The following is a 461,373-nucleotide window of genomic DNA, read 5'->3' on the forward strand; positions in this document are numbered from 1 at the left end:
GATAACTTGATTATGTTGCATTCAGACCGGCTTGACTACAAAGCACTAAAGTCAGCGTTAGATCAACTTCAAACATATGAAAAATTAGACTTTTTAAGATTAGTCATTGAACATGAAGACCAATCTCAAGACGTTATTGAGGCCAGTAAAGGTTGGCCTTCGACACCTCAAAATAGCGTGTGTTTTCCGCTACAATTAGAGCAAACCCGCCAGGGCTATTTAGAAGTCATTTCCACACATAAGCTCAATACACCCTTATTTATTAATTTTGCGGTGATGCTAGCACGATCAATTACTATCCATAATGCGACAGAACAAAGGCAACAACTCGCGCTAATGGAAGAGCGCGCTGTTATTGCCCGTGAGTTACATGATTCTTTAGGGCAGTTATTATCATTTTTAAAAATCCAGGTTAGCTTGTTACGTAAAAAATTACCTGACAATTGCCGTAATGAAGCAGTAGAGCTTCAAATAACTGAAATTAACGATGGCGTCAGCTTTGCCTATGCCCAACTGCGAGAATTATTATCGACTTTTCGCTTAACCATTAAAGAGCCTAATTTAAACCACGCCTTAGAAGTGATGCTTGATCAGCTAAGGCCCCAAACAGATATTCAGTTGAGTTTACAATATGCATTGTCAGCGCATTTACTTGAAGCAAAACAACATATTCATATTTTACATTTAACCCGTGAGGCCACGTTAAATGCAATTAAACACGCCAAAGCAAAACATATCGTGATAGATTGTCACTTAACATCATCAGCAATAATTAACATCACTATTTCAGATGACGGCATGGGTGTGTCACATTTAAAAGAGCGTGATCAACACTTTGGCATTGGTATAATGCATGAGCGTGCCAGCAAATTAAATGGCCAACTGTCCTTTAGTGCTAACACTACTGGCGGCACCACAGTAACACTTAGTTTTCCACCACAGCAGGAGCCTTTAAATGGGTAAGCCATATTCAGTACTCGTTGTCGACGATCACCCCTTACTTCGTCGTGGTATTTGCCAACTCATTACCTCTGATGGAGATTTTACTCTATTCGGTGAAGTCGGTACCGGCTTAGATGCGTTAACTGCATTAAGCGCTAATGAGCCGGACATTATATTGCTAGACTTAAACATGAAGGGCATGTCGGGGTTAGATACCTTAAATGCCATGCGTCAGGAAGGGGTAACCGCTCGCATTGTAATTCTAACGGTGTCAGATGCGAAACAAGATGTTATTCGTCTGCTTCGTGCTGGTGCTGATGGATATTTATTAAAAGACACTGAGCCAGAGTTACTGTTAGAGCAGCTTAAAAAGGCCATGTCAGGCCACCGCGTGATCAGCGCAGAAGTTGAGGCCTATCTATACGAATTGAAGACCGCACCGGATGATAATGGATGGATTGAAAGCCTCACCCCACGAGAACTGCAAATTTTACAGGAATTGGCCGAAGGCAAAAGTAATAGAGTGATTTCAGAAGATTTACATATCAGCGAAGGCACTGTAAAAGTGCATGTTAAAAACTTATTGCGCAAAGCAAATGCTAAATCACGTACAGAGATGGCGGTAAGGTACCTAAACCAATAAGCTACTGTAATAATTTGATTTATGACTAATTCACGATAACTAAAATCAATACAAAGGCGATAGCTGATGCTTCTGTATAATATAATGCCTTATCCGATGAAAAGGCGCGCTTGAAAAGCGCGCTTAAATAACATTTGTACCTTGTAACCTATCTGCAGCAAACACCAATTAAATCTGAAAAATTTATTCTTGAATAAATACCAACCAGCTTTTAAGCGCTTTTTCAAAGTCTTCTAGGCCACAATACCCCTCTGATTCAGCATTATACAATGTCATACCGTCCTCAAGATTATGCTCTTCGTCAAAATCAATCGCGTTAACAAAAATACGGACCTGCTCAATGTCGGCATCAAGGGTTAAATCATTACCAATGTCCCGCCATTGGGTGTTAACCCCAGCGATTAATTGGGCAATGTGAGTCAGCACTTGCTGAGCACGTGTCACATCAGCGCCTAACTCTTCGGCAAACCAGCGACCAAACACTTCATGATCCATGCTGAAGCTGGCAAATACAGTGTCATCTAGACGATTACGTCGAAATTCGAATTCCATTTTATACTCTTAATTATGCTCAGGCTTTTAATAATTATTGGCCATAACTCATTTTGCTATAACCTATTTTAAACCATAAATGATATTTTGCTGTAAATGACAGTACGATACCTATTGGGCGCTGCCAGTATATATCGTAAAGTAGCCCTAATTCATCAGAATTGATTATCAAATACAATTCGTTAAGGAAATGCCTTATGCACAAAGGATTTATTTATCGTTTACTGCTAACTGGCCCAAATGCAGGTCAAACGCTATCAGAAGAGCAGTTAGCCAGTTGGAAGCCCGAAGATGGTTTGCTTTGGGTGCATTTAAAATATAAATCAACCGATGCCCGTCATTGGTTGAACAATCAAAACTTAGAAAAAGCCGAAAGAGATACCTTACTGGCGTCTGACACTCGCCCTAGGGTAGTGCATTCAGCTAATGGTATTTTATTAACATTACGTGGAGTGAACCTCAACCCTAACTCAGATCCTGAGGACATGGTTTCAATACGTATTTATATTGAAGAACATCGGATTATTTCTACTTGTGAGCGCCAATTACAATCAATTACAGAAGTGGCTGACAGTATTCAGTTAGCCAAAGGGCCTGTTGATAGTGCCGGGTTTATTTTATCAGTTGTCGATCACCTTACGCTGCGCCAAGTGGGTTACATTAACAAACTTGAAGAACTGATGGATGAATTAGAAGAGCGAGTTGTAACAGACACCAATAAGTCATTACGCATAGATATTGCTGAGTTACGCCGTCAAACCGTAGTGTTAAGAAGATACCTTGCACCACAACGTGAAGCATTAGGAAAAATCCTGCATGAAAACAGCCTGCTACTTGACCAGCAAGATAAAATTCGTTTGCGGGAAACTCAGGATAACCTGATAAGAGTGATAGAAGACTTAGATGCCATACGCGATCGTGCCAGCTTCACTCAAGAGGAACTTCAATCAAGACAAGCCGAGCAGCTCAATCAACGTTTGTATTTCTTATCACTTATTTCTGCGATCTTTTTACCACTGGGGTTTTTAACCGGTTTACTCGGGGTGAATATCGGCGGCATTCCAGGAGCAGAATCAAGTTGGGCATTTGCCGCATTTTGTGGTGGATTAATAGCCTTAATCGCGATGCAAATGTACTTGTTTTATCGCTTAAAATGGATTTAATACGCTATCTCAATCATGAAATACTGTGTAAATATACCTATCTAGAATACATAAAAAAATGGGCGCTAATTAGCGCCCATTTTTGATATTAATTATTAACGATTAGCTAATAAGTTATTTTGCAGCCGCTTCAGCAGGTGCCTTTTCAATTGAAATTAATTCAACTTCAAACACTAATGTCGAGTTAGCTGGAATAGTACCAGTATCACGATCGCCATAAGCTAATTCAGCTGGAATAACAAACTTGTATTTAGCACCAACAGACATTAACTGAACGCCTTCGGTCCAACCTGGAATTACGCGGTTAAGCGGGAATTTTGCAGGCTCGCCACGAGTGTATGAGCTATCAAACTCAGTACCGTCGGTTAATGTGCCACGATAATGCACTTCTACTGTATCTTCAGCAGCAGGCTTATCGCCTTCACCTGCAGTTAATACTTCATACTGTAATCCAGATTCTGTCGTTACAACGCCTTCTTTAGCTTGGTTGTCACTTAGAAACTTCTGGCCTTCTTCAATCGCTTTAGCCGCTAAGGTTTCAGCTTGCTCTAAACGCTTGTCATTTAATTTTTTGTCTAGACCTTGTAAAACCGTTTGCATTTCTTCTTCGGTCAAGTCAGTAGTATCAACTAAACCATCGCTGAAACCTTGGATGATCAAAGTACGATCAACAGCAAAGCCAAGCTCTTCTTGTTCTTTGATATGGCCAGACATGTACTTACCGATAGATGCACCTACACTGTAAGCTTCTTTTTGAGCTTCAGTTGTAAGCTCAACTTTTTTCGCTACAGCTTCTTCCTGGTTACATGCAGTTAGACCAACAACGGCTAATGCAACTAACGATAATTTATAAATTGATTTCATTAAAGCTTCCTCAGCATCCTTAAGTGGTTACAATAAGCACATCATTGTCTGTAATGAGACAATTAGGCTAATGTTAGTGAGCCACTTTATACTAACTATTTCTGATATACCATTGGGTTGAGTCCTTATGGACAAATTTTTAAGGAGCAAGTTCATGTTACGCGTTTTACTGCTGTTTTTTTGCTCTATTTTACTCATTGCTTGCCAACCTAAGGCTGATAATACCGTGGTACTCACCTCAGATGCGAGTTACCACGCCACCTTATCAAAAGATGGTCAATATGCATTAATTAGTACAGCCAATAATGGCGTACAGTTCTGGTCTCTCGCTGATAAAGCAATCAAGTATCAATGGGTACATGGTGCAAGTAATAGCAGCAATGTATTTGACACTGCCATTTCAACTAACAATGCCTACGCCGCCACCTTATCCAGTGACTCTGTAGCAATATGGAATATCGATAATGGCCACTCTGTCGGCTGGTGGACATTACCTGCTTACGCTCAAAGTGTCGCTATTGCTAACAATGGTCATGCGTTAATCGGTTTGGCTGATGGCTCTGTCATGTCGCTTCAACCTGATAATCAGGGATTAATCCAGTTTTTAGGCCATCAGGAAAAAGTGAACAGTGTGTCTATTTCTGATGATGGATTAGTTGCCTTAAGTGGTGGCAATGATGGACAAATCCTTTTATGGCAAGCACAAACAGGCCAGCCTTTACAGCAATGGCAATTAGATTCAAGAATTACTAAAGTTTTACTCAGTGGTGATGGCACCCTAAGCTTTGCCGGTGATATCACTGGCAATGCAGCAATTTGGCAATCAAACTCAGGCAAAAAAATCAGTGCACTGTTAATTGAACGTCGCCAAATGAATGTGTCTAGCGCACGCTTTGTTAACCAAAATACTCAGCTGCTAACCGGTACTCCGTCTAAAGAAATATTTTTATGGCAAGTCAACTCTGGTGAACGCCAGCAAAGATGGCAAGTTGAGGTGACTAAAAACAGCCAAAATAGAGGCGCTGTAGTATACTCTGTCGCCCAGCCCAGCACTGGCAAAGTGATGAGTGTTAGCAGCCAAGGTTTATTAGAAGCCTGGGATTTATAAATATTATTGTCGAGGTTTGAATGGAACAGTTATTAACCAAAATTGATGATTTAGAAACTAAGATGGCGTTTCAAGAAATTACTTTGGAAGAATTGAATCAAGAAGTGATTAAGTTAAATGATATTGTGTCGCGCCAGCAACATCAAATTATGCTAATGGTTAATAAATTACATGCGATTGAACCCAGTAATATGGCCAGTCACGCAGATGAAACACCACCGCCGCATTACTAATGCGGTTAATTAGCTGGAACGCTAAATCTAATACTGACTCACATTAACGAATATTATCTGCAAAGGATGTTTATGCCTGATGCTATTTTGTTGCCAATAGCTGTTACGGGGGAAAATATTTTGACCTTAACAGCTGAAAAAGTGACCCTATTTGATCAGTCTATTCAATTATTAGCCGCCAATATGCTGGCAACCATGACGGCTGCAAACGGAGTAGGCATTGCCGCACCACAGGTTTTTAGCACTGTGGCGATGTTTATTATGGCCTCCAGGCCTAATGAACGTTATCCCACCGCGCCAACTATGACCCCTATTGTGGTAATTAACCCGACTATATTGGCCGCCTCTGAGTTAATGGAATCTGCCGATGAAGGTTGTCTATCTATACCAGGGCAGCGAATTAATATTTGGCGTCATGCGGATATTAAAGTGCAATATCAACAACTAAATGGTAATTTGGTGACTCAAAATTTAACTGGGTTTATTGCGCGCATTTTTCAGCATGAATTTGACCATCTTCAGGGCATTACCTTGCTTGAGCGAAGCCTAATGAGCGAACAAACTAAGCAAAATGCGTATATTTAAATCTACGTTAGCGTTTAAAATTTTCAATGGGTCACTTAACAGTAAGGATAATGAATGAAACTGAATGCTTTCTTGATACCACGTTCAACCATTATCAGTATCTTGATGTGTTTGACTCTATCAGGCTGTGCGTTCAACAGTATATTCATTAATTATCCATCACAAATAATCCCTTACAAACAACAAATCAACAGCCCTATCCCATCACTTGACCTTGATGATATTGCTAATGAAATCGACTCTAATGACGGCTTACTATATGCACAGGAATCTGGACGTTTAGCGCAAATCAATGGCAGTTTTGAACAAAGTAAACACTATTACCAACAAGCGATAGAAGCTTATAAAGCCTTTGATGATAAAGCTAAAATCAGCGTCACTGACATGGGCTCCAAAGCCAGTAGTTTATTATTAAACGATAATGCTATTCCCTATCGCGGCCCAGGCTATGAACGGATTATGCTGCACCAGTACCAAGCCTTAAACTACCTGTTTTCAGGTGATTCACAGGGCGCAATGGTAGAATTAAGACGCAGTAATGAATTGCAAAGCAGTGAGCAAGCTCGCTACCAAAAGTCACAAAAATCAGTCCAGGCGATGGCAAACGGCACAATAGACGCTGAAGTAAACAAGTTAGGCCAATCAGCCGGAACAGTAACCAGCTCATTTTTAAATGCATACAGTTATTACACCACAGGTTTGCTTTACGAATTACTCGGTGAGCCCAACGACGCCTTCATTGATTACCGTAAAGCAGCTCAAATATCACCTAATAATAAATACTTACAACAGGATTTAGTTAGGCTGGCTAAGCAACTTTCGATGCCACAATATGACGATTTTTCACGCCGTTGGGGCGATGCAGTTTTAGCCACCCCAAAACAAGGCCAAGTGGTGTTTTTAATTGAGCGTGGTTTTGTGCCTGAAAAGCAAAGTCTGACAGTACCCTTTACCATCGATGGTAACTGGCAAACCGTGTCACTGGCGACATATCAACCTGCGATGAATAATAGCGCACCGGTCTCTATTCAGGGGCTTGGCAGCGTCCTTAAAGCTGAAACCATAGCCAATATCGACGCGCTGGCAATTAATGCGTTAAAAGAAGACTTGCCCGCAGCATTGGTGAGACAGGCGCTAAGGGTTTATGCTAAAGCTGAAATGGCACAAAGCGTACGCAGTGAAAGTAAGCGCCGTAACGACCAAATTGATGCTGGCGTGATTGCAATGCAAATTTTTAATGTTATTACAGAACAAGCTGATCGCAGAAGCTGGTTAACCCTGCCTAATAACGCGCAAATTGCTCGGCAATATGTTGACCCAGGCGAATATGAAATTAGCCTAGATAATACACAAAAGACTAAAATTGAGATTAAATCAGATAAAACTACATTAATTTGGGTTATAGATACTGGTACTCGTACCCGTTTTTATTCGATAATCCTGTAATTGCACCACCAACTTATGGAATTGATTATGAAACCAATGAAACTAATATTTGTTCTTGCCGCAGTGTTGGGGCTAGCCGCTTGTCAATCCAAAGTGGAATATGGCGACGCTACAGAAGTCGAAACCGTTAACGAAAACTTCGGCTCTACTGATTTACAAGCTATTGCGGCTAAAATGGTTGATAGCATGATGACCTTCCCACCGGTTGTGGTGATGACTCAAAATAACCGTCCAATTATTTTTGTCGACAAAATTAAAAACAAAACCTCTGAACATATCGATACTGAGTCAGTTACCGACACCATCAGTAACAAGTTACTTCGCTCTGGTAAGTTTCGTTTTATTGACATGACCAAGGTAGATGCCGTTCGCAAACAGCTCGATTATCAAAACAATGCGGGTATGGTTGACCCAACTACAGCGATTAAGTTTGGTCGCCAGATTGGTGCGCAATTTATGCTTTATGGCAACTTATCTAGCATAGTTAAGCAAGATGGCAGCACCAAAGATGTGTACTACAAAATGACCATGCGTTTAATGGACTTGGAAACAGGTTTAATTGAATGGTCTGATGAAAAAGAAATTCGTAAAACTAAGTCTAAGTCTTTCTTAGGTATGTAAAATTTAATTTATATATTATTAAAGCCGACATTCATGTCGGCTTTCTTATATCTGCAACAACTTTTGCTGTGCAACGTTAGGAAAACCATTAAGTGAAATTGCGACACGCCTTTATAGTAAAACTACTCGGTATTTGTGTATCAGCCACGGCAATAACCGGCTGTATGAATACATCGTCAACAACCGCCAGTCTTCGGGACGGCACGCCTTTTATTAGTGAGTATCAAGCCAGTGAACGCGCTCGGGTGATCAGCAATGTTGACTATCAGCTGACCTTTTTTCTAAGTGAACAAAGTCAATTTCGCGCCATATCCACTGTTAATTTCGAATTAAATGGCACAGCAAAAAACCTGACCTTAGATTTAAACCAAGCGAATATCATCTCTATGATAGTTAATGGTTCAAAAATCTACCCTAAATACAATGGCAGCTATATCACTTTAAGCCCGTCGCTGCTGCAATCAGGACAAAATACTATTGCCATTGAGTTTACTCGCGAACACAGCACTAATGGTGAGGGGTTACATCGCTTTGTTGACCCGGTAGATGGCAAAGTCTATTTGTACTCGCATTTTGAACCGGCTGCAGCGCAGCAGATGTTCGCCGTATTTGACCAACCCGATTTAAAAGCCAGTTTCCAGCTTAACGTTCATGCCCCTAAAGATTGGCAAGTGATAAGTGCAATGCGCGAAAGCAGCATTAGCGCACAAGGTAATGATAATGTATGGGTATTTCCCGCATCACCCAAGTTAAGCCCATATAACTTTTCACTACATGCTGGCCCATATCATGTATGGCAAGATGATACAGGCCCGTACCCGATGCGATTATTCTCTCGTCAGTCGGTCACTGAGCAAGTCACTCCACAAGACTGGTTTACCTATACCAAACAAGGGTTATACTTTTTTGATCGTTATTTTGGCATCCCTTACCCATTCAAAAAGTACGATCAAGTCCTAGTACCTGACTTTTTATATGGTGCAATGGAAAATGCTGCAGCGATAACCTTTTCAGAAGATAGATTCTTATTTAACGCTAAAATGACCGCCTCGCAAAAAGAGCGCCTCGCAGGCGTTATCATGCATGAAATGGCACACCAATGGTTTGGTGATTTAGTCACCATGAAATGGTGGAATGGATTATGGTTAAATGAAAGTTTTGCTGCCTTTATGGGCACACTTGCCACAGCAGAAGCGACTGAATTCACTCATGCCTGGCGTACCTTTTATGCATCAGGCAAGCAACGCGCTTATGAGTTAGATTCACTGGTTACCACCCACCCGATTGAAGTGCCTGTAGCCACAACTCAAAATGCCTTTGATAATATCGATGCGATTACCTACCAAAAAGGCGCATCAACGTTAAATCAATTAAGTCATTTACTCGGTAAAGAAACCTTCCGCCAAGGGGTTAAGCAGTACCTTACCGAATTCAGTTATCAAAATGCCCAACTAGATGACTTTATCGGTAGCTTAGCTAAAGCCAGTAACCGTGATCTAAGTCAGTGGACTCAAGAATGGTTATACAAAGCAGGCGTTAACAGCATTAAAGCTGAATACACCTGTGCCAACGGCATGATTAGCGACTTCCAACTGGCTCAGCGCGCCGTAAGCGATGAGTTTCCAACATTACGCGAACAAAAAGTTAAAATTGGCTTATTTTATCAACGCCAACATGGCGTTGAAGAACATCAAACCGCTGTGGTCACCTACAAAGGTGCACGCACTGACGTCAGCGAATTGGTAGGCGCATATTGTCCTGATTTAGTCTATCCAAACCTAGATGACTGGGGCTTTGTAAAAGTTGATTTAGACCAACGATCGATGAATACTGCCAAACAAGCACTCAATAAAGTGCACGATCCTCTATTGCGTTCAATGTTATGGCAAAGCATGTGGGATAGTGTTTTAGATGGTCAGGCCCCGTTAAATGATTTCATTAATGTAGCATTAATTAATGCGCCACTTGAGCAAGATTATACCATTTTAGGTCAAGTGATTAGTAACTTACTGCGCGCCAAAGAAATGCTCGATTTAATGGCTCCCGCCAATAAACAGTATGCAGATAAAGTCAGCCGAGCACTCAGTCAGATGAGCTTACGCATGACAATGGAGCATCATAAAAATAGTGATTTCCAACGTCGTTGGTTCTCCGCATACGTTAGTTTATCAACCCAGTCAGATCCGTTAAAGCACTTGCAGCAACTGTTAACCGGCACCGCTAAAGTAAAAGGCTTAGGGTTAGATCAAGATTTACGTTGGGATATCATTAGACAACTTAATCGCTTTGATTACGGCAACGCCTATGCATTACTCCAACGTGAAAAAATGACCGACACATCTGATTCAGGTGAAAAGGCCGCCCTTGCTGCTGAGGTTATTCGCCCACAAGCACACCTTAAGCGCCAATGGCTAAATACCATTGAACATAGCCAAGCCATGCCGTTTTCTAAACTGCGGGTAGCCATGTTTAACTTGTATCCTGCCGAGCAAAATTTACTCAGTGCCGCTACGGCAGAGCAGCGATTAGCGAATTTAATTGAGTTAGATAAAAAAGGCCCGGTATTTATGCGCAGTTATACTCAAGCGTTAATTCCACGTGCCTGCTCAATTGATAATATTACTATGATAGATCAAGTGCTTAATACTGAAACAGGCTTATCAAAACTGACCCGCCGCGCCTTATTAGAGACCCGTCAAAATGAGTATCGTTGCATCAATATTAAGCAATTAGTCAAACCTCAGTAACTCAAGCTTGTTAATAACAAAGCTTATCAATGAAAATGGCCAGCAATTTTGCTGGCCATTTTCATTTTGTACTAAGCCACTAACGTAAGCTAAAGGTCATCATTACAGGAGCATGATCTGTACTGTCGCTGTCGCGTTCATAATCCGGTCGCACTAAATGACGATCAAATGTTTGGTATTGCTCAATGTGGGCTAAATTTTTCAATTGTTTAGGATCAAACTCACTCGAGACTAAAATATAATCTAAAACTGAGCCTTCACTGCCGTAATAGTGAGTTGCTGGGCGTGATATCGGCAGCTGAATATCAGTATCTTTTACTGATTCAAATTCATCTAAGGCTAAGCTAGCATTTGATTTAGTCGTCGCTTTAAATAATTCATAACTGTCGTAAATTCGAAATTGATTCAGCTCAGCGAGTAATTGTTGCTCGCTCAAACCGGCAAGTTTTTTATCATCAATATCATTACGATACACGCGTAAATTTTGATGAAATGCGGCAAGTAAATCACTGTGTAATTTATCGTTAAAATCCCCCATCAACACAAAGGGCGTGTGTTTTTGATGTTTGCGGATCAACATCTGATGGCACAGAAATGTCGCTTCATTGCCACGCTGAATACTTGACGCCCAACGCCCTAACACTTGTCTTGATATAAAATCGGCGGCGCCCGAAGCACCACTATCAGCTAGGTCATCCTTATCAAAGCCACTTCGCTTGGATTTTAAATGGATCACATAACAATCACAGGGGCCAAACTGCGGCAACTCTACCGTGGCACGCAGTGGCAAGCGGCTAAAATTAAATTGTGACAGACCTAATGCCTGACAAGCTGCCTGATCAACCTCAACATTGGCCATCTCAGTAATTGGATAACGTGATGCTAATGCCACTACCGGATGACGATAAACATAGTCACTTTGCACTTCTGGTTCATCTAATACTGCAAAGTAGTCATAGCCTAATTGCTGGCATAAAGCTTTTAAAGCATCGGGGCTAAAAACCTCTTGAAAACCAATAATATCTGGTTGGTTTTGTTGAATAAAATCACTGATCCAGGCGCATTTTTTACGCCATTGTTCAGTGGAGTAAATATTTTCAAAATCATAGTAGGCATTAGGTGGCGCAATAAAGTTAAATAGATTTATCGATGCGACACTATATTGAATTAAGGCAGCAGGGGAAGATAACAAATTAGTTGAGTTCTTTAGTTCCATAATGGCAAACATCATAGGCGTAAACCCTGAATGTCTCAATAACTTAAAAATACATATATAATATTAAATTTAAAATCATATACTTAAATAAATAAAGCAAATTAAATCGCCTTAATTGTTATTTTTTTGTGAACCAATAAAAAAATCACCCCGTATAGAAAATTCGTCATCTAACCCTATGAGGAATTACAAAATGAAACGGATTTATCCCTTTGCGTTGTGCGTGTCACTTGTTGGACTAACAGCTTGTTCTGATGATGATAACGACGTCGTCGAAGTCACACCACCAGAACCAGTTGCCACATCACATGTGCGTGTAATCCATGCCGGTAGCGACGCACCCAAGGTTAATGTCACTGCCAATGGCGCTGAGTTACTTGCCGATGTGGACTACGCTATGTCCAGTGGTTTACTTGAAGTGACCTCTGCTACCTATAACATTGATGTTGACGCAATTCTTGCTGACGGCACGACAACAACAGTATTAGAAGCAGAATTAGTTGCAGCAGATATGATCGAATACACAGCAGTTGCATTAGGCAAAGTTGCTGATGGCAGCCTTGCAGTAAAACTTATTCAAAACCCAATGGCCGATATTGCCACTGGTTATGCTCGGGTACAGGTGCTTCATGCTACACCTTCTGTAGGTTTAGTTGATGTTTATGTAACAGCTCCTGATGCAGATATTAGCAATGTATCGCCAACGCTATCAGCTAATTACATGGACGCTAGCCCACAGCTTGAAGTTGCAGCAGGTGACTATCAAATTAGAATCACAGCGGCTGGCATGAAAGATGTCGCATATGACTCAGGCACAGTTGCCTTAGGCGATATGCAAGATTACTTTATTAGCGCGATCCCAAATACCTGGTCAGGTTCATCTCCTGTTGCATTGCATGTTGCGTTAACTGAAGGCCAAGCAATACTTAATGATGTTAACAGTGGTGCAGACCTGCGTGTCGTACATGCTGTAGCGGATGCACCTGCCGTTGATGTATTTTTAGATGGCGCAACAACACCCGCTGTTGATATGTTAGCGTTTGGTGAGATAGCGGGTTACTTGAATGTACCCGAAGGCGCGCATACAGTAACAGTTGCCGCTGATGCTGATAACGCTGTAGTGGTAATAGATAATGCAGCTGTAGATTTAGCCTTAGGCATGAGCTATAGCACTTTAGCGATTGGCTCGCTAACCAGCAACGCTATTGAACCATTGGTATTAATGGACTCAACACGTCGAGTGGCAACTGAAGCTAAACTCACAGTAACCCACGCAGCCTATTCTGCGCCTGAGGTCGATATCTACCTGACCGCATCGGCAGACATTAGTGAAGCGACTCCAGCCCTAGAAGATGTTCCATTTAAAGCATCATCAGGCAGCATCAGTGTTGTTCCAGGTACTTACACTATTAGTGTCACTGTAGCTAATACTAAAGATGTCGCTATTGGTCCATTAGAAGTAACATTAGATGCCTCTGGTGTTTATGGCGTTGCCGCAGTTGATAATATTGGTGGAGGTGCACCATTTGGAGTGATCCTTTTAGATGACTTCACCGTAATGTAATTTGTTATACCCATTTAATCTCCGTAAACCCTTTACGGCTTATCTTTAACCCGGATAAGCCGTTTTTTTATAATGGGGCATATTCAATGTTCAAATTATTAACTATATTGATATTCGTACTAGGATGTTTTGCAAGTCAATTAGCTATAGGGAAAACTAAGGTGGAATTACAATTTGCCGATAGCCATCATATTAAGTCTATGAACATTAACAATGACACTGTAATGGGTGGGTTATCATCTAGCCATGTGAATAAGTCGAAACAGTCCGTTGATTTTTCCGGCTTAGTCTCATTAGACAATAACGGCGGATTTGCTTCAGTTGAGTTCGTCTTATTAACGGAACTTGAACAGGCAAGCGTGTGTAAGTTAATTGTTAAAGGTGATGGTAAGCGTTATCAACTGCGCTTTAAAACGGCTGACTTACAATATGGTGAAGCGTATATTGCCGAATTTACTACCCAGAAAGATCAAATAAGTGAGCATGTTTTTAAGGTCGATGACTTTCGAATTGGCTTTAGAGGACGAACAGTTCACAATGGTCCCGCATTAAACTTGGCAAAGATAAACAGAGTCGGCATTTTGATCGCGGATAAACAGCAAGGCCAATTTGATATCGCTTTACACTCAATTTCATTTCAATAAATTAGGAGCATGCAGCAAATGATCCAAGGCATTATCTTTGATCTCGACGGTACTCTTGTAGAATCTAGCCTAGATTTCAGCCTTATTCGGCAACAAATAGGCTGCCCTGATGATATTGATGTATTGAAACATGTGGAGTCGCTGGGCAGTAAAGAGCTTCAAGACAAAGCTAACCAAATCATTATTGAACATGAAAACCAAGATGCCCGAACCGCTAAGGCATTGGCTGGCATGGCTGTACTGCTTAGTTTTATTGAAAGACAACAAATCCCCTGTGCCATTGTCACCCGCAATAGCAAGGCGGCGAGTGAACTAAAGCTCACCCAAAACAAAATTAATATCGACACAGTACTAACTCGCGAATGCTATCCCGCCAAACCCGCCCCTGATGCACTTATCGCTATTGCGACACAATGGCAAATTGAGCCCAAGCATATTATGTATGTAGGTGATTATTTATATGATATTCAAGCGGCCAATAATGCCGGTATGATTGCCTGCTTTATCAATCATGGTATTGAAGCACATTACCAACATTTATCCGATATTATCGTTAAAAGTCTCGATGAGTTATTAACCATTATTAAGCAATATCGCTTAAAAAAAACGCCTTAATAGGCGTTTCATTTATGGTTATTTTGAGTGCTAATTACATAAAGTCGCATATCTCAGCTAACGATTTTTTATCTAAAGCATGGGTCGGTACTGTCGCATCTTCTGCAGGATAACCAGCAACAATTAACATATAAGGTCGTTCATTATCATTATCGCGACCGCATACTTTAGATAAAAAACTCATCGGTTTAGGCGTATGAGTCAGCGTACCTAATCCAGCATGATGTAACGCTTGAATTAAAAAACCTGTCGCTATACCCACTGATTCGTGAACATAATAATTACTCTTTTGTTCGCCTTCTTCCTGCTTACGCTTTTGGCTAAACACCGCGATCAACCAAGGCGCATGTTCTAAATAAGGTTTACTGGCATTAGTACCTAAAGGCTTTAATGCATCTAACCACTCCTCACCTGCACGTCCAGCATAAAATGCTTGCTCTAATGCTTCTGCCTGCTGGCGAATTTGCGCTTTTATCTCAGGGCTTTGAATGGCGACAAAATGCCAAGGCTGGTGATTAGCGCCATTAGGCGCCGTGCCTGCGGCTAAAATACATTGTTCAATGATTGCTTTGGGCACCGCGCGATTTGAAAATTTTCGAATTGAATGCCTGCGCTTAACTTCATGATAATTTTTTTCAGCCCGATGAAGCATCTCATCCTGCGAATATTCTATAAAGTCGCTCAGTGACAAATGATCGTCTGACATTATCGTTCCTTGAGTCATGATAAAGATTGTTTTATTAACAATAAGACTATGCCACATCTATATCATAAAAAGAAAATTGTCATTTTCAACGCGATCCATGTATTGCAACTCATCCATTAGCTGGATACAGTGCTGTAATGATTTTTATAAGGATGTAACACAATGATAGCAGCCATCATAGGTGCAACCGGATTGGTCGGAAAGTCTTTACTCGAGTTGTTATTAGATAGCGATAAATATCAAAAAGTATATGTTTTAGGGCGTTCACAACCGCACATAACCGCGCATCACTTTGGTGAAGAAAAGCTACACTATATTGCCTGCGAATTAGATGAATTGCATGAACTGAGTTTACCTGAGCCTATCGATCATGGTTTTTGCTGTTTAGGCACCACCATAAAACAAGCAGGAAGCCAGCAAGCGTTTATCGAAGTGGATAAATTAGGTGTATTGGCTTTTGCTAAACTGCTTAAGCGCCAATCACACCCAACGCTAGTGCTTCAGGTCATGAGTGCATTAGATGCAAATCCAAAATCTAGCGTGTTTTATAACCGTGTCAAAGGTGAAATGGAACAGGAGCTATGCCAATTACATTTACCCCATGTACAAATTTTTCAGCCTAGTTTACTCATTGGCAAACGCGCAGACAGTCGGACACTGGAACAGATTGGTCAGTGGTTATTTAACTTAACTGGCTTTTTGTTTATCGGCCCACTTAAAAAATATAAACCTATCAATGCACTACAAGTTGCACAGGTCATGGTCAATTCAGTACAACAGGCATCTAAGTCGGTTAGTATTATTAATAACCATGACATGCATAATCAGCATTAAGGCTATCTATAATCAATATCGAAGCTATCTATAATAAATTTGAAGCCATACATAATAAATTTGAAGCTGTACATAATAAACAGTGAAAACGAATAATTTGCTCAAGATTGTCTATACTGTTACGAAAGCAAAAAATATAAAGTAAAACATGAACACTCAATAACTTTGGAGATAGCAATGAGCGATAAATTACTCACCCTTGAAGAAGTCTGTAAAATTTTAGATAAAAGCCCTGCAACGATTAAGCGCTATGCCAGAGAAAATTTGTTATCGAGTCATCAAGATGGTGATGAACTGACGTTTCCAGAGGGAGAAGTGATGCGTTATTTAGACTTCTCAAAACGCCTAGGCTAGTTTTTACCCTAACGTTTAGACTTACTATCACGCTAAATATCAGGCAAAGAGATAAACCAATCACTAAAAAAGGGAAAGCAATGCTTTCCCTTTTTGTTATCTAAACTGAGTTAACTTAATCACCAAAGTCATCCAGTAAAATATTTTCAGATTCAACCCCTAAACTTCCAAGCATACTAATGACAGAAGAGTTCATAATTGGCGGACCGCACATATAGAACTCACAATCTTCCGGGGCTTTGTGATTTTTAAGATAATTTTCAAATAACACATTATGAATAAAGCCTGTGTAACCGGTCCAATTATCCGCGGGGAGTGGTTCAGATAACGCCACATGCCATTCAAAATTATCATTTTCAGCCGCTAACATATCAAAATCTTCCTGGTAGAAAATTTCACGTTTAGAGCGAGCGCCGTACCAAAAAGTCATTTTACGATCGGTTTTAACCCGTTTTAATTGATTAAAAATATGCGATCGCATTGGCGCCATCCCCGCACCACCGCCGACAAATACCATTTCAGCATCAGTTTCTTTAACGAAAAACTCACCAAATGGGCCAGAAATAATCACCTTGTCACCGGCTTTTAAATTAAAAATATACGATGACATTTTACCCGGTGGTAAACCTTCCGACGGTGGCGTAGCAATACGCACATTGAGCATTATACGGCCTTTCTCATCGGGGTAATTCGCCATTGAATAAGCGCGTAATACCTCTTCATCAACCTTTGATACTAGCTTGAATAAATCGTATTTATCCCAGTCATCACGGTATTCGGCAGGAATATCAAAATCGGCATAGCGAACTTCATGCGCTGGCGCTTCAATTTGAATATAACCGCCCGCTTTAAATAGGACTTCTTCGCCGTCAGGTATTTTAAGTAATAGCTCTTTAATAAAGGTCGCTTGGTTATTGTTAGAGATAACATCACATTGCCACTTTTTAACACCAAAGATTTCTTCATCGACCTCAAGTTCCATATCACTGCGCACAGCAACTTGGCAGGCTAAACGACAGCCTTCTTTGGCTTCTTTTTTAGTAATATGGTCAAGTTCAGTGGCCAGAATATCACCGCCACCCGACTTCACTTTTACCCGACATTGACCACATGTTCCACCACCGCCGCATGCTGATGGAATAAAAATCTGATTACCTGCTAATGCGGCAAGTAATTTATCACCCGCAGGCGTGCGCACGGTTTTAGACGCATCATCATTAATACTAATGGTTACTGCGCCTGTGTTCACTAACTTACTTTTGGCGACTAAAATCACCATGACTAACAGGCTTACTACTATGGTAAACATGCCAATACCAATTGCCATTTCCATTAAATGCACCTTCTTATTAATCTGTCATTCTGCTGTGAGGAATTCATACTCTGCTTCCCAATGCCTTACAGCGTAATGCCAGCGAAAGACATAAAACCTAATGCCATCAAACCTGTGGTAATAAAGGTAATCCCAATACCTTGCAAACCTTCAGGAATAGCGTTGAACTTCATCCGCTCACGCAGCCCAGCTAATAGCACAATTGCCACCGCCCAACCCACCGAGCTGCCCGCGGCAAACACGATTGATTCAGTTAAGTTGTAATCACGGTTAGCCATAAAGATAACCCCGGCAAAAATGGCACAGTTGACCGTTAGCAAAGGCAAGAAAATCCCTAGGCTTTGATACAGGGTGGGAATGTATCTTTCTAAGAACATTTCCAAAATTTGCACCAATGCGGCTATCACACCAATAAAGGTAATGAGCTGTAAATAGCTGATATCTAAGTCAGCCATTCCAGCCCAGGCTAACGCGCCAGGGGCCAGTACATTGACATAAATCAGTTGATTAATCGGCACAGCCAACATCATCACCACGATAACGGCAATACCTAGGCCAAATGAGGTGGACACTTTCTTCGATACCGCTAAAAACGTACACATACCTAAGAAGAATGACAGCGCCATATTGTCGATAAAGGCTGCTTGGATAAATAAATTAATATAGTGTTCCATGATTATCCTCGCTTACGTTGAACAACGTTAATCGCCCAAATCATCACGCCAATTAAGAAAAATGCACTGGGTGGTAAAGTGAACATTTCGTTAGGTAAATACCAACCACCGTTCGCTACTGTGGTCAATATTTCATGACCAAACAATGAACCACGTCCTAACAGTTCGCGCACAAAGGCAACACCAAGCAGAATAACGCCGTAGCCAATGGCATTACCTACCGCATCGACAAACGCAAGATGCGGTGGGTACTTCATCGCAAATGCTTCAGCACGGCCCATAATGATACAGTTGGTAATGATTAAGCTGACAAATACCGATAACTGTTTCGACAGCTCATAAGCGACATCTTGCAGCACCATATCAACGATGATCACTAATGACGCGATAACGGTCATTTGAGCGATAATTCGCACACTGTTGGGAATAAAGTTGCGAATGGTTGAAATAATCACATTGGAAAAAACCAACACAAACGTTACCGCTAAAGTCATCACCAATGCAGTTTGCATTGAGTTACTGACCGCCAACGCTGAACATACCCCTAACACCTGCATGGCTACTGGGTTATTGGCAAAAATCGGCGAAGTTAATATGTCTTTTGTTGAAGTTGACCGACTCATTTACTTCTCCTCCGCTTTAGCAAAACGGTGAAGAAATGTTTGGTATCCTTCAACGCCAAACCAAAACTCAACCGCTTTTTGTATGCCAACACCAGTACGTGTTGCACCAGAAACACCATCAACACCATGTACATCACCGGCTTTGGCGCCGCCTTTGACAACCTTAATCGCTATCTTGCCTTTGGCGTCAAACAGCTTCTTACCTTGCCATAGCGATGTCCAATCTGGATCAGTTACAAAATCGGCAATACCGGGTGTTTCACCGTGTTCATAAAACACAATATTCTTAATGGTATTAAGATCAGGTTCGACCGCTAAATAGCCATACATCATCGACCACAAACCTTTACCGTAAATAGGCATGACAATGCTGGTTAACTCGCCTTGGGCATCGAACACCTCAAAAATACGTATTTGATCGGCACGGCTTTTAATTTTGGCGGTATCTTTTTTCGGCTTACTAGAGGTTTCTGGATTAATCGCCGCCATGCGGCTATCAAAATCTAACAGATTCTCCTGTTCGATATACTCACCGCTTTCTAAGTCGACCAATTTAGGCTGCACACGCGTTGTAAACAACTCTCTAAAGTCGGCAGAACTATTGGCAATACCAGCCGCGTTTAATACAAACTGCTTCACTTCATCACGTTTTTTAACTAACTTTCTTTCTTTTAAAATTTCGGCAGTGCCGGTGATCATAAAAGAACACACTAAACTCAAACTAATAATGAAAACCATGGTTCCCATCACCGAATCTTTTTTAAAGGCCATGGCGTTTTAGTCTCCGTTTGATGTTGGCTCTCGCCACCAGATAATCGAATAACGGTGCCCATAAGTTGGCAAATAAAATGGCTAACATAATGCCCTCTGGTAACTTGACGTTGAGCACTCGGATCAATACCGTCATAAAGCCAATCAGAGCACCATAAGCGTATTTGGCATTGCGGGTATAAGAGGCCGTTACTGGGTCGGTAGCCATAAACATCATCCCCATCGCAAAACCGCCAGTGACCAGATGCCATGTCCACGGCATAGTAGCCATGGCATTTTTAGCCGGGCCAAAGAGGTTAAATATAATTGCGGTGGCAATCATACCAAACATCACCCCAGCAACCACTCGCCAGTCAGCCACACGGGTCATCAGCAAAATGCCGCCACCCAGTAATATCGCTAAGGCACTGGTTTCACCAATCGATCCCACAGTGAAGCCAAAGAAAGCATCCCACCATAGCGGATCACTTAATGCCCCAATCCAACTTACATCAGCAAAGCTGAGTTTATTGGCCGCAGCAAGCCCTAAGGTTGTCGCCCCTGAATAGCCATCTACCGCAACAAACTGACTTATTGCAGCCACTTCTGTTGGATAGGCGAAATAAATAAACGCATAACCTGCTAAGGCCGGGTTTAAGAAGTTATATCCCATGCCGCCAAACATCTCTTTGGCAACAATAACCCCAAAACTGATGCCTATCGCCATAATCCACAGCGGGGTAGAAACAGGCAGGATAAGTGAAAATAGTAACGCGGTGATAAAGAAGCCTTCATGCAGCTCTTGACCACGCATTCTGGAGAATATGACTTCCCAGAACAGGTTAACGGTCAACGCAGTAAGATAAAAAGGCACGTAAAAACTCGCGCCATAGGCAAATAAACTTAATATGCCAGACTCAGCAGTTAGGCCTGAAAATAGCATATTGAAAATGGCTAAATGCCAAGTATCAGGTGCACTAGCACCTTCAATAATAGCCAGTTGGGCTTGTAGGCCAATGTTGTACATACCAAAAAATAATGCTGGCAATAAACACATGCCAACAATATGCATGGTACGTTTTACATCAATGGCGTCACGTACATGAACCTGCCCCTTGGTGCTACGACCGTGGGCAATCCATAAAGAGCGTAAGTACTTGCGCATCGAATCGCCGTGCTCATAATACTTGTCTTGGGTCGACGGTTTCTTAATAGGCTTACTCATTAACCTTCCCTCTCGATAATATCTAGGCAAGCACGTAATTCTTTACCAAAGTCATACTTTCCAGGACAAACAAAGGTACATAACGCGAGATCTTCTTCATCTAACTCCAACGCACCTAAAAGCTGTGCTTCATCGGTATCACGTACCACTAAATCACGAATAAGTAAGGTGGGGAGAATATCTAAAGGCATCACACGGGCAAGCTGGCCAAACGCCATCATCGCGCGGGCTGAACCACCAGCATGGGTGGTAAAATCGAACAATTTTTTGGTACGACTAAAGCCCGACATCATGATGCCAGTGAGACTAAATTTGCCTTGATCGTTTCGCACCCAGGGCAGTAATTCATGTTTGTCATCTTCAGACAGCGCACAAATCTGGTTATGAAAACGACCTAGATAATCGTAGCTACCCTCTGCAGTGTGGCCATTTAGCACGCTGCCAGACACTATGCGTGAACGAACATCCTTAATTTTACCCGCCACAATCGGACTTAATTGAGCACCTAATTGGGTGCGAACCAAACGCGGTTCAAGCACATTAGGGCCCGAAAAAGCCACCACTCGGTCGGTATACAGTTCACCATTTAAAAATAACTTACCGAAGGCAATAACGTCTTGATAGCCCAAATGCCACACAGGGCGCTCTATGCTTGCTGGCAGAATAAAATGAATGTGAGTACCCACTAACCCAGTAGGATGAACACCATTAAATTGATGAATAGACACCTTAGACAATTTAATGGTGATATCGTGATTCAATAAGGGCGCGTTATCATCCTGGCACAGGTACACTTTGCCTTCGGTTAAATAGGTAAGCACTTGCAAACCGGCAACAAAAGCCTCCGTTTGCTCAGAAATAATAATACGAGGGTCAGCGGCAAGCGGGTTACTGTCCATTGCAGTAACAAAAATACCCGCAGGTTGGCTGTCTAATTGCGGTACCCGCGAAAATGGCCGGGTACGTAATGCGGTCCACAGGCCACTATCGACAAGGTTATCAACCACAAGTTGGCGATTTAGCTGATTAAAGTCATCATAACGCGCAAAGCTTTTAGCTTGTTGCTGTTCATCACACTCAATTACAACCGCCTGTAAAACGCGTTTTTCGCCACGATGGATTGCGCTAACCTTGCCGCTAGCAGGTGCTGTAAATTTTAGCCCAGGGGTTTTCTTGTCTTCAAACAGCGCTTGCCCTTTAATAACATTGTCACCCACCTCAACTAACATGGTCGGTTTTAAGCCAACATATTCTTCACCTAATAAAGCCACTGTTGTGACTTTTTCACCGTCAAACACTTGTTGAATAGGCAGACCCATAATAGGTACATCCAAGCCGCGTTTAATGGTTATTATCTGGTTTGAAACCCCTGCCATTATCATCACCATCAATAAAAATTCGATGAGCAATTTTAAATCTTTGTAAACGCTAATGTATGAAGCAAGATCACACTAATGAGGTATTCGGTAATTTTAAAACATGATATCCGGTAGCTATTGTGAAGCAGATCACTACAAGGAGGGCTAAGCACAAACAAATGTTATTTTTACTACAAAAATAACATTTGATGTTAGCGCTTAAGTAAGAGCTTAAGTAAGCGCTTGAAACTAGGCATGACTAAAATGACATAAAAAGCCTATATATAAGTTAGCTAGCATGCTTAAAAAATGCTAAAAACACATACTCCAATAAAACATATATAAATTTATATATATCAAATTATGTATATAAGATAATATTCCATAAGACACTTTAAAACCAAATCAGATATTCAATGTCTTACCAATATTTAGGTCGAGCAACTGAAAATATCAATCTCTTTATATGAATAAAAACTAAGGCTAACAATGATTTACCCAACTCAATTTTTTAAATGTTTAGCCGACGAGACGCGACTGCGTTGCCTAATGCTTATTCAACATGAAGGAGAATTATGTGTTTGCGAGTTGACCGAAGCATTACAAGAAATTCAACCCAAAATTTCACGAAATCTAGCTCAACTACGTAAATGTGGTCTCCTAATCGATCGCCGTCAAGGTCAATGGGTGTTTTACCGTATTAATGCTGATTTACCCACATGGAGCCAGTTAGTATTAAGCGAAACAACTCTCCACAATGCACTGTTTCTAGAAGAAAACCTCAGTAATCTATGCCGAATGGGCGGACGCCCTGAACGTCTAAAAGCTTGCTGTTAATCGCTAAATAAAATGAATTGACCCAAACAAACGTTCACCATACAAAGATCAACTAACCCTAATACAAACCGCCAATACCTCATTAAAATAGTAAGTTTAAAGGATACTCACATGACAATTAAAATCGGAATTAATGGCTTTGGCCGCATGGGACGTTTAGCGCTTAGAGCAGCTTGGAACTGGGATGATGTTGAATTTGTCCAAATCAATGATCCCGCCGGAGACACTGCTACTTTAGCCCATTTACTCACATTTGACTCAGTTCACGGTCGTTGGCAACACGAGGCCAATGCCGAAGCGGATGATATGGTGATAAACGGTAAACGCATTGCCTGTACCCGCAACAAAACCATCAGCGAAACCGATTGGTCAAAATGTGATGTCGTCATTGAAGCCTCAGGTAAAATGAAAACCAAAGAAGTACTGCAAGCTTATTTAGATCAAGGTGTAAAGCGCGTTGTAGTGACCGCCCCAGTGAAAGAAGACGGTGTATTAAACATCGTAATGGGCGTAAATCATCAGCTTTATGACAAGGCGATTCATTCAATTGTCACTGCCGCTTCTTGCACCACTAACTGCTTAGCGCCTATTGTAAAAGTCATTCATGAAAACATAGGTATAGTGCATGGTTCTATGACCACGATTCACGACATTACCAACACCCAAACGATTCTCGATGCGCCGCATAAAGATCTTCGCCGTGCACGAGCCTGTGGCTTAAGTCTTATTCCTACCACCACAGGTTCAGCAACTGCGATTACCCATATTTTCCCTGAACTAAAGGGCAAGCTTAACGGTCATGCAGTGCGTATTCCGCTAGCCAATGCCTCATTAACCGATTGTGTGTTTGAGGTCAGTCGCCCAACCACAGAAGCAGAAGTGAATAGCTTATTTAAAACCGCAGCCGAAGGGCCTTTAAAAGATATTCTAGGCTATGAAGAACGCCCTTTAGTGTCGGTCGATTATAAAACCGATCCACGTTCGAGCATCATTGACGCGCTATCAACCATGATCATTAATGGCACTCAGGTTAAACTTTATGCCTGGTATGATAACGAATGGGGTTATGCAAATCGCGCTGCTGAACTAGCCCGTATGGTCGGCCAAATGGATAAAGCATCAGCTTAAATAGGGAGAACTCAATGGGACTTTTGACTGAATCGCGCTGCTGAACTCGCCCGTATGGTCGGCCAAATGGATAAAGCATCAGCTTAAATAGAGAGAACTCAATGGGACTTTTGGCTGAATCGTGCCGCTGAAATCGCCCGTATGGTTGGCCAAATGGATAAAGCTTAAGCTTATATAAAGAGAACATAATGGGATTTTTGACAGGACTGTCGCCAGAAATTCGCCAATACTTGGTCGTTACTGGCAACTATTGGGCATTCACGTTGACCGATGGCGCCCTTCGTATGTTAGTGGTGCTGTATTTTCATGGTTTGGGTTATAGCCCGCTAAATATTGCGATGCTGTTCCTTTTTTATGAAATTTTTGGGGTAGTCACTAACTTAATTGGCGGCTGGTTAGGTGCTCGATTGGGCTTAAACAAGACCATGAATATTGGCCTTTTTATGCAAATAGTTGCCCTTGGCATGCTATTAGTTCCCGCTGCAGCGCTAACCATACCCTGGGTCATGGCGGCACAAGCTTTGTCTGGCATAGCCAAAGATCTCAATAAAATGAGCGCGAAAAGTAGCATCAAATTATTGGTGCCTACTGATGCACAGGGGCAACTGTATAAGTGGGTTGCCATATTGACCGGATCAAAAAATGCCTTAAAGGGAGCGGGCTTCTTTTTAGGCGGCGCCTTACTGACACTATTGGGTTTTCAGTATGCGATTCTTTGCATGGCTGTTGGGTTATTGCTGGTGTGGATTTTCAGTCTATTTAACTTGAAGCGTGACTTAGGTAAAGCCAAAAACAAGCCTAAGTTCACTGAAATATTCTCAAAAAGTCAGGCGGTAAATACCCTTTCAGCGGCGCGACTGTTTTTATTTGGTGCTCGCGATGTGTGGTTTGTGGTCGCCTTACCCGTTTACCTGGCGTCAACCTTCGGCTGGGATCACTGGTATGTCGGCGGCTTTCTTGCTCTTTGGGTCATAGCTTATGGTGTAGTACAAGCTTTTGCACCCCGATTAACCGGTAAAAACCAAGGAAAAGTCCCCGATGGACGCAGCGCCTTAGGTTGGGCGGTTTTGCTCAGTGTGGTGCCAGCTTGTATTGCACTGGCTATAAGTTATGACTTTCATGCTGCCAATATACTTGTGGGCGGATTAATGCTTTTTGGCGCATTATTTGCCATCAACTCCTCGCTACACAGTTATTTGATTGTCAGCTATGCCAGCGAAGATGGCGTGTCTTTAGATGTCGGCTTTTATTATATGGCCAATGCGATGGGACGTTTAATCGGTACAGTGCTGTCTGGTTGGGTTTATCAATTATATGGTATGGCCGCTTGTCTGTGGATATCAGCTGTTTTTATTGCACTAGCCGCGCTTATTTCAGTCAAACTGCCAAGGCATCAGCAAGCGTAAATCATTTGCGGGGTAAGGCGAGATGAGATAATGCGTTATTTCATCTAACCTTAATAAACGTCTAATGCAGCTATTGCCATCCTGACGCATAGAGTTCAAAACACAACAATATCGACAACAATATCGATTAGCCCACACGGATATGCTCAGTAATACCGTTTCAGCTCGTATCTTTAAATGAATTTATTTGATATATATTGGTGTAAGCAGAGTGGCACTATAATTTATTTCAGGAGGGAGTGTGGGGAGATCATTTGTATTATTTGTTGCTTTTAGTCTATTACCCATATTTTCTATCTATGGAAAAGAATTGAAACTTGCCGTGGTGCCTAAATTTCATAGTGTTTTTTTTGATCAAAGCAAAGCTGGCTGTGTAGATGCTGCGGCTCAAATAAAAGGCGTGGAATGCATATATCGGGGACCAGATATAAGTAATGTTAGGATGCAAGATCAGGTAATAAATCAACTGATTGATGAAGGTATAGACGGTATTGCTGTCGCCGTTACACAATCTAAATATCTCGTTACAAATAGCCTTAAGAGAGCTAAAGAAGCAGGTATTCCGGTTATTACCTATGACTCTGATATTGATGTTTCAGTCAACGAGGACCCTAATAGTTTACGCCTAGCGTATATAGGCACTGACAATTTTGAATTGGGTAAGTCATTAGGTGAAGAGTTAAAAAAACTTCGCCCCAATGGGGGAACGCTAATAATGCAATCTGGGCGACCCGATTCTCCCAATCTGAATTTAAGACTGATGGGTGTCCGTTCCGCATTATCGGGAAAAAAATACGACGCACCTCCTGGAGAATTGCTTAATAACGATTCCGGATGGACAGAGGTTAGAGAGCCTTTCTTTAATTTTGATCAATTGGATCAATCTGTTAATCAAATGGAGTCTGTAATGAAAGGTAAGCCTGTAAAAGCAGACTCTTTTATTGCTGTTGGTGGTTGGCCGCAAAATGACCAAGCACTTTATCGTAAAATGATTGCCCCGTACCAGGAAAAAATTAATAACAACAAGGTCATCATTGTTATTACTGATACATCATCTGAACAATTAACTATGTTGGAAGATCATCTTGTTCATATCAATATTGGTCAAAAACCCTATGAAATGGGAAGACAAGCCATTTTGACACTGTATAAAATTGTAACAGAACAAAAATATCAGAAAACCATTTACACACCTATCACTGTTTGCACACCAGAGAACGCTGATACATGTACCAAGATTACGGGATTGTAATCATAGCTTATAATCTAGCCCCACTAAATGTCTAAGCTGATATCACTTTGGTGAGTGTAACTAGTCCAATACTTCATGGGTACTTATTGCCTGCCGCAGGAATGTTCAGGATGAAAGGAATGTCGTGATCACATGGATGTGAAAGAACGACCTTATGTGCAGATAATCCAGCGAGACGCCAGCTCTTGATTTTAAAATCAGCATCCATGTGGGCTTAACCAAAACATCCATGTTTTGGATACTTGCTGGCTCATCTGCACCTGAATTTTTGTTTCTTCGATTTAGCTTAATTGATGGCTGTGGCAAAAGCTAAATCAGAACCAGAGTTAACTCATTTTCGAACTGAAGCGAGTTAGAGCTTATTTTTACAAAATTTAACCCTGACCCGACTAAATTAATCTGTCTATTCGAGAGTAATTCACTGAAACTAAACATTAAATTTTTTCATTAAAAAATATCTTGCTGGACTACCAGAAAATTCAGGAATGACACCTGCAAGTTCAAAACCTATTTTTTGATAAAAAATAGGTGCTTGAATTGATAAGGTATCCGATTGTGCTATTAGGCATCCTCTGTTTTTAGCTTCTAATTCAGCCATGAGCATCAACTCACGTCCTAAGCCTGCACCTCTATGCTTTTTAGCAACCCATACAACATCAATTAAAAAATTTCTGTATATGGTTCTACCTGATATGCCACCAATAAGTTGATCACATTCATCTCTAGCGGTCAGCATCAACGGCTGTGCTACTTCATTTCCTATTTGCTCATGAATATGTTCTCTAACACCTTCAATCAGCGCGTTAAAAATTGTTGGTTCTTGCTCATTTATCACTTGAAATTTCATTAACATACCTTAGCATTAATCTATAACTCGTCATTGATTTTTGGTTAAAACTGGATTGGTGGTTTTTAATGAAGAATGTTGCTTCAGTAACCTGCCAAATCCTGCCAAATTCCGGTAAGTGAAATGAGTTCTTCAGGTGGTGTTGCTGCTGCTCGCCAATAATGCCGACCATCGCCGGTGCGCTTTAACAGCTTATGGTTACACAATTCTCGCCTAATAAGCGCGAAATCAGCAAATCCAAGAAAACGCTTAATTACGCTATTAACGTCCTGTTCACTGTAGGATTGTTGGTACTGAAAACGGCACCAAAAAAACCATAAACTTTGATCTTGAAGGGCGCGTTTAGCTGGCCACGCTCTAAGGATGTAATTTGAGTCCATGAAAGGTTGTAGCTTTCGCGGAATCATAATATCAAGTTGTTTGGGTTTGTTTAATGTGGCCACATTATTTGTCGTTAACGCAGCATCACGCAAATGTTGGAAATTGGCATATCCTGCCGACTGGGCAAGAATATTGAGCATTTCAAGGTGTGAAGGAAACCTTTCACAATTTTTAAATTGATTACGCAGATATTTAGCCAGCGTCGAAATATCTTCACAGCTAAAAGGGATGATTTGTTTCGTCATAGTGATACCCGTTTATGGGTGCCCACAGTTAAGTTGTCTATTTGCAATGCAAACAGAGTCACGATCGCCGACCTACGACATAGGCACACAATATACAAAGTACCTTTATATTTAACGTTTCAGCAGGTTTAGCTCTACGATTTTTCGTAGCGGCGATGCCTAGGTGAACTGCCGACCAGCCCGTATTATTAATTAACAAGATCAATATGACAAGTTTTTAATGTGACTTAAAAGCGGCTACAAAACGAGAAAAATAATAAAAACATGACAGAGATTTTAAAAGCTTTCGATCTAGAAATCGTTCTCTTAAATAGCATATCCTGCCAGTGAATCAGACTAGGCAAGTCTGATTCACAGTAACGATTTTTGAAACCCCTCATGGTCAGGTGTTTCTTTTTGGTACCCATTACTTTTTGTATCTCAAATTATCAGGCAACAAAGGGCTGATCTTCGAGCCGTGGCACACTTTGGGGCAAAACCAAGTCAGTATTTTGAAATAATCTTATGTCACTCACTCTTTAAAACTTGCCAATTAAGTCAATGCTCGAAAGGTTCATTATGGTAGTTTGCGAGCCGACCATCCGACCCAGGGATGGGTCGGTTGAGCTACAAGGACGTACTTGCGCGTGTCGGTGAGTTAATATCATGCTGAACCTACATAGATAAACTTCACGATACATGCTTTGCTATAACCAAAGCGCCATGTTCATAGTAGCTGCTGGCCATACACACAAGCTGACATGGGAGGGGTAAATCAAGTCATTGTTTTAAAATAACTTTATGTCACTCACTCTTTAAAACTTGCCGATTAAGTAAATGCTCGAAAGGTTCATTATGGTGGTTTGCAAGCCGACCATCCGCCCCTGGGATGGGTCGGTTGAGCTACAGAACTTTTTATTTCAAAAGAATGCTGCGTGTCGGTGAGTTAATATCATGCTGAACCTACATAGATAAACTTCACGATGCATTCTTTGCTATGGTATAGCTCCATGATCATAGAGACCATATGCATAATCCCACTTTAACTCACAAAGCTGTTAAGGCTTCAGCCCTCTTTACCAATGTTCAGCTGTTAAGGCTTCAGCCCTCTTTACCAATGTTCAGCCGTTAACATCAACACCCGTCAGGCTCAACAATTGCCCATCTATAAGCTGATAACAGGCATTCATTTGACTTAACGCTGTAGTTCTGTGACTTATCATCAACACGGTTTTATGCTCAGCAAAGGCAAATAAAGTTGCGAGTATTTCTCGTTCGGTGCGCTTATCTAATCCTTCTGTTGGTTCATCTAACAGCAATAGTGGTGCATCACGCAGTAACGCGCGGGCAACACCGATTCGGCGTTGCTCGCCGCCAGATAATTGCCTGCCGCCTTCGCCCATCCACATGTCTAACGGGTTATCACCCTGTAATAAATGACTTAAGCCCACTTGTGACAACACATGAATTAACTTTTCATCGTGGGCTTTACGTTTTTCACCAGCAACATAAGGTAATGCCAACACTAAGTTGTCACGCAATTTACCGCTAAACAAATGCACTCGCTGGCTGACGACCGACATTGATGCGCGTAAATTCGCTTCACTATAATTTTCAAGCGGCTGGCCATCTAAGGTAATACTGCCCGAGTCTGCTTGCCATTCGCGGGTGATCATATGCAATAAACTGGATTTACCACAGCCGGTTTTACCGACAATAGCCACTTTATGTCCAGCTGGAATATGTAAATTCAGCCCTTTTAAAACCGCCTGATTAGCGTGATAAGCAAAATGTAAGTTGCTGATAACCAATGCGCCTGTTTTAGCCTTAATTGCTTCATTAATAGCATCATTGCTGCCAAATTGAATAGCTGGAACTTGCTCAGTTATTGCCGTCACCCGCGTGGCCGCTAACACTGTGCTAGATAAATGTTGAAACGCGCCTGCTATTGGCATCATCATTTCTAAACAGGCAATGGTAGCAAATATGATCAAGGCAAATAATGGCCCTGGCGGCACGGCATCACCCACGCCATTCGCGGCTAAATACAGCATCAACAATACCGCGAAACCGTTGGTTAAAATTAATATCGCCTGACTTAACCCAGTAATTTTTGCCATCGCAATTTGGCTGTTAAAAAAGATCTGTTGCTGTTGATACACTTTGGTTAAGTAACGTGAATTAGCCGCAAATAAGCTTAATTCAGCCTGACCTTGAATCACATCCAGTAGCTGTACTCTAAAGCTTTGTTTCGTTTCGATTAACTGCTGACCAGGGGCTTTACCTAATTGATAAAAAATACTCGGCAATATCAATAATACTAAAAGCAAAAAGCCGCACAGCGCTAACGCTAAACTAGCATCAAACCAGGCGATAAACGCATACAGGGCAGCAATCATCAATAATGATGCGCTAATCGGTGTAATAAGGCGCAAATAAAGATGATCTAGAGTGTCGATATCGGCCACTAAACGATTTAATAAATCACCTCGGCGTAGACCTGTTAAATTAGCGGCGCTAAGAGGTAATAGCTTTTGCCAAGCCCACACTCTCAGTTCAGTTAGTAACTTAAAGGTGGCTTCATGGGTGGCTAAGCGCTCACCATATCGGCTTGCGGTGCGGGCGATAGAGAAAAATCGCACGCCGCCTGCTGGGGTGAAAAAGTTAAAAACCTGCGCCGTGGCAACGGTGAGTCCTGCGACTGCGGTGGCGGATAAAAACCACCCCGACAATGACAATAAACCCACACCCGCTAACAAGGTAATAAAACTGAGTAATAAGCCCACTAGCATCATTAACCATTGGCGCTTAAATAAGTGTACAAAAGGCAGTAGCACTTTCATTAACTGACCTCCTGTTGCAGTAATTGATAAAAGCTACCTTGGGCTGCCATTAATGTTTGATAGTCCCCCTGTTCCACCAGCTGGCCTTTATCGATGACGATAATGTTATCGACTTGGGTTAAGTCATTTAACTTATGCGTCACCATTAAGGTGGTTTTTGCCTTTGTCGCTTGAGATAAAGCGGCCATTACCGCTTCAGCACTTTGTTCATCTAAGCTGGCTGTCGGCTCATCAAGTATAAACACACTGGCTTGTTGGCTCAGCGCTCTGGCCAAGGCGATTCGCTGGGCTTGCCCTACTGATACGCCAGATGATTGATCGCTTATTACCGTATGCAGCCCCTGGGGATGCTGAGTGACAAAATCAGCAATTTGAGCTTGTTCAAGTAATAGCATAATGTCTTGGTCACTTAGCTCGGGACTGCCTAATGCGACGTTTTCAGCAATTGTGCCGTGAAATAACAGCGGGTCTTGCCCTAACCAAGCAAGGTGTTTTCGCCAATGGGCAAGGCTGATTGAGTCAAAGGCTTGGTCATTAATCAGTAACTCGCCTTCATAGGGTAAAAAGCCTAACAAGGCTTGCAGCAAACTGGTTTTACCCGCGCCGCTAACACCCACAATAGCCACGTGTTGCCCTGCGATAACATTGAATGAAACAGGCCCAAGTAAACATTGGCCATCCATGCTCATCACTCTTAGATCTGTCGCTCTGATGCTAACCTGGTTAAGATCAGGCGTTTGATTGCCATCAGTGTGAACATGAGAAAGGGAATAATCTAATAACTCAACTAAGGATTCTGCAGCGCCAATAGCTTGCGCTTTAGCGTGATAATGGGTGCCTAAATCGCGCAGAGGCTGAAAAAACTCAGGTGCTAACATAAGCACAAACATGCCGGTAAATAAGCTGATCCCTAAGCCATAATGACCAAAATTTAAATGGCCTAAATAACTAAAACCAAAATACACCGCCAATACTGCGATAGATAATGCCGCAAAAAACTCTAACACCGCTGAGCTTAAAAATGCCAATCGCAACACCGACATGGTACGACTTCTAAAGTCTTCTGATGCTTGATGGATTTGCTTAATTTCGGCTTCACCGCGGTAAAATAATTTTAAGGTACTCAAACCTTTGTAAGCGATCCATAAAATGACCACTTAATCGACTTAAGGCGCTGAAGTTTTTGCGATTGGCATCCGCAGCCCCCATGCCGACTAAAATCATAAACATTGGAATAAGTGGCGCTGTAGTCAAAAGCACCACACCTGCAGCCCAGTTTAAGGGAAATACCAGCACTAAAATAAACACAGGAATAAACCCTGCCAACAGCATTTGTGGCACATATTTACTATAAAAATCATGTAAATCTTCCACTTGCTCAAGCACAATACTTGCCCATGCACCGGCTGGCTTACCTTTAATAAATGCCGGCCCTAGGGCAACCAGTTTGTTCAATACTGCTTGCCTGATATCTTGGCGGAGTAATCTTCCTGCCTCAAAGCTGAATCGTTCGCGCCAGTAAACTAAAGCCGCGCGGGTGAGTAATAATATGGCTAAACCGATAAAAAATGGCCCTAATTGAGCAACGGCTAACTCAGTCATGATCACCCCATGTAAAATTTTAGCAATACAATAAGCTTGGCCTATTATGGCTACGCCATTTAACAGTCCGAGTAAGGTCGCTAACTTAAGGTATATACCACAGGCAGATTGCTGACTTTTAAGCCATTTGGCTAATGACTTTTCTAACGACTTATCCATGACACTCCAACAACAATTCTTGATGCGCTAAAGGCTAGCTTAAAGGCACAACATTCAGAATATAGAATAATAAAAATAGATAATGGTTTTAAAATGCAGTATCGCAGCTGTTATCTACCTAATACAATGAGTCGGCTGATAATGTTAACTGGTGCACATTTTAGGTATTGATGAGATGAATCCTGCTCGGTAAATGGCTTCACAATGAAGGATTAATTGCGCCGTACCTGACCAATACATGCCAAAGCAGTTTCAATTCTTGCACTTTTTTCGCATGGCTTGAACGCTCACTCCAGCTTGTAGGTTGCTTGCATAATGTATAGGCGGCTTGTCCCAAAATGGCGGCATCAATCATATTATCTTGGGCAATGCTTTGCGCCAACATAGGCATATTGGCCCCCCGAAAATCACTGGGTACCTCTTCTACCGATAACTGATATCCGCCATGCCATAACAGTTGAATATCATGCCCATCACATAAGGTTTGTAGCAAATCACCCACGTGTGAATCTTTAAAGCTGGGGTCGGCAACCAATATCTCGATATCATTATCTAGAGATACATCACCGTGGATTTGTGCCTCAATGTAATGATCAAGATTACAACTTGGCGTGCGTGTAAATCGCCCTTGGATGGCATTGGCTAAATCTGTGGTTAAATAGTCAATCAATTTAGCGGGCTTAAGCCCTTGAATACCTAACGCGTAATGGCGCTCAAAACTTTCACTTAATAATGCCGCTAACACACCATCGAAACAATTTATGGTGCCCTTCTCTTTTGGCAATCGATAAGAGTCCATATAGCTAAATGTACTGCGTGTTAACACTTGTGGGGTGGTCAGAAAGTAGCAACTGCCAAAGCGTGGAGCAGGCCCTAATGAGCACAAGCCTAAGTCGAGTGCACCATATTTAGGCCGATGTTTGATGCCGGAATAACATTGACCGAATAACTGGTTTTCCCAATAATCACGTGGCCCACCTAACTCTGGCGATAATTGTCCATTAGAGATATGGGTTTCAAACTGGCTTTTATAAACACCGTCTTTTATCAGGCCTTCAACCACTCTTAAGCCACGGCTATCGACTCTATCGGGATGAAAATGCAACGCAACTCGGCCATGCTGATTTAGCTTTCGCATTGCAAGTTGCAGTGAAACCATAGAGATATTTGACATCAACAGTACATTTTTGATCAACGCATGAGCGGGATCGCGTAACACTAAGGCAATCTTTTCAATGTGTGATAATGCGGCCTGTTTTGGGGTCATGAACTGCCTTATAAGACAAAAATGAAGACGAAAAGTAGGTAGTAAACTAACGACAGATTAGCATAAAAGCTAAATCAAGGGTGATAGTGATATAGCTAATAACCGTTATACAATGCACCAAGCAATTCATTGTATGCAATATTTCTTTGTTTGGCACTGAAGATTAAGACTTTTTCACGATTCCGCTAGACGTGTTTAGATAGCACTCATATTGCTTTTCAGGTAAGATGCACGCCCGCCGATATTGGCTACCTTAATATATTTAACCGCCTCGGCTGTTAACTGAGATGTAATCTATGAGTTTTGAAAACCTAGGACTAAGTGCTGCTATTTTAAAAGCGGTTGCCAAACAAGGTTATGACACCCCATCCCCTATTCAAGCCCAAGCCATTCCTGCAGTATTAAACGGTCTAGATGTTATGGCTGCAGCGCAAACAGGTACAGGTAAAACAGCGGGATTTACTCTTCCTATTCTAGAATTATTATCCCAAGGCACGCCAGTTAAACGCGGTCATGTGCGTACTTTAATATTAACGCCTACCCGTGAACTTGCTGCGCAGGTTCAAGACAGTGTCGCGACCTATGGTAAACATTTACCACTTAAATCGGCTGTAGTATTTGGCGGCGTGTCTATTCAGCCACAATTAGCATCACTTAAAAATGGTGTTGATATTCTAGTAGCAACACCTGGGCGTTTATTAGACTTATATCAGCAACGCGCGATCAACTTTGATCACCTTGAGATTTTAGTCCTTGATGAAGCCGATCGCATGTTAGACATGGGTTTTATTCGTGACATTCGTAAAATTTTGTCATTCTTGCCAGCTAAAAGACAAAACTTAATGTTTTCAGCGACATTCTCTGTCGAGATCCGCGAGCTAGCAAAAGGCTTAGTAAACAACCCTGTTGAAATTTCTGTTACCCCACGTAACAGTACTGCAAATAGCGTTGAGCAAAGCATTTACACTGTCGATAAAACGCGTAAGTCAGCAGCGTTAATCGAACTGATCAAAATCAATAACTGGAATCAGGTACTGGTATTTTCTCGCACTAAGCACGGCGCGAACCGTTTAGCGAAAAGCTTAGAGTCAGCGAATATTTCAGCTGTGGCGATTCACGGTAATAAAAGCCAAACCGCACGTACTAAAGCCTTAGCGGACTTTAAGCGTGGTGCTGCCCAAGTTATGGTTGCAACTGACATTGCTGCCCGTGGTATTGATATCGACCAACTGCCTTTTGTAGTGAATTTTGACTTACCGCAAGTGCCTGAAGACTATGTTCACCGTATTGGTCGTACCGGCCGTGCTGGTGCATCAGGTGAAGCTGTGTCTTTGGTCAGTGATGAAGAAGGTAAATTATTACGTGATATCGAAAAACTGATTCAACGCCAACTTCCCCGTAAGGTGTTAATCGGCTTTGAGGCGAATTTTACCTTACCTGAAACCCAATTAACGGGTTCTTCAACAGGGCAAAAATCTAGCGCGAGTCGCACTAAAACCTCGAGTTCAGGACAGGATAAAAAAATCCACCAAAGACGTCAGGGTAATAATGAGCAGAAGAAAAGTTCTGATGGTACTTCTGCAAACGGCGCAGCTGCAAAGAATCGTCCGCCTAGACGCCAAAAACCATTAGTTGATTTAGGGGCTAAATTTGCTAACCGAGCACAAACACCTAAACCAAGTGACAATGACTCAGGCGAGCGCAAAGCGCCAGCTAAAGCAAGTCAACCTAAGCCGCAATCGCAGCCTAGACAAACGAAGCCTAGCGAAGCTAAATCTAGCCCTGCATCAACCAGTAAAGTTGATCCTTATGCTAATGCAAAGATTAAGTTCCAAACAAAAGATTGATACTGAGTTAACGCACTTGATGAGCAGTTAAAGAGCTATTGATTAGCTGTCAGTGAAAAATCGATATGAAAATGGAGGCTTATTGGCCTCCTTTTTTATATCTGCCGTTTAGGCACAACTCATTATTTATCTGTAGATGTTGATGTTGATGTTGATGTTGAAATCGTAACTCTTTCTTGATTAGACAACCGTACTTCTATCCCTTCTATCGTGGTAATTTTACGGGCATGAATGTCTTTTTTGCGCACTTGGTACTGGGTGGACATTGCCTCAATAGGTGAAGATATTTGTACCGTTACAATTTGATTATCGTCATACCGACCCCAGCCCCAGAATGCCGCAGTCGACAACATACACACAGTGATCAAACCGTACATAACCATTTTATTAAATATAGGGTGCGGTGAATGCTCCGTTACTGCCTGGGTGGTTTTACTGATAGATGATTTCCCGCGGCGCAGATAAAAAGACGCTCCTATAACAATCAGTAACGTAATAATGATTTTGATGAACACACACATCTCCAACAACAAATAGAGTGCTATTGTACGTCAATTTAATTAAGAAACTGTTACTCGCCTCGTTAAATGCAATCAATAATCTGCTATTTATTGCGCTTAACGAGAAACTGGCCAATTACTATAAAATAAAGTCTATAGTAGTACGTCGAGTAATATGGAGATTCATATGTTAGAGATTGCCTTAATTTATTTAGCTGCAGCTTTGTTTTCAGTCACTATAGCGAAACGAGTCGGGTTAGGTTCTGTGCTGGGTTACCTTATTGCTGGAATGCTTATCGGACCTTATTTACTCGGCTTAGTCGGTGACCAAACAGACGTTATGCACTTTGCTGAGTTTGGTGTAGTGATGATGCTATTTTTAGTCGGCTTAGAATTACAACCATCAAGGCTTTGGAAATTAAGACACTCAATATTGGGTCTAGGGGGCTTACAGGTCAGCATCACCACTGTGATTATTTTTAGCGGCTGCTTGTTTGTCTTTGAATTACCCTGGCAAAGCGCATTGGCAATCGGCTTAATGCTAGCGCTATCTTCTACCGCAATTGTATTGCAAACCTTATCAGAAAAAGGCTGGATACAGCAGGAAGCTGGCCAAAATAGTTTCTCTGTATTACTGTTTCAAGATATCGCGGTTATCCCTATTCTTGCGCTATTACCCTTACTGGCGTTTACCGACTTTCCCACCACAACAGCACATAATAACCTCACTGCCAGCCTGCCTGCTTACATGCAAGTGGCGGTCTCAATTACGGTGATTATCGGGATTATTTTGGCGGGTAAGTACATATCTGCGCCATTGTTTAGATACATTGCAGACACCCGATTACGGGAGTTATTCACAGTATTTGCACTATTTCTGGTTATCTCAATTGCCTTTATTATGCAAAGTATTGGCCTTTCACCGGCACTGGGTACATTTTTGGCGGGAGTGGTATTAGCGGAAAGCGAGTTTAGACATGAATTAGAAGCGGATATAGAACCCTTTAAAGGCTTATTACTGGGGTTATTTTTTATTACGGTGGGCGCATCAATAAACTTCCCATTGTTGTTTGAACAGTTGGCTTTGGTATTGATGTTAGTCATAGGTTTGATAACCATTAAAGCCAGTGTGCTATTTATGTTAGCCAAACTGTTTAAGATGCAAACCAAGCAAAAGTGGTTATTTGCCTTAGCCTTAGCTCAAGGTGGCGAGTTTGCCTTTGTATTGTTATCACTGACAAACTCACTACAAATACTGACGCCTGAGCAAAGTGAAATGACCACCTTAGTCGTTGCTATCTCTATGCTGATGGCCCCTTTATTATTGATTTTTTATGACAAAGTCATCAACAAGCACACCACTACAACTCAAGCTGATTTTGATAAACCAGCCGATATAGAAGCGACCCAACAGGTGATCATCGCAGGCTATGGTCGTTTTGGTCAAATTGTCGGACGTTTATTGTCAGCACAGGGTTACCATATTTCCGTACTAGACCACAGCCCAAGCCAAATAGAAGTGTTAAGACGCTTTGGCAACAAGGTATTTTATGGTGATGCCGCAAGACAAGACTTACTTGAAGCCTCTGGGGCCAAAAATGCCAAAATGCTCGTTATCGCAGTCGATAATGCCGATAAAATTATTGAAATAGCCACATTAGCCCGTAAACATTATCCCCATTTAAAAATTGTCGCCCGCGCAGTTGATAGGCGCCACGCCTATGAGCTCATTCGTATCGGTGTTAGTCACTTTAAACGGGAAACCTTTGACTCGGCACTCAATCTAGGTGTCGATGCGTTAACACTGCTAGGTCACAGTCAGGCTGATTCAGAACGCGCTGGGCAGTTATTTTCTAAACACGATAATGAATCATTAACCCTACTCGCTGACTTATGGGGTGATGACCACAGCTATGGCGTGGCGGTGAAACAACGCAGCGAAGATTTACGTCAAGTGCTGGCTAAAGATAAACAGCAGCAGGACAAATTGAACACTTGCCATGGTGAGGATTGTTAAACGCCTTAAATCAACCTATTACAGACACTAAATGAGTGATAATTTGAACAGAGCTTACTTAATAGAACAAAATAATGACGCTCAACTGCTCACAATTAAACCACTGTCTTTATTGATAATTCAATGGTCATAAATAGCTATAGACGTCTTTATGACACTTCAACTGCAACAAATGATAATAATTTGTTAAAAAATTTGAATTAATGAGCCTAGTTAGGTTATCTTGTGCGCTGCGAAAGAAGTGTGCATGCGCTCATTTTGCCTCAAGCATTTGGAAAAAGTGTCTACATAAAAATGTCACGGAAGATATTAATACAGTAATTCATTGTAATTAAATAATTTATACTTATTTTTCTTTTTCCTTATGTGCAAAATACACTTCTAAAAACACTATTGCTGGCATCTTTGTTACCGACAAATAAAATAGCAATATATGTTAACGAATATAACGATAAATAGAATAACAATAAAAAAACTATCATTATCGATTGAAGATTTGCAAGGATGAAGACCCATGAACGAAGCTAGTAAACCTAGCCAACAGAACCCCCTAATCGAAGAAATTAAAAATCGCGTTCTAGAAGTAGACGCACTTCGTCATGGGACACAACACCCTGATAATATCGAATTACCACTCGATTATATTGAAGCCTTGGATGAGGTGACGTCAATCGATCGTGAGGAAATTGAAGATATCGCTCGTGATGTCATCGCCAAGCATAAAAATATCACCCGTGTACAGCCTCAAAAAAGACAGAAAAATAAACAGCGTGATCTTAATCAATGGTTAATTAATATTTCGCTATTACTCATCATCAGTGTCACAGTGAAAGTGGTGTTTTTAAATGATGGCAGCCCAAAAGATCCTAGTGAAAAAACCTTTGCCACCACAATAGCTTCTACTGATTTTACTGCCTTACAACAAGATGCGACAAACACCTTTAGTAGCATGATTGATTCAGCGCAAGCATTACTTCCTAGTGCAGAAGACTTACCTGATCTCCCTTTCAGTATTGAAGATATCGACTTGGCTGCAATTGAAGAGTCAGCATCACAAACATTTTCTTCTATTTTACAATCAGCAAAGGATTTATTACCCCAAGAAGATATTCAAACAGCAAATAACGATAAAGTCGTACAAGCTGACGATGAAATAATTATTGCAGAGCAAAACCTTACTGAAGCGGCCCCTGTTTCAGAAACAGGAGTCACAGAAACAAGAGCTTCAGAAACAAAAGAATCAGAAACACCAGAAAACCTTGTCGCTAACAATAATATTGATGCGACATCTGATACAAAATCAGACTCAGATTCAACATCTATAACGTCAAGTAAAGCCACTCTTGCGATAGCACAAGCCGCTATAGCTGAAGCAGCTATAAAAAAGGAACAGGCCGTAGCACTAGCGGCGTTAAAAGTGACTAATAAAGTCATTGAAAATGCTATGACCAAGGGAACAACTGTTGAAGAAGAGCTAGAAAAAGCGGCTTTATCGAATATCGACAGCATCAATGCTAGTACTAATACTAGCGCTGTTACACAAATAACAACAGCCATAGAAGACGTTACTAATGCGCCGTTCACTGCGGAAATAGCCAGTGTAATAGCAACCGAAAAACCCGCGATACAACAGCCTATTATAGAACAATCTATTGAAGAAAAGCCTCCTGTAGATAATCCTGTAGCCAAAAGCAGTACCGCTAACGGCAATAACACTGAAGTTGAGGTTATTGCTAATATTACAGACACATCAGACAAAGCAGATGAAGCACTCGCTTTAGCCTCAAAAGTTGAAAGTGGTGATAAAGTAGAAACGATAAGCAAAGAGCAGAAAGTAGCAGCCAAGACTATAGAATCGACTGCTAAAACTACAGTTACCGATGCAACTGAAATAGCACAGAATGACAGCAGTATTGATGCAACAAATGTCGAAGCTGAAGATATAGAGACATTAGCAACAGAAACCATGGCAACTATGCCGATGGTAATGGCTGACACAGGGCTAATGAAAGCATTAGATCAGGCGTTTAATCAACTTAGCAACATTAAGGCGCCACCTCGGCCTGAACTCGCCATCAAAGCAACAAACATTGAAGCGCCTACAGATGCAACAACTGTTGATGCTGAAAGTCTTGATATCGCCGATACAAATAGTGTCGCCACTGACAAAGTTAATATTGCAGCAGCTAACATCTCTACCAGAGACGAGCTGACAACTGTTGCTGACGAGCAGGTAGCTACAGAATCAGAAAAAGCAACCACACAGTCACAAGTAGCTAATAGTATATTACCGAGTGAGACCCAATTAATCCCCCAAGAGACAGCAGCGCTTATTGAGCAACCTAAAGACACAAAAGCTATAGATACTAAGGCGATAGATACCAAGGCTTTAGATTCTAAGGCTTTAGAATCGAAGGAAAGAGATACTCAAGCAATGAATGACTCACAAGTGACCTCAGCGGTGCCAGTTGAGCTTGTCGTAGAAGCAAAAAAACCAGTGCCAACCAAAGTTGCTTCCGACAAAAAACAGCTCGTTGAAGAATCTCACACAGACCTTGCCCTAACATCCGTTAATCCAAGCCCTGCGGTATCAACTTTGAACGAAAAACCTATATCAACAGAGCCAGAGGTTACTCAACTAGCCCTAGCAGACGCAGATATAGAATCAGTCGATGACAATACTGCAACTGAAATAGCCCAAAACACGCCATCAAATAAGGCATCACAGGTGTTGCGGGTAACATTAGGTGCCGATGATGCAATAGATGAAGTGACACAAAAATTAATTGCAGCTCAACAAGCGCCTTCAAATATAAATGCGATAGCCAAGCAAGCGGTTACACAGATATCTCAACCTAAGGTAAATGACGCCGAGATAGCGGTCATAACGGCACAATCTAAATCAGTGGTATCTGAGCAAGCCGCATCAAAACCTGATGAAATAGTGGTACAGACGGTATCAACTGCTACTAAAGCACCTATAACAGCTGTACCTATAGCTGCAGCACCTGCGATAAATACAGATGCTAGGTTTGTGGCAACTAAGCAGGACGCACAAAGTAACTATAATGGCCTTAACCTTAAGCTACAGCTAAACTCTATTGTTGATTTAAGCCAGCTGGCTAAAATGTCGGTATCACAGTTTTATAGCGACAAATCAAGACTACCAAAACCATCAGATAAGATTGATTTACCTATTAATGACCTTAAAGCACATCCGTTAATAAGTGATATTTTTCTATCAGAGCAAAGCGATGTTGTTGTAAAACTGGCGAAATATTATGGCGAAGACTCACAACTGACTTTTACTCCTAGCATTGGCAATAATGATGATGGATTGATTAACTGGAAGTGTAATGCCAATATCGACCCATCATTGTTGGTCGGCCCTGGTGAATCACCTTGTAGCTTAACCAAAAGTGCCGCTGCACCCGCGTCTAATACCAAGCTTTAAACGACAAGTAAGTTTACGCATAAAAAGCATAAGCTCGCGCTTATGCTTTTTAGTTTATGCGCTAAAGTTAGGCTGCATTATTGGTATTTTAAAAGACCAAAACATACTCGCTTCTCGGTACATTGCGGCTCACTAAGGCAAGTAATCTGCTAATGATTATCCATACTGTCACATTGATATCCTTGACGCATAGAGTCAAAACGGCAACGAAGTCCACACTGCCAAGGTGCATTATCAAACTTTTCAGATTGCTGTACAGCATAGTCTTTACACATTTGATAATCATCAAAGCCATCCTCCATTTGATATTTAGCCGATTGGTATCCATTTTTATAGATAAAAGCGGTCCAAGTTTCAGGGCTTGTTTGCTGATGGCTTTGGTTAATACTCACCACAACCACTGAAGCTGCAATAAATAATATAACAACCACAATAATAGCAGGCCAATGACTGTCAGACTTTACCTTGCTAGATCCCGCGCTTTTCACATCAATATCCTTAACGCCGCCAATACAGCGCTCAGCCGTGTAATACGGGCCTGTGTATGTGTGGCGATAGGTTCGGCAATATTAGGTTTTATACTCATGCAACCTATTATGCTTTCGTTTGGTAATGCTTACCGTTAAGTCGCTCAATAATTTGGGTTGCCGTTAAATCATGTACCACATTAATCACCGTCGACGCGGCATCGGTAATCGCCCCAAGCACCACTAAAATAGGGATAACTTCAAGTGGTAGGCCTAAAGTGGTCACAATAAAAATTTCACCTAAAAATGCTCCACCAGGTACGCCACCAATAATAAATGCCGACAAAACAGCAATCAAAACAGTAATCATAAAGACATCGGCACTGAAATCTAAGCCCAATAATGAATAAATAAACACTATCTTTAATGCGGTGATCATAGCTGCACCGCCTTTATTTAAATTAACTAATAAAGGCAAACTAATTTCAGCTATCTGCTCATTCAAACCCATCTTATTTGCACTGCGAATTGTCACAGGCAAGGTGGCTAACGATGAACTGGTACCTAACGCAGTGACTGCGGGTTCTAACATGTTCTGCCAAAAGCGCTTTATGCCTTCAACACCGCCACCCAGCCATGCATAAAATGTCGAACCCACGGTTAAATAGAAAGCTGTCGCAATAAAAAACAGCCCTACAGCACGTGCAAATGTGCCCATTAATGCTGCATCTTGGCTTGCCATCGTTGCCGCAAAGTACGCCCCTAACCCTATCGGGGCGGCGTACATAATGATCGCAATAATCTTCATGATGACAGTATTAAGGTTATCTAGTAAGTCAGCCACTTTACGGCCATCCTCGCCTGACTGCCCTATGGCAATACCACTGATAACCGACATAATGATGAGCGCCAATATATTGGATTTAGACAACAAGCCAACAAAGTCATTGGTTGTTAATAGGCTGACAAAGTCCATACTGCCGCCAGTATTATCTACTGTTTCAGCTAATGCTAATGTCACCCCTTGTGCGGGATCAAATGCAGAGGCAAGTAGAATGATACCGATTGCGGGGATCATCGCCATCACAATGGAAACAGCCATAATAGAAATCAGAATTGCGCCTAACTTTTTTAAATCCGTCATGCGCGCAATAGAAGACATCACACTTACCGCCACCAGCGGCACTATGATCATAAAGAGTAAATTAAGAAAAATTTGCCCAATAGGTTTTAATTTCAGTGCAAAATCAGGCAGCCATAACCCTAGTGCGCCACCCATCATCAAAGCGGTTAATAATATTATTGAAGATTGATAAGCACGAAACGTGTTCCACATATTGTTTCCAAGTGAGTGATTATAATCGACTCAAGTTAAGTAAAATTTAACCCATGCACAATGCTAAATGCCCTATGCAAAATACACACTAACACCCTGATTTTATCAATTGCCTTTATACATTTTCTGATAATTAGGCATATATTCGAGCCAAAATGGCGGCGTACCTATATGCTCTTGTACGGCCTTAATAAACTCACTAATTAGCATAGTCGGTTTACGATGTGGATATATAGCATAAATGCCAGTATCTACTGTAGATAAGCCATATTCTGTCAGAAGTGGCACCAATTTAGATTCAAATATTGGTTTATCTAAATTAAATAAATCAATCATCGCATACCCTAATCCATCAGTGACGGCATTAATTAATGTGCGTACATCGCTGACATGGTAATTACCTTGCATCGTATACACCTTATAGCTATCGCTATCTGGCGGTGTGCTAAGTAACATTTGATCCAAGCACACATTACCATTGTTATAAATAACCGCAGGCAAACGAATTAAAGCCTCTGGTGTTGCAGGTTGTCCGTGCTCTGCAATAAAAGCTTCTGAGGCCACAATGGCAAAGTGCGTTTTAGCGATTTTTTTAGCAACCAGATTAGAATCGGTTAACTTACCTAACCGAAATGCCACATCGAAGTGTTCAGAAATAATATCGGCCCGTTTGTCATCTAACGACAAAGTCACTTTTACGTTTGGATATTGCTTCATAAATTGACTGATAACAGGTTGCAGATATTGCTGACCAAAGTTAATCGACGAGGTAATACGAATATTACCCCTAGGTTCAGATTGATAGGAGTCGGCAATATTTTGAATTTGAGTTAATGTCTCCATGAGTACCTGAGCTTGTTCAAGTATATCTTCCCCTGCCGATGTTAATGAAAAAGACCGAGTTGAGCGATTAAGTAACTGTACCCCTAAGTCCGCCTCCAGCTTTTTGATTTGCTTAGACAGTAACGAATTGTCCATATCATGAAGGGATGCGGCCTTACTAAACGAGCCTTGCTGCACTACATCTAAAAATAACCCAAGCCTTTTAGTTAATGAAGCCATTTAACCGCCTACAATAATAAGTGGGTGAGATTAAGGGATGAAAAAATCTACCATCACGCAAATAAAAACATAAAAAAACCAGTCGTTATTCAACTGGTTTTTAACACGCTAATCAAGTCACTATTGTGATAATTATCGTTAATTGATTATTCTAGCTAAGCTATCGCTAAATTCACCTACTTAGTTTCAGCTAGCTTGGCGGCAATATAAGTGTCAATCACTCGCTCAAGTAAATCCAGTGGCATGGCGCCATTCTTTAACACTGCATCATGAAACTCACGTAGGTCAAATTTATCCCCTAAGCTGTCTTTCGACTTTTGACGCAGCTCGAGAATTTTCATCATACCCACTTTGTAAGATGTCGCCTGCCCCGGCATGACAATGTATCGCTCAATTTCAGACACCACATCGCGTTCGGCGCGGCCTGTATTATTAGCCATATATTCAATAGCCTGCTCACGGGTCCACTTTTTAGCGTGTAATCCGGTATCGACAACTAATCTTACCGCTCGCAGTAACTCATCGGTTAAACGGCCAATATTATCCGCCGGTGTTTTTTGAAAACCTTGCTCATAGGCTAAACGTTCAGCATACAGTGCCCAACCTTCAATATAGGCGGTAAAAGGAGCAAAGCGGCGAATAAGCGGCATACCTTCCAGTTCCATCGCTATCGCTACTTGAAAATGATGCCCCGGGATACCTTCATGGTAAGCCAAAGTTCTCATCCCGTATTTAGGTGTCGTTTTGACATCATACAAGTTAGCGAAGAAGCGTCCTGGGCGAGTTCCATCTAAAGATGGACCTTGATAATACGCACCTGGTGCTGTTTTCTCTTTAAATTCAGGAATACGCACTACTTCCATACCCGCTTTAGGACGAATGTTAAATGTATCGCCTAGCCCCTGGTCAATTTCATCTAAAATGGTTTGATAGTCTTTTAGAATTTGCGCACGGCCTTCATCTGAGTCTTCATAATAAAACTCAGGTCGGGCAGAAAACTCATTCATTGCGGCCAAATAGCCATTGGAAACATCAACGCCTTCGCCTTCAAAAATAGTCATCATTTCGAGATGAATGCGCGCCACTTCAGACAAACCTAAGTCATGGATATAGTCGGCGCTGTAGTCTGTTGTGGTAAAAAATCGCAATGCCAAATTATAGGCTTTATCTCCATCCGGTAAGCGCCAGTAACCATCATCAGTGCCCGCTTTAGTTTTTAAGTCATCAAAGTAATCAATAAACAAGCCATAGGCCGGGTAAACTGAATCACGAATAGCAACATCAGTTTGCGTTAGAATAGTTTGTTTGTCTTGTTCGCTAAACGCCTCAACTTTATCCATTTTAGTTTGTAATGAGGTATACAAAATATTCTCTGTCGCAGGCGTTGCAACAAAACCACGCATCTCATCTAACACGCGGTCAATCACAAATCTGGGTGGAATAATCCCCATCTGTTCACGTTTTTTAAGCCCAATTAAATACTGGCCAAATTTACGATTAACTTCGCCTAATCGCGATAAGTAATTTTGCGCATCTTCTGGGGTATTAACTTGATGAGTCGACTCCATAAAACTGGGAAAACCACTTTGAATACCAAACATCTGGTTAGCTGGGTAATTATGATATTGATACTGTTCAAACTCATCCAACATATCCAGTAAATATAAAGCCACTTGTTTAGATATCTGTTGATTCTCATCTAAATCAGCATCTTGGTATTGCATCAATCCTTTACGAAATTCGGCTAGCTCATCAAACATGGCTTGATCTTTAGCAGGGTCGACATTATCTAGATGAGCGTTATGGCCTGTTATACCAACGGATTCGAGAAAGCCTAAGGAGGTTAATGTTTCAGGGTTTTCAAAGGCCATTTTAACCATTGCACGGTCCAAATAAGCTCTAAACAAAAACGGTTTTTCTGCATACCATTCATGTGCAGCAAACCCGCCACCCAATGTCACCAGACCTAAGGTCCCTACACCAATCCATTTTAATGACTTTTTAATCATATCCCTGCCTTTTGAAATATCACATACCAAATTTATTATGGTTATCATTACACTTATAATGACAGCCAAAATGTTAACGATAAGTTAACACGCAATAAGTTAGCTTGCTGGATTTTATGCAATTTATGTCATTTAAAAAGTAACAGAGTGTTATATCGCTATAATTGACTTAACCGACTATCAATAACAAACCAACAAGACTCAAAACAATCTAAAACCAACTCGATAACAAAAATAGCAAAAATAGCAAAAATAACGTAATTGAATATTCAAAATTGAAAAACATAAACTATTATCGATTTTATATTTCCACAACAAGGGACTTCACGTAGTATTTGCCTAATAGCCAAAGTTACTTGATTGCATACTGAATAGCATTAGCAACAAACAAAGTAAATACCCAAACTGAGTAACCAAAAGTAGCGACTAAAGATGAAGAAACAAAATGAATATCAACATTCACAAGCTGATGCAGAAGCTGAAACGCTTTCACTCGAGAGCTTGCTTGCATCTGTAGAACAAACTGAAAACCTTGCCAACGACGCATTAAATCCAACCCATGAAGAAATTGAAAAAGCCAATGATCGCCGCGACTATATTGTTTATCTCACTATTAAAGGAGTCAATGTTACTTCTATGGAGATAATCGCAAATATTGCGAGGAAGTTTGATTGTGATCCTAACCAAATTATTGAAGATATACATTCTTTAACTGACAAAGACACCTGGAAACAACATAAAAAACGTTTGAAAGACAGAGTTAACGGTCAAATTAATCGCAGATCAGCGCTCACCGTTGCTAGAAAAAACGATATTTCAAATAAAATGCTACAGTCATTCTCTTTTAATGCTGAAACATTACTTCACTTATCAAGTCAGTTTGAATGCCGTCCGGTACATATTGTCGATGATATTCGCCACTTCAAAAAGTTTTCTACTCAAAAACAGTTTTTTATTGACCAGCGAAGTAAAGCACCGATGATCCGTGCCCTGACACGTTTTGCGCGTTTTAATATTCAATATTAGTTTATCAATGGTAAGTTAATAATATATTGCCAACCTTATGCCCCCTCATTTTCCCTCTTGCAAGTATTCTTAAGCTCAAATTAATAGACAAGGTCTACATTATAAACTTTGCTAACAATTGATAAGTTGACATTTTGGGTCAGTCTTAGAAAATCAAGCAGACTTTATAACGACAATTCTATAAGAAAAAGCCCAGAAAGGAAGACGACAACAATGAGAAAATCCTTAATTGCCATCGCATTAGCAGGTACATTTTTAACTGCATGTGGCACATCAGACCCTAAGCAAACTAACAGCGCTATTGTAAAAGCCACACCTGCAGCAAAGGCTGAGTTAGGTGAATTTGGCATTGATTTAACCGCCCGCAACGAAGCGATTAAGCCTGGCGATGACTTTTTTATGTATGCCAGTGGCACTTGGTATGACAACTTCGAAATGCCTGCAGATAAAACCCGCTATGGCGCATTCAGCCTATTGGCAGAACGCAGTGAAGATCAGGTTAAAGCGATTATCGATGATATTACCAGTCGCCAAAATTTAACTCCTGAAGAGCAATTAATTGCCAATTTTTACAATGCTTACATGGATACAGACACCATCAATAAACTTGGCGTATCACCTATCCAGGCAACACTTGATCAAATTAATGCCATTAAAAACACTGATGATTTAACAAAAGTGTTTGGTAATGCTTGGCTTAGCGATGCTGACTCACCTATATCTGGCGGCATGTGGTTTAACAGACTTGACCCTGATCAATATGAATTCACTATTGGCGCAAGCGGTTTAGGACTTCCCGACCGCTCATATTATTTAGAGGACACTGAACGCTTTAACCACATTCGCAGTGCTTATGTGAGTCATATTGCTGAAATGCTTGCATTTGCAGGTATTAAAGATGGCCAAGCCCGTGCAGAAGCCATTTTGGCATTGGAAACACAAATTGCCCAAGGTCAGTGGCCGCGTGAAAAACGTCGCGATCGTGATCTGACACTTAATCAAATCAAACGTGCTGATTTAGCAAAAGAGTATCCAGACTTTAATTGGGATCTTTTCTTTGAACAGACGGGTTACAGTATTCCACAACTCAATGTGGCTCAGCCAGAGCCCATTAAGGCTATGATTGCCTTAATTAATCAGCAGCCAATTAATGTGTGGCAGGATTATTTAACCTACCATACCCTAAGCAATAACGCCGGTTTGCTCGCAGAAGAGCTGTTTAACGCTAACTTTGCTTTTTATGGCAAAGAGCTAGATGGCCAAGAAGAGCCTCGTCCACGCTGGAAACGTGCCGTTGATGAAATGTCAGCCACTGAATCACTGGGGTTCGCTATTGGTAAAGTGTATGTTGAACGGTATTTCCCTGAATCATCAAAAGCAAAGATGGCCGATTTAGTTGAAAACCTCCGTACAGCGCTAGGGCAACGTATTGATGGTTTAGATTGGATGAGTGGCGACACAAAAGTCAATGCCCACGCTAAACTGGCGGCATTTAAGCCTAAAATTGGCTATCCGGATGTATGGCAAACATTTGATGGTTTAACCCTTTCAAACCAAGATTTAGTAGGCAATATCCATAAACTACGTCAATATTTTCATGCTGATAGCGTAGCGACCGAACTTGAAAAAACAGATCGCAATCGTTGGGGTATGACACCGCAATATGTTAATGCTTACTACAACAGTTCATTTAATGAAATTGTGTTCCCTGCCGCTATTTTACAACCGCCATTTTTTGACCCTAATGCAGACCCAGCAGTTAACTATGGCAGTATTGGTGCGGTGATAGGTCATGAGATGGGCCACGGGTTTGATGACCAAGGCTCTAAATCAGATGCCAATGGTATTCAACGTAACTGGTGGACAGATTCTGATCGCGCTGCATTTGAAGCAAAAGCTGATCAACTCGCCGCACAATACAGTCTATACGAGCCAATTACGGGTCATTTTGTCAATGGTCGCAATAGCCTAGGTGAAAACATTGGCGATGTAGGTGGCTTGGCAATGGCTTACCACGCTTACCAGTTAAGCTTAAATGGTAAAGAAGCTCCGGTTATTAATGGCGTCACGGGCGATCAACGTTTCTTCCTTGCATGGGCACAAGTGTGGAAAGAAAAGCGTACCGAACAAAGTATGTTAAGCCAACTGAAAGCTGGCACCCATGCACCGGGTCATTACCGTGCATTAGCGCCTCGTAACCACGACGCTTGGTACAAAGCGTTTGATGTTAAACCTGGCGACAAGCTATATTTACCAGAAGATCAACGCGTACGTATTTGGTAGTAGATATGGGTATAGGTTGGTATAGTTTCGTGCCCGCTTGTTAAAGTATTCAACTAATCAGTAGCGACATAATTAAAATGCCAGTCAGCGAGTTGACTGGTATTTTTTTATTTAACCTCAGCTTCTAAGGGAGAAATTAAACTTTAGATGTTATCCATTGACGTCAACCACAATTCGACCTCTGATTTTACCCGCCATTAAATCTTCGGCTGCTTGTATTACTCCGTTCAGATTGATCTCTGTTGAAATATTATCAAACATAGCCTGTTCACTCGGATTAGCGAAAATCTCACCTAAACGCTGCCAGGCTTCTTCTCTATCACTAATAGGGCGCATAACACTGTCAATACCAGCCAATGTCACTCCTCGTAGAATAAATGGCATAACGGTTGCAGGCAGATCCATACCTTGAGCTAAACCACAGGCAGCAACAGTGCCACCGTATTTTATACTCGCGCAAATATTGGCCAGAGTGTGACTACCAACAGAATCAACCGCTCCCGCCCAACGCTCTTTGGCTAAGGGACGCCCTGGTTCAGAGAGTAATTGACGATCAATAACCTCTTTGGCCCCTAAGCCTTTTAGATAATCAACTTGATCAGCACGCCCTGTGGAGGCAACTACCTGGTAACCTAGCTTGGCTAAAATGGCGATAGCAAAACTGCCGACGCCGCCATTAGCGCCGGTAACTAATATTTCACCTTTATCAGGAGTCACACCATTTTTTTCTAATGCTATGACACATAGCATGGCGGTATATCCCGCTGTGCCAATGGCCATTGTTTGGCGAGCAGAAAACACTTTAGGCAGCTTAATAAGCCAGTCACTTTTTAATCGCGCTTTTTGGGCAAGTCCACCACAATGTACTTCACCCACACCAAAACCATTTAATAAAACGGTATCGCCGACGACAAACTTATTACTATCAGATTGTGCCACTACGCCGACTAAATCAATCCCTGGCACCATAGGAAACTGTCTTACAACTGGGCCTTTACCCGTAATCGCTAAACCATCTTTATAGTTTAATGTACTGTATTGCACGCTAACAGTGACGTCACCTGCTGGTAAAACGGACTCATCAATATCTTTTACTGCTGCGCGATAACCTTGCTCGTCTTTCTCAATTAACATGCCACGAAACATAAAACCTCCAATTAGACCGATCGTCTATTTAAATGTAAAAAATTTTATAAAACCAATTCATGTTTCTATTAATACCTACTTACGGCTCATGACAAGCAAGTCTAGATAATTGTATTTAATGGAAACTTTTCATAAAAAAATCATAATAATCTTGTAAAGGTTGTGTATTTTGGACTAGCTTTGCTCGGCTGACAGCCCCTTCCCAACCGACCCAAAAAATTTCAGCTAACTTGTCGCAATTAATAGACTGACTAATCTCATTATTAACTTGTGCGAGGGTAAAACACAGGGACAATCGCTGCTGCCAACTCGCAAAAACAGTAATCAATTGCTGACGATAGCTCTCTGGCAGTAAATCGACTTCTTGACCTAAATTGCCAATCAAACACCCACGCTTAAAATGGTACTTTTCCATACCAAGCTTAGCTTTATCAACAAATAAACTGAGCCGGTGAAGTGCGGGTAAAGACTCATCGGACAAACACTTATCTAATTGATACATAAAATAGGCAGCGTAGTTTTCAATCACAATTTGGCCGAAAACTTCTTTGCTGGAAAAATAGTGGTAGAACGACCCCTTAGGCACGCCCACTCTTTTTAAAATAAGATCAATACCCGAGCCAGCAAAACCGGTTTCAGTCAATTGCTCTAGGCCGCTAAGGATTAATGCCGCTTTAGTATCTTGATTGTCACGGTTGGCTTTGGGAGGACGACCACGACGAGGCTTTACTGTTTCTATGTTCATCACCAATAATAGACCGATCGTCTCATTAAATACCAGACATAAATATTCTGAATGTGATTAGCAATACAATTCCTCGCTTAAGGTCAACAATTTGATAGCAGATTTAATGACTCAACACCACTCACCAACTTAGCGCATCTGACCCACCACAATAAAACACGGACTAAATAAGCTTTTTTAGTCCGTGTCAGGTTATGTTAATTACAATACGGTAAAGATATCTTTTATCGGTAAACGTGATTTAGGCAGACCATGATTATAATCCTCGCCCTCTTTGTGATATCCAATGGCTAATGCCACCTCAACCACATAACCGTTTAATTCTTGCTTAAACTCTTCACCAATAAGCTCAGAGTCAACACCCTCCATAGGAGTTGAATCTATCCCTAAACGCCCTAATACATGCAGAGTATTGCCTAAGGCAATATAGGTTTGAGCCTTAGTCCATTCGCCATTAAAGCCAGCGTCATTAGTATTAGCTTCAGCAAAGGCAAAGGCACCATTAAGCATATTGTCATACATGTCTGCCGGCAAATGACCTGAGGACACTTCAACATCAACAACCTTGCGATAATCATCTTTGGTGTAAGCAGGATTGTGAGCAAATAGAATAATATGTGATGCTTCAGTTGCATGCGGCTGATTGAATTGATACTTGTTTGCAAAAGTATTATGCAAACGCTGCTTTGCCGCATCACTTTCAATAATAATGAACTTCCAAGGCTGCGAGTTAATTGAAGACGCGGATAAACGCATAGCTTGTTGTAGCACTGCAATATTTTCAGCAGAGATACGTTTATTTGAATCGTATTTTTTTACGGTATAACGACGTTCTAAATCTTGAATAATTGGGTGAGACATGGATGATTTCCTCATAGTGCTAGGTCAATGAGGAGAATAATAAAGGATTTAACACTGGTTTATTAGTACCGTTAAATCCAATATTAATGGACAATTTATACCTTAATAAAATGTCCATATCACTTGAAAACTAGTACGAAATCGCATCTGAAATTGGAATGTAGTGCATTATTTGTCACCTAAAGTATTTATAGCAAAGCGCCTGATAATTGAACGAACTGCTGTAACGGAATCATGTAAATCATGACTCATTTGTAAAGATGTTTCCGATGACTCCTTGGTCGCTTCTGAAGCATCAGCTATTTCAATAATTTGCTGATTAATATGCTCTGCTACCGCACTTTGCTCCTCAACTGCTGAAGACATATCCATTGATAATTGAGTTATTAGCTCAACAGAATCACTGGTAGAAATCAGTTTCAACCTTGTTTTTTCAACAATTTCAACGCCTTGGGCAGCGGCTTGTTCACCTTTACCTGAAACTTCAAGTGCGTTTTCAGCTCGTTGAGAAAGTATTTTTACAATATCGTGAATTTTATCTGTAGATTCACGGGTTTTTGAAGCTAATGCGCGTACTTCATCAGCTACTACACTGAACCCTCGGCCTTGTTCTCCAGCTCTAGCCGCTTCAATCGCTGCGTTTAAGGCAAGTAAATTAGTTTGATCAGCAATATTAGAAATTAAGCTCGCGGCTTGGCTGATTTCATTAGTTGAATCAACAAGCTCTTTAACCGTTTTAGCAATGTCTGTAACGGATATATTTAAATTATCTATCGATGCTTTGGCGGAATTGGCTAACTCAGCACCTTCTTGAACCGTGACCTGAGCTTGTTTTGCACTTGATGCATTGCGCTCGACATTCCCCGCAACCTCTTGAATTGCGGTAGACATTTGAGTAATTGCCGAAGCAATTTGTTGAGTTGAATGACTTTGTAACGCCACGGCTTTTGCGGTGGTTTTAGCTTGCGCTTGTGTTTTATCTGCAATAACATCTAAAGAACGAGCCGAATCCTCAATTCGAGTGAGTGCGGTTCGACAACGGGCGATTTCAGAACCTAACGCAAGCTTTGCTCTTGCCTTTCCCCCGATGTCATCAAAAAAAGTCATCGCTACGAGTAAGTCGTTAAATGAATCAGGACTTAAGGTATACAGTTCACGCCAATCGGACTCATTACGATAATAAGTCCAAATACACGATATCAGCATAGTCACTAGAATTAAAATACATTCAATTCCACCTCCCATGACAGCCGCAACAACACTCAATAGCATTAATGGTAACCAAACAGGTGTTAAAGACTTAATCAGTTGAAACGCATTGGCAATTATCTTTCTAGGAGGTAAATTATTTCTTAATCTGGCATACATGGTCTCTGCGCGTGCAATTTCAGATGGAAGAGCACTCACTCTGACTGATTCATACCCAACGACTTTATTGTTCTCGAACACTGGGGTTACAAACGCACTGACCCAATAATGATCACCATTCTTACGTCTATTTTTTACCAGTCCCATCCACACTTTTCCACTAGAAATGCAGGACCACATTTCTTTAAACACCGCGCTAGGCATATCGGGGTGTCGAATAAGATTATGCGGTTTTCCAATCAACTCTTCACGTGTAAAACCGCTTACTTCAACAAATTCATCATTACAATAGGTAATATGGCCGCGGGCATCTGTACCAGAAATCAATCTGAAATGAGGCTTAAAAACGTGCAGCTTTTGTGTTATGGGTTGATTGTCACGCATATTACATCCTTGATATTTAGTCTCAAATACACTCTATGTCAGTAAAATATAGTCTAAATGGCTAATATTGAAATCTTCAGACCAACTTAGTGAATGTTAATTAAAAATCTTATTGCCTGTATTTATAGCAATCGTCGCAAAAATAACTTTATGCATTACAGGCTTGAAACCATACTGACAAATATTTAGTCGCTTCGTGGTCAACTCTCTGATCTAAAGCTCAATCATAATATCGATTAATTGTGCATTATCTTCATCCGAGTCAAAGGTCGCAAATAGCAATTTTGTGCCTTTAGTTACCATCACACTGTCAAAATTATCTTCTGCATTTGGATAAAACTTTAAAAAATCAGACTTCAAAACTGGAATGTTATAACGTGCAAGCACAAGGTTAAAATCCTGTTTACTTTGCTCTTTAATAATAGATTCCGTCACTCTGATTCTGTTAACAATCCCCTTATCATTGACACCAAAAAGTAGATTTTCATTAGCAATAACCCAAACACCGTCAGCATTTAAGTTAACTTGGTTACTCCGCTGTTGATCGTCTAGCTGGTACATATCTTCGGTATTCATAGTAAAAAAATGGCTAACTTCAATAGAGTCTGTCGCGGTAAAATTAATATTTGCAGACTTTTTTTATTACCTGATGGCAATATTGTAAAACCATTCAATAGAAGCTCAGCGTCCTTATATAGATCGACTTTAAAGCTTTCAAAGTCTAAAAATAGTTGGGATGTGTCGCTATACACAATGGTCTCATCACCGTACTGAACCAAATCGAGATTTTGGTTAACACTTTGATATGTGTCTCTATAATTGACATCGTTAATAAACCAATTATCAATATCATAGTTTTCACTAAACGCGATGAGATTTGTGCCATGGCTATTTAGAATAGCTTCATTTTTAGCAATACCTATCACTTTATTACTCTTTACATAAAACCATAGACTTCTGCCATAACCCAATATTTGGGTACCATCATGGTCTAATAATCTAATACTTTCAGGCCCCATTTGAGCTTTTAATATTGATAGCGGATCGCCTAACATAACGCCATAAGCACCATTGACAGACACGCTTGCGCTAGGCGGCTTATGTTTATCGGCACTGATCATTAAAGATTTACTATTTGGTACTGCCAACACTACTGAAGTATCGGATAATAGAACTCTCATACCATTACTACCAAAGGGAGTCCGCTTAGTCGTAAGCTCCTTGTTATCACAAAGTGTAATGTTTTTTGCTTCTATATTGACGTTGATTTTATAATTGTCGTATTTATCTTCATCACTATTACCGGCCACTTTTTTAACAAAATCTAAGGTGAATAGTTGCTCAATAATAATGGCTTCAGCACCTGATTTTTTGCCATTTTGCTGAGCCACTAACAATGCATTTTTTATTGATTGCTCTCTAAAATCATCAGCATTTAGCTTAGTAGTTACATCATCATTTTCATCATTTATAAAAGTTAACTGCTGATGATATTCACTTAAAATGATCGGTTCACACTTGGGTAAATAATCAAGAATAGCTGGCAGCTCGCTTGCGAACGCGATATTAGACAGGCATGTGGACAAAATTGCATAGCGTAGTGGTTTAAACATAAATCATCCTTGAGAGTGTTTTTAGATCAACTATTTCATTTTAAAGTATGACCTTTTACTAACATTAGACCTAATATGTAGTACGTTTAAATATCGATAACGATTAAACATTTGAAATATTAGTAAAAATTTTTATTAATGTTAAAGAACAAATTTATAGATAATCACATAAAATATCAATGTTAAAAAAACATAACATAATATGAAAATCCATTGAAATATGGCGTGGTTTAATCCTGTTATAAAGGACCTAATGCGTGAACATTAAATTTGTTATTTATGGATTAGTGACACTTATGGTCATTACTGATGTTTTTGCCGATGAAGCAGTAGCCGTTTTTAAATGGCCGAAACCATATAAAGCTGCCGTGAGCCTTTCATATGATGATGCGTTGAATAGCCAGTTAATAAATGCAGTCCCTGCGCTAGATAAATATGGCTTTAAAGCGTCATTCTACCTTACGCTTTCAAACCCAAGCTTGACCACCAACATCGAACAATGGCGTCAAGTCGCTACCAATGGTCATGAACTGGGCAATCACACCCTGTACCATCCTTGTCGTAAATCCATATCTGGGCGAGATTGGGTGATGCCATATCATGATTTAGATACCAAGGTAATCAGTCATATACGTCAAGAAGTGTTGTTAGCCAATACGCTGCTTCACGCTATCGATAATAAAAACAGTCGCACTTTCACTCCACCATGTGGTGATTTTAATGTATCTGATGGCAATTATATTAACGCGATTAGAGACTCTTTTATCGCGATTAAAGGATATAACCCTCAATACGACCCCAAGTTTGATCTATTACTGATGCCAGAAAATGTCAGTGGTGAAACCCTGATCGCATTCGTTAATGAAGTCCAATCCCAAGGTGGGCTAGCTAACATTGTGTTTCATGGTATTGAAGGCGACTATTTAACGGTAAGTGATAAAGCCCATAATGAATTACTGCAATATTTAGCAGAAAACAAAGATAGGCTATGGGTTGATACCTACTCTACTATTATGAATTACGTCAAAACTGAACATGGTTTCTAATTATCAGCCAAAAAAGCAAGGTGTATTAGCTTGAATGGTTTCAGATGCGATTTGGCCGAGTAATTGTTGAGTCGGTTCATCAACGTCTATATCAGCAATGTAAGGCAATAGGTCTGCTGAGTTTCCAGTTATCACCTCATAGAAAACTAACGCTGTAAATAAATTGCCCATTAATGACGCGTGGTTACCATCTGAACTATGTAATCTAAGGCTTGGCGATATCATCAATACTCTATCCCAAGCTAGTCCAATAGGGGCAACACAAGATTTTTGTACTGCGGCTATGCTGGAATGAAGCTGGTGAACCTGTCTACCTTCTTTGCTCCTTCCTAGTTGCGGATGTTCAGGAAAAAGAATTGGGGTAATTGATTCATTTTTTGCTTTTTCAATCCAAATCTGAGTTTCTAAAGTTGAGTAACTCACCGTTCCTGATTGTGAGTATTTTTGCCCCTGTAAAATAAGGTGCGTCCACCGCTGCGTTGTTAATAAGTCATTGCGCCTCTGTTGGCTTCCCTTATCATCTAAAAAACCTCCCCCAGCATTAACAACTGTAACTTGTGCTTTATTATTGCCAACCTTGATAATTTTGTTGATCAAATCCGCTTGATTTGACACATGACTATTGCCAAATAATAGGATTTTATATTCATTTGAAAAACGATTATCAGGGACAGGTAAATTACTCTTTGGTGACCCAAGGTCACCCTTTTGCTGATTATTGTCCGAGACATTAGCAATATAAGACGATGCGCCATCACATGCTGATAAACTTATAAATAAAATAATCGCAATGTATATAGGAAAAACAGTTTTTGAGTACATAGTGTCTCCGTAAAAATCAAATATGTTATTAACTATATAAAATAGTTAATTAAATATTGGGGCGTAAATTTGCTTTAACACTTCAGAATCATAAACGGCTTCATGCGGTACATTATTGATTTGCGAAAAACTAACAGGTTTTAAACAGGCTTGCCAAACAGAAGTTTCGGTGCCACTGCTCGTATTATTAACTGCTGGATGTTCGATTGAAGTAACGACATCATTGCAACCATTTATTTGTCGCCAATGGGCTAATGTATCCGTTACAGATTGAATATCACCATTAGTTCGCCCCGAAATGGGTACGTCAGAATCCTGCGGGCTATGAAAGTGATGCAGCGTAACAGCTGTAGATGTTGTACATTGGTCAAAGTCTCCCCTAAATTGACCTGCCAGCGAGACAACCGCAGTAATTTGCTCAGGTATTGCACATGCAAGCTTATAAGCCATAAACCCACCTGCCGAATAACCAAAAATATACACTTTATCGCTTGTGATATTATTCTCTGCTCGAAGTTGGACAAGTAAGCTACTGATAAAATCTGTATCTATAGCTCCGCCGTTGTCACTGTTTTTGCTATCCCACCCCCAAAAGTTATGACTACCTTGGGGAGATACTGATAATAATTGCCATTCATTTGTTAAACTCTTTGCATCAAAAATACCCGCCACTTTCTGTGGTGTTCCCGGTGCACCGTGTAGAAATAAGGCGATACCTTTTATTTCAGCATTAGGTTTATAGATCACAACATCACGATCATTGACCGTCATACAACTAGCATCGATTGGTAATGAAGTACCGGCACAAGTAGTTGCTTGTGGTGGCTTTACTATTGGAATATCAGGGCTGTCACTGCCGCCTCCACATCCTACTAATAAACTCAATATTGCTAAGCACGCTGCAGGTAACGTCATTATTGATTGGGCCAAATGTCGTGAAAAACTCATTTTTTGGGTATGATACTTAATGCTATTCGATATATTCTTCATGATAATCCTTTCATCGTTTTTGTGGTTTAAGTGTGCCACTACCTTGATTAGGAACAATAAAGAAGTAAGAATGGTTTGATAATGAAATGATAATGATCAGCTAAATAATAAGGATATAGATGCATTATGCATTTGGTAGTATTACCGTTGACCTTGAAAAAGTAGAAATACAGAAAAATAACGTTCACTTAGTTTGCGAACCACGCATTTTTGAATTGCTAGTATTTTTTTGCAACCATCCTCAAGAAGCCATATCCAGAGAACAACTAATTACACAGGTTTGGGGCGGAAGAGTTGTCAGTGATGCAGCGGTAAATCGTGCGATTGGTGAACTTCGAAAGCTCATCGAAGACACTCCTTCATCTCCAATATGGATAAAAACGGTCAGTAAAGTCGGTTATATATTCACCGCGAGCCCTACCTTATTAACACCTCATAATTTAAGTGACGCAGTAAATACCAAAACAGACTCCAGTAATCAGGCTCAAATACTCCCTCAGCCTAAATCAACTGACATTAAAATTAATAAATTTGCCGCATTATTTACTGCATTCAATTCAACGGCATTAGGCATTATCATCTTACTTGTCATCGTAGGAGTAAGTTTTTATCAATCTAGTCAATCAAGCATCCAACAACCATTACTTCAAATTCTAGATAGGCAGCCGAAAACTGCCCTTCAGGGCAGCGCATTTAATCCATCATTTGATCCGCACACTCAAGGTTTGGTTTTTCTGTATAGAGCCAGTGCTGACGATTATGCCCAACTGTTTATGCAACAAGCCGACAGCACACCGATAGCAATGACCCATGATAGCTATTACTACACTGATGTAATCTATGCTGCCGATGGTTTTATCTATGCATCCCGGTTAAATAATTTACAACAAAGGGAATGTGAAATTGTTAAATTGGACCCAGCCACCAAACAGTTAGATTTAGTATTAAATTGTGGTCAAAGAGTCGTCACTCAATTAGCTTTTGATCAACATAGCAAAAGACTAATTTATCAATATCGCCCAAGCATATCTGAGCCTTATGCCATTTATGCATATCAATTAGATACAGGCAGAAAGCAACAATTAACCCACCCAAAACAAATAGGCAATAATTTAGGAGACTATTTGTTCTCCTTGTCTACAAAAAATCAAATTTTAGCGGTAGTTGAGTACAGCGATAATGGTACCGATAATCTTAAGTTAATAGATCTTAACGATAATAGTACTATTGCCAAGGTTCCCTTTATCAATAGTATATATGGCTTAGTTTGGCGATCAGACCAGCATTTGCTGGCATCTAATAGTGAAGGGTTGTTTGAGTTTGATATCAATACATCAATATTAACCACGGTAGAAAAAAGTGATCAATTTGGAAGGCTGGCTGCCGGAGATGATTTAAGTTCAATTATTACAGAAAGAAGCCAAACAACGATGAACATCTTCAGACATTCACTGCAAGACTCGTCATCCGTTGCACTAACCGCAAGCTCATGGATCAGTCAGCAGCCTACTTTAGGTAATAAAAGTAACATCCTAGCATTTAAATCTAATCGTACCAGTAAAGAAAAAGTCTATATTCAATTGGAAAACCAAGCGGCTTATACTGCCGAGTTTGATGGCGATATAGAACATATTAGCGCAATGTCTTGGTCAGCTGATGATCAGGACCTGATTGCCAGTATCAATAATCACTTATATCGCTATTCTGTAAAAAACCGAAATTGGCAACAACTCGCTAAGCAATTTTCACAGGTACACCACGTAGCCTATTCACAGCAGTCAATATTATTTAGTGCTGAAGTTAATAACCAATGGAATATCTGGCAGCTTTCGTCTGAAACGGGTGAAATTTCTCAACTCACGACAAAAGGAGGTTATAGCGCCCAAAGTAATGGGCAGCAGTTGTACTTCACTAAATTCAATCATTCAGGGTTATATCAATTAGATTTACACACAGGTAGTGAAACACTATTAATTAATGACTTTCCGATTGCTGGGTGGAGACATTGGCAATTACGTGATAGTAAAATTTATTATTTGCTAGATAAAAAGTATAAGGAATTAAATCTGAAAAATTCAGAGACACAAATACTTTTTGAATTTACAGGACGCATGCCTAATAACTGCAATATGGCTTATAAGCACAATTTTTTTGCATGTGACCAAATAGAGTTAAGTCAAAGTAACATTTGGCAACTTCAGCTGTCGGAGTAATTTAACGGACCGCTTTAAGAAACTGATAAAATGAGTTTGTCTGCAGTAGTTACCAGTTGCTGCTAACTTGTGCTTTCACTCTAGTGCAACTATATATAAAATAGCTTTATTGGATTATTTAGTGTGGGAAGCATATGAAAACAACTGTAGTTTTTGCCTTTTTTTTGCTTATTCCCTCAACATCCCTTAGTGCTAAAATACCGTCAGAAATCACTTTAGCGACAACAAATTGGCCGCCATATACTTCCGGAAGCTCGCCTGATAAGCCAGGTATTGTGTATGAATATATAACCGAGATCCTAGCCAAGAATGGTATCACCTTACGCATTGAACGCTATCCTTGGTCGCGGGCAATCAAAATGGCAAATGATAATAATGATATTCACGGTTTACTAACAGCAGTATATGAAGAAGCCCCCAAGTTACTGTTTACACGTACTCCAGTTATGAACTACAAAGTAAACTTCTACACGGCTATAGATAATCACTGGCTGTATCAAGATCAACGCTCACTCAACTCAATGCCTTCTCCTTTGTGCATTATTTTAGGTTACGGCTACGGATCGCCAATAGATGAGTTTATTCACGATGAAGCAAATAAAACCAGACTCCATATTTTAACGGGTGGGAATGCACAGCAAAGACTGGTTAAAATGCTTGAATACAAGCGTGTGGCCGTGATTATTGAAGATGAGTTAGTAATTGAAAGCTATACAAAAAAATCTACTAATATTCGCTTTGCTGGCACCTTAAGTGACTCGCCTTTTTATGTTGCGTTTAACCCTAATCTAAGCTGGAGTAACGATATTGTCGCATTGCTTAATCAAGAATTAGCCGACCCTGAAAATTTACAAAGATTACAGCAGTTAGTTAGCGACTACACCAGCAAGCAACAATAAAACCACTACCAAAAACATTAATAATCTGCTTTATATAATCCAATAAAAGCCTTCATTGCGGCGCTGTTAGCTAATATTCTTTGATCAAAATTTTGCTGACCTGGTGTTTCAGTACATGCACCAAATTTAGCCCCAAGCTTGACTAAAAAAGACTCAAATGATGAGTCAAAATGATTAAATATCATCCCATTTGTTACTGGACAATCATCAATATAACCATCTTGGGCTAGCGCAAAATATTGTGCTAGCGCATCTCGTAAACTAAAACTGAAAGTTCCAGGCGAGCAATTTGATTCAAATGAATATAAATAAGTAGCACTGAGCAACACATCTTCGTGACATGTCAGCACACCGTCTCGACTTAACTTTGCTAATAAACCAGCATGCTGGAGTAATAATTTACCTTCTACAGAGGTATATTGATTTGACCTAGGTTGCTGCTGTTCAAGCACAAATCCTCTGTTGGGATTTTCACCAAATAGATTGAACCTTTGTCCGTTACTAAACCCGCTTGGATTAACTAAGGGTAACAAACTCAAGTTAAGATGTTCTAAGATGTCATCAGGAAGTTGTTGTAAAAAGTGGAGCATTCCCCATGGACCAGCTGCCTCTTCGCCATGAAAGCCTGCGCAAATTAACACTGAAGGTAAATCATTCTTTAGCGTACTTGATTGATACAGACAAATAGGCAAATCATCTACCGATCCTAAAGTCATTTGATTAAAGCGTAAACGCGTTATTTCAGTTGCGAGTTTAGCACTCAATAGATAAACATCATTACTCTGACAATTGTATATGTCGCAAGCCCAGAAATAGGCTTGATTCATAGTATTAGTCATACAAAACCCCTGAAAAAACACTTAAAATATAATAGCAATGACGTATTCTATCGTAGCGGTTAATAATAGAATAGTCATCGGTCAAGAGGCCCCGCTAAACTCTATTTTTTACAGGCATAAAACAGTATGACCAGCATTGATATGTGTCATAGGTCATACTTTCAGCTAACACATCAATTTGCTTATCACTTCAGTGTTTTCAGATAAACACTTTGGTTAACATCATTTTTTATTATTTGAGTCATATCTATGTCGTCAACAGGTACATCATTACAGCCAGCTCAACAAGATTTAAGCTTGTTAGAGCAGCCTGTTGCAAAACTTTTTTGGCGCTATTCAATACCGACTATAGCGTCAATGTTAATTACCGGTATTTATGTTGCCATCGATGGTATGTTTGTTGGCCACTATTTGGGTGAGACAGGATTAGCAGGGATGATGTTAGCTTACCCTGTCGGTGCCATTTTATATGCTGTAGGGGCCTTAATAGGAATGGGCAGCGCAGCCCTTGTATCAATGAACCTTGGTAAGGGTAATATTATCAAGGCTCGGCATATTTTGGGTAATGCATTCAGTTTATGCTTACTGGCTGGATTATTTTTTGCCGTTTGTGGGAGCCTGTTTGCTAAGGACATCTTGATTGCACTAGGAGCCGAAGGTGAGGTATTACACAGTGCCCATGACTATTTATTCTGGTACTTTGCCCTGAGCCATTTTCCTATTATGTCTTTAGCTTTTACAGCACTATTACGTAACGATGGTAGACCACATTTTGTCACCTGTGTTCTTATTACTGGTGGCATATTAAATACCTTTTTAGATTGGTTATTTATAGTGGTATATCCCTTTGGCCTAGCAGGTGCGGCGATAGCCACCATGTTAAGTCAAGCCGTAACTGGCTTATTGTGCTTACAGCATTTTTTTGGCACTAAAACGCAATTAAAAATCAATTGGTCGCAAATGCGGCTTCGAGCAGAGCATTGCATCGATATTACTAAGACGGGTTTTCCGAGCTTTTTAATGAATTTGTACTTATCGATAGTACTCACTCTTCACAATACCGCCTTACTCTGGGTAGGCGCCCCTTTACATGTTGCGGTTTATGGCGTCATTAGTTATACCGAGGCAATCTTCTATTTGGTTTTTGAAGGGATTGCTTTTGGCACCCAGCCTATCTTTAGCTTTAATGCTGGCGCAGGTCGCTACGACAGGGTCAAAGAGGCTCGCCACATTGCATTTAGTATGACTTTACTGGTCGCCGTTATTGGGCTTATTTTAATTTACACTCGCCCACAGTGGATGGTGTATCTTTTTGCCGGGAATAACCCTGAATTAACCCCTGTGGCGATTGAAGGGTTACGATGGTATTTTTGGGGACTGCCTATGGAAGGATTATTACTTGTTGGAGCGAGTTTTTTCCAAGCTATTGGTGCTACCAAAGAGTCTGCTATTTTAACGGGGTTAAAATTAATATTAATTGCCGCGGTAATTTACCTTTTTGCATGGGCATTCGGTGTTTTCGGTGTATGGATTTCACTCGCGAGTTGCAGCGTGGTACTGACGATATGGATGTTATTTGCCATTAAACGAGTCGACAAATATAGAATGGGAGCTTAGAGAAATATATTTCAGCATCCTTAACAATATTTAAGTAATGCTTATTAAAAACAGTGCTTACAAGCAAAAAAAAAGCTTTAGACCATAACACATTAAATAAGTTGCAGAAAAGTTAAACTAAAGTTGCACTAATAAAAAACTGTCCTAACCTTAATAGTGAATATAACCTCACTGTTAAGGTTTTTCTATGAAAAAGAAGATAGCAATTGTCATCAGTTCACTATTTCTGGCATCGCCAGCTGTAGCTGAAGTGAATATTTCAGGCTTTGCTTCGGTCGTCGGTGGTCAAGTGCTCGAAGGCTCCGGCGTTGAAGAGTTTGATTTAGGCCCCTCATTTCTAGCAGATTACCCTTTAGTGGGTGTCTATGAAGAAGAAATCAGTTTTAACCCAGATACATTAATTGGTATTCAATTCAGTGCCGATTTGATGGAAGGCTTATCAGCAACAGCTCAAGTAGTATCAAGAGGCGCTAATGATTTTTCTGCCGATTTTGAATGGGCTTATGTATCGTATGATGTAAACGATAACTGGACATTACAAGGGGGTAAAAAGCGTCTTCCCCTCTATTATTACAGTGATTTTTTTGATGTCGGTTATGCGTATACTTGGATTAGACCGCCTGCAGACAACTATACTTGGCAAATATTTAACTACAATGGGGTTAGTGCACTTTACAACTATTTAGTTGGTGATTGGACCGTGTCTGGTCAAGTTTATTATGGTAAAGAGGAAAGTGACCCAAATAAACTGTTATCTGAGTTTTTCTTTTTAGAAAGTACCCGTGAAATTTGGAAAGATATTGGCGGTATCGTTGTTCAATTTAATCGCGATTGGTTAGATATTCGCTTAACCCATATGCAATACACTAATGAACGCTATATTGATGATGTGCAACAAGAGTGGGATGGCAGCACAGAGCGAAAAGGTAAGTTTTATGGGTTATCGGTCAATATCGATTATGAAAACTTTATCTTATTAACTGAATTAAATCGTCTGTCTTTACAGGGTGACGATCTAGATACTTACTTAATCACCCTTGGTTACAGAATTAGCGATTTTACCCCTTACGTTTCTTATTCTGACTTTAATGATGGTGTTGGTGGCGAAGTTCATAATACGACATCATTTGGCGTTCGTTGGGATTTTCATCCTTCTGCTGCCCTTAAAGTGCAATATGATGACGTAGAAGATAATGGCGGGCCGGGCTTGAAAGTTGCCGGTGATGCTAAAGCGGTTTCTGTTGGTATTGACTTAGTATTCTAGGAGAGAGATATGAATAAATTACTATGCTCAATCCTGTTGAGCTTAATATCACTGCAAGCATCCGCGGCAATTGCGGTTATTGTTCACCCGAGTAACGCTGACAGTATCGATCAAAAATATATCGAAAACATCTATCTTGGTAAAGTAAAGTCGTTCCCCAGTGGAGAGCAAGTTGTCCCAATTAATATGGATGCGTCACAGGCGGCTAAAGAGACATTTGACTCTGCTGTATTAAGTAAGTCAGCAAGTCAGCTAAAAGCTTATTGGTCGAAGAAAATGTTTACTGGTAAAGGGACACCACCCAAAGAAGTATCCAGTACCGAGGACATGATCAAATTGATCTCTTCAAACCCAAGTATGATTGGTTATATAGACAGCGGCTCAGTGAATGACACAGTAAAAGTGGTTGCCGAGTTTTAGGCCTGTCAATATTTTAGGGTCAGGCGGCGATATTTACACGGTTAAGATAAGCTAAAAAAATGCCAACGGTAACTTAAACGTTATCGCTGGCATTTTTATTTCTTCATGCTTAAATATTTCTTTATGCTTATAACTTTTGCTGACGCGCTTGATGAAGCTTCTTGTAGCTTTCAATCAGCCTTAAATGCGGCTCGATCCCTTCTAAATTGATACTGGTTTTAGTTAAACCATAAAAACGTACCTTGCCCGAGACAGACCCAACCACATTCTCCATTACCTCAGCACCAAACATTCTATTAAAGTTACCGATAAAGTGTTCTAGCGCTAAGTCTTCATCTAAGGTCACTTCAAGCACGGCATTGACTGCTTGATAGAATAAGCGGCGTTGTACAGTATTGTCATTAAACTGCAAAAACTCCTCGACTAATTCCAGGGCATCTTCATGCTGTCCTAGTGCCAAGTAAATCATTATTTTGAGTTCAATAATGGTTAGCTGCCCCCAAACCGTATTCTCATCAAAAACGATACCAATTAAGGTACCAATATCTGTCTGGTTATCAAGCTGGCTTTCTTCTAAACGATTAACTAACTTGCCTAGGGCTTTAGTGCTTAACGAGTGCAGGTTTAAAATATCCTCACGATAAGCAAGCGACTTATTGGTGTTGTCCCATATTAAGTCATCCACTGGGTACACTTCGGAATATTCCGGCACTAATATACGGCAAGCTGAAGCGCCTAATTCAGTAAATTCAGCGATATACACTTCTTTACCCATAGCGTCTAAAATACCGAACAGTCCACTCGCTTCTTCTTCACTGGTGCCGGAGAAATCCCATTCACAGAACTCATAGTCATACTTGCTGCTAAAGAAGCGCCAAGATATTACCCCTGTTGAATCAATAAAGTGCTCAACAAAGTTTTCAGGTTCAGTCACTGCCATACTATTAAATGTTGGTTTTGGCACATCGTTTAAGCCTTCAAAACTGCGCCCTTGTAACAGCTCAGTTAAGCTGCGTTCTAGCGCCACTTCAAAACTTGGGTGTGCTCCAAACGAGGCGAATACGCCGCCAGTTCTTGGATTCATTAAGGTCACACACATCACAGGGAATTGGCCACCTAATGACGCATCTTTCACCACAATAGGGAAGCCTTGTTCTTCCAAGCCTTTAATGCCCGCTAGAATGCTAGGGTACTTTTCAAGTACCGACATTGGCACATCTGGTAGCACTATTTCTTGTTCAATGATTTGACGCTTTACTGCACGCTCAAAAATTTCAGATAAACACTGCACATGGGCTTCTTGTAGGTTATTACCCGCGCTCATGCCATTACTTAAAAACAAATTTTCGATTAGATTAGACGGGAAATATACCGTTTCACCATCAGACTGACGCGTATAAGGAATAGCACAAATACCGCGAGCAATATTGCCTGAATTGGTATCAATTAGGTGCGAGCCATTTAGCTCTTCATCTGGATTATAAATATCTAAACAATACTCATCTAATAGGCCGGTTGGTAGTGAGTCATCCTCTTCTAAAGCAAACCATTTCTCATTCGGATAATGGACAAATTCGCTATTGGCGATCTCAACACCATAGAATTGATCATTGTAGAAAAAGTTATTGTTTAAACGCTCAATAAACTCGCCCAAGGCTGAACACAGTGCGCTTTCTTTGGTGGCGCCTTTACCATTGGTAAAACACATAGGTGATGCTGCATCACGAATATGTAAAGACCATACATTTGGCACTATGTTACGCCACGATGAAATTTCAATTTTCATCCCAAGGTCAGCTAACATGGTGGTCATGTTTTGAATAGTTTGTTCAAGGGGTAAGTCTTTACCTAAAATAAAGGTACTGGAATCGCCTTCAACTTGCCCCATCAACATTGCATTGGCATCGGCATCGAGATTTTCAACGGTTTCAATTTTAAATTCTGGACCTGTTTGCACCACTTTCTTCACGGTACAGCGATCAATAGAGCGCAAAATCCCTTCGCGATCTTTATCAGAAATATCAGCAGGTAGCTCTACTTGAATTTGGAAAATTTGGTTATAGCGATCTTCAGGATCAACAATATTGTTTTGCGACAATCTGATATTTTCAGTCGATATATCACGCGCTTTACAGTACACCTTAATAAAATAGGCGGCACATAAGGCAGACGAGGCAAGGAAGTAATCAAAGGGACTCGGCGCAGAACCATCACCCTTGTAGCGAATAGGTTGATCAGCCGTGACGGTAAAGTCATCGAACTTGGCTTCTAGTCTTAAATTGTCGAGAAAATTTACTTTGATTTCCATTGAATACGCCTACAGTCATTCACGGCCAAACGGCCAAATTATCTAATTAAGGTGAATTATCGGTGTTTTTGGCCCAATAGTCTTGGGTTTATTCAACAAAAAGTTTGAATTAAGCTGATAACAGCAAAGCATAATGGGAAAGATCAAAATAGAGCTGCAACATACTATGGGACGTTAATACTTTTATTTTTGCTTTTCTGACTCTCTCATCACCAAAAGAAACGTAAGGTACATTTTAGTGGGCAATGACAGCACCATGCCAAAGGCAACGCACATGGCGCTGATAATAATGCCTTTTACGCCCATGGCTTCAACGGTTTCACTGAAGTTGTGCAGATAAATACCCGTCAGAATTAAGCTAATTCCTATCGTTATACTGGTTTTTAGTAACAAGATAAGCCTAGCATCAGTCACTTTTATCTCTTAATTTTAAGGATTACGTATAACTAATATAGTGCCCTTAAATGACCAATGCCACCGTGATTCAGATCATGCCAGTAACTTTCTAACTTAGCTTAATAACTTGACTTAAACTCTGTATTTGATGGATGGCTAATCACCATCAACGGATAGCAGGGATAAATCTTGATCGGGTTTAGCATAACTTAAACGACTTAATCGCTTGGTAGTGTGATAACCATCAAGCCCTGATACAGCAACGGTTTCCAGTGACTCTATATCAATATAGCCATCGGCTTTTAACGCTTGTTCAACAAATAAAACGTGGCTGATTTCACCAATCACTAAAATGGTGTTATTAATGGCGAGCGGGATAATCTCACGCACTTGCAAAGAAAACTTCAGCCGACTTTGTGCCACAAATGGCGCAGCAACATCGTTAATGTATTCAGCGGTTAAGCCCACTTGTTCAAATTCAGACACACCAACATCATAACGGGCGGAAGTTTGATGAGCCTGCTTATAAATCTGTGCCGAAACCTGATTAATAGTATAAACCCCAGTTTGTTTAATGTTGTCTAAGGTATCTCTAGGCACACCATCGGGGCGGATAATCATTCCCATTAATGCGGGATCTGCACCAATATGAAACGCTGAGCTAATCATAGATAAATTAGTTATGCCCTTTGCGTCTTGAGTGCCTACTAAATTGGCACTCTTAAAGCCCGATAAGCTGTTAATAAAACGTGCTCTAAAACGTGGTTCTAGCGCGGTTATATCTTCAGAAGTTAAGTGTTTCATTAATGGTTTATCCTAAAATTAACAGGCAGATAGTATCTATTATGTCTTATAGCGCTGATAAATTAGCCAATAAATGTTCCGCATGATCTAAAATAATCTGGCGATCTTCCGCTGGTTTTTTTAACCAATTGCCGTAGACCATTTTAGTGCGTGGATTAGCGCTAAAGTCATTTTGATGCCGGCTCATAAAGTGCCAATATAATGAGTTCAACGGACAAGCATTGGCGCCGTGCGCCTTAGTGACTTGATAGACACAGTCACCGCAGTAATCACTCATTTTATTGATGTAGTTACCACTGGCCGCATAGGCTTTCGAGCCTACAATACCGCCATCAGCAAATTGACTCATGCCTCTGGTATTGGGCATTTCAACCCACTCAATAGCATCGATATAAATGCCTAAATACCAAGCATCGACCTCATCGGGTTGAATGCCTGCGATTAAACAAAAGTTGCCTGTGACCATCAAGCGTTGAATATGATGTGCATGGGCATATTCAAGCGATTGCTTAATTGCGTGATGCTGGCAATTCATTTTAGTATTGCCGGTCCAAAACCAATCGGGTAGCGCCCTTGATGCGCCAAGTGCATTTAGCTTGGAATAGTTCGGCATATTGGCCCAGTAAATCCCCCTCACAAACTCGCGCCAACCGATTATTTGCCTCACAAAGCCTTCTATTTGCGCTAGAGTTATTTCGCCATTAGACGACTCAAAATGTGCAATAGCGGTATTAACAACGCATTGGGGACTGATCATTTTAGTATTAAGGGCGAAGGACAACCGTGAATGATAAAGGGTCCACTGCTTAGATTCGCCCAAAGTATCTAATTTAGCCGTCATTGCATCTTGAAACTGTCCGAATCTGACTAAGCAAAAGCGGCAAAAATGATCTAAAAGAGATAATGCTTGTTGCCGGTTGACTGGCCACAACAAGGTGGTATTCACTTCACCTAGGGTATGAATGTTATGCCGTTGAATTCGCTCCCATATTGATGTGACATCATTACTAAATAACAAGGGTTCAGGTACAGAAACAAAGTCTTTGGGTTTTAATTTTTGACGATTTTGCTGATCGAAATTCCATTGGCCTCCAGTAGGTTCAGTCCCTTGCATCATCACATTAAATCGTAGTCGCATTTTACGGTAAAAGTGTTCTAGCCGATGTTTTTTATCCTGCTGAAAATAGTCAGACAACTCAGCATCCGTTAAATAAAAATGCTCGGTCTCATAAGATGTTGCTGTGATAGTTAACCCTTGAGTAAAAGTATCAAGTTGCTTGCGTAAGCGGTATTCATCAGCAAGTTGATATTCAAATTCTGTAACACTGTAACGCTGAAATAAGGCCGTCAGTAATGCTGGTAAGTCTTGATATTGTGCAGTGTCATCTAAGGTTAGGTGCAATACACGATGGCCCGCCTGCTCAAGCGCTACAGCAAACTGCGACATAGCGGCAAAGAAGGCTGATATTTTTTGGGCATGATGCTGGGTATAACTGGCTTCTTGGTGCAGCTCGGCAATAACATACAAGGTATGTTGATCTTTTTCACGAAACCAAGAATGCGAGGCATTAAGTTGGTCGCCTAAAATTAACCGCAACCTTTTTGCTGACTTCATCTCTCACTCCGGTTCACTGTCTGAATGGCCATTATTTGATCTATTCTGGTGTTAATACTACTGGGCTTATCGGGGCGCAAATTAGCATGTTCAACATCGCTACCCTCAGTTAGGTTTGGGAGTATAGCTTTACGTTCACCAGCGCAGCGTTTAGAACAATATTTAACGTTTTGCCAATCCTTTTGCCATTTTTTACGCCAGTTAAATGGACGTAAACACACCAAACATATCTTAGACGGAAGCTGGGATTTTTTCATCTAATCTGGCCTCACATGACGTTGCAAAAGTCGATAAGCTTCCCGCTTAACCTCAGGCTTAGTGCGCCACTGCCAAAGTAAACTTTGGGCCGCTTTATAGGTTTCACCTAAGTCGACTATCGGTGCAGGATAATCTGTACCTATGTTAACTTGATACATCATTTGCTCCATGGCAGATAACTGCCAAGGTGAATGAATTAAAGGTGCAGGTATTTCGGCAAGTTCTGGCACCCAACGTTTAACAAATTCACCTTGAGGATCTTTTTCCAGCCCTTGCTTAACAGGACTATAAATCCGAATAGTATTAATACCGGTCACCCCAGCTTGCATCTGAAATTGGCTGTAATGTATACCTGGCTCGAAATCTAAGAATAACCGCGCTAAATGTTTAACCCCTAAACGCCAATCTATTTGCAGGTGATGAGTTAAAAAACTGACTAACATGGCGCGCATTCTAAAATTAATATAACCGGTATGATGCAAGCAGCGCATATAAGCATCAACCATAGGCACGCCAGTTTGACCTTGCTCCCATGCAAGCAGCTTATTATCAGCATCATCACCGTGAGCACGTGGTAGGTTGGTATAACCTCGATTTACTGGACGAAATTCCATCTCAGATTCACTTTCAAACTTCTGAATAAAATGACAATGCCAATGTAATCTCGAACTCAGTGCCACTAAGCTTCGCCGCCAGCCTTTGGTATGCCAATGACTAAGCAGATGATGATAAACTTGACGCAGACTGATATTACCCCAAGCAAGATAACTGGATAAACGTGAGCAATGCTGCTGGCTCAGTTCCGGGCTAGACAAACTATAGGCATAAGACTGACCACGACCTTGAAAAAATGATTCAAGCGTTTGCCATGCCATGCTTTCGCCCCCAAGTTGAAAGTCACCTTTGTCCTGGTTAAAGTGTTGCGCAACATCAGCCAGCGAATGGCAAGCAAACGGCTCTATTAGCCAGTTTACTGTGGCTAAGTTTATCGACTCAAATTGATAACGCATCACCTGTTGCCAGTACTTATCCCAATGTTGACGATTAGGTAAACCGCGAATAACCGCCGCATAGGGCGTTTCATACCAAGCAATATCTTCTATATCGCACCAATGTTTAATATCAATATCACGATCAAAGGTCACCTTTAGACCCACTTCTTGATGGGAAAATAACTGCGTAATACCATACTTATGGTGCAAATCAGACAAAGTTTGTATGGCTGGATCTGCACTGCACAGTAAACTGCCTTGGGGCAACTTGGTTTGCATATCAGTCAGAGATTCAATAATAAATTGCCAGTGCCTTGACGAATAATGTGGGTCATTCACTAAAATTGGCTCAAAGCAATAAACCAGCAGCACCGGTAAGCCGCTATTAATTGCATTAACTAAAGGCTGATGATCAGATAGTCTTAAATCTCGTTTTAACCATACAACGGCTATAGACATTAACTTTCCTCTGAAGACATTTCAGCAGACATTGGCCAATCTGCAGCATCAACTGAATCTAAATGACACACTCCCTGCTCGCCCTGCCATTTTTGAATAAATACATTGTCCGGATCATATGTTTTACTTTGTTTGGCGATATTAAAATGACGACCACCTCTTGGATCTGCACCCACGCCGGCAATGTATTGCCAATTACCCCAGTTTGAAGCGACATCATAATCGATAAGCTGTTTTTCAAAATATGCCGCGCCATAGCGCCAATCAACGCCTAACTCGTTGACCAGGCAACTGGCGACAATTTGCCTGCCCCGGTTGGACATATATCCAGTGGCATTGAGTTGCTTCATACAGGCATTAACTAACGGATACGGTGTTGTGCCATGGCACCACTTTTGAAAACGTTCAGGAAAGTAACTGGTTAAAGGCGCGGTTTGTTTGCCTCCTTTGAAGTTAAATAATTGCGTTTCTAGCCTCAAGGCTAACCAATGGAAATATTCTCGCCAAAGTAATTCAAAGCCTATCCAATAGGTAGAATCATTAGCACCATGTTGATCTTCATATTGACGGACAGCAGTCCAAATTTGGCGAGCAGAAAGATTACCATGGGCTAAAAAAGGGCTAAATTTAGTCGAATTATCAAAACCATCCAGCTCATTACGCGTCACCTTATATGTGCTGGGTAAATCGCTACTGAAGTAGTGATGTAAATGCTTGAGCGCACTTAGCTCGCCACCTAACATCAATGACTTTTGTTGATGCTGACTTGCCAAAACTAAAGGCAATCCCATTTGGTGTTGATCAAACAAAGCTGTGTCAATAATGAATGGATTAGGCAGTGTATCTAACCAAGTTTGGCAAGATTGAGACACTTCAAGACGGTATTTTTCCAACTTGCGCCTGAACTGCGAGAAACTCGAAAACTCAGTATCGAATTCATTCATTTGCTCATAACTGAATAAGCTATCACTCCACTCTGACACAAACTTCACTTGTGTTAGCTTTTGCTTTAGTCGCTGCCAAAGTTTGATTTCATTCCAACCGACATTATCTGAATAACCGACTAAGTTAATTTTGTTTGATTGCACAATATGAGAAATCACCACATCAGGTTTGCCATAACAAACATGCAGTTGGTGACCCAAAAGGCTAAGTTGACTGCAAAGATCGTCAAGCGACTGCAGTATAAAATCAAGTCGATGCTGGCCGATAGAAGTTTGCTGGTAGTTATTCGCTTTCAATAACATAGGGTCAAACACATACACAAAAGCGATTTCAGTGCTTTGACGGATCAAGGCACTCAAAGCAAGGTTATCTTTTAATCTTAAGTCGTTGGTAAAACAAAACAAGCCGCGATATGAAGACAAGTCATACTCACAATGTCAGTGAAACATGATTGTTGTACGAGCTAAATTAAAAAAAAGTTTAGTCTTGTGAGTCTATATGGTGTCAGTTTCTATTGATTAATGTGCTGAAAATTAATATCTATCCAAGGCTGCGTTAATCCGCTCATTAAAAAAGGCCATCAATTTTAGTTGATGGCCTTTAAAGTATTCAATTTGAGCGATTAACGCTTAGGCTTTCTAGACGGGCTAGGTTTACCTTTGCCGTTTTGTGCCTGACCTTTAGTTTGCCCCCTTGGCGCTCCTTTTGCCTGACCTTTATGTTTTGTGCTGCGATTATGCTGCATGAAGTGTTCTGGCCCTTCAATTTTATCGCGCAATGATTCGGTTTTAGGCTTAGGTTTTGGCTTTTTCTTGGCCACAGATTTTTTATCTTCTGATGATGAGTCTTTTATCATATCAAACAACACATCGAGTTCTTGCTTATCTAAATCGCGCCACTCACCGATAGGTAATCCCTTAAGGCTAACATTCATGATTTGTTGGCGTTCAAGCTTAGTCACTTCAAAACCAAAATGCTCACACATACGTCGAATTTGACGGTTTAATCCCTGTACAAGTACAATTTTAAAAGCATAAGGTGCAACTTGTTCAACTTTACACTTTTTCGTTACTACACCAAGAATAGGTACACCTGCAGCCATACCTTTAATAAAGCTATCGGTAATCGGTTTATTAACCGTAACCACATACTCTTTGTCGTGATTATTACCTGCTCGGAGGATTTTATTAACCAAGTCACCGTTATTCGTCAAAAAGATTAACCCTTGCGAGTCTTTATCTAACCGACCAATAGGAAAAATACGTGTTGAATGATTAACAAAATCAACAATATTGTCGCGTTCAGTTCCTTCTGTAGTACTAACAATGCCCACTGGTTTATTCAGCGCAATAAATACCAGGTCTTCTGCATCCTTAGGTTCGATATCGTGACCATTAACCTTAACTTTATCGCCAGCGTTAACATGATCGCCTACCTGGGCACGCTTACCGTTAATAAATACATTACCTTGCTCAATATAACGGTCGGCATCACGTCTTGAGCAAATGCCACTTTCGCTGATGTATTTATTTAGGCGGATAGCTGAATCTGTCACTTTAGAATTCCTATGGGTAAAATTTGTCAATCAATGCCGTTATATGGTCATGATGTCAACACAGTAAAAATCAACATTACAGAGGTATCAATATAAGGATCAATACAAGGCTTAACGTCGATGCTGAGTTTATCAATTTTTAGATGCCTTGCATAAGCCTGAATACACAATAATGAGGAAATTGAAGTTGCAACAAATACCTGAGGCTATTCGCCCTAAAAGTAACCGGTAAATGTGAGCTACATAGGGGCATCAAATGATTTATGCCATCACAACAAGCGATAACTTAAGGAAACGTCGTAATTGAACAGTGGTAATAATGTGGGGGAGTATTAATAGGTTTAAAATAGACTTGCTGAAATAGAATAGTTAACAATAAATAGGCTTAAAATAGGATGTACTGGCAGTAGATTTGCCGGAGAAAGTCTTACTTAATATCAAATTTTAGGCAAAAAAAAGCGCAAACAGCCGCTAGACTATTTGCGCTATCTTACTAAAGTAAGAACTTACTCAGCAGTAACGTTAGCTGCTTGAGGACCTTTTTGGCCTTGTTCTACTTCGAAAGATACTTTTTGGCCTTCAGCTAAAGTTTTGAAACCATCTGAAGTGATTGAACGGAAGTGAACGAAAACGTCCGCGCCGCCGTTATCAGGAGTAATAAAGCCAAAACCTTTATCTTCGTTAAACCATTTTACTAAACCAGTTGTTTTAGACATTTTGTGTCCCTTATATAATAATTAATAAATCTATCGCGAAAATGCGATGCACTGAAGCTTGAATTATTGAATGTGACTATAAAGCTAAGGGAAACACTGTGGATAACAACGATAAAACGAAGAGATCTAAAGCTTTTCTTTTACTTAATATTCATTAATAACTCTGTTTGCCAGAGCAGGCTACATAATACCTCAGTTTTGATTATTGTAAAGACTTAATTAGTGCAAATTTATAAATACACCGTCTTTATTTTAAGGCAATACAATCAAACTGCTGCAATACAATGATGACCAACTCTCTCGCCTAAACATTCTAGTACAGAGAATTCGGTCTTTCCATTTCTTTGTTGAACTATTTTTAAGGGAACAACCCTTGTTTTAACAATGTGCCTCAAACTGAAAGACTGAAGAAGCTCTGATTGGCCATATAATTCATGGAATTGGTGAAATTTGTCTTACTAGAGTGCAGATATAGCTATCCATTACGGATACTTATTATAGGAATACAAAAATAGCGGATAAAAAAGTAGGCCATAGAAAAGTAGCGAATAAAAAAGCGCTACTTTTTGTTTATATTAATTAACTAAGTTGATTAAACCTGCGCAAGTTTAGCAACCAACTAGATCAATCAGTTGCTAAGTTAAAAGGCCTTTTAACTAAAAATTAGTTACCCCAAGGATTTTTAGGGTCTTGCGATGGCGCTGGTCGATTGCTACTAGAACGTTTGTTCTGTGCGTAAGCGTCTTGGGTTCTTGGCTTATCTTTACCATATTTAGGGCGACTATTATTTCGCTTCATCTCTTGATAATCCGATGTCGCTTTGTCACGCATCTCAGCAACTAATTCCACGGTTAGCTCTTGAGGTTTACGCGGCATAATGCCATCAAAAAATCCGCGTTCTCGAGGTTTTAACTCAAACTGCGCCGCACTGCCTTTAGGCATACGTTTAAAACGATAAAGGTAAAAGTTTTCTACGCGTTCCCTAGCCCATTCAGTCTTTTTTAAAAACTTCACAGCGGCTTCCATACTTGGGTTAGTATGAAAACACTCTAAACGCAGTGCTGCGTAAAGGATTTTCCAATCGTAAAAGTCAACTAGCTCTGTCACCATGGTTTCTAATTTTAAACCATGTAGTGGGTTATTCTGTTGTAATTCAATCATAAAGAGTTCCAATAACCGAATTTTCGGTTTTTTTGTAGCAAAAACGACAACGGTATCAATATCAATCTATTCAATATGAGCCGCCGAATACGCCTATGATAGCAAATAATCATATCACTCAGCCATCATCCTTATCTCAGCGAACCACTAATATAAAAATAGCTTAGATATCAAATCTAAGCTATTGCAATCATATGAGTAAAACCCTTATCAGAGTAACCCCCATATTAAGCGGCCCAAAAGAGGCCTATGCTGTGTGGTAATGCTCTAAAATTTTACCTAAACTTTCTGATGCTTTAGATAAATCTTTAACACTATTTGACGACTGCTTTGCCAGGTCTTTAATTGTATTGGCTTTTTGACGGATATCACTTAGCTCCGATGCAATATCATTTGCGACTGCACTTTGCTGCTGCGATGATGCGGCAATCTGGAAGCTCATATCGATGACGACTTGAGAAGATTCGTTAATTGAACTGACATCGGTACCAATAAGACTCACAAGCTCGCTACTGGTTTGCGCTTGCTTAACAGTATTCTGAGTAATACGGTCCATATTGTTGGTTTCTGATTGTAAGTTTTCAATCATAGTATGAATTTCTACCGTTGCAGCCTGAGTTCTACTGGCTAGGGTACGCACTTCATCTGCCACTACCGCAAAACCACGACCCATCTCGCCTGCGCGCGCAGCTTCAATAGCAGCGTTTAACGCCAGTAAGTTAGTTTGCTGGGAAATAGCATTAATAGTAGTGATGACATCATTAATATTAACCGCGTTTGTTTTTAGCGTATTAACTGACTCAGAGGTTTGCTCAATAAGCACTGATAATTGCTCAATCTCACTAATCGCTTTTTGGACTCGCTCAAAACTTTGACTAATAGATTTTGAGTTTTGCTCAACTTGACTGACTGATTTCTGCGAGATGCTAGACACCTCGGCAGCAGAAGCTGTCATTTCCTCCATTGCCGTAGCAACCGAATCAAGAGATGAATACTGGTGATCAATTTGCAATTCGCTTTCATGGTTTACATTGGCAAACGAATTTGAAGTACTGTTTAATGTTTTAGCATTCGCTTTAACTGTAGTGACCAACTCACTCAAAGTATCCATGGCTTTATCAAGTGCACAACCAATGGTACCAAACTCATCCCGGCCAGGATGGAAACCTAATCGAGAGGTAAGATTACCCTTGCCAATGTTTTCGGTCGTATTCCAAAGCACCCACAGCGCCCCGCCAATAAAGGTCGCATTCCAGTAAATAATTAACCCGAAAGGCAATAGCCATAACAGGGTTAAAAACGCACTCGTTAACGCATCACTTTTAGCTGCGGCTTCTTGATTGGCTACAGACTCAGTCAAAGCGTAATTCTCACCAGATGTTGCACGCATAACAGCAGTGATAGAGTCTCGGTTACGGCTTGACTGAGATAAGCCTGTAGTTTGAATATTTAATTTATCTAACTTATCTGTTTGTTCAGCACCATCAGTCGCTTGCAAAATACCTTTTAATTGGCTTTCAAGCATAAATTGTGACTGCTGCTCTATTTGGTTGATATTGTCTTGATAACGAAAAGTCGCTAGGCTGATTATTGCAAGTGCAAAGACACCAAATATGACCCAAAATTTGTCATTAATAGACATTTTAATAAATATTTTATCAATACTACGAAAATCAACTTCTTTCATACTTCAGTCCAACTCTTTAGTGATGACGGCATTTATGCAATCTTAGATTAAAAATGTACAAATGACAGCAAGGATAAATATAATATCTACATAGGACAAAAAACATGGCATTTGAGGTACATCATAAACATATCTTTTAGTATAAATAAACGTCACATTGACTTTGATGTAGAAAAACCCTCGTTTGGGCATTCCATCCTACGCATATTTACGGTATAAGGACGCAATGAAAATCCCAAAAAGAATCCAACCTCTGGTTGAAGAAGGCTTGGTGGACGAAGTCCTCAGTCAATTAATGAGTGGCAAAGAAGCTACTGTTTATGTCGTGCGTTGCGGCGAGGATATTCGCTGCGCCAAAGTTTATAAAGATGTAGACAAGCGAAGCTTTAAACAAGCGGTGCAATATCAAGAAGGCCGTAAAGTTCGCAATAGTCGCCGCGCTAGAGCGATGGAAAAGGGATCGAAATTTGGCCGCGACCAACAAGAAGAAGCCTGGCAGAATGCCGAGGTCGATGCACTGTATAAGCTAGCGGATGCAGGCGTACGTGTGCCTAAGCCTTATGGCTGCTATTCAGGCGTATTGTTGATGGAATTAGTCACAGATGATGACGGCATGGTTGCACCACGCCTGAACGACGTTGAAATGACTACCGAGGATGCCATTCGCGATCATGCCAGCATGATTGAATATACTAAGTTAATGTTATGTGCCGGTTTAGTTCATGGTGATTTATCTGAATTTAATGTTCTTGTTGATAGCAATGGACCTGTCATTATTGACCTACCTCAAGCTGTTGATGCGGCCGCCAATAATAATGCAGAATGGATGTTTGCCCGCGATGTGAACAACATGACCAATTATTATAGTCAGTTCGCTCCAGAGCTTGCCGTGACTAAGTATGCCAAAGAAATGTGGGCATTATTTGAAGCGGGTGAGTTAACGCCACAGTCAAAACTGACTGGCGAATTCCAAGAAAGTGAACATATTGCCGATGTGGGTGCCATTCTTGAGGAAATTAATGCTGCTAGGGAAGAAGAACAAGAACGTTTACAGCGAATTGTAGACGCAAATTCTGACCAAGACTAGTTTGTAGAATCGATGATATAAAATGTTCATGGTGCTTTACTGTTCACTAGTGGAGTTGTTCTACTCCACTTAATTTAGCCTTAGCCGCATATGATGACTTAACTTCTCTCTATTTTTTGACGTGAGCTAACTCTTAAAAATAATTTCTCAGCAAATCAATATTATTCTAATTTAATCATCTTTGGCGCTAGCGATGAGCGGGATAGCAGGCTAGGATGAAGTAAGTTTAGTAAAATATTAATTTCTACGTAAGAGAATTCATTCCACGCTCAATACCAAAGCAAAACAGTGGCCAATATGATATTGAAAAATACATTGTTATTTACTCTGCTATTCTGTTGCCAGTCTTACATTGTTTGGGGGCAAAATGCAGAATCAATTTGTTCTGAACCGATAAAAGTCGGCTTTAATGATTGGGCACCCTACTCTTGGGTTGATGCCTCAGGTAATGCTGTCGGACTCGATATCGACATGCTTACTCTTGTTGCTAATAATCTTGGCTGCCAAGTAAACTTTATCCACATGCCGATTAAGCGTGCTCACCAAATGTTAAAGGCTGGCACCTTAGACATGATGATGGGAGCCAGCTACACAAAAGAGCGAGAGAAGTATGCCTTTTTTAGCCAATCATACAGAGATGAAGAAATAAGATTGTTTACCAAGGCAGATACCTTACCTCAAATTAGTATAGAAAAATGGCAGGATATTTTTAGTCAGAAGTTAACGCTGTTAGTGCCTACCTATGGCTGGTATGGGAAGGACTATTTACAGTCAAAAGCAGAATTACAAAATCAGGGCTTATTAGTTATTAGCCAGGATGCGGCACAATCGGTAAGGATGCTCGCCTATAAAAGAGGCGATATTCTGATCGGCGACTCCATTTCTTTACCTTACATAGCGAATCAATCAGAGAATCTTGCGCTAGAACCATTACCTCTTCTTGTAGACAGCAATAAAATTCATTTCATGTTAAGTAAACAAACAAAAAGCTCTGGCTTATTACAGGAAATAAACAATGCCATCTCAACCCTATCAAACCGCGGGGCATTAGCAAAGGTGGTTAACAAATGGCAGAATATTTCTGTGGCACAAACTCCAAAAACATCTACTGAAGAACCAATCCAAGCACCTGCTGTTATAGACAATCATGGTGCTTTCAATTATACGGGCCAAGGGCAGCTAAGCCGTTAGTGATTGATGACTAACACTGCTGCTTTAGGCTAGCGTTTTCCACTTAATCGCGCTGAAGTTATTACTTTAGAATAACAAAGTTAGCGTTAGATTATGTGTTTCCAGAGAAAACTTAATATAAATCAGCATTAAAACGGGCAACTCTTGCTTCAGCTACAGTGCAATCGGTGATCTGCATTAATTCACTTAAGGTGATATTGGGGCTTTGGATGATTAAACGTTTAAGCTTGTTTTCTAACGATTCTAACTTGTCAGCATGACCTAGTAAGCCTGTATCAATTTTTTGGATTAAATAACCAAACGCCTCAGTCTGCTCTGTTTTTAATCGCATTGAAAATGATTGCACCTGAATCGCCGAACCTATTATCAGCCAGTTCCTCGAACGACGCACACGTTTAAGCTCACAACCAGATTGCAAGGCTATAGCTTTAGCATGCTTAACATTGTTTCCCTCTATTCGATGAATAAGTGAAGGCAGTGAAATAGTGATCGGTTCATCCATTGATATTTTTACCAAGATAATGTTTATCGTTAACTGAATACAGAGGAACACAGTAACAAGTCGCCGCACCTAAAAATATAAAGCAATATTTTCAGATACTTAAATCAAAAACCACACTCTGAATTTTACATGAAAAAGATCACGCTTTTTGTTAGAAATATATTTTCAATTTGCTCTGCCAAACTGATTACTTTTTGTAGCCTTCTGATAGAATGCGCCGCGTCACATAAGTGTCATTTTGGAGTTGTTGCATGAGCGTTTCTCCCTTACCAATTGGCAATACATTGCGTTGGTTCAGTTTAATAGCATCACTGTATTTACTATTGCTTGCTGTCGCAATGATAAGTACAGGTTTTAAATTAGCAAGCGGTGAACAAGCAATGGCATTGTTTGAGTTTGCTTCACACCCTGTAACCGGATTAATGGTCGGTTTAATTGCCACCGCGTTAATCCAATCATCAAGTACTACTACCAGTATTATTGTCGGCTTAGTGGCTGGCGGTTTACCTCTACAAATCGCTATTCCCATGATCATGGGAGCAAATATAGGCACCACCTTAACCAATACCTTAGTTAGCTTAGGACACTTACGTTGTCAGCATGAATTTCGTCGTGCCTTTGCAGGCGCAACCGTACATGACTTTTTCAATTTACTCGCGGTGTGTATCTTCTTACCATTAGAAATTATGTTTGGCTTACTGGAAAAGTTAAGTGGCTGGATAGTCGCCCCCTTTGCCGCAATGGGCAGTTCTGGCGGCATTGGTTTCGATTTTATCAAACCGATGACAAAGCCTGTAACCGAATTTATTTCCAGCCAACTACAGTTTGAAAACCCAATCATTAATGGCACGATTGTCATTGGATTGGGTATATTCATTTTGTTTTTTGCGGTGTTATTTATGGGGCAGCAACTGAAAACCTTAATGGTTGGACGCGCAGAAACAATCTTAAAAACGGCATTGGGTCGCGGACCTGGTCATGGCATTGCAGCAGGTACAGCTGTGACAGTGCTGGTGCAGTCGTCATCCACCACCACAAGCTTAATTGTACCGTTAATAGGTAACAATATTATTACCCTTAAAGAAGCTTATCCCTTCACGCTAGGCGCAAATATTGGTACTTGTATTACTGCGCTCTTAGCTGCAATGGCAGTCTCTGGAGATCACGCAATATTGGGATTACAAATCGCACTTGTGCATTTGTGTTTTAACGTATTAGGCGTACTCGTGCTTTACGGCATTCCTTTGTTCCGTAACTGGCCGATTAATTGTGCTGAATGGTTAGCTGAAAAAGCCCAACAGAATAAGTTAACGGTAGTGGCTTATATCGCTACAGTCTTCTTTATTATTCCTGCGGCTTTGATTACGATAACCAACTGATGATCGTTTAGGTAAAATAAACTGATTAAAAAAGTGGGGTTCAGACAAAATCTGAACCCCATTTTTTATTTAACCCGATCAGAGATTATTTAGTCTGACACTCAAGTAGCAGTTGCTGAAAATGGCCACCTAAATCTTGGGTAGCAAATTGCTCACTGGCCATAGCCATTTGCTGCATACTGGCTATCGCACCCGTTACCCCTTGCTGCTCAATTAATGCCTTAGCGTAAGACGCGGCATCAGCTCCCTTTTGAAGCAAACCCGCAACTTGCTCAAAGCTAACATCTTGCTCAAGTAATTTTTGTACCGAGCCAATAAGCTCAGCAACCTGAGCAGACTCAGCCAAAGCACCTTCCACACTGACTAACTCACCAAGCGGATCTTGACTTAATTTGGCAGCAACACATGCTGACACGCTCCCCGTTTCAGCGCTCTTAATCACCGCATCAATGCCTTCGCTTCGAACAGCCTCTATGGCGGATTTTAGCTGTTCATCTTTCGCTAACCAAAGCGCTTCTGCTTGTTGTTTTTCATCAGCACCGAAAAAGCCACAACCAGACAATACAACTCCCGTAGCCAAACAACTGCCTATGACTAAAACACGTGTTTTCGATAAAAAAGCCTGCGACATTATTACTCCTGCGAATCAAATATGATTTATTACGGTTAATGCCATGACTGTATAGGTCAGACGTTAAACCAGCATGAATAATCACAAGATATCCATTAGTCTTATCAACAGAGTTTATCATTGGACAATAAACACTGATTCAATGATTGAATAATGCCAACAAACTATTTAGGATCAACTTATCAACCGCCAACAAGAATGACCTTAATGACCACCGAGCTTTATTTTATCTACGACTCGCACTGCCCTTGGAGCTATGCAGCTACACCTTTGGTCAATGCATTGCAAGCAGCCTACCCTGAAATGATTGTTCACTTATTGCACAGTGCGCATTACATAGGCCAAGACAGTGCTGGCGAAGAACAGATGGAAGCCGCTGCACGGATCAGTGGACTTAAGTTTGGCAGAGATCATATCCGCTATGTAAATAGCCCTAAGAACTCAGTGAAAACCGCAAACCTAATGGGATGGGTACAAAGCAAACAAGCCAGCAAACAATTAGATGTGTTAAATGCTATACAAAGGGCACATTTCATTGAAGGCAACCCGTTAGATAACAAACACGATTTCAATGCCATTGTCGAAAAATTTAAACTATCGCCATCAAATAAAGTGTTTAAAGATGAGCTGAGTATAGAAGCAGAACACGTGCTAGAAGGTATTGAAGAAATTCAACAAGTCATCGGTACTGCAGGCTTCCCTGTTATGGTCATGACCGTCAATGACAACGCTATTTTTATCGACCACTCACAATATCTAAGCAGTCCTCACGCTGTGGTTGCTGCGGTTGAAAAAGAAATCGCTGCAATTAAATAGTGAGCAATTAACTAGCCTAAAGTGAATCTAACTCGGCAATAGATTAATATCTGTAGTGTAAATAGATAATAAAAAGCCACGGTTTATAACCGTGGCTTTTTATTGTTTAGTTGTCCCGTCCTGAGATAAGTTGACACATTGGAGACTTATCTATGAAACCTTCAGTATCAATCAATATAAAACGTACTCAACGAGATTACACATTAGGCTTTAAATTAGCGGTTGTTAGTCAAGTAGAAAAAGGCGAGCTAACGTATAAGCAAGCTCAAGACCACTATGGCATTCAAGGGAGAAGTACCGTCCTAACATGGTTACGAAAACATGGTAGATTAGATTGGTCCCAGCCGATTGAGCATTCACCTATGTCCAAATCTACAGAAACACCCGCCCAGAAAATCAAACGATTAGAGAAACAAGTCTCCAATCTCGAAATGAAAAATATGATTTATGGCGATATGGTCGACTTACTTAAAAATGAGTACGGAATTGATTTAGAAAAAAAGTACTTAGCCGAACGCTCTGGCTTGCCAAAGAAAAAGGCACTGTAAAGCTAGCGACAGCGAGTCGGCAGTTTAACCTATCAAGACAAGCTGTTTATCAATGGAAGCAGCGCTTAGCAGCAAGAGCTGAGATATTAAAACCGGTGATGACGATGGTTATGTATTGGCGTCAGTTCATGCCCAGAGTGGGTACGCGTAAGCTTTATCAACTCATCAAGCCACAGTTACTTGAACAAGGCATAAAGCTAGGTAGAGACGGTCTATTTCGGTATTTGAAACAACACAATATGTTAGTAAAGCCTAGGAAGAATTACACCAAGACAACCCATAGCCATCATTGGTTGAGAAAACACCCAAACTTACTCAAAGACAGAGTGGTGAAGGGAGTTGAAGAGGTGTTTGTCAGTGACATAACCTACGTAAAATCAGACGAAGGAACTCACTATTTATCATTAGTCACAGATGCATATTCAAGAAAAATAATGGGTTATGAATTAAGTGATGAAATGAAAGCCAGTGATGTCGTTAAAGCATTGGAGATGACGATAAAGAATCGTCAGACAACCAATGATGTCATTCATCATTCAGATAGAGGGATACAGTACTGCTCAGCAGAATATCAACATAAATTGGCTGCGAATGCGATAAGGCCATCGATGACAGATGGGTATGATTGTTATCAGAATGCGTTAGCTGAGCGAGTGAATGGTATTTTGAAGCAAGAGTTTTTACTTTACCGCTGTCGAACGATGAAGGAGCTGGCAATACTCATCAAAGAATCGATTAGGACTTATAACGAGTTAAGACCGCACCTTAGTTTAGGAATGAAAACCCCAAACGAAGTGCATGAAAAAGCCAGTCGGGAGTTCCAACTGGCTTAATAAAAACCGTCAACCTATTTTAGGACTAGACAAGTTTCTAATAACACCTTTATTCAATGCGTTAACTAACATTCTATATTTGAGAAGACAGTAACCAAATCGCCAAAGCAAAAAATATCACGCCCATAAACTTGTTCTGATATGTACGAAACTTTTCATTATTCAGCAAGGGTTTACCTAAACTTCCCACTAAAGCCACCAGCAACAAATTAAACAACAATCCCATCACATTAAGCAATAGCCCTAATGCCAGCATTTGCTCGCCTGAACTGGCACTAAGCTGAGTAGAGACAAACTGCGGTAAAAACAAAACAAAAAACAGCAGTGCTTTAGGATTAAGAAGGTTACTGGTAACTGCGCGACGATAAAGCAATTTAGCTAAGTTATTTTGCTGCTCTATTTCAGGGGCCTCTGTTGCGAGACTGCGCATACAGTCCCAGCCCATTTTAAGTAAATAAGCCCCACCCAGTAAACGCAATAACTCTAATGCTATTGGATTCATAGCAACCAATGCAGACACACCCATGGCCGCAAGCAAGGTTAAAATAAGCCCAGAAGTTGCATTGCCTAAGCTGGCATATACACCCACTTTGCGGCCATAGCTGAGGCTAGAGCTGGCGATTAATAGCATATCAGGACCCGGTATTAATAGAAGAGCGATAACAGTGGTTAAATAAACAGGCAGTAAAGCTAGGTCAATCATCATAACGGCACAAATATTAGGTCAGCAGCAAAAGAAGGGGCGGATTCTACAGCTAACCAACATGAATTAAAATCATCTTGGGCTAAAAGTAAAAGTTACCCTGGCAGAGTTACATTACAAGTAACGGTATAGCTGACGATATAAACAACCGAATGAAAAGATAGTGACTATAATATTACTAGCGTTAATTCGTGATGCTAAAGCGAAAGTAACATCCGGTTCAGTGAGCTCGTAAAGGGTATTCCTAATGGAAAAGCAAACGTTATTAATTTCACAAAAAGCGACCTACCTTAGTGTGGGTTTATTAGTCACAGCAATTGTACTTATTTACGTGGTAATGCAGACATTAGCATTACCGGTTATTCAAAAAGAGGTTGAAAAGAAAGAGCTATTACGTATTTCGGCCAGTGTTAATGAAGTAAGAATTGAACTCAGTAAAGGCGCTGTGTTGACCCAAAGCTTAGCCTCGTTAGCAGCAACTTTACCCTTAGATGAACAACAATTTTCGCTGCTATTCCCCCAAATAATTGACCAGTTTGGCAATGCCAATGTCGCTGGCGGAGGCATTTGGCCAGAACCTAACGCTTTTAGCTCAGGTGTGGCATTAAAATCTTTTTTTTGGGCACGAAATGCTTCAGGGCAATTAGACAAAATTGATGATTACAATAAACCCAGTGGTCCTGGCTATCATAATGAAGCCTGGTATATTGCGGGCCGTTCACTTAATACTGGACAATGCGGTTGGTCTGAAGCTTATGAAGATCCGGTCAGTGGCACCGCCATGGTCACCTGCACTGTCGCAATTAATCGAGCAGGACAGTTTTGGGGAGTGGCAACCGTTGATTTAATGCTAGCGGGTTTAGATCAGCTGTTTAAGCGCCAAAACCAAGAATCGGGCGGGTTCAACTTTGTACTTGGTCAAGACAATCAAATTATCAGCTTTCCAAATATTCGCTCAACATCCCTTGATATGAAAAAACTCAATGATGTTGTCGCCCAAGATAGCAGCTTGCAACCGCTATTAAGCGCAATCAACAGCGGTCAAACCATCATTCAACTGCCAGAGGGCGTTGTTGAAGGCAGTGGCTCTATGTTGGCGATAATGGATATGGCAGAAGAAGGCATGAAGATTGGCATAGTGCTACCTGACCCTATCATCCAAAAACCAATCAGCGATTTAAGCTTAAGCTTATACGCGACGCTTATTCCAATGCTGCTTTTTTTTGTCGGGATTCTGATTTTGAATGCTAACAAAGTGATGCAATGGGTGAATGAGACCACTGCGCAAATTCGCATGTTAATCAGTGGTGGTTCTGCTGCAACGCTCAAAATTGACAGGCATGATGAAATAGGTAATTTAAAACAAGCCGTTAACCAATACAGCGAACATCTTAAGGGCTTACTTGGACAGATAGCAAACGAAGCTGTGGAGGCCAAAGCCCGAGCCAAACAGCTAAATGATATGTCCTCTATGCTAAAGCAACGCGCTGAGTCACAACTAACAGAAAACCACATGCTTGCCGCTGCCATCACAGAAATGTCAGCCAGCGCAGCCGAGGTAGCACGAAACACCAAATCAACCTCAGAAACCGTCGACGAATCCCAAGGTCTGGTTCAACGACGTATGGATGATGTTAAAGAAAATAGTAAAGCCAACCAGGCATTGTCAGAAGTACTTCAACAAACTGCCAATATTATTAATCGTCTTGCGTCGGACTCTCAACAAATGGGTACTATGTTAGATGTGATTAAAAGTATTTCAGAGCAAACGAATTTGTTGGCATTAAATGCCGCCATTGAAGCCGCTAGAGCGGGCGAACAGGGGCGCGGATTTGCGGTTGTTGCAGATGAAGTAAGAACCCTAGCAGGCCGTTCTCAAGAATCCGCCAGCAAGATAGAAGCCATGATAGCTCAGTTACAAACATCGGCTAGCCAGGGGGTGAATATTATTGTCAGTTCACAGTCTTTATCGAGTGAGTCTTTGACTCGATCAGAGAAAGTTATTGCTGGATTTAATGAAATTATCGAAGTGTTTAGCGGCATAAGTCGAAGCACTTCGCAAATAGCGGTAGCAGCCAGTGAGCAGTCAAACGTGTCGGGCGAAATTAACCAGCTTGCCGAAAACATTAGAGTCAGTAATGACTTAAATGCCAAGGATGCGCTTGAATTAGCCAATGTCAGTAGCTCGTCATCAGAGTTGTCAAATCGTCTGTATGATTTGAGTAAAGGCTATGCTTAGTGATCAGGCAGTAAGCTACAGGACTATTGGGCATATATAGCGTTGTCACCACAATATGAGTGACATAGCCAAAAATAGCCAAACTCAAAAAGCGAACTCTTTAAGAGTTCGCTTTTTTCTAGCATTTAACAATCTCTAAAATGTAAACATCACTGAAAAGTAACAGACGCTGGAATGTAATAATCGCTTGAATGAAGCAATGCCAAGGCCATTAATACCGTTAACGGTATCCTTGAGAGTAAAGATCAGTTGAGTAATTCATGCTCTTTAGGCAATTGCTTACTGATCCATAATATTAATTTATGCTTGCGATTCGGACCATCATCTTTATCTTCGGCCAAGGCTTGAATCAGGTTGTCTTCAACCAATAATCGATAAATACATTCCACTTTATCTTTGGGTGAAATACCTTTTCCAAAATCAGCAAAACCCCGTTTTTGCGCATAGCCCATGCCTATTTCCATTGCAAGTTTTAGCAGTTTTGTATCGTGTTTACCCGCTTTCATCTATCGCCCTTATCGTGCGTATTCATCATTATTAAGCTACGCGAATATCCATAAAATACCACTAAAATTTATGACTTAGATGCCTAAATATCTCGCAAATATCACTATTGATGGCATAGATTTTAAAAATTAATCTTAGTTAATATCATAACCCTATGCGGCAAGCCGAAGGCTTGGTATTGTATTGAGGTTATTATTTTATGTTTTTACGGCCACTATTCAACGCTACGATCATATTTTGAATAGGCGTAAAACACCTCAATCGGGCAAAGACCCAAGGATATTTCAATGCGTAAAACCCTTATAACAACAGCAGTCAGTGCTGCACTGATGCTTAGCGCCTGTTCAGAGCAATCAGCAGACACTTCAATGACCAGCAAAACGACCGCAGAGGCATCAACAACAATGACAAAAACGCCTGCCACTGCCGACAACGTGCTATTAACGCCAAGCCCTTTACAATATATGGCGCCGCAATTTGATAAATTAAAGGCGAGTGACTACTTACCTGCATTTGAACAGGGCATGTTAGAGCACAAAGCAGAAATCGCCGCGATAACCAATAACACTGAAGCCGCCTCGTTTGACAACACCATTGTCGCGTTAGAAAAAACCGGTGCTATTTTAGACCGTACTCAACGCGCCTTTTTCAATCTTACCGGGTTAATTTCTGACGACAATTTCATCAGCGTTGAAGAACAAATTGTTCCTAAGCTAACGGCACACCAGGACAATATTTATCTTGATGAAAAGCTTTTTGCCCGCATTCAAACTATTTATAAAAACAAAGCGACATTAACCGGTGAAGATTTACGCTTAGTAGAAGTTTACTACGATCGTTTTGTGCGTTCAGGCGCTGAATTGTCTGATGCAGACAAAAGCACAATGCGTCAGTTAAACGGTGAATTAGCCAAGTTTGAAACGAGCTTCTCACAAAACGTGTTGAAATCATTCACAGATGACGTGATCTTGGTTGAAGATAAAGCGCAACTTGACGGTTTATCCGATAACGACATCGCATCACTAGCCTCTGCGGCAAAAGCTGCCGGTAAAACGGGTTACATGATCACCTTAGTGAACACCACCACTCAGCCACTTTTATCTAGCCTTAAAAACCGCGATTTACGTAAAAAGCTGTGGCAAACCTCTGCTTATCGCGCCATGGAAACTAACGCGCCGTTAAACATTAAAATAGCTCAACTACGTGCACAAAAAGCGCAACTATTAGGTTACCCAACATGGGCGGCTTACTCACTAGGCGATCAAATGGCCAAAAACCCAGAAGCGGTTTACGGCATACTTGACGACCTAGCACCAAAAGCACTGGTTAAAGCAAAAATTGAAGCTGCTGATATTCAAGCTGAAATTGTTAAAGATGGTAAAGACTTTACCCTTGAGCCATGGGACTGGGCTTACTATGCAGAGAAAGTACGTACCGCTAAATATGACCTAGACGACGGCCAGGTTAAGCCTTATTTTGAAATGAACACTGTACTAAATGACGGCTTGTTCTTTGCGATGAATAAGCTTTATGGCATCACAGTTAAACCGCGCGCTGATTTACCTGTGTGGCATAAAGATGTGACTGCATATGAAATATTTAACCAAGACGGTAGCTCAATTGGCCTGTTCTATTTAGACCCATATGCACGCCAAGGTAAGCGTGGTGGAGCCTGGATGGATGAATTGGTTAGCCAATCATTCTTAAAAAATACTAAGCCAGTGGTCTATAACGTGCTGAATATTCCTAAGCCTGCCGAAGGTCAGCCAACACTGATGACATTTGACGAAGTAAGCACCATGTTCCATGAATTTGGACATGCTATTCACGGCTTATACTCACAGGTTAAATATCCAAGTTTAGCGGGTACTTTAACCGCACGTGACTTTGTTGAGTTTCCATCGCAAGCCAACGAAGACTGGAGTATTGAGCCACAAGTGCTAGCAAACTACGCTAAGCATTATCAAACTGGCGAGCCTATTCCGGCTGAACTTCTTGCAAAAGTTTTAAAGTCACATACCTTTAACCAAGGTTTTGGTACGGTTGAATACTTATCTGCGGCGCTGCTTGATATGGAATGGCACTCAATTGCTGCAGGAACTGAAATTAGTGATGTTGCCGCTTTTGAAAAACAAGCGCTAGCAAAACACGGTTTAGATTACACGCCAGTAGCACCACGCTATAAAACCACCTACTTTAGCCACAGTTTCGGCGGCGGTTATTCAGCGGGTTATTACGCTTACTTATGGACTGAAGTGTTTGCCGCTGACGCGTTCTCGCACATGATGTCAGAAGGTGGTTTAACCCTAGAAAATGGCCAGAAATATCGTGACGCTGTGCTGTCAAAAGGTAATAGCCAGGATCTAATGCAAAGCTATATCGACTTTGCAGGCAAAAAACCTTCAACTGATGCGCTATTAAAGCGTCGTGGTTTAGTTAACTAATCTCTGGTTTTGATAACTTAACGTCAGTAACTAGTAACCTTAATAATCGACCTCAGAATGATATCTGGGGTCGATTTTTTATATCTGAATATCCGACAACTTAACGCTGGCATGCACTCGCTTTAGGTTTAGCTTTAGCGCTTCGCCCAATAAAAAGCCGCTCGCAATTAAGCGAACGGCTTGTCTATTTTCAAGCACTTGCTACAAATTACTTAGCGGCTTTAGTATTCACTTTCGAGCCAATCTCAATGCCTTTAGCATTGATATCAATCGTCATTTGCATACTCATATTGTAATCTTTCATCATAGACAACTCTTCCGGCACTTCTTCGCCGCTTTGCTCTATCATGGTCATCATTGGCGATAACATTTTCTCGTAATCAACCGCTAAGTTAAGCAAACCATTTGAAGTTAATGCTTGTTTACCTAAGGTATCCGCTAACTTTTGCGCTTCATCACCGGCAAACAAGACTAAATGCTGACCTTTAACAGCCATTTTTGCTTGTACACCAAACTCAGGTGGCAACATTAACAGTGAAGTCACATCAACCGCTTCACCGTCAGCCTTTAAATCAACCTGAGCTAAAGGTGGGTACATAGGTTTAACCATATCAAGCAACAGGGTTGGTTTTTCAGCTGACATAGTCACTAACGCGTCTAACTTGTCAAAAGCGGGTGAACCATTAGTATCTTTTAACGTATAATCGATTACCGTTAAGCTTAACCCTTTAACGCCATTAGCCATGCCGGTCATCATACCAATCATGGCAGGATTGAACTCTTCTAATGCATATTGGCTTTCAGCTAAAGGCTGACATTGATAGCTTGGTGTTTTTAAATCTTTCCAAACTGCATTTAAAGACGGTGCTAACTGAGCCACATCAATCCCTAAACCAAATGACATAATATGGTCGGCAGCATCAGCACCAAAATCAGGAATAAAGCCACGCATTTTAGATAATGCATCCAGTATCACTGCATTTTTGCTTTCAATCACAAAACGCGCATCAAATGTACTTTGTTCACGCGATACAGAGTAAGACTTAAATCCCATTACCGAACGTGGCCAGTTATTAGCAATGCCCATGAGCTCAGTTTGACACTGTTCGCTGTGAAGTTCGGCAAATGGGTCTTCATCCTGAAGCGCTGCCAATTTAGTAATTTGCTTAGCCAACATGTTGCCATCGGTAGAGGTGATACCTTTTACTAACTCAACATGGTTGATAAAGCTAATACTGTCTTGCATAAAGCCATGTTGCTTGGCGATATCTTGTAGCATAGTGGTGGCAGAAATTGGGTTATCAACTTTTTTGGCACCTAACGCAGTTTGCAACAATTCAACTTGGTTAAATGAGGTGTTTAACGTTACCGTTAACCAGCCTTTATCTTCAGCAAAGATAATATCCACTGTCTCATCAGAGTCTTCACCGGTTAATCGATAAGCACGGTATTCAAGCTCTGCGGTAATGCCGACAGTATGCGTTAAGCCACTTTCTTGCTCAGCACGATCTAATTCAGCCCAAAACGCTTTCGCATCAGCCAATTGAAGCTTCATCACTGGCAAAGCACCTAGCGTATAAAAATAACTTTGCATCTCATCAGGTAAACCATAATGCGCTATCAGCTTGTCAGGCTCGGTCATCAATGTCAGATATTGCTTATAAAGACTTAAGAAAAACTTCTCATGCGGCTCAGAAAAATCACTTAATTCACCAAGCTGCTCAACCGAATAACCTTGAGCGCTTCCCGCAGAGCTATACAGATAATCTTTAAAGGGAAAAGGGCTTAACTGCCCTGAAAACGCTAACGTATCTGCTGGAATATAATCCAGCATAGGATTTGCCACTACTGAGTTAGATTGTTGGCTAAAATAATACCCACCCGCACCAACCGCTAATACAGCAACTGCAACAGCCATTTTATTCATTTATAAACTCCAATTTATTCACTATTTAACTCTTCCATGAGAGTCACGAGGATTATCTGTTGGTCAAAAGTACCTATTTCCAACTTTCAAAGACATAGGTAAACGATTCAATAATTTAACATTAATTCGACCTTAACGCATTAGCTTAGGCCTGTATTTAATTATGATTATCATTTTAAATACAGGCCTCAACTCGAGTTGAAAGGTGTAATCAATAAGCTAAATTTGACGCCTTTAGCTTAACCTGCAGGATTTAAAGATTGAGTGGAAAAAGATTATGTCAAAAACGCTAACTTGGTTTTGCGCCAAGGTTTGTTTGGAAATATGCAGCTTCGCTCATAGCAAGGAATATACGTGAAGTTTATTGATGTAGGTTCAGCATGGCATTTACTCACCGACACGCGCAAGTACGTCCTTGTAGCTCAACCGACCCATCCCTGGGTCGGATGGTCGGCTCGCAAATCACCATAATGAACCTTTCGAGCATTTAGTTAATTGGCAAGTTTTAAAGAGTGAGTGGCATAAGATTTTTCAAAAAACACTGCCTCACTTTTTGCACCAAAGTGTGAGAACATCTTACTCAACCTGAAAGGTACTTTTACTTCAAAGGGATTGTTGATTTTGTTGTTTTTGATCCAACTGATAACCATAACCCAAAATATTTTTTCGAGGTAGATAGTAACTATCATTGCAATGTAGATGCAAGACGCAGGGACAAACTAAAAAATAACATCTTTGATGCTGCAAACATTCCGCTTCACAGAGTCCGTGCTGATACCGATTCCCTGACCACTGCACATGACTTTAAGGTTGTAATCAGAAAACATATTAGATAGAGGACAACATTTCAGATTAGCTCGGGATTTTGTCCAACTATGCCTATAAAGTTAGAAGCTAAAACTAGAGATATTCGAAACTGTCCATCACTAAGTAAACATGTTTATGTATAGTTTTGACTCGGCTAGATTTACACTTAATCACTGTCAGACCGTAGCTACTTGTGAAGGGCATTTACATAGCTTTGCAGTAAGAGAAATGGTGGGAGGTTCTATCCCACCATTTATTGAGCATGTTTTATATGCTCGCAAATAGTTCGTAATCAATGTAGAACAGTTACTTACTACATGGTCTAGGAATTTCATCTTCATCAACAATTAACGGACAGTCTGTTATTGTTATAAACCCCATCCGATGTGGGATTGCAAAATTAAAATTATTTATAAATGCATCAATACTAGTAGCCCTATTAAGTGAAGATACCTGGATGATTAATCTCCTTAATTTGTCCGCACTAAAAGGCACTGTGTTATTATCTTGATCGACAGCTTTTGTCACTACAACTTTCAAGCTCGTTGGCTCATTATTTAATTTGATTAACAATTCTAAATACCCCCCAGATTCTAGGTTTATTCTGAACGTCTCAGGAATCCCCGTCTCAATTAATCCAAATGTCTTTACAATCGCGGTTAGAGTCAATTGAACAGTTAAAATTTCACCATTGAGGTGGCTATTTAGAAAATCGTCTACATTGTTCTCACAGAAAGCACAATTAGTAAATTGCCAAGCATCAGATATTACGGAACTAGGTATGGTTAAGGTGCTGCCAGCGCTTAAAAGTTGACTCCTCGATGCTTTTAGGTCGGATAAAGGCCCTAATATTTCAATTGGGGTATTTATTTTCTCACCAAAAGGTAGGTATGTACTGGGTAAAGGAGGTGGTATTTGAACAAGTTGTAAATGTACTCGATAACTTTCCGCATCGTTATTGAGTATGTTAATTAAATGTACATCTTTACGTACGTTATTTTGTGCCTCTGAAACAGAAATGTTATTTTTTGCCCAAGTTAACGCTATGGATTTCATTTCCTCTGATGAACAGTCATAACATTCAACATAGTTATTTGCGTAACTACTCGTACTAAACATTATGAATGCCATAATGCATATTTTAGTGATTAAAGTGTAAAACTTCATAATTTACCTCAACGCTAATGATTATCGTTATCGATTGTATTCATGTAAAATAACGAAGTAAACTATGTAGATTGTAAATTATTCTCTTTACAGAACTCACTGCAGTGGCTCAGTAGTTTTGACCAGGCATTTGTAGGTAATTGTAATACTAGAAGTTATCTGAAAACTAAACTTTGTCCTATCTTTGTAACACGGAAATGTCCAAAAACGAGTTAACTCTTGTTCTGATTTAGCTTTTACTACAATCACAAATGAAGCTAAATCGAAGAGACAAAAATTCAGGTGCAGATGAGTCAGCGAGTATTCAAAACATGGATGTTTTGGTGAAGCCCACATGGACGTGCTTGCGGCGTCTCGCTGGATCATTTGCACTTGAAGTCAAAATTTAGTCCGGTCAGGGTAAACTTTTATAAAATTAAACCTTCCAGTCGGCTACCCAAATACCGTAAAGGTGAACCATGAGTGTTTGCGAGACGACCGTCCGCCCCATGGGCGGGGCGGAAGATCTATAGGGATCGCTCTTGTTTAAATCAAAAGCTGCGCGTGTCGGTGAGTCAATGCCATGGTAAGCCTGTAAAAATAATTTAAGCCAAGCGCACTTTTCGCCCAGAAATGAAGTAACTCTTGTGTGATATAGGATCAAAAAAACAGCTAGGGTGAATAATATAAAGCCCCAACAAGCAATGCTTGTTGGGGCTTAAATTTGATTGCTTATTACGCTAACAAGTCAATCAATGTGCTCGAGGATGCGAGCGAAGCTTTTGGAGGTACTTGGACTGCAAAAACAATCCTAAAAAGTGTCAACAAAAAACTATCTACGGGAATGAGTAAATGTAGACGAGTATTGCGTACTCTGCCTAACTTTTTAAACAAAATTTAACTCTTTTTAGGGAGTATTTTAAAATTCAAATACTTACTCAATTTACTCACGACAACTTACTCAACCTAAAAACGGTCACAGTAACATAATCGAAAAGCTATATTTCGTAATGCAATCCACATTCACGCTTCATACCATTAAAACGGGTTTCTTCTTCAGTCATCCCAAGCTCTAATGGCTTACTTGAATGGGTATCACCAACCGACACATACCCTTGTTCCCATAATGGGTGATACGGTAAAGCGTGGGCGGTTAAATACTCATGCACATCTTTGTTAGTCCATTCAATAATCGGCAGTAATTTATAACGATTACCGTGAATGGCTAAAATAGGCAATGCTTCACGCGTACCTGCTTGTGTGCGGCGTAAACCCGCAAACCAAGTGCCCACATTAAGTTCAGCTAAAGCACGTTGCATAGGTTCAACTTTATTGATGCGATTATATTGCTCAAGTCCGGCTAAATCTTGCTCCCACAACTTACCAAAGCGCGCCTCTTGCCATGCTGCGGTTTGATCCGCGCGATAAACTTGCAAATTTAAGTCTAAACGCTCGGTTAACTGATCAATAAACTGATAAGTTTCAGGGAACAGGTAACCGGTATCAGTCAAAATGACCGGAATATCGGCTTGAACCTGACTGACTAAATGCAACATCACAGCAGCCTGAATACCAAAACTAGAGGATAAAGCATGCTCGCCTGGCAAAAATGCCAGACCCCATGCCACACGCTCAGCTGCGGTTAAAGCAGATAAAAACTGATTTATCTTTGCCAGTTCAGCTTGCTGAACCTCTTTAGGTTGACTGAGCAATGCCACTAACTGCTCAGGTCCTATAGAGAAATTACCCATGAAAATCCTTAGCGGCGTCTAAAACCGCCTTTACGACACCAATACGTACCGTAAAGTTACCAAAGGTCTCGCCCGCATCACGCTCAGTAGCGTAACGGCCAAACAAACCATCCAACTCAGCTAAAATTTCAGCTTCTTGAATGTTTTCTTTGTGCATTTTATTTAAACGAGTCCCTTCAAAACTGGCGCCTAAATACAAGTTATAACGCCCAGGCGCTTTACCCACTAAGCCAATTTCAGCCGCAAAAGGACGCGCACAGCCGTTTGGACAGCCTGTCATACGCACAACAATAGCTTGTTCGCCAATGCCATGTTTTTGCTGTAACGCATCAATATGATCGATAAACTCAGGGAAATAACGCTCAGCTTCGGCCATCGCCAATGCACACGTAGGTAATGCCACACAGGCAATAGAGTGACCACGGGTTGCCGATAACACTTCACCCAATAGACCATGCTTACGCGCTAAGCCTTCAATTTCGGCCTTATCTTCAGCTGCGACACTGGCAATAATCATATTTTGATTAGAAGTCATACGGAAGTCGCCTTTATGGATCTTAGCGATTTCACGTAAACCGGTTTGCAGTGTTTTACCCGGTACATCTTTAATGCGGCCACTTTCGATAAACAAGGTTAAGTGCCACTTGTTATCAATACCTTCAACCCAGCCGTAACGATCGCCACGATCACCGATAACAACATCACGTTTAGGTTCGAATTTAATACCTGTACGCTTTTCAACTTCGGCTTTAAATGCATCGTAGCCATGATCCACTATGGTGTATTTAAGGCGTGAACGTTTGCGGTTAACTCGGTTGCCCCAGTCACGTTGCACTGTCATCACGGCTTCAGCAAATTTAATCACATCAGCGGTTTTGATATAGCCAAAGTCATCGGCTAAACGCGGGAAGGTTTCAACTTCTCCATGGGTTGAACCCATACCGCCACCAGCGACTAAGTTAAAGCCAATTAGCTGACCATTTTCTTCAATGGCAATAAAGCCTAGGTCATTGGTGTAAACATCAACATCGTTATCTGGCGGCACAGACACAGCCATTTTAAACTTACGCGGTAAGTAGGTTTGGCCATAAACCGGTTCATGGGTTTCAGTGTCTAATAGCTTTTCTTCATCTAACCAGATCTCGGCATAGGCACGAGTGTGTGGTAGTAAATGATCAGATAGCTCTTTAGCCACGGCATAAGCTTGCTGATGCAGCTTAGACTGAACCGGGTTTGGGTTACACATTACGTTACGGTTTACGTCACCACATGCCGCAATAGAGTCAAGTGCAGCTCTGTCTAAGCCTTGGATCAAGGTTTTTAGATTACGCTTTGGAATGCCGTGGTACTGAAACGTTTGACGCGTAGTTAAACGAATACTGTTTGAAGTGGTTAGCGTTGATGAGATTTTATCCACATCTAACCATTGTGCTGGCGAACAAATACCGCCTGGCACGCGAGCTCGTAGCATAAAGCTATATAAAGGTTCTAGCTTTTGCTCTTTACGTTCGTTACGTAAATCACGGTCGTCTTGCTGGTAAAAACCGTGGAATTTAATTAACTGCTGATCGCCATCACTAAACGATCCGGTCACTTGGGTGTCTAAACCCTCTTGAATAGTACCGCGTAAATAATCACTGTCGATTTTTAGGTATTCGTTTACTGCTAATTTTTGCTCATCACTCATGGAGACAGCCTCTTAATTCTATATTCGCTAAGGCGTTGATCGTTTAATCTTAATGACTTAACGGTTAATAACCTGGTGCGACAATAATCTTGCTTAATCGCTTAGCTGCGGCATTGCAATTGACTCATCGGGTCGCAATACCTCTTTGCAGCTAAGCCTAATTCTGATACTGATACTAATGCTATAAGGTTAGTTATTAGCTTAGTACACGTCTTTCTGATAACGCTTATTACTGCGTAAATCTTCTAAGTAAGCTTCAGCGGCATCAGCAGTTAGCCCGCCTTGCGATACTACAACACCAACTAATGCTTGATGTACATCTTTAGCCATACGCTCAGCATCACCACATATGTAAACATGGGCACCATTTTGTAACCATTGCCATACATGCTCAGCTTGCTGGGTAATACGATGCTGCACATAAACTTTATCAGCTTGATCACGTGAAAACGCTACATCTAAACGGCTTAAATCGCCACTTTTTAAATACTGCTGCCACTCAACTTGATATAAGAAATCTTGTTCAAAGTGTGGGTTACCGAAGAATAACCAGCTGTCACCCGTTACGCCGTCTGCGGCACGTTGCTGCATAAAGGCACGGAATGGTGCTACACCGGTTCCAGGGCCTACCATGATCACTGGGGTTTCTGGGTTTTCAGGTAAACGGAAATGCTTATTCGGTTCAACATAAACCTTAACCGCCTGACCTTCTTCTGCTGATGCTAAGAAATGAGAAGCACCACCAAATCGGGCTTGACCCTGACGCTCATCTTCAACCAATGCAACCGTTAAGTGAACCTCAGTTTCTACTTCTGCTTGACTAGAAGCAATTGAATATAAACGCGGTGTTAATGGGCGTAATACTTCAACTAATTGGCTTGCGGTAACGTTAGCTGGGTATGCGACCACTAAATCAGCCAGCTGGTTGGCGAGTACAAACTGACGTGTTTGCTCTTTATCTTCGCTTAATGCCAATAGCTCTGCACTGCCGCTAAATTCAGCCCATGCTTTTACTAAACCAGGGTATAACTGGGTTAGCTCTTTTTTATCTGTTAAGGCGTCAACAAGGCTTAAGGTTTCTTTACCTACGATGACTTGATCATCTGCAGATAAACCTAAACCTGAAATAATTTCATGCACAAGTAAAGTGTTATTGCTAAACCAAATGCCTAATGCATCACCGACTTGATACGAAATACCTGATTCACCAAGGTCAATTTCTACATGGCGTACATCACGGTCTGAATCTCGTCCGGTTAACTTTTGACTGACTAATACTTCAGCGGTATACGGTTGTTGCTTAGTAAACGCACTGCTGCCAGCTTGTGTTTGTGGTACAGAAACTATGCCTGCACCCACGCTTTGAATATGAGGTTTAACGGCTTCTAATACACTGTCTTGCCAATCTGACGCAGCCTGCTCGTAATCAACATCACATTCAGCCAATGGCAGTAATTGTTTTGCACCTAATGCAGCAAAACGAGCATCGAAATCTTTACCTGTTTGGCAGTATAATTCATAGCTTGAATCACCTAGCGCGAGCACTGAGTAATGAAGATTATCCAGCTTAGGGGCACGCTTTGAAGCTAAAAACTTATGCAATTCCATCGCGTCATCTGGCGCTTCGCCTTCACCATGGGTACTCACTACTGCTAGCAATAGGGTTTCTTGCTTCAATTGGCGCACATTATATTCACCCATTGAGGCTAAATTAACTGCATAACCTTGTGCCTGTGCTTTAGCCGCTAATTCTGTTGCTACGCCTCGACCATTGCCGGTTTGACTACCATAAAGAATAGTCACTGTTTGGCTAGCACTTGCTTGTGTAGCTCCAGCCAGTAGGCTTTGGCTGTCATTAGCGTTAGCACTGGCAGCTAAGTAGCCACTTACCCAAGCTAATTGCACAGCAGATAACTCAGAGGTGAGTTGTTTTAGCTTATCGACTTGCCCTGGTGACAAAGGTGAAGCTAATGAAGATAGTTCGTTTAACAACATAAGACGGCCTTATAACAGTGTAATGTTTGTAAGCTTACTCCTGTCCGCTAAAAGCAAAAAAGAATAAAAGATAATTTTTTATTCCATTTAGGAATATGCAAAGTCGTTTTTTTAGGCTACAAAAGTGTGGGTTAGTTAAAAGTTTTTAATTTCCCTTAATTAAAACAGCATTAATTAACCCTGCAGCACTTGTTTGATTGCAGTGTCTACAGCAAGCTAAGAAGCTGGATTAACAATTGGTTATCTATCAAGTTAATTGTTCTCTGCATAAAACAACAAAACGATGCCCAAAAGGTATCGTCAACAGAGACCTATTGATGTTCATCAACTGATATCAATGCCAGCCAAATACGATCGATTTGTTGATCACGACCGTCAACGAATGATCATGTGAAAATATTATGCTATTTGGCGGGGGAGCCTTATCGCATTTTACTCATTAACCATCAGGGAACAGTCATGCAGATTGGAATACCGAGAGAAAGTATTGCAGGTGAAACGCGCGCAGCTGCGACGCCAGCCACAGTGGTACAACTTAAAAAGCTCGGCTTTAGTGTGGCCATAGAGGCGGATGTAGGTAAATTATCAAGTTTTGATGATGCCGCATTTGAACACGCAGGGGCTGAAATTGTAGAAGATGCATACCAAGCTGACTTTGTTTTCAAAGTTAATGCACCTACAGACGATGAAATTAACAAAATGAAACCTGGCACAACCCTAGTTAGTTTTATTTGGCCAGCTCAAAATCCTGACTTAGTTGACAAATTAGCTCAGAAAAAAATTACCGTGATGGCGATGGACATGGTGCCACGTATTTCACGCGCTCAGTCACTAGATGCCCTATCATCTATGGCTAACATTGGTGGTTATCGTGCAGTTATTGAAGCCGCCCATGAATTTGGCCGTTTCTTTACCGGCCAAATCACTGCCGCGGGTAAAGTGCCACCGGCTAAAGTACTGGTTATTGGTGCTGGCGTAGCTGGCCTTGCCGCTATTGGTGCTGCGGGATCACTGGGCGCAATCGTCCGTGCCTTCGATACTCGCTTAGAAGTAGCCGAGCAAATTGAATCTATGGGGGGCACATTCTTAAAGCTTGAATTTGAGAACACCGAAGGCGGTTCATCTGACGGTTACGCTAAGGTGATGTCAGAAGAGTTTATTGCTGCTGAAATGGCGTTATTTGCCGAGCAGGCAAAAGATGTCGATATTATCATTACCACCGCACTGATTCCTGGCCGCCCAGCTCCTAAGCTTATTACCAAAGACATGGTTGATAGCATGAAGTCAGGTTCTGTGATTGTCGATTTAGCGGCAGCCACTGGCGGTAACTGTGAATATACCGTAACAGGCGAAAAGTTTGTCACCGACAACGGTGTAAAAGTTCTTGGTTACACTGACCTGCCTGGTCGACTACCGGCACAATCATCGCAACTTTATGGCACTAACCTTGTGAACTTGATGAAGTTAATGTGCAAGGAAAAAGACGGTAACGCGCTGCTTAACTTTGACGATGTTGTTATGCGTAATATGACGGTAACGCGTGACGGTGAAATTACCTTCCCGCCTCCGGCCATTTCAGTGTCTGCAGCACCAGCCAAACCAGCCGCAGCGCCTGCGGCCCAAAATGCTCAACCCAAAGCCCCTTCTAAGCTTAAGTATATTTTAGGCCTTGCTGGTATTGTGGCATTTGGCGCAATAGCCACAGTTGCACCATCGGAGTTTTTGTCGCACTTTACGGTATTTATATTGTCATGTGTGGTCGGTTACTACGTGGTATGGAACGTGTCTCACTCATTGCATACACCGCTTATGTCAGTCACCAATGCCATTTCAGGCATCATTGTTGTCGGGGCTTTGCTGCAAATTGGACAGGGTTCAACACTGGTCACAGTGCTGTCATTTATCGCAGTGTTAATTGCAAGTATTAACATTTTTGGTGGTTTTACCGTCACTCAGCGCATGCTGAAAATGTTCCGTAAAGATTAAGGGGAATTATCGTGTCAGAAGGACTGGTAACAGCATCGTACATTGTCGCGGCGGTATTCTTTATTTTAAGCCTTGCGGGGCTTTCAAAACAAGAAACGGCTAAAAACGGCAATTTATTTGGCATCATAGGGATGGTTATTGCCCTTGGTGCAACTATTTTAAACCCAAGTACCACAGGCGTAGTATGGATTATTTTAGCTATGGTGATTGGCGGCGCAATTGGCGTTCGCTTGGCACTGAAAGTTGAAATGACCGAAATGCCTGAGTTAGTCGCTATTCTTCACAGTTTTGTGGGCATGGCTGCGGTATTAGTGGGTTACAACAGTTTTATCGACTTACACCCACAGGCAATTAACGAAATTGTAGTGGCAATCGGTAATGACTTAGACACTACGCTTGCAACGGCTGAAGCGGCATTTGCTGAGGCAAGCCAAGTACAGCAGCAAAGTAAACATTTAACTGGGGCAATGCTTAATATTCACCTTGTAGAAGTCTTCTTAGGGGTATTTATTGGTGCAGTAACCTTTACCGGTTCTGTAGTGGCATTTGCCAAACTGCGCGGATTACTGCCATCAAAAGCACTGACCTTGCCACATCGTCATAAGATGAACTTAGCCGCGGTGATTGTATCGTTAGTGTTAATGGTGCAATTTGTGCAAACAGGCGGTGCGGTTACCCCAATCTTGATTATGACGCTAATCGCCTTTGCCTTTGGTTGGCATTTAGTGGCCTCTATTGGCGGCGCGGATATGCCAGTTGTGGTTTCAATGCTTAACTCATACTCAGGTTGGGCTGCAGCCGCTGCGGGTTTTATGCTATCAAACGACTTACTGATCATTGTCGGTGCATTGGTGGGTTCATCGGGCGCAATTCTGTCTTACATCATGTGTAAAGCGATGAATCGCTCGTTTATCTCGGTCATTGCTGGCGGATTTGGTAACGATGCTGTCGCCACAAGTGGCGATGAAGAAGTGGGCGAGTACCGCGAAACCAATGCCGAAGATGTTGCTGATATGCTGAGAAACTCTCAATCAGTCATCATCACCCCAGGTTATGGTATGGCGGTTGCGCAAGCACAATACCCGGTTGCAGAAATTACCCGTAAATTACGTGATTTAGGCATCAAGGTGCGCTTTGGTATTCACCCCGTTGCAGGGCGTTTACCTGGCCATATGAACGTATTGTTAGCCGAAGCAAAAGTGCCGTACGATATTGTATTAGAAATGGATGAAATCAATGAAGATTTCAGCAGTACTGATACCGTCTTAGTGATCGGTGCCAATGACACAGTTAATCCTGCTGCGATGGAAGATCCAAACAGTCCAATTGCTGGCATGCCAGTACTGGAAGTGTGGAAAGCGCAAAACGTGATTGGCTTTAAGCGTTCAATGAACACAGGTTATGCGGGAGTGCAAAATCCACTGTTCTTTAAAGACAATACTCAAATGCTATTTGGTGATGCTAAAGACAGCGTAGAAGCGATTCTAAAAGCACTTTAATTACTGAGCTTTGCAACATAAAAATACCAGCCAACAGGCTGGTATTTTTTTATGTTTATAACCAGCAACAATACTGTTTTATATAGACTAGCCTTAATCAAGGTTCAGCTATTTATCGCCCATATACAATAATCAAGAGTAATAATTTAATCGTTTGACCATTTAATCTGGAATTCTATTTCTTGTTCTGAATCAATTCTTTCATGCTCTATATTGTAAGTGGCACGCACTGGCACATAAATTCTTTCACCGGCTATCTGGATCTCAAATTTAGTTCCACTTTCAAGTGAGTCAGCTAATCGCCTTAGTTTTGCAACAAATTCAGCCGTTGTGTATGTTTTTTCGATATCTCTGTCTGCTTTTAAACTCATTTTATTTACTCCGCAAATAACTGTTATCCATAACAAAATGAATCAACTTACCTAATCTTAATGATTCATTGACTCAATATAGCTAATTAGGTACCAAAAAATATTATAAAAAAAGGAGGGCTAACATGGTTAGCCCTCCTGATTTTACTCGTTCACTATTACGCCAAGCTTAAAACTTATAGCTATAACCTAATGTTGCAGATTGTGGCTTACCAGAGAAAACCGAGCCATGAACACGCGTGGTCATGTAGGTTTCGTCAAATAAGTTATCTACATTTAAGTATACTTCTGACGCGTCGTTAATAAAGTAACGCGCTGATAAATCAAATACTGTTTTAGAAGCAATTAACTGTTCAGCAGGAATATCACCCTGACCCGCTTTAGTGCGCATATCGTCGGTATAACGACCCGCCAATGTCACTTGCCAGCTTTCTGCTGCAACACCTGCTGATAGATATAACTGATTTTCTGGCAGATAAGTTAGCGAGTCACCTTTACTTACGCTATCCCAGCTTTCAAAGTCAGAGGTAAAATCAGAGCCAAACTCTGCACTGGTGTAGGTGTAGGCCATCTTCACTGGGAAGCTTAATTCACCTTTTTGGTTAAACTCATATCCTAAGCTCAACTCTAAACCCGTTACATCAACTTCACCGGCGTTGTACTGGTTATCAATGTTGTTATCATCACAACCTTGAGCCGCTGTACAGTTACCATGCATATTGCTGTAGTCACCATAGAATACGATAGCTTCTGATGTTAACGCATCTTGGTTATAGCGAAGTCCTGCTTCATAGTTCCAGCTTTCTTCTTCTTGACCGTCAGCGTTACCAGGTGCAGCAGGAGAGAAACCTTTTTGCACGCCTGCTAATACGATAAGCGCGTCATTCACTTGATAAGTCGCAGATAAAGAAGGCATGATAGCGCTGAAACTGTTATCAACATCTTTACTCGCTTCACCATCACGGCCTGGGTTTGCTTTACCCCAATCTACGCGATTAGTGGTAACGTCTTCGTAGCGAACACCCGCGGTAATAGCAAAATCACCAATGGTCATACGATCTTGAACAAACAATGACCAGGCTTCTGCACTATCGATACGATTAGAATCTGTGCCCGGAATACCGCTTTTAGTGCGGTTCATTACTTGAGAAGTGTCTAATTGATAGGTATCAGCCCACTGATAACGGTCCATTTCATCTTCATGGTAACGCGCACCAAATGCAAGCTCATGGTTACCGACAAAGTAATTTAATTCAGTTTGTAAACCCTGAGATAAATAACTACGATTGTTCGCTTTAACACTAACATCAATAGGTGCAGTAACTAAGCCCTTGTCAAAATCAGCTGCATTTTGCACGCCGCCACTGCTTAAACTTGAACCACCCACTTTATCCGCTTTATACCAGTTACGGTGAAAGTCGTTATAGTAAGCCGTAGTATTAAGTGAAAGTGCATCATTAAGTTCAATCACATGATTTAACTGTATTTGCTTGTGTTCAGTGGTCATTTGATCTTTTTGTGACGCAGAATAACGCGTAAATGGCGTTGCAGCATAATCAGCATCAGTTAACCCCATATAAGTTTCGTTAGAAACCTCATCGGCGTACTTCAGTTTTAACTCAACAATTTGTTGATACTTAGCGGTTTCATCCGTTTTAATGCTGACTTTAGCAAGCGCATCATTTTTAACAAAACCAGTGTCACCGCCAACACCATTGATGTCACGGAAACCGTCAGCTTGGTAGCGATAGATTTCAGCGACCGTACCGACGCGATCACCTTGACCACCGGCATAAGCATGTACTTTGCCAAAGCCATCTTGACCAGCGGCAACATCCACTTTACCCGCTAAATCTGCATCTGGAATTTGACGCGATAGCATGTTAATTACGCCACCTGTAGTACGTGGACCATATTTAACCGTAGAGCTACCTTTTAAAATCTCTACACTTTGCATACGACCAGAAGTAGGGAAATAATAAGCTGCTGGTGAAGAATAAGGCGCTGGAGCGGCTAATACGCCATCTTCCATAATAGTAATTCTTTCAGTACGGTTTTGACCTGTACCGCGCATCCCGATATTTGGGCGTAAGCCATAGCCGTCTTCTTCTTGAATATACACACCTGGAATTGAAGCCAATGTACGCATAATATCGGTATACTTAAACTGCTCAATATCAGCTGCAGAGATAACATGCGCACTGCCCGGTACAGTGTTAATAGGATTGCGACTACCGAATATGGTTATTTGTTCAATGTTGGCTTGTTTAGTAACTTGCTTTGTGCCGGCAGCTTTATCTTCGGCTGTTGCACCCATGCTCATCAATAATGCACTTGCTAAAACACTCAAACGTAAGGTGTTTGACTGGCTCATGTTAACTCTCCCAAATACTACTAACTACTAAAATACAAATAAAAACAATTCTTATTAACGTTAGTGATTGTGCGTAATTTTACTTAAGCGAGCCTTAAAATCAACAAATAGGTACGCTTTATTTACAAATAAGGTAGTCTTGTGGCGACCAATTTCACATATGTGAATTAGATCACCGCCAGTCAGTACAAAAAATATTCAGATTTGACTTTGTATCAAAAGATAACGAGTCATCGGGTGAGTATATTGCTAAATGTGCAGTAAACTACGGTGAAAAAATTAACCATTAATTATAAGACTCATTCCATCATGTTTTTATCACCTTATTATTCTAAGCAAGATCAAAGTGTTTTTATCGCGGCACAACAAGCCAGTGATTTTGCTAAACGGGTTGCTGGAGATTTCAACCCTATCCATGATGTCGGCGCAAAACGTTTTTGTGTGCCGGGTGACTTATTATTTGCACTGGTCTTAACCGAATATGGCTTAAGCCAAAACATGACATTCCAGTTTGCTGGTATGGTCGGTGATGGTGTTGAATTGTGCTTACCCAATTTTGGCGAAGATAAGTTCACTATCATTGATGCGAAAAACAAAGAGTACATGCACGTCACTCGCCAGGGGCAAGTATGTCAATGTGATATACAAACAGCCGCATTCATCAAAAGTTATGTCGCGTTTTCTGGATTAAACTTTATCCACGTATTGGTTCCTATGATGAAGCAACATCAGGTAATGATTAACCCTGATCGTCCTTTGGTGATTTACGAAAGTATGTCATTTCATCTTGACCACTTTGACTTTGATGACATCAGCCTACATTTAATTGATCAACAGTTATTAATTAATGGCAAACGTGGTGATGTCACCTTGACCTTTGAATTGCGTCATGAAGAACGTGTTATTGGTACTGGGAAAAAAACCTTAGTGTTAAGTGGACTGTGTGAATACGACGAAGAAAAAGCACAACAAATGTGTCAAAATTACCAATCCCGTAAAGACACTTTATAATCCTCCCGCTTGGCTTAAAAACGCGCTTACTTGATGATGAATAAGCGCGATTACCCTTCAATTTCACTACCAATAAAAATACGCTAAACGATTGTTATTTAACTAACACCCAATGATTTCCTTACTACTTTATCAAGCCAGTATTCCCTATCAAAAACTGCCAATAAAACACTGTCTATAAACCATGAGATAAGTGCCGGTAACCCTAACAGCCTTGCCACCACTAAAATATTACTCCCCCTAAAATAACACCTAGTTATATAGATTATGTCGTCAATATCAGGATCAATAGATGTGACTGCAGCAGACTAAATAAGCAATAGATGTTGCTAGCGTTTTTGGGGGCATGGTGGGGATACACAATCATGCTCGCTGTAAAGCAAACATAACTTGTAGAACATAAGGATAGGTAGATTTAGCATACTATTTGAATTGGTCGCAGCGATTTTATATAAGCATTCAAATGGTCTTAGTGGACGTAAGGGAAGCCCACTCAGACAATTTATCAATTAAGCCGCTTTTTGTTGAGGCGTACTTTCTAGCAATAAAATAGCACTGTAACCTATTAAATGATTTACGCATTTTACGCCATCCTCACCTAACTCAGTTGACGCTATTTCTTGTGCAATATTGACTGCTTTAAAATATGTCACGTTATCATCGCTGGTACCACAAAGGCTAAAAAACAGTTTCAGTACTGCCTTATGCTCTTCACCCTGCACTGCTTTTTTCCATGATAGCTCTAACGATGCAATAGAACTAAAATCGAGTGTATCAACAAATAGCTGCCCGATCCTATGATCTAAACGCACTAAAAACTCGGTCTTTTTTGGAAAGTGATGACTAATACCAGTTCGACTAATGCCAGTTGCATTTGACAAGGTTGTATATGACATAGCCTGAAAACCTATGGTAAGGATTTGTTTAAGGGCTTCATCTAAAATTTGATTTACGGTTTGTTCGGTTTCAACTCTTGAACGCTTGGCCATGCAACTGTGTCTCGCTAATAATTTGGGAGAAAATCTTACCAGACAGCATTAGAAAGTACCGCTAAAAATAACCCCAGAAACAACAGACTTGCCAACATTTACACGACAAAATGTATCAAAATCCAGCCATTTTGATACACCTGTTAATAATTTACCTTTAAAATTCAAAGAGTATTAATCTAATTCTCTACTAAGCAGCCCCTAACCAATTAGCAAAAATACAACAAAAAATTTCACTTTAAATAAATCATATAAATCAGTAGATAGCGCTTACAAATTTTGCGATGACTCTAAATATTGACTGCGCCATTTTTGTGCGGCTGGCTTTCCCATCAAAAAATCTAATGTCGGTTGAAGAATTTTGGCTAAATCGGGTTGGCGCCAAAACATATAGTTGGGTAATGGTTGCACCACACCGGCACCAAATGTACGTTGGATTAAACTTGAAAATTCGCTAATGTCTCTGGTGGAATAATTGGGTAGCTGGGGATAAATTTGCGCTATAAATTCACGATAAGGAATATCTTTTACGTATGGTTTCTGTGCATTCATTTGTAACAAATACTGCAATTGAGGGGCACTCCAGTGAGATAAGTTATCACTATCATGAATAATAGCTAAGTTACGACGATGCAGTTGTTGCAAGGCAAAATGTAGCTGTTGTGTTTGCGCTAAATGCCAAAATAAATAAACGTCAGCTAACCACTCATGCTGGTAATCAGTTAAGTTTGACGGTAATTCCAGGCCCTGCAATGCAATATTATGCAAGTGTCCTATCTCATGCCATAAGCTTAATTGAGCCTGGTTAATAAGCTCAATACTAAAGGTTTCAAGCCCTAATGAGCCGGTCTGTTGCTTGGGCTCTCGGTCAGCTTGTATTACTATAACTCCCGCAATAGTTGGATGGTTAACAGCTAACACCATGGCACTTTTATAGCCCATAGATTGGCGAACATTCAGTGCTGATAATCCTATTTGTTTCTGTAGAGAGTGTGGTAATTCTTTGAGGCAGAAGTCAATATTGGCCAGCGGGCAAATTAATGCCTGCTTGTTGAAAATATTAACCCATTCTGACGGGGTATCTACTGAAGATATTTGTTGCTGGTGAGTAATATGATCTAACTGCTCGGCATGCAGATTAACTGACTGAACAATACAAAACAGCAGGCCAACTAATTTGATTAATTGACCTGACTTGCCCTTCACATCGACACAAGAGTAAATGCATCGATAGCATTTAACCATATGAATAAAATAGATATCAGTGAAGGGCAATTTCAGCCTTGAAAAAAGCGTCACACTATTTATTAGCCATAATATTTTGAATAATTGCTGTCGTTGACACCCCTTCCTCAAAACCAAGTACTTCTACTTTACCGCCATTAGCGATGACTTCTGCTCCGCCAGCAATATCTTCAATTTTATAATCACCACCTTTCACTAACGAGTCAGGCAGTAAACGCGCAATAACTCGCTGTGGTGTGTCTTCAGCAAAAGCGACAACCCAATCAACTGACGCTAAACCAGCTAGAACCGCCATACGGCGATCAACCGGGTTAACTGGACGGCCATTGCCTTTTAAACGTTTAACCGATGCATCATCATTCACGGCAATAATTAATCGGTCACCAAGGGCACGAGCCTGTTGTAAATAGCTGACATGTCCCGCATGTAAAATATCAAAACAGCCATTGGTCATGACAATTTTTTCGCCACGTAAACGCGCTTGATCCATAGCATAGGCTAACTGGTCTTCACTCATGACACCAAAGCCCGACTCACCTTGATTAATTTTTAGAGCGCTAATCAGTTCAATACGGCTTACTGTAGAGGTACCTAATTTACCGACAACAATACCCGCTGCGGTATTGGCAATGGCACAGGCTTGTGCAAGCGTCGCACCTGCGGCAATAGAAGTCGCCAATGCAGAAATAACCGTATCACCGGCTCCAGTAACATCGTGTACTTCGCGCGCAACGGTAGGAATATGTAATTCAGGTTCATCCTGGGTAATTAACGTCATGCCTTTTTCAGAACGAGTCACTAAAATGGCTTTAAAATCATGTTGAGTTAATAAGTTTTTTGCTTTTGCAATAAGATCATCTTCACAGGTAACAGTACCTACAACAGCTTCAAATTCACTCATGTTAGGGGTAATTAATGAAGCACCATGGTAGCGACCAAAATCACTTCCCTTTGGATCAACTAATACACTCACCCCTTTAGCACGGGCTTTGGCAATAAACGCCTTAGGTTCGATAATGGCGCCTTTAGCATAGTCAGATAACACTAATACATCGATATCATCTAACAAGGCTTCAGCTTGCTGAAATAGCTGTTCACTGTGGCTAAGTTCAAAGGGCTCTTCAAAATCAAGACGAATTAACTGCTGGTTACGCGATAATACGCGTAACTTAGTAATAGTCGGTTTGCCTTCAACTGCCAGCCATTGTGGTTCAACCCCAAGGGTTCTTACCCCTAAAGTCAGCGCTTCAGCGGTCTCATCTTTACCAACTAATCCAGCTAGTTGCACTTTGCCACCTAAAGCAGCAACGTTTAATGCCACGTTAGCCGCTCCGCCCGGACGATCTTCAATTTGATTTATTTTCACAACAGGAACAGGGGCTTCTGGCGAAATTCGTGCCGTTGGGCCAACCCAATAACGGTCAAGCATCACATCGCCAATCACTAAAACACGGGCATTTTCAAAAGCAGGAAGAGAAACCTTCATAGTGTAATCACTGTTTGTTGTAAAAAATTCCCTTGATTGTACCTAATTTTCACAGAGAAATGAGTTAGAATATTAAAAAAATTCATCGATAAACGAGTCATTTGTGATCGAAAAAGCCCAATTCACCTCAAAACTCTATCACCCTAAGTATTGGTTACTCTGGTTAGGCGTAGCAATCATGCGCACAACCCAACTTATACCTATTTCAATGCAAATGAAAATAGGCGCCGGATTAGGCCGTTTAGTAATGATTGTGGCGGGAAGTAGAACACACACCGCTAAACGTAATATTAAGCTGTGTTTCCCCGATATGCCTGAAAATGAGCAACAGGCATTGCTAAAAAGTAACTTTGAAGAAACGGGTAAAGCACTATTTGATACCATTAATGCTTGGTGGTGGTCGGATGAAAAAGTACAAGCTCACATGACTATGACAGGCCAGGAGCATGTTGAAAACAGTTTGCAAAATGGTAAAGGCGTTATTTTATTTGCGGTTCATTGCTTACCGTTAGAAATGGGCGCTCGTGTTTTTGGTCAATTCCAACCTGGTATTGGAGTATATCGCCCGCATAACAATCCAGTGATGGAATATTTACAGGTAAAAGGCCGACTACGCTCTAACAAAGGACTAGTGCCTAAACGTGATGTACGTCAGATGATCCGCAGCTTACGCGCACCGGATGTTATTTGGTACACGGCGGATCAAGATTTTGGCCGTTCAAGTGCGGTGTTTATTCCATTTTTTGCAGTACCTGATGCAGCTACAATAACTGGGGCAACCTCGTTGGCTAAATTAGGTAAGGCAAACGTATTACCTTTTGTTGTTGAACGCACAAGTGACGATAGAAGCTATAAAATTGAGATATTGCCACCTCTAGATAACTTTCCTGGCGACAATGAACTTGATGATGCGATACGCGGTAATAAAATGATTGAACAAATAATTAATAGAAGACGTTCACAGTATATGTGGCTTCATCGACGCTTTAAAACACGCCCAGATGAAAATAGTCCATCGCTTTACGACTAATAAAGATCCACTAAGTCGTCTGCTAGCTAATCCAGTATATTTAGAAATCAGATTTCTATCGGTTAAATATAATATATGAACCTAAAAATGGGTTGATATTTTAACCTGAATAAGTGACGATGCGCCCTGTTACAGCGTATCAGCTGCCACATAAAATAACCCTATTAAATAGGAATACCACAGCATTATGTTAAACCTTGTAAAATATGCCGTTTTTACTGCAACTATGGCAATAGTTAGCTTCAATAGTATTGCATTAGAATATCGCTTACCTGCCAAAGGCAGTTTATTAGTAGGTGAAAACCAACATTATGTGGTGCCCGAAGGTAAACTGACACTGGAAGATATTGCATCACAATTTCAATTAGGGTTAACCAATGTGTTAGAAGCAAACCCTGGTGTTGACCCATTTCTACCAACTCCAGGTAGCACTTTGGTGATCCCACATCAATTAATTTTACCTAATACCAAGCAGGAAGGCATAGTCATCAACGTGGCTGAAATGCGTTTGTATTACTATCCTAAAGGGACTAATACCGTTGAAGTATTACCTATTGGTATTGGCCAAATTGGTAGAGACACACCAGAAAGCTGGGTAACAACGGTACAACGTAAGCGCGCAAATCCAACCTGGACGCCTACCGCTACAACCCGTAAAATCTATGAAGCCAAAGGTATAACCTTACCGGCTGTATGGCCAGCAGGCCCTGATAATCCTATGGGTTTGTACGCCCTTTATATCGGTAACCTTTTCGCTATTCATGGCACCAATGCTACTTTTGGTATCGGCTTACGGATAAGCCAAGGCTGTATCCGCTTACGTCATGATGATATAGAGCATTTATTTAATACAGTTCCTGTGGGCACCCGAGTCGAGTTTGTTAATCAACCGGTTAAATACACCGCTGAACCTGATGGCAATCGTTATTTAGAAGTACATCAACCACTGTCTAAAACACAAAATGAATTTGAATCTAACGAACCTGTAGCATTAACTTTCAATAAAGAAACGACTCGCTTTATTGCACACGCTGAAACAGATTCTTTTGTACTAAAACGCTTATTAGAGCAACGTACTGGTATTCCAACACGTATCAATCCTTAAATATCTGTGCGACTAAACTGCGTTATATAGCAAAGCTTGTGCTTAATCATAGAAATTTTGTATAAAAAAGACCCATATTATATGGGTCTTTTTTACTTTAATGAGATTTTCGCTACCGCATAATTGCACCTAGCCACTTTGCTGCAAGTCAATTAGTCATCTGTTTGTGTCTTATTCACCGCATCAGTAATCGCGCTAACCTTAGCGGCTATCTTGTCTTCTTTGTCTTCAGTGCTTTTTGAATCTGCAACGGCTTTCACTACATCTGAGCTTTTTATGTTATCGGCTACTTGCTCGCTTGCCGCCATTGACTCTTTAGATAATGTATCTATATTGCCTGACATTAGTGCATTGGATGTTTCCATTGCCTGTAAATCCTCCATTGCCACATTAGGATCCGCTAACCCAGCATTGATAAGCTCTTCCTTCTGTTCAACAAAAAATTGTTCAGTTTGAACATCATTCAATAACTTAACGGCATTACGCTCGGTTATTGATTGTGCCGGTTCAGATGATGGGGTAAAAAGTGCAGGTTCAGAACTTACCTTTGGCGTTTGTGCAAACTGAGTTAATGCGCCAGATTGCCAGCCTAACAAAGCTGCGACAGCAACAGCACCAAAACCGAGTAAGACTTTATTGGAAGATGCCTTGGTTTTTTGATCTTTATTTAAGGACGCGCTAGTTGTTGTTTTGAGTGAGTTGGGGGCCACTATTTCAGTTTGACAATTATCGCTAGAGTTTGCTGGCTGAGAAATCTGACTAGTGTCACTATCACTTGATACAGGTAACACACCGGCATCAGGACCTTTTGTCCGCATACCAATAAATTGGCCACCATCATATATTTCCATATCGTGACTCGACACATCGGCCTCAACAACACCTGTGCTAATAATCACCAGTTTATTACAAAACAATTTGCCTTTTAGCGTGCCGCTTACACGTAACTCTTGGCAATATACCTCGCCATCTATTACCCCACAGGGCTCTATTTTAACTTCATCACTAGAACGAACTACGCCGGTAATTTTGCCCGCTATCAATGCAGGACCTTGAATGTCGATCTCACCCTTGAGCGACATATCCGCCCCAATGTAAGTTACACCCTTGCTTTTATTGTTCATTATTTTATCCTTTACAGATTAGGGGTGTTGCAAATTTACATCAAACTGAGCATAAACGCGACCCATGATAAAATTGAACTGAGTTATACTAATGCCGTTTATTCCTTTGAATCCCATTATGACATTATCGCCCCTTTCACAGTACCAGGCCCTAAGCCAAATAAGCTTACAGCCTGATGCCGCGCAATCTGTGGCCTTGCAAGCATTAGACTCGCTGTACTACCAATTACGATCTTCAGGTAATGACCATGACATAAAAGGGATTTATTTGTGGGGGGATGTCGGCCGCGGAAAAACGTTTTTGATGGATTTGTTTTATCAAAGCATCACTAATACACCCAAGTTACGCCTGCATTTTCATCGATTTATGGCCATGCTGCACCAGCGTCTAAATCAAACCACTGGCATTAGAGATCCGCTCACCCACATCGCCAAAGATATTGCACAACAATATCGTTTGATTTGCTTCGATGAGTTTTTTGTTGCCGATATTGGCGATGCGATTTTACTAGCACGCCTATTTGAGACATTATTTGCCGAGGGGGTAATATTAGTCGCCACCTCTAATATAACCATTAATGAGTTGTATAAAGGCGGCTTACAACGGGATCGCTTTTTACCCACTATTGAGTTACTGAAACACCATACCCAAGAAATTCACCTTAATGGTAGCGTCGATCATCGCTTGAGTGCCTATTCAGCTTGCGGCCAGCAACATCATCTACAGTCAGGTACTGCATTACATAACCCCTTATTTACTTTGCCGTCCAAGCTCGATGCGCCGAGTGTTTATAAGCTGTTACAGCACAATACCGCTTTAGCGATTGATAAAAACAAGCCATTTACGGCAAACATTATCTCTATTTGTCAGCGACCTATTCCGATCGAAAATGCCATAGACACTCTTGCTTGGTTTGAATTTGATGCACTATGCAATGGCCCTAGAAGTGCGCTGGACTATATCGAGTTAGCAGGACAATTTAAGGCAATTTTACTCAGTGAGGTGCCAGCATTAGGCGGTGAAATTCGAAGCTGGATTAAAGCACGAGGCACTGAAGATGGTGTTATCGCCACCAGCACCGGAGAAAGACAACTCGCCTATTCAATACAAGATGATCCGACTCGCCGCTTTATCAGCCTGGTGGATGAACTATATGATCAAAAAGTCTGCCTTATAATACATTCACATATCCCGCTTGAAAATCTATACCAAGGCGGTGAATTATCATTTGCGTTTAAACGTACCTATAGCAGATTAATTGAAATGCGCCGCTGGTTATAACCTAATCGCGGGTAAATTTTTCTACATCACTAAAGCGCTTTAAAAAATTATCTAACGCTTCGTTATTAGGGTAATCAAACTGGTATTTGTTATGAAAGAAAATATCTAACTTTACCTGCGCATCGCTTAAGGTAATGGTATAGCCATCAAAACCTGTTAGCGCGTTAATGCCGCATAAGTGATAGACCGATTCTGCGGTATCTGATGTTTTCTCACCATATTGGGTCACTTTATTAAAGACCCGTAAGGCCCTATGGATATCAATTTCGTTTTTCATAGCACTCTCTTCACGTTATCTAAGTCACTTTAGCCATTGAATACAGCTCTTCATTTATCGTAAGCATCATATCGCAGTTTCATTGATAAAACATTGCTATCAAATACGAATACAAGGCACAATCAGCCCATAAAATTATCGAATGAAATTTCATCCATAACGAGAACATGAGCTACTATGCCTGATATTGTCATTGCTTTTTTTGCCTTAGGTCTGCTTGCTGGATTAATTAAATCAGATCTTAAAGTCCCTAAAGCCACCTATGAAACCCTGACCATTTTACTGATGCTAACCCTTGGCTTAAAAGGCGGTATGGCATTACATGGTGAAACGCATAACCTACAAATAAGTGAACTGGTTGCCATTATTGCGCTGGGTTTTATTATCCCTCTCACCCTATACCCCATTTTACGTAAAGCGATACAACTCGAACAAAAAGAAGCCATCAGTATTGCTGCTCATTATGGCTCGGTTAGCGCTGGTACGTTTGCGGTTGTATTAGCTATGGTCGATTATTCTGATTTACCTTTACGCCCTGAAACCACACTTTACTTAGTGCTATTAGAATTACCCGCTATTATTATTATGTTATGGCTGCACCGTCATTTAGAAGCTAAAAATAACCCTCAAATAACAACCGCTTCCCATGGCAGTGTATTGCATGAAGCACTGACCAGTCGCGGAGTGGTGTTACTGTGTGGTGGTGTGGTTATCGGCTGGCTGTATGGCAATGAGGGTATGGCGCCATTAACCCCCATTTTAATGGGTGGTTTTAAAACACTTTTAGCGTTGTTCTTATTAGAAATGGGGATTAGCACAGCAAAAGTGTGCTTTCCACTGCCTTATAAACAATGGCGCTTACTGGCTTTTGCAGCAATAGCTCCTTTTGTTTTAGCCTGGGTAGGCATTGGCTTAGGCTTGATGCTAGATTTACCTTCAGGCAGTATTCTTGTATTGGCAGGGTTAAGCGCCAGTGCTTCATATATAGCCGCACCCGCTGCAATTAAAGCGGCAATCCCCGATGCCAATATTGGTTTAGCTATGCTGGCATCATTGGGAATAACCTTCCCTGTTAACGTGCTTATCGGCTTACCTTTGTATCAAATTTGGATTGAAAAATTAGTCGTGAGCTAATCACTGTCAGCATCAGTTCAAAGCCATATAACAAAACAGGTTAACTTTATCTAAAGTTAACCTGTTTCAGTTTTAGCTATACCAGTTATGATATTAATACTTCATTTCAAGAATATGGCGATAAATTTCAATCACGGTATCGGTTTTATTCTTAACCAAGTCTTGATTAATTTGACTGCCCATTTGTTGTAACGTGAGCTCATGATTGTGATCTCTTAGCCAACAATAGGTTTGAGTTAAGTGCTGCGCTTGCATCACCGGCATCAGTTCTAAATCAGCCAACACTTCAAAGATGCGCACATTGTCTGACCATATGGTTAGCTCTTGGTATTGATGTGCATAAGCCAATACCATAAACTGGGCGATAAATTCGATATCCGCAATTCCACCCTCACTTTGTTTTAAGTTAAACATGCCAGCGCTTGCCTGCAACAAGTGATCTCGCATTTTGATACGCATATCCCTTACAGCGGTGGCCAGTTCATTTTTATCGCGCTGAATTTGTAATACTTGCGCCCTTAGTAAGCTAAAACGATGGGCTAACTCATGGTCGCCAAATACAAATCTCGAACGCACTAAGGCTTGATGCTCCCAAGTCCATGCATCTTGCATTTGATACTCACCAAAGCGTTCAATTTCACTCACTAACAATCCTGAGGATCCCGATGGACGTAGGCGCATGTCAACTTCATACAATTCACCTGAGGTGGTACGAGTCGCAAATAAATGTACTATGCGTTGAGCTAATTTTAAATAAAAATGACTGTTGTCTATTGGCCGTTCGCCATCAGTCGTCCCCGCAATGTTATTACCGTGTAAGAAGACTAAATCTAAATCTGAACCATAGCCCAGCTCAATGCCGCCTAATTTACCGTATCCAATAACCGCAAAACCCATCTCATTTGGAGAGGTTCCTTGAGGCACACCGTGGCGTGCAGCGATTTGATGCCAAGCATGTAATACAACTTGCTCAATGATAGCTTCAGCCAAATAAGTGAGGTGGTCGCTCACTTGCATAACAGGTAATACTCCGGTGACATCTGCCGCGGCAATCTTTAGCTGTTGCGATAACTTAAACTGGCGCAAAGCTTCCATTTGCTGCTCCATATCATCTTCTGGCACACGCAGCAGATATTGTCGCAGCTCGCTTGGATAGTCATCAATCGACGTAATATCATATAGTTGAGCGGGATCGATTAGCTCATCTAACAGCATTGGAAAGTTGGCTAACTCTTTAGCTATCCACGGACTGGCACAACATAAACTGACCAATTGTTGACGGGCGCCTGGATTTTCACATAACAATTCAAGATAAGTGGTGCGGGTTAATATTTTATCCAACACCTTAGATACCGGCTTAAATGCCAAACTGGGTTTAGTTTGAACCGTTAACTCTTCTAGCAATTTTGGCATTAACCGGTCTAGGGTTTCTCGACCTCGGGGGCCAATTGATCGCTTAGAAACGGTATTACGCCAGTCACTGAGAAGTGGCCATAATTCAGGGTCTTCAATTTGTTGTTCTTGCAATAAATTATCAGCATGATCATCTTGCTGAATATTCCAAAACAAACTTGTCCAATGATCGCTATGTTCATGTGAATCACTGCCACCTACTGTGGCATTAAAATGACCATGAATTTTTGCCATAGCCGCTTCAATATGAGTGCGCAAATCCGTTTCGTTGGTTAACCCCATGCTGTAACATAAACGTTCCCAGTCCAATGAATTATTCGGTAATGTCTGGGTTTGTTTGTCATCAATGGCTTGCAGCAAGTTTTCAACTCTGCGCAATAAAATATAAGCATGTTTTAACTCATCAACAGCTAAGTATTCCAGTTGCCCTAAACTGTATAAAATATCAATCGCGCCAAATAAGCTTTGCTGACGCAGTGCAGGTTCACGTCCTCCCCGAATTAACTGAAAACTTTGCACCACGAACTCCACTTCACGAATGCCACCAGCGCCGAGCTTAATGTTGTCGGTTAATTGGCGGCGACGCACTTCCTGGGCAATCATTTGCTTCATTTTTCGCAATGACTCAATCGCAGAAAAATCAATATAACGGCGATATACAAACGGACGTAATAAGCCATGTAACTCGTCACAGTAAGCGGTCCAGGGGCCAAGTACTCTGGCTTTTACCATGGCGTAACGTTCCCAGTCGCGTCCTTGTTCCTGGTAATAATCTTCAAGGCCGGCAAAGCTGACCACTAAAGGCCCGCTTTCGCCATAGGGACGCAGACGCATATCAACTCGGAACACAAAACCATCGGCGGTGACTTGATCAAGCAGGTTAACTAGCTTCTGTCCCATACGAATAAAAAACTGCTGATTAGCTATCGCACGGCGGCCGCCCACCGTTTCGCCATGTTCAGGAAAGGTGAATATTAAATCGATATCAGAAGAGAAATTAAGCTCTCGGCCACCTAATTTACCCATACCGAGAATCAATAAAGGCTGCGGTTTACCCTCAGAATCGGTAGGTGTGCCCAGTTGTTGGCAAGTATCTCTATAAAGCCAGTCTCTTGCCGCAATCACTAATGCTTCGGCTAACGCAGACAAATCAACTAAAGAGTCTTCTAGTTTTGCGTAATTAGCAAAATCTCGCCATGCCAGTCGTACCATTTGCTTATTACGAAATAGACGCAACGCCGACTTAACTTGATCTTCAGTAGTGAGCGCTGTCAGGATTTGATCCAGTTCTTTACCAAAGTCAGCCCGCACCACTTCATCGAGCAAACCGTTAAAAAGCTGAGGTATCCATTGAGGATTACGGCATAACTGATCAGCAATATAATCACTTAGTCCTAATACAGTGCGCAGCTCGGTTTGCTGAACATTAGTCAGCGTCGTAGCCTCAGGCCAGAGGTCGACTAATCTTAACCAGTAACTTTCTGCTACTTGCTGTATTTGTGCAGATAATACCTTGTTACTTTGAGATGGCATGGCGATAATTATCCTTTGTTCAAATTCTCTGTTAGACATAATATGTCAAGAATGTTATATCTTGAACCTGAAGTTTTTTTATTTTTAACTCAAAAACAAGAGATGAGTGACCGAGTTAATATGACTTAGAATATAAACTGTCATCTTAAGCATTTACGTAATTTTGTTTTCAAAGGTAATTTGGCCACCAACAACGAGCCAATTACGACTGAATTCTGTACTGTGAGCAGAACAAATAACGCTTTAAGTGCTTTTACTATTTGGAGTTAAGGTTAATATACTCAAGATACTATACCCTGTACTATACGCACATTAAAAATTGTGCCCTATGCACATGAATTTTATAACACTTGGAGAAAACATGGCTGGCAAGTTTCCCCGTGTATTCACGTTTTTTATCATGCTTTTTATCGGCCTAAATCTTACGGGCTGCGGTGATGATCGACCTGAGCAAATCGCAAAATATCAACAATTAACCACACAGCGTTTAGCGCAACTAAAAAGCGGTCTTGAAAGTGGTCAATTACGCAATGCAACCTTGTTAAAGCAATACAGTGAATTGCTCACTAGGCAAAGTCCTGATCTTGCGCCATTAATCAGTGAGCTGGCATTAGATGCCACCACCCTTGGGCCTATGTACCAATCTTTGCTGCGTCGCAATGCTGACTTGGCGAATGCGGCTAATTTTATTGACTTAGACCAGCAACTGGCTGAAGCGGAAAACGTCTACCAAGCCACTGACACCAGCTTGTATAACGATATGTTGTCAGACCCGGTTAACGTGGTTGCCGATTTATCTCAAGGTAAATTAGCTCGAGTAAATTCTATTAGCCGTGAAGCGGCAGCGTTAGCCAATGGCAGTGAAGATTTTGGTCCAGGCAGTCAATTGGTAGGTAATCCGTCTTATGGCAGTTGGCAATCGAACTCAAGCGGTACATCGTTTTGGGCTTGGTATGGCATGTATGCGATGTTCTCTAATGTCTTCCAACGCCCTATTCGTTATGACAATTGGTCAAGCCGCCGTGGCTATAGCTACTACAATGATGTCGGCCGCTATCGCTACACCTCACCTCAGCAAGCAACCTCGCAGGCTAAAACCTATGAGCAAACCAAAAAAAGCTTCGCCAGCCAAGGTAAAAAGTTTGATAGCCCGTACGCTAAACCTCGTACAGGATCAACCAGCTTATCTCGTCAAAGTACTAGTGCCCCTAAAGCCAGTAGTACAACCCGTACAGCAAGCAATAAGTTTCGTTCAAACTATTCAAAAACGAGTAGTTTCCGTAATTCAAGTAGCCGCACCACTCGCGGCATTAGTCGTGGCAAATAGGTAGGACTGACAATGACATTTCTTCAACAATATGGCATCACAGAGCCACTACTCATTATTCTTGCGATTGATTTAACTATCGCAGTTATCTTATTAGCCTTAATGCGTTATTTGCAGGGCTGGTCAATTAAGGTTAATAGCACCCAAGAACTGGCAGTACGCGATAATTTTGCCTTTGGTATTAGCACTGCTGGCGCAGTCGCTGCTTTAGGTATTGTGCTAACAGGCGCAATAACCGGAGAAGCGGCAATATCATATACCACAGAAGCCATCGGCATGACCGCCTACGGTTTTTTCGGGCTAGTACTGATTAAGCTAGGGCGTTATCTCCATGACAAAATTGCCTTAAATGAATTTAATAAAAGTGATGAAATACTTAAGGGTAATGTATCAGTTGCTATAGTAGATGCTGCGGCAGCTATCGCAACGGCGATTATAATTCGCGCCGTATTAATGTGGGTAGAAGACATCACTATCGACACTTTCATTGCCATTTTCAGCGCGTTTTTAGTGTCACAATTAATCTTAGTTATTTTAACTCGCTTGCGTGAAAGCCGTTATGCCAAACGTAATCAAGATGCCTCAATGCAACAAGCGTTAAAACAAGGACAAACAGCTCTAGCGATACGTCACAGCGGTTATATGATTGCGATGGCACTTAGCTTTAATGCCGCCAGCCACTTTATTCTATACATTCCAACCGCCTATGTGGGTAATCTTATCGGCTGGTTAATTTTCTCTTTTGTGATGCTAGTGCTGATGAGTTTGGTTATCATGCTAGTCAAAAAGTTAGTCCTTGCTGGTATTAACTTAGCCGAAGAAGTCGAAAAACAACACAACATCGGTATTGCCGCGGTTGAAATGGCAATCAGCATTGCTGTTGCCCTAATCTTAACGGCATTAATGGCTTAACAACTATGTCTAACACTTTGCTTGAAACACAAACACCTCAATCAACAGCGGAGGATTTCAAGCAAAGTGATGCTGCCTCTCCAACTTTACCTATAAATAAACGTATCACCTGGTTTGATGATGCCTTACTGCTGGGCATTATGGCACTGCTTGCAGGTTGTGGTTTAATCTATGAGTACCTACTTTCACATTATGCTGGAAGAATATTAGGCGCGTTAGAAGCCGCTATTTACACCATGATCGGCTTAATGATTGTCTCTATGGGAGTTGGCGCATTTGCCGCACGTAAAATCAAATGTGCTTTCACCGGTTTTGCCATTTTAGAACTAAGTGTCGCCTTGTGTGGCTCGTTCGCCATCATCATTACCGCGGCAGTTATTGGCTTTGGGCAACAACTGCCATTGGCTATTGCCAGTAACTTAGGTTTGCCACCAGATCAACTGCCAAACGGTGGCTTTATTGCCACATTACAGTCGCTAAGTGAATACCTTCCCTATGTTTGGGGAGTAATATTAGGCCTGATGATTGGTATGGAAATCCCGCTGATCGCCAGGGTCAGGCAGTCGCTTTCAGAAGCGCATTTACTCCATAATGCGGGGACGATTTACGGTGCGGATTACGTAGGTGCAGGGATTGGTGCTGCTATTTGGGTATTCTTTATGTTATCGATAGATATCCAACTTGCTGCCGCACTCACCGCCAGTGTAAACCTGATTGCTGGCGCTATTTTCATTTGGCGCTTTTGGCATAATATCAACCATGCAAAATGGCTACTTGTCGGGCATATCATTGCTAGCGTCTGCATTGGACTATTGGCAACCAAAGGGCCACAGTGGGAACAACATTTCAATAATTTGTTATACAAAGATAAAGTCGTATATGCAAAATCAACCCGTTTTCAACAGCTCACTTTTACCGAGCGGTTACGAGGTAATGGATTAGCCCCAGTTTATAATTTGTATATCAACGGCCGATTACAGTTTTCCAGTAGTGATGAACATATTTACCATAACTTCTTGGTTCACCCGACCTTGGCAGCCAGTGCACGCCATGACAATGTGTTAATTATTGGTGGCGGCGATGGTCTAGGTCTAAAACAAGTACTTGCTTGGGAACCTAAAACAGTCACCCTTATAGATTTAGATAAAGACTTAGTCAGCTTATTTAAGTCACCTCCCGATGACATGCCAGCTTTTTTAAGCAAAGCAATGCTGGAATTGAACGGCAATAGTTTAAATGACCCCAGATTGACACTTATCAATGATGATGCCTTTAATGGGGTAGATAGCTTAATTGCGCAAGGTCAACACTTTGATGCCATCATTGTTGACTTACCAGACCCTAGTCACCCTGATTTAAATAAACTTTATTCCGATTTATTCTATCGTAAGCTAAATGAGCTACTCAGTGCCGATGGTATTATCACCGTACAATCAACCTCACCTTATCATGCCCCTAAAGCCTTTATCTCTATTGGCAAAACCCTAGCGTCTGCTGGCTTTAAAGTCGACCAGTTCCACCATAATGTCCCCAGCTTTGGCGAATGGGGCTGGAGCATTGGCAGTAAACAAGGTTTATCACCTAAACATAGGTTGGCGGCACTTCCTCAACTGCCTATTCAAAGCGACTGGCTCACCTTAGGCTTAGTCAACGGAGCATTCGAATTTCCTGGCAATTACTATGCTGAACAACAAGATGTCAAAATCAACCACATTGGCTCATTACAGCTTTACCATTATCATTTAGCTGCATGGTCTGAAAATGAAGTGATGAATCTTTTTTAATGGACACGATAGCACTTGACATATTATGTCTTGATGCTATCTTTAACACAGACATAATATGTCATATAAGGACAACTATGAACATCCACACTATTGCTAACCACTTAAATGGTCTTTGTGACAAAAGCCGTACCGGTTTTCAATTTGATTGTTACCCCATTGACGGGGAAGTAGAAGTGCTTCAAGTCAACGTTGTTGGCCGAGAAGAAATTCCGGTTTTTGTCTCAGTGACTGACAACCAAATATTGTGCATCAGTTACTTATGGGGCGAAGATGAAGTCAATCAATCACGCCGCGCAGAAATGTTTGAGACCATGTTAGAGCTCAACATTCCAATGCCACTATCTTCATTCGCAAAAATCGATGATAAATATGTGGTTTACGGTGCATTATCAGTCGAGTCCAGTATGGAAGAGATTGAGCAAGAATTAGCAGTACTTTCAGACAACTGTTTGGAAGTGATCGATGAACTCTCAGAGTTTTTGAATTAAGGAGTCAATTATGGGCATTTTAAATAAAATCCTAACCGCATTTCGTGGCGGCGCGACAGAAGTTGGTCAAAGCATTGTTGACGCAAACTCAACACGTATTTTTGAACAAGAAATTCGTGATGCAGAAAAACATTTAACCAACGCCAAGCGCGAGTTAACTGACGTGATGGCGAAAGAAATGCAAGCCAATCGTGAAGTTGACCGCTTAAAGCGCAGTATTGCTGAGCATGAAGGTTATGTCACTCAAGCGCTTGAGAAAGGTAATGAAGCTTTAGCAATTGAAATTTCAGAAAAAATTGCTCAACTTGACCAAGAGTTATCTGAGCAACAGACTGCCAATGATAGCTTTAGCTCGCATGCTGTTCGCCTTAAAGATTTGGTTAAGAAAACTGAACGCCAGTTATCTGATTACCAACGTCAATTAAGCATGGTAAAGACCACTGAAAGCGTGCAAAAAGCCACTGCGACCATTACTGACTCATTCGCCTCAAGCAATTCAAAACTGCTTAATGCTAAAGATTCTTTAGAGCGCATCAAAGCTCGTCAACAACAGTTTGATGATCGCCTAAAAGCATCTGAAACATTAGCGGAAGAAAACAGCGACAAGTCATTACACGCCAAATTAGCAGAAGCTGGCATTGGTGAGCAAAAGTCGAGTGCTAATGCAGTACTCGATCGTATTAAAGCACGTAAAGGCTAATTGATTATGGGATTTTTAAGCGGCCTATTCGGCAAAAAAGAAGCCCCTAAGCGCCAGCTTGACCATCCCAATAAGCTGCTCAAGGGTGATATGTTAACCCTTGATGACAGCTTTGCGTTGCCCGCGCAATTGCGCGGACAGCAGCTAAAGGTTGAAGCTATCCACACTTACGAATATGAACGATCGCAGCAATGTGAATACTTATTACGTGGTCACAGTGGCAGCCCTATTTTTATGTCATACGTGGTGGAAGACGAAGCCTATTTAAGTTTTTCTATTAAAGTGAATCGCGACACCGTTGATAAGCTTTTTGACTTAGATGCTTTTGCTGAAATTTTTGAAGAACCAGGCAAAGCGACTCTAACCTTACAAACGCTATCAGCTGACACAGCTGAAGAGTTTGGTCAGTGGCTGTCCGACGATTATCATCAAGTGGAATTTGCCGGTTTTGGTTATTTTCACCGTGAAGATTACCGCGGTCAAAAGCCGCCACAGGATGAAAATGGTGCCCGCGGCGAAGCATTTGAAAGTTACTCACTCATTAATAACCAAGACACTCACGCGCTTGATATTGAAGTTTATGAAGGTGGCGACACTGAGGTCATGTTGACTTTATATCGCCCTTTAACGGATATCCGCGAATACTGGCCTGCAAGCTAATCTAGGAGAGTCGACGCTATGAGTAAAGGTAAACCATTACCAGAGAAATGGTTAAATAATCAAAAAGCCGCCAAAGCCACTCAAGTGGCTTTTGATATTGATGAGCAATTTCAATATTCTATCCGTAAGGCCGCCCTAGATCGCGGCGTTAGTCCTTCTGATCAAATTCGCACTATTCTGGGTTTGTCAGTATCTAAACGCCCTAAGCGCCCTAGGTTGACTGTATCGCTAAGCGCTGATGATTATGTATTGTTAGCCGAAAAATATGCCTTACCATCAGATGCTCAGCTTGAAATCAAAAAACGAGTATTGGATGATCTGGTTCATTTTATCGATAAGAAATAATGACTCATTGTTTTACCGATAATGAATAAATACTTAAAACGCGTTAGACTTTTGCCTAGCGCGTTTTTTTATGTCAAAAATGCCACTTAACGAATCCAAGATCTACTTTTACTAAACGGACTTTTTTGATGATCAAATCTAAGCGATGGGCTACTAAAAATATTAACTCGCTCAATCCTTTTGATTTTGCGATGATGATTTTATCATTTTTCTCGGTGATCATTGTTTTAGCATTGACCTTTGGCAAGCTCGAACCTGAGACCTATCGTATTTTATTGTATATCGACGGCGGTATTTGTTTTGTTTTTATGAGTCGCTTTTTTTGGGGCTTGTTTAAAGCACGCAATAAAGCTTACTACTGGCGCCATCATTGGATAGATTTTGTTGCCAGCATTCCCGCTATAGAAGCATTAAGAATTGCTCGCGTATTTCAAATACTGCGCGTTATTCGACTGATCCGCACCAGCCGCTCGATTTTTTTACCTTTGTTGAAGCAAAAAAAGCAAGCCACATTGGCAAGTTTGCTGCTAGCGATGGTACTCATTTTAGCTAACGCTTCAGTACTGATTCTTATCGTTGAGTCGGGTGTTGATGGCGCAAACATTCATACCGCAGAACAAGCTATTTGGTGGGCACTAGTCACCATTTCAACCGTAGGCTATGGTGACTTTTATCCAGTGAGTACTTTAGGGCACGTCATTGGCGGTATTGTTATTGTCAGTGGCGTAAGCTTTTTTGGGGTAATTTCAGGTTATATGGCTTCAGTTTTTGTCTCCCCCGATGAATCGTCTGAGCGTAATGAAGCACATCAAGAAGCGATTAAAAATGAGTTAGAAAATGCATTATCACGTATGGAAGCAAATCAAGCTAAGATGGAACAAAACCAAATAGCCATGCTGAATGAAATCGCTAAATTAAAAACTAATATAAGCAATAAGTAATCACTAAACGACAGGTAATAATCACTGGGTAGATCAATATTAAACAAATTAACTCGAGTTTCAAAAATCGACTTACTTCATACTATTAATCCATATAAGTCAGCTGATAAACGAATCAAGCCTGCAGGATCAAAATAGTAACTGAGCTAACCCCTTGGGTAAAATGACTATTATGAAGGTTAATAAATATCGTCATAACCTCATGCTTGAATAGGTAATCTCTCGCTGAATATGCTAAATTGATTAACAATGTTAATCAAATGTTGTCTTGACCCTACTCGTTTTCAGTCCCCTTTTTTGGAGTAATATGTGCATGAACGATTCTGTTGGATCAAAAAATGTCATTAAAATCCCAATTGATAAGCTTGTACTAGGGATGTTCATTGTGGCAATTGATCGCCAACAAGACAAAGTAGACGTGCTTAATCCAGGCCAAATAAAACACATTGATGCCATCAATAAACTGATAAAAAATAATATCACCACAGTATGGGTCGATATCGAACGCTCGTCGGACTCTTGTGGGCTAAAAACAACAAAATCAACTGGCCTAAACCCTCTAGTACGAAAAGCCATTTCCTCGCGAGAAGATAAACGCACCTATGCAAAAAAACTCCTCACTGAAGCAAAAAGCTTAATTCAAAAGGTGCTATCTGAAACCTATGAAGGCAAAGCGATTGAAGTCGGTCCATTCGAGGCTGTTGCCGACCAGATGATTGAGTTGATATTAGATGATGCCGACGCCTTTAAATGTATCTCAGCACTGCGCACTAAAGATGCTTATTTGATGGAACATTCTATTAATGTTGCGTTTTTACTGGTGACTTTTGGCCATCATTTAAACCTTGATACCGACTTACTTAGGCAAATGGCTGTCGGAGGTATTGTCCACGACGTAGGCAAAATTCAACTCGATAATAACATTTTACACAAACCCGGCAAACTTACTCCGGATGAATTTGAGCATATGAAGTTGCATCAAGTCTATGCGATGGCCATCATGGATGATACCCAAGGCTTGTCACAAATAAGTAAAGATGTCTGCCTTATGCACCATGAGAAAATTGATGGTCGTGGTTATCCTAAGGGTTTAGAAGGAGATGATATTCCTCTGCATGGGCGCATGAGTTGCATTGTTGACATATTTGATGCCCTTACTGCAACGCGTTGCTATAAAGAAGCCATGAGCCCAGCAGCAGCATTCAAAATTTTGATCAGTTTAACCCCATTTCATTTAGACCAAAAATTAGTTTATGAGTTTATCCGCTGCATTGGAATATATCCGGTAGGCTCACTAGTACTGCTGTCTAATGAGCAAGTCGGGATAGTTTGGCAAGCTAAAGGGCGCGATGCATTACACCCAATAGTGAAATGTTTTTATTCGCAAAAAAATAAACGCTACAGCGAAGTCACTATGATTGATTTATTAAAATCTGAGGTTTATATAGAGCGAGGAGTCTCTCCGAGTAGTTTAGATATTGACCCGTCTTCATTTTATTAAGCATATCATTGATTGTTTTATACCAGCGTCACGAAACGATGAGCATACAAGCAAGCAGCTAAAATAAGCCATACGTTAATGCCGTGATGTTTATGCTTCACTCATGTTGCACTCACGCTGCAAATTGCAGCATGAATGCCTTAACAAAAGTCGTCGTTACTCGCCAAGCAACTTTTGCCACCAAGATAATGATTCACCACAATTTGCTGCGGGTTTGTAACTGACCTGATGGGCGGGTAAGTTAACCACGTTATGACACTTGGGTTGCATAGCTGCACCATTTGTCTGGTCAAAATAACCATTCACAATGCCGTTAACCGGTGGCATACGTAAACTTAACGGCGGACGTTGGTGTAAAAATGCCTGGTAAACCGCCATAGCGCCACTGCTGCCATATAAACCCGTTTTACTGTTATCGTCCTGTCCGACCCAAATAGCGGCGACATTTCGCTCGTCAAAACCCGCAAACCATGAGTCTCGGCTGTCGTTACTGGTACCCGTTTTACCGGCCAATCTAACACCTGGAAATGCTGCACCTAAGCGTTTAGCTGTGCCCTTTTGTACAACATTATGCATAGCATACTGCACTAAATAGTCAGTTGCGGGATCAATGGCTATTTCATTTGCTAAACGGTTGACCTCAAGCGGCGTATTTTGACTGTCTAACACCGCAGTGATCGAAGTCAGTTTGCGATAGCGCCCTTCATCAGCAATGGTTTGATAAACCTGTGCGACCATTAACGGCGAACCGTTCACCGCGCCCAATAACATAGAAGGATAATGCGGTATAGCCTCATGCCAACCAGCTTTTTGAATGGTTGTTGCGACGTTATCAACCCCAACCGCTAAACCCGCGTTAACTGTTGGTACGTTCATTGAGTGGGTGAATGCCTCTAATAAAGACACTTCACCACTAAATTTTTTATCCACATTATTGGGTGACCAGGTTTTACCTTGTTCATTTTTCAAGGTGAGTGGTTTGTCAGCTAATGGGCTGGCTAAAGTAAACTTATCCGCTTGAGCTAACGCTGCAGCATATACGAACGGCTTAATGAGCGAGCCAATAGGTCGGCGAATTTCAACCGCACGGTTAAAACCGTCATAGCTAGGCTGTTTGTCCCCAACCATTGCAGCAATACCACCGGTGTATTTGTCTGTCACTACCATGCCAACTTGAATGTTTTTAGCTCGCTTATCTAATGACTTTAACGTCGACACAACAGCTTTTTCAGCCGCATCTTGAGCCATAGGATCAAGTGTAGTGTAGACCTTTATGCCTGACTGGCTTAATAAGCTATCACCATAGCGCTGACTTAATTCATTTTTTACCACAGCAAAGAATGCGGGCAGTTTTTGGTGGACAGATTTTTTACCATCCCTTAAACCTAAAGGAGATTCTGCCGCGGCTTTGTACTGCGCGACGGTTAGCTTGTCATGCTCCATTAAAATACGTAACACTAAATCACGTCTTTCTTGTGCACGAGCTGGATATCGCCAGGGGTTGTAATAAGACGGGCCTTTAATCACCGCCACTAAAAATGCTTGCTGCGCCACGGTTAGCTCCGCCACTGGGCGACCAAAATAGAACTGTGAGGCCAAACCTATTCCATGTACACCACGGGCTTTATCTTGCCCCATGTAGACTTCATTTAAATAAGCTTCAAGGATTTCCTCTTTGCTGTAACGAAAATCAATAATAATCGCCATTAATGCTTCACGAGCTTTACGAATAAGTGAACGTTCACTGCTTAAAAAGAAGTTTTTAGCCAATTGCTGAGTTAACGTCGAGCCACCTTGTACGGTGCGGCCTGCGGTAATGTTAACCACGACAGCACGGGCAATGGCCAATGGGTTAACACCATGGTGATCATAGAAACTGCGGTCTTCTACTAACAATAATGAGTCGACAATTAATTGAGGCATTTCCGGAGTGCGCACGAATAAGCGGTCTTCGCCATCGCTGGCAATCATACGATCTAATAAAACAGGTTCTAAGTGGAATACTGCTAATTCACGTTTATCACTCATTCGCTCAACAGAATTAACTCCTAAGCTATCAAAACTTATCATCACGCGTTGTTCAGCTTGATTTCCCTCTGGGTGTAAAAATGGCCTACGCCACAACTCTATACGCGTGCTCGATGCAGAAAATTCACCCACTTGGCGGGGATTAGCCACTTTGCGATAGCCCAGTAATTTAAGCTCAGCCATAAGTTGTGGATGATTAATAGCAGCCCCAGGATAAAGTGCCATAGAACGACTGAAGACTTGTGCAGGTAAATGCCATTTTTGACCTTCAAATTTTTGGCCAATAATTTGATCAAGATAAATAGCGTAAAAGGTCACCAATGCGAGACCGACGAGTGACAGTTTCCACGCCAATGAAAGTAGACTTAGCAACCAGCCTTTTTTGTGCTTTGAGGATTTTGTTGTTGATGTCTTTGTTGCTTTATTTTTTGCCATGTTGCTCTACAAGGTTATTAATAAGATAAAAATTGCTTCAATGGCTTATAAGCCTGGAGTTTTCTTTTTGGTAAATTTGGTTGCCTTTGTATTGGCAGGGTCATCTGGCCACAAATGCTTAGGGTATCTGCCGCGCATTTCTTTTTTCACTTCGACATAAGGCCCTTGCCAAAAGCTGGCTAAATCGGCCGTTGTCGCAAGCGGTCGCCGCGCGGGTGACAATAATTCCATGGTTACGGTCAGTTTACCATTAAATAATACCGGGCTTTGACCCATGCCGAACGCTTCTTGTAGCCTAACGCTCAGTAAAGCCCTTAATTGTTCATACTCAAAATACGCCTGGCCATATTCATCCACAGGCAGCTGATATCGAATAGGCGCATGCGTTCCGGTAGACATCAGCCAGCTAGTAGGTGCTAGACTATTTAAAGTTTGCTGTTGCTCCCAGGTTAGGTGATTAATTAACAGTTTGCCGCAATCTAGCTTAGTCAGTTGCGCTAAGCTGCGTACATCAGTTAAGTAAGGCATTAACCAATGAGTTGTACTGGCCATTAAACCGGCATCAGTATAATCGGGCCAAGGGTGTTTGGCTGACAAATCTGACAACAAATGCGCGGCCATTATCACCCTTAATTGCAGCTGCTTAACACTTTCATCCATATTTAAAATGGCTAGGCCTTTTTGTTGCACCAATGCCATTAATGCAGCTCGAATATCGGTTGAACTGATACTGGTGTCAGCGACAGATTTAAGCACAATACTGCCTAACTGTGTTTGGGTTTGCGCAAAGAAACGTCCTTTAGCCTCATCCCAACCACTCACCCTTTGCTGAGTCACTAAATGTGCAAGTTCATCATTTAATAAACGCTCATCTAACGCACAGGCTAGATACACTCTGCCTGCATTTCTACCTTGGGTTTCTTGAAAATCCGCAACCACTAACCATTGTGCATGAACGAGTGGATCTTGAGGGTCCAGGGTAACGCCGGTACCATTACTTAACACAAAACCTAACTGGCCTCGTGCTTTGGCTATGCGGTCTGGATACGCTAACCCCAAAAGATGGGCAATATCATAATCACTCGCTAGGTGAACAGACTGCTTAATATCTCCCTGAAGTGACAATTTCTTTTGCCACTGTTTGGCTTGTTGGCCTATTTGCCCCTGACAAGCCATCGACAAATAGCCACTAATATCAGCGCCTTTTGCGGGTAAACCTCTGGCTTCTATTATGCCTGCAATTAAGCAGGCTAATAATGCAAACTCAGGTGTACCATTAAGTTGCGCTAATGCTTTGGCGCTAAGTAACATATGCGCCAGACGTGGATGACACCCTAATTGGTGCGCCTCTCGGCCTAATGCGGTAATTTTATGATCGCTATCAACCAACTCAAGCTGGTGTAATAATTGCCAAGCTAATTGCTCGTTCACTTTAGGGGCTGGAGTTAATAGCGCTAAATCACTAAATTGCTTTGCGCCCCAACAGGCGCAATCTAATGCTACGCTGGTCAGCTCAGACAACACGATTTCAGGGGATGTTGCCTTTAATAAACGCCCTTGTTCTTCCTGGCTCCACAGTCTAACCGCTGTTCCGGCTGATAAGCGCCCAGCTCGGCCACTTCGCTGCACAGCAGACGCCTGGCTAATGCGAGTTAAACTCAGGCGTGATACACCGGTTTTAGGGTTAAAGTTAGCACTGCGCTGATAGCCACTGTCAACCACCATAGTTATACCTTCAATCGTTAAACTGGACTCGGCAACGTTAGTGGCAAGCACTATTTTACGAAAACCTTTAGGGGCTATTTGAATCGCTTTATCTTGCTCAGCTGCGGTTAAGTCACCGTATAAAGGACACAATAAAATATCTTGGCTTAACCTTGGCTGTAATAAACTCGCTAAGCGATTTATTTCGCCTCTTCCGGGAAGAAAAGCCAATAAAGAACCATTTTGCTGTGCACTATCACTTTTTGACTCAAGCATTAACTCGGCAATAATTTTAGCCATATGGCTAAGCCAATCTGGTGAAGACCCTATAGGTGAATATTTCACATCAACAGGAAAGCTTTTTCCTTCGCTGTATATAACCTGCGCTTCTGGCATTAATATCTGTAGTGGAAGCGCTTCTAGGGTTGCTGACATTGCCAAAATAATCAGATCTTCACGCAATGATGATTGCACTTCTAACGCCAAGGCTAAACCAATATCAGTGGGTAAATGGCGCTCATGAATCTCATCGAAAATAATCATCTCAATGCCGTTTAACTCAGGATCATCTTGGATCATCCGCGTTAAAATACCTTCGGTGACCACCTCAAGTTGAGTCTTAGCAGTAACCTGGCTATCACCCCGCACTCGATAACCCACTTGCTGACCAAGGGGTTGATTGAGTTGCTGTGCAATAAAGCGCGCCACATTACGCGTTGCTACTCGACGAGGTTCCAGCATTAATATTTTGCCCTTAATTTTACCCGATTGAAGTAAAGCTAAAGGCAGTGCAGTTGATTTACCTGCACCTGTGGGAGCTTGTAAAATAATTTGATTATGAGATGAAACCGCATGCAAAATATCAGGCAATACAGCGGTAATAGGCACATTTAAAACAGCAGGAGTCATGTTGGTTACATCAGCCATAGGGCTAGTTGAAGTCAAATTATTTAACAAAGTGTAAATGATTTAAGGGGGCCTAAGGAGCTACAGTTAATGTTTTAATGCGTGCTTTTATTTATGCTTACATCGAACATATATGTTCACAATAATGGGGTACGGTCAAATCCATTAGTCAATTTAAAGCCATGATTAATATTGCCATCAATATTTTATATTGCGTCATTTTACTGTCCCTGTGCACTATTGCAAACTCGCAAAGGATTAAATATCGTAAATCATATTATCAAGTCCACGAACCGCTAGCCAAGGTGAACGAATACCGGACTTAAGGCTGGATAATGGGCAAGGTTTATTAATTGCATATCCCTGGGCATAATCAACACCCAATGTTTTTAGTTTTACGCCGATTTCAGCGGTTTCGACAAACTCACCAATCACTTCGAAATCCATATCTTTACCGAGTTGGCAAATCGCTGAAACAATGGCTTTATCTCTGCGATCGGTACATACGTTTACCACAAACTGTCCATCAATTTTAACAAAGTCTACATCCAAGGTTTTTAAGTAAGCAAAACTTGAAAAACCTGAGCCAAAATCATCTAATGCCAGTTTACAGCCTAACGGACGCAACAAATCAATTAATGCAGTAGCTTGTTCTAACTGGCTAACCGCTGCGGTTTCAGTAATTTCGAAACACAGTTTATCAACCAACTCAGGCTCAACCATTAAACGCATTTCAAGCCAGCTCATAAACTTTTGGTCCGCCAGCGACATGGCTGACAAGTTAACTGAGACCATAGATAATTCTCGCCAAATATTGAGGTTTTCGCTGCCCCACTTAAGCAAATTATCAATTACCCAACGATCGACTCTTGATGCTAAGTTGTATCGTTCTGCCGCAGGTAAGAAAATCGCTGGGGAAACAAAGCTGCCATCCTCTAGCACCATGCGCAGCAAAATTTCCATATGCAAACCCACTTCATTATGATTAAGGGGCTCGATTAACTGGTAAAACAACTCAAACTGGTTAAGTGCTAGAGCACCGGTAATGTCGACAGAAGCAACCATTTGAGTATAAAGAATATGGACTTGCGGATCGTCTGAACTAAAATAATGCCAACGATTCCTACCTTCTTGTTTAGCAAGCCGACATGCTGCGTCGGCCTGACTCATGACTTCATAAATATCTTTAGCTTTAGGATCAAATGTCGCAATTCCAATGCTCATGCTGACATTATGTTTCACCTTTTTCCATTTAAACTCATGTTCACAAAGCTGTTGGCATATTCGCTTAGCGACTTGTTGAGAAGACACTTCATCTGAGTGATACATTAAAATACCGAACTCATCACCACCTAATCTAGCAACCACATCTCCTTTGCGCACTAACTGCTTAAGGCGTTTAGAGACTTGCTGCAATAATTCATCGCCAGCCTGGTGACCACTTAAATCATTAACAACTTGAAACTGGTCTAAATCAAGAAAGGCTACGCAAGCAGGAATAGCTTCATCGCTGGCAAGTAACTCATCCAGCATACCTTCAAATTGCACCCGGTTAGGTAACCCGGTTAACGCATCATGATTAGAGTGAAATGTCAGTTCGTCGGCTAAACGATAACGTTCGGTGACATCTTCAACCATTAATAATAGTTGTTGCTGCGAATTTAATGCGTGGCAAAAACTCATTTTATACCAATGGGTTGATATACCTAATTTTAGCGGCACCTCACACCAAGCTTGTCGAAGCACACCTTGCCTAACAATATGTAATGTATCTTGTAATAGCGCGTGATCATCATGTCGAAGACAATCAAACAAACTCTGGCCAACTTCAAACTTCAGCATGTTTTGCGACACTTGGTTTTGTAGTACTACTAAATTTTTAACATCAATTAATGCACACGCCATCGGCAAATGGCTGAATAGCTCTTGATATTGTTTTTCTTTATTAACCAATAAAACGGATAATCGTTTTAGCTCAAAAGCGGCTGCTAAATGAAAGCAGTGTTCATCTAATACAGATTGCCAAAAACTTTCACAGCTTTGCGGTTTAGAATCAATTGTTACCGTGGTTTGTTGTAATGACATTGCAATAAGCACCACACTGACATTACCCACACTGGCCGCTGGAGTTATTTCTAAATGTGATATGGCTAAATTTTTATCAATTGACTGTGCAAAAAATTGACAAATGAATTGTTCTTGTTCTGTTGTAGCTGAAGAATGTTGCTGATCAATATGTAATGGCTTTGATAAATTGAGTACCAGATCAATCAAGTCTTTGTTTTGTTCAATCGCTTGAGTTAATAAGTTTTGCTGTGGGAAGTGTTTGGTAAAATGACTAGCAACCTTATATGTTGAAGTATCGACGATATCAAGACTGGGTGAAAATGTGTTATTGCTATGACTACTTTTAATCGCGAACACGATATCGCAACTAAGTTGTTTGCATATTAGCGCTAGCACACTATCAATCATTAACATTGACATCGGGCTATCCATTTCTAAAGACTCATAGGTCAAAGCCTGTTTCAATAAATTCTGGGTGCTTTCAGCCATTAATCAACTCAATAATAAAGTTCGCGAGATATATTCTTTACAGCCATTGGTCAGAGGGTATAGCCGATATATTGTTCATATAGACATAATGCCATCTTCCTTGACTGCCCAAAGTATTTTGTTCTATTTACACATGTTACATACTTTCCGTATAGCTTCACCATGATTAACACGTTCAAGATTAACAATAGTCGAAAACCTTGTTTTCGTCAGTACCACGTTATGCTAATTAATCTGTTTATAAAGATAGTGAGATAAATAATGAAATCAAGTCACCCAATAGCTGCACAAAGATTATTTATTGGATTTAGCGTCAACAAAACAGATAAGTGTCAATTTTTTGATATACAGCAAAAGCTTACAACATGTATTAATACAGAAGCTTTACCCGTAACACAATCAAATATGCATATTACTTTAGCTTTTCTTGGCCAAGTGAGTCATTCATCCACACCCAGACTATTGGATGCTTTAGATAAGCTAATAAAACCTGTATTTCATTTAACGTTAGACACACTTTGCCTATGGATTCAGCCAGGCATAATATGTGCCCAGGGCATTGCCGACGACATACTGCTTAACATGGCTGATGCCGCTCAACAAGTTTGCTTGCACTTAGATCTTCACCAAAGCCAATGGCACTATCGACCACATATCACCTTGTTTAAAAAAGCTGACAGACTAGATTATACGCAACAAAGATTAATTAATCTGGATCATAAGTTACCCATCACAGTCTCTCCAACACATTTACACTTGTATCGTTCAGTTAGAACCAAACAAGGCGAGCAATATAACATATTGCACAGTTGGCCATTACAAAACGATTGATTGTCAGCGATAAAAAAAGCCATCTTTCGATGGCTTGAGTTCAAACATTTATCTGATACCTTAAATACCGTTTAGCTTAAGGTATTAAGGTCAGTTGTTATCGCTTCAGAATTTCAGCCACTGTCAGTACACCATGGGTTGTTGCGCCTGCGCTAAATAACCCAGTTGCAGAAGACTCAAACGCCGCCGCCAAATCAATATGCAGCCAGTTTGCCTCAGGTGTGACAAAGCGCCATAGGAAACCTGCTGCATTTGATGCTCCGCCTGCGCCGCCACCTTTAACTGGACGACTATTGGCCGTATCAGCGTAAGCAGATGGGCAAGTGTCGCGGTGCCAAGGATCTAACGGTAATGGCCACACATTTTCACCCACTGCGGCTGCACATTGTTGCGCCATTTTTATCGTTTCGGTTTGTGGTGAAAATATTGCGTTATATTCGTTACTGACCGCCATAACTGCAGCGCCGGTTAAGGTCGCTGCATCGATAATTAATTTAGCGCCTGACTCTGAAGCAGCCTGTAAACCATCAGCTAATACCAAACGGCCTTCTGCATCCGTATTAACAATTTCTACTGTGGTGCCATTTTTATAGGTTAAAATATCGCCTAATTTAAATGCACGGCCACTGACTAGGTTTTCCGCGCAACACAAATACAGTTTGACTCGTTTGTTCAAACCAGACTTGATGGCTAAGCCTAAAGCAGCAGTCACAGTTGCAGCGCCGCCCATATCGCACTTCATCGCCAACATACCTACCGACGACTTTAAGCTATAACCGCCAGAGTCAAATGTGATGCCTTTACCCACAAGCGCAACATCAACGGGAGCATCAGCCGCAAGCGGGTTAAAATCTAATTCTAATAACGCCGGTGGACGCTCACTGCCACGACCAACGGCATGAATACCAACCCATTTTTTAGCTAACAAGTCTTGACCTTCAACAATATTAAAGGTCACTTTATCGCCGCCAATGTCTTTTAGCCAATTTGCCGCTTGGGTAGCCAGTGACACAGGGGAAAGATCTTCAGGGGTATCGTTAATTAACTTACGGGCAAACGCAGCGGACTGCGCACGATCTGTTAGTATTTGCTGTTGTTGGTCATCACCACACCAAACCACTTCATAGCCAGGTTTGGCGGTGGCAAAGCCTTGGGCGAACACCCACTGTAAATCAACAGTCCATAGTTCACCTTGAAGCTGAACTTGGTTAATGCCTTGATTGCGAATTTTACGGGCAGCCATTTGCACTTGGCGAAGCGGTGCATTCCCACTTAAATGAATAAAGCTATTTTGGCCTTCAAAAGTGACATCGGACTTGCCCCAATGAGTGGCGGGAGCTTCTTGAGTTAAAATGACAGTCATAAATTGCATGATAAATTCCTTGTTTGCAGCATTTTCGCGGTACGTCACCATAGAATAATAATGTATTCAGCCGAATAACGAAATTGACAATAGTATATCAGCTGTCACATTCTTTTATCTAATGATGTATGGTTACCATTATTTGCCACGAAATCAATTTATATGGACTTCACTCCCCCGCTACAACATGGCCGACTCATTAAACGCTATAAGCGTTTCCTGACCGATATCATTTTAGATGATGGCAGCGAAATGACCATTCATTGCCCTAATACCGGTTCAATGAAAAACTGCTTATATCCTGGTCAAAGTGTGTGGTTCTCTGAATCAGATAACCCGAAACGAAAATATCGCCACACATTTGAAATAATGCAATCGGATCAAGATCATTTAATCGGCGTAAACAGTGCTAGAGCCAATGCCCTTGCCGAGGAAGCTATCAATAGTGGCGTTATTACCGAGCTAGCTGGTTACTCCACTTTACAGCGTGAAGTGAAATACGGTGAAGAAAATAGCCGCATCGACATTCTTTTAACGAGCAAAGACCGGCCTAAGTGCTATATTGAAATCAAGAGTTGTACCTTGTTAGAGCAAGGTGAAGGTTATTTTCCTGATGCCGTTACTACGCGGGGACAAAAGCATCTAAGAGAATTAATCGAAATGGTACAACAGGGTCATCGTGCCGTATTATTGTTTGTGGTGCAGCACAGTGGAATATCAACAGTAAAACCCGCCGCACATATCGATCCTCAGTACGCAGACTTACTCAATAAAGCGATTAACCAAGGCGTTGAAGTACTGGCATATCAAACCCTATTGTCACCCCAAGCCAGTAGAATTATCGGTCCATGCAAAGTGATGGTATGAATTAAATAAAAAAGATTTATACCGTAAAAAATTTGCCACGCTATACAGATTCTGGTATAGATAGCGCCGTAAAAAATAAGCCGCAATTAAACGCAAACGATTACAGGAGATGCGTTATGCCTGAAGGCACTAAGAAACTTGGCGTACTCGCTATCGCAGGTGTAGATCCTTACCAGGAAAAAGCTGGTGAAGAATATATGAATCCCACGCAACGTCGTCACTTTAAAGTGATCCTCGAAGCATGGCGTAACCAATTGCGTGAAGAAGTTGACCGTACACTGACTCATATGCAAGATGAAGCTGCAAATTTTCCAGATCCTGTTGACCGCGCAGCTCAAGAAGAAGAGTTCAGTTTAGAGCTTCGTGCTCGTGATAGAGAACGTAAGTTGATCAAGAAAATTGAGAAAACACTACAATTAATCGAAGAAGACGATTTTGGTTATTGTTTCTCATGTGGTATCGAAATTGGTATCCGCAGACTTGAAGCAAGACCTACCGCTGATCAATGTATTGACTGCAAAACGTTAGCAGAAATCAAAGAAAAGCAAATGGCTGGTTAAATACGTTTAGGGCGAGATCACTCTCGCCCTTTCTATTTAATTTGTCCTGACTTCAAAACGGCTTAAGATATGTCATATATCGGACGCTTTGCGCCATCGCCATCAGGCTCCCTTCATTTTGGATCATTAATTGCCGCACTCGGTAGCTATTTACGTGCCCACAGTTTAAATGGCCAATGGTTAGTCAGAATGGAAGATATCGATCCTCCGCGGGAAGTTAGCGGTGCCAGTGATAACATACTGCGAACGCTTGATGCCTATGGCCTACATTGGCATGGCACAGTGTTGTATCAAAGTCAGCGAACTCAAGTCTATCAAAACACCATAGAGAAACTTGTTGCTCAAAACCAAGCATATTATTGCCAATGCTCCCGTAAAATGATTCAAACTATGGGAGGCGTTTACGATAGCCGCTGTGGTTTAGTCAATATCGTCAATGCACACACTACCGGTGCTATCCGTATTCGTAATAGCGCTAAAGTCAGTTTTTTTGATGATATCAATCGCGGCCACATTAATGTTGAAAGTGGTTTTGCAGGTGAAGACTTCATTATCAAACGCAGTGATGGCCTTTTTGCATATCAACTTGCCGTCGTCATTGATGATGGTTTTCAGGGAATAACTGAAGTCGTCAGAGGCAGCGATTTATTAGAAGCCAGTTGTCGACAAATCAGCTTATTTCACCTATTAGATTTACCAACACCTAATTGGTTGCACCTACCACTCGCTTGTGCAAAACCAGGATTTAAACTTTCCAAGCAAAACCATGCTCCAGCAATCAATATACAAGCTCCACAACAAAGCCTGAATGCCGCCCTAGACTTTTTAGGTCAACCTAAAGTTGATATCGACCATGTAGATAAAATGCTCGCTCAAGCAGTAGCGCAGTTTTCCTTAGCCAATGTGCCAAAACACAGTGAAATTATCTTAGCAAAACCAGCTGGCGCGGTAGATTAGCACTAAACAACTGTTGGAAATTTGTCAACATCACTTATCACACAGTTATCTACTCATTCGCGCACAATTGGTATATCATACCCGCCAGATTTTTAATCAATTAATTTAGTGTCAACGAGGTGTATTATTTTTCGCCGTATTAGTCAGTTCTGCAAGAATTTATTTGATAATAAAGCAGCGCCCGAGCTCGACCAGCCGTTAGAAGAACAAAACGGCCTACGTTTGGATATCATTTCACGTGATAGCCACGATATTTCGCGCCGCCAGATCAGCGAAAATGCATTAAAAGTGCTTTATCGACTGCACAAATCAGGTTTTAAAGCCTATTTAGTCGGTGGCGGAGTGCGCGATATTCTATTAGGGCTTGAGCCTAAAGACTTTGACGTTGTGACTAATGCCACTCCAGATGAAATCAAAAAATTATTCCGTAATTGCCGCTTAGTCGGACGTCGTTTTCGCTTAGCACATATTGTTTTTGGACGTGATGTCATTGAAGTAGCAACATTTCGTGGACATCATGGCGAAAACAGCGACACCATTTCAAAATCAAATGCCGAAGGTCGTCTGTTACGTGACAACGTATACGGTGAAATTGATGAGGATGCTGAGCGTCGCGACTTTACGGTTAACGCCTTATATTATGATATTAGTGACTTTTCTATCCGCAGTTATGGCGGTGGCATTGAAGACTTACACGCCCGTAAAATCAAGCTAATAGGTGATCCTGAAACCCGTTATCGTGAAGACCCTGTTCGGATGTTACGCGCGGTAAGATTTGCCACAAAATTATCGATGGAAATCGATCCTATTTCTGCCGCCCCGATTAAATTATTAGCGCCACTATTGGCCGATATTCCAGCTGCCCGTATGTACGAAGAAGTGTTAAAGCTTTTCTTTGCAGGTAAAGCTCAAGCTAATTATCAAATGATGCAAGATTTCGATTTATTTGGCCCGCTATTCCCACAAATACAAGGCATTATCACTGATGACCCTAAGGGCTATGCGGCTAAAATGCTCAATACTGTTATGCGCAGCACTGACGATCGAGTTAACCAAGATAAACCGGTTACGCCAGCATTCTTTTATGCGGCAATACTCTGGTATCCGCTAAAGCAACGAGCTGATGATATCGCCCTTGAAAGTGGTTTGACATTGTATGATGCGCAAGTGGCAGCTATGGGTGATGTGATGGAAGAACAATGCCGCACGATTAGCATTCCACGCCGTTTCAGTACGCCTGCAAAAGATATTTGGCAACTACAACTTAGATTTGAGCGTAGCCAAGGTTCACGGGCATTTAAATTATTAGAGCACCCTAAATTCCGTGCAGCATATGATTTATTATTACTTCGCGGTGAAGCTGAAGGTGGCAGTGTGGCCAAGCAAGCTACCTGGTGGAAATCATTTGTTGAAGCTGATGAAACACAACGTAGTGATATTGCTAAAGGCTCAGGCAAAACAAGCTCAAACCGTAATCGCAATACAGCACAGCGTAAAAGAAAGCGCAAACCTGCTGTTAAATCGGACTCAGCTGCAGAATAATGACTTTAGTTTATGTCGCATTAGGAGCTAATCTTGCAGAGCCAGAGCAACAGCTAAACCAAGCTGTTGCCGCGTTAAAAAAGATTGCTGTCAATGGTGATGTTACAGTGTCGAGTTATTATCGCTCAACGCCCATGGGTGATGTTGTTCAGCCTGATTATGTTAATGCGGTAGCCTGCTTTAATACTCACCTTGAACCGATTGCATTACTCAATAGCCTGCAAGATATTGAACAACAACAAGGCCGGGTGCGTAATGAACGTTGGGGGCCAAGAACCTTAGATCTTGACCTATTATTATATGGATTACACATCATTGATATACCAAGATTACAGGTCCCGCATTACGGTATGAAAGAGCGCAGCTTTGTGTTAATCCCGCTGGCTGAAATTGCTGAAGACTTAATCTTGCCCTGTCATCAGGCACTTAAATCGTTACTGACACCGGAAATGCAGCAGTCTTTGCACAAAATACCGAATAAAAGTTGATTTCACCACTTTAGAGTATATGCTCCACAGCGTATAAATTTGAATTGTATTAAGAGTCCACTATGTCAAAAGTCACTAGTTCTACCCTATTGAAGTTCAAAAAAGAAGGTAAAAAATTCACTGCACTAACCGCATATGATGCCAGTTTTGCAGGTGCCTTTGACAGCGAAGGGATTGATGTTTTATTAGTGGGTGACTCTATGGGAATGGTGTTACAGGGTCATGATGACACCTTACCTGTTACCGTTGCTGATATTGCCTATCACACAGCCTGCGTACGTCGCGGCATAAACCGTGCTTTACTGATCGCTGACATGCCTTTTATGAGCTATTCAACCGCAGAACAAACCATGCAAAATGCTGCCATCTTAATGCAGGCCGGCGCTAACATGGTCAAAGTTGAAGGCGGTCACTGGTTACTTGAAAGTGTTAAAATGCTCACTGAACGCGGCATTCCTGTTTGTGCTCATTTAGGATTAACACCTCAATCTGTTCATGTATTTGGTGGTTTCAAAGTCCAAGGACGCGATGCAGATAATGCCCAACGTATTTTAGATGAAGCCAAAGCTTTACAGGCAGCTGGTGCTCAATTATTAGTCCTTGAATGTATTCCGGCAACTTTAGCTAAAACAATCACTGAGGCACTTTCAATTCCGGTTATTGGTATTGGCGCTGGAGCAGATACTGACGGTCAAATCTTAGTAATGCATGATGTTTTAGGCATATCGAGTGGTTACATTCCTCGCTTTTCCAAAAACTATCTTAAACAAACGGGTGAAATCCGCAGCGCAATTCGCGCTTATATTGACGAAGTGGCTGACGGTTCATTCCCAGCTGAAGAACACATCTTTAACTAATTATTTCGCAGGTTTAATTCATCATGATCACCACTGCCGCCATCTCTGACATTCGCGATCAAGTTAACGCTTGGCGCATTAAAGGCGAAACAGTTGCATTTGTCCCAACCATGGGTAATTTACACCAGGGTCATATTACCCTTGTTAATCGAGCACTGAAACAAGCTGACCATGTTGTTGTGTCTATTTTTGTTAATCCACTTCAATTTGGTAAAAATGAAGACTTAGGCGCTTATCCACGCACCTTAGCGGCGGATAAACAAGCCTTAGTTGACGCTGGTGCTGCATTATTATTTACTCCAACACCAGAGACTATTTATCCTAAAGGCTTAGATAAACAAACTTTTATAGAAGTACCAGAAATCGGTGATGAGCTTTGCGGCGCAAGTCGTCCAGGCCATTTCCGTGGCGTTGCCACTGTCGTAAATAAGTTATTTAACATAGTTCAGCCAGACATGGCATTTTTTGGTAATAAAGACTTTCAACAATTGTTAGTCATTAAAACCATGGTCGCTGACCTGTCACTCCCCATTAATATTATTGGTGTGGAAACGATTCGTGAGCCATCAGGTTTAGCGATGAGCTCACGTAATGGTTATTTAACCGCTGAAGAAAAAATTAATGCCGCTGCACTTAAACAAGCATTAGATCAAATGGCACTAAGTATTCAACAAGGTGAAAGTATTATCGAGGCCAGCCAACACGCCACGGCATCACTTATTGAAGCGGGCTTTACGCCAGATTATCTTGAAGTCCGCAACAGCAGCAATTTGCAACCCGTTAACGCTGAAGATAACAGTTTAGTCATTGTCGCGGCAGCATATTTAGGCAAAGCGCGTCTTATCGATAATTTAACATTTAATCGATAACGACGATTACTCGTATTCTTGATACTGAATAAAAATTAGTACTTCTGACTCAAACCGAACACCCGCTAGCAAGCTCATATTAAGCCCTAGAAACACACTATCACACCTTTCTTGGCCATTTTTCGCTAAGAAAGGAGTGATTTTGAGCGGCATAAATAGTAAAAAACACTTCTGTAGTAGATATTACATGCGTCAAAAAAAAATCAATTGTCAATAAACTGGTTTTGTCGTTACACTTGCGATGTTTATTTAACATAAATTTATCTAACATATTTATGTGATAAAGCTGCGATGGTTCTATACTCACTAACGGTATATGATGGATTTACAGAAGGATATGTGGCCGCATGGCAAGAACTATATATTTATTGGTGCTTTTACTCAGTCCTTTTATGGTGCAGGGGAACACTAATGCCATCTATAAATGTATGAAAGATGACAAAGTCGTATTCAGCCATAGCGTTTGTCCGGAAGCATTCCGCCAACATAAAATTGAATACGAAAACGGTATCACTACTGAAATCGACTCAGATAAACGTGAAATCAAAATTGATCCCCTCAAAGCACTACTGAACAAGCAAACCATTTCAAAAGAAAAATTACTTCAATTACTTGAGGGAGAGATCTATCGTCTTAAGCAGGAAAATAGCTACTTTGAAATTCTGCGAGCAAGTGAAGTGCAAAAATTAGATCGTAAACGTTTTTGGCAAACTAAAGCCAAAGATGACCCTAGCTATGGGGTAGAATTACAAGAGATTAACCAACGCTTCGACGAACTCATACTCAGTAATAACAATGTGATTAAAGTATTAAATCAGCATAAATCAAAAATTGAAGCTGAAGCGTCACCAGATGAGTTAATGAGTCAGTAAGATCTGTATTGTCATCTGCCTGTTAAACATAAATCAAATCTATGGATTTTCGTTCCATCCGTTAGTTCATTAATAATGACCTTGCGGTATTTAGGCAAAACTCTTTATGTTTGTCGCAAGGCGTTTATTGCTAATAAGCCTAACATAAACGATGCGTTAATCTCCCCTAATGTATGACTGCCATTAGGGGGCAAAAACGTATTAGCCCCATCCTCACAACATAATAAAACACTCTTTATCCTTACTCAGGCTTAAATACTCCGATCATATTACCGGTAGATTTTTTAGGCACTTCGATATCAGTTTGCTGCTCACGATAGTCACAATCGGTGCACTCAATCGTTTCAATGTTATTTTCTTTAAATAATAAAATACTGTCTTTCGCGCCACATTTAGGGCATTTAGCCCCCGCTACAAAACGTTTTTTTATTTTTGTCATCAGACACTCTCAATTCGGGTTAATTAGATCACAGTGGCTATTTTGCCATGGAAGCGTCGTATACGTCCTGTCATTGTGGGAAATAAATCGCGAATACGGTATTATCCACCCACTTTATTTTACAGCTTCAAGTTGCGTTCATGATCAGTATTAGCCAAGCACAATTAATTCGAGGCAGTAAAACCTTACTCGACGAAACCTCTGTGACGATTTACCCTGGTCACAAAGTGGGTTTAGTCGGCGCAAATGGTACCGGAAAAACGTCATTATTGGCATTGATTTTAGGTCATTTACACCTAGATAAAGGCGAGTTCTCTCTACCCGCAAATTGGCAAATATCCTCTGTAGCCCAAGAAACCCCGGCGCTTGATGTATCTGCATTAGAATATGTTTTAGATGGCGATACTGAGTTCCGCCAGCTTGAAGCTCAACTCATCACCGCGCAAGATGAAAATGATGGCAATGCCATCGCCCTTATTCATGGTAAAATTGATGCCATTGGAGGCTACGCTATCCGCGCCCGAGCAGGTGCACTATTAGCCGGTTTAGGTTTTGGCGATGCCGAACAAAGCAACCCAGTTAAAAGCTTCTCAGGTGGCTGGCGGATGCGTTTAAACCTTGCGCAAGCGCTATTATGCCGCTCAGACTTATTATTACTCGATGAACCTACCAACCACTTAGATTTAGATACCATGTATTGGTTAGAAGGTTGGATTAAGTCTTATCAAGGCACCTTGATTTTGATTTCCCATGACCGCGACTTTATTGATGCCATCGTGGATGAAATTATTCATGTTGAACATCACAAACTCAACTTCTATAAAGGCGGCTACAGCGCATTTGAGCATGTACGAGCTGAACGTTTATCACAGCAGCAAGTAGCCTTTGAACGTCAGCAAAAAGAACGTGCACATATGCAGTCTTTTGTTGACCGTTTTCGCTATAAAGCCAGTAAAGCCAAGCAAGCTCAAAGCCGCCTCAAAGCGTTAGAACGCATGGCTGAGCTTCTGCCATCCCAAGCTGACAATCCATTTCAAATGGCGTTCCGTGAACCCGAAGCCCTGCCGAACCCATTGATAAAAATGGAACAGGTTGCTGTGGGTTATGGTGATAAAACAATTTTAAGTAAGGTACAACTCAACTTGGTGCCTGGTGCTCGAATTGGTTTGTTGGGCCGTAATGGTGCCGGTAAATCAACCCTAATTAAGTTACTTTCTGGTCAGCTTCAAGCGTTATCAGGCAAGTATGAACCCAATCCAGGCCTTAACATTGGTTACTTTGCTCAACACCAAATTGAATTTTTACAATTAGATGATACACCGCTGCAACATCTTTCTCGCTTAGCTGCGCCCAGTGTTCGCGAACAAGAATTACGTAACTTTTTAGGTGGATTTGGGTTTAATGGTGATATGGCTTTATCACCTGTAAGACCTTTTTCCGGTGGTGAAAAGGCCCGCTTAGTACTGGCATTACTAGTATGGCAGCGTCCTAACCTGCTGCTATTAGATGAACCCACTAACCACCTTGACTTAGAAATGCGCCATGCCTTAACCATGGCACTGCAAACCTTTGAAGGGGCAATGGTTATCGTGTCGCACGACCGTCACTTATTACGCCTCAGCTGCAGTGATTACTACCTTGTTGACCAGGGTGTGGTAAAGCCTTTCGATGGTGATCTAGATGATTATCATCAATGGTTATTAGATGCAGCAAAAGCAGCCCAAGCAAATCAAAAGTCAGAAAACACCAATACTGATACACCACAGATTGACAAAAAACAGCTAAAAAGAATTGAAGCAGAATTACGTCAAAAGGTATCACCGTTAAGAAAACAGCAAACAAAACTAGAAACTGAACAGCAAAAATTCACTGACCGTTTAGCAGAACTTGAAGTCGCATTAGCCGATGGAAGCCTGTATGAAGCTGAAAACAAAGCCAAAATGACGCAGGTGCTCAATGAGCGCACTAAATTGACTCAGGCGATGGATGAAAGTGAAATGGCTTGGTTAGAAATACAAGAGCAAATTGAAGCAATAGAGCTGTCATTCAAAGCTGATTAATGGGTTAAATAATCTCAACAGCTTATGCGCATTGTGTACCATTTCACAGTATTCAATGCGCGATGCTAATTGTTAACAGAATATTCAGAGATTGATATATGGCTGACGAGCAACCTTCAATGACAACATTTTCTAATGACATCTGGCAACAATGCGAGCAAAAGTACCTGTGTGATCCACAGGCTTATATTGCGCTACAAGACAGTTACCAGGTAAATGTCAATCTGCTACTACTAGCACAGCAGCTAGATCAGCAATCTTATCCACTTGATTTTAATGATTGGCAACAATTATCCCGTTTAATAGAGCCGTGGGAAGCTGGCGTATTAAAACCTTACCGCCAGTTGCGGCGGTTGGCTAAAGCGCATTTGACCAAAGATGAATATCAAAAAATGTTACAGGTTGAATTGATGTTAGAGCGCAAATCACAAAAAATGTTGCTACAACATATCAATCTCATTCATGCTGATTCAATAGCATCTAACAAAACGGGTAAAGACGCTCCGATCAATACCACTATCAATGGCGCACTTAATACAGCTAGCCAAAACAGCTATCACTATTTAAGCCTATTTGGTCTAACACTGTCACATCTTCCGAGTTAGCAGTAAAATATTATCAACAAAATTTTAGCAACAAAACTAATAACTTATGTTGGTTTATATACTAGCCATAACCGTTAACTGGCTTTCAACTTTTCAGCCAACATAGTGGCATTTCTGGCCACCATGCCATAAATAGATAACTGCGGATTGGCCCCTAAACTGGTTTGGAACATTGAGCCATCAAACACAGACAAATTAGTAAAATAATGCGATTGACCAAAACTATCCACCATCGCTTTTGTGGTGTCCTCTCCCATTGGGCAGCCGCCCATCACGTGCGCAGAGGCCACAATAGTTTTTAGCAAACGTAAGTCCATTGAACCAATCACTTCCTGCGCTTGCTTCCAGGAGGTTAAGAAGTCTAATCCATCATTCATCGGCAATACTTTTTTTGCCCCTGCGGCAAATTGTAGCTCCGCCATGGATAAAAAAGCCTTTCTAGCAGCGGCCCAAAAATCATTTGATAACGGGTAATCTAATGCAAAACCATTATCGGTCAAACGCACCTGCCCTCCCATACACTGCTCATTGAATCCATCGCGAATCAAAGCAATCATCACCTGCATTTTGTTGAAGTTAGCCATCAATTGCGCATGACTTTGGCCAAAACCAATGGTTTTAGAGGCGATCAACACAGGGTGAATAGGCGCAACTTCTAGCTTATAACCTAAGTCTCCCGCAGCACCATCTCGCCAAACAAACTGATCTGAATAGATAGACTGGGGTGCACCGCTATGGCCATTAATTTGCTCATCAAACAAGCCGCCAGAAAGTAATGAAGGGTGAAGGAAGGTTTTGCCCAATAACTTATGTGGGTCAGGCACATTAGAGCGCATTAAAATGGTCGGGGTATGAATAGCGCCAGCACTTAAAATATAGTGCTTAGCACTGAATGTTAACTCAACACCGCTGGGCTTTAAGCCTTCGTTTAATGCCCTTGCCGTTAACCCATTAACTTTATCGCCACTGTGCTCAAGTTTAGTCACTTTAGCGCGTGAAATTAAGGTCGCACCTTTATTTAATGCCGCAGGAATGGTTGTCACTAGCATAGATTGCTTGGCGTTAACCGGACAGCCCATGCCGCAATACCCCGTATTCCAACACCCGGTTACATTTCGTTTAATAACCGTATGTTCCCAGCCAAGTTTCTCGCAGCCTTCGCGCAGCACCCCATTATTACGATTAGGTTCATGCTGCCATTCGGTAATATTCAGCCGTTGTTCCATTTTCTCAAACCACGGTAGCATCTCTTCTGCTGACGTGTTGATAACTGAACGCTCCGATGCCCAAAAATCGAGTGTTTGTTTCGGTGTACGAATTGAAGTTGTCCAGTTAATAGTTGTTGAGCCACCGACTGCTCGGCCTTGAAATATGCCGATGCCTTTATCCGCTGTTTTCATCGCAGCGGCTTGTTGATATAAGTTAGGATATGCGTGGCGCTCTTCCATATCAAAGTCTTTAGAAGATTTAAGCGGACCACCTTCAATCATTATAACCGTTAAGCCTGCCTCAGTGAGTACTTCAGCGGCAGTTCCACCACCAGCGCCGGTTCCGACAATAATAACATCGGCTTCAAAATGACGATTTTGCTGCAAGGTGCTGGCATCAATGTGCTGCCAACCTGAATCTAAACCTGCGGTAATAGGATCAATAATAGCCAATTCAAGTATCTCCTTTGGAAAAAAGCTAGGTTAATTAGGCATTAAGCAAAAAAGTGGGCTTTGCATAACCTAGTTTTCCCCAATGAGCTGGGGTAGCATAGTAACTGGCTAAAATTAATTCGCGTAATCCAAGATAGGCTGTCTGTACCATGTCTAAGTAATGGAAGCGCCATGCTTCAAGCATATTGGTTAAGTCGACTGGCGAACGCATCATTAATGGCGTCATGCTGCCAGTCAATATTAACAGGCCTAAACGGCTTTCAAGCAACGCTAACAGCTCTCTTAACTCAGCTTGCTGCTCTGTCGGCAGCACCTCAATAGAAGCCTGAATAGCATCAATAGTCGTATCAATAGCCAATTTTCTTTGGCTGGCGACTTCCGGTAAAGCACCATCTAACAACACAGGAATAAGCACACTGAATAACACCCGATACTGAGTATCACCACCAATAGCAATAGGGTCTGATGGGTATAAATTAATGCCTAAAGCGAGTACAGCAGTACCAGCAAAAGCACCGGTAAGAAAGGTACGACGTTTCATTTTCTTCCCCCTATTATTTTTGTTGTGATAATTTTATCTGTGTTACAGTGACATTAATCATATTTAAACACACGTTTAAACTTTCACAAACACTCGTTGAATGACTCATGTCGATAAAAAACCCTTTTACTCCACCCTGGTGGGCCGCTAACCCACATATACAGACTATTTTGCCCTTCATGTTCAAAGTGGCCAAACCAGACACCTTTCGCCAAAGACAAGAGCTTCCTGATGGCGATTTTATTGATTTAGACTGGTTAGGTCAGCCACAAAATGGTGACCCTATTCTCGTAATTGCCCATGGATTAGAAGGTAGCACAGAGTCACACTATGTTCGTAGAATGCTAGTAGAAGCAGATAAAGCTAAATTATGCGCAGTAGTCCACCATCATCGCGGCTGTTCTGGCGAACCGAATCGCTTGGCAAGAAGTTATCACAGTGGTGACTTTGATGACCTAGCTTTCACTCTGAAACAACTTAAAATCTATTACCCTGATTCAGCTTTATATGCCGTAGGTTATAGCCTGGGTGGCAATGTGTTAGCCAAATACCAAGGCAGTAAGCGAAATCAAAGTTTACTCGATCGAGCGGTTATCGTTTCAGCACCGCTAACCCTCAGTGCTTGCGCTAAAAAATTAGAGAGTGGCTTTTCAAAAGTTTATCAATCACATTTGATTAAGCGTTTACAGAAAAAAATGCTCGAGAAACTCGATAATCATAACTTAGTCGCACAAATGCCTTTAAATAAGGCTGAACTACAGCAGCTGAGTACATTTTATCAATTTGATGACAAAGTTACCGCGCCTTTGCATGGTTTTGCCGGTGTTGATGATTATTATTCCCGTTCAAGTGCCCTGAACTTACTAAAACACATTAGTAACCCCACACTTATCATTCACGCTAAAGATGATCCCTTTATGACTGAAGCGGTTATTCCTACACAAGATGAGCTGTCAGCAGCGATACACTACGAGCTGCATTTATTCGGTGGTCATGTCGGCTTTATCGATGGCGGTTGGCCTTGGAAGCCTAAGTTTTATCTTGAAAAACGCATCATTGATTTTTTGCTTGCAGATCCACAAGTATCCAGTAGCAAAGGTAATACAGCATGATTATTCCCTACAGCGCATTACACGGTTTAGAAGGTGATACTCTAAACAATTTAATCAAAGAGTACTTGTTCACTCAGGTAGAAGATGGCAGTTTTAGTGAACTCGATAGCCAACAACTTTTAAATATGATTAAGCAATGTAAGCAGGCTTTAAAGCAAGGTGAGTTGGTGGTTGAATACAGTGAAGAGGATGAGTCGGTAGCCATTCGTCATATCAAAAATATTATTCTCTCAAAATAATAAAGCCTGTGAGCATTGACCAGAAGGTCTTAACTACCGTATAAATGTTAGTCCAACGATTACAAAGCCTAAGCATTTCGCTTTGTTACCCCATGTTCAACGTGATAATTTCTAGGCAGGAACAATGTCAGCTAAACATCCTATTATTGCTGTGACGGGCTCATCTGGTGCCGGCACAACAACGACTACAACGGCTTTTACCCATATTTTTCGTCAATTGGGAATTAATGCCGCCTTTGTAGAGGGTGACAGCTTTCATAATTTTACCCGTGCTGAGATGGAAGTGTTAATCCGTAAATCTCAAGCTGAAAATCGTAACATCAGTTATTTTGGCCCAGAAGCCAATAACTTCATCAAACTCGAAGAATGCTTCGAAAGTTATGGCACTAAAGGTATGGGTAAAACCCGCAGCTATTTGCATACATTTGATGAAGCAGTGCCCTTTAACCAAATGCCCGGTACATTTACTCAGTGGCGAGACTTACCCCCTAAAACTGATATGTTGTATTACGAAGGTTTACATGGCGGAGTGGTCACTGATGATGCCGATGTGGCTAAACATGTCGACTTACTGATCGGCATGGTACCTATTGTTAACCTAGAGTGGATTCAAAAAATTATTCGCGATACCAATGACCGTGGCCATAGTCGTGAAAAAGTCATGGGGTCAATCGTGCGCAGTATGGATGATTACATCAACCACATGACGCCACAGTTTTCTCGTACTCATATTAACTTTCAACGTGTACCTACGGTTGATACCTCTAATCCATTCAGCGCAAAAGATATTCCCAGTTTAGATGAAAGCTTTGTGGTTATTCGCTTTCGCGGTATGAATAATGTCGACTTCCCTTATTTCTTGAACATGATACAGGGCGCATTTATGTCTAGGGTCAACACTTTAGTGGTACCTGGTGGCAAAATGTCTCTAGCGATGGAGCTAATTTTAACACCGTTAATTCGTGATTTGATGGATAAACGCTTAGAGTTACAAAAGTTAGATTAATTTAACATCTCATTCCTGTAAATAACTCAAAACATACTGAATTAATAGACACTTAAGTTTGCATTAAGCTAGATATATTAGGCTACAACTATCGGGACTTCAGGCGAAAGAACGATAGTTGATATGCTCAGATGTTAATTCCCCCCATCTCGATCTGTTAGCATCTTGAGTATGTCAGCGCTCAAAGCCTGTTTATGATTCAAAATTTTATAATGTAACACTCAACTTAATTATATCCCCTCTTATTCATATCTTTTCCAGCATTAGCATCTACAAACTTATGGATATACATTAATCCATAAGTGGGATAATTTCTCTGTAGGCTTGATTATTTTGATAGCTTTTTAAACGCTGTAAAAACTCATCACTTTTAGCTATTTCAGGGTACAACTTTAATGCATCAATGGCTTTTTTCTGCACACTAATGGCCTGAGTAAAATCACCTAATTCAGCATAACCTGCCGCTAAGTTATCCAAAATAGTCGGGTCGCCTTGATTAGTTTCAAGCAGCTTAAGTGACAAACTCACCGCTTTTGAGCCATCACGATATTCAGGCTCAGGACACGTTGCCAAAATCCAGGCGATATTACCTAAAGAAACATCATCACCGGCGGCACCAAACTGAGTTAGCGCTTTACCACAATTGCGCTCTACGCCATCACCACCAGCAGAATAAATAAAACCTAAACGAAAATGCGCCCACTTATCACCTTGCTGGCTCATGTCTAAGTACCATTTTTCAGCTTTAAGTAAATTACGGGGAATTAATTTACCTTCAAACGCTAAATCAGCAATAGTCTGTTGCGCCTTAATATGCTGTTGATTTGCCGCTAGCTCAACCCACATAAAACCTTCTGTAATATTTTTATCAACAAATCGTCCAGATAAATACATCAGTCCTAGTAAAAATTGGGCATCTGCATCACCTTGAGCGGCTTTTAATTGAATATGCACCACTCTTGATTGCTCGTTCGACTGCATAGTTTGCGGCTGTGAAAATGCCTGTACCTTAGACAATAATAAACAGCAAAAAATAATACAGCCCACACTAATCTGGAATAACTTCTTCACATCCACCTCATAAACCACAGCAATAACATCATAAACATAAACCAACTCAAGTTGGCATTACAATAAACCATAATAGAATATTCACCACAACTAACGATACTCCAACTCATGAATAAACGTTAATCATACTAAATAGTTTAGCGGCGCTAAAAAACAATTGTGACTTAGGTTAGAATCTGGCAGTTTTATTGACTTAACTCCCAAATTTGATCAAATAAACCTACATTGTAAAAAGTTAATATAAAATGCCGAGTCGTTAAACTAGATCTCCATCAAAGTTTTATCTATTTAAATAGCGTAAAGTACTTAATTAGAGATTACTTATTTTTCAATCAATCGAGGAACATCAATATGGCTCTGATTGGTAAGCCAAAACCGGATCCAACTTTGGAATGGTTTCTGTCACATTGTCACATTCATAAATATCCAGCTAAAAGCACGCTAATTCATGCTGGCGAAGATTCTGATACTTTATACTATATCGTTAAAGGTGCAGTTGCCGTATTGATTAAAGATGAAGAAGGCAAAGAAATGATCCTTTCTTATCTTAACCAAGGTGACTTTATCGGCGAGCTAGGTCTGTTTGAAGAACAAGCCGAACGTACCGCATGGGTCCGTGCTAAACAAGCATGTGAAATTGCTGAAATCTCTTACAAGAAATTCAAGCAATTGATTCAAGTAAACCCTGAAATTCTGATGAAACTATCAGCACAAATGGCGTTGCGCTTACAAAGTACTAGCCAAAAAGTAGGTGATCTAGCCTTCTTGGATGTGGCTGGTCGTATTGCGCAAACATTATTACATCTTGCCAAACTGCCAGATGCAATGACTCACCCTGATGGCATGCAAATTAAGATTACTCGTCAAGAGATTGGTCAAATTGTAGGTTGTTCACGTGAAACCGTTGGGCGTATTTTGAAAATGCTTGAAGAGCAAAATCTAATTCAAGCACACGGTAAAACGATAGTGGTTTACGGTACGCGTTAAGATAAGCTTCAGCTTGATTTAAGCCAAGATTATTAAAGTGGTGTCAGATTATCTGCACACCACTTTTTTTATGCCTTGGAGAGAGTATGTCCATGTTTATCACTATTGGCTTATTCAGCCTTAGCACATTAAACGCTAACTTCAATAATACTCAAACCTTGTATGAGGCAGACCATAATCATGTTCAAAAACTGGTGAGTGCAGGCCATATACGTTCTTTAGATGAATGCCTTAACTGGCTAGCTCAATATTGTGATGTTCAGCTAGTAGATGCACAATTATTTCAAGAAAAAGATAAGTGGCGGTATAATTTACAGCTAAAATTAAAACAAGGCCACACTGTAAATCTGCAATTTGATGCACAAAGTGGTACTCTAAATTCGTTAACTCAATTACCTAGTGAATGCACGCAACATGAAACTGCTACTCGTTGAAGATAATCCACTTTTAGTGGCTGAATTAGAAAAGCAACTTAAACAAGCCGGCTATGTTACCGATGTAACAGATAAAGCGGTTGAAGCTGACTATCTTATCAAAGAAACTCAATATGATTGTGTGATACTCGATATTGGTTTACCCGATGGAAATGGGTTAAACCTTATCACTAGTTGGCGTGAAAAAGGCATAGTCACACCAGTAATAATGCTCACAGCACGATCACAGTGGCACGAGAAAGTAGAAGGATTTAATGCTGGTGCGGACGATTACCTTGGCAAGCCATTCCATACTCAAGAATTACTTGCTCGCATACAAGCACTGATAAACCGTGCCCATGGCCGAGCAAATACTGCCTCAAAACAGCTTTGCTACGCAGGTATTACATTAGATGAAAACGAGCAAAAAGTGATTGTGGCGGATCAAGAGTTTGAACTAACAGCAATGGAATTCAGGCTGCTTAAAATATTTCTGATGTCACCCAAAAAATTACTATCAAAAACACAGCTAACCGATAAGTTGTATCAATTTGACGATGAAAAAGAAAGTAATGTGGTAGAGGTCTATGTGACTCACTTGCGCAAAAAGCTGGGTAAAACAGCGATTGAAACACGCCGAGGACAGGGATATATCTTCCATGGCATAATCGAACAATGATCTCAATTCGCTCTAAGCTCAGCCTATGGTTAACCGGGTTAATCATATTAAGCACGATTATTGGATTAATATTGTTTGAATCTATGCTTAGAGAAGCATTTCACGATTCTATTATTAACCGCTTAGAGGAAGATCTTGAACACGTTATTCTGGCCACTCGATTACAAGATGGTCAAATAGAGATCGATCATCAGCAGCTGTCTAGTTTTTACAAACCAGCCTATTCAGGCCGTTATTTCCAACTTAATTTACCAAACCAGGTGATTAGGTCTCGCTCACTGTGGGACGTTGAGTTAGAAATAGAGCCATTAGCCGATTCACAAAAACGTGTCTGGCAGGCAAAAGGCCCGAAAAATAACGATATGCAGTTGCTATCTATTGGCATTGGATCTGATGACACGCCTAATACGGCCACATTAACCGTGGCCCAGGATTTAAGCATAGGTAGGCGGGTATTTAGTGAGGTTTTTGGCACTAAACTGGCAATTAATATTGGTATGCTATTGGCAATGATAGCGGGTATTTTTATTATTCTACGTCAGTCTTTTAAACCGGTAAAAAAGATACAGCAGTCGTTAGCCAAATTACGCCAAGGGGAAATAAGCGCCCTAGACACTCAACATATACCTTCAGAAATAAAACCCTTAGCAGAAACCTATAACCAACTACTCGACTATACCGCCAAACAGATTGAACGTAGCCGCAATAACTTAGGCAACTTAAGCCATGGGTTAAAGACCCCCTTAGCTATCATGCAGCAGCAAGTAGAAGCCTTAGGATTAACAGATCCAGATGCGGCAATAGCAATGCAACAGCAGTTAGATCAAATCAGAAAAATGATTGAAAGAAAGCTCGCTGCTGCAAGAGTCACCGGCGATATGCTTCCTGCCGCTCAAATGACTGTCGATAAAGATTTTATCAGTCTACTGAATACCCTTAAAAAAGTGTATCGGCATAAAACTGTGATCGAAAATATTCATAACCCGCAACAGTTATCACGTATTCCTATTCACCGTGAGGATGGAATGGAGTTGTTTGGTAATTTACTTGATAATGCATTTAAATGGACAGATTCCTGTGTGCAATTATCATTAAAAAAACAGCACAATCATTCAATTACTATCACAGTCGAAGACGACGGTTCAGGCGTACAACAAGATCAATTAGCTGTGTTAACCGCCAGAGGAAAACGCTTAGACGAGGATGTTATGGGCCATGGCTTAGGTTTATCTATAGTGAAGGAAATTTGCGAGCAGTATGGCTTTCAGCTGCAATTTAACGCCAGTGAACATTTAAGCGGCTTGGCGGTATCCATCGTTATTCCACTCAATAAGCCTGCAATCTAAAACCGAATAAGCGCACAAACGCTGGACATAAAAAAGCCTCACACTGTGAGGCTTTTAGTAAACCGGATATCGATTACATCATCGCATTAGTACTTTCAAAAATCTTATCAGCAGACGCCGCAACAAATCCAGTATATAGCTTACCATTGTCCATTGGATAACGGCGGGCAAATTCATAAAAACAACTTGGAATTTCTGCATCACCATCGGTAAAGCTAACAACCACTTTATCTGCCATGGTAGAAGATTGCTCTAATAACACTTCAGGTGTGCCTTTGATTTCACCACCAGAAGCATTAAGTAAAAAGCCTGCGTCTTTCAAAGCTTGGTTCACATCTTCGATGCGCTCAAACTCTGGTAAATCATTTATTGATACTGTGAAATGGTTTGCTCTATAACCAATAGCAGCAACCCAGGCCGCATATTCACTTTCAGCCAGTAATGCTTGATAAGTGGCTTTATCAAGCTGCCAGTGACGGCCTGAATAGATGAAGTTATCTGCAACGGTTGCAGTAACATCAATCTGCTCAATAAAGCCTTTAATGGTTTGTTGCAGCGCAGGGCTAAACTCTTCCACTAACAATTCAGAAATAAACACTTTAGGTTGGCTTGGATCTGGATGTTCAAAATGCTTCGCTATCAGCTTTTTCTGCTCAAACTTGTAGTCACCGCAATCAACATAACCAATAGAGGTAAAATGCTTGGCCAGCACGCTAAGATTCACTTTAGCAATGTTAAACGTACGCAGAGCGATATGATCATTAATGATCGGCGCACCTTTACTCAGCAATTGGTGAATTTTGGCTGCTGATGGGGTCATTTTTATATAGTCTTGCCAGATAGCCGCAAATAACGAATTGACGTCAGTATGCATGGTAAAATCCTTCTAAAAAGCAGATCTTAATTGAGGTCGGGCAATAAGAATCTGTTAAATCACACTAATTGCGCTTCAAGTATTTGCTTAAAGCGCGCTGGAACTTTGTCTAAAAATCTGACTAAAGTTAAATCGATAAACCAGGGCTTAAACTCGCTGGAAAACTGACACTATCAGCTTCCATTGAAGCGACAGGGTAAGCACAGTAGTCTGCAGCATAAAATGCGCTAGCTCGATGATTACCTGAAGCACCAACACCACCAAACGGTGCAGCACCAGAGGCACCAGTAATTTGTTTGTTCCAGTTAACAATGCCTGCACGAATACGCGCTAAGAAGTAATCGTAATCTTCTCTGCTGTCAGCTAATAAACCAGCTGACAAACCATAACGAGTATCATTTGCAAGACGAATTGCTTCATCAAAATCACTGTAGCGAACTAACTGCAGTAAAGGTCCAAAATACTCATCATCTGGCAGTTTGGCTATCGCCGATACGTCAATCAAACCAGGAGAGACAATGCCCGTACCTGCTTCAACTTGTTTCAGTTCAATCAAGGACACGCCACCTAAAGATTGCAACGTCGCTTGCGCAGCAATCATGCCACGCGCTGCCGTTTCAGAGATCATTGATCCCATAAATGGCTGTGGCTGAGCATTCCAGGCACCGACTTTAATTCGTTTCACTGCAGTGATAAGTGCAGCAATTAACGCATCGCCTTGAGCACCTGTTTCAACATATAAACGACGAGCACAAGTACAACGCTGGCCTGATGAAATATAGGCTGATTGAATAATATCGTGAACTGCCGCTTTAGTATCGCTAACGCCTTTAATGATTAACGGATTATTACCGCCCATTTCTAAAGCTAATATTTTACCTGGATGACCGGCATATTGTTGATGCAATATATGACCAGTTCGTGAACTACCTGTAAAGAATAAACCATCAATTTGAGGGTGAGAAGCAAGTGCTTTACCGGTATCAACTTCACCTTGAACCAGGTTAATAATCCCTTGTGGTAAGCCTGCTTTTTCCCAGCACTTTAGCATTAACTCAGCGACTTTAGGCGTTAACTCTGATGGCTTGAAAACAACCGTATTACCCGCTAATAAGGCTGGTACGATATGGCCATTGGGTAAGTGCCCTGGGAAGTTATACGGGCCAAACACAGCAACAACACCGTGAGGCTTATGACGTAATACTGCACGGCCTGCAGGTAAATCATTGGTCTCAGTGCCAGTGCGCTTGTCATGGGCTTTAGCTGACAAACCAATTTTGCCAATCATAGCGGCTGCTTCTGTCGCGGTTTCCCACTGTGGTTTACCCGTTTCTTGGGCAATAGTTTCAGCCATTTCAGCTTTATGGGCTTCTAACTGATCACGGTAAGCTTCAACAATCGCTAAACGGCCTTGATAGCCTAGCATAAACCAATCAAACTGTGCAGCACGTGCGGCGTCAACCGCGCTGTCTACTTGAGCTGCAGTGGCTGTTTTACCGTGCCAAATAACTTCGCCGTTGGCTGGGTTAATTGATTGTACATCATGGCCTTCGCCAGCTAACCATTTACCTTGAATAAATTGAGTCATCGTATATTCCTATAATGAAAGCACGCGAATTTGTTGACCGTCTTCCACCATTAGCCCTTGGGCAAGTTCTGGTGATAGAACAACATTATCGTGCTCATCAGATACTTTTAGCTTTGCCGCGGTTGCGCGATAATCTGCTAGTTTAGTATTTGAAATTATGAATTGGGTGTCGGTATGATGCGCTTTGCCAATTTCAACGGTTAATAAACGACTGCGTTTAACCGACTTAATATCGTTTAATCCACATTCAACCGTTGGGCCACCATCAAAAATATCGACATAGTTCCTAAACTTAAAGCCTTCAGCTTGCAGTAAACGCAAAGCTGGCTTGGTGTTTTGATGTACTTCACCAATCACTTTCTGGGCTTTTTTAGGCAGTAAGCACACATAAACTGGGTTGCGCGGCATCATTTCGGCCATAAAGGCTTTTTTACCTAAACCTGATAAGTAATCAGCTTCAACAAAATCAATGCCAAGAAAATGCTTCTGTAGCCACTGATAAAAAGGCGAGTCACCTTTGTCATCGCTGACCCCACGCATTTCAGCAATCACAGTCTCACCGAAGCGGTGTTTATGCTGCGCCAACAATAAAAATCGTGAACGCGATAGCATGCGACCATTATTGCCTTTGCGGTATGCATCCTTTAAAAACAAAGTACATAATTCTGCTGCACCAGTATAATCGTGGCATAACGTCAGGGTTTCAACTTCATTACGCACAGCAATTTGTTGTGAATGATAGACCTCAGTACCTAATCGGTAATGATAGAATGCATCTTCCATACCCACTGCGGCTTCAATACCACAGGTACCAACAACTTGTTGTGTGCTTGTGTCCTCAAGGACCATTAAATAGCTTTCATCGAAAGGCTTTTTAACGTCTTTGGAAAAAGATGATTCAGCCCTCGCAATCTTCGAACGCAGTAATTCTTCATTTACTGGTAAAGACGTAAATCCGTGTCCAGACTCTACAGCAATATCGTAGAGCGCTTGATAATCGTTGGCACGGATCGGACGTATGATTAACATCTAAATCTCCTCATGGTGCAAGATGGATAAGGCGTTAACAACTAAAGTAAACGCCTCTATCTAACACTTACCCAAACAAAAGGAGCGCAGCAAGCTGCACTCCTTTTGTATTAACCTGCAACCACTTTGGCTACAGCACGTTCAAAACGCGCTAAACCTTCAGCGATATCAGCTTCTGGGATAACCAGTGATGGAGCAAAACGAACCACATTGGCACCAGCCATAAGGGTCATAACCCCCTCTGCAACTGACGCGACTAAGAAATCACGGCTACGGCCTTCATATTTTTCGTTTAGCACAGCACCTAACAACATACCTTTACCACGGACTTCACTAAATACGTGATACTTTTCGTTAATTACCGCTAAACCATCACGGAATAATTGTTCACGATGTTTGACACCGTCTAAGACTTCTTTGGTATTAACGACATCCATTACCGCATTACCTATAGCACACGCCAATGGATTACCACCGTATGTTGAACCGTGGGTACCTATTTTAAGGTGTGCAGCAATTTTAGCGGTTGTTAGCATAGCTGCGATTGGGAACCCGCCACCTAATGCTTTAGCACTGGTTAAAATATCAGGCACTATATCAGTACCCATATAAGCAAATAATTCGCCTGTGCGACCTACACCTGTTTGCACTTCATCAAAAATGACCAATGCATCGTGCCTATCAGCTAATGCGCGAACCGCTTTTAAGAATTCAGGATCGCCATTGATAATACCGCCCTCGCCTTGTAAAGGTTCAAGCATGATGGCGCAGGTATTGTCAGAAACGACGGCTTCTAATGCTGCAATATCATTGAATGGTACATGAGTGATACTTTGTGGCTTAGGACCAAAACCATCTGAATAAGCCGCTTGACCACCAACAGTGACGGTGAAAAAAGTACGACCATGGAAAGCTTTATCAAAGGCAATAATTTGATCTTTTTGTGGCCCGTGGTTATCTAAAGCATAACGACGTGCTAATTTTAAAGCTGCTTCGTTTGCTTCTGCACCAGAGTTTGCAAAATAAACACGTTCAGCAAACGTAGCGTTAACTAATTTTGTCGCTAATGCTAAAGCTGGTTCGTTCGTCATCACGTTCGATAAATGCCACAGTTTCTCGCCCTGCTCTTTTAACGCTGACACTAATGCAGGATGACAATGTCCTAAACAGTTAACGGCTATACCACCAGCAAAATCGATAAATTCATTACCGTTTTGATCCCAAACACGGCTACCTTCACCTTTAACGGGAATTACCGCTGCAGGCGCATAATTAGGCACCATGACTTCATCAAATTGGGCGCGGTTAAGATTCATTTCAACAGTCATTCCATTTCATCCTTCATTTTGTGTAAACGGCCGCAAAGCCGCTATATATCGTCGTTTTCTTTGTTATATAGTCTTGAAACGACGACTGCTTGTATACAGTATTAGTTATTATTAACGAAAATGTGATCAAAATACCAGTTATCAACAATTAACTTCTGTTAAGACGCGTCTAAAACTGAATAAAGATTGATAAAAATGACTAAACGAAGCGCTTTAATAGGGGCTTTACAGCATAAGTAGTCATAAAAAAGTTATTTGACTGCTTTTAACGACACAATTGGTCAATTGTGCATAATTACACACTATTAACATTGTTATATGCATTGCGCTTGGGTAGACGAAGCGAATTAAGTGAGATCTAACTTACGGTAGTTTTGCGCTTTTAGACGGATCACTTCTTGTTGACTAAATTCATAATAATCAAGCATCACTTTTCGCTCTTGTGGCGCGAGTAATTGATGTTCCTCTAATAATATTATTTTAGCAAAGCAACTTGCTTTGGCTACGATAGATGCATCAATCGATAACTCATTAAAATGATAATCTTGATCTAACTCTTTTAACACTTTGGTAATCGAACTTTGTTCAAAATCCAGCTGTTCAAGTAATTGCCAGTTTAAGTGATGCCCATGTTCAATAACTTGATTAAAAACTTGCTGTGCAGGAAACTCTGTCGCCATCACAGCATCATAAACTTCTTTATCGCGGCTACCACTAGCCTCTCTCAGCCAGGTACCCCAATACTTTTCAAATAAGCGCGCGCTATTAGATAAAATAACTGAGGTGCCTAATTGATACAAAAGTGCACAGGTGTAGCTGATATGTGTTGGACGGTTATGCAATATCGCTAACGCTTGCGCTGCAATAGCGGTAATCATGCTGTATCGCCATAACTTTCGGGTTGTCCAAAGTAGATTGGCATGGCCACTTGGTAGCCAATTTCTGATACAAAAATAGGGGATCAATAAACGTAAGTTTTCTAAACCGATATAATTCAATATCAATTTAATATCCGTGACCTGTACATCTGAGTTTTTAGGACGTCTATGTGTGGATGCAGGACTATTTATTAAGGTAACAAGATCCCTCGTTAGCCAAGGAAGGCTAGCTATAATAGGTCGGATACGATTAATATTAGGATCTTTTTCTAGCAGTAAATCGAGCAATAAAATTTGACTATCTTGTATACCTGAGCTGGCTAACAAGCTGTCAAGGTTGGTTAGCTTATGTTCGACGGCATTATTCACTGTATCGACAAGTTGAGCAGAAATAGCCTTATAAATAGCTTTAGCTTCTGCCTGCTTATCTAACCTAAGCTGAATAGCTTTACGCTCGATTTCCAATTTATTGGCATCTTGTTCCAGTTTTTCGTTAGCATCATCCTCCATGGCGGCCGCTGTATGCTTGCCAACAATAAGGTGTTGATATAGACGCCGTTCAATTTCAATCAATTTACCAGGGCGAACGCCACCTGCTGTCGATACTGTCACTCAAATAAACCCTGTAATTAATCATAGGTAACATAATAAAAATTAAGGCTTCCTAAAGGAAGCCTTAATTTGATTAACCAAGGTTATTTCTTTAACTCTTGTTCAAATAGTTTATAAATTCGACGATATTCATCTAACCAGCTTGATGGCTGTTTAAAGCCGTGCGGTTCGACTGGATAAATTGCCGTTTCAAACATCGGTTTTTCAAGTTCAATTAAACGTTGCACCAAGCGCACGCTATCTTGGAAGAAAACGTTATCATCCAATACACCTGTCATAATCAATAACGGTTTTTGCAATCCATCAGCATGTTCTATTGGCGAACTACGCTCATAGGCAATAGGGTCGATATCCGGTGTATTGAGGATATTAGAGGTATACGGCGCATTATAATGTGCCCAATCCGTTACAGGACGTAATGCAGCCCCTGCCTGAAATAACTCTGGTTCATTAAATAGTGCCATAAAGGTTAAGAAGCCACCGTATGAACCGCCATAAGTACCGACTTTAGCCGCATTAACATTGGCGTTATTTGTCATCCAAGTTACACCATCTTTTAAGTCTTCAATTTCAGGGGTACCCATATTACGGTAAACAGCTGTGCGCCAGTCGCGGCCATAACCTTTCGAACCGCGAAAATCCATGTCCATCACAACATAGCCCTGTTGCGCTAACATATTGTGGAACATAAATTCTCGGAAGTATCCTGAAAAGCCATAATGGGCATTTTGCAGGTAACCCGCACCATGATTAAAAATTACGGCTGGGTATTTTTCTGCGCCCTGAGCCTCGAACCCTTGAGGCAAATACACTCTGGCATAAACTTCACCCGCACCATGATTAGAAGGCACAGCGACCACTTTAGGGGCTTGCCAAGCATATGCTTTGAACGCATCACTTGTGTAATCGGTTAATTGAGAAAGTTTTCCACCAATAGGCTGAAGGTACAACTCGTTAGGTTTAATGAGTGACGAAGCATCGAGCAATAACGATTGTCCATCGGGACTTAATACATACGATAAAGTACCAAACCAGTTAGTCAGCTGTTCAATTTTTCCCGATTCAATTTCTACACGGTAAACGTTATAACTACCAGGATGATCGGCATTAGCCCGATAAACAATATGCTTAGCGTCTGGCGATAATGTCACATCATCAACCACAAACTTACCTTGAGTCAGTGCTCGTGCTTTTTGGCCCACTGTTTTTACATATAAATGTGAATAACCCGTTTCTTCTGATAAAAAGTAAAAGCTATCAGAGTTAGGCAACCAACCATATTGATTAAAATTATAGTTAACCCATGCATCGTCATGTAAACGATGCTCAGTTGTTAAGGATCCTTTATCTAAATCAACTGAAGCTATCCAGCGATCTTTATTGTCTACGGCTTCAATCATAACAAGCAGTTTATTTTTTGTTGGGTGCCATTGGATCGCGCTTTGGCTCCACTCCCAATCTTGCATTAATTGAATTAAACGTGGTGACTTTTTGCTTTCATATTTCTCACCCTTAGCCACTGCATTTTCTTGTTTAACGTCAGCAAGCACATCTTCATCAAAACCCGTTAGCCCTTCGATGGTAATATCTTTTTTAACATGCTCATTTAAATCTAATAATACTAAACGTTGACCAGGGAATTTATCTTCGGCAACCCTAGATCTCGCTGGCACAGGATCAACATAGCCATCTTGCCCAAGATAATTGGGCATAATGTCGTGCTCGGCTCGCCAGGAATAATTTTTGTCAGTTAAGGCCAAAATGGCATAGCGTCCATCAGCCGACAAACTGATATCAGAAACCACTTCAGAATCACCTAAATACCAGGTCTTGGCAGCAAAGCTAGGATCGGCATCCGCTAACTGTTGTTGGTATTGTTGTTGTGCTTTGGCGTTATCATGCTGCAGTGCAACGTATTCGATTAAACGATGTTGCTGCTTAGCAATATAAGAGCTTGGATCCTGGATTAGTTTAGGCTCATTTGCCATTTGGATATTAGCGATCTGTTCAATCAATCCTGATGACTGATGTAAACGAAAAATATTATTTCCCTGCCAATAAGCTAAATCACCATTAGAAAGAAAACGCACACCGCTGATGGCAGCATTTTGTTTAGTCACTTGCTTAATTTCACCATCAGTTAAATCTTTAACAAAAAGGTTGCCTTGGTAAAGGTAGGCTTTTTTAGTGCCAGCTAAATTAAGTACCGCGTTTTTTTGATCGGCTAAATGCAGTTGATCTAAATTTAGTTTACTAGCCGTTTTTTGAGCTACACCTTGTAGGTAATAATCTGCTACAGGCGCTTGGTGGGCTTGGCGTTTATAATAAACGGACTGGCTATCGTCTGACCAATAAGCATCTTGGGCAAAAATGCCCATCCAATCTGGGTTAGCCATGATTTGGTTTAACGTTAATGGCTGTTCGGCTTTTGGAGGCTGCTCTAAGGCTACTTGAACAGATACGTTATTGTTCAGGGTATTAATTTGAGCAGGAGCTTGTGCTGTAGTACTGCATCCACTCACAAGTGCCAGTGTTAACGCACTAAAAGCAAAACGACGAATGAAAGGCGAAGTGATCGCAAAACCAGACATAATTATCCCTATAATGATGATGTTATTATTTTAGGGATACTTTATAGCACAAGTGTATACGATATTTCGCGCAGATTTATGGGGAAAGTTGTAACAGAATGACTTTATAAATCACATTATAAAGCTACTTTTACATCATTGGCGCAGAAAATTAGCCAACAATTCATGACCCTGTTCGGTCAATATTGCCTCAGGATGAAATTGAACACTGTAAAGCGGCATATTAAGATGACTCATGCCCATTATCTCACAGCCATGAATGGGGTCATCAAACCAGGCATCAAGGACAAAACCTTCAGGCAATGCATCAACAAGTAATGAATGATAACGAGCAACGGTTAACGGCTGATTTAACCCTTGAAATAAACCTTTTCCCGTATGCTTTATTGCACTAGTTTTTCCATGCATAACCCGTTTTGCGCGTACCACATTAGCACCGAAAACCTGCGCAATAACTTGATGGCCTAAACACACACCAAGAATAGGTAACTTGCCGGCAAAATGGCGAACAACATCGAGTGAAACTCCAGCCTCATTAGGTGAACAGGGGCCGGGTGATATCACAATGTGCGTCGGTGATATACTCTCTATATCAGCAAGTGTAATTTCGTCATTTCGCTTAACCACAATATCTTCACCTAGTGCTTGAAAGTATTGCACTAAATTAAAGGTAAAGGAATCGTAATTATCTATCATTAGCAACATGTAACTGTCCAACTGAGTGGATATAACACCATTAAAAAAACCAGCCAAAGGGCTGGTTTTTAGTAGACCTTATGTTGTTATTTTACAACAGTGAGGTGGCTTTTACGCTTAGGTTTTTCATCAGTTTTTTCTGGTACTGATTTATCTATCGTAGTATCAACAGAAGTTAAACCTGGTGATGTCACTTTAGTTTCATCATCAATAATATAAGCATCTTCTATATCAAATACGGTACCAGAACCATTTTCACGCGCGTAGATAGCAATAATAGATGCCATAGGCAAGTAAACTTGCTGAGGTACGCCGCCAAAACGGGCACTGAATTCAACTGCGTCATTATTCATTTGTAAATTAACCACAGCACCTGTGGCGATATTTAATACAATTTGCCCATCTTTAACAAATTGCTGAGGTACTTGAGTATCTTTTACAAATGCATCAACCACAACATGCGGCGTAAAGTGGTTATCCATCAACCATTCATAATAAGCCCGCAATAAATAAGGACGATTTGGAGTAATGCTTTTCATTACATACCCATGCGCATTTCGCGCTCAGCCTCTGTTAATGATGCTTTAAATGATTCACGCTCAAAAATACGGGTCATATAAGCATTAATTTCTTTGGCAGTACGAGGATCTAAATTGATACCTAATACAGGCAGACGCCACAATAGTGGGCCTAAATAACAGTCAGCTAAACCAAAGTCTTCGTTCATGAAGTAAGGCATTTCAGCAAATACTGGTGCCAAAGCAACTAAACTTTCAGTTAACTCTTTACGAGCAGCATCAGCTTTATCACCATTGCGAATACGATCAACAAGTACGTACCAATCGGTATCGATACGATGCATCATCAAGCGGCTTTGACCACGTGATACAGGGTAAACAGGCATAAGTGGTGGATGCGGGAAACGCTCGTCCAAATATTCCATGATGATACGAGATTCATATAACACTAATTCGCGGTCAACTAACGTTGGCACAGAGTTATATGGATTTACTTCAAGTAAATCTTCTGGCATTTCACTTGGGTCTACCTGTAAAACATCAACGGTAACCCCTTTCTCAGCCAATACGATACGCACTTGATGGCTATATAAATCATCGGCACCTGAAAACAGTGTCATGATAGAGCGTTTGTTGGCAGCTACAGCCATTTATACTCTCCAGAAATCTAAAAAAACAAAACAAACGAGGGGCTAAGCCCCTCGTTTACATTACGCGGATAATACATTTTACCCGTTATTTGATGCTAGTGCACATCTTTCCAGTATTCTTTCTTCAACAAGTAAGCAATGATGAAGAAAATAAACAGGAATCCGAGTACCCACCAACCTAATGCTTCACGCTCTAACTTAACAGGGTCGCCCGAATAAACTAGGAAACCGGTTAAGTCACGTACAGCTTGGTCGTACTCTTCAGCAGACATTGAACCACCTGTAGTCACTAGATTACCATGTTCATCTTTTACACTAAGACCTTGAAGTTCTTGTAAAACATGCGGCATACCGACTAGTGGAAATACTGTGTTATTAACACCAAATGGACGGCTTTCATCAGCGTAGAAACCTTTTAGGTAAGTATAAACCCAATCGGCACCACGTACGCGAGCAACTAAGGTCAAGTCTGGTGGCGCTGCACCAAACCATTTAGCTGCATCAACCGTAGGAATGGCGTTTTCCATTAATTCACCCGTTTTAGCATCGATGAACATGTACTTGTTACGCATATCGTCTGTTGAAATACCTAAATCGGTAGCAACACGGTCATAACGTTGGTACTGAGTACTGTGACAACCAGAGCAATAATGTTGGAATAAATCCAAACCACGCTCTAATGATGCTTTGTCATGCAGGTCAACGTTAGCACTTTCTAAATCAACTTCATGTCCACCTGCTGCCATAGCAAGCGATGGCAACAATGTAACTAATGCTATTAATAACTTTTTCATTAGTGAGTCACCCTCGTAGGTACTGGCTTTGTTTTCTCATTCTTACTATAGACCCACAGGGCTACGAAGAAACCAAAGTAAGTGAAAGTGAATATACGTGCCGCAATAGTTAACTCAGGAGTTGCAGGAACCACACCTAAATAACCTAATATAATGAACGACACAGTAAATTGTGCAATGTTGATCTTGTGAATCAAGCTACGGTAGCGAATAGACTTCACTCTACAACGGTCAATCCAAGGCAGAATAAATAATACTGCAATAGACAGTCCCATAGCGACAACACCCAATAGCTTATCAGGAACTGCACGTAAAATTGCATAGAATGGTGTGAAGTACCAAACAGGTGCTATGTGAGCAGGAGTTTTCATTGGGTTAGCCGCTTCAAAGTTTGGCTTTTCAAGGAAGTATCCGCCGCCTTCAGGCATGAAGAACAACACATAACAGAACACGATTAAGAAACCTGCTACACCCATAATATCTTTTACAGTGTAGTAAGGGTGGAATGGAATACCATCAATAGGCCATCCGTTCTCATCTTTGTTCTTTTTAATTTCAACGCCATCAGGGTTATTTGAGCCGACCTCATGCAAGGCTATTAAGTGTAAGAACACTAATACAACCAATACAAGTGGAAGCGCAATAACGTGTAACGCGAAGAAACGGTTTAGTGTTGCACCCGAAATAACATAATCACCACGGATCCAAAGTGTTAGGTCATCACCAATAAAGGGAATAGCACCAAACAATGAAATAATTACCTGCGCACCCCAGTAAGACATTTGTCCCCAAGGTAATAAGTAACCCATGAAAGCTTCAGCCATCAGCACAAGGAAAATCAACATACCAAACAGCCATAATAGCTCTCTTGGTTTTTGATATGAACCGTAGATTAATCCGCGGAACATGTGCATATAGATAACAAAGAAGAACGCCGATGCACCAGTAGAGTGCATGTAACGTAACAACCAGCCGTACTCAACATCACGCATGATGTATTCAACTGAAGCAAAAGCACCTTCGGCTGTTGGTACGTAATTCATCGTTAACCAAATACCCGTAAGCAACTGGTTAACTAAGACTAATAACGCTAATGAACCGAAAAAGTACCAAAAGTTAAAGTTCTTTGGTGTTGCATACTGGCCCACGTGACGGTTATAAGTTGCCGTCATAGGGATACGTGCATCGATCCAATCAATAATGTTCTTAACCATTACGCGGCTCCCGTATCTTCACCGATAATTACGTTGGCATCATCGATATATTTATGCGGCGGGACTACGAGGTTCAATGGAGCAGGAACACCCGAAAACACGCGACCAGCCATGTCAAACTTAGAACCATGACATGGACAAAAGAAACCTGATGTAACACCCTCAACCTGCTCACCAAATGAATCAGGCAAATAAGTTGGAGAACATCCTAAATGGGTACAAATACCAACAGCAATAAAGAATTCAGGCTTGATAGAACGTGCAGGGTTAGTTGCATATTCTGGCTGCTGCATTTCTTCAGATGCTGGGTCACGTAGTTGGCTGTCTAAAGTTTGAAGAGTATTTAGTACAGCTTCTGTACGACGAACTACCCAAACCGGTTTTCCGCGCCATTCAACACGAATTAACTGACCTGGCTCTACTTTACTAATATTTACTTCGACCGGCGCACCTGCAGCTTTCGCTTTGGCACTCGGATTCCATGACTTTATGAAAGGAACCGCTACAGCAACGGCTCCTGCACCACCAACTACGGCGGTTGCGGCTGTCAGGAATCTGCGACGTCCGGTATCGACTGGCGCATTGCTCATCCACTTATCTCCCAGAGGGTGTTGGAATTTTTATATTTCAATAGTTTAACCTCTAAAAAAGGTAGTGTTAAACTATCATAGTTTGAGGCAGGGCTCATTATAGCGAAAAATTAGAAGCAGATCATAGAGAAAACACACAACTAAATTGCGGATTAAGCCTCTTTGGCTTAAAAATGTTATTTTTTTTGCTTTGAAGATGTTTTTTTTGTGTCAAAAAGACAAGGTAAAAACTAGCTAACACACTGGTTTAAATAACTAAATAATCAACAAAGTTTAACTAATTTAGTTAAAGGTAGTAGGATGAAAAAAATAATTATTTTTATATAAAACGATCAATAACCCTATCGCACTTCGGACACAAAAAAGCCCGATATTCATCGGGCTTTTACTCGCAAACTAACAAGTTAGCTTTATTTTCCGTCCATTGACTTCATGTACTTGAAAAAATCACTTTCAGGTTCTAGCACCATAATATCTGAATTACCGGAAAAACTTTCTTTGTAAGCTTCTAAGCTACGTAAAAAGCCGTAAAACTCAGCATCTTTGTTATAAGCATCAGCGTAAATCTTAGCCGCTAACGCATCACCTTCACCACGAATGGTTAATGCATTACGTTCAGCGCCTGCGACTTTAACTGTCACACCAGCATCAGTCGTTGCACGGATGATCTCAGCTTGCTCTTTACCTTGAGCACGATGCTCTTTTGCCACGGCTTGACGCTCAGCACGCATACGTTGGTAAATACTATTACTCACGTTTGCAGGTAAGTTAATTTGCTTAACACGTACATCAACCACTTCAATACCCAAATTTGCAGCACTTTCAGAAGCATTAGTTAACGCATCAATTTGCAGTTCATCGCGCTTTCCAGAGACAATTTCTTTAATTGTACGGCGACCAAACTCAGTACGTAAGTCGTTACTGATTTTTGCTTGTAATAGCTTTTCCGCGTTGGCTTTAATACCTGCGTTTGTTGAAAGATAATACTTTTCAAAATCACTAATACGCCATTTAACGTATGAATCAACCATTAAATCTTTCTTTTCAGAAGTCACAAAACGATCTGCAGCACCATCTAGAGTTTGAATGCGGGCATCCATGTATCTAGGTTTATCAATAACAGGCCACTTAAAGTGTAATCCTGGAATGAAGACACGCGTAACGTCCTCGCCATCGATATTGTCTTTAACAACTTTACCAAAACGAGAAACTATCGCACGCTCGCCTTCATTGACAACCATGACAGATGAAAAACCAAGACCTAAGATAACAACAAGAAGAATTAAACCTAATCTACCCATGAGTTATCCCCTCCCTTGACGAGTGCGTTCTTCACGAGATAAGCGTCCATCTGTAGGAACACTTGTCATCGGGATATTGGCACTACCTGATACTGAATTAATATGACGCTCAACTTCTGGCTCAGCGGCTTTACCGTCAGCTTTATTGTTGTTCATCAGCTTATCTAATGGTAAATACATTAGATTACCGTTGTTTTTAGCATCAATTAATACTTTGTTGGTACCAGACATCACTTCTTGCATTGCGTCTAAATACAAACGCGTACGAGTTACACTTGGTGATGCTTTATATTCAGGTAATAACTTCTCAAATCGAGCGACTTTACCTTCAGCTTCAAGTACAACACGTTGTTTGTAAGCATTGGCTTGCTGTGACATACGTTCAACTTGACCACGAGCTTTTGGCTCAATCTCACGAGAATAAGCTTCTGCTTCACGAATAAAGCGTTGCTCATCTTCCTGCGCAGAAATGGCATCATCAAATGCATCTTTCACTTCTTCAGGCGGACGTGCTGGTAAAAAGTTAACGTCACGAATTTGTAAACCTATTTTATAAGGCTCAATAATGCGCTCTAACTCTTTCCAGGTATCACGACGAATTGCGTCACGCCCAGTGGTTAAAATGTCATCCATTCGGTTGTGACCAATGACATAACGCAGCGCGCTGTCGGTGGCTTCACGCAAACTGGCGTTGGCATCAACAGCACTGAACAAGTATTCATATGCATCTGACACGCTATATTGAACCACAAGCTCAACTTTCACGACGTTTTCATCGGATGTCAGCATACTGCCCGATGCAGGAACCGAACGGAACGTTTCCACATCAACGGTTGTCACTTCATCAATAAAGGTTGCCTTCCAGTGTAAACCTGAGCTCACTTCACCAATGTGTTGACCAAAACGGAGTAATACACCACGCTCAGCTTCTTTAACTGTGTATAGACCAGACAATGCCCAAATAATCAGGGCAATCAAGGCAAACACAATCAATATAGATGAGTTAAATGGCTGACCTGGAGCGCTATTACCGCCCTTGCCACCAAAACGTTTTGATAAGTTACGAAATACTTCGTCTAGATCTGGTGGTCCTTTATCGTTACCACCCTTATTTCCCCAAGGGTCTTTACTTCCCTTGTTACCGGGCTCATTCCAAGCCATTTAGCACTCCATAATTGGATGAAATAAATGAGATTAACAAGAAACGTCTACTTCTGAAGCTTCAAAAATAAATGTCTCTAATTCCCCCTGACTCTGTTTAAGTAATCGGCGCCAATCGGCTTCCGACACGCGAACAGATAAAATACAGTTCCCCAGATCGTCATACTCTTTCTGCTGTATTGCATCCAGTCGATAAAACTGGCCAAGATAATGTCCAGCAGAAGCTGGTATTTTCAAAGTCTGCTCATAAATCACTGTCCCGATCAACTCGGTAATAGCCTGTAAAAGCAGATCAAATCCAATCTGTTTTTGTGCAGATACCCAAACGCGCTCAGGCTTGCCTTCATCGTCATAATCTATACGAGGAGCAAAGTCTTCAAGTAAATCGATCTTATTGCATATGACTAATTGTGTGATTTCATCAGCTTCAATTTCCTCAAGTACGCTTTGTACCTGATCGAAATTTTCAGTCATATTTTCATCAGCACAATCCACAATATGTAATAGTAAATCTGCCTGGCGTGTTTCCTGTAGCGTGGCTTTAAAAGCCGCCACTAGGTCATGGGGTAAATGACGAATAAATCCAACGGTATCAGCTAATATCACTGAACCATCTGGTAAATCTAATTTACGTAGTGTTGGATCAAGTGTCGCAAACAATTGATCTGCTGCATAAACATCAGATAATGTTAACGAATTAAACAATGTCGACTTACCGGCATTGGTATAACCTACTAATGCAACGGTAGCCATATCACTACGTTTGCGAGCTCGGCGACTTTGCTCACGTTGTTTATCTACTTTATCTAGGCGTTTATTAATATTCTTAATGCGGCCTCGCAGTAAACGTCTATCGGTTTCAAGCTGAGTTTCCCCAGGCCCGCGCATACCGATACCGCCTTTTTGTCGCTCAAGGTGAGTCCAACCTCGGATCAGGCGCGTTGACATGTGGCGCAGTTGCGCTAGCTCCACCTGCATCTTACCTTCGTGAGTTCGAGCACGTTGAGCAAAAATATCTAATATTAATGTAGTGCGATCTAACACTCGACATTGGCAAACCACTTCGAGGTTACGCTCTTGAGCTGGGCTCAATGCATGATTGAAAATCACTACATTAGCTTCTGTTGCAGCTACCATGGCTGCTAACTCTTCTGCCTTACCTGAACCGATGAAAAACTTTCGGTCTGGCGAACGACGATTGCCTGTTATTACTCCTACCGAGCGTGCACCTGCAGACTCAACTAATAGTTGTAACTCCAATAAATCTTCACGACGTTCTTCGTCAGAAAATTCGATATGAACAAGTACAGCTGTTTCTCCAGCTTCATAACGATCAAACAAGAAGCAGTATCCTTTTTAAGTTATTTATTCCGTATCATCCTCATCAGAAGCATTGGTGCCTTGATGACTTGTCACATTAAATGGACGGGCTGGAACGACTGTCGAAATGGCATGTTTGTACACCATTTGACTCACTGTGTTTTTCAACAAGATCACGAATTGGTCGAAAGACTCAACCTGTCCCTGAAGCTTAATACCGTTTACTAAGTAGATCGAAACGGGTACACGCTCACGACGCAGAGCGTTTAAAAATGGGTCTTGTAAAGATTGCCCCTTAGCCATTTTGTAATTTCCTTTTTCTTTTTAAAATATGTAATTCAAGTTTTATTCTTTAGTTTGAGTATTATACAGTAACAGCTAATTAGCTAGCAGCATTGTCGCATAAGTGTAACTAAATTCATTTCATCGCCACTTTCTAGCCATTGCAAATCAGGCCAACTTCTCAACCATGTTAATTGACGTTTGGCTAATTGCCTAGTGGCAGCGGTAGCTTTTTCGACCATAGTCGCATGATCAACCTCATTATCAAGGTACTCCCAACACTGCCTATAACCGACACAACGCATAGATGGCATATCTAAATGCAAGTCGCCACGGGCCTTTAATTGAGCAACTTCATTGATAAAACCTTGATCTAACATAAGCAGAAAGCGTTTTGCAATCAACCCATGTAATACCTTTCTATCGCTAGGCGCTATCGCAAATTGTATTACATCATACGGTAGTTCGGCAGACTTAATCTGAGTTAACTCTGTTATCGTCTTACCTGTGATACGAAAAACTTCTAATGCACGCGACAATCTTTGTGGATCATTTTGATGAATTCGCTCACCTGCAACTGGGTCAATTTCACACAGTTGTCGATGTAATGTCTCCCAACCTAGGCTTTCTGCCTCAGTTAAAATTTGTGCTCGTATCGTCTCATCTGCTGCGGGCAAAGGCGATAAACCTTCTAACAATGCTTTGAAATACATCATAGTACCGCCAACTAACAAAGGCGTTTTACCACGGGCAACAATTTGCTCAATCTGTTCTAGTGCATCACGACGAAAGTCAGCCGCGGAATAACTCTCACTAGGGTCTAAAATATCAATCAAACGATGTGGGGCCTGCGCCAACTCTTCAGCTGTTGGCTTTGCGGTACCAATATCCATTTGACGGTAAATCAACGCAGAATCGACTGAAATTAACTCACAGTTATGCTGCTGAGCCATTTGTATGGCCAATGCAGTCTTTCCTGAAGCTGTGGGCCCCATCAAAAAGATGATTTTTGGCCGTTCGACTTTATTCACGCGTTTTCTTTAATCCATGCTTGCCAAGGTAATGCTTTGGCATTGGCTAATATTGTTTGCTGAGTTGCCTCTGTAAGTAGACAAAACTGTTGCCAAATCGTTTGCGGGGCAACAAACTTATCGTTTGATTGCTGTGCAATCCAAAGTGCTAATGCTTCATTATTTGGCTTTACTGCTGCCATCCATTGTAATAGCTCTGGTATCACGGTTGCTAAATGGCTATCTCTCAAATATGGGGGCACTTTTTTGATAATCAACTGCCCGTAGCGAATTGTTAACTCAATACCGAGTTGACGCAAAAAAGGTTCACCCTGTTCAAGTATTAATTGCCAGTCAGGATCGGCTTTTATCGATACAGGCATTAATAGAGGCTGGCCGATTAACCCTGTCGCTAATTTTTGCAAAATTTCCTGTTGAACAACTGTTTTTTGCACTTCAAAAATTGGCATTAATTTTAATTCACTTTCAGACACTATGACCCAAAATTGGTTATTTAACACATTCGGCATAGGTTTTGCTATTGAAGTATTTGGCAGCATACCGGCAGAATAGTGACTAGTATCTGTATTTTGGCTAACGTCATCGGATACTTGTAGAAGTTGTCCATAACTCTCAATCGTTGTTTGACTGATATGTTTATTAGGGACTTGTGTATAGGGCTTAGATGCTGGAGCTTTCTCGTTAGAATTCACATCATAACGAGGTTTAAGGTCAGATGAATATCCGCCAAATGAGCGACTTGCTTGCCCCGGAATATGCATACTACCGAATTGACTAATGCTATTAGGACGGCCTGCGACATCACTTGAAGCATGATTATGAGATAATTCAGATTCTACCGACTCTGAAAGTGAAAATTGACCAGCAGTAGACTGCGTTTGCGGATAAGTATTTGCCGTAACAGCCTCATCACTATTGATCAGGGTTGCCGAGTTTACTGAGTCAGATACAGAAACAAAATCGAGCGCTTGCACTAAAGCAGACTGCAAAGCTTGTAATATAAAATCATGTACGTAACGTGATTGATGAAACCGTACTTCATGTTTTGCAGGATGCACATTGACATCTACTTGATGTGGGTCTAAATCTAACATCAACACATAACCAGGTTGATGCTCAACTCCTTGCTCTGCAAATGCTTGTTTTACTGCATGATTCACTAGACGATCGCGCACTAAACGGCCATTAACATAAAAATAGCTACTATCACTGATGACATTATCAAACGGCGACTGTAAATAACCTTGTAATGATAGGCCTGCATGCTCACATGACACAGTTAGCGCGTTTTCAGCAAACTGACGGCCACATATCTGACCCAAGCGTTGTTGGTGCTGAATTTCGGTGTTAGCAGGACGATATTGACGGACTAATTTGCCATTATGGGTCAAGGTGAAATGAATATCACATCTCGCGATAGCAATACGTTTTAACCATTCATCAATATGGGTAAACTCTGTTTTATCACTTTTTAAAAAACGTCTTCTTGCTGGAGTGTTAAAAAACAAGTCGACAACATCAATCGTCGAACCTTGAGGGTGCGCCGCCGGCGTCACTTTAACATCCATTTGTGAGCCTTCAGCAAAGGCCTGCCAAGCTTCAGTTTGTTCTGCGGTTTTTGAGGTTAACGTCAAGCGTGCAACTGAGCTAATACTCGCCAGTGCTTCACCGCGAAAACCAAAACTCATGATGGCTTCTAAATCATCTAATGTGTGCACTTTAGAAGTGGCATGACGCGACAAGGCTAATGCAAGTTCAGCCAGGGGAATACCGCACCCATTATCACGGATGCGAATCAGCTTACTGCCGCCTTTATCGATTTCGATATCAACCCTTGTCGCCCCTGCATCTAGACTATTCTCGACCAGTTCTTTTACTACCGAAGCTGGGCGCTCAACCACTTCGCCAGCGGCGATTTGGTTTGCAAGTTGAGGGGGAAGGAGTTGGATAGCCATCATTATGCCCTTGGGATCACCAAGTGTTGGCCGATACGCACAACATCTGACCTTAAATTATTTGCCTTTTTAAGGTTATTAACACTCACACCATAGCGTTTCGCGATAACCGACAAAGACTCACCGGATTGAACTTTATGCTTAGTATTGGCACTCTGAGACAGTAATGTGCCTGAAGGTGGATTGGTTTCAAAATATCGCACGACACCTTTATGAATCGCATTAGCCAGCTTTTGTTGGTGATTATAATTAACGAGTAGTTTCTCTTCACCTGGGTTTGAGATAAACCCCGTCTCAATCAAAATAGACGGAATATCCGCCGCTTTTAATACCGCCAAACTCGCCGCTTCTGGCTCTTTTTTATGAAGGTGAGTAACGCTACCAAGATCACGCAAAATATCTTTGGCAATATCATTACCCATTACCATCGAATTATTTTTCTGCATGTCGATAAGCGTTTGCACTAAATATTTTTCAACATCAGAATTTTGAATAATATCACCCACACCACCTAGCAACTCTGAATGCTTTTCTGTTTGCTCAAGTAATCGACCTAATTCACTGTCAGCTCGGCGCATTGATAATACCCACGCCGATGCTCCTCTAGGCTGAGGCGATGTAAATGCGTCAGCATGAATAGATAATAATAAATCGGCTTTACTGCGGCGGGCTAACTCTGAGCGACGGTTTAAGTCAACGAAGTAATCTCCGGTACGCGTCATCACAGCTTGCATACCAGGAGTCGCATTAATTTTATCCGCAAGGCGTTTTGAAATATCGAGTACAACGCGCTTTTCATAAATACCTGTAGGACCAATAGAGCCTGGATCTTCACCACCGTGCCCAGCATCAATGGCAATAACGATATTACGGTTGGTACCCGAAGAGTGGGTAGTGACTTTAGCTTTTGTTTCTGCGCTAAAGGAATCATCTAAATCCACCACCAAACGATTACCGTATGGAGCTGTTGGAGATAGCGTAAACAAGTTAGATTTTATTGGTTTATTGAGGTCCAAAACTAGCCGTAAAATACCTTTTCCAGGCGATTGACTCACCCTAATACGTTTAATTAATTTACTATTATTGCTTAATCTGTCTAATTGGACTTTATTGCTGGCATTTTTAATATCCACAACTAAACGTTCAGGATTGGTTAGCGTAAACGATTCATACTGAGGCGCTTGCGATAAGTCAAATACCACACGAGTTGATTCTGGTGCAGCCCAAATGCGCACACTATCGAGCTCGTTAGCACTGTGTGCTGTAAACGAGGTACTTATTATTACCCAGCAGGTAAGATGAAGAATGGCTTTATGTAGAGTCATTATTATTTTAATTTTTTCAAAATTGTTTGCCCAGAAGCAGACAAAGCGTTAATTTCAATTTCTCGTTGATTATTTTTATAGCGTAAATGCAAATGAAGATCGGCATCAGGCAACATACCCTGCCCATGCTCAGGCCACTCAACCAAACAAATACTAGTTTTATTAAAATAATCACGAATTCCCATAAATTCGAGCTCTTCAGGGTCAGCGACACGATATAAGTCAAAATGAAATACATCAAAGCCATCAAACTCATAGGGCTCAACTAAGGTATACGTTGGACTTTTAACCGCGCCTTTATGACCTAAAGATTGAATAATTCCGCGGCTCAAGGTAGTTTTACCTGCGCCTAAGTCTCCAGTTAAAAAAATCGTTAATGGCGGCATTAGTCCTTGAGCAATAAATTGTCCAATTGCCACTGTAGCTTGTTCATTTTCAAGATTTTTAACAATAGAAGTCATATCAAATAGCCAAAAGCATTATAAAAGAGGTTCAAAGCCACAATATACCAGAGTTCTATATTTATCTCCTACAGCTGCATGTGGCTTTTTTCAACAAATAAAAATGCCAGCAATATCATTGCTGGCATTTTTGAGTCAATCAAAAGTTAAATGCTGGCTAAAGCTTAAATATCATCCATACGAAGTACACTGTGTACTAAACGCTTCTGTTGTGTTTTCGCAACATGGATCACATCAAGCAGTGCACTTTTCGCATCATTGCAAGAGGTTAATTCTGCAGTTTTTTCGAGAAACTCAATTAAACGATTTTCAAGATCAAGATGTAACTCTAACACTTGCTCTTCATCCATATTAGCTGGTAAAACAGCTTCATCACAACGCTTAATAAAATCCTCAAAAACAACATCTTGATACCAGGTATCAAGAATTTTAGCTGGCGCATCTTCAATATAGCTTTCTAGCGTATCGTGGATATGCTTCTCATGCTGTTGAAAGTATTCCAACATTAACTTCACGCGAGAAGAGTCTGCGTTACGGTGTAATCGTTTGTACAACTTGCCCATGTTTAATCGACATTTGGCAACATACTCAAGTAATTCACTTAATTGTTGAATACGCATATATCACTACCTCACTTTACAGCCTGAGATTATCAGGGATAACTTAATTAACTTCATTATTAGAAATTTCACTTAACAAGTATTTGAGCAAAGTCATATTTTTGATTGTTTGATGTTTTTATATTAGGGATTAATGAAGAAATGCGTGCTGGATCACTTAACGGAATTGAGGAAGATTTTAGGAGTATTGATGTCTTACTCAACATGGGGTGATTGGGATATCTATGGGCCCCATCGATCGTGGATACTGTTTTTGGCGATATCAAAATTTAGCGATATCAAAAATAAGGCATAATTTATAATAGGGCTAGTGTATATTTGGAACTCAGCGCTATAAAAAAAGCGCTTATATTAACCATTGAAAATGTCTATATTCAACATTCAAAGCATGTCGAAGTTCACTTCAGGTAAACACTTGAATCCAGGTTGCGCAAACAGGTAGCCTTGCATTAGTTTAACACCCGCCTCTTTAAGAAACAGATATTCTTCCTTCGTTTCAATACCTTCAGCTAAAGGCGTAATGTTTAGTTCAGTAAGTAAATTTAAAGTATTTGTCACAATTGACTGACGCACTTTATCTTTGTCTATATTTCGAATTAATGCCATATCTAGTTTTACAATATCAGTCTGAAAATCTGCCAATAAATTAAGACCTGAGTAGCCAGATCCAAAATCGTCTGTGGCGGTTTTAAAACCAAGCTTTTGGTAGTATTCAACAATTTCCTTTAAATGTTTGCTATCTTCAACTTTTTCAACTTCTGTGAATTCAAACATAATGTTTTCTGTTGGAAAATTATACTTTTTAGCGGCGTCTAAGGTCGTTCGAATGCAGCGCTCTGGGTTATAAATCGCATTAGGTAAAAAATTGATGCTTAGCATCGAGCTTATGTTTAACTCCGACGCTAAAGCGATCGCTTTAATACGACAAAGCTGATCGAAAACATACCGGTTGTCAGCAGTAACCTGAGACAAAATGGCATATGCTGACTCATTGTTAATTCCTCTAACTAATGCTTCATAGCCATAAATGCTTTGCGTGCTACAGTCAATAATTGGTTGAAAGGCCATAGTAAAATCAAAGTCTAAATTATTTTCCTTCGCACAATTAGTACATAGCGATCGCTCAGTGTTGATCGACTCTATATTCATTAGACAACCTTTTTATTTTTTTAATTAGTTTAAGATTAGTATGCCATGAAAACATACGCAATATTTGCATAAATAGAATACACACATTCAATCGAACAACCCCCATACTTCTATGAGTAGCATTATTATATTTATTTGACTAGGCCTTTAACAGGAGTTGGACAGAAGAGTTGGCTCCTTCTTGTATTTATTGGAAGTTATTCGTATAAACGATTACTTTTTTTAGCCCGAGTGATGTGAAAAGATACTTGCCCTTTCACTCGGTCAACTGAGCTAATATCGCATTTCAAATTAGATATTTAAACTGAGAAAGTGATTTTGCAGCGACCCTCTCTTCATAAGGAATGGTTCGAACTGATGACCTATACCTTGGCAAACAAAAAGGTATCGCAATTTTTAAAATCGCAACCGAGCTAATTTTTATTGATATTTAAAGGGAGAGGTTTATAAGAAGGTAAGTGATTTTGGAGCGACATATCAGGTTCGAACTGATGACCTATACCTTGGCAAGGTATCGCTCTACCAACTGAGCTAATGTCGCATATCAAAAATCATTTTGTAAATTTAGATTTTGGAGCGACATATCAGGTTCGAACTGATGACCTATACCTTGGCAAGGTATCGCTCTACCAACTGAGCTAATGTCGCATTTCAAAATCATCTTGGAATTTGGAGCGACATATCAGGTTCGAACTGATGACCTATACCTTGGCAAGGTATCGCTCTACCAACTGAGCTAATGTCGCTTACTATTTGCTTCATTTGTAACAATCAGCAAGGTATCGTCTTTCTACCTGAACCAACTGAGCTAATGCCGCATATTTCAAACTCCTACTTTTTATGAGTCAGAGCTTAACACTCTGTAGAAAGTTGAGGCCGCATTATAGGTAATATTTAATATGCTGCAACCCCTTTTTGCACTCTTTTTGCAAAAACTGAATCGTTTGGTTAAATTTTAAATACCTGACCACGATAATACTGCAATTCAGCAATAGATTCTTTGATGTCTTCTAATGCTTGATGGGTATTCTTTTTTGTAAAGCCATTCATAGTTTCAGGGCTCCAACGACGGACTAATTCTTTAATGGTGCTGACATCGACATTTCGGTAATGGAAATAATCTTCAAGCTCTAACATATACTTGTTCAAAAAACGGCGATCTTGGCCAATGCTATTACCACACATAGGTGATGCGCCCTTAGGAACATAGTGTGATAAAAACTCAATCGTTTGATCAATCGCATCTTGCTCACTGTGTTTACTGGCTTTAACCCGATCAATTAGACCTGACTCACCATGATGTTTTTGATTCCAATCATCCATTCCCGCTAGCACTTCATCGGTTTGATATATGGCTAAAACAGGTCCTTGGGCAATGATATTTAAATCTTGATCCGTCACTAAAGTGGCAATTTCAATAATTCTATCGACTTCAGGCTCAAGCCCTGTCATTTCAAGATCAACCCAAATCAAATTTTTCGCATCTGCAGCCATATCGTTCGCCTTATTCTATCTATTGCCCTAATTTCAGGCATTTTTATTTCATTGCGTGTATCATAATCCTTTTAAGACACAAAAAAATACCTTTAATTGATGAAGATCTCTCTGTGAGTAAAAAGAAACCCCTAAGCCAAGGCCAATTAAGGCGCATGCGTGCAAATCAATCCAAACGATTGAATCGCACCGATTCAGCCAGCGACAGTGCTGATATTCAAGATCATTTATTAACACCTGAACAAGCTGGTGTAGTGATATCTCGTTTCGGTCAACATGCTGATATTGAAACCCAAGACGGCATTATCACCCGCTGCAATATTCGCCGGGCGGTCACCAGTTTAGTTACAGGTGACAAGGTTATTGTACGTTTAGCCACTGAAGTGCAATCAAACGCCAACATTGGCGGCATTGTGGAGGCTGTTCATCCGCGAAAATCGTCCCTCACTCGCCCTGATTTATATGATGGCGTGAAAATTATTGCGGCCAATATTGATCAAATTCTTATTGTGTCATCGGTATTGCCTAGTTTCACTACCCAAATTATTGATCGCTATCTGGTGGCCTGTGAAGACACTGACATTGCACCGGTTATTGTGCTAAACAAAATCGATTTATTGAACGATGAAAACCGCCCTGAAATTGAACAAGCCTTAGCCCGCTATCGCGACATTGGTTATCAAGTTTACCAACTGAGTAGCCATACCGGTGAAGGTATTGCTGATCTTAAAGACTTACTTAAAGATAAAGTCAGTGTGTTTGCTGGACAATCTGGCGTCGGTAAATCATCGGTCATTAATGCATTAATGCCTGAAGCTGACTTACTTATCGGCGATGTGTCTGGTAATTCTGGTTTAGGTCAACACACCACTACAACCGCAAAACTATTACACTTTGCCAGTGGCGGCGATTTAATTGACTCTCCGGGTGTGCGTGAGTTTGCTCTGTGGCATTTAGATGCTCAACGAGTGGGATGGTGTTTTATTGAATTTAGAGAGTTTTTAGGCACTTGTAAGTTTAGAGACTGCAAACATGGGGATGACCCGGGATGTGCACTACAAACGGCTTTAAAAGAAGGCAAAATTACCCAAGACAGGTTTTATAACTATAACCGTATTATTGCTAGCCTTGATGAACAGCGACATGCACGACACTTTCGTGCCATTGATGATATTTCGAAATAATGAATGTCGACGTTAATTTAGCGAAACATGTTTAAGTCACTTAATTTACTAACACATATTCATCGTACAAAACTAATAAAAAAGTAAGGAAATAAAATTGGACTCATTAAAAATTGCTTTGCAATACATCATGCCAAAACATTTTTTATCACGCTTAGTCGGTAAGTTTGCAGCAGCAGAAGCTGGGGTACTGACTACCGTATTTATTAAGTGGTTCATTAATCAATACAAAATTGACATGTCAGAAGCAGCTAAAAGTGAGCCTGAAGCTTACAACACCTTTAATGCCTTTTTTACCCGTGAATTAAAACAAGGTTTACGCCCAATAAACCAAGACGCAACCATCATGGCGCACCCAGTTGATGGTGCGGTTAGCCAATGTGGCCCAATTGAATCTGGCAACATATTCCAGGCAAAGGGGCATAGTTACACTTCGCAAGCTTTACTCGGTGGTGATAAAGCCGATGCCGACCGTTTTGACGGCGGTGATTTTGCCACTATTTACCTTGCACCAAAAGACTATCACCGTATTCATATGCCGATTACCGGCACCTTGTCTAAAATGACTTATGTACCAGGCGACTTGTTTTCAGTTAACCCACTCACCGCGCAAAATGTGCCAGGGCTTTTTGCCCGCAATGAACGTGTGGTCGCTATTTTTGAAACTGAAATAGGCCCATTAGCCATGGTATTAGTTGGCGCAACGATTGTAGCTAGCATTGAAACCATTTGGGCTGGCACAGTAACACCGCCCGGTGGCAAGCAGGTCTTTAGTTGGGATTATCCAACCACAGGCCCTAAAGCATTAACATTAGAGAAAGGCGCTGAAATGGGCCGCTTTAAGTTAGGCAGTACTGTGGTGATGTTATTTGCCCAAGATGCCATTGATACCTTCGCTGATGGCGTAGAACCTGGCGAAGTGACTCGTTTAGGTCAAGCGTTTGCAAACATTAACCTTAAATAGCGATTAAAAGTGCCTACCACTCAACCTCGCTCGGGGTTAGTTGAAGTACATCTAGCCGTATTACTGTTTGGTGGTACGGCGCTTTTTTCTAAGCTTATTCCGCTAAGTGCGCTTAACATTACCTTTTTACGCTGTATCGTCGCAGCCTTTGTTCTGGCTTTACTAGTAAAGGCCAGCAAGCAAACCCTCAAATTACGTCATAGCAAAGATTACCTTATTGCCATTTTACTCGGTGTTCTCGTGAGTTGTCATTGGGTAACGTATTTTGCCGCGATGCAATTATCATCTGTTGCCATTGGTATGATTGCCTTCTTCACTTATCCTGTGATGACAGTGTTAGTCGAACCTTTAATCAACCGTACCCAACTTAAATGGGTCGATGTAGTTTCCGGCCTAGCCGTATTGATTGGGGTCATTTTATTAATCCCCGAACCTAATCTTGATAATGACATAACCTTAGGCATTTTAGTCGGCGTGTTGTCTGCGGCGTTATTCACCGCCCGTAACCTGCTACATAAACGTTACTTCACAGGCTACAGTGGCCCGCATGCGATGTTTTATCAAACTTTAGTTACAGTGATGTTTTTAAGCCCATGGCAAGATGTCAGTATGGCAGATCTTAATCAGCACACTGTAGGATTGGTTATTCTGTTAGGAGTGGTATTTACCGCTGCGCCGCATGCTTTATTCACTACTGCGCTGCGGTATTTAAGTGCTAAAACGGTCGGATTAGTATCCTGTTTACAACCATTTTATGGCGCGATATTGGCATTAATTGTGTTGGGTGAACAGTTAAGCACTCAAACCTTAATCGGCGGGGCTATTATTGTGGCAACGGCATTATTTGAAACTCAACAAAGCCATAAGAAAAACAAACTTTAACCTTTCAATACTAGCCATATCTTTGTAATTGGGGCAAATTAACACCATTGTATTGTGCTTACCACCAAACAGAGAACGTACCATGCTTATATTTGCCCACCGTGGGGCCAGTGGTTATCATCCCGAAAACACTTTGGTTGCAATGCAAGCAGCATTGGATTTAGGTGCAGAAGCGATAGAACTCGATGTCCATAATGTTGAAGGGCAATTGGTGGTGTTTCATGATCGTCGCTTAGAAGGTAAGTCTAACGGTCACGGTCTTATCCGCCAATCGTCATTAAAACAATTAGCTAAGCTTAATGTTAAACACCAACCTATACCCACTTTATGGCAGGTGCTTGAACTGATTAAGGGCCGCTGCATCGTCAATATTGAGCTAAAAGGCGATAATACTGTACCGCCACTGCTGGCTTTATACCCTCAGGCTATTTCAGTTTTAGGCTTCAAACCCGAACAGCTTTTAATGAGCTCATTCAATCATCCCTACCTTGCCCAAATTAAACAAGCATTACCCACGGCTTACGTGGCACCGCTATTGGGTGGGATCCCGCTCGATTTAGCCAAAATCGTCACAGATTTACAAGCATACTCTGCGCATATAGATTTGAGTTTTATCAGCCAAGCATTAATCGATGACGCCCACCAGCGTGGCGCTAAAGTGTATGTTTATACGGTGGATAACCCTGATGACATTCGTGCCTTAAAATCGATTGGCGTTGACGGAGTATTCAGTAATTACCCAGACAAGGCCAAAGCCGCACTGGCTGAACCCAATGGCAATTATGCAGGTTGGTTTGAATAGTGATCCTTATAAAAATAACAACTTCTAATGAGAAAGGCCATCAAGACTAAATTGATACGCTGATCGTCAGCACCAAAAAGGACGTATTGCTTTAGACTGATATCGCACCTAAAGCGCTACAGCACAGGGATAAAAATGAGCATTATTGTTGCACTTAAAAATATCAACAAAGGTTTTAAAGACGGCGGCACATTTCATCAAGTACTTGATGACGTTAGCCTGACGTTAAGCCAAGGGCAAACAGTGGCATTAACCGGCCCTAGTGGCAGTGGTAAAAGCACTCTGCTAAACATTATTGCCGGTTTTGAAACCCTAGACTCAGGTCATTTATCATTAGCATCATCACCGGATATCCTTCGCGCACAAAATCTTAATAACACGACAGACTGGCAAGATGCACATTGGAGCCTATACCGTAGACAATGTTTAGGTGTGGTATTTCAGCAATTTAATTTACTCACCCCATTGAATGTCAAAGATAATATCAGTTTTGCATTAGCGTTAAATAATCAATCTTGGAATGTTTGGTGTGATGAATTATGCCAGCAGCTTGGGCTCACTGAATTACTCTCCAGACCGGTTGAAACCTTATCCGGCGGTCAACAACAACGTGTCGCTATAGCTAGGGCATTGGCACATAAACCACAACTTTTGCTCGCTGACGAACCCACCGGAAACCTTGATGAACAAGCTGGCATGCAGGTAATGTCATTATTAACTGAACTGGCAAAGCAAGCTAATACTTGTATATTAATGGTGACCCACAGCGAACAATGCGCTCGATTTATGCAAACCCGTTGGCATTTACAGCAAGGCCATATTGTTGAAACCCATGCAACTCAAAGCCTCATGGTATAATTGCTTATGACACTTTCATTGTCCCTTATTAAGCGCTGCCTAGTGGTTTTCAGCCGCCATTATCGCCAGGCCCCTATTCAAGCCAGCGCTATTTTACTCGGTATTATGCTGGCGGTAACCTTACTGATAGGCGTTAAAGCTACTAATGAGAATGCTAAACAAAGCTATGGTGAAACAACCGAATTATTGAGCCAACGCGCCAGTTTTTACCTTACCGATAAAGATCAAACTGGGATCGATGAAGCCGCTTACTTTGCCTTACGCCAAGCTGGCATTCCGGCACTAGCGGTCATTGAAGGCATAGCAAGTGATCCACAAGGGCGATCATGGAAGGTCAATGGCAGTGACATTATGGCGGCTGTGTCAATGCAACCTCACCAAGATGACCAGTCATCAAAGGCCAAGCAAACAACACCCGCCATTCCATTACAGCGCTTATTAGCCGGTTATCCTAGCGTAGTAATATCTGACAATCTTATCGAAAGAATCAATGCACTGACCCAAGGGCAGCTCATTTTAAATGATATTCCAGTAGAGCTTATTCCAATAGAAGCTAGTCTCGGTTTGGGTAATAGCATGTTGGCGGATATTTCTTTTGCGCAACAATTATTAGATATGCCCGGTAAGTTAAGTTATATCGCCATCTTTTTTCCGCTTGATAAATCACCATCGGTTATCGACTCGCAGCGAAATCAAATCATTGCCGCTTTAGAACAGGCTGGATTTGATAGTCGCCAGGTACTCATAGACAATCAAGATGATGGAGAGTCTCTTAGTGCTCTCACAGCAAGCTTTCATTTAAATTTAGACGCTATGAGTATGTTGGCATTTGTTGTCGGGTTATTCATTGCTTACAACGGCGTGCGCTACAGCCTAATGAAACGGCAAAGGCTGTTTATTCAGTTACTGCAAATGGGCGTAGGTCGTCATAACTTACTCATCGCGCTGATTATTGAAATTTTCTGTCTGGTGATTGTCGGCAGTATTATCGGTTTTATCATGGGACTGCAATTATCCCAGTGGTTACAACCTATGGTCGCGATGACATTAGAACAAATATATGGCGCAAAATTACTGCCCGGTTTATGGCAATGGCAATGGTTTGCACAAGGATTAGGGTTAACTTTAGTTGCCTCGCTTGGAGCATGTTGGCCATTGTTATTACAATTGTCACGTATGTCCTTAGCGCAGGGGGCACAACGCCAAGCACAGTTAATACCTTATGAAAAACTGTTTAAACAACAGGCGTTAACCGCCTGTATATTATTAGGAAGTACTGCGATACTGTTTAATTTTACCTCTCAATATAAGCACAGTTTGATATTGCTCGGTATTGTTACCATCGCCATTCCATTATTGTTACCCATGACAATCAGCATTGGCGTGAGATTACTATTACCTTTAATGCCAAAAGGTCTGTGGCAATATGTGGTAGCAGAAACAAAAGAGATTATCGCGCCATTATCATTGGCGATGATGGCTATATTGCTGGCCCTTTGCGCCAATATTTCGATGAACACCTTAGTCGGCAGTTTTGAAGTCACCTTAAAACAATGGCTAGATGCCCGACTTCATGCCGATTTATATATCCGGCCTAATCCGAATGCGCTACTCGATGTTAATGCTTTTCTGGATGCCGAGCCCAAAGTGACTGCTGTTTATAAACAATGGCAGACAGAAGCTAAATTGCAACGCGATCAATCTAACCTTAGCAACATAATTCCAATTAATCTGGTCAGTCGCGATTTTTACTCGATTAAAAACACCACTGTATTTAAATCGCCAGACAATTTAGATGAGTCATTTTGGAGCGAATTTGAGCAGGGTAAAAACGTCTTCATCAGCGAGCCATTATCGATAAAATATCAACTTAATATCGGTGATAAAATCAATATTGATAAACTGAGCAAGACTACTAATAACTTATTACCAACACCCGTTGCACAGACCAATAGCGAGATGTTCACTATTGGCGGCATTTATTTTGATTATGGCAACCCCATGGGCGAGCTGATCATTTCACCCTATCTATGGCAACACTATCATTTACCGCCCAATCCCATAAGTTTGGCTGTGGATTACCAAGGCGATAATGAGCTACTTCAGCAAGCATTGATCAGTCAACAAGGACTTTCATCGGCCAGTATGTATAGTCAACAACGCATCAAAGATGAAGCGATTAAAATGTTCACCAAAACCTTCTCAATCACAGTAGTGCTCAATAGTCTAACATTGCTGGTCGCAGCCATTGGATTGTTCAGTGCTTGCATGATGCTAACTCAGGCAAGGCTAGCGCCATTAGCGCGTTTGTATGCTTTGGGGGTGAGTCGCAAACAGCTCAGAATCATGGTGACATCACAAATGATGTTAATTGTGTTACTAACCTGCTTACTCGCCCTGCCAATGGGGGCAATATTAGGCTACTTATTGATTAATAAAGTCACCTTGCAAGCTTTTGGTTGGACGATTGCCATGATATGGGATTGGCCAGCTTACGGCAGAGTGGTGATGATTTCGATGCTAAGCTGCTTAGTTTCAGTAGCATTGCCGCTATATTGGCAAACCCGTAAACCGCTGATCAGCAGCTTGCAGCAGGAGACATTATAATGCGTTGCTCAAATAGCAAGTTAACAAAAATGCTGCTAACCACTTTTACGCTTATGTTACTGGGATGTCAGCCTAGTACTGAATCATCAGAAGGTACCAGTAGACCCGCTACGGGGATATCGATGGGTAAGCTTTTGGCCGCCGATGAAACCTTACTGCAATACAGCCAGGTGAGTCCCGCCAATACACTTGAATTTCCACAGGATCATCAACCCCATGAAGGTTACAGGATTGAGTGGTGGTATATTACGGCCAACTTAACCACTCAAAATGGCGAAGCCATTGGTATTCAATGGACTCAATTTCGCAGCGCATTAAGCCCACCGACTCCACCTAAGGCTCAATCTACTGATCTACATAACAATATATCACCTAAACAGTCTCCTTGGGCGACCAATCAAATGTTTATGGCCCATGCTGCGCTAACCAGTAAAAGTGAGCATTACAGCGCAGAGAAGTTCTCCCGCAGTCATCCACAATTTGCACAGGTATCCGCCAATCCGTTTGCAATTTACTTAGATAATTGGCGTTGGCAAAGTCATAACAACAGCCCATTCCCCGCCAGCTTAAATGTTGAAAGTGAGCAGTTTAGTTACCAATTGAGTTTAGACAGCCAAAGCCCATGGCAATTACAGGGTGAACAAGGGTTGAGCATTAAAAGTGCTGACGGTAAAGTCGCCTCCCACTATTACAGCCAACCTTATATAAACGTATCAGGCACAATTAACCGTAACGGTAAAACTGACATAGTCAGCGGCCAAGCCTGGTTAGACAGAGAGTGGAGCTCACAGCTGTTAACCGATAGTCAGCAAGGTTGGGACTGGTTTTCTATTCGACTTGATGAAAAACAGACTTTAATGATGTTTAGATTAAGAGGCGAACAACCACAGGATAGTTTTTACAGCGCTAGACTTATGCTGGCTGATGGCAGTGGCCGTAACATTACCAGTGCAAGTCATCCCAATGACATCAATATGCAACCTATCGCTTGGCATACCAGCAAAAATACGCGCTACCCAACTGGCTGGAAAATTGATATTGATAGCGAAAACATTCATATCACCACCCAAGCACTTAATCCCAATAGTGAAATGTTGTTGTCGACAACGTATTGGGAAGGCCCTATACAAATCGAAGGCACGCACTCAGGTGTGGGCTATATGGAATTAACCGGGTATTAATACCGAAGCTCATATTGTTAGACCAACAGCACAAACACTCCTTTATGAGTACGTTGATTTAATTAAGCCTAACCAAATGCGACAACATCTGGGTTAAATCTTGGTGATGAAGTCATAGAGGCTAATCTTCAGGGTGAAATCAAAACGCGCAAGCAATGTAGTTTTGACTGCCCCCGGAGAATGGGTAACACTCGCGGACTATCTACCTAATACATCTTTCTTTGATTTCTTCGCAGCTTTCTTTTCCTTAGCGGTTAACAATGGTTGCTTTTTCACATCTTTTTTACTGTCTTGTCCTTTGCTCATAATATTTTCCTTTAATAACAAATGCATTACCTAAAGTCAGCTTGAGTCAACTTGAGGACAGTTCCTAGCTTTTGGCATCAATGTAAGTTTGTGATGTCAATCAGTAGAGCAAACAGTATGGACCTAATAAAGCCCAACTGAAAGAGGTTATTGAGATTAGCTTGTCAATGGCTTGCTATGTAAGCTCGCATAAGTCTTTAACTTAAGTGCCAAGAAAATATTAATAATAATATTTTTCTGATGCACTTTTATCTTATTTTCATCATACCAAGCCAAATTTAAAGCATAAAAAAACCGCTGCCTAGGCAACGGTTTTTTTCAGCGATAAGTTAAGAATTACTTCTTAGCTTCTGCAGCTTTACGCTCTTTAACTTGCGTAACAACTTTCTCAGAAACGCTGTTAGGACATTGTGAGTAGTGAGCAAATTCCATAGAGAATTGGCCACGACCTGAAGTCATAGTACGTAAAGAACCGATATAACCGAACATTTCTGATAACGGTACTTCAGCTTTAATACGAACACCAGTCATACCAGCGTTTTGATCTTTGATCATACCGCGACGACGGTTAAGGTCACCAATTACGTCACCCACGTTGTCATCTGGGCTGAACACGTCAACGTTCATGATAGGCTCAAGAAGTTGTGGCTTAGCTTTAGCGATAGACTGACGGAACGCGCCTTTAGCAGCGATTTCGAACGCGATAGCTGAAGAGTCAACTGCGTGGAATGCACCATCAGTTAATTCAAATTCAACGTCTAACACTGGGAAGCCAGCGATAGTACCTGTGTTCATCATGCTACCAAAACCTTTCTGAACCGCTGGCCAGAATTCTTTTGGAACGTTACCACCAACAACAGAAGACTTAAACACGAAACCTGTGTTTGCAGCACCTGGACGGATTTTATAGTCGATTTTACCAAACTGACCAGAACCACCAGACTGTTTCTTGTGCGTGTAGCTATCTTCAACTTCTGCTGTGATAGTTTCACGGTAAGCAACCTGTGGCTCACCAACAATTAGTTCAACACCGTAAGTACGCTTAAGGATGTCTACTTTAATGTCTAAGTGAAGTTCACCCATACCTTTAAGGATGGTTTCACCAGAATCGATGTCAGTTTCAACACGGAAAGATGGATCTTCTGCAATCATTTTACCGATAGCGATACCCATTTTCTCACTGCCGCCTTTATCTTTTGGCGCAACAGAGATAGAAATTACTGGCTCAGGGAATACCATGGCTTCTAGGGTACAAGGGTGCTTAGGATCACATAGAGTGTGACCAGTTTGCACGTTCTTCATACCAACGATAGCAATAATATCACCAGCTTGTGCTGATTCAATTTCTATACGCTCGTTAGCATACATTTCAACCATACGGCCAACACGTTCAGTTTTACCAGTGAATGAGTTAAGGATGGTGTCACCCTTTTTCAAACGGCCTGAATAAACACGTACGAATGTTAATGCACCAAAACGGTCATCCATAATCTTGAATGCTAATGCTTTAAATGGAGCATCAACGTCAACGATTGCGAACTCGCCATTTTCGTTACCTTCTTCGTCAGTTAGCGGTTGTGGATCAACTTCTACTGGATCGGGTAAGAAATCAACAACGGCATCTAGTAATAACTGCATACCTTTGTTTTTGAATGCTGAACCACAGTATGTTGGGAACACAGCCATTGTACGAGTACCCGCACGGATACAACGCTTAACGTCTTCTATAGATGGTTGAACACCTTCCATATAAGCTTCTAATAGATCATCGTCTTGCTCAAGAGCAGTTTCGATTAGCATTTCACGGTATTCTTCAACTAAGTCAACCATGTCAGCTGGCACATCAGTAATTACGAAGTTTTCTGGTAGACCAGAATCATCCCAAATGTGTGCTTTACGAGTTAGTAGGTCAACAACACCAGTGAACTGGTCTTCGATACCGATTGGTAAAACCATCACTAATGGATTTGCCGCTAAAACGTCTTTAGTTTGCTTAACAACATTTAAGAAGTCAGCACCCATACGGTCTAACTTGTTTACGAAGATGATACGCGCGACTTCTGAATCGTTAGCATAACGCCAGTTGGTTTCTGATTGAGGCTCAACACCGCCTGAACCACAGAATACGCCGATACCGCCGTCAAGTACTTTAAGCGAACGATATACTTCAACAGTGAAGTCAACGTGGCCTGGAGTATCAATAACGTTGAAACGGTGATCATTCCAGAAACAGCTTACTGCTGCTGACTGAATGGTAATACCGCGCTCAGCTTCCTGTTCCATGAAGTCAGTTGTAGATTCGCCGTCATGTACTTCGCCGATTTTGTGGATCTTACCGGTTAGCTTAAGGATACGCTCGGTGGTCGTGGTTTTACCCGCGTCAACGTGAGCGAAGATACCAATGTTTCTGTATTTGGATAATTCGGTCATGATTCAACTTTAATGATTAGTTTAAGAAGTAGACGGAGCATGCGAAAAGTACCGACACACCGCACATCAGGTTATTTTAGGCGCATATTGTAAATTGGAACCATGCTGGGCGCAAATAGGAGTTGCAATATTTATGACTTTTCATCAAAAAAAAATGCAAAAAAAGGCAATTAATCTATACAAAACAGCAAAATAAAAATAATTGAATATTTTTTAACCAAGCAAGAAAAAAACTACCATTTGGTCAAAATATTGCAATTCACCTACCTTAAAGCCAATTAAGATATTTTTTATTGAAAAATAGAGTTGATTTAAACAAAAAAATACCCGCACTTGGCGGGTATTTTTATCTGGCTTACAAGATTAACTTATATCAGTTAGCTAAGCCGTTATGCGTCAACCGGTGAGATAACAAACAATAGGTCATTTTGTGAAACTTGTTGACCATTACTGTTTAAAATACGCTCTATACGGTATGTCTGATCTTCAGGATACAAAACTGCATCTTGACGGTTAAAGCCTGCTAATGTGACTTGCGAGAACATCTTCATAGCTTCTGTTAAGGCTAATGTTTGATCCACAGTCACTATGTCGCCTTCTTTAACAAAATCAGCTTCACCCGGTGCTGGTGAAGTGTAGAAAATACCTGCGCCCTGAGCCAATACTTTCAGCTCATTACTTTCACCAACACGTAACGACTCAGTATCTACTTTAACGTTTTCTGCCGCAGCTTCCATTTCCGCAATAAGCTCTGGAATATCTAGCTCAGCCATTAAGCGTGGTAAGTAGTTAGTGTCGTATACGCCTTCATTGAAAGTGCGATCTTTAAGAATACGCTTCAACAACGGAATGTTGGTCGCAATACCTTTAATCACTACTGTATCTAAATACTCATACATTTTCTTGATAACATCTTCACGATCGATACCACGAATAATGATCTGCGCGATTAAACTGTCATAGTATGGTGATATTTCTTTACCGGCTTCAGCAATCGAAATCAGCTCCACATCATCACGCTTTGGCATTATACATTCAGTGATCATACCTGGGTTAGGTAATAGCTGCAGAATACCATGACTGTCTAAGGCGGCTTTCTCGGCCGTCACACGTACTTCCATCGCATAGCCTTGATCAACAGGCTGAAGGTTTTCAATTGAACGACCTGCGGCGATATCAAACTGTGCACTAACGATATCAATACCTGAAGTGGCTTCAGTAACAGGATGTTCAACTTGCAGACGTGTATTCATTTCCATGAAGTACACTTCATTGGCATCTAAGTTATAAATAAACTCAACAGTACCGGCGCCCATATAATCAGTTGCGACACCCAATGCACGAGTATATTCCATCACGCGTTGCTTAAGCTCTTCTGGCAACATAGTTGAACCAGACTCTTCAATCACTTTCTGGTTATTACGTTGCACAGAACAATCGCGAATACCTAATACCTTGGTATTACCGAATTTATCACGTAGCAATTGGACTTCGATATGACGTAACGAGGTGACATACTTCTCTAAATACAAGTCGCCATTACCAAATGCAGCTGCGGCTTCTGTAGCAGTTTTTTGGAATAAACCAATCATATCCTCGGCGCGTTTAACCACCTGAATACCTTTACCACCACCACCTTGTACTGCTTTAAGCAGTACAGGATAACCAATTTCAATTGCCACATTTACGGCTTGCTCAGCATTAGTCAAAATACCGTGGCTACCAGGAACCACTGGGACATTTTGTGCTTGAGAGGTATGAATCGCGTTAGACTTATTACCCATAGTGGTCATGGAATGCACACTTGGGCCAACAAAGTTGACACCATTATTCACACACAATGCAGCAAATTGCGGGCTTTCTGATAAGAAACCAATACCTGGGTGAAGCGCATCAACATCTTCGTAGTCAGCCACTCTTAACACTGAATAAGCGTTTAAGTAACTTTCATCAGAGGTATTACCACCAATACAAACCAGTTTATCGGTCTCTTTTAGCATATCCGCTGGTACAGAAGTCATATCTGGATCGGATGCAACTAATACCACGTTGATATTATTATCATGGGCTTTGCGAATTAACTTAACCGCTGTACAACCACGGGCATGAATAAGCACTGTGTTGATAGGCTTCATTAATGCACGGGGATCATTTTGAAGAATAACTTCTTCAACCTCAACCACCTCAGGCACTAATGTTGATAAGGCTTGACCAATAACGTCTTCAATACGTGCTGTTGGCAGTGGCATTAATGGATCAATACCCGTCAACAAACCGTCTAATGTGTCGCTAAATGGGTTGTACACTAAGCCCGTCATTGCACCTGGCACTTTAGACAAGTAATTCGACAGTGTCGCGGTAGACGGCAAATATGCTGGTACCACCATTTGGCCTGCAAATGGCATATTTGTGCCAGACAAATAGTAAGTTTGTACTAAAGGATGCGTTACAAAACTCGCCTGTGCGCCACCGGTACAGTCACCAAAACCAAACATCAATACCGGTAATTCGTTATCACGAATAAAACGAGTGATACGATCGTTTACTACAGCCATTGAGAATAGCGCCGCTGCGCCTTCTTTGGTTTGCATACCACCAGAGCTAATAAAACAGATAACCGGAAGTTTACGCTTAGCACATTCAATTAATAGCGCACTGAACTTCTCAGCGCTGGCCATATCAAATGCACCCGCTTGGAAGGCGATATTTGATACTGCCACACCCACGCGTAGTTTTTTACCTTCGTGCTTAAAATCAGCAAGACCTGTTATCAAACCACATGGGCGAATTTTCTTATCAATGGCATCTTCAATCGATAAACGGAACCCAGGGAAGTTAAGCAAGTTAGCCGACATTTTGTCTGCATTAATTTCGTCAAACTGAGTAAAGAATTTGGCAACCACATTCTCCCAACCCATTTTGCCTTTTTGCTTCTCTTCACGAAGGACCTTCTGGATTAACAAATCTTGATAACCCATGGTCAAACGGTTCCAGAAATCTTTACGACGACCAATACGTACAGGGTTGATTGTCCCTGTGTATTTATCGTGCTCATCCTCACTGTCGAAGTATTCTGGTAATAAACGCTCAAAGAAATAAGTCAAGATAACGAATAATGAATCGTTAAGTTGTGGGAAACCAACACTTTTCCATTGTTCTACACGGGTTAACAATTCAGCACGGTTTGATTGTGCCATAAAGTATTTAAGCCATTTGTAGAACTTGGCTTTGTCATTGGCTTCATCATTAGTTGAAAGTGCATTATCAATCGATTTATGCAGTAATTTATCAACTGATGCACGCGCCAAGCTTTTCGACATCATCGCTTCTTTCGAAATAGACGCTAGGCTGCCTACAACATTGTCATACAAGGCGTTAAATATCAGAATATTGTGACAGTGCCAAATAAAATCTTCACGAAGTTCATCATTAACCACTACATCTAATACGGTCAGTTGATTTAGCTCAGGCCATGCGGCTTGCGTTGCTGATTTTGGTAATGACTCTAAATGCTGAATTAAGCCTTTAAAGTTGTTAGCTGCGTTACCTTTCCAACGGTGGAATAAAGACCAAGCGAGGTTAAAAATTAATGCCTTACGTGCTTTTTTATAGTTCTCTTTCGGCTCACCCAAAATAAAGCGAGTAATGACGTTACGCTCAGTAGACACCTCACTGCGTTTAGTCGAGAAATTGCCCCATAACTTATTAAGGTCTTCATCGTAAACCAGCTTATCAGGGTTTGTTAACCAAGCTTGGAACACACGCTCTTGCTCTTGCTTGATACGTTCAAGCAAATCACCTTCTGGTACGCTCACTTTTGATAAACGACCATACTGCTCAAGCGAGATAGAATGGATACGGCTGCGCAAGGTCAGGTAACGTAAATATCGGTATGCACTACCAAAAATATTGTGGTGCATGGTCGGGTTGCTTGCCACAGCCAAACCGGTATTATTTTCAAGGGTAACGAGATTCTTAGACGGTGCTAAGAAACGCTGTAAACTGCGATCATAATGTTCTTTTAAATCGTCAGACTCACGCACAAAGTTCACTGCCGCACGCTCAACCGCTTCAATTGAACTAATAATGGCACGACGTAAGTTATGTTGGCGCTCATCTTTATCGCTTGGGGTGAAATCGATAATACCGTCGATACAACCTGCGGTATAAAGCTCTTCAGGCGATACCCCCACAGACTTAGCACATTCCTGCCAAGACAAGTTGTACTTACGTGCAATGCTTTGTAAACCTTGCGGTTGGATAGTATTAAAAATACCATCACGGATAGACAACAAAATGTTAGCTGCAGCCAGTGGAATAGCACCACCAGAGTAACCTGCACCAATCACAATACCCACTGTAGGTACGTCAACGTTGGCGCTTTCTGCAATGGCTTTAGAAATAGTATGTGCCTGGTTTTGACTATTGGCGATTTCACCCGCATCGGCACCTGGTGTGTCGATAAGGTAAATAATAGGCATTGATAATTCAGCAAAGTGACGGATCGCTTTGCAGGCCGCTAAATGGTGCTCAGGCATCCAAGCACCGTTAGCAGTGCTGCGCTCTTGGGCAACAAAACCAATTCGGCGAGTTCGAGTGCCGAAGTTTAACTCAACTTCAGCACGGTAGAATGATCCTAGATGGCTTTCTGCTATGATTTTACCTTTTAAATCGGCAATCATGCGTTTCGCGCCAGGGCGATTTTTGTCTTGCGACGGTAAAATAACTTTATTGACGTAGCCGTCAACATCCAAAGACGCCAAACCTTTTAAGTTTGCTTGAATCGCATCTTCAGTTAATAACCCTTTAACTTCTTCCGATAAACTCTGCTTACTATGGGCAGGAAATAACGAAAAATCTTTAGCCAGGTGTTCAGCTTGTAAAAATAATGGATCCGCTGATAGTACTTTAGTCTTGTTAGCGGGCTGCTTTTTGCTGGTCATCCTTAGATCCTCTGCGTCGTTAGCCTCTGAAATTTTTAGCCCGTAAATATAACTTTGTTAATAGGCTAATTACCATATAAACTACCTTGGACGCTTTGTTCCATAAATGAGACAGTGAGGGTAATATGCCGGATTTGAACGGTATGATGCTGTTTGCAGCGGTAGTAAGGGCTAACGGATTCTCTCAAGCTGCACGAGACATCGGACAAGCTAAATCAACAATTAGCCGTAAAGTTGCTCAACTTGAGGAAGAATTAGGGGTGCGTTTACTGCAACGTAACACCCGAAATATCAGCTTAACCCAAGTTGGCGCGCTATATTTTCAGCATTGTGAAACCATTAGCCAAGAAATTGAAGCCGCCAATGCCATCATAGAAAACACCCATAATGATATTTCTGGTTCATTAAGAATTGCCATTCCGGTGTCTTTCTCACAAGAAGTGATAGGTCACTTATGCTCAAGTTTTATGCGACTTTACCCTAATATAGAGTTAGACATTCAGTTTACCGACAGCGACATTGGCCTGGTGGGTGAAGGCTATGATATTGCCATTAAGTACGGTCCTTTACAGTCTTCTGATTTAGTTGCCAGATTATTATTTGAAAGACAGCCGATTTTAGTCGCCAGCCCAAATTACATCAAAAAACATGGCGTCCCCGCTTCACCGCAAGAACTCAATCAGCACCAGGGCATATTATTAGGTACGAGTTTATCCGCGCCAATTTGGTCAGTAGGCAAAGGTAACCGTAAATTTATGGCCACCTTTCAACGTAAAGTACGGGTTAACAGTGCAAAAATGGTTAAACGCTTTGCCTTAGATGATTTTGGCATTGCCTTATTATCCAATACCAGTTGCAAGCAAGAAATCGCCTCGGGCAATTTAGTGCCTATTTTGCAAGAATGGCCAATGGATTCTATTAAAGTGTATGGCGTATATTCAAGCAGGCGACAATTAGCCTCAAATATCAGTGCCTTTTTAGACTTTATTGCTAAGCGTTACAGCAATCAAGAATCATTAAGCGCAATAATGAAGTAAGAGTATGCACCAACAAAATACTATCAATTCTTTTTAGGCTTATACTCTTTTGTATAAATAACTCGAGAGATAATACAATCTCAAGCGGCTTACTTAGCTCGTTGAGGTTAAAACACTTTTGCGACGCATAATGCCGCCTTTAACCTTATTTACACTAAAAGCGGTAAGGGAACCGTAAACTAATTTGATAGTCTGGTGAGTCTTCTGTCAGTCCTGCACCTATAGAGGTCACCATAGATAAATTAGGTGATAAAGCTAGCGTAGCGCCAATACCTAAGCTGGCGGTATTGGTATCAGTGCGAGGAATTTTGTCCCACTCTCCGCCTTCTGGTCGCTGTTTGGTTTTAGTGTAAAAACGTTGATTAAAGCTCATACTTAAACTCATTCGTTCAGAGACAGCAAAAGCTAGACCCACGCTATAATCAAGATAATTTCCTAAGTCAATTTCACCCGGACTTAACCCTGCTGAACCAGACAAATCATCAAATGACTCGGCAAAACTAGCACCATAATTGAAATTAAAAAACACGATCGCAGGATCAAAGGTTTTTGCTAAGCTAAATCCAGTCGAAACACCCCAAACACCTGAACCCGTTGCCATTTCAGTAGGATAGGTCAAATTACCCGTATCGGATGTTTCAAGTAGTATTCCAAACGGATCTTTGCCCGTTGGTGCACGAAGCCTAAAGTTCCATACGACATCGGGCCAGTCTACTGATTCAGTAATTATTCGGTAATAAACAGCTCCACTGACGTCACCGATTTGGCCACCACTAATTTTGGCGGTTTCGTATCGTTGACTTGAATTTCCTTCTCCGACAGAGTCATATTGAGTCCAGCGATAAAGGTACGGCAAACTAAGCTCGAACTGCCAGCGTTCATTTAACGTATAACGGGTGGTAAGATCGAAACGCGTAGTATTGGTGCGAATACGGTCTAAATTTAAATTACCTAAAAAAATGGCATCAAGTGCCAAAAAACCTCTAAGAATAAGATCTTTTCGGCTGTAGTAACTATAGGTAAAAGAAGGTTCTATGGTGAATTTTCGCGAGAAGACGTTATGTGCTTCTTGTAACACGTCATCTGTACTTCTTGCTCTGTCTGGGGCTTTTTTTCGATCAGAAGTATTAGCAATCACTGCAGGTTGAGTAGATTGTTGACTTTGTCGCTCGACCGATGCTTGTGCTGATTGAGGCTCAGAGGGCTGAGTTGTCGCTGCAACATTTGCGGTATTATCTTGCCGACTTAACGCTTCTTGCTTGAGTACCTGTTGTGCCATCTGATTAATCGTTTGTTGTTGCAACTTGATCTGTTGATTTAGATAGATAAGCTTCTGTTTTAGCTTGGTATAGTCTTGTTCGGATAACGCTGGTTGCGAGGCAAGCTCAGAACCAGTGTCAGCAGCATACGCAGGTACAGCCAATATTCCAGGCAGTATCACTGCGATGACTGAGGTCCATTTGTTATTCATATATACGTCCTTGACTTGTACAGACTGAATTAAAATCCCATTGCAGTTAAGTCACTGATTTGCCTGCCAAGTATATTCGACTGCACCGGACCAATAGGCATTCCATCATACCTAAGCGTCGATTTATTAATGACCCCATGACTGAGCCCATTAATAGAAATACTCTGTACTAACTGGCCGTTACCTGCTTGATAACTAATGCCTTGGCTTGCCTGACCCGAAACTAACTCAACTTGGTAACCAAGAGTGTTAGCATTGGTCGAAAAAGTGGTTCCACCATTTTGACTCACAAGTGTCGTTCCTACTGTAACGTCAATCCCCTGCAACAAAGGGGTTAATCGACCTTGGGCCATATCAAACTCATTAACAGCGAGGTTTTCATCGCCGGCAATTTGAATTCGTTGTTGTAAACCAGCGGTTTGCCCTAGGGTATCTAACTGAAATCCATCCTGACTATCGACAACATTGGGGTCGCTGATGCTAATACTTATCGAAGGTTGGTTATCAACTTGCGCAAATTCAATTTGCATACCGACCTGTTGTTGAGTGCCATTATCTTGAATAAAATGCGTTTGCATTTGTAAGCCAAAATAATAGTCTTGCCCATTATTGGCATACTTACCTTTCATTATTCCAAGTTCAAAGTCTGTCAGTATTTGGCTGTGTTGGAACACTGATAATGAGGGTGAACTGGCCATCACAGGTGCAGCGATAGTCAGTAGTAGCATAATGCTTAATTTCATCTCTTCCTCCTTAAAGCATATCTGAATAAGAAAAACCAAATTCAAGTAGCTCGGCATCCGTCATGGGTGACAGTGGATCAAGTGCTTGAAACGTTAATTTAGCTCTGGGGTGCAACAAAGGATTATCACGTTGATACTCTTGCCCAATAACCACAAACACAACGCCATTCCATTTCTGATTGAACTCATCCATTGTCATTATCCGGTTACCCAAAGCGGGATCGCCTAAATAAACATCTCCGCCATCATGGCGGCGAAAAACCACAAAGTGGCTATAACCACCATCATTAAGCAACACAATGGCGGGAATTTTTAGCAACGACATTTCAGATCCACCCACTTTATATCCACGGCCTCTTAAGCCTTGAGATTGCAGGTATCGTTTCATATTAAGCAGTGAAAACCCTTGTTCCTGAACTAATGAGAGCTCAGCATGCTCTAACATGCCAATAAGAACTTTTTGCTCATTAATATCATCACGGCCATAAGCATATTTCAGTAGGCTAGCCAAACTGGCTGCACCGCAAGAGAAATCAGTTCGTTGTTCGATAACGTATTCAAACTTTCGCTCACGAATACTTTGAATCGGTTTAGAGTATGTGCCCATTCCTGGCACAATACCTGTTAAGGATATATCTGCTGCAAAACTGTAATTAGTGAGGTTAAAGCTGAAAATGATCAACGGTGAGATCATCCAATTAAACATATTATTCATAAGATGAATCAGGAGGTTGCCCCCCTGCCTTATTCATAAAAGCTAAAGTAAACCTTTATTCACTAGGAGCTGTTGAGGCTGCGGTAATACTTGTCAACGCTAAGTTGTTTGACTGTAAGTTACCTGTGCCACTCGCCAAGTTAACACCAATATTACCCGATGCATTTTGGAAAGCACTACCCGCTAACAGCGAAGAGTTGTTGGTTTTTTGAGTGACTGTTTGAACAAAGAAAGGTAATTGGCCGCTAACAGTACCATTAAGATCTAAATCACCTTCTTCATTAAAGGTCATCACTGATGCACCAGTTGGATTTTCCGTATCAAAATCAATATGACCTTGAACAGTTCCGTCGCCAGTATTATGTTCACCATTACCATCCAAAATAACTTCAGGGTAATAAGGCTCAGCCAGAGCTGAAGTCCCGTCATAGGTTCCTTCTGCATTTAATGCCAGATTAATTTGAGCATACTCAACAGAATCTTCAACTACACTGAGATTATCAGAATAACTGTGGCCAGTTTGTTGAACATTGGACACACTCGCTTCACCTAAAGCACCGCTATAGGTTGATGCAGCCATATTATTGGTTTGAAGGTTATTACTGCCTGCTGCAACGTTGACACCAATATTACCAGTGGCATTCATAAATGAAGCGCCATCGATAGTCGATGTGTTGGTTGATGCATCATTCCACACAGTATTAAACCCGCCAACCTGTGTATTAAAAATTTCAGCATCGCCAGAACCAAAAGCGAATGCAGCATCTATTGACGCTAAAGCAGCCGAGTTTGCTTGTACGTTAAATTCACCAGCAGCTTGGTTTACACCAATGTTACCGCTTGAATTTTCAAACGCATTACCAGTAATTTGAGCATCATTATCATGGTAAGAGTTCACCACCATATTCATGCTTGATTCCTGTACATTTTCAACCACAGCCATACCTAAACCATTAGCTGTAATTGTGCCTTCAATATTAATTTTACCTTTGTATTGAAGCTCTTTAGATACGTCTATTTTCTTATCTAATTCAACACTACTGTCAGAATCTGTCAATCCGTTTGCATATGCAGAACTACTCATTATTGCTGCAATACTTAGCACTAGAGTGAGTTTTTTCATCTTCCATTCCTCCGATCGATGATAATTAATTCCCGCTTGGTAACTGCAGCGAGAACTGGTTAATGGCAATATTATTATCGCCAGAAATTTGATTCACTTGCATCACGCCTTGCGCATCCAAAAAGCTGTCTGGAGCTATCTCGGCTTGATAATGTGATAGTTGATATGATGACGGTGCCAACTGGCTCGACACCTGAGTTAACGCTTCGTCATCTAGCCCATGGCCCATGATGGTTTCTAAGGTGGAGTCCATAGCAATACTGCCTATATTGGCCTGCATATTTCGCTCACCACTGACCTGGTTAATACTCGCTAAGCCCTGAAACAATGCGAAGGCTTGGCTGTCAATCACTGCCATGCGTTGCTTGTTTGTTTCAGGTGGCAAAGCTGATTGTGGTAAGTGACTGTAATTAATTGTTTGGATGGATGCGGTGTAACCAATAGCGTGACTATTTGATTGAATATTAAAATCACCAGCAGCTTGATTAATACTTGCTCGACCTGCACCTTGCATTACATGCGAGCCAATCACACTAGAATCATCAGCGTAAGAATGAGCCGCCAGCAATAGTAAACTCAGCTGTATTCCTCGTTTCAATGACAATTGCAATAAGTTGCAATCTGATCTGCTAATGATATCCATAAGATGTTCCTTCCATACTTGATACAAGGATATAGCAACCCTTGTGCCAAAGTTGAAAGTTTAAATTTTTCAGATAGATAGCATTTACAACGTGAGGGCGGATTCTCAGAATTAAGAATAGAAATGACTAGGTTATTGAAATAAAACTTAATTTAAAATAGCAGCTCGTTCTTAATATTAAGACTGGGAGAGTAAACGAAATAGATAAACCTGAACTTAACAAAAATTAGACGAGTGGTAAGTCGTGCTTGTCCATCAGTCGATAAAAGGTTGCTCTAGAAATGTCTAAATTACTTGCTGCTAGCTCAACTTGACCATCGGCTATCATGACAGCTTGTTGTAATGCTTGTTTTTCAGCGTCGTCTTTTAACGTTTTAAGCGACTGAGAGCTGTGGCGTTTTTTATCGATTTTAGCTAACTCAAGGTTTTGCGCACTTATCTGCTGCGTGTCGCACAATACAACAGCACGACGAACACGATTAATTAACTCGCGGACATTACCAGGCCATGGGTAATTTAATAACGCATGACAAGCAGATTGCGACAACGGCTTAGTCATCAGTCCATATTCATTTGAGTACACCCGAATAAATTGATTAGCTAAGCCGATTATGTCATCACGTCTTGTTTTTAATTGTGGTGTGTCAATGGTAATGCCATTTAAACGATAATACAGATCTAACCTAAAACTGCCCTGTTCAATAGCACTTTCTAAATCAACATGGGTGGCGGCTAAAATACGCACATCAGCCGTTTGCGGCATGCCGCCAACGGAGTCGAACACACCTTCTTGCAAAAAACGCAGTAAATTTACTTGCAATTCAGCAGGTAAATCGCCAATTTCATCTAGAAATAATGTGCCACCGTCAGCCAAAGCAATTTTGCCTTTTCTGCTACTTGTCGCCCCAGTAAAAGCGCCTTTTTGATGACCAAATAAATCAGACTGAATTAATCCTGCTGCCATAGCACCACAATTCACAGTAACAAAAGGTTGATCTTTTCTAGCTGATAGTTGATGTAGTTTGGTCGCCACTAATTCTTTACCCGTACCGGATTCACCTCGAATAAGTACTGGAATATTTGTGGGAGCCACTCGCTCAACTTGACGAAATAACTGTTTCATAACCTCTGATTCAGTTACTGGTTTATCGTGAATATTAGAAGATTGTTTTGCCTGAGGGGCGTGATGCTGTTGCTTTAATTTAGCTAACCCGATCCCATGTCCCAGGCACTTAGCTAATCTTTCTGCATCAATTGGGCTGGTGCAAAAATCCCAAGCAAATTGAACAATAAAAGTGCTGATAGCAGCATCGTCAAGCTGCGCTTTATTGATAAGTACAATGATATGAATTTTAGGGTCTAACTCTCTGACCAGGTAATTGACTTCGTTGATTATATCTCCCTGCCGCAGATCAATTAAGCATAGGATACAATTAGCTGGTATCTTATTTTTATTATCTTTATCAATATATTGAGTATCAAATTGTAATTGAGAGAGTACTCGATTGAGCTCATAGCATTGAAAACCTGCCATCAGTAATGTTTCCATGTTGATATCCTTTGGATACATTGCACACAAAAGTGCTAACACAAGGTTAGCCTGTGTATTTTATCTATAGATATAACCGGACAATGTTACTGAGATATAAACTCTAAATCGCTTATAATATAAACTCAGATCAATCGCTTGTATCATCGGTAACTTAATACATAAAGAAAGTCATCACTTGTAAAAGCATCATCATTTGACTCAATATTCATTCATGAACAAAAAACTACACTTTGCCCATCTCAAATCATTTTGGTATTGGTTGCTCACCCTAGAGTAACCGCCACAATGGCTAACATCAGTAAATTTGCTATTCCAACTACATTTTCTAGATGTTCCCAGTATGGTTGATAAACGTCATTAGTATAGAGATAATAGCTAATTAAATGGATCTAACTATAAAGTTAACCGACCAAATAAAATACTCAAATCACATTACAAGTAAAATCGGCGTAATACTATGCAGTTATTAAATAGCCTAAGCAACTGTGTTATAACTGTAACTTCTACTCATCGTTAGCCACCTAGTAAGCAAAACGTAATGACATATTGCCTAAAATAGGGCTATCAGGGTCCTAAAGGAACCATCATGATTAAGCACAGCACTTTTGTAATGTTCACTTCATTAGCATTATTCACATTATCTAATTCAGTTAATGCAGGACAACTCGAAAAGGATGTGGAAGAGCTGCGCTTACCTTTGGCCAGTAAAACCATGCCACGTATTGTCGACCGCTATCAGGACGTCACCGAAGGCCTTAACAATAAGCTGTCCAGTGCAACCGATGAACTCGCTATTACTCAAATGGTCGCCAGCGAAGGACATCGTTTATGGCTGCAGGCTGTAAAAGACGTGCAATCAGGCCATACAGATGATCGCGCTTTATATTGGAGCCGACTGATGATGCGTGAAAGCCTTAAAACACAAAGAGTCGGTTATAACATTGCGCCTTGGCAGCGTGAAATTTTGGTCAGCGCGATTGAAAAAACGTCACGTGGTTTTAGTGATATTCATTTTAAAACTGATACACGTATTAAAATTTTACTGACAGGCTTCGACCCTTTCTTCCTCGATAAAGATATTGGTCAAAGTAATCCTTCAGGAGTCACCGCGTTAGCCTTAGATGGTTATCAATTCAATATCGACGGTAAAATAGCTCAAATAGAAACAGTCATGATCCCGGTACGTTTTGCTGATTTTGACAAGGGGATAATTGAATCTTTACTCACACCTATTTATCGCGATAACCGTGTTGATATGATTTTCACTGTTAGCATGGGCCGTGAACAATTTGATATCGAACGTTTTCCGGCTCGAAATCGCAGCGCTGACGCACCTGATAACCTTAATGTCTTAACTGGCGCCTCTAAAACTAACCCATTGCCACCAATGCTAAATAACCAACCTTTAACTGGCCCTGAGTTTGTCGAGTTTTCACTGCCGATAGCGGCGATGCAAAAAGAAAAAGGTCATTGGCAAGTGAATGACAATCACCAGGTTAGCACCATTGACCGTGGCCAGTTTGAAGCAAAGTCGCTTAATGAACTACAAAATGAAACGTCTGTAGAAGGATCTGGTGGTGGCTACCTTTCTAATGAAATCTCTTATCGTAGCATCTTATTGATGCAACAATTTGGTCGTAACATTCCTATTGGTCATATACACACACCTAAGGTAAAAGGTTATGATTCACAGGCTGAGCATGACATTGTTGAACAAATTAAAGTGATGATTGCGGCTGCGGCGGCAAGCCTATAACTTTTCTAGTTAACGTTATTTAACGGTTTACCGTTTAAACGAGTACAATTTAACTCAGCTTTTTCGGCCCACTTATTTAAAGGTATTACCTTGTCACAACGTTTGTACCAGCATTTACACACTATGGCTCAAAAACTGGGCCTTAGCGTTAATTCGCTTACTGCAAAACCCAAAGTGAGCTTAGCTTATTCAAACCAGCAAGCTTTCACTCACACACACATTGTTCATGCTAAGAATATTAGCCAGATTCAGCAAAGTGTTATCGATAAAATTGAAATTGATTATCAATTGGCTGAGCACTATTTTAAGCAAACGTTTCCGCGTCCATTGGTTCAATTTACCTTAAGGGGTAAAAGTGCTGGCACGGCACACTTGCAACTCAATAAACTGCGCTTTAATCCGATATTACTTGATGAGAACACAGCTATATTTATTGACGATGTGGTGCCCCATGAAATCAGCCACTTACTCAGTTTTCAACTATTTGGCCGAGTTAAACCCCACGGGACTGAATGGCAAACTATTATGCGAAAGGTTTTTAACCGCGCCCCAAAAACCACTCACCAGCTTGATACACAGTCGGTACGAGGCAAGCAATTCGAGTATTTTTGCGGTTGTGGCAGCGTGCAACTTAGCGTGCGACGCCATAACAATGTGCTAAAGGGTAAAACCCAGTATCGCTGTAAGTCCTGTCAGCATACCTTGCGAAATACACCGCTCTCACAATCGTAATGCAAACTTACTGCTTACCTCACCTATAACTAACAAGCGCCAAGGTAGTAAACAAGAACCACAGCATCAAACAGATTTCATCCCCCTATCATTGCATCAGTCGAAAGTATCCCTTACCATTTCGCCAAAATGACAGGCAAGGCCAGTTTTCATAACAGCTTTAGTCTGCAATATTGATCATATTAAGGTTCGCGCTATCATGTTTTATCCCCCCATCAAAATGCGATTATTCGCACTTTGCACATTGTTGTGTGCATCTTTACTGCCTTTAACTACTGCAGCGGCGGAGCACCCGACTAACTTCAGTCAAGCTAAACGTATTATTCGCACTATTTATCAGGACAACTTGCCGCTTAAGAGCTTTTATTGTGGTTGTGAAATCGCCATCGCAGGTAAAGTTTGGCAGCCTGAACATCAAAGTTGTGGTTATCAAGTCCGTAAACAGCAAATTCGCGCCAACCGGATTGAGTGGGAGCATGTTGTTCCGGCTTGGGAGTTTGGTCACCAGCTACAATGTTGGCAGCAAGGTGGCCGTAAAAACTGCGGTAAAACTAGCCCACAGTTTAAAAAAATGGAATCAGACTTACATAACCTCACCCCAGCAATTGGCGAGGTGAATGGCGATCGCAGTAATTTTCGTTTTAGCCAGTGGAATGGTAAAGCGGGTCAATACGGTCAATGTGAAATGATTGTCGATTTTAAAGGTCGCAAAGCTCAACCGCCTGCACGCAGCCGTGGCGCCATAGCCAGAACTTACTTTTATATGCAGCAAACCTATGCATTACAAATATCATCTAGCCAGCGCCAATTATTTCAAGCTTGGGATAAAAGTTATCCGGTAGATAAAACAGAATGCAAACGTGATAAGTTAATTGCCCGTTCCCAAGGTAATCATAATGATTTTGTACAAAAACAATGTCAGAATCTAGGGTTAAGCCAATAATACAAGCTCGGATATTACTACTCATGAGAATCCCAAGGATTTACCAAGCGATTGATTCACTCAATATTGATCAAGTCGTTGCTTTAGATGAAGATGGTGCAGCCCACATTGGCAAAGTATTACGCATGGGTGAAGGCGATCAAATCAGTCTTTTTTGTGGTGATGGCAATGACTATTTAGCCGAAATAACTCAATCCAGTAAGAAAAACGTCTCGGTGAAGGTCTTATCTGCCACACCGAATCAATCTGAGTCACCGTTAGATTTACATTTAGGCCAGGTGATCTCACGCGGCGACAGAATGGAGTTTACCATTCAGAAATCAGTAGAACTGGGTGTCACCACCATTACACCGCTATTTTCTGAACGCTGTGGTGTTAAGCTGAATGGCGAAAGATTAGATAAAAAAATCCAACAATGGCAAAAAATTGTTATCAGTGCATGTGAGCAATCAGGTCGTAGTGTGGTGCCTAAAATTAGGCCTGCTATGGAATTAAGCGCTTGGTGCCAAGAGCAAACCCAGGCATTAAAACTGAATTTACATCCACGGGCGGCTCACGGCATTAATGGCTTAAGCCAATTAGGTGCACAACAAAAAGTCCGCTTATTAATTGGCCCCGAAGGTGGCTTGTCAGATCAAGAAATTATCATGACTGAACAATTTGCCTTTACCGACGTATTACTGGGTCCACGCGTATTGCGTACTGAAACAGCGGCACTGACGGCGATAACAGCATTACAACTCAAATTTGGTGATATCGGTTAATGCTACATACTGCAAACCGCTATCACATATTGACACTTTAAGGATATCAACATGATCAAACTCGGCATCGTGATGGACCCCATTAGCGACATTAATATCAAAAAAGACTCAAGCTTTGCCATGCTGCTTGCGGCGCAAGCTCGTGGCTATCAGCTGTTTTATTTAGAAATGAAAGATCTCGCTATGGTAAATGGTCGAGCTATGGGCAATATGCGATCACTAACCGTGATCAATGATGCCGCTAAATGGTTTGAGCTAGGTGAGGCGATTGATACGCCGTTAGCTGATTTAGACGTCATTTTAATGCGTAAAGACCCGCCGTTTGATACCGAGTTTATCTATGCCACTTATATGCTTGAACGCGCTGAAGAAGAAGGCACATTAATTGTCAATAAGCCGCAAAGCTTACGTGATGCTAATGAAAAGCTATTTACCGCCTGGTTCTCTGAATTTACCCCAGAAACCGTCGTAACCCGTGACGCTCAACGTATTCGCGCGTTCCACCAGCAAAAGTCAGATATCATTATCAAACCGTTAGACGGTATGGGTGGCAGCTCTATTTTTAGGATCAAAAAAGATGACCCTAACGTAGGGGTGATCATTGAAACCTTAACCAACTACGGCCAGCAATATGCTATGGCACAGGCGTTCATTCCAGAGATCACCCTAGGCGACAAACGTATTTTAGTGGTCGATGGCGAGCCAGTGCCCTATTCATTAGCCCGTATACCGATGAAAGGCGAAACCCGTGGCAATTTAGCTGCTGGCGGGCGTGGAGTGGCGCAACCTTTATCTGAAAGTGATTGGAAAATTGCCCGAGCTATCGGCCCTGAGTTAAAAAAACGTGGCTTAATTTTTGTCGGTTTAGATGTAATTGGTGATAAACTCACCGAAATTAATGTCACTAGCCCAACGTGTATCCGTGAAATTGAAGCGGCATTTGACGTTGATATTACAGGTATGTTGATGGATGCCATCGAGGCACGTGTTAACCCAGCTCAATAATCAGGAAATTTCATGCTGTTTTTAAACACTTATCGTGGATTTGCTAGCGTATTTTTGTTTGCTTTGACTAACCTTGTCGCCATAAGCGCATTAGCCAATGAAGCCAATATCGTTAGCGATCCCCAAGCTCAAGTGAGCACGCCAGCAGCGATAGCGATGGCAAATAGCAGCCAAAACATTTCACAATCACGTCCTAAAAATATTATTGTGATGATTGGTGATGGCATGGGACCTGCTTACACATCAGCCTACCGCTATTATAAAGATAACCCTGAAACAGAAGAAGTTGAGCAAACGGTATTCGATAGACTATTAGTGGGTATGGCAAGTACTTACCCCGCTACCGTAAGTGGCTATGTCACAGACTCTGCCGCGTCAGCAACAGCCTTATCAACCGGCATAAAAAGCTATAACGGTGCTATTAGTGTTGATGTCGAGAAAAGACCCTTAACCACCTTGCTTGAGAAAGCTAAAACACTGGGCTTATCTACTGGTGTAGCCGTTAGTTCACAAGTTAACCACGCGACTCCCGCGGCGTTTTTAACCCATAATGAAAGCCGTAAAAACTATATTGAAATAGCACAAAGCTACCTTGATACTGACGCGGATGTCATTTTGGGTGGCGGACAACGCTACTTTTCAGCCGAGCTACTTAGCCAGTTTACGGCCAAAGGTTATCAGCATATTACTGAGTTTAGTCAGTTAGATACACTCAGCTCACCTAAAGTATTAGGCTTATTTGCAGATGTTCAATTACCTTGGGTTATTGATACTAAGCAAGCACACCATTTAGGCACGTTGACCCAAAAATCACTTGAATTACTGTCACAAAACCCAAATGGTTTTGTGCTGTTAATCGAAGGCAGCTTGATTGATTGGGCTGGACACAGCAACGATATCGCAACCGCGATGGCCGAAATGGATGGCTTTGCCCACAGCATTGAAATTGTTGAACAGTTTGTTCGCCAGCAAAAAGATACCTTAATGATAATCACCGCCGATCATAATACCGGCGGACTGTCAGTTGGCGCTAATGATGAATATGTTTGGAAACCGGCGGTGCTGCATAAAGTAAAAGCCAGCCCTGATGTAATTGCTGCGAAGGCTATTGCAGCACAAGCATGGCAAGCGATTGTCACTAAGCAATTAGGTTTTGAGCCAAATAGTCAAGAATTTACATTACTCAACAACGCACGCATGCAAGGCAATGAAGCCATGGCAATATCACTGCGTAAGTTAATTGATGTTTATTCAAATACCGGTTGGACAACTCTGGGCCACACTGGTGATGACGTGCAAGTTTTTGCTTCAGGCCCTGGTGCTAAGCTATTTTCAGGCCATCAGGACAATACTGATATAGCCAATAAAATATTCAGCTTATTACCAAGCTCAGCTCAGTAAAGCACTATTAACGATTAGCTAAGCCGATATTTCAACCTTGGCTAGCTCAATATATTAAAGCGACATTAGTCGCTTTAATTTTTTAATTATACAAATGATAGTAGGTCAATGTGTTAACTAATCCATCTCAATTATTATTAAGAAACCATCACGAATTTGCAGGCCTTAATATTCTTATCCTCAATTATGAGTCCGATACCTTAGCGCATCAATGTATTGAGAACGCCAAAAACGTGACTGCATTGGCGTTGGATTATAATCACCACTTAACACTATCACCTTATGAAAATGACCGTTTACGCTGTTACTTTGCCCCTAAGTTGCCAGACGCGCAGCTGTTGGAAAAGTTTGATTGTGTGATTGTCTATTTCCCTAAAGCTAAGCCATTAGCGGAATACTTATTTGCCTTAGCAGCCAGCCATCTTGTCGAAGAAGGATTACTGCTGGTTGTGGGTGAAAACAAGGGCGGCATAAAATCGGTAGATAAACTATTACCCGACGCTTTTAGTTCAGCAGTTAAGATAGACAATGCCCGTCACAGCTTGCTATATCGTGCATATCTAACACAAGACGTAGCACCGTTAAAATTAACTGACTGGATGACACAATACACAGTCGACACCCCCCAGGGTGACATTACCATTTGTAATTTAGTCGGTGTTTTTAGCGAGAAAAAACTGGACCTAGGTACTGAATTATTACTGTCTAACTTACCTAAACTGAGTGGTCGAGTATTAGATTTTGGTTGTGGTGCAGGGGTAATATCGGTCGGGCTACTCAAGCAATATCCTGAACTTAATATTGAATGTATCGATATCAATGCAATGGCTTTAGCATCATGTGAGCTCACCTTGGCGGCAAACCACATGCAAGCTAAGGTTTACCCTTCCGATGGTTTTAACCAAATTGAAGGTAAGTTCGACGGGATTATTTCTAACCCCCCGTTCCACGATGGCTTAGATAGAACATTTGCCATAGCACATGCTTTTGTCACCCAAAGTGCGACACGATTGAGTGCTAAAGGAGTGTGGCAAATTGTGGCTAATCGACATTTACCCTATGCCGACAACATAGCCAACACATTTGGCTCAGTTAACGTCCCAGCCGAAAACAATAAGTACAAACTGTACTGTAATAAAAGTAAATAGCCTCAACTCGGATTAAAATATTCGCTCAATAGTCGGTCTATTGCACGTTAATGTAACCCAGTTAACAAAGTAAGCATCTGCTCGGTAAACGATAATCTACCGAACAGATGTTTAATAACATGTCATTAAATCAACATTAGCAAGTCAATGACTATTAAGCTGTGACTTTGATGCTGGATAATTTAGCTAAATTCCGCTAAATTCGAGGTATAGTGATTTTTATATAAACTCGTTTTAACACTCCAATAAAAATAATAAATAAAGGACATTATGTTAGAGCCTTCTGTTGCAGCATTTAATGCTGAAAAATCTAAAGTAGAATTACGGCTTATCCCCAATACTCACGGCCCTATTTCTACCGATGATGTTAATCAGCTTCTTAAACAGCCTGATTTTGCCATGCTGTTTCCTGTCACGCCTGCGATAGACAAAGCGGTTAAAGAAGTGAATGCCCTGTGTGGCCAAAAACCGGGAAATCATGAGCTATTTTTCACTATTGCTGAGCGTAAAGATGGCAGTATTAGCATCAGCATTAGTGATGATAAAATGCAGGCATCAATGAAAATCACTTCCGCATGGGGTGGTAAAGATATTGTATTAGCCGATGTACTCAATAATCTTAAAAACCATAAAATAAAGATGGGCTTAAGTAAGCCTAAAATTATGGCATTACTACAAAGATTAGATATTTTACCACCGGGTGAATTTTGCGAAGGCGAAATTGCCATCGGCAAAGCCCCCATAAACGGCGATCATGCCATTTTAACCCGAAAAGTACCGCTCGCTAGGGAACGCTTATTACAGCCGCAAGAACGCGAAGATGGGACCGTAGACATGCGCAACTTAGGTGCATTAGTTACTGTAAAACCCAATGACGTATTGATGGTAAAACAACCGGCAACCTCTGGTACGGCTGGCTATAATGTGCATGGTGATACATTAAACCAAACACCGGGTAAAGATAAGTTAATGATGCCTGGTAATGGTACGGCCCTACATCCTAGTGACTCTAATAAACTAATAGCAACGGTATCTGGTCAACCGGTCGAAAATAAAAAAGGCATGCAGGTTGATGACGTATTACAGATCACAAATGTCGATGTAAAATACGGCCATGTAAACTTTAAAGGCAGCATATTAATTACCGGTGATGTACATGAAGGTATGCAGGTAAAATCCAGTGGCGACATTACTGTAATGGGTTTTGTTGACTCCGCCAGCCTTGAGGCTGAGGGTGATGTTATCGTCAGCAAAGGGGTTATTGGTCGCTTAATTAAAGAGCACGAGTTCAGTACTAAAATTCATGCCCAAGGACAAATTTGTGCCCAATTCGTTCAATATTCAAATCTCATCGCCGAAGGCGAAATTCTGGTGACCAAGCAGCTTTTACATAGTCATTCTCACTCAGGTAGTACTATTACAGTAAGTGATGCCCAAGGTCGACGTGGAGATCTTGTTGGCGGCAAAGCCACAGCAGCGAAAGGGATACGTGCGGTGGCTTTTGGGGCTACCGCCGGGACGAAAACTGAACTATTCTGCGCCATGCAGCAACAAGAGTTGAAGCAAGAGTTAAAAGTATTCGATGAAAGTGTCAAGCAGCTTGTGGTAGCAGGTCTTGATATTGAAGCAAGACTACGCAAGCTTCCGCCAAAGAAAGACTGGCAAAACGATGCAGGCATGATTGAACAAGTCAAAATGATGCTAGATCAAAAAAATCTTATTGCTGCAGAACGTTTGAAAGAAGAAATTGAATTTGAACAAGTTAAGAATGAAGTAGATGGTTATTACGACCGATATTTTATTCGCGCCGAGAAACACATATTTGCCAATGTTGAATTGCATATTGGTAATGCTCAAAACCGCACCCAGCGTGAACATGGACCGAGCACGGTCAAAAATATTAATGCCGAAATCAGCTTTGATTACAGTCGCTAATGCAACCAACTGATAAGCCTATCAGCACCATTATAAATTGGCCTGCCATCGTGTTGCTGCATCAATACGATGACCTCGCCTATATTGCCGATCAATCAGCTTGGCAAGAATATCTTGATCATGAGGCAGCTAATCTAGTTGCTGAAGATAAGCTCATTGATAGCACAGGACAATGCTGGCTAATGACTGAATCTATTAAGCAGCACACATTAACATCCAGCACGCCAATCAGCCTTGAGCAATTTATTACCATAGTGCAGCGATTCGCACAATTACAAGGACAGTGTTGCAGCAGTAAATTAATCTTCTCAAACTTTCAACAGGGCTTTGCAATCATTGAGCAATTAGATTGATTAAGCTAGATTGATTGAGCAATTGATTGAGCTATTGTCAGGCCTCTGGCAAAATAGCGACAATTTTACTGAGTAAGTTTGAGAGTGTGCATGGAGTTATTAAATATTGAGTGTCTTGGTAAACGGCTACGTTTAGAAGGCTCAATGGCCGGTTGGCAACAGCTATATTGGGACAACCAGTTGGTGTCACAAAAATCAGCTTCCCCCAATAACCAAGCGTTTCACATTCATCAGTTTGAATTGACCTCACAATCAACCCGCCCACTCTCAACTCCATCGGCTAAGCAACACACCGACGGTTTAGAAAATAGTGCGCTAGATGATGTCATAATTGATAACATTCAGACCAATGCGATTCCAGTAAGGCTTGAAGTCGATGTTAAATGGCAGCCTTTTTATCTTGAATACTGCGTGTTAGTTGACGAAGAGCAAATCTGCCAAGGTCAACGTACAACCAAAGACATTGAACAACAAGTACCAGAAATTCCTGCACCTAAAGCTAATAAAATCAGTATGATCGGCTTAGCATCATTAGGATTCAAATTACTAAAAAGCGCTAAAGTGGTCAAAGCCTTATTAGCCGGAGCCAGTGTTGCTGCTTATTCGTGGCTATTCTCTATTGAATTCGCCCTCGCCTTAATTGCCTGTCTAGTATTCCATGAATATGGCCACATTAGAGCTATGAAGCACTTTGGCATGAAAACCAAGGGCATCTATTTAATCCCCTTTATGGGCGGTCTAGCCTTAAGCGATGAGCGCATTAACACTCGCTGGCAAGATGTGGTCATCTCCATAATGGGTCCCACATTTGGCTTGTTTTTGTCTATCGCTTGCTTGGTAGCTTACTGGGTCACGGGCAATGTTTTTTTTGCCGGCTTAGCCGCCTTTAACGCGTTACTCAACCTGTTTAATCTATTGCCTATTTTGCCATTAGATGGTGGCCATATTTTAAAAAGTATCAGCTTTTCGATGAATAGCGTCACAGGGTTAATCGCCTGTGTTGCCGGAGCCGCTATTGGGGTATTTATCAGTTACAGCTTAGGCTTAGCTTTGTTGGGTTTCTTATTATTAATTGGTAGTTTAGAGATTGTGTTCGAGTGGCGCGGTCGTCATCAAAGTCATTTATTACCGCTAGACCGATATGGTCAAATATTTTCGGCAATTTGGTACTTGCTAACGGTTAGTGCATTAATTGGTATTATTTGGGTTATAGCGGGCACAGGTGATGATATGTTGCGGATGCCACTAGAGATTCTAAAAAGCTAGTTGATTTGAAGTGAGCTTGAGGTGTGTTTAAAATTTGTTGAAACTGCCTCAACTCACTTTTTGAAAACGTCCAATTATCTTCAAACGGCTTTTATGTTTATTCGAAAACAGGACGAAAAAAGCTACGTTCATAACTTAAAATACACATTGTATCTTCGGCATATTTAAAAGCAATCATGCAATCTTTATCCATAAGAGACTTCTCACGATACATTTCGTAAGTAGCCAAACTAGGGAATGAAAATAAAGCTAAAGCCTTGTTATTAGCACCTTCTGAAGGCAAAAAATAACCGTGATGATTACCACCAAATTTATTGACTAACGGGATCCAAAGTTTTGCATAATACTCAAATTCTTTAAGCTTATATGGATCGACTACATAATTTAAATAACACGTGACCAAGTGAATTACTCCATATAAATGTGGTTAATGTATACGAGGCAGTAGAATAACTCTAACAACCAAATTCATTGAAAAACAAGTTTTCTGAAATCAATCCTAAGCTTTTATTACGATGCTATGCGATGTATTTCTAGCCTTTCAATATGATCTTTCTTAAAAATAGTCACTCTAAAGAATCAACTCTACACTCAGACATTCCTAGCTGTTGACTAAAATATCAAATGAAACAGCCAACGATTCTAAGTTCTTTGCAATGCAAAGTTACATGGTATTTAACGCCTTGCGCATTTGCTTTGCAATAAAAATGGGGATGGTTTGATATACCATAAAGAATCCAAAAAATATTAAAAAAGTACAAAACGTTAGCCAATATAAATCTAAATAGTCAAAATTCTTTATTTGAAGAATTTAGCAAGCCTTCCATGGCTGTCAGAAACATCAAAGCTCAAACAAATTGGTCATCACTTTATACAACTCAGTCCCTTGATGAACAGACGCCGAGGCGAAGTGCAAAATAGGCACGCAGTCTTTATCTAAACTCAGCGGTGTAACCGCTTTGTCTGAACCGTATAAATCCAACCTCAGCATATTGACTAAAGATTGCCCTGCTGCCAATGGCTCACCGACTGTGGCGCAATACTCAACCATGCCAGATTGCGGAGCATGAAACTTTTTATAATCTTTTAGATAACAGCCATAACGCGACAGTTTTGCAGGTTCAATAGCTTGTTTAATCACCCCACGATGGCTTAAATAAGCCAAAATACCATTGGCATCGACTAAAGCATCTGCCATATCAATCCGCTCTTGGCTAGCCAGCTCAAGGGTAAACGCTGCCACTGGCACATCAAAATGACGGCCTTTACTCGCGGCATAATCGGTTAGTTGCCACCAGGGACAAAACGCAGCCTCATCCATGGCGCCGCCAAAACTGTTAGGTATGATCAAACTGTATGGAATAGAGAAAAACTTAGCTGAGTCGAGATCATACTCAGGACAATACAGATGCTTACAGGATTTAGGCCCTGTATGTAAATCAAGCACGATATCGGCTTGATGAGCCAATGACTGCAAACTCACCGCTAATCTATGACCTGTAGTGATGCCCCAAGGCTGTTGTAGCTTGGTGTGACAAGCCTCAATTAGTGTTGCCTTAAACGATTTAATCAGCTCATCATTAGGTAAATCTTGATGCTGTTCATACCAGGCAGCTATGTCGATTTTATGTTCTAAGTACTCACGGTTCCAATTAACACCGGTTATTGGGTCAAATCGGCCTAGGGTAAACTCACCACTTTTTTGATTAATACCCAGCGGGTTGGCTAAAGGAGCAAGCACAATATCCCCTAAAACCTCAAGCTCTTCTAACAAGGTCATTAGTTGATAAATTACCGCATTACCTTGCACTTCAGCACCGTGCACGTTGGCTTGAACGTATACGGTCGGTGCGCTGCTGTCGATGCCTTTAAAAGTGAATAAAGGCACATCAAGGGATTGCCCAGCAGCGAGTTCACCTACATTCAGTGATGTGCGCAATGCTTTAGTCATCATTTGCTTTGTCATAGGTTACTCGAAAAGATTTTGATGTAATGCTTTAACAACGTCTGCCGCTTGAGTTTCATCAATTAATACACATAAATTATGCGGGCTAGCACCCTGGCATATCATACGGACATTGTATTTTTCTAATACTTGAAATACTCGGCTACAAATACCGGCTGTAGAAGCAATTCTGTTACCAATAATCGCCACTAAGGCTAAGTTATCTTCCACTCTTACCCGACAATGTTGTGATAACTCTTGCAATAACGATTCACTTAATAAGCCCTGGCCGCTTGAGTCAGAGCCTGTTTTATCTAATGTTAGCGCCACGTTCACTTCTGAGGTGGTGATCAAATCTACCGAGATTTTATGGCGCGCTAATGTAGCAAAGGTTTCAGCTAAAAAACCCTGGGCGTGAAGCATTTGTAAGCTATGCAGATTTAATAAGGTTTGGTCACGGCGTAATGCCACCGCGCGGTAAACTGGCGTATCTTCTACTTGATGACGGATCCAGGTTCCACCCGCTTCAGGGTCTTTACTTGAACCGACAAACACCTGAATTTTCTGGCGAACAGCTGGAAGTATCGTTGCTGGATGCAATACTTTTGCACCAAAAGTGGCCATTTCAGCGGCTTCATTAAAACTGATTTCAGCAATCGGGCGGGCATTTGGGGCTAAACGTGGGTCTGTGGTGTAAATGCCAGCAACATCGGTCCAAATTTCTACCGCATGGGCAGATAAAGCTTCAGCTAATAAAGCGGCTGAATAATCACTGCCACCACGACCTAATGTTGTGGTGCGGCCCTGTTCATCGGCCCCAATAAATCCCTGAGTAACAATAATACTGGTGCTTAATAGCGGTTGTAAAAAATCACTCGATAAATGAGCAATTTGTTCAATTTGAGGTTCGGCACGACCAAAATGGCTATCGGTACGAAGCACCTGGCGTACATCAAAAGCCTGGGAAGATGCGCCCTTTTCACGGATAACAGCAGAGAATAATACCGACGAACAATGCTCTCCCATAGACAGCAGCTCATCCATAGCCGCTTTACTGCGATCAAGAATTAATGATTCACTTAACACAGACATACGGCTTAAAAGCTTATCAATTTGCGCAGCTATGTCCTGTGGCTGGCTCAATTCATCAATAATACGATATTGGATTTGGGCAACTTGTTTAAGCAAGCTTAGACGACGTTCGTCGTTGACATTAGCACTGGTAAGTTCAACTAATAAGTTGGTTACACCGCTAGATGCACTGACCACCACTAAACGGGTATTAGGATTAGATAAAACGATATCAGCACAACGACTCATCGCTGAGAAATCAGCAACAGAGGTTCCGCCAAACTTGGCTGCAACTAATTGATTTAACGACATATAATACACTCCGAACTAAACTTCGTTCGAAGAGCCTGGTGCAAAGATAACGCACCCTTAAAGAAGGGAAACAGCAATCACCACCAGAAGCTCTCCACCAAATAACAGGTGACAATCGCTAGGATTCAACCTAAGCGACCGATAAATAAGTTAACCAAATCTTATTGTATCTCGGCGTTAATCTCCCTCATAAGCTGTCATGGGAATTGGTCTTCCTCAAGCTTACTACCTAGTTAACGCTCCTCTTCTGTGCCTCCCTAAGGAGGGACCAGCAAAATAACAATAAACCTAGGGTTAAGTCAATGCGCAAGATTGCAAGTTGAGTAAAAATAAACAAATGCATTATTTGCAGTAACGTACAATGAGGATTTGGCAGTAAAAAAGCGATTAGATGTGGTTTTGGGTAAGTTATGGGCATGATAAAGATGACATTGTAAATGCAGAATGCAAATAGTGAGGTAAACAGAGCTTTAATACAAAATCAGTCGTTGGTATTAGCTCATCACACTCATTTGTTAAATTTATTGTCCCAATTAAAAATTAACAAATGAAAATAAAGCAGTTTAACAACATTCAGGGAAATCACTGACTAAACGTAAACGTTGATTAAAGGCCCCCATTTGCACCTCACTTTTGTGCTGATCAAAGCAGGCTACAAGCGATAACAAGCCTTGATTAACATAGTAAATTGCATGTTGCTTAAACTCTCGACCTAACTCAACAGCTTGATTTTTATCAATAAAAACAGCCCAACTTTTTTCAACATGTGACAAATCAGGTGCTACCCCCATTAAGCAACGGTAAGGGCTTTGATATTGAAGGATTTTTAGTTGCAGTTCACGATCTAACAGGCGGTTTTGACTTGGGGTAAGTAAGCACCCTAATGGGTTATGAGCAGTAATAATAGCGAAAGAAAAATCAGGTGATAATGACTGGGTTAGCAAAAAGTGCGTTTTTTGATAGTCCTGCCACACAGTATCGATAACATTTTGCATAATAAATCCCACTAAATAAGCCCAAAAGAGTGTAGCAGAAAGAATTTAATAGCGAAAGAAATGTAAATTTAACAGCAACAAAATATAAATTTAACCGTTTTAAATCAATTAACTAAGCATAATCACACTCATTTTTTATACTTAATAAATTATTTTTTTTAACATTTCATTTGTTAACAAATGCAAATAAAGGGTACAATAGCCGTCACTTACTGATTGATCGTCACAAAAAGCAGCTTTTAAGGCAAATTTTTACGATTAATACTATTAAGCTAAGACTTTACCGCCGTAAAATTACTGTCATATTGTTAGGTGTCTGTTTAAAAATTTCATTTTAGTTATGTCTAAATAGGAACTTTTAACTATCTTTAGGTTCACAGTCTACAGCGGTACGTATTGTTGCCATGATGAAAGGTTTTTTAAGTCTTAGTAAAACTCACTCTAAGCTATTGCTTAAAATAGCAATTAAAAACATTAGAGAATAAGAGAGTGTTTAAATTCAAGGCAGACAATGTTAAACACCAATAATCCAGAATTTCTAACGTATGCAGTTAAGCGTACGTAAACACTAGCCCAATGCTAGATAACAAATTTTATTAATTTTTAGGTAATTTTATTATGCAAAATCCACATATTTTAATTGTTGAAGACGAAGCTGTAACCCGTAATACCCTACGTAGCATATTTGAAGCTGAAGGTTATGTTGTTACTGAAGCTAATGATGGCGCTGAAATGCACAAAGCCATGCTTGAAAATAAAATTAACCTCGTGGTGATGGACATCAACCTACCAGGTAAAAATGGTTTGTTATTAGCGCGCGAACTTCGTGAAATCAACAATATCGGCTTAATTTTCCTAACCGGTCGTGATAACGAAGTTGATAAAATTTTAGGACTAGAAATTGGTGCTGATGATTACATCACTAAGCCATTTAACCCACGCGAATTAACCATTCGTGCGCGTAACTTATTAACTCGTGTAAACAGTGCCGTCACTGAGAGCGAAGAGAAAGGGTCTGTTGAATACTACCGTTTCAATGACTGGAGCTTAGAGATTAATAGCCGCTCATTAGTTAATCCACAGGGTGAATCTTACAAGTTACCACGCAGTGAATTCCGTGCCATGCTTCACTTTGTAGAAAACCCGGGCAAAATATTAACCCGTGCAGATCTACTAATGAAAATGACTGGCCGTGAGCTTAAGCCACATGATCGTACTGTTGATGTCACCATTCGTCGTATTCGTAAGCACTTTGAAAGCTTAGCTGATACGCCTGAAATCATCGCGACCATCCACGGTGAAGGCTATCGTTTTTGTGGTCACTTAGAAGATTAATTATCGACCATCACATATGGTACGATAAAATAAAACCGAGCCTATGCTCGGTTTTTTTATATCTGAGGTTATTTTATGGTATGAATTAGGCGAGTTGATTTACCCCCCTATTCTGATAATTTAAAGTTTATATAATTTGATTCCGTTATGCCCCATGCCTAATATACTGCTATCTACCGTTAACGAACATTAAATGGATTAATCCATCATGGCCAATAAGTTACTGTTACTGACGCGCGAAAATGAAATTTATCGAGAGTTAATAACCCAATGCAACTTACCCGATTTAGTCATCTTAAATAACGAGTCAGACAGTATTATTGAAGCCGATATTTGGTTTGCCGAACCCGCTCTTGCTGCACCATTAATTAGTCAGGCTAAAAATTTACGTTGGCTGCAATCAACCTTCGCGGGTGTAGATAAACTTGTCATGCCAACACTGAGACGTGATTATCTACTGACGAATGTTAGAGGTATTTTTGGCTCGTTAATGAGTGAGTATCTATTTGGTTATTTACTTGCTCACCAGCGTGAGCACCTTAAGTATAAACAGCAACAGCAGCAAAAAAATTGGTTACCAGGAGGTTATAGAACGCTGCAGGGTCAAAATCTACTGCTACTTGGCACAGGCTCAATAGCACAACATATTGCAGCAACAGCGAAGCATTTTGGGATGACAGTAACAGGGATAAATCGATTAGGTACTGTAGCCTATGGATTTGATCGGGTCGATAGTATTGATAACTTAGCTCAACACCTCAGTCAAGCCGATGTAGTGGCCAGTATTTTACCTAATACCCCCTACACCGATAATATTCTCGACCAGCAAAACTTAAGCTTACTAAAACCAGAAGCCATCATTTTCAATTTAGGACGTGGCAATGTGCTCGATTTAGATGCACTCACAGTTCAATTAAATCAAACACCAAATCAACAGGCTATTTTGGACGTATTTAGTCAAGAACCCTTGCCTAAAACGCACCCAATTTGGTCATGTGCTAATGCTATTATTACTCCTCATATCGCTGCACCGAGCTTCCCCGAGCAAATTGTTGCGCTATTTAGCAGCAATTATCAGTTATGGCAAAATCAACAACCATTAAATTTTATTGTCGATTTTGATAAAGGCTATTAAAGATCAGTAGCTTAATTTAACACCTTATATTGCAGACAGTATAAAAACAATAAATGTCGTATTTTTATCCAAAAAGTTATTGCCAATGATAACCGTTTTCATTTAGAATTAGATTCATCCAAGGGAATGACTATATTGATATCCCTTTTTCATCTGAGTTCTAGAGGCTAATATGTACGTTTGTCTTTGTCATGCAATTACAGATAAGCAAATTAAAGAAGCAGTTCGCCAAGGCGATTGCTCGTTAGCTGATGTTAGAAAACGTTTAGGCGTCGCGGATCAATGTGGTAAATGTGCCAGAATGGCAAGCCAGATTATTAGCACTCAATTAGAGTTCGAGCCAAACTTCTACGAAGTGGCCTAAACCACAAGATTATTTAAAGCCCCTGATTCAATAAAAATGCAGCCAGATGGCTGCATTTTTTATTTATATCATCTTATTTCGATAATAATTTATCACTTCCATATTTCAATCCATCCAGCTAAAAGAATAGCGGTGTCGAATGTTCAGACTCTTTGATAATTAATGGATTGTACTGCCAGACCTGATTAATTATATCTGCCGTTAATACTTCACTAGGGCTGCCATCTCCCACAACAATCCCTTGATTCAAAATCACTAATCTATCCGCATAACGAGAAGCGAGATTAAGATCATGCAATACCACAATAACTGAGTAGTTATGATCCAGCGCTAACGATCTCGACAAAGCTAACACCCTATGTTGCTGCGCTAAATCTAACGCAGAGGTCGGTTCATCTAACAGTAAAATAGGAGAACTGCCAGCTTGAGCAAGCTGAGCCAATACTCGTGCTAGTTGCACCCGCTGTTTCTCACCCCCTGAAAGCGTTGGGTAGCGTCGATCTTTCAGCGCTGACAAAGCCACTTTATCTAATTGTTGAACGACTAAAATATCACCCTCTTGTTGACTTAGTGTCAGTGGATATAACCCCATTTGAACCACTTCAAATACCTTAAAAGGAAACGTCAATGAGGCATGTTGTGGCAATACAGCTAATGACTTGGCCAGTTGCGCACGATCCCAATCCTTAAGCGAGCGCCCTAGAACAGATATCTGCCCGCTAGCTAAAGAGACTTCTTGGCATAAGCTCTTTAATAAAGTTGATTTACCAGCCCCATTTGGCCCGAGTAAAGCGGTCACCTGCCCTGAATGTAGCTCAAGATTAATATCTTGAAGGACGGTTTTTTTAGCTATATTAACTGATAAATTGGTCATGCTCACAGTCACGGTTCGCGCATTAGCCTTAGCATTAGTATTTGCCGATACCGCATTAGACGGTGAAGGTTTCATCGTTAAATTTTTCAGCATATCACCCTAACTTATTACGCTGTTTAAGAAGCAGAACAATAAAGAATGGCGCGCCGAGTAAAGCGGTAACTAGCCCGACCGGCAGCTCAGATGGCGCTACGATTGAGCGAGCCCCTATATCAGCAATGACTAACAAGGCGGCGCCTAGAATAGCGCTTAAAGGTAATAATAAACGATGATCCGGGCCAATCAGCATTCTGACTAAATGCGGCACAACCAAACCAATAAAGCCAATAATCCCTGTTGCAGCGACAGCAATTCCCACCCCTATTGCACACAGTACAATTAGCTTAAATTTGAGTTTATCGACATCTAAACCTAAATGGCGTGCTTCAGCTTCACCGAGTAATAATGCATTAAGTGCCTTAGCATTTTGATTAAACTGCCAACTGATGACGGCTAATGCGACTAAACTCAGGATCACATAATGCCACTGCGCACCGGCAACTGAGCCCATTTGCCACAGGGTTAAATCACGTAACGCCATGTCACTGGCCATATAAGTCAGTACACCAATACCTGCACCAGCTAAAGCGGCAACCGCAACGCCAGAAAGCAGCAGTAAAACGACAGAAGTACCACTAGGGCTGGACGCCAATCGATACACCACTAAAGTGGTCAGTAACCCAGCACAAAAAGCACTGAAAGCCACTAGGTATTCGCCGCCATGTGGAAATAGCACAATACAAATAGCTGCACCTAAAGCGGCGCCGGATGACACACCAATAATGCCAGGGTCAGCTAAAGGATTACCAAACAAGCCCTGCATGACGGCCCCGCATTGAGCAAGCGTTGCCCCAACAGCAAGTGCTAGTAAGGTACGTGGTAAACGCACATTATTAATCACTAGCTGCTCATGTGGCGCAACACTGGTAAAGTCTTGTTGGGTAGCCCAATTCACCATAGCGTTGAAACTGGTCATCGGACTAATTTGTAACGGCCCAATGCTGACAGATAACAGACTGGTAACCACCAATGCAGTAAATAGACAAGGGCAAAGCCAGCGTTGATTTTCCATGGAATTCCTTAGTAAAGTCGACTTTTACTATGCCTGTTATGAACGCTTTTTCATCATAATAAAATCGCTAACCAGTTTATCCGCCGCCACTATGGCACTTAAGCCCAGCCCACCCAGTAATGCTTGAGATGGCAGACTGCTAACTTGATTATGCTCACCCGCTGGGGTGTGTTTAAGTAAAGGCATGGCTTGAAGCAGTTCATTAGCGGGATCGATTGACTCAGTGTCACTGCGGTTTGAAATAAGAATCACATCAGGCTGGAGCGCTAAAATCCCTTCCTGTGAAACACTTTTGTAGCCGTCAAAGCCTGCAATATTTTGTCCACCTGCTAAGTTGATAATAATGTCAGCAGCGGTGCCATTACCGCCGACACGAGCGGGCCTGTCGGGTTGTAATAATAAAAATAGTACTTTAGGTGCCTCGCCTAATTGGGCTATTTGCTGCTGTTTAGCATTCAATCGACTAAATGAAAGTACAATTTCTTCTTTTAACTCAACCGCCTGCGCCTTACGGGACAGTAACTCTCCTATTTGATCAACATGACTTAGCAGCTCAGCCTCAGTCTCTGCACTAGGTAAACTCACCACCTTAACGTTTGCGCTACTCAGTACCTCAAGCGTACTGTTAGGCCCCATGGCATCTGAGCCGATGAGTAAACTCGGTGAGAGTGCCAAAATGCCTTCCGCAGACAACATTCGGTGATAACCCAGCTTTGCTACAGAATCTAGCGCAGCGGGTATATGACTTGTAGAGTCGACACCCACTAACTCATTACCAGCGTCTAAAGCTAACACAAGTTCGGTGATGCCAGCGCCAGCGCTGACAACCCGATTTTCAGCGATTGCAGCTTGGCTAAAAATAGCTGCTTGTCCAAAAACGATGCTAACAAGCAGTGCGGTCATCCTCATCATATTGGTGGGTAATGACTTGTTTGAACTCAACACAGATAGCTGTTGTGTCTGCGATAACTGGGGTAGCTTGAACATAACTTAACTCCGAATAAATAAATCGTGCTGAATCGCCTATATGATGGCTACCGTTACGGTTCCATTAAAATTTGAGTATTACTAATTTGTTGTCGTTGCAATAAGGCTAATAGCGTCATTAGCGGCTGAACAGGCGCATTCTTATCTGCTGCCACCACCACGCGGATATCAGGGGTATCATTCAATATATGAATAAAAGCGGCTTCAAATTGATCAAAATTAGTAAATGTTTCACCCTCTAATGCCCAGTACGGCTCAGTGGCTAAAATATTGATCGCGATATGCTGCTCCTGAGACAAGGCTGTTAATTCAGAATTAGCTTCAGTAGGTATCTCGACGGGTAATGTCAGCAGCTGGGTATTTGCCGTCAGTAATAAAAACACCAACACAATAAAGATAATGTCGATAAGTGCGGTTAAATCTATCCCAGTACTAGATTGTCCAGCAGGTGTCTCTGCGCAGATCATCTATTTGGTTCCGTTAATTCAGTTGTCATTGGTGTTGATGCATTAGTCATCTGGGCGCGAACAATAGCTGATACTTTTCGATAGGGTTCATCAGAGCCAATACTTAACGCCTGATCAAAACCCTCTAGCCACAGATTCAATTGATTTAATCCATGGGCGATATGGTTACAACGCTTGTCAGCCCACAAACCCAATAAATTCGACAAGGTAATTGCGGGTACGGCAATAATCAATCCTGCCGCAGTGGTATTCATCGCAAGCCCCAAGCCAGTGGCTAATTGTGACGGGGTCACTGGGCCATTTGATAACCCTAATTGAGTGAACATTTCAATCAGCCCAAGTACCGTGCCTAATAAGCCAAGTAACGGGGTGATAACACCAATAATGTGCAATACCTTTAAACCGGATTGCAGTTTATCTTTTTGCTTTAATAACCACATGTTTAAGATTTCTTCACGCATTAAACGGGGCTGTCCACCATGGGATAACAGCAATGCGCTTCCTTGTGCTAGCATGCTACGGCCTTGGCTTAATAAGGTGATAAGTTGCTGCCGTTTCTCGGGTGTCGCACTGCGGGCTTGTTGCCTTAGCTCTGTCAGCCATGCATCACGGTTTAATAGCTCGTTGATAATAAGTGCAACACGTTCAAGCACAATTAACAGCGTTAAAGAAGCACAGATAATCATTGGCCAAGTTAGATAGCCTAACTGGTCTGAAAGCTGCAAATATAATGATTGAGACATATTGGTTTCCTCTGTTGAGACTAATTAAGTGCAAATTTCACTGGCACTCTAACCGTATATGCATAAGCGGTTTGCGGTGTCGGAGCGGAAAACTGCCATTGCTCAACCGCATCTATCGCTGCGGCATCAAGTAAGTTATATCCCGAGCTATCCACCAGCGTGAGCGATAACTGCTCACCAATTTGGTTAAACATCACTTCCACAGTCACTGTGCCCTCAAAGCCACGTTTACGGGCTGCTTTAGGGTAATGGGGCTGTGCCGGAGGCGCTGAAAATGTCGGTTGTGGCAAGGCCACTGTTTGCTGAGTGACACCAAGCGAAGCGGATTCTGAGTTTTTTTGCGGCAAAGTCTCCGCAGCAAGGCTAGCCAAATAAGTAAGCGTTGAATCATCGATATCAGCTTTCATAACCTCTGCATCAATAGCGGGTTGAATGGTAGATTTAGATAAAGGTTGGACGGTTTTAACCGCTGCTATAATCTTTTCAGGGTTAACCCCAGGCGTCACCATGGTATGAGCCGTTGATTTAACCTTAACGATAGGTTTAAGGTTAACTGCGGTTTCTACGATAGGCTCATCAATTTGAGTCGGTTCTTTTGCAGCGTTAACCGTACGTTGAGCTTGAGTGCTAGCTTGCATAGCTATAACGACACTGACCGCTTGCTTTACGCCCATTGCAGCACCTTCAGATAGCTGAATAGTCGACTCACTCACTTGAGAGGCAAGTACTCCCCCTTGAATTAAAATCGTTATACATCCAAAAGCAAAATATCGTTTAGGCGTCATCAGCAATATTCTTCTACAGTATCTGTGTGGTCAAAAATCAACACTTCCCATTAAAGTAAGTCATATTCAGAATGTTTACATTCTTTACAAACCTATTAATTACAGTGGTTTATGTCGAAAGATTATATTTAATAAGCAGAATATACATTAACAATAATGAGATCGCAAATGATAATGATTTTCATTTGATCTATATTTTGTTATCAGGTAGAGTGCGGAAATAACCCGTCAATGATTACGTTTAGTGCTTAAGTAACCTCACATTTTCTGCTCAATAGCTTGTTAACAAAACTGCATTTATCAGCATTGTGATTGCACCGCGTACTCAACAATATTACAAGTTTATGACTTTAAGGATTTAACAATGACCAAAAAGCCACTCGTTGTAGCAATGGCAATGGTTTTCAGTACCACCGCATATGCACACGAAAATAAGACTGTTACTGAGTTTGATGAAGTATTGGTTACCGCAACGCGTATTCACGAAAAAGTCTCCGATACTAGCCGCAGTGTCGTGGTGATAAGCGAAGATAATATACAAGAGTCGCAACCCTCTTCTGTTGCAGATGCATTGAAAAATCAAGCTAACGTTAACGTTACCAATGGCCCTCGCGCTTCATCTCAAGGTGTTGAAATTCGAGGATTAAGTGGTCAACGAGTGTTACAAACTATTGATGGCGCACGTCAGAACACTAACTCTGGTCATCGTGGTAGCTACTTTATGGACCCTGAGTTACTCAGCTCAATTGAAGTAATACGCGGCCCAGCAAGTAGTTTGTGGGGCAGTGGCGCAATTGGCGGCGTTGTGGCGCAAAATACTAAATCAGCTCAGGACTTTTTAGAGCAAGACGACAAGTTTGGTGGCTACATTAAGCAAGGTTTTGAAAATAATGGTGATAAAATTAAAACCAGTGGCACCATTTACGGTTTAGCGGATCAAATTGATTGGCTATTAAGTGGCAGCTATCACGACAGTAACAACGTCAAAATAGGCAATGACCAAGCCCTTGAAAACAGTGCAGCAGAATCCACAAGTGGCTTAGCCAAATTAGGTTGGCAACTAACCGATGATCAGCGTCTGCAATTTTCAGCACGACTTGCTGATAACGACGAATTAGTCCCAAGTAACCCCTCGACGAATGTCGGCAGTTCGGTGCCACTCGTCCAACGTAATACCCAAGATCAAAATGTCACTGTGGCCTACACAGTTAATCCCACTGACAACTTATTACTTGATCTTAATAGCGCCGTTTATTGGAACAATACTCGCTTTGACGAGGATCGCGTGACTAAAGGTCAATTCGATACCACTGAATTTGAAACTATAGGTTTTAGCTTAAATAATAGCTCAACGTTTGCTTCTACTGTACTGACCTATGGTGTTGATGGTTATCAAGACAAGATTAATACTGTCCGTGACGACTATAATCAAGTGGGTCAACGTCCTGATAGTATTGATGGTGAAACGTCGGTTTGGGGCGCCTTTACCAAAGCCGATATCGCATTAACCGACAACTTAGCTTTAGATGCCGCGGTACGTTATGACACCTTTAAAAATCAAAGTAATAACTTAAACCTGTCGTCTGATGACAATGCATTAAGCCCTTCCCTTGGTCTAATGTGGGACGCCACTAAATGGCTCACTTTAAGTGCACGATATGATGAAGCATTTCGCGCCCCAAGCATGGAAGAAATGTATTCAACAGGTTCACATTATTGTATTCCGTCCATTCCAAGATTCTTACCTAATGGCTTATGCAATACCTTCCAAATCAATCCAAATTTACGTGCTGAAAAAGCACAAAATAAAGAGATTAAGGCCGATATGCGCTTTACTAACTTAGCGGGTGATGATGAATTAGCCATGACCTTAAGCGTGTTCCGTAATGATGTGGATGATTTTATCGAGCAAACCGTATCTAACCCGCTTCATGGTATTCCTGGGCTTGAGCAAACAACCTCGTGGGATAACGTCGATGAAGCCAAATTAACGGGTTTTGAATTCACAACTCGTTATCGCTATCAACAAACTCGCCTAGCGGTTAACTACGGTCAAACAGAAGGTAAAGATAAAACCACTGACCAATATTTATCAAATATTCCGGCTCAAAAAATCGGCTTTGATTTATCGCAATCTATCATGGAAGGCGATATGAAATTGGGCACACGTGTTAATTACGTTGCAGAACAAGATCAATTACCCACAGCCAACAAGCAACAATATGACTCATACACCCTATGGGATGTCTACGTAGCCTGGGAGCCTGCGATGGGCACCTTTGAAGGTTTACGTGTCGACTTTGCCATTGAAAATATCGGTGATGAAGAATATCGCCAAGCATGGCAAACCTTGTACGAACAAGGAAGAAACTTCAAATTAGCGGCACGTTATTCATTCTAATGATGATATCTCGCACATTAACCAACACATTGGAGCTATTCCATGGCGATATCAGTCGACATAATTAAGCAGTATTTAAATGACAACCCAGCGGCAATGCCCGCACAAGTGGCTGCCGAATTAAATGCCACTGAACTTGAGGTGGTACTGGCTTTACCTACAGAGCAGTTGGCTTTATTGCCGCTCACTGAAAAAGATACCTTACTGACCTCACTACCAGAATGGGGGCCGATGACGACGATAATCTCGATATCAGGCAGTGTTTTTGAGTTTAAAGGGCCATTCCCAAAAGGAAAATACGCGCATGGGTACTACAACTTAATCACCAAAGGTGATGGTTTACACGGCCATTTAAAATTGGACGATGTGAGCACAATTGCACTTATCAGTAAGCCATTTCGCGGGTCAGAAAGTCATTCAATTAACTTTTTTGGCCAGCAAGGTGAAGTGATTTTTAAAGTGTATTTAGGCCGAGATCAACAACGCGTATTGCTAAGCGATCAAGTTGCACGTTTTCAGGCATTAAAAAACAACGTGTAACCCAAAGCTTAAAGCACTTAGTTGAGCAGTACTTGCTGTGCAGCTCAATGATAAAACGATTAGACAACGTATCAATACAGAGGAGAAAATCCTGATGTCGGCAGATAAAGATCAACGTTTACGAGAAAAGCTACTACCAGAAATTGAGGAATTTAAAGGGCAACGTTTAAGCCTACAGCTTGCTACCCAAGACATCGATGGTATACCTAATGCTAGTTATGCACCGTTTGCCCTCGCTGATGATGGCTTTTATATTTTAGTGAGTGAAATGGCTCGCCATGGCACTAATTTAAAAGTCAGTCAAAAACTGTCGGTGATGTTAGTTGAGGATGAGTCAGAGTGTAAAAGTGTATTTGCCCGTAAACGCTTAACTTTCGATGCAACTGCTGAAATAGTTACCCGTGACAGTGAAGCATTTACCAAAGGTGTGGCGGCATTATCTGCACGTTTTGGCGAGATGATTGATAATTTAGCAGTGCTAACCGACTTTAATCTATTTAAGCTCAATCCACACCAGGGTTTATATGTTAAAGGGTTTGGTCAGGCATTTAGTTTGTCAGGCGCGGAGCTATTAGATGTAGATTGGAAGCGTGATGGCCACCACGGTAATGCGGAAAAAATAGTTAAAATCGCCTAATGTTTATACTTGTCTAGAACAAGCATTTTGGCTGAATTTTTTACTCCCTCTCACTGAAAATCATCATTATAAATCAACAAAAAAGCTCACGTTAACAACGTGAGCTTTTTTGCATTAAGCCTTGTATAGCGAGTCAGTATTTAACTGCTGACTTTGATTCGATAAATTACTCTTCAATGTCCAGCTTATCAATTACGTTATTATCACTGACAGTACCCATAGCTTCAATTTCAACGCTGTCTACTCGCTGCAAGCCTCTTGGCAGTTTAGCGCCACGTCGGCCACGTTCTCCACGGTAGTGTTCTAAATCACTGGCTTTAAGGGTGAGTTTACGCTTACCAGCCCAAAGGGTAACCGCTGCACCACTTGGTACTACATTTAAGTGCATCAATAATTCTTCACGGTTTTTGGCTCGCTCGGTTGGAATACCAATAATTTTATTGCCTTTACCTTTAGATAATTGTGGCAAGGCATCTAAACTAAACATCAGCATACGCCCTTCACTAGTGATGGCTAATAAAGCATCATCAGCACCTTTAGTAATAAGCTTAGGTGTTAGCACCTGCGCATTAGCTGGTAAAGATAACAAAGCCTTACCCGCTTTATTACGGCTGACCATGTCTGAGTAAGCACCAATAAAGCCATAACCCGCATCACTGGCTAATAGATAACACTGCTCATCTTCGCCCATAATGACATGTCGCATCACAGCGCCAGGCGCCATATTAAAGCGAGTCGTGATCGGTTCGCCCTGGCTTCTAGCCGATGGTAAAGTATGGCTGTCGGTGGCAAATGCACGACCTGATGAGTCGACAAATACTGCCGCTTGATTACTTTTGCCTATGGCGCTGCACAAATAACTGTCACCCGCTTTATAGCTTAAGCTTTCTGGGTCAACATCATGGCCTTTAGCACAACGTACCCAGCCTTTATCAGAAAGTACAACGGTAACGGCTTCTGTTGGAATAAGTTCTTGTTCGGTGAGTGCTTTTGACTCTTTACGCTGAATAATTGGCGAGCGACGATCGTCACCAAATGTTTCACCATCTTGAATTAGCTCTTTTTTGACTAAGGTTTTTAAGCGGCGATCTGAACTTAAAATCAGTTCTAGCTTGTCACGCTCGGCCATTAGCTCATCTTGCTCAGCTTTGATTTTAAATTCTTCTAGCTTGCCAAGGTGACGTAGTTTTAACTCTAAAATGGATTCAGCTTGTTTGTCACTTAAGTTAAAACGAGCCATTAACTCCGCTTTAGGGTCATCATGAAAGCGAATAATTTCAATCACTTCATCGATGTTTAAAAACGCGACCATTAAGGCTTCAAGAATATGCAGACGTGCAATCACTTTGTCTAAACGGAATTGTAAACGACGGGTCACCGTAGACACGCGGTACTCTAGCCATTCAGTTAACATGGTCAGCAGGCCTTTCACCTGCGGGCGACCATCAAGTCCAAGCACGTTTAAGTTGATGCGAAAGCTTTTCTCTAAATCCGTTGTAGCAAATAGATGGGTCATTAATTGGTCGCAATCAACTCGATTTGAGCGCGGCACAACGACTAACCTCACAGGATTTTCATGATCAGATTCGTCACGTAAATCACTTACCATTGGCAGCTTTTTGGCCTGCATTTGCAAGGCAATTTGCTCTAGAATTTTGCCACTACCCGCCTGATGTGGCAGTGATGTGATGATAATTTCATGATTATCAATACTGTATACCGCGCGCATCTTAATTGAGCCACGACCGGTTTCGTAAATTTTGGCAATATCAGCACTTGGGGTAATAATTTCTGCTTCGGTTGGATAATCTGGCCCAGGGACCAGTTCCATTAAACGTGCTAAATCGGTTTTAGGGTTGTCTAATAACTCAACACAGGCAGAGACTAATTCACGCACATTATGCGGCGGAATATCGGTTGCCATACCGACTGCAATACCGGTGATGCCGTTTAATAAAATATGCGGTAGTCGAGCAGGTAATGTTTTAGGCTCTTTCATGGTGCCGTCAAAGTTAACGCCCCACTCTACAGTGCCTTGGGCTAACTCTGACAATAATACTTCTGAAAACTTGGACAGAGTCGCTTCGGTATAACGCATCGCCGCAAACGATTTAGGATCATCTGGGGCACCCCAGTTACCTTGACCTTTTACTAGCGGATAACGATATGAGAAAGGCTGTGCCATTAATACCATAGCTTCATAACACGCGCTGTCACCATGGGGATGATATTTACCTAACACATCACCGACAGTACGAGCGGACTTTTTAGGCTTAGATTGCGCATTAAGGCCAAGTTCGCTCATGGCATAGATGATACGACGCTGTACTGGCTTTAAACCATCACCAATATGCGGCAATGCACGATCCATGATCACGTACATTGAATAATTTAAATAAGCCTCTTCGGTGAATCGGCGTAAAGGCATTTGCTCAACGCCATCTAGGCTTAATTCAATCGCATCACTCATCTGTGCTTTCCTGTATTGGATCAGTGGCTTTATAGAACAAACGGTATATATTGCCCTTTAAGTCATCTGAAATATAAATTGCGCCATCTGGTGCGGTTAGCAAATCAAATGGTCGGGCGACGGGAAACTCTCCGTCTAAAAAGCTCACTACGGTTTCCCGGTGTGCAATCGTTGTTTTCGGCTGGCTGTTATCTAGTGCCAGCATCACTATTTGATAGCCCACTTTACTTGAACGGTTCCATGAACCATTTTCAGCCACAAATAACTGCTGTTGATAACGCTCTGGAAACTGAGTGCCGGTATAAAAATGTAATCCGGTTGGGGCGACATGGGCCGGTAATTCAAAAACAGGTGGAGTAATTTTTAAATTGGTTGGCTTATCATATGCGGGTTCTTTGACATCACTTGCATGTATGTAGGGAAAGCCAAAATGAGTGCCTTTTATGTCCAGTCGATTAATCTCATCGGCGGGTAAATTGTCGCCCATCCAGTTGCGGCCTAAATCCGCAAACCACATTTGGTTAGTGCCAGGTTCCCAATCAAAACCCGTTACACTGCGAATACCTAAGGCAACTTGCTCACTAGCACCGGTTTGCACATTAATCGCTAGCACACTGCCATAGGGAGCTGGTGCTTCACACACATTACAGGGCATACCTAAGGCTACATATAATCGTCCATCTGGGCCAAAACGCATCGCGCGGCTATAGCGTTTCTCTAGGTCAGGTAGATTTGAGTAGACTTCTTTAGCACGTGATGGGCGACGTAAACGATCTTCAATCTCTTCATATTTGATAATTCTGTCTTCTTCACTGACATAAAGATCGCCTTTATAAAATGCTAGAGCGTCAGGGTTTTCAAGCCCTCTGGCGATAACATATCGTTTATCTACCTGGCCATCCTGATCATTATCGACCAATGCGTAAATGGTGCCATTTTTTTGCGAACCAACAAATAAGGTGCCATGCTCACCTAATGCCATTTGTTTAATATCGCCTAAATCAGAGGCATATAAAGACAGGCCAAAACCTTTGGTCACAGTAATCATTACAGATTGAGCGGCATGAACTTGGCTAACAAGCATTGTGCTAAAACCAAATAATGCACAAGCTTTTGCCGCCCATTGCCAATTGAGCTCGAATGATTTCGATTTGATATACAACATGTAATTATTCATTTGCCTCTAATTTTTATTATTGGCGGTCAAAAACCCATTTAATCAATGGTCTCAGTAAACTTTCTCAATAAAGCATCAGCTTAAACCTGAGCTAAGTCACCTTTAGTTTCTAACCAACTCTTTCTATCAGATGAACGTTTTTTGGCAAGTAGCATATCCATTAATGCATCAGTGCCATCATCATCACCTATGGTGAGCTGCACTAAGCGACGGGTATTAGGGTCCATGGTTGTTTCGCGTAATTGTAATGGGTTCATTTCACCTAGACCTTTAAATCGAGTGACTTGAACTTTACCTTTTTTCTTTTCAGCGATAATACGATCTAAAATACCGGTTTTTTCTGCTTCATCTAAGGCATAAAAAACTTCTTTGCCTAAGTCGATACGAAATAACGGTGGCATGGCAATATACACGTGGCCTTTTTCGACTAACACTCGGTAATGCTTTAAAAACAATGCGCAAAGTAAGGTGGCAATATGTAAACCATCCGAGTCAGCATCGGCTAGAATACAAATTTTACCATAGCGCAATTCATCGATATTAGCGCTATCAGGATCGCAACCTATCGCGACAGAAATATCATGTACTTCTTGAGAAGCCAATACTTGAGAAGAATCCACTTCCCAGGTATTTAAAATTTTACCCCGCAGAGGCATAATCGCCTGAAACTCACGGTCTCGAGCCTGTTTGGCACTGCCACCAGCAGAGTCACCTTCCACTAAAAATAGCTCGCCGCGCATAGGGTCTTGACCCGAACAGTCGGTTAACTTGCCCGGTAACGCCGGCCCTGAAGTGACTTTTTTACGGGCCACTTTTTTAGCGGCTTTAAGGCGACGCTGAGCGTTGCTAATACATAATTCAGCTAATTGTTCAGCAAGATCGGTATTAGAATTAAGCCATAATGAAAATGCATCACGCACAATGCCCGATACAAATGCTGAACTTTGACGGCTAGAGAGTTTCTCTTTCGTTTGCCCGGCAAATTGAGGGTCTTGCATTTTGATTGATACAATAAACGCCGCTTTATCCCAAATATCTTCAGGTGACAGCTTAATACCACGGGGAACTAAATTGCGAAACTCACAGAACTCACGCATCGACTCTAATAGACCTTGTCTAAAGCCGTTAACATGGGTGCCCCCTAATGGGGTAGGAATTAAGTTTACATAACTTTCTGTTAAGCTTTCGCCACCTTCAGGTAGCCAGGTAATCGCCCATTCTGCAGCTTCTAAATCGCCCTTAAAACTGCCGACAAAAGGCTCTTCTGGCAATAAAACCGAATCTTTAACGGCTTCTTTTAAATAATCTGTTAAGCCACTTTCATAAAACCATTCGTGGACTTCACCGTTGTGTTTATTGGTGAATTTAATTCTAAGCCCTGGGCACAATACTGCTTTGGCTCGTAGAATATAAATAAGCTTAGTGGTTGAAAAATTGGCAGAATCAAAATAGCTACTATCTGGCCAGAAATGAACGCTGGTGCCAGTATTACGACGACCACAAGTCCCTGTTACAGTTAACTCTTCGACTTTGAAGCCATTTTCAAAGGCCATTTCATAGATTTGAGCGTCACGACGAACGGTTATCTGAACCCGCGTAGAAAGAGCATTAACAACAGAAATACCCACTCCGTGTAAACCGCCCGAGAATTGATAGTTCTTATTGGAAAATTTACCACCCGCATGCAGCTTGGTGAGAATAAGCTCAACCCCGGGAATACCCTCTTCAGGGTGAATGTCGACTGGCATACCGCGGCCATCATCGGTCACTTCTAATGAGTTATCAGTGTGTAATGTCACTTCAATTTTTGATGCATGTCCAGCCAGTGCTTCATCGACACTGTTATCGATGACTTCTTGACCTAAATGATTAGGACGAGTTGTATCGGTATACATGCCTGGACGGCGTTTAACCGGATCAAGTCCATTAAGGACTTCAATTGCATCTGATGTATATTGATTAGTCATATTCCACACATTGTTGTTATTCACTCAGCTATAAAGCAGAGTATTGATTATTAAGGCAGCTGAAGAAATCGACAAATTTTATCAAGCTGTTGCTCGTATCCCACAAAGCTGTGGTCGCCATTAGGTTCTAGATGTAGTTCACAGCAATGATACTTGTGCACAGCCTGACGATAATCTAACACTTCGTCACCAGTTTGCAACAAAACCAAGAATCTATCGGGGTGGTTAATGACATTTGTATCATATTGCGCTACGGCGATACGATCTTCAGGTAGTACCTGATAATGCTCGTCAATATAGGGATTATATTGGGGTCCTAAAAACTCTTCAAATAAATCATACGGTTTTACCGCAGGGTTTACTAATACCGCTTTGCCACCATACTTTTCGGCTAAAAAACTGGCGAAATAGCCACCAAGGGATGAGCCGATAAATCGAAGTGGCTGGCCATTGGCTAATGCTTGTTCGGTTATCTTAGTTAATAATGCCATCGCTTCATGAATGGATGTTGGCACTTGTGGCTGAAAAAATACTAAATCGGGATAATATTGCTTGATATACTTTGCTGTTTTCAGCGCTTTATCTGACTGATTTGAACTATTGAAACCATGTATATAAAGCAGCATATATCCTCACGCAACGGTTAATTAACATTAACGCGCATTCACAAAACTTATTGAAAAGTGTGTCGAAAGAAGTTAGTAACCGCTGGCTTCATTGTCTGGTGTGAAATGATCGCCTGCAACACGATAAACCTCAGTGTGAATGCTACCATCGCAAAGCAGCTCCAGCAAACGATAACCCGGTTGAACACCATCTAAAGCAAAATGATCGGATAAAGGCTTAAATTGTATACAGGTAGAAGGGGTCGCCATTAATGCGATTGCCCCATGTGGGCCTTGGTGGTGCTGGTTTACTTGCTGATGAACATGCCCCCAGAGTAAACCTTTGACTTGTGGATATTGACTGACTCTTTGGATAAAGTCGCTGCCATTCGCCATACAGTGTTGATCTAACCAGCCGCATTGCATCAAAATAGGATTATGATGCATGGCCAGTAATACGTGTTTATCTGGCTCAGCATTAATTGCGGCATCAATGATCGAAAACTGCTCTTCCCCCATAAATCCGCCAGGCTTACCACGCACCGTGGAATCCAACATGAGGATTTGCCATTTGCCAGCAATAATCCGTTGCTGACCAAAAATATTGTCACCCTGCATATGTAACGCCATCATACGAGGATCGTCATGATTACCAGGTAAGTAGTGGCATGGTAATTTGGTGGATGATATTTGGCGAACAAAATTATGATAAGAAGTGGCTGAGTAATCCTGGCTAATATCACCAGAGGCGATCACTAAGTCAGCTGTTGCAGAAGAAGCCATGAAAGTATCAATAACCGCTTGTAGGCTATTAGCTGTGTTTACACCTAAAAGCTGAGATTCAGGATCGGCAAAAAGATGCGGATCCGTAACCTGGACCAATCGCACCGATTGATTTTCCTCAAAAGTGTATTTAACAGCTGGTTTCAGCACGTACAATTCCCAAATATATAGTTTTCAAGCAAGTCACTAAAAAGTAATGCTGTGACAACCTATCTTAAGTAGTTCTTCTAAAAATGCATTCACTTGAAATTTTTCATCTGCCTGATGCATGTGTATATTAGGATAATCATATACCGGTTTAAAACTAAAAATCTGTTGGCTAGTTAACACTTCTGCTAATTGAGCATCATGATATATTCTCACCACCACTTTCGGGGATGATATAAATAAGCTATGGGGTAAACTTCGCGAGATCTCAACTAATTGGGTATATCGAGTGTTTTCAATCAATGTAATAGCCAGTGAACCAAACTCACCTTCAACTACCCAAGATGTGTCGGTTTCAATCACGTCTGGCAACCATTTTAAAATCAGCGCATAATTTCGCCCGCACAATGCTAAAAAAGCACTGACATTGGGTTGATATCTACTCTTATCTTGCGAACTTAGCTGTGCCAATTGATTCACTTCACCTCAAATATGTAACCAGTTGTTTTAACCTAATCCACTTGATTCAGATATTGCTGATAATTCAACATTAACCACTGTATACCCAGAACCGTTGATGCATTATCTATTCGACCGGATTTCACCCAATCATAAGCTTGCTCACGGCTAACCACATGAACTTTAATGTCTTCATTTTCGCTATCAAGTCCATGAATGCCGTTTGCTTGGCTAGCATCGACTCGCCCAAGGTACATGTAAAAACGCTCGCTTGTACCGCCGGGGCTAACAAGATAACTATTGATATAATCAATATGACTAGCGACTAAGCCTGACTCTTCAAATAACTCTCTTGTCGCAACTTGTTCTGGTTTTTCGCCGGGCTCGATCATACCTGCCACAAGCTCAAGAAGCCAGATTGATTTAGTCGTTGCTAATGCAGGCACGCGTAACTGTTCGATTAATACGACTTGATCTCGAATTGGATCATATGGCAATACCACAACGGCATTGCCGCGCTCAAATACTTCTCGAGTGACTTCACCACTCCAGCCACCTGCAAACAACTTATGTTTAAAGCGATATTCGTCTAACCGAAAAAAACCTTGGTAGAGCACTCGCTTAGACAAGAGTTCAAAGTCATTGTCGGCATCAAAATTTACTGTCGGTATTGTATTTTTCATAAAAAACCCAATGTTAAATGGATATATGGTTAAGAAAGTATTCACCGCATAATTAAGATGAAATGAATTGAATTATTGTTGAGTTTGCCTAGTGTGAAATAAAATCTGTTACACTTCAAAGTTGACTTAAATCGATAAGTTTTTAATAGTCGAATAAGTAGCATTTTACGTCTATTGAATAAAAGCTCACTTTGGCCAACTATAAGATACTTAAGCTTAGAAAAAAATCACTTTTTGTAAGTGATATTGCATAAATGCAAATACGTTAAGACACCGTCATTTGTTATGCTTTTTCTAAACTAATAGTGTTTACAAAATTTAAGCTTTATCGCAATCACGTTTAACATGGCGATAAGGCTGCCAGTATTTGCCACTTTAATCATTTGATTAAGTGCACTGAAATCGACCTATCCAGGCTAATGCCATCAATAATAGATAGGTTTAATAATTAGTTCGTTATATCTTTAACTACAATATTTAAGCATTGTCTAAAAGGGCAGAAAATGAAATTCAAAATGGGTACTCTATACGCAGCGTTATCGTTTGCAGTGTTCGCGCCAACTGTACAAGCTGACGATTTAATGCAAATTTATCAACAAGCTCTCACCAGCGATCCAGTTGTATTGCAAGCACAAGCTCAGCGTGATGCATTATACGAGAGCATTGAAGAAAACCGCGCTCCTTTACTGCCAACAATCAGCGCAACCGTTGGTTATTCCAAAGCATGGAATAAGTATGAAGGTGAATCAAGGGTTGAACCAGCTGGACTTACCGGTGGTGTAAAACTAAGCCAGTTAATATACGATCACAGTGCATGGGTAGGTTTAGACCTTGCTGAAATGGCTGCATCGCAAGCTGATGCGTCTTATGCATCAGCATTACAGTCACTCATCACTCGCGTGACTAATGCTTATTTCAACGTATTAACAGCTAAAGATAACTTTGAATTCCAAGGCGCTGAAAAAGCGGCTATCGAACGCCAACTTGAACAGACTAAGCAGCGCTTTGCTGTGGGTTTAACTGCGATTACTGACGTACACGAAGCTCAGGCACAATACGATTTAGCTTCTGCACAAGAGATTTTAGCTGAGAACACGTTAGCCAATAGTTATGAAGCTCTGCGTGAAATCACTGGTATCGACCATAAATCAATTAACATTCTCGACACCAACCGCTTTTCAGCGGGTACTCCAGCACCTGCTAGCTCTAGCGACTGGTTAAAAATGGCAGAAACAAGCAGCTTATCATTACTTGCACAGCGTATTGGTAAAGACATTGCTAGTGAGACAATTAAGCTTTATCAAGCTGGCCATATGCCGACCCTAAATTTTGATGCGGGTTACACTAAAGGACTTGATCAACAACCTACGCCTGACTATGACAACGCTAATATTGGTATTACTTTACGTGTACCTATCTTCGAAGGCTTCAAAGTTTCTTCACAGGTTAAGAAAGCACAATATCAATATGTTGAAGCCAGTGAAAAACTAGAACAAACTCATCGTGGTGTCGTTAAAGATGTGCGTAACAACTTTAACAACGTTAATGCTTCTATTAGTTCGATCAGAGCATATGAGCAATCAGTGGTCTCGTCTGAAAGTGCACTAAAAGCAACTCAAGCCGGTTTTGAAGTCGGTACCCGTACTATTGTTGATGTATTAAATCGTACCCGTGATTTATATGATTCAAAGCGTAAATTGTCTGATGCACGCTATGGTTATATCAATTCAATCGTAGCACTAAAGCAAGCTGCAGGCACCTTGAATGAAGATGATGTTATTGCGATTAACAATGGCTTAATTAGCCAATAATCGTAATATCGTTCGCTTAATAAAAATGGCCCATCAAGGGCCATTTTTATTATTCATAATTTGATTAGGTGACCTTACTAAACATAAAAAACCAGCCTATTGGCTGGTTTTTCTATGTAAGCTTTGAACACTTATTACAGAGATTAGCCCTGTGGACGCATCGCTGGGAATAAAATCACATCACGAATGGTATGGGTGTTAGTAAATAACATCACCAAACGGTCGATACCAATACCCTGACCCGCTGTAGGCGGTAAGCCATGCTCTAGTGCTGTAATGTAATCTGCATCATAGAACATTGCTTCATCATCACCGGCATCTTTGGCATCAACCTGCGCTTTAAAGCGACTGTCCTGGTCTTCTGCATCGTTAAGCTCAGAGAAACCGTTAGCGACTTCACGACCGCCAATAAAGAACTCGAAACGGTCAGTAATAAAATGATTGTCATCATTACGACGCGCAAGCGGTGAAATGTCCGCTGGATAACCAGTAATGAACGTAGGTTGCATTAGCTGAGTTTCGGCGGTTTCGCCAAAGATTTCTTCTAACAATTGACCACAAGTCCAGAACTTCTCAATTTTCATTCCAATGCTTTTGGCAAGGGTACGCATAAATTCAACGTCTTTAACTTCTTCATAGGTCATTGACTGAATGGTAGCATTGTCTGGATTGTATTTCTTAATCGCATCTAACATGCTTAAACGTGCGTAAGGGCCACCAAAATCAACAGTATGCTCGCCGTATGGAAGTTGTGGAGAACCACAAAGTTCAGTCGCGATAGAGCTTAGCATTTCTTCGGTTAAGTCCATAAGGTCATTGAAATCAGCGTATGCCATATAGAATTCCATCATAGTGAATTCTGGGTTATGACGCGGTGATAAACCTTCGTTACGGAAGTTGCGGTTAATTTCGAATACTCGCTCAAAACCACCTACGACTAAACGCTTAAGGTAAAGCTCTGGCGCGATACGCAAGTACATCGCCATATCTAATGCATTATGGTGCGTGGCAAAAGGACGTGCTGAAGCACCGCCTGGAATGCTATGCATCATTGGTGTTTCAACTTCCATGAACTCTTTTTTGATCATAAAGTTACGAATAGCTGAAACCACTTTAGAACGCATAATAAAAGCATTACGTGAATCTTCATTGACGATCAAATCAACGTAACGTTGACGATAACGTGTTTCTTGATCCGTTAAACCGTGGAATTTTTCAGGTAATGGACGCAATGCTTTAGTCAGTAACTGATACTGTTCCATGTTGACATATAAGTCGCCTTTACCTGACAGGTGAAGTTGACCGGTAACACCAATAATGTCACCAATATCTAAACCCTGAAACGTCTCTTTCAAATCTTTTTGAACATCTTTACCCGCATAAGCCTGGATACGACCGCTCACATCTTGAATCACTAAAAAAGGACCACGCTTAGCCATAACACGACCAGCGATAGAGCGTTGAATGCCCATGCCTTCTAGTTCTTCTTTGGTGTGGTGACCGAACTCAGCTTCAATATCGGCAGCCTTATGTTTTCGATCGAAGTTGTTTGGGTGACCATTTGCTGGGCAATTCGTGCGGATGTGATCCAATTTTGCACGACGTTCTGCAATTAACTTGTTTTCATCTTGAGTGTGTTCAGTCATCTTCTTCTCTCGTTAAAGGCCAGATTTAAGGCTAGCTTCAATAAACTTGTCCAAATCGCCATCTAAAACGGTTTGGGTATTTCGGTTTTCAACACCGGTACGTAAATCTTTAATGCGGGAGTCATCTAAAACGTATGAACGAATTTGACTGCCCCAACCAATATCAGACTTAGCGTCTTCAGCGGCTTGCTTATCAGCATTTTGCTTGTACATTTCCAACTCGTACAACTTGGCTTTTAATTGTTTAAAAGCGGAATCACGGTTTTTATGCTGTGAGCGGTCATTTTGACACTGCACCACAGTATTGGTTGGAATATGGGTAATACGTACTGCAGAATCCGTTTTGTTAACGTGCTGACCACCCGCACCTGATGCGCGGTAAGTATCAATACGTAAATCAGAAGGATTAATATCAATTTCAATATCATCTTCAATTTCAGGGTACACAAATACCGAGCAAAAAGAAGTATGACGCTTACCTGATGAATCAAAAGGCGACTTACGCACTAAACGGTGTACACCCGTTTCAGTTCGCATCCAGCCAAACGCATATTCCCCGGTAAACTTAATGGTAGCGCCTTTAATACCGGCCACATCCCCAGCGGTAACTTCAATCAATTCTGGGCTAAAGTTATGCGCTTCGCCCCAGCGTAAATACATACGCAGTACCATATTGGCCCAATCTTGTGCTTCTGTTCCACCTGAACCTGATTGAATATCAAGATAACAGCTTGCAGCATCATTTTTGCCAGCAAACATACGGCGAAACTCTAGATCTGCTAGACGCTTTTCAAGTTCGGCAATTTCGTTACTGGCATCATTAAAGGTTTCTTCATCGTCTTCTTCAATGGCTAATTCCAATAACCCAGCGACATCTTCAAGGCCAGAATCCATATCATCAATGGTTTTTACAACCGCTTCAAGGGCTGAACGCTCTTTCCCTAACGCCTGGGCACGCTCAGGTTCACTCCATACTTCTGAACTTGCAAGCTCTTGGCTAACCTCTTCTAAACGCTCACTTTTAGCAGCGTAGTCAAAGGTACCCCCTAAGAAGTTCTGTGCGCTCGGCCAGCTCCTTAATTTTGAATTTTACCGGATTAACTTCAAACATGAATTTTCAACTTAAAAAATAGCGGTTAACAAAAGGTTTAACGGCGTATTTTACCCCATGCGCGGCACTAAACCTAGACCGAAGTTGGGTTAATTAAGTCGAATATATTTCAACTGAATTTATCAAGATTTTATAGCTTAGCTATACTGTAATAATGAACTCAGATAACCCAACTTGTTGCTACCACGAAGATGAAGGATTTTCCTGCCATGAAACTGCAGAGCCTTCAGGTCTTTGTTACTGGCATGACCCACGCATTATTAAAAACAAGCCTGACGACAAAGCTAGGCTTGAAGCTTTTGCTCGTAGCGGAGGAATGCTTCGCGGCATTAGTTTAAAGCGGGCAAATTTAACGGGTGTTGACTTAGTTAAACATCATGCAAAAACAGGTTTTGATATGAGTCATGCAGAGCTATATCGAGCTAACCTTCAAGGCGCACATATGTTCAATGTCAACCTTGAACAAGCTAGCTTAATGAAGGCCGATTTACGTGATGCCAATATGCATTGCGCCAACCTAACCAACACCAATCTATTAGGCGTAAAATGGAAAGGTGCCAAAATTGAAAACATTTATACGGGAACGAAAATCAAGCAAGAACGTATGGCTCGTAAAGCAGATAGGTTGGGAGAAATAGAAATTGCCTTGGATTATTACCAACAGTCTGAAGAGATATATCGTGACTTACGTAAAGCTGCCGATCGTGAAGGCTTATTTGCCATGGCCGGACATTTTATGCGTAACGAGCTCATAATGCGACGACATCAGATGCCTAAGTGGTCATCAAAACGCATGATATCTAAGTCAATTGATCTATTGTGTGGTTATGGTGAAGCCCCGCTTCGAGTGATAGGGTTTTCTATGGCACTGATTGCAATCTGTGCAATGTGTTTCTTTTTCACCGGTCTTAGCTATGGTGAACAAATCCATCAATTCAACTTCGACAATAGCATTAGCCAAAACATTAAGCTGCTTCTAAACTGCATTTACTATTCAGTTGTTACCTTTACCACCTTAGGTTATGGCGACTTTACACCCATTGGCTACTCCAAATTGGTTGCGGCAATCGAGGCCTTTACGGGTAGCTTTACGATTGCATTATTCGTCGTGGTATTTGTAAAAAAAATGAATCGTTAATCATTGGCAGGCTTAAGGCTACCTTTCCCAACACGCTTGCCATGACAAACACTGAACCACGTTCTACTGTAGTAATAAAAGCCTGATAAAACGGGTATAAATGCTAGGTTACAACAAGCTTAACAGTGCGCCAAAAGCTGCAAAGCCGGCAACAAGCAACACGATATTAGGTTTAAATATTTTTAATACTCCAAAGCCAATTACCACCAATGCCATATCGAGTGAACTCGCCACACCACTACTAAAAACAGGCTGATACAAGGCGGCAAACAGTAACCCTACCACTGCGGCATTCACCCCAGCTAATCCACCAGCGATAACCGGACGTTGACTAATGGCTCCCCAGCTATTTAATGCCACTAACATCAATAAAAATCCGGGGATGAAAATAGCGATGGTGGCGACAAGTGCACCTAAAATGGGTGATTCTTGCCAAATATCAGCCCCAAGAAACGTCGCCAGAGTAAACATAGGCCCAGGTACAGCCTGTGCTAGCGCATAGCCGGTTAAAAACCTATCTTGGGTAACAAGATCGCCAACATTAGCCTCAAGTAGCGGCAGTACAACATGGCCACCACCAAACACTAAACTGCCAACTTGATAAAACTGTCCAAAAATTTGCCCAAGACTATCGGGCTGAGATGCTAAAAAGTAAGAAGCAATTAACCCTAAAACAAAAATAGCTAACCACAGTAAATTCAACTTTATTTCAGGTGTATCAGGGGAGGTATTTTCACCGCGAGTCAGAACTAAGGCACCAATAATAGCCGCAACAATTAATACCACGATTTGTGTTAATAATGCCGGAAATAATAAAATACACGCGACAGTGGCTACCATTAAACATTGCGCCGTTTTACGTTGGCAAAATTGCTTAAACATACCCAGAGTAGCATCAGCGACTACAACAACAGCAAGTAATTTTAAACCGTGAATAGCACCTGCAACCATGTCCAATTGCAACCAACTGGCAGTGGATATAGCAAATAGAAATAACAGTAAAAATGAAGGAAGTGTAAAACCTAAAAATGCTGCAAATGCCCCGGGCAATCCACCTTTATGATAACCAATCGCAAAGCCAACTTGGCTTGAACCTGGCCCTGGCATAAACTGGCTCAATGCGACAAAACTGGCGTATTGCTTATCATCCAGCCAATTTAAATCTTGTACAAAGGTTTTTCTAAAATAGCCAATATGTGCAGCTGGGCCACCGAAACTAATTAATCCTAATGCTAAAAAACGACTAAAAATTTGCCACATGCTGAGTTCCTAATATTCTTATATCGATTTAGTTTATGACACTATTATGAATACTTAATGACAAAGAGAGTTCTTTTCTAACATCACCAGCACTTCATAGTGGTCGGTATGTGGAAACATATCAAACAACTGCACCTTGGTAATTTTATATCCTGATATCATCGCCAAATCTTTCACTAAACTGATTGGGTTACAACTCGAATAAACTATTGCTTTAGGTGAAAATGCGCTTAATGACTGACAAAGCGACTCGCCTATTCCGCGCCTTGGCGGATTAACAATAATCAAATCAGGTTTATCATTTGCTGCGATCCCATTAGCAAAATCGGTAGAATCCAGCGCCCTAAAGCTGATGTCCTCTAGACCCATTTCTGCGGCAGACATCTTGGCACACTCGATCGCTTCGGCCTCAATTTCAATCCCAGTTAACCGAATTTTGCCACTTGCACAATGTAGTCCGAATCCACCCACCCCACAAAATAAATCCCAAATATGTTGTGGATTAAATGCCGCTACCCACTCTCGAGCGGTTTGATAAAGTTGCTCAGCTACCTGTGGATTGGTTTGAAAAAAACTTTTAGGACGAATATATAAAGGCACATCATTAAAGCGATCAGCAAGACGGGTTTGATCGGTTAAAAATATTTCTTGATCGCCCTCTAAAATCGCCATATGAACAGGTTGAATATTAACCGACACTAAACTGATTTTAGGAAATTCAGCCTGTAACTGAGGTAGTTCTCGCTTAATTCGTGAAATTGCCTGTTCACTGTTCAGCACAAAGCGCAGCATAAATTCACCAGAGATATAACTTCTGGTGAGCAGAATAAATTTAAGCTCACCTTTACTTTTATCGACTCGATAAGGCGGAATTCCCGCTTGTTGCACGAACAATTGCAATCTATGCAATAGCTGCCGCATATCTTCAGGATACAGTTGGCAATCGCATAAACTAATGGGCTGCCCCTGGGGATCGACAATACCTAAAATAGGTTGATGTGCTGCACCTAAAACCACCATTTTGGCTTTATTGCGAAAACGATTTTCTTGGCTTGCAATGGGTTCAAGCCATTGCTCAACAGGCAATTGGCCAAAAAACTGCTGTAGTTTGGTCATTTTATGCTGTAACTGTTCTGACATAGGGATTTGAATATCACGACAGGATAAACAATGACCTTTTTCAAAAAACTCACACTTCACAACTTGATGCCTTATCAGAATTAAGTACTTTTAACGCGTTATCACATAAACTTTTAAGCTGCTGAAGTTGTGCCAGATCGCCACCCACTTTACAACGCATCATTTCAGGGACTGATTCAGCTTGTTGGCGTAGCATTTGACCTTGTTCGGTAAGGTGTAATACTCTAACTCGCTCATCTTCTTCACTACGGCCTCGTATTACTAACTTTTTTACTTCTAAGCGCTTAAGTAAGGGGGTTAACGTACCTGAGTCTAAATGCAATCGCTCGCCCAAGGTTTTAACGCTTATGCCCGCCTCTTTCCACAACACTAACATGACTAAATACTGCGGATATGTCAGTGATAACTCATCAAGCAAAGGGCGATAAGCACGGATCATCGCATTAGTGACGCTATATAATGAAAAACACACCTGATTTTCAAGTGCTAATGGGTTGGCTGATGGCATAAATATTCCCTTTAAAATTTGCTCAAGTATAACATATTCTAGTTGTGCACAATCTATAATATTTGCCAATAACAGAGAATACTTTGCCAAGAATTTATTATATTTTGCTAGGGAAGCATATTAATCCGATATCTTTGCTACAGTATTCAATACGCCTGCCGATATACAAATAGACAGAATACAAACACCATTATTTAATAAAAGTGAGGTTTATATGACAATTTCGGTAAACGCTCCAAGCAACATGCCAGCAAATATTGATTCAGGCCATAGCTTGAAAGCCGCTGTTATGGCGAAGGATCAACAAAAAGTGGAAGGTCAAATGGCACTGCAACTTATTGAAGCAGCAGCGCCTCCAGCACCTGTTGGCAATGCAGGTCACAATATTAATACGACTGCCTAAATTTTTACTGTGTAATTAGCTATCTTAAATTGCGACACCTTAGTGATTACGTCATTATGGTCTGTCATGAATAATGGATAGAGAAATACATTGATGAAAAATTTATCGGCTTTGGCTACTATTGGGTTAACTGCGGTTGGTTTAACTGTGATTGGTTTAACTCCAATTGCGCAGAGCTACGCCGCTACGTCTGTGGCTCAAGCACCTAGCTTTGAGTGCAATAAAGCACGCGGGTCTATTGAGAAGCTTATTTGTCAATCAGAAGAGTTGGCTCTACTGGATATTCAGTTACAGCCCCTTTTCAGCCAATTAGTTTCACAAGTCGATGGGCAGCAAGTTAACCGCATTAAAGCTGAGCAAAGAGGCTGGATTAAAGGCCGTAATGATTGCTGGAAAGCCGATAACCCTAAAGAATGTACTAAGCTTAATTACCAATCTCGTATAACTGAGCTACAAATTCTAGCAGGCGCTGTAGAGGTGCCAAGTGCAACTTATTATCAATGTGGCCATGATCCACAGAACAAATTAACAGCCTATTTTTATAATAATACTGCCATCCCCGCCGCAGTATTTAGCTACAGTCTGGCGAAAAAAACATCTAGCGTGCCTCCAGCAAATTTATCCCAATTAGGACTATTAACCCGTACGGCTTCTGGCGCTAAATACCAGGCGCAGAATACTAGCCTATGGACTCATCAACAACAGGCGACGATTGAACAAATTAATCAGCCGCCAATAAGCTGTAAGTTAATAGTCGAGTAAATAGATAAGATGGCAGTCTAAAGCAATCAAATAAGAGTGGTTAATTTTGCAACCACTCAAAAGCTTGATGTTTGTCGTTGAAAGACATCATCTCACCGTTAATAAACCATCCCCCCACTTTTGCAGCTAAACCTTGCCAATTTTGGTCACCAAAAATAGCCACTTTATTAAAACTGGTACGGTTTTTAACTCCAAGCTTTAAGTCATCCCAAGCGGCTTGTAACTCCCAGCTCTCAAGTTCGCTTATATCCACAAACATGTTCATTTTAGGCTTAGCAACTTGCGCTAATGCATCATCTAGTATCGGAGTAATAATTTGATAGTCTTCATGGGTGAGCTTACCCACCACCTTCATAATGATAAAAAAGTGTTGTTGATGACGCTCAATTCCTATTGTGATCCCATGTCTTTGCATAGCTCAACCTCTACATTTATTTTCAATGGTTAATCTAGGTTGAAGTAAAGCTAAGTTAAGCTAACCCCAACCCGATTATCAACTGACTATAATTTAAGCACTTTTAAGCAATAGATAACGCCGATTAGCGCACACTTAATAGAATCGGCTTTTGTAGCGATCACACGCCATACAATAGAGTGACTACGCCGAGCACCACAAATAAAGCTGCACAAGTTCTGTGGATCATTTTCATCGGTAATTTATCAGCACTAAAATGACCCAGTAATACCACTGGCACATTGGCGATTAACATCCCTAATGTAGTGCCTATTACCACCATGGCAAGTGCATCATATTTCGCCGCTAATACGACTGTGGCAATTTGAGTTTTATCACCCATCTCGGCAATAAAGAACAAAATGAAGGTAGCCATAAACGCGCCTAGTTTATAAAAGCTATTATCATCCTCATCCACTTTATCGGGTATCAGAACCCATAGGGCAATAGCAAAAAATGACACTGCAACGGCATAGCTAGCCCATTGAGGATCAAGCCAGCTAATAGCAAACTGTCCGACCCAAGCTGCGACAAAATGATTGAGTAGTGTTGCCAACAAAATACCTAGAACAATGGCTGATTTATTGAGAAAACGCGCCGCTAACAATAATGCTAACAGTTGAGTTTTATCGCCAATTTCAGCAATAGCCACGGTAAAGGTTGAAGTAAGAAGTGCTTCCAAGGGAAAATCCTAGCGTTATTAGAGGGCGTATAAACCAAGCACAAGCAACAGCAAGCCCTCTAAGCTACTGTTACCGTACTAGGTCTTGCTTAACAAAGGGCTTCTTTGTTGTTTATACCATGGCAATCTGGCCAATTATGTTGATATAAACGCCAAAAGTTATTGATGGCAACAACTTAAAGCTAGCTACTCCCCTAAAACGAGGGCTGCAATATAACCCAAACTTAAAAGGCATACAACATCATAATGCCCTTCTTCTCATTTCCTAATTCCCAAGCCAGCTAATGAATGCACAATACAAATATTGGCTTTGATGTTGGCGGGCTAAATGTTATGTAATTGTTTCTACACAGTGCAAAAAGTCTTTAAACGACTAAGTTTCTTGCTTGAGCTGTTTGCCTTCTGCTAATGTCGCTTGCAATAAAACAATAACTATATGGACGCGTTCGTGAATTTTAAAACACTTGGATCTATTTCGATAGTCGCTGGTACTGCTATTGGTGGTGGCATGCTTGCATTACCTTTAGCCACTGCGGCACTGGGGATCGTCCCAGCTATCTTGCTGCTCATTGTCATTTGGGGCATCTCTGCATACACCTCTTTACTCATGTTAGAAATCAATTTACGTACCGGTGTAGGCGATAATGTCCATGCCATTACCGGTAAAACATTAGGTAAGGTAGGACAATTAATTCAAGGTGGATCGTTTTTAAGTTTATTATTCGCCTTAACCATGGTGTATTTAATGGGTGGCTCCTCCCTACTGGAAACCCGCTTAGCCCCATTAGGTCTTAACTTAAGTAATCAAGCAGCAGTGCTATTATTCACCGTCATTTTTGGTGGCATTATTGCTGTAGGTGTTAGCTGGATAGATAAAGTCTCTCGAGTGCTGTTTACCGCTATGGTGGTGTTATTAGTCTTGGTCGTTGCCTTTTTACTGCCAGATGTTAATTTAAGCGCGGCATTGACCAACACAGTAAGTGAAGTCGCCCAAGGCAATGAGTTAACTCACTTATGGCTAGCTGCTATTCCTGTGGTGTTTACCTCATTTGGTTTCCATGTGTGTATTGCCACGATTGTGCGCTATCTTGATGGGGATGCGATATCACTGCGTAAAGTACTGTTAATTGGCTCTACAATTCCATTAGTTTGCTACATTTTATGGTTATTGGTCACACTAGGTACGCTAGGTGGCTCCACAGTTCATCAACTTGGAGGCTCATTGCCTAAACTGGTAATGGCACTACAAGGGTTAGTTGAGTCACAAATTGTCAGCCAATTTATTGATATTTTTGCCAACCTAGCACTCATCACTTCATTTTTAGGCGTCACCATGAGTCTGTTTGATTATGTGGCTGAACTGACTCGTGCTCGAAGTGATGTCGCTGGCCGTATTCAAACCTGGTTAATTACCTTTATTCCGCCATTATTATGTGCTTTATTCTACCCAGATGGCTTCTTTCAAGTATTAGGTTTTGCGGCTATTCCTTTAGTTGTGATGATCATATTTTTACCGATCGTGATGGCACTAAAGCAGCGGCCTCAGAACTTCGGTGGTTATCAAGTGATGGGTGGCATGCCGGCACTGATAATAGCAGGTATTATTGGGGTCTTAATTGTGATTGCACAGATAATGGTCGCATTGGGTTAATGGATAGCTAACAGAATTAAATTTAGTTTGTAACTGGTTTTTTCTGACGCTGTTAACCTGTTACAAGTTTTGTTAAAGTCAGGCCTAGGCCTGACTTTTTTGTGGGTCAATATAGTCGTTTAAACATCACGCTAAATATCTAAAATAATAAATACACTAATGTATATTCGGTTTATTTCACATACTGCCAAACCCCTTGAGCATGTGATTACTTTATCAAAATGGACTTATAACAATGAAAACATGGTTACTTACGGCGGCGATTGCTGCCAGTTTTACTGCCCAAGCCGATGAAGGCATGTGGCAGCCACACCAGTTACCCGCCATGGCTGACATGCTCAAAGAAAAAGGCTTAGAAATAGATGCGAAATCAATTTCTAAACTCACTGAATTCCCTATGAATGCGGTCATTAGTTTAGGAGGTTGTACTGCATCCTTTGTGTCACCAAAAGGCTTAGTTGTTACTAACCATCACTGTGCTTATGGTGCAATTCAGTACAACTCAACCCCAGAAAAAAATCTATTAAAAGATGGCTTCTTAGCCAAAACATATAAAGAAGAGTTACCGGCAACACCAGGGTCGCGCGTTTATGTTACCGAAGCGGTAACCGATGTAACCGATAAAGTTAAAAAAGGCCAAATGGATAAAGTAGGCAACGACTTTTACGCCGGTATCGAACAGCAGGAAAAAGCCTTAGTGGCTGAATGTGAGAAAGAAGACGGTTACCATTGTCAGGTTTACAGCTTCCATGGCGGCTTAGAATATTATCTCGTTAAGCAGCTCGAAATTCGTGATGTTCGTTTAACCTATAACCCAGCTGGTAGTGTCGGTAAATATGGTGGCGATATCGATAACTGGATGTGGCCTCGCCATACCGGTGATTTCTCATTTTATCGCGCTTATGTAGGTAAAGACGGCAAGCCTGCGGACTTCCATGCAGACAACGTCCCGTATGAGCCAAAAAGTTTCTTAAAAGTGTCAGCTAAAGGCGTTAGTGATGGCGACTTTGTGATGGTCGCAGGCTATCCGGGTAGCACTAATCGTTACCGCACTGCAAACGAGGTTGAAAATCAATTCGAATGGGCTTATCCAGAAGGTAAGATTCTGCGTGAACGCATGATTGAAATCATCAAAGACACTGCAGCAGAAGGCACAGATGATCGCATTAAGTATGAAAGCTTAATTGCTGGACTAGCAAACTACGCTAAAAACTTTGCCTCCATGATTGAGTTCTACGGCAAAATGCCGATGTTAGAGGATCGCAAAAAGGTAGAAAGCGACCTAGCATCATGGATTAATGCTGACTCGGCGCGCCAGGAAAAATATGGTAAAACCTTAGTTGAATTAGATAAATTAGTCACTAAAAGCCAACAAAACCAGCAGCGTGATACCTTATTAGGCTACATTACCTACACAACCATGCTGACAACAGCGCGTGATTTATATCGTTTAGCTAACGAAAAAACACTACCTGACATGGAGCGTGAACCAGGTTATCAAGAGCGTGATATAGCCAATTTCACCTCAAGTATGGAACGTATTGATCGTCGCTATGCAGCTAGTGTCGACAAGGCATTGTTAATAGAAATGTTAACGCGTTACGCCAACCTACCTGCAGAACAGCGCTTACCAGCATTTGATAAAGCCTTCAATATTGGCAACAAGTTCGACGCTAAGAAGCTGAATAAGACCGTAGATAAGATGTTTGCTAACACAAAATTAGCTGATCAAGCTACCCGTTTAGCATGGATGGATAAGTCGGTTGCAGATTTTAAAAAGTCTAACGACCCCTTCATTCAGTTTGCTGTCAGTACCTATGATGAAAGCATGAAGCTAGAGCAGGCACAGAAGCAATTATCGGGTGATCTAATGAAAGTACGTCCACAGTTTATGGACGCTATCATTGCTTATAATCGTGAGCTTGGTAAACCCGTTTATGCTGACGCCAACTCAAGCTTACGAGTCTCTGTGGGTAATGTGAAAGGCTATTCACCACAAGATGGTTTGGTGGCAGTACCATTTACACGCTTAGAAGGCATCTTAGCTAAAGATACAGGCATGGACCCATTTGATGCGCCCGCTAAGCAGCTCGAGTTAATCAAACAAAAACAATATGGTGACTACTATGTCAAAGCCATTGATTCTGTTCCAGTTAACTTTTTATCAACCTTAGATACGACTGGCGGTAACTCTGGCTCACCGACACTAAATGGCCGCGCTGAATTAGTCGGTTTACTATTTGATGGTGTGTATGAAAGTATTATTGGTGATTGGGGCTACGATGCCAATAAAAACCGTTCAATCCAGGTTGATAGCCGCTACATGTTATGGATTATGGAGCATGTTGATCACGCCGATAATCTATTAGCAGAAATGGAAATCGTTAAGTAACGCCTATTGGTTGCATTAACATGCTTAATTCGGCGGCCGTTAACGGTCGCCGTTTTGTTTCTGGCAAATCACCTAATTCTACCTCCCCTATCGCGACTCGCTTTAAATCAATCACCCGATAGCCTAGTGTTTGACACATTTTACGGATCTGTCGGTTTAATCCCTGGGTCAATAATATTTCGAATTGTACCGAAGCCAAAGACTTTACCAGGCACGCTCGAGTCGTGACGTTTTGGCTGGCTTGTTGATAGGTCACGCCCGCAGCCATTGTCGCCAAAAACAGCTCATCAAAAGGTTTATCAACACTGACATGATAGGTTTTTGAATGATGAAAATCAGGATGCATTAATCGCTGGGTTAATTGACCGTCATTGGTGAGTAATAATAGTCCTCGGGAATCTTTGTCTAATCGCCCTGCAGGATACAATCTTGGCCCTTTAGGTAAGTGATGCAGTAAACTACTAGGGTCGCTTTCAATTAAACGACAATCGACTCCTACAGGCTTATGATATAACCAATAGACTTTATCTTCAGGCTTAAGAACTTTTACATCGTCGACACGAATATCATCAATAAAATCAGTATCAATAACCGTTGAATGTAAAGCTAAACAGCCATTAATAGTGACTCGACTAGCCTCAATAATTCTTGAACATTGACGCCTTGAGGCGATGCCGCAAAGGGCAAGGTAATGGGCTAAACGATATTGAGCCATACCGGTTTATGCTGGCACAACGTGACGTGATAATGACTGTTGTACAACTATGTGTTGGCGTATGCTTAATCCAAGGCATACACACCATAAAATATTCGCTTGAGTTAACAACCACATACTAGACGATACCCAACAGAAATGACTACCATTGTCATCGCAGGAAGGGAAATCAAGTAAATGCCAATCTAATAAACGAATTAAGTTAACGGACGTGACTATTGCCACTATCGATAATCCAAACACCACTCGAGTCATAGTGCTTTTGGGTTTAAAGTAATCAGCGAAACATAAGCAATGTAAGACTAGCGAACCAACTAAGTACAAGGTTGAAACCTTGCGATGCAACTCTAAGAAATTAATTGGAAACATCCCCATCAGCGCAATACTCAAGCCAACAATCCCCCCTACAACGGCAATTCCTCGGCTTAAGACATCCGAAAAAGTAAAATAAATAGCCAAAGTGCCCAACAAGAAACATACACCAGCTGCAAGCAAAGACAGGTTAAACACCACAGCTAAAGGAGAATTCATATAATCCCCTAAAATATCAGGACGAATAGTAAAGATGCTGGTTTGCATTTGTTGTACTTGTGCAAATAATGCAGACGAGACGCCAATACTGGCAATAATTGCCGCAGCTAATGACATAAAGACAATCACTAGATATAAGTCGTAATTTGTATGCTGTTTAGTCAAGGCGATCAGGTATGAGAAATAAGACAATCGAGCTTACCTGTATCTTTAAAAAAGTAAAAGCCCTAAACACGGTTTAGGGCTTACTGATACTAATGCTAATACAGTCAACAGATAGTATATTTAAATCAATATTGATAGATTATGCACGCTTTCTAAATATCACAATAATGACCGCAACAACCGCCAAAATCATACAATACCAGGCATTCGATACCGCCGTTAATGGGCTAATAGTAAACACTGATGCTATTAATAATGCTTGAGCCCCATGGGGGATCAACCCCTGAATAATACAGGCAAAAATATCCATTACACTGGCAGCTCGCTTAGGGCTAACGCCGTGTTTTTCTGCTAAGTCTTTAGCGATATCGCCAGTCACCACAATGGAAACCGTATTATTTGCCACGCAGGTATTTGTCGCGGCAACAATACTCGCTATGCCTAATTCAGCTGCGCGTGGTGACGTATCGCCCGCAGACTTAGAAAAACGGCTAATTAGCCCTTCGACCTTATCATTCACAAAGGCCAAGCCACCCTGCTGTTGCATCAGTGCCGCTAAACCTCCTACCAACATAGAAAGAATGAAGATTTCTTGCATATTGGTAAAGCCAGTATAAATATCATTGCCAAATTGAATAACATTGTAATCTGCAGCTAATATCCCTGTCAGGCCAGCCAGTAAAATACCTAAGGTTAGCACCACAAATACATTCAACCCTGAAACGGCCAAAATCAATATGGTTAAATACGGTAATACTTTTATAAATTCAATTTGTTGCGGGGCAATAGTAGCCTGCCCTTGGCCTGCAAATGAAAAAGCAACAAGCGTTAAAATTGAGGCTGGAATAGCAAAGACTAAATTTTCGCGAAACTTATCTTTCATATCACATCCCTGAGTGCGAGTCGCAGCGATAGTAGTATCCGAAATAATGGATAAATTATCACCAAACAATGCCCCAGACATTACCGCCCCCGCCATTAATGCGTATTCAATTTGTGCTTGGTCTGCCACACCCAAAGCGACAGGCGCCACTGCCGCTATCGTGCCCATTGACGTGCCCATAGCAGTAGCAATAAATGCCGCTATCATAAAGAAACCGGGCAATAATAAGTCAGCAGGAATCAGCGATAAACCTAAAGCAACCGTAGAATCAACACCACCCGTTGCTTTAGCAACAGAGGCAAATGCACCCGCCAGTAAATAAATTAAACACATGGCGATAATATTGCTATGGCCAATACCCTCAATGAAGGTTTCAATCGCGTTGTTGATTTTTTGTTTAGACAGCAGCATGGCCAACATGATGGCAGGTAGAATAGCAATCACACTGGGCAATTGATAAAAAGCATAATCAACACCTTGGCTTTGAAAGTACACTCCAGCGCCAATAAATAGTCCGAGAAAAACAAATAAAGGCAACAAAGCAATAAAGGATGCCGTTGGCGAACTGTTACTTGTGGTGGGTTTAGTCAAAGTCATCTCTCTTTTTCTATATTTTTAGGCTTGTGACGGAAAAGCAATATTCATCTGAGTGAATACTAGGATTACATCCTACACATCCTATTCATCTGCGCCAAGAATAAGAGAAGTTATTTCAAATTGCAACATAGACGTCTAGACTTCTTTCCTTCCAGTCGATTTTTTACAAAAATAGCTCAATCATTAAACAAAACACCGCTAATCTAGCCAATCATATAACAAAAATACCATCCTGCTCTCATACCGACTCTGCAATAGAGTCTGTCTCAACTGCGTTGATAAAACGGGATAAACAATAATGCCCGCAATTGCGGGCATTATTTTAACTAACACTAAGCGATTAACACTTATTCGTCAGAGTCACCTAACGATAACAATGTCGCATTACCACCAATAGCGGTAATATTATTGGTGCGGGTTTTCTCGGTAACAAAACGGGTTAAATAGTGTGGGCCGCCCGCTTTAGGACCCGTGCCAGATAAACCTTGACCACCAAATGGTTGTACACCGACTACTGCGCCAATTTGGTTGCGGTTAATGTACACATTACCCACATTCACTTTATCAGCAAGATTTAAAGCATGACCTTCGTTACGGCTATGAATACCTAAGGTTAATCCATAACCCGTACTATTAATTTCATCGATAACCTTACCTAAATCAGCCGCTTTGAAACGAATAACATGCAGGATTGGGCCAAAATGTTCTTTGTCTAACACTTTAATCGAATTAATCTCTACCGCTGTCGGGGCAACAAAGTGACCATTTTCAGTCCCAGCAGGTAACGCTAGTTGGTTAATTAATTTACCCACTTGCTTAATATGATCAATATGGGCATTTAAGTTCGCTTTAGCCGCCGCATCAATTACCGGGCCCACATCTGTTTTCACAGAACTTGGGTCGCCAATGGTTAATTGCTCCATTGCGCCTTTCATCACTTCAATCACGCGATCGGCAACATCATATTGTACATATAGTACTCGTAATGCTGAACAACGCTGACCGGCACTGGTGAAAGAGGCAGACACAATATCATTAACCACTTGCTCAGGTTGTGAAGTTGAATCCACCACCATCGCATTTTGGCCACCGGTTTCGGCAATTAACGGAATAATTGCACCATCACGGTTTGCTAAAGTACGGTTAATTAGCTTAGCCGTACCGGTAGAACCAGTAAAACATACACCACCAATACGCTCGTCAGCGGTTAATACAGCCCCTACTGTCGCGCCAGTACCTGGTAGGAATTGCAACACGTCGGTAGGAATACCCGCTTCATGCGCTAACTGAACCGCGCGATAACCCACTAGGCATGTTTGCTCAGCAGGTTTAGCAATAACGGTATTACCCGCAGCTAATGCCGCACTTGCTTGACCTAAGAATATCGCTAATGGGAAGTTCCAAGGGCTGATACACACAAATATACCGCGGCCTTGTAAAAACAACTCATTCAACTCACCTGTTGGGCCAGGAAGCAATTCTGGCTTAGCCATCATTTTCTTCGCTTGCACCGCGTAATAGCGACAAAAATCCACTGCTTCACGGACTTCATCAATGCCGTCTTGGATACTCTTACCCGCTTCACGGGTACAAAGTGCAATTAACTCTTCACGATTTTCTTCTAATAAGTCAGCCAGTTTTTGCAATGCAGTGGCACGGATTTCAACTGGAGTACGTGACCAGCGAGCAAAAGCACTCTCAGCTGATGCAATAGCAGTTTCAATCGCTTGGCTATCAGCAAAAGCCACTTTACCGACCATTTTAGTGGTATCAAATGGGCTAACTACGTCTCGCATTTCACCGGTTAAGGTTTTGCCATTAACCAATGGGCCTGCTTGCCATTGTGTTTGAGCATATTTCTCGATTGCCGCAAAAAATGGCTCAGACTCTGAAATAATATTCATATTTAATCCTTTAGAATTTTTACGCTCAACGCCGAATATATCCGCCGGTTTAACAATCTTATGATTGGTAAAGCTCTTATAGCCTTTTAGTGTCACCAAAGGGTGTACCACTAAAGACTCGATTGGGGTTTTCGGGTCAACCAACTTATGTACAAACGATGTATTGGCACCGTTCTCTAATAAGCGGCGCACTAAGTAGGGTAGTAAATCTCTGTGGGCACCAATTGGTGCATAAATACGCACAGCTTTAGCACCGCTTTCAGCAAGCATAGTGTCATAAAGCTCTTGTCCCATACCATGTAAACGTTGGAACTCGTATAGGCGATCACCCGCCATAGCATCTATGCTAGCGACCGTTTGTGCATTATGGGTAGCAAACTGTGGGTAAATGTTACCGCGAGTTGATTCGGATAATAAAAAACGTGCACAGGCTAGATATGAGACATCGGTACCCGCTTTACGGGTATAAAGTGGATAACCCGCCTCACCCGCTTGTTGAGCCCATTTAAGCTCGCTGTCCCAATAAGCACCTTTAACTAGGCGCAACGGAATTTCATCACCTTGATCTTTAGCAAGGCGGTTGATCCAACATAACACCGGTAAACAACGCTTAGAATAAGCCTGAACAACAATACCGAGTAAGCCCCAGCCCTTTGCTTCTTCTGATTGATACAGCTTTTTGAATAAAGCTAAAGATAACTCTAAACGATCAACTTCTTCAGCATCAATTGAAATACCAATATTTAGCTGGCGAGCTTGGACTATTAGCTTAATAACGGTGTCATATAATTCAGTCAATACGCGATCAATATTGGCCACTTCATAACGCGGGTGCAACGCTGAAAGTTTGATTGAAATAGTCGGTCTTGGCGCGTCAGTTTCATCGTATGCCTGCGCACCGAGATCGCGAATAGCATGACTGTAATCGGTAAAATATTTTTGTGCATCTTTAGCGGTTAACGCAGCTTCACCCAACATGTCATAACTGTGGGTATAGCCCATTTCACGTTTGTCTTCGCTATTCTTTAATGCTTCTTTAACATTGCGACCAAGCACAAACTGTTTACCCATAATCTTCATCGCAGCAAGCATAGCTTGGCGGATCACAGGCTCACCTAAACGGTTAACTAGACGATTAATCAAATGGCTTGGAGTACCATCTATTTTACGATCTAACTTAACGATTTTACCCGTCAGCATTAATCCCCAAGTAGAGGCATTAACCAGTACAGAGCTACTTTTACTGATATGTGCATCCCACTTAGCACCTGATAACTTATCATCGATCAATGCATCGGCTGTGTCAGCATCTGGAATGCGTAATAAGGCCTCGGCAAGACACATTAAAATAATGCCTTCTTGGGTTTCTAAGCTATATTGCTGTAAAAAAGCATCAACACCAACCATCAAGCCTTTCTTTTCAAATTGGCGAACTTTAGTCACCAATTCATGTGCTCGACGAGTCACCTGCTGAATTTCTTCATCGGATGAGGGCACCAGCGTAATTAACTCTGCTAGATACTGTTCTTCATCAACAATGTAATTGTCAGTAACTGCTTTAAACAATTCTTCGAGAGTGGCGTTGTCATAGCGACCGCCCAGTACTTCACTCGCTTTGAACATCATAATCGCTTCCATCATGGTCAGTTGAAGGAGGGTAAAAACCAATGGGTGTGACGTACATTACAGCATTTTATTTTGTATACAATGTACGATTCGGGCGAGTATACAATCAAAATGTGATCAAGAACACTCTCTATTAGTCCATAAACTCGCTTCGGTGCACATAAAATGTAGCAGAAGGTTTACCTGTTTAATATTAGCTAACTTAATGATAATGTCAGGAACAAAATCTACTCATAATTATCAGTACCTTACAATGCTAAAAAACAAAAAAGGCTAACACATGATATGTTAGCCTTTCTGTTTGAAAATTTGATATATTGTCGATTAATTACATCCACCGACTCTTTTTACGCAGCTGAGGACGGGGTAAATACACTAAAATGATCCCAATTAACGCACCAATACCAGCAATAATGCCACCTTGTTGCCACATCTGATATTGTTGATCTTGTTTAGTCGTATCCACTTTAGCTTGGGCGGTATCGCGTTCAGCTAAGGCTTTTTCTAAGGCAGCTTGAAGCTCTGTCACTTTTTGCTTGGCTAACTCGAAGTCTTGACTAACATTATCGGTTCCCAATGAGATTTGATTAAGTTGCTCATTAACCTTAATAAGCTCTTGCTCAACCAGCGGGAAACGCTCTCTTAAACTAGGTTGTTCGGTAACAAACGCACTACGAACCCAGCCCTCACGGCCTTTATTATCGATAATTTGAGCATACTCACCTTCAGTTTTACCTAAAAACTGAATAGGTTGACCCGCTTCTACACTACCAATAATACGAAAATCAGTGCCTGGTCCACCGTGAATATAGGTAAACACATCATCTGAAATATAATGTGAAGACGTTTGAGCATTAACGCTCAACGACAACAATAACAAAGCAAAAAAATTAATGACTTTCAACACAGCCTTTTCCCTAACGCTATTAAATAGCAATCATGTTATTTATGTAATCCCATTAATGCTATTTACTTAGTCCCATTAATGCAAGAAGGAAGTCATAGGACTTCCTTCTTAAGTCGAGATTAACTTCTATTATTAACTAAAGATACTTTTAATTATGTAGAAGAACACGATAGATAGGCCTGCACCTGCTGGTAAAGTCACTACCCAAGATATTACGATGTTACGAACCACACCGATATTGATTGCAGCAATACCACGCGCCATTCCCACACCCAACACTGCACCCACTAAGGTTTGTGTTGTAGAAATAGGTAAACCTGTTCCTGAAGCAAGTACAACCGTTGAAGCTGCAGCTAACTCAGCAGCAAAACCACGACTCGGTGTTAAATGAGTAATGTTTTTACCGATAGTTTGCATTACGCGTTGGCCAAATATCGCCAAACCTAACACAATACCGATAGCACCTAGCGGAAGAATCCACCATGCTAAAACAGCTTCAGAACCAATGACACCGCCACTTTCAACAACTGATACCACAGCCGCTAATGGGCCAATAGCATTAGCTACATCGTTTGAACCGTGGGCAAATGCCATACAACACGCTGTAACAACCATCAAAATTGCGAACACTTTTTCAACGTTACCAAATTGTGTTTGACGGTCTGCTTTTTCACTCATTTTTAAGCGAGAAATGGCCACTTTACCCAAAAGACCAACAGCAACTGCGATAGCAGTTGCTAGCATGTAAGCTTCTAAAGTAGAGAAATGTAACCCAACATGTTTTAAGCCTTTAGTGATAGTCACAAGTGACATCACAAAGCCTGCCAATGCCATGTAAAACGGCACATAACGTTTGGCATTACCCAATGGGTCTTCGGTATCAAAAATCAGTTTTTGCACACTTTGGAAAATGGTATAAGCAATAAAACCTGAAATAGCAGGAGTCACGACCCAAGAGCCTACAATTCCAACTACCTTACCCCAAGCAACTGCATCAACATTGACTCCTACCGCAGCAAAACCAATGATAGCGCCGATAATTGAGTGAGTGGTCGATACAGGCCAGCCTAAAGCTGACGCAACAACTAACCAAATACCCGCGGCAAGCAATGAACCAATCATACCGTAAACGAGATACTCAGGCTTGTCAGTAAAGTAAGCAGCATCAATAATACCGTTTCGAATTGTACTGGTGACTTCTCCACCTGCCAAAAAGGCACCAGAAAATTCAAAAATCATTGCGATAATAATCGCTTGTTTAATCGTAATGGCATTAGAACCTACAGAAGTTCCCATGGCATTGGCAACATCATTTGCACCAATACCCCACGCCATCAGAAAACCAAATATGGCCGCAAGCGCGATTAGCGTCGGGCCGTTGGTGATTAATACATCAACCATGTCTTTTCCTTGATAACCTTGTGATTAGTTACGAGCTAACATAACCTCTAGACGGGAACCTACACGTTCAGCAATATCAGCTAAACCACCCACCCACTCGATAATTTTGTATAAGAACATTACATCAACTGGATTCAATTCTGATTCAACAGCATACAGTTGACGGCGAACCTGGATTTGAAGATCATCTGAATCTTCTTCAATTTTATCCAATTCGTTGATCATATTGGCAACCAACTTCACTTCACGACCACGAAAACCCGTTTCGAGTAAGTCATCAAGTTCATTAATTGCTTGTTTTGCTAACGCAACAGCATCAAGGCAACGCTTAAGGTAAGCATTGAACGACTCTTGTACTGGTTTAGGGAGGACTAATTGACGCCCGATGATACGGCCAGAAATGTCTTTTGCTGTGTTGGCGATTTTGTCTTGCTGAGTTAATAACTCAAGTAAGTCAGTACGCTCAACCGGCATAAACAAGCCACCGGGCAGAGTTAAGCGGATTTCTCGCTTTAACGAATCAGCATCTTTTTCAAGCAGACTAATTTGTTTGCGAATTTTAACCGCTTCATCCCAATCTCCTGCCATTGTGGCGTCAAAGAAAGGAACAAGAAGTGCAGCACATTCATGAACTTTATCGATATGCTGTTCTAAAGGCTTTAAAGGTGATTTTGCAAATACACCTAAAATAGAGTTTACTGGCATTGCCGTTTACCTATTTAATTAATTCCAACTTGGAAAAGCGGGCGCATACTAACTCAAGCGTCCACATAAAGAAACAGTGTAGTTTCAATTTCGCACTACTGTGATTTACACTTGCAGCACAGAGTATAATTTATCTGAGCGGTGCAATCCTAAGGGATTTTTATTACAGAAATGTGACATTGTGAACTAAATATGACGCATTAATGAATATTTGATTACAAGGTGAGTAATAAGTCAATGAATGCTGAAATTGAGTTGAAACTGTTGGTATCTCCCCAAGACCATGATTCACTAATAAAAAACCTTAATAAATTGCACAATTCATCTTACTGTAAAAGTGAATTTTTATTTAATCATTATTTCGATACTAGCACATTACAATTAGCCCAATGGGATATGGGCTTGCGTGTCCGCGGCTCAAAAAACCATCAAGAGCAAACGATTAAAACCGCAGGAAGTGTTATAAATGGCCTTCATAGTCGCCCTGAATATAATGTGTCGACCGCTGAAAAAACACCCAACCTTTTTTTGTTTCCCGACCATATTTGGCCAAAAGGCACAGTAATCGCTGAGCTAAACTCTGCGCTAATGGCTATTTTTGACACGAGTTTCACTCGACACACGTGGATAGTAAGCCTCAATCAAAGCAAAATTGAGGTCGCGTTAGATAGCGGAGAAGTGATTACCCCTAAAAATAACGGGGTAATAAGTGAACTGGAATTTGAATTGATAGAGGGTAACAGTGCAGATTTAATCTTATTAGGCTTAATTATGATTGAGTATATTCCACTCAGATTAGGCCAGCAAAGTAAGGCATTAACAGGCTATTTATTATCAGAACGAGTCCCTTTTAAGCTCAATACTAACTGGCCCACTGAACTAGATAACCTGAAAAGCTCAGCCCATATCCCCCCAGAAGCTCTTAAACCATTACTCAAAATGGGACTCTCCCATTGGCTGCAACTAGAAAGCGCTTTGGAGTACATGGCTAACCTGTTCAATAGCGAAAGTCATCCGCTAGATGAACTACACAATCAGCAATTAACCGACACCTTGGCGAGAACCGCTCTCTACCTGAGTACCTTTGAGCAACTATTACGCTGCATAATGCTGATCAGCCACGCTATGCTGCAACATAAAGTGTGCAGTGAGCAATTAAAACAAGATACTCAACCGTTAACGGCACTGATTAACCGCCTAATTATCGATTTAACAGCAATACCAAACTGCACGCCACAATTACCAAATCAAGCTCACTCATCTTTAGCCAGTATAGAAAATCTTTGGCAACTTAAAAGCTACGGCAAACTGCAACTCACCTTAATGCAGTACCTCACATGCTAAAGCTTAACTTTCGAAAGCTAGACTAGGAAAATACTTAAATTTAAAACAACTTAAACACCTTCAGTTTAAATCCAAGCCGCTTAAATAATGCCGCTTTAATCTAACCGAGCAAGGTTTCTAAGCATTGCTCTTCAATGCCATAAAAAGCTTTAATGTCGGCAATTTGTTGCAATATAGCGCTGTTGTCGCGGGCTTGGGTACGCTTTTGAGCTAAAATCATTTTATTTTTGCTGGTGTGTTCAAGTGAAATAAACTCAAATACTTGCGTATCATAACCGTGGGCTTCAAGCAGTAATGCGCGCAGGCCATCGGTGACCATTTCAGCTTCTTGGCCTAAGTGAATACCATGCTGTAATAACGGTGCTAGCAAAGTCGGACTTTTCATTTGTGGGCGGATTTGTTTGTGACAACACGGCGAGCACATGATAATTTCCGCGCCAGTTTGAATCCCCATATGCAAAGCATAGTCAGTGGCAACATCACAGGCATGTAAGGCTATCATGATGTTAATCCCCTGGGCTTTAAAGTGTTGCACATCGCCCTGCTCAAACTTAATCCCAGTTAACGCCAGCTTACTCGCAGTTTGATTGCATAAATCAACCAGCCCTTGACGAAGTTCTACACCGGTAACTTGAGTACTCACCTGTAGTTTGTCGATAAAATAGTCGTGCACAGCAAAGGTTAAATACGCCTTACCTGAACCAAAATCGGCAATGTGCACTTCACTATTGTTGGCTAAACCTGTGTTATCAATAGCACGTGACAACACTTCAATAAATTTATTGATTTGCTTCCACTTACGCGACATAGCAGGAATAATTTCGCCACTGGCATCAGTAATACCTAACTCGCGCAAATAAGGACGGTCTTGTTCAACAAAACGTTTTTTAGCACGGTTATGCGGCGCGGTTTCACTATTAATTGCGGTATCGACCTCACTGGCTTTAGGCGCATTTTTATTGCGGTATTTATTGATCAATACCTTGCCTTTCTTGCTGATACTCAGTTGGACCTCCCACTCTTGGGTGATCAAATGTGCATTTTGAAATTCGCTTTCGAGCCATTGTTGACACAAAGTTTCAACCTCAGCCAGTTCAACATTTTTAGTAATGTGATTGGTACGGTATTCATATAAACAAGACAGCAAACGTAGGCCTTTTAGCTCCACTGGACGCATAGCAATACGCTTAAGTTCTTTATTGTCGCCACAGTATTTTGAAAACACTAAACGTTGCAGCGTATTATCAGCTAAAGCACTGGTACATTGTTGCACAAAGCCATTAAGTTCGAGGGTATTGACGTTCGACATTGAAATCTCGTTTACAGTAAATAATTTAAAGCTGCGCAGCACGCAAAGGGTGATAAATAACCACTCACAGCCTATTCAGGTGCTCTATTCTACACCATCTAGCGAATACCACTCTCCTCTTGATGATATTTGTCTGAGTAAGTTAAATCATTTCCCCAGAACCAAGTCCAAAACACATTTAACCACTTAATCTATCAGCAGCAAGCTGCCAGCTAAAAAACCAGCGACCTCAATGCTAACAACGTGCTTTAAATCAATAAGACAAAATACATGATAAGGCGCCGATTTAATCAGCATATTTTATTGTTAAAATTATGCAAACAATCTTATATAACCTGTAACTTGTTCTATGCTTACAAGGTACTAGAACGGATAACTAGGTGAATCTAGGTCATATGGGACATGACTATTAATAAGAACACGTAATAACCATTTCATGAAGATAATAACTCAAAAGAGATCTTACTATGACCAAACGAGCCTTAGTGTTATCCGGCGGCGGTGCTAGAGGTGCTTATCAGGTCGGTGTACTTAAGGCGATAGCTGATTTACACAACAAAAATGCGCACAACCCTTTCTCAATTATTAGCGGGACGTCATCGGGTGCAATTAATGCCGTAGGTCTGGCGGCTTCAGCTAACAATTTTCGTCTTGCGGTCAAAAAGGTTGAATATTTTTGGCAGCACATCACAGTAGATCGGGTTTATAAAGCGGGGGCATGGGATCTGCTCAAAAGTGGCGGCACCCTATTATCGTCCATGCTAAATCAAGGCATTGGCATGAATCGTCCGTTGGCTTTTTTAAATAATGATCCCTTAAGAGCCCTACTCGCGCACACCATACAATTTAAAAATATACAAAAACGCATTGATGCCGGCTATTTGGATGCTGTGGCCATTAACGCCACAGGATACACATCAGGAGAGTCGGTCAGTTTTTTCCAAGGTAAATCAGACATCAAAGGCTGGCGCAAAGGCCGCAGAGTGGGAGTGCCTACACGATTAGCAGTTCAACATCTTATGGCTTCATCTGCCATTCCTACAATATTTCCCGCTGAGAAGGTTAGTCGAGAATATTTTGGCGATGGTGCCTTAAGACAACTAGCGCCACTGAGTCCTGCACTTAAATTTGGTGCAGATAAAATCTTGGTCATAGGGGTTAGTGGTAACGCGGGAGTTATTCCCAAACGTGAAACCACCACCCATTCGCCTTCGCTTGCACAAATGGTAGGGCACTTATTTAATAGCGCCTTTGTCGATAGCTTAGAGCATGATGTGGATATCATGCTAAGGATGAACGATCTGATTCGAATCACTCAAAATCAAGTTGCCTATACTGAACAAGGTGAAGTTCGGGCAGTTAATTTGTTAGCGCTAAATCCTAGAGTGGAATTCGATAAAGTCGCCGCTAAGCACGTGCACACCATGCCATTTGCCATGCGATCCTTGATGAAAACCACAGGCGCGACGGGTAAGGGAGGCGGCGCTAGTTTTGCCAGTTACTTGCTGTTTGAACCCGGATTTTGTAGCGAACTGATTAGCAAAGGCTATCAGGATGCTATGGAAGAAGAAGCCGCTATTAGAGAGTTTTTTCTTGATTAACAGCCCAACTAATTAAAATCACCCGACCATTAATGTAAAAAAACCATGATTAAGATTATTCCTCGGTATACCGATTAGCACCGATCTTTTGTTGATGCTTGTTGAGTAATTTAGCCAATTCGCCACTGCTTTCCATTTTACGCACTGAGGCATTAAAAAGGCTAAGGATCATGTCTTGATGTAATGACTTTCTTGATACCAGCATATGAAAACTTTCTTTTACATTGTTGGGTGTTGGCCTAGACACCAAGTCTGGCGGCATAAGGTCATGTTGTTTCAGGGCTAAGGTGCCATAAAATGACTCCTTACGGTCAAGAAAGAATTTACAGCGATTTTTCTTGAGCATGTCTGACAAATGGCTCATGTAGGGAGTCTCTATTAGGCTTAAGTGTGGCGGCCAGCCAAACTGTACATAATTAAAGCCCTTTATTCCACATACCTGACCGTACTTCGACAGGTCTTCCAATTTTTCAATGATAGGTTCTGAGATAAAGCTACTTTTAAGGTAAAAGTAGCTTGGCGTGAGATAATAATAGACTTCGGAGGCACGAAAATCGATTTCTCGTTTGGCATTGAGCGATGCACTCATGGCTGCATCAATCGAACCATTACGCAAAGAATGCAAGCATCGCACCCAAGGACGAACCTGAATTTCATATTCAAAAGCTGTTGAGGAAAAAACTAAAGCCAATAACTCAACATCATAACCATCACTAACGGAGGTAGGTTTGCCATTTTCTCGAATAAAATATTTAAAAGGTGGAAATTCAGTATCTTCGATACAAAATTTTAATACAGTAGATGATTGTGATTTTGTTTGTTTAGCAAATGCTGTTGTGGCCGAGAATAAGCTCAATAAACAAACGACTGACAATACCAACAATAATCGCACTAGCAATCCTTTGACCAAATGAAAAAATAATAAAAGCTGCATGTCACCTCGGTGCGGGTAAAACGCTAAATATCCTTATTCTGCTTAAAGTATAGCGCCTGTAATTAATTACCATTATTAGAAAGACTACTAAAGCATAGTTCAGTATTTAATATTTATCCTACAAAGTTGGTGGTATATCCTGTACTGCTTGTTTCCTCGTTCAGCTCGCTAAATACCAATTGCAACAATCACACTAATCACACTAATCACACTCACCATAAAATGGAAATTTTGGCACTACCAATTGGTAATATTAGTCATCTATAGTATCGGCCGTCTTAAAAGCAACAGCGCTCTAAAGAATCTAAGCACATAAATTTAAACCAATTTAATACCAAAACAATCGGTTTAGGGGTAGCAATGTTTAACACTAAAACTCCGTTAAGAGGCTTGTTGGAATGCAACCCAAGTGACATAAGAACGGCATGGATACGGCTGCAGAACATATTAGATAGCTAAATTCACTCAGACAATATTGGATGTGACTTTTTGGTGAGCTGTAAATTGCTCCGAATGACTTGGCGTATCTGGGTGTGAAGTTCAAAAACGCGGCTAAGATCATTTAGATTTAAGGATAGGTTTTCTAACATGACCAGATCAAGATTAAACTCAGGGTAATGAAGTGACATAGACATATATCCAGGTAAATAGCCTGTATGGCTGTATTCTGTGATGCCACCTTCTGTATTGATTCTAAGCCCATAGCCATAGCTCATATCCGGCCATAGAAATTTAATACGGGTATGAGAGCGTGTCATAAGTTCATAGCTTTTAGGGCTGATAAGCTTTCCTGAGTGTAATTGATGCTGAAATTCGGCAAACGCCGCAGCAGATGCAATCAATCCTCCAGCGGGAAGTAATGATGCGTCAATAACCAAGTTTGCAGGCGCAAGAACATCCGATTCATTCAAGCCTATAGCCAGCGAAGCCAGGTTTTGTCGAATGGTTTCAATACTGCCTACTTGCGCATAAAGTCCGTTGAGCTTGTTAACCTGTGAAAATTGAGCAATCTGCATGGCAAATGATTGTTGATTTACCTTTTCGAGCAGTTGACCTAAAAGCGCATAACCAAAGTTGGAGTATTCAAATTGGCTCCCTGGCTCAAATCGATTGGGCTTGCCGAGTACGTCCACTCCCGATGTGTGGCTAAGCAGATGGTGTATGGTAATTCTTTCATCATATTGGTTGGGAAGAAATGAAGATGCACTTTTATCGGAATTCGTCTCAATGCCATTTTGGAACTTACTTTTATCCAGTGTTACATGGTCAAAAAGATAACGATTAAGTGAGTGATTTAAGCCGAGCTTGCCAGCATCAACCGCTTGTAATACCAAAGTTGCGGTGATTTGTTTAGAGAGTGATGCCATGACGAAGCTTGACGCTTGATGAATGCCTTCACCTTTTTGCAGTTCGAAAAGTGGTATGCCATTTTCGAGTAACATGACGCTGCCACTGAATGGCTGCAATGAATCATTTATAGCGGCTTGGATTAAGGTATTGATATCTTGTAGTTTTGGTACTGTTTTAATGCTTGCATCTTTAGAAAGATTATCGCCTTGTAACAAGGAGGTATTGCTATAGCTGTAACCACTTAGTAATAACAAAACACTGAACAGAATTGTAGCGACTGCGCGAAGATTCATGGGTTATCCTTAACTTTAATAGCAATAATGAATTTATTTTCTAAGGGTGCAAGCTTTGCACAACCTAGTTGCATGAATAACAAACCGCACACGCTAAAAAGGACTGAATAATTTCAGTCCTTTTTATGTACCAATATAAATGCCATCAGCACTAACTTAACGGGTTTGCTATAAGCCTAATGCCTTTGCAATGCGCTGGCCATAATTATCATCTGCTTGGCTAAAATGTGCGACCATTTTTTGCTGCACATCTAGGCTTGCTTGAATAAGCGATCCGCTAATGGTGTTAATTAAGCGCTGCTTTTCATCCGCTGAGAACATGCGATACAAATTACCCGCCTGACTAAAATCATCTTGGTTGTAACGACTATATCGCGCTGCTTCTCCGTCTAAACGCAGTGGTGGCTCAGCAAAATTAGTCACTTCCTGCAATGGTGTTGTCGAGGTATTCGGACCATAGTTAGCGCTCGCATCACCACCGGTTTGGCTGCCATTAAATGGACATTGAGTTCCCGCCATTGCCCCACCACGTTGATGATGGTTGGCTTTAGCTGCATGCGGACAGTTAACCGGTAACTGATTATAGTTTGCCCCAATGCGATAACGTTGGGCATCGGCATAGGCAAACAAGCGCGCTTGCAACATCTTATCTGGCGATGCGCCGACACCAGGCACTAAGTTACTTGGCGATAGCGCCACTTGTTCCACTTCGGCAAAGTAGTTTTCTGGCATGCGGTTCAGCTCAAGTTCACCTATTTCAATCAATGGATAATCAGAGTGCGGCCATACTTTGGTTAAATCAAACGGGTTAATAGCATAAGTATTGGCTTCTGCCTCTGGCATAATTTGCACATTAACCGCCCATTTAGGGAAGTTTTTGTCAGCGAGCGCGGCTACCATGTCACGTTGTGAAGAATCAGGATCTATTCCCTTTAGCTTATCTGCTTGCTCATTGGTTAAATTAACTACGCCTTGTTGAGACTTGAAGTGAAACTTAACCCAAAAGCGCTCACCTTTGGCATTCCAAAGTGAAAATGTGTGTGACCCATAGCCGTGCATTTGACGGTAATTTGCAGGAATGCCTCGATCAGACATTAATATGGTGACTTGATGCAGGGCTTCTGGGTTTTGCGCCCAAAAATCCCACATGGCTTGTGGATCTTTTAGGTTAGTTTGTGGGTGACGTTTTTGAGTGTGGATAAAATCTGGAAACTTAATACCATCACGTAAAAAGAATGTCGGGGTGTTATTACCCACAATGTCATGATTACCGCGAGCGGTATAAAAACGTAATCCAAAACCGCGAGGATCACGTTCTGCATCTGCTGATCCCATTTCGCCACCTACGGTAGAGAAGCGCACAAAAGTTTCAGTTTGCTTACCCACACCGTTAAAATGATCCGCTATTGTGTAGTCACTTAAATCTTTAGTCAGCGTAAAAACGCCATAAACACCTGTACCTTTAGCATGTACGATACGCTCAGGAATACGCTCGCGATTAAAGTGCGCCAGCTTTTCAATCAAATGCCAATCTTGCAATAAAAGAGGCCCTCTTTCACCTGCTGAAAGAGAGTTTTGATCATCCGCTATTGGTGCACCATTTTGACTGGTTAAATAATTTACATTGCTCATTTATATTCCCCTAATTACTTTCAAGTAACCACTGTTCAATTAAGTCGTAAACGGTTGCCATTGTGTTTCCCTCGGCTGTCGTTATCGTATAAAGCGATAATAGAGCAACCAAAGAAACAATAAAAACGATTAAAAACGATAATAACAATCGATTATAATAATCAGGAGAGTATGTAAGAAAGTAAGAACCGATTAAAAGTGCAATAAAAAGCCGAAGCATGCTTCGGCGTTTTCACAAAATAACATGGTTATTCTGAAGGTGGTTCAGCTACAGGCTCGCGATACAATTTAACGAGATAATAAACATCAATTAACACAATGAAAAAATTCACTAACGCGACTGGAATAGCATCAATGGCCAGTCCATAGGCAACAAACAAAGCCGCACCGACTAAGTTCCACCAGCGAAGTTTTTTAATATTTGCCATCATTAAAGATATCGCCACCACTACCGAAGCAAGATAACCCACCCACTCCCAAACTGTTGCTGTGTCCATATTTATTCCCCTATCACGCTGTTTTATTGAGTATAGTCTGGCTCTGTTGATCTTCAATGCTAAAATTCATCTCAACATATCTACAGATTTTAGCTCAATATGATGAGGTCTAACGTTCAACAACCGCAGCTGTCATCCGTGAGATACAACATAAATCATTAGCACTGTTATGGATTAGAATTTCCCATACTGAACTGCGTTTGCCTATATGAACTGGCTTTGCTGTGGCAGTTAATGTGCCATTGCGAGAGGCTTTTAAATGATTTGCGTTAATTTCCTGGCCAACACAGTAGAACTTAGTGAAATCAACAACAAAGTTTGCTGCATAACTGGCAACGGTTTCAGCAAGCGCGATGTTTGCACCACCATGCACTATACCAAGTGGGTTGTGTACACTAGGGTCGGCGGGCATAGTGGCCTTAAGATAGTCATCACCAATTTCGGTAATTTTAATCCCTAGGGTTTGCATCAGTGTGCCTTTGCCATTCATCCCTGCATCTAAGCGCTCGCAATCTGCAAGTGTTACTTCTCTAAACCAAATACTCATTGAATACATCCAGTTAACAATTGTTTTTCCAGTGTACTGTGAGATGACGGCAGAATAAATAATTAACTATCAAATTGATCTTTATAATGTATATTTTGCCGCGCTAAAAATACAAAAAAGGGAGCTATGATGCTCCCTTTTGTTACCACGAAAATCAACTGCATCAGCTGAAGACAAAGACTCTAGCTTACCAACTCAAAATGAGTTTGATAAGTTTGCGCCCAGCGTAATAGTTCAACTCTGTTTCGGGATTGTGTTTTACGAAAAACAGAAGAGATATGGGCTTTTACAGTGTGCTCACTAATGCATAAGCGATGGGCAATTTCTTTATTCCTAGCACCACTAGACACTAGCTGAATAATGGTCCTTTCTCGATTAGTCAGCATTTGTAACATGGCAACCGTATCTGCAGGGATTTCGTTATTATTATCAAGTTTTTGAACTAAACGTCTAAAAATTTTACTGATCAATGGTCTGTCGTACCAAAGCTCATCAGATACCATCTTACGTAAACCAGTTAACATTAAGTCCATTCGTTGATCTGAATATAGCAGTCCACGCACCCCCAGCAATAATGCAGTCTCTTGATCTAATGAGCCGCGTTCTACTTGATATAAGGCTACGGGGACATGATTAACAATACGCGAAACTAATAGAGGAATACCTTTGCTATCAAGGGCTGCGCCTTTTTGAGCCACAAGGTAAAAACTATTAGACTTTTTTTCGAACTCTAATTCAGCAGCACTCTTGACGATGCGTGTCTTTAGGCCTATCGATTCAGCAAGAATAGCTAAATGACAAGGTGCCGATAATTGGTGTAAAAAAACCAATTCATATGTATTGGAACTCATCACTCTTCTCCCTGAAAAGTTTAATTTGTTCAAGTGCTCCTAACTATGAGGTTTAACCACATCATCAATAAGCCAAAGTGCTTAATACTTGAACATCATCCTGTGTTTGATTTTATACCTAAATCTTACCTTGAAGCCAGATACAATTACTCATAAACGCCCAGAATAAGGTAAATGGATAAACTGAGTAACAAGGGTAGTAGAAATTAACTAGAACAATAATAAATTTTATCAGCCAAAAGTATTAATCGTATTTTTGACTGATAAATCATAAGGTTTTTAACTAGGGCTTAATAGCGACATTTAAATTTTGAATTTGTCGATTATGCAGACGAGTTAATAAGACTAATCCACAAATACCGCCAATCAAGGCTAAAAACATGTCAGACTGGGTATCCCATACATAGCCTTGGGTGCCTAAAAAGGCTTCGGCATTTTCACCCGTTGCGGCGGCAACCCACCATTCTATTAGTTCATAGAATGCAGAGAACGCTAATACAAAACATACCGACAAAAACTGGCACCAAGCTCCCAACTGAAGTACTCCGTTACGCAACATTATTTCTCTGGCGACAATAACAGGCACAAAACCTTGGGCAAAATGACCGACTTTGTCATAGTTGTTTCGCTCACTGCCCATCACTTGCGCTAACCAGTCAAATAACGGTACTTCAGCATAGGTAAATCTCGCTCCAACCATTAATACTATGCAATGAAATAAAATCAGCCAATAGGCCAAAGGGGTTAATGGGAAGCGGCTTCGAGTAAAAAATAACAGTGGTAACGCGATTAAAGCGGGTATCGCTTCTAACCACCAAGTGAACATATCTTTGGGATCACTCACGGACCAAAGTAGCACCGCGACATAAATTACCATCCATATAACTTTATTCAGCAATGTAAATTCCTCTTATTCGATATTGTTCTAGAATTAGAATATTAACTTTAGCCATCTAGCCCTCCACAACTGGCCAAAAAAGTGCTACTTTGACTAGGCGCTGGAAGTCGCAAATTATTCCCAAAGTAGAATTGACCTTATTGGCCGTTTCTAAGGTTAGTAACTTGACGTCGCTTGGGAACAGATATCAAGCATAAACTAATTGATATTATAAGCATAAGTACTAATTTAACTAGGTACTAAATCAGCAATTATACATTAGAGGGTACCCATATCATGGCGAAACATTCGCTTGACAAGGATAAGATAAAAATCCTGCTGTTGGAGGGCGTCCACCAAAGTGCGGTAGATGTACTAGAAAGAGCAGGCTATACCAACATTGAATACCACAAAGCCTCACTAGGCGAAAGTGAGTTATTGGAGTCCATCAAGGATGCCCATTTCGTTGGTTTACGCTCGCGCACTCAATTAACTGCTGAAGTACTTAGCCATGCAGAGAAGCTGGTTGCCATTGGCTGTTTTTGTATTGGAACCAACCAAGTTGATCTTGCCGCAGCTGAAAAACTCGGTGTGCCTGTTTTCAACGCGCCATTCTCTAATACCCGCAGTGTGGCTGAATTAGTCATTGGTGAAATCATCATGCTAATGCGCGGCATTCCACAACGTAACGCTCAATGTCACCGTGGCGGCTGGCTAAAAAGCGCCAACGGTAGCGTTGAAGTGAGAGGAAAAACTCTAGGTGTCATTGGTTACGGCCATATTGGCACTCAGCTCGGCATTTTGGCTGAAACCTTAGGCATGCGAGTTATTTTCTTTGATATTGAAGATAAATTACCCCTTGGTAATGCCTCACAAATTCACAGCCTAGAAACATTACTGGCCACAGCTGATGTTGTAAGCCTACATGTTCCTGAAACGCCACAAACTAAAGATATGTTTGGTGAGAAAGAATTTAGCCAAATGCGCAAGGGCAGTTTCTTCATCAATGCTTCTCGCGGCACAGTGGTTGATATCGATGCACTTGCAGAGGCTGTTAAGTCTGAGCACATTGCAGGCGCGGCTATCGATGTATTCCCAGTTGAGCCTAAATCAAATGATGATGAATTTGTTAGCCCACTTCGTGGCCTGGACAATGTGATACTGACACCACATATTGGTGGCAGTACCGCTGAAGCGCAAGAAAACATTGGTATTGAAGTTGCGGGTAAATTGGCTAAATACTCAGATAATGGTTCTACGGTATCTGCCGTTAACTTCCCTGAAGTATCACTAGCACAACACGCTGGTGCCTCACGTTTACTGCATATTCACCATAACCGTCCTGGTGTGTTGATCAAAATTAACCAAGCATTTTCGGCTAAAGGTATCAACATTGCAGCTCAGTATCTGCAAACTACCGCTGAAATTGGTTACGTGGTAATGGAAGTCGATTCTGATCAAGCTGAAGAAGCCTTAGGTGAACTGAAACTGATTGAAGGAACAATTCGTACCCGCGTATTGTTTTAATATCGATAGCGTCAGATCACAGTAAAAATAAAACGGCTATCTATAATATTTAGATAGTCGTTTTTTATTGTCTTGCCCCTTTAGAGTCCCCACCGATTGGGCTACACTGCTGGCATTATGTTGCTGTATTACAGGAAAATCCTATGAGCCTTTCAATAAGTCAACCAGATTGGGCCCCCACCCAAGACACGCCTGCAATAATGCTAGCTAACCTGAATCATTTAGGTCTTATAGAAGTAACGGGTGAGCAAGGTCGCAGTTTTATTCATGGCCAGGTAACAACTGATATTACCTCACTTACCGCAGACCAATGGCGCTGGGGCGCGCACTGTGATGCCAAAGGTAAAATGTTAGCCAGTTTCCGCGCTTTTGCATTACAAGACAGCTTATTTATGCTGATGCCCACCAGCGCATTAGCGATTGATTTACCCCAGTTAAAAAAATATTCAGTATTTAGTAAAGCAGAGTTAGTTGATGCATCAGCTAACTGGCAATTAATCGGTATTGCAGGCAGCGATGCCAACACTTTTGTTAAACAACATTTTGCCGAAGTTAGCCCTGAAACTGCCAGTGAAGTCACTGTGGTTGATGGTGGTTTGCTGCTTAAAGATGGCCAGCGTTTCATTGCCATGTTAAGCCTAGAAAAAGCCCAAACTCTTTATGCAAACCAAACCTTGTACAGCGCCGCGGCATGGCAAGCATTAGAAATCAAAGCAGGTTACCCCAATATTCCGGGCGTACATGCCAATCAATACGTACCGCAAATGTGTAACGTGCAGTCTATTAATGGCATCAGCTTTACTAAAGGCTGTTACATGGGCCAAGAAACCATCGCCCGTATGAAGTATCGTGGTGGTAACAAACGCGCGCTGTATATTTTATCTGGTACCAGTAGCCAAACGTTAACCGAAGAAACAGCATTAGAAATCGCCCTTGAGGGCGGCTATCGTCGCGGCGGTGCTATTATTGAGTTTGTTCAGCAAGGCGATCAAGTATTACTAACGGCTGTGCTAGCCAATGACACTGAAGCAGATGCTATTTTGCGTATTGCTGGTGATGAAGAGTCTGCTTTAACGATTATGTCGTTACCTTATTCGCTAGAAGCTTAAGGTTGTTTGCTCTGAGATATTTGCAAATTGAGCAATAACAACTGAAATGGCTATCAAATCGATAGCCATTTTTTTATCAACCATATAGTGTTAACGCCAAGCTGTACTTCTAACTTTGACGGATTGTTAGAGTTTATTTAACTAAACTGAAGCTATCCGTAGCCCTAACGAGTCCTTTAAGAAACCTTATCGCTTTTTCTAATTCATCTCTCTTTATAAGATGAGGTTGTCCTGGAGATGTATTGGCTTGATGTGCGGCATCTCCACGTTTTGATATGAACTCATCAAGAATTTGTTTTGCTTGGGGAGGATGATAATTATCCCATTTCCATGCACTTGTAATATCGACTTCAAAATAGCTTTTGAAAAGTAACTTTGTTCTAGCACTATTCGGATTGAAGAAGCGCTTTAAATCTTCATCCACTTGCCGCTGTACAAAGTTGCCTAAAGGGCTGCCCTTTACTATTAATAACCAAGATTGGATTTCTTCTTTAAACCGATCTTTTACATATGTTTCCCAGGCCGCCAAGGCCATTACCATACCAGCCCTTTTCAATGCTTCAGGATTATTATCAGTTGCTGAGTTTTTCTCACTATCAAAACGTGAAAGTAGGCCTTCTGCATCTTTAATTGCTAATTGAAACGATTTTTCAGCTTTCGTCATAGGTAAACACTTATATTTGATTGAAATTCTATCGAGCTTATAGAATGATTAACTAATCTCATCCTACATTTACAGTGTTATTGATGTAAAACAATAATTATGTAATTCCGCAAAAACAAGCACGATAAAGTCCTTACAATAATCGTGTTGGCTGAATAAGTTAAGATCAATAATTCGTTGTATTCAATTGCCTTCAGCAGGCTTAGTGCAGATAATCCAGCGAGACGCCGCTAGCACATCCCTGTGGGCTTAACCAAAACATCCCTGTTTTGGATACTCGCTGGCTCATCTGCACCTGAATTTTTGCTGCTTCGATTTGATTGCAAGTATTACTATGAGTAACAGCCAAAAATCTACCCGAGTTATTACCAATAAAGCCAAATCGAAGAAATAAATCATAGGGTACATATGCGTCTGAGACCTTCGAAAACAGGGATGTTTTCGCAGAGCCCCCATGGATGGGTTCACGGCGTGTCTTGGACGCATATGTACATAAGATCGCTCTTTCACATCCATGTGATCGCGACATTCCGTTCAGGATGAACATTCCTGTGCCAGGCAATGAGTTAAATTGAAGCCCAACACTGAAACAAGCTACCCAATACCAGTGCTGCCAAGGTCTTAAAACGCAAAAAAGCGAATAGGCCTAAACCACATTCGCTTTCCTACAACATTAAATCAAAAAGCCCTTACTTCAATTGGCTATCCAAAAAGGCAGCTAACGATTTATACAAATGATTCCGTACTTTCTCACCACGCATTGAATGCTTAGACCCTGGATAATCGATCATTTGAAATAACTTACCTTCGTCCTGCAAGGCTTTATAAACCCGAGTGCTGTTTTCAAATAACACGTTGTCATCCGCCATACCGTGGTACATCAACAGCCCTGACTGGTAGTTTTTCACGTAAGGTAACACACTGCCGGCATCATAACCTTGTTTGTTAACCTCAGGGTTACCCATGTAACGTTCGGTGTAATGGCTGTCATATAAACGCCAATCACTCACAGGCGCACCAGCAATGGCAGCTTTAAAGTAATCAGGCGCTTTAAATTGGCTCATCAACGCCATGTAACCACCATAACTGTGACCATAAATCGCCACATTATCGCCATCGATGAAAGGCAAACTACGCAGATAATCGACACCGGCTTTTTGATCGCGTACCTCAGCATCACCCATGTTTTGATAAATCACATATTCGAACTTTGTACCGCGATAGGCTGAACCACGGTTATCTAATTGGAACACCGCATAACCTTGTTGCAATAAATACTGGGTAAAGTAATCAGCCTCGCTCCATGCATTAACCACTAATTGGGCATGTGGCCCACCGTAAACTCGCACCACTACTGGGTATTTTTTACTGTCATCAAACGGCACAGGTTTGAATAAGCGATATTGTAATATTTGCCCATCATCGGCGCTTAAGTGGCCAAACTCCGGCATTGCCCACTGGCCTGCCAGTGCATAAAGCGGATGCGAAGCATTGACTTCATTTTGCTCAACCCAAGATAATTGCTTGCCGGACTCGTCATGTAAACTGATTTGCGGTGGCTGCTGTAAACTGCTGAAGTAATCTAGATATACTGGCTTATTTTCAGCAAATACACTCTGATGCATACCAGAGCGTTCACTAATGCGCTCGATACTTTGGTTGCCTTTAGCTAAATTAACTCGATATAAGTGACGCTCAACCACACTGTCCTTGCGACCAGAAAAATACAACCAACCTTGTTTTTCATCAACATAGTCAAGGCTATCAACCACCCACTCTCCTTGCGTTAATTGGCGTATCAGTTGACCGTTTAAATCAAATAAATAAAGGTGGTTAAAACCATCACGTTCTGACGCCCAAACTAAAGCTGATTGCTGTTTTAGAAAGTGCAGATCATTATTTAAATTAACCCAGGCATTACTGCGCTCTTTAACAATGGTTTTAATGTCAGTTGGCTTGCTAATATCCACAATGCGTAAATCTAACGCTTGTTGATTACGGCTTTGCCATTGAAATGATAAATGTTGGCTGTCTGGTAACCATTTTACTCGCGGTAAATAAATGTCTGTTTCTTTACCTAAATCAATCCATTGGATTTTGATGTCAGTGACGGATACCACGCCCAGTTCAATAGTTACATTTGGCTTACCTGCATAAGGGTAACGCTGCTCAGTAAGCTTAATACCGTCGGCATAAATCTCATTGCGGGTCACAAGCTCTACACCTGACTCATCAATGCGGGTAAAGGCAATGTGTGATTCATCTGGTGACCACCAGTAACCTGTCATTCTGTCCATTTCTTCTTGGGCGACAAACTCTGCCATGGCATTTTTAATCGACCCTTTACCGTCTTTGGTCAACGCGGTAATTTTTTTACTGGTTAAATGAAGCACAAATAGGTTTTGATCGCGCACAAAAGACACATAATTGGCTTTAGGCGACAGACGGGCATCGGTGACAAAACCTTCCCCGGTATCAAGTACAGTGACAGCGTTGCTTTTAACATCAAAAAGATACAATTGACCAGATGCAGGAATTAAAATTGACTGACTATCATCAGCCCAAAAGTACTCCATGATCCCTTGACCATAAATACGTTGACGCTCACGACGGGCTTTTTCTTCATCGGATAATTCATCCGCGGCTAATTTGTCCGCATCAATCAAACGACTGCGTACACCACTGCTGATCTCCATTTGCCATAGATCATAAAAGCTCTGGTTATCATCTCGACCAGCTAGGTATGTCACACGTTTACCGTCTGGCGATAAACTTAATCCTCTAGGACTTGAGCCCGCCAATGCTGGCGAAGCGTGGATGCGCTCAATAGTTAATGCGTTATCGCCACCCTTTAAACCAGTGAGCGGTAAAGTGGTATTAAATATAGTATTAATGCTTGTTGTGTGTTGAGCATGATTAACTGATGTCATTTGAGTCGCCATAGGTGATGTACTGGCAAATAGAAAAGGCACTGCAGAAAAAGCAGCCAAGGCTTGTTGCTTCCATGTAAGGGTCATTATTATTTTTCCTAAAAAATTTTACACACGCATTCTGCCTGAATTCACCTTAAAACGAAAATGCCTCATCAAGCGCTGAAATTTACGCCATTCTAGGGTATGATCGCCGCCAATAAGATTCAAAAAATAATTAATTATAATGATCTTCAAGAATAAACGACCTTAACCTTAAACTTGTCATAGGAATAAGCATGCAAACTTTGGCACAAACCCTAACAACACAAGCAGTCAAACCCTCTCTTACTGAACTTATATTATCGTTAGCTGATACATCAAAAGCCATTAGTGGCGCTGTGCGTCATGGTGCGTTAGCCGGGATATTAGGCGCAACAGAGCAAGAAAACATTCAAGGTGAAACACAAAAGAAATTAGATGTTATCACCAATGATATGCTTAAAGATGCGTTAAAAGCGGAAGGCAATGTACGCGGATTAGCTTCAGAAGAAGAAGATTATGTGGTTGAAGTGAGTAAACAAGGCGAGTACCTAGTGTGCTTTGACCCTTTAGACGGCTCATCAAACATTGATATTAACTCACTTGTGGGCACAATTTTCTCAATATTACCTGCACCAACAGGTGAGCTAAACGAGCAAAGTTTTTTACAAGCTGGCCGCAACCAAGTGGCTGCCGGTTATGTGCTTTATGGTCCATCTACCATGATGGCATTAACCACAGGCCACGGAACACAGTTTTATACCCTAAACCCCGGCAGCGGTGAGTTTTTACTGACTAATGACAATGTACAAATTACCCCTGATACCGCTGAGTTTGCGATTAATATGTCAAACCAACGTTTTTGGGAAGCGCCAATGCAAACCTATATTGCCGATTTACTATTAGGTAAAATCGGTCCTCGTGAGCAGTCATTCAACATGCGTTGGATTGCGGCTATGGTAGGTGATGTTCATCGTGTACTTTGTCGTGGCGGTATTTTTACTTACCCAACAGACAACAAAAATCCAGCAAAACCATTCAAGCTACGGTTAATGTATGAAGCCAACCCAATGGCATTTTTGGTTGAACAAGCTGGCGGCAAAGCCTCTACCGGCTATGAAACGATTTTAGACATAGTGCCATCTGAAATTCATCAACGTGTGGCCGTGATTCTAGGCAGCGCCAACGAAGTAGACACTTGCTTGAGTTATCATGGCATTGATTATAGCGAAGAACCTGAAATTGATTAAGTTATAGCCATTAATAATAAACCGCCTTTGGGCGGTTTTTTTGTTTGTAAAATAATCGTGTCATCAAACTTTTGTTTGAACCTAGCGCCTTTACTTTACAATGGTTTGGTTAACCTCTAAGTTAGCCCGCTTGACAGTTACCTAAGGACGACAACGATGTCGCGCAGTGTCCAATCTCATAAAAATACATATCTTGGGATAGTTATTGTATTTGTGCTTTTCAGCATAGGGGCTTATAGCTATATCAATTCAAACTCAAACGACGCCCCCTCATCAGGCTCTGTTTTAGTTTTACCGATAACATTGACAGTAGAAGCCACTGAGCCTTGGTGGAATATGTATGCTGCAATGGATAATCTCAACCACCAATTAACACTAGGGGCTAAGTTCCCTATACTGCAAACTGAAGATGTGATCAGTATGATGCAGCTCGCTGATGCTGGTAATACGATTAATAGCACTCTAGATAACTCTGAGCATCATGTTGATATAAAAAGATTAATGGCCATTTCAGGTGCCACTTATATTATTGAAGCTAACATCACCAAAGCCAATAACGGCTATCAGTTAACCTATAATTTGCATAAAGAAAATCATCAGCAACAACAGCTAATTGAGGCTGCAACAGTAGATTCATTAATGACTTTAACCGCGGCTGATATTAACCAACAGATAAACCCTAACAATACTGCACCACCTTCAACATATCATTCAAACTTTGATAATTTACAACTCATTAAAGGTCTTGGCTTTATGCAATCTGGCGACTGGACTTTTGCACAACAGCAATTAACCCAGACTATTGCTGCAGAACATGAAAACCTACTCGCCAGACGATTATTAGCAGGACTGCAATATCAAAACACCCAATATACCTTAGCTAAAGCAACGTTAACTTCAGCAATTGAACACGCTACAGCGATTAACAATGAACGTGAACTAGCAAAATTAAGGTTATTACTAGCCCAGACAGCTCTAGAAATGACTGAAATTGAGCCCGCATTAGCGTTACTGTCAGTTGCCAAAACTCACGCAGCCAAGGTGAATGAATGGGTATACTTAGGCTATATTGCACAACTTGCTGGTGTCATTAACCAGCGACTTGGACGTAATGAAGAGGCAAGACTGCAATTTAAACAAGCGATTAAGTACCATCGAATGATGGGGTACCCTATTGGCCAATCACAATCACTTAATTTGCTTGTTGAACTTGAAATTGTTGAACACAATTATCCCCAGGCGTATCGCGATATTGCCCGATCATTTGAACTAATCTCGGGGTTAGGGTTAACTGAACTGGAAGCAGCAACATTATCCTTAATGGCAAAAGTCGAAGATAAACGCTAAGGCAGTTAACATCACCTTGGATATCGATACGCTCTACAAAACAAAAAACGGCCTTAAATAAGGCCGTTTTTTTATGATACATAAAGCTAGCTATTACACTTTTTCTTCAACACGGTGTTGCGCTTCGGTTTGATCTACAATAGTTAATACTGCGGTATCGCCCACTACATTACATGATGTCAGCACCATATCAATAATACGGTCTAATGCAGCCACAATGGCAAAAGCTTCTACTGGCAAACCCATTTGATGAATTAGTACGCCAATCATCACCATACCACCGCCGGGCACACCACCTGCACCGACAGACAATAAGAACACACTAAACAGTAATGCCGGAATTTGCTCATTACTGATTGGCATGCCATAGGCATTGGCCACAAAGAAAATAGCGATAGTAATATAAATAGACACCCCGCCCATGTTCATCGTTGCCCCTAACGGCACGCCAAACCCTGCAACCGCTTTGCTGACACCAAGCTTGTCAGTAAGCGTACGCATAGTGACTGGAATGGTGGCATTTGATGATGCGGTCGATAATGAGAACAGGATTTGCTCTTGGGTTTTAGCGCGGAATGTTTTCGCTGAAATAGGCGTAAAAAAGCTGACTGCATAGGGATAAACCACAAAAATCCATAGCAGTAATAAGCTTAAAATGAGTACTAAATATTCCACCACGCTGACAAAGACTTCTGGCTCTAAAGTCGCCCCTAGTTTGAACATCAAGGCAAACACCCCGATAGGCGCAATGCTCATCACGACAGAAATTAAACGCATCATAATCTTGTTAGCGGTTTGAAAACCTTTAACCGCACCCTCAACGGCACTGCCCATTGACTTCATTACACCACCTAATAGCAATGCCATAAAGATCACCTGCAGCATATTGCCAGAGGTAAAAGCAGAAAAAGGATTATTGGGCACAATACTGACAATTAAAGTGACGAGGTTTGGTAATTCTGTTGCGGTAATCGCTGCAGAATCACTACTGCTCATATCAACGCCTTTACCGGGCTCAATGAGCATAGCAACGATAAATGCTGCCAGAATGGCTACCACGGTATTTATGATATAAAAGCCAAAGGTTTTACCGCCCAAGCGGCCAAAGCTTTTTAAATCTTGCAGTTCACACACGCCACAAATAATACTGACAAATACCAATGGCACCACAAGCATCATGATCATATTAACGAACATGGTGCCAATTCCGCCGGTAATATTGACTAACGTACCGGAGAAAAATGCAACATCAGCCAGTGCAAATTGCACAATACTGCCTAAAATTACCCCTAGAAAAAGACCCGTAAAAATACGGGCTGATAATGACTTCATCATTGACTTGTATATCCTTATTATTGCCTAGATTAATTCAGGCTTGTTGTTTTAGTGCCAAGATACTGAGCTATCAAAATACAGATTTCAATTAGTTAACGAATAAAAATGTTAATTAGCACGAAAATAATCAGTAAATCAAGAATAAACTCATGATTTTAAATGCAAAAAAATAATTGTGATTATAGGATGAAATAGCAAAACAATTAACCTATCGCAAACAGCATAATCAATTACAAAAGCATATTGATTAGTGAAAACAAGAGGTCAACCTATTCTTGAATAGGGATTAATGTTAACTCAAACTGATGCGCTAACATATGCTGCTGTTTAATACTGATACGATGTTGTTGCAGCCAATCTACTAATTTGCGCCAGTTGTGTAATGCCACCTTATTAAGGTACTTTTGCTGCCGCCATTGTTTATCAAAATCATCAGGATCATTTAATGACGACAATGGAGATTGTTGAAATAATTGAGCTTGCTGAGGTAACAAAGGTGCTGATTCATTGACCAATGTGGGTGCAATCAGATACCTGCAACCTTGAAGCAACTGCGCAATTTGCAACCCTGCGGGATCTAAGTCGGTAAAGGCGCTGATCTGCATGATTGGCTGTAATACTTCATTTTGTGCAATAACGTGCAGTAGGCGTTTACAGCCTGCAGGTGAATGCGCGCCACTGCCTCGATAAATAATCACAGCTTGCTGTATGACACTGCCTAACGACTGCTCAAATTGAAAGTGCTTGAACTCATCAAAGCTGTCTAAGTTTTCAACCACAATAAGATGCAGCAAGTTAAATTGAAGACAAACGGCTACCACCTGCTCAACCGTCATTCTCAGGCTATATTGTGCAGCAAAAGGTGGATAACATTGAGGTGGAAGTTTAACTAAAACGTAATTGGCATCGGGGCGAATATTGGCATACTTCTCTTTTTTACCTTGGGCAGCTAAGGTATTTCGTGGCTGATTAAAGCTCACATTCTGCACATCAAAGCCAGTATCGAGTTGTGCCATTTCACGCAGTAAATCGTAATCTTTACCACTAAAATATAAATGTTTACCCGCACCATCAGGCTCACCAATAGCAAATTGATCAAATATTTTTTGCCAATTGTTGGTGAGCTTAGTCCGTGGAGATCGATTGATCACCACGGTTTGGATTGCATTAAACTGTGTTTTAGTTAACTTAGCCACACGCTACGCCAGCCACAATTCAACGTCGGTTACAATGAAGTTACCAGTATAAATCGGATCAGGTTTGCCTATAGGTTCTAACTCAAAGTACTGTTTATGTTCCATAGGTAAGGCTTCGTAGCCACCAATCACTTGATACAACCAACTCTCGCTGTCCCAGTTAAGTTGTTGTTGCTCTAGATATTCCAGTGCAGATTGACGCAAGCCTGAGTCAATAATGGCGCAGAAATATTCATCAACGGCCACTTTAAGTGGGTTATCAGGAATATCGAAATCTTCTACATCGGTTATTTCGAAAGTGAAATTCGAATCCCGCTGAGTCACAATGCGCTCATCACGGCTGATGGCTTTGACCTGTGCCACCATGTTCATCAGATCAAGCTCATGGTGCGGATTACTAACGTCCACATGTGCAGGTTTTAATATAGCTTCAGCATAGTTGAACAAAGCGGGAACGTTATTATGTCCAGCATGATTATCAGGTTGGTAATCAGGGTGTAAACTGGTGTGTAGCAGCCAACCTTTTAATAAACGGGTACGGCCTCTAATTTGTCTAAAACGTCCCAGTAACTCAAATAACCTCCCCTGCACTACGCTGAGTTCTTGGGTACAGTAACTTAAGGTATCTTGTAAACTGGTGATCAATAAACGGCGCAGCTCACGAATATCGCCAGCTATTTCGCCCAGTTCGCTGAACTGGAACATTTCTAAGCCATTCAATAGCTCGCTGACCTGGCTTTGGGCTAATTCGTTTTCTCGGATTTTGGCGTTAATGGTGCCAACATAACCAAACTCATTGTTAATGCGTCCCCATAGCACCCGAATTGAATAACGTAAGCTGTCGGTAAAACTGTAAACATGCTCACTTAAATCGGCAAGGTATGCTTCTGCCGCGCCGTGATCCACATTATGACGGGCTTCTTTGTAGTGATCGGCTAAGATTTTTATGGTCGCTAATGCAGAGCCTACATTGGAGTCGATTTGGCGATTGCGCTCATCACTTAAGCCTTCTTCTAACAATGCCCGCACTGAACGCTTCAAACGTAACTCTTGATCGGGCTCTGGTCGCCATAACAAGCCACTTTTTTTCAGTTTTTCAATCACAGCAGGGTCATGACTTGATTCATTAACTGAACCTGCTAGGTAGGCATCCATAATCACATCGGCATGCCGAGCGAGCTGCTTAAGCAGCTTTACCCCTGCTTGATGCAAGTTATTGCTCATATTAACTCCCGCTGGGTCGCGGTTTCAGCCTGTGCTTCTAAGCTTAACCCTTCGGTTTCATCAATAAAACGGATCACTTCATACAAGTAATCTAATTTACCGGTAGCAATATAAATTTGTTTTTCTACGTTCGGTTTAGTTAAATAACCCAGTTCAACTAAACGCTTAAATACCAGCTTGATTTGACCGTCAACATTAGTACTGCTTGAACCAAATAAACGATAATGGCTTAGTTTGGTCAGTTGCTCACTAAAAGCGGGGGTATCTTCAATACGCGCTTGCAGCTCAGTTAATCGAATGGGTGCGCCTTCGCTTAATGGGGCATCTTGGCCACTGGCTTCTTGAACTAACACTAACCATTCCACTAGGGGAATTAGCGCGCCGCAGATTTCTTTAAACTGGCTAGAGACCACTTTGCGTTCACTTTCGCCCAGTTGCAAATAGCCACAAAAAAATACTTCCCCTTCACCTGCGCTGGCAATGGTGCGATTAATTTGATTCAAATAGCTTTCTACACGTTCACGGGTACTGTTATTTTTCAGTGCTCGCCAACCATCTTCATTGGTAACGCGGCAAATAAACTCGCCGCGTAATAATTGCTCTATTATGGCACCTGCGCCTACCAATACAGTGTCATGGTTATCATAAACTTCGCTAGTCATTATGCTAACTCCTCTGTTTTAGCGTTGTGCTGGTTTAAACGTGCTGCTAATGGATTCGCTTTAGGCTTAACCACTTGTAATTTTTTAGTCTGTTTGTTGATGATATAACGGTTAGCAAACAGATTTAACACTTCTGATTCAGGGTTAGGGAATGCACCTAATACGCTAATATTGTTGTTTTCACAGGCATCAAATATCTTCTTCACGTTAGTATGATGCAAGGTGCCCAACTCATCTATCGGCCAGTGAATAGTGACATCGGCTTTGCCACGCAATAATCGGGTAAAGGCCAGTAAAAATTTACATAAAATAAGGTAAGCCATACCATGACTGGAAGATTCATTTAACTGGCGATCGGTGCGAATAATTAGATCGCTGTTACCCTCTTTCAAGCGCAGTTCAATCTCCAATAATTTGGCAATACCGCCGGTTAATGCCGCTCGACCAATTATGTCTAATGCACGGCGCATACTGTTAGTGTAATGCTCGTCGGGAAGGCTGCTGAAGTTGTCGGCTTTCCAGGCTTTAAAGGCTTTTACAAACACCTCAAGCTCTGGCCAAAACTCTAACTCACTAATCCGTGAACGAATACGTACCGCTGACTCTGATACCCCATCAAGGAATAACTCTTCACCCACTTCACGGGTAATACGGGCACTTTGCGAGGCTATACGACGGTCAATGTCAGCTAACACATCATAATATGCGCTTAAATCGACCCCAAAAATACGCCCCTGTTCACGAATGGCCATTAACGATTGTGGCACCATTACGTTTAATAGCTGCTCAAGCTGCGGCACCAACTTACGATAATCTAATAAGCGAATACCTTTGTCATTCACATAACTCGATTCTTCACGGGCACGTTCCCAAAACTCAGCCAAACTAGAACCTGATTTACTGGCAATTACGCTATCAAAGTGTTCTATATATTGCTTCACTGAACCTTGTAAATAATCACGCTTAAGCAGTAAGTCTTCACCCTGGCGTAAACGTTCACCAATGCCGCCGCTGGCCTCTTCTTTATTAGCCGGCAGTTTCAGTTCAGCCAACTTACGCATAACTGCACGCAGTTTAGTCAGGTTTTCAGACGCTTCAACCTGGGCGGCATCAGATGCTTTACGCTGGGTTTCTAAGTCTGTACGGCGACTCTTAATATCATTGGTTTTGTTGGTTAGCTGCTGCTCAAGCGCTAAAGCCGCTCGTTTAACATCGGCAAGCTGGGTTTGCAGTTTGGGTTTTCTAGATAGCCAGGTATGTTGATACCAGTCGTCATATCGCAGTACATCGCTACGGCGTTGTTCTGCATGGCTAATTTTGGCTTCTAATTCACGTATTTCACGCTTAAGCGCCAAAATGGCACTTTCATCTACCCCGCGGGATTTAAGCTCGTTTTTGTACCAGGTTTCACAGGCTTTTTGTTCGGTTTTGGCATTGGTTCGGCGCTGTTCAATATTGGCCTTAATTTGCCCCAGTTGATTATCGATAGCACCGACCACTTCTTGCCAATAAGCATTTTTTTCCATACGCGCTTCAAGGGCTTGGGATTTTTGCTCAGACAACCAATCAACATGTTGGTTTTTCAGTTGTTTCAATTCATTATCTAACTGAATTAATCGCTTACCTGATTCTGCTTTACGCTCGGTGAGCGCTTGATCAATACGTTGTTGCTCGCTGCGTTTTTCATCAAATAATCGACGTAAATCTTCACGGCTATTTTTATAAGCCGTGCGGGCAAAGGTCAGTTCACGGTTAAGTTTATCTAACACATCATTCATAGCAACGAGCTGATCTTCATGTTCAGCCTGCAACTCTTGTGCACTTTTAAGGGCTTCTTCGGCCTTAGCTAAACGAATCCGTAAATCTTGCTCAGATTGTGCATAATCAGGCACATCAATGGCTTTTAAGTCAATATTGACCCCAAACAACGCATCGCTGTCTTGGTTGGTTACACTGGGGTGTAAATCGGTGCGATGCAGTAACTCTGGCGCAATCACTTTGCCAAAAGAATGTTCCCAACCAACCGCTTCTTTACGTAAGAATTCTAATAAAGTATGCGATTGCGGGAACAACATATGATGAATGTCTTCTTTGGCTTGCTCACGCTCATTCACACGAATACTGGCAATACGCAGTGACTCATTAGCTTGATCACGCTTAGCGCGCTGCTTGCGCTCTTCTGTGGTTAACCGTTCAACCTTTTGATTACAACTTTCCTGCTCTTCATCTGCTAGGCTAATGCGTTCATCAAAGATGGCCAAACGCACTTTTTCATCTTCAGTGTATGACACACTATCCACTTGATGTTTAAGTTCTGCGGCGGTTAACTTCAGTTGATATTCTTGTTCACTAAATTTAGTTTTACCCGCGTCAGTTTGATCGCGCCAAAAACCTTCAAGTTGGGTTAAATCGTCATTGGCTAACTCACGTTGTTTGTCACGGGTTTCACGCTGAGTATCTTGCTCTTTGTGTAACGTCTCTAATTCACTGTGCAATTGTTCGGCAATTTTTGAACGTCTGCCATTAAAGGCTGCTTCAATGTCTTGATGTTTTTCTGTTTGTAATTTGTGGCGTTCATTTAAGTTTTCAACATCTTGGCGCCAGCTGGGTAAACTGTCTAAATCTGCTTTTGCTTGTTCGATATCAGCATCTAAAAAACCACCATGCTGTTCTTCAATCGCATCTAATTCATGCTCACACTTCTGGGTGTCACCTTTTGCGGCAGATATTTCGTTTTGTAATTCATCACGGATATCTTTCCACTCTTCATCAAGCATTTTAAGCTTAAGGTTTAGCTCTTTTGCCAAGGTTTGGTTAGCATCTTGGCGATCCGCTTCTAAGGTTTCATCATTTCGGTAACCACGAGATAAGCTAGCAAGACGCATTTCAGCGCTCAATAACTGGTTAAACTCCTGTTCGAGCTTTTCAAATTCAGGACGGATTTGCTCAAAGCCTTGGACCAACTGACTCTCGCGGATCCAAGATTCAACCCTTTGTGGGTTTAATCGAGAGGTTGGCGGATTAACGCCATCTTCTTCTAAAATGGCGGCGATCATCGATTTGACCGTTTCCATTTTGCCTTCTTTGGAATGCACCGCTTTGGCAAGTTTTTCAATATGGCGTAAAGAGTGTTCACTGTCGCACAGGGAGAATTGACGCGCATATGTGCGCAGCTCATTACGATTAGCTCCGGTATTGAGCAAACTGCGATCGTTTTGGATAATAGCCCTAAATTCACGGGTATTTAATAAATTGGTGTGAGCAACATCTTGGCGTTTTACTTCACGTCCAAGTTCTGCCATAGAATGGCAAATAATGGTATCGCCATTACGATTTTTAACATAATCCTCAAGCTCAAAACCACGGGCAATAAAGCGATAGTTAACCCCTTTACCGTCACCTGCGGATGCTAATACAGCTTGATAAAGCAGCCCATCATCTTTTTGGTATTCATAAATGATGTAGCTTGAATCGTGCGGTAAATACCAGCGCTCAAAACTGTCACGCGTTGAGGGAACAACTCGACTTGGATATTCACCGTAAAACACCGGTACCAGACGTTGTAAGGTGGTTTTACCTGATGCGTTTGTACCACAAATATTAGTGTGGCCATTTAATGCCAATTCCACCACACCGGGTAAGTGAGTGTTAATGAGCACGATTCTTATCAAACTAGGCATGAGAGTCCTTTATTAAAACAAAACAAGCGATTCAATTCACTTCGGGATAAAGCCGGGGTACTTAATACATTAATGTCTAATGCACTGGTTTTTAAAACCACGATTTTTACACAATAGCTGGGCTTTACGTTAAATTAATCCGTCTGCGATGGCAATGATATTCCAACATTGGATCATACTGTAAATCATCTTATGATGGCGGTTAACAAAGTAGCAATCGAGTTAAATTAACTGAATTGTTGGTCGAGAAAAGATATTTTTTGAAGTTGCGATGAATTTAATCTGACATCAAATGATGGTTATGGATATAGCGTTGAAAAACACCCATAAAAAAACACCGCCTATTGGCGGTGTTCTTTTAAAGCGTTAGCAATAATTAAGCTTCTGCAACAACAGAAATCTTAACGATAGCTTTAACTTCAGTGTGTACTTGCACTTCAACTTCGAAGTTACCAGTAGTGCGTAAAGCACCTAAAGGTAAACGGACTTCAGATTTAGCAAGTTCAACGCCAGCTGCAGTTACTGCATCAGCGATGTCACGGTTGCCAACTGAACCGAATAGTTTACCTTCATCACCTGCTTTAGAAGCGATAACAACGCCTTCTAATGCAGTTAATTTTTCAGCACGAGCTGTCGCTGTAGCTAGATCAGCAGCTATTTTAGCTTCTAAGTCAGCACGACGAGCTTCAAATACTTCAACGTTTGCAGCATTCGCAACAACCGCTTTACCAAATGGTAAAAGGAAGTTACGTGCATAACCAGCTTTAACAGAAACTTGGTCGCCTAAGCTGCCTAAGTTTGCAATTTTGTCTAGTAGAATTACGTTCATTATCAAATCCTCTTTATTCGATTAGGAATTAATACTGCTATATTACTGATGTAAATCAGTATATGGCAGTAGAGAAAGATAACGAGCACGCTTGATAGCGCGAGCTAGTTGGCGTTGGTATTTAGCACTAGTACCAGTAATACGGCTAGGAACAATCTTGCCGCTTTCTGTTACGTAGTTCTTTAAAGTTACGATATCTTTATAATCAATTTCTGTAACGCCTTCAGCTGTGAAGCGACAGAACTTGCGACGACGGAAATAACGTGCCATTTTGACAGTCTCCTAAGTTTTCAATTCGACATTTTCAGCATGCAAAACTAAACGGTTTTGACCATTTCGTCCTTGTTGGAGTGAAAGAAACCCTTCAACTTCAACCTGCACACCTGCTTTTAATTTATCTGCTACGCTTTTAAAGCGTGGACCACTCAACACCACTTGTATAAGGCAGTATACGTTACGTAATAACTCTGCATCATACTTCTGTGACTTATGTTCTAGCGTAATAATCGTATGATTAATACCGCTGGGACTGCTCATTTGTTTTGAACGCGTAATGGTTCCAAACAAAGTTAAATGGTTATTCACAGAGTAAATTATTCAGCGTTTTCTTCAGCGCTTTCTTCGTCCATACGGTCATCAGAAGATGAACGACGTGTTTCACGTTCGTCTCTTGCTTTTGCCATAGGTGAAGCTTCAGTAACAGCAGCTTTAGTGCGCATTACAAAGTTACGCAGAACAGCGTCGTTGAAACGGAAAGCTGTCTCTAACTCTTCAATAGACTCTGCAGTTGCTTCTACGTTCAAAAGAACATAGTGAGCTTTATGTAGGTCTTGGATTGGGTAAGCCAATTGACGACGGCCCCAATCTTCTAAACGGTGAATTGTACCGTTAGCAGCGGTGATAACACCGGTGTAACGCTCAATCATACCTGGGACTTGTTCACTTTGATCTGGGTGAACCATAAATACGATTTCATAATGACGCATTTATTGCTCCTTACGGTTAAGTAGCCTCTTTTCTGGCTCAGTCAGACCAATGTGGAGGCAAGGAACGAATTAAAGTGACTGATTTGAGCGCGCGATGATACCGAAACTCCCCCACAAACTCAAGTAATAAAGTATTCTTTCCTGTGTTATTGAATACAGGTATCATGTCGGCAGTTAAGAATGAGTTGTAATGGATAACAAGAAATAGTGATCATTATGAAAAAAGCGCTGTCTATCTGCTGTTTGCTGATATTGTCCCCTTCCGCGTGGGCTCTAGTACCACCTGACTATCAAGAGCCCGAGAACGGTTTTAATGCTGAAATTGAAGCCGGGTTGCAGCTTAATAGTGGCAATAATGAAACCAAAAACTTCAACGGGCGTACTTATGCGACTTACGACACCCTTAATACTAAGCAAGAAGGCACCTTAAAAGCTTACTACTCTGCTGACGGAAGTGAAGCAACCTCGGAGAAATATGAGGTTTATCTTCAAAGTAACTATAAATTAGAACGAGGATACGTTTTTGGCCGCGGTGAATTCACCTGGAACCAATACGGCTCGTTCACCAAAATTTATACTATTTCCTCAGGTTATGGTTTTGATTTAATCAAAAACTATAGAACTAAACTCAGTTTAGAATTCGGTCCTGGTTATCGTTATGACTTACCCTCTTCATCTGTTATTGATCCAGAGCCAACGCCAAACAGAGATATCATTTTACGTTCTGCGGCTAAGTACTCTGTAAAGCTACAGGAATATACTAGTCTAAATGCCGATGTGACGGCTGAGACGGGCCAAGATAACAACACCTTGACCTTAGATATGAACTATAGAAATACCTTCATTCAAGATTGGGCATTTAAAATTGGCGTTAACGTTAAATATACCTCTGATGTGCCACAGGACAGTCAGAAGACGGATACAATTACAACATTCAACTTACTGTACACATTCCAGTAATTACGCTTATTTAAGCGGAGTCATAAATAACCTTTAGAGGCAGTGTGATGACCAGTCCATTACGTAGTTTTACCTCGTTATACAGCACCACCTTTATGATGGTACTGGCAGCTGGTCTTCTGACTACATATTTAGGCCTAAAGCTCACTATGATGGACGTGCCACAAATATGGGTAGGTGGCATGATGTCTGCCTACTATATTGGTTTGGTATGTGGATCCAAAGTGGGTCATAAACTCATTGCGCAAGTTGGCCATATTCGTGCCTTTGTTGCATGTGCGGGTGTGGTGACTGCATCTGCCTTAGGTCATGCATTAATTGATAACCTAACCATTTGGTTAATCCTACGTGTGCTTGTTGGCATGGGCATGATGTGTCAATACATGGTGCTTGAAAGCTGGCTTAACGAACAAGCAGAGCCAAGCCAGCGCGGTACCGTTTTTGCCAGTTATATGATTGTATCTTACTTGGCATTAATGGCTGGCCAAGGCGCCATTAGCTTATACCCAGACTTAGGTATTGAACCTTTACTGCTTATCGCAATTTGTTTTGCTTTGTGTACTGTACCCATTTCAATTACACGCCGTATTCACCCAGAGCCATTAACACCTGCACCACTTAACATGAAGCACTACTGGAAACGCGCCCCGCAAGCACTAACCACTATAGCTTTGGGTAGCATGATAGTGGGATGCTTTTATGGTTTAGCGCCAGCTTATGCTACTGCGCAAGGTATTGAACCTCAATCTGTCGCCTTATATATGTCATGTACTATTTTCGCAGGTCTGCTAGCCCAATGGCCTATGGGTAAACTGTCTGACTTAATGCCAAGAAGCCGCCTTATTCGCATTAACTGTGGTCTGCTTGGTATATTGGTGCTGGTTATTGCTTTGGTGCCTTTTGATGCTCAAATCTCATTAGTCTTAACAGGAATATTTGGCGTGTTGGCTTTTACACTTTATCCATTAGCCACGGCGTTAGCCAATTCTCGTATAGAGCAACATGAGCGAGTCGGATTATCGGCCACAATTTTAGTGACATTTGGTATTGGCGCCAGTATTGGCCCACTTATCGCTTCATCACTGATGCAGCACTTTGGTAACAATATGCTATATGGCTTTATGAGTATTTGTGCTTTCACGTTAGTTATTCGCTTATTATTTATTAATAACAAGCAAAAAGCTGAACAGGGCTCAAGTAATGACTATGTGATGGCAGGTGGAGATTTAGTTTCATCACCATTGGCTGCCTCTTTTGACCCTAGGGTAAATGTGCAATCTGTGCAGGATCAGATGATTAATCCTGATGATAATGCATTTGATATGGTTGGCACAGAAGACGATGTTTTAGACGATGAGCCTGATTACACCCAAGTAGTTGATGACAAAAATGATGATGTAATTAACCACGTAGACCAAAATAATATTACAAGCCAAGTAGAAACTCGCAAAACTTAGTCAGACATTGGGTTTAGTTACAAACACAGAAAAGCGAGCATCAGCTCGCTTTTTTCATCACAAATTAGTGGTCGTTATACTAAACGTTGACGTACCGCTTCAAACAAACAGATACCGGTAGCAACAGATACATTTAAGCTTGAAACTGTTCCTGACATCGGAATAGAGATTAGCGAATCACAGCTTTCACGGGTTAAACGGCGTAAGCCTTTACCTTCCGCGCCCATAGCAATCGCTAACGCACCTTTAAAGTCAGCTTGGTAGACGTTACTGTCAGCCTCACCTGCGGCGCCAACAATCCACACACCTTTGTCTTGGATGTGTCGCATTGTACGTGCCAAGTTAGTCACTTGAAATAACGGCACAACTTCTGCTGCACCACTCGCAACTTTACTCACAACGGATGTTAGGCCAACAGAATTATCTTTAGGTACGATAACCCCGTGCGCACCAGCAGCATCAGCGTTACGAATACAGGCGCCTAAATTATGTGGATCTGTCACACCATCGAGTATCAAGAAGAAAGGCGTTTTCTGCTCAGCACTGAGTTTATCCAGTAAAGCGTCTAACTCACTTTCAGCAAGCACTTTGGCTGCGGTTACACGCGCTACGACACCTTGGTGCTGAGTACTTTCTGCTTTTTCATCAAGCACTTTTCTCGCTGAACGCTGTGACTTAATACCCGCTTCTTGGGCTGCATTTACTAGAGGTTCTAAACGTTCATCATCGCGACCTTGCATTAGCCATAATTCAATAACGCGCTCTCGGCTGTTTTTTAATAAGGCTTCAACGGCGTGAATACCAAAAATAACATCTTGTTTTTTCATTTAATTACTTTCTCTTACTGCTTTTGGCTTCAGCCGCTTTTGCGGTTGATTCGCTATTGTTGGCTTTATTAGCATCGGTCTTCTTAGCTTTCAATTTACTCGCTAGAGGCTTTTTAACAGCCGTTTTCTTAGCGTCGGTCTTTTTGGCGTCAGCCTTTTTTGCGTTAGGTTTTTTAACCCGAGGTTTTTTGCTAGTCGATTTTTTTAGCTGGCCCCTTGTTAGCTGGATCTTTGCTAACTGCTGAACCAGTAGTTTCAGAAGCGACTTTCTTACCACGACCTTTAGACGGTTTATCACCCTCTTTAGCGCCACGAGCAGACTTAGCTCCTTCTAACTTAACACGATCACGCGCCGTAAGTGGCTTGTTGCTGTTGCGACGTTTGCCCTGACCTTTGCTGTTATCCCCAATCATAATTAAATCAATTTGGCGATCATCTAGGTTAACGGCTGCCACTTTCACACTTACTGGATCACCAACTTGATAAACTTGACGGGTATTCTCACCCACTAAGCGCTGGCGCATAGCATCAAACTGATAGTAATCACTTGCTAAGCTGGATATATGCACCAAACCATCAATGAATAAATCATTTAAGCGCACAAATAAGCCAAAGTTAGTCACCGATGCAATTACAGCGTCGAAGTCATCACCAACATGATCTTGCATGTATTCACATTTAAGCCAGTCGCTCACATCTCGAGTCGCTTCATCTGCTCGGCGCTCAGTGGTTGAGCACTCTTCACCTAATGAATCTAACTCAGCAAGGGTATATTGAAAGCCACCGTCCTGAGTCCACTTGTCTTTAACCGTGCCTTCACTGTTAGCCAGCAGGAACTTAATCACCCGATGGAGGACAAGATCGGGATAACGGCGAATAGGTGATGTAAAGTGAGAATACTCTTCTAGGGCTAAACCAAAGTGACCGTCATTATCTGGGCTATAAATAGCCTGGCGCATAGAGCGTAATAACATAACCTGAATGAGCTCTGCATCGGGTCTATCTGCAATTTTCAGCATAATACCTTGGTAATCTGCTGGTGTAGGTTCTAAGCCACCTTCCATCGATAAACCACGCTCAGCGAGAAACTCTTTAAAGTTTGCTAACTTTTGCTCAGACGGCGCTTCATGCACACGGTATAACACTTCACCCTTGTTCTTTTTAACGAACTTAGCTGATGCCACATTGGCTAAAATCATACATTCTTCAATGATTTTATGCGCTTGGTTACGGCCTCTAGGCACAATCTTATCGATTTTGCGCTGTTCATTAAAAATAAATTGCGTCTCTAATGTTTCAAATGCAATGGCGCCACGCTCAGCTCGTCGTTCATCTAAGGTTAAGTACAAAGACTGTAAACACTGTAAATGTGGGAACAATGCTTGATGTTCAGGGGCAATAACGCCACCTTCTAGCATGTCGGCAACTTGGGTATACGTGAAACGCGCATGGGAATGCATCACTGCAGGGTAAAACTTATAACCTGACAATTTACCGCTGGCGGCAATAGTCATTTCGGCCACCATGCATAAACGATCGACATGGGGATTTAACGAACATAATCCGTTAGAAATTTTCTCTGGCAGCATAGGAATAACTTGCGAAGGAAAATATACCGAATTACCACGCTCACGAGCTTCCACATCTAATGCTGAATCTGTGCGCACATAATGGCTTACATCCGCAATAGCCACCCATAAGCGCCAGCCACCACCCGGTTTTTTCTCCGCATAAACCGCATCATCAAAGTCACGTGCATCTTCACCATCAATAGTAACTAGTGGTAAATGACGTAAATCAACTCGGCCTTGTTTGTCTGAATCAGGCACTTCATCAGGTATACGCTTAAGTTTTTTCTCAATAATATCTGACCAGGTATGGGGTAAATCATAATTGCGCAGTGCAATTTCAATTTCCATCCCAGGTGCCATCGTTTTACCTAGGACTTCAGTGACTTTACCGGCTGCTTTAACAAAGCGACCTGGTCGTCTTGTTAGCTCAACCACCACAACATCACCGGCACGAGCGCCGTTGTTATCTTCATTGGCAATTAAAATCTCTTGGTTGATACGGCGATCATCGGCAATGATAAATGCCATCCCGCCATCAACATGGTATCGGCCAACTAATGCTGCGCTTCGCTCTTGAACCAAACGCACAATGCGCGCTTCTCGGCGTCCACGACGATCTGTACCGGCTTTTTGCGCCAGCACTTTGTCACCATGAAAATACATCAGCATGTCACGGTTATTGATAAATAAATCGTCACCACCTTCTTCAAGCTTTAAAAAGCCGAAGCCGTCTCGGTGACCAATAATAGTGCCCGATAGTAAATCCATTTTTTCAGGTAAACCGTAGCTTTGACCCCGAGTAAACACTAACTGGCCATCACGCTCCATCGCGCGTAAGCGACGACGTAAAGCTTCTAATGGCTCTTCCTCAGTTATTTTTAACGCTTCGGCGATTTTGTCACGGGTAACGGGTGACTTTTGTGCGCGCAAGTACTCTAAAATGTACTCACGGCTAGGAATAGGATTATCGTACTTGTCTTGTTCTCTCTCAAAATGAGGATCGGTGATCATTCAATTTCCAAATCATCGGCATAATATTGTATGCCTTATTGCATATAAAGTTGTTGCTGCTGGGCCCTTTCAACAATACTTGTGGGCATTTTTACAGCAAGTTGTTGTAACAATGAAGTCGCCTTCTTTTGCTGACTCTCATCATCAAAAATACTGTTATAAAGCCAATGATAGCCCATTTCGTAATCTTTTGGGCTGCCATAACCTTCAGCAAACAGTTTAACTAACATCATACGAGCATTTACATCACCATTCGCTGCTGCAGGTAATGTGTATTGCACTGAACGATGTCGATCTTTTACCACCAGTTGTCCTCGGTAGTAATAATCAGCTAATTTTAACATAGCTTCGGCACTGCCTTGCTCGGCGGCCGTTTGTAATATTGCTATTCCACGAGAAGGATGTGCTTTCACACACACGCCGTGATTTAACATTTCGCCCCATAAAAATTGATATAAGGGCTGCTGTAGCACTTCTGCTCTAGCTTCAATATCTTGTACTAACTGGCACTCATCAAGCTTCACACGTTGAAGATATTGATTACTGCGGATCAGATTAATGAGTTGTTCATCGCTATAAATATCATAGGCGCCAGAGACGGCATTGGCACTTTGAATAGTCGAGCCAAATAATAACGTAAGTGTGAGAAATAATGAAAGCCGTAACATAATAATTCTCTATGACAGTTTGATTAACTTATTAATCGGCCGCTGCACACTTTTCTTAAGGACTAAGCCAATACTTTCAAAGCCGCTTTCATTAAAAAGGCCGCTTAACGCGGCCTTTTTACGATATTGATTTTAGTTAAACGGATTAACTAGAATCATGGTCTCATTACGGTCAGGACCGGTTGAGATGATATCGATTGGCGTTTCTAATAGTTCTTCAATGCGTTTGATGTAGTTAATTGCAGCAGCAGGAAGTTGCTCAATTGACGTCGCACCAAAAGTCACTTCTTTCCAACCTGGCATGGTTTCATAGATAGGTGTAACTAGCTCATAGCCTTCAGCAGCTAGTGGCGTAATTTTAGAAACAGTACCATCTGGGTTTTGATAACCAACACAGATTTTAACTTCTTCTAGACCATCTAATACATCTAGTTTGGTTAAGCAGAAACCACTTACGCTATTGATTTGAACTGCACGGCGCATTGCCACTGCATCTAACCAACCAGGACGACGTTTACGACCCGTCGTCGCACCAAACTCTTGGCCTTTCTCACCAATGTAATCACCAATTTCATTGGCTAATTCCGTTGGGAAAGGACCAGCACCTACACGTGTAGTGTAAGCTTTCATGATACCAAGTACATAATCAATATGACGTGGACCAAAACCTGAGCCTGTTGCAACACCACCAGCAGTAGTATTAGAAGAAGTTACAAATGGATATGTACCATGGTCGATATCCAATAATGTACCTTGAGCACCTTCAAATAGAATTGGCTCACCAGCCTTACGGGCGGTATCTAATAACTCAGTAACGTCAACACATAAACTCTTCAGATAATCAGCAATAGCCAATGCATCATCTAGCGTTTTTTGATAGTCAACAGCTTCTACCTTGTAGTATTCAGTCAACATAAAGTTGTGATATTTCATCACTTCTTTTAGTTTAGTTGCAAAAAGTTCTGCATTGAATAAGTCACCGATGCGAAGACCACGACGTGAAACCTTATCTTCATAAGCTGGCCCAATACCGCGACCCGTTGTGCCAATCGCTTTATTGCCACGCGCTTTTTCGCGAGCAATATCAAGTGCACAATGGAAGGGTAATATTAGCGGACACGCTTCAGATATAAGTAAACGCTCTTCAACAGGTACGCCGCGCTCTTTCAGCATGTTGATTTCTTTCATCAACGCATCAGGGGCAACAACGACACCATTACCAATCAAACATTTTACGTTATTACGTAAAATGCCAGATGGAATTAAATGAAGTACTGTTTTTTCACCATCAATTACCAAAGTATGACCGGCATTATGGCCGCCTTGGTAACGAACTACGTATTTTGCCTGTTCTGTTAAAAGGTCGACAATCTTACCTTTGCCTTCGTCACCCCATTGAGTGCCGAGTACGACTACATTTTTGCCCATTATTAGCTGCAACGTCTTGTGGTATAAAATAGAATTTTAACAGATTTTAGGGGGTTATAGGCAAGTATTTTATTAAAAAATAATCAATAAAACGATCCCCGCTGTGACTAAAGATCCACCTAAGCGTCTGAGAACATTTTGGTTTTGCCCAGAAAGCTCAAATAAATACTTTTTCCATTTTTGTGGAAACAATAACGGACCAAGCCCCTCAACGATTAATACCAAGGCAATTGCTGTCATTAAAAGCTGTAATGTCATTTGAACTCCCCGTTAATTTGAATGCATTTAGCTTATTATTATAAAACTGCAGCCAATAAAAAACCCAGCATAAGCTGGGTTTTTTGTATTCCAAAGGCGAATTAACGCTTCGAGAATTGTGGCTTACGACGTGCTTTACGTAGACCAACTTTCTTACGCTCAACTTTACGAGCATCACGGGTAACAAAACCAGCGGCACGTAGAGAAGGACGTAAAGTCTCGTCTAGTTGCATTAACGCACGAGTAATACCGTGACGAATTGCACCTGCTTGGCCAGTGGTTCCACCGCCTTTAACAGTTACATATATGTCGAATTTATCAGTCATTTCAACTAGCTCTAGTGGTTGACGAACAACCATACGAGCAGTTTCACGGCCAAAATATATATCTAGTGGACGTTGGTTAACAACGATTGTACCACTACCTGCTTTAACGAATACGCGAGCAGTTGATGTTTTACGACGGCCAGTGCCGTAGTACTGAGTTGCAGACATTAGCTTACTCCCGTTTTAAATATCAAGAACTTGTGGTTGTTGTGCAGCATGGTTATGCTCAGTGCCTGCGTAAACCTTAAGTTTACGGAACATAGCACGGCCCAATGGACCTTTTGGCAACATACCCTTAACAGCTTTCTCGATAATCATCTCAGGTTTATGAGCTTGCAATTTCTCAAAAGAAATTTGCTTAATCCCACCGATGAAACCAGTGTGCGAGTAATAAATTTTACCAGCAGCTTTGTTACCAGTTACGGTAACTTTCTCAGCATTAATAACGATGATGTAATCACCAGTATCAACATGAGGTGTGTACTCAGGCTTGTGCTTACCGCGTAAACGAGTAGCAATTTCAGTAGCCATACGACCTAAAGTTTTACCTTCGGCATCAACGACGAACCAATCACGTGTGACTGTTTCTGATGTAGCATTAAATGTAGTCTTCATTTTTTACAAAAACCCAATGTTTAAAATTCTGTCTCACATGCCAACTGCAAGTCGCAATTAACACAAAATGGACCGATTCTTGCCCCTTCGAGCATGAATATTGGCTTAAAACTTCCGCCCAATTCGACGGAGTAACGAGGGCAGGTGCGGATTATACGCAAACATGAGATAGAAATCACCTGATATTTATAAAAAGCGTTAAATAGTTTGATCGTTTTAGCAGCACTTTTACTATTTAATTTTGCTCAAAATAACAGCTAATTTCGTATTGATACTATTTTTTAAGGTAAATGTTCTGAAGCTAAATAATCATGGGATTGCATTTCTATTAATCTTGAACGGCAGCGACGAAACTCAAAATTGAGCATACCTTTAGTATAAATGTCTTCTAAAGGCACCTGTGCAGAAATAATTAATTTTACATTTCGCTCGTAAAACTCATCTACCATAGCTAAAAAACGCCTGGCAATATCATCACCGGTTAACTGATCACCCATTTGCTCAAGCCCACTGAGTAATACGGTATGATAAATTCGCGCTATCTCCATATAATCTCGCTGCGAACGGGGCCCATCACATATATCTCTGAAGTTGGCGAGCAGCACTCCTTGAGATTGCTGACGGATACTAATTAAGCGACCATCAATATTAATAGCATCGGTTAACACCTCAGACTCTGGTGCAAGCTGTTTGAAATAAGTATGTAAATTCAAGTCCGCAGATTCGTCAAGCGGGTAATGGTAAATCTCAGCTTGCTCTAGAGTTCTTAAACGGTAATCTATACCTGAATCAACATTTAAAATCTCACAATGCTTATTGATCAGAGCGATAGCAGGTAAAAAACGGACCCGTTGTAAGCCATTCTTGTACAAATCATCAGGAATAATATTCGAGGTAGCCACTAATGCCACCCCTTCTTTAAATAGGGCTTGAAACAAGGTGCCCAATAGCATCGCATCGGTAATATCAGAAACAAAAAACTCATCGAAGCAAATTACTTGGTATTGGTTGGCCATTTTTTTTGCGATCGTCAGTAACGGGTCTTGCACCCCTTTTAGCTCACCCAAGTCATGATGAAGTTGATGCATAAAACGGTGGAAGTGCGCCCTGAGTTTTTTATCACCTGGAAGCGCATCATAAAAGGTATCCATTAAGTAGGTTTTGCCACGCCCGACGCCACCCCATAGGTATAACCCCTTAACCGATGTTGTTGGTTTTTTCCCAAATGCGGTTAGTATCTTCGATAAACCAGATATAGGTTGATTGGTAGCAATTATTTCATCAAACACACGCTGTAATGATCTAACAGCTTGCTCTTGAGCTGGATCGTGGGAGAAGTCCTCACGGGTGAGATCTTGTTGATAATGCTGCCAAGGGGTTAACTGAGACACGATTATGACTCTCTTACATCAAATAATTGCTGCGAATAATAACATTAAACTTTCAATACGAGTAACCGCGTTAAACGATCAAATTAACCTTTGTTAATCGTTAATGAACTATCAAATCTAAACCGACTCCCAATAAATAACATATCCACTTTCCATAATTTTTACGTTTCAAGGCAAATCTAATTAACGCTCATTTTGAAACAACGACATTTGTAGAAACAATTGTTTATCAAAAATTTGAATTTTAACGACCTAATAATTTACCTGATTAACGATATTTAACTTTAATTTACCTCACTCAAGCGCCATATTTTTAGCATTAGCTTGAATGTCCAAGGAGCCATATTAATGAAAACCAAATTAAGCTTACTTTCTGCTGCCCTGTTAACCGCATCATTAACGATTATACCAACCACTTCTTTTGCTGCTATTCCACAATCTGTTGATGGCCAATCAATACCCAGTTTAGCGCCTATGCTAGAACGCACCACACCAGCTGTGGTATCTGTGGCAGTATCAGGTACTCAAGTATCTAAGCAGCAAGTTCCCGATGTATTTCGTTATTTTTTTGGTCCAAACGCTCCGCGTGAACAAGTCCAAGAACGTCCATTTCGAGGTCTAGGATCTGGAGTTATTATTGATGCCGAAAAAGGCTATATCGTAACTAACAATCACGTCATTAATGGTGCTGATGATATTCAAATAGGTTTAAGCGATGGGCGAGAAGTAGAAGCTAAACTAATAGGTGCAGATAAAGAATCCGATATTGCACTATTACAAATTACCGCTAAAAACCTCACCGCGATCAAACAAACTGACTCAGACGAAGTTCGCGTCGGTGACTTTGCCGTGGCCATAGGTAATCCATTCGGTTTGGGCCAAACAGTGACCTCCGGTATTGTGAGTGCTTTAGGGCGAAGTGGTTTGGGCATTGAAATGCTTGAAAACTTCATTCAAACCGATGCTGCGATTAATAGTGGTAACTCAGGTGGCGCATTAGTTAATTTAAATGGTGAATTAATGGGGATCAATACCGCCATTGTGGCACCTAATGGCGGTAACGTCGGTATTGGTTTTGCCATTCCTGCAAATATGGTCAATAACTTAGTTCAACAAATCATAGAACACGGTGAGGTAAGACGAGGAATATTAGGGGTAGCGGGTCGTGATTTAGATAAAGAACTGGCTACCGCATTCGGACTAGAAACCCAACATGGCGCTTTTGTTAGCGAAGTGGTGCCAGACAGTGCAGCAGCCAAGGCAGGCATTAAAGCGGGTGATATTATTACCAGCGTTAATGGCCGCAAGATTAAGTCGTTCCAAGAACTGCGCGCTAAAGTAGCCACTATGGGAGCTGATGTAAAAGTTGAATTTGGCCTTATACGTGATGGCGACACTAAAACTGTTAAAGCAACTTTAGGTAAAGCTGATGCTATTGAAGCCGCTGCAGGCGCATTACATCCTATGCTTCAGGGTACTACCCTTAGTAATGGCTCTAGAGGAGTTGAAATAACCGATGTAGCCCAAGGCTCTCCAGCTGCTATGTCTGGTCTGCAAAAAGGCGATTTCATTGTCGGTATTAATCGAACTCAGGTTAAAGATTTAAAATCCTTTAAAGCCCTACTAGAAAAGCAACAGGGTTCAGTCGCGCTTAAAATACTACGCGATAACAACTTGAGCTATTTAGTTTTACGATAATGATTAATCGATACTGAGAGTAATTGATTTAACATTATTAGTGGTGATTGTTGACTGTAATCACTTAAGTTAATGTTAGCATTCATTAATTAAGCATCGAGCATTCAACCTCGATGCTTAATTTTTTCAGTTATGTTAGTATTTGCGCTATTTACTTAACATAGATCAGACTATGAACTTTAAAGACATTAGTATTTATCTAGGCAAATCCATTTTATTTGGTCTGATCATGGCTGCCGTTTTCCTTATCGCAACCTCATTTGAAGGCAGTCCGTTTAAAAGCGGTTTAACACAGCGTGCTAATATGGGCAGTGAGTTGTCTTTTGCTAAAGCGGTTCGCCGTGCAGCACCCGCCGTTGTTAATATTTATAGCTTAAGTATTGATCAACGCGCACCACTTAACTCAAGTTCACTACAGGGCTTAGGCTCTGGCGTTATTATGAGTAATCAAGGTTATATTCTAACCAACTATCACGTTATAAAACGTGCCGATGAAATAGTTATTGCACTGCAAGATGGACGGCGCTTTACCTCTGAAGTGGTCGGCAGTGATCCTGAAACAGATTTAGCCGTGTTAAAGATTGAAGGTGACAACCTCCCTGTCGTACCGATTAACTTAACTAACCCAGCATTAGTTGGCGATGTAGTGTTAGCCATTGGCAATCCCTATAACCTTGGACAAACAATTACTCAGGGTATTATTAGTGCGACAGGTCGCAGTGGATTAAGCTCAGGTTATTTAGACTTTTTACAAACAGACGCTGCGATTAATGCAGGTAACTCTGGTGGCGCGTTAATTGATACCACTGGTGAATTAATTGGAATAAACACCGCAGCATTTAAAGTCGGCGGTGATAATGGTGGCAATGGCATTAGTTTTGCTATCCCGATAAAGTTAGCCCACAGCATTATGGACAAACTCATTGCAGATGGACGCGTTATTCGTGGAGCAATTGGTATTTCCGGAGAAGCATTAACCCCAGTTGTGGCGCAAATTTTAAATTTACCTGATTTAAAAGGGGTTTTTGTTACTGGTATTGACCCTAATGGGCCTGCTGCCAATGCGGAGTTACAGCCACGGGATGTCATTATTACTTATGGTAATGACGATATTCCAGGTGTTGAGGTGTTAATGGATAAAATTGCAGAAACACCACCTGGTAACAAAGTGCTATTGACGGTTATTCGAGAGGGATTAAAACTGGAAATACCGGTATTTGTTGTAGAAAAGAACTCTTTTGATCAATAGTCACAATCACAAAACATTCCAACAACGCGATATTAAATGGCATAAACTGCCATGAAAAAAGCCATCAATTTAAATTGATGGCTTTTTTATTTAGCAATTAATCGATTGCCTCAAAGCGACTTAAGTTAAGACACGCGTAATACTTCACCGCCTAAGCCTTTAAACTTAGCTTCAATGTGCTCATAACCACGATCTAAGTGGTATATGCGATCAACCGTAGTGATCCCTTCTGCCATTAAACCTGCTATGACTAAGCTGGCTGAAGCACGTAAATCAGTTGCCATCACTTGCGCACCGTTTAATGACTCAATACCTTCGATAATACAAGTATTACCTTCAAGTGCGAGCTTAGCGCCCATCCGGCTTAACTCTGGTACATGCATAAAACGATTTTCAAAAATCGTTTCAGTGACTCGTCCAGTGCCTTCTGCTAGTGCATTCAGTACACAAAACTGAGCTTGCATATCTGTCGGGAAGCCAGGGTAAGGCGCGGTTTTAATGTTAACCGCTTTTGGACGTTTGCCTTGCATATCAAGCTCAATCCAATCTTCACCTGTCGTAATGGTAGCACCAGCGTCTTCAAGTTTTGATATTACCGCTTCAAGAGAGCCAGGATCTGCCGCTTCACAGCGAATATGCCCACGAGTAACGGCGGCGGCAACTAAAAATGAGCCAGTTTCGATGCGATCAGGCATCACACGATATTCACAACCTTGTAGACGTTCAACGCCTTCAATAGTTAATGTAGTTGAACCAATACCAGTAATTTTTGCTCCCATTGCAATTAAGCAATGCGCTAAGTCTGACACTTCAGGCTCACGGGCAGCATTTTCAATCACTGTGGTACCGTCAGCTAATGCGGCAGCCATCAGTAAATTCTCAGTCGCGCCAACACTGACCATATCCATAAAGATATGTGCACCTTTGAGACGACCATCTACACGTGCTTTTATATAACCTTCTTTGACTTCGATTTTAGCTCCCATTAGCTCAAGGCCATGAAGGTGTAAATCAACAGGCCTTGCACCAATAGCGCAGCCACCAGGCAAAGACACATCTGCAGTGCCGTAACGGGCAAGCAGTGGACCTAAAATCAAAATAGATGCGCGCATGGTTTTTACCAAATCATATGGCGCACAAAATTCATTTAGGTTAGTGGTAGAAATCCGTACTTTACCTTGGCCTAACTCTTCAACGTCAGCACCTAGACAGCGTAACAACTTACAGCTGGTACTGACATCTCGCAGGCTTGGAACATTCGTTAAAATAAAGTCAGTTTCAGCCAGTACACCTGCCATTAAAATTGGCAATGCCGCATTTTTAGCACCTGAAATAACAACACTGCCAGATAAAGGCTGGCTAGCTTTAATGGTTAATTTATCCACTGGGCTCTCTAATTACATATTGAAAAGTTTTTCACGCTTCCACTGGGTCGGCGTAAATGTCTTAATAGTTAATGCGTGCAGCTCGCCACTGGCAATATTATCTGCTAACGGTCCATATATTGCTTGTTGTTGTTTTACTCGGCTCATGCCATCAAAACATTCACCTACAGCAACAACTTTGAAGTGGCTACCATCAGATGTAGCATGAACTTCTGTTAGTTCTAATGCTTCGGATAGAATTTGCTCAATAACTTTGCAATCCATGAATTTATACCTTTATTGCGATGTTAATCTAACTAAATTAACATCGTGAATGGTGAACTAAATGCCGATCAAATTAACGAGAATTATCAGCAAAAAAAGTGTGTAAATCGTATAGCTCAATCATTTTTTGTAATTGAGCCGCAGGATGCTGCAATATACGCGAAATAGTCCCTAAAGACATATCTTGCTCTGACATTACTAATCCTTTTAGTGCAAGCAGCATAGCAACGCCTGCGCTATCGACATAAGTCAAAGCGGACAAGTCTACCACTTGGGTAGATGCAGTAAACAGTTGATGTCGATTCGGCCACAATTGTATGACCTCATCTTGCGTTAAACGCCCTTGCACTAAGCAAGTATCACCTTGCTGCTCAAACTGAATCACGCCGCTTTATCCTCTTTATCTAGTTTGCGATCAATTTTTTGCTTTGTTTTATCATTCAGCATAGTAATGACCGATTCAATGCCTTGCTGGCGAATTAAATTTGATATTTCAGATTGTTTTGATGCAAGTAAGCTGACGCCTTCTGCGACTAAATCGAATGCTTTCCATGAGTTATCTTTTAAACGACGCGCTTTGAATTGAATTTTAATCGGCGGACGACCTTGCTCAATAATTTGCACGCTCACTTCAACCATTTTCTCTTTACTAAAATTTGACGGCGGTTCAAATGCGACAGTTTGATCAGTATAAGCCGTTAACGCTTGTGCATAAGTGCCAATTAAATAACCTTTAAACGCTTCGACAAACCGTGTTCTTTGATCATCACTGGTTTCACGTAAATATTGGCCCATCACTTTATAGGCGGCATATTTGTAATCGACATAGGGCATAAGTTCATCAGCCACAATAATTTTTAAATGGCTTAAGTCTTGATCGATTATCGCTTTATCTCTTTTAAAGCGATCAAAGGTTTGATTGGCCACTTGTTCGATTAATTTATATGGGTCTTGAGTATTAATTTCTGCCGCCCAGCTTTGAATACTGGTCAACAATATAACAGCGCTAACGATACGCACTAAAAATGCTTGCATAAAACCGCTCCTATTTATCTTTTGACGACATGCTATATAACAATTGACCAATAAGGTCTTCTAAAATCAACGCGCCGCGGGTGTCATCAACTTTGTCACCATCACCCAGCATGTCGATATCATCATCCATAAAACCTGGGGTTAAGCCAATAAACTGCTCACCTAACAAGCCTGATGTTAAAATAGATAGACTACTGGTTTCAGGAAAATGATCATAACGCTTATCCATAGTTAACGTCACTATGGGAACAAGCTTGCGATCATCTAAGGTGATGTCGGCCACTCGGCCAACAACCACACCACCGACCTTTACTGGCGCACGCACTTTTAATCCGCCAATATTATTAAATTCAGCAATGAGGGAATAATTATTATTTTGGGTATCGACTTTGACATTGGCTACATTAAAAACCAATACGCAAAATGCTAACACTCCTGACAATAAAAATAGACCAACAAGTAACTCAATCTTCCGTGTCAACATACGCTTAAACCACTTAAATAGTTAATAAATTAATCTTAATTTCCGAACATTAATGCTGTTAGCAAAAAGTCCAAAGCTAAAACAGCTAAACTGGCCTGCACTACCGTAGAGGTTGTCGCACGACTAATCCCCTCTGGATTAGGCTTCACTTCATAACCTCGATATAATGCAATCCATGTCACCACAATACCGAACACTGTACTTTTAATAAGGCAGTTAACAATATCCTGTCGCCACTCAACTGAAGCCTGTAATATCGACCAAAAAGCACCTGTATCAATGCCTTTCCATTCCACACCAACTAAATGCCCACCAAAAATACCGACTAAACTGAACATCATAGCTAACAGTGGCATACTGATTACGCCGGCCCAAAATCGTGGTGCTATGATTTGCCTGAGCGGATCGATGGCCATCATTTCTAAACTTGATAATTGCTCAGTCGACTTCATCAAGCCAATTTCAGCAGTAAGCGCAGACCCTGCTCGTCCGGCAAATAACAGTGCGGTAACAACAGGTCCAAGTTCACGCAGTAAGCTTAACGCCACCATAGGGCCTAGGCTGTCTTCGGTACCAAAACCGACTAAAATATTATAAGCCTGAAGCGCTAATACCATGCCAATAAATAAGCCTGATACAATAATAATAATCATTGAGCGCACGCCCAATACGTAGATTTGCTTAATCAGTAAGGGTAGGCCTTTTTTAGGGTTGGGGACATGGACTATGGCGCGCCATAACATCACTCCAGCCTTACCAAAACCCCCTACTAACCCAATGGCATAACGACCAATTGCAGCAATCAAATTAATCGGATTCACTCAACAACTCCTGTTGATAATCAACTGCTGGATAATGAAATGGTACCGGACCATCTGGCGCACCATCAATAAACTGTATCAGTTGCGGGTTATCAGATTTTCTCAATTGCTCAGGCGTGCCCTCTGCAATAACTTTTTTATCCGCTATCACGTAAACATAATCGGCAATGCCTAAGACTTCTTTGACGTCGTGGGACACCACCACTGAGGTTAACTTTAATGAATCTGATAATTCTCGAATTAACTTAACTAGCATACCCATTGAAATTGGATCTTGCCCCGCAAAAGGCTCATCATACAACACCATTTCAGGCTCTAAAGCGATAGCTCTGGCGAGCGCTGCACGACGCTGCATTCCGCCCGATAACTCACTAGGCATCATATAAGCTGCGCCACGAAGTCCAACGGCTTGTAATTTCATTAGCACAATCGAACGAATAATCGTTTCTGGTAACCCTGAATGTTCACGTAATGCAAAAGCGACATTATCAAACACATTCATGTCAGTAAACAAAGCACCACTTTGGAATAACATGCTCATACGTTTGCGCACTTGATATAGCTCAGTACGGGATAATTGATGCATATTGAGGCCATCAAATAATACTTCACCTGAATCGGGCGTTAACTGAGCACCAATTAATTTAAGTAAGGTAGTTTTACCAATACCACTAGGGCCCATAATAGCGGTGACTTTCCCTTTTGGGATCGTTAAAGAAATATCATCATAAATGACTTTCTCACCACGACTAAAGCCAAGGTGTTTAATTTCTACAAGCGGATTTTGCAACACGGTTGATGTCTCAGACATAATATTTGAAGAGATAGCTGCCATCCCGGCGCGTAAATGAAGGTTAAATTTTACGTGAATGTTGTTCACCTAACAACCTCATCACGATAAAAATACTCAAACCTTAAATGAAATTAATCTTAAACAAAGATTAATCGACTGATTGATTAGCTTATTTATACTTATTGCAGCTTTCAATTTAGGTCATTTACAGGGAAAATGCTCATGTTCAAATAAATTGAAGGGATGACATGTTAGTTAATATTTTGATGCTTTGCGTTGGGCTAGCAGTACTGGTAATAAGTGCTGACAAATTTGTTTATGGGGCGTCTGCATTTGCCCGTAATCTTGGCTTACCTCCCATGTTAATTGGGCTTACCATAGTCGCCATGGGCAGCTCTGCACCAGAAATGTTTGTTGCGGCAACGGCATCTATGGAAGGCATGAACGATACCGCCATAGGTAACGTACTTGGCTCAAACATTGCCAATATCACTCTTATATTAGGCATTACAGCTTTACTTGGGGCAATCAGCGTTAGCTCTAAAACCTTAAAACGTGAAGTGCCACTCATGCTTGCTGCAACTTTATTAGCGGGATATTTGATCCATGATGGTTTTCTGACACGGGTTGAAGGAATGATTTTAGTCGTGGCTTTCTTGCTTGTTATGGGCGGATTTATTTATCAAGCTTTAAGTAACAAAGATACTGACCCCCTTGATGCCGAAATCGACAGCGAGATCCCTAAAGGCGTCCCTACTTTTAATGCTATCATGTGGATTATTGTCGGCATTGTGTTTTTACCACTCTCAGCTGGTTGGATGGTAGACGGTGCTGTTGGTATTGCAAAAATTTATGGTTTGTCTGATTTAGTCATTGGGCTGACCATCATTGCTGTCGGCACTAGCTTGCCAGAATTAGCGGCGTGTATCGCCGGAGTGTTAAAAAAAGAACACGATTTAGCTATTGGCAATATTGTCGGGTCTAATTTATTTAATATTCTTGCGGTTTTAGCTATTCCAGGGCTAATCTCACCAGGTGAGGTTGATGCGACAGCGGTAAACAGAGATTTTTACATGGTACTGGGCACCAGTGCCGCATTAGCAGTGTTAGTGTTATCCAGCGGTGCAAAGCGACAACTTACGCCTTGGCATGGCGTTTTATTACTATTAACCTTTGTGGCTTACCAATACGTTGTATTCAACGCTTCTTAATGGAGCACAAAGGACTTTACCAAGAGAGACATACATGGCAAACCAAACTCAATTTCGTCAATGGGGCCGTAAAGTCATTGATATTGAAAAAGCAGCACTTGAGCATCTCTACCAATTTGTAGATTCAGATGCGTTCGGGCAGGCATGTGAATTAATCATGCAATGCAAAGGTAAAGTTATTGTAATGGGCATGGGAAAATCTGGCCACATCGGTAATAAGATTTCAGCCACATTTGCCAGTACAGGCACGCCAGCTTTTTTTGTTCATCCAGGAGAAGCCAGTCATGGCGACCTTGGCGCATTAGCTAAAAACGACATTATTTTAGCTATTTCGAACTCAGGTGAATCAAGTGAAATTTTGACATTAATGCCTGTTATTCAACGTATGGGCGTGCCTGTGATTGCAGTTACTGGTAAACCAGACTCTAATATGGCGAAGCTGGCAAAAGTGCATTTATGTATTGAAGTGCTAGAAGAAGCTTGCCCCCTTGGGTTAGCGCCAACATCAAGCACGACGGCGACATTAGTCATGGGAGATGCTTTAGCGGTCGCCCTATTACAAGCAAAAGGTTTTACCCGTGATGATTTTGCCCTCTCACATCCGGGGGGCTCTTTGGGCCGAAAATTATTACTCAAGGTTAATGATGTCATGCACCAAGGCAAAGATCTCCCCTTGGTACAGCAAGATATTTGTATCACTGAAGCCTTGTATGAAATATCAAATAAAGGCTTAGGTATGACCGCGGTTGTTGATGGTAATAATGTTTTAGTCGGTATTTTTACTGATGGTGATTTACGACGTGTTATCGATGCAGAAGTCAATCTTCGCACCACGCCTATTTCACAGGTTATGACCAAAAAATGTGTCACTAGCCCGGCTAACATCTTGGCCGCTCAAGCGTTACAAATAATGGATGAGAAAAGCATTAATGGTTTGATTGTGGTCAATGACGCACACCAGCCTATTGGTGCATTGAATATGCTCGATATGGTCAAAGCAGGAGTAATTTAAACATGACAATAAATACGCACACTCACCAAGGTTTTTATGGCCCTATTAGTGATGATATTTGGCTGCGCGCTCAAAAAATTAAACTGCTTATTTGCGACGTTGACGGTGTTTTTTCTGACGGCCGTATTTACCTTAATAATAGCGGCGAAGAGTCAAAGGCATTCCATACACGAGACGGATATGGCGTTCGCTCCATATTAACCAGTGGCATTAATGTGGCGGTTATTACCGGACGAAAATCTAAAATTGTCGAAAATCGCATGACAGCTTTAGGTATCAAAGATATCTATCAAGGGATAGATGATAAATTTACTCCCTACGAGGAATTAATCAAAAAATATAACGTTACTCCTGAACAAGTAGCTTATATTGGCGATGACATGGTAGATTTACCTGTGATGAAAGTAGTAGGACTTGCTGTCAGCGTGGCCGATGGCCATCCTTACGTGAAACAACATTGCCATATGATAACCACCATTAAAGGTGGTAATGGTGCCTTAAGAGAACTCACTGATTTGTTGTTATTAAGCCAAAATAAATTTGAAAGTGCCCATGGTATGAGCATATGAATCGAACCACACTGGCTATTTGTGCATTTTTTGGCTTAGCCTTGGTATTGTATTGGCAAGTACAAGTCAAACGTAACCAAATGGCGTTAATTAAAGATCCTAGAATTGAGCGACCTGATTTTGTGGCTGACAATCTTCGCACCACAGAATTTAATAAACTCGGGTTTATTGACAGCAAAGTTAGCGCCGAGCATATGGAACATTTCACCAGCACAAATACCACTTCATTTACTGCGCCTGTACTACTTCTTTACCCTGAAAATGGTAAAGCGCAGTGGCAAATAACAGCTAAAAATGCGACCTTAGATCAACATTCAAATGAAGTCAGTTTACATAACGATGTAGTAATTGATGCCATTGATATTGAAGAACCATTACAATCACTTGAAACTCAACAAGTCACCTTTAATTTAAACACTATGATAGGTCGTTCTGAAGAGTCAGTTACCATTAAAGGTAATGGTTTTATTATTCAAGGCTTAGGGCTATTTGCCGATCTCAATGCAGAACAAATTACCTTACTCAGCCAGGTAGAAGGGACATATGAACCACATTAAGTTTTTAACCACATTGCTCGGTAAAAGCAGTGTTATTTGCACTTTAGCGATTAGTGTATTGGCAGGCAACGCCGTAGCTAAAGAAGGCGATTTGAAGCAAGAGCTTAAAATTGCTGCCGTAAGTCAACGAGCAGACGTTAAAAATAATCAAATTATTTTTAACGGCCCAGTAAAAATTACCCAAGGCTCGATCAATATCGAAGCCGATGAACTGCGGGCATTTTCAGCTGAAAACGGCCAGACTAAAACGCTCATTGCGACCGGTAACCCTGCTACATTTTCACAAGAACTTGATGATGGTCGCATAGGTACAGCAAGCGCCAATGAAATTCGTTATGACTTAGCAACAACTGGACTGTTATTAACCGGTAACGCTAAGCTAGATCAAGCAGGCAGTAAAGTGACGGGTAACGTGATCCGTTACAATATCAATGCTCAGGAACTTATCGCTGAAAGTACCGGTAAAGGTGAAGATCGTGTTATTACCATTATTCAACCGGAAAATTTCCAAAATGATGAGTCACCAGCACAAAAATTACCTGAAATCCCGTTAAAAAAGCAAGGTAACCAATGACCCAAATTACCTTAACAGCTGAGAATTTAGCTAAAAGCTATAAAAGTCGTCAAGTGGTTAAAAGTGTCAGCTTAACTGTAAAAACAGGCCAAATTGTCGGACTACTTGGTCCCAATGGCGCAGGTAAAACGACCACGTTTTATATGGTTGTTGGTTTAGTCAAAAGTGACCATGGCCGCATTTTAATTGATGACGATGACTTAACTGCTGACCCAATGCATTTACGTGCGCGAAAAGGTATTGGCTATTTACCACAAGAAGCCAGTATTTTTAGAAAGCTCAGTGTGCAAGATAATATTATGGCCGTGTTGCAAACCCGAAAATCGATGACTTCGGATGAGCGAATTCAGGAATTGGAGCATCTTTTAGAAGAATTCCATATTACCCATATTCGCGATAGCTTAGGCATGTCGCTATCTGGTGGTGAAAGACGACGGGTAGAAATTGCACGCGCTTTAGCAGCCAATCCTAAATTTATATTGTTAGATGAGCCCTTTGCGGGTGTTGACCCTATTTCAGTGATTGATATTAAGAAAATTATTCTTCAACTCAAACACCGTGGCCTAGGCGTATTAATTACTGATCATAATGTCCGTGAAACACTTGATGTATGTGAGCGGGCATATATTGTTAGCCAGGGGAATTTGATTGCCGAAGGCACCCCAACTGAAGTACTCAACAATCAGCAAGTTCGAGCAGTATACTTAGGCGAACAATTCAAGCTATAGTTAATCTAAATAGGACCTGAAGCACTTGCTTGGCAAAATGTTTCTGGCGACTAAGTTAATTGATCGTGTATAGGTAAAGTAAAACCATTTGTTAAAAAATTGCGACTATCACTCACTTTAATCAGTGTAGAAAGCCGAATTCTTCTAGGGATCAGCAGTAATGAAAGCTTCACTCCAACTTAAAATGGGTCAGCACCTCACTATGACCCCACAGCTGCAACAAGCTATACGTTTGCTGCAGTTATCATCTTTGGAGTTACAGCAAGAAATTCAACAAGTATTAGATTCCAATCCTTTGCTTGAAATGGAAGATGAATTTTCAGCACTTAGCAACAAAAATGATAACTCCAAAGACCTATCAGAAACTGACTTCAATGAAGTAAGCGCACCTGTAGTCGAAAAAGACACTTCAAATGTCGACACCGCAGAGTCAATGACTAAAGAGCAAATGTCTGAAGACTTGCCAATGGACACTACCTGGGATGAAGTGTACAGCGCCTCCCCAATGGCAAGCCCTGGTTCGGGTTCTGGCAGCATGCCAAATGATGACATGCCCTTCCAAGGTGAAACATCCGAAGGATTATACGAGCATTTAGAATGGCAAAAAAATCTAACCCCTTTTTCTGAAACAGACCTCGCTATTGCCACTGCCATTATTGATGCCATTGATGACACAGGTTATCTCACCCAAAGTACTGAAGATATTTTAGAAGCTATGGGCGATGATTCTGTCGAATTAGACGAAGTCGAAGCGGTACTAAAACGTATACAACATTTCGACCCTCTGGGTGTCGCCTCACGTAGCTTAAGTGAATGTTTATTGATTCAACTTGTTCAGTTTGCACCAGACACGCCCCATATCGATAATGCCAGAATGTTAATCAAAGATTATTTAGATTTGATTGCTGGACGTGATTTTCGCACACTCATGCGTAAAACTAAGCTAAAAGAAGATGAGCTGCGCGAAGCAATTGAATTAATTCAATCTTTAAATCCACGTCCTGGCACAATGATCACCCCACCGGATGATGAATATGTTATCCCAGACGTGTCAGTGACCAAAAAGAATGGCCGTTGGGTCGTTGAATTGAACCCTGATAACATGCCAAAAATAGGCATTAATCAACAATATGCCGCCATGGCAAAAAGCAGTAAGAGTTCAACAGACACTCAGTTTATTCGAGGTCACTTACAAGAAGCCAAATGGTTTATCAAAAGCTTAGAAAGCCGCAGCGACACCCTGCTTAAAGTATCCAATTGTATTGTGCAATTTCAGCAAGGTTTTTTTGAGTACGGTGCTGAAGCCATGAAGCCTATGGTGTTGAATGACATAGCTGAAGCTGTCGAAATGCATGAGTCCACTATTTCGCGTGTCACCACACAAAAGTATATGCACACACCGCGCGGACTGTTCGAACTTAAGTATTTTTTCTCTAGCCATGTCAGTACTGATGATGGCGGAGAATGTTCGTCTACAGCAATTAGAGCTTTTATTAAAAAGCTGGTTGCTGCTGAAAACCAGAAAAAACCACTAAGCGACAGTAAAATGGCAGATCTTCTGGCAGAACAAGGGATTAATGTTGCACGTCGCACCATAGCGAAATACCGCGAAGCGATGATGATCCCTCCCTCAAACCAACGTAAGAGTTTATAATCTACCTAGGCAATTGGAGGATAAATATGCAAATCACCTTAACGGGTCATCATATTGAAATTACTGAATCACTAAGAGAATATGTCACAAGTAAGTTTACAAAACTTGAACGACATTTCGATCAGATCAATAATGTCCACGTAGTATTAAATGTCGAAAAGCAACAACAGATAGCTGAAGCAAAAGTCAGCTTGAATGGAGCTGAGGTATTTGCGACATCTGAACATGCTGACATGTATCACGCTATAGACGCCCTGATTGATAAACTCGATCGTCAGGTCATTAAACACAAAGAGAAATTAACTAAGCATTAATGATGGAACTTAGTACCATCCTGCAGCCGGAATGCACCTCCTGTGCCACACCGGGCAGTAAGAAAAAGGTACTGGAGCTTATCAGCGATTTAGCTGCAGCCCAGTACCCATCCCTCTCTTCACAAGAGATTTTTGAAAGCCTAGTGGCTAGAGAAAAAATGGGTAGCACAGGAATAGGCTCTGGCATTGCAATCCCGCATGGTCGTTTAACGTCCATCGTTCACCCTATCGCGGTTTTTATAAAGTGCGAAGAAGCGATTTCATTTGATGCTATCGACAAACAACCAGTGGATCTCTTATTTGCATTACTGGTGCCAGCAGACCAGTGTCAGCAACATCTCAGTACCCTATCCTCAATGGCTGAAAAGTTATCGGATAAACATATTCTTAAGCAGTTACGAAAAGCAAGTAACTCAACTGAACTCTATCAGGTTATCACAGCATGAAATTAGTCATTGTATCCGGTCGTTCGGGCTCAGGTAAATCTGTCGCACTTAGGGTACTAGAAGACCTAGGTTACTATTGCGTTGATAACTTACCACTGCCCTTAATTGGACGGCTATTAGAACAGCTTAGAAACACCAATGAACTGGTGGCTATAAGTGTTGATGTTCGAAATATAGAAGAGCAAGGTAAAGTATTACAGCAGCAGCTAGCGTGGTTATCTGAGGATACGGAAGTCATAAGCTTTTTTTTACAGGCAAGTGATGAGGCACTACTAAAACGTTACAGTGAAACCCGACGACTACATCCTTTATCGAAAAAGAATATGTCCCTACAAGATGCGATTCAATTTGAAGGTGAGCTACTAGCGCCTATTTCTGAATACGTAGACCATTTTATCGATACATCTAAGCTAAATATTTATCAACTTAGTGATCAGGTACGTGAAATTTTAATGGGCAGTGTTGATAAAGAGTTAGTGATCAATTTTGAGTCATTTGGTTTTAAATATGGCATGCCCGCCGAAGCCGATTTTATGTTTGATGTACGCTTTTTACCTAACCCACATTGGGAAATAGAATTACGCCCCTTTACTGGATTAGATGAACCGGTACAGGAATTTCTTGGCCAGCAACCGCTGGTAAATAAATTCATTTGGCAAATAGAAAACCTATTTGAAACATGGATGCCCCACTTAGAGCGCAATAACCGCAGCTACCTAACCATAGCTATTGGTTGTACCGGTGGCCAGCATCGTTCAGTTTATATCGCCGACCAGCTTGCTAAACGTTTTTCAAGTGGTAAAAAACATGTTGTTCAAGCAAGGCACCGAGAGCTTATAAATAAGCACAAATAATCGCAATAAAGTTACTTGTCGGAACTTAACTAAATGAGTCTTTTACAGCGCCAAGTCATCATATCAAACAAGCTTGGTTTACACGCACGAGCGGCGACCAAACTGGCTATTCTTGCTAATGCATTCAATGCCAATGTTACCCTGATCCAGGGTGATAAAAAAGGCCAGCGCCGCCAGTGTTTTAGGCTTATTAATGCTTGAAAGTGGCTTAGGTAAAACCATAGATATCATAGCTGAAGGGCCAGATGCACAATCAGCGCTTGATGCTATATGCGATTTAATTAATGACAAGTTCGAAGAAGGTTGTTGATCCTAATCACTTCCCCCAGCGATTGAATCTACGTTTTCATCATGAACCCACCTTTGCTTTAAAATAGCTAACCGTGTTTAATTTAACTTATTGAGTTGCTCGCTTAACCAGAGTTAAGTTGAGGTTAAATTAATGCAGTTAGGATAATTTAAATCTCCCTCCGAATTAGTGCAATTGCACCATTATATTGCATACCCTACGACCACCACAGAAACCATAAAATCATAAAACATTGAAAAAAAATAAAAAATAAATAAAAAAATAGTTGGCACGCTCTTTTCATATAGTAATTAGTACCTACAAAGTGGTACTAGATTTAAAGCTAGCAAGACTTATTGGAGAGAGCACTATGCGAAATACACAATTAACCTTAAATACGATTAATACTGTTTTTGGACATACTCTTAAATTGGCTAGCCCAATTTTTACAAAAATTCAGCAACACTACACATTTTTTGCCAATGTTGGTTTTAGTCAATGGGAAGTTGAAAAACGATAAATATCGGCATTCAAAAAAGTGGACTTTGATTATGAAAAAATACCTAAGCAATCGTTATCCAGACACACTAATCAATCAAGTGGTTAATCAAGTCACTCACCATAATCGCTTGTTATCAGAAGTAGCCAAGGAATATGGCGTTTCATCTAGAGTGGTATACCAATGGGTAAAATCAACGACTGAACCCGTTGAGGTTAAAAAAGATCTAATCACAGAACAAATAGCCTCTTTACAAAGGCAAATCCAAAGCTTAAATAAACAATTGCAAATGATTGCATAAACCAGTTTCGGCAAGGGTGTTTGGATATATTCAATTATTCCCCAGTAATTGGATATATCAATACAAACAACAACCACGCATAATAATATGGCGCTAGAAGCCTAATAGTGACGCACTAACGCCCTTGCCACTTTATCCGCACGACAATCCACAAGAGAACCCACAAGACAATAATTAGGCTAAGCCTCATTTAGCCCCTTAATAGTGAGTAATATTTTTACCGTTAACGCCAGCATTAAGATAATAAGGATTAGTCAAATTCAGATTATAACTACGACTTTTTACTTACTTCTATAATAATTAACAGTTTTTTACTCAACAATTTAGCGAACATGTCTTTTAGCCACTACACTTACCATTATTAACTAAAATCAATTATGTATGAAATTTCAACTCCCAGTATTTATGTTGCTTGTTGCACTATTATTCGCATGTCAGCCCGATCCAACGGTTACCCCACAAAACAATACGGTTAATGTTATCAAGATTGCAGTGTCTAATACTCCCTTATCGGCGCCTTTATTTATTGCACATAAAAAGGGTTTTTTTAAGCAGCATGGCTTAAATGTTGAATTAATAGGACACGAAGGTGGGGTAAAATGTTTTGAAGCACTTATCACTGAACAAGTCGATTTTGCCACCGCCTCAGAAACTGTAGCTATGTTTAATAGCTTCTATCGTAGCGACTTTGCTATTTTAACCAGTTTTGTAGAGTCTGATAATGATATTAAATTAATCAGCTTATCCGCGAAAAAGTATCAAAATCTAGCGAGTATTAAAAATGCCAAAATAGGTATCATCAAAGGTAGTGCCAGTGAATTCTTTTTTGATAGCCTGCTGATACTTCATCATCAGCAAGACTTGCCTTTAGAAAGAGTCTACCTGAAACCTAATGAGCTATTAGCTGCGCTAGAAAACGGTGAGGTAGATGCTATTTCTGCCTGGGAGCCATTGGGTTATCAAATATTACAAAAGAGTCAAAGCGCTAATCAGGTTATGAGTACCAAAGGGCTGTATAACCTATCGTTTAACCTGCTCGGGTTAAAGCAAAATCAAGTTAGTCTGAAAGATCGTCAAAGTTTACTTAAAGCGCTCAGTGATGCAATTGACTTTATTAGCGAGAACCCTACTGAATCGCAACTCATTGTCAGTCAAACATTAGACATGGATTTGCAACAACTGCGTTATTTATGGAAGGATTACTCTTTTCGAGTATCATTAAGTAATGCGTTAGTTTCAAACATACAGTCACAAGCCCAATGGGCAATTGACAATAGATTAGTCCTTAAAGATAATCGAATTGATGTCAGGATGATTATTGATAAACAGCTATTTGAATCCGCTATCAGTCAGCATCAGGATGAGCATTAATGACACTTGCGACACGACTAAAATTAACCGCTATTTTGTGTGCATTGTTAACGCTTGCAGTTGGTGAGGCTTTATTTCGAGCACACAACTACCAGCAGAAAATCTATCAACAACTTAACCATTCAATGCAAATTCAACTCAGCATTGACAGCCTTCGAAGCCAATTATGGCTTTATGAAGAATACGCTGACAAACTCAGTTTAACAGAGCTTAATGCCAGACAAGCTAGCTTAGCATTTGAGCTATCACAAAACATGCAGTGGAATACTAAGCAACAGCAAGTATTAGATAACCTAAATCGCCTTAACACCAATGTTAGAGTGCTATTTAATACTCAGCAAATCTCAAAAAATGGCGAGACACCTGCAAAAAGAACCTCCACCTCAGTGCGGTTACTTAAAGTAAAATACAGTATGAATATTGAAAGAATGACAGAGGATATGTATCGTCTGCATCAACTGACTATTTCACAGGCAAAACAAACCCAACAATCTTTACTCATATCTATTTCTTTGGTCGTATTACTACTCTCTGCCATAGCAACCCTTTGGTCATCTATCACGTTGATTAGATTTAAACGCGGCATGAAAGCGCTTAATGACGGCATGCGAAAATTAGCTGCCGGTGACTTAGAAAGCCGTATTGCCTACACAATGAAAGATGAGTTTTCCGAAATGAGCGACAATTTCAACCATATGAAGTCCTCATTACAGAACATCACAGTCAAAAAAGATCAGCTCACACAAGAGGTTGCCAGGCAAACCGCAAAGCTAACCGCACAGCAAGCCAAACTGACTTATTTAGCTGAACACGATGAACTTACCTCGATTTACAACCGCAGGGCCTTCATAAAACAAATCGATATCGCCATTGCTAGAGGCATAAGAAGAGATGACAAGGCTGCATTATTGTTTATTGACCTCGATAGATTCAAAATTATTAATGATACTTTAGGCCATCAAATGGGGGATGAAGTATTAATAACCATAGCTCAACGACTCACGTCTCACCTTCGTAGCAGCGACTTTGTGGGCAGGTTGGGTGGCGATGAATTTGTTGTATGGTTAGATTATATTGATGATGTGCATGATATTATTGCAAAAGTTAATCAGATAATCATGCTGATAGAACAGCCTATAATAGCCAATGGTGAAACACTCAGTGTGGGGGCAAGCATTGGTATAAGTCAGTTTCCATTACATGGTAATAGTAGTGGTAGCCTTGTTACCGCCGCAGATACAGCCATGTATCTGGCAAAACAAAATACTCATAACCACTACTGCTTATTTCAAAATATCAATTAAACCCGTTAGTCAGATGACATTAACAACCTATTTTGGCCGTACCTTTCATCATTTGTATCCCTTTACTCTACTTTGACATAAGTTTCTGTAGACCAGTCATAGACATACCTGACCCCTTGCCACTCGTATAATGTTTTACCCTCGACCTGAATCACTCTAGCATTTTCAGGTAAGGTTTTTATGCCACGGTCATATTGGATAGATGTGGTTGTTCTTTCTGGCGGAGTAACCACAACAGGTTCGACTCTGACCTCAGGTCTAGGATATTCGCTGTATCGATTATAGTCATTTCGATCATAATCATTTCGATTATAACCATAGTTTGCACGTCTGTTATTATACCAAGGGTCACGCCATCCCCAATCATTTCCCCATCGATAACCAGAACTCCAGCCAATGCCAATATTTGGCCCCCAGTGATTATTCCAGCCAGCCCCCCAACGCCAAGGGTTTTGGTAACCATATTGATTACTTTGTCGATAGTTGTGTCGATGGTTTGATTGGTACTCCTGTCGATGGCCCTGCTGATAACCTTGGCTAATGCTTTGCTGCTGAGCAATAGATGAGTCAGTACCTTGATTGAGCAGATCGAACCTTAGTGGCTCTTGTGCTAGAACGAAATGGCTACTGCTAATAAAAATCGCAAACAGCAGCGTCTTTACAATATTGATTTTCATGATTATTTACCTTTACATCCTACTACATATATAAATAGCTTTGCCAATGTCAAACCACTTAACACCAGTTTACACCTAAGTATATTAATCACACATAAATAACGCTTATCTAGCATGCCGATAGGGATCAAATGGCTTAACCTCAAATTATAAAAATGCTATAGTGCGCGCCACATCGAATTGCATATATAGGCGGTAGGTATGAGTTTCAAGGATTTACGCAGCTTCATTAATCATCTTGAAGCCAATGGTGAGCTCAAACGCATTAGTCATCCAGTTGACCCTCACCTTGAAATGACTGAAATAGCCGATAGAGTATTACGCTCCGGTGGCCCAGCCTTGTTGTTTGAAAACCCAGTTAATAATTCTATGCCTGTTTTAGTCAATTTATTTGGCACACCTAAACGTGTTGCTATGGCCCTAGGTAAAGAAGATCCGCTAGCGCTGCGGGAAGTTGGTGAACTATTGGCATTTTTAAAAGAGCCAGAACCACCAACGGGTTTTAAAGACGCCATTTCAAAGATCCCAATGTTTAAACAAGCGTTAAACATGCCGCCTAAAACAGTGCGTAATCCACCTTGCCAAGAAGTCATAAAAACCGGTGACGAGGTTGATTTAACCTCTCTACCCATTCAACATTGTTGGCCGGGAGACGTTGCACCTCTGGTTACCTGGGGATTAACTATTACCAAAGGTCCACGTCAAAAACGCCAAAACTTAGGTATTTATCGTCAGCAGCTTTTGGGTAAAAACAAACTCATTATGCGCTGGCTAGATCATCGCGGTGGTGCATTAGATTTTAAAGATTTTAAACAAAAACACCCGGGAGAAAACTATCCAGTGGTCGTTGCACTGGGTAGCGATCCAGTCACTATTTTAGGTGCGGTAACACCAGTACCAGATTCTATGAGCGAATATGCCTTTGCGGGGCTTTTACGTGGCGAACGTACTGAAATATGTAAAGCAATCAGTTGTGATTTAGAAGTGCCCGCTACCAGCGAAATCATCCTAGAAGGCTATATAGCCCCCGATGAAGTTGCCGAAGAGGGCCCCTATGGCGACCATACCGGTTACTATAATGAAACCGATGCCTTCCCAGTCTTTACGGTAACGCATATTACTCACCGTAAAGATGCTATTTATCACAGCACCTATACTGGCCGCCCACCTGATGAGCCTGCCATGTTAGGCGTAGCACTCAATGAAGTCTTTGTGCCCATATTACGCAAACAATATCCAGAAATTATCGACTTCTATTTGCCGCCAGAAGGCTGCTCATATCGCATGGCGATTATCTCTATTCGTAAGCAATACCCTGGCCACGCTAAGCGAGTCATGATGGGTGCTTGGTCATTCCTACGTCAGTTCATGTACACCAAATTTATTGTGGTAGTCGATGACGATGTAAACTGTCGCGACTGGCAAGATGTCATCTGGGCAATCACAACGCGTATGGACCCTACACGTGATACCGTACTGATAGACAATACCCCAATTGATTACCTAGACTTTGCCTCGCCAATCGCTGGTTTAGGCTCAAAAATGGGCTTAGATGCTACCAATAAATGGCCTGGTGAAACCAATCGCGAATGGGGTACGCCGATAGTAATGGATAAGGCTGTTAAAGAGAAAGTTGATCAAATGTGGGAACAACTGGGTATTGATGGTCAAGCTACACTATAGAGTATGTTAATCTGTCGAAATACACTTTGATGATGAAAAAGTAACATCTCAGTAAGACGTGAGTTAAGAGTAACTAAACGCTATAATTTAGCAAATGATAAACCACCTTCAAAAGAAAGGGCTTAAAGGACGTTAGATGAAAACCATTCGTTGTCAGATTAAAAAAATCACCCCGTTTAATGACGCTGTATTCCAGGTCGTTCTTAAACCTGACACTGCTTTTGATTTTAAAGCGGGTCAGTATCTAAGTATTGTTATGGGTGAAAAAGACAAACGTCCTTTTTCTATTGCATCAGCACCCAATGCCGATGAAATTGAATTACATATCGGTGCTGCGGTAAGTGAAAGCTATCCAATGCAGGTGGTAGAGCGCTTAAAAAACGCTACTCACATTGATATTGAAGCCCCCGCTGGTGATGCCTATTTTCGCGAGGACAGTATCCGTCCGCGTATTTTGATTGCAGGCGGCACAGGTTTTTCATATATCAAAAGTATCATTGAGCACCAAATTGCTATCGGCGAAAAAGTACATACTCATTTTTATTGGGGATGTCGCACCGAAGATGCTATGTATTATCAAGCTATCGCACGTCAATGGCACCAAGCCCATGAGTGGCTAGAGTTTATACCTGTTATTGAACAGGCCGATGCAAATTGGACAGGCAAACAAGCCAATTTACTGGAACAAATTAAGCAAGATTTTATCAGCCTTAATGGATATGACGTCTATATTGCTGGACGATTCGATATGGTAGGCGCTGCGCGTGAAGTATTTAGAGCCCAAGGTATCGAAGAAGCCCATCTTTATGGTGATGCTTTTGCATTCATAAAGTAGTTATTGATATATTTAAAGCTTCTTTAAAACCGACTCTCTGAGTCGGTTTTTTTATTGATAATGCTAACTCAATACCTCTTTAGTAAGATCTAACGTGAAAGTTATCCCTTCATCATCTAATATTGGTAATAACAAACAATTAAAGCCTACGCTGTGCGTATGTTAAACATTATGGAAGTATCTGATGCGAAACAAGCCCATTATTAATAAGGAAGTTGAACTAAAAGCGGGCGACGAGTTGGTGTCAATAACCGATACTCGCGGTATTATTACCTATGCAAACCCCATTTTCATTCGAATATCGGGTTACAGTGAGCAGGAGCTTGTTAGCCATAACCATAACCTAGTACGTCACCCCGACATGCCAGCAGAGGCATTTAAAGAGCTTTGGGATAAATTAAAAGCGGGTGAATCTTGGCGTGGTATCGTTAAAAATCGTTGTAAGGATGGCAGTTATTATTGGGTTGATGCTTTTATATCCCCTCTATTTGAAAATGGTAAAGTAATCGGTTATCAATCTGTTCGGATAAAAGCAAAGCCTGAATATATTGCTAGGGCCACTAGCTTATACGCCAAAATCAAACAGGGTAAAAAGCTTTCTTCACCCATGAGTTTCAGCCATAAAAAAACGGTCGCTGCTATAATAATCATGACAGCTGTTATCGCAATGGCAGTGATGTTCAGTATTGGCACCGCACTCTTCACCCTTGCGTTATCCATTTTAATGGCCGTTCTTTTCAAGGAGGAGCTGTTCACTATTCCCGCTAAAATACAGCAGTTACAGCAAAAATATGACTCTGTAAGTCGTTTGGTATTTTGTGGTAACGGCAACAGCACTGTATTAGATTTTCAGCTGATCCTTAATCAGGCAAAAATGCAGGGAGTACTTGGGCGTGCGCAGGACCAAGGTAATAACCTTGATCAAATAGCCAATGAACTTGTTGCCTCATCTAAGCAAGCTAATCGCAGTATTGAGCAACAACAGAATCAGATTAATCATATCGCTACCGCGATAGAAACAATGAACAACACGGTGTCAGATATGGCACAACACGCCTTATCGACATCACACCATGCAGAAGAAGCCCAACTGGTCTGTGTTGAAAATCGTCAAACCATGCAAAACAATAAGAAACAAATTGAACTGCTAAGTCATTCAGTGACCACAGCGGCTGAAAATTCGCATTTACTAACCAAAGAAGCGGAAAATGTGTCTAATGCGATGCTTGAAATTAATGGTATTGCTGAGCAAACAAATTTACTGGCGCTAAATGCCGCCATTGAAGCAGCCAGAGCTGGTGAACAAGGCCGAGGTTTTGCCGTCGTTGCTGATGAGGTTCGCGCCTTATCCAGCCGAACGCAGCTCTCCACCGATACTATCTCTAAAAGTATTCAGTCAATGCACACCATGCTACATGACTGGTCTGTTCAAATGCAAAACAGTAAGCAACAAGCCGAAGTTTGTGCAAATGAAATGGGTCAAGTGACTGAAAAATTTGATCAAGTGTATCAACGCATGAGTGAAATAAATCAGTTTACCCAGCAAAGTGCGGTGGCAACCGAGCAACAAAAAAATGTAACCGTTGAAATGACCCATAATATTCATCAAATAAGTCAGCTTAGCCAAAGTAATGTTGATAATTTAAATGTGATAGGATCGGCGGCAATAAACATTCAGCATCATGCTGAAAAGGCCAAAGGCTTACGTAATACATTTGGGTAACGTTATTAAAGCTAACATAGTTACCTTATCACCCAATACATGAACGACTCATTACCCATTTATAAGGTTCCACATGCAATTAAGTCAGTTAACTCAGCCCATTTTTGATCACCTTTACCATGATATTTTTGAATTTCGCAGCACATTTGACCTTCCAGTTGCTGACGAATCAAGTTTAGACAGTAAAGCAGATACCCTTCACACCTCGCTTATTATTGAAGAGTTAACTGAGCTAGCTGAGGCAGATTGTAAAGTTGAACAGGCTGATGCCATTGTTGACTCTGTATATGTCTTAATGGGTCGTTTAGTCCACTTAGGTGCGTCTCAGGTAAGTGATCGTTTAGAAATTAGTTATCTGATTGATCTATTGTTAAATGTGGCTAAAAACCGTGAAATAGATTTTATAAAATGCTGGGATGAAGTGCACTCAAGTAACATGAGTAAAGTGTGTCGCAATCAACAAGAGTTAGATGAAACGATTGCTCATTACGCCAAACAAGGCGTAGAAATTGTTGGCAGTCAAAAAGGTGAGTTTTTAATTGCTAAGTGCGCTAAAGATGTTGAAATGGCGGGTAAAACCGTTCGTCAAGGCAAGGTATTAAAGTCAGTTTATTATCGCCCAGCAGATTTAACGTCGCTAGTTAAGGGTTAAGACTGAAAGCGGTTTTTTGCTAAAACACTCGTCATGAAAATCGCAAAATAGCCAAATAAAATGCGCTTATCGTATTAACGGTAAGCGCATTTTTTGTGTTTAATTTACAAAGATAATCGCGTTGATCCTGAGCATACTAAATGCCTGCCTCACTCAGTGTCTCAACGGCAATCACTCTGGTTAGTGTAACGAGTCCAGTACTTCATGGGTACTTATTGCCTACCGCAGGGATGTTCAGGATGAACGGAATGTCGTGATCACATGGATGTAAAAGTTAGAAGGTGTCTTTTTATAAAAATTTACCCTGACCCGACTAAATTTAAACTAAGTTAAATTTTCAAGGATGTAAAAGGTAAATCCATATACAGATTATCCAGCGAGACGCCGCAAGCACGTCCATGTGGGCTTAACCAAACCAATAACATCCATGTTAAACAGCCAGTTCGGCATCCATGCCTCTCGCTCAAAAATGTTTCACTTAGTGAAACTTCGCCCTGTTTTGGATACTCGCTGGCTCATCTGCACCTGAATTATTGTCTCTTCGATTTAGCTTTATTGATGGATATGGAAAAAGCTAAATCAGAACAAAAGTTAGCTCACTTTGGGACAGAAACGCTAGAGCTAATATCCTAAAACATATGGTTTTAATCAAGATATGTATTTATGCGCTGCGCTGTTTGCAGGGCAAAAAGCGCCCATACAAAGGCGCTTTGCATTTAGGGAAAAGTCCCTTAATTAAAGTATGTAGCTAAAAGTAACAATGAACTTAAACATTTTAGTATAACTTCTTCACTAATATATAAGTTAAAATTAATTTGCATGTATCCCTCCTTATAAACGTAGGAGGCGAATTTTTACTGGAACTATTGCTTAGTTAGCCATTATTGTCTTACTATTTACATAACGACTATCCGTTGTTGATGTATATACCCAATAAATTAATACGCCTATGTTTTGATTTATTAAGTGCAGGGCAATCTCGAACATTGCCCTCACTCCCCCTCGAAACTCCAGCCATAGAAATTTCTTATAAATAATTTTTTATAGAAAACGGGTAAAACGTAAAAATATTTTCAATTAAAAAGTTTCCAAAGAAAAGAATTAACTTAATGTTTTTTAAATAATAAATTTACCTACCTAGTAATTAATCTATGTGTAAATGTTATAGGGATCACGATTAACTGCCAATAGCTTTATTAGAAAAACAGCTTGATAGCTGTCATTATCGACATTCAACTTTCAGGGGATGGGAAGTTATTGACTTATTTAAGAAATATTTCTCACAATGTGAATTATGCAAAACTTAGCCCTTTTAGGACTATTTTTAGGGTGGGATTCTACTAAAAAAGCAGTTCTACATAATCCGCAAGAAATTAGTAGGGTTAGGGTCAGGGTAAACATTTTAGGAAAGCTGATAGGCATTATTATTGAATGGCTTTCTCTTCCCTGAATAGCGCGCTCGATGATTGTGTTCAAGGTTACCCAACTTCGTCCTTAATTTTTATACTTTAATCTACTTTATAACTTTAATTCAATGTTTTAATACAAGTTATATTGGGTAGGTTAAGTCAGTCCGTGACATCAATCTAATCCATTGCCTGCCGCAGGCCTATGTGCAGATGATCCAGCGAGACGCCGCAAGCACCTCCATGTGAGCTTAACCAAAACATCCATGTTTTGGATACTCGCTGGCTCATCTGCACCCGAATTTTTCACATCTTCGATTTAACTTCATTTGTAACAATTCCATAAAAAAGCTGGGATGTCCGTTTTGAATTGAGGTCATCGAGACTCTTTATCCCGAGAACCCGTGAGCTTGGCATGGATGCCACGCTAGCTTTCGTTGGTCCAGGGATGGCCCATCGGAAGCGTTAGGATATTTTTTATATTAGGTGACAATGGCCGAAGCCGATTACAAATGAGGTTTAAAGCTGGATCGATCCCCATCGAAAACATGCGCTTTTCAGCATTTTTCGTCTGGGGCGGCAGGGTGATCCTAGAGGGTATTGCTGTTGATACCCTTTTGGCCGGTGCAGGATGGAATCCTGCGATGTTAATCCAAACGGAGTTTGGAAATACTGAAATGAAGTAAAATTGAAGAGATGAATGACCCAGTATAGATACGACTGAGGGTATCGAAAACAGAGACGTTTGGTTAAGCCGCCATTCCTGCTCTGCTAGCTTCAATCGCTGCAATCACATCTTGTGGCTTATCAACACTCAAATGAATCATCCTCATCGGCTCAGGCAACTGCCCCATACCTCCGTGGTAAATCACTGGCTTAGATAAGTTGAGGGTTAAATTAGTCTGCCCTCGTCCAATTGAGAGAACCTCAGTATCATCTTTAGTTTCAGACTTCACTTCTTGATTGAGCATGCAGGAAATATCAGCCATATCGATCACCATAAAACCCCACAAGGAATTATTGATAACAAGCTTATTACGGAGAATATATACCGAGTAGTAACGCGACACTCTATGGTTGGCCACTATCGACATCAAGGTATAACCAATGAAAGACGATACTATAATGGCCACTAATTGGCTCCACGACTGCAATAACACATAGCTGGCACTCAATGCAGCAAGACAAGCCAGCACCATAAATGCGACATGCCACCTAGAAGCGCTAATAAGCTTGATATGAGCTATTGCGGGTTGTTGATGGCGTGAAAACCAGGGAATAGCATAAAGCCAGTTGGTGGCTTCGCTAGCTAGAATAAGCGCAAGGGTTAAGCTTTTATCATCACCTTCTTGGTAGGTTTCAACTGCGCCGACTCGGGGGTCACCTTTCAGTTTTCTAACCTTAAACAGTCCCCGAATAACACTGAACATCAAGTACAATTGAATAACCAATAGCACTGCAATGATAGGGTAGCGCACCCACATCACAAACTCGAAATAATGGCTTAACTCCGCAGGGTAACTCAATCTTGCTACCAAGCTGCTTAAGCTCAATACCATGATAATTTTCCACAGCTTTTGCTGACCGACTTTGATGATGCAATACCAATACGCAATGGGTAGAAGGATAAAATAGGCGCCCGAAATAGTGCCAAGCAACCATTTCTCATTGTAGGTACTCAAGGACTCGGGTGTAAAATTCACCCCCACCACAAAACACACTAATGCTAATAGCAAAAACAGTAACCGAAACTTCACCTGTGAACGCATTTAACAATCCTTGTAGATTTAAGTACTTAGTTAGTAGGGCAATAACAATCAGCATATAGGCTAACAAATTATTAACAAATCAAAATTTGTTAATAATTGTGTTTACTGAGTCATAGATAGCAAAAAACCGCTTAATAGCGGTTTTTTGCTCGTTAACATTTAAAAACAGCTGGGATTAAATAAAGTAGTCGGCACTTAAGGTTAAAAACAATACTAATCCAGCCCAGTTATTATTTAAAAATGCTTTAAAACAAGCAGCCCGTTCACGCCTATAAATCATCCATTGCTGATAACAACTAAAGCCAATAAAAGCGATAATCCCTAGCGCATATATGAGACCACGTTCAGCTAATAAGCCCGCCATAATAAAACACCCAAGCGCGGCTAGCTGAAACAAGCCAATCCACTGTCTGTCATATCGGCCAAATAAAATAGCGGTAGATTTAATACCGACTTTTACATCATCATCCCTGTCGACCATGGCATACATGGTGTCGTAAGCCACTGTCCAGCACCAATTGGCCATAAATAGCCACCAGGCTTCAACCGGCACAGTACCTAACTGAGCCGCATAGGCCATTGGAATAGACCAGCTCCACACAATGCCTAAAAACATTTGTGGCATGTTAGTCACCCGCTTCATAAACGGATACATCACCGTTAAAACAATGCCGACAACAGAAAGTTGCACCACTAAGGTATTTAAAAGTAACACTAAAGATAATGCGGTAAGACCAAGTATCACAAACAAAGTAAGGGCTTCTTTTACACTAATCTCACCCGAAACTAGTGGTCGACTTTGGGTTCGTTCTACGTGGGCATCTAATTTTCGGTCAGCAAAATCATTAATAATACAGCCACAAGCGCGCATTATAACCACCCCAACAATAAAGATAACCAACACCTTAATGTCTGGCATTCCCTTTGCGGCCAGTAACAGCGCCATCAAACACGGCCACAATAACAGTAACGTTCCTATGGGTCTGTCAATGCGCATTAGGCGTGCATAGGCGTGCAGTTTTTGTTTCACTTAACGCTCCTTGTGCTTAACAGGCTTCGAGTTTAGCCAAGCTTACCAGCAACCATTTGCTGCCAAAGTCGCGAAAGTTAACCTGTACTCGCGCTTTTTCACCTGTGCCTTCAAAGCTTGTGACTACGCCGTCAGAGAACTTAAAATGTTTTACTTTTTGGCCAACACTGAATCCAGTGGTGTTCGCTGATGACTGACTAAAAGCAGGACTTGCCCCACGAGCTGGAAAACGCTGACTGATTGACGGCGAAACCTGTGCACGTAAACGAATTTGCTCAACGTATTGTTCTGGGATTTCGCTAATAAATCGTGATGGGCGAGCGTAATCTTCACGGCCATAAATACGTCTGGACTCGGCATAGCTGATATACAGTTTTGTCATCGCACGGGTCATACCCACATAGCAAAGACGACGTTCTTCATCTAAACGATCGCCTTCATCTAATGCCATTTTGCTGGGAAACAACCCTTCTTCCACACCCGACATAAATACCATTGGAAATTCTAACCCTTTGGCGGAATGCAAAGTCATTAATTGCACCGCATCGGTAAAGGCATCTGCCTGCCCCTCACCTGCTTCTAACGCCGCATGGGATAAAAACGCATTTAACTCGCCCATGTCTTCCAGCTCTTCTGGCATTTCAAAGCTTTTGGCAGCAGTAACTAATTCATTTAAGTTTTCTATGCGCGCTTGGGCTTTTTCGCCCTTTTCAGCTTCGTACATGGTCCGTAAACCGGATTGATTAATCACGGTATCCGTCATGCGATACAACAACATATCAGCTGTATCAGTGCGCATATTAATGATTAAGTCCATAAAGCCACGCACAGCATTAGCTGCACGACCTGCCAACACTTTTTCTTCCAATAGACGTAAACTCGCCTGCCACAAAGTTAATTGTTGTTGCCTTGCGGTAGAGCGCATAATTTCCAGAGTACGATCGCCAATACCACGGGTGGGCGTATTCACCACACGCTCAAAGGCCGCATCATCATCTTTGTTATTAATCAGTCGCATATAGCCCATTGCATCTTTAATTTCTTGACGATCAAAGAAGCGTAAGCCGCCATAAATTCGATAAGCGACACCACGGTGTAATAAGGCTTCTTCAAGTACACGGGATTGAGCGTTGGAGCGATATAAAATAGCACAGTCGCTTAAACTGCCGCCCTTTTCTTGCCAATCATTAATGCGACCAACAATAAACTTAGCTTCGTCCATTTCATTGAAGGCGCAATAAACTGAAATAGGCTCGCCATCTTTATCTTCGGTCCACAGTTTTTTGCCTAGGCGATCAGGATTGTTAGCAATTAAATCGTTAGACGCTTTGAGAATATTACCGGTCGAACGGTAGTTTTGCTCAAGTCGGACGGTTTCTGCACCGGGGAAGTCTTTTAAGAAACGGTGTAAGTTTTCAATTTGAGCGCCGCGCCAGCCGTAAATAGATTGGTCGTCATCACCGACAATCATTACATTTGCGGTATTACCTGCCAGTACGCGGATCCACGCATATTGAATCGCGTTGGTATCTTGAAACTCGTCCACTAAAATATGGCGAAATCTGTCTTGATAGTGGGCCAAAATATGCGGTTTATTCAGCCATAGCTCATGGGCGCGCAATAAAATTTCAGCAAAATCGACTAGACCCGCGCGATCACAGGACTCTTGATATATTTTGTAAATATTAAGCAGATTTTGTTCAATCGGAAAGCCACCAGCATCAATATGCTTAGGCCTTAACCCTTGGTCTTTCTTACCATTAATATAAGCCTGCGCTTGTCTTGGCGGGTATTGCTTATCGTCTAGGTTGAGGCTTTTTAAAATGCGCTTTAATAATCTGAGCTGATCGTCAGAATCAATAATCTGAAAGGTTTGCGGTAAATTTGCGTCTTGAAAATGGGTGCGTAAAATTCGATGGGCTAAACCATGGAAAGTGCCTATCCACATGCGCCCCATATTGCTGCCAACCACTTTTTCAACACGCTCACGCATTTCTGCTGCGGCTTTATTGGTAAAAGTTACCGCCAGAATAGAATATGGACTTTGCTGTTCAACCTGCATTAACCAAGCAATACGGTGAGTTAACACCCGTGTTTTTCCGCTGCCTGCGCCGGCTAATACCAGCATGTTAGATAAAGGTGCGCCGACGGCTTCGCGTTGCTTGTCATTCAGGCCGTCTAATAATGATGATACGTCCATTTTTCCTCCCAGAAATCTGCCCGCATTATAGCGCCAAACGGATACTAGATGCGATGAAAGCCCGTGGATTTATGCCCCAATATAATCTTAACTTCCTATAAAAGATCAAAAATGGCTAACTAATGTTCACTTATTGAGTCTTAAGTAGTCATAAATTGACAACAATAGACACTAAAACTACTATAATTGTTCATTTATCTAAGCGGGTTATATTAATTTGAACATCAATGATTTAGAGCTATTTATTTTGGTAGCTGAGCAAGGCAGTTTTGCTAAAGCTGCAGAATCATTGAATACCCGCCGTGCATTAGTCAGTCGCCGCATTGCTGAATTAGAAAAACAACTTGGCGCACCTTTATTCACCCGTACAACTCGGGTTATGACGCTCACATCTTCCGGAGAGTTATATTTAGAGCAAGTCGCCCCGCTACTTAAGCAACTTAAAAATGCCTCGTTTATTTTCAAAAATCGCTACAACGAAATACAAGGACGTGTTCGCATCGGCTTATTGCCTTTTGTCGATAAGATGTTAGATAAAAAAATCGCTAGTTTTGTGCATGCCTATCCACAAGTGCAATTAGATATCATGGTGATTTCAGGCGGCTATAAAGAAATACATAGATTAGAATTAGATATGGTTATTGATGTCAATCAGCAGCATGATAGCCAGTTTATCGCTAAGACATTACTCAGTTTTGAACGCAAGATTTATGCAAGCCCGAGTTACCTTGAAAAATCATCTGTGATAGAAACCGTTGATGATTTGCAGTATCAATCCTTACTAGGCTTTAGAAACACTAATGGCTTGGTTGAAGATAAATGGACGTTTCAACAAACCTCAATTACGGCTAACCACAAAGTAATTTGCACTGATTACAACTCTTTGTATAACCTGTGTTTAGGCGGTGCGGGGATTACGCTGTTACCGCAAACTATTGCTAACGAAGCGATAGCCAACCAACAATTAGTCAATGTGTTACCTGAATTGAGCGCAGGCTTTACTGACCTAAATTTAATTTACCCGCATGATGCCCACTTATCTAATGCCGCAAAAGTATTTATAGAGCACCTTACCCGTCCACTAAAATAGTTGTTATAGGTCTAGCACTCAAAAAATGCGGTTTGCTGCAAGGTGCTGAGTGCGTTTACGACACTTCACACCTTGCAACAACTGAATATTAAAATTTTATCTCTCTAATACTCATCCCATTTAGCCTAGACTCAACAACCCTTAATTAATAACAAGCTGCTGCTCTACTTCATTGGCTGCATATTGCCAATGTAAATACTGTGGCTGATTACCGTCATAAAACCAGACAACTGCCATTAAGTCGCGTTGGTGGTTTGCAACCAATAACGATTCGCTCAGTTGGCCGTTATCAAGTGCACCCCTTAATAAACACGATTCATAGTTCACGCTGATGGTTTGCCCTTGCTGCTCAAACTTATCGCACAAAGAAAAATAGCCTCTTTTTCCGCTGGCGATGTCGACGTTTATCGATAACGTAAATGCGGCTTGCAAATCAAAATCTGGATCCACAATCAAGTCATCAAGTGATGTGGGATCCGGCACAGGCTCGACAACCGGCGGAGTTGGCGGTATCGGCGGTGTAATGGTGGTAGGTGGCGTTGTTGTTGGCGGTGTGGTTGCCGGAGGCGTCACTTGAACTGCAGGTGCACTGTCACTACCGCCGCCTCCCCCACAGGCCGTTAACTGTAACAGCAGAGTTAACGTTAATAGGCCAAATAACGGCTTACTTTCACGCTTACTGTTAAATACTTCTCTTACCTTTGAGCTTAAGGTTAATCTGGTTATGTTTGCATATTTCATATCGTTCACCTTCATTGTGTATTAGGCCAATCATTGCTGATAATTACGGGCATTAATCTTCAAAAATTAATGCTTCGATGGCGGTCAGATACCAATAGGGGTTAGTTGTACCACTTGCATCTGCTGCAAAATCAACAAACTCTTGATAGCTTCCATCTAAACGCTGTTTTTCAAGTGGATGCTGCCAGGTGTCTGGCACTTCTATGGCCCAGCTCATACCATTTTTATCTTGAAAATACTGTCCAGCCGCCGCATTTGAGGCGTCATCACGTTGACCTAAAAAGGCTTGATTGAATAAATCTGTTGGCGCATGGTTTTTAAGATGAATTTCTAATGCTCGACCAGGCTCTTTACCCCCATTAATGTTTTTAGCGGCTAATCCATGATCGGTATTAGGTGTAGCGAAGATAAACGGATCGTATGGAAACTCTGGCATTTGGTCTTCATCCACCGCATTTACAAACGGTACGGTCATTTGCCAGGTCGCACGATAACTTGTGCCGCAACCAGGCTCGGTTCTGAAATATTCACAACCGTTACCGCGGGTAGCATGCTGCCAAAGGTCATCAGTAAACTTGAGCACAGCATTAGTTTGCCCCGTTTCAAGCGGAGATTGGGGTTGTTTTACCCCCTGTAATGTCCACTCAATAGCTGACTCCTGCACGTTACTGCGCGCAATACCGGGAAGTTGAACCGCAAAACCATTGTGGTACCAGGCCCCCATGGCAACCAACTGAGCATTAAATCCCACGCGACGCACTTGGTTGTTTTTTACAAACTGGGTAATACGTAATTGCATCACTACATCATTCATATCAAAGTCACCTTGATCAGGATATAAATCTTCATACGCCAATGTGGTAAAACCTGATGATGATGGATAGTAGGTCATGGTGATGCCGGTTTCAGTCACAGTAATAGGATAATCTTCTACTTCACCGTCACTGACACCGCCTGTTGGTAAAATATCTGCAACAGAACTTAATCTAAATCTTGACCAGGTTTCGCCCGGCTTTGCCCAGTTAGGCACATTGATTAATAAGGTTTGCACGCCTGCAGGCATAGCTTTGGCACTAATGATGCGGTCTTCTTGATCAAATTTGCCATCTTGGGCCCAATCAATCCACCCATTTAAAAATCCGCCTTGCCCTGAGGTAGTGACTAATAAAATCGCTTCTTCACCAATCTCAAATCCCGTGGGCATACTGACACCATCTTCATCATCAATACCATCGCTGCTATCATCAGATAAAGGAGCTGGCGAACCATCTGCTTCGTTATCATTCAATATCCCTAATGTTAATGACTCGATAATCCCGTGACGGGCACCGTTATCTGCCATTAAGGTTCCATAACTTGCTGGGGCATCTCCAAAATCGACCGCATCACCAACCGGCACTTCAGCTAAAGCACAGCGCGCACCATCATTAGAGGTTGAAGATGGCCCATATGAGAACAATTCAGCTTTAGGCGAACTCTGCTCTACATTTAATTTGTACACATTACCTGTGCCATTATTGCTTAAGTATAAATTGCCTTGTGGGTCAAAAAATTGAGCGCCAAAGGTGAAATTTGTACTGCTGCTGATCACTAGCCCTAAATTTTCAGAGCCACCGGTAGTGGGGTCAATTTTAATTAATTGCCCCTCTTTGCCATTGGTCACCGCATATAAAAAGCCATTGGTTGGATGAAAGGCAAAATCAGTAATGTTAAAGCTCGCCTGTGAATTACTGCCAGGGACTAACGTCATAGGATGGTTTTGGTCATCTAAATCGATCCGAAATAGACCCACATTTTTGCGATAACCGTACCAGGCGTTTTCTGCTAACGCCACGTCACCGACGAAGAAGTTACCCGCTGCGGCTGCGGCAGATGGCGCATCTTTGGCTAATGCTAATGGAATAACTTGGTAATCATTCCCGACTTGACCTAGGGTTTGATGCTCGTAATCCCAGCCATATAAATAATTGTCATTGAAGCTGAAACCTGTGCCATTGAGTGCACCATTAATACCCATATTATCCGACAAAGTGATATAACTGCCTGTGCCTAAATCAACTCCGTAGGCGATGGGTTTAGAGGCAGGAGTTTGAATGATAAATGCTTCGTGGGGACAAGCTTGAAAAGGTTCACTTGCCTGCGCAGATTGGGCCAATGCTAACGTTAAAGCCCCTAGGGTAAATAATCCGGATAAGGGATGACGGGTTAACTGAGTTAATGTGACTAATTTCATATTGGTGATCTCATCTTTCACTGAACGTAATATACGTACTGCACATAAGATGCCAACATTCAAAGCATTGAAATATATAGGATTATATTTAATCATTATCGATTTATCATTTTGCAAAATGCGAATAAATTGCAAAAATAGACTTAATCCTCCCAATCGAAACGGTATGGGAATAGGTAATATCACCCTAAGGGCAATAGCTCGACACTGCCCGTTATCAGAGGCGCGAGAAGTCATTGGGAAGTATTATGGAGAACATTATTGTGAGTGGAATGTGGGCTTAAATGAGAATAATAATCGGAAAAAATTTTCGTTCAGATACAGAAAATAGGCTCACAGATATGCGAGCCTATTTTTATTCATAAGATTAAAGAGGTTATGCTAAACATCATCACACAACCACTTCGCTTGCTTCGCGCATTACGCTATGGGCAAATTCCTGCGGCCCTTTGAGTATCGCTCGGCCAACCGCCGCTAAATCAAGCCACTGGTTTTCAATCGCCATATCAATATACTCAGCGGTTTCTATACCACCCACACCAATAATGCACGCCTGTAATCCCGCTTGCTTCAAGAAAGCGGCTTCTTCAACCAAGAAACCTTCACCGCGACGCTCTTTCGGGCGATTCCAACCACCAATACCAGATGAAACATCTAATATCACCACGCCAGCATCAATGAAATATTGACAGGATTCGACAATTTGAGTCTGGGTAAGCCCCTGTGGATAAAGGTCTTGCCCTGGCACTCTGACCATAATTGATAACTGGGTATGCTGCTTAATTTGTTCGATAATCTCAACGATTAACCGTGCACGATTAAGCTGAGAACCACCATATTGATCATCGCGTTGATTGGTCAGTGGTGATAAAAACTGGTTCAGGCCATAGCCATGGGCGCAATGTAGCTCAACAAAATCAAAGCCCGCCAATTCAACCCTTTTGGCAGCATCGACAAATTGCTTTTTCAATACAGCGATGTCGTTTAGTGTCATCATTTTAGGGGTAGGTAAAATACGATCATAGGCAGGAACCGTTATCCCTGATGGAGCCATTAAATCAGGGCACACATCAAGCTGCGCTTTACCGCCGCAATGGGTTAATTGCAAACCGGCTTTGGCGTCTGTTTGATGAATAGCCTTAGCAATAGCTTTAATTCCATCAATACAATCATCATCATGTACGCCCAACTGATTAGGCTCACTGCGACCTGAAAACGCTACAAAGCTATATTCAACCATCACTAATGCCGCTTGAGATTGTGCTAGATTGGCATAATGGCGCAGTGTTTTATCTGTTACCTTGCCATCAAGGGTTGAAGTTTGCGAGGCCATAGGCGCCACCACTAAGCGGTTCTTCAATATATGGTGAGCTATCGGTAAAGCAGAAAAGCGGTTCATATTTAGAATTTCGTTTTGATTGATTTTTGGTATTGTATCTAGCGAGGGGTCAACTTTCGAGGTGAATTTAGTCTCTATGGGGAGTGTTGCGGGTAAGCGTTTTTTGTAATGGTTTAAAGCAACCTAAAATAAACTGATGTATACGTGTAGATGAATAACTTAACCCTCTAATAAACCGCAGTAAAATATTCATACCCCTAGCTTGAGCCAAGCACAATTGGTGAATAGAGTGACAAAACTAAGACAGTATTTTAGTAAACAAGTCGCGCCATTTAGCTTGCACTCGATCCCACTGTTCAATAGACCACAGTTGAACCTGAGCCTCTTTATCTAAGCCATTTTTATCTGAGCAAGCTTTATCTAAGTATGGCTGTTGCAGTTCTGCTGCCATGTTTTGCTCTAGCACATCCATCGAAGACACTTGACCTGCTTGCCAATCAGCAATAAACGCTTCAATCGCTTGAGTTATTGATGCCACTGAAACCTCCTTTATCGGGGTAACATATGCATCAGGCCAGCGCGATGTTATCTCTGTCAATTGGTCGCCCAAACCATCGACCTCGGTAGATATTATCCACTTTTGCATGGCTAACGCTTCAATAAACACCAATCCAAAGGGTTCCCATCGCGAAGGAATAATTACTGCATCACAGGTCATTAAAAAATCGGCGACATTACCAACCCTGCCAACTATTTCAACATGGGCTAAAGGTGCGGCTAATTTAGTTAATGCAGTTAATTGTGGTCCTTCTCCTGCAAGTTTGAGCTGGCATTGGCTTGTGGCAATATTTGCCATGGCCTGCAGTAATAAATCAAAGCCTTTTTGCTGATGAAACCGCCCATAAGCAGCAATTACTGGTATTTTATGAGTTGCGCTAATAGCCTGCGTGTTTGTGGTCACAAACTGGCTTAAATCACGCCCCTGCCCCACAAGTTCAATTGCACTTGTTGTAACAAGATTATTTGTAATCATCCATTGACGTTGCGACGGTGAGATAGCAATAACGTAATCCATTAAAGCATAAGTCATTTTCAACATACGATAGAAACGGCTGACTGAGGGGATTTGTGACACTACAAAGTGCTGACAATAATGGTGCTCTTGTAACATAAATGGCGTGCGTGGAAACTGCAGTTTTAGCCAAACTAACCCAATCAGTTTGCGCCAGCTAGAGGCACCATGAAAGCAGATAATGTCGGCAGAGGTGGATATTCGACTTGGGCGGGTCAAATCGACATAGCGGATCTCAAAATCATAGTCTTGAGCTAATGACGAATCACAAAGTGCTTGCAAGGCGAAATTGACTCCACCCATGCTGTTATCATCAACACAATGCAAAATTTTTGGCCGCATTTAACCCCTATTAAGGCGAGTAAGAAGTACTTAAATTGTTGCACAACTAACTATAAAAGCAAAATGGGCCAGTAAATACCGGCCCATTTAAGGTTTAACATTTAACAACAGAATTACTTTTTATCGTCTTTCAAACCAATCGTGTCCATCCAGTATTCAAAGTTCACTAAGTTACCGGGTAATACAATGCGAGTGTCTGTCTTGGTTAGCCCATCTAACTGCTTCATATACTGCTCGCCTAACTGCATGCGTAATGCACTTTGGCCGCCTTCAGAAGAAATCACTTGTGCCAGACGCTCAATCGACTCAGACGTCGCTTTAGCTAAGGTTAAAATTTCTTGAGCTTTACCTTCAGCTTCGTTGATTCGGCGCTGCATTTCGCCTTCTGAACGGTTAATGGTTTCCGCCATCACACCCTCAGAGCGGTTAATTTTACTTTGCTTGTCACCTTCACTTTTTGCCAATAATGCACGGCGTTCACGCTCAGCGTTCACTTGCATTTCCATGGCATTTTTAACGGTTTCAGGTGGGGTAATGTTCTTAATTTCATATCGATGTACGCGTATGCCCCAAATCGCTCCGGCTTCATCTAATACTTGAACCACTTTGGCGGAAATTAGGTCGCGCTCTTCAAAAGTACGGTCTAAATCTAAAGTACCAATCACTGAACGTGTAGTGGTTTGCGCTAACTGAATGGCAGCATAACGATAATCGGTAATACCGTAACTGGCTTTAACAGGGTCAGTCACCGAAATATAAATTACCCCGTCGACTTCGACATTGACTTCATCGCTGGAAAAACATTCCTGCGGTGGCACGTCAATTGTTTCTTCTTTCAAGTCATGTATATAAGCTACTTTATCAACAAACGGCACTAGCGCATGAAAACCGGCATCTAAGGTGCAGTGATATTTACCTAAACGCTCCACAATACACGCTGACTTTGTTGGGACTAAGCGAATAGATTGGAATAACTTCATCACGAAGATAGTAAAAATAATACCCCAAATAGCCATTACAACAATATCGGTATCAATTCCATTTAACATCATTAGCGTGCTCCTTTTGCTGCTGACTTGGCATTCTGTGATGGTGAACCTGAAACCGCATGGGTAACTTGTTCCATACCTTCAAAAAAGCCTTCCAGTTTTGCCATTTCTGCTGGCACCACTGATACTTGAGCTTCAGATAAAATCTTACCCACCTGACCAATAAACTGCTCTTTAAGTAACATATTCATTGCATCGTTACCGCCGTTAACGGTTAACGCTTTACAAATCATTTCCATACCATCGGCTTTTGCATTGGCAATAATGGAGATTTCTTGACCGGTACCAAGTGCTTCATTAATTCGTTTTTGCTTTTGGCCTTCAGATAAATTAATCGCTTCCTGGCGTTCACCCTGCGACATATTAATCATCGCCGCTTTTTCAGCATTGGCTAAGGTAATTTCAGCACGTTTGCGGCGTTCCGCTTCCATTTGCTTTTCAAGCGTATGGATCACATGGTGCGAGGGGGTGATATTTTTAATTTCATAGCGCAAAACCTTAATGCCCCAGGGATCGGAAGCTTTATCAATTTCACGTACAATCGATTCATTTAAGCTGTCACGCTCGGAAAAAGTTTGTGACAAAGTCAATTTACCAATTTCAGAACGCATAGTGGTTTGGGCAAGGTTTACAGCCGCTTTTCGATAATTCTCAATACCGTAGCTAGCTAGCTTGCCGTCCATGACTTTTAAGTAAACTAAACCATCGACTTCTAACTGAGTGTTATCTTTTGAAATACAACTTTGCGGAGGGACATCAAGTACTTCCTCGCGGGTATCGTGTCGGTAGGCAACACGGTCAACAAAAGGGACTAAAAAATGAAAGCCCGGTTGCAATACGGTACGAAACTTTCCTAAACGTTCAATGACATGCACTTCGCGCATAGGCACTATCAACATCAGCTTAAATAAAATAAACATGATGAACAAAAATATTATGGTAAACATGAACATACTCTCTTCCTTTTGATACTACATTAATGACGTTTGGCTATTTGAGTGGATGTGTTACTCCACAAAAGGCTCAACCACTAATGCAATGTTATCCCGACATATGATTCTAACTTTTGTGCCCGATTGTATCTCAGTACCATCACCAAGTGCAGTCCAATCTGAGCCTAAACAACTCACGCGCCCAGTTTGTTGACCCGGGCCAATCGGTTCCTTAACAATGGCAACCTGATTGTACAAATCTAATTCTTCATCTGTGTTACCAACATGTGAGTCCCCACCCACGAGTTTTTGGGTCACATGACGGAAACTGAGTAACATTACCATTGAGGCAATAAACCACAGGGTTAAACTTTGGCTTATACCTTCGATAATACCCACAGCTAATGCCAAAGCAACCAACAAACATGATGAGCCGAGCAATATTACTATACCGCCTGGAATAATAATTTCCGCTAGCATCAACACTATGCCCAGTATTACCCATATTGAAATTGGGTCACTAAAAGTCATATTCACTCCTTATTCTAGAGTATTCGTCATTAGACTATATCAACTCTTTTACCTTATAGCGACATATTATGTCAGGCAAATAATACTTCACCTTTTAGTCTATAGTTAAACGGTATCCTTCGATGCTAATTTATTTATACTCAGGTAACATATTGCGGTAACCCTATAAAACTAAACGTACAATCGGTAATTTTTTTGTATTTGTTCTGATAGCAAAATAAATGAAGGTATTTCAATGAATAAAAACTGGCTAACTTTAGCCCTTCTCGCCGCTCAACCTGCTATTGCTGATGATATGGTGCAATGGTGGGATTTTAGTGCCACGGTACTTTATGGTGACAACTACGATTTAGCACCATCAGAGACCCAAACAACTATCACAGTTGAAACTGCGGGCGCATGGAAATATGGCGATTGGTTTGCCTTCCAAGATTTTACCCATTTTAATGATGCTAATGGGCAACAAAGAACAAACTATGGTGAAATATCTCCCCGTTTTAGTTATGGAAAAATTTCTGGTAATAAGATTAATCTTGGCCCAATCAAAGATGTGTCGTTGGCACTGACATTAGAAGAAGGCAGAGGTCCTGTAACCAGTTTGCTTTATGGTGTCGGCCTTGACTTTGATATCCCTTATTTTAGCTATTTTCAACTTAACACCTACCGTCGTAATGCGATAAGTAGCGGTAATAACAGCGATGGCTGGCAATTAACCCCTGCGTTTAGAGTTGATTTCCCTGTAGGCAATTCCAATATTGTATTAGATGGTTTTATTGATTGGATATTTGTAGCCGACAACGGTGGTTATCAAGAAAATCTGCACTTCAATCCACAAATCAAATATGATTTAGGCGCAGTTTTATTTGGCGAGCATAAAAAGAACAAACTCTTAGTCGGTTTTGAATACGACTACTGGCAAAATAAATACGGCGTAGACGGGATTGATCAAAACACTTATTCAGTCATTGCTAAATATCACTTCTAACTCAATTTTTAGTTAAACTTAAAATAGCTTATTAGTGGCAGTATTTGTATCGGGCGAAAAGACAAAGGGCACCCTAGGGTGCCCTTTTACATATCAATAGCTGTTTTAAATTACTAGAGTAACTTTTTCGCTGCAGCAACAACAATAGATACAGCAACACCTTCGGTTTTCTTCATGCTAGCCTCATCAGGGATCTCTTGCTGAGTGCGGTTTACAATCACACCCGCAACGCAGGCTGCACGCCAACCTTGAGTAGCACACATAGTAAATAAAGTTGCTGATTCCATTTCATAGTTCAGCACACCCATAGACTGCCACTCTTTCATCGAACCGACAAAACGTTGAGTGATACGGCCTGATACAGTGTCATAACGCTCTTGTCCTGGATAAAAAGTATCAGAAGATGCTGTAATGCCCACATGTGGTTCAACACCGGCATCACGACAGGCGGCAACCATTGCTGTGGTGCAGTCAAAGTTTGCTGCAGCTGGGAACTCAAGTGGCGCAAAGTGCAAGCTTGCACCATCCAAGCGTACTGACGCTTGTGTCACAATCACATCGCCAACATTGACATGCGGTTGAATGGCGCCAGTAGTGCCTACACGTAAGAATGTCGTGACACCTAACTGAGCTAATTCTTCTACCGCGATAGAAGTTGAAGGGCCACCAATACCGGTTGAACAAACAACGACAGCTTTGCCGTCGATATAGGCTAAATAAGTGGTGTATTCACGATGGCTGGCAAGAAACGTCGCATTATCCATTAATTCAGCAATACGCTTCACGCGTTCTGGATCACCGGGCACGATTGCTAATGTAGCGCCATCTAACATTTTTTTGGTCAAACCTAAGTGAAATACGTCAGACATGCTGAACCCCTATATTATTTTAAAAATGAAACGCTGTGTTTTATAAACTGTATCCTAGTATTGTCTCAGAAAAGGTTAACTGGATCACATTATTATTTATCACTCATATAATTTGTCATTACAAGGTGGCAAATGAACCCGCTAAAAAGCTGGGTAATTGACTGATAACAGCTCATTAAATCAACATATAACAATGAAGATTAACATTTTATATCTCCAAAACACGTTAATTTGATTTACATCAAACTTTTACTTTAAAGATAAGAGTAGGTTTAAGGTATAGCAAAAAATAATTATTTACCCTACAGGAGTTTATCTATGTTCCCAGAATACCGTGACTTAATTACCAAACTTAAAACATCTGATGCGCATTTTTTAAGAAAATTTGACGAACACAATCAGTTAGATGAAGAGATAAAGCATTTAGAAACACACAATAGCAGTGATAGTACGCCAGAAGTAAAAGTGCTAAAGGCGAAGAAACTGCATCTTAAAGAAGAGATTTTTGAAATTCTGAAAAAACATGAAATGGCTTAACGAAAGAATATACTTCGTTTTAAGCTAAAAAAAGGACGCCTAGGCGTCCTTTGTTGAATCTTTACTCTTTATTATAAATAGTAATCTTTAAGCGGTGGGAAACCGTTAAAAGAGACAGCTGAATACGTTGTAGTGTAAGCACCTGCAGTTAACCAATACATGCGATCGCCAATAGCTAAATCAACAGGTAAACCATAGCTGTAATGCTCATACATGATATCAGCACTGTCACATGTTGGTCCGGCAATGACACACTTATCTAACTTGCCTGTGCGGTCAGTATAGATAGGGAATTTAATCGCTTCGTCAGTTGTTTCAATCAAACCTGAGAATTTACCCACATCGGTAAATACCCAACGTTCAAGTGCGGTATTTGATTTGCGTGAAATCAACACGATCTCAGAAACCAATACACCCGCATTAGACAATAGTGAACGACCAGGCTCAAGAATAATTTCAGGTAAATCATCCCCAAAATCTTCATGCAAGAAATGCTTAATTTGCTGAGCATATGTCGCTAGCTCGTTGGTTTTGTCTACATAGTTTGCAGGAAAACCACCGCCTAAGTTAATCATTTTAAGCACAATGCCGTGTTCTTCACGTAAACGGTCATAAATACTTTTCACTTTACCTATTGCAGAATCCCATGCGCCGATATCGCGCTGCTGAGAACCGACATGGAAAGAAATACCGTGTGGCTGTAGGCCTAACTCTTTTGCTAATACCAATAAGTCATAAGCCATTTCATTCTGGCAACCAAACTTACGTGATAAAGGCCAATCAGCAGTATGAGTGCCTTCGGTAAGAATCCGAACATACACTTTTGCGCCGGGTGCTTCTTCAGCGATCATGCGCAAGTCTGCTTCTGAATCAGAAGCAAACATACGAACACCTTGCTCATAAAAAGAGCGCACATCAACACGCTTCTTAATGGTGTTACCGTAGCTGATACGGTCAGGGCTAACACCAATTGATGTCACCATTTCTAATTCATAAATAGAGGCAATATCGAAGCTAGAACCTTTGTCACGCAACAAGGTTAAAATTTCTTTTGCTGGGTTAGCCTTCACCGCATAATACACTTTAGCAAAAGGGAAACTTTCCACCATGTCATCGAATTGTTTAGCCACGATCTGAGTATCAATGACGACAAATGGTGTCGGCTTGTCTTTCGCAAATTCTTGAATACGGGCGAAAGTATCTTTTTCATAATAATCAGCGATATCAATAGATTGAAATTGGCTCATTAGGCCGGTGCCTCCTCATAGTTGGGCAATAATACTGGGCAATGCTTTAACAATAAATACGTGCTTTTGACAACATGGAAAAACAGGCGAAGTAAACGCTATTTTAAGTTGCGACGCAATGAATTTTTATGCGCCATAGACAATTTTTTATTCCAATAGCCAGCGGCTCTATTTGTCATTTCCACTGCGGAATTATCCATATCAGATACAATTTTAGTTAAAACATGCCAGTTGCTATCTCTATTCAACCAAATATTGGTGAAAATAACAAATGATTAACCTAAATTAATATTTTCAAGATGTCATTACCATTGAACAATGAGTGATTCGACATCCTGCGCATATGCAATTGATATCACCTTTAGTTGATTGATTTTTATGATAGTGGCCTGACTTTTTTCGGAAGGAAACCTTGCTGTTATGTCACCTTCTCTATCAAGCCCTAACATAAATGAATAATCTTGCATTTTAGGTACGGCAATAAATTTCGCAATAAGTGAAGGCATACCACTGATATCAGCAACATAAACTAAATTTTCAGGCCGTTTATCTGCTGATGTTTGTTCAAATGCGGCTTGGATAACTGCTCCCCCGTCCATATCCCGACTAAATAATAAGACCTGTGTTTGTGAAGTTACATTAAGTGGCTTATTAAACTGATTATGTAAACTCATTTCTGTCAGCATATCGCCCACTTTTAGTGTCAGCTTATCCGCAATTGTGGAAGTAGATAAAAATAACATCGGTAATATAAAACTTGCCATAAACAGCTGATTTCGCATTTGCCACCTCTAAGCTAAAAATACGTTTAGTCACGCTACCAAGATAATATGGCTAATATCTCAATGAAGATGATTTTTTATAAAGTGAATGAACTTGTTATGATACGGTTCACAAAAATACCTTTATGACTTACCAAAATAGGGATATCAGATGGACCAACCAAACTTAGACTTGGAACTTGCCCAGCTTCAAAATGCTTACAGCCTTATCACTGAGTTTTTAGTTCAGTATAGCTTTCAGCTTGTTGGGGCTTTACTGATATTTTTAATCGGATTATGGGTTGCTAGTAAAGTCGCTAACCTTGTCACTAGGCTATTTGAAAAGCATGAAATAGACATTACCCTGAGTAATTTCACTTCAAACTTGGTTCGCATCATTATCATAGTCATGGTTGCGGTCATCTGCTTAGGTAAACTGGGAATTAGTGTCACACCAATGGTTGCCGCTATTGGTGCAGCATCCTTAGGGGCAGGACTTGCTTTACAAGGCATGTTATCAAACTATGCCGCAGGGGTGACTATCATAGTGACTCGCCCTTTTGTGGTCGGTAACACCATTGAAGTGAGTGGCGTTAATGGTGTAGTCAGTTTGATCAAACTGGGACAAACAATATTAACCAACGAAGAAGGTGAACAAATCAGTATCCCTAATAAACTCATTATAGGTGAAATACTGCATAACTCATTTGAATACAAGTTAGTTGAAAATACCCTCAATATTGATTATCAAGCTGATACCGCGGCGATAATTACAATAATTGAACAGGCTATTTCGCTGTCAGACAAGGTCAATAAAGACCAAAAAATCTTAGTTGGCATCAACGGTTTTAATAGCATAGGCATTGAATTGGGTATGCGGTACTGGGTCCCAACAAAACATTATTTTCAAGCTAAGTATCAAACCAATCAACAAGTAATGCTGGCATTAAAACAAGCCAACATAATCATTCCTTGCCCAGTGCGCGAAATTCAAATTCAACATTAACCCTCATCAGGATTAGTGTTGAATATATTAGGGCGACATTATGTCGTCTTTTTGTTTTCTGCCCGCAAAAAGACTTAAATTAACGACAAAAAGTAAACTACACTTGACACACCTCAGTAATCCCACCATATTTAAGTAAAGCTTACTTGACATTAAAGCAGGCTAACTTGAAAAGGATACCGAAATGAAAACACTCGATTGTAATAATACAGATTGGAAACAGTGTAACCAAATTAACACCAAACGACTCGCTAAATGGACGGCTGCATGGGTACTTTCTTTAGCATTTGCCACTTTTGGCGCTCAATTTATTTGGCAACAAAGCCAATGGATAACACTTACCGCAATAGGCGTTAACTTTCTTATTGGAATAGGGATGATAATTGCCAATAAGCAACATTTAGCCGACTTAGATGAACTTCAGCAAAAGATTCAACTCAATGCCATGGGCTTAAGTTTAGGTATGGGACTTATCATAGGGATCAGCTACTCAACCTTAGATACGACAGGTCTAATTCAAGCTCATGCAGAAATATCCCATCTTGTTATTGTGATGAGTCTCACTTATCTAATAGGTATAATAATGGGAAACAGGAAGTACCAATGAATAATCGCTTGAAAGTATTACGTGCCGAGCGGGACTTAACTCAAGCTCAGTTAGCTGACTTGTTAAATGTGTCGCGCCAAACCATTAATGCGATTGAAAAAGGTAAGTTTGATCCCAGCTTACCATTGGCATTCAAAGCCGCGCGACTATTTGGCTTGACCATAGAAGATATCTTTATTGATGAACCAAGCTAATGACTCCTTAGCTTGGGTTCAATTAAAGGTGTTTATGCATAAACAAGCTGTGGCGATCTAACGGGTAGTCAGCAAATTGTTCGCCTACCTCAAATCCAAAACCTGCGTACAATTGTCTAGCGGGTTCAAAAAATGCCATTGTGCCGGTTTCTAAACTGAGCTGTTGATATCCATTAATTTTTGCAACATCCAACATATGTTGCAATAATTTTGCTGCAACGCCTTTACGTCTATGGGCTTTGGCTACGCGCATAGATTTAATCTCTGCATGTAATGTACTAAGGTGCTTTAATGCGCCACATCCAGCAAGTTGCCCATTGTCCCAAATAGTCCAAAAGGTAATATTAGGCTGGCGCAGTTTTGATAAATCTAAAGCATGAACCGACTCTGCTGGAGAGGTTGCGTACATATCCTGTAAATGTTCTTCTAACAATGCTGCTATTTCAACACCAGATAAATCATCGACTCGAATATCCATATTAATAACTTCCTTTTATCTAATATTAAGAGCAACAGGCTTACAGGCCTCTTTGCCATTCTTGTCTTAATGGCACCATACCTTGTAATGCTTGCGTGACTTGTTGGACAAGTTGAGGTTTGTCTTTACCTAACACACCTTTAAGCACTAAATAATTTGAAGCGTGATCAGATCTAAAAATGGTTTTAGTTAACTCAAGGTGAGTCAGCAAAGTATGCATTTCAGCCAATAATCCCTGTTGGTTAGGTAACTCAAATTTACCATCAAATGCCGCATCCATACGCTCAGTACCTAATGGTAAAGTGACCACTAAAGTAGACAGATAGTCAGGTTGAGTTTCATTCATTAACTTAGCTGAGGCTATGGCATGTTGCTTGGATAATTTAACCCCACCCAGCCCCATTAAAATCATTACTGATGATTTCATTCCAGCTTGCTTGATTTTATTAAGGGCTTCAACTGAAGACTGATAATCTTCACCCTTTTGAATACGGGTCAGCACTTCATCATCGCCACTTTCACAGCCGACATAAAGTAAAGATAATCCCATTTGGCGCAGCTCAGCTAACTGTTCAACCGTTTTATTTTTCAAATTACGCGGCAAACAGTAACTGCTAATACGAGTCACAGAGGGGAGATGGGTATTAATTAGCTCGCACATGGCTTTTAAGCGATTAAATGGCAGGCTCATCGCATCACCATCGGCCAAAAACACCCGACTTATTGGATAACCCGATTCAGCGGCGAGTAAAATGTCTTGTTCTATTTTATCTAATTTCTGCGCCCGAAACTGCTTTTGCGGTTGAGTATACATGTCGCAAAAAGTGCAATTATTCCAACTACATCCATTAGTCACCTGTAAGATTAATGACTTCCATTCTGACGGTGGCCTAAACACAGGTTCAATATATTCTAACAAGATCACATCCCTTAATATTCATTTAAATCACACTCTATTACACTTGGTTTATGGCATAAAACATAATTTGTCATAAAAAAGCACTATCCATGAATAAATTTTTTGTTATATTAGCCTAATCAACATTTTAGTTGACTATTTTTCTCTCACAAAGGAGTGTGAATGAGTTACATGATGATGGATCAGACCGCGCTTGATATCGGTGAGCGTCGAAGTGCCCCCTTAGCTAATAGTGAATGTTGGGAGCTCACAACTGCTGAGCAAAAACTCGCACTATACGACTTACATCGTTTCGGATACCGTTTACTGTTTGTTCGGCACACATTAAAAGGTCCAGTGGCTGTAATATCACAACAAAATGACATTGCTGCAATATACCAAGATGGTGAGGTCGACCTACGCCCCAACATCGTTTTACGTAAATCCCACTAATTCATTTTAAAAAGAGTGGCCTGCCACTCTTTTATTTGTAATCTATTACACAATAACCTGATTAAATACTTCAACATGGTGCGATTCGACTAACTCAGGCATTACTTTATGAAAATAATACTGAATAGCCTCTTTTTCGCAATGTTGGTCAAATGCTGCCCGGTCGACAAACTTTTCCACAAAAGCCACTTTATTGTCATCATCTAAGCTAATGTTTAATTCATAGCGAATACAACCTAGCTCTTTACGCGTGTCAGGAATTAATGCAGCCAACGCCGCCACTAGTGCATCTCGCTTACCTGTTTTGGCGACAAATTGTGCTACACATACTAACTGGGTGTTATTGATTACATAATCAGACATTAAAATTTCCTTTAAAATTGGTAAAGCATATCAATATGGGGGATTCCATCTTCTAAATAAACCTCGGAATGGCTAATAAAACCAAGGCGCTGATAAAATTTTTGTAGATGTTCCTGTGCACCAATTTGCACCCCAGCATTGGGCCAATACGCCAATACTTTTGGTAATGCCTGTTGCATTAATGACTCTGCTAAGCCCTGGCCGCGGTGACTAGATGCAACAACAACCCGTCCAATACTGGCTTGCGGGTAACTTAATCCTGGAGGCAAAATACGACAATAGGCAACTAAATGTCCGTCTCGGTCCTGTATTACCATGTGCTGGGTTTGTGAATGTCGATCTTTCTCGTCCAATTCAGGATATGGACACTTTTGCTCAACCACAAACACATCAACTCGCAATTTCATTATTTCGTAGAGCTCATCTCGTGTTAACTGTTCAAACCTCAGGCTACGTGAAATCACTTTACACTCCTTTTACTCTCTTTAATTTGACCATATTGTAACATTACTTAACACGCTAATATCTCAAGTGCCAACACGGCACTTTATATGCCAAAGTGATAGCATAAATTACGCTAATCCTAGATGAAAATATTATATATTGGCCCTAGATGAAACTAAACGAATTAGTGCTACGCTACTTTTACTAACTAGGTTAAGCACAAAAACAGCATAACAGTTAATAAATGAATTCGTCATTTTCTATCATACTTTTTTGGAGCACAACATGAGTAAAGAGCGCAATAATTCTAAAGAATCCAAAAAGCAGCCATTACTGTCATTAAAAGAAAAACGTGCAGTTAAGCAATCAAAAAACGCACCTTCATCAGGTATCGTTTCTAAGGCTAAATAAAATTTATTTTTAAGTGATAACCATAAGAAATACCGAGCGTAGCTCGGTATTTTTGTTTGTGCCTCTTTGAATCATTTCTCACACAAATTCGCAACGCCAAAATACAAGTCAAGCAAGCCTCTGTAAAACGCCTTTTTCGCTGTTATTTTGCGCAATACCATTCTATAAACCAATATATAGCATTAACAGATTACAGCATTGCGTTAACGACTACTGCTGTTATCGCCCAAAACTCACGATGAGAGCATGTCATATAAGAGTGCCGTTTTCTCTTTTGGCTTGAGGTTAAAAAGCAATTTACATCAATAACAAGAAAAGGAATTTAATGAACTGGATAACATCCTTGCTCTGCATTAGTTTAGTCTTGTGCATATTCAGCAGTCATCCTGCAGTGGCATTTGGCAGATTAGGTCATCAAATTATCGCTCATATAGCCGAAGACAATTTAACTGATCACGCGGCTAAAAATATCCGTCAATTGACTCAGGGGAAATCCTTAGCACAAATATCGACTTGGGCAGATGAAATACGATCCAGCACTCACTGGAGACATAGTGCCTCTTGGCATTATATATCTATTGATGAGAATGAAAGTTGGAGCAATGTTAAACGTAATCCAAACGGTGATATTTTACGCAGTCTAGAAGGTTTTGAAAAAGTACTCTCTGACTCGAACACAACACCTAAGAAGCAATGGCAAGCGCTCGCCTTTTATGTCCATTTTGTCGGTGACCTACACCAACCTTTACATGTAGGATATCGTCATGATCAGGGTGGTAACGGCGTGAAATTGAAATGGTTTGGTAAAAACAGCAATTTGCATTCGGTATGGGACAGTAAACTATTAGCCCACCAGCAACTTAACGCTAATCAATATACGCGCTTTTTGAGTCATATCACCCCAGAACAAAAGCATGACTGGACGGGAAAAAACTACTATCAATGGGCTGATGAGTCTACAGCCTTACGGGTCAATGTTTATCGATTAGAGGTCAATTCAGCAGCAGAATACGAGTTAGGGTCCGATTATGAAACAGCCAATTTACCTTTAATTGAACTTAGATTACAGCAGGCTGGTATTCGATTAGCTGAAAAGTTAAATCAGATATTTGGCCAATAAGCGTGACAAATCTTAATAAAAAAGGCCTTTACGGCCTTTTTATCTTAGACCATCATTAATATCATTTGATGGCATTTAACGCTGCATTACGAGCAACAGCTTTGATCTTTTTGTTTTTTAGGCAGCTTATCCCATAGTACTTTTGCCATTAAAATGGCTAACACAATGCCCGATATTGCCACAACACCTTGTGGTAATAACTGATGTTCTGGTCCAATTTGCGGTATCACCTCAAATCCAAAGGTCGCCACTAAGTAATTCACAACCATGCCAGAAATTAACGCCACGCCGATGACTCCACCAAGATAACCTAGCAATGCACGCTTGCCTAACTCCTTACTGACCACACCTAATGTGGCAATATTAGTAGCAGGTCCTGCCATCATAAACACCAGCACTGCACCCGGCGACACCCCTGCTAATAACAGACCCGCAGCTATTGGCGTTGAAGCGGTTGCACATATGTACATAGGCACAGACACCAGCACCATCACTAACATAGCTAGAATACCATCACCCCATTTTGCCAAAAAATCACCGGGTACATAGGTTTGTACTAAAGCGGCAAAGAACAAGCCCACCAATAACCATAAGGTGGTGTCACGCACGAGATCGGTCGCTGCATAGTGCAAACCTGAGCCCACTCGGCTTAAAATTGAGTTTTGCTTTAACGCAGTCGCCATATCATCGGTTGAAGCACAACAACTTTCTGAGGGTTCACTCGCTTTAGGAGTCACATTTGCTTGGTTAGCCGATTTGGTACTGCAACAACTGGCTTTCGTCGATGTTGCAACATCGGATTTGACCGGAGCGGTTATTTGCGCAGACGCGGAAGCTTTACTGCAACAGCTGGACTTTTGCGGTGCTTTTTCGACGGAGGTTGAACTACAACACGATTTTACCTGAGCAAGATTATCCACTGATTTATCAGCAACAACTTTAAATGAGTCAGCTTTAAACGACTGACTTTCAACCAAAGCCGGTTTAATCAACAAGCTAGCGGGATCGACTGGCTTAAAAGTCATGGTTGTTATCGCTTTAGGTTTAGCTGACTGACTTGCACAACAACTGCTGGATTTTTCTGCTATCACAGCCGCAGTCTTTTCCACAGCTGTATTACTAGCTTTATCATCAGGCTTTCCATCATCGTCATCACGCCCGACCAACAAGCCTGCAACAATGGCGCTGGTGATTGCCGCAATTGGACGTACTATGGCCATGAAAGGGCCGAGTAACACGTAAGACACTGTCACTGAATCAACACCGGTTTCAGGCGTTGAAACTAAAAAGGAAGTTGTCGCGGCTTTTGATGCCCCTGAGCGGCGCAAGCCAACAGCGGCAGGAATAACCCCACATGAGCATAAAGGCAATGGCGCACCTAGCAAGGCCGCTTTCAGCACGGTTTTAAAACCATGACCACCTAGCTGCTTTTGCATCCACTCCATAGGAACAAAGACTTTTAACAAACCAGCCAGAATGAGTCCAAGCAGCAGCCAGGGTGCCGACTCTAAAAATAACTGAATAAAATTATCAAATAACATAGTGATTTCTCCAGCGGCTATCGGTTAAAGCCGCTTATGGCAATATAACTAACAAGCTTCCATCAAGGTATTAATAGCTGCGGACAAGCAGAATCAATAAAGACTAACCATGTTGATGCGCTTTATGTGCCGTTTCATTTCTGGCATTTAGCTGCTTATCTTCAGATTCAAGCGCCTCTAAAATACTGCAATGCTCGGCGCTATCGGGGCCACCACAACAGGCATTTGATAAGCTTTGTAAGGAATTAGCAAACTGGGTTAACTCGGCAATTTTAGCTTCAACATGCTCAAGTTTGTTATCCACCATACCCTTCACGTCAGCACAGGCCCAGTTGGCTTTATCAAGTTCAATAGACAACAGCTCTGCTATCTCATTTAAGGTAAAACCAACAGCTTTAGCGCGTAAAATAAAACGTAATCTAGCGGCATCATCATTATTATATAAACGATAACCCGACTCAGAACGGCTTGATGGTGCAAGCAGGCCGTGTTTTTCATAAAAGCGTAAGGTGTCAGCCTTGATATCACACTGACTCGCTAACTCACCTATTCGATACATAATCGTCCCGTTGTTGCCCTAAGCAAACTTTGAATATGGCTCAAGTATAAACCTTAGAGTTTAATCCAAGGTCAAGGGTTTTATGGTTATTTATTTTCCCTGGTGTTGTTCGGATTTCAATATTGTGAAATCACGCAGAAAAAACACTCAAGCCCTATTGTTTACGGTAAAATATGCGCGCTCTGGCGGCACAGATAATAATAATCATAAATAGCTGCACATTTTGTTCAAATAATGCCCCGAGGAACTTTGGCAAAACAGATTCACTTTTGGGTGTAAACACCATTAAACAACCCGAATCTGCTTTGCGAAAGATCCTTGAAATTTAATAGTGGACCCTGTACCAACATGAATACTGTCAGACCAATTCGTCGCGCGCTACTAAGCGTTTCAGATAAAACTGGAATCCTTGAATTTGCACAAGCTTTGCATGCCCAAGGTGTTGAACTGTTATCTACCGGTGGCACAGCAAAATTGCTGGCCGATAACAATATCCCTGTCATGGAAGTTTCTGATTACACAGGTCACCCTGAGATCATGGATGGTCGTGTCAAAACATTGCATCCTAAAGTGCATGGCGGCATTTTAGCTCGTCGTGGTATTGATGAAATCGTGATGGAACAAAACGGTATCAAGCCTATCGATTTAGTCGCCGTAAATCTGTATCCATTTGCTGAAACAGTAGCAAAAGCAGGTTGTACATTGGCTGATGCAGTTGAAAACATCGATATCGGCGGCCCAACAATGGTGCGCTCTACGGCTAAAAACCACAAAGACACTACCATAGTGGTTAACGCTAAAGATTACGCCCGCGTGATTGCTGAAATGCAAGCTAACAATGGTAGCACTACGCTTGAAACCCGTTTTGACCTAGCCATAGCCGCATTTGAACACACAGCGGCATACGATGGCATGATAGCTAACTACTTCGGCACTATGGTGCCTGCTCATAGCAAAGATGAGTGCCATGAAGATTCAAGCTTTCCACGTACATTCAACACTCAGTTGATCAAAAAACAAGACTTACGCTACGGTGAAAACAGTCATCAAAAAGCGGCGTTTTATGTGGATACGCACATTGATGAAGCATCTGTTGCCAGTGCAACTCAACTTCAAGGTAAGGCATTATCTTATAACAACATCGCCGATACTGACGCAGCACTTGAATGTGTAAAAGAATTTGAAGGCCCTGCATGTGTGATTGTTAAGCATGCTAATCCTTGTGGTGTAGCATTAGGTAGTACTATTTTAGAAGCTTACGAGCGCGCATTCAAAACAGATCCAACCTCTGCCTTTGGTGGCATTATTGCCTTTAACCAGGAATTAGATGCAGACACGGCCAAAGCGATTGTTGACCGTCAATTTGTTGAAGTGATTATTGCACCTAAAGTCAGCCAGGCTGCGCGTGATATTGTTGCTGCTAAAGCTAACGTACGTTTATTAGAATGTGGTGAGTGGAACACTAAAACCACCACTCAAGATTTTAAGCGTGTTAATGGTGGTTTATTGGTTCAAGACCGCGACCAGGGCATGGTCAATGTTGAAGACGTTAAAGTGGTATCAAAACGTCAACCAACGGCTGAGCAATTAACCGACTTAATGTTCTGCTGGAAAGTGGCTAAGTTTGTTAAATCAAACGCGATTGTGTACGCCAAAGATGGCATGACAATCGGTGTTGGCGCAGGTCAAATGAGCCGCGTTTACTCAGCTAAAGTTGCCGGTATTAAAGCAGCTGATGAAGGTTTAGTGGTTGAAGGTTCTGTAATGGCATCTGATGCATTTTTCCCATTCCGTGATGGTATCGACGCTGCTGCTGCTGCAGGTATCAGCTGTATTATTCAACCGGGTGGTTCAATTCGCGATGAAGAAATTATTGCCGCTGCGGATGAACACAATATCGCCATGGTATTTACTGGCATGCGTCACTTCCGCCATTAATCGGCACTAGAATAGAGCAGCCTTGTTTGGCTGCTTTTTTCGTTTAAAGAATCATATATTTTTACTACTTAGAGGAATGAATCGAGATGCAAGTACTTGTAATTGGTGGCGGCGGTCGTGAACATGCTCTAGCTTGGAAAGCGGCTCAGTCTGCTCAAGTTGAAAAAGTTTTTGTTGCGCCAGGTAATGCGGGCACATCACTAGAGCCAAAATTAGAAAACGTTGCAATCAAGGTTGAGGCCATTTCAGAGTTAGTGAAATTTGCCCAAGACAACAAGATTGAACTCACCATTGTTGGCCCAGAAGTGCCTTTATCATTAGGTGTGGTTGATGCGTTTAACGCTGCCGGTTTACCTATATTTGGCCCAACACAGGGTGCTGCTCAGCTTGAGTCATCAAAAGCCTTTACTAAAGACTTTTTAGCGCGTCATAACATTCCAACAGCTGATTATTCAAACTTCACTGAAATTGAGCCAGCCAAAGCTTACGCGGCAGAGTTAACCGCTAAAACAGGTTTCCCTGTGGTGATTAAAGCCGATGGTTTAGCCGCAGGTAAAGGCGTGATTATTGCTGCTAGCCAGGTTGAAGCTGATGCAGCCATTGACGATATGTTATCTGGTAATAAATTTGGCGAAGCGGGTTCACGCGTTGTTATAGAAGAATTTTTAAAGGGTGAAGAAGCCAGCTTTATCGTTATGGTTGATGGCAAAAACATTCTAGCCATGGCCACCAGCCAGGACCACAAAGCTCGCGACAATGGAGACTACGGTCCAAATACAGGCGGCATGGGTGCATACTCACCGGCACCTGTTGTGACTCGGGCAGTTCATGACTGGACCATCGCTAATGTTATTCGCCCAACGGTAGATGGCATGGCCGCTGAAGGTAACGTTTACACTGGATTTCTTTACGCGGGCTTGATGATTTCACCTGACGGTAGTGCAAAGGTACTTGAGTACAACTGCCGTTTTGGTGACCCAGAGACTCAGCCAATCATGATGCGTCTGCAATCTGATATCGTTGAACTGTGTTTAGCAGCAACTCGTGGCGAGTTAGATACTGTTACCGCTGAGTTTGATTCACGTCCTGCTGTAGGTGTTGTGTTAGCCGCTGGCGGTTACCCAGATGCGTATCGTAAGCATGATGTGATTGATGGTTTATCACTTGGCGATAACAATGCCAAGGTATTCCATGCTGGCACTGAAATGAAAGACGGTCATGTGGTAACAAATGGTGGCCGAGTGCTATGTGCTACAGCATTAGGTAATACAGTTACTGAAGCGCAAAAAGCCGCTTACGCATTAGTAAATACCATCCATTGGGATGACGTTTACTTCCGCACCGATATTGCTTACCGTGCTATTGCGCGCGAGCAAGGTAAAGCATAATAAGTTAGTTTTTATGTGACCTAATAAATCCCTGTGATGTTGACTAATCAAAGCATCACAGGGATTTTTTAGTTGTAGGGTCTATATATAATCAGGCAGCTTTGGAAGCTATTTTTCATTTCGACTTGGAATAGTAGATGATCAAGAGTTCATTTTTCTGGCTCGTCTAAGCCATGCGATACTCATTAGCAATACCCAATAAAAACCCATTGAACCACCACCGCTGTAGCCTTCTCTATGTTCAACTGTAGCCACTTTATCTTCTTTTACTCGAGTCTTAAACCGAGCTAATTCCGCATCTAGATTAGTCGTCATATCATCGACAGCTAAGCCAAACCCTTCGAGTGATTTTTCGGCTAAGGTATCGTCAATGCCAATCGCGGTAGTTCTTTTTTCAAGCTTGCTAACCCCAGGCGCTCTGAACAACATTTTTTTACTTTTGATATCAAAAACAGCGGTATCAACAAATGTTTGTACCGCGTTTTCATTACCCGGAATAACGTACATGCCCACTATGGTCCAATATAACAGCGCAGCATTATTTTCAATTGATTGAGTCACTTGGTCATAAGACACTAACGCCATAACGTCGACATCATATAGCCTTGATATCTGCTCTAAAGTGTCAAACCCTTGCCCCTGCTGCAAATAAGTACTGGGAATAACTTCAATGTGGCCAATATAATCATATTGAAAAAACGCCTGCTTCACTTTTTCAAGTAACTCGATTTGATCTTTGCTGTGAATACCCTCGGTGCCCCAATTTTTAGACGGCACAAACGCGATACCCACTTTTACCGGTAATTTTAGAATAGGAATTTCAGGTTGATGTTCAGCACGACTTTTTTCATCCGGATATAAAAAATCCATCAGACTGCTGGATTGTGTTTGTTTACCGGTATTTTGACTGACAATTGCACTGCAGGCCGATAAAAAAAACACTACTAGTAGACAGACACACATTTTAGACTTCATCAACATTCCTTTGATACCCTATGGGCTATATGTTTATAACACGAAAGCATAATTGCATATCCCAAAGAGACGAACAAATGATTTATCTGATCAGTAAAATCATTTTAAAAGAGTTGATATTAATGCTTTCTATCAACTCAAGATGTGGTTAGTCAAACTATTAAATGCGCTTAAAGCTGCATTAATCTTAATTAAGATATTCTCCTCATAAAAAATAAGCCCATCATGCATATTTAAGCAAGCTACAAGCCGCTATTGCGCATATTGAGTTAACCAAGCTAAACATTTAGTCACCTTGAAGGCTTCAACACCTTCTCAGCCAAGGGTTTCAAACAAAGCAAGGCTCGACTTAACTATCATTTCTATGTAACGATAGCCAGCCGTTACAAATTAATAACAACTGTAGTTTGGGACTATCCCGTACGCTTATATTGACTGTTGCGATAGCAACTCGATAATGAAAACGACACAAAATAAAAATAATAAACAAGGATCTCCATGTCTCAAACGACACCTTCACAACCTAAGCAACCTAGCTTGCTTGATGCGCTTATTCCGATCGTGGCATTAATTTTGATGCTAGCCGCTGCGGTATATCTTTTTTCGTCTGATAGCTCATCGGGTGCCAACCAAATCGCCTTGGTATTAGCAGCCTGTATTGCCATGGTGATTGGCTATAAAAATGGCTACAGCTGGAATCAAATGGAGCGTGGCATAGTTAAAAGTATTGGGGTCGCGACCGGGGCATTACTTATTTTATTTAGTGTAGGCTCGCTGATCGGTACCTGGATTTTAGCCGGTACAGTGCCGACAATGATTTATTACGGTATGCAAATTCTTAATCCACAATATTTCTACAGTGCATGTTGTGTATTGTGTGCAATTGTTGCATTAAGTATTGGTAGCTCTTGGACGGTAGCCGGTACATTAGGTATTGCGCTTATTGGTATCTCATCGGCCATGGGGTTAGATGTTAATATCACCGCGGGCGCAATTATCAGTGGTGCTTACTTTGGTGACAAGATGTCGCCAATGTCTGATACCACCAACTTGGCACCAGCTGTAGCCGGAACCGATATTTTCAGCCACATTAAACATATGACCTGGACCACGGTTCCCAGTATTATAATTGCACTGATAGGCTTTACCTTTTTAGGCTTAACCGCTGAAGCCACCCCAGTAGAAAATCAATTAACTGATAGCTTAGCCTTACTTGAACGCACCTTTAATCCGGGATTCCACTTATTAATCCCCCTTTTAGTGGTGTTGTATTTAGCTAACCGTAAAATGCCTGCCTTTCCTACGGTTATTTTAGGCACACTTGCTGGCGCAGTATGTGCGGCAATATTTCAATTTGATAATGTATTAGCCTATGTGCACGATGATGCAATACCGCCGCTGCTGGCGTTAGTTAAAGGTATTTGGATCGCTATGTTTGACGGCTATGTAGCTAATACGGGCGATGCGGTATTAGATAACTTATTAAGCCGTGGCGGTATGAGCAGCATGGTGACGACTGTCTGGCTGATCCTGTGTGCCATGGCCTTTGGTGGCGTGATGGAAGTTACTGGCTTACTTGGCCGTATTTTGCAAAGTATTTTAACCCTAGTGACTGGCACCTCTAGTTTGATCATTACTACTCTCGGCGTGTGTATTGGCGCCAACGTGATCACTGCCGACCAGTACATTGCGATTGTGTTGCCCGGTAGAATGCTCAAAATGGAATATACCAACAGAAAACTTGCTGCGGTTAATTTAAGTCGCGCCCTTGAAGATTCTGCCACTGTCACTAGCCCGCTTGTTCCTTGGAATACCTGTGGTGCCTTTATGGCCAGTACCTTAGGTGTCGCGACAGTGGCTTATCTACCCTATGCATTCTTTAACTTAGTTTGCCCATTAATTAGTGCATCATATGCTTATTTCAATTTCAAAATTGAACCGCTAGATGAGCGCTTAGTGAGTGACGGTACCGTTGTAGGCTAATTCGATTTAACAATAGAAAACCGCTTTAGCCAAAGCGGTCTTTCATCCAACCATAATGATAATAACCCCATTGACCTAAACGCTTTAACTGGCCAAAAGGTAGTATAGATACAGGCTGAGCGGGTAACGGCTGACGATATAAAGGCAAATTAGGCGGTGCAACACCTGCCATACTTTGGGCCAATCGATAAGCCGCTTGGCTGCTAAAAGACACTCCTGCACCACAATAACCTAGGCTATAACCCACACCATTTTCAGCAAACACATGTGGCATATCATCAAACGATGCTGCTATCCAGCCGGTCCAGTTATAGGCAATGGCTTTGTGTTTTAATGCAGGAAAACACTTATCCAAGGCCATTTTTAGCCTTTGACCATACACAGGGTTAGCACCGTCTTTGCCCCATACCGCGCCGCGGCCACCAAACAACAAGCGGTTATCAGGCAGTAAGCGGTAGTAATATTTTAATATGCGAGTATCCATGGTGACTTGCGAAGTATAAATACCTGCTTGTTGTAATTCATCGGCGGTAAGTGGCTCAGTCACAATGACATTACTGAGTATTGGCAAATATTTATTATCGATAATTGGCGAGAATTTTTTTGGCGTATAAGCATTACCGGCACAAATCACCTTGTTGGCAGTAAGCTCACCTGACTCGGTTATTAAGCGATGTTTTCCGCCCTCTTGCTGCCATTCAAGCACGCAAGATTGCTCTGATATAGACACTTTGGCTTGCTGTACCATCTGTTTATAACCCAGTAATAATTTTAATGGGTTAATCCCAAAACCATCATTTAGCCTCAATGCACCATAAGCTTGCTGGTGATTCATGTACTGATCACAAAAAGTGTTACGGTCAATAAACTCAGCCCCATCACCAAAGTGTTGCTGAATGAACCCCGCGGCGGCTTGCAATTGTGCTAGCGCTTTTGGGTTATGGGCGACTTTTAAGTAACCCGTGTCCTGCACATCACAACTAATTTGATGCTGTTTAATTAATCCTGATACCCGCTCAACCGCCTCGGTAAACTCACCATAAATACCTTTGGCGGTATCAATATTCCAACGCTGTGCCATGGCGCTATAGCCCAATCGACCAGAACCTTTAAGCACAAACCCAGCATTACGAGCACTGGCGCCAAAGCCAACCTGATTAGCTTCCAACACGTGACAATCAATATTAAATTCAGTCGCAAGATAATAAGCGGTTAATAATCCAGTGTAGCCGCCGCCAATAATAGCCACATCGGTTTGATGAGAACCTTTTAGTGCGGCACCTGGCAGGGGTAATTGAACCGTACTTGCCCAATAGCTATTAGGCTGGGGTTGCTGTTGTGGAGTGGTATTTACAAGGGGATCATAAAGTTGCATTGGGTTAGCCTAATAGCTGTAAAATTTTATCCCAATGACGCGTCAGTAAAACCAGCAATACGACACCTAAAGGAATAAAAATAAGTAATTGAATAAATTGTAAATAAAGCACAACTTTTGACAGTTTCAGCTTTTCTAACTTGAGCCTGTTTAACTCGATTTTAAGTAACTTGAGCTCATCTGATGTTGTGGATACTGCTGTAGAATGAGTTTCTGACGATGTTTGAGTGAATGTTTTCATCACTTAATCCCTTAAAAAACTAACAGCATTTCACATGCTACACAGTGACAATCAGCGCCACAAAGTACACAGATATAATCCTCTCCCACATGCCGTTGATGCCATCGTTGAGGATGCTGCTTAATCAATTGCCCACCGGCTTTGGTAAAATATCGTACCGCAGCATTATTGGGGCTTTGTTGCCATAAATGACTCACGCCAGCTTTAGCACCTTGTACAATAACCGCTTCTTTAGAGGCTTGTAAAAGTTGTCCGCCTAACCCTTTACCTCGGCCATGTTCAGCAATGGTATTTGACTTAAAGTAACACACATCATCAAAGTTAACGCCCCACAACGCTACAGTACACCATTGATCCTGTTGCCATTTACCTGCGGCATAGGTTAATCGAAAACCCAGTAATTCATCGTTTTCAATGGCAACAAAGTTGGCATTAATGCCATTCTTTATGCCTTTCTGATAAATGGCTGTCAGTTCGTCCTTATCCATATAACCCTGACCGTGTACTTGTTCACCTAATAGTAATACCGCTTTAAAATCATTTTGTTGTAATGTTCTTATCATGTTTTTATTCTTTTTTTGATACTAAGAAAATTAACCTTGAAAGATCAACCGCCCCCTAAGTTTTAGGCTAATTTATCATAACAAAATAGCCTGAAACTAACGATGTTAAACTTTTGTGATAATTTAGCGATAACCCGGTGATATCCATTTGTAATACTAGCTCAATTAAACAAAAGGAGCTCGGTTATGAAACGTACATTAGTTAACGCTAGCCTACTAGCAGCAGGTTTATTGAATTTATCAACCCAAGCCGCAGACATTGAAGTCAGTGTCACCAACCTTACCCATGGTAATCACTTTACCCCATTGTTAATAGCCGCTCACAACAGCGACAGTCATTTATTTCACCTCGGAGAAATGGCCACGCCTGCGTTACAAAAAATGGCAGAAGGTGGCGATATTAGCGATCTTAATACTGCGGTAACTGGCGCAAATGGCGCCACCTTAGCTAACCCAGCCATGGGGTTACTTGCCGCAGGAGCCAGCGTTAATAGTGCGATGCTAGATACCGGCGATAACACCCACCTTTCTATTGTCGCAATGGTGCTGCCAACCAACGATGCATTCATTGGTTTAGACAGCTGGAAAATTCCAACTGAAGTAGGCACTTACACAGTTTATGTCAATGCCTACGATGCCGGCACAGAAGCAAATGATGAAATCATTAATGGCGGCGGTATGTCAGGCGTACCGGGCATTCCTGCAGCACCGGGTGGCAATGGCGGCGCAAATGGGACTGGTGTAATGGACGGTGCTGACAATATGTACGTGCATACTCACCCCGGTGTTTTAGGTGATACAGACTCAGCTGGCGGTGCAAGTGATTTAGACAGCCGAATTCACCGCTGGTTAAACCCTGTAGCCAAAGTTGTGGTCACAGTAAAATAAGGAGGTAGCCCATGAAACGCACTGACTTAATAATCAAACCCAACCTTATCGCTATGATAGCCGCGGCGACATTACTCACCGCCTGTAGTGACGATGACAATGTTGTGGTGCCACCGGTTGAACCAGAGCCAGTAATGCAAACATTTACTGTCACTGTGACTAACCTAACGGCAAATCAGCCTATGTCACCGGTCATTTTAGCCGCGCATAATGCCGAAGCCAGTTTATGGCAAGCGGGCGAAATGGCCAGCCTTGCTATCGAAAAAATGGCCGAAGGTGGCGACACTGCAGATATAGCAGTCCTTGAAGTCATTGATAGCAGTGTCAACGGTACGGGTATGTTAATGCCGGGGATGAGTGAAACACTTACCCTCACATTAGCACAAGCCAATGTTGCCAATATCAGCTTAGCCACAATGCTAGTGAATACTAATGACGCCTTTACCGGGGTCAATAGTTACCACATTGCAGGTATGGAAGTTGATATGCCACAAATGGTGAAATACATGGCCTACGATGCGGGTACTGAAGCCAACAGCGAAGCAAAAGGCACTATGCCTGGCCCAGCTGACGGCGGTGAAGGGTTTAACGCTGCACGTGATGATGTCGATTTTGTGCATATTCATCCAGGGGTAATTTCAATGTATGACGGACTGGCTGACTCAGTACTAATGCCATCACATCGTTTTGACAACCCAGTGCTTGCAGTAACCATTATGCGTACCCAGTAACCGCGACACCACTGGTTGATTGAATAAGTTTTAAACAGATTGAAATTTATTATCCTTAAAGCAGGTCTAGGTATCAATGCAATTACTGGATTTGCTTTGAGGAAGTTACCATGAATGGAAACACCAAACATAACGGTCATGTTAGTCCGCAACATATTTTGCTGGTAGAAGACGAACAAGACTTGGCTAAATTAATTATTCTGAACCTCAAGGCCCTTAACTATAGCGTCGACCATGCCACGACATTGAAGCAAGCCATGCAGATCATCGAACATAAAAAGCTCGATCTGATTTTAATGGACAGAATGCTACCAGACGGCGACGGCATTATGCTATGCCAGCAACTGAGACAAGCGCAAAAACAGGTGCCAATTATGTTATTGACCGCCAAAGATTCTGAAGCTGACATAGTACTGGGGCTTGAAGCGGGCGCCGATGACTACCTTGTAAAACCCTTTAGCGTGCTAGAACTGCGCGCCAGAGTTAAAGCGCATTTAAGACGTGGACAAATTCTGCATAACCATCAGCAGCAACTTGATTTTAATGGTGTCAGTATTAATGCCAGCACACGTGAAGTATTAGCATTTAATAATGCTTTAGAGCTAACCGCACGCGAGTTCGATTTACTCCTTTTTCTTGCACAGCATCCACTACAGGTGTTCAGCCGTTTACAGTTATTAGAAGCGGTGTGGGGCTACAACTATAGTGGTTACGAGCACACAGTAAATAGCCATATTAATCGTTTACGCAACAAATTGTCCCGCTACTCAGAACACGACTTAGTCAAAACCGTGTGGGGTGTGGGCTATAAATTCTCGCCACCAGAGGCACATGCTCACTAATGAATCGCCTATTTAATCGATTATTTTTAGTCGCTACAATGATTGTATTGCTGCTATTTGTCGCATTATGGCAATGGCTACAACTAAACCACGAATTCAGTCGCAATCAAATACAGCAGTCTCTACATCAAGAGTTGGCTGCACATATGGCACATATTAATCCGTTGTTATCACAGGGGATAACCTCTGATGCAGCATTAAAAGAAGCTTTTCATGATTTTATGTTGCTCGGACCCAGCTTTGAAATTTACACCTTAGACCCAGATGGCAAAGTGATTGCCTATGATGCTAAAGAAGAAAAAATTAAAACACATCGAGTGGACACCGGTATTATTAAGCAGTTTTTAGCCGGAAAAAATCTGCCGATTTTAGGCACAGATCCGCGTTCGCAACAAACCCAAAAGATTTTTTCAGCCAGTAAGTTAGTCAATGCCCAAGGTCTGCACAGTGGTTATTTATATGTGATTATTGGCGGAGAAGACTACGACAGCTGGCAAGCATTAATTAATGCCGAAAACCAACCCAAAATATGGGGTGCAACCATAGGTTTTTGGGTAATATTCGCCTTATTGTTATTTGTGATTTTATTGCATTATTTTACCCGCCCGATCCATAAATTAGCCCAGGATTTAACTAATTTAAAAACCTTACCCATTACCGAGAACCTCACCTTGCCGGATCGCTATAGAGGCAGTTTAGAGATAGCTCAACTCAGCGAACACATTAATCAGTTGCTGCAAGACATTCAGCAACAGCAACAACAGGTCAAACGTCAACAGCAGGCAAAACATGACTTTTTACTGCACCTGTCCCATGACTTAAAAACCCCACTCACCGCATTATTGGGCTATATCGATACCTGGTTAATTTTGCCTGAAGCGGACCGAGATCAAGCCTTAATTCAATACGCGGCTAACTCAGGCCAAACCTTACAACAGTTATTAGCCCAGTTATTAGAATTAGCTGCACTAGAAAATGGCCAAATTCATGCTCAACTTCAACAAGTTGAGTTAACAGAACTCCTCAATGAAATAGAACAAACCTTTACCCCAAGAGCGAAAAAACTCGGCGTAAGATTAAATTTTAAGCATATTAACGCCACCTCAATTTTAACCGACCCACAATTAATGCGACGCATACTCAACAATCTAATTGATAATGCTTTACGATACACTCCGTCGGGAGGCGAAATCACTATTCTTACACAACAAGACTTTAGCCAGGGTAAAAACCAACAATGGTTAGCCGTAAAAGACACCGGCTCAGGCATGCACCAACATGAAGTAGAAGCCCTAAGACAATTGTCACTTAGCCAAACGGATACTCCACAACAACACCAGCGAAGCTTCGATAACAACCAAACGCTACCTCAGCTAGGCGTAGGACTGGCCATTGTGCGTCAGTTGTTGGGGCTATTGAAATGTAAAATTGAAGTAGAAAGCCAGCCCGGCGTCGGCAGTGAGTTTAAGATAGAACTGGTGATGCAAAGCTAAGTTACTTAAGCATCGCTGATGCAAGCGTCCCTATACGGACTGAATCAACACACTCGTGAATTGATTAAAAGATGATTATTAAATCGTAGTCTCTGGTTAAAACATTCTTTTACTGTCGCTATTGCATGCCAACTGCTAACTAAACACGGCACACATTTTTGAAATAATGATGCACTGATTAGATGTTCTACTTACCATCAACTTCACTTTTACTCTTTTGGTTTAAGTCCATAAAGTCTTTTATTAAGGAGTCGCACATATTGTTTTCTTAGTTGCCAAAATGCCAGACAACTAAAATGATAAAAACAAAATAAAACATAAACATAATAAGGTTTGATGATGTTGAACGATTATATAATCAGATATTACATAATGACCCATGGCATTTAAGAGTATTAAAATCGTATAAATCACTGTGACCAAGACTTCCCTCTGGATAGGGAACATTCTCATTCAAAAAAAATGTGACCCGATTACCGCCAAATAAGCCAGCCGGAATCGTTATTTTTTTGAGAATAACATAACCAACACCGATATGTTTTGGCTTGTATCTTGATGAAATATCTATTCCAGAAACAGGAGGCAAGTCTTCATTAAGCTGATTCGACTTTAACTTAACCCACTTTTCAATATCTTTATTGTTGTAGCTTCTTATATCGCCCTTTGCCAATAATTCATCTATTCCCGCTTTTCCTGCTAGCGGTAATGACTGATCGACATGGTTGTGTAAAGTATTGGCTGCATTAGTAAAAAATTCAGTTCTTTGATTAAAAGCATTACCAAATCCAAGTTTACCGCTTTTAGCAAAAGTGACTAATGATACTTTCTTATTAAAAAGTTTCATTGAAAGAGGGTTTATTTTATCCAGAGTTTTAGCGCTGATATAAAAACTATCACGGCAATTGGGCCTTTCACGAGAACTACTCATAACAACAGGAGTATCGTTTGGTAATCCCGCAACAACTTGCTTATGGTGCCCCATAGCGTAAACCGCTGTTATTTTGGTGTTTTTTGTCCACTTAATATTCCATACCGAAGGTTCATAAGCACCTAAAATTAGCGCAACTGGTACATTGGGAGAGTTTATCGCAACATCAAAAACCGTTGTCATATGACCACTTTCATCAGTCTGGTAATTGGTTTTATAGCCGCTGTAAGCGCCACCAGCATAAACCGCTACATTTTCAGGAAAGGTAAGGTTTAAAAAATCGCATTTTTTTTCAACTTCAAAGCTATCAACTTTAGGCAGATGCGTGAATGTGGTGTTGGTAGCCTCGATTCTCTCAGGTGTAAAACTTAACTGCTCAATTCTTGCCGAATAAACAACGACTAAACAATCTACATTAGCCTGGCAATTATGATTTCTTTTTCTTATCCATTTTTGTTGATTATTGATCAAGTCAGATTTTTCAGCATTTTGTAATACTGCTAACTGTGCTGAATAATATTGAGATAATTGCTCGTCTAATAAATTTAACGCTTTGCTTGAGCAAATTGCCTGCTCAGTTAAATTTAATTTACCAGCACAATCATAACTGGCTGCGTTAACCTCAAACGATAAAACCAGAATGGATAACAGCTTAAAATAACTCAGTTTCATATGTGCCACGTCCTTGATGTGCAAATATTGCGCCCTCATAAAAGGCAAAAATAGCTCGAAATGTACAATGCGTGATATTAACACAATGCATCTTGTATCTTATCACCACCAACTACCTGATAGAAGACAATATTATTCTCAGTTAAATGACTGAACACATAGGATATGGACTGGATCGGCATAGCTAATTCATAACCACATTCTAAGGATAAGATATGTTTTGAGTGGGTATAAGCAACAAACGATAAAAGGATTTTAAGATCAACCCATAGGAATGACCATGCTTAATGTCCACCGAGAGACCCCATATATCGCCATATTCTTTTTTATAAATAACAATCTGGTCACATATACGTAACTAAGTTTATGTCATACTCCAGCCGCTTTAACAAAACTCAAATGGATTTGAATGGGGTCGGACTTTCGTGGTGTTTTCTAAGGAAATCATTATTGAGAATTTCCATGAAAAACTGCTATGAAAGTCCTCAATAATAATAAATATTAAAGAGAGTTATGTTGATGATTAAATCCACTATAGCACTAAAAACAGCAGTAACACTGGCACTCGCAGGCCTAGCATTCAGTGCCAGTGCCAGTGCCAGTGCCAATCTGATGATAAGCGAAGTGCTCTACGATGCACCCAATAATGATAGCCTTGAAGAATTTGTCGAGCTCTACAACGCAAGTTGCAGCAGCATCGACTTAAGCCAATATAGCATCAGCGACAATGGCGCAAGTTTAGCATTAAGCGGCACGTTGGCGTCGGGGCAATACTTTACGATAGCCAAAAACGCTGCGGGTTTTAACAGCCTGTTCTCCCGCCAAGCCGATTTAGCGCCTATGCCTTTATCTTTAGGTAACTCAGGTGATTACGTTAAGTTGCTCAAGGGTACTCAAGACGTTGATGTCGTCGCTTGGGAAGGTGGTTTAAGTGGTTGGACACTTAATGCCACTAACGTGTCTTTGGTGCGCAGCACCAGTACCAACACCAAAAGCCAAGCTGATTGGAGTGTGGGCAGCAATGCTGGCAATCCAGGTGTAGGCAGCTTAACTACTAGCTGTGGCACGCCGCCAGCACCAACGGAAAACTTACTCGAAAATGGCCAAGCCAAGACAAGCCTAAGCGCCAGCACAGGGCAAACATTGAAGTTTGTCGCCGATATTCCAGCTGGGGCAACTGGGCTTAGTTTTAAAATGAGTGGCGGTAGTGGTGATGCGGATCTTTATGTGCGCCAGGGCAGTGAGCCAACGGCAAGCGTATTTGATTGTCGCCCATACTTAACTGGTAATAATGAAGAATGCCCTATTGCTACAGCAGTAGCAGGTCGTTATTTTGTCAACATCACAGCCTATCAAGGCTTTAGCGCTACGAGCTTAGTGGCTAACTATACTTCTGCCACATCGGGCGGCAGTACAGGAAACCCTGGTGATTATGCCTTCGATACCTATTATGCCAACACGAACGGTAAAACAGGCGCCGCGTTAAAGGCGAGTCTAAACCTTATCATTCGCGATCATACCCGCTTTACCTATGATCAAGTTTGGGATGGCCTTAACTATGCAGATGAAGATCCAAGCAACACTAATAATGTGATCTTACTCTATACCAATCGCTCAGAGCCTAAAACAAACCGTGCCGGTATGAGTAATTCTTTAGATGCGTGGAATCGTGAACATGTATGGGCTAAAAGCCATGGCTTCCCTAGCAGCGGACAACATGCCTATACCGACTTACACCATTTGCGTCCTGCCGATGTGACTGTTAATAGCAGTCGTGGTAATAAAGATTTTGCCTTAGGTGGGTCGCCATTAACTGAAGCGCCAGATAACAAAACAGATGCGGATAGTTTCGAGCCTGCAAACATGGTTAAAGGCGATGTCGCGCGCATGGTGTTTTATATGGATGTGCGTTATGAAGGCGGCGATAACAGTGGTACACCTAACCTGACTGTAGCCAAAGGGGTTACCGGTACTGGTGAGGCACTATTGGGTGATTTATGCACCTTGCTTAGCTGGCACATTCAAGATCCTGTGAGTGATTGGGAGCGTCGTCGTAATAACCGTGTGTATGAATGGCAGTTGAACCGTAACCCCTTCATCGATAACCCAATGTGGGCCGAGGATCTTTATAGCAGCTCATGTAATTAATCGAACTCGTCAATAAAAAAGACCCAGCCCAGGCTGGGTTTTTTATTGAATCACTTTTTTTACACCTGATGTTTTCAATACTGAGATTTAGCCTCATTGACGACTTCAATAAAATATACAAATAAGAATAAGAACAACAAGAAGTAGATGTAACAGTCATATTTGAAATAATTCGGACACCATTTACATCGAGTACATGCCAAGCTAGCTTTCTTTGGGTTAAGGACAGCACATCGAAAGCGTTAGGGATTTTCAGCAATGGCCGTAGCAGGAAGGAATCCAATGAAGTTAATGTTGACTATCAACGGGTAAGGCAAAAAAATTATAGTCAGTTTTTAATTCAAAAAAAAGCGAACCCTGAGGTTCGCTTTGCTTATTAAATATAGCTGAATTACTTGTGGTATTTACCCGACAGCTCGGTAACTGACTTAATAAATGCACCCGCATGTTCTGGATCAACATGTTGATGAATGCCATGGCCTAAGTTAAACACATGACCACTACCTTCACCGTAAGACGCTAAGATTTGCTCAACTTCTTGACGAATACGCTCAGGTGAAGCGTAAAGTACTGATGGATCCATGTTACCTTGTAAGGCCACTTTGTGCCCTACGCGACGACGTGCATCACCAATATCTACAGTCCAGTCTAAACCTAGAGCATCACAGCCGGTTTCAGCCATTGCCTCTAACCATAAACCGCCGCCTTTAGTGAATAAAGTCACTGGTACTGTGCGGCCTTCGGCTTCGCGAGTTAACCCATCAACGATTTTTTGCATATAACGTAACGAGAACTCACGGTAAGCATGGTGAGATAACGCACCGCCCCATGAATCGAAAATCATTAACGATTGAGCACCGTTGGCCACTTGCGCGTTGAGATATAAAATCACTGAATCAGCTAGTTTATCTAACAACATGTGTAAAGTTGCTGGCTCTTCGTATGCCATTTTCTTTATTTTTTCAAAGGTCTTGCTTGAACCGCCTTCAACCATATAAGTGGCTAAAGTCCAAGGTGAACCCGAAAAACCAATTAACGGTACGTCACCGTTTAATTCGCGACGAATGGTTTTTACAGCACGCATTACATAGCCTAATTCATCTTCTGGATCTGGCACAGCAAGCTTTTTGATGGCATCGATTGTATCGGTAGGACGCTGAAAACGTGGACCTTCACCGGTTTCAAAATACAAACCTAAACCCATTGCATCAGGAATGGTCAAAATGTCAGAGAACAAAATAGCGGCATCTAAATCATAGCGACGTAATGGCTGTAAGGTCACTTCACATGCTAGATCTTGGTTCTTACAAAGAGACATAAAATCACCGGCTTCAGCACGTGTGGCTTTATATTCTGGAAGATAACGACCTGCTTGACGCATCATCCATACTGGCGTTCTGTCTACAGGTTGTTTTAATAAAGCACGTAAATAACGATCATTCTTTAGTTCTGCCATGGGGGCTATTTTCCTAGATAGTTATGAATTTTGCAGGTCGGTAGTTTAGCACTTACGCGATTAATGTAACCACTTATGCGATATTTATGTGAGCTATTACTAAATCTGTATTCAAAAATCTGAAAACGCCTCAATCTTTGTTCACAAAAACAGCAACAATATTGTTAGTACCCCATAAAGTAGATTATTAGTTGCACCATTGGTGAGTGTTTGGTATAAAAAGTACGCGCTAGCAAGAACAATCAAGAAGCACGATATATCGAGCCCTTAAATGCTTATTTACCCAGTGATAGTTATCTATCACTGGGTTTTTTATTTTAAATTCTCTGGTAATTTATTAAGGCTGGTTTGTCCATTGATAAATAAAGCATAAAACAGTTGATCAACTACATACTTGTCCAATACAGTGGTTATAATTGATCGGTTGAACGTCAGGAATACAAGTATGCTTATAAAATTAGAACAAGCTGAGCAACGTTGGGGTGGAGCTAACAAATTAGTCGACCAATGGCTGACTCACCGTCGTAAATTGCTGGTTAAATACTTTACCCTTGTTGGACTTTCACCTAATAAACAGGCAGAAAAAGGCCTACCTAGCATCAAAGATGTGAAGGATTTTTGTGAGCAGCTTGTAGATTATGTGTCTGAAGGACATTTTGAAGTATATGACCGAGTAGTGAGCGAATGTGCTACCCATGGTCAGGACAGCAAAGCGACTGCTCAGAACTTGCTGCCTAAAATCAGTGAAAGTACCGATACTGCTCTCGATTTTAATGATAAATATACCGAATCTGAAGATGAAAATATCCTTTACCAACTGGATAAAGACTTAGCACAACTTGCCCAGGCAATGGAATCACGTTTTGAATTTGAAGATGAGTTATTAGAAATTCTTCACAGCCGTTATTCTCAATCTTAATTACGACACCGTTAACCAGTATTGTTAAAATTGAAAGTTATACACGAACCCATGTTACTTATCATGGGTTTATTATTTTATTTCGCTGAAGTTACTATTACTGCCTTTTATGCCAATTTTCAGGTAACTCTACTTGATCCCAAAGTTGGTCGCATAGCTGTTGAGGCTGCTGCCACTCTCCCGTTTTAAGCCAGTCAACCAGTTTATCCCCCACCTGCGGGTAACGAATAGCTTTAGGTGACGGCGCCTTTAACCAGCGCGTTAATTTAGACTTGTCCAGCGTTTGCATACTATCCGCTGCGGCAAGCAATTCTAGTGCTGCTACATTAGCCGACTGCTCAAATTGGCCGATTAGCGGTTTAACTAGTAGCTTTTTACCTAATGCCATCGCTTCACTGGCTAATTCAAACCCCGCATTGGCTATTACGCCACCACATTCAGATAAATGCAGTTTAAATCCATCACGACTAAACCCATGCCATTGAATATGCTCAGGTAAAGGTTTAATAGGTTTGGTGCTGTGATAAACATAGAACTGATAGTCATCAAATGGCGTTAAAAATTCGGCGATACTATCGGCACTTTCAAACGGTAAATACACTAAAATTTGATGGCCATATTGAACCTCTGATGGAGAAACCTCTACAAATGGCGGCAAAATTGGAAAGCCGAAGTGATGCCAATGGCACCCTAATCCAATATCAACCGGCGCAAAATGATTTAAAATGACTTCATCTAACCAACTGCCACCTTGCTTAGGCACCGAATGCTGTAATGCTGCCTGGTGGCTAATAGATATCGATTTAACCCCCTGCTGTTTTGCCGCCCAAGCGGTAACAGGCTCAAAGTCGTTTAACACTAAGTCATAGCCGCGCACATCCAATTGTTTAACTTCATTGAATATCGAACGACTTACCGTTTTTTGAGCGGTTTTTAATAAATTAATGCGCCCATTATCTGTAGCAAATGATAATCCCTTACGCACTTGATAGTCACCAAACTCCTCCATGTCGAAGTAATGTTCGGCGGGTCTACCGCTAAACAGAAAGTCGACATCGACTCCTTTATTTTTCATTGCCTTAGCCATCACACGTGCACGGCTAATATGACCATTTCCAGTTCCTTGAACTCCGTAAAGAATTTTCATGCTATTTCACCCTTATATAATGTTTTCAGCTAGCATAACTGACCCAATACCTAGCCCCATTCCTGCTACGATATCTAATGGATAGTGCACCCCAAGTGCGATACGAGAGAAGCCGACCGTTATTGCCCATAGATAAGCTAATGGCGCTAATACGGGAAAATACACATGAATAACACTTGCCAGCACAAAAGCACCAGCTGTGTGTCCTGAAGGTAAGCTGAACTTATCTGATGGCTCAAAATGGCAATTAAAACCGACTAACGCATAACAAGGTCGTTGGCGTCGTATGCCGTTTTTAAGCACTAAATATAGTGGTAGCTCAATTAAAAATCCGAGCAGTAATAGGTTGAAAAATGATTGGCCTTGGCTGTGGGATAACAATATCGCGACAGACAGATAAACGTACCAATGGCCATCACCCGTTGCGGATATTTTTAACGCGGTTGGTGACAATTGTTGTTCACGAGTAAAACGAATAATCGAATAAAACAGATATTGATCAACTTTTGTAATCAGGTTCATCGCCACTCCTGTCGCGCATCATGCGCTAATGTTTAATCCACTTTTATTTAATCCACTTTGGCAGACTAATCTGCGCCAATGAATGTGGAGTGACATTTATTCGAAGCTTTTATGACAATAGAAACTAAACGCGCAGCTAGAGAAGTTGAAATGACAGGCAAATATAATAAATAGGAGTAATAGAACAGAAAGCGAGATGTTTGATGTTTGTCACGCAACAGCGACAAGCACTGACTGGCCAGAACACTTACTATTCACCCTTTATTGTGTAAATAACAACTAAGGGTGAATGAAGTAAGATGCTTTTTTACGCTGAAGCAGCTTGAGTTTCTGGTGCTTTATTGCGATAAATTTTCACTAAGTGATAAATATTAATACCGGCAACAAACGCATTCATACCAGCAACGGGCCAAGCATCAATGGCATAACCGTAGGCAGCAAATAAACCACAACCGACGAAATTCAACCAACGTAACATAATGATATCTTTCATCATTAATGAAATCGCTACCATAACAGAAGCAACGTAACCTAATATTTCAACCATATTTGAACTATCCATAAGAACCTCTTTAAGGCTCTCTGCCATCCATAAGCGTAACGAGGGATCCATGCCCCTAAAGCAAATAAATAAAATAAACCAATGCCTAAAAACCACTGATATGTTAACAAGTTGCCAGGTATGTTAGTAATTTATAAACGTATTTTAGTGATCATGATCTACAGTTGATTGATAAACAGTTAAATTTGAAAGTAAATTACTTACAAAACCACCTATTGTTCTCAAAATAGACCATTGTGTTTTTTATATAGTATTATCATTCTAGTTTGATTTGCAACAAGGTCGTGACGAATAACGCTTTTAATTTAAAATAAACCCCATATAATTCACTTAACTATTACCTTTAATAGCAATTAATCCAGAGCAATGAAACTATTGCAGCCACTAGGAGTTATCTATGGAATACAACACCTCAGAACTGTGCGACATGTATATCGATGTGGTCGACGTTGTCGAGCCTATGTTCAGTAATTATGGTGGTTGCAGCTCTTTCGGCGGCTCTATAAGCACCATTAAATGTTTTGAAGATAACGGTTTAATTGCTGAAGCCTTACAGGAAGATGGCGAAGGAAAAGTATTGTTAGTAGATGGTGGCGGATCATTACGCCGTGCACTACTAGATGCTAGTATTGCTGAAATTGCTGTAGCCAACAATTGGGAAGGTATTATCATTTACGGTACTGTCCGTGATGTTGATGCGCTAGAAGAGCTAGATATTGGTATTCAAGCTATTGCTTCTATTCCTGTGGGTGCCGATAGTAATGGCATTGGCGAAGTTGAAGTGCCAGTGAACTTTGGCGGTGTGACCTTCTTACCTGGCGACCATATTTATGCCGATAACACTGGGGTGATTTTATCTCCAGAACCTTTGGATATTGATTAATAATTCCAATAATAAAAAGCCAGCATTGCTGGCTTTTTTTGTTTTATACTCACCATGTTTACCCTTGCAAACTTAGCAGCTACTGTTCCGTATCATAAACTCATTAAAGGTGTATTTATGCTCACGTCATTCCATGCAACCGATCTTCAATCCTTACTGAATTGCCGCACAGGTGAAACAAAACTTGGGCAACAATTTCAGCTATTGTCGCTTGAAGGAGATCAAGATGGTGATATTTCAGTAGCACTTGCACATGCTGCTACCCAAGGGGTTAAGTTCGCCATTATTGGCATTAGTGAAGATATTGGTCCCCGGGCTAATTTAGGCCGCGCTGGCTCACATGATGCCTTTACGGCAAGTATCAGCCAGCTTGCCAACTTACAGTCAAACCGCTTTTTTAGCGGTAAACAATGCATGATCGTGGGTCAAATTACTCTAGGTCAAGTTGTTGACGCTAACGCTGATACCGCCACATTACGCCAAGCAACGGCAGAACTTGATGATCAGGTTATAGCAGTATTAACCCAAGTGTTTGCCGCAGGGTTAGAGCCGATTGTGATTGGTGGTGGGCATAATAATGCCTATGGCCTGTTAACTGCCGCTAAACAAACCTTTAATCAACCAATGGCAGCTGTCAACCTTGACCCACACAGTGATTTTAGGCCGCGAGAAGGTCGGCACAGTGGCAATGGATTTAGTTATGCTGCGGCTAATGGTTCACTCGACCATTACCATATTCTAGGATTACACGAACTTAAAAATAGCGAAGCAACCTTAGAGCAGCTCAGCTTATTTGGAGCCAGTTGGCACAGTTTTCAGCAAATATGGGTACACCGCGAAATAAGCTTAGATCAAGCTCTTAAAGATATCTGTCGCGAGTTAAATAACACGGGGTTACCTGTGGGCCTTGAGCTTGACGTTGATGCTATCGCTAAAATGCCCAGTAGCGCATCAACGTTTGCAGGGGTGCCCCTTTTAGACGCTTGTCATTACGTTTACCGTGTCGCCAAACAATGTGATTGCGCCTATCTGCATTTAGCAGAAGCTGCGCCGCAGTGCCATGAGGCTGGAGTAACGGCGGGATACCGTGATGTAGGCCAAGGCATAAGCGAGCTTATTTATAGCTATATTCAAGGTCGAATGAGCAAACTGGGCTAACATGGATGAAAGATGTTGCAAAAAACAAGTTCGAATTAACAGCACAAACACCAGCAGAGTAGATTTTTATCGTTAAATTATGCTCTAATGCGGGGCAAATTTATGCTTCACTTTACTGAAGTTAATATCTCGATTTAACCTTAGCCAAATCAAGCTAACGCCAATGATCAAGTTTGGCTTAAGCACGTATCATTTATTATCGACTTGATTGTTATCACACTCTGGCGCTTAGGTGATGTTACAAGCTGCAACGATGGCATAAACTGGCACTTAATTATCGCACATTATAGGAATATACCCATGTCTGAGGGCGAATCAAAAAACACCCACTTTGGCTACAAAACCGTAGAGGCTGAAAAGAAAGCCGATCTTGTTGCGGATGTATTTCATTCTGTTGCGGCAAAATACGACATCATGAACGATGTTATGTCATTTGGTGTTCACCGTTTTTGGAAACGTCACACTATTGAAGTAGCCGCGGCTCGCCCAGGTATGAAAATATTAGATTTAGCCGGTGGCACAGGCGATTTAACCGCTAAGTTTTCTCATCTTGTAGGTGACTCTGGTCAAGTCGTTTTAGCCGACATTAATGATTCTATGCTTAAGGTTGGCCGCACTAAGCTACGTGATAAGGGTATTGTCAATAACGTCAAATACGTACAAGCTAATGCTGAAGCCTTGCCGTTTCCTGATAACTATTTTGACATTATCACCATCGCATTCGGTTTACGTAACGTAACCGACAAAGATGCGGCGCTGCGCTCTATGCAACGAGTTTTAAAACCAGGCGGCAAGTTGCTGGTGTTAGAATTTTCAAAACCACAACATGAAATTATGCGTAAGGTTTATGATCTTTACAGCTTTAAAGTACTGCCTAAAATGGGCGCGTTAATCACTAAAGACGCAGATAGCTATGAATACTTAGCCGAATCAATTCGTATGCATCCCGACCAAGAAACCTTAAAGCAAATGATGATTGATGCGGGTTTAGAACAAGTGGATTACACCAACATGACTGACGGTGTTGTCGCATTGCACAGAGGTTATAAGTTTTAATGAGCGTCAACCACTTAGCCTTGTTAACGTGCGCAGCGATTGAGTCAGGCTTTGCCAAGCTGCCTGCTCAAGCGCAGCAAGATTACGCTCGTTTAAAACCGTTACACGGTAAAGTGTTTTGCATACAATTATCACAATTATCCTGGCCGATTTACATTATTTTTGCCAAGCAAATTCAAGTGATGAGCCATTTTGAAGGCGAGGTAGCTGTCACCGTAAAAGCGGATGCATCGACCTTGTACCAACTCCGTGAAGGTGCCAACCTCACCGAGTTAATTAAACAAGATAAGCTCAGTATTGAAGGTGACATTCAGTTATTGCAAACTTTCAGTCACTACATGCAAAACATCGAATTTGACTTTGCCGAACCACTATCACGATACATTGGTGACGCACCGGCGCATAAATTATTCACCACCACCCAGCAAATAGGCAAAGATATCAAGTCCGTGCTGGTAAAAACTCGTGCTCATCTAGGGCAATTAACCACCGAAGAATACCGCCTTGCACCGCATAAAATCGAATTCCTGCACTTTCGTGATAATCTGGAACAACTTGTCACGCAAACTGAACATATCGATACACGTATTGCCCAACTAAGAGACAAAATAACCTCATGACAATTGCTAGTATCAGGCGCGGTTATCAAGTCATTAAAACCGTACTTCACTTCGGACTTGATGATTTATTACCTAAAAATAAAAAGCCATGGTACTTCAAATTACTGCGCGCTTGTTTCTTCTGGCTAGGTAACCGTCATAAAAATAAACAACCCGCTGAGCGCTTAAAGCTGGCGATGCAAGAGCTGGGGCCTGTTTATATAAAACTAGGTCAAATGCTATCCACACGTCGAGACTTATTAGACGATGAGTGGGCTTATCAGTTGGCAATGCTGCAAGATCGCGTCCCGCCATTTGAGTCTGCTTTAGCGCGTATTTCGATTGAAGCAGCCTTAGGTGAACCGATTGAAAACCTGTTTGATAATTTTGAAGACACGCCACTAGCCAGCGCATCGATTTCTCAAGTCCACACCGCCACCTTAAAATCAAATGGTAAAGAAGTCGTACTGAAAGTATTACGTCCCAATGTTGAAGCCAATATCAATGCCGATATTCAGCTAATGATGCTAGCGGCAAATACATTAGATCGCATTTTAGGGGAAGGAAATCGTCTGCGCCCTGCTGAAGTGATAGAAGATTATCGCACCACAATTTTGGGCGAATTAAACCTCAAACTTGAAGCGTTGAATGCCACCAAACTCAGAAACAATTTTTTAGACTCAGACTCGCTTTATGTCCCTTATGTATATGAAGAACATTGCTATCAAAGGCTCATGGTAATGGAACGTGTGTACGGTATTCCAGTTTCTGATACCGAGGCTTTACGTGCCCAGGGGACTAATTTTAAGTTGCTGGCTGAGCGTGGCGTAGAGTTGTTTTTTACTCAGGTGTTTAGGGATAACTTTTTCCATGCGGACATGCATCCCGGCAATATTTTCATCAGTACCGAACACCCTGAAAACCCCTATTATATAGGCTTAGACTGCGGCATTATGGGCACATTAACCGAAGTAGATAAGCGCTATCTTGCGGAAAACTTTTTAGCCTTTTTTAATCGTGATTATCATCGCATTGCCCAGCTTTATATTGAATCTGGTTGGGTGTCTGAAAACACTGACGTATTAGCGTTTGAGCAAGCGGTAAAAGTAGTCTGCGAGCCTATGTTTAATAAACCACTTGATGAGATCTCATTTGGGCATGTGTTATTAGCGCTGTTCCGTACCGCACGTCACTTTGATATTGTGGTACAACCTCAGTTAGTGCTGCTTGAAAAAACCTTGCTGTACATCGAAGGTTTAGGCCGTCAGCTTTATCCTCAATTGGACTTATGGCAAACAGCTAAGCCATTTTTAGAAAACTGGATGGCAGAACAAGTCGGCCCTAAAGTCATGTTTAACAAAGTGAAAACTAACGCACCTTATTGGGCAGAGATGCTGCCTGAGTTGCCTGAGCTGATATATGACAACCTCAAAGTAGGTCGAAAATTATTAGGCACACAACAGCAAATGCTTGATAAGTACTTACGTTATCAGCAGAAATCTCATAAAAGTAATTACCTGCTTATCACCTCTGCCGTTTTGTTGATCTGTGGCACAATATTATTCACCCAAAGCGCTACACTATGGTCAGCTTATACTTGTATCGGTATTGGCAGTGCTTTATGGATAGCAGGATGGCGATCTAGGCCAAAGAACCGTAAATTTTAGCTAGCACTAATTTATTAGAAGTTCATAATACTTACATAATTTGACCTTATAATGGTTTTTTAAGTTTTGTGAAACAAGACACCATTTTATATTTTAAAGAGGAAATTCCATGGGCGGCATCAGTATTTGGCAGCTTTTAATCGTCGCACTTATCGTAGTGTTATTATTTGGGACGAAGAAACTTCGTTCATTAGGCGGTGATTTAGGCGGTGCCGTAAAAGGCTTTAAAAACGCCATGTCATCTGAAGATGAGAAAAAGTCATTAGAAGACGCCACAGCACAAACCTCTCAACAGGCTGATGAAAAAAAGCCTGAGTCTAAGAGCAAAGAACAGGCGTAATTTATTATGTTTGACGGTATCGGCTTTATGGAGCTGCTGCTGATTGGTATTTTGGGGCTGGTTGTTCTCGGCCCCGAACGTTTACCAGTTGCAGTACGTTCAATCACTGGCTGGATCCGTGCGATTAAACGCATGGCCAATTCAGTTAAAGATGAACTTGAGCAAGAGCTTAAAATCGAGCAGTTACATGCCGATTTAAAAAAAGCAGAAAGCAAAGGTTTAACCAATTTGTCACCTGAGCTACAGCAATCAATTGATGAATTAAAACAGGCTGCCCAATCGGTAAATCGTCCTTATCAGGTCGAAGACATTAATCCGACAAAATCACCAGCATCAACACCGATAGCTAATGACTCAACAGTCAGTCAGCCTAGCGAAGACAAACTAGGTGATGAAACTGTTAAATCGACATCAGACACTAGCCACTCTAGCCCTAAATCAAACGGATAATTCATGTCGCAACAGCTACCGCTTATTAGCCATTTGTTAGAATTACGCACAAAATTACTTAAAGCCATTGGCAGTGTGCTACTGGTTTTTATTATTAGCGTTTATTGGGCTAATGACATTTACCATTATGTTGCCTTGCCATTAATGAAATCATTACCAGAAACTGGCAGTATGATTGCAACCGATGTTGCAGCGCCATTTTTTGCACCATTCAAATTAACCTTAGTGTTGTCATTCTTTGTCGCAATACCCTATGTGTTGTTTCAAGTTTGGTCTTTTGTGGCACCAGGATTATATAAACATGAAAAGCGTTTGGTTATGCCGCTACTTGCTAGCAGTACCTTATTGTTTTATCTAGGCATCGCTTTTGCTTATTATGTTGTTTTCCCTGTCGTATTTGGATTTTTTACGAGTGTTGTGCCTGAAGGCGTGCAAGTTGCTACCGATATCAGTAGTTATTTAAGTTTTATTTTAAAGCTATTTTTTGCTTTCGGTTTAGCATTTGAAATCCCAGTAGCTGTGGTATTACTCTGCTGGGCAGGTGTGACAACACCTGATGAATTAAGAGAGAAACGTCCTTATATCGTTGTAGGGGCATTTGTTATTGGCATGATCCTTACCCCTCCTGATATCATCTCGCAAACTATGTTAGCAATTCCTATGCTACTGTTATTTGAGGGCGGTTTATTAGCTGCTAAGATGTATACTCCAAAAGACGACGAAGAAGATGTGCCAACAAATGAGCACTCTGATGGCTAATCCCTAATCCAACCAGTGATTAGTTAATAATAACAAGGAATAAATCATGCGCTTAACTTGGATTGCAGCAGCCATTATTGTGGCCTCTAGCTCTGCACAAGCAAATACCGAATTAGAACAACAATTGTCAATTTGTGCAATTAAAGCCGATAAACTTGAACGGCTCATTTGTTATGATGATGTCGCTGCAACAGTACAATTAACGAATCAAAATGACGCGACAGTAGCTACTGCTGTCACCAAGTCTGTAACTACCACTGATGCTCCAATTGTAAAACCAAGTCAAGCTGCTGCCTCGATTGCCGTATCCGTACCTGTTGCTACAACCCAGGTTCCAGACGAGTCTTTTGGATTGCAAAAGAAAGTCGCTGAAGATGAGATTGAAAAACTCTATTTTAATGTCGCTGATGTGGACAAAGATCCTTATGGTGCACTTATTATTACGTTAGCCAATGGCCAAATATGGAAACAAAGCCAAAGTGATCGATACAAAGTGAATAAAGGCCAAAAAATATACATCAAAAAAGGCGCGTTAAGCTCATTTTTACTTGGCACAGATGATCGCAACTCAACCACTCGAGTAAAGCGGATCAAGTAAACTATTAATGATCCAGCATATCGATATTGCAGTTAATTTATTAAGTTCAAGCTTAATAGAAAACAGCAGCGACATAATAGAACAAGCGGCGAAACATCATGTTTCGCCTTTAATCGTTATTGGTTCTGACCTGGACGAAAGTGGCCAAGCCATTACCCTATGTAAGCAACATCCCCTACACGTATTTTGTACAGCAGGTGTGCACCCTCACCATGCCAGTACGTGGACGAATACCAGTGCCAATGAGTTAAAACGATTAGCACTAGATGAAACTGTGGTTGCTATTGGTGAGTGCGGTTTAGATTATAACCGTGATTTTTCTCCGCGTGATAAACAACGACAAGCATTTGCAGCCCAACTTGAGATAGCCGCCAAACTCAACATGCCGGTTTATATGCATTGTCGCGATGCCCATGATGACTTTATCGCCATATTTAATCAGTATAAAGCCCACTTACCTAAGGCGGTATTGCATTGTTTTACCGGCAACAAATCAGAACTCGACGCATGTTTAGCTGCTGATTTATATATTGGCATTACAGGTTGGATTTGTGATGAACGTCGCGGACAAGATTTAGCTGAGTTAGTGAAGTATATTCCCAACAACCGTTTAATGGCAGAAACTGATGCGCCTTATCTACTACCAAGAAGTATGCGCCCTAAGCCTAAATCAAGTAAAAACTTACCCCAATACTTACCTTATATTGTCGAATCAATAGCGAAACTACGCAATCAAGATTATGCTGTAGTTGCGCAACATTGTTATCAAAACAGCAGTACGTTTTTTAACTTACCTGCCAATATTACTGGTACAAAGTAATGAATAATCAGCCAGTTTCAGCATTCATGCCTAGCAAACTATTTGGTTTGCTCTTTTTGGTTTTGTGCTCATTACTACTCACTCAGCAAAGTGTTGCTAACAATGAAAATTATAGTCATCAACCACCTGTTCGTCTCACAGAAAGTTCTATCACTAAAATTAATTTACATGACTGGATGTTTATTCAAACTCAGAAAGACATCAGTAACTTAGCAGAACTAGAACAACAAGCACCCACCACTTGGCGTAAAATAACCCGAGAAGATACTGAGCTTATTGGTGTTAAAGATATGTGGCTTAGCTTCAGTATTTTTTCACCAATTGACTATCAAACTCGTATTATTGCCCTTGATAACCCGTTAATTGACAATATAACGCTTTATCACAAAGTGAATGGAGAATTAGTCAGCACAGCTTATATGGGGGATGCATTAACGTTTAATAACCGACCATTGCAAAGTAATACTTTTCTATTTCCCTTTGAGTTACAACCAGGCGAAACTCACCAGTTTTTACTCAAAATAGACACTTTAGGCAGTACCAATTTACCGTTAATTTTATGGTCACCTAATGATTTAACTCAAGAAATTGAAACCAAAAATCTTAGTTATGGCTTACAAATCGGTTTATTGGTTGCTATCGGTACTTTTAGTCTTTTTATCGCATTAACTTCAGGCTCATTTAGCTTTAGTTATTACAGTGGCTATGTATTAAGTTTAGCGTTATTAGTTGCCACTATTCATGGTGTGTCATTCCGATATTTATGGTCAGAATGGCCCCAGGTGCAAAACACCATAGTCCCTTTTCTTATCCCCATTATTCTGGGATTTAACTTAATGTTCACTGAAAAGGTGCTACTGCTCAAATATCACAACTTACAGATGTTAAAAGTTTGCCGTTTATTAGCCGCTATTGCATTTTTGTTGGCAATAATACTGCCGTTTATTGACTATAGTATCGCGATATATGTTTTATTATTTTTCGTCGCTTTGGTATGCATTATTTTAAGCTTTATTACCATTGCCCAGGCTTGGGCAGGACAGCGTAATGCACGTTTATATGGGTTAGGGCGCGTTATACTACTTGCTAGTTGTATTATCTCTTGCCTGATGTATCTAGGCCTGTTTGACATAGGCATGGCTGTGCAAACGCCCCTAATGATAGGGATAAGTATTGAAGTTATCACTATGGCTGCGGTATTAACCATTCGCTATAACGATGAGCGTAAATCTAAGTTAGATATCCAACAGCAAGCATTAGAGCAGGCTGAGCGCTTAAGGCAAAACCGCGAAGAATTTTTTAAAGCTGAGACAGAAGCCAATGAACTGTTAGAGCAAATGGTCCAGGAGCGCACCTTAGAGTTAGAAGTGACTTTACGTGAACTAAATGAAGTTAATCAAAAACTCACCGAGCAGAACACTATCGATAGTCTAACGGGTGTCAAAAATCGTAGCGTATTTGATCGCAGACTGATTGCAGAGGGGCGTATCAGCCGCCGCCAACAAACGCCAATGGCACTACTAATGCTCGATATTGACAAGTTTAAGAGTATTAATGATCGCTATGGCCATTTAGCTGGCGATCATACCTTACAAATTATTGCTCATACCTTATCTGAACACGTAAAGCGCCCAACCGATCTCGTATCACGTTTTGGTGGTGAAGAGTTTGCTATTATATTGCCTAATACTGATGGAGATGGTGCAATGTTAGTGGCTGAGACAATACGCAATGCCATTGAAGTATTAGCGATAAAGTGGGATAGCCATGATATTCCGCTTACCATTAGTATCGGTATTTCTGTGGCGATTATTGATAGTGATGATCACCCAACCATTTTATTAGACCAAGCAGACAAAGCATTGTATCAAGCCAAGCGTGGTGGAAGAAATCGAGTCCGTCTTTACTCAGTAGCATCAGAAGAATCTTAACCTGGAGTAGAATGTGAATATTATTACTAGTGCTTTTCCTCAGCGCAGAATGCGCCGCATGCGTAAACATGAATTTAGTCGTCGCTTAATGGCTGAGAACCAGCTGACCGTAAATGATTTAATTTATCCGATGTTTATTCTAGAGGGAACGCAGCGCAGCGAAAAAAGTGGCTTCAATGCCAGGTGTTGAACGCTTCTCTATCGATTTATTATTAAAAGAAGCCGCTGAGTTAGTTGAGCTAGGCATTCCGTTAATTGCTCTATTTCCGGTAACGCCTGCTGATAAAAAGTCATTAATGGCAGAGGAAGCTTACAATGATGATGGACTTGTGCAGCGCGCCGTTCGCGAGTTAAAAAAAGCTTTCCCTCAACTGGGTGTGATGACAGACATTGCATTAGATCCGTTCACCACCCATGGTCAAGACGGCATCATTGATGATACAGGTTATATTTTAAATGACATCACAACTGAAATTTTAGTCAAGCAAGCGTTATCTCACGCTGCAGCAGGTGCTGATATTGTCGCGCCGTCTGACATGATGGACGGTCGTATTGGTGAGATCCGTAAAGCGTTAGAAGCGGCTGGTCATGTTAATACCCAAATAATGGCTTACTCTGCAAAATATTCTTCTAATTATTATGGTCCTTTCCGTGACGCGGTTGGCTCTGCTGGTAATCTAAAGGGTGGCAATAAGCATAGCTACCAAATGGATCCGGCAAATAGTGATGAAGCATTGCACGAAGTTGCTTTAGATATTCAAGAAGGTGCTGACATGGTGATGGTGAAACCTGGCATGCCCTACCTTGATATCGTCTATCGTGTTAAAACAGAGTTAGCGGTACCCACTTTCGCCTACCAAGTCAGTGGTGAATATGCCATGCATATGGCTGCGATTCAAAATGGCTGGCTAGCGGAAAAAGCCATCGTAATGGAGTCATTACTTTGCTTTAAACGTGCTGGTGCTGATGGGATATTAACTTACTTTGCAAAACGCGCGGCTCAGTGGTTAAAAGACGACAAATAGATTTTATCACCTTAGATAAGCCCAGATAATCTGGGCTTTTTTATTGTCTATTCACTGCTATGCGAATATGCTTTAAGTCTCATTTTGAGTATTTAACCTATTAATTTAGTGATTAAGTTAACATCCAGTATGGTTATTACTTAACAGCTAAATCAACTCATGTTTGAATATCCCTCGCACTATTTCCTTCTGTACAGAGGCTTTATCATGCACAATAGCATTAAGACATTATTCGCCACCAGCGCACTTATTTTCAGCAGCCAAGCATTAGTGGCTCCCGTTTTCGCCAACAATGGTTGTGGATTTGAAAAAGAGTCGCAAGGGTTTAACGCAACTTGCAGTGAGGAGAAAGAAGAAGTGATCATTACCGGTATTGTTACAACTGAAACACTTGCAAAAGATTTACCCGGCTATGCTGCAGAGTACCAAGACTACGTGCTTAATGAGGCGCAAATTGCAGCATTAAAGCAAGTATCAGAACCCACTGAAATAGTCGTTATTATGGGTACCTGGTGCCCGGATTGCCACCGTGAAACACCACGCTTTATGCGTTTAATCGAAGCAGCTGCCAACCCAAACCTTAAAGTGACCTATATAGGTGTTGACCGCAGCAAGCTTGACCCTGAAGGGCTAGCAGCTAAATATGATTTCACGCGTATTCCTACCTTTATTATTGAGCAAAAAAGTCATGAAATCGGCCGTATTGTAGAACGCCCTGAAGTGTCACTTGAAGCCGACTTAGTAAACATTTTGAAATAATGAGTTCTCGCTAAATGGCAAAAAAATAGGTCGCATTATGCGACCTATTTTTATTGTTCTATCGGTTGAGCTTAGCACTGATGGCCTAGTAACTCATGTATTAGCGTACGCGTTGCTTATCCGCCAGCACTTGCAATACGCCTTCACGTAATGCGCCGCCCGCTAAATGTAATTGCTTAATTGATAATAATTCAAACAATGCCAACAGGATGGCGACACCAGATGCAAAAGTGGGTGCTTGTTCTGCCGTTAATCCTTCAATATCGGATAGAAGCAAATCTGACTGAGCTAAAATCTCATCACGTAATGATTGCAGCACAGTTAAGGTGATCACTTCAGACACTTGCCTATGCTGCAATACCGACACAACAGATTGCACAACTCCTGATGCACCCACAGCCTTGTCCCAGCCTAAGTTAGTCAGAGACTGCATGTGCTCTGATAAAATATGTTTAACGGCATCTTTTACTTGGCAAAAATCAAGCATTTGAAAAGGCGTAGCATTGAAAAATTGTTGATTAAAAACCACCCCGCCCATAGGTACGCTGGTTTTAAATAACACTTTACGGCCCTTACCGACAATAAACTCGGTACTGGCACCACCAATATCAATCACGAGGCGTTTTTCTATGCCTGTAGTAGTTGCCACCATACCTTGATAAATTAATTCAGCTTCACGTAAACCTGAAATAACCTCTATCGGATGGCCTAATATAGGTAAAGCCTGCTGCTTAAACTCATCAGCATTAGCAATAACACGCAATGTGGCGGTAGCGATTACTGCAACATCATGCTGATTAACACGATGTTTTTTTAGCATATCTGCAAACAGAGCTAAACAATCTAACCCCCGTTGCATCACCTCATGCGACAAATAACCATCATCACCAATACCCTCTGCCAAACGCACTTTGCGCTTATACTTGGCAATAATCTGTGGCTTACCAGCCACAGTCACCGCAACCAACATATTAAAGCTATTAGAGCCTAATGTGATGGCTGCGTATGCAGGTAAAGATGATAATTGAGGCATTTACGTCGGTCTGCGTGTCCGATGACGCGATGGTGTATTACTGCTTCCACTTCGATGAGCACCTTTACTTGCACCATCACGGGTGCGGGTAGTAGGGTGTTTACGATGAATACGCACTGGCGGAGGAATATCATCCAGTAATGCATCACGGTCATAATCAGATACAGGAATAGCGTGGGTAATATAAGTTTCAATACCTGGTAAATTTAATGCATATTCTTCACAGGCAAAACTAATTGAAATACCTTTAGCGCCAGCTCGACCAGTACGGCCTATACGGTGTACATAATCTTCACAATCATCAGGTAAATCATAGTTATAAACATGCGATACATCAGAGATATGTAAACCACGGGCTGCTACATCTGTCGCGACTAAAATATCTAAATCACCGCAGGTAAACTGTTCAAGAATACGAATACGTTTCTTTTGTGGTACATCGCCTGTCAGTAACCCAACACGATGTCCATCACCTTCAAGGTATGACCATAGTTTTTCACAGCTGTGTTTGGTGTTAGAGAACACAATCGCTTTTTCTGGCCAGTCTTCTTCAATCAAAGTAAGCAATAAGCGCATTTTATCTTCCATTGAAGGATAAAAAATTTCTTCTTTGATGTTTTTAGAGGTTTTTTCAAGTGGTTCGATTTCCACTTTCTCAGGGTCATTCATATGATCATAGGCTAATTCCTGCACTTTCATTGAAAGTGTGGCAGAAAATAACATGTTCAAACGCGCTTTAGCGTCTGGCATACGACGAAATAAGAAACGAATATCTTTAATAAAGCCTAAATCGAACATACGATCGGCTTCATCTAATACCACAGCTTGAATGTGATTCAGGCTAATGACACCTTGGCGAACATAATCAATAATTCGACCTGTGGTACCAATTAAAATATCAACGCCTTTATCTAATACTTCACGCTGTGTCTCATAGCTTTCACCGCCATAAACAATCCCAACTTTTAAGCCAGTATGTTTAGCCAGTAAATTGGCATCTTTAGCAATTTGAATCGCTAATTCGCGAGTTGGAGCCATGATAATGGCACGCGGTTCAGTATTTTTGCGCCCTTCTGGGGCAGCAGATGTGAGTAAGTGATTAAAAGTTGCTACTAAGAACGCCATGGTTTTGCCTGTACCCGTTTGGGCTTGGCCGGCGATATCTTTAGTGTTTAATAAAATAGGTAATGATAAGGCTTGGATTGGGGTACAAAATTCAAAGCCGTTCTCGTTTAAGGCTGATAAAACTGCATCTTGCAGCGGAAAGTCAGCGAACTTTTTGGTAGATAAATGTGTTTGGCTCATGGCACCAGCATACTAGTTGGGGTTGCAAAAAAAGATACGATAGTTTGAAATAGCTACATTGTTTATCCGTTCATATTATATATGCAGAGTTCAAAGCACCTCACTGCACAGGCTTCTTTATTGATAAATAATTAATTATCAAATGGTTATAAAAAAGACTGGGCACTGAGAAGCTTAAAAAAAATCACCTTAACTATTTAACAGCGGATGATGCTCTGCGTATAATGGCAAATATAAAAATTGCGGATATTTACACGGTCACTTGAAAAGCTTTTCAACTAACCCAATATACATGGTAAGCCATTAATAAACTAGCAATGGAACCAAATCTGGAGAACAACATGAGCGACAAAATAGTATACCTAAGCGACGACAGCTTCGAAAACGACGTATTAAAGTCTGACACTCCTGTGTTAGTCGATTTCTGGGCTGAGTGGTGCGGACCTTGTAAAATGATCGCGCCAATCTTAGATGACGTAGCAGAAGAGTATGCAGGTAGAGTTACTGTTGCCAAAATGAACGTTGACCAAAACAGCATTACACCTGCAAAGTTTGGCGTTCGTGGCATTCCAACCTTGCTTATGTTTAAAGGTGGCGAGTTAGCTGCAACCAAAGTTGGTGCGCTGTCTAAAACGCAATTAAAAGAGTTTATTGACGCTCAAATCTAATCTCATTTAGAGTCTAATTGCGAAATGGCACAAGTTTTATACAATTTGTGCCATTTTTGTACCTAAAATTCTGGACGTCAGCCTAATATGGTGATAAATTTACCTCAGATTTTTTCAATTTAACCTTTTCTCGCTTTTCAGTCATAAACTCTGTTCAATACCCCTACTGATTGATTGCGGTAAGCTTTGTCGCGTAACACAAGACTCCCATACATGAATTTAACAGAATTAAAAGACACGCCGATTTCAGATCTTGTTTCACTTGCTGAAAGCATGAAACTAGAAAATATGGCTCGCGCCCGTAAGCAAGATATTATCTTCTCGATTTTAAAATCACATGCCAAAAGCGGAGAAGATATCTTCGGTGGCGGTGTATTAGAAATCCTCCAAGACGGTTTTGGATTTTTAAGAAGTTCAGATGGTTCATACTTAGCCGGCCCTGACGATATCTATGTTTCACCTAGCCAAATTCGCCGCTTCAATATGCGTACTGGTGACTCCATTTTTGGTAAGATACGTCCGCCTAAAGAAGGTGAAAGATATTTTGCCCTGCTAAAAGTATCTGAAGTTAACTTCGATAAGCCAGAAAGCTCACGCAACAAAATTTTGTTTGAAAACTTAACCCCACTTCATGCTGAAGAACGTCTTCGTATGGAACGCGGTAATGGTTCAACAGAAGATATTACCTCACGTATTCTTGACCTATGTTCTCCTATCGGTAAAGGTCAACGTGGTTTGATTGTTGCGCCGCCAAAAGCGGGTAAAACATTATTACTTCAAAACATCGCCCAAAGTATTACTTATAACAACCCTGATGTGGTGTTAATGGTATTACTTATTGACGAACGCCCAGAAGAAGTGACCGAAATGCAGCGCATGGTCAAAGGCGAAGTTATTGCTTCTACCTTTGATGAGCCAGCAAGCCGTCACGTTCAAGTTGCCGAAATGGTACTTGAAAAAGCCAAGCGTTTAGTTGAACACAAAAAAGACGTAGTGATTTTATTAGACTCTATCACTCGTTTAGCCCGTGCATACAACACCGTTATTCCATCATCAGGTAAAGTACTTACCGGTGGTGTTGATGCTAACGCACTGCACCGTCCAAAGCGTTTCTTCGGTGCAGCACGTAACATCGAGCACGGCGGCAGCTTAACCATTATTGCTACCGCACTTGTTGATACTGGTTCTAAAATGGATGAAGTGATTTACGAAGAATTTAAAGGTACCGGTAACCAAGAGTTACACCTTTCTCGTAAAGCAGCTGAAAAGCGCGTGTTCCCGGCGATTGATTTCAACCGCAGCGGTACTCGTCGCGAAGAGAAACTGACCACAGTTGAAGAGCTTCAGAAGATGTGGATCCTGCGAAAAATACTTCACCCAATGGATGAAGTATCAGCAATGGAATTCTTAATCGATAAGCTTGCAATGACTAAGACAAATGAAGAATTCTTCACCGCGATGAAACGCACTAAGTCTTAAGACATACATTCTACCTCTAATAAAAATGCCGCTAGCTCAATTGAGTTTAGCGGCATTTTTGTATCAATCAGTTTATCGCTAATCAATACATCCACTACAAAATCCTATTCGGGCTTGCTATCGCCATCTTACGGCGTAAGTAAGCAATCTGTTGCATATGAGGTAAATCTTTCGGGCAAGCATCTTGGCAGCCAAGCAATGTCATGCAACCAAATACCCCATCTTGATTACCGATAACATGATAAAAATCATCCGCAGTACGGGTATCGCGGCTATCTAATTCAAAGCGGGCAATTTTCATCATACCCACCGCGCCAACAAAGGTTTCACGCATTTGTTTGGTGGCGCAGGCTGACACACATACACCACACTCTACACAACGGTCGAGTTCGTATAACTTGGCCGCTTCGTCTGGGTCCATGGGTGTTTCGATGCGATGAATATCACTATCAAAATTATTTGGCTGTAACCACAACTGTAAACGTTCGGCCAACTCGCGCATAAACTTACCGGTGTTAACTGACAAATCGCCGATTAATTCAAACCCAGGTAATGGCATCAATATAATGTCACCTTTAGGGTAATTAGCCGTTAAAGTGCGGCAAGCCAATGTGGGCTTGCCGTTAATCACCATGGCGCAGCTGCCGCAAATGCCTGCGCGGCAGACAAAGTCAAATTGCAGTGAAGGGTCCTGTTGCTCACGAAGCATATTCAGCGCAATAAACACCGTCATGCCGGGCGCTTCAGTCACTTCATAGTTAACCATTTTCGGTTTGTCGTTAGGGTCTTGTGGATCAAATCTAAAAATTGAAAAACGAATTGTTCTAGCTTGGCTCATGTTATTTATCTCCCACCATTGTTGCACTAACCACAGCACAATTTAATGTGTCTGATAAGCGCTGATTTAGCGGCATTAGCTCGTCAGGTAAGGTGAATGGCATGATTGCTGCCTGCTTGGCATATCGGTCAGCATCAATACCTAAGTTGGCAAGAATGGCGTCTATTTGCTGCTGACGCTTCTCGGTATCGGGATGCGCAATCGTATTGTTTACACCATAGCCACGATAGCCCGGTGGCAGTTCCATTTGCATCACATCAAGCGCTTCATAACTCAGTACTGGCGCTAAAGCATCGGCATCTGGCCAGGTTGATAATGTCCGGTTTAGCCAGTCTTTATCATTACGTTGTGGAAAGTCTTCACGGGAGTGAGCACCACGACTTTCGGTGCGCGCATTCGCACCGCAAGCGACAGTTAGCGCCACTTTTAGCATTCGCCTTAGGCGTAATGCTTCTACTAGCTCAGGGTTAGCATGGCGTTTTTTACACCTTAGTCCGATATTGCGTGAACGTTTAAGCAACTGACTTAACTCATCTACGGCTTGTTGTAACTCATCGCCATTTCTGAAAATACCGACGTAATCCATCATAATTTTTTGCATCGCCAGCTTAAGTTCAAAGGTATTTTCGGTGCCTTCACCATCCACTAAACCATTAATCTCATCAATTAACTCACCACCGAAACGATTAATGAGGTCAGTATCAATAACCAGATTGTTTTTCTCGCCAAAGTCAGCAACATATTTACCAATAATCATCCCGCCAACCACGGTTTCTGCTAGAGAATTCCCGCCTAAACGATTAAAGCCATGCATATCCCAACACGCCGCCTCTCCCACACTAAATAAACCTGATAACTGCGGGCTTTCACCTGTAGGCGTTGTGCGTATGCCGCCCATAGAATAATGCTGAGTTGGCCTAACGGGGATCCAATCTTTTGTGGGGTCAATACCGAGAAATTTTTCACAAATTTCTTTCACTTCGCGCAAGTTGGTTTCAATGTGTTTGCGGCCTAACAAGGTAATATCCAACCATAAATGTGGGCCATACGGGCTATCGACACCTTTGCCTTTACGCATATGCTCGGTCATGCGCCGTGACACTACATCACGTGACGCTAATTCTTTCTTTTCAGGCTCATAATCTGGCATAAAACGATAGCCGTCTTTATCGCGCAATAACCCGCCATCACCGCGACAGCCTTCTGTGGTTAAAATACCTACGGGCACAATTGCAGTAGGATGAAACTGTACCGCTTCCATATTACCTAATGTCGCCACGCCAGTTTCTAACGCCAATGCTTGGCCTATCCCATCACAAATAATCGCATTGGTAGACACTTCATATATACGACCATAACCCCCAGTAGCTATCGTGGTTGATTTAGCAATATACGCCCTAACCTCGCCAGTAATTAAACAGCGAGCAATCACACCTTGGCAGCGCTTGCCATCATGAATAATCTTTAGCGCTTCCATGCGTTCGTGTACAGGAATGCCTAACGAAATCGCTTTATTATCGACCGCATACAGCAATGAATGCCCAGTCCCGTCTGCGGTATAACAGGTGCGCCATTTCTGGGTGCCGCCAAAGTCACGGGCATTAATTAACCCATGCGCCTCTTCGGCTTCATTAATAGTGACCTTCTGTGCATTAACTATCACCTGACGTTCACCTTTAGTGATGCGTGTCCAAGGTACACCCCAATTGGCTAACTCACGTACTGCTTTAGGTGCACAATGGGCAAACATACGGGCAACGGTTTGATCGCAGCCCCAGTCAGAGCCTTTTACCGTGTCTTCAAAATGCACATCTTCATCATCGCCCATGCCTTTTATTGTGTTACCCAAACTAGCTTGCATTCCTCCCTGGGCTGCTGCTGAATGAGAGCGTTTAGCTTGAATGAGTGACAGCACTAATGTGTCAAGACCGCGCTCTTTTGACGCAATAGCAACCCTTAAACCCGCTAAACCGGCACCAACCACTAATGTATCGGTATAAATTATTTGCATGTTTATTCCTTATAAAGTGGGCACAAAAGGGATAACAGGCAACTCAAGGGTTCGCCCTATCACAATGTAAGCGACTAAACTGGCAATACCGATAATTATCAAATATACCAGCAGCACCTTGGCAAACTTAAGCAAGGCAAAACGTTGCTGTACTAATCCCCACTTCACGCAAACACGATATAAACCAAACACGGCGTGCACTACAACGGCGGGTAAAAGTAAGATATACAGAATCCAGAAATTATCGTAATAAACTCGCTCGGCAGATAAATGCGGGCCAATTTCAGGATTCATGATCATGGTAAATAGATGCACCGGCACTAAGAAAAACAATAAAAAACCTGTCACCATTTGCCAGAACCATATTTTGGTATCTTCGTGGGGTAAAAAATGCATTTGTTGCCGTAATGCTCGCCATTGACCAATTTGAGTCGGAAAGCGGCGCAAGGCAAAAATGGCATGGATCATCACCACAACTAACATAAACGCTGAAAATATCTGGGTTAATAATGGATAACCATGGCCCGTTTCACTGAAAATCCCACCCTCAAGAAACTGAACAACGTGATAAAAAGCTTCTTTACCCAACAAGATGCTCGATTCAAAATGTAAATGCGCAATAATAAAAAGCCCGAGTAACACCCCGGATATACTTTGTAAACTGTCAGCTCTTGCAGCCCAAATTGGATGAGAAAACCCCTTGGCAGCACTCACATTATTATTTTTTGCAGGCAAGTAATGAGTATCCATAAATTGTTACATCCGGTACTGGCACAATAAGATACCTTGACCATATCAAGTCTTTTCAAACAACATCATTGGCGATAAAACAAACCGTGACCTTGCTCACTTATTATCATGTCCGACTTAGAGGCTGATCACACTGTGTTTAAGATTGAAATTTCAAACAAACCCAATAACTTGACCAACTAACAAAACGAATTTGCGTAATTAAACAATAACAATGATCATATCGCGATAATTAACCGTCATCACATTCATAATGTCACTCCAAAAATCTTAACAAGATAAAATCCATACTAAGGTGCGCATCTGTAAATGGTTTGGGTATAATAGCCGCCATTAACACCACTTTTATCAAAGATTAGGAACACCCCATGGCTTGGATCCAATTGCGCATTCACACCCATCGCGACAATGCAGATATGTTAGGCGACTTATTGATGGATCAAGGTTCTGTTTCCATTACCTATGAAGATGGCCAGGACGAACCCATTTTTGAACCTAAATTAGGTGAAACTCCACTTTGGCAAGATACGGTAGTTGTTGCGTTATTTGATGCAGGCACCGATTTAGCACCCACGATTGAATTTTTAGAATCTATGCCATTTTTAGGCGCTGGTTTTAACCATAAAATTGAACAGGTAGAAGATAAAGACTGGGTACGTGAATGGATGGACAGTTTCCACCCTATTCAATTTGGTCAACGTTTATGGATTTGCCCAAGCTGGCGCCCCATTCCTGACCCAGAAGCGGTTAACGTTATTTTAGATCCTGGCTTAGCATTTGGCACAGGTACACACCCTACAACTGCATTATGTCTTGAGTGGTTGGACAGCTTAGATTTAGCTGATAAAGAAGTTATCGATTTTGGTTGTGGATCAGGTATTTTAGCGATTGCCGCTATCAAACTAGGGGCCAAAAAAGTCACTGGTGTGGATATTGATTATCAAGCCATAGACGCCTCTACTGCAAATGCTGAACGTAACGATGTGGCGGATAAACTATCACTTTATTTACCTGAAGATCAGCCAGAGAATTTACAAGCTGATGTGCTTGTCGCCAATATTCTAGCGGGGCCGCTCAAAGAATTAGCCCCATTAATTGCTGAAAAAGTAAAAACCGGTGGTCAACTAGCCCTGTCAGGTTTATTACGTGAACAGGCCCAAGATGTATCTGACTTCTATAGCCAATGGTTTGATATGGACCCAGCGTGCCATAAAGAAGATTGGACTCGCTTAAACGGAACAAAAAAATAGTTTACTATTTAAGCAAACAGACGCGCGTATAACAAGGGTTACAATTGTTTTACACGCGTCTAGCTTATCTACTGCTTAGCTGCAACCCCCATCAGTGCTCAAAAACAAAAATATATCCCCCTTAACCGCAGATATTAAGTCAATTAATTGTCTGAGATCAAAAGTCAAGTAAAAAAGTTTTATTTAGGTCATTTATTGACCTTTTCAAGCTGGTCAAAAAGGGCTACTATAGCGCCCCTTTGAAGAGCAAGGTGAAATCAGCAAATGCGAATTGGCCCCTATCAACTGTCTAACCAGCTGATCGTGGCACCAATGGCAGGTGTCACCGATCAAGCCTTCCGCAACCTTTGTTTACGTTATGGCGCAGCCTTAGCAGTATCTGAAATGTTGTCGTCCAATCCTGATGTTTGGGACTCGGATAAAAGCCGCATGCGCATGGCGCATTCAGGCGAAGAAGGAATACGCTCCGTACAAATTGCAGGTGCAGACCCTGATTTAATGGCTAATGCCGCTCAGTTCAACGTTGAACAAGGCGCGCATATCATTGATATCAATATGGGTTGCCCAGCAAAAAAAGTGAATAAAAAGTTAGCTGGTTCTGCATTGATGCAAAACCCCTGCTTAGTAAAAGAGATTTTACAAGCCGTGGTTAGCGCAGTGGATGTTCCGGTAACCTTAAAAATTCGCACAGGGTGGGACCCAGATAATCGTAACGGGATCCAAATAGCCCAAATTGCTCAAGATTGTGGCATTGCTTCGTTAGCGGTTCATGGCCGTACAAAGCAATGTATGTATAAAGGCTTTGCCGAATACGACACAATTAAAGCAATAAAACAGAATATCTCGATTCCGGTTGTTGCCAATGGCGATATTAACAGCCCCGAAAAAGCCAAATTTGTGCTTGATTACACGGGTGCTGATGCGGTGATGATAGGAAGAGGTGCACAAGGAAGGCCCTGGATTTTTAAAGAGATTCAGCACTACTTGGAAACAGGTACAAAGTTAGCGCCTATCGGGGCAGAAGAGCAACGCACTGTGATGCTTGAACACCTTGATAAACTTTATAATCTGTATGGCGAGTACAAAGGTGTCCGTTTTGCCAGAAAGCATATCGGATGGTACCTAAACCAGGAAGAACAACGTCAATGGCGTGCTGACTTCAACAGGCTTGAAACCGCTGTCCAACAGCATTCCTTTGTGGAATGTTATTTTGAAGAATTAGTGTAAAATTAATTAAAGAGCAGAATAGAATGTTTGATCAGACAACTAACACAGAAGTTCACCAGCTTACCGTAGGCAAAATCGAAACAGCAAACGGCACTATCAAGCCGCAGTTATTACGCGACGCAGTAAAACGCGCCGTAACCAACTTCTTCTCTCAGTTAGACGGTCAGGAAGCTTCAGAAGTGTATGAAATGGTACTTAGTGAAGTTGAAGCACCTTTACTAGACATTATCATGCAACACACTCGTGGCAACCAAACTCGCGCAGCGAACATGTTAGGTATCAACCGTGGTACTTTACGTAAGAAGCTAAAAAAATATGGCATGAACTAAGACTCAACGTCTAAGTGATTGTAAGAAAACGGGCTTATCAGCAATGATAAGCCCGTTTTTGCTTTGTAGTTACACGCATGGTTACACGCACCTGTTTTTCACTCAATCGTATTCATTAGAAATTATCATAATAAAAGTCTAGTTTTGTCAGGTTCTAGTGCGAAAACCTACCCAAAACCTCGCCCGTCCTAATACGCCCGAAAACCTTTAAGGACTCCGAACAAACCTCTGAGCTCATCTATTCAACACGGCTTTGTGGACTCATTCTTAGGGTATTCTTAGTAGTCGGCATTGGTATCACTTTATTCGCAATCGGCTATGACCATAGTTATGCGCCCCATCTTGTAAATAGCCTTTCCCACGTCCTTTAAATAAGTAGCTAACTTGATAAACCAACCCCACTAAGTCTTGGGCATTAACTAATTCATAATGGGATCGTGAAAATAATTCCGCGCCAACCGTTAAATCCTGGCGGTTCAATCTGTAATAACCGCCCCAATAGGGTGTAGAACCGCCCACATCAGCCCATATTCGGCTTATGCGTGACTGTAACCACTTTGGACTTTGTACCTCGTGACCGTTAAGCATCAATACAACATGGTAATGCTGGTTTTTACTTGTCTCTACTTCGGCAGTCCACGTATAACCAATCAGGCTTGATGGATAGTGGTTCTTTAATTGCTTCTTGAGTCGAGTTAAAAATTTCTCAAATTGAGTATGATCATTAATGCTTCTTAAACTGTCAGTTGGAAAGCTCAAAACAAATCGATAAGCGAATACTTTAGAATGTTTATTAAACATAACATAAAGCTGATCTAACCAGCGCTTAAACGGCTTAGTGTGCATACCGCTTTTCTTTGAATTAACACGCCAAATTAGTCCATCATACTCAATATAATCTTGATAGCTAAGATACAAAGCGAACACCATAGATATTATTAAGTAACCTAGTAAAAAACAGAGAGTGATCGAGTTTAGTTATCAGACAGGTTAAGGCTTTGGTCTGATAGTAATAACTAACATTTGAGGGGGAGGAAATGCGGGAGTATTGTTTAAGTTTGTAAACCCATTGGTATACTTCGGTTTCAGCGCTAGCAATCACTAACTTGATATTAGAAAAAAAGTGCTCTGAATAAATTGTGCAACTCATCATCCTTGGTGTACTCTTTAATAGCTGGTGGCGTTAAGTTTGGCGACTGCACCACCAGCATGTTGATGAAATGCCCTTTACTTAGCTGTCTTGGGCGTTTTCTTTTAAAGGCATAAGAAACCAGCGCCAATTGGTGTTCACTGCCACACAGGCAGCTTAGCATTTAGAGGCCACCAGCACCTATTTGAAGCACTTCTTCACAGTGTTATCGAATGCTATTCCATTTCTCTGTCATGTGTTTATCTATGGTAGACACTAATTGATTAGATACACCTAAATTTCTCGCTTCTTGTGCAAAGCTTCTGGTTTGCTGATAAATATCTTCCAGCATTTCCCGTAACGGCTTATCACTTGAATAACCTGCTTGGCCTGCCAACATTTTGAGTGCCTGTTTTGGCGAACTGCCATTACCATTGAAAGCTGTCATATGCTGTTTGTATGGCGAGGGACTGTAAACGATGTCGTAAAATGGTGATAACTGCCACTTGTCGTTATCATCAGCTAAAAAGGCAAAGTTCTTAGAATGATCATCTTGGTTAACGGTTATGAAGTTGAACAAAGCACGTTTAACTAACTTTCTTGCTTCTCCTACACCACAGAGCAATCGAGTCGCTTTGACTAAATCAACGTAGTCTAATGATGGCTCCCTGAAAGGAGCATCTAGCAAACCGCAAGCCGAAACCATGTGGCGTTTACCTTGAGGCGTACAATCAAATCGAGTTTGTTGTAACCACATTCGTCCAGCACCTGCTTCTATTAATTCAAATTCTGGCGTATCAATCCCTAGCTTACTGGCCATTTGCATGTAGGTGTATTCAATCAAGCTTTCTGAATGTTTTAAGTCGAATTTTTCTGAAGTTAATTTAACAATCAACTTTTCACCAATAGCATTGGCATGTGTCGAAAATTGGCCATCACAGGTTTTAGTGACATTAAGTTTAGGGCGAGCACCACCAGAGCCCGCTGCACTCATAAGCTGCTCAATCAGGCTTGATTCCGCACCTTCAAATTCTTTAACCGCTTCTTGGCCAAGTGCAATAAGCTCAACATCTCTTGAATTAGACCCCAACAAGTTTATTTCTGGTTCATAAGATAATGCGCCAAGACATTGGTCACCAATGTAAGCTAGCCGTTCTAGAGCGGTTATCAGCTGTGGGTTATAGCCATTTAGCCTAAACACCCTATCCATCAGGTGCAATCCCCACCCGTCAGGAAGACTGTCACCGAACACCCCATGTATACCATAATGTGGCTGTCTGGGAGCTTTTTGCAGAGTGAGATCAGCTTTAATATTAAAGGGCGCTATTGAGGAAGGATGTTGAGCTAAATAGCTTTCATCGTATTGAAAAAAGGTGCCTGTTTTATTTTCCGCCAATGTGCCAACAAGCTGTTTACTACCATCACTGAATGTTCTGCTTACGCTTAATGGTGTCTCAAGCATTTTTTAGAACCTCCTCAATGCTGGTGGGCTGGTCACTATCAGGTTTAGTCAAAGTGCGGATGTTGTTCAAATTGCCTATGACTTCATAGAGCATTAGAAACTGCCTGAGGGAAATATTACCTGTGCTTTCAAATTTTCTTATAGTGCCATAAGGCACACCAGAACGCGTAGCCAACTCCTCAACAGAAAGCTTCTTGCGTTTGCGAGATTGACTGATGAACTCTTGCAATTCCATTTGAACATCAAATGCAGTATATAGATTAAGCATACAACTCACCTGTTACTATAGTGACAATAAAGCCATAAAAAACAGAAAAACTGTTACTATAGTACCAAATAAATTGAGTTTTGCACTCTTTAACCACACAGTCTTAATCAACATTTGTTGAATGAGTAAGCACCATGTTATCAGCAGGGTTAACTAACAACTCAAGCTATGCGCACCACATATTCAATGTTTCTAGCTTTTCAGGTAGGTATTGGCTGCGATTATATATTGCCATCGCACCACCGAATGAATGACCCACTAGTTACTCAACCATCTAACCATTTTTTAAATTGTGCTGTGCGAGTTTTGCTGGTGATAAGTGGCTCTTTTAATATTGTCGTTGTTACCGCGACGGTATCTTTGCCGTAATTCTCGAATGCTTGAATATAATTCAAATTAATTAAATCGCTGCGGTTGAGCCTGAAAAACTGCTTAGGGTCGAGTTGTTGTTCAAGTTCAGTAATCGAGTTGCCTGTTAGCATATGATGCTGGCCGAGTTTATCGTAAGCAGAAATAACCCCTGCCGCTGCGCGCAAACACACTATGTCATCGGTTTTAAGTATTTCGACCACTTGTGATTTACGCAATAAAAAGCGGCTTTTATAGATTGGCTGTTCAACACTGGGCTGACCTATCTGAACCTGAGTTAAGTTATGCTTTAATTGTTCATAGCTCAACATAGCCGCAGAGAAACGCTTATATGAAAAAGGTTTGAGCAGATATTCAATCCCCTGATTTTGAAAAGCATCACCCCAATGTTGATCATAAGATGTGGTGTATATAACAGGGCAAGGTAAATCAAGGGCATTAAGAGCGTTAAAGACCTGGCCATCTAACAATTCAATGTCAGAGAAAATAAGGTCTAACAGTGTATCATTGTCAAAGAATGTAATGACATCGGCTACTTTATCAATTTGTGCAACAATTTCAGCCTCGGGATAGTAACGATGAATAAAACCAATCAGTTTTTGGGCAGCCAACGGCTCATCTTCAATCACTAACACTCTCATGCAAACTCCTTGTGAGCAGATAAAGGTAAAGTGAGCCTGAAATAATGTTCAGTATGCTCAACTTCTAAAGGCTGATTACAAATAGCCACACAACGTGTACGCAAGTTTTGCAGACCTAATTGAGTAGACTCCGGTTTAAAGTTTTTTTGATGAATCTGATTACCAATACTGACTTTATCAGCATCAATCGTTATTTCAATCTTGGTAGGGGCAAGTTTATTGCCTTGATTATGCTTAATCACATTTTCAATAGCGAGTTGCAAAGCACAGGGTAAAATATGACTGCGTAAATTATCCCCAGGCTTTTGAATAATCTCAAGCACATAAGCCCCTTCAAACCGTGTCGATATTAGTGACATGTAATTTTTTGCAAAAATCAGTTCATGTTCAAGTGGGACTAAAGAGTGATCTTTATGCTGTAAAATATAACGGTAAATATCGCTAAAAGTATTAAGGTATTCATCCGCTTCATCAGGGTCTTGTTGTATCAATGCCGACAACACATTGAGGTTATTGAATAAAAAATGTGGGTCAATATGCTGCTGTAATGTTTTCACCTGGCTTTGCAGTAACGCTTTTTCGCTTTTTTCTAGCGCGCTATGTTGTTGCTTTATATCTTCAAACACGTGAAATGCTAAGGTAAAACCACCTACTATGGTATGCAAAATAAACTGCATACTCAAAAGCGATATGATATGAGCCACATTAATTGTTTGAATACCTATCGCAAACTCAAGCGCGACAATTAACCCTGTAACGGCAAAGGTAAAACTGACATTACTGAGTAAAAACACTCGTATATAGCATTGTGTATTGCTGAGTATGTGTTTGCTGTTTTGATAGAAGCGAAACCAACGTAAAGTGAGCCACTGCGCAATAAAACATTGAATAGCCATCCACACTGGGGCATCAAAATGCCATTGAATTGCCTCACCAGGTTTGGCCTGTAAAAGTGCAGAGTACAACACCATAAATATCGAAAAAAGGCTGATAATAATAATATTAATAAGTTTATTCATGATGTTGACTCTATTTAAATTCACTGGAGTTTAGCTATTTTCTGGCAAGCGCATAATCACTTGACCTTTTTCGTCTAGAAATTCTAGTTTTGCTTCACCCGATTCTGTTACTACCAGTTGAATTCGCTTATTACCCTGTGCATCATTTAAGCGTAATTGCGAGCTGCCATTTAAAGTACCGTAAAAAGCTCGACGAACTGCGCCTTTATTGTCTTCCATATACTGTTGCTCGAGAATGGCTAACTTATCAGCATCCCCTTCTGACTGCGCCTTAATGAATGCGTTAGTCAGCTCAAAGTCCATATCAGTATCAGGTCTATCCATAACAGTTAAACCGGTGATCATAAAGTCTTTTTGCTCAATATGCTGCATCATCATCGTTTGGTCTTGGTTATAGCGATCAAAAGACATGTGTAAGCCATGATTAACCTCACCATTTTCTTTTTTACCACGGAAAATGAAACCGCCATTTTCTGTGCCCTCATCATTATAAAAAATCATACCCGGTCTCGGCTCATTAGAACGGAATACTTCCTTACCGAACTTATCAACCCCAGGCGCTTTATCAGCGTTTGAGAGTACCATTCGGTTTAAGCCATTTTTCTCGATAATATTAATACGTTCAACAGAAATCTCTTCAAACGTCATCTTGTTAGGGCTGCTATCTAATTTATCTAAAAAAACATAACTTCCTAATGATAAGAGACTAATGCCTAAGATGTAGTTAATGAATTTTTGAGTTTTAAATTGTTGTACTAAAGCAACGTGTTGATGAGTAGTCATAGTGCGCCCTCTTTAAGCTATTGATTATTTTTTACAACGGCAGGAACCGCTGGCTGTGTGATTAAAGTAGCGCGCTGACAATTAAGACAAAATACATAATCTATAAGCAGGGGGAAAATCTTATTAAAGGGCTGAAAATGACGATTACACCAAATGATTAATCTACTGGTTTAGGTTTGCTATAGGGGAATTAGCTAAAAATGACTGGTAGGCGCTATTACGTTATCAAGGTACTAGCGCATTGGATTGGAATAAATTGAAGCAAAGTGAAGTGAAGTGAAGTGAGCTTGCCTAGCGGATAATCAGTAATATGCTATTTTGTTTCTACATCGACAAAATATTGTTGTTCAAGCTGCTTATACTCACCACTGGCTCGAATTGTTTTTAAACCACGATTAAAGCTATTTTTTAATGCCTCATCATGGAAGCTTATATAATAATCTGGACCTGAAAATATCATGTGATAATGCAAGCTTGCTGTTACATCGATGTTTTTGGCTATCATACGGTTTAAATCTTGGAACACGTACCGGTCGGCTATCACGATATCAATACGTTCTTTATAAAGCATTTTATTTTGTTTTTCTTGTGGTGACACTTCCAAATAGGAGGGATTATTTTGGGTCATTTTGTTAAAAGTGTTGCCCATAACGTGTTGAGCATTCAAAAAGGCCACCACGCTGTAATGTTTTAAATCATCAATGCTAGTAATACGTAAGTCATTTTTGGCTAAACTAATCGCTACATTGTGGTATGAAATATAATTATCTGAAGCGAACCCTTCAACACCTGTATGCTGATTTACCGTCATAATGGCATCCGCTTTTTTCTGTTGAAAATGCAATAATTGGCGATTACGGGAAGAAAACTGAAACTCGACTTTTAAGCCTTCACTGGCAAATGCTAGACGAATGATATCCAGTTCAATACCCGACTGTTCATCTTGTAATATATAAGGCGGGCGAGCTGTAGGGGACGCGATAATGATTTTTTTATCTACCCTCAACTCTGTAGCAGACAATGGTTGTGATACGACTAGTTGAAGCATAGATGCTAGACACGTCAGTAATACGCTAGAGGTCAAAGCGAGTGAGAAATAATGCCTTTGAGAACCTAGCATAGGGTAAGGGTTACCTTTTATTATTTTTTGTGCCAGTTATAGTGCAAGCATAGCGTGAATAATGAATGTCGATCAAGCTCAACCATTCAACAAATATAGCCCATAAATATAAACGTGAAATAAATAATGTCGCCATAAAAAAACAGGCACCAATAGGCACCTGTGTTTATCCGCATCACCAATTAATTCATCACATCTTCTAATGCTTTAAGGCATAGGGCCACATTTTCAGCCCTAGCACCAAAACCCATCAAACCGATACGCCAGGCTTTTCCTGCTAATGCGCCTAATCCTGCGCCAATTTCTAGGTTATATTGCTCTAGCAGTTGTTTGCGCACCGCGCCATCATCAATACCTTCAGGAATATAAACGGTATTAAGCTGAGGTAATCGATATGCCTCATCAACAACAAACTTAAGCCCTAGCTTAGTCAGTCCGTCGCGTAAAATCACATGCATATTGTGGTGACGCGCCCAGGCATTTTCTAGCCCTTCGTTTGCTAATACACGTAATGACTCATGTAAGGCATATAATGCATTAACGGGGGCGGTGTGATGATAACTGCGTTTGCCACCATTGCCATTACCCCAATACCCCATGACTAATGTTTGGTCTAAAAACCAACTTTGTACTAATGTTTTACGATTTTTAAGCTTTTCAACGGCTTTGTCTGAAAACGATACCGGCGATAAGCCCGGCACGCATGATAGACACTTTTGGCTACCCGAATAAATGGCATCAATACCCCACTCGTCCACACGTAGCTCAACACCCCCTAATGATGTCACCGCATCCACTATGGTTAAACAGCCATGGAGCTGCGCTAACGTACATAAGGTTTGTGCATCAGATAACGCACCAGTCGATGTTTCTGCATGTACAAAGGCTAAAAATTTTGCGTCTGGGTTAGCCACTAATGCCTGTTCAACCGCTTCTGGACAAACAGGTTCTCCCCAAGCATTATCAACTACCACGGCGACACCGCCGACACGTTCAACGTTTTGGCGCATACGTTCGCCAAACACCCCATTACGGCACACAATGACCTTTTCACCTGGCTCAACTAAGTTGACAAAACAGGTTTCCATGCCGGCACTGCCTGGTGCAGATACCGCTAGGGTCATTTCATTCTTAGTTTGAAAGGCATACTGGATCAGTTGTTTTAGCTCATCCATCATATTAACGAACAGCGGATCAAGATGACCAATCGTCGGCTTGGCTTGTGCAGCCAATACTTCAGGATAAACGTCGGACGGCCCTGGGCCCATCAAAATACGACGTGGAGGGTTAAAAGCAGCAATTTGCGGTACGGGCAACATCAATGTCTCCTTAACTAGGTCTAGCTATTTTATTAAATAGCAGTAGTTGAAAAAATTTACCCTACATAGAAAAATAGTACTCAGCCAACGAGTATGTTCTCGTTTTAGCCATTAACGTAAACTTATCACATTGGCTTGCAAAAGAAGCCAATGCTAAAAGATTATTTACTGGAATTTAAAAATAACTTATATGCGGGGCTGTGTGTTTCTTCTTGATAAACAAAGCCAAGCTCGGTCAAAAAGTGGCCAAAGGCAACATCATCTTTTGCTGGTACTTCAAAACCCGCTAACACTCGACCAAAGGCTGCGCCGTGGTTACGATAGTGAAATAAACTGATATTCCACTTACTTTGTAATGTGGTTAAAAACTTCAACAATGCGCCAGGATGCTCAGGGAACTCAAAACTGAATAACCGCTCTTCTAATGGCTCTAACGGGTGACCACCAACCATATAGCGCACATGCAGTTTTGCGGTTTCGTCTTGAGATAAGTCTTGAACTTCAAAGCCTTCTAACTCTAGCTTGGCAATAATGCCTTTTAGTTCAGTTTGACCGCCACTTAGGCGAATACCGGCAAAGACTACCGCCATATCTCGGCTGCTAAAACGATAGTTAAACTCGGTCATGACCCGTTTTTCAAGTAACTCACAAAAGCGTAAAAAGCTGCCAGGTTGTTCAGGCACTTTTACCGCTAAAACCGCTTCTTTTTGCTCGCCTAACTCACAACGTTCAGACACATAACGCAGGCTATGAAAATTAACATTAGCGCCACTTAAAATAGCCGCCACTTTTAATGGTTTATCCGTGTCACTTTGATACGCAAGCATATACTTTTTCAAACCGGCAATGGATAAGGCACCAGCGGGCTCTGCTATCGCACGGGTGTCTTCAAAAATATCTTTTACTGCAGCGCAAATTTCATCCGAGGTGACTGTAATCACATGATCAACATATTCTCGAGCAACCCGAAAAGGCTCATCACCAATGCGCTTAACGGCTACGCCATCGGCAAATAAACCCACTTGGCTCAACGTGACTGGTTCACCGGCTTCTAATGCCGCTTTTAAGCACGCGGCATCCTCCGGCTCAACACCTATAATTTTTACATGTGGCATTACTGCTTTGTAATACGCCGCAATACCTGCGATTAAGCCACCACCGCCAACAGGTACAAACACCACATCAAGCCCGCGGTGTTGTTGCACCATTTCTTGGGCAATTGTGCCCTGACCAGCGATGACGGCTTCATCATCAAATGGGGCAATGTACACCCGACCTTCAGATTCTGACAGCGCTTTAGCATATTCATTAGCTTGGTCAAATGCTTGCCCGTGTAATACGACTGTGCCGCCCAAACGCTTTACCGCATCGATTTTAATGTCTGGCGTGGTGTTTGGCATGACGATAACAGCATTAATGCCGCGACTTGCGGCCGACATAGCCACACCTTGGGCATGATTACCGGCTGATGCACACACGACCCCACAAGCGCATTGCTCGGAGGTTAACTGCGCAATGCGGTTATAAGCACCACGCAATTTAAACGAGTGCACAGGCTGCATGTCTTCACGCTTTAGAAATACATCGCAACCTAAGCGGGCTGACAATTTTTTCATCGCAGATAATGGTGTCACCTCGGCAATATCATAAACGGATGACAGCAAAATCTTTTGCAAATACTGCTGAGCTAAGGGCATGGGCGCTAGTTCCAATTGAGTTGATGATGCCAAGGGCTGCATAATCTATCCCTCTAACTTACTGCGATCGCGCACAGCACCTTGATCGGCACTGGTCGCCAATAGCGCGTATGCTTTCAGCGCCAATGACACGTAACGTTCACGGCCAATGGGTTTCCAGCCTAATACACCTTTAGCGTCCATTGCTTGGCGACGCGCGGCTAAAGCTTGGTCACTGACATTCAGTTTGATACTACGATTAGGGATATCAATGGCAATTTGATCGCCATTTTCAATTAAAGCAATGGTGCCACCTGAAGCCGCTTCTGGTGATATATGGCCAATCGATAAACCTGAAGTGCCGCCAGAGAAACGTCCATCGGTAATTAACGCACACTTGGTCCCTAACCCACGAGACTTAAGGTAGGTAGTTGGGTACAGCATTTCCTGCATACCTGGGCCACCTTTAGGGCCTTCATAGCGAATAACCACCACATCACCGGCAACCACTTCGCCACCTAAAATACCGGCGACGGCATCATCTTGGCTTTCATAAATACGGGCGCTGCCCACAAAGGTTAAATTAGAATCATCAACCCCTGCGGTTTTCACAATACAGCCTTTTTCAGCGATATTACCCGACAATACCGCTAAGCCGCCTTCTTGGCTGAAAGCGAATTCACGCGTACGGATACAGCCGTTTTCACGGTCATCATCAACAGTGTCCCAGCGACAATCTTGGCTAAAGGCCTTTTGGGTTGGAATACCAGCAGGTCCTGCACTGAAGAAGCGTATAACGGCAGGGTCATTGGTTTGTTTAATATCGTATTTGGCTAACACTGACTTTAAGTCACCGCCATTATCCGCAGCCACATGTGGTACGTCATTATGTAATAGGCCTGCTCTGTCTAACTCACCTAAAATACCCATGACGCCACCCGCACGGTGAACGTCTTCCATATGATATTTAGGGGTAGATGGCGCCACTTTACAAAGGTGTGGCACTAAACGTGAAATACGGTCGATATCGGCCATGGTGAAATCAACTTCCGCTTCATGCGCAGCGGCCAATAAATGCAATACCGTGTTAGATGAACCGCCCATGGCGATATCTAAAGTTGTCGCGTTTTCAAACGCTTTAAATGAGGCGATATTACGTGGTAAAGCAGTTTCATCGTCATGCTTGTAATAACGCTCGGCGAGCTTCATGACTCGGCGACCCGCTTCTAAAAACAGTTCACGGCGATCCGCATGGGTAGCCAACATTGAGCCATTACCCGGTAACGATAACCCTAGCGCTTCAGTTAGGCAGTTCATTGAGTTTGCGGTAAACATACCCGAACACGAGCCACAAGTAGGACAGGCACTGCGCTCAATTTGTTTGCTGTCTTCATCGCTAACATTGGTGTCAGCGCCAGCAACCATGGCATCGACTAAGTCAAGCTTAATGATTCTGTCTGATAACTTAGTTTTGCCGGCTTCCATTGGGCCACCAGAGACAAAAACCACTGGGATATTTAATCTTAGTGCAGCCATCAACATGCCTGGGGTGATTTTGTCGCAGTTTGAAATACACACTAACGCATCGGCACAATGGGCATTGACCATATATTCAACGCTGTCGGCAATTAACTCACGTGATGGCAAGCTATAGAGCATGCCGCCATGGCCCATAGCGATACCATCATCTACTGCGATGGTATTAAATTCTTTGGCGATACCGCCTGCTTCTTCAATAGCGCTAGCTACAAGCGAGCCCATATCTTTTAAATGTACATGACCCGGCACAAATTGGGTAAACGAGTTAGAGATGGCAATAATTGGCTTACCAAAATCCGTTTCTTTCACGCCTGTTGCGCGCCAAAGTGCGCGAGCTCCAGCCATGTTACGACCTTCGGTACTGGTTGCTGAACGTAGTTTTGGCATTGCTTTATTCCTTGTTTAATTCTTTACTGCATAAAATCGATTAATCTTTGCTGGTGAAAGCTAAAAATATTAAGCGTTTACTGTTTTATCTAATTGGGCGGCAACCGGCAACACTTTACACTGTGTCACATCAATCAGCTTGTCTAATTGGTTGCTTAATAATTCAATTGCACGCTCGGCTTCAACCCATAAATTAATCGCTAGGTTGCTATCATCCTTAGTGTGCATTTTCATTTCAGTCACTTTGAAGCCACGGTGACGTGTAACACGCAGAACACGCTCTAGTACTTCAGGACATTGTTTTACGGTTATCTCTAGATTATGTAGCATCATGTTTGCTTCTCCATTTGATCCATCATTTCACTGTTACTGGCCCCTGGAGGCACTAATGGCCAAACGTTGAAAGCGTCATCAATCGACACATGCAACATAAATGGACCTGGGGTATTAATCATTTCATCTAGGGCTTCTTCGACCTGATCTGCGCGGGTAATGGTACGCCCTGGGATATCAAATGCCGATGCCATTAACACAAAGTTAGGGTTGTCTGATAAATCTGTTTCGCTGTAGCGTTCTTCAAAAAATAGCTGCTGCCATTGCTTCACCATGCCTAATTTTTGGTTATCAACCAGTAAAATTTTAACCGGTAACTTACGGCGCTTGATGGTGGTTAACTCTTGCACATTCATCATGAACGAGCCATCACCCGACACTGTGACCACAGTTGCATTAGGTCTGGCTACTTGTGCGCCAATGGCTGCTGGCAATCCAAATCCCATAGTGCCAAGGCCTGCGCTAGACAAGTGGTCTTCTGGGCGTCTAAACCACATATGTTGAGCCACCCACATTTGGTGCTGACCCACATCACAACTGACTACGCTATCTTCAGGCAACTTATTGGCCAAACGACGTAGCATAGAAGGCGCAAAAATCAGTTCACCTGGGTGGTTATAATCCCATTTATATTGACGTGACATGTCGGCAATATCTTCTAACCACGGCTGAATATGCACCGCATCAACGACTGCTTCTGCTAAGGCTGGCAATACCACTCTAAGCTCAGCTGCGATAGCCACATCTGCTTGACGTAGTTTACCCAGTTCGGCGGCATCGATATCTAAATGAAGCACTTTGGCATTACTGGCAAAACTGGCCAAACGGCCGGTTACACGATCATCAAAGCGTGCCCCTACTACGATTAATAAATCACATTCTTGTACCGCTAAATTAGCCGCTTTGCCGCCGTGCATCCCTAACATACCAAGATAACCCGGTGCATCATGGGCAATACTGCCAAGCCCCTTTAACGTGGCTACAGACGGTATTTTTGTTTGAGTAATAAACTGACGTAAGTGCCCAACAGCACCAGCCATACCCACACCACCACCGACGTATAACATGGGTTTTTTGGCGGCTTTGATTAATTCAGCTGCGGCGTCCAAATCAGCCTGTTCGGCTTGCAATTCAACTTCCACCGTTTGCAGTGGTGTTTTGTATTCAAGTTCGGCTATTTGAATGTCTTTAGGGATATCGACCAACACAGGTCCAGGTCTTCCAGAGGCGGCAATTTCAAAGGCGCGATATAAAGTAGGAATGAGTTCATTGATGTCTGTCACCATAAAACTGTGCTTGGTACAAGACAGTGACATACCCAGCACATCAATTTCTTGAAAGGCGTCAGTACCAATCACGCTGGTTGACACCTGGCCAGTAATGGCAACTAACGGCACGGAATCAAGTAATGCATCAGCCAGTGAGGTGATTAAATTTGTCGCTCCCGGTCCTGATGTTGCAAAGCATACACCGGTTTTGCCACTGGCTCTGGCGTACCCGACTGCGGCAAAAGCAGCACCTTGTTCATGGCGACTTAATAGATGCTCAACAGGGCTACCATAAAGGGCATCATAAATCGGCATAATAGCCCCACCTGGGTAACCAAACACTGTGGTTACACCATGTGCGGCTAGTACTTTGATTACGGCGTCTGCGCCTCTCATTTTTTGCCCTACTTCCATAATGTGCTCTCTACTTATTAACGCTACTTGATGACAATGTGTATGTTCAGTGAATGTTCAAACGCCTTAAAACAAAAAACCCCCGGTCCTTTCGGAGCGGGGGTTTTTGGAATTTTGTGACCTTTAGGTCAGTCTTTTTGCCAAATGCAGCCCCCGCTGTGATTTAATAATCACTACGGTAATAATCGAAATAATGAGTAGGGCTACTTGGTTAAACATATAAAGACTGAATTCCTAATTTGGGTGTTGGATATCAACTGTGTGATAAGTGATACCATACAAACTTCGTCCAACACAAGTAAAAATCGACTTTGTAAAAAAAATTCAGCTTCCCTGCCGAGACAATGCAAACAACAAACTAAAAATTTGCTAGTAACCTAATTTAAATTACTCAAATAAAAATTTGCTAGAGTGATAACCTAGGTTACTCACCCTAATGATGCCTGTCCGACAACTTATGATTAATTAAATAATCTAAACTGAACAGGTACTTCATCAGTACTTTTTTACAAACCTAAATCTATACAACCAACCCATAAACCTAACCAATGAGCGACTTAGTTATCAAGCCGCGATATAATTAGCTGGCTTCGACAATACTCTTCATATCAGTCATATAGCCGCGAAGCTCTGCACCTACAAACTCAACGTCGGTATTGCGAATGGCTTCATTGACTTCAATTAAACGAAGGTTATCTACACCTGTAGCGGTTGATTTTAAACCACTACCTAAAAACTCTGGTGACATGGCATTAACGTAATCACGTAATAACGGCACTGCAGCATGGTTAAATAAGTAACAGCCATATTCAGCGGTATCTGAAATCACAACGTTCATTTCATACAAGCGCTTACGTGCAATAGTGTTAGCAATTAACGGCGTTTCATGTAGCGACTCATAATAAGCTGACTCTTCGACAATACCTGATGCAACCATAGTATCGAATGCTAACTCAACACCAGCTTTGATCATGGCAACTAAAAAGATGCCCTTATCAAAGTACGTTTGCTCGTCGATGTGCTCACTTGAAACCGGTGAGTTTTCAAAGGCGGTTTCGTTCGTTTCTGCACGCCACTTAAGCAAGTTGGCATCATCATTAGCCCAGTCAGCCATCATGGTGCGAGAAAATTCACCACTAATAATATCGTCCATATGCTTAGCAAATAATGGCGCAAGAATTTCTTTTAATTCTTCTGCCATATCAAAGGCTTTAATTTTAGCTGGGTTGGATAAACGATCCATCATGTTAGTGATGCCGCCGTGCTTAAGCGCTTCGGTAACGGTTTCCCAACCTTGCTGGATAAGTTTACTGGCATAACCTGGCTCAACACCGTCGGCAACCATTTTCTCGTAACCTAAAATGGCACCGGTTTGTAACATGCCACATAAAATCGTTTGCTCACCCATTAAATCTGACTTAACTTCGGCAATAAACGATGACAGTAGTACACCGGCACGATCGCCACCTGTAGCACTTGCATAGGCTTTAGCAATGTCTAAGCCATCACCATTAGGATCGTTTTCAGGGTGAACCGCAATCAATGTTGGTACACCAAAGCCGCGCTTATATTCTTCACGCACTTCAGTACCTGGACATTTAGGTGCAACCATGACAACAGTGATGTCTGACCGCACTTGCATGCCTTCTTCAACGATATTAAAACCGTGAGAATAAGATAATGTTGCTCCTTGCTTCATTAATGGCATAACCGCATTAACAACATCAGTGTGCTGTTTGTCAGGTGTCAGGTTTAATACTAAATCTGCAGCTGGAATAAGCTCTTCAAAGGTACCAACGGTAAAACCGTTGTCGGTAGCTTTTTTCCAAGAGGCACGCTTTTCAGCAATGGCTTGAGGACGCAAGGCAAATGAAATATTCAAGCCAGAGTCACGCATGTTTAAGCCCTGGTTAAGCCCCTGAGCACCACAACCTAAAATAACAATGTTCCAATCTTTAATATAATTGCAGCCGTCTAAGAATTCGCTGCGGTCCATAAAACGACATTGTGCTAATTGAGATAATTGTTGACGTAAATTCAGAGAGTTAAAATAGTTAGCCATCTGATACCACCTATAAAATTCAGAAATTTGAGACGCAACATTCAGATAATTTACATCATCGGAAGTTGTGATTAAGCTCACTATAGCGCAAGCATGTTATTGCTTAAAATGATATATTTGGCATTTGTAATTGCATTTAATGAAATGATATAGTTTGCTATATCAAACAGCGCACACTTAACCTAATATCTGGGGTGTTATGGATATTCGTTCACTCAAGCTTTACCTACATTTATGCGATAGTTTGCACTTTGCCAAAACGGCCGAGCAAACCCACGTCAGCCCATCAACACTCAGCCGAGCCATGCAAAGATTAGAAGAGGAAGTCGGTTGTAAATTGCTTGAGCGAGATAATCGCAGTGTCAGCCTAACCCATGCCGGAGTTGAGTTTAAGCATTTTGCTGAACAAACGTTATCTGAATGGACACAGTTGAAACAGCGCATTGATCCACAACAAAATGTGTTACGTGGCCGGTTAAATATTTTCTGCTCGGTTACCGCAGCTTACAGTCACTTACCGTCACTATTAGACCGATTTAGGCGTGAACATCCCCATGTAGAAATCAACTTAACCACTGGCGACCCTGCTAATGCCATAAACGAAGTGCAACAAAATAGGGCTGACATTGCCATACTTGCGCTGCCAGATGTCCTTGCACCCAGTATTCATTTCAGTAAAATTGATTATGTACCTTTATCTATTATCGCGCCCACTATGCCCTGCCAGGTTCAACAAATGGTGTCGCAAGCTAATATTGAATGGGACAAGTTGCCGTTTATTGTGCCTGATCATGGCCCTGGACGTCGTCGTGTTGATAATTGGTTTAAGCAAATGGGTTTCAAGCCGAATATATACGCTCAAGTTGCTGGACAAGAGGCTATTGCTTCAATGGTGGCGCTAGGATGCGGGGTTGGCATTAGCCCTGATGTAGTGATTCAAAATAGCCCAGTGCGAGGACGGATTCAAATGGTGGCTTCACCGGTTGAAATTCCAGGGTTTGAGCTAGGCTGTTGTTGCAAAGACAAACGCACTGACGATCCAATCATCAATGCGTTTTTACAGGTCATTTAAAGTAAGTCTATTTTCGTCACTAATAACTGGTCGACTTTGTATGAATCAATGTCGACCACTTCAAATTTATAGCCGCCATAATTAACGAAGTCGGTTCGTTTGGGGATTTTACGTAGCATATACATAATAAAACCCGCGATGGTTTCATAGTTCTGACTGTGGGGAAATGACTCGATATTAAATGCTCGCATCACATCGGTTATCGGTGTCACGCCATCCACTAACCATGAGCTGTCATCACGACTGACAATTTGCTCTTCACTTTCGTGTAACGACCAAGCACCCATCACTGCACTTTGTAAATCATTGGTGGTCACGATACCGACAACTAAAGCGTATTCATTCATCACTACCGCAAATCCGGTGCGATTATTTTTAAAGTACTCCATCGACTCTGACAAGGTCAGTGTATCGGGAATAATCAGACAGCTATGCACCAAGGAGCTGTCTTTTAAGTTAATACTTTGGCCGTTAATTACCCTAAGCAAAATCTCTTTAGCATCGACATAACCCAAAATAGTATCTAGTTGGCCATTACACACCAAAAACTTGCTGTGGGGTTGATCTGCAATTTTACGCTTTATAGTGTCTTCAGAATCTTGCTGTAAAAAAAACACTAAACTTTCACGTGCTGTCATTGCTGAGGTAACAGGGACGGACTGCATTTCAAATACATTCTCCATCATTTGCTGCTCGCCTTTGTCCAGAACACCCGCTTCAGTGCCAGCACTCATGATCGCGTAAATATCATCATGGGTAATTTGGTCATTCCGTATCATAGGAATTTGTAATAACTTAAATAAGCCATTCGCCAAACCATTAAAAAGCCAAACAAAGGGTTTTAGCAGCGTAATACACACTATCATAGGCGCGACTAGGGTCACCGCCACTTTTTCTGGCATCACCATGGCAATACGTTTTGGCATTAAATCAGCAAATAAGATAAACAGTGAAGTCACACAAATAAATGATAATACAAAACTGCTTTGACTGACCCAAGCAGGGTCAACCCATGACGATAATAGACCTTCAAAATATGGCCTAAATGCACCTTCACCCACAATACCACCCATAATGGCGACGGCATTAAGCCCTATTTGCACAACCGTAAAAAAACTGCCCGGATGAGCTTGTAAATTCAGCACTTTAACTGCACGAACATCCCCTTCTTCAGCAAGGGCTTGCAAGCGGATTTTACGTCCGGCAGCTAGGGCTATTTCTGACATTGAAAAGAAACAGCTAATCGCAATTAAGCCCATCATAATTAAAAAGTTGTCAACAAAACTCATTACTACCTCTGCCTAATTTTTGTTTATAGGCTGGTTAAATCGCTAGGAGCACGATAAACATCATGACCATTATAAGGGGATCAAATAGCAACAACTTTGGTAGTTACAGCTAACTTGAAAACGGCATTAATCTACTTTAGTTGAATTGAGCATCTTTGTGCTGTTAAAAATCGCCGTATGGTACTCGAAGTATTATTTATAAAATAGTCTACACTTACTGAATATTGATCGAACTGCCTATATTTTTATTGATTAATCCATGGAATCAGGATTATCCACAGCAAAGGATCTGTTTATGGCAATTGCCTGTATTAACACTCGCGCCAGTTGTGGCGTTGATGCCCCAATAGTGACCGTTGAAGTCCATTTAAGTAATGGCCTGCCGGCCTTTAATTTAGTCGGCTTGCCAGAAACCTCAGTAAAAGAAGCAAAAGAGCGAGTCCGCAGCGCCTTGATAAATGCAGGCTTTGAAGTGCCACAACGCCGAATTACCGTCAATCTTGCCCCGGCTGACCTACCTAAACAGGGTGGTCGCTACGATTTACCTATCGCAATTGGCATTTTAGCTGCATCAGGGCAAATCCCAATTAAGAATATCGCCCAATATGAATTTATTGGTGAGCTTGCACTATCGGGGCATGTTAGATCCTGTAGTGGTATTTTGCCCGCCATTATCGCTGCAAAAAATCAATATCATCATTTATTTATGCCACTAGAAAATCGTTATGAAGCAGAACTTGTAGGCTATGAACACTGCTTTTTTGTTGCCCATTTACAGCACTTAGCGGCTTTTCTTCACGGGCAATCACAATTGCCTAAGTTAGATAACTTACCCCAATGGATAGATGACGCCCCCACTGATGAAAGCCATTTATGTATGAGCGAAGTGATTGGCCAGCACCAAGCAAAACAAGCATTAGAAATTGCCGCTGCTGGCGGGCATAACATGCTAATGCTCGGGCCACCAGGTACTGGCAAGTCGATGTTGGCCAATCGAATTATTCCGTTGATGCCTAAACTGACTTATGAAGAAGCAATAGAAGTCGCGGCGATTCATTCAGTGGCGGCGCTCAGTATTAAACCTGCTAACTTCTTGAACCGCCCCTTTCGCGCGCCACATCATACTTGCTCCTCGATTTCATTAGTCGGCGGCGGTAGCCACCCAAAACCTGGGGAGATTTCATTAGCTCATCGCGGCATTCTCTTTTTAGATGAAATAGCCGAGTTTCCCCGTAAAGTATTAGATTGCCTAAGGGAGCCGATGGAAAGTGGTGAGGTGGTGATCTCACGCGCCGCAGCCAAGCTGACTTTTTCAAGCCGATTTCAGCTAATTGCTGCAATGAATCCTAGTCCATGCGGTGATACCGAACACGCCCGTGCGACACCAGATCAAATTCAGCGTTATTTATCACGTTTATCAGGGCCTTTTTTAGACCGATTTGATTTAACTATTGATGTGCCTAAATTACCCTCTGGTACGTTAACCCAAACCAATACCGCATCAGAAACCAGCGCTAGCATTGCACTGCGAGTCAAACATGCTCGAGATTTACAACTGAGTCGCAACGGGGTGTTAAATAGCGAATTGAGCCCTAAACTGCTTAACCAGCACAGCGGCATTTGCCATCAAGATCTGGTTTTTTTAGAACAAAGTGTCGTTAAACTCGGGTTATCGGTGCGTAGCTTTCACCGAATTCAGCGCGTAGCTCGTACCATTGCTGATCTACAAAATAGTCAAAAGACAGAGCGAAGTCACATAGCTCAGGCCTTGGGGTACCGCGCAATGGACCGCCTACTGGCCAGTTTAAGTAGACAATATTAAAATAAAATCGCTACTGATTGAGCTAAACCTATACAACGAGTAATATAGACCTCCATTTACAGGAGAGTTAGATGTCGTTGTTTTCAAAAATTAAAGGATCATTAGCATTTGTATGCTACTGCATAAATACACTATTTTGGGCTATCCCCATTTTGGTTTTTGGCTTAATCAAACTAATCCCTTTAAAAATAATCGACAAGATTTGCAGTTATATCGCCGATCATTGTGCTTCTGCATGGATTTACTGCAATACTCTCACTGAAAGAATCCTTCACCCGGTCACTTTTGAAGTCACTGGTGATACTGATTTTGATCAAAAACAATGGTATATGGTAATTGCAAACCATCAGTCTTGGGTCGATATCTTAGTACTGCAACGTATATTAAATGGCAAAATTCCTTTTCTTAAATTTTTTCTCAAACAAGAGCTACTTTATGTGCCTGTGTTAGGTCTTGTTTGGTGGGCATTAGACTTTCCTTTTATGCGCCGTTTTAGTCATGCACAACTCAAGAAAAACCCTAAGCTTAAAGGTAAAGACATCGAAATTACCCGCAAAGCCTGCGAAAAATTTAAAACTAAGCCTGTCAGTGTAATGAATTTTGTAGAAGGTACTCGCTTTAATAACGTAAAACATCAACTACAGGCATCGTCTTTTCAACACCTATTAAAACCTAAAGCAGGTGGAATGGCCTTTGCACTTTCAGCTATGGGTCAGCACATTAATAAGTTAGTCAATGTAACTATTTATTATCCTGAACAGGTGCCTTCATTTTGGGGGTATATCTGTGGGCAAACCAAGCACATTAAAGTCAATATTGAAATTAGCGATATTCCACAGAATATGCGCGGTGATTATATTAACGACCGCCAATTTAAAATTGATTTTCAAGAGCAGCTAAACCAATTTTGGTCTGAGAAAGATCAAAAATTACAACAGTATCATCAGCACTGCACAGCCCCAAGTCATAGCGCGACAATTAGCAGTAAGTGCACTAAAAAGGCATAAATATCAATGTTATCGTTTTTACCTGGCCCAATTTTATATGCAATAAGTCTGACTTTATTGATTATCAATACTATTGTTTGGAGCTCATTACTCAGCATTGGCGGCATTGTTAAATTACTATTGCCAGTCAAAACGATTCGCTTAGGTTTATCTCACTTAATGAATCGCTTTATGTGGTGCTGGGCAGTCTGCAATGGCGGCATTTTAGCACTAATTTCTAATATTGAATGGGACGTAGAAGGGCTTGAGAATCTTGATAAAAATAGCTGGTATTTACTGATAAGTAATCACTTAAGCGGTTTTGATATTGCTGCGCAAACCTATTTACTGCGTAACCATATTCCAATGCTAAAGTTTTTTCTCAAACAAGAATTGATGTATGTACCCATTATGGGATTGGGCTGTTGGGCGCTGGATATGCCATTTATGCATAGAACTAGCCCTGCAAAGTTACGTAAAAATCCTAAATTAAAAGGTAAAGACTTAGCAACGACTCGCAAGGCTTGCGCTCGATTTAAACATTTACCAACCTCTATTATTAACTACGTTGAGGGTAGTCGCTTCACGGTAGAAAAACATCAACGCCAACAATCACCTTACCAACATTTACTGCGCGCAAAAGCGGGTGGTATTGCTTTTACGCTTTCGGCAATGGGTGAACAATTTACTAGCCTTCTTAATATTACTTTAGTGTATCCAGACGCAAAGGCTGATGAAGATATACTTTATGGCGTGATGAATGGTCGTGTTAAAAAAGTTGTTATGAGAGTTGAAATACTCCCCGTTCCTAAGGTTGACCCTGAAGTTTATTTTTCTCAGGCGGAATATAGAGCTGAATTTCAGCGTTGGTTGAATGATTTGTGGTTAGAGAAAGATAACCAAATCGACGGCATCCTTAAGCAATATGCTGATAAATCTATAACAAGTAACGAACAATAACGATCAAGCATCACCTGTAAAACTAGCTATAATCAATAGCAAATAGATAACGAAAAAATATATCTATTAATAATTGATTAACAATTGAATTTCCCACCTTACAAGGTAGTATTGATTTAGGCTGTCATTTCATAATAATAAAACACAGAAATTAAGCTGTCATTTTATAATAATAAAACACAGAAACTAAGGTGTCGTTTGATTTTACGCATATTTTCACTTTTGATTACAGCCATTCTATTTGCAGCTTCATTGTATGCAACACCTGCTATTGCGTTACATAAAGGCAAGTATAGTCATATTTCAGAGATCAAATTTGAGCACTTTGATAGCCAGCAAGGGCTAAACCAAAACAGTATTACTAAGTTGTTTATGGACAGTGCTGGTATGTTATGGATTGGTACTCAAGATGGCTTGCACAGTTATAATGGTGTCGATTTTCAGATATACCTCAAGCGTTCTGCTGATCCCGAAACAATTTCAGATAATTATATTACTGATATTATACAAACCCCCGATGGTGCACTTTGGGTCGCAACCTTTAATAGCGGCCTAAATAGACTTGACCTTAAAACCGGTAAGTTTACTCGATTTAGTGAAGTAGATGGCTTAGCTGATAGCCAAGTGTCTCACCTTGCTGTTATTGGTGACACTCTTTGGATAGGCACACGTTCTGGCCTGTTTATGATGTCCCTCAAGACTTATAAAATCACTTCTATTGGCCTTGGTAATAGCTTAGAACCACAAATAACCAGTTTAGCTAATATCGATGATAAGTTTGTCATCGTTGGAACGGACAGGGTTGGAACTTATGCCATTGATACTAATACAATTAATCGTTTAGATATTCCAAATGAAATGCAGGTTAACCGAATTCAGGCCAGCTCAGTTTTTGCCGTTTGGTTAGCTATTGATAATCAAATATGGCGTTATAATTTAGATACCCATCAAAAAGAACTTATCTGGCAACGATCTGATGCTATCGGGAAAAAGAATGATATCAAAGACTTTATAGTTGTTGATGCCAACCAAGTATGGGCGATAGGCAATGGCTCAGGGCTTATTCAGTTAGATTTTGACGGCAAGGAATGGCAAAGCCAATATCATAAAAATCAAGCCTATAAACTAAATAGTTTGAGTGAAGATAATTTATACACCATGATGCTCGATCCTAATGGCACCTTGTGGCTAGGGACTAGCTTCTCTGGTATCGACAAAATTAATCTTAGTAATCAATATTTTGCTCACTTATTCGATAGCAGCACCAGTAACCCACGCAAGGCTAATATGATCAGGGCAATTTATCGTGATCATAAACAACGCTTATGGATTGGAACGGATGGAAAAGGCCTTAAATATTTAACTGAGGATGGGAAATATACCTATCTTAATGATCAATTCTCTGTGTTGTTGAATATTCCTGCCACTGAACTCGATATACAAGTTAACGATATTATTGAAGATAGTGAACAAACTGTATGGTTTGCGACCAGCATAGGGGTATTTACCTTAGATAAACAAGATACGCTATCGCAAGTTAAGCCTCACAATCCAGCGCTGCAGGCAGATATAAATTTTCGCAGCTTAGCCATTGATGATAAAAATAGAGTCTGGTTAGCCAGCATACTAGGGCTGTATTTTATCTCTAAAGATAATCAGCAAATGCTGCCCTATAACTTTGGTTTTCAGAAAGAGTATTCACCCTATAAGCACCAAATGCTAACGCTACATTTCAGTGATGGTTATTTATGGATAGGTACCATAGGTGGGCTTGTTAGACTTAATCCAGAAGAAAAAGAATTAGTTTTTGTTAGCAACGAACCCGGTAATCCCTATAGTTTAAGCGATAACCGCGTGCGAGACTTTCTTCGCGCCTCAAATGGCGATCTCTGGGTAGCAACCCATGGGGGTATAGACAAACTAACAACAGATTACGGTATTTTTAAATTTGAACGCTTGGATGTGAAAAACGACTTAGCTATAAATACAGCATACAGTTTGCTGGAAGATAATGACCAAAACCTATGGCTAGGTACCAACTCAGGCATTGCACGTTATAACCCCACAACGAAAAAATTTACTTCATTTAATATTCACGAAGGGATACAGGCTTTAGAGTTTAATGGCGCGGCTCGTTTTAAAGACAGTAATGGTGACATGTGGTTTGGCGGCATAAATGGGCTAAATTACTTTACGCCGAGCGATATACCACAGCAACGTCCCCCAATAAAATTAGCACTCACTAGCTACACTATTGGCGATACCCGCTATCCGGTTTTGGATCTTAGTCACACACCTAAAATTAATATGCCCTATGAGAAACAACTCATTAGCCTTGAAGTTGGCGCGCTCAATTTTAGTTATAGTAATTTAAGTCAATACAGTTACTTTTTAACTGGCTTTGATTCTGTATGGCATAAACTGCCCACTGGCAGCAAAATAACCTACACCAACATCCCACCAGGCGATTATCAACTCATAGTGCGTCATGCTTTAGGGCAAAATGCTTTTGATGAGAAATCATTAGTCATACCTATTTCGGTAATTCCACCACTTTATATGAGTAAACTTGCTTATATGCTTTATGGGATACTCAGCTTTAGCCTGTTGTCATATTTTATGTATTCAAGGCACTATAAACACGAAAAACAACGAGAATTTGAGCAAAGTATTCGTGCATCTGAAGAACGTTTGAAGCTTGCCTTATGGGCTTCTGGTGATGGTATGTGGGACTGGAATATCACACAGAACAAAGTCTACCGCACTAACATGGAGCCTCAGATGAGCTTTGATCATTCTGATGAGTTACTGATACATAGCATTCACCTTGAAGATCGCACAAGAGTAGAAAGTCTACTGCAAGAACATCTTGATGGTAATAGTGAATTTTTCGAGGCTGAATACCGAGTTGAAATAGGTAATGGTAAGTGGACCTGGTTGCTTGACCGTGGACAAGTCGTTGAACGTGACAGCAAAAATAGACCACTTCGTATGGCGGGAACCCATAAAGATATCACCAGCCGTAAAGAAATTGAAAATGAATTAAAACTGTCTTCACAAGTGCTATTCAGTATGAATGAAGCTGTTGTCGTTGGAGAATTAGATTATAGCGTTCGATCAGTTAATCCAGCATTTAGTCGAATTACCGGCTTTAAACCCCGAGAAGTCGCCGGAAAACACTTTTTATTCTTGGCTATGGGCAAACAATCAAGGGAGTTTTATCTTGCCGTTGAAGCCCAATTGTTACGTCATAAGCACTGGGCCGGAGAAATTAAAATCCGTACCCGTAATCGTAAAGGTATTTTGGCTTGGCTAGAAATAAATCAGGTCATCGACAATAAAGGTGAAACCAGTCACTTTGTTGCGGTATTTACCGATATCACTGCCCGTAAAAAAGCAGAAGAAGATTTACGTGTTCTGGCTAACTTCGACCCATTGACTGGCTTGCCTAACCGAACCTTATTCCAAGACAGACTTAATCATGCCATCACCAAAGCGCATCGTTCACAGCAAATTGTCGCGTTATTGTTTCTTGATTTAGATCGCTTCAAACATATTAATGATTCTATGGGGCATCATATTGGTGATTTATTACTAAAAGCGGTGTCAGTGCGTCTTCAAAATGCAATTAGAGAAGGTGATACCGTTGCCCGATTAGGCGGCGATGAATTTACCCTCATTTTAGAAGGCGTTAAAAAAATCGAATCCGCGACGCGAATTGCAGAGAAAGTGCTGCAATCATTTGAAACCCCGTTTTTATTAGACGATAAAGTGTTAACGATTTCATCATCGATTGGTATCAGCTTATATCCAAGTGATGCTGATGATACCACTTCATTAATTAAATATGCCGATACAGCTATGTATCATGCTAAGTCTTTAGGGCGTAATAATTTCCAGTTCTATACCGCTGAGCTTAACCAATATGCTACTCGCCATGTGCAGCTAGAAGCAGGTCTTAAACAAGCTATTACTTTGAATGAGCTGTCTTTGGTATATCAGCCTAAATTTGATGTTAAAACAGAAAAAATTATCGGATTAGAAGCACTATTACGCTGGAATAGCGCAGAGCTTGGATTTATTTCTCCAGCCGAATTTATCCCGCTAGCTGAAGAAACTGGCATGATTAATGAGATAGGTCATTGGGCGCTTAACCAAGCCTGTGGCCAGCTTTCACAATGGCATCAACAGGGATTTGAGCATATATCTGTTGCGGTAAATCTTTCTGCCAGACAATTAAAGGCCGATATAATATCGACCATTGAAGTTGCTTTGGCGGTTTCAGGTCTACCTGCAAGCGCGCTTGAATTAGAATTAACCGAATCAATGATTATGGGTAACCCTGCAGATTCTGTAGATATTCTCACCCAGCTCAAAGCCATTGGTTTAACGATATCTATTGATGATTTTGGTACAGGATATTCAAGCTTAAGTTACCTCAAGCGCTTTCCTATCGATACCTTAAAAATTGACCGTGAGTTCGTACGTGATATTAGTGAAGATCCTGATGATGCGGCTATCACCAGCGCAATTATAACTCTTGCACACAGCTTAGACTTAAATGTTGTGGCTGAAGGGGTTGAAACCCATGAGCAGCTAGAGTTTTTGCGACAAGGTGGTTGTGACCAAGTACAGGGCTTCTTGCTCAGTAAGCCTTTGTCTGTTGTTGATTGTCTGGCGCGTTTACAGTTAGACAAAAACTCGCTGTCATCCTAATAATTACTGATACACATAAATACAAACAAACACCAAAAGGCCTGAAATTATTCAGGCCTTTTGGTTTTTATAACGCGAATAAATTGGCTGAAATTAAAATCAGCAACAAGCTGTCGATTCATTAAAAATCATCTATCACATGAAAAGCACGATACTCATCATAGGCAAATTGATCTGTCATACCACTGATATAATCAATAATCAGCCGCATACGGAAATAAAACTCACGGCAATCTTCATCAGTAATTTGAGTCGTTAGTGCGCCCTCTGCCATGGCTGTTTGGTATGAGGCAATATGCTTAGAAGACAGTTTTTTGTATAAACGTGCTGGATATATCGGAATTGACAGCAACTTATCCTCAGCCGTTTGAACGCCATACATTAATACATTAAATTGCTCACGCCTCAGGATTAACAATGGCTTATAGCATTCCATTAAGCCACTGATTACCCTATAGCCCTGCAATTCTCGCGCTTCCACCTCTGGGTGACAAAAAGCTTGTTCTAACGCGACCCGTTTAAACGTTTCAACAATCATATGATTAGCGCTATTGTCTTCAATCAAGGCATGATTAAAGCTGCCATTGAACACGGCTTCAATATTATCAATAAAGCGTTTCTGGGCATGCTGAGGTAAACGACCATTTACTCCTACTCGTAAGAACACAAAAAACATGCTGTCACTGCCCTTGGCACTTTTACTGGCTTTATCTAGCATCACTTGCATTACAGCTTGGTCTACATCGCTAAGATGTGATGATATTTGGGCAAACTTGTCTATTAATGCTAACTTCATTTGCGTGACGGTTAGCACACCTTTTTCAACCGCATCTTCTAAATCAGCTATACCGTAAGAAATATCATCCGCGGCCTCCATAATATACGCAAAAGGTGAGCGGCAATGAGGAGCGATATCTAAGGTTTTTTGTAACTCAGTGATATAGTCAGTTTCGCTCAAATAATAACCGACCTTTTTCTTTAAATAACTGTGGGGGTCATTACCATTTTTAGCTGGTTTGGGCTCAGTACCACAGCGGGTGTACTTCATGATCCCCGAGGCTTGTGAATAAGTCAGATTCAGTTTTAGCAAGGAGTGAATTAATCGTATTCCCTGAGCATTACCTTCAAAACTAATTAAGTCTCTGGCAATGTCATCGGGTAAGATTTTATTGTGTAATTGCTGATATATGCCCGCAAGACTGTTTTGCAGCCAATCAATCATTGCCGCTTCACCAAAATGACCAAATGGTGGATTACCAACATCGTGCATTAAACACGACATTTCTACGATAGTTTCCAGCTCACGTGCTAAGGTTTTTAAACCATAGTTTTGTGTGTCGGAGTCGTACTTTGACAAGCCATCACAAATCAACTGACTGATATATCGGCCGACTTGCTGCACTTCCATTGAGTGAGTTAATCGGCTACGCACTGCGGCATTTCGCTCTAGCGGAAATACTTGAGTTTTTTGCTGTAATCGCCTAATAGCTGCTGAATTAATGATACGGCCACGGTCACTTTCAAACTGCCTTAATATTGGGCCTGAGGACGCTTTATATTGAAAAGGACGTTCAGCTTTAATTTTAGTATTAAAATGCATATACATTACCCAGCAAAAAAGTATTTAATAGGATAAATTTACAGCATTACTCTTTTATATTCAATGAATTAAACAATCCTCAAGTAATTAAAAGGTGATGCGTCATTTTATTTTAAAATGATACTTTATACGTTAATATTGAGTTATCTACTGATTTTAAAACCATATACTTTATCGACAAAGCTTAACTTAAACATTCAAACTCACTCAGTTTTAGTGTGTTAGAATCAGCAACAAATAAATTTCAGCCATCAACATAAGGTCATCTAATGAATCCAATTATTGCCATCTTAAAAGAGCACAATGTAAGCGATGCTAAAATTAGCGAATTATTTCAAACGCTAACCCAAAATCCATTAATGGCAATGAGCGTTATTGGTCAATTAGGGATCCCAGCTGAAAAATTACAACAATTGATGGCTATGGTTATGCAAAACCCTGCATTAATTAAAGAAGCTGTATTAGAATTAGGTTTTGATTTTTCAAAAGTCGAAGCCGCAAAAGCACAATTACAGCACTAGAGCTGTAAACGATAAAAAGAGTAAAGTGGCACCCTACTTTACTCTTTTTTGATAACGCTCACATTTATCTCAATAATTAAGTTAAGTACTTAAACGATTCATTTGCTTTCGAATAAACGGCACTAAATCACTGGCCTGCAAACCTATAAAGCCTGATTGTTTCGCCGATTGATCCGCTGCCTGACTATGCAGTTGCACCCCGATTAACGCGGCATCTAAAAGTGAATAGCCTTGGGCTAACAAACTCACAATAACTCCGGTTAACACATCGCCCATTCCACCCGAGGCCATCCCTGGGTTACCGGCTAAGCACACATAAACTTGGCGACCATCACACACTAATGTGCCAGCACCTTTTAAAATAGCCACACCACCAAAACGTTGTTGCAACTGTCGCACAGCTTGGTAACGGTCTCGTTCTATATCTATTACAGCGCAGTTTAATAATCTTGCAGCTTCACCTGGATGCGGAGTGATCACTCTATTAACATCGATATTAGGAGCTAATGCCAGCAGGTTTAAACCATCTGCGTCAATCACTTTAGGTTTATCAGATTGACTAACCCGATCGGCAATTAATTTTGCATGCACACTCATCCCTAGCCCGGGACCTAACGCAATGGCCGTAGCCCAATGAATACGAGCATCAACATTATCAAGGCAATCCCAAGCGTGACACATTACCTCAGGACAATATGATAACAATGGCGAGTAATTTGCGCTGTGGGTTAATACTGCGGTTAATCCTGCGCCCGTTCTAGCACATGCTGCTGCACTTAATATTATTGCTCCACCAAAACCGATATCGCCACTGAGTAACAAGGCCTTACCATGATGACCTTTATTTGATGCAGGGTTTCGGCCGAGCAAAGTGTGCTTTAATCTCTGCTCGGTTATAGCATGCACTTCTGCCAAGTTATTTTGCTGAAAAAATAACTCAACCCCCAAACCTACAAAATGTAATGTTCCGCAATATTCCCGCGCCTGACCTGTCACTAAACCTTGTTTGATACCAATAAAGCTGACCGTATGATTTGCGCGTACCGCATTGCCCAATACCGTACCAGTGTTTGCGCATAACCCTGAGGGAATATCAACAGCAAACACTTTTGCCGAACTGGTATTGATCAACTGGATCAATGCAGAGGTTTGTTGTTTAACCACGCCACGTAAACCTGTACCCAATAGCGCATCGACAATCACATCAACACCATCAGCAATGTGAGTGGTTTGAGTATTAACCCTGCCACCTGCAGCCGTAAAGTCACAATAAGCTTGATAAGCATCACCTGTTAATTGGCTCGGTTGATGGGTTGACCACACAGTGAGCTTAATACCCGCTTCACGCACTAGGCGTGCCAGCACATAACCGTCACCGCCATTATTACCGCCACCACAACAGACTAAAATATGTTGAGGCGTTGGGTAATATAGTAAAACAAGCTTAAGAACGGCTTCTCCGGCACGCTTCATTAAGTCAAACATAGTCACACCAGCAAGCTTCGCTGCCTGGATCTCGCCTACTTTAACTTGCTCAGCAGTATAAAAATTATTAGGTAATGTCATGAGGCACCGACTACTTGTTGTTTTGACGATTTATTCAGCATATCGTAAAAACGGCAAGAAACCTTAAAAACCTCACCCCCTATCGTAATACAATATTATTATCTTGATAGAATAGTCAGGCCATATCCTTGAGAGAAAAACAACATAACAAGAGCCCACTTTAGCTTATTAGCCATTTGTATCATTACCGGTTCCACCGTCGCTGCAACTCAGCTTGATACCGCTAAGCAGTTCAAATTAGATCCAAGTAAAGCGCCAGCACAAAATTTTGATTTATCTAAATGGAAAATTACTCTGCCAGAATTAGCCCAAGAGGGAAAAAGTAATGGTAAAGCATTAGAAATCGATAAAAATCAACTGGGCAATACTACAGAACCCTATGTTCATCCACAGTGGTTTTATACCGACAAAAATACTGGCGCTATGGTATTTGTTGCCCCTAATGAAGCCCCTACAACACCCAATAGTAAGAATACTCGCAGTGAACTACGCGCAATGCTCGCTGAACAATATGATCAGCTTAGCAATAACTTCGTTGTTACTTCTCATCCTAATGCCAGTAAATTTGGCGCTATTGGTGGTCAATTAACTGCACAACTGTCGGTTGATCATGTCAGTACCAGTGGCGATCCTGCTATGAATGGTGCATTCGGTGTGGTCATTGGACAAATTCATGCCCCTGATAACGAACCATTAAAAATTCAATATCGTAAACTGCCCGAACATGAATTTGGGTCGCTGTCATGGAATTATGAACTTAATCCCCTATCTGAATTACAGGATGCTACCGACAGTAAAGGGATAAAATATCGCCAGGATATACGTCATGATGTATTTGGTAGAAATGACTTACGAGCAGGTGAACCTGAACCTAAAGAGGGTATCAAACTGGGAGAAATTTTTGCTTATGACGTGAATGTGAAAGGCAATACCATGCACCTTACTTTTACTAAAAACCCAGGTACAGCAAATGAAATTATTAAAACCTTTGCCGTTGATTTAGCCAAAGGTCACTACCAAGGGCATGAGGTCGATCAAGGCTACAAAAATGACTGGATGTATTATAAAGCAGGTGCTTACAATCAATGTAATACCCAAAAAAGCAGTTCCAATTGCCAATCAAGAGGCATGGAAGCGGGCGACTATACCCAAGTTAGCTTTTACCAGTTAGTGCTGAATCAATAAACGGTAATATCATACTGAGCAATACTTGAGGGCTGTGATCTTTCGAGATCAATTTTAACCACAAAAATCAACAGCCCTTATATCAACAGTCTTATCTCACGACTAAATTACTTCTTACCTTCAAAGGCCACCAGCCAAGTCTTGAGCAACTGATTAAGCTCGGGCATCTCAGTATCCGACAGATGATCCACTAAGGTGTGTTGAATACGCATATGTTCTTCAATTGCATCATCTATGGTGGCAAGGCCTTTTTCAGTCAAACCAACCGTCACACTGCGTCTGTCTTCAGTACTGTGAACACGCTTGATTAACCCTTTAGATTCAAGTTTATCTAACCGATTGGTCATCGCACCAGAGGTCAGCATCATCGACGATAATAACCCTGAAGGCGTTAGGGTAAAGGGCGTACCTGCACGTCTTAATGTTGCCAGCACATCAAACTCTCCCATGGTTAACTCAAATTGCTTATGGCAAGCAGATATCTCAGTTTCAATGTGTTTTTGTAGACGCAGAAAACGTCCAAGTATCGCCATTGGCAGGGTATCTAAATGTGGTTTCTGCTCACCCCATTGGGCGACAACTCGATCGATATCTTCCATTTTTCACCTGACTGTTAAGCCGTTAACTAATACCTAAATAAACTTAACGCAAAGATACTTGATAAAAAGATACTTTACAAAAATAAATTATCAGTTCAGAATTGCAACGTATCTTCATACAAAGATACTTAGTTTAAAGGTAATTTATGAATATCCTATTAGCCATGATCCCAGCTTTTTTTTGGGGTACCACTTATGCCATGACCCAGTTCACTTTACCTGACTGGCCACCATTACTATTAGGCGCGCTGCGCGCTTTACCTGCGGGGCTAATATTATTAGCCATAAAGCCTAGCCAACCTAAAAAAGCACAATGGCCGATTTTAATTAAACTGGGTGCAATTAATATCGCGGTGTTTTTCAGCCTTATTTTTGTGATGGCATTAACGCTACCTTCAGCCATATCAGGCATTGGAATGATTTCCGTACCCGTTTTTGCCATGCTATTCCACTGGGTTATCAGTAAAAAGCGCCCTAACCCAGTACAAGCATTTTTTGGCATGATATTAGTGCTATTAGCCTGGATGCTATTTGACCCAAGTTCGATCACGTTAAACCCAATAGGGTTGGTCGCTATGCTAGCGGCTATTAGCTGCATTATTGTCGGTAGCACGATAACCAAGGCACTGGGTACGCGGATTCATTGGTGGACCATACTCACCTGGCAGCTCATTATCGGGGGGGCATTATTACTAGTTAGTGCGGGCGTTCAGGCATTCTTTTTACCGCAGCAATATTTCGATGCGATCAGCCAATTCAGCCTGATAAATGCTGCTGGAATAGGCTGGATAGTGTTGCTCAATACAGTGCTGGGTTACAGCATGTATGTCTGGTTATTACAACGTATGTCGGTGGTCGACTTTACTTTTGGTGGCATTGCCAACCCCATAGCGGGTATCGTTTGTGGTTTAGTGTTAATGAGTGAATCCTATACGCCTCACCAATATTTATTAATGGGCGGAATGATTCTAGCCTCTATCGCACCGGCATTCATTCAGCTGCTGCGCCGAAGAATACCTAATAAAGCTGTGGTAGATTAAGCCTAGTTGTTAACAAAGCTTAGTCAGTGAACTAATAGCATCGTGAACTAATAGCATAGTGAAATAATAGTATCGTGGACTAAGCTTCTGTTATTAAGTAATTATTTATTAGCTAGCGGCTATTTGTCACTCCCACAGTGAGTAGCAGTAATCCCATAGAAATAGCAGCAACGGCATAAGGCATCCCCGCCTGCCAACTGGTTTGGCTATTCACCCCAAAAAAGTCGACATAAAGTGCCGTTTGAATCGGTCCAAAATACCAAATAGCGGGATAAAGCACTTCAAACAAGCGCTTTGTTGCGCCAAAAGCACCACAAAAATAAGCCAGTGATACCGTAAATGAAATAGCAATAATCAATTGCAGCAGTAACATCCACTCAGCCATCACCATAAAACGGATAGCGCCGCCCAAACAGGCCATTGCCAGTACAATCCATGCTGCGGAATAACTCGCCAAACTTTGTAACCTTGATGATTGCTTACTGTAGGTCATTAACTCTACTGTATTCGATTGTTTTTCTAATTGCCCTAAGGGCGATAGCACTAACACACACCACAACCATGCAAGAGGTAACACTATGCTCATCAGTAATTGCTGGCTAATAAATACTTGCACAATATTTAAAATAATTAAGCCGATAAACCAATAAGTAGATTGGCCAGTTAGCATTAATTTGAGCTCTAAACGTAGTAACCGTGTGAAGGCAAAATACTGAGTAAAAAAACCCAAAAAACTATCCAGTGGCATCCCTACAGTGCGCCTAAAAGTGCGGTGTAGCCATGATGATTGTTGCTTAACGGCAAGCGTTTGCTGGCTAAATCGGTCGAAACATAGATAGGTAATCCCCAAACAAATCAGGCTAAAAAATATTAACGGTAACGCGCCCCAAAAATGCGCTGCCGTTGGCTCAATACCTTGCCATATAAAGGTATTAATTTCTGGGCTTAAGCTATCGCCCACTTTGATGCCTATATTGGTTGCCCCTTGTGATAAAGGAAAACGTGCTACCACTTCAGCATCTAATTGATCAAGCAGATTGCCAATACCAGAAACACTTTCAATCGTTTGTACAATCGAGCCTATCCAGATAAAAAAATACACCAGATTACCTAAGCCAGCTCTAAGCCATTTTATTGATTCGAACATGATAGCAATAGAGGCGACAGCCAGTAATACGGGCAAAACGAACACCAGCTGAGGCCAAATTAATACCCAAAAATCAATTTGATAACTTTCGCCATAATAAAGCTGGATAAGTACAGTGCTGCACAACATGATCAGTACAATTGATACCAATATAAGTACATTCACACACCACTTTGAAAATAAAAATGTGTGCTTGGCCACAGGCGTGGCGGCGATCAACTCACTTGTCATGGATTGCCGGTCTAATTCAAGTGCATTCTTAACTAAGTAAAAGCAAATAATCGGTAAAAAAAGTACATTCAACATCGCCAAACACACACCAAGCCAGGCACTGTTGTAAATGCCGCGATAGCCATTAATCACTAATGTTTGATATTGAGCATCTGGCGATGGAAAAAATAATAGCGTTAAAACCGACATAGCCAACAAGGCGACAATATAGCTTTGTTGCCGGGTACGCTGTTTAAAATCAGCAATGATACATTGCCACAGGGTATTCATTAACTTACCCTCGCTAAACCCGCTTGCGGTTGTTGCCTGCTAGTAAAGTAAAGATAAGCATCTTCTAATGATGGGGTTCTTGCAATTGCTCTGGCATCAGGGCAATGGTCGGCAACAATATTGAGCTCCACTTTGTCTTCTTTACGCACGCTGTGGCTAACAATAAACTCATGCTGAATATGTTTAAGCTCATTAAAGTCAGTGGTGAGTTGCCAGCATTTATTGGCCATTTTTTGTAGCAGTGAACTAGGAGTGTCCGATTGGATCAACTGCCCGGTATTCATAATCGCGATACGGTTCGCTATAGACTCAATATCAGACACAATATGAGTCGAAAAGATGATGCATCGGTCACCCGCTAACTCAGTCAGTAGTTGCCTGAAGTTGGCCCGCTCATGCGGGTCTAAACCAACTGTGGGTTCATCAATAATCAGTAACTTGGGATCATTGAGCAAGGCTTGCGCAATACCAATTCGCTGCTTCATACCGCCCGAATAACCTTTTAATGGCATATAGGCTGCGTGGGTTAAATTGAGTTTATCAATTAACTCGTCAATAACTTGATTAGCCTTTGATTTGGGTAAACCTTTTAAGCTGACAATGTAATGTAAAAATTCGACAGCCGATAGTTGATCATACACACCAAAGTACTGCGGCAGATAACCTAATTCATGACGTAAAATTTGCGGTGACTGGACAATATCTTGTCCGTTCCACAAAATTTTTCCGGCGGTGGGTTTGGTGATGGTGGCCAGAATACGCATCAGGCTAGATTTACCCGCACCATTAGGGCCAAGTAGCCCTAAAATTCCCGGCTCAACTTTTAACGATATGGCGTTAATCGCCAGTTTAACGTGTTTGCCACTTTGATATTGTTGACTAAGTGATTGAATGTCCAATTGCATAATATTGCTCTTCCTGGTTGAGTTGGAAGATATTTAGCAAGGATTAGACCATATTTTTTTACATTTAAATTCAAAGCCTTATTAATCAACCAAGGTACTGAAGTTAACCATATTGATGATTTTCACCACTTATTAGTCTGTTACTTAGGGTAAAAGTTAACCTAGCCAGTAATTAACTAGCTTATAAGTAACCTCTTAATCAGACTCGATCTTTTTATAGCCTGATATGACCGTTTTTAGAGTAAGGCTCTTAGCTGATTAAGCGCATCTACCGAGAAACCTTGATCATAAAAGTAAATCACTTTTCCCTGTGCGTCTAATAGCACGACTCGGGTGTTGTTTGGGTTTTCATTGCCAGTAAAGGCTTGTACTTGGTCGCCATCCTGGTAAACCGTAACCACCCCTTTCCAAAGTGGCTTAGGAATACCCGCGCGCATGCCATTATCAATAAAAGTACTGAACATTCTAGGGAACAATCCTTGTATTGTCGGCACTTCATATACAGCAACTTGAGTCTGGGTCATGTCTAAGCCAATCAGCCAGCGATCAATATCAAATTGTGAGTTTTGTTTATAGCCAATTAGTAATAATGCCACCTTACCTTTTAAATCGTCAGGTAAGGCCATCGGCTGCTGTTCAAGTGTTTGCCCCGTTACTGACGGAAAAACCTGTCCTGTAATGGCTTGATTAGGGTAGCTGGTGCTGCAGGCAGTTAATAACGTCGCCATCGCAATAACCATAAATAAACGCATTTTTAATCCTTGTTATTAAGTTCTATATACAGTTATACGCGCCCCAAATGTAAATGGTCTATACAAAATGATTAATAATTTACGCATAATTTGCTACAGTCACGCCAACTTTTGTATAAGGGGTATTGTTTTGTTTAAAGAACGCTTTAAGGATGTCAGTATCAAAGGCGATTTGTTTGGCGGTGTTACCACGGCAATCATTTCATTACCCTTGGCTCTTGCGTTTGGTGTCGCATCAGGCGCTGGTGCCGAAGCAGGTTTATGGGGCGCTATTCTTGTTGGTTTTTTTGCCGCGTTATTTGGCGGTTCATCAACCTTAATCTCTGAACCTACCGGTCCTATGACTGTCATTATGACCGCCATTTTAACCACCATGGTGGCTAAGTATCCTGAATCTGGTATCGCTATCTCATTCACGATAGTCATGATGGCAGGTGGCTTTCAATTTTTAATCGGCAGCTTAAAACTAGGCAAATATGTCACCTTAATGCCGTATAGCGTTATTTCTGGTTTTATGTCGGGCATTGGCGTGATTTTGATTATATTACAGCTCTCGCCTTTACTGGGTCATGCTGCGCCTACAGGTGGCGTTATAGGCACCTTATCTTCACTGCCAAATACCCTAGCAAACATCAAGTTTAGCGAGCTGTTTCTTGGTTTGTTAACCCTAATAACATTGTTCATGTTCCCTAAACGATATCGTAGATATGTGCCTGCGCAGCTTGTTGCTCTAGTGGGGGTCACCTTATTATCGATCATGTTCTTTGACACCGACAGTATTCGCCGCATTGGTGAAATTCCTGCAGGCTTACCTTCTCTGGTTATTCCTCACATTAACGCTGATATATTTGTCACCATGATCATCGACGCCTTAGTGCTAGGCACCCTTGGCTGTATTGACACCCTACTGACCGCAGTTATCGGCGATTCATTAACCCGTAAAGAACACGATTCAGACAAAGAATTACGTGGCCAAGGTTTAGCCAATATGATTTCAGGCTTGTTTGGCGCGCTTCCTGGTGCGGGAGCCACTATGGGCACGGTAACCAATATTCAAGTAGGTGCCCAATCACCGCTATCAGGTATCACCCGAGCGGTAATACTGGCATTAGTGGTGCTGGTGGCCGGTGGTTTGACCGAGCCTATCCCGATGGCGGTATTAGCCGGGATTGCGGTTTATGTTGGTTTTAATATTCTTGACTGGAGTTTCATTCAACGCGCCCACAAAGTCAGTATGCAAAGCATGACTATTATGTATGGGGTGATGTTATTAACCGTATTTGTCGATTTAATTGTGGCAGTAGGACTTGGGGTCTTTATTTCTAACATCCTCATTATTGAACGCTTAAGCCGAGAACAAGCACGCCAAGTTAAAGCCATCAGTGATGCAGATCAAAACGATGTTCCGCTGACACAAAGTGAGCGCGGCTTACTTGACCAGGCAAATGGTAAAGTGCTGTTTTTCTACTTATCAGGCCCAATGATTTTTAGCGTATCAAAAGCGATTTCACGTCAACACGCCAGTATTGCCGAATATGAAGCAATGATCCTCGACCTAACTGATGTGCCTATGATTGATGTTACCGTTGGCTTAGCGCTTGAAAACGCGATTAAAGATGCACTAGAGGCTAATTGTGAAGTGTTTTTACTGTGCCCAAATCAACAAACACGAGAGCAACTTGGCAAGTTTCAAGCTATCGACTCACTACCGAAAGAAAATACTTTCTTATTTCGCTATGAAGCGCTTCAAGCCGCGCTAAAACATGTTAAGAAACAGGAGTAAACTATGGGCATCAAACTAGTTGCTCGTTAGCTTGATGCCTATATTTAGCGTCTACAACAATATTGTGTGAGGATAGTTATTACGTCCTGCTATTATCAGATATCATTATAACTAAATTTAAGTTAACTTAATGAAATAGCTAGCTTATTGCCTTTATAACTCGCTATTATGGCAGCCTAGTTGACGTATCTACATCATCAAACAATGCTTATAAAGGGAATATTGCCATGGAAAGAGGCACGTTAGTTCGTTGGAATAACGATAAAGGCTTTGGGTTTATCAAACCAGAAACAAGCAGTGATGTAGATGTGTTTATTCATATTACCACGCTCAAGCACATGGCCAGAAAACCCCTTATTGGCGATGAGATCCTATTTCATCGTGAGAACCAGCCCGACGGCAAAGTTAAAGCCGTAAAAGCCAGCATTGAAGGTGTTGCAGTTATTGCAGGTTCATCACAAGCAAAAGTCGCGGATACGCCATTAAGTGGTCCATTTAACCTGCCTTCCAATAATAAAACTCACCACTCGCTGCGCACTTCATCAAGCTCCGTCATTGGCAGAATCATTTTAGTGTTAATTGTGCTTAACTTAGCCATATACGGTTTCAACAAATATCAACACCTCAATGCCGCGCCCATTCCTACCAATGAGGATGTTGAGCAAATTGAGTGGACACCTGCAATGCAACAACCAAGTTCAATCATCCCCAGCGATCAGTTCAGATGTGAAGCAGGCAAGACCCATTGTAGTCATATGCGATCTTGTGCAGAGGCCACCTTTTACACCCGTAATTGTCCAGGAACTGAAATGGATGGTGATGGCGACGGAGTTCCGTGCGAAAGACAATTCTGTGGTTAAAGGATACAGCTTTATTGATCCCTTGCTCTAGGTTATTGCAGATTAATTGTTATCGAGTTACAAATGGATTGTGGATAGATGATTCTGAAAACTAAATTGCTGCAAACTGCACAACTTTTTACAAAGTCCTATAAAACAAACCGTCTCACAAAACCAAAGCTATACCTCAACAAGTCTAAGCTCACAATTACAACATTCAGATGGCTTATTGGTTTGAAAATAAGATTATTAGCTAATTTTTCTGCTACCTTATCGCCCAGTTAATTAACGGATAGTCTAAAGGTAAAAATGAAGTATCTAATTCAAATAATTTTGGTTATTAATCTTTTAATGCTTGGCGGTTGTGCTTCACCGACAACTTATCAATCACAAGGTTTAACCGGTGGGTATTCTGATTCAAAATATGAAGACAAAGAGAACACTTATTATGTTCGATTTTCTGGCAACGGTAATACCTCACAGCGCAGGGCGAATGATTTTGCTTTACTAAGAGCGGCTGTGCTGGCAAGAAAAAACCTATCGCCTTATTTTGAAGTAATATACTTAAAAAATGTCATAAACCAGGGAAGTTCAGGTACTGCTGGCGTTTATACTTTTAAACCAGAGGTCGTAATCGAAGTTAAATTAATTAATGAATTTAACAGTAAAGTCGATACATTCGATACTGAAAAGCTCATATCGCAGCTGACAACCCAATACTTAATAGATGAGTCAACACTGTAATAAATGACGTAGTTTCAATCAATTTAGCAATGTGGGGAATAGTAAGTCATATTCAACTTTGCCCCATATTCTATTCATATCTGTTTTCTTAGCCACCCGTATAGACTCAACCGGCATGTAAAATGGTGATTGTTACCAATAGCTTATTTAACCATTGCAAGAGCTAATACTCATCCCACTCAATCGATTACCTTACCAACTCTAGTTATTCAAAAACCATAGTTATTCACATATCACGTATTGCAAGCTAGTAAGCCAATTTATGCTAAAATGCGCCGATCAGCTTTATGAATGTGCATCTCATTTGTTTGACTGAGCGTAGTGAAGCCTACCGTGATTAACTAATGAGGATACAACAATGAGTAAGTTAAATGCCGAAGAGCGCAAAGCTCGAGATAATGATCGTTTTTCAAAACGAGTGGATGAACGCAGAGTAAAAGGCGAAGATGTCGTTGCGTATGCACTTGCCAATGAAAAAGCGTTTAAGTTTCTAACCAAAGATGAGAAACACAGCCTTAAACAAAGACAAGCTGCACTAGTAGAAGAAGTCAGCATTAAAAAACAGCAACAAACCGAGCTTAAAAACCAGCAAGAATTAGACAAGGTTCAAGCAGAATTTACTGATACCGAACAGTAACCCCTCATCAACAGCCATTGTTACTGATGATGGCTGGCCACATTCAAATGCCAATTTTTATACACTAAAACCTATAAAAATCGGTATTTGAAGTTGGTGAAAATCCACTGGCATGCGGCAAAATTAAATGAGGTCACTCACATTTTAAAAGCCCATGTATAAAAGTTTTACTCTGAACCACTTATTTATTGTCTAAAGATCAACGTTGCATTCCGGTTCACAAGCAATACCGCAATGACGCTAAAAAACCTTAACTATTTAATCTCTCGCTTAACACACACAAACAAGGCGTTGCCTGATTCCAAATCCCACGGGATGATTTTGTCGTAATCGTGTTCAAATATTTGTACGTCGAAATACGGACTTAACAAGGCTTCGATTTCAGTAAAACTGGTGGCCACCATCGCATGGGAGTCTTGCCATAACTGCGTTGCACCAGATTGAGTTTTGGCGATGCTTAAATTGAGTGCTTGCATCTCACCTGCACCGCTGTAATGCCAACCCGATTCAAACACAAACTGGCTGCCGTCAAATTTCGCACTATGTTTCACTAACGCTTTGTTATTAATTTTATGCTTATCAACTGAGTTAAAACAAAACAGGCCACCAGTATTTAATGCCTTATGTACGCTTGCAATGCAGGCTTTAAGCGCCTCGGTTCCTGGAGAATAATGAATGGAGTACAAAAAACAGGTGATCAGATCAAGTTTTTGTTCAACGTAAAACTCAGTCATATTTTGCAAACTAAACTGCGCTTCAGGACAACGACGCATAGCAATGTCGAGCATAGGTTGATTGATATCCAGGCCACTGCTTTGAAACCCTAAATCGATGAAATGCCTAACATGTGGCCCAGTGCCACAGGCCAAGTCTAAATGTTGGTTGCCGCTGTTACCCAAAAACTGATGTAAGCGCGCTACGCTATTAGTTTGTTGTTGGTAATTAATGTCACAGCACATCAAATCATAGTAACCGGACAAATCGGTATAGAGGGCATTGGTAGACATAAAATAGAATCGACGAGGTTGGTAAATTTAGGGTGGCGCATCATATATCAAATAGTGCGATTGAGAAATAACTAATCAATAAGCACTAACGACTCGCCACTGAATAAGTTTCAATACCTTATGCTCTAGCACGACTCAATCCCACCTTTACTCAATCAGATCAGCCGAGATATAAGGTTTCTATCGCCTCTGGCAGCATGGGCTTGTGCAAATAAAAACCTTGGGCTAAATCGCATTTATAAGCCTTAACGTAATCAAGCATAAATTGGTCTTCCACCCCCTCTGCGATAACTTTTAAGCCTAGGTTATGCCCTATGTCGATAATAGTTTTAGCTATCGCTGCCGATGAGCTGCTGCTCTCAACATCTTGTAAGAATGCTTTATCTATTTTGAGATAATGCAACGGCAAAAATTGTAAGTAGCTAAATGATGAATAACCTTTGCCGAAATCATCAAGTGCAAAAGTAATCCCATATTGATTAAGCCGTAACATAATGTCTTTTACACTGAATTTATCTTCCATAAAAATCGATTCGGTTAATTCAATAATAAGATATTTACCCTCTAATTTATAATGGGTTAAGGTATCTATTAAATGTGTTATTAGCGCTTCATTTTGAAATTCTAAACAGCTTAGATTAATTGAAATAGCCAGCTCTATAATGTTTGCATCTCGCCACTTAGCTAACTGTAAGCAGGCTTTAGAAATTACTAAGCAACCGATATCAATAATCAGCCCAGTTTGTTCTGCTATGGGAATAAAAACATCGGGCGGGATCACAACGCCATCATGCTGCGTCCAACGGCATAACGCTTCAACACTAACCACTTTCATAGTGTTTAAATCAACTTTGGGTTGATAAACTAAATGTAAGCTCTGATCTTCGATGGCCTGGCGAAGTGCTTGCTCAACCGCAAGCTGAGTTAATGCCTCTTTTTCAAGTGCCTGACTGTAAAAATGAAAGCTGTTTTTACCCAGTGATTTTGACTCATACATAGCTAAATCCGCTTTACGGATCAGCGAGTTGGCATTGTCATCATCATTAGGGAATAGTGAAATACCAATACTTGAGGTCACAATAAATTGACGAGAACCGATAGTAAAAGGCTGTTTAATCAATGCTAATAAATCTTGGCAAACCTGTTTTACCGTCATTTCTGACTCTATCTTTTCTAAAACAATAATAAACTCATCACCACCTTGGCGGGACAAAGTATCAAATTCTCGTAAGCGTGTCTGAAGTCGTCTAACCACTTCTTTTAGCAGCAAGTCGCCTGCATCATGGCCTTCTGTATCGTTGATTTTTTTAAAGTCATCTAAATCTAAAAATAACACCGCTAACTTTTTATTTTCTCTTTTACTCGTCGCAATAGAATGGCTAATTCTATCCAATAATAATGCACGATTAGGTAAGCCAGTCAGTGCATCATGAAAAGCATGATATTCAATAGTAGCCTCGTACTGCTTTTGCACTGTCACATCGCGAAAGCACCACACTCGGCCATAAATTTGCTTCTCTTGTATCTGAGGTAAAGACCGGTAATCAAAGAAACGGTTATCGAGTAACTCTATAGTGCCAGTTAAATATTGAAATGGGTCATGTTGAAGACGATCAATAATAGATAACATATGTTGTTTATCTTTGATAATGCTAAGAAACTCTTCCCAATGCGATACAGGTTTAAAGCCTATATCGTCAAAAAAATCCTGCCCCATGGTATTAAATGACAATAGTTCGCCATTTAATCCATAAACGAACAAAATCTCACCAGTCGAGTTGACTGTCGCATTTAATAAACCAATGGAGTGCTCAAGCTTATCTTGAACCAGTTTCATCTTTGCTAACTGGTCATTTAGTGTTTGATTACGCTCGTTCAACTCATTGGAAATAAGGAATAAAGAACGCTCTAACATTTTTACACTTTGCTCATTTTGAGCATAAGCATCTGATATTGAATTTAAAAAAATGTCATTTTTTGAAATAAACAATTCATCTTTTTGGTTACGTTTTAGCTGACGCAATAGCAATTTATGCATTGTTAATATCACTATGTCTCAGAAAATAATGTGACAGCCATAGTCTGATTATGTAAACCACACCGACCAATAGACTTAATAGGCGATATTTCACCATAGGAGTAAAATCCAGAAATAGTACACTGGGTGGGTAAGCCTTGCTTAATAATCTCCAACTCCTCTTCAACCCTTTGCTGTAAAACAAGTCTACGGCCGACACAACTAATTAAAATAGCCAACTCAGGCTGTGTTCCCTCAAAGGAGGATACAGCATCCTCTGCGGCAAGCTGTGCACCATCAAGTAAATATTCATAATTAGAATGCATTAACTGACATGTCGCGCCTGTGGGCATATTACCTGCAAACAACATACTTTTTTTCAGTTCATCAATGGATAATATAGTGCGAACCACAGTTTCTTGCTCACCATTGAGTTGTAGTGCTAACGGATAGAGTAATGCAGAAGCAGGCAAGCCGGCAGAAAACTCACCCAAAAACTCTTTATATAAATCAAGAGCTGGCCGTCCATCGAGTTCAAAAAGCACATTGTCTGTCGACTGAGTAATCACCCGTTTAGGCCCAAATGGACGCCAGCCTCCTAGACTACCAAAACCAACAGATAACCTTTCACCATAAAGCCCTACCAGCACAATAAGTCCGCTTTCTATTTGCTGATTATGCCATACCGTGGTTTGACTAAAACGCTCACCATCACCGGCTAAGCCTCCCGTAGCCATGACACCTTTAGGCAGGTGCTGCTGTAAACCATCAACCAGTTCAGAACCATTAACTAAATGACCATCAGAAATAACAAAAACATGTTTTAGCCCATCAAAGCTTAATTGATCGATTAACTGCTTTGCTAATTCAGCACAATGTTCAAATTGATTTATCGAACTGCTGACAACTTGCACCTGTGTATGCTCAAAATCAATCGCTGTAACGCATACACTTTTGTCATATAGACAATCATCTTGAATTTCACCGCTAGTACTGCAGCCTACGATTTGCGCATTTGGAAAAGCACTTGCTAGCTCAACATTAAGCTTGCTGTCTAACATAAGCTCAGGCGAACCAAATACCAACACCAAATTAATGGCTGCATTTTGCACTAAGGGTTTATCCCAATGGCCATTCTGATATATCGTTTGAAAAACGTGCATTTAGTCACATATCGATAAGAAGTTATAACTAAGTTGTAGCTTAAAACGTTACCGCAAGCAATAACCGCAAATAAATCGTGCTACACAAATGAGTAAACTTGTTAATAGTCACGCTAACACCAATACATTTACACCGCCAAAAGGCAAAAAGCCCCGAAACTTTTAGTGTCGAGGATTTTTAGTATCAAACATCTGGATGATAAATCTAAATCAACTTAGCTAAGTAAGACTGCTATTTACCCTGATTAGAAAATAAAACAAAAGTTTATAAATCTTTAAAGACCCAAATCTACACTCACCGACGCAAATTCAGACAGTCCTATAAATAACTAACGTACCCACAACATAAGCTCGTTAGCATCTATCACCGCAAGCTGCCTTTTAGTTAAGCTTCCTGCTGCGTCAAACAGTAATAACTCTGCCGGTCTAGCACCATGCTTAGCAATAAGTTGATCCCCTTCAGGAGTGCCCGCTCTGGCAAGAAGAAAGAAAACGTTATCGCCAAGATGAGCTCGGGCTTCATTCATTTGTTCAGTCTGGGTGGTACTCGAAACAAGGTTAGCATCATAGACAAATACTACCGAAGGCTTACCTGTACCGATTTGCTCGTGGGTGGTTTTAAACCCTTTGGGCATCACCATCAGTAATAGCCCAAGTAGCAAGACTATGGATGCAATAACACTTATCGCAACCCAAGGCATTTTACGTGGCATATTTGCAGTATGTGTATCCATGATAATAGATCTCGATTTTAAGAGGTTGAAATACATAGTTAAGTCACTCAGTTTAGCGACTCAACCTGAGGCATAGATTAAAAATTACTACTAAATGTTGTTAACAGAAAGCATGACTCGTTAAAGATATAAGTACTGAGGTTATTACACTTACCGTTGAAATTTAGCCCTTAGATGATTATCTAATAGAAATAGTTAAATTTGCGTATCATTACAGTGCTGAGTACATTGGACAATCTTGCATAAAAACTGGCTAACTGCATTTTAGACAAAACTAGACTTTGTTCGACTCAATCATGCCTTATTTAAGCTGACGCACGCTATGCAAATATCCACTATTTCCCTATCAGCTTTAAATGAAGGAACTCAGCTGTGAAAATGTCTCAACTCTATTTGAACATCATCACTTTAACATCATCACTTTAACATCATAGTAAACAAGGGCTCAATTGGGTGTTTCAAGTGTTAGACCATCATATTGAAAAGATTATTATTGATTCACTATTACTCACAAAAGAGGATGTAGGCATTTTAATCCGAAGACAGGTTAGTGTTTTGTAATTTTGCCTTAGCAAAATTTTTATCAATATTGAGGCTGACTGTTTTGATACTTGGACCACATGATGCAAGACCACATCATTCAAAGTAGATGAAAACTTAAATCAGGCTAAAAAAGCGGATGAAATATCGTAAAGCGGGTTAGTCGCATGAGCCTGTAAATAATTTTCTGTAAAATGTAAACTAACAGCGACTTTACAGAAACCTATCTATTTTCGTTTTTTTGCATTTTAAACAGGGTCATCAGTTGTGTGTTGAGCATAGTGATTTGCTGATCTAAGTTTTTTCGCTGCAACTCGGCTTCTTCCGAATTATCACCCATCAACTCCCTTCGTTGTGCTTGAAGCTCTTTTATGTCTTCTTTTAACTTATCAATCTTCTTTTCTATTTCAGTGCGCGTATCGACCTCATCACCGTCAGCTGACTTCGAACCACCAGAAATCACTACATTTTTGTCCATCGCCGAACCTAATTCCGCCGACAATTTTTTCTGCCCTTCATTTGAAATAGAGACCTTATCTTCAGTATTCGCAGAATGAGCAAGCGATATACCCAGCGGCGTAATAGTAGGCTTTACTCGTAATTGCCGCTTTTGCAGATTATCTATTATTGAACTCGGTGAATTTAAGCCTGAAATATTCAATGGTTGCCCCTTCCAAAGCTGAATAATATTTATATCGACCTTGGCACTTAAACCTTGAAAAACTAGAGATTGATCATTCTCAAAATAACGATAAATTCATTGAAAAAAGTATCGCATCCACTTGAGTTTAATACTAAAAGCCTACCGACTACATCAAGTAACTTATATTGTGAATATCAAACATTGAAACAGATTACTACAGCAATACTTACTCACGAGACGTCATCAAGCTTGTTACTATATGCAAGCACAGTTAAGGTTCATTATGTTATTATTCAAAAATAGTTAGCTCGATTGATTTCTAGCGTATTTTATCTGAAGGGTTAAGTTTTTTATGGAAAAAGTGTTTGAAAAACTGATGTATGCATCGCGCTGGATAATGGCGCCGATTTATCTGGGATTAAGCCTGGTTTTATTTGCTTTAGGCATAAAGTTCTTCCAGGAGATCTTTCATATCATACCCAATATCTTCAAAATGGCTGAAGTCGATTTAATACTGGTAACCCTATCACTGATCGATATCACTTTAGTGGGTGGTCTGCTCATTATGGTGATGTTTTCAGGCTACGAGAACTTCGTTTCACAGCTGGACGTCGGTGAAGACAGTGAAAAACTGAACTGGCTTGGCAAGATGGATTCTGGTTCGCTTAAAAACAAAGTGGCCGCGTCTATTGTGGCAATTTCATCTATCCACCTGCTTAAAGTCTTTATGAATGCCGAAAATATCGAAAACGACAAGATCATGTGGTATCTACTCATCCACATCACCTTCGTGTTATCGGCTTTTGCTATGGGATATTTGGACAAAATTACGCGTACAAAATAGCAAAAGCAAAACGGGGTTAGAGAGTTTATGCTGACCCCACATAATTCGAGGCGACAAAAAACTATCCGCTTCATCATTTTTAACCATTCTTTGCGCCCTCGCCTAGGGAATAACATCAACCACAAAACCACTGAAACCGTCACTTTCGGATGGCGTTAAGCTTTTCCTATAACAACCATACGGCCAAAAATTATGAGTGATTTTATGACCTTCACTATGGCCGCTCTTATTCGGATATCGGTAAAAAATTATTATGTTGTGGTTTTTATCAACAAACGATCAAAGCTCAGTATTTTTATGTCTTTATGAGGTAACAAGTTAGAGGTGTGTCGATAACGCTTGTTCCATATTTACTGACAGTCATACTTGATGAACGATAAATTTGTGCCATGATTTAGTATTAACATCATCCACTTTATGAAGATTATTTTTAATTTATAGTCAGTCTTAAGATTATGACTCAGTTTTTAACATCGTAAATTGCTATCAAGGTTCGCCGTACCGCGTGAGCTCATCAAACACGGAACGTCTTTATGATAAAATATTGGTACAAACAATTTCCTCAATATCCGCCTGATCATCTCGATTACTGGCGCATCCGTTTAATCGAACATTTATTACTCATTACCTCCAGCTACTTTTTAATTCTAAGCCTCCTTAATCTATTTTATTTTGAGAGCTATGAATATGCCTTACTCGATGGTTTCGGATTATTAGTGACATTAAGTATTTACTGTCATTTTCGCAAAACAGGACAGGTAAAAACAACTTCATGGGCTGTCACTATTATGGTTGCCAGCCTAATAATGCTGTTTTTGATCACAGCGAAAGGTTACGCACACTCATTATTTTGGGCAACATTAATCCCACCATTTTCATTTTTTCTTATTGGACGCACATGGGGAACAGTTGTTTCATCAATTACGTTTACCATGTGTGCATTATTAGTCTATCAGCAAATACAACATGCAGAGCCTGTCATGTTTACCATGGGATCATTATTTAACGTTATCGAGGTATGTATTGCGCAAATATTAATATTTAGATTTTATGAAAAAACTCGCTTTTCGGCCTATCAAAAGCTTGCTCTACGCAACATAGAAATCCAGAAAATGGCCGAAACAGATAAACTCACAGGGTTATATAACCGTGATAAACTCGACGTTATTCTTGATAAATTACTCACCACTCCTGAAGTTAATTCGACTCAAATAACGCCATCGTTGAGTGAAGAAAATAAACAATCGTCATTGGTGGTGGCGAATCAATATTCCATTGACAGTAAATCGCAAAACAACGATACATTTTCACATTTACCCAAGTCGACGCAACAAATTCAATATCCTATTTCGGTTGCCATCATCGACATCGATCACTTTAAGCGAGTGAATGATAATCATGGTCATCTTGTGGGTGATAAAGTGTTGTGTGAGCTAGCACAATTACTGCAAAGCCAAATGCGCAGTAATGATTTATTAGCACGTTGGGGAGGCGAAGAATTTGTGGTGATATTGCCTAATACCACCTTAGACGATGCAATGGAGTTAAACGAAAGATTACGCCAGTTTATTGCCAGCAATAATATTCAAGGAATGGAGCTAACTATCAGCTTAGGTGTTGCACAATATGAGTTAAAAGACACTGTTCACAGCTTACTAGATCGAGCAGACAAAGCCTTGTACGAAGCAAAGTCAGCTGGTCGTAATCGTGTTGTAGTTGCGTAATAGAACACTCTGCATTAAAGACAATTTTACAGTTTTATTTATCATTAGTACCAGCCCTTAGAATCAACGTCACTATGCTGCGCCGCCAAAATGCTAATCCCCAATCCATTAAGAATTTTGAACACTGTCGAAATATAAACATCATTGCCTTTCTCTACACGGATCAAGGTCTTTTTGGTCACGCCACACAGCATAGCCGCCACATCTTGAGTCAGTGCCGCATGTTTTCTGGTTTCTTTAATGAGTAAACCCAAGGATTGTTGATTTAGTGCAGGTGTCATAACGTTAGTCCAAAGTGTAAGTTATTACACTATTCGATTATTTAGTGATTTGTTAATTAAATGTAATCACTACAGACTGTGAAATTAACCCTAAGATTGATAAAAATCAATATAGATAACGACAAATTATGTGGCATTTACTCATCCACATCACATCTGTGTTATCTGACTTTATAATGGGGATATGTGGATATTTAGGCAGAAATTTTGATCTGACCCCACTTATTCCGACACGCCGTAAACTCATCCATGAGGGCTCGAACACCCCGTCCATGGGATGGACGGTCGTCTCACAAATGCTGATGGTTCATCTTTTGAGCATCAGCCTAACCCAACGCCTTTTAACACTTTCAACAAAATTTAATAATGACAGGCACCATTAAATGCTCCGACTATGATGGTGTACCGTGCGAAAGACAATGATGTAATTGATTTTTGGAGAATGGAGAAATTGAACAGCCCTCACTAAATTCAATGCATCAGCAAAAATACCAAAGTGAGTAAGCACAAAACCCATGAAGAGCCAAGATTATGGCTGCGTTTAACCGTATGACTGATGCAGTATAAAAAGTTTACTCTACCCAAATTTTTCAAAAGAAGTAGCTTAAAGAACTTAACTAGGGTGACAGAGTTCAGTTGACCAGGCTACTATTTAACTAAACAAGATCTTTCGTTGCACATGCAACATAAGCATATTGTTTTAAATGAGCTGGCAGTTTTACTGGGGCATTATGCCTCATTAAGCTAATTCCAATCCCCCCATCATCGATGTACCCTTTAAAGCTAAACCGTATCCATTTCCAATACCTAACTCAGCGAGTATCGCTGAAGTGAAACCTAAAGCGCCTTCAACCGTTAAAACATCTAAAGCACATCGACGTACAGAAGGGTATTTGGTTTCATCGATCAATTGATTCAACTCTATAATATCTTTTTCAACCTTCCTCTGTTTTCGTTGGAATGACTCAACGATATTTGACGACGCTATTACACTATCTTTAAGCTCATCCATGCTATCTCTAAACTCAAGAAGCATATCCTGACGCTTAAGCTTAAATTCAAGAATTTCAGGAAGAGGAACTTCTGGGGTAAACACTTTTAAAGCATCGATTAACTTAAAACACAATGCCTCATGTTTAACTTGTTTATCTTCACTTAGCCCTAACATTTTTATACTGGATGCCAGAGTCCATCCAACGTTTTTGTCATTCGACAATTCATTAAAAGCTTGATCCTGCAACGATCGCCAAAAAGCTGCCCCAGTATTAGTACTTCCACTAAAATTCACTCTTAAATACTTAGCTATACCTACATTCATCAAATATTCAAAATCATCCCCCATACCAAAATGAAAAATATTACTTTGGGGGCATACTAGATGATCCCAAAAAAGAAGGTACTGCCGAAGGCTCTGTGCATCTAATCCACCATTCATCATGAACCCTGAGGAAGTAGCATCAATCTTTTGAGTAATCATTAATCCACGAGTAGTCGTCATCTGTAACCTTACTGAGTAATCATCTTCAAAAATATCTCACTTAACCAAGTATTATTCCACAACAACATATAGATTTAAGTTTAATAATCCAAACACCGTTTGGGGCTTCGGCTGCAAGACAGTATCTTTAAACAAATGTACAGTTCTTGAATATGAGGTTATTCAACATCAAAGTGTATCAATCTACACTTTATTTGATTTTAAACCGTCAACCACACAAAAAGTGTAACTCGGTACACTTTTTATAATGTAAACAACGTCAGTACATAAAAATTCAAATAACCCATAACAAAAAGCCCCGATACCGTTAGGTATCGGGGCTTTCAATTCTTTTACAACTAATCTGGCTTTAGCTTTTAGGCTTCAGACCAACATCAACAAGAATCATCTAACGCAGGAAAAATGGGCTTAGAGCAAGGCTTTTTGTAGCGACGTGTAGCGTTTTTCTACACGAGCTGCAAAGTAACGCAGCTATAACCCATTTTAACCAGTTAGATTACATCATGCCGCCCATTCCGCCCATTCCACCCATTCCGCCCATATCTGGCGCAGAATCTTGTGGTACTTCAGCAATCATCGCTTCTGTTGTGATCATCAAACCTGCAATAGATGCAGCGAACTGTAGCGCACTACGAGTCACTTTAGTTGGGTCTAGGATACCCATTTCTAACATGTCACCGTAAGTGTCGTTACCGGCGTTGTAACCGAAGTTACCGGTGCCGTTTTTAACAGTGTTAGCCACAACTGATGCTTCTTGACCAGCGTTAGTTGCGATTTGACGTAAAGGCGCTTCCATGGCACGTAGGGCAATTACCACACCGTGCTTTTGGTCTTCGTTCAATACTTCAACATCTTTAATTTTGCTTGCTACGCGAACAAGGGCTACACCGCCGCCTGCTACTACGCCTTCTTCTACCGCTGCGCGAGTTGCATGTAATGCATCTTCAACACGGGCTTTTTTCTCTTTCATTTCAACTTCTGTTGCTGCGCCAACTTTAATTACTGCAACACCGCCAGCTAATTTAGCCATACGCTCTTGAAGTTTTTCTTTGTCGTAGTCTGAAGTTGATTCTTCAATTTGTTGTTTGATTTGGCTTACGCGGCCAGCAATTTGCGTTTGATCGCCATTACCATCGATGATGGTAGTGTTATCTTTAGTGATGATAACGCGCTTAGCTGTACCTAAATCTTCTAGGGTCGCTTTTTCAAGCTCTAGACCGATTTCTTCTGCGATAACTGTACCGCCAGTTAGAATGGCGACGTCTTGTAACATTGCTTTACGACGGTCGCCAAAACCAGGTGCTTTAACAGCAGCCACTTTAACGATGCCACGCATGTTGTTTACCACTAATGTGGCTAATGCTTCGCCTTCAACGTCTTCTGCAACCATTAATAATGGCTTACCGGTTTTAGCTAGACCTTCAAGAATTGGCAATAATTCACGGATGTTAGACACTTTTTTGTCTACTAACAAAATATATGGGCTGTCTAATTCAACGCTGCCAGTTTCTGGCTTGTTGATGAAGTATGGTGATAAGTAACCACGGTCAAACTGCATACCTTCAACAACGTCTAATTCGTTTTCAAGCGCTTGGCCTTCTTCAACCGTAATAACGCCTTCTTTACCGACTTTTTCCATTGCAGTTGCAATGATGTCGCCGATTGACTCGTCAGAGTTAGCAGAGATAGTACCAACTTGAGCAATCGCTTTAGTGTCTGAACATTCTTGAGAAAGTAGTTTAAGCTCAGCAACGGCTGCAATAACCGCTTTGTCGATACCGCGCTTAAGATCCATTGGGTTCATACCCGCTGCAACGGCTTTTAGGCCTTCAACAACAATTGCTTGTGCTAATACTGTTGCAGTAGTGGTACCGTCACCGGCTGCATCATTGGCTTTAGAAGCAACTTCTTTAACCATTTGCGCGCCCATGTTTTCGAACTTATCTGTTAGTTCGATTTCTTTTGCCACTGACACACCATCTTTGGTGATCACTGGTGAGCCAAAGCTTTTATCTAAAACAACGTTACGACCTTTAGGGCCTAAGGTTACTTTAACTGCGTTAGCTAAAATGTTAACGCCTGCAAGCATTTTTACGCGTGCATCGTTACCAAATAATACTTCTTTTGCTGCCATGTTCTGATGTTCCTTTAAATGAGTTTTGAAGTAGAAAGTCTAATAATACTGGAGGCTTAGCCTACAACAGCCATTAGATCTGCTTCTGACAGGATTAACACTTCTTCACCGTCAATTTTTTCTTTTTTAACGCCATAACCTTCATTGAAGATCACAACATCACCCACTTTAACGTCAAGCGGAGTCACTGTGCCATTTTCTGAGATACGACCGTTGCCTACAGCAAGGATTTTACCGCGAGTTGACTTTTCAGCAGCGCTACCGGTAAGCACGATGCCACCTGCAGATTTAGATTCAACTTCTAAACGTTTAACGATAACACGGTCATGTAATGGACGAATATTCATCTATGAACTCTCCTAATGATTTTATGCCCAATATCGAGGCGGTTTTGATGGAAAAGGCTTTTACCCTTTGATGGTTGATATATGGGGGTGATCCATCACACTTCCAAGGGCTAACAATAAAAAAACTACAGAATTTTTAAGTCTGTTTTATTAAAGCTATGCAAACCCTGATAGAATTCGCATCCTTCATTACAAAGCGATGTCACCATGAAAGATAAACACGGGTTGCTTAGTGCACCAATTGGTCGTGTTCTGTTTAACATGACCCTGCCTAACCTGATTGGTATTCTAACCATTCTGGGTGGCAGCTTGGTGGACATCTATTTCATTAGCCAGCTAGGTACAGAAGCCTTAGCGGCGGTCAGTTTTACTTTTCCGGTAACCTTAGTGATTGTCAGTATCGGTATCGGCATAGGTGCCGGTGTATCCACCAATTTAGGCCGTTTTATTGGCTCTGGCCATGCAGAACAAGCTAAAATTTTTTTATTCGATACCTTAGTATTAACCTCTGCGATTATCACTTTATTGTGCCTAATGGGTGGCTTACTGATTGAGCCATTATTCACCTTGCTGGGCGCGAATGATCGCAGTATGCCTTACATTCATGACTATATGATGTGGTGGTATTTGGGGGCACCAGCTTTAGTGGTGCTGATGGTGGGTAATCAAGCATTACGCGCCACTGGCGATACTCGCTCTCCTGCTAAAATTATGATGTTGGCGGCTATTGTCAACTTGGTGCTAGATCCCTTATTAATATTTGGTTTAGGGCCTTTTCCACGCTTAGAAGTGCAAGGGGCTGCCATTGCTACCACATTATCTTGGATTATTGCGCTGTTGCTTGCGGGCCGATTGCTGATATTTAAACGTAAGTTATTACATAGTGCCAGCTTAGTCCGCAGCCGTATGGTCGCCAATTGGCGCGCCCTAGCGCATATCGCTCGCCCAGCGGCATTAATGAATTTAATTAACCCCATTGCCAATGGTATTTTGATGGCCATGATAGCCCGTATAGACCATGCAGGTGTGGCGGCATTTGGCGCGGGAATGCGCTTAGAGTCGGTATTGCTGCTGGTGGTAATGGCTTTGTCATCAAGTTTAATGCCCTTTATTGCGCAAAATTTAGGCGCTGGACAGCATGTTCGTGCCAAAGCAGCGTTACTTAAATCGTTGCAGTTTATCTTGGTATTTCAAACCCTGTTGTATATTCCGATGTATTTTTTTGCCCATCCAATTGCACAGCAATTCTCTAACGACCCTGTGGTTATTGATTGGCTGACTTTTTATATTATGGCGTTGCCAGCGGCATATGGTCCGCTGGGCATAGTGATTATTTTTGCCACCAGCTTAAATGCGTATCATCGTCCAATGAGCTCTTTGGTGATTAATTTATGCCGTTTAATGTTGTTAATGCTTCCCTTAGCTGCGTTAGGCTCGTACATTGGTGGGGTTAAAGGCTTGATGTTGGCGCTACCTGTAACAAACACCCTAATGGGGATAGCCTGTTATATATTGGCAACCAAAATTACTGAGCCAAATCAACAGACACGCTCGACTCCCATTATTATAGACTAAGTGTTATCGACTAAATATCATCGACTAATGTCATCGACTCATTTTCTACACTACTGCATAGGCATACTATGACGATTCAAAACACCCCACAAACGGATCAATCCTCAGGTATAAAGCGCCCATTTAAAGCGGCTCTGATGTCAGCATTTATTATGCCGGGCAGTGGGCAAATGTGGCTGGGTAATAAATGGCAAGGCATGGGTTTTATGGCAGTATCGCTGGGGTGTGTGCTGGTATTAATGAACTTTGCCATTGAGCGGGCGCAGGTGATATCAGAGAAAATTTTAGCTGGCGAAGTTCCATTAGAATACAGTGCAATTTACGCCCAAATAACCCAAGCGCCCGAAGGTGATGCTGCGCAAGTCGCCGCCTGGATCACCTGGATTTTTGTCGCTAATTGGTTAACCAGCATTGTGACTGCCTATCTTGCTGGTACAAAGACTGATGATAAAAAGATTAGCGGTAAAAATAGCAGCGATAAATAGCTATGCTGTATAAGCGCTGCATAATAATCGGTCACTAAAAAGCCAGCGATAAGCTGGCTTAATATTAAATAAAGAATAAGTGAAGTAATAGAGCGCTGATCACTTTAGCTCACACCTTTGATAAATTACTTTTTAGTATCGTCTTTATTGTCTATTTGGTGGCTTTCTGGACGTTTTTGGCTTGGGTCGTCTTTATGCTCAAAATCCCCTTCAAAGGTGTTGTCTTGATCACGCGGTGGCTCAAAAGGGTTTTGTCCAAATGGACCTTGATTAAACGGACCTTGCTGACCAAATCCACCGTGTACTCCGCCGTTAGCCATCACCCTCAACTGTAATCGTTTGTACATAAATGCCGCCAC

The 461,373-nt window shown here is 41.3% G+C and carries 403 protein-coding genes, 3 tRNA genes, 4 pseudogenes and 1 riboswitch (2 of these 411 only partly in view); of the genes and pseudogenes, 182 read left to right on the forward strand and 228 right to left on the reverse strand.

Features of this window, described 5'->3' with window-relative positions:
* Positions 1–963 carry the 3' portion of a nitrate/nitrite two-component system sensor histidine kinase NarQ gene (gene narQ / locus ACRWQL_RS06555; protein WP_434928369.1) on the forward strand. Its footprint begins 750 nt before the window's first position, so the window shows 963 of its 1,713 coding nt (coding positions 751–1,713); its start codon lies beyond the left edge, outside the window; the stop codon is at positions 961–963.
* The gene (locus ACRWQL_RS06560; RefSeq protein ID WP_226410963.1) at positions 956–1,585 is read left to right on the forward strand and encodes a response regulator; all 630 of its coding nucleotides are present in this window, start codon (positions 956–958) and stop codon (positions 1,583–1,585) included. Before narQ ends, ACRWQL_RS06560 begins: the two co-directional genes overlap by 8 nt.
* Before the next feature lie 183 nt (positions 1,586–1,768).
* On the opposite strand, the gene ACRWQL_RS06565 is transcribed toward ACRWQL_RS06560, so the two are convergent.
* Positions 1,769–2,137: a YacL family protein gene (locus ACRWQL_RS06565; RefSeq protein ID WP_434952822.1), complete on the reverse strand. Its 369-nt coding sequence runs from the start codon at positions 2,135–2,137 to the stop codon at positions 1,769–1,771.
* A gap of 197 nt (positions 2,138–2,334) precedes the next feature.
* On the opposite strand from ACRWQL_RS06565, the gene ACRWQL_RS06570 reads away from it, so the two are divergent.
* A complete protein-coding gene (locus ACRWQL_RS06570) occupies positions 2,335–3,300 on the forward strand; it encodes a zinc transporter ZntB (RefSeq protein ID WP_434928367.1) in 966 nt (321 codons plus the stop codon).
* Positions 3,301–3,414: 114 nt separating this feature from the next.
* On the opposite strand, the gene fkpA is transcribed toward ACRWQL_RS06570, so the two are convergent.
* On the reverse strand, positions 3,415–4,164 hold the full coding sequence (gene fkpA / locus ACRWQL_RS06575) for an FKBP-type peptidyl-prolyl cis-trans isomerase (RefSeq protein ID WP_434952823.1): 750 nt from the start codon (positions 4,162–4,164) through the stop codon (positions 3,415–3,417).
* Positions 4,165–4,318: 154 nt separating this feature from the next.
* Between fkpA and ACRWQL_RS06580 the strand changes: the two genes are divergently transcribed.
* From ACRWQL_RS06580 to pepN, 6 genes are all read left to right on the forward strand, one after another.
* Positions 4,319–5,272, forward strand: coding sequence for a WD40 repeat domain-containing protein (locus ACRWQL_RS06580; protein WP_434952824.1), 954 nt, complete (start codon positions 4,319–4,321; stop codon positions 5,270–5,272).
* A 20-nt stretch (positions 5,273–5,292) separates the two neighbouring features.
* Positions 5,293–5,505, forward strand: a complete 213-nt coding sequence (locus ACRWQL_RS06585) for a SlyX family protein (protein WP_226410968.1) — start codon at positions 5,293–5,295, stop codon at positions 5,503–5,505.
* Between the two features lie 72 nt (positions 5,506–5,577).
* Positions 5,578–6,090 (forward strand): peptide deformylase, encoded by a 513-nt coding sequence (gene def, locus ACRWQL_RS06590; protein ID WP_434940054.1) that lies wholly within the window; start codon positions 5,578–5,580, stop codon positions 6,088–6,090.
* A gap of 54 nt (positions 6,091–6,144) precedes the next feature.
* A complete protein-coding gene (locus tag ACRWQL_RS06595) occupies positions 6,145–7,536 on the forward strand; it encodes a COG3014 family protein (RefSeq protein WP_434952825.1) in 1,392 nt (463 codons plus the stop codon).
* A gap of 27 nt (positions 7,537–7,563) precedes the next feature.
* Entirely contained in the window at positions 7,564–8,157 is a 594-nt protein-coding gene (gene lpoB, locus ACRWQL_RS06600; RefSeq protein WP_226410971.1) for a penicillin-binding protein activator LpoB, read from the forward strand.
* A gap of 164 nt (positions 8,158–8,321) precedes the next feature.
* A complete protein-coding gene (pepN, locus tag ACRWQL_RS06605) occupies positions 8,322–10,904 on the forward strand; it encodes an aminopeptidase N (protein WP_434953345.1) in 2,583 nt (860 codons plus the stop codon).
* A gap of 79 nt (positions 10,905–10,983) precedes the next feature.
* On the opposite strand, the gene ACRWQL_RS06610 is transcribed toward pepN, so the two are convergent.
* Positions 10,984–12,135 carry an endonuclease/exonuclease/phosphatase family protein gene (locus tag ACRWQL_RS06610; RefSeq protein WP_434952826.1) on the reverse strand — a complete coding sequence of 384 codons (1,152 nt, stop codon included), beginning with the start codon at positions 12,133–12,135 and terminating at the stop codon, positions 10,984–10,986.
* 178 nt (positions 12,136–12,313) lie between these two features.
* Here ACRWQL_RS06610 and ACRWQL_RS06615 point away from each other — a divergent pair, with 178 nt between their 5' ends.
* The 3 genes from ACRWQL_RS06615 to ACRWQL_RS06625 all read left to right on the forward strand — a co-directional run bounded on the left by ACRWQL_RS06615 (position 12,314) and on the right by ACRWQL_RS06625 (position 14,943).
* Entirely contained in the window at positions 12,314–13,684 is a 1,371-nt protein-coding gene (locus ACRWQL_RS06615; protein WP_434952827.1) for a DUF4397 domain-containing protein, read from the forward strand.
* A gap of 161 nt (positions 13,685–13,845) precedes the next feature.
* Positions 13,846–14,328: a CIA30 family protein gene (locus ACRWQL_RS06620; RefSeq protein ID WP_434952828.1), complete on the forward strand. Its 483-nt coding sequence runs from the start codon at positions 13,846–13,848 to the stop codon at positions 14,326–14,328.
* 18 nt (positions 14,329–14,346) lie between these two features.
* Positions 14,347–14,943 carry an HAD family hydrolase gene (locus ACRWQL_RS06625; protein ID WP_434952829.1) on the forward strand — a complete coding sequence of 199 codons (597 nt, stop codon included), beginning with the start codon at positions 14,347–14,349 and terminating at the stop codon, positions 14,941–14,943.
* Between the two features lie 34 nt (positions 14,944–14,977).
* On the opposite strand, the gene ACRWQL_RS06630 is transcribed toward ACRWQL_RS06625, so the two are convergent.
* A complete protein-coding gene (locus ACRWQL_RS06630; RefSeq protein WP_434952830.1) occupies positions 14,978–15,649 on the reverse strand; it encodes a nitroreductase family protein in 672 nt (223 codons plus the stop codon).
* Between the two features lie 162 nt (positions 15,650–15,811).
* On the opposite strand from ACRWQL_RS06630, the gene ACRWQL_RS06635 reads away from it, so the two are divergent.
* Together ACRWQL_RS06635 and ACRWQL_RS06640 are read left to right on the forward strand one after the other, a co-directional pair.
* Entirely contained in the window at positions 15,812–16,483 is a 672-nt protein-coding gene (locus tag ACRWQL_RS06635) for a nucleoside-diphosphate sugar epimerase (RefSeq protein WP_434952831.1), read from the forward strand.
* Positions 16,484–16,660: 177 nt separating this feature from the next.
* Entirely contained in the window at positions 16,661–16,837 is a 177-nt protein-coding gene (locus tag ACRWQL_RS06640; RefSeq protein WP_188840795.1) for a helix-turn-helix domain-containing protein, read from the forward strand.
* Positions 16,838–16,952: 115 nt separating this feature from the next.
* On the opposite strand, the gene nqrF is transcribed toward ACRWQL_RS06640, so the two are convergent.
* The 6 genes from nqrF to ACRWQL_RS06670 all read right to left on the reverse strand — a co-directional run bounded on the left by nqrF (position 16,953) and on the right by ACRWQL_RS06670 (position 22,818).
* The gene (gene nqrF, locus ACRWQL_RS06645; protein WP_434952832.1) at positions 16,953–18,170 is read right to left on the reverse strand and encodes an NADH:ubiquinone reductase (Na(+)-transporting) subunit F; all 1,218 of its coding nucleotides are present in this window, start codon (positions 18,168–18,170) and stop codon (positions 16,953–16,955) included.
* Between the two features lie 65 nt (positions 18,171–18,235).
* On the reverse strand, positions 18,236–18,844 hold the full coding sequence (gene nqrE, locus ACRWQL_RS06650; RefSeq protein WP_226410980.1) for an NADH:ubiquinone reductase (Na(+)-transporting) subunit E: 609 nt from the start codon (positions 18,842–18,844) through the stop codon (positions 18,236–18,238).
* 2 nt (positions 18,845–18,846) lie between these two features.
* Positions 18,847–19,467 (reverse strand): NADH:ubiquinone reductase (Na(+)-transporting) subunit D, encoded by a 621-nt coding sequence (locus tag ACRWQL_RS06655; RefSeq protein ID WP_434952833.1) that lies wholly within the window; start codon positions 19,465–19,467, stop codon positions 18,847–18,849.
* Positions 19,468–20,238, reverse strand: a complete 771-nt coding sequence (locus ACRWQL_RS06660; RefSeq protein ID WP_226410982.1) for a Na(+)-translocating NADH-quinone reductase subunit C — start codon at positions 20,236–20,238, stop codon at positions 19,468–19,470.
* A complete protein-coding gene (locus tag ACRWQL_RS06665; RefSeq protein WP_434952834.1) occupies positions 20,228–21,442 on the reverse strand; it encodes an NADH:ubiquinone reductase (Na(+)-transporting) subunit B in 1,215 nt (404 codons plus the stop codon). Before ACRWQL_RS06665 ends, ACRWQL_RS06660 begins: the two co-directional genes overlap by 11 nt.
* Positions 21,442–22,818 (reverse strand): Na(+)-translocating NADH-quinone reductase subunit A, encoded by a 1,377-nt coding sequence (locus ACRWQL_RS06670; RefSeq protein ID WP_434952835.1) that lies wholly within the window; start codon positions 22,816–22,818, stop codon positions 21,442–21,444. Before ACRWQL_RS06670 ends, ACRWQL_RS06665 begins: the two co-directional genes overlap by 1 nt.
* A gap of 471 nt (positions 22,819–23,289) precedes the next feature.
* Here ACRWQL_RS06670 and ACRWQL_RS06675 point away from each other — a divergent pair, with 471 nt between their 5' ends.
* The 4 genes from ACRWQL_RS06675 (at position 23,290) to ACRWQL_RS06690 (ending at position 27,423) form a co-directional block, all read left to right on the forward strand.
* Positions 23,290–23,637, forward strand: a complete 348-nt coding sequence (locus tag ACRWQL_RS06675; RefSeq protein ID WP_434952836.1) for a metalloregulator ArsR/SmtB family transcription factor — start codon at positions 23,290–23,292, stop codon at positions 23,635–23,637.
* A gap of 111 nt (positions 23,638–23,748) precedes the next feature.
* Positions 23,749–24,765 (forward strand): ArsJ-associated glyceraldehyde-3-phosphate dehydrogenase, encoded by a 1,017-nt coding sequence (locus ACRWQL_RS06680; protein ID WP_434952837.1) that lies wholly within the window; start codon positions 23,749–23,751, stop codon positions 24,763–24,765.
* Positions 24,766–24,953: 188 nt separating this feature from the next.
* On the forward strand, positions 24,954–26,171 hold the full coding sequence (arsJ, locus tag ACRWQL_RS06685) for an organoarsenical effux MFS transporter ArsJ (RefSeq protein ID WP_434952838.1): 1,218 nt from the start codon (positions 24,954–24,956) through the stop codon (positions 26,169–26,171).
* A 241-nt stretch (positions 26,172–26,412) separates the two neighbouring features.
* Positions 26,413–27,423, forward strand: a complete 1,011-nt coding sequence (locus tag ACRWQL_RS06690) for a substrate-binding domain-containing protein (RefSeq protein ID WP_434952839.1) — start codon at positions 26,413–26,415, stop codon at positions 27,421–27,423.
* A gap of 427 nt (positions 27,424–27,850) precedes the next feature.
* Here ACRWQL_RS06690 and ACRWQL_RS06695 read toward each other — a convergent pair whose 3' ends face one another.
* From ACRWQL_RS06695 to ACRWQL_RS06715, 5 genes and pseudogenes are all read right to left on the reverse strand, one after another.
* Complete coding sequence (locus ACRWQL_RS06695; RefSeq protein ID WP_434952840.1) at positions 27,851–28,270, reverse strand: GNAT family N-acetyltransferase; 420 nt, start codon at positions 28,268–28,270, stop codon at positions 27,851–27,853.
* 83 nt (positions 28,271–28,353) lie between these two features.
* Positions 28,354–28,896, reverse strand: a complete 543-nt coding sequence (locus tag ACRWQL_RS06700; protein WP_434952841.1) for a DUF2087 domain-containing protein — start codon at positions 28,894–28,896, stop codon at positions 28,354–28,356.
* Between the two features lie 1,100 nt (positions 28,897–29,996).
* The gene (cydC, locus tag ACRWQL_RS06705) at positions 29,997–31,718 is read right to left on the reverse strand and encodes a heme ABC transporter ATP-binding protein/permease CydC (RefSeq protein ID WP_434952842.1); all 1,722 of its coding nucleotides are present in this window, start codon (positions 31,716–31,718) and stop codon (positions 29,997–29,999) included.
* Positions 31,718–33,479 (reverse strand): annotated as a pseudogene (gene cydD / locus ACRWQL_RS06710) (heme ABC transporter permease/ATP-binding protein CydD). The gene cydC and the pseudogene cydD overlap by 1 nt, the downstream one beginning before the upstream one ends.
* A gap of 199 nt (positions 33,480–33,678) precedes the next feature.
* Positions 33,679–34,746 carry a DUF3626 domain-containing protein gene (locus tag ACRWQL_RS06715; protein ID WP_434952843.1) on the reverse strand — a complete coding sequence of 356 codons (1,068 nt, stop codon included), beginning with the start codon at positions 34,744–34,746 and terminating at the stop codon, positions 33,679–33,681.
* Positions 34,747–35,042: 296 nt separating this feature from the next.
* Between ACRWQL_RS06715 and ACRWQL_RS06720 the strand changes: the two genes are divergently transcribed.
* Positions 35,043–36,593, forward strand: coding sequence for a DEAD/DEAH box helicase (locus tag ACRWQL_RS06720; RefSeq protein WP_434952844.1), 1,551 nt, complete (start codon positions 35,043–35,045; stop codon positions 36,591–36,593).
* 122 nt (positions 36,594–36,715) lie between these two features.
* Here the strand turns inward: ACRWQL_RS06720 and ACRWQL_RS06725 are convergent, their stop codons facing one another.
* Complete coding sequence (locus ACRWQL_RS06725; RefSeq protein ID WP_434952845.1) at positions 36,716–37,108, reverse strand: hypothetical protein; 393 nt, start codon at positions 37,106–37,108, stop codon at positions 36,716–36,718.
* A 172-nt stretch (positions 37,109–37,280) separates the two neighbouring features.
* On the opposite strand from ACRWQL_RS06725, the gene ACRWQL_RS06730 reads away from it, so the two are divergent.
* Both ACRWQL_RS06730 and ACRWQL_RS06735 read left to right on the forward strand, forming a co-directional pair.
* Positions 37,281–39,110, forward strand: coding sequence for a monovalent cation:proton antiporter-2 (CPA2) family protein (locus ACRWQL_RS06730; protein ID WP_434952846.1), 1,830 nt, complete (start codon positions 37,281–37,283; stop codon positions 39,108–39,110).
* Positions 39,111–39,624: 514 nt separating this feature from the next.
* Positions 39,625–42,564, forward strand: a complete 2,940-nt coding sequence (locus tag ACRWQL_RS06735) for a hypothetical protein (RefSeq protein WP_434952847.1) — start codon at positions 39,625–39,627, stop codon at positions 42,562–42,564.
* 149 nt (positions 42,565–42,713) lie between these two features.
* Here the strand turns inward: ACRWQL_RS06735 and ACRWQL_RS06740 are convergent, their stop codons facing one another.
* The 4 genes from ACRWQL_RS06740 to ACRWQL_RS06755 form a co-directional block, all read right to left on the reverse strand.
* Complete coding sequence (locus tag ACRWQL_RS06740; protein ID WP_434952848.1) at positions 42,714–43,052, reverse strand: hypothetical protein; 339 nt, start codon at positions 43,050–43,052, stop codon at positions 42,714–42,716.
* Positions 43,053–43,158: 106 nt separating this feature from the next.
* Positions 43,159–44,367, reverse strand: a complete 1,209-nt coding sequence (locus tag ACRWQL_RS06745; RefSeq protein ID WP_226411003.1) for a dicarboxylate/amino acid:cation symporter — start codon at positions 44,365–44,367, stop codon at positions 43,159–43,161.
* Between the two features lie 105 nt (positions 44,368–44,472).
* Entirely contained in the window at positions 44,473–45,429 is a 957-nt protein-coding gene (locus ACRWQL_RS06750; RefSeq protein ID WP_434952849.1) for a LysR substrate-binding domain-containing protein, read from the reverse strand.
* A 176-nt stretch (positions 45,430–45,605) separates the two neighbouring features.
* Positions 45,606–47,438: a DUF885 domain-containing protein gene (locus ACRWQL_RS06755; protein ID WP_434952850.1), complete on the reverse strand. Its 1,833-nt coding sequence runs from the start codon at positions 47,436–47,438 to the stop codon at positions 45,606–45,608.
* 432 nt (positions 47,439–47,870) lie between these two features.
* Here ACRWQL_RS06755 and ACRWQL_RS06760 point away from each other — a divergent pair, with 432 nt between their 5' ends.
* Together ACRWQL_RS06760 and ACRWQL_RS06765 are read left to right on the forward strand one after the other, a co-directional pair.
* The gene (locus tag ACRWQL_RS06760) at positions 47,871–48,464 is read left to right on the forward strand and encodes a hypothetical protein (protein WP_434930456.1); all 594 of its coding nucleotides are present in this window, start codon (positions 47,871–47,873) and stop codon (positions 48,462–48,464) included.
* A gap of 213 nt (positions 48,465–48,677) precedes the next feature.
* Positions 48,678–50,747 (forward strand): M13 family metallopeptidase, encoded by a 2,070-nt coding sequence (locus ACRWQL_RS06765; RefSeq protein WP_434952851.1) that lies wholly within the window; start codon positions 48,678–48,680, stop codon positions 50,745–50,747.
* A gap of 150 nt (positions 50,748–50,897) precedes the next feature.
* Here ACRWQL_RS06765 and acuI read toward each other — a convergent pair whose 3' ends face one another.
* The 6 genes from acuI to ACRWQL_RS06795 form a co-directional block, all read right to left on the reverse strand.
* Entirely contained in the window at positions 50,898–51,893 is a 996-nt protein-coding gene (gene acuI, locus ACRWQL_RS06770) for an acrylyl-CoA reductase (NADPH) (RefSeq protein ID WP_434952852.1), read from the reverse strand.
* A 115-nt stretch (positions 51,894–52,008) separates the two neighbouring features.
* Positions 52,009–52,638 (reverse strand): acrylate utilization transcriptional regulator AcuR, encoded by a 630-nt coding sequence (gene acuR, locus ACRWQL_RS06775; protein WP_434952853.1) that lies wholly within the window; start codon positions 52,636–52,638, stop codon positions 52,009–52,011.
* Between the two features lie 201 nt (positions 52,639–52,839).
* Complete coding sequence (locus ACRWQL_RS06780) at positions 52,840–53,499, reverse strand: nitroreductase family protein (protein ID WP_226411016.1); 660 nt, start codon at positions 53,497–53,499, stop codon at positions 52,840–52,842.
* A gap of 168 nt (positions 53,500–53,667) precedes the next feature.
* A complete protein-coding gene (locus ACRWQL_RS06785; RefSeq protein WP_434952854.1) occupies positions 53,668–55,251 on the reverse strand; it encodes a methyl-accepting chemotaxis protein in 1,584 nt (527 codons plus the stop codon).
* A 213-nt stretch (positions 55,252–55,464) separates the two neighbouring features.
* Complete coding sequence (locus ACRWQL_RS06790) at positions 55,465–55,827, reverse strand: hypothetical protein (protein ID WP_434952855.1); 363 nt, start codon at positions 55,825–55,827, stop codon at positions 55,465–55,467.
* The gene (locus tag ACRWQL_RS06795) at positions 55,824–56,864 is read right to left on the reverse strand and encodes a hypothetical protein (protein ID WP_434952856.1); all 1,041 of its coding nucleotides are present in this window, start codon (positions 56,862–56,864) and stop codon (positions 55,824–55,826) included. Before ACRWQL_RS06795 ends, ACRWQL_RS06790 begins: the two co-directional genes overlap by 4 nt.
* Before the next feature lie 257 nt (positions 56,865–57,121).
* Between ACRWQL_RS06795 and ACRWQL_RS06800 the strand changes: the two genes are divergently transcribed.
* Positions 57,122–57,910: a polysaccharide deacetylase family protein gene (locus ACRWQL_RS06800; protein ID WP_434952857.1), complete on the forward strand. Its 789-nt coding sequence runs from the start codon at positions 57,122–57,124 to the stop codon at positions 57,908–57,910.
* Positions 57,911–57,913: 3 nt separating this feature from the next.
* On the opposite strand, the gene ACRWQL_RS06805 is transcribed toward ACRWQL_RS06800, so the two are convergent.
* Together ACRWQL_RS06805 and ACRWQL_RS06810 are read right to left on the reverse strand one after the other, a co-directional pair.
* The gene (locus tag ACRWQL_RS06805; protein WP_434952858.1) at positions 57,914–58,732 is read right to left on the reverse strand and encodes a hypothetical protein; all 819 of its coding nucleotides are present in this window, start codon (positions 58,730–58,732) and stop codon (positions 57,914–57,916) included.
* A gap of 45 nt (positions 58,733–58,777) precedes the next feature.
* Complete coding sequence (locus ACRWQL_RS06810) at positions 58,778–59,722, reverse strand: alpha/beta hydrolase family esterase (RefSeq protein ID WP_434952859.1); 945 nt, start codon at positions 59,720–59,722, stop codon at positions 58,778–58,780.
* Positions 59,723–59,841: 119 nt separating this feature from the next.
* Between ACRWQL_RS06810 and ACRWQL_RS06815 the strand changes: the two genes are divergently transcribed.
* Both ACRWQL_RS06815 and ACRWQL_RS06820 read left to right on the forward strand, forming a co-directional pair.
* Positions 59,842–61,935 carry a winged helix-turn-helix domain-containing protein gene (locus tag ACRWQL_RS06815; protein WP_434952860.1) on the forward strand — a complete coding sequence of 698 codons (2,094 nt, stop codon included), beginning with the start codon at positions 59,842–59,844 and terminating at the stop codon, positions 61,933–61,935.
* Positions 61,936–62,069: 134 nt separating this feature from the next.
* Positions 62,070–62,834 carry a substrate-binding periplasmic protein gene (locus tag ACRWQL_RS06820; protein WP_434952861.1) on the forward strand — a complete coding sequence of 255 codons (765 nt, stop codon included), beginning with the start codon at positions 62,070–62,072 and terminating at the stop codon, positions 62,832–62,834.
* Between the two features lie 17 nt (positions 62,835–62,851).
* Here ACRWQL_RS06820 and ACRWQL_RS06825 read toward each other — a convergent pair whose 3' ends face one another.
* Positions 62,852–63,673 (reverse strand): M14 family metallopeptidase, encoded by an 822-nt coding sequence (locus ACRWQL_RS06825; protein WP_434952862.1) that lies wholly within the window; start codon positions 63,671–63,673, stop codon positions 62,852–62,854.
* Between the two features lie 249 nt (positions 63,674–63,922).
* On the opposite strand from ACRWQL_RS06825, the gene ACRWQL_RS06830 reads away from it, so the two are divergent.
* The 3 genes from ACRWQL_RS06830 (at position 63,923) to ACRWQL_RS06840 (ending at position 66,974) form a co-directional block, all read left to right on the forward strand.
* Positions 63,923–65,290: an MATE family efflux transporter gene (locus ACRWQL_RS06830; protein WP_434940013.1), complete on the forward strand. Its 1,368-nt coding sequence runs from the start codon at positions 63,923–63,925 to the stop codon at positions 65,288–65,290.
* Between the two features lie 187 nt (positions 65,291–65,477).
* Complete coding sequence (locus tag ACRWQL_RS06835) at positions 65,478–66,554, forward strand: porin (RefSeq protein ID WP_434928325.1); 1,077 nt, start codon at positions 65,478–65,480, stop codon at positions 66,552–66,554.
* 9 nt (positions 66,555–66,563) lie between these two features.
* The gene (locus ACRWQL_RS06840; protein ID WP_434928324.1) at positions 66,564–66,974 is read left to right on the forward strand and encodes a phosphate ABC transporter substrate-binding protein; all 411 of its coding nucleotides are present in this window, start codon (positions 66,564–66,566) and stop codon (positions 66,972–66,974) included.
* A 127-nt stretch (positions 66,975–67,101) separates the two neighbouring features.
* On the opposite strand, the gene ACRWQL_RS06845 is transcribed toward ACRWQL_RS06840, so the two are convergent.
* The 11 genes and pseudogenes from ACRWQL_RS06845 to ACRWQL_RS06895 form a co-directional block, all read right to left on the reverse strand.
* Positions 67,102–69,282, reverse strand: a complete 2,181-nt coding sequence (locus ACRWQL_RS06845; RefSeq protein ID WP_434928323.1) for an OsmC domain/YcaO domain-containing protein — start codon at positions 69,280–69,282, stop codon at positions 67,102–67,104.
* A gap of 183 nt (positions 69,283–69,465) precedes the next feature.
* Complete coding sequence (locus tag ACRWQL_RS06850; RefSeq protein WP_434928322.1) at positions 69,466–69,696, reverse strand: hypothetical protein; 231 nt, start codon at positions 69,694–69,696, stop codon at positions 69,466–69,468.
* A 138-nt stretch (positions 69,697–69,834) separates the two neighbouring features.
* On the reverse strand, positions 69,835–70,482 hold the full coding sequence (locus ACRWQL_RS06855) for a flavin reductase family protein (protein ID WP_434952863.1): 648 nt from the start codon (positions 70,480–70,482) through the stop codon (positions 69,835–69,837).
* Positions 70,483–70,528: 46 nt separating this feature from the next.
* The gene (locus ACRWQL_RS06860; RefSeq protein WP_434952864.1) at positions 70,529–72,097 is read right to left on the reverse strand and encodes a cryptochrome/photolyase family protein; all 1,569 of its coding nucleotides are present in this window, start codon (positions 72,095–72,097) and stop codon (positions 70,529–70,531) included.
* A 125-nt stretch (positions 72,098–72,222) separates the two neighbouring features.
* Positions 72,223–72,354 (reverse strand): annotated as a pseudogene (locus tag ACRWQL_RS06865) (DUF2256 domain-containing protein); the annotation flags it as partial.
* Complete coding sequence (locus ACRWQL_RS06870) at positions 72,355–73,806, reverse strand: deoxyribodipyrimidine photo-lyase/cryptochrome family protein (RefSeq protein ID WP_434952865.1); 1,452 nt, start codon at positions 73,804–73,806, stop codon at positions 72,355–72,357.
* A complete protein-coding gene (locus tag ACRWQL_RS06875; protein WP_434952866.1) occupies positions 73,806–75,173 on the reverse strand; it encodes a DASH family cryptochrome in 1,368 nt (455 codons plus the stop codon). Before ACRWQL_RS06875 ends, ACRWQL_RS06870 begins: the two co-directional genes overlap by 1 nt.
* A gap of 200 nt (positions 75,174–75,373) precedes the next feature.
* Positions 75,374–76,306 (reverse strand): 23S rRNA pseudouridine(2604) synthase RluF, encoded by a 933-nt coding sequence (rluF, locus tag ACRWQL_RS06880; RefSeq protein WP_434952867.1) that lies wholly within the window; start codon positions 76,304–76,306, stop codon positions 75,374–75,376.
* Between the two features lie 506 nt (positions 76,307–76,812).
* Complete coding sequence (cspE, locus tag ACRWQL_RS06885; RefSeq protein ID WP_226411051.1) at positions 76,813–77,022, reverse strand: transcription antiterminator/RNA stability regulator CspE; 210 nt, start codon at positions 77,020–77,022, stop codon at positions 76,813–76,815.
* Positions 77,023–77,685: 663 nt separating this feature from the next.
* Positions 77,686–78,183 (reverse strand): VF530 family DNA-binding protein, encoded by a 498-nt coding sequence (locus ACRWQL_RS06890; protein ID WP_434928316.1) that lies wholly within the window; start codon positions 78,181–78,183, stop codon positions 77,686–77,688.
* Between the two features lie 247 nt (positions 78,184–78,430).
* Complete coding sequence (locus ACRWQL_RS06895; protein ID WP_434952868.1) at positions 78,431–79,870, reverse strand: methyl-accepting chemotaxis protein; 1,440 nt, start codon at positions 79,868–79,870, stop codon at positions 78,431–78,433.
* A 226-nt stretch (positions 79,871–80,096) separates the two neighbouring features.
* On the opposite strand from ACRWQL_RS06895, the gene ACRWQL_RS06900 reads away from it, so the two are divergent.
* Together ACRWQL_RS06900 and ACRWQL_RS06905 are read left to right on the forward strand one after the other, a co-directional pair.
* A complete protein-coding gene (locus ACRWQL_RS06900; protein WP_434940003.1) occupies positions 80,097–80,957 on the forward strand; it encodes a PA4780 family RIO1-like protein kinase in 861 nt (286 codons plus the stop codon).
* A 297-nt stretch (positions 80,958–81,254) separates the two neighbouring features.
* Complete coding sequence (locus ACRWQL_RS06905; RefSeq protein ID WP_226411059.1) at positions 81,255–82,148, forward strand: substrate-binding periplasmic protein; 894 nt, start codon at positions 81,255–81,257, stop codon at positions 82,146–82,148.
* A gap of 112 nt (positions 82,149–82,260) precedes the next feature.
* Here ACRWQL_RS06905 and ACRWQL_RS06910 read toward each other — a convergent pair whose 3' ends face one another.
* On the reverse strand, positions 82,261–82,650 hold the full coding sequence (locus ACRWQL_RS06910) for a ribosome recycling factor family protein (RefSeq protein WP_434930478.1): 390 nt from the start codon (positions 82,648–82,650) through the stop codon (positions 82,261–82,263).
* 251 nt (positions 82,651–82,901) lie between these two features.
* Here ACRWQL_RS06910 and ACRWQL_RS06915 point away from each other — a divergent pair, with 251 nt between their 5' ends.
* Positions 82,902–84,029 (forward strand): Na/Pi symporter, encoded by a 1,128-nt coding sequence (locus ACRWQL_RS06915; RefSeq protein ID WP_434952869.1) that lies wholly within the window; start codon positions 82,902–82,904, stop codon positions 84,027–84,029.
* An 85-nt stretch (positions 84,030–84,114) separates the two neighbouring features.
* Here the strand turns inward: ACRWQL_RS06915 and ACRWQL_RS06920 are convergent, their stop codons facing one another.
* Positions 84,115–84,660 carry a hypothetical protein gene (locus ACRWQL_RS06920; protein ID WP_434952870.1) on the reverse strand — a complete coding sequence of 182 codons (546 nt, stop codon included), beginning with the start codon at positions 84,658–84,660 and terminating at the stop codon, positions 84,115–84,117.
* A 207-nt stretch (positions 84,661–84,867) separates the two neighbouring features.
* Between ACRWQL_RS06920 and ACRWQL_RS06925 the strand changes: the two genes are divergently transcribed.
* Both ACRWQL_RS06925 and ACRWQL_RS06930 read left to right on the forward strand, forming a co-directional pair.
* The gene (locus ACRWQL_RS06925; RefSeq protein WP_226416022.1) at positions 84,868–85,476 is read left to right on the forward strand and encodes a protein-disulfide isomerase; all 609 of its coding nucleotides are present in this window, start codon (positions 84,868–84,870) and stop codon (positions 85,474–85,476) included.
* Positions 85,477–85,628: 152 nt separating this feature from the next.
* Positions 85,629–86,857 (forward strand): IS3-like element ISShfr4 family transposase gene (locus ACRWQL_RS06930; protein WP_434938222.1). Its coding sequence is split into 2 segments (ribosomal slippage): positions 85,629–85,980 and positions 85,980–86,857, totalling 1,230 coding nucleotides; the frame shifts between segments, so codons are not numbered across the junction.
* Between the two features lie 73 nt (positions 86,858–86,930).
* On the opposite strand, the gene ACRWQL_RS06935 is transcribed toward ACRWQL_RS06930, so the two are convergent.
* Positions 86,931–87,563 (reverse strand): LysE family translocator, encoded by a 633-nt coding sequence (locus ACRWQL_RS06935; protein ID WP_226411067.1) that lies wholly within the window; start codon positions 87,561–87,563, stop codon positions 86,931–86,933.
* Positions 87,564–87,807: 244 nt separating this feature from the next.
* Between ACRWQL_RS06935 and ACRWQL_RS06940 the strand changes: the two genes are divergently transcribed.
* Positions 87,808–89,799: a methyl-accepting chemotaxis protein gene (locus ACRWQL_RS06940; protein WP_434952871.1), complete on the forward strand. Its 1,992-nt coding sequence runs from the start codon at positions 87,808–87,810 to the stop codon at positions 89,797–89,799.
* Positions 89,800–90,044: 245 nt separating this feature from the next.
* Here ACRWQL_RS06940 and ACRWQL_RS06945 read toward each other — a convergent pair whose 3' ends face one another.
* Positions 90,045–90,305 (reverse strand): DUF5062 family protein, encoded by a 261-nt coding sequence (locus ACRWQL_RS06945; RefSeq protein WP_226411077.1) that lies wholly within the window; start codon positions 90,303–90,305, stop codon positions 90,045–90,047.
* A gap of 288 nt (positions 90,306–90,593) precedes the next feature.
* On the opposite strand from ACRWQL_RS06945, the gene ACRWQL_RS06950 reads away from it, so the two are divergent.
* Positions 90,594–92,750 (forward strand): M3 family metallopeptidase, encoded by a 2,157-nt coding sequence (locus tag ACRWQL_RS06950; RefSeq protein WP_434952872.1) that lies wholly within the window; start codon positions 90,594–90,596, stop codon positions 92,748–92,750.
* Positions 92,751–92,958: 208 nt separating this feature from the next.
* Here ACRWQL_RS06950 and ACRWQL_RS06955 read toward each other — a convergent pair whose 3' ends face one another.
* A complete protein-coding gene (locus ACRWQL_RS06955; protein ID WP_434952873.1) occupies positions 92,959–94,677 on the reverse strand; it encodes a hypothetical protein in 1,719 nt (572 codons plus the stop codon).
* Between the two features lie 611 nt (positions 94,678–95,288).
* On the opposite strand from ACRWQL_RS06955, the gene ACRWQL_RS06960 reads away from it, so the two are divergent.
* Entirely contained in the window at positions 95,289–95,513 is a 225-nt protein-coding gene (locus tag ACRWQL_RS06960; RefSeq protein ID WP_434953346.1) for a DUF2726 domain-containing protein, read from the forward strand.
* A gap of 277 nt (positions 95,514–95,790) precedes the next feature.
* Here the strand turns inward: ACRWQL_RS06960 and ACRWQL_RS06965 are convergent, their stop codons facing one another.
* From ACRWQL_RS06965 to ACRWQL_RS06980, 4 genes are all read right to left on the reverse strand, one after another.
* Positions 95,791–96,651, reverse strand: coding sequence for a hypothetical protein (locus ACRWQL_RS06965; protein WP_434952874.1), 861 nt, complete (start codon positions 96,649–96,651; stop codon positions 95,791–95,793).
* A 977-nt stretch (positions 96,652–97,628) separates the two neighbouring features.
* Positions 97,629–98,381 (reverse strand): phosphoadenylyl-sulfate reductase, encoded by a 753-nt coding sequence (locus tag ACRWQL_RS06970; protein WP_434952875.1) that lies wholly within the window; start codon positions 98,379–98,381, stop codon positions 97,629–97,631.
* Positions 98,374–100,068: an assimilatory sulfite reductase (NADPH) hemoprotein subunit gene (cysI, locus tag ACRWQL_RS06975; protein WP_226411091.1), complete on the reverse strand. Its 1,695-nt coding sequence runs from the start codon at positions 100,066–100,068 to the stop codon at positions 98,374–98,376. The genes ACRWQL_RS06970 and cysI overlap by 8 nt, the downstream gene beginning before the upstream one ends.
* Positions 100,069–100,269: 201 nt before the next feature.
* Positions 100,270–102,063: an assimilatory sulfite reductase (NADPH) flavoprotein subunit gene (locus ACRWQL_RS06980; protein WP_434928304.1), complete on the reverse strand. Its 1,794-nt coding sequence runs from the start codon at positions 102,061–102,063 to the stop codon at positions 100,270–100,272.
* A 459-nt stretch (positions 102,064–102,522) separates the two neighbouring features.
* Here ACRWQL_RS06980 and ACRWQL_RS06985 point away from each other — a divergent pair, with 459 nt between their 5' ends.
* Positions 102,523–104,049 carry a Re/Si-specific NAD(P)(+) transhydrogenase subunit alpha gene (locus ACRWQL_RS06985; RefSeq protein WP_434952876.1) on the forward strand — a complete coding sequence of 509 codons (1,527 nt, stop codon included), beginning with the start codon at positions 102,523–102,525 and terminating at the stop codon, positions 104,047–104,049.
* Between the two features lie 11 nt (positions 104,050–104,060).
* Positions 104,061–105,548, forward strand: coding sequence for a Re/Si-specific NAD(P)(+) transhydrogenase subunit beta (gene pntB / locus ACRWQL_RS06990; protein ID WP_226411097.1), 1,488 nt, complete (start codon positions 104,061–104,063; stop codon positions 105,546–105,548).
* A gap of 146 nt (positions 105,549–105,694) precedes the next feature.
* Here pntB and ACRWQL_RS06995 read toward each other — a convergent pair whose 3' ends face one another.
* Together ACRWQL_RS06995 and ACRWQL_RS07000 are read right to left on the reverse strand one after the other, a co-directional pair.
* Positions 105,695–105,919 (reverse strand): amphi-Trp domain-containing protein, encoded by a 225-nt coding sequence (locus ACRWQL_RS06995; protein ID WP_226411099.1) that lies wholly within the window; start codon positions 105,917–105,919, stop codon positions 105,695–105,697.
* 169 nt (positions 105,920–106,088) lie between these two features.
* Positions 106,089–108,293 (reverse strand): TonB-dependent receptor family protein, encoded by a 2,205-nt coding sequence (locus ACRWQL_RS07000; protein ID WP_434952877.1) that lies wholly within the window; start codon positions 108,291–108,293, stop codon positions 106,089–106,091.
* Positions 108,294–108,602: 309 nt separating this feature from the next.
* On the opposite strand from ACRWQL_RS07000, the gene ACRWQL_RS07005 reads away from it, so the two are divergent.
* Positions 108,603–109,304 (forward strand): DUF3581 domain-containing protein, encoded by a 702-nt coding sequence (locus ACRWQL_RS07005; protein WP_434952878.1) that lies wholly within the window; start codon positions 108,603–108,605, stop codon positions 109,302–109,304.
* A 509-nt stretch (positions 109,305–109,813) separates the two neighbouring features.
* On the opposite strand, the gene ACRWQL_RS07010 is transcribed toward ACRWQL_RS07005, so the two are convergent.
* The 3 genes from ACRWQL_RS07010 to hldE form a co-directional block, all read right to left on the reverse strand.
* Complete coding sequence (locus tag ACRWQL_RS07010; RefSeq protein ID WP_226411105.1) at positions 109,814–110,293, reverse strand: TetR family transcriptional regulator; 480 nt, start codon at positions 110,291–110,293, stop codon at positions 109,814–109,816.
* Between the two features lie 270 nt (positions 110,294–110,563).
* The gene (locus ACRWQL_RS07015) at positions 110,564–111,499 is read right to left on the reverse strand and encodes a hypothetical protein (protein ID WP_434952879.1); all 936 of its coding nucleotides are present in this window, start codon (positions 111,497–111,499) and stop codon (positions 110,564–110,566) included.
* A gap of 94 nt (positions 111,500–111,593) precedes the next feature.
* Complete coding sequence (gene hldE, locus ACRWQL_RS07020) at positions 111,594–113,024, reverse strand: bifunctional D-glycero-beta-D-manno-heptose-7-phosphate kinase/D-glycero-beta-D-manno-heptose 1-phosphate adenylyltransferase HldE (protein ID WP_434928300.1); 1,431 nt, start codon at positions 113,022–113,024, stop codon at positions 111,594–111,596.
* Positions 113,025–113,127: 103 nt separating this feature from the next.
* Between hldE and ACRWQL_RS07025 the strand changes: the two genes are divergently transcribed.
* Together ACRWQL_RS07025 and ACRWQL_RS07030 are read left to right on the forward strand one after the other, a co-directional pair.
* Positions 113,128–114,054 (forward strand): LpxL/LpxP family Kdo(2)-lipid IV(A) lauroyl/palmitoleoyl acyltransferase, encoded by a 927-nt coding sequence (locus tag ACRWQL_RS07025; protein WP_434952880.1) that lies wholly within the window; start codon positions 113,128–113,130, stop codon positions 114,052–114,054.
* A 226-nt stretch (positions 114,055–114,280) separates the two neighbouring features.
* Positions 114,281–115,159: a L,D-transpeptidase family protein gene (locus ACRWQL_RS07030; RefSeq protein WP_404830064.1), complete on the forward strand. Its 879-nt coding sequence runs from the start codon at positions 114,281–114,283 to the stop codon at positions 115,157–115,159.
* A gap of 152 nt (positions 115,160–115,311) precedes the next feature.
* Here ACRWQL_RS07030 and ACRWQL_RS07035 read toward each other — a convergent pair whose 3' ends face one another.
* Complete coding sequence (locus tag ACRWQL_RS07035; RefSeq protein WP_434952881.1) at positions 115,312–116,283, reverse strand: bactofilin family protein; 972 nt, start codon at positions 116,281–116,283, stop codon at positions 115,312–115,314.
* A 118-nt stretch (positions 116,284–116,401) separates the two neighbouring features.
* Here ACRWQL_RS07035 and zapE (ACRWQL_RS07040) point away from each other — a divergent pair, with 118 nt between their 5' ends.
* A complete protein-coding gene (gene zapE, locus ACRWQL_RS07040) occupies positions 116,402–117,565 on the forward strand; it encodes a cell division protein ZapE (RefSeq protein WP_434952882.1) in 1,164 nt (387 codons plus the stop codon).
* Position 117,566: 1 nt separating this feature from the next.
* On the opposite strand, the gene ACRWQL_RS07045 is transcribed toward zapE (ACRWQL_RS07040), so the two are convergent.
* On the reverse strand, positions 117,567–117,842 hold the full coding sequence (locus ACRWQL_RS07045) for a DUF3081 domain-containing protein (protein WP_434952883.1): 276 nt from the start codon (positions 117,840–117,842) through the stop codon (positions 117,567–117,569).
* A 177-nt stretch (positions 117,843–118,019) separates the two neighbouring features.
* Here ACRWQL_RS07045 and ACRWQL_RS07050 point away from each other — a divergent pair, with 177 nt between their 5' ends.
* Positions 118,020–118,976: a sodium-dependent bicarbonate transport family permease gene (locus ACRWQL_RS07050; RefSeq protein ID WP_434952884.1), complete on the forward strand. Its 957-nt coding sequence runs from the start codon at positions 118,020–118,022 to the stop codon at positions 118,974–118,976.
* Between the two features lie 93 nt (positions 118,977–119,069).
* Here the strand turns inward: ACRWQL_RS07050 and glnE are convergent, their stop codons facing one another.
* Complete coding sequence (gene glnE / locus ACRWQL_RS07055) at positions 119,070–121,922, reverse strand: bifunctional [glutamate--ammonia ligase]-adenylyl-L-tyrosine phosphorylase/[glutamate--ammonia-ligase] adenylyltransferase (protein WP_434952885.1); 2,853 nt, start codon at positions 121,920–121,922, stop codon at positions 119,070–119,072.
* Between the two features lie 361 nt (positions 121,923–122,283).
* On the opposite strand from glnE, the gene ACRWQL_RS07060 reads away from it, so the two are divergent.
* The 9 genes from ACRWQL_RS07060 (at position 122,284) to ACRWQL_RS07100 (ending at position 130,583) form a co-directional block, all read left to right on the forward strand.
* Positions 122,284–123,249, forward strand: a complete 966-nt coding sequence (locus ACRWQL_RS07060) for a hypothetical protein (protein ID WP_434928293.1) — start codon at positions 122,284–122,286, stop codon at positions 123,247–123,249.
* Between the two features lie 12 nt (positions 123,250–123,261).
* Positions 123,262–124,161: a DUF350 domain-containing protein gene (locus ACRWQL_RS07065; RefSeq protein WP_226411127.1), complete on the forward strand. Its 900-nt coding sequence runs from the start codon at positions 123,262–123,264 to the stop codon at positions 124,159–124,161.
* Between the two features lie 5 nt (positions 124,162–124,166).
* Complete coding sequence (locus tag ACRWQL_RS07070) at positions 124,167–125,945, forward strand: polyamine aminopropyltransferase (RefSeq protein WP_434952886.1); 1,779 nt, start codon at positions 124,167–124,169, stop codon at positions 125,943–125,945.
* Positions 125,946–126,022: 77 nt separating this feature from the next.
* The gene (locus tag ACRWQL_RS07075) at positions 126,023–126,436 is read left to right on the forward strand and encodes a YjfI family protein (RefSeq protein ID WP_226411131.1); all 414 of its coding nucleotides are present in this window, start codon (positions 126,023–126,025) and stop codon (positions 126,434–126,436) included.
* A gap of 10 nt (positions 126,437–126,446) precedes the next feature.
* Positions 126,447–127,136, forward strand: coding sequence for a PspA/IM30 family protein (locus ACRWQL_RS07080; RefSeq protein ID WP_434952887.1), 690 nt, complete (start codon positions 126,447–126,449; stop codon positions 127,134–127,136).
* Between the two features lie 6 nt (positions 127,137–127,142).
* Positions 127,143–127,796 carry a hypothetical protein gene (locus ACRWQL_RS07085; protein WP_226411135.1) on the forward strand — a complete coding sequence of 218 codons (654 nt, stop codon included), beginning with the start codon at positions 127,143–127,145 and terminating at the stop codon, positions 127,794–127,796.
* An 18-nt stretch (positions 127,797–127,814) separates the two neighbouring features.
* Positions 127,815–128,141 carry a hypothetical protein gene (locus ACRWQL_RS07090; RefSeq protein ID WP_226411137.1) on the forward strand — a complete coding sequence of 109 codons (327 nt, stop codon included), beginning with the start codon at positions 127,815–127,817 and terminating at the stop codon, positions 128,139–128,141.
* A gap of 128 nt (positions 128,142–128,269) precedes the next feature.
* Positions 128,270–129,082 (forward strand): ion transporter, encoded by an 813-nt coding sequence (locus ACRWQL_RS07095; protein ID WP_434952888.1) that lies wholly within the window; start codon positions 128,270–128,272, stop codon positions 129,080–129,082.
* A 313-nt stretch (positions 129,083–129,395) separates the two neighbouring features.
* Positions 129,396–130,583, forward strand: coding sequence for an HD-GYP domain-containing protein (locus tag ACRWQL_RS07100; RefSeq protein WP_434952889.1), 1,188 nt, complete (start codon positions 129,396–129,398; stop codon positions 130,581–130,583).
* A 156-nt stretch (positions 130,584–130,739) separates the two neighbouring features.
* On the opposite strand, the gene mrcB is transcribed toward ACRWQL_RS07100, so the two are convergent.
* The 3 genes from mrcB to ACRWQL_RS07115 form a co-directional block, all read right to left on the reverse strand.
* Complete coding sequence (gene mrcB / locus ACRWQL_RS07105) at positions 130,740–133,046, reverse strand: penicillin-binding protein 1B (RefSeq protein ID WP_434952890.1); 2,307 nt, start codon at positions 133,044–133,046, stop codon at positions 130,740–130,742.
* A 45-nt stretch (positions 133,047–133,091) separates the two neighbouring features.
* The gene (hrpB, locus tag ACRWQL_RS07110) at positions 133,092–135,659 is read right to left on the reverse strand and encodes an ATP-dependent helicase HrpB (RefSeq protein ID WP_434952891.1); all 2,568 of its coding nucleotides are present in this window, start codon (positions 135,657–135,659) and stop codon (positions 133,092–133,094) included.
* Positions 135,660–135,914: 255 nt separating this feature from the next.
* Positions 135,915–138,212 carry a putative bifunctional diguanylate cyclase/phosphodiesterase gene (locus tag ACRWQL_RS07115; RefSeq protein ID WP_434952892.1) on the reverse strand — a complete coding sequence of 766 codons (2,298 nt, stop codon included), beginning with the start codon at positions 138,210–138,212 and terminating at the stop codon, positions 135,915–135,917.
* Between the two features lie 261 nt (positions 138,213–138,473).
* Between ACRWQL_RS07115 and thpR the strand changes: the two genes are divergently transcribed.
* Positions 138,474–139,043, forward strand: a complete 570-nt coding sequence (thpR, locus tag ACRWQL_RS07120) for an RNA 2',3'-cyclic phosphodiesterase (protein ID WP_434952893.1) — start codon at positions 138,474–138,476, stop codon at positions 139,041–139,043.
* 97 nt (positions 139,044–139,140) lie between these two features.
* Here the strand turns inward: thpR and pepB are convergent, their stop codons facing one another.
* The gene (pepB, locus tag ACRWQL_RS07125) at positions 139,141–140,415 is read right to left on the reverse strand and encodes an aminopeptidase PepB (protein WP_434930500.1); all 1,275 of its coding nucleotides are present in this window, start codon (positions 140,413–140,415) and stop codon (positions 139,141–139,143) included.
* A gap of 153 nt (positions 140,416–140,568) precedes the next feature.
* On the opposite strand from pepB, the gene sfsA reads away from it, so the two are divergent.
* The 8 genes from sfsA to ACRWQL_RS07165 all read left to right on the forward strand — a co-directional run bounded on the left by sfsA (position 140,569) and on the right by ACRWQL_RS07165 (position 147,418).
* A complete protein-coding gene (gene sfsA / locus ACRWQL_RS07130; RefSeq protein ID WP_434952894.1) occupies positions 140,569–141,273 on the forward strand; it encodes a DNA/RNA nuclease SfsA in 705 nt (234 codons plus the stop codon).
* A gap of 116 nt (positions 141,274–141,389) precedes the next feature.
* Entirely contained in the window at positions 141,390–141,833 is a 444-nt protein-coding gene (gene dksA, locus ACRWQL_RS07135; protein ID WP_226411155.1) for an RNA polymerase-binding protein DksA, read from the forward strand.
* A gap of 69 nt (positions 141,834–141,902) precedes the next feature.
* The gene (gluQRS, locus tag ACRWQL_RS07140; protein ID WP_434952895.1) at positions 141,903–142,790 is read left to right on the forward strand and encodes a tRNA glutamyl-Q(34) synthetase GluQRS; all 888 of its coding nucleotides are present in this window, start codon (positions 141,903–141,905) and stop codon (positions 142,788–142,790) included.
* A 231-nt stretch (positions 142,791–143,021) separates the two neighbouring features.
* A complete protein-coding gene (locus tag ACRWQL_RS07145) occupies positions 143,022–144,332 on the forward strand; it encodes a polynucleotide adenylyltransferase PcnB (RefSeq protein ID WP_434928941.1) in 1,311 nt (436 codons plus the stop codon).
* Positions 144,332–144,820, forward strand: a complete 489-nt coding sequence (gene folK, locus ACRWQL_RS07150; RefSeq protein WP_434928280.1) for a 2-amino-4-hydroxy-6-hydroxymethyldihydropteridine diphosphokinase — start codon at positions 144,332–144,334, stop codon at positions 144,818–144,820. Before ACRWQL_RS07145 ends, folK begins: the two co-directional genes overlap by 1 nt.
* 62 nt (positions 144,821–144,882) lie before the next feature.
* Positions 144,883–145,677: a 3-methyl-2-oxobutanoate hydroxymethyltransferase gene (gene panB / locus ACRWQL_RS07155; protein WP_434928279.1), complete on the forward strand. Its 795-nt coding sequence runs from the start codon at positions 144,883–144,885 to the stop codon at positions 145,675–145,677.
* A 23-nt stretch (positions 145,678–145,700) separates the two neighbouring features.
* Complete coding sequence (panC, locus tag ACRWQL_RS07160; RefSeq protein WP_434952896.1) at positions 145,701–146,546, forward strand: pantoate--beta-alanine ligase; 846 nt, start codon at positions 145,701–145,703, stop codon at positions 146,544–146,546.
* 347 nt (positions 146,547–146,893) lie between these two features.
* Positions 146,894–147,418, forward strand: coding sequence for a DUF4124 domain-containing protein (locus ACRWQL_RS07165; protein WP_434952897.1), 525 nt, complete (start codon positions 146,894–146,896; stop codon positions 147,416–147,418).
* Positions 147,419–147,659: 241 nt separating this feature from the next.
* Here ACRWQL_RS07165 and ACRWQL_RS07170 read toward each other — a convergent pair whose 3' ends face one another.
* Positions 147,660–147,857 carry a YheV family putative zinc ribbon protein gene (locus tag ACRWQL_RS07170; protein WP_226411167.1) on the reverse strand — a complete coding sequence of 66 codons (198 nt, stop codon included), beginning with the start codon at positions 147,855–147,857 and terminating at the stop codon, positions 147,660–147,662.
* Between the two features lie 140 nt (positions 147,858–147,997).
* Between ACRWQL_RS07170 and ACRWQL_RS07175 the strand changes: the two genes are divergently transcribed.
* Together ACRWQL_RS07175 and ACRWQL_RS07180 are read left to right on the forward strand one after the other, a co-directional pair.
* Positions 147,998–149,917, forward strand: coding sequence for an ABC transporter ATP-binding protein (locus tag ACRWQL_RS07175; protein WP_434952898.1), 1,920 nt, complete (start codon positions 147,998–148,000; stop codon positions 149,915–149,917).
* Between the two features lie 98 nt (positions 149,918–150,015).
* Complete coding sequence (locus ACRWQL_RS07180; RefSeq protein WP_434952899.1) at positions 150,016–150,522, forward strand: TIGR02444 family protein; 507 nt, start codon at positions 150,016–150,018, stop codon at positions 150,520–150,522.
* Positions 150,523–150,596: 74 nt separating this feature from the next.
* Here the strand turns inward: ACRWQL_RS07180 and ACRWQL_RS07185 are convergent, their stop codons facing one another.
* Complete coding sequence (locus ACRWQL_RS07185) at positions 150,597–152,183, reverse strand: GMC family oxidoreductase N-terminal domain-containing protein (RefSeq protein ID WP_434952900.1); 1,587 nt, start codon at positions 152,181–152,183, stop codon at positions 150,597–150,599.
* Positions 152,184–152,217: 34 nt separating this feature from the next.
* Positions 152,218–152,724 (reverse strand): TAT leader-containing periplasmic protein, encoded by a 507-nt coding sequence (locus ACRWQL_RS07190; protein ID WP_434928273.1) that lies wholly within the window; start codon positions 152,722–152,724, stop codon positions 152,218–152,220.
* Between the two features lie 113 nt (positions 152,725–152,837).
* Between ACRWQL_RS07190 and ACRWQL_RS07195 the strand changes: the two genes are divergently transcribed.
* The 3 genes from ACRWQL_RS07195 to ACRWQL_RS07205 all read left to right on the forward strand — a co-directional run bounded on the left by ACRWQL_RS07195 (position 152,838) and on the right by ACRWQL_RS07205 (position 155,081).
* Positions 152,838–153,836 carry a hydrolase gene (locus ACRWQL_RS07195; protein ID WP_434953347.1) on the forward strand — a complete coding sequence of 333 codons (999 nt, stop codon included), beginning with the start codon at positions 152,838–152,840 and terminating at the stop codon, positions 153,834–153,836.
* Entirely contained in the window at positions 153,833–154,075 is a 243-nt protein-coding gene (locus ACRWQL_RS07200) for a YheU family protein (RefSeq protein WP_434928272.1), read from the forward strand. The genes ACRWQL_RS07195 and ACRWQL_RS07200 overlap by 4 nt, the downstream gene beginning before the upstream one ends.
* 124 nt (positions 154,076–154,199) lie before the next feature.
* On the forward strand, positions 154,200–155,081 hold the full coding sequence (locus tag ACRWQL_RS07205; RefSeq protein ID WP_434928271.1) for a phosphoribulokinase: 882 nt from the start codon (positions 154,200–154,202) through the stop codon (positions 155,079–155,081).
* A gap of 291 nt (positions 155,082–155,372) precedes the next feature.
* Here ACRWQL_RS07205 and ACRWQL_RS07210 read toward each other — a convergent pair whose 3' ends face one another.
* Positions 155,373–156,062 carry a sel1 repeat family protein gene (locus ACRWQL_RS07210; RefSeq protein ID WP_434928937.1) on the reverse strand — a complete coding sequence of 230 codons (690 nt, stop codon included), beginning with the start codon at positions 156,060–156,062 and terminating at the stop codon, positions 155,373–155,375.
* Positions 156,063–156,503: 441 nt separating this feature from the next.
* On the opposite strand from ACRWQL_RS07210, the gene crp reads away from it, so the two are divergent.
* The 4 genes from crp (at position 156,504) to ACRWQL_RS07230 (ending at position 159,577) form a co-directional block, all read left to right on the forward strand.
* Positions 156,504–157,139: a cAMP-activated global transcriptional regulator CRP gene (gene crp / locus ACRWQL_RS07215; RefSeq protein ID WP_226411181.1), complete on the forward strand. Its 636-nt coding sequence runs from the start codon at positions 156,504–156,506 to the stop codon at positions 157,137–157,139.
* An 86-nt stretch (positions 157,140–157,225) separates the two neighbouring features.
* A complete protein-coding gene (locus ACRWQL_RS07220) occupies positions 157,226–157,573 on the forward strand; it encodes a PepSY domain-containing protein (protein ID WP_226411183.1) in 348 nt (115 codons plus the stop codon).
* Complete coding sequence (locus ACRWQL_RS07225; RefSeq protein WP_434939958.1) at positions 157,554–158,231, forward strand: response regulator; 678 nt, start codon at positions 157,554–157,556, stop codon at positions 158,229–158,231. The genes ACRWQL_RS07220 and ACRWQL_RS07225 overlap by 20 nt, the downstream gene beginning before the upstream one ends.
* Positions 158,228–159,577, forward strand: coding sequence for an ATP-binding protein (locus ACRWQL_RS07230; RefSeq protein ID WP_434952901.1), 1,350 nt, complete (start codon positions 158,228–158,230; stop codon positions 159,575–159,577). The genes ACRWQL_RS07225 and ACRWQL_RS07230 overlap by 4 nt, the downstream gene beginning before the upstream one ends.
* A gap of 73 nt (positions 159,578–159,650) precedes the next feature.
* Here the strand turns inward: ACRWQL_RS07230 and ACRWQL_RS07235 are convergent, their stop codons facing one another.
* The 26 genes from ACRWQL_RS07235 to orn form a co-directional block, all read right to left on the reverse strand.
* A complete protein-coding gene (locus ACRWQL_RS07235) occupies positions 159,651–160,451 on the reverse strand; it encodes a DUF1338 domain-containing protein (protein WP_434952902.1) in 801 nt (266 codons plus the stop codon).
* A 127-nt stretch (positions 160,452–160,578) separates the two neighbouring features.
* Positions 160,579–162,039, reverse strand: coding sequence for a succinylglutamate-semialdehyde dehydrogenase (gene astD, locus ACRWQL_RS07240; protein ID WP_434952903.1), 1,461 nt, complete (start codon positions 162,037–162,039; stop codon positions 160,579–160,581).
* Positions 162,040–162,048: 9 nt separating this feature from the next.
* Positions 162,049–163,068, reverse strand: coding sequence for an arginine N-succinyltransferase (gene astA / locus ACRWQL_RS07245; RefSeq protein WP_434952904.1), 1,020 nt, complete (start codon positions 163,066–163,068; stop codon positions 162,049–162,051).
* A gap of 110 nt (positions 163,069–163,178) precedes the next feature.
* Positions 163,179–164,396 (reverse strand): aspartate aminotransferase family protein, encoded by a 1,218-nt coding sequence (locus tag ACRWQL_RS07250; RefSeq protein ID WP_434952905.1) that lies wholly within the window; start codon positions 164,394–164,396, stop codon positions 163,179–163,181.
* Between the two features lie 347 nt (positions 164,397–164,743).
* Positions 164,744–165,886 carry an HDOD domain-containing protein gene (locus ACRWQL_RS07255; RefSeq protein ID WP_434952906.1) on the reverse strand — a complete coding sequence of 381 codons (1,143 nt, stop codon included), beginning with the start codon at positions 165,884–165,886 and terminating at the stop codon, positions 164,744–164,746.
* Positions 165,887–165,969: 83 nt separating this feature from the next.
* Complete coding sequence (locus ACRWQL_RS07260) at positions 165,970–168,477, reverse strand: prolyl oligopeptidase family serine peptidase (RefSeq protein WP_434952907.1); 2,508 nt, start codon at positions 168,475–168,477, stop codon at positions 165,970–165,972.
* A gap of 135 nt (positions 168,478–168,612) precedes the next feature.
* Positions 168,613–169,182, reverse strand: coding sequence for an anthranilate synthase component II (locus ACRWQL_RS07265; RefSeq protein ID WP_434928263.1), 570 nt, complete (start codon positions 169,180–169,182; stop codon positions 168,613–168,615).
* Between the two features lie 77 nt (positions 169,183–169,259).
* Positions 169,260–169,712, reverse strand: a complete 453-nt coding sequence (locus ACRWQL_RS07270) for a ClpXP protease specificity-enhancing factor (RefSeq protein WP_434928262.1) — start codon at positions 169,710–169,712, stop codon at positions 169,260–169,262.
* Positions 169,712–170,341, reverse strand: a complete 630-nt coding sequence (gene sspA / locus ACRWQL_RS07275; RefSeq protein WP_226411205.1) for a stringent starvation protein SspA — start codon at positions 170,339–170,341, stop codon at positions 169,712–169,714. Before sspA ends, ACRWQL_RS07270 begins: the two co-directional genes overlap by 1 nt.
* A gap of 95 nt (positions 170,342–170,436) precedes the next feature.
* Positions 170,437–171,135: a cytochrome c1 gene (locus tag ACRWQL_RS07280; protein ID WP_434952908.1), complete on the reverse strand. Its 699-nt coding sequence runs from the start codon at positions 171,133–171,135 to the stop codon at positions 170,437–170,439.
* Positions 171,135–172,349 (reverse strand): cytochrome b, encoded by a 1,215-nt coding sequence (locus tag ACRWQL_RS07285; RefSeq protein ID WP_434952909.1) that lies wholly within the window; start codon positions 172,347–172,349, stop codon positions 171,135–171,137. Before ACRWQL_RS07285 ends, ACRWQL_RS07280 begins: the two co-directional genes overlap by 1 nt.
* A complete protein-coding gene (gene petA, locus ACRWQL_RS07290; RefSeq protein ID WP_226411210.1) occupies positions 172,349–172,939 on the reverse strand; it encodes a ubiquinol-cytochrome c reductase iron-sulfur subunit in 591 nt (196 codons plus the stop codon). Before petA ends, ACRWQL_RS07285 begins: the two co-directional genes overlap by 1 nt.
* A gap of 410 nt (positions 172,940–173,349) precedes the next feature.
* Positions 173,350–174,240 carry a protease modulator HflC gene (gene hflC, locus ACRWQL_RS07295; protein WP_434928259.1) on the reverse strand — a complete coding sequence of 297 codons (891 nt, stop codon included), beginning with the start codon at positions 174,238–174,240 and terminating at the stop codon, positions 173,350–173,352.
* Between the two features lie 3 nt (positions 174,241–174,243).
* Positions 174,244–175,401 carry an FtsH protease activity modulator HflK gene (hflK, locus tag ACRWQL_RS07300; protein WP_434952910.1) on the reverse strand — a complete coding sequence of 386 codons (1,158 nt, stop codon included), beginning with the start codon at positions 175,399–175,401 and terminating at the stop codon, positions 174,244–174,246.
* A 33-nt stretch (positions 175,402–175,434) separates the two neighbouring features.
* Positions 175,435–176,742, reverse strand: a complete 1,308-nt coding sequence (hflX, locus tag ACRWQL_RS07305; protein WP_434952911.1) for a ribosome rescue GTPase HflX — start codon at positions 176,740–176,742, stop codon at positions 175,435–175,437.
* Positions 176,743–176,766: 24 nt separating this feature from the next.
* On the reverse strand, positions 176,767–177,024 hold the full coding sequence (hfq, locus tag ACRWQL_RS07310) for an RNA chaperone Hfq (RefSeq protein WP_434928256.1): 258 nt from the start codon (positions 177,022–177,024) through the stop codon (positions 176,767–176,769).
* Between the two features lie 83 nt (positions 177,025–177,107).
* On the reverse strand, positions 177,108–178,034 hold the full coding sequence (gene miaA, locus ACRWQL_RS07315; protein ID WP_434952912.1) for a tRNA (adenosine(37)-N6)-dimethylallyltransferase MiaA: 927 nt from the start codon (positions 178,032–178,034) through the stop codon (positions 177,108–177,110).
* Positions 178,031–179,989 (reverse strand): DNA mismatch repair endonuclease MutL, encoded by a 1,959-nt coding sequence (gene mutL, locus ACRWQL_RS07320; RefSeq protein ID WP_434952913.1) that lies wholly within the window; start codon positions 179,987–179,989, stop codon positions 178,031–178,033. The genes miaA and mutL overlap by 4 nt, the downstream gene beginning before the upstream one ends.
* Before the next feature lie 2 nt (positions 179,990–179,991).
* A complete protein-coding gene (locus ACRWQL_RS07325) occupies positions 179,992–181,314 on the reverse strand; it encodes an N-acetylmuramoyl-L-alanine amidase (RefSeq protein WP_434930521.1) in 1,323 nt (440 codons plus the stop codon).
* 2 nt (positions 181,315–181,316) lie between these two features.
* On the reverse strand, positions 181,317–181,775 hold the full coding sequence (gene tsaE / locus ACRWQL_RS07330) for a tRNA (adenosine(37)-N6)-threonylcarbamoyltransferase complex ATPase subunit type 1 TsaE (protein WP_226411225.1): 459 nt from the start codon (positions 181,773–181,775) through the stop codon (positions 181,317–181,319).
* Between the two features lie 164 nt (positions 181,776–181,939).
* A complete protein-coding gene (locus tag ACRWQL_RS07335) occupies positions 181,940–182,395 on the reverse strand; it encodes a hypothetical protein (protein WP_434928252.1) in 456 nt (151 codons plus the stop codon).
* Between the two features lie 381 nt (positions 182,396–182,776).
* On the reverse strand, positions 182,777–183,544 hold the full coding sequence (locus tag ACRWQL_RS07340) for an EAL domain-containing protein (RefSeq protein WP_434952914.1): 768 nt from the start codon (positions 183,542–183,544) through the stop codon (positions 182,777–182,779).
* Between the two features lie 465 nt (positions 183,545–184,009).
* Positions 184,010–184,085 (reverse strand) — tRNA-Gly (locus tag ACRWQL_RS07345).
* Positions 184,086–184,116: 31 nt separating this feature from the next.
* Positions 184,117–184,192: transfer RNA gene (locus ACRWQL_RS07350), tRNA-Gly, on the reverse strand.
* A 22-nt stretch (positions 184,193–184,214) separates the two neighbouring features.
* Positions 184,215–184,290 (reverse strand) — tRNA-Gly (locus tag ACRWQL_RS07355).
* 202 nt (positions 184,291–184,492) lie between these two features.
* Positions 184,493–185,038: an oligoribonuclease gene (gene orn, locus ACRWQL_RS07360; protein WP_226411230.1), complete on the reverse strand. Its 546-nt coding sequence runs from the start codon at positions 185,036–185,038 to the stop codon at positions 184,493–184,495.
* A 113-nt stretch (positions 185,039–185,151) separates the two neighbouring features.
* Here orn and rsgA point away from each other — a divergent pair, with 113 nt between their 5' ends.
* The 7 genes from rsgA (at position 185,152) to ACRWQL_RS07395 (ending at position 193,516) form a co-directional block, all read left to right on the forward strand.
* Positions 185,152–186,222, forward strand: coding sequence for a small ribosomal subunit biogenesis GTPase RsgA (gene rsgA, locus ACRWQL_RS07365; RefSeq protein ID WP_226411232.1), 1,071 nt, complete (start codon positions 185,152–185,154; stop codon positions 186,220–186,222).
* 97 nt (positions 186,223–186,319) lie between these two features.
* Positions 186,320–187,186, forward strand: coding sequence for an archaetidylserine decarboxylase (asd, locus tag ACRWQL_RS07370; RefSeq protein ID WP_226411233.1), 867 nt, complete (start codon positions 186,320–186,322; stop codon positions 187,184–187,186).
* A 9-nt stretch (positions 187,187–187,195) separates the two neighbouring features.
* Positions 187,196–188,068, forward strand: a complete 873-nt coding sequence (locus ACRWQL_RS07375) for a DMT family transporter (protein ID WP_434952915.1) — start codon at positions 187,196–187,198, stop codon at positions 188,066–188,068.
* A gap of 82 nt (positions 188,069–188,150) precedes the next feature.
* The gene (locus tag ACRWQL_RS07380; protein ID WP_434952916.1) at positions 188,151–188,870 is read left to right on the forward strand and encodes a glycerophosphodiester phosphodiesterase; all 720 of its coding nucleotides are present in this window, start codon (positions 188,151–188,153) and stop codon (positions 188,868–188,870) included.
* Between the two features lie 135 nt (positions 188,871–189,005).
* Positions 189,006–189,728: an ABC transporter ATP-binding protein gene (locus ACRWQL_RS07385; RefSeq protein WP_434952917.1), complete on the forward strand. Its 723-nt coding sequence runs from the start codon at positions 189,006–189,008 to the stop codon at positions 189,726–189,728.
* A 6-nt stretch (positions 189,729–189,734) separates the two neighbouring features.
* A complete protein-coding gene (locus tag ACRWQL_RS07390; RefSeq protein WP_434952918.1) occupies positions 189,735–192,335 on the forward strand; it encodes an FtsX-like permease family protein in 2,601 nt (866 codons plus the stop codon).
* Positions 192,335–193,516, forward strand: coding sequence for a lipocalin-like domain-containing protein (locus ACRWQL_RS07395; protein WP_434952919.1), 1,182 nt, complete (start codon positions 192,335–192,337; stop codon positions 193,514–193,516). The genes ACRWQL_RS07390 and ACRWQL_RS07395 overlap by 1 nt, the downstream gene beginning before the upstream one ends.
* Positions 193,517–194,158: 642 nt before the next feature.
* Here ACRWQL_RS07395 and fusA read toward each other — a convergent pair.
* Complete coding sequence (fusA, locus tag ACRWQL_RS07400; protein ID WP_434952920.1) at positions 194,159–196,252, reverse strand: elongation factor G; 2,094 nt, start codon at positions 196,250–196,252, stop codon at positions 194,159–194,161.
* Positions 196,253–196,641: 389 nt separating this feature from the next.
* Positions 196,642–201,195 (reverse strand): biotin carboxylase N-terminal domain-containing protein, encoded by a 4,554-nt coding sequence (locus ACRWQL_RS07405; RefSeq protein ID WP_434930527.1) that lies wholly within the window; start codon positions 201,193–201,195, stop codon positions 196,642–196,644.
* 125 nt (positions 201,196–201,320) lie between these two features.
* Here ACRWQL_RS07405 and ACRWQL_RS07410 point away from each other — a divergent pair, with 125 nt between their 5' ends.
* On the forward strand, positions 201,321–202,232 hold the full coding sequence (locus ACRWQL_RS07410) for a LysR family transcriptional regulator (RefSeq protein ID WP_434928239.1): 912 nt from the start codon (positions 201,321–201,323) through the stop codon (positions 202,230–202,232).
* 154 nt (positions 202,233–202,386) lie between these two features.
* Here the strand turns inward: ACRWQL_RS07410 and ACRWQL_RS07415 are convergent, their stop codons facing one another.
* From ACRWQL_RS07415 to ACRWQL_RS07440, 6 genes are all read right to left on the reverse strand, one after another.
* Positions 202,387–203,703 carry a transporter gene (locus ACRWQL_RS07415; RefSeq protein ID WP_434952921.1) on the reverse strand — a complete coding sequence of 439 codons (1,317 nt, stop codon included), beginning with the start codon at positions 203,701–203,703 and terminating at the stop codon, positions 202,387–202,389.
* 29 nt (positions 203,704–203,732) lie between these two features.
* Positions 203,733–204,446 (reverse strand): hypothetical protein, encoded by a 714-nt coding sequence (locus ACRWQL_RS07420; protein WP_434952922.1) that lies wholly within the window; start codon positions 204,444–204,446, stop codon positions 203,733–203,735.
* A 10-nt stretch (positions 204,447–204,456) separates the two neighbouring features.
* Positions 204,457–205,161 carry a C39 family peptidase gene (locus ACRWQL_RS07425; protein ID WP_434952923.1) on the reverse strand — a complete coding sequence of 235 codons (705 nt, stop codon included), beginning with the start codon at positions 205,159–205,161 and terminating at the stop codon, positions 204,457–204,459.
* A gap of 55 nt (positions 205,162–205,216) precedes the next feature.
* Entirely contained in the window at positions 205,217–206,284 is a 1,068-nt protein-coding gene (locus ACRWQL_RS07430; RefSeq protein ID WP_434952924.1) for a hypothetical protein, read from the reverse strand.
* Positions 206,285–206,309: 25 nt separating this feature from the next.
* On the reverse strand, positions 206,310–206,927 hold the full coding sequence (locus ACRWQL_RS07435; RefSeq protein ID WP_434952925.1) for a hypothetical protein: 618 nt from the start codon (positions 206,925–206,927) through the stop codon (positions 206,310–206,312).
* A gap of 226 nt (positions 206,928–207,153) precedes the next feature.
* Positions 207,154–208,476, reverse strand: coding sequence for a sigma 54-interacting transcriptional regulator (locus ACRWQL_RS07440; RefSeq protein WP_434952926.1), 1,323 nt, complete (start codon positions 208,474–208,476; stop codon positions 207,154–207,156).
* Positions 208,477–209,065: 589 nt separating this feature from the next.
* On the opposite strand from ACRWQL_RS07440, the gene ACRWQL_RS07445 reads away from it, so the two are divergent.
* From ACRWQL_RS07445 to ACRWQL_RS07490, 10 genes are all read left to right on the forward strand, one after another.
* Entirely contained in the window at positions 209,066–210,235 is a 1,170-nt protein-coding gene (locus tag ACRWQL_RS07445; RefSeq protein WP_434952927.1) for a hypothetical protein, read from the forward strand.
* 90 nt (positions 210,236–210,325) lie between these two features.
* A complete protein-coding gene (locus tag ACRWQL_RS07450) occupies positions 210,326–210,967 on the forward strand; it encodes a SprT family zinc-dependent metalloprotease (RefSeq protein WP_434952928.1) in 642 nt (213 codons plus the stop codon).
* Positions 210,968–211,166: 199 nt separating this feature from the next.
* The gene (locus tag ACRWQL_RS07455; protein ID WP_434952929.1) at positions 211,167–211,910 is read left to right on the forward strand and encodes an endonuclease; all 744 of its coding nucleotides are present in this window, start codon (positions 211,167–211,169) and stop codon (positions 211,908–211,910) included.
* Positions 211,911–211,933: 23 nt separating this feature from the next.
* Complete coding sequence (gene rsmE, locus ACRWQL_RS07460; RefSeq protein ID WP_434952930.1) at positions 211,934–212,674, forward strand: 16S rRNA (uracil(1498)-N(3))-methyltransferase; 741 nt, start codon at positions 211,934–211,936, stop codon at positions 212,672–212,674.
* A 51-nt stretch (positions 212,675–212,725) separates the two neighbouring features.
* Positions 212,726–213,679 (forward strand): glutathione synthase, encoded by a 954-nt coding sequence (gene gshB, locus ACRWQL_RS07465; RefSeq protein WP_434952931.1) that lies wholly within the window; start codon positions 212,726–212,728, stop codon positions 213,677–213,679.
* 156 nt (positions 213,680–213,835) lie between these two features.
* Entirely contained in the window at positions 213,836–215,080 is a 1,245-nt protein-coding gene (locus ACRWQL_RS07470; protein ID WP_434953348.1) for an alkaline phosphatase, read from the forward strand.
* A 110-nt stretch (positions 215,081–215,190) separates the two neighbouring features.
* A complete protein-coding gene (locus ACRWQL_RS07475) occupies positions 215,191–216,228 on the forward strand; it encodes a methyltransferase (protein ID WP_434952932.1) in 1,038 nt (345 codons plus the stop codon).
* Between the two features lie 270 nt (positions 216,229–216,498).
* A complete protein-coding gene (locus tag ACRWQL_RS07480) occupies positions 216,499–218,163 on the forward strand; it encodes a DUF342 domain-containing protein (RefSeq protein WP_434952933.1) in 1,665 nt (554 codons plus the stop codon).
* Positions 218,163–218,516 (forward strand): DUF4144 family protein, encoded by a 354-nt coding sequence (locus tag ACRWQL_RS07485; protein ID WP_434952934.1) that lies wholly within the window; start codon positions 218,163–218,165, stop codon positions 218,514–218,516. The genes ACRWQL_RS07480 and ACRWQL_RS07485 overlap by 1 nt, the downstream gene beginning before the upstream one ends.
* A 90-nt stretch (positions 218,517–218,606) precedes the next feature.
* Positions 218,607–219,782 (forward strand): site-2 protease family protein, encoded by a 1,176-nt coding sequence (locus tag ACRWQL_RS07490; protein ID WP_434952935.1) that lies wholly within the window; start codon positions 218,607–218,609, stop codon positions 219,780–219,782.
* A 97-nt stretch (positions 219,783–219,879) separates the two neighbouring features.
* On the opposite strand, the gene ACRWQL_RS07495 is transcribed toward ACRWQL_RS07490, so the two are convergent.
* The 4 genes from ACRWQL_RS07495 to ACRWQL_RS07510 form a co-directional block, all read right to left on the reverse strand.
* On the reverse strand, positions 219,880–220,185 hold the full coding sequence (locus ACRWQL_RS07495; RefSeq protein ID WP_434952936.1) for an NIPSNAP family protein: 306 nt from the start codon (positions 220,183–220,185) through the stop codon (positions 219,880–219,882).
* A 438-nt stretch (positions 220,186–220,623) separates the two neighbouring features.
* A complete protein-coding gene (locus ACRWQL_RS07500) occupies positions 220,624–221,748 on the reverse strand; it encodes a succinylglutamate desuccinylase/aspartoacylase family protein (protein WP_434952937.1) in 1,125 nt (374 codons plus the stop codon).
* 3 nt (positions 221,749–221,751) lie between these two features.
* Entirely contained in the window at positions 221,752–223,110 is a 1,359-nt protein-coding gene (gene lysC, locus ACRWQL_RS07505; protein WP_434952938.1) for a lysine-sensitive aspartokinase 3, read from the reverse strand.
* Positions 223,111–223,189: 79 nt separating this feature from the next.
* Positions 223,190–223,365, reverse strand: a riboswitch (Lysine riboswitch).
* A 308-nt stretch (positions 223,366–223,673) separates the two neighbouring features.
* Positions 223,674–224,105 (reverse strand): DUF3293 domain-containing protein, encoded by a 432-nt coding sequence (locus ACRWQL_RS07510; RefSeq protein ID WP_434952939.1) that lies wholly within the window; start codon positions 224,103–224,105, stop codon positions 223,674–223,676.
* 618 nt (positions 224,106–224,723) lie between these two features.
* Here ACRWQL_RS07510 and arcA point away from each other — a divergent pair.
* From arcA to ACRWQL_RS07525, 3 genes are all read left to right on the forward strand, one after another.
* Positions 224,724–225,440: a two-component system response regulator ArcA gene (arcA, locus tag ACRWQL_RS07515; protein ID WP_434928217.1), complete on the forward strand. Its 717-nt coding sequence runs from the start codon at positions 224,724–224,726 to the stop codon at positions 225,438–225,440.
* A 208-nt stretch (positions 225,441–225,648) separates the two neighbouring features.
* Entirely contained in the window at positions 225,649–226,575 is a 927-nt protein-coding gene (locus ACRWQL_RS07520) for a D-2-hydroxyacid dehydrogenase (RefSeq protein WP_434952940.1), read from the forward strand.
* A 172-nt stretch (positions 226,576–226,747) separates the two neighbouring features.
* On the forward strand, positions 226,748–226,939 hold the full coding sequence (locus ACRWQL_RS07525; protein WP_226411272.1) for a bacterioferritin-associated ferredoxin: 192 nt from the start codon (positions 226,748–226,750) through the stop codon (positions 226,937–226,939).
* 118 nt (positions 226,940–227,057) lie between these two features.
* Here ACRWQL_RS07525 and ACRWQL_RS07530 read toward each other — a convergent pair whose 3' ends face one another.
* Genes ACRWQL_RS07530 through ACRWQL_RS07555 form a run of 6 tightly spaced genes read right to left on the reverse strand, consistent with a single transcriptional unit; the run spans position 227,058 to position 231,906 of the window.
* Entirely contained in the window at positions 227,058–227,906 is an 849-nt protein-coding gene (locus ACRWQL_RS07530; protein ID WP_434952941.1) for a heme ABC transporter ATP-binding protein, read from the reverse strand.
* 1 nt (position 227,907) lies between these two features.
* Positions 227,908–228,924 carry a FecCD family ABC transporter permease gene (locus tag ACRWQL_RS07535; RefSeq protein WP_434952942.1) on the reverse strand — a complete coding sequence of 339 codons (1,017 nt, stop codon included), beginning with the start codon at positions 228,922–228,924 and terminating at the stop codon, positions 227,908–227,910.
* A 36-nt stretch (positions 228,925–228,960) separates the two neighbouring features.
* Complete coding sequence (locus ACRWQL_RS07540; protein ID WP_434952943.1) at positions 228,961–229,911, reverse strand: heme/hemin ABC transporter substrate-binding protein; 951 nt, start codon at positions 229,909–229,911, stop codon at positions 228,961–228,963.
* Positions 229,912–229,964: 53 nt separating this feature from the next.
* A complete protein-coding gene (locus ACRWQL_RS07545; protein WP_434952944.1) occupies positions 229,965–230,378 on the reverse strand; it encodes an ExbD/TolR family protein in 414 nt (137 codons plus the stop codon).
* Positions 230,375–231,121, reverse strand: coding sequence for a MotA/TolQ/ExbB proton channel family protein (locus tag ACRWQL_RS07550; protein ID WP_434952945.1), 747 nt, complete (start codon positions 231,119–231,121; stop codon positions 230,375–230,377). Before ACRWQL_RS07550 ends, ACRWQL_RS07545 begins: the two co-directional genes overlap by 4 nt.
* A 20-nt stretch (positions 231,122–231,141) precedes the next feature.
* Positions 231,142–231,906, reverse strand: coding sequence for an energy transducer TonB (locus ACRWQL_RS07555; protein ID WP_434952946.1), 765 nt, complete (start codon positions 231,904–231,906; stop codon positions 231,142–231,144).
* 364 nt (positions 231,907–232,270) lie between these two features.
* Here ACRWQL_RS07555 and ACRWQL_RS07560 point away from each other — a divergent pair, with 364 nt between their 5' ends.
* The 3 genes from ACRWQL_RS07560 (at position 232,271) to hutZ (ending at position 235,484) form a co-directional block, all read left to right on the forward strand.
* Positions 232,271–234,307 (forward strand): TonB-dependent hemoglobin/transferrin/lactoferrin family receptor, encoded by a 2,037-nt coding sequence (locus ACRWQL_RS07560; RefSeq protein WP_434952947.1) that lies wholly within the window; start codon positions 232,271–232,273, stop codon positions 234,305–234,307.
* 42 nt (positions 234,308–234,349) lie between these two features.
* Positions 234,350–234,847: a heme utilization cystosolic carrier protein HutX gene (gene hutX / locus ACRWQL_RS07565; protein ID WP_434952948.1), complete on the forward strand. Its 498-nt coding sequence runs from the start codon at positions 234,350–234,352 to the stop codon at positions 234,845–234,847.
* A gap of 94 nt (positions 234,848–234,941) precedes the next feature.
* Positions 234,942–235,484 (forward strand): heme utilization protein HutZ, encoded by a 543-nt coding sequence (hutZ, locus tag ACRWQL_RS07570; RefSeq protein ID WP_434952949.1) that lies wholly within the window; start codon positions 234,942–234,944, stop codon positions 235,482–235,484.
* 166 nt (positions 235,485–235,650) lie between these two features.
* Here the strand turns inward: hutZ and parC are convergent, their stop codons facing one another.
* The 7 genes from parC to nudF all read right to left on the reverse strand — a co-directional run bounded on the left by parC (position 235,651) and on the right by nudF (position 243,775).
* Complete coding sequence (gene parC / locus ACRWQL_RS07575) at positions 235,651–237,954, reverse strand: DNA topoisomerase IV subunit A (RefSeq protein ID WP_434952950.1); 2,304 nt, start codon at positions 237,952–237,954, stop codon at positions 235,651–235,653.
* Entirely contained in the window at positions 237,947–239,119 is a 1,173-nt protein-coding gene (locus tag ACRWQL_RS07580; protein ID WP_434952951.1) for a PQQ-dependent sugar dehydrogenase, read from the reverse strand. The genes parC and ACRWQL_RS07580 overlap by 8 nt, the downstream gene beginning before the upstream one ends.
* A 92-nt stretch (positions 239,120–239,211) precedes the next feature.
* A complete protein-coding gene (gene parE / locus ACRWQL_RS07585; RefSeq protein WP_434952952.1) occupies positions 239,212–241,098 on the reverse strand; it encodes a DNA topoisomerase IV subunit B in 1,887 nt (628 codons plus the stop codon).
* Between the two features lie 50 nt (positions 241,099–241,148).
* The gene (locus tag ACRWQL_RS07590) at positions 241,149–241,724 is read right to left on the reverse strand and encodes a YqiA/YcfP family alpha/beta fold hydrolase (RefSeq protein ID WP_434952953.1); all 576 of its coding nucleotides are present in this window, start codon (positions 241,722–241,724) and stop codon (positions 241,149–241,151) included.
* 72 nt (positions 241,725–241,796) lie between these two features.
* Entirely contained in the window at positions 241,797–242,636 is an 840-nt protein-coding gene (cpdA, locus tag ACRWQL_RS07595) for a 3',5'-cyclic-AMP phosphodiesterase (protein ID WP_434952954.1), read from the reverse strand.
* Between the two features lie 36 nt (positions 242,637–242,672).
* Positions 242,673–243,104, reverse strand: coding sequence for a DUF1249 domain-containing protein (locus ACRWQL_RS07600; RefSeq protein ID WP_434953349.1), 432 nt, complete (start codon positions 243,102–243,104; stop codon positions 242,673–242,675).
* 41 nt (positions 243,105–243,145) lie between these two features.
* The gene (nudF, locus tag ACRWQL_RS07605) at positions 243,146–243,775 is read right to left on the reverse strand and encodes an ADP-ribose diphosphatase (protein ID WP_434928206.1); all 630 of its coding nucleotides are present in this window, start codon (positions 243,773–243,775) and stop codon (positions 243,146–243,148) included.
* 503 nt (positions 243,776–244,278) lie between these two features.
* Here nudF and tolC point away from each other — a divergent pair.
* Complete coding sequence (tolC, locus tag ACRWQL_RS07610; protein WP_434952955.1) at positions 244,279–245,586, forward strand: outer membrane channel protein TolC; 1,308 nt, start codon at positions 244,279–244,281, stop codon at positions 245,584–245,586.
* A 143-nt stretch (positions 245,587–245,729) separates the two neighbouring features.
* On the opposite strand, the gene lysS is transcribed toward tolC, so the two are convergent.
* Positions 245,730–247,232: a lysine--tRNA ligase gene (lysS, locus tag ACRWQL_RS07615; RefSeq protein WP_235086544.1), complete on the reverse strand. Its 1,503-nt coding sequence runs from the start codon at positions 247,230–247,232 to the stop codon at positions 245,730–245,732.
* A gap of 12 nt (positions 247,233–247,244) precedes the next feature.
* A protein-coding gene (gene prfB, locus ACRWQL_RS07620; RefSeq protein ID WP_434928203.1) for a peptide chain release factor 2 occupies positions 247,245–248,343 on the reverse strand; the annotation gives its coding sequence in 2 pieces (ribosomal slippage) (positions 247,245–248,267 and positions 248,269–248,343; 1,098 coding nt in all).
* Positions 248,344–248,497: 154 nt separating this feature from the next.
* Here prfB and ACRWQL_RS07625 point away from each other — a divergent pair.
* The gene (locus tag ACRWQL_RS07625; RefSeq protein ID WP_434952956.1) at positions 248,498–249,481 is read left to right on the forward strand and encodes a pentapeptide repeat-containing protein; all 984 of its coding nucleotides are present in this window, start codon (positions 248,498–248,500) and stop codon (positions 249,479–249,481) included.
* A gap of 108 nt (positions 249,482–249,589) precedes the next feature.
* Here the strand turns inward: ACRWQL_RS07625 and chrA are convergent, their stop codons facing one another.
* The 3 genes from chrA to ACRWQL_RS07640 are packed head-to-tail and all read right to left on the reverse strand — an operon-like array spanning position 249,590 to position 252,389.
* Positions 249,590–250,741, reverse strand: coding sequence for a chromate efflux transporter (chrA, locus tag ACRWQL_RS07630; protein ID WP_434939883.1), 1,152 nt, complete (start codon positions 250,739–250,741; stop codon positions 249,590–249,592).
* A gap of 54 nt (positions 250,742–250,795) precedes the next feature.
* On the reverse strand, positions 250,796–251,941 hold the full coding sequence (gene rlmC, locus ACRWQL_RS07635; RefSeq protein WP_434928198.1) for a 23S rRNA (uracil(747)-C(5))-methyltransferase RlmC: 1,146 nt from the start codon (positions 251,939–251,941) through the stop codon (positions 250,796–250,798).
* Complete coding sequence (locus tag ACRWQL_RS07640) at positions 251,931–252,389, reverse strand: MarR family winged helix-turn-helix transcriptional regulator (protein WP_434928196.1); 459 nt, start codon at positions 252,387–252,389, stop codon at positions 251,931–251,933. The genes rlmC and ACRWQL_RS07640 overlap by 11 nt, the downstream gene beginning before the upstream one ends.
* Positions 252,390–252,603: 214 nt before the next feature.
* Between ACRWQL_RS07640 and ACRWQL_RS07645 the strand changes: the two genes are divergently transcribed.
* Entirely contained in the window at positions 252,604–252,792 is a 189-nt protein-coding gene (locus ACRWQL_RS07645) for a cytoplasmic protein (protein WP_226411312.1), read from the forward strand.
* A gap of 93 nt (positions 252,793–252,885) precedes the next feature.
* Positions 252,886–253,554 carry an MliC family protein gene (locus tag ACRWQL_RS07650; RefSeq protein WP_434952957.1) on the forward strand — a complete coding sequence of 223 codons (669 nt, stop codon included), beginning with the start codon at positions 252,886–252,888 and terminating at the stop codon, positions 253,552–253,554.
* Between the two features lie 40 nt (positions 253,555–253,594).
* On the opposite strand, the gene ACRWQL_RS07655 is transcribed toward ACRWQL_RS07650, so the two are convergent.
* Together ACRWQL_RS07655 and ACRWQL_RS07660 are read right to left on the reverse strand one after the other, a co-directional pair.
* A complete protein-coding gene (locus ACRWQL_RS07655; RefSeq protein WP_434952958.1) occupies positions 253,595–253,969 on the reverse strand; it encodes an STAS/SEC14 domain-containing protein in 375 nt (124 codons plus the stop codon).
* A 160-nt stretch (positions 253,970–254,129) separates the two neighbouring features.
* Complete coding sequence (locus ACRWQL_RS07660; protein ID WP_434952959.1) at positions 254,130–254,690, reverse strand: TMEM165/GDT1 family protein; 561 nt, start codon at positions 254,688–254,690, stop codon at positions 254,130–254,132.
* A 448-nt stretch (positions 254,691–255,138) separates the two neighbouring features.
* Here ACRWQL_RS07660 and ACRWQL_RS07665 point away from each other — a divergent pair, with 448 nt between their 5' ends.
* Both ACRWQL_RS07665 and ACRWQL_RS07670 read left to right on the forward strand, forming a co-directional pair.
* Positions 255,139–256,341, forward strand: a complete 1,203-nt coding sequence (locus tag ACRWQL_RS07665) for an aromatic amino acid transport family protein (protein ID WP_434952960.1) — start codon at positions 255,139–255,141, stop codon at positions 256,339–256,341.
* Between the two features lie 235 nt (positions 256,342–256,576).
* Positions 256,577–258,733 (forward strand): S46 family peptidase, encoded by a 2,157-nt coding sequence (locus tag ACRWQL_RS07670; protein ID WP_434952961.1) that lies wholly within the window; start codon positions 256,577–256,579, stop codon positions 258,731–258,733.
* On the opposite strand, the gene ACRWQL_RS07675 is transcribed toward ACRWQL_RS07670, so the two are convergent.
* The 7 genes from ACRWQL_RS07675 to ACRWQL_RS07705 all read right to left on the reverse strand — a co-directional run bounded on the left by ACRWQL_RS07675 (position 258,726) and on the right by ACRWQL_RS07705 (position 268,167).
* On the reverse strand, positions 258,726–259,448 hold the full coding sequence (locus tag ACRWQL_RS07675) for an RNA pseudouridine synthase (protein ID WP_434952962.1): 723 nt from the start codon (positions 259,446–259,448) through the stop codon (positions 258,726–258,728). The genes ACRWQL_RS07670 and ACRWQL_RS07675 overlap by 8 nt on opposite strands.
* A gap of 6 nt (positions 259,449–259,454) precedes the next feature.
* Complete coding sequence (locus ACRWQL_RS07680; RefSeq protein ID WP_434952963.1) at positions 259,455–260,171, reverse strand: hypothetical protein; 717 nt, start codon at positions 260,169–260,171, stop codon at positions 259,455–259,457.
* Between the two features lie 112 nt (positions 260,172–260,283).
* Positions 260,284–261,624, reverse strand: coding sequence for a Na+/H+ antiporter NhaC family protein (locus ACRWQL_RS07685; RefSeq protein ID WP_434952964.1), 1,341 nt, complete (start codon positions 261,622–261,624; stop codon positions 260,284–260,286).
* A gap of 347 nt (positions 261,625–261,971) precedes the next feature.
* Positions 261,972–265,166, reverse strand: a complete 3,195-nt coding sequence (gene putA, locus ACRWQL_RS07690; RefSeq protein ID WP_434953350.1) for a bifunctional proline dehydrogenase/L-glutamate gamma-semialdehyde dehydrogenase PutA — start codon at positions 265,164–265,166, stop codon at positions 261,972–261,974.
* 316 nt (positions 265,167–265,482) lie between these two features.
* Positions 265,483–266,061, reverse strand: coding sequence for a TIGR04211 family SH3 domain-containing protein (locus ACRWQL_RS07695; RefSeq protein ID WP_434939875.1), 579 nt, complete (start codon positions 266,059–266,061; stop codon positions 265,483–265,485).
* A gap of 132 nt (positions 266,062–266,193) precedes the next feature.
* The gene (locus tag ACRWQL_RS07700; protein WP_434952965.1) at positions 266,194–267,462 is read right to left on the reverse strand and encodes an inorganic phosphate transporter; all 1,269 of its coding nucleotides are present in this window, start codon (positions 267,460–267,462) and stop codon (positions 266,194–266,196) included.
* Between the two features lie 24 nt (positions 267,463–267,486).
* Entirely contained in the window at positions 267,487–268,167 is a 681-nt protein-coding gene (locus ACRWQL_RS07705; RefSeq protein WP_434952966.1) for a TIGR00153 family protein, read from the reverse strand.
* A 222-nt stretch (positions 268,168–268,389) separates the two neighbouring features.
* On the opposite strand from ACRWQL_RS07705, the gene ACRWQL_RS07710 reads away from it, so the two are divergent.
* Positions 268,390–269,511: an inorganic triphosphatase gene (locus ACRWQL_RS07710; RefSeq protein ID WP_434952967.1), complete on the forward strand. Its 1,122-nt coding sequence runs from the start codon at positions 268,390–268,392 to the stop codon at positions 269,509–269,511.
* 100 nt (positions 269,512–269,611) lie between these two features.
* On the opposite strand, the gene ACRWQL_RS07715 is transcribed toward ACRWQL_RS07710, so the two are convergent.
* A complete protein-coding gene (locus tag ACRWQL_RS07715; RefSeq protein WP_434952968.1) occupies positions 269,612–270,820 on the reverse strand; it encodes a class I SAM-dependent methyltransferase in 1,209 nt (402 codons plus the stop codon).
* A 467-nt stretch (positions 270,821–271,287) separates the two neighbouring features.
* Here ACRWQL_RS07715 and ACRWQL_RS07720 point away from each other — a divergent pair, with 467 nt between their 5' ends.
* Entirely contained in the window at positions 271,288–272,421 is a 1,134-nt protein-coding gene (locus tag ACRWQL_RS07720) for a patatin-like phospholipase family protein (RefSeq protein WP_434930557.1), read from the forward strand.
* A 55-nt stretch (positions 272,422–272,476) separates the two neighbouring features.
* Here ACRWQL_RS07720 and ACRWQL_RS07725 read toward each other — a convergent pair whose 3' ends face one another.
* The 7 genes from ACRWQL_RS07725 to ACRWQL_RS07755 form a co-directional block, all read right to left on the reverse strand.
* Positions 272,477–273,313 carry a substrate-binding periplasmic protein gene (locus ACRWQL_RS07725; RefSeq protein WP_434952969.1) on the reverse strand — a complete coding sequence of 279 codons (837 nt, stop codon included), beginning with the start codon at positions 273,311–273,313 and terminating at the stop codon, positions 272,477–272,479.
* Positions 273,314–273,816: 503 nt separating this feature from the next.
* Positions 273,817–274,998, reverse strand: a complete 1,182-nt coding sequence (locus ACRWQL_RS07730) for a serine hydrolase domain-containing protein (protein WP_434952970.1) — start codon at positions 274,996–274,998, stop codon at positions 273,817–273,819.
* A 168-nt stretch (positions 274,999–275,166) separates the two neighbouring features.
* A complete protein-coding gene (gene katB, locus ACRWQL_RS07735) occupies positions 275,167–276,630 on the reverse strand; it encodes a catalase KatB (RefSeq protein WP_434952971.1) in 1,464 nt (487 codons plus the stop codon).
* A gap of 248 nt (positions 276,631–276,878) precedes the next feature.
* Positions 276,879–277,127, reverse strand: coding sequence for a YgjV family protein (locus tag ACRWQL_RS07740; protein ID WP_434952972.1), 249 nt, complete (start codon positions 277,125–277,127; stop codon positions 276,879–276,881).
* Positions 277,128–277,236: 109 nt separating this feature from the next.
* A complete protein-coding gene (locus ACRWQL_RS07745; protein ID WP_226411349.1) occupies positions 277,237–277,674 on the reverse strand; it encodes a PaaI family thioesterase in 438 nt (145 codons plus the stop codon).
* A 182-nt stretch (positions 277,675–277,856) separates the two neighbouring features.
* A complete protein-coding gene (locus ACRWQL_RS07750; protein WP_434928169.1) occupies positions 277,857–278,525 on the reverse strand; it encodes a response regulator transcription factor in 669 nt (222 codons plus the stop codon).
* A gap of 283 nt (positions 278,526–278,808) precedes the next feature.
* Complete coding sequence (locus tag ACRWQL_RS07755; protein WP_434940592.1) at positions 278,809–279,402, reverse strand: DUF2238 domain-containing protein; 594 nt, start codon at positions 279,400–279,402, stop codon at positions 278,809–278,811.
* A gap of 297 nt (positions 279,403–279,699) precedes the next feature.
* On the opposite strand from ACRWQL_RS07755, the gene serA reads away from it, so the two are divergent.
* On the forward strand, positions 279,700–280,929 hold the full coding sequence (gene serA / locus ACRWQL_RS07760) for a phosphoglycerate dehydrogenase (protein ID WP_434952973.1): 1,230 nt from the start codon (positions 279,700–279,702) through the stop codon (positions 280,927–280,929).
* Positions 280,930–281,072: 143 nt separating this feature from the next.
* A complete protein-coding gene (gene ygfZ / locus ACRWQL_RS07765; protein WP_434952974.1) occupies positions 281,073–282,038 on the forward strand; it encodes a tRNA-modifying protein YgfZ in 966 nt (321 codons plus the stop codon).
* A gap of 133 nt (positions 282,039–282,171) precedes the next feature.
* Here ygfZ and ACRWQL_RS07770 read toward each other — a convergent pair whose 3' ends face one another.
* Positions 282,172–282,702, reverse strand: coding sequence for a HEPN domain-containing protein (locus ACRWQL_RS07770; protein ID WP_434952975.1), 531 nt, complete (start codon positions 282,700–282,702; stop codon positions 282,172–282,174).
* Between the two features lie 689 nt (positions 282,703–283,391).
* Positions 283,392–285,719, reverse strand: a complete 2,328-nt coding sequence (locus tag ACRWQL_RS07775; protein WP_434952977.1) for a S9 family peptidase — start codon at positions 285,717–285,719, stop codon at positions 283,392–283,394.
* A 191-nt stretch (positions 285,720–285,910) separates the two neighbouring features.
* Here ACRWQL_RS07775 and ACRWQL_RS07780 point away from each other — a divergent pair, with 191 nt between their 5' ends.
* Both ACRWQL_RS07780 and ACRWQL_RS07785 read left to right on the forward strand, forming a co-directional pair.
* A complete protein-coding gene (locus tag ACRWQL_RS07780) occupies positions 285,911–286,903 on the forward strand; it encodes a class 1 fructose-bisphosphatase (RefSeq protein ID WP_434952978.1) in 993 nt (330 codons plus the stop codon).
* Positions 286,904–287,059: 156 nt separating this feature from the next.
* Complete coding sequence (locus tag ACRWQL_RS07785; RefSeq protein ID WP_434952979.1) at positions 287,060–288,250, forward strand: hypothetical protein; 1,191 nt, start codon at positions 287,060–287,062, stop codon at positions 288,248–288,250.
* 93 nt (positions 288,251–288,343) lie between these two features.
* Here the strand turns inward: ACRWQL_RS07785 and ACRWQL_RS07790 are convergent, their stop codons facing one another.
* The 9 genes from ACRWQL_RS07790 to rpsF all read right to left on the reverse strand — a co-directional run bounded on the left by ACRWQL_RS07790 (position 288,344) and on the right by rpsF (position 298,162).
* Positions 288,344–289,585 carry a dicarboxylate/amino acid:cation symporter gene (locus ACRWQL_RS07790; RefSeq protein WP_434952981.1) on the reverse strand — a complete coding sequence of 414 codons (1,242 nt, stop codon included), beginning with the start codon at positions 289,583–289,585 and terminating at the stop codon, positions 288,344–288,346.
* Between the two features lie 269 nt (positions 289,586–289,854).
* Positions 289,855–290,781, reverse strand: coding sequence for a DUF7281 domain-containing protein (locus ACRWQL_RS07795; protein ID WP_434952983.1), 927 nt, complete (start codon positions 290,779–290,781; stop codon positions 289,855–289,857).
* Between the two features lie 3 nt (positions 290,782–290,784).
* Positions 290,785–292,005 carry a phosphoenolpyruvate carboxylase gene (locus ACRWQL_RS07800; protein WP_434952985.1) on the reverse strand — a complete coding sequence of 407 codons (1,221 nt, stop codon included), beginning with the start codon at positions 292,003–292,005 and terminating at the stop codon, positions 290,785–290,787.
* A complete protein-coding gene (locus tag ACRWQL_RS07805; protein WP_226411367.1) occupies positions 292,002–292,667 on the reverse strand; it encodes a hypothetical protein in 666 nt (221 codons plus the stop codon). Before ACRWQL_RS07805 ends, ACRWQL_RS07800 begins: the two co-directional genes overlap by 4 nt.
* Positions 292,667–296,347, reverse strand: coding sequence for an ATP-binding protein (locus tag ACRWQL_RS07810; RefSeq protein ID WP_434952987.1), 3,681 nt, complete (start codon positions 296,345–296,347; stop codon positions 292,667–292,669). The genes ACRWQL_RS07805 and ACRWQL_RS07810 overlap by 1 nt, the downstream gene beginning before the upstream one ends.
* A gap of 376 nt (positions 296,348–296,723) precedes the next feature.
* Positions 296,724–297,176 carry a 50S ribosomal protein L9 gene (rplI, locus tag ACRWQL_RS07815; RefSeq protein WP_226411369.1) on the reverse strand — a complete coding sequence of 151 codons (453 nt, stop codon included), beginning with the start codon at positions 297,174–297,176 and terminating at the stop codon, positions 296,724–296,726.
* A gap of 42 nt (positions 297,177–297,218) precedes the next feature.
* Positions 297,219–297,446, reverse strand: coding sequence for a 30S ribosomal protein S18 (gene rpsR / locus ACRWQL_RS07820; RefSeq protein ID WP_226411370.1), 228 nt, complete (start codon positions 297,444–297,446; stop codon positions 297,219–297,221).
* A 12-nt stretch (positions 297,447–297,458) separates the two neighbouring features.
* On the reverse strand, positions 297,459–297,761 hold the full coding sequence (priB, locus tag ACRWQL_RS07825) for a primosomal replication protein N (protein WP_226411371.1): 303 nt from the start codon (positions 297,759–297,761) through the stop codon (positions 297,459–297,461).
* A gap of 8 nt (positions 297,762–297,769) precedes the next feature.
* Positions 297,770–298,162: a 30S ribosomal protein S6 gene (rpsF, locus tag ACRWQL_RS07830; protein WP_226411372.1), complete on the reverse strand. Its 393-nt coding sequence runs from the start codon at positions 298,160–298,162 to the stop codon at positions 297,770–297,772.
* Between the two features lie 216 nt (positions 298,163–298,378).
* Here rpsF and ACRWQL_RS07835 point away from each other — a divergent pair, with 216 nt between their 5' ends.
* Both ACRWQL_RS07835 and ACRWQL_RS07840 read left to right on the forward strand, forming a co-directional pair.
* Entirely contained in the window at positions 298,379–299,122 is a 744-nt protein-coding gene (locus ACRWQL_RS07835) for a DUF481 domain-containing protein (protein ID WP_434928156.1), read from the forward strand.
* A gap of 47 nt (positions 299,123–299,169) precedes the next feature.
* Entirely contained in the window at positions 299,170–300,579 is a 1,410-nt protein-coding gene (locus ACRWQL_RS07840; RefSeq protein ID WP_434952989.1) for an MFS transporter, read from the forward strand.
* Positions 300,580–300,653: 74 nt separating this feature from the next.
* Here the strand turns inward: ACRWQL_RS07840 and rlmB are convergent, their stop codons facing one another.
* From rlmB to zapE (ACRWQL_RS07880), 8 genes are all read right to left on the reverse strand, one after another.
* Complete coding sequence (gene rlmB, locus ACRWQL_RS07845) at positions 300,654–301,406, reverse strand: 23S rRNA (guanosine(2251)-2'-O)-methyltransferase RlmB (RefSeq protein WP_434952991.1); 753 nt, start codon at positions 301,404–301,406, stop codon at positions 300,654–300,656.
* 191 nt (positions 301,407–301,597) lie between these two features.
* Complete coding sequence (gene rnr, locus ACRWQL_RS07850) at positions 301,598–303,988, reverse strand: ribonuclease R (RefSeq protein ID WP_434952992.1); 2,391 nt, start codon at positions 303,986–303,988, stop codon at positions 301,598–301,600.
* A 35-nt stretch (positions 303,989–304,023) separates the two neighbouring features.
* Positions 304,024–304,656, reverse strand: a complete 633-nt coding sequence (locus ACRWQL_RS07855) for a tetratricopeptide repeat protein (RefSeq protein WP_434952994.1) — start codon at positions 304,654–304,656, stop codon at positions 304,024–304,026.
* Positions 304,657–304,788: 132 nt separating this feature from the next.
* Complete coding sequence (locus ACRWQL_RS07860; RefSeq protein ID WP_434928149.1) at positions 304,789–306,084, reverse strand: adenylosuccinate synthase; 1,296 nt, start codon at positions 306,082–306,084, stop codon at positions 304,789–304,791.
* A 72-nt stretch (positions 306,085–306,156) separates the two neighbouring features.
* Entirely contained in the window at positions 306,157–306,342 is a 186-nt protein-coding gene (locus ACRWQL_RS07865) for a DUF2065 domain-containing protein (RefSeq protein ID WP_226411380.1), read from the reverse strand.
* Between the two features lie 101 nt (positions 306,343–306,443).
* Complete coding sequence (rpsI, locus tag ACRWQL_RS07870; protein ID WP_235086614.1) at positions 306,444–306,836, reverse strand: 30S ribosomal protein S9; 393 nt, start codon at positions 306,834–306,836, stop codon at positions 306,444–306,446.
* A 15-nt stretch (positions 306,837–306,851) separates the two neighbouring features.
* The gene (rplM, locus tag ACRWQL_RS07875; protein ID WP_226411384.1) at positions 306,852–307,283 is read right to left on the reverse strand and encodes a 50S ribosomal protein L13; all 432 of its coding nucleotides are present in this window, start codon (positions 307,281–307,283) and stop codon (positions 306,852–306,854) included.
* A gap of 281 nt (positions 307,284–307,564) precedes the next feature.
* Positions 307,565–308,674 (reverse strand): cell division protein ZapE, encoded by a 1,110-nt coding sequence (zapE, locus tag ACRWQL_RS07880; protein WP_434952995.1) that lies wholly within the window; start codon positions 308,672–308,674, stop codon positions 307,565–307,567.
* A 348-nt stretch (positions 308,675–309,022) separates the two neighbouring features.
* On the opposite strand from zapE (ACRWQL_RS07880), the gene degQ reads away from it, so the two are divergent.
* Positions 309,023–310,372 carry a Do family serine endopeptidase DegQ gene (gene degQ, locus ACRWQL_RS07885; protein ID WP_434952996.1) on the forward strand — a complete coding sequence of 450 codons (1,350 nt, stop codon included), beginning with the start codon at positions 309,023–309,025 and terminating at the stop codon, positions 310,370–310,372.
* 172 nt (positions 310,373–310,544) lie between these two features.
* Positions 310,545–311,621, forward strand: coding sequence for an outer membrane-stress sensor serine endopeptidase DegS (gene degS / locus ACRWQL_RS07890; protein WP_434928146.1), 1,077 nt, complete (start codon positions 310,545–310,547; stop codon positions 311,619–311,621).
* A 125-nt stretch (positions 311,622–311,746) separates the two neighbouring features.
* Here degS and murA read toward each other — a convergent pair whose 3' ends face one another.
* The 7 genes from murA to mlaF all read right to left on the reverse strand — a co-directional run bounded on the left by murA (position 311,747) and on the right by mlaF (position 316,421).
* Positions 311,747–313,006 carry a UDP-N-acetylglucosamine 1-carboxyvinyltransferase gene (gene murA / locus ACRWQL_RS07895; protein WP_434928144.1) on the reverse strand — a complete coding sequence of 420 codons (1,260 nt, stop codon included), beginning with the start codon at positions 313,004–313,006 and terminating at the stop codon, positions 311,747–311,749.
* 12 nt (positions 313,007–313,018) lie between these two features.
* Positions 313,019–313,270, reverse strand: a complete 252-nt coding sequence (locus ACRWQL_RS07900) for a BolA family protein (protein WP_434928143.1) — start codon at positions 313,268–313,270, stop codon at positions 313,019–313,021.
* A gap of 73 nt (positions 313,271–313,343) precedes the next feature.
* Complete coding sequence (locus tag ACRWQL_RS07905) at positions 313,344–313,655, reverse strand: STAS domain-containing protein (protein ID WP_434952997.1); 312 nt, start codon at positions 313,653–313,655, stop codon at positions 313,344–313,346.
* Positions 313,652–314,305, reverse strand: a complete 654-nt coding sequence (locus tag ACRWQL_RS07910) for an MlaC/ttg2D family ABC transporter substrate-binding protein (RefSeq protein WP_434928139.1) — start codon at positions 314,303–314,305, stop codon at positions 313,652–313,654. Before ACRWQL_RS07910 ends, ACRWQL_RS07905 begins: the two co-directional genes overlap by 4 nt.
* A 10-nt stretch (positions 314,306–314,315) precedes the next feature.
* Positions 314,316–314,789, reverse strand: a complete 474-nt coding sequence (mlaD, locus tag ACRWQL_RS07915; RefSeq protein ID WP_434928138.1) for an outer membrane lipid asymmetry maintenance protein MlaD — start codon at positions 314,787–314,789, stop codon at positions 314,316–314,318.
* 35 nt (positions 314,790–314,824) lie between these two features.
* Positions 314,825–315,610 carry a lipid asymmetry maintenance ABC transporter permease subunit MlaE gene (mlaE, locus tag ACRWQL_RS07920; RefSeq protein WP_434928136.1) on the reverse strand — a complete coding sequence of 262 codons (786 nt, stop codon included), beginning with the start codon at positions 315,608–315,610 and terminating at the stop codon, positions 314,825–314,827.
* On the reverse strand, positions 315,597–316,421 hold the full coding sequence (gene mlaF / locus ACRWQL_RS07925; RefSeq protein ID WP_226416042.1) for a phospholipid ABC transporter ATP-binding protein MlaF: 825 nt from the start codon (positions 316,419–316,421) through the stop codon (positions 315,597–315,599). The genes mlaE and mlaF overlap by 14 nt, the downstream gene beginning before the upstream one ends.
* Before the next feature lie 230 nt (positions 316,422–316,651).
* On the opposite strand from mlaF, the gene ACRWQL_RS07930 reads away from it, so the two are divergent.
* The 15 genes and pseudogenes from ACRWQL_RS07930 (at position 316,652) to ACRWQL_RS08000 (ending at position 328,086) form a co-directional block, all read left to right on the forward strand.
* Positions 316,652–317,614 (forward strand): calcium/sodium antiporter, encoded by a 963-nt coding sequence (locus tag ACRWQL_RS07930; protein WP_434952998.1) that lies wholly within the window; start codon positions 316,652–316,654, stop codon positions 317,612–317,614.
* A gap of 34 nt (positions 317,615–317,648) precedes the next feature.
* Positions 317,649–318,626, forward strand: coding sequence for a KpsF/GutQ family sugar-phosphate isomerase (locus ACRWQL_RS07935; protein WP_434928132.1), 978 nt, complete (start codon positions 317,649–317,651; stop codon positions 318,624–318,626).
* Between the two features lie 2 nt (positions 318,627–318,628).
* Complete coding sequence (gene kdsC, locus ACRWQL_RS07940; protein ID WP_434953001.1) at positions 318,629–319,195, forward strand: 3-deoxy-manno-octulosonate-8-phosphatase KdsC; 567 nt, start codon at positions 318,629–318,631, stop codon at positions 319,193–319,195.
* Positions 319,192–319,752: an LPS export ABC transporter periplasmic protein LptC gene (gene lptC / locus ACRWQL_RS07945; RefSeq protein ID WP_434928129.1), complete on the forward strand. Its 561-nt coding sequence runs from the start codon at positions 319,192–319,194 to the stop codon at positions 319,750–319,752. The genes kdsC and lptC overlap by 4 nt, the downstream gene beginning before the upstream one ends.
* Positions 319,739–320,326, forward strand: a complete 588-nt coding sequence (gene lptA / locus ACRWQL_RS07950; protein ID WP_434928128.1) for a lipopolysaccharide transport periplasmic protein LptA — start codon at positions 319,739–319,741, stop codon at positions 320,324–320,326. Before lptC ends, lptA begins: the two co-directional genes overlap by 14 nt.
* On the forward strand, positions 320,323–321,054 hold the full coding sequence (gene lptB / locus ACRWQL_RS07955) for an LPS export ABC transporter ATP-binding protein (RefSeq protein ID WP_434953003.1): 732 nt from the start codon (positions 320,323–320,325) through the stop codon (positions 321,052–321,054). The genes lptA and lptB overlap by 4 nt, the downstream gene beginning before the upstream one ends.
* A 160-nt stretch (positions 321,055–321,214) precedes the next feature.
* Positions 321,215–322,708 carry an RNA polymerase factor sigma-54 gene (locus ACRWQL_RS07960; protein ID WP_434928126.1) on the forward strand — a complete coding sequence of 498 codons (1,494 nt, stop codon included), beginning with the start codon at positions 321,215–321,217 and terminating at the stop codon, positions 322,706–322,708.
* A 26-nt stretch (positions 322,709–322,734) separates the two neighbouring features.
* Positions 322,735–323,022, forward strand: coding sequence for a ribosome hibernation promoting factor (hpf, locus tag ACRWQL_RS07965; RefSeq protein ID WP_226411418.1), 288 nt, complete (start codon positions 322,735–322,737; stop codon positions 323,020–323,022).
* A gap of 2 nt (positions 323,023–323,024) precedes the next feature.
* On the forward strand, positions 323,025–323,468 hold the full coding sequence (ptsN, locus tag ACRWQL_RS07970) for a PTS IIA-like nitrogen regulatory protein PtsN (RefSeq protein ID WP_434953004.1): 444 nt from the start codon (positions 323,025–323,027) through the stop codon (positions 323,466–323,468).
* Positions 323,465–324,322, forward strand: a complete 858-nt coding sequence (gene rapZ, locus ACRWQL_RS07975) for an RNase adapter RapZ (protein ID WP_434928123.1) — start codon at positions 323,465–323,467, stop codon at positions 324,320–324,322. The genes ptsN and rapZ overlap by 4 nt, the downstream gene beginning before the upstream one ends.
* 33 nt (positions 324,323–324,355) lie before the next feature.
* Positions 324,356–324,632: pseudogene (locus tag ACRWQL_RS07980) on the forward strand (HPr family phosphocarrier protein).
* A gap of 349 nt (positions 324,633–324,981) precedes the next feature.
* Positions 324,982–325,131, forward strand: a complete 150-nt coding sequence (locus tag ACRWQL_RS07985; protein ID WP_226411426.1) for a hypothetical protein — start codon at positions 324,982–324,984, stop codon at positions 325,129–325,131.
* Between the two features lie 31 nt (positions 325,132–325,162).
* Positions 325,163–325,411, forward strand: coding sequence for a transposase (locus ACRWQL_RS07990; protein WP_434953006.1), 249 nt, complete (start codon positions 325,163–325,165; stop codon positions 325,409–325,411).
* Positions 325,412–325,792: 381 nt separating this feature from the next.
* A complete protein-coding gene (locus ACRWQL_RS07995; protein ID WP_434953007.1) occupies positions 325,793–326,782 on the forward strand; it encodes an ABC transporter substrate-binding protein in 990 nt (329 codons plus the stop codon).
* Positions 326,782–328,086, forward strand: coding sequence for a diguanylate cyclase domain-containing protein (locus ACRWQL_RS08000; protein WP_434953009.1), 1,305 nt, complete (start codon positions 326,782–326,784; stop codon positions 328,084–328,086). Before ACRWQL_RS07995 ends, ACRWQL_RS08000 begins: the two co-directional genes overlap by 1 nt.
* Positions 328,087–328,148: 62 nt before the next feature.
* Here the strand turns inward: ACRWQL_RS08000 and ACRWQL_RS08005 are convergent, their stop codons facing one another.
* The gene (locus ACRWQL_RS08005; RefSeq protein WP_434953010.1) at positions 328,149–328,763 is read right to left on the reverse strand and encodes a hypothetical protein; all 615 of its coding nucleotides are present in this window, start codon (positions 328,761–328,763) and stop codon (positions 328,149–328,151) included.
* A gap of 201 nt (positions 328,764–328,964) precedes the next feature.
* Between ACRWQL_RS08005 and ubiD the strand changes: the two genes are divergently transcribed.
* The 4 genes from ubiD to ACRWQL_RS08025 all read left to right on the forward strand — a co-directional run bounded on the left by ubiD (position 328,965) and on the right by ACRWQL_RS08025 (position 333,656).
* Positions 328,965–330,446: a 4-hydroxy-3-polyprenylbenzoate decarboxylase gene (ubiD, locus tag ACRWQL_RS08010; protein ID WP_226411436.1), complete on the forward strand. Its 1,482-nt coding sequence runs from the start codon at positions 328,965–328,967 to the stop codon at positions 330,444–330,446.
* Positions 330,447–330,582: 136 nt separating this feature from the next.
* The gene (gene fre, locus ACRWQL_RS08015; RefSeq protein ID WP_226411438.1) at positions 330,583–331,281 is read left to right on the forward strand and encodes an NAD(P)H-flavin reductase; all 699 of its coding nucleotides are present in this window, start codon (positions 330,583–330,585) and stop codon (positions 331,279–331,281) included.
* A gap of 184 nt (positions 331,282–331,465) precedes the next feature.
* Complete coding sequence (locus tag ACRWQL_RS08020; protein WP_434953011.1) at positions 331,466–333,004, forward strand: methyl-accepting chemotaxis protein; 1,539 nt, start codon at positions 331,466–331,468, stop codon at positions 333,002–333,004.
* A gap of 73 nt (positions 333,005–333,077) precedes the next feature.
* Positions 333,078–333,656 carry a nucleoside triphosphate pyrophosphohydrolase family protein gene (locus tag ACRWQL_RS08025; protein WP_434930582.1) on the forward strand — a complete coding sequence of 193 codons (579 nt, stop codon included), beginning with the start codon at positions 333,078–333,080 and terminating at the stop codon, positions 333,654–333,656.
* Between the two features lie 2,155 nt (positions 333,657–335,811).
* Here the strand turns inward: ACRWQL_RS08025 and ACRWQL_RS08030 are convergent.
* From ACRWQL_RS08030 to uvrD, 3 genes are all read right to left on the reverse strand, one after another.
* Positions 335,812–336,831, reverse strand: a complete 1,020-nt coding sequence (locus ACRWQL_RS08030) for a hypothetical protein (protein WP_434953012.1) — start codon at positions 336,829–336,831, stop codon at positions 335,812–335,814.
* A gap of 175 nt (positions 336,832–337,006) precedes the next feature.
* On the reverse strand, positions 337,007–337,861 hold the full coding sequence (gene ubiA, locus ACRWQL_RS08035) for a 4-hydroxybenzoate octaprenyltransferase (RefSeq protein ID WP_434953013.1): 855 nt from the start codon (positions 337,859–337,861) through the stop codon (positions 337,007–337,009).
* 16 nt (positions 337,862–337,877) lie between these two features.
* Complete coding sequence (uvrD, locus tag ACRWQL_RS08040; RefSeq protein ID WP_434953016.1) at positions 337,878–340,061, reverse strand: DNA helicase II; 2,184 nt, start codon at positions 340,059–340,061, stop codon at positions 337,878–337,880.
* A 217-nt stretch (positions 340,062–340,278) separates the two neighbouring features.
* On the opposite strand from uvrD, the gene ACRWQL_RS08045 reads away from it, so the two are divergent.
* Positions 340,279–341,151 carry a LysR family transcriptional regulator gene (locus ACRWQL_RS08045; protein ID WP_434953019.1) on the forward strand — a complete coding sequence of 291 codons (873 nt, stop codon included), beginning with the start codon at positions 340,279–340,281 and terminating at the stop codon, positions 341,149–341,151.
* A 141-nt stretch (positions 341,152–341,292) separates the two neighbouring features.
* On the opposite strand, the gene ACRWQL_RS08050 is transcribed toward ACRWQL_RS08045, so the two are convergent.
* The 7 genes from ACRWQL_RS08050 to ACRWQL_RS08080 form a co-directional block, all read right to left on the reverse strand.
* Positions 341,293–341,892: a hypothetical protein gene (locus ACRWQL_RS08050; RefSeq protein WP_434953021.1), complete on the reverse strand. Its 600-nt coding sequence runs from the start codon at positions 341,890–341,892 to the stop codon at positions 341,293–341,295.
* A 52-nt stretch (positions 341,893–341,944) separates the two neighbouring features.
* Entirely contained in the window at positions 341,945–344,221 is a 2,277-nt protein-coding gene (locus ACRWQL_RS08055) for an LruC domain-containing protein (protein WP_434953023.1), read from the reverse strand.
* A 295-nt stretch (positions 344,222–344,516) separates the two neighbouring features.
* Entirely contained in the window at positions 344,517–345,524 is a 1,008-nt protein-coding gene (locus ACRWQL_RS08060) for an NADH:flavin oxidoreductase (protein ID WP_434953025.1), read from the reverse strand.
* Positions 345,525–345,762: 238 nt separating this feature from the next.
* Positions 345,763–346,878 carry a glycosyltransferase gene (locus ACRWQL_RS08065; RefSeq protein WP_434953028.1) on the reverse strand — a complete coding sequence of 372 codons (1,116 nt, stop codon included), beginning with the start codon at positions 346,876–346,878 and terminating at the stop codon, positions 345,763–345,765.
* Between the two features lie 113 nt (positions 346,879–346,991).
* Positions 346,992–347,930 carry an SPFH domain-containing protein gene (locus ACRWQL_RS08070; RefSeq protein ID WP_434953029.1) on the reverse strand — a complete coding sequence of 313 codons (939 nt, stop codon included), beginning with the start codon at positions 347,928–347,930 and terminating at the stop codon, positions 346,992–346,994.
* Positions 347,930–348,880 (reverse strand): SPFH domain-containing protein, encoded by a 951-nt coding sequence (locus ACRWQL_RS08075; RefSeq protein ID WP_434928092.1) that lies wholly within the window; start codon positions 348,878–348,880, stop codon positions 347,930–347,932. The genes ACRWQL_RS08070 and ACRWQL_RS08075 overlap by 1 nt, the downstream gene beginning before the upstream one ends.
* A gap of 54 nt (positions 348,881–348,934) precedes the next feature.
* On the reverse strand, positions 348,935–349,390 hold the full coding sequence (locus ACRWQL_RS08080; RefSeq protein WP_434953030.1) for an NfeD family protein: 456 nt from the start codon (positions 349,388–349,390) through the stop codon (positions 348,935–348,937).
* 235 nt (positions 349,391–349,625) lie between these two features.
* Between ACRWQL_RS08080 and ACRWQL_RS08085 the strand changes: the two genes are divergently transcribed.
* A complete protein-coding gene (locus ACRWQL_RS08085; RefSeq protein WP_434953031.1) occupies positions 349,626–350,375 on the forward strand; it encodes an outer membrane protein OmpK in 750 nt (249 codons plus the stop codon).
* Between the two features lie 113 nt (positions 350,376–350,488).
* Here ACRWQL_RS08085 and udp read toward each other — a convergent pair whose 3' ends face one another.
* Entirely contained in the window at positions 350,489–351,244 is a 756-nt protein-coding gene (gene udp / locus ACRWQL_RS08090) for a uridine phosphorylase (protein ID WP_434928090.1), read from the reverse strand.
* Positions 351,245–351,562: 318 nt separating this feature from the next.
* Between udp and ACRWQL_RS08095 the strand changes: the two genes are divergently transcribed.
* On the forward strand, positions 351,563–351,781 hold the full coding sequence (locus ACRWQL_RS08095) for a YdcH family protein (RefSeq protein ID WP_434953033.1): 219 nt from the start codon (positions 351,563–351,565) through the stop codon (positions 351,779–351,781).
* A gap of 71 nt (positions 351,782–351,852) precedes the next feature.
* Here ACRWQL_RS08095 and ACRWQL_RS08100 read toward each other — a convergent pair whose 3' ends face one another.
* Positions 351,853–353,028, reverse strand: coding sequence for a type III PLP-dependent enzyme (locus tag ACRWQL_RS08100; protein ID WP_226411474.1), 1,176 nt, complete (start codon positions 353,026–353,028; stop codon positions 351,853–351,855).
* A 305-nt stretch (positions 353,029–353,333) separates the two neighbouring features.
* A complete protein-coding gene (locus tag ACRWQL_RS08105) occupies positions 353,334–353,810 on the reverse strand; it encodes a hypothetical protein (protein ID WP_434953034.1) in 477 nt (158 codons plus the stop codon).
* Between the two features lie 151 nt (positions 353,811–353,961).
* Between ACRWQL_RS08105 and ACRWQL_RS08110 the strand changes: the two genes are divergently transcribed.
* From ACRWQL_RS08110 to ACRWQL_RS08120, 3 genes are all read left to right on the forward strand, one after another.
* Positions 353,962–354,795 carry a mechanosensitive ion channel family protein gene (locus tag ACRWQL_RS08110; protein ID WP_434953035.1) on the forward strand — a complete coding sequence of 278 codons (834 nt, stop codon included), beginning with the start codon at positions 353,962–353,964 and terminating at the stop codon, positions 354,793–354,795.
* Positions 354,796–354,979: 184 nt separating this feature from the next.
* Positions 354,980–355,402, forward strand: coding sequence for a hypothetical protein (locus ACRWQL_RS08115; protein WP_434953036.1), 423 nt, complete (start codon positions 354,980–354,982; stop codon positions 355,400–355,402).
* On the forward strand, positions 355,399–355,596 hold the full coding sequence (locus tag ACRWQL_RS08120; RefSeq protein WP_226411482.1) for a helix-turn-helix transcriptional regulator: 198 nt from the start codon (positions 355,399–355,401) through the stop codon (positions 355,594–355,596). Before ACRWQL_RS08115 ends, ACRWQL_RS08120 begins: the two co-directional genes overlap by 4 nt.
* A gap of 22 nt (positions 355,597–355,618) precedes the next feature.
* On the opposite strand, the gene ACRWQL_RS08125 is transcribed toward ACRWQL_RS08120, so the two are convergent.
* The gene (locus ACRWQL_RS08125) at positions 355,619–356,074 is read right to left on the reverse strand and encodes a GNAT family N-acetyltransferase (protein ID WP_434930596.1); all 456 of its coding nucleotides are present in this window, start codon (positions 356,072–356,074) and stop codon (positions 355,619–355,621) included.
* A gap of 40 nt (positions 356,075–356,114) precedes the next feature.
* Positions 356,115–356,996 carry a radical SAM protein gene (locus ACRWQL_RS08130; protein ID WP_434932047.1) on the reverse strand — a complete coding sequence of 294 codons (882 nt, stop codon included), beginning with the start codon at positions 356,994–356,996 and terminating at the stop codon, positions 356,115–356,117.
* Positions 356,997–357,155: 159 nt separating this feature from the next.
* Between ACRWQL_RS08130 and ACRWQL_RS08135 the strand changes: the two genes are divergently transcribed.
* On the forward strand, positions 357,156–357,425 hold the full coding sequence (locus ACRWQL_RS08135) for a hypothetical protein (RefSeq protein ID WP_434928083.1): 270 nt from the start codon (positions 357,156–357,158) through the stop codon (positions 357,423–357,425).
* Positions 357,426–357,470: 45 nt separating this feature from the next.
* Here ACRWQL_RS08135 and ACRWQL_RS08140 read toward each other — a convergent pair whose 3' ends face one another.
* Complete coding sequence (locus ACRWQL_RS08140; protein WP_434928082.1) at positions 357,471–357,788, reverse strand: putative quinol monooxygenase; 318 nt, start codon at positions 357,786–357,788, stop codon at positions 357,471–357,473.
* Between the two features lie 11 nt (positions 357,789–357,799).
* Positions 357,800–358,252 (reverse strand): GNAT family N-acetyltransferase, encoded by a 453-nt coding sequence (locus ACRWQL_RS08145; RefSeq protein WP_434953037.1) that lies wholly within the window; start codon positions 358,250–358,252, stop codon positions 357,800–357,802.
* Positions 358,253–358,517: 265 nt separating this feature from the next.
* On the opposite strand from ACRWQL_RS08145, the gene ACRWQL_RS08150 reads away from it, so the two are divergent.
* Positions 358,518–358,643: a hypothetical protein gene (locus tag ACRWQL_RS08150; protein ID WP_264177950.1), complete on the forward strand. Its 126-nt coding sequence runs from the start codon at positions 358,518–358,520 to the stop codon at positions 358,641–358,643.
* 325 nt (positions 358,644–358,968) lie between these two features.
* Positions 358,969–359,763, forward strand: a complete 795-nt coding sequence (locus tag ACRWQL_RS08155) for a S1/P1 nuclease (RefSeq protein ID WP_434953039.1) — start codon at positions 358,969–358,971, stop codon at positions 359,761–359,763.
* 86 nt (positions 359,764–359,849) lie between these two features.
* Here the strand turns inward: ACRWQL_RS08155 and ACRWQL_RS08160 are convergent, their stop codons facing one another.
* Together ACRWQL_RS08160 and zntR are read right to left on the reverse strand one after the other, a co-directional pair.
* Positions 359,850–361,304, reverse strand: coding sequence for an SO_0444 family Cu/Zn efflux transporter (locus ACRWQL_RS08160; protein ID WP_434953040.1), 1,455 nt, complete (start codon positions 361,302–361,304; stop codon positions 359,850–359,852).
* A gap of 103 nt (positions 361,305–361,407) precedes the next feature.
* Positions 361,408–361,863, reverse strand: a complete 456-nt coding sequence (gene zntR / locus ACRWQL_RS08165; RefSeq protein ID WP_434953041.1) for a Zn(2+)-responsive transcriptional regulator — start codon at positions 361,861–361,863, stop codon at positions 361,408–361,410.
* Between the two features lie 348 nt (positions 361,864–362,211).
* Between zntR and purH the strand changes: the two genes are divergently transcribed.
* Both purH and purD read left to right on the forward strand, forming a co-directional pair.
* On the forward strand, positions 362,212–363,801 hold the full coding sequence (purH, locus tag ACRWQL_RS08170; protein WP_434930599.1) for a bifunctional phosphoribosylaminoimidazolecarboxamide formyltransferase/IMP cyclohydrolase: 1,590 nt from the start codon (positions 362,212–362,214) through the stop codon (positions 363,799–363,801).
* A gap of 86 nt (positions 363,802–363,887) precedes the next feature.
* On the forward strand, positions 363,888–365,189 hold the full coding sequence (purD, locus tag ACRWQL_RS08175) for a phosphoribosylamine--glycine ligase (protein ID WP_434953043.1): 1,302 nt from the start codon (positions 363,888–363,890) through the stop codon (positions 365,187–365,189).
* Between the two features lie 141 nt (positions 365,190–365,330).
* Here the strand turns inward: purD and rhlP are convergent, their stop codons facing one another.
* Positions 365,331–366,164, reverse strand: a complete 834-nt coding sequence (gene rhlP, locus ACRWQL_RS08180; RefSeq protein ID WP_434953044.1) for a rhombotarget lipoprotein — start codon at positions 366,162–366,164, stop codon at positions 365,331–365,333.
* Between the two features lie 498 nt (positions 366,165–366,662).
* Here rhlP and nhaC point away from each other — a divergent pair, with 498 nt between their 5' ends.
* Complete coding sequence (gene nhaC / locus ACRWQL_RS08185; RefSeq protein ID WP_434953045.1) at positions 366,663–368,147, forward strand: Na+/H+ antiporter NhaC; 1,485 nt, start codon at positions 366,663–366,665, stop codon at positions 368,145–368,147.
* 25 nt (positions 368,148–368,172) lie between these two features.
* Here the strand turns inward: nhaC and ACRWQL_RS08190 are convergent, their stop codons facing one another.
* Genes ACRWQL_RS08190 through ACRWQL_RS08200 form a run of 3 tightly spaced genes read right to left on the reverse strand, consistent with a single transcriptional unit; the run spans position 368,173 to position 370,326 of the window.
* Positions 368,173–369,522, reverse strand: coding sequence for an NAD(P)/FAD-dependent oxidoreductase (locus ACRWQL_RS08190; protein ID WP_434953046.1), 1,350 nt, complete (start codon positions 369,520–369,522; stop codon positions 368,173–368,175).
* A gap of 4 nt (positions 369,523–369,526) precedes the next feature.
* Complete coding sequence (locus tag ACRWQL_RS08195; RefSeq protein ID WP_434953047.1) at positions 369,527–369,763, reverse strand: hypothetical protein; 237 nt, start codon at positions 369,761–369,763, stop codon at positions 369,527–369,529.
* Positions 369,764–369,774: 11 nt separating this feature from the next.
* A complete protein-coding gene (locus ACRWQL_RS08200) occupies positions 369,775–370,326 on the reverse strand; it encodes a GNAT family N-acetyltransferase (protein WP_434953048.1) in 552 nt (183 codons plus the stop codon).
* Positions 370,327–370,512: 186 nt separating this feature from the next.
* Here ACRWQL_RS08200 and ACRWQL_RS08205 point away from each other — a divergent pair, with 186 nt between their 5' ends.
* The 4 genes from ACRWQL_RS08205 to ACRWQL_RS08220 all read left to right on the forward strand — a co-directional run bounded on the left by ACRWQL_RS08205 (position 370,513) and on the right by ACRWQL_RS08220 (position 374,280).
* A complete protein-coding gene (locus ACRWQL_RS08205) occupies positions 370,513–371,214 on the forward strand; it encodes a spondin domain-containing protein (protein WP_434953050.1) in 702 nt (233 codons plus the stop codon).
* Positions 371,215–371,225: 11 nt separating this feature from the next.
* A complete protein-coding gene (locus ACRWQL_RS08210; protein WP_434953051.1) occupies positions 371,226–371,945 on the forward strand; it encodes a spondin domain-containing protein in 720 nt (239 codons plus the stop codon).
* A 110-nt stretch (positions 371,946–372,055) separates the two neighbouring features.
* Positions 372,056–372,787 carry a response regulator transcription factor gene (locus tag ACRWQL_RS08215; RefSeq protein WP_434939815.1) on the forward strand — a complete coding sequence of 244 codons (732 nt, stop codon included), beginning with the start codon at positions 372,056–372,058 and terminating at the stop codon, positions 372,785–372,787.
* A complete protein-coding gene (locus ACRWQL_RS08220; protein WP_434953052.1) occupies positions 372,787–374,280 on the forward strand; it encodes a sensor histidine kinase in 1,494 nt (497 codons plus the stop codon). Before ACRWQL_RS08215 ends, ACRWQL_RS08220 begins: the two co-directional genes overlap by 1 nt.
* 358 nt (positions 374,281–374,638) lie before the next feature.
* Here ACRWQL_RS08220 and ACRWQL_RS08225 read toward each other — a convergent pair whose 3' ends face one another.
* Positions 374,639–375,880 (reverse strand): lysozyme inhibitor LprI family protein, encoded by a 1,242-nt coding sequence (locus tag ACRWQL_RS08225; protein WP_434953054.1) that lies wholly within the window; start codon positions 375,878–375,880, stop codon positions 374,639–374,641.
* A gap of 513 nt (positions 375,881–376,393) precedes the next feature.
* Here ACRWQL_RS08225 and ACRWQL_RS08230 point away from each other — a divergent pair.
* Positions 376,394–378,028, forward strand: coding sequence for an endonuclease (locus ACRWQL_RS08230; protein WP_434953055.1), 1,635 nt, complete (start codon positions 376,394–376,396; stop codon positions 378,026–378,028).
* A 391-nt stretch (positions 378,029–378,419) separates the two neighbouring features.
* Here ACRWQL_RS08230 and hemE read toward each other — a convergent pair whose 3' ends face one another.
* Entirely contained in the window at positions 378,420–379,484 is a 1,065-nt protein-coding gene (hemE, locus tag ACRWQL_RS08235) for a uroporphyrinogen decarboxylase (RefSeq protein ID WP_434939811.1), read from the reverse strand.
* Positions 379,485–379,929: 445 nt separating this feature from the next.
* Between hemE and rsd the strand changes: the two genes are divergently transcribed.
* Entirely contained in the window at positions 379,930–380,403 is a 474-nt protein-coding gene (gene rsd / locus ACRWQL_RS08240) for a sigma D regulator (protein WP_434953057.1), read from the forward strand.
* A 97-nt stretch (positions 380,404–380,500) separates the two neighbouring features.
* Here rsd and ACRWQL_RS08245 read toward each other — a convergent pair whose 3' ends face one another.
* The 3 genes from ACRWQL_RS08245 to ACRWQL_RS08255 form a co-directional block, all read right to left on the reverse strand.
* On the reverse strand, positions 380,501–381,550 hold the full coding sequence (locus ACRWQL_RS08245; RefSeq protein WP_434953058.1) for an MJ1255/VC2487 family glycosyltransferase: 1,050 nt from the start codon (positions 381,548–381,550) through the stop codon (positions 380,501–380,503).
* 12 nt (positions 381,551–381,562) lie between these two features.
* Entirely contained in the window at positions 381,563–382,072 is a 510-nt protein-coding gene (locus tag ACRWQL_RS08250) for a phosphatase PAP2 family protein (RefSeq protein ID WP_226411538.1), read from the reverse strand.
* A 307-nt stretch (positions 382,073–382,379) separates the two neighbouring features.
* Positions 382,380–382,634 carry a uroporphyrinogen decarboxylase gene (locus ACRWQL_RS08255; RefSeq protein WP_226411540.1) on the reverse strand — a complete coding sequence of 85 codons (255 nt, stop codon included), beginning with the start codon at positions 382,632–382,634 and terminating at the stop codon, positions 382,380–382,382.
* A gap of 397 nt (positions 382,635–383,031) precedes the next feature.
* Here ACRWQL_RS08255 and rraA point away from each other — a divergent pair, with 397 nt between their 5' ends.
* The 13 genes and pseudogenes from rraA (at position 383,032) to ACRWQL_RS08320 (ending at position 394,679) form a co-directional block, all read left to right on the forward strand.
* Entirely contained in the window at positions 383,032–383,517 is a 486-nt protein-coding gene (gene rraA, locus ACRWQL_RS08260) for a ribonuclease E activity regulator RraA (protein WP_226411542.1), read from the forward strand.
* A gap of 117 nt (positions 383,518–383,634) precedes the next feature.
* On the forward strand, positions 383,635–384,675 hold the full coding sequence (locus tag ACRWQL_RS08265) for a formimidoylglutamase (RefSeq protein ID WP_434953059.1): 1,041 nt from the start codon (positions 383,635–383,637) through the stop codon (positions 384,673–384,675).
* A gap of 300 nt (positions 384,676–384,975) precedes the next feature.
* On the forward strand, positions 384,976–385,731 hold the full coding sequence (ubiE, locus tag ACRWQL_RS08270; RefSeq protein WP_434928051.1) for a bifunctional demethylmenaquinone methyltransferase/2-methoxy-6-polyprenyl-1,4-benzoquinol methylase UbiE: 756 nt from the start codon (positions 384,976–384,978) through the stop codon (positions 385,729–385,731).
* Positions 385,731–386,351, forward strand: coding sequence for a ubiquinone biosynthesis accessory factor UbiJ (locus ACRWQL_RS08275; protein ID WP_434953061.1), 621 nt, complete (start codon positions 385,731–385,733; stop codon positions 386,349–386,351). The genes ubiE and ACRWQL_RS08275 overlap by 1 nt, the downstream gene beginning before the upstream one ends.
* On the forward strand, positions 386,348–387,997 hold the full coding sequence (gene ubiB, locus ACRWQL_RS08280) for a ubiquinone biosynthesis regulatory protein kinase UbiB (RefSeq protein WP_434953062.1): 1,650 nt from the start codon (positions 386,348–386,350) through the stop codon (positions 387,995–387,997). The genes ACRWQL_RS08275 and ubiB overlap by 4 nt, the downstream gene beginning before the upstream one ends.
* A gap of 109 nt (positions 387,998–388,106) precedes the next feature.
* Positions 388,107–388,337 (forward strand): Sec-independent protein translocase subunit TatA, encoded by a 231-nt coding sequence (gene tatA / locus ACRWQL_RS08285; RefSeq protein WP_226411552.1) that lies wholly within the window; start codon positions 388,107–388,109, stop codon positions 388,335–388,337.
* Between the two features lie 6 nt (positions 388,338–388,343).
* Positions 388,344–388,787, forward strand: coding sequence for a Sec-independent protein translocase protein TatB (gene tatB, locus ACRWQL_RS08290; RefSeq protein WP_434953063.1), 444 nt, complete (start codon positions 388,344–388,346; stop codon positions 388,785–388,787).
* A 3-nt stretch (positions 388,788–388,790) separates the two neighbouring features.
* Positions 388,791–389,546, forward strand: a complete 756-nt coding sequence (gene tatC, locus ACRWQL_RS08295; RefSeq protein WP_434953065.1) for a twin-arginine translocase subunit TatC — start codon at positions 388,791–388,793, stop codon at positions 389,544–389,546.
* Between the two features lie 46 nt (positions 389,547–389,592).
* Entirely contained in the window at positions 389,593–390,144 is a 552-nt protein-coding gene (locus tag ACRWQL_RS08300; protein ID WP_434953066.1) for a hypothetical protein, read from the forward strand.
* A gap of 7 nt (positions 390,145–390,151) precedes the next feature.
* Positions 390,152–390,964 carry a TatD family hydrolase gene (locus tag ACRWQL_RS08305; RefSeq protein ID WP_434953067.1) on the forward strand — a complete coding sequence of 271 codons (813 nt, stop codon included), beginning with the start codon at positions 390,152–390,154 and terminating at the stop codon, positions 390,962–390,964.
* Entirely contained in the window at positions 390,964–392,895 is a 1,932-nt protein-coding gene (locus ACRWQL_RS08310) for a sensor domain-containing diguanylate cyclase (protein ID WP_434953068.1), read from the forward strand. The genes ACRWQL_RS08305 and ACRWQL_RS08310 overlap by 1 nt, the downstream gene beginning before the upstream one ends.
* Positions 392,896–392,908: 13 nt before the next feature.
* Positions 392,909–393,920, forward strand: a pseudogene (gene hemB / locus ACRWQL_RS08315) (porphobilinogen synthase).
* A 207-nt stretch (positions 393,921–394,127) separates the two neighbouring features.
* Complete coding sequence (locus ACRWQL_RS08320; RefSeq protein WP_434953069.1) at positions 394,128–394,679, forward strand: thioredoxin family protein; 552 nt, start codon at positions 394,128–394,130, stop codon at positions 394,677–394,679.
* Positions 394,680–394,779: 100 nt separating this feature from the next.
* On the opposite strand, the gene ACRWQL_RS08325 is transcribed toward ACRWQL_RS08320, so the two are convergent.
* The gene (locus tag ACRWQL_RS08325; RefSeq protein WP_434953070.1) at positions 394,780–395,712 is read right to left on the reverse strand and encodes a Ppx/GppA phosphatase family protein; all 933 of its coding nucleotides are present in this window, start codon (positions 395,710–395,712) and stop codon (positions 394,780–394,782) included.
* Entirely contained in the window at positions 395,713–397,017 is a 1,305-nt protein-coding gene (rhlB, locus tag ACRWQL_RS08330) for an ATP-dependent RNA helicase RhlB (RefSeq protein WP_226411570.1), read from the reverse strand. It abuts the gene before it with no gap.
* Positions 397,018–397,358: 341 nt separating this feature from the next.
* Here rhlB and trxA point away from each other — a divergent pair, with 341 nt between their 5' ends.
* Together trxA and rho are read left to right on the forward strand one after the other, a co-directional pair.
* Entirely contained in the window at positions 397,359–397,685 is a 327-nt protein-coding gene (gene trxA, locus ACRWQL_RS08335) for a thioredoxin TrxA (protein WP_226411572.1), read from the forward strand.
* A gap of 213 nt (positions 397,686–397,898) precedes the next feature.
* The gene (gene rho, locus ACRWQL_RS08340; protein ID WP_434953071.1) at positions 397,899–399,164 is read left to right on the forward strand and encodes a transcription termination factor Rho; all 1,266 of its coding nucleotides are present in this window, start codon (positions 397,899–397,901) and stop codon (positions 399,162–399,164) included.
* Positions 399,165–399,258: 94 nt separating this feature from the next.
* On the opposite strand, the gene ACRWQL_RS08345 is transcribed toward rho, so the two are convergent.
* From ACRWQL_RS08345 to ACRWQL_RS08355, 3 genes are read right to left on the reverse strand one after another with little or no spacing between them, the layout of a single operon-like run.
* Complete coding sequence (locus ACRWQL_RS08345) at positions 399,259–400,002, reverse strand: fumarate reductase iron-sulfur subunit (protein WP_434928030.1); 744 nt, start codon at positions 400,000–400,002, stop codon at positions 399,259–399,261.
* A 1-nt stretch (position 400,003) separates the two neighbouring features.
* The gene (locus ACRWQL_RS08350; protein ID WP_434953072.1) at positions 400,004–402,013 is read right to left on the reverse strand and encodes a fumarate reductase flavoprotein subunit; all 2,010 of its coding nucleotides are present in this window, start codon (positions 402,011–402,013) and stop codon (positions 400,004–400,006) included.
* A gap of 9 nt (positions 402,014–402,022) precedes the next feature.
* Entirely contained in the window at positions 402,023–402,763 is a 741-nt protein-coding gene (locus ACRWQL_RS08355) for a fumarate reductase cytochrome b subunit (RefSeq protein ID WP_434953073.1), read from the reverse strand.
* Positions 402,764–403,131: 368 nt separating this feature from the next.
* Here ACRWQL_RS08355 and prmA point away from each other — a divergent pair, with 368 nt between their 5' ends.
* The 3 genes from prmA (at position 403,132) to fis (ending at position 405,569) form a co-directional block, all read left to right on the forward strand.
* Positions 403,132–404,013, forward strand: a complete 882-nt coding sequence (gene prmA, locus ACRWQL_RS08360; RefSeq protein ID WP_226411577.1) for a 50S ribosomal protein L11 methyltransferase — start codon at positions 403,132–403,134, stop codon at positions 404,011–404,013.
* Between the two features lie 264 nt (positions 404,014–404,277).
* Positions 404,278–405,240, forward strand: coding sequence for a tRNA dihydrouridine synthase DusB (dusB, locus tag ACRWQL_RS08365; protein WP_226411578.1), 963 nt, complete (start codon positions 404,278–404,280; stop codon positions 405,238–405,240).
* A gap of 23 nt (positions 405,241–405,263) precedes the next feature.
* Positions 405,264–405,569: a DNA-binding transcriptional regulator Fis gene (gene fis, locus ACRWQL_RS08370; protein WP_011494902.1), complete on the forward strand. Its 306-nt coding sequence runs from the start codon at positions 405,264–405,266 to the stop codon at positions 405,567–405,569.
* Positions 405,570–405,866: 297 nt separating this feature from the next.
* Here fis and ACRWQL_RS08375 read toward each other — a convergent pair whose 3' ends face one another.
* From ACRWQL_RS08375 to ilvC, 13 genes are all read right to left on the reverse strand, one after another.
* Positions 405,867–406,415, reverse strand: a complete 549-nt coding sequence (locus tag ACRWQL_RS08375) for a YagK/YfjJ domain-containing protein (RefSeq protein ID WP_434953074.1) — start codon at positions 406,413–406,415, stop codon at positions 405,867–405,869.
* Positions 406,416–406,924: 509 nt separating this feature from the next.
* Complete coding sequence (locus tag ACRWQL_RS08380) at positions 406,925–408,160, reverse strand: type II toxin-antitoxin system HipA family toxin (RefSeq protein ID WP_434953075.1); 1,236 nt, start codon at positions 408,158–408,160, stop codon at positions 406,925–406,927.
* Positions 408,153–408,428: a transcriptional regulator gene (locus ACRWQL_RS08385; protein WP_434953076.1), complete on the reverse strand. Its 276-nt coding sequence runs from the start codon at positions 408,426–408,428 to the stop codon at positions 408,153–408,155. The genes ACRWQL_RS08380 and ACRWQL_RS08385 overlap by 8 nt, the downstream gene beginning before the upstream one ends.
* A gap of 266 nt (positions 408,429–408,694) precedes the next feature.
* Positions 408,695–409,438 (reverse strand): LytR/AlgR family response regulator transcription factor, encoded by a 744-nt coding sequence (locus ACRWQL_RS08390; RefSeq protein ID WP_434953077.1) that lies wholly within the window; start codon positions 409,436–409,438, stop codon positions 408,695–408,697.
* Positions 409,435–410,457 carry a sensor histidine kinase gene (locus ACRWQL_RS08395; protein ID WP_434953078.1) on the reverse strand — a complete coding sequence of 341 codons (1,023 nt, stop codon included), beginning with the start codon at positions 410,455–410,457 and terminating at the stop codon, positions 409,435–409,437. The genes ACRWQL_RS08390 and ACRWQL_RS08395 overlap by 4 nt, the downstream gene beginning before the upstream one ends.
* Positions 410,458–410,487: 30 nt before the next feature.
* Entirely contained in the window at positions 410,488–411,240 is a 753-nt protein-coding gene (locus tag ACRWQL_RS08400; protein WP_434953079.1) for a hypothetical protein, read from the reverse strand.
* A gap of 313 nt (positions 411,241–411,553) precedes the next feature.
* Complete coding sequence (locus ACRWQL_RS08405; protein WP_434953080.1) at positions 411,554–412,360, reverse strand: substrate-binding periplasmic protein; 807 nt, start codon at positions 412,358–412,360, stop codon at positions 411,554–411,556.
* A 182-nt stretch (positions 412,361–412,542) separates the two neighbouring features.
* On the reverse strand, positions 412,543–413,679 hold the full coding sequence (locus ACRWQL_RS08410; RefSeq protein WP_434953081.1) for a pyridoxal-phosphate-dependent aminotransferase family protein: 1,137 nt from the start codon (positions 413,677–413,679) through the stop codon (positions 412,543–412,545).
* 161 nt (positions 413,680–413,840) lie between these two features.
* Positions 413,841–415,418, reverse strand: coding sequence for a threonine ammonia-lyase, biosynthetic (gene ilvA / locus ACRWQL_RS08415; RefSeq protein ID WP_434953082.1), 1,578 nt, complete (start codon positions 415,416–415,418; stop codon positions 413,841–413,843).
* Between the two features lie 3 nt (positions 415,419–415,421).
* Complete coding sequence (ilvD, locus tag ACRWQL_RS08420) at positions 415,422–417,281, reverse strand: dihydroxy-acid dehydratase (RefSeq protein WP_434930631.1); 1,860 nt, start codon at positions 417,279–417,281, stop codon at positions 415,422–415,424.
* A 69-nt stretch (positions 417,282–417,350) separates the two neighbouring features.
* On the reverse strand, positions 417,351–417,611 hold the full coding sequence (ilvM, locus tag ACRWQL_RS08425; protein ID WP_434928924.1) for an acetolactate synthase 2 small subunit: 261 nt from the start codon (positions 417,609–417,611) through the stop codon (positions 417,351–417,353).
* Positions 417,611–419,296 (reverse strand): acetolactate synthase 2 catalytic subunit, encoded by a 1,686-nt coding sequence (ilvG, locus tag ACRWQL_RS08430; protein ID WP_434953083.1) that lies wholly within the window; start codon positions 419,294–419,296, stop codon positions 417,611–417,613. Before ilvG ends, ilvM begins: the two co-directional genes overlap by 1 nt.
* Before the next feature lie 580 nt (positions 419,297–419,876).
* Entirely contained in the window at positions 419,877–421,358 is a 1,482-nt protein-coding gene (gene ilvC, locus ACRWQL_RS08435) for a ketol-acid reductoisomerase (RefSeq protein ID WP_434953084.1), read from the reverse strand.
* Positions 421,359–421,557: 199 nt separating this feature from the next.
* Here ilvC and ilvY point away from each other — a divergent pair, with 199 nt between their 5' ends.
* Positions 421,558–422,430, forward strand: a complete 873-nt coding sequence (gene ilvY / locus ACRWQL_RS08440; protein WP_434953085.1) for an HTH-type transcriptional activator IlvY — start codon at positions 421,558–421,560, stop codon at positions 422,428–422,430.
* Here ilvY and ACRWQL_RS08445 read toward each other — a convergent pair.
* The gene (locus ACRWQL_RS08445) at positions 422,427–423,719 is read right to left on the reverse strand and encodes a hemolysin family protein (protein WP_434930635.1); all 1,293 of its coding nucleotides are present in this window, start codon (positions 423,717–423,719) and stop codon (positions 422,427–422,429) included. The two genes, ilvY and ACRWQL_RS08445, sit on opposite strands and share 4 nt — an antisense overlap.
* Before the next feature lie 295 nt (positions 423,720–424,014).
* Here ACRWQL_RS08445 and ACRWQL_RS08450 point away from each other — a divergent pair, with 295 nt between their 5' ends.
* The 4 genes from ACRWQL_RS08450 (at position 424,015) to ACRWQL_RS08465 (ending at position 432,203) form a co-directional block, all read left to right on the forward strand.
* Entirely contained in the window at positions 424,015–425,541 is a 1,527-nt protein-coding gene (locus ACRWQL_RS08450; protein ID WP_434953086.1) for a YifB family Mg chelatase-like AAA ATPase, read from the forward strand.
* A 71-nt stretch (positions 425,542–425,612) separates the two neighbouring features.
* On the forward strand, positions 425,613–426,548 hold the full coding sequence (locus tag ACRWQL_RS08455) for an acyltransferase (protein WP_434953087.1): 936 nt from the start codon (positions 425,613–425,615) through the stop codon (positions 426,546–426,548).
* Positions 426,549–426,554: 6 nt separating this feature from the next.
* On the forward strand, positions 426,555–427,487 hold the full coding sequence (locus tag ACRWQL_RS08460) for an acyltransferase (protein ID WP_434953088.1): 933 nt from the start codon (positions 426,555–426,557) through the stop codon (positions 427,485–427,487).
* A 198-nt stretch (positions 427,488–427,685) separates the two neighbouring features.
* Positions 427,686–432,203 carry an EAL domain-containing protein gene (locus ACRWQL_RS08465; RefSeq protein WP_434953089.1) on the forward strand — a complete coding sequence of 1,506 codons (4,518 nt, stop codon included), beginning with the start codon at positions 427,686–427,688 and terminating at the stop codon, positions 432,201–432,203.
* A gap of 121 nt (positions 432,204–432,324) precedes the next feature.
* Here the strand turns inward: ACRWQL_RS08465 and dgt are convergent, their stop codons facing one another.
* Entirely contained in the window at positions 432,325–433,809 is a 1,485-nt protein-coding gene (gene dgt, locus ACRWQL_RS08470; protein ID WP_434953090.1) for a dGTPase, read from the reverse strand.
* A 263-nt stretch (positions 433,810–434,072) separates the two neighbouring features.
* Between dgt and ACRWQL_RS08475 the strand changes: the two genes are divergently transcribed.
* The gene (locus tag ACRWQL_RS08475) at positions 434,073–434,324 is read left to right on the forward strand and encodes a DUF2999 family protein (protein WP_226411599.1); all 252 of its coding nucleotides are present in this window, start codon (positions 434,073–434,075) and stop codon (positions 434,322–434,324) included.
* 81 nt (positions 434,325–434,405) lie between these two features.
* On the opposite strand, the gene ACRWQL_RS08480 is transcribed toward ACRWQL_RS08475, so the two are convergent.
* Positions 434,406–435,890 (reverse strand): NAD(P)H-hydrate dehydratase, encoded by a 1,485-nt coding sequence (locus tag ACRWQL_RS08480; protein ID WP_434953091.1) that lies wholly within the window; start codon positions 435,888–435,890, stop codon positions 434,406–434,408.
* 183 nt (positions 435,891–436,073) lie between these two features.
* Between ACRWQL_RS08480 and ACRWQL_RS08485 the strand changes: the two genes are divergently transcribed.
* Entirely contained in the window at positions 436,074–437,075 is a 1,002-nt protein-coding gene (locus tag ACRWQL_RS08485; RefSeq protein ID WP_434953351.1) for a polysaccharide lyase family 7 protein, read from the forward strand.
* 107 nt (positions 437,076–437,182) lie between these two features.
* Here the strand turns inward: ACRWQL_RS08485 and ACRWQL_RS08490 are convergent, their stop codons facing one another.
* On the reverse strand, positions 437,183–437,674 hold the full coding sequence (locus ACRWQL_RS08490; RefSeq protein WP_434953092.1) for a MarR family winged helix-turn-helix transcriptional regulator: 492 nt from the start codon (positions 437,672–437,674) through the stop codon (positions 437,183–437,185).
* A 146-nt stretch (positions 437,675–437,820) separates the two neighbouring features.
* Between ACRWQL_RS08490 and ACRWQL_RS08495 the strand changes: the two genes are divergently transcribed.
* The gene (locus ACRWQL_RS08495; protein WP_434953093.1) at positions 437,821–438,714 is read left to right on the forward strand and encodes a DMT family transporter; all 894 of its coding nucleotides are present in this window, start codon (positions 437,821–437,823) and stop codon (positions 438,712–438,714) included.
* A 112-nt stretch (positions 438,715–438,826) separates the two neighbouring features.
* Here ACRWQL_RS08495 and ACRWQL_RS08500 read toward each other — a convergent pair whose 3' ends face one another.
* The 3 genes from ACRWQL_RS08500 to ACRWQL_RS08510 all read right to left on the reverse strand — a co-directional run bounded on the left by ACRWQL_RS08500 (position 438,827) and on the right by ACRWQL_RS08510 (position 442,019).
* Positions 438,827–440,362 (reverse strand): hypothetical protein, encoded by a 1,536-nt coding sequence (locus tag ACRWQL_RS08500; protein WP_434953094.1) that lies wholly within the window; start codon positions 440,360–440,362, stop codon positions 438,827–438,829.
* Positions 440,362–441,267, reverse strand: coding sequence for an ABC transporter ATP-binding protein (locus ACRWQL_RS08505; protein ID WP_434953095.1), 906 nt, complete (start codon positions 441,265–441,267; stop codon positions 440,362–440,364). Before ACRWQL_RS08505 ends, ACRWQL_RS08500 begins: the two co-directional genes overlap by 1 nt.
* 236 nt (positions 441,268–441,503) lie before the next feature.
* The gene (locus ACRWQL_RS08510; RefSeq protein ID WP_226411613.1) at positions 441,504–442,019 is read right to left on the reverse strand and encodes a hypothetical protein; all 516 of its coding nucleotides are present in this window, start codon (positions 442,017–442,019) and stop codon (positions 441,504–441,506) included.
* Positions 442,020–442,086: 67 nt separating this feature from the next.
* Between ACRWQL_RS08510 and ACRWQL_RS08515 the strand changes: the two genes are divergently transcribed.
* The 4 genes from ACRWQL_RS08515 (at position 442,087) to ACRWQL_RS08530 (ending at position 446,022) form a co-directional block, all read left to right on the forward strand.
* Complete coding sequence (locus ACRWQL_RS08515) at positions 442,087–443,802, forward strand: SulP family inorganic anion transporter (protein WP_434953096.1); 1,716 nt, start codon at positions 442,087–442,089, stop codon at positions 443,800–443,802.
* Positions 443,803–444,029: 227 nt separating this feature from the next.
* Positions 444,030–444,662 carry an excalibur calcium-binding domain-containing protein gene (locus ACRWQL_RS08520; protein ID WP_434953097.1) on the forward strand — a complete coding sequence of 211 codons (633 nt, stop codon included), beginning with the start codon at positions 444,030–444,032 and terminating at the stop codon, positions 444,660–444,662.
* 288 nt (positions 444,663–444,950) lie between these two features.
* On the forward strand, positions 444,951–445,385 hold the full coding sequence (locus ACRWQL_RS08525; RefSeq protein WP_434928000.1) for a CC0125/CC1285 family lipoprotein: 435 nt from the start codon (positions 444,951–444,953) through the stop codon (positions 445,383–445,385).
* Between the two features lie 358 nt (positions 445,386–445,743).
* Positions 445,744–446,022, forward strand: a complete 279-nt coding sequence (locus ACRWQL_RS08530; protein WP_226411628.1) for a DNA polymerase III subunit epsilon — start codon at positions 445,744–445,746, stop codon at positions 446,020–446,022.
* Between the two features lie 254 nt (positions 446,023–446,276).
* On the opposite strand, the gene ACRWQL_RS08535 is transcribed toward ACRWQL_RS08530, so the two are convergent.
* The 5 genes from ACRWQL_RS08535 to ACRWQL_RS08555 form a co-directional block, all read right to left on the reverse strand.
* Positions 446,277–447,029, reverse strand: coding sequence for a class I SAM-dependent DNA methyltransferase (locus ACRWQL_RS08535; RefSeq protein ID WP_434953098.1), 753 nt, complete (start codon positions 447,027–447,029; stop codon positions 446,277–446,279).
* Between the two features lie 160 nt (positions 447,030–447,189).
* A complete protein-coding gene (locus tag ACRWQL_RS08540) occupies positions 447,190–449,067 on the reverse strand; it encodes a putative bifunctional diguanylate cyclase/phosphodiesterase (RefSeq protein WP_434953099.1) in 1,878 nt (625 codons plus the stop codon).
* Between the two features lie 11 nt (positions 449,068–449,078).
* On the reverse strand, positions 449,079–450,209 hold the full coding sequence (locus ACRWQL_RS08545) for an FIST signal transduction protein (RefSeq protein ID WP_434953100.1): 1,131 nt from the start codon (positions 450,207–450,209) through the stop codon (positions 449,079–449,081).
* A gap of 329 nt (positions 450,210–450,538) precedes the next feature.
* Positions 450,539–450,943, reverse strand: coding sequence for a hypothetical protein (locus ACRWQL_RS08550; RefSeq protein ID WP_434930653.1), 405 nt, complete (start codon positions 450,941–450,943; stop codon positions 450,539–450,541).
* Positions 450,944–451,706: 763 nt separating this feature from the next.
* The gene (locus ACRWQL_RS08555; RefSeq protein WP_434953101.1) at positions 451,707–452,144 is read right to left on the reverse strand and encodes a hypothetical protein; all 438 of its coding nucleotides are present in this window, start codon (positions 452,142–452,144) and stop codon (positions 451,707–451,709) included.
* A 334-nt stretch (positions 452,145–452,478) separates the two neighbouring features.
* Here ACRWQL_RS08555 and ACRWQL_RS08560 point away from each other — a divergent pair, with 334 nt between their 5' ends.
* Together ACRWQL_RS08560 and ACRWQL_RS08565 are read left to right on the forward strand one after the other, a co-directional pair.
* Positions 452,479–452,970, forward strand: coding sequence for a TIGR00645 family protein (locus tag ACRWQL_RS08560; protein ID WP_226411640.1), 492 nt, complete (start codon positions 452,479–452,481; stop codon positions 452,968–452,970).
* A 533-nt stretch (positions 452,971–453,503) separates the two neighbouring features.
* Positions 453,504–454,694: a GGDEF domain-containing protein gene (locus ACRWQL_RS08565; RefSeq protein ID WP_434953102.1), complete on the forward strand. Its 1,191-nt coding sequence runs from the start codon at positions 453,504–453,506 to the stop codon at positions 454,692–454,694.
* A gap of 44 nt (positions 454,695–454,738) precedes the next feature.
* Here ACRWQL_RS08565 and ACRWQL_RS08570 read toward each other — a convergent pair whose 3' ends face one another.
* From ACRWQL_RS08570 to ACRWQL_RS08585, 4 genes are all read right to left on the reverse strand, one after another.
* Complete coding sequence (locus tag ACRWQL_RS08570; protein WP_434953103.1) at positions 454,739–454,975, reverse strand: helix-turn-helix domain-containing protein; 237 nt, start codon at positions 454,973–454,975, stop codon at positions 454,739–454,741.
* Positions 454,976–455,714: 739 nt separating this feature from the next.
* Entirely contained in the window at positions 455,715–456,473 is a 759-nt protein-coding gene (locus tag ACRWQL_RS08575) for a DUF6236 family protein (RefSeq protein WP_434953104.1), read from the reverse strand.
* Positions 456,474–456,969: 496 nt separating this feature from the next.
* Positions 456,970–458,607, reverse strand: coding sequence for a chaperonin GroEL (gene groL / locus ACRWQL_RS08580; protein WP_434927975.1), 1,638 nt, complete (start codon positions 458,605–458,607; stop codon positions 456,970–456,972).
* A gap of 56 nt (positions 458,608–458,663) precedes the next feature.
* The gene (locus ACRWQL_RS08585) at positions 458,664–458,954 is read right to left on the reverse strand and encodes a co-chaperone GroES (RefSeq protein WP_011639076.1); all 291 of its coding nucleotides are present in this window, start codon (positions 458,952–458,954) and stop codon (positions 458,664–458,666) included.
* Positions 458,955–459,161: 207 nt separating this feature from the next.
* On the opposite strand from ACRWQL_RS08585, the gene ACRWQL_RS08590 reads away from it, so the two are divergent.
* Entirely contained in the window at positions 459,162–460,529 is a 1,368-nt protein-coding gene (locus tag ACRWQL_RS08590; protein ID WP_434953105.1) for an MATE family efflux transporter, read from the forward strand.
* A 68-nt stretch (positions 460,530–460,597) separates the two neighbouring features.
* A complete protein-coding gene (locus ACRWQL_RS08595; protein WP_434939760.1) occupies positions 460,598–461,014 on the forward strand; it encodes a hypothetical protein in 417 nt (138 codons plus the stop codon).
* 125 nt (positions 461,015–461,139) lie between these two features.
* Here ACRWQL_RS08595 and ACRWQL_RS08600 read toward each other — a convergent pair whose 3' ends face one another.
* Positions 461,140–461,373, reverse strand: the end of a protein-coding gene (locus tag ACRWQL_RS08600) for an FxsA family protein (protein ID WP_434930659.1). It continues 321 nt past the right edge of the window; the window shows 234 of its 555 coding nt (coding positions 322–555); its start codon lies off the right edge, out of view — the gene reads right to left on this strand; its stop codon occupies positions 461,140–461,142.

The sequence above is a fragment of the Shewanella sp. HL-SH4 genome (assembly GCF_051164845.1).
GTDB lineage: Bacteria > Pseudomonadota > Gammaproteobacteria > Enterobacterales > Shewanellaceae > Shewanella > Shewanella glacialimarina.

Coding starts and splice junctions, on each gene's coding strand:
- ACRWQL_RS06560 (WP_226410963.1), top strand. CDS start 956: ATGGGTAAGCCATATTCAGTACTCGTTGTCGACGATCACCCCTTACTT.
- ACRWQL_RS06565 (WP_434952822.1), bottom strand. CDS start 2,137: ATGGAATTCGAATTTCGACGTAATCGTCTAGATGACACTGTATTTGCC.
- ACRWQL_RS06570 (WP_434928367.1), top strand. CDS start 2,335: ATGCACAAAGGATTTATTTATCGTTTACTGCTAACTGGCCCAAATGCA.
- fkpA (WP_434952823.1), bottom strand. CDS start 4,164: ATGAAATCAATTTATAAATTATCGTTAGTTGCATTAGCCGTTGTTGGT.
- ACRWQL_RS06580 (WP_434952824.1), top strand. CDS start 4,319: ATGTTACGCGTTTTACTGCTGTTTTTTTGCTCTATTTTACTCATTGCT.
- ACRWQL_RS06585 (WP_226410968.1), top strand. CDS start 5,293: ATGGAACAGTTATTAACCAAAATTGATGATTTAGAAACTAAGATGGCG.
- def (WP_434940054.1), top strand. CDS start 5,578: ATGCCTGATGCTATTTTGTTGCCAATAGCTGTTACGGGGGAAAATATT.
- ACRWQL_RS06595 (WP_434952825.1), top strand. CDS start 6,145: ATGAAACTGAATGCTTTCTTGATACCACGTTCAACCATTATCAGTATC.
- lpoB (WP_226410971.1), top strand. CDS start 7,564: ATGAAACCAATGAAACTAATATTTGTTCTTGCCGCAGTGTTGGGGCTA.
- pepN (WP_434953345.1), top strand. CDS start 8,322: ATGAATACATCGTCAACAACCGCCAGTCTTCGGGACGGCACGCCTTTT.
- ACRWQL_RS06610 (WP_434952826.1), bottom strand. CDS start 12,135: ATGATGTTTGCCATTATGGAACTAAAGAACTCAACTAATTTGTTATCT.
- ACRWQL_RS06615 (WP_434952827.1), top strand. CDS start 12,314: ATGAAACGGATTTATCCCTTTGCGTTGTGCGTGTCACTTGTTGGACTA.
- ACRWQL_RS06625 (WP_434952829.1), top strand. CDS start 14,347: ATGATCCAAGGCATTATCTTTGATCTCGACGGTACTCTTGTAGAATCT.
- ACRWQL_RS06630 (WP_434952830.1), bottom strand. CDS start 15,649: ATGTCAGACGATCATTTGTCACTGAGCGACTTTATAGAATATTCGCAG.
- ACRWQL_RS06635 (WP_434952831.1), top strand. CDS start 15,812: ATGATAGCAGCCATCATAGGTGCAACCGGATTGGTCGGAAAGTCTTTA.
- ACRWQL_RS06640 (WP_188840795.1), top strand. CDS start 16,661: ATGAGCGATAAATTACTCACCCTTGAAGAAGTCTGTAAAATTTTAGAT.
- nqrF (WP_434952832.1), bottom strand. CDS start 18,170: ATGGAAATGGCAATTGGTATTGGCATGTTTACCATAGTAGTAAGCCTG.
- nqrE (WP_226410980.1), bottom strand. CDS start 18,844: ATGGAACACTATATTAATTTATTTATCCAAGCAGCCTTTATCGACAAT.
- ACRWQL_RS06655 (WP_434952833.1), bottom strand. CDS start 19,467: ATGAGTCGGTCAACTTCAACAAAAGACATATTAACTTCGCCGATTTTT.
- ACRWQL_RS06660 (WP_226410982.1), bottom strand. CDS start 20,238: ATGGCCTTTAAAAAAGATTCGGTGATGGGAACCATGGTTTTCATTATT.
- ACRWQL_RS06665 (WP_434952834.1), bottom strand. CDS start 21,442: ATGAGTAAGCCTATTAAGAAACCGTCGACCCAAGACAAGTATTATGAG.
- ACRWQL_RS06670 (WP_434952835.1), bottom strand. CDS start 22,818: ATGGCAGGGGTTTCAAACCAGATAATAACCATTAAACGCGGCTTGGAT.
- ACRWQL_RS06675 (WP_434952836.1), top strand. CDS start 23,290: ATGATTTACCCAACTCAATTTTTTAAATGTTTAGCCGACGAGACGCGA.
- ACRWQL_RS06680 (WP_434952837.1), top strand. CDS start 23,749: ATGACAATTAAAATCGGAATTAATGGCTTTGGCCGCATGGGACGTTTA.
- arsJ (WP_434952838.1), top strand. CDS start 24,954: ATGGGATTTTTGACAGGACTGTCGCCAGAAATTCGCCAATACTTGGTC.
- ACRWQL_RS06695 (WP_434952840.1), bottom strand. CDS start 28,270: ATGAAATTTCAAGTGATAAATGAGCAAGAACCAACAATTTTTAACGCG.
- ACRWQL_RS06700 (WP_434952841.1), bottom strand. CDS start 28,896: ATGACGAAACAAATCATCCCTTTTAGCTGTGAAGATATTTCGACGCTG.
- cydC (WP_434952842.1), bottom strand. CDS start 31,718: ATGAAAGTGCTACTGCCTTTTGTACACTTATTTAAGCGCCAATGGTTA.
- ACRWQL_RS06715 (WP_434952843.1), bottom strand. CDS start 34,746: ATGACCCCAAAACAGGCCGCATTATCACACATTGAAAAGATTGCCTTA.
- ACRWQL_RS06720 (WP_434952844.1), top strand. CDS start 35,043: ATGAGTTTTGAAAACCTAGGACTAAGTGCTGCTATTTTAAAAGCGGTT.
- ACRWQL_RS06730 (WP_434952846.1), top strand. CDS start 37,281: ATGTTAGAGATTGCCTTAATTTATTTAGCTGCAGCTTTGTTTTCAGTC.
- ACRWQL_RS06735 (WP_434952847.1), top strand. CDS start 39,625: ATGAACGAAGCTAGTAAACCTAGCCAACAGAACCCCCTAATCGAAGAA.
- ACRWQL_RS06745 (WP_226411003.1), bottom strand. CDS start 44,367: ATGTGGAACACGTTTCGTGCTTATCAATCTTCAATAATATTATTAACC.
- ACRWQL_RS06750 (WP_434952849.1), bottom strand. CDS start 45,429: ATGGCTTCATTAACTAAAAGGCTTGGGTTATTTTTAGATGTAGTGCAG.
- ACRWQL_RS06755 (WP_434952850.1), bottom strand. CDS start 47,438: ATGATTAAAAAGTCATTAAAATGGATTGGTGTAGGGACCTTAGGTCTG.
- ACRWQL_RS06760 (WP_434930456.1), top strand. CDS start 47,871: ATGAAGAAACAAAATGAATATCAACATTCACAAGCTGATGCAGAAGCT.
- ACRWQL_RS06765 (WP_434952851.1), top strand. CDS start 48,678: ATGAGAAAATCCTTAATTGCCATCGCATTAGCAGGTACATTTTTAACT.
- acuI (WP_434952852.1), bottom strand. CDS start 51,893: ATGTTTCGTGGCATGTTAATTGAGAAAGACGAGCAAGGTTATCGCGCA.
- acuR (WP_434952853.1), bottom strand. CDS start 52,638: ATGAACATAGAAACAGTAAAGCCTCGTCGTGGTCGTCCTCCCAAAGCC.
- ACRWQL_RS06780 (WP_226411016.1), bottom strand. CDS start 53,499: ATGTCTCACCCAATTATTCAAGATTTAGAACGTCGTTATACCGTAAAA.
- ACRWQL_RS06785 (WP_434952854.1), bottom strand. CDS start 55,251: ATGCGTGACAATCAACCCATAACACAAAAGCTGCACGTTTTTAAGCCT.
- ACRWQL_RS06790 (WP_434952855.1), bottom strand. CDS start 55,827: ATGAATACCGAAGATATGTACCAGCTAGACGATCAACAGCGGAGTAAC.
- ACRWQL_RS06795 (WP_434952856.1), bottom strand. CDS start 56,864: ATGTTTAAACCACTACGCTATGCAATTTTGTCCACATGCCTGTCTAAT.
- ACRWQL_RS06805 (WP_434952858.1), bottom strand. CDS start 58,732: ATGTACTCAAAAACTGTTTTTCCTATATACATTGCGATTATTTTATTT.
- ACRWQL_RS06810 (WP_434952859.1), bottom strand. CDS start 59,722: ATGAAGAATATATCGAATAGCATTAAGTATCATACCCAAAAAATGAGT.
- ACRWQL_RS06815 (WP_434952860.1), top strand. CDS start 59,842: ATGCATTATGCATTTGGTAGTATTACCGTTGACCTTGAAAAAGTAGAA.
- ACRWQL_RS06820 (WP_434952861.1), top strand. CDS start 62,070: ATGAAAACAACTGTAGTTTTTGCCTTTTTTTTGCTTATTCCCTCAACA.
- ACRWQL_RS06825 (WP_434952862.1), bottom strand. CDS start 63,673: ATGACTAATACTATGAATCAAGCCTATTTCTGGGCTTGCGACATATAC.
- ACRWQL_RS06830 (WP_434940013.1), top strand. CDS start 63,923: ATGTCGTCAACAGGTACATCATTACAGCCAGCTCAACAAGATTTAAGC.
- ACRWQL_RS06835 (WP_434928325.1), top strand. CDS start 65,478: ATGAAAAAGAAGATAGCAATTGTCATCAGTTCACTATTTCTGGCATCG.
- ACRWQL_RS06840 (WP_434928324.1), top strand. CDS start 66,564: ATGAATAAATTACTATGCTCAATCCTGTTGAGCTTAATATCACTGCAA.
- ACRWQL_RS06845 (WP_434928323.1), bottom strand. CDS start 69,282: ATGGAAATCAAAGTAAATTTTCTCGACAATTTAAGACTAGAAGCCAAG.
- ACRWQL_RS06855 (WP_434952863.1), bottom strand. CDS start 70,482: ATGAAACACTTAACTTCTGAAGATATAACCGCGCTAGAACCACGTTTT.
- ACRWQL_RS06860 (WP_434952864.1), bottom strand. CDS start 72,097: ATGAAGTCAGCAAAAAGGTTGCGGTTAATTTTAGGCGACCAACTTAAT.
- ACRWQL_RS06870 (WP_434952865.1), bottom strand. CDS start 73,806: ATGTCTATAGCCGTTGTATGGTTAAAACGAGATTTAAGACTATCTGAT.
- cspE (WP_226411051.1), bottom strand. CDS start 77,022: ATGTCTAAAACAACTGGTTTAGTAAAATGGTTTAACGAAGATAAAGGT.
- ACRWQL_RS06890 (WP_434928316.1), bottom strand. CDS start 78,183: ATGATTGAATTACAACAGAATAACCCACTACATGGTTTAAAATTAGAA.
- ACRWQL_RS06895 (WP_434952868.1), bottom strand. CDS start 79,870: ATGAAAGAAGTTGATTTTCGTAGTATTGATAAAATATTTATTAAAATG.
- ACRWQL_RS06900 (WP_434940003.1), top strand. CDS start 80,097: ATGAAAATCCCAAAAAGAATCCAACCTCTGGTTGAAGAAGGCTTGGTG.
- ACRWQL_RS06905 (WP_226411059.1), top strand. CDS start 81,255: ATGATATTGAAAAATACATTGTTATTTACTCTGCTATTCTGTTGCCAG.
- ACRWQL_RS06910 (WP_434930478.1), bottom strand. CDS start 82,650: ATGGATGAACCGATCACTATTTCACTGCCTTCACTTATTCATCGAATA.
- ACRWQL_RS06915 (WP_434952869.1), top strand. CDS start 82,902: ATGAGCGTTTCTCCCTTACCAATTGGCAATACATTGCGTTGGTTCAGT.
- ACRWQL_RS06920 (WP_434952870.1), bottom strand. CDS start 84,660: ATGTCGCAGGCTTTTTTATCGAAAACACGTGTTTTAGTCATAGGCAGT.
- ACRWQL_RS06925 (WP_226416022.1), top strand. CDS start 84,868: ATGACCACCGAGCTTTATTTTATCTACGACTCGCACTGCCCTTGGAGC.
- ACRWQL_RS06935 (WP_226411067.1), bottom strand. CDS start 87,563: ATGATGATTGACCTAGCTTTACTGCCTGTTTATTTAACCACTGTTATC.
- ACRWQL_RS06940 (WP_434952871.1), top strand. CDS start 87,808: ATGGAAAAGCAAACGTTATTAATTTCACAAAAAGCGACCTACCTTAGT.
- ACRWQL_RS06945 (WP_226411077.1), bottom strand. CDS start 90,305: ATGAAAGCGGGTAAACACGATACAAAACTGCTAAAACTTGCAATGGAA.
- ACRWQL_RS06950 (WP_434952872.1), top strand. CDS start 90,594: ATGCGTAAAACCCTTATAACAACAGCAGTCAGTGCTGCACTGATGCTT.
- ACRWQL_RS06955 (WP_434952873.1), bottom strand. CDS start 94,677: ATGAATAAAATGGCTGTTGCAGTTGCTGTATTAGCGGTTGGTGCGGGT.
- ACRWQL_RS06965 (WP_434952874.1), bottom strand. CDS start 96,651: ATGAAGTTTTACACTTTAATCACTAAAATATGCATTATGGCATTCATA.
- ACRWQL_RS06970 (WP_434952875.1), bottom strand. CDS start 98,381: ATGGGTAATTTCTCTATAGGACCTGAGCAGTTAGTGGCATTGCTCAGT.
- cysI (WP_226411091.1), bottom strand. CDS start 100,068: ATGAGTGATGAGCAAAAATTAGCAGTAAACGAATACCTAAAAATCGAC.
- ACRWQL_RS06980 (WP_434928304.1), bottom strand. CDS start 102,063: ATGTTGTTAAACGAACTATCTTCATTAGCTTCACCTTTGTCACCAGGG.
- ACRWQL_RS06985 (WP_434952876.1), top strand. CDS start 102,523: ATGCAGATTGGAATACCGAGAGAAAGTATTGCAGGTGAAACGCGCGCA.
- ACRWQL_RS06995 (WP_226411099.1), bottom strand. CDS start 105,919: ATGAGTTTAAAAGCAGACAGAGATATCGAAAAAACATACACAACGGCT.
- ACRWQL_RS07000 (WP_434952877.1), bottom strand. CDS start 108,293: ATGAGCCAGTCAAACACCTTACGTTTGAGTGTTTTAGCAAGTGCATTA.
- ACRWQL_RS07005 (WP_434952878.1), top strand. CDS start 108,603: ATGTTTTTATCACCTTATTATTCTAAGCAAGATCAAAGTGTTTTTATC.
- ACRWQL_RS07010 (WP_226411105.1), bottom strand. CDS start 110,293: ATGGCCAAGCGTTCAAGAGTTGAAACCGAACAAACCGTAAATCAAATT.
- hldE (WP_434928300.1), bottom strand. CDS start 113,024: ATGAAGGTTTCTCTTCCTGCTTTTGAAAATGCCCGTGTTTTAGTGATT.
- ACRWQL_RS07030 (WP_404830064.1), top strand. CDS start 114,281: ATGGCAATAGTTAGCTTCAATAGTATTGCATTAGAATATCGCTTACCT.
- ACRWQL_RS07035 (WP_434952881.1), bottom strand. CDS start 116,283: ATGAACAATAAAAGCAAGGGTGTAACTTACATTGGGGCGGATATGTCG.
- zapE (WP_434952882.1), top strand. CDS start 116,402: ATGACATTATCGCCCCTTTCACAGTACCAGGCCCTAAGCCAAATAAGC.
- ACRWQL_RS07045 (WP_434952883.1), bottom strand. CDS start 117,842: ATGAAAAACGAAATTGATATCCATAGGGCCTTACGGGTCTTTAATAAA.
- ACRWQL_RS07050 (WP_434952884.1), top strand. CDS start 118,020: ATGCCTGATATTGTCATTGCTTTTTTTGCCTTAGGTCTGCTTGCTGGA.
- glnE (WP_434952885.1), bottom strand. CDS start 121,922: ATGCCATCTCAAAGTAACAAGGTATTATCTGCACAAATACAGCAAGTA.
- ACRWQL_RS07060 (WP_434928293.1), top strand. CDS start 122,284: ATGGCTGGCAAGTTTCCCCGTGTATTCACGTTTTTTATCATGCTTTTT.
- ACRWQL_RS07065 (WP_226411127.1), top strand. CDS start 123,262: ATGACATTTCTTCAACAATATGGCATCACAGAGCCACTACTCATTATT.
- ACRWQL_RS07070 (WP_434952886.1), top strand. CDS start 124,167: ATGTCTAACACTTTGCTTGAAACACAAACACCTCAATCAACAGCGGAG.
- ACRWQL_RS07075 (WP_226411131.1), top strand. CDS start 126,023: ATGAACATCCACACTATTGCTAACCACTTAAATGGTCTTTGTGACAAA.
- ACRWQL_RS07080 (WP_434952887.1), top strand. CDS start 126,447: ATGGGCATTTTAAATAAAATCCTAACCGCATTTCGTGGCGGCGCGACA.
- ACRWQL_RS07085 (WP_226411135.1), top strand. CDS start 127,143: ATGGGATTTTTAAGCGGCCTATTCGGCAAAAAAGAAGCCCCTAAGCGC.
- ACRWQL_RS07090 (WP_226411137.1), top strand. CDS start 127,815: ATGAGTAAAGGTAAACCATTACCAGAGAAATGGTTAAATAATCAAAAA.
- ACRWQL_RS07095 (WP_434952888.1), top strand. CDS start 128,270: ATGATCAAATCTAAGCGATGGGCTACTAAAAATATTAACTCGCTCAAT.
- ACRWQL_RS07100 (WP_434952889.1), top strand. CDS start 129,396: ATGAACGATTCTGTTGGATCAAAAAATGTCATTAAAATCCCAATTGAT.
- mrcB (WP_434952890.1), bottom strand. CDS start 133,046: ATGGCAAAAAATAAAGCAACAAAGACATCAACAACAAAATCCTCAAAG.
- hrpB (WP_434952891.1), bottom strand. CDS start 135,659: ATGACTCCTGCTGTTTTAAATGTGCCTATTACCGCTGTATTGCCTGAT.
- ACRWQL_RS07115 (WP_434952892.1), bottom strand. CDS start 138,212: ATGGCTGAAAGCACCCAGAATTTATTGAAACAGGCTTTGACCTATGAG.
- thpR (WP_434952893.1), top strand. CDS start 138,474: ATGAAATCAAGTCACCCAATAGCTGCACAAAGATTATTTATTGGATTT.
- pepB (WP_434930500.1), bottom strand. CDS start 140,415: ATGCAATTTATGACTGTCATTTTAACTCAAGAAGCTCCCGCCACTCAT.
- sfsA (WP_434952894.1), top strand. CDS start 140,569: ATGGACTTCACTCCCCCGCTACAACATGGCCGACTCATTAAACGCTAT.
- dksA (WP_226411155.1), top strand. CDS start 141,390: ATGCCTGAAGGCACTAAGAAACTTGGCGTACTCGCTATCGCAGGTGTA.
- gluQRS (WP_434952895.1), top strand. CDS start 141,903: ATGTCATATATCGGACGCTTTGCGCCATCGCCATCAGGCTCCCTTCAT.
- folK (WP_434928280.1), top strand. CDS start 144,332: ATGACTTTAGTTTATGTCGCATTAGGAGCTAATCTTGCAGAGCCAGAG.
- panB (WP_434928279.1), top strand. CDS start 144,883: ATGTCAAAAGTCACTAGTTCTACCCTATTGAAGTTCAAAAAAGAAGGT.
- panC (WP_434952896.1), top strand. CDS start 145,701: ATGATCACCACTGCCGCCATCTCTGACATTCGCGATCAAGTTAACGCT.
- ACRWQL_RS07165 (WP_434952897.1), top strand. CDS start 146,894: ATGGCAAGAACTATATATTTATTGGTGCTTTTACTCAGTCCTTTTATG.
- ACRWQL_RS07170 (WP_226411167.1), bottom strand. CDS start 147,857: ATGACAAAAATAAAAAAACGTTTTGTAGCGGGGGCTAAATGCCCTAAA.
- ACRWQL_RS07175 (WP_434952898.1), top strand. CDS start 147,998: ATGATCAGTATTAGCCAAGCACAATTAATTCGAGGCAGTAAAACCTTA.
- ACRWQL_RS07180 (WP_434952899.1), top strand. CDS start 150,016: ATGGCTGACGAGCAACCTTCAATGACAACATTTTCTAATGACATCTGG.
- ACRWQL_RS07190 (WP_434928273.1), bottom strand. CDS start 152,724: ATGAAACGTCGTACCTTTCTTACCGGTGCTTTTGCTGGTACTGCTGTA.
- ACRWQL_RS07200 (WP_434928272.1), top strand. CDS start 153,833: ATGATTATTCCCTACAGCGCATTACACGGTTTAGAAGGTGATACTCTA.
- ACRWQL_RS07205 (WP_434928271.1), top strand. CDS start 154,200: ATGTCAGCTAAACATCCTATTATTGCTGTGACGGGCTCATCTGGTGCC.
- ACRWQL_RS07210 (WP_434928937.1), bottom strand. CDS start 156,062: ATGCAGTCGAACGAGCAATCAAGAGTGGTGCATATTCAATTAAAAGCC.
- crp (WP_226411181.1), top strand. CDS start 156,504: ATGGCTCTGATTGGTAAGCCAAAACCGGATCCAACTTTGGAATGGTTT.
- ACRWQL_RS07220 (WP_226411183.1), top strand. CDS start 157,226: ATGTCCATGTTTATCACTATTGGCTTATTCAGCCTTAGCACATTAAAC.
- ACRWQL_RS07225 (WP_434939958.1), top strand. CDS start 157,554: ATGAAACTGCTACTCGTTGAAGATAATCCACTTTTAGTGGCTGAATTA.
- ACRWQL_RS07230 (WP_434952901.1), top strand. CDS start 158,228: ATGATCTCAATTCGCTCTAAGCTCAGCCTATGGTTAACCGGGTTAATC.
- ACRWQL_RS07235 (WP_434952902.1), bottom strand. CDS start 160,451: ATGCATACTGACGTCAATTCGTTATTTGCGGCTATCTGGCAAGACTAT.
- astD (WP_434952903.1), bottom strand. CDS start 162,039: ATGACTCAATTTATTCAAGGTAAATGGTTAGCTGGCGAAGGCCATGAT.
- astA (WP_434952904.1), bottom strand. CDS start 163,068: ATGTTAATCATACGTCCGATCCGTGCCAACGATTATCAAGCGCTCTAC.
- ACRWQL_RS07250 (WP_434952905.1), bottom strand. CDS start 164,396: ATGACTGTTGAAATGAATCTTAACCGCGCCCAATTTGATGAAGTCATG.
- ACRWQL_RS07260 (WP_434952907.1), bottom strand. CDS start 168,477: ATGTCTGGTTTTGCGATCACTTCGCCTTTCATTCGTCGTTTTGCTTTT.
- ACRWQL_RS07265 (WP_434928263.1), bottom strand. CDS start 169,182: ATGTTGCTAATGATAGATAATTACGATTCCTTTACCTTTAATTTAGTG.
- ACRWQL_RS07270 (WP_434928262.1), bottom strand. CDS start 169,712: ATGAAAAGCATTACTCCAAATCGTCCTTATTTATTGCGGGCTTATTAT.
- sspA (WP_226411205.1), bottom strand. CDS start 170,341: ATGGCTGTAGCTGCCAACAAACGCTCTATCATGACACTGTTTTCAGGT.
- ACRWQL_RS07280 (WP_434952908.1), bottom strand. CDS start 171,135: ATGAAAAAGTTATTAATAGCATTAGTTACATTGTTGCCATCGCTTGCT.
- ACRWQL_RS07285 (WP_434952909.1), bottom strand. CDS start 172,349: ATGGTTAAGAACATTATTGATTGGATCGATGCACGTATCCCTATGACG.
- petA (WP_226411210.1), bottom strand. CDS start 172,939: ATGAGCAATGCGCCAGTCGATACCGGACGTCGCAGATTCCTGACAGCC.
- hflC (WP_434928259.1), bottom strand. CDS start 174,240: ATGGGTAGATTAGGTTTAATTCTTCTTGTTGTTATCTTAGGTCTTGGT.
- hflK (WP_434952910.1), bottom strand. CDS start 175,401: ATGGCTTGGAATGAGCCCGGTAACAAGGGAAGTAAAGACCCTTGGGGA.
- hfq (WP_434928256.1), bottom strand. CDS start 177,024: ATGGCTAAGGGGCAATCTTTACAAGACCCATTTTTAAACGCTCTGCGT.
- mutL (WP_434952913.1), bottom strand. CDS start 179,989: ATGGCTATCCAACTCCTTCCCCCTCAACTTGCAAACCAAATCGCCGCT.
- ACRWQL_RS07325 (WP_434930521.1), bottom strand. CDS start 181,314: ATGACTCTACATAAAGCCATTCTTCATCTTACCTGCTGGGTAATAATA.
- tsaE (WP_226411225.1), bottom strand. CDS start 181,775: ATGACTTCTATTGTTAAAAATCTTGAAAATGAACAAGCTACAGTGGCA.
- ACRWQL_RS07335 (WP_434928252.1), bottom strand. CDS start 182,395: ATGCGTATTCAACAATTAAGTGAATTACTTGAGTATGTTGCCAAATGT.
- ACRWQL_RS07340 (WP_434952914.1), bottom strand. CDS start 183,544: ATGAATATAGAGTCGATCAACACTGAGCGATCGCTATGTACTAATTGT.
- orn (WP_226411230.1), bottom strand. CDS start 185,038: ATGGCTGCAGATGCGAAAAATTTGATTTGGGTTGATCTTGAAATGACA.
- ACRWQL_RS07380 (WP_434952916.1), top strand. CDS start 188,151: ATGCTTATATTTGCCCACCGTGGGGCCAGTGGTTATCATCCCGAAAAC.
- ACRWQL_RS07385 (WP_434952917.1), top strand. CDS start 189,006: ATGAGCATTATTGTTGCACTTAAAAATATCAACAAAGGTTTTAAAGAC.
- ACRWQL_RS07390 (WP_434952918.1), top strand. CDS start 189,735: ATGACACTTTCATTGTCCCTTATTAAGCGCTGCCTAGTGGTTTTCAGC.
- ACRWQL_RS07395 (WP_434952919.1), top strand. CDS start 192,335: ATGCGTTGCTCAAATAGCAAGTTAACAAAAATGCTGCTAACCACTTTT.
- fusA (WP_434952920.1), bottom strand. CDS start 196,252: ATGACCGAATTATCCAAATACAGAAACATTGGTATCTTCGCTCACGTT.
- ACRWQL_RS07405 (WP_434930527.1), bottom strand. CDS start 201,195: ATGACCAGCAAAAAGCAGCCCGCTAACAAGACTAAAGTACTATCAGCG.
- ACRWQL_RS07410 (WP_434928239.1), top strand. CDS start 201,321: ATGCCGGATTTGAACGGTATGATGCTGTTTGCAGCGGTAGTAAGGGCT.
- ACRWQL_RS07415 (WP_434952921.1), bottom strand. CDS start 203,703: ATGAATAACAAATGGACCTCAGTCATCGCAGTGATACTGCCTGGAATA.
- ACRWQL_RS07420 (WP_434952922.1), bottom strand. CDS start 204,446: ATGAAATTAAGCATTATGCTACTACTGACTATCGCTGCACCTGTGATG.
- ACRWQL_RS07425 (WP_434952923.1), bottom strand. CDS start 205,161: ATGAATAATATGTTTAATTGGATGATCTCACCGTTGATCATTTTCAGC.
- ACRWQL_RS07430 (WP_434952924.1), bottom strand. CDS start 206,284: ATGAAAAAACTCACTCTAGTGCTAAGTATTGCAGCAATAATGAGTAGT.
- ACRWQL_RS07435 (WP_434952925.1), bottom strand. CDS start 206,927: ATGGATATCATTAGCAGATCAGATTGCAACTTATTGCAATTGTCATTG.
- ACRWQL_RS07440 (WP_434952926.1), bottom strand. CDS start 208,476: ATGGAAACATTACTGATGGCAGGTTTTCAATGCTATGAGCTCAATCGA.
- ACRWQL_RS07445 (WP_434952927.1), top strand. CDS start 209,066: ATGATTAAGCACAGCACTTTTGTAATGTTCACTTCATTAGCATTATTC.
- ACRWQL_RS07455 (WP_434952929.1), top strand. CDS start 211,167: ATGTTTTATCCCCCCATCAAAATGCGATTATTCGCACTTTGCACATTG.
- rsmE (WP_434952930.1), top strand. CDS start 211,934: ATGAGAATCCCAAGGATTTACCAAGCGATTGATTCACTCAATATTGAT.
- gshB (WP_434952931.1), top strand. CDS start 212,726: ATGATCAAACTCGGCATCGTGATGGACCCCATTAGCGACATTAATATC.
- ACRWQL_RS07470 (WP_434953348.1), top strand. CDS start 213,836: ATGGCAAATAGCAGCCAAAACATTTCACAATCACGTCCTAAAAATATT.
- ACRWQL_RS07480 (WP_434952933.1), top strand. CDS start 216,499: ATGTTAGAGCCTTCTGTTGCAGCATTTAATGCTGAAAAATCTAAAGTA.
- ACRWQL_RS07485 (WP_434952934.1), top strand. CDS start 218,163: ATGCAACCAACTGATAAGCCTATCAGCACCATTATAAATTGGCCTGCC.
- ACRWQL_RS07490 (WP_434952935.1), top strand. CDS start 218,607: ATGGAGTTATTAAATATTGAGTGTCTTGGTAAACGGCTACGTTTAGAA.
- ACRWQL_RS07500 (WP_434952937.1), bottom strand. CDS start 221,748: ATGACAAAGCAAATGATGACTAAAGCATTGCGCACATCACTGAATGTA.
- lysC (WP_434952938.1), bottom strand. CDS start 223,110: ATGTCGTTAAATCAATTAGTTGCAGCCAAGTTTGGCGGAACCTCTGTT.
- ACRWQL_RS07510 (WP_434952939.1), bottom strand. CDS start 224,105: ATGCAAAATGTTATCGATACTGTGTGGCAGGACTATCAAAAAACGCAC.
- arcA (WP_434928217.1), top strand. CDS start 224,724: ATGCAAAATCCACATATTTTAATTGTTGAAGACGAAGCTGTAACCCGT.
- ACRWQL_RS07520 (WP_434952940.1), top strand. CDS start 225,649: ATGGCCAATAAGTTACTGTTACTGACGCGCGAAAATGAAATTTATCGA.
- ACRWQL_RS07525 (WP_226411272.1), top strand. CDS start 226,748: ATGTACGTTTGTCTTTGTCATGCAATTACAGATAAGCAAATTAAAGAA.
- ACRWQL_RS07530 (WP_434952941.1), bottom strand. CDS start 227,906: ATGCTGAAAAATTTAACGATGAAACCTTCACCGTCTAATGCGGTATCG.
- ACRWQL_RS07535 (WP_434952942.1), bottom strand. CDS start 228,924: ATGGAAAATCAACGCTGGCTTTGCCCTTGTCTATTTACTGCATTGGTG.
- ACRWQL_RS07540 (WP_434952943.1), bottom strand. CDS start 229,911: ATGTTCAAGCTACCCCAGTTATCGCAGACACAACAGCTATCTGTGTTG.
- ACRWQL_RS07545 (WP_434952944.1), bottom strand. CDS start 230,378: ATGATCTGCGCAGAGACACCTGCTGGACAATCTAGTACTGGGATAGAT.
- ACRWQL_RS07550 (WP_434952945.1), bottom strand. CDS start 231,121: ATGTCTCAATCATTATATTTGCAGCTTTCAGACCAGTTAGGCTATCTA.
- ACRWQL_RS07555 (WP_434952946.1), bottom strand. CDS start 231,906: ATGACGCCTAAACGATATTTTGCTTTTGGATGTATAACGATTTTAATT.
- ACRWQL_RS07560 (WP_434952947.1), top strand. CDS start 232,271: ATGACCAAAAAGCCACTCGTTGTAGCAATGGCAATGGTTTTCAGTACC.
- hutX (WP_434952948.1), top strand. CDS start 234,350: ATGGCGATATCAGTCGACATAATTAAGCAGTATTTAAATGACAACCCA.
- hutZ (WP_434952949.1), top strand. CDS start 234,942: ATGTCGGCAGATAAAGATCAACGTTTACGAGAAAAGCTACTACCAGAA.
- parC (WP_434952950.1), bottom strand. CDS start 237,954: ATGAGTGATGCGATTGAATTAAGCCTAGATGGCGTTGAGCAAATGCCT.
- ACRWQL_RS07580 (WP_434952951.1), bottom strand. CDS start 239,119: ATGTTGTATATCAAATCGAAATCATTCGAGCTCAATTGGCAATGGGCG.
- parE (WP_434952952.1), bottom strand. CDS start 241,098: ATGACTAATCAATATACATCAGATGCAATTGAAGTCCTTAATGGACTT.
- ACRWQL_RS07590 (WP_434952953.1), bottom strand. CDS start 241,724: ATGCTGCTTTATATACATGGTTTCAATAGTTCAAATCAGTCAGATAAA.
- nudF (WP_434928206.1), bottom strand. CDS start 243,775: ATGAAAAATACAATACCGACAGTAAATTTTGATGCCGACAATGACTTT.
- tolC (WP_434952955.1), top strand. CDS start 244,279: ATGAAATTCAAAATGGGTACTCTATACGCAGCGTTATCGTTTGCAGTG.
- lysS (WP_235086544.1), bottom strand. CDS start 247,232: ATGACTGAACACACTCAAGATGAAAACAAGTTAATTGCAGAACGTCGT.
- ACRWQL_RS07625 (WP_434952956.1), top strand. CDS start 248,498: ATGAACTCAGATAACCCAACTTGTTGCTACCACGAAGATGAAGGATTT.
- chrA (WP_434939883.1), bottom strand. CDS start 250,741: ATGTGGCAAATTTTTAGTCGTTTTTTAGCATTAGGATTAATTAGTTTC.
- ACRWQL_RS07640 (WP_434928196.1), bottom strand. CDS start 252,389: ATGCCATCAGCCAACCCATTAGCACTTGAAAATCAGGTGTGTTTTTCA.
- ACRWQL_RS07645 (WP_226411312.1), top strand. CDS start 252,604: ATGACAATTTCGGTAAACGCTCCAAGCAACATGCCAGCAAATATTGAT.
- ACRWQL_RS07650 (WP_434952957.1), top strand. CDS start 252,886: ATGAAAAATTTATCGGCTTTGGCTACTATTGGGTTAACTGCGGTTGGT.
- ACRWQL_RS07655 (WP_434952958.1), bottom strand. CDS start 253,969: ATGCAAAGACATGGGATCACAATAGGAATTGAGCGTCATCAACAACAC.
- ACRWQL_RS07670 (WP_434952961.1), top strand. CDS start 256,577: ATGAAAACATGGTTACTTACGGCGGCGATTGCTGCCAGTTTTACTGCC.
- ACRWQL_RS07675 (WP_434952962.1), bottom strand. CDS start 259,448: ATGGCTCAATATCGTTTAGCCCATTACCTTGCCCTTTGCGGCATCGCC.
- ACRWQL_RS07685 (WP_434952964.1), bottom strand. CDS start 261,624: ATGACTTTGACTAAACCCACCACAAGTAACAGTTCGCCAACGGCATCC.
- putA (WP_434953350.1), bottom strand. CDS start 265,166: ATGGAAGCGATTATGATGTTCAAAGCGAGTGAAGTACTGGGCGGTCGC.
- ACRWQL_RS07700 (WP_434952965.1), bottom strand. CDS start 267,462: ATGGTTGATGTATTAATCACCAACGGCCCGACGCTAATCGCGCTTGCG.
- ACRWQL_RS07705 (WP_434952966.1), bottom strand. CDS start 268,167: ATGCCAGTAAACTCTATTTTAGGTGTATTTGCAAAATCACCTTTAAAG.
- ACRWQL_RS07715 (WP_434952968.1), bottom strand. CDS start 270,820: ATGTCGAACGTCAATACCCTCGAACTTAATGGCTTTGTGCAACAATGT.
- ACRWQL_RS07720 (WP_434930557.1), top strand. CDS start 271,288: ATGACCAAACGAGCCTTAGTGTTATCCGGCGGCGGTGCTAGAGGTGCT.
- ACRWQL_RS07730 (WP_434952970.1), bottom strand. CDS start 274,998: ATGAATCTTCGCGCAGTCGCTACAATTCTGTTCAGTGTTTTGTTATTA.
- katB (WP_434952971.1), bottom strand. CDS start 276,630: ATGAGCAATGTAAATTATTTAACCAGTCAAAATGGTGCACCAATAGCG.
- ACRWQL_RS07740 (WP_434952972.1), bottom strand. CDS start 277,127: ATGGACACAGCAACAGTTTGGGAGTGGGTGGGTTATCTTGCTTCGGTA.
- ACRWQL_RS07745 (WP_226411349.1), bottom strand. CDS start 277,674: ATGAGTATTTGGTTTAGAGAAGTAACACTTGCAGATTGCGAGCGCTTA.
- ACRWQL_RS07750 (WP_434928169.1), bottom strand. CDS start 278,525: ATGAGTTCCAATACATATGAATTGGTTTTTTTACACCAATTATCGGCA.
- ACRWQL_RS07755 (WP_434940592.1), bottom strand. CDS start 279,402: ATGGTAATTTATGTCGCGGTGCTACTTTGGTCCGTGAGTGATCCCAAA.
- serA (WP_434952973.1), top strand. CDS start 279,700: ATGGCGAAACATTCGCTTGACAAGGATAAGATAAAAATCCTGCTGTTG.
- ygfZ (WP_434952974.1), top strand. CDS start 281,073: ATGAGCCTTTCAATAAGTCAACCAGATTGGGCCCCCACCCAAGACACG.
- ACRWQL_RS07770 (WP_434952975.1), bottom strand. CDS start 282,702: ATGACGAAAGCTGAAAAATCGTTTCAATTAGCAATTAAAGATGCAGAA.
- ACRWQL_RS07775 (WP_434952977.1), bottom strand. CDS start 285,719: ATGACCCTTACATGGAAGCAACAAGCCTTGGCTGCTTTTTCTGCAGTG.
- ACRWQL_RS07780 (WP_434952978.1), top strand. CDS start 285,911: ATGCAAACTTTGGCACAAACCCTAACAACACAAGCAGTCAAACCCTCT.
- ACRWQL_RS07785 (WP_434952979.1), top strand. CDS start 287,060: ATGTCGCGCAGTGTCCAATCTCATAAAAATACATATCTTGGGATAGTT.
- ACRWQL_RS07790 (WP_434952981.1), bottom strand. CDS start 289,585: ATGATGAAGTCATTATCAGCCCGTATTTTTACGGGTCTTTTTCTAGGG.
- ACRWQL_RS07800 (WP_434952985.1), bottom strand. CDS start 292,005: ATGAGCAATAACTTGCATCAAGCAGGGGTAAAGCTGCTTAAGCAGCTC.
- ACRWQL_RS07805 (WP_226411367.1), bottom strand. CDS start 292,667: ATGACTAGCGAAGTTTATGATAACCATGACACTGTATTGGTAGGCGCA.
- ACRWQL_RS07810 (WP_434952987.1), bottom strand. CDS start 296,347: ATGCCTAGTTTGATAAGAATCGTGCTCATTAACACTCACTTACCCGGT.
- rplI (WP_226411369.1), bottom strand. CDS start 297,176: ATGAACGTAATTCTACTAGACAAAATTGCAAACTTAGGCAGCTTAGGC.
- rpsR (WP_226411370.1), bottom strand. CDS start 297,446: ATGGCACGTTATTTCCGTCGTCGCAAGTTCTGTCGCTTCACAGCTGAA.
- rpsF (WP_226411372.1), bottom strand. CDS start 298,162: ATGCGTCATTATGAAATCGTATTTATGGTTCACCCAGATCAAAGTGAA.
- ACRWQL_RS07835 (WP_434928156.1), top strand. CDS start 298,379: ATGAAAAAAGCGCTGTCTATCTGCTGTTTGCTGATATTGTCCCCTTCC.
- ACRWQL_RS07840 (WP_434952989.1), top strand. CDS start 299,170: ATGACCAGTCCATTACGTAGTTTTACCTCGTTATACAGCACCACCTTT.
- rlmB (WP_434952991.1), bottom strand. CDS start 301,406: ATGAAAAAACAAGATGTTATTTTTGGTATTCACGCCGTTGAAGCCTTA.
- rnr (WP_434952992.1), bottom strand. CDS start 303,988: ATGATCACCGATCCTCATTTTGAGAGAGAACAAGACAAGTACGATAAT.
- ACRWQL_RS07855 (WP_434952994.1), bottom strand. CDS start 304,656: ATGTTACGGCTTTCATTATTTCTCACACTTACGTTATTATTTGGCTCG.
- ACRWQL_RS07860 (WP_434928149.1), bottom strand. CDS start 306,084: ATGGGCAAAAATGTAGTCGTACTCGGCACTCAATGGGGTGACGAAGGC.
- ACRWQL_RS07865 (WP_226411380.1), bottom strand. CDS start 306,342: ATGACATTACAGCTTTTAATGACAGCAATTGCCTTGGTATTAATCGTT.
- rpsI (WP_235086614.1), bottom strand. CDS start 306,836: ATGTCTGCAACTCAGTACTACGGCACTGGCCGTCGTAAAACATCAACT.
- rplM (WP_226411384.1), bottom strand. CDS start 307,283: ATGAAGACTACATTTAATGCTACATCAGAAACAGTCACACGTGATTGG.
- degQ (WP_434952996.1), top strand. CDS start 309,023: ATGAAAACCAAATTAAGCTTACTTTCTGCTGCCCTGTTAACCGCATCA.
- degS (WP_434928146.1), top strand. CDS start 310,545: ATGAACTTTAAAGACATTAGTATTTATCTAGGCAAATCCATTTTATTT.
- ACRWQL_RS07900 (WP_434928143.1), bottom strand. CDS start 313,270: ATGGATTGCAAAGTTATTGAGCAAATTCTATCCGAAGCATTAGAACTA.
- ACRWQL_RS07910 (WP_434928139.1), bottom strand. CDS start 314,305: ATGCAAGCATTTTTAGTGCGTATCGTTAGCGCTGTTATATTGTTGACC.
- mlaD (WP_434928138.1), bottom strand. CDS start 314,789: ATGTTGACACGGAAGATTGAGTTACTTGTTGGTCTATTTTTATTGTCA.
- mlaF (WP_226416042.1), bottom strand. CDS start 316,421: ATGTCTGAGACATCAACCGTGTTGCAAAATCCGCTTGTAGAAATTAAA.
- ACRWQL_RS07930 (WP_434952998.1), top strand. CDS start 316,652: ATGTTAGTTAATATTTTGATGCTTTGCGTTGGGCTAGCAGTACTGGTA.
- ACRWQL_RS07935 (WP_434928132.1), top strand. CDS start 317,649: ATGGCAAACCAAACTCAATTTCGTCAATGGGGCCGTAAAGTCATTGAT.
- kdsC (WP_434953001.1), top strand. CDS start 318,629: ATGACAATAAATACGCACACTCACCAAGGTTTTTATGGCCCTATTAGT.
- lptC (WP_434928129.1), top strand. CDS start 319,192: ATGAATCGAACCACACTGGCTATTTGTGCATTTTTTGGCTTAGCCTTG.
- lptA (WP_434928128.1), top strand. CDS start 319,739: ATGAACCACATTAAGTTTTTAACCACATTGCTCGGTAAAAGCAGTGTT.
- lptB (WP_434953003.1), top strand. CDS start 320,323: ATGACCCAAATTACCTTAACAGCTGAGAATTTAGCTAAAAGCTATAAA.
- ACRWQL_RS07960 (WP_434928126.1), top strand. CDS start 321,215: ATGAAAGCTTCACTCCAACTTAAAATGGGTCAGCACCTCACTATGACC.
- hpf (WP_226411418.1), top strand. CDS start 322,735: ATGCAAATCACCTTAACGGGTCATCATATTGAAATTACTGAATCACTA.
- ptsN (WP_434953004.1), top strand. CDS start 323,025: ATGGAACTTAGTACCATCCTGCAGCCGGAATGCACCTCCTGTGCCACA.
- rapZ (WP_434928123.1), top strand. CDS start 323,465: ATGAAATTAGTCATTGTATCCGGTCGTTCGGGCTCAGGTAAATCTGTC.
- ACRWQL_RS07985 (WP_226411426.1), top strand. CDS start 324,982: ATGCGAAATACACAATTAACCTTAAATACGATTAATACTGTTTTTGGA.
- ACRWQL_RS07990 (WP_434953006.1), top strand. CDS start 325,163: ATGAAAAAATACCTAAGCAATCGTTATCCAGACACACTAATCAATCAA.
- ACRWQL_RS07995 (WP_434953007.1), top strand. CDS start 325,793: ATGAAATTTCAACTCCCAGTATTTATGTTGCTTGTTGCACTATTATTC.
- ACRWQL_RS08000 (WP_434953009.1), top strand. CDS start 326,782: ATGACACTTGCGACACGACTAAAATTAACCGCTATTTTGTGTGCATTG.
- ACRWQL_RS08005 (WP_434953010.1), bottom strand. CDS start 328,763: ATGAAAATCAATATTGTAAAGACGCTGCTGTTTGCGATTTTTATTAGC.
- ubiD (WP_226411436.1), top strand. CDS start 328,965: ATGAGTTTCAAGGATTTACGCAGCTTCATTAATCATCTTGAAGCCAAT.
- fre (WP_226411438.1), top strand. CDS start 330,583: ATGAAAACCATTCGTTGTCAGATTAAAAAAATCACCCCGTTTAATGAC.
- ACRWQL_RS08020 (WP_434953011.1), top strand. CDS start 331,466: ATGCGAAACAAGCCCATTATTAATAAGGAAGTTGAACTAAAAGCGGGC.
- ACRWQL_RS08025 (WP_434930582.1), top strand. CDS start 333,078: ATGCAATTAAGTCAGTTAACTCAGCCCATTTTTGATCACCTTTACCAT.
- ACRWQL_RS08030 (WP_434953012.1), bottom strand. CDS start 336,831: ATGCGTTCACAGGTGAAGTTTCGGTTACTGTTTTTGCTATTAGCATTA.
- uvrD (WP_434953016.1), bottom strand. CDS start 340,061: ATGGACGTATCATCATTATTAGACGGCCTGAATGACAAGCAACGCGAA.
- ACRWQL_RS08050 (WP_434953021.1), bottom strand. CDS start 341,892: ATGAAATATGCAAACATAACCAGATTAACCTTAAGCTCAAAGGTAAGA.
- ACRWQL_RS08055 (WP_434953023.1), bottom strand. CDS start 344,221: ATGATTAAATATAATCCTATATATTTCAATGCTTTGAATGTTGGCATC.
- ACRWQL_RS08060 (WP_434953025.1), bottom strand. CDS start 345,524: ATGAACCGCTTTTCTGCTTTACCGATAGCTCACCATATATTGAAGAAC.
- ACRWQL_RS08065 (WP_434953028.1), bottom strand. CDS start 346,878: ATGCGGCCAAAAATTTTGCATTGTGTTGATGATAACAGCATGGGTGGA.
- ACRWQL_RS08070 (WP_434953029.1), bottom strand. CDS start 347,930: ATGATGTTAAATGGAATTGATACCGATATTGTTGTAATGGCTATTTGG.
- ACRWQL_RS08075 (WP_434928092.1), bottom strand. CDS start 348,880: ATGTTCATGTTTACCATAATATTTTTGTTCATCATGTTTATTTTATTT.
- ACRWQL_RS08080 (WP_434953030.1), bottom strand. CDS start 349,390: ATGACTTTTAGTGACCCAATTTCAATATGGGTAATACTGGGCATAGTG.
- ACRWQL_RS08085 (WP_434953031.1), top strand. CDS start 349,626: ATGAATAAAAACTGGCTAACTTTAGCCCTTCTCGCCGCTCAACCTGCT.
- udp (WP_434928090.1), bottom strand. CDS start 351,244: ATGTCTGACGTATTTCACTTAGGTTTGACCAAAAAAATGTTAGATGGC.
- ACRWQL_RS08095 (WP_434953033.1), top strand. CDS start 351,563: ATGTTCCCAGAATACCGTGACTTAATTACCAAACTTAAAACATCTGAT.
- ACRWQL_RS08100 (WP_226411474.1), bottom strand. CDS start 353,028: ATGAGCCAATTTCAATCTATTGATATCGCTGATTATTATGAAAAAGAT.
- ACRWQL_RS08105 (WP_434953034.1), bottom strand. CDS start 353,810: ATGCGAAATCAGCTGTTTATGGCAAGTTTTATATTACCGATGTTATTT.
- ACRWQL_RS08110 (WP_434953035.1), top strand. CDS start 353,962: ATGGACCAACCAAACTTAGACTTGGAACTTGCCCAGCTTCAAAATGCT.
- ACRWQL_RS08115 (WP_434953036.1), top strand. CDS start 354,980: ATGAAAACACTCGATTGTAATAATACAGATTGGAAACAGTGTAACCAA.
- ACRWQL_RS08120 (WP_226411482.1), top strand. CDS start 355,399: ATGAATAATCGCTTGAAAGTATTACGTGCCGAGCGGGACTTAACTCAA.
- ACRWQL_RS08125 (WP_434930596.1), bottom strand. CDS start 356,074: ATGGATATTCGAGTCGATGATTTATCTGGTGTTGAAATAGCAGCATTG.
- ACRWQL_RS08135 (WP_434928083.1), top strand. CDS start 357,156: ATGAGTTACATGATGATGGATCAGACCGCGCTTGATATCGGTGAGCGT.
- ACRWQL_RS08140 (WP_434928082.1), bottom strand. CDS start 357,788: ATGTCTGATTATGTAATCAATAACACCCAGTTAGTATGTGTAGCACAA.
- ACRWQL_RS08150 (WP_264177950.1), top strand. CDS start 358,518: ATGAGTAAAGAGCGCAATAATTCTAAAGAATCCAAAAAGCAGCCATTA.
- ACRWQL_RS08155 (WP_434953039.1), top strand. CDS start 358,969: ATGAACTGGATAACATCCTTGCTCTGCATTAGTTTAGTCTTGTGCATA.
- ACRWQL_RS08160 (WP_434953040.1), bottom strand. CDS start 361,304: ATGTTATTTGATAATTTTATTCAGTTATTTTTAGAGTCGGCACCCTGG.
- zntR (WP_434953041.1), bottom strand. CDS start 361,863: ATGTATCGAATAGGTGAGTTAGCGAGTCAGTGTGATATCAAGGCTGAC.
- purH (WP_434930599.1), top strand. CDS start 362,212: ATGAATACTGTCAGACCAATTCGTCGCGCGCTACTAAGCGTTTCAGAT.
- purD (WP_434953043.1), top strand. CDS start 363,888: ATGCAAGTACTTGTAATTGGTGGCGGCGGTCGTGAACATGCTCTAGCT.
- rhlP (WP_434953044.1), bottom strand. CDS start 366,164: ATGAAGTCTAAAATGTGTGTCTGTCTACTAGTAGTGTTTTTTTTATCG.
- nhaC (WP_434953045.1), top strand. CDS start 366,663: ATGTCTCAAACGACACCTTCACAACCTAAGCAACCTAGCTTGCTTGAT.
- ACRWQL_RS08190 (WP_434953046.1), bottom strand. CDS start 369,522: ATGCAACTTTATGATCCCCTTGTAAATACCACTCCACAACAGCAACCC.
- ACRWQL_RS08195 (WP_434953047.1), bottom strand. CDS start 369,763: ATGAAAACATTCACTCAAACATCGTCAGAAACTCATTCTACAGCAGTA.
- ACRWQL_RS08200 (WP_434953048.1), bottom strand. CDS start 370,326: ATGATAAGAACATTACAACAAAATGATTTTAAAGCGGTATTACTATTA.
- ACRWQL_RS08205 (WP_434953050.1), top strand. CDS start 370,513: ATGAAACGTACATTAGTTAACGCTAGCCTACTAGCAGCAGGTTTATTG.
- ACRWQL_RS08210 (WP_434953051.1), top strand. CDS start 371,226: ATGAAACGCACTGACTTAATAATCAAACCCAACCTTATCGCTATGATA.
- ACRWQL_RS08215 (WP_434939815.1), top strand. CDS start 372,056: ATGAATGGAAACACCAAACATAACGGTCATGTTAGTCCGCAACATATT.
- ACRWQL_RS08220 (WP_434953052.1), top strand. CDS start 372,787: ATGAATCGCCTATTTAATCGATTATTTTTAGTCGCTACAATGATTGTA.
- ACRWQL_RS08225 (WP_434953054.1), bottom strand. CDS start 375,880: ATGAAACTGAGTTATTTTAAGCTGTTATCCATTCTGGTTTTATCGTTT.
- ACRWQL_RS08230 (WP_434953055.1), top strand. CDS start 376,394: ATGTTGATGATTAAATCCACTATAGCACTAAAAACAGCAGTAACACTG.
- hemE (WP_434939811.1), bottom strand. CDS start 379,484: ATGGCAGAACTAAAGAATGATCGTTATTTACGTGCTTTATTAAAACAA.
- rsd (WP_434953057.1), top strand. CDS start 379,930: ATGCTTATAAAATTAGAACAAGCTGAGCAACGTTGGGGTGGAGCTAAC.
- ACRWQL_RS08245 (WP_434953058.1), bottom strand. CDS start 381,550: ATGAAAATTCTTTACGGAGTTCAAGGAACTGGAAATGGTCATATTAGC.
- ACRWQL_RS08250 (WP_226411538.1), bottom strand. CDS start 382,072: ATGAACCTGATTACAAAAGTTGATCAATATCTGTTTTATTCGATTATT.
- ACRWQL_RS08255 (WP_226411540.1), bottom strand. CDS start 382,634: ATGGATAGTTCAAATATGGTTGAAATATTAGGTTACGTTGCTTCTGTT.
- rraA (WP_226411542.1), top strand. CDS start 383,032: ATGGAATACAACACCTCAGAACTGTGCGACATGTATATCGATGTGGTC.
- ACRWQL_RS08265 (WP_434953059.1), top strand. CDS start 383,635: ATGCTCACGTCATTCCATGCAACCGATCTTCAATCCTTACTGAATTGC.
- ubiE (WP_434928051.1), top strand. CDS start 384,976: ATGTCTGAGGGCGAATCAAAAAACACCCACTTTGGCTACAAAACCGTA.
- ACRWQL_RS08275 (WP_434953061.1), top strand. CDS start 385,731: ATGAGCGTCAACCACTTAGCCTTGTTAACGTGCGCAGCGATTGAGTCA.
- ubiB (WP_434953062.1), top strand. CDS start 386,348: ATGACAATTGCTAGTATCAGGCGCGGTTATCAAGTCATTAAAACCGTA.
- tatA (WP_226411552.1), top strand. CDS start 388,107: ATGGGCGGCATCAGTATTTGGCAGCTTTTAATCGTCGCACTTATCGTA.
- tatB (WP_434953063.1), top strand. CDS start 388,344: ATGTTTGACGGTATCGGCTTTATGGAGCTGCTGCTGATTGGTATTTTG.
- tatC (WP_434953065.1), top strand. CDS start 388,791: ATGTCGCAACAGCTACCGCTTATTAGCCATTTGTTAGAATTACGCACA.
- ACRWQL_RS08300 (WP_434953066.1), top strand. CDS start 389,593: ATGCGCTTAACTTGGATTGCAGCAGCCATTATTGTGGCCTCTAGCTCT.
- ACRWQL_RS08305 (WP_434953067.1), top strand. CDS start 390,152: ATGATCCAGCATATCGATATTGCAGTTAATTTATTAAGTTCAAGCTTA.
- ACRWQL_RS08310 (WP_434953068.1), top strand. CDS start 390,964: ATGAATAATCAGCCAGTTTCAGCATTCATGCCTAGCAAACTATTTGGT.
- ACRWQL_RS08320 (WP_434953069.1), top strand. CDS start 394,128: ATGCACAATAGCATTAAGACATTATTCGCCACCAGCGCACTTATTTTC.
- ACRWQL_RS08325 (WP_434953070.1), bottom strand. CDS start 395,712: ATGCCTCAATTATCATCTTTACCTGCATACGCAGCCATCACATTAGGC.
- rhlB (WP_226411570.1), bottom strand. CDS start 397,017: ATGAGCCAAACACATTTATCTACCAAAAAGTTCGCTGACTTTCCGCTG.
- trxA (WP_226411572.1), top strand. CDS start 397,359: ATGAGCGACAAAATAGTATACCTAAGCGACGACAGCTTCGAAAACGAC.
- rho (WP_434953071.1), top strand. CDS start 397,899: ATGAATTTAACAGAATTAAAAGACACGCCGATTTCAGATCTTGTTTCA.
- ACRWQL_RS08345 (WP_434928030.1), bottom strand. CDS start 400,002: ATGAGCCAAGCTAGAACAATTCGTTTTTCAATTTTTAGATTTGATCCA.
- ACRWQL_RS08350 (WP_434953072.1), bottom strand. CDS start 402,013: ATGCAAATAATTTATACCGATACATTAGTGGTTGGTGCCGGTTTAGCG.
- ACRWQL_RS08355 (WP_434953073.1), bottom strand. CDS start 402,763: ATGGATACTCATTACTTGCCTGCAAAAAATAATAATGTGAGTGCTGCC.
- prmA (WP_226411577.1), top strand. CDS start 403,132: ATGGCTTGGATCCAATTGCGCATTCACACCCATCGCGACAATGCAGAT.
- dusB (WP_226411578.1), top strand. CDS start 404,278: ATGCGAATTGGCCCCTATCAACTGTCTAACCAGCTGATCGTGGCACCA.
- fis (WP_011494902.1), top strand. CDS start 405,264: ATGTTTGATCAGACAACTAACACAGAAGTTCACCAGCTTACCGTAGGC.
- ACRWQL_RS08375 (WP_434953074.1), bottom strand. CDS start 406,415: ATGCACACTAAGCCGTTTAAGCGCTGGTTAGATCAGCTTTATGTTATG.
- ACRWQL_RS08380 (WP_434953075.1), bottom strand. CDS start 408,160: ATGCTTGAGACACCATTAAGCGTAAGCAGAACATTCAGTGATGGTAGT.
- ACRWQL_RS08385 (WP_434953076.1), bottom strand. CDS start 408,428: ATGCTTAATCTATATACTGCATTTGATGTTCAAATGGAATTGCAAGAG.
- ACRWQL_RS08390 (WP_434953077.1), bottom strand. CDS start 409,438: ATGAGAGTGTTAGTGATTGAAGATGAGCCGTTGGCTGCCCAAAAACTG.
- ACRWQL_RS08395 (WP_434953078.1), bottom strand. CDS start 410,457: ATGAATAAACTTATTAATATTATTATTATCAGCCTTTTTTCGATATTT.
- ACRWQL_RS08400 (WP_434953079.1), bottom strand. CDS start 411,240: ATGACTACTCATCAACACGTTGCTTTAGTACAACAATTTAAAACTCAA.
- ACRWQL_RS08405 (WP_434953080.1), bottom strand. CDS start 412,360: ATGCTAGGTTCTCAAAGGCATTATTTCTCACTCGCTTTGACCTCTAGC.
- ACRWQL_RS08410 (WP_434953081.1), bottom strand. CDS start 413,679: ATGTTGCCCGTACCGCAAATTGCTGCTTTTAACCCTCCACGTCGTATT.
- ilvA (WP_434953082.1), bottom strand. CDS start 415,418: ATGCAGCCCTTGGCATCATCAACTCAATTGGAACTAGCGCCCATGCCC.
- ilvD (WP_434930631.1), bottom strand. CDS start 417,281: ATGCCAAAACTACGTTCAGCAACCAGTACCGAAGGTCGTAACATGGCT.
- ilvM (WP_434928924.1), bottom strand. CDS start 417,611: ATGCTACATAATCTAGAGATAACCGTAAAACAATGTCCTGAAGTACTA.
- ilvG (WP_434953083.1), bottom strand. CDS start 419,296: ATGGAAGTAGGGCAAAAAATGAGAGGCGCAGACGCCGTAATCAAAGTA.
- ilvC (WP_434953084.1), bottom strand. CDS start 421,358: ATGGCTAACTATTTTAACTCTCTGAATTTACGTCAACAATTATCTCAA.
- ilvY (WP_434953085.1), top strand. CDS start 421,558: ATGGATATTCGTTCACTCAAGCTTTACCTACATTTATGCGATAGTTTG.
- ACRWQL_RS08445 (WP_434930635.1), bottom strand. CDS start 423,719: ATGAGTTTTGTTGACAACTTTTTAATTATGATGGGCTTAATTGCGATT.
- ACRWQL_RS08450 (WP_434953086.1), top strand. CDS start 424,015: ATGGCAATTGCCTGTATTAACACTCGCGCCAGTTGTGGCGTTGATGCC.
- ACRWQL_RS08455 (WP_434953087.1), top strand. CDS start 425,613: ATGTCGTTGTTTTCAAAAATTAAAGGATCATTAGCATTTGTATGCTAC.
- ACRWQL_RS08460 (WP_434953088.1), top strand. CDS start 426,555: ATGTTATCGTTTTTACCTGGCCCAATTTTATATGCAATAAGTCTGACT.
- dgt (WP_434953090.1), bottom strand. CDS start 433,809: ATGTATATGCATTTTAATACTAAAATTAAAGCTGAACGTCCTTTTCAA.
- ACRWQL_RS08475 (WP_226411599.1), top strand. CDS start 434,073: ATGAATCCAATTATTGCCATCTTAAAAGAGCACAATGTAAGCGATGCT.
- ACRWQL_RS08480 (WP_434953091.1), bottom strand. CDS start 435,890: ATGACATTACCTAATAATTTTTATACTGCTGAGCAAGTTAAAGTAGGC.
- ACRWQL_RS08490 (WP_434953092.1), bottom strand. CDS start 437,674: ATGGAAGATATCGATCGAGTTGTCGCCCAATGGGGTGAGCAGAAACCA.
- ACRWQL_RS08495 (WP_434953093.1), top strand. CDS start 437,821: ATGAATATCCTATTAGCCATGATCCCAGCTTTTTTTTGGGGTACCACT.
- ACRWQL_RS08500 (WP_434953094.1), bottom strand. CDS start 440,362: ATGAATACCCTGTGGCAATGTATCATTGCTGATTTTAAACAGCGTACC.
- ACRWQL_RS08505 (WP_434953095.1), bottom strand. CDS start 441,267: ATGCAATTGGACATTCAATCACTTAGTCAACAATATCAAAGTGGCAAA.
- ACRWQL_RS08510 (WP_226411613.1), bottom strand. CDS start 442,019: ATGCGTTTATTTATGGTTATTGCGATGGCGACGTTATTAACTGCCTGC.
- ACRWQL_RS08515 (WP_434953096.1), top strand. CDS start 442,087: ATGATTAATAATTTACGCATAATTTGCTACAGTCACGCCAACTTTTGT.
- ACRWQL_RS08520 (WP_434953097.1), top strand. CDS start 444,030: ATGGAAAGAGGCACGTTAGTTCGTTGGAATAACGATAAAGGCTTTGGG.
- ACRWQL_RS08525 (WP_434928000.1), top strand. CDS start 444,951: ATGAAGTATCTAATTCAAATAATTTTGGTTATTAATCTTTTAATGCTT.
- ACRWQL_RS08530 (WP_226411628.1), top strand. CDS start 445,744: ATGAGTAAGTTAAATGCCGAAGAGCGCAAAGCTCGAGATAATGATCGT.
- ACRWQL_RS08535 (WP_434953098.1), bottom strand. CDS start 447,029: ATGTCTACCAATGCCCTCTATACCGATTTGTCCGGTTACTATGATTTG.
- ACRWQL_RS08540 (WP_434953099.1), bottom strand. CDS start 449,067: ATGCATAAATTGCTATTGCGTCAGCTAAAACGTAACCAAAAAGATGAA.
- ACRWQL_RS08545 (WP_434953100.1), bottom strand. CDS start 450,209: ATGCACGTTTTTCAAACGATATATCAGAATGGCCATTGGGATAAACCC.
- ACRWQL_RS08550 (WP_434930653.1), bottom strand. CDS start 450,943: ATGGATACACATACTGCAAATATGCCACGTAAAATGCCTTGGGTTGCG.
- ACRWQL_RS08560 (WP_226411640.1), top strand. CDS start 452,479: ATGGAAAAAGTGTTTGAAAAACTGATGTATGCATCGCGCTGGATAATG.
- ACRWQL_RS08565 (WP_434953102.1), top strand. CDS start 453,504: ATGATAAAATATTGGTACAAACAATTTCCTCAATATCCGCCTGATCAT.
- ACRWQL_RS08570 (WP_434953103.1), bottom strand. CDS start 454,975: ATGACACCTGCACTAAATCAACAATCCTTGGGTTTACTCATTAAAGAA.
- ACRWQL_RS08575 (WP_434953104.1), bottom strand. CDS start 456,473: ATGACGACTACTCGTGGATTAATGATTACTCAAAAGATTGATGCTACT.
- groL (WP_434927975.1), bottom strand. CDS start 458,607: ATGGCAGCAAAAGAAGTATTATTTGGTAACGATGCACGCGTAAAAATG.
- ACRWQL_RS08585 (WP_011639076.1), bottom strand. CDS start 458,954: ATGAATATTCGTCCATTACATGACCGTGTTATCGTTAAACGTTTAGAA.
- ACRWQL_RS08590 (WP_434953105.1), top strand. CDS start 459,162: ATGAAAGATAAACACGGGTTGCTTAGTGCACCAATTGGTCGTGTTCTG.
- ACRWQL_RS08595 (WP_434939760.1), top strand. CDS start 460,598: ATGACGATTCAAAACACCCCACAAACGGATCAATCCTCAGGTATAAAG.